Genomic DNA, 450,935 nt, shown 5'->3' with positions numbered 1-450,935 from the left:
TCCCGGTCACGCACGAGCCACAGGTAGACCTCGTCGTCGGCGCGGACGGGGGCACGCAGCGTACGGGCGTCCCAGTCGTTCCAGCGCTCGGCGCCGGCGATGAAGCGGGTGTCGACGAAGGTGACGACGAAGTGCGGGGCGTCGTCGACGCCGAGCAGGTCGGCGACCCGCGCGAACGGCTGCGGGACCAGCGGCTTCGCCGCGGCGAGCGCGGCCTGGACGCGGCCGGCGACCTCGGGCAGCGTGGTCGCGCCGGTGATGTCGAGGGTGATCGGGACGAGGCCGACGTACCAGCCGACCGCGGCGGCGTGCTCGGCGGTGTAGCGGGTGTGCATCGGCGCCACGAAACGCATCTTTTCCACGCCGTGCTGGGCGCGCAGGACGTACGCCATCGCGCCCATCATCCCGGCCTGGAACGAGACGCCCGCGCTCTTGCACAGCTCGCCCAGGGCACGGGCCTGGCGGGGGTCGCCGAGCCACTGCGACAGGCTCGCCTGCGGCAACGGCGACGCCGAGGCGGGTACGTCGGTGATGCCCGTGACCGGGAAGTCGGCGAACCGAAGTCCCCCGTCGGGTCCGGTCAGCCAGTCGCGCCAGACCTGCACCGACTCGCTCTCCAGCGACATCGTCTCGCCGGTGACCCGCTCGGCGGCGGCGTGGTCGACGTGGCTGCCGGTGGTCGCCGCGGACAGCTCGGCGAACGGCTCGCCGGCCAGCGCCCGCTCGTAGAGCGAGGCGATCTCCTCGAACCAGAGCAGCTGGGAGTAGGCGTCCATGACGCCGTGGTCGGCGCCGAAGACCAGGGTGAAGCCGTCGGCGTCGGCGACCGTCGCGAAGACGACGTAGGGCCAGGCCGAGGGGTCGATGTGATCGGCGAGGAAGTCCGAGATCCGGCCGCGGGCGTCCTCGCCGTCGAACCGGCCGAGAACGGTGGTGGTCACCGACACGTCAGCAGCGGCGACCGCGCGACGGCGCCGGCCGGCCGGCGTCTCCACGACGGTCCCGCGCAGCGCCTCGTGACGCCCGATCCAGGCACGGAGCGCGAGGCCAAGCGCCGCGGTGTCGAGCTGCCCGGGCAACCGCATGATCGAGCCGATCCAGGAGCCCGCCTCGGCGGTGTCGAGGTGCAGCTCGTGGTTGTGGGACAGCCGGCGTTCGTCGTCGACCCAGGCACCCGGCTCCGCAGCGGGGATCCACGCGGTCACCTCGCCCGGGGGTACGTCGTACGCGGACAGCTCGGTGTACTCCATCGGAGGTGGAGTTCCTCTCTGAGGTGGGGGGCTCGTTGCGGCAAAACGTCTTCTCGGGGACCCGAACGAACCTCAAGAACGCCGTAGCCCGAGAAGGCGACCCGCCTGGGACGACAGCGATGTCGTCCACGTCGCGGCCTATTGTGCACACAGGTCCGCACCCGAATTCGACCGCCCCCGGACGTGGGAATCGCCACACTTCTTTATTGCCCCCGGGGGTTTACATGACGTATCAAACTCCGATTGACTCCTCCCCCTGCGCGCGCTATCGCTGTGTGATCTCGCTGGGCCTCTGCCCGGCCGCCCGCCAATCTCGAGGACTCCCCCATGCCCGTTGCCACCCGTGCACCGATCGACAACTCCGGCCGCCTGCAGTTCGCCGACGACCTCTTCGCCCGCCGCCATCGCGGTCTCGGAAGTCCGATCGCCAACCAGTGGATCTGGCGGCTCAACAGTCCCTACGACGCCGACCGGCTGCGCTACATCGCCGCCGGCCTGGCCGAGGGCGGGCTGTCGCGGAAGCTGCACCGGGCGAAGTTCCCCGGAGCCCGCGACCTGTGGACCAACGCCGACCGCGAGCCGTCGCTCGAGCTCTACGAGGAGATCCTCCCGGTCGCCCAGATCACCGACTGGCTCCAGGAACGTCACAGCGACCACCTCGACCCGCACGAGGGCCTGACCTACCGGCTCACCGCGATCAACCTCGACGACGGCACCTCGGTCGTCTCGATGCTGCTCGCCCACGCCGTCGGAGACGGCGGCTCCGTGCTCGACGCCGTGTGCCGTGCCTCCCGCGGCGAGCCGCTGCGGCTGCCGCCGGCGCCCGCCAACGGCTGGGACCGCCTCCGTGCCGAGGCCGCCGACAGTCGCGCGCAGTGGCGCGCCGTCCGTGACTGGACCAAGGCCCGCCGGCAGGCGAAGAAGGACGGCACCGCGGCCCTGGCCACCAAGGCGCCCCGCGTCTACCCGGAGGCCACCCCGAACCCGAAGCCCGAGGCCTGGCGGATGCCGCGGATGATCACCGAGTTCGACACCGAGACGATGACGAAGATCGCCGCCGAGCACGGCGGCTCGACCAACGCCTGGTTCATCAACGTCGTCGCCGACCTGCTCGTCCGCATCGACCACGTGCCGGTCGACCGGGGCGACGTCCCGGTCTCGCTGCCGATGAGCGACTTCCAGCCCGGGGACGTACGCTCCAACTCGACGCGCGTGGCCATGGTCGAGGTGCCCCGTGACGTGCTCGACAAGCGCGATCTCGCCGAGATCAAGAAGCTCTCCAAGGCGGCCTACATCCGTCTCGGCCAAGCCGGCCCGGGGCTGGTCCCGGTGCCGCTGGCGATGATGCAGATGCTGCCCGACGCCGTGCTCGACAAGCTCCCGCAGCCGCCGGCCGCGGCGTGCATGGCCTCCAACCTGCCCCAGCTCCCCGACGACTACCGCTACGCGATGGGTGAGGACGTACGTCTCGTGGCCGGCCTCGCCGGCTACCAGAACGCGACCGCCCAGGACGCCTATGACGTCGGCGGCGGGATCATCTCCTGGCTGATCCAGTCGGGGCCGCGTACGACGCTCAACCTGGTCGCCGCCGAGCCCGACCGTGTGCCCGACCTGGACTTCCTGAAGAGACTGGTCGTCGAGGAGCTCGGCTCGTGGGGTCTGACCGCCGAGGTGTGGTGACGTGCCCCAGCCCGAGATGCTGTCATCGCTGCCGCCCGCGAGCCTCGGCGCCCGCCCGGCACCGTTCGCTCCCGAGCGCACCAACCGGCTGACGTACGACGACGAGGTCTTCCTCCGCTCCGCGACCGTGATCGGCGTCCCGGTCGTGGCCCAGACCGCCTGGCGGTTCCCCACCGAGATCCCGGTCGAGGCGGTCCAGGACCTGGTCGACGAGCTGGCCGAGGGCCCGCTCAACCGCCTCGTCGTACGCCCCACGGTCATCGGCGCGCGCTCCCGCTGGGTGCCGGCGACGACCGCCGAGCCGGTCCACCTGCACCCCGACCGGATCAAGCCCGACCAGGTGGTGGCCTGGCTCGACAGCACCGCCGACGAGGTGCCGTTCGACCCGGTGAAGGGCCCGCTGTGGGCGTTCTTCATGGCCCACACCACCGACGGCGGCACGGTCGTGGCCTACAACGCCTCCCACATCGTCTGCGACGGCGGCATGAAGCTCGGCGCCGTGATCGCGGCCGTACGCCGCCAGCGCCTGCCGCGGCTCCCCGCCGCCGAGGCGGAGCCCGAGGTCACCCGCGGGGACGACCGGCGCGACGCACGCACGATGGCACGCGCCGCCGTTCGCGGCCTCCGGGAAGCCCGGAAGGCCGGGAAGCTCCCCGTGCTGGAGGCCCAGTCCTCCGAGAAGCGGCCGGTGCCGGCCCCGCAGCCCGACGACGACGTCGTCCACGAGGTCGCCGACGCCACTGCCGACTGCCCCGTCGAGGAGTGGAACGCGGCCGCGGAGCGGGCCGGTGGCACCGCCAACGCTCTGCAGGTCGCGATCTCGGTCGAGGTCCTCCTCGAGGCCGGGATCGTACGCCCCGGCGAGCCGGTCAAGATGTCGCTGCCCGTCTCGCTGCGCGGCGAGGGCGACCTGCGCTCCAACGCCACCTCGGGTGTCTCGATCGCGGTCGAGACCGAGCTGCGCGACGGCGTCGGCCGGGTCACCGACCTGGCTCACATCCGGGAGCGGTCGAAGCGGGAGTTCTCCGCGCTCTTCAAGGGCACCCGCCCCGACCCGATCGCCCACATCGCGCCGCTGGCGCAGATGATCCCGGACCGCCTCGCGAAGCCGCTGCTCAAGAACGTCGTCACGCCGCTCGGTCTGGCCTCCAACCTGGGCCGGCCCGACCCCGACTTCGTAGCGCCGTTCGGGGTGCCCGCCGAGTCGATCGTCTTCCGCGCCCTGGCGCTCGGCGCGACCCGCGGCGAGCTGCGCCGGATGCGCGGTGGGGTGACGTCGTGGTGGTGCGAGGTCGGGGACACCTGCAGCTTCGGTATCCGCGCGCTCGACCCCGACGCGGTCCCCGACTCCGAGCGGCTGAAGGAGATCGTGACCACCGTCTACGGACGCTGGGGCCTGGTGCCGACCTTCTGGTGATCCGGCGCGGCCTGGTGAGAGGATGCGGTCATGACGATCGACGTACTCGGTGAGCCCTACACCGTGGAGACCATCGACCTCGCGGACGACTTCGAGGGCACGGTCGTGGCCACGCTGGTCAAGCGGCCCGCCGACGGCGACGCCAAGGGCGCCGTCCTCTACGTCCACGGCTTCTCCGACTACTTCTTCCAGAAGGAGTACGCCGAGTGGTGGACCGCCCGCGGCTACGACTTCTACGGCCTTGATCTGCGTAAGTACGGTCGCTCGCTGCGGGAGCACCAGTCGGGGACGTACGTCGGCGACCTGGCCGAGTACTTCGACGAGATCGACGCCGCCTGGGAGCGGATCACCGAGCGCGACGGCCACTCGCACATCATGCTCAGCGCCCACTCCACCGGCGGGCTCACGGTCTCGCTGTGGGCCGACGACCGCCAGCCCGACGCGCTGGCCGGGATGGTCCTCAACTCGCCGTGGCTCGACCTGCAGGGCTCGTTCCTGCTGCGCTCGGTCGCCAGCCCGGTGGTGCGCCGGGTCGGCCACCGGGCCCCGATGCGCGAGCTCGGCCGCGACGTCAGCGGCTTCTACACCATGTCGCTCCACGTCGAGCACGACGGCGAGTGGGAGTTCGACCTCGGCCTCAAGCCGGTCGGCTCCTACCCGATCCGGCTCGGCTGGCTCAAGGCGATCCGCGACGGCCACGCCCGGCTCCACCGCGGTCTGGACGTGAAGGCTCCGGTGCTGGTGCTCTCCTCCGACCGCTCCAGCAAGCCGAAGGCGATGGGCGAGCTCGTCCACTCGACCGACATCGTCCTCGACGTGCGCCAGATCCGCCGCTGGTCGACCGCCATCGGCACGCACGTCACCTACATCGCGGTCCCCGGGGCGAAGCACGACGTGATCCTGTCGCGCCCCGAGGTCCGCAAGCAGGCCTACGCCGAGATCGAGCGGTGGCTAGCGGCGTACGGCGTCTGAGTCGGTTGGGTCGGTTGAGTCGGTTGAGTCGGTTGAGTCGGTTGAGTCGAGGGTCGTCTTCGGGCCCTTGAACCACCTGCGCGCGGAGAGCCGCCACCACAGCGCGAGAAGGACCAGCGAACCGACGGTGAGGATCGGCGCGTAGTTGACCGACGCCCAGGAGAAGTCGTCGCTGGTGATCCAGCCGGAGGGCACGAACGGCAGGACGAAGTAGACCGAGATGATCGCGATCTCGGCGACGGCGACCAGGTTGAGCCACTTGTAGTGCTTGCCGAGGGTCCACTGCCCGGTCTCGAAGGCGTCCCCGGCCCGCCAGCGCAGGAAGATCGGGATCGCGAAGGCGAGGTAGAGGCCGATCACCGCGACCGAGGTGATCGCGTAGAAGGCCAGCGGGATGCCGCCGACGCCCCACAGCGCGGGAAGCGTGATGACCGCACCGACGACCGCGACCAGGAGCACCGCGTTCACCGGGACCTTCCGGGTCGGGCTGACCTTCGCCCACAGCGACGAGCCGGGCACCGCCCCGTCGCGGGCGAAGGCGTACGTCATCCGGGAGGCGCTGGTGAGACAGGCCGTGGCACAGAAGAGCTGTCCGGCGGTGGAGATCAGCAACACCACGAAGTGCCACGAGTCCGGTAGCGCCTGACCGAAGATCACGTCGACCGCGCCGCCGCCCGCGCTCACGCCCTCGGGGTCCTGGACCGCGAAGAGGAAGGCCAGCAGCAGGACGTACCCGCCGACCGCGGAGTAGAAGATCGAGCGCCAGATGCCCTTCGCGGCACCGTCGGCCGCGCCCTGGGTCTCCTCGGAGAGGTGGGCGGAGGCATCGAACCCGGTGATCGTGTACTGCGTCAGCAGGAACCCGAGCGGGAGCACCAGGAACCAGTACTTCGCGTCGGCATAGCCGGAGTTGTTGATCCGCTCGGTGAAGACGTAGGCGAAGCTCTGGTGGTCGTCCGGGACGATGACCAGCACCAGGACCACGATCGCGGCGCCGGCGACGTGCCACCACACCGAGATGTTGTTGATGACGGCCAGCAGGTGGCTGGAGTAGATGTTGGCGAGCGCGGCCAGCACCAGGATGACCAGGAAGATCAGGTAGACCCTGCCCAGGGAGTAGCCCTCGGCCCAGCTCTCACTGAGCGTCGAGAGGGTGAGGTCGAGGAAGGTGGCGGCGCCGTACGCGACGCTCGCGGTCACCGCGAGCAGGCCGATCAGGTTGAGCCACCCGGTGAAGAAGCCGGCCGCCGGGCCGCCGAGCTTGGCCGCCCACCAGTAGATGCCGCCCGAGGTCGGGTACGCCGAGACCAGCTCGGACATGGTGAACCCGATGATCAGGATGAGGCCAGCGATGATCGGCCAGCCCCATGAGATGGCCACGGGTCCGCCGTTGTTCCAGGCCTGGCCGAATGTGGTGAAGCACCCGGCCAGGATCGAGATGATCGAGAACGAGATGGCGAAGTTCGAGAACCCCGACCAGGTGCGGGACAGCTCCTGCTTGTAGCCGAGACGGGCGAGATGTGCTTCGTCGTCGAGCTGGGTCGGCTCGACGGTTTCAGGTGCCTCGGACATGGCACGCCTCCGGATTCCGTGGGGGTGGATGTGTCTGAGGCTAGAAACGGTCCGTGGCGGTCGTGGTCGCGCCAGGTAACGGCGCTGTGAAAGATCCGTCCTTGAGCGCCACCCCGGTCGCGCCGAGCGCCCGGGCCCCGGTGACCAGGCTGGCGATGGTGCGTGCCGCGGTCGCATGGTCCAGGCCGTGGGGTGGGCGGATGTTGGAGACGCAGTTGCGGGCCGAGTCGAGGACGCCCGGCCGTGGGTCCCAGGTGAGGTAGGCGCCGAGCGAGTCGCTGGACGACAGCCCCGGCCGCTCCCCGATCAGCACCAGGACCAGCCGCGCGCCCAGTGCCCGGCCGATGTGGTCCCCCAGCGCCACCCGGGCCTGGGTCGCGACCACCGGCGCGGCGAGGGTCGTGGCGCTGTCGAGGAGCGGGACCAGGTGCTCCAGGAGCGGCACCGCGTGCTTCGCCACCGCCTCGGCGGAGAGGCCGTCGGCGACGACGACCGCCATCTCGGCTCCACCCGGACCGACCTCCAGGTCGGTTCCGGGCACCCGGCCGAGGTCCGGCCGGGTCAGGTAGGTGGCCCGGTCCGGTGCCGCGGAGGCGACGACCGTCGGCGTACCCAGTCCCAGGGTGTCGAGCGCCTCGACCAGCGCCTCGACGTCGAGCGGGAGATGGACCGCGTCGCGAGCCGCGGCATGGGCGGCGCCGAAGGAGAGGACCTCGGCGGTCGGGACCGAGTTGCCGGCCCGGCCGAGGCCGATCCGCGCCGGCGTGGCCCTGCGCAACGGCTCCCAGAACGCGCTCATCCTGCCAGCTCCTTCAGCATCGTGGACGACGGGTCGATGTCGCGTACGGAGCCGTCCGGGTCGAGCAGGCCGGCCGAGGCCAGCCACTCCTCGAGCTCCGGCGCGGGGCGTTTGCCGAGGACCTGGCGAGCGTAGAGGGCGTCGTGGAAGGAGGTCGACTGGTAGCCGAGCATGACGTCGTCGGCGCCCGGGACAGCCATGACGTACGTGCACCCGGCGACGCCGAGCAGGGTGAGCAGGTTGTCCATGTCGTCGGAGTCGGCCTCGGCATGGTTGGTGTAGCAGACGTCGACGCCCATCGGCACACCCAGCACCTTGCCGCAGAAGTGGTCCTCGAGCCCGGCGCGGATGATCTGCTTGCCGTCGTAGAGGTACTCGGGGCCGATGAAGCCGACCACCGTGTTGACCAGGAACGGCTTGAACGCCCGCGCCACCCCGTACGCCCTGGCCTCCAGGGTCTGCTGGTCGACCGGTCTGCCGCCGCTGCCGAGGTGGGCACCGGTGGAGAGTGCCGAGCCCTGGCCGGTCTCGAAGTACATCACCTCGGTCCCCACGGTGCCGCGCGCCAGCGACCGGGCCGCCTCGTCGGCCTCCGCGAGCATCGCCAGGGTCACCCCGAAGCCCTCGTTGGCACCCTGGGTGCCGCCGATCGACTGGAACGGCAGGTCGACCGGCAGCCCCGCCTCGATCAGGTCGATCGTGGTGGTGACGTGGGTCAGGACGCAGCTCTGCGTCGGGATCTCGTAGCGAAGGCGTACGTCATCGACGAGCCGAAGCAGGTCGGCGACCGTACGCGGGTTGTCGGAGGCCGGGTTGATACCGATCAGCGCGTCCCCGGATCCCAGGAGCAGGCCGTCCAGGATCGAGGCCGCGATGGCCCCCGGATCGTCTGTCGGGTGGTTGGGCTGCAGCCTGGTCGCCAGCCGTCCCCGCAGGCCCATCGTCGTACGGAAGCCGGTGACCACCTCGGTAGCCGCCGCCACCGCGATCAGGTCCTGGTTGCGCATGATCTTGGAGACCGCCGCGACCATCTCGGGGGTCAGCCCCGGCGCGACGGCGGTCAGCGCGGCGGTATCCCGCCGAGCGGCGGCGTCGAGCAGCCACTCCCGAAGGGCCCCCACGGTCAAGCCGCTGACCTGCGCGAACGCATCCTTGTCGTGCGTCTCCAGGATCAGCCGAGTGACGTCGTCCGACTCGGCCGGCACCACCTGCTCCTCGAGGAAGGTGGTCAGCGGAAGGTCGGCGAGCACCATCCGCGCCGCGACCCGCTCGGTGTCGGACCGTGCGGCGCATCCGGCCAGGACGTCGCCGGAGCGCAGCGGCGTCGCCCGCGCCAGCACCTCCACCAGACCGTCGAACTCGAAGCCGTGCCCGTGGAGACTCTGCCGGTAGCGCATGAGATCAACGGTAGAGCCGCAATATTTCCACGGTGTGAGGCTCAGGCACCAGTGCAGCACGTCGGACCACGGCGCGAGAACAACACGCGAACCCACTCGACACAGTCGATCCAGAAGTCGCTTTCAATCGACAGCCGCGCCACCCCGGTGAACAGAAGGCAAAGACAGTGCGCGTTAGGGTGCTGTGGTCCCGAACCCAACCGGAAGGACAACAGTGTGACTTCTGAGAAGAAGACAGACAGTCCGAAAAATTCCGACCATCACAACCCCTCTGGTCTCATCAAATCCCCCACGGGCGAAGTCGTTCCCCACCCCGCGCTGGACCTGCCGATCTCGAGCGAACAGGAACAACGCAAGGGAATCGACTGGGTCGTCTTTGGCATCGCCGCGGCCATCGCGATCGCGTTCATGGCCTGGGGCTTCATCAACACCGACGGCATGGGCAAGGTCGCCGGCGACGCCCTCGCCTGGGTGCTGGACAAGGCCGGCTGGGTCTTCGTCCTGACCGCCAGCGGCTTCGTCATCTACATCATCTGGCTCGCCGTCAGTAAGTACGGCAACATCCCCTTGGGCCGTGACGACGAGAAGCCGGAGTTCAAGACGGCTTCCTGGATCGCGATGATGTTCAGCGCCGGAATGGGCATCGGTCTGATGTTCTACGGCGTCAGCGAGCCGATCTCGCACTTCGTCACCCCGCCGCCGGGCACCGGCGAGGCGGGCAACCCCGAGGCCATCCAGCACGCGATGGCGACCACGATGTTCCACTGGACGCTGCACCCGTGGGCGATCTACGCGGTCGTGGGTCTGGCGATCGGCTACGGCGCCTACCGCAAGGGCCGCGTCAGCCTGATCTCCTCGGCCTTCACGCCGCTGCTCGGAAAGAAGACCGTCGAGGGTCCGGCAGGCAAGGCGATCGACATCTTCGCGATCTTCGCGACCCTGTTCGGCTCCGCCACCTCGCTCGGCACGGGCGCGATCCAGATCGAGAGCGGCCTGCAGATCGTGGCCGGGCTCGGCGAGGTCGGCAACAACGTCCTCATCGGGATCATCGCGATCCTGACGGTCTGCTTCGTGATCTCGGCGGTCTCGGGTGTGGCCAAGGGCATCCAGTGGCTCTCCAACATCAACATGGTGCTGGCCCTGCTCCTGGCGCTGTTCCTGTTCGTGGTCGGCCCGACGGTCTTCATCCTCGACCTGATCCCGACCTCGCTCGGCACCTACATCGGCGACCTCGCCCAGATGTCGGCCCGCACCGGCGTCGGCGGCGAGGAGACCTCCGCCTGGCTCGGTTCCTGGACCGTCTTCTACTGGGCCTGGTGGATCTCCTGGACGCCGTTCGTCGGCATGTTCATCGCGCGGATCTCGCGTGGGCGCACCATCCGGCAGTTCGTCGCCGGCGTGCTCCTCGTCCCGAGCGCCGTCAGCGTGATCTGGTTCTGCATCATGGGTGGCACCGCCATCGACCTGCAGCGTGACGGCACCGTCGACATCGCCGGTCTCGGCGGGGTCGAGTCGCAGCTGTTCACCACGCTCGACCAGTTCCCGCTGGCCACGGCGATGAGCATCCTGGTCATGGTGCTGGTGGCGATCTTCTTCGTCTCCGGAGCCGACGCGGCCTCGATCGTGATGGGCACGCTCTCCGAGCGTGGCGCCGAGGAGCCGAGCCGGCCGACGGTGGTCTTCTGGGGCGTCGCGACCGGTGTCGTGGCAATCCTGGGCCTGATCGCCGGTGGTGCGGATGCGTTGTCAGGTCTGCAGACGATCACGATCGTGGCGGCACTTCCGTTCGTGGTGATCATGGTCGGGCTGGCGGTCTCGCTGCAGCGCGACCTGGCCCATGACCCGCTGATCGTGCGTGGTCAGTACGCCGCGGAGGCGGTCGAGCAGGCCGTCATCACCGGCGTCACCGAGCACGGTGACGACTTCGCGCTCGCGGTCGTCGAGGACGACCACAGCAACAACGGCGCCACGCCGGCACCGACCGCCGTGACCGACGACAAGGCCTGATCCTCGCGGTCTGAGCCTGATGGCGGGGTCCTTCGGGACCCCGCCATCAGTCGTTCGTGAGGGGCGTTCCGGCGTACGTCTCCCGGGTGACGAACTCCTCGACCGGCAGCCGCCGCAGCCTGGTGAGCTGCTTGACCGGCTTGCCCAGCGGGACGACCGCGGCGACGGCGTACCCCTCAGGAGCGCCGAGCAATTCGAGCACCGCCGGCTCCTCGGCGACCACCATCGTGGTGATCACCCCGCCGAAGCCCTCGTTACGCGCCGCGAGGAGGGTGTTCCACACCAGCGGATAGACCGAGGCGCCGGAGATGACACCCACCCGGTCCAGCTCGGAGTCGAGGGAAGCGACCGCGCCGAGGTCGACGAGGAAGACGAGCACCACCGGAGCCGTACGCAGCGGCTCGGTCATCCCATGCGGGACCCGGGTCGCGGCGATCTGCTCGTCGGTCACCGCCGTCGGGTGCACCGTGTTCCACGGCATCTCTCCCGCCTTCTGCTGCGCCATGTACCTGCGGGCACCCGTCGCGGTCAGCTCGACCAGACGCTCACGGGTCTCCTGGCTGCGCACGACCACGACGTGGCCGCCCTGCCGGTTGCCGCCGGAGGGGGCGAACCGGGCGTTGTCGAGGATCCTGGCGAGGATCTCGTCGGGCAGCGGGTCGTCGGTGAAGTCGCGTACGGCATGGGTGGTCCGCATCGCCTCGTAGAGCTCCATGGCTCCATCCCAGCAGACTCAGCCCAGCAGGAAGGCGACCAGTGCGGTGATGCCCACCACGACGATCACACCGCGGAGCACGTTGGGCGGCAGCCTGCGGCCGATCCTGGCACCCAGAAGACCACCGATCGTCGCGCCGACGGCGATCAGGATCGCGATCGTCCAGTCGACGTCGGCCACGAGGGCGAAGATGAGCCCGGAGATGCCGTTGGTGATGGCGACCAGCACGTTCTTGAGCCCGTTGAGACGCTGCAGCGACTCGGCGACCCCGATGCCGATGATCGCGATCATCAGCACACCCTGAGCGGCACCGAAGTAACCGCCGTAGACGCCGAGCATCGCGATCGCGGGCCAGACCCACCAGCGCTCGCTGCCGTCATCGGGCAGGTCGCCGTGCCGTCTGGCGACCCACCGGGAGATGCGCGGGCCGGTGATCACCAGGACCACGCCGAGCCCGATCAAGACCGGGACGATCGCCTCGAACGCACCCGGCGGCAGCACCAGCAGCAGGATCCCGCCGACCGCGCCGCCGATGAGTGCCGCAGCCCCGAGCCGCAGGATCCGGCCGCGCTGCCCGGCGAGCTCGCGACGGTAGCCCCAGGCGCCGGCCAGCGAGCCCGGCACCAGGCCGATCGTGTTGGACACGTTGGCGACGACCGGAGGTACGCCGAAGGCCAGCAGCGTCGGGAACGTGATCAGCGTCCCGGAGCCGACGGCAGCATTGATGGTGCCCGCCCCCACCCCGGCGAGCAGGATGAGGGCGGACTGAAGTGGATCCACTTAGACGGTCGGCTCTGCAGGAGGCTGCGGAGCCTGAGGCCGGTTGGGCGCCTCGGCCTGCTTGGCCTCGGCGAGAGCCTCCTCGACGGCCGCGGCCGCGGAGGACTGCTCACGGTCGAGCTTCGGCTCGGCCGAACCCATGTCGACGCGCTTGACCGGGCCCTCGACCTCGTCCGGGATGCCCTTGAGACTGTTCATCGTCGAGCCGAGGCCTTCGAGCGCAGCGCCGATCTCGCTCGGGATGATCCACACCTTGTTGGCGTCGCCCTCGGCGATCTTCGGCATCATCTGGAGGTACTGGTAGGCCAGCAGCGACTGGTCGGGGCGGCCGTCGTGGATCGCCTGGAAGACCGTCTGGATGGCCTGGCCCTCACCCTGGGCGCGCAGGATCGCGGCCTCACGGTCGGCCTGCGCCGCGAGGATCTGCGACTCGCGCTGACCCTCAGCGTTCAGGATTGCGGACTGCTTGTTTCCCTCCGCCGAGAGGATCGCGGACTGACGCTGACCCTCGGCGGTGAGGATCGCGGCGCGCTTGTCACGGTCGGCGCGCATCTGCTTCTCCATCGCGTCCTTGATGGACATGGGCGGGTCGATCGACTTGATCTCGACGCGCTTGACCTTGATGCCCCAGCGGCCGGTGGCCTCGTCCAGGACGATCGAGAGACCGGAGTTGATCTGCTCGCGGCTGGTCAGCGTCTCCTCCAGGGTCATGCCACCGACGATGTTGCGCAGGGTGGTCATGGTGAGCTGCTCGACGGCCTGGATGTAGTTGGCGATCTCGTACGTCGCCGCCACCGGGTCGTTGACCTGGAAGTAGATGACCGTGTCGATCGAGACGGTCAGGTTGTCCTCCGTGATCACCGGCTGCGGTGCGAACGCGACGACCTGCTCACGCATGTCGATCATGTAGCGCACCTTGTCGACGAACGGGATCACCGCGTTCAGGCCGGGGTCACGCTTCGACTGGAACTTGCCGAAGCGCTCCACGATGCCGACCCGCGCCTGCGGGATGATCTTGATCGTCTTGGCCAGCGTGGTGATCACCAGCACCGCCAAGATGACCAGAAGGGCCAGGATGATGCCACCCATTGCCAATCAGTCCTTGTCTATTCGTGTTGCGTCAGGTTGCCCGGAAACTACGGAGTCCCGAGCTCCGGAAGAGGATGGACGTACGCCGTCGCTCCTCTGATCTCGAGCACCTCGACCGGCGTGCCGGCCGCGATCACGAGCGTCTCGTCATAGGGCTGAGCGGTCCAGAGCTCGCCCGCGAGCTTGAGCTGCCCCGGCTTGTGGGCACTGATCTCGACGGGCGAGATGGCCTGGACCCCGATCAGCTTCTGCGCGCCGATCTGGATCTCCGGGCCGTTGTGGAGCCGCCTGGCCAACCCCGGGCGTACGACCGCGAGCATGGAGACCGAGACCGCCAGCGCGACGATCGCCTGGATCACGAAGCTGTCGGTGAACGCGCCGGTCAACGCGCCCGCGAAGGCGCCGGTGGCGAGCATCAGCAGGATCAGGTCGAGGCTGAAGAGCTCTCCGACGACGAGCAGCGCTCCGAGTGCTGTCCAGATCGCCCAGTCCCAGTCCTGCCAGTCCATGGGCGTCACCCTATCCAGACGGGCCACGCGTTGTGGGGAGGTTTGGGTACCGACTTCTTAACGTTAGGCCTACCGGGTGTGGCGGGCGCGACGCTTGGCCCAGAAACGGCCATCGCTCGCCTCGAGCTCGAGCGGCATACCGAAGGTCTTGGAGAGGTTGGCCGAGGTCAGCGTGTCCTCGATGAGCCCCTGGGCGGTGATCCGGCCGGAGCGCATCATCAGGACATGGCTGAAGCCGGGCGGGATCTCCTCGACGTGGTGGGAGACGAGCACGGTCGCCGGGCTGTCGGGATCGTAGGCGAGCGTCGACAGCGTCGAGACGAGGTCCTCGCGGCCGCCCAGGTCCAGCCCGGCGGCGGGCTCGTCCAGGAGCAGCATCTCGGGGTCGACCATCAGCGCACGGGCCAGCTGGACGCGCTTGCGCTCGCCCTCGGACAGGGTGCCGAACATCCGCTCGCCGAGGTGCTTGATGCCGACCTCGATCAGCAGTGCCTGGGCACGGTCGTGGTCGAGGTCGTCGTAGTGCTCGCGCCAGCGGCCGACCACGCCGTAGGAGGCGCTCACCACGACATCGCGGACGAGCTCGTGGCGCGGGATCCGGTCGGCCAGCGCGGCGGAGGTGAGGCCGATGCGCGGGCGCAGCTCGAAGACGTCGATGCGGCCGATCTGCTCGCCGAGGATCTTCACGACCCCCGACGTCGGGTGGAGCTGGGCCGCCGCGGCCTGGAGCAGCGTGGTCTTGCCGGCGCCGTTGTGGCCCAGGATCACCCAGCGTTCATCCTCTTCGACCACCCAGCTCACAGAGTCGAGAAGGGCGTTGCCCCCGCGGCGTACGGTGACGTCGGTGAACTCCAGCACGGCTGCCATGGCGGCAAATCTATCGGCAGGGGTTGCCCGGCTCGGGGTTAGGGTAGGCGGCTGTGAGTGTCGACGATGCGGAGCTGAATTCAGGGTCGCTGGAGACCACCCCCGAGGCGCTGCGCCTGGCCTGGTGGGTGACGGCGTGGCTGCGCGGTGAGGCGGTCACCGACCTGGTGCTCGATGCGGTGATCGGGCCCGATGCGACCCATACCGTCAGCGGGCTGGCCGCGCTCGGGCTCGGTGGCACCGAGGGGGTCGCGGACACCTTCGTCAGCGGGATGGGGCGGCTGCGTACGGAAGGGGCGACCGCCGTCGGGGTGGCCTTCCCGGCCGAGGGCGACCCGGTCGGGCTGGGCGGACCCCGGGCCTTCAACACGGCTGCGATGGAGGCCGGCGAGGCGGTGGTGAGCGACGCCGGGATCGGGCTCGTGCCGGTCCGGGTCGGCGCGGTCGTCGAGTGGCAGGCGTACCCGGCCCAGCGGCGTCAGCTCCCCGACGTCGGCGAGGCCGACCGTGCCCTCCGGCTCGCGCTGACCGAGTCCGCGACGGCGCTCGCCGAGCTCGACGTCGCGCGGTGGCGGCCCGAGGTCGCCGACCGGCTGATGAACCTCCGCCACCGGCCTTCGCTGGCAGGGGCTCCCGGGGTGCCGTCGCGGTGCGTGGAGCTCGCCGCCCGGGGCGTACAGGCCCGGGAGATCGTCGCGGTGGCGCTCGAGGACGAGGGCGGCGCCGTGTCCGCCTCGGAGATGCTGCGGCGGCGGGAGGCCCTGGTCGGCCTCGACCGCGCCGCGCGAAGGGCGCTCACCGCGGCCGGATCGCCCGAGGTGTGGCCGCCGAACTGAGACGCGGCCGCCGGCTCCACTATCGTTTGCAGAGATGACCGAGGAATTCGACGCGCTCGAGCGCCGTCCCGACACCCTGCTGATCACCCTCGCCGGAAACGACCGTCCCGGGCTGACCTCGGCCACCCTGGCGACGCTCGCGTTGGCGGGGGTCGACGTGGTCGACCTGGAGCAGATCGTGCTGCGGGCGCGGCTCGTGCTCGGGCTCCTGGTGACCGCGCCGGCTGACGCGGCGAGCACCGACGCGCTCAAGCACGCGATCGAGGAGACCGCCCACGCTCTCGACATGACCGTCGAGATCGAGGAGGGCGTCGGCGACACCCCGCGGGAGCCTGCCGACCGCGCCCGGGTGACGGTGCTGGGTCTCCCGCTGAAGGCGGCCGCGCTCGCATCGGTGACGCGGACGATCGCCTCCGCCGGCGGCAACATCGACCGGATCATCCGGCTGGCCCGCTACCCGGTCACCGCCTTCGACCTGCACGTCTCCGGCGCCTCTCCCGACGAGCTGCGGGTCACGCTGGCGGCCGAGGCCGCCGCCCAGGGCGTCGACATCGCCGTGCAGCCCGCCAACCTCGTCCGCCGCGGCATGCGCCTGATCGTCATGGATGTCGACTCGACGCTGATCGACGGCGAGGTGATCGAGATGATCGCCGCCCACGCGGGCTACGAGAAGGAGGTCGCCTCGGTCACCGAGGCGGCCATGCGCGGCGAGCTCGACTTCGAGGAGTCGCTCCGCGGGCGGGTGAAGTATCTCAAGGGCGTCCCCGCGACCGCGTTGGACGAGGTGTACGCCGGGCTGCAGCTCAACCCGGGCGCGCGGACGATGGTCCGCACCCTGCGCCGCCTCGGCTACCGCTTCGCCATCGTCTCGGGCGGGTTCTCGCAGATCACCGACCGGTTGGCGGCCGACCTCGGCATCCACTACGCCCGCGCCAACGAGCTCGAGATCGTCGACGGCGTACTCACCGGAGAGGTGGTCGGCGAGGTCGTCGACCGGGCCGGCAAGGCTCGCGCGCTCCGCGAGTTCGCCGCCGAGATCGGCATCCCCGAGGCCGCCACCGTCGCCATCGGCGACGGCGCCAACGACCTCGACATGCTCGCCGCCGCCGGCCTCGGCATCGCCTACAACGCCAAGCCGGCCGTACGCTCGGCCGCCGGGACCGCCATCAACGTCCCCTACCTCGACACGATCATGTATCTCCTCGGCATCTCCCGCGAGGAGATCGAGGCCGCCGACGCCGAAGCCGGCATCGTCACCCCCGCCCCGCCGCTCATCTGACCCGAAATACCGCCGAGTCGGCCCGTCAAGACGGGCCGACTCGGCGGGACGTCAGGCTCGTGCGACGTGGAAGGCGGTGACGGAGGCCTCGGCCTCGTCGAGCTCGGACCAGTCGCCGTCGTAGCTGAGTACGGCCACGGCGGATGTCGGGAAGCCGAGGGCGAGCTCGTTGCCGGCCTCGTCGTCGCCCTCGCCGTCGTCGAGGAGCTGCACGAGCGAGAAGACGGTCGGGTTGTGACCGATCACCACGACGGTCGAGATGCCGTCATCGACGCCGCGGACGAGGTCGAGGGCGGTGGAGGTGCCGGCGGCGTACAGACCTTGGTCGTACTCCGCCAGCGTCAGGTCCCACGACGCCCCGAGCGCGACGTCCTCCCAGGTCTGGGTGGCGCGGTCGGCCGCCGAGACCAGCACGTAGTCGGGGACCACGCCCTGCTCGGCCAACCACTCCCCCGCTGCGACCGCGTCGGCATGGCCGCGCTCGGTCAGCTGACGCTCGTAGTCGGTGGGTGCCGACGACTCCGCCTTGGCGTGCCGCATGATGACAAGGGTCCGCATGCGGCAACCCTATGACTTCACGCACCCAGCGAGTGATAGCCCCCGTCGACATGGATGATCTCGCCGGTGGTCGCCGGGAAGAAGTCCGAGATCAGCGCGCAGACGGCCTTCGCGGTCGGGCCCTGGTCGGTGTTGTCCCAACCCAGCGGCGCCCGGGTGCCCCAGCCCTCGTCGAGCTCCTCGAAGCCGGGGATCGCCTTGGCGGCGAGGGTCTTGAGCGGCCCCGCGGAGACGAGGTTGCAGCGGATCCCGTCAGGTCCGAGATCGCGGGCGAGGTAGCGCGAGGTCGACTCGAGCGCGGCCTTGGCGACACCCATCCAGTCGTACGCCGGCCAGGCGATCGTCGCGTCGAAGGTCAGCCCCACGATCGAGGAGCCCTCGGCCAGGAGGGGGCGAGTCGCCATCGCGAGCGACTTCAGCGAGTAGGCGCTGACCTGGACCGCCTGGGAGACGTCCTCCCAGGGGCCGTCGAGGAACTTGCCGCCCAGGAGCGTCTCGGGGTTGCCGTACGCGATCGAGTGCACGACTCCGTCGAGCCGCTCGACGCCCTCGGCCCGGAGCGCGTCGGCGAGGCCGTCGAGGTGCTCCTGGTTGGTCACGTCGAGGTCGAGCACCGGCGGCTCCTCGGGGAGCCGCTTCGCGATCCGCTTGGTGATCGACAGCGCGCGGCCGAAGTTGGAGATCAGGACGCGGGCGCCCTGCTCCTGGGCCACCTTGGCGACCGCGAAGCCGATCGAGGAGTCCATCGTGACCCCCGCGACGAGAACAGTCTTGCCGTCCAACAAACCCATGATCAGTGCCCCATTCCAAGTCCGCCGTCGACCGGGATCACGGCCCCGGTCACATATCCCGCATCAGCCAACCACGTCACGGCCGAGGCCACCTCGTCCGGTGACGCATAGCGCCCCAACGGGACCCGGTCCGTGATCGCCTTCTGCTGCTCATCGGTGAGGACCGCGGTCATCTCGGTCTCCACGAACCCCGGCGCGACCACGTTGGCGGTGATGCCCCGCGAGCCGAGCTCGCGCGCGAGCGAGCGGGCCATGCCGACCAGCCCGGCCTTGGAGGCCGCGTAGTTGACCTGGCCCGGGTTGCCCAGCAGCCCGACGACCGAGGAGATGAAGATGATCCGCCCGCGGCGCAGCCGCAGCATGCCCTTCGAGGCCCGCTTGGCGAGCCGGAAGGACGCGGTCAGGTTGGTGTCGATCACGGAGGTGAAGTCTTCCTCCGACATCCGGAGCACGAGGGTGTCCTTCGTGATCCCGGCATTGGCGACGAGGACCTCGACGGGTCCGTGGGCGGCCTCGGCCGCGGCGTACGCCTCCTCGACGGCGGTCGGGTCGGTGATGTCACACACCAGGTCCAGAGCCCCTTCCGGGGCCCCGCCCTTGCGGGAGGTCACGGCGACGTGGTCGCCGTTGGCGAGGAACGCCTCGGCGATCGCCCGGCCGATGCCACGGCTGCCGCCGGTGACGAGCACCGAGCGGGGTGGCCTTGTGGGGTTTTCACTGTCAGTCACAGGCGCGACGGTAGCGATTACTTCGGCGTACGACCAATGCCTTGGATTTGCTTGTGAGAACCCTCCAAGGTCTTTCGGAGCGCCCCTGTTGGGACCACACCATTGACCGGGTGCCATCGGCCACGACCTAGACTGGCGGTATGTCCAAGGCGCAACCGATCAGGATCACCACCGCCGGGCGTAGCCGCGCCGAGGACATCGCGATGCGCCAGAAGCGCTACGCCATCTCGATGTCGATCCGTTCGCTGTGCTTCATCGGTGCCGTGATCGCCGGTCTTGCCGGCATCGGCTGGTTGTGGCCGATCCTGATCGCGGGGGCGCTGATCCTGCCCTACGTCGCGGTCGTCATGGCCAACGCGACCAACACCAAGAGCGACGAGATGAACCTGATGGACTCGCCCTACGGCCCGCGCCAGCTCAACAGCGGGCGCGAGCAGCAGCTCCGGGAGAAGGGCGAGCTCTGATGGGCGCGCTCGACTCCGACCTGTGCTCGGCCAAGGGCTGCCAGGACCCCGGATCGTGGGAGCTGCAGTGGAACAATCCCAAGATCCACACGGCCGATCGGCGTAAGATCTGGCTCGCGTGCGAGACGCACAAGGAGTCGCTCAGCGACTTCCTGGGAGCGCGCGGATTCCTCAAGGACGTCGTCCCTCACTAGCCGTTTCCCCGGAGAGGTCGTGCGATGAACCCGATCCCTGTGCTCCTCGACTGCGACCCCGGCCACGACGACGCCATCGCGATCCTGCTGGCTCTCGGCAGCCGGCACATCGACCTGCTCGGCATCACCACCACGTTCGGCAACTGCCGGGTGGAGAAGGCGACCTACAACGCCCAGCGGATCCTGGCGCTGGCGCACCGTCCCGATGTCCCGGTCGCCACCGGTGCGGCCGGGCCGCTGGCCGGCGAGATCCACATCGGCGACTTCATCCACGGCGCGACCGGGATCGACGGACCCGACCTCCCCGAACCGCTCGCTGCGCCGGTCGCGCTGGGCGCGGTCGAGTTCCTGCGTACGTCCCTCCTGGCCGCCCCGGAGCCCGTCACCGTGGTCGCGACCGGACCGATCACCAACGTCGCGGTGCTGCTGCGCGACCATCCCGAGGTCGGTCCTCACATCGCGGAGATCGTGTTCATGGGCGGCTCGACCGAGCGCGGCAACACCACGCCGGCCGCCGAGTTCAACGCCTACGCCGACCCCGAGGCGCTCGACCTCGTCCTCACCAGCGGCCTGCCGATCCGGATGGTCGGGCTCAACCTGTCCCACCAGGCGCTGGCCACTGCCGAGGTCGTCGCGCGGATGCGGGCCATGGATCACCCGGTGGGCCGGGCGTGCGCCGACCTGATGGGTTTCTTCGGCGGCACCTACTCCGACGTCTTCGACTTCGCCGCTCCCCCGGTCCACGACCCCTGCACCATCGCGGCCCTCATCGACCCCGGCCTGATCACCTGGCACAAGTCGTTCGTGGCCGCCGAGACCGCGGGCCGCTGGACCCGCGGCGCCACCGTCGTCGACCTGCACGGCCGCCTCGACGAGCCACCCAACGTCCAGGTCGCGATCACCCTCGACGTCGACGGCTACTGGGACCTCGTCCTGGACGCCCTCGACCGCGTCGGACACCCAGTCGCCGAGAAGTGAGTTGTGGGCGACGAAAGTCGACTTTCGTCGCCCACAACTACAGATTCGGCCGCCGCTTCGACGGTCTCGGCTGGTGGTCAGCCGCCGATGGCGGACATGGGGCGGTCGGGCTGGAGGAAGCCGAGGTCGTCGATGCCGTGGCCGGCGCGCTTGCCGGCCATGGCGGTGACCCACCGGGCAGCGAGATCGTCGTCGGAGGCGCCGGCACGAAGCGGCGTACGCAGGTCCGACTCGGAGCGCGCGAACAGGCAGTCGCGCACCTGCCCGTCGGCGGTGAGGCGCACCCGATCGCAGTCTCCGCAGAAGGGGCGGGTGACGGAGGCGATGATGCCGACCTTGGCCGGGCCGCCGTCGACGTAGAAGAGCTCGGCGGGCGCGCTGCCTCGGGGCTCCTCCGCGGGCGTCAGGTCGAAGGCCGCCGACAGCGCCGACAGGGTCTCGTCGGCGGTCACCATCTTGTCGCGCGACCACCCGTGCTGGGCGTCGAGAGGCATCTGCTCGATGAACCGCAGCTCGTAGCCACGCTCGACCGACCAGCCGAGCAGCTCGGCAGCCTGGTCGTCGTTGACTCCCCGCAGCAGAACCGCGTTGATCTTGATCGGTCCCAGGCCGGCGTCGGCCGCGGCCTCCAGCCCCGCGACCACGTCGGCCAGCCGGTCGCGACGGGTGATCTCAGCGAAGATCTCCGGCCGGATCGAGTCCAGCGACACGTTGACCCGGTCGAGCCCTGCCTCGGCGAGGGACCCGGCCATCTTGGCCAGACCCAGCGCGTTCGTGGTGATGGAGAGCTCCGCCTCGGGGGCGACCTCGCGGGTGCGCGCGACGATGGAGACCAGCCCGCGGCGCACCAGCGGCTCCCCACCGGTGAACCGCACCTCGCGTACGCCGAGCTGCCCCGTGGCGACGCCGATCAGCCGCACCACCTCGTCGTCGGTGAGCACCTCGTCGCCGGGCAGCCAGTCGAGCCCTTCCGCCGGCATGCAGTAGGTGCACCGCAGATTGCAGCGGTCGGTCAGAGAGACCCGCAGATCCGTCGCGACCCGGCCGAACCGGTCGACGAGCCTCTGCTGGGTCTGATCTGTCGGGGAGGTCGTCATCACACCAGTCTAGGCAGGCTCGACCCGGATCGTGAGTGAGGACCGCATGCCAGTTAGTCTCATAGGGTGAGTTCGTTCCGTTTCCTGCTCAGCCGACGCTGGGCCGGTTTCACGGTGTTCGTGCTGATCCTGGCCTACGGGACCTGGTGGCTTGGCCAGTGGCAGTTCGACCGTCTCGAGGACCGCAAGGCCAGCAACCAGATCGTCCGCGTCAACGAGCACGCCGAGCCCGCGCCCGTCTCCGACGTACTGGCCCTGGGCCGGAAGGTCGCCGAGAAGGACGAGTGGCGGCGGGTGACCGCGACCGGGACGTACGCGGTCGACGACACGATCATCTGGCGCTACCGCACCCCCGATGACGCGAAGGGTGTCGACATCGTGGTCCCGCTGGTGCTCGCCGACGGCAGCGCGGTGCTCGTCGACCGCGGCTGGCTGCAGACCGAGTCCCAGGACGAGTTCGAGGACCTCCCGGCGCCGCCGTCGGGTGAGGTCACGATCACCGGCTGGGTACGCGCCGACGGCACCGGCGACTCCACCGACGTCGCCCAGGTCGACGGCTACCACGCCACCCGCGCGCTCTCCTCGACCCAGGTCGCGAAGGTGGTCGACGAGCCGCTCCTGACCGGCTGGCTCCACCTCGACAGCGAGTCCCCCGAGCCCGCCACCCAGCTGCGCCAGGCCGACCTGCCCGAGCTCGACAACGGCCCCCACTTCTTCTACGGACTGCAGTGGTGGTTCTTCGGCGTCCTCGCCATCGCCGGCTTCTTCTACCTGATGTACGACGAGCGGCGCACCCAGCGCCAGGACGCCCCTGCACAAGACGATGACACCGCCGACAGCGACGAGCCGGCCGACGAGCGCAGCCGCAAGAAGGCCGCCAAGCTCGCCCAGAAGCAGGCCGTGAAGGCGGCCTACCAGGCGGCGTACGAGAAGGAACGCAGCGGGAAGAGCTGACCGCTTAGCGGCGGAACTGCGTCTCGTAGAGCTCCGCATAGAGCCCGCCCGCGGCGAGCAGCGACTCGTGGGTGCCGGACTCCACGACCCGTCCGTCCTCGACGACCAGGATGCGGTCGGCGGCTCGGATGGTGGAGAGGCGGTGGGCGATCACGATGGACGTACGTCCCTCCAGCGCGGCGTCCAGAGCGGTCTGGACCGCGGCCTCGGACTCGGAGTCGAGGTGGGCGGTGGCCTCGTCGAGCACGACGATGTGGGGCGCCTTCAGCAGCAGCCGGGCGATCGCGAGCCGCTGGCGCTCGCCGCCGGAGAGGCGGTAGCCGCGGTCGCCGACGACGGTGTCGAGGCCGTCCGGGAGGCCTTTGATGACGTTGGCGACCTGGGCGGCCTCCAGGGCGGCCCAGACGTCGCCGTCGGAGGCGCCGGGGCGGGCGTAGAGCAGGTTGCCGCGCACCGAGTCGTGGAACATGTGGGCGTCCTGGGTCACGTAGCCGACCGCGGCCTCGAGCGACTCCAGGGTCACGTCGCGCACGTCGAGGCCGCCGACCTCGACCGCCCCGGAGCGTACGTCGTAGAGCCGCGCGATCAGGTGGGTGATCGTCGACTTCCCAGCGCCGGAGGGTCCGACGAGGGCGACCATCTCCCCCGGTTCGGCCACGAAGTCGATGTCGGTCAGCACCTCGCGCACCTCCCGGCTCTCCGGGCGCGCGATCGTCTCGAGGGAGGCGAGCGAGACCTCGTCGGCGCCCGGGTAGGTGAAGGCGACATGGCGGAACCGCACCGACGCGGCGTCCGCCGGCACCTCGACCGCGTCCGGCTTCTCCTTGATCAGCGAAGGCAGGTCGAGGACCTCGAAGACGCGGTCGAAGCTGACGAGCGCGGTCATCACGTCGATGCGCACGTTGGAGAGCGCCTGCAGCGGCCCCAGCAGCCTCACCAGCAGCAGACCGAGTGCGGTCAGGGTGCCGAGCGTGACGTCGCCCTGGATCACCATCCAGCCGCCGACGCCGTAGACCAGCGCGGTCGCCAGCGCCGGGACCACCTGCATGGTTGCCCCGAACAGGCGGGTCAGCAGCGCGATCCGGATGCCCAGACGGCGCACGACGTCGGCTCGCTGCGCGAACGCGGCGTCCTCCTCCTCACGGCGGCCGAAGAGCTTGAGCAGGAGCGCCCCGCCGACGTTGAACCGCTCGGTCATCGTGGTCGCCAGCGCCGCGTTGCCGTCCATCTGCTCGCGGGTCAGGCCGGCCAGGCGGCGGCCGACCCAGCGCGAGGTCAGGAACAGGATCGGGAAGAGCGCGACGCACATCAGCGTCACCTGCCACGACAGCACCAGCATCGCCGCGCCGACCACGACCAGCGAGATCAGGTTGGAGACGCTGTTGGACAGGGTCGAGGTGAAGGCCCGTTGCGCACCGAGCACGTCGGTGTTCAGGCGGCTGACCAGCGCGCCGGTCTGCGCCCGGGTGAAGAAGGCCAGCGACTGGCGTTGGACGTGGCCGAAGACCTGGGTGCGCAGGTCGAAGATGAGTCCCTCGCCGATGCGGGTCGAGAGCCAGCCCGAGACGATCCCGAAGCACATGTCGATGACGGCGACCAACGCCATCGCCGCGGCCAGCCACACCACCAGGGAGACGTTCTTCTCGAGCACACCGTCGTCGATGAGGCGCTGGGTCAGCAGTGGCGTCACCACCACGAGAGCGGCGTCGAAGACCGTGAACACCAGGAACGCGCTGATCAGAGCCCGGTGGGGCCCGGCGTAGGAGATGACGCGCTTCAGCGTGCCCTTCGGCAACCCGCGCTGGAGAACCGTCCGGTCGGCACGCAGGTTGCGCATGATCCCGCCGCCGCCCATCGCCCCGCCGCTCGCACCGAAGCCTGGACCCATTTGTGACACCCCGTCACCCTAGTTCGCCCGGCCAGGTTCGGCCGCCTCGGGACGGTTCGTCGAAATATGGTCAAAATCACCTGAGGTAGGTGACCAAGCGCTCTGTTGGTGGTATGAAGTGGAGCGCGTGTGTGCGCCGGTCTCCGGGGGCTGGATCAGGATTCGTCCAGACTGCCCTGAACCCGCGGGTTCATGCCATGACTGCTCACCCCCACACCAGGTGCCCTGACATGACCCGACCACTCCTGGTCCGACTCCATCGAGCCGGTCCATGGTTCTGCAGTACCGCGATCCTCCTCTTCGTCGCGCTCTCCCCCGTCATCTTCGTCACCGCCTCCGGTGACCAGTGGTTCTGGCCGTGGATCCTCGCCGGCGTACCCGTCGTCGCCCTCACCCTGTGGCTCACCGCGATGGCCTACGACACCACTCCTGCCGAATCCGTAGAAGCGGCGGCCGAGACTGCAGAAGTGGACGACGAGTCCGCGGTTGCTGCGATCGAATCGGCAGATTCGGACGCCGAGACGACAGTTTCGGCGCCCACAAGTGAGGACTCGATCCCCGAAAGTGCGGACTCGGTCGCCACAAGTGCGGACTCGGCCGGACCGGCGGGGAGAGGTGGGGAGGCCGGGATGCGGGTGGCGGTGCTGTCGCTGTCTCGGAAGGTCCAGGCGTCGGCGCACCGGATCCAGGAGGAGTCGACGCGGATGGTGGCGAAGTTCCCGGCCGAGCCGGACGTGCTCGAGGCTGGGATGCGGGTCGACCACGCGGCGGCGCAGCAGGCGCGGCTGGCGCAGAGCATCGCCACGCTGTGCGGGGAGCAGCCCGGGCAGCACTGGCGCGACCCGCTCGCGATCGCCGACGTCGTACGCGGCGCGGCCGGCCGGATCACGGCCTACCGCCGGGTCCGGGTCGAGGGTGACCCGCCGGTCGCGGTCCAGGGTGCGTACGTCGAGCCGCTGATCCACCTCGTGGCCGAGCTCCTCGCCAATGCGACCCAGTCGTCGCCGCCGGCGACGGAGGTGCTGGTCACGATCCGTTCCGTACGCCGCGGAGCGGCCCTCGAGATCGACGACGCGGGCGTCGGCATGGACGAGACCAACCTGGCCTGGATGCGTGAGATCGCCTCGGGCACCCGACAGGTTCGCCTGCACGACCTCGGCGAGATCCCGCAGACCGGACTGGCGGTGGTCGGCACCTACGTACGCCGCCACGGGTTCCGCGTCGACCTGACCGAGTCCGTCCACGGCGGCCTGCGGGTCGCCGTGCTCGTCCCCGAGGCGATGACCACCCCGCTGAGCCCGGCCGCGCTCGAGCCGGTCGCGCCGCGTACGCCGACCTCGACCCCCGTCCCCGCCACGCTCCTGTCGAAGGCACCGAAGGCACCGACCCCGTCGACCCCCCCGCCGCCGGTCTGGCCCGTCCACAGCACCCCGAACGCCCCCGATCCCGTTCCCGACCGCGAGCAGCGCGAACCGTCGCTGTTCACCTCCGACGGCCTGCCGCAGCGCCGATCGAAGCGCGGCCAGCGCTTCGCCACCGGACAGCAGCTCGCGGCGAGCCAACCCGTCCCGGCACGCCCCGAGCCGACCGCAGAGCAGGCGGGCGCCTGGATGAGCAGCTTCCTCAGCACCCCGGCCACACCCGCGGCCGGCACGACCATCCCCCACCAGGCCGTCGACCCCGAGAACCGCAGCACCGCCGCGGAGACCGATTCCGCATCCGAGAACCACTGGAGGAACCATGACCGATGAGAACAGCTGGATGCTGGAGCTGGTCGCGGGAGTACGCGGCGTACGTCATGTCGTGGTCCTCTCCGCCGACGGGCTCGTCCGAGTCCGCACGAGCCACACCCCGCGTGAGGAGGCCGACAAGCTGGCCGCGGCGTGCGCCGGCCTGACCTCGCTCGGTCACGGGATCAGCCGTCAGTTCGGCGCCGACGCCCACCCCCGTCAGGTGATGGTCGAGTTCAACGGCGGCTTCTTGTTCATCCGTGGCGCCGGCGACGGCTCCCGCCTCGCGGTCGTCACCGAGATGAGCATCGACCCGGCACTGGTCGCCCAGCAGATGCAGGCGACCGTCCTGATGCTCGGGGAGCGCGCGATGAGCACCCCGAGACGCTCGATCTGAGCCGACCCGAGCCGATGCCCGACGCTTCTGACGACTACGTCGACCACCCGATCCGGTCCTACGTCCGGACGGGTGGTCGTGCCCGGCCGACCCATCGGCTGACGCCGGCGACGCTCCTGATCGGCCACACCAGCCCGGCGGCGACGGACTCGTCGGTGGGCCGTCAGGAGCGCGAGGTCCTCTCCCAGTGCCTCGGCGTGATCTCCATGGCCGAGATGGCCGTCCATCTCGGCCAGCCGGTCAGCGTCTTGGCAGTGATCGCCTCGGACATGATCGACGCCGGCCTGATCGGCGTACGTCCCGACAGCGACGCCGCCGCCGGCCCGTCCCGCGAAACCCTCCAGAAGGTCCTGCATGCTCTCAACCACCTCTGAGCCCACCCCTGGCGACAGTCACTATCTGGCGCCCACGGTCGTCGAGTCGGTCAAGATCCTGGTGGTCGGCTCCTTCGGAGTCGGCAAGACCACGCTGATCGGCTCGGTCAGCGAGATCGAGCCGCTGCGCACCGAGGAGACGATCACCCAGGCCAGCGAGGGGATCGACGAGGTCGCGGCGACCCCGGAGAAGACGACGACCACGGTCGCGATGGACTTCGGCCGGATCACGCTGACCGACGAGATCGCGCTCTACCTGTTCGGCACCCCGGGGCAGCGCCGCTTCTGGGACCTCTGGTCAGGGCTCGCCGAGGGCGCCGCCGGTGCCCTCGTCCTGGTCGACACCCGCCGGCTGGAGGACTCCTTCGAGGTGCTGGACCAGCTCGAGACGCGTACGTCCCTGCCGTTCGTCGTCGCGATCAACCAGTTCCCGGGCGCGCCGAACTACGAGCCCGACCAGATCCGCACGGCGCTCGACCTCGACGACGAGACCCCGATCGTGGTGTGCAACGCCAAGAACCGCAACGCCTGCGTCCGAGCGCTCGCCGCGCTCGTGCGCCACGCCCTGAAGACGCACTGACCCCCCGATCCACGACCGACAGGCACTCCTCGCGATGACTCCCACCCGCACCGTACGTCTCGCCGATCTCACCGACCTCGTCCAGGCGCCCGAGACCGTCGGGCCTCGCGCGAGAGAGGTGCACCAACGGCTTCGGGCCGAGTGGGGCCCGGTGGCTCCCGGCGAGCTCTCCCCCGGCGTACGCCTCTGGTTCGCGATGGGCTATGCCGAGTTCAGCGAGGTCATCCGCAACGAGGACGTCTTCTCCCGCAACGGCGACAACTGGAGCGCGGTGCAGGAGGGCAAGATCCTCCCGGACATGCCGATCTACCCCTTCGTGACCACTCGGCAGAACTCCTTCCACAACGACGGCGAGCTCCGGCGGCGTCTGCGCTCGCCGGTCGACCGGGCGCTCTCGCGGGTCGACGAGCACGGCTACGCCGCGAAGGTACGCAGCATCTGCAACGACCTCGTCGACGACATGCTCGAGCGCGGCGAGGCCGATCTGGTCCAGGACTACGCCGTGCTGATCCCGCTGCTGTCGGTCGCCGCGATGTTCGGCATGGGCCAGGAGGTCGGCGACTCGATGCGCAAGGCCGCCCACAAGGTCCTCGGTGGCGGCCAGCTCGCCCAGGAGGGCGTCATCGAGCTGGCCGTGGAGATCGTCGACCACATCGCCAAGCGCCGCCGGGAGCCCCAGGACGACGTCACCTCGCACCTGATCGACGACCCCGGCCTGTGGGACGACAACGAGGTCATGGAGGCGATGATCGTGATGATCATCGCCGGCAACGAGCTGACCATCGCGACCATCACCCAGACCCTGCTGCTGATGCTCTCCGACGAGCGTTTCGCCGGCCGGCTGCGCGGCGGCCGCCTCGACGTCGACCAGGCGATCGAGGAGGTCATGTGGCGCGACCCACCCTGCTACAACATCACCCCGCGGTTCGCGCTGCGCGACGTCGAGCTCGGCGGTCAGCTGATCCGCAAGGGCGACGCCGTGGTGCCGTGCATCGCGGCCGCCAACGTGGACCCGCTGATGACCGGCGGCGACCCGTGGCTGGAGATCGGCAACCGCGCCCACATGTCGTGGAGCGCCGGGCCCCACTCCTGCCCCGCCCAGCGGCCGGGCACGATCATCGTCCAAGCGGCCGTACGCACCGTCCTGGAGCGACTCCCCGAGGTCTCCCTCGCGGTGCCGGCCGACCAGGTCGAGCGCAACACCGACTCGCTCTCCTACCGCTACCCGACCTCGATGCCGGTGACGTTCGTCCGAACGCTGGCCTGAGCGTCAGGCGAGCGAGACCAGGTCGGCGTACTCCTCGTTCCACAGGTCCTCGACGCCGTCGGGGAGGATGAGCACCTTGTCGGGCTCCAGCGCGTGCACGGCGCCCTCGTCGTGGGTGACCAGCACGATCGCGCCCTCGTAGCGGCGGATCGCGTTGAGCACCTCCTCGCGGGAGGCCGGGTCGAGGTTGTTGGTGGGCTCGTCGAGCAGGAGCACGTTGGCGGCGGAGACGACCAGGGAGGCCAGGGCCAGCCGGGTCTTCTCCCCACCGGAGAGCACCCCGGCGGGCTTGTGCACGTCGTCGCCGGTGAAGAGGAACGCACCCAGCACGGTGCGCGCCTCGGTGTCGGTGAGCTGCGGCGCCGAGGACTGCATGTTCTCCAGTACCGACCGCTTGGTGTCGAGGGTCTCGTGCTCCTGGGCGTAGTAGCCGACCTTCAGCCCGTGGCCCGGCACGACCTCGCCGGTGTCGGGCTGGTCGACGCCAGCCAGGATCCGGAGCATCGTGGTCTTGCCGGCACCGTTGAGCCCGAGGATGACCACCCGGGTCCCTCGGTCGATCGCCAGGTCGACGGCGGTGAAGACCTCGAGCGCGCCGTACGACTTGGAGAGGTCGTTGGCGGTGAGCGGGGTCTTGCCGGAGGGCGCGGGCGAGGGGAACTTGATCGCGGCGACCTTCTCCTGCTTCCGCTCCCCTTCGACACCGGCCATGATCTTCTCTGCGCGCTTGAGCATGCTCTGCGCGGCCGTCGCCTTGGTGGCCTTGGCGCGCATCTTGTTGGCCTGGTCGGTGAGCGTCTTGGCCTTGTTCTGCGCGTTCATCAGCTCACGCTTGCGGCGCGCCTCGTCGGTCTCGCGCTGCACGAGGTACTGCTTCCACGGCATGTTGTAGATGTCGATCACCTCACGGTTGGCGTCGAGGTGGAAGACCTTGTTGACCGTCTGGGCGAGCAGATCGTTGTCGTGGGAGATCACGATGAAGCCGCCCTTGTAGGACTTCATCCAGTCGCGCAGCCAGATGATCGAGTCGGCGTCGAGGTGGTTGGTCGGCTCGTCGAGGATCAGCACCTCGGCCGAGGAGAAGAGGATGCGCGCCAGCTCGACGCGTCTCCTCTGGCCGCCCGACAACGTCTTGAGCGGCTGGGTCATGATCCGGTCCGGGATGCCGAGCGACTGGGCGATCTGCAGGGCCTCGGTCTCGGCCGCGTAGCCACCGCCCGCGTCGAGCTCGTCGTGGGCGCGCTGGTAGCGCTTCATCGCCTTCTCGCGGACGTTCGGATCCTCGGAGCCCATCTCCTCCTCGGCGATCCGCATGCGGCGTACGGCATCGTCGAGGCCGCGCGCGGACAGGATCCGGTCCTTGGCGATCACCTCGGGGTCGCCGACCCGTGGGTCCTGAGGCAGATAGCCGATCTCACCGGTGTTGGACACCGTTCCGGAGGCAGGCAGGTGGTCGCCGGCGAGCACCTTCGTCAGGGTCGTCTTCCCAGCGCCGTTGCGGCCTACGAGCCCGACCTTGTCGCCGGGTCCGACTCGGAATGTGACGTTCTCCATCAAAAGTCTGGCGCCGACGCGGACTTCTAGGTCATGGGCAGTGATCATCTCCGTCACTAGTGTATGGGCGGGGCACTCGGTCCCACACATCACCACCTCCAGGGGGACAAGATGCGGTTCAACCCGAAGGCCAGACTCGACACCAGCCGGACCTCCGGCGGTGGCGGTGGCGGGTTCGGTGGTGGAGGTGGCGGCCGGATCCCGATCCCCGGCGGCAAGGCGAGCGGTGGCATCGGCACCGTCATCGTGCTGCTGCTCTTCTTCCTCATCACCCAGTGCACCGGCGTCGGCCCGCAGGTCCTCGGCGACAGCGGAGGCACGACCTCGGTGGGCACCGGCACCTTCGGCGGCATGCAGGCGGCCGACGGCGGCGAGACCGGCGACTTCGGGTCGTGCCAGACCGGCGAGGACGCCAACAACGACGAGAACTGCGCCTTCGTCGCCCTCGAGAACTCGATGACCGGCTACTGGGACTCCCAGCGCGACCTCTCCGGCCGGTTCCAGCCCGAGCAGGCGGTCGTGATCTTCTCCGACCAGGTCCAGACCGGCGGCTGCGGCTCCGCGTCGAGCTCGGTCGGCCCGTTCTACTGCCCGGCCGACCAGACGATCTACCTCGACCCGACGTTCTTCGACTCGATCTTCGAGCAGCTCGGCGGGCAGGACACCACCTTCGTACGCGCCTACGTGCTCGCCCACGAGTACGGCCACCACATCCAGAACCTGCTCGGCACCATGGGCCAGGTGCGCACCCAGCAGGGTCCTGAGTCCGATGCCGTACGCCTGGAGCTGCAGGCCGACTGCTACGCCGGCATGTGGACCGCCGCCGCGGAAGGCGACGGGTTCATCGTCGATATCTCGGACCAGGACATCACCGAGGGCATCGATGCCGCCAAGACCGTCGGCGACGACCACATCCAGTCCCGCACCACCGGCCGCGTCGACACCTCGCAGTACACCCACGGCTCCTCCGAGCAGCGGATCGCCTGGTTCCGGAAGGGCATGACCACCCCCGACTCGATCGCCGGCTGCGACACGTTCAAGGCGCGGGATCTCGACAACCCGTAGGCCCGGCGCAGGGATACCCGGTTAACCGGGTATCCCTGCACTTCTCGGGCATTGCAACACCCGAGAAGTGCAGGCATTGCCTGAACGGTGTTGCAGATGTGACGCCTGCGACCCAGCGGCTCACATCTCGAGCAGCGCCTCGACCAGCGGTGCCTGCTTCTGCAGCGTCCGCAGGTGGGGCGCGACGGCGGGGTGGCGGAACTTCGCGAGCAGCGGTCCCTCCCCCGGCTTGATCCGGCTCAGCGCCCACTCGGCGCGGCTCAGCGCGGTGTAGACGGCGCTGATCTGCGCACCGAGCGTCACCTCCTCACGGGTTGCGACGCCGGCAGGCAGCCCCAGGACGTACGCCTCCAGCAGCGGCTCGAACGACTCCCGGGCGTGCAGCAGATAGAGCCCGAGGTCACCGCCGACGGGGCCGTGGCCCAGGCTCGACCAGTCGATCGCGATCAGCCGCTCGCCGTCGTCGGTGCGGCCGAGAAGGTTCTGCGGCGCGGGGTCGCCGTGCTGGGCGACCTGGGGCAGCTCGTCGAGGAGGTTGGTGAAGCGCCCGCGCCGCTCCCACAGGGTGTGGGCGATGTCCGCGGCCGTCGTACGCATCATGGTCGGCCAGCCGCCGTTGTACTCCACCCGCGCGATCCGGTCGCGGAACTGGTCGCGCGCCAGCCAGCGCGCCTCGCCCAGGTCCGCGCCGGCGAAGCGGCCCATGGAGAGCGCCGCGAAGAGCCCGGAGTTGGCGGCGTCCTCGACCCACTCGCTGGTCAGGGTGATGCCCTCGTCGTCCTCGGCGACGCTCGTACGCGCGCCGATCATGCCCGGGGAGTCGTCGACGAGCCCCGAGGTGGCGACGTCGGCCGCCCGCCGCCAGTAGGCGAAGTGTCGCCGGCGGCTCAGCTCGGCCGGATCGTACGCCCCCGGCTGCCCGAGCCGCTTGACCACGACCGGCTCCTGCTCCTCGCCCACAGCAGTGCGCCAGACCCCCAGCGTGGAGGGTCCGGTGCCGCCGGGGAGGACGAGCCACCCTGGGTCGGGCTGCCACATGCTTGCCAAAGTAGCGCATCCTCGCAGGTCGCAACGGCACTCACCGCCGGGAGGCGACGACGGGATGCTGAGTTTGATCCTGGGGCCGATATGGTTGAGCCGATGTCCGAGACTGACTACTGCGAGCTGTGTGACCTGCCGAAGTCACAGTGCATCCATGGGCGGCCCCCGGCCCCGCCCGCTCCGGCTCCAGTGAAGAAGCCGACAACCCGGGTACGCAAGACCACGACGAGCTCGACGGCCGCCGCGCCGAAGGTCGTCACCAAGTCCGCTCCCCGCAAGTGGACCCCGCCGGCCGCCTTCGCGCCGCTCATCCTCGAGATCCTCGAGACCGCCGGTGGATCGATGTCTGCCGACGACGTTCTCGACGAGCTCGAGAGCCAGCTGGCTGACAGCCTCCTCCCGGGTGACTTCGAGACCACCCCGGAAGGCGAGCTCCGCTGGCGCTACGCGGCGCGCCGTGCCCGTCAGACGCTGCTGACCGACGGCCTGATGGTCAAGGGTTCGCCAGGAGTCTGGCAGCTCCCCTGACGCGTCAGCGGTCGGCGTTGAGGACCTCGATCCGCACCTTCTGGGCCTCCTCGATCGCCTGATCGAGTACCGCACGGTTGGGGTCCTGCACGGCCAGCCACGGTCCGGTCACGTCGAGCGACGCCAGCCGCCGGTCCGCGAGCACGTCGTCGACACCGCCGTGGTCGCCGCCGGTGACGAGCGGGCCTCGCAGCCCGTCGAGGATCCGGGCGGCATGCTCGGCCGCCGCCTCGTACGCGGCGCTGGCCTGGTTGGCGCGGCGCCGGGCGAAGCGCTGCTGGCTCCAGCCGCCCGCCTTGGTCTTCCCCTGGACGTGCCGCCGCCCGATCTTGTGGTCGGCGATCTCGCCGCCGCTCATCCGGGCGATCGCGAAGCCGCCCTTGCGCACCAGCAGCAGGCCCCAGTCCCGCGGCGAAGCGGAGGCGGCGATGAACGCCTCGACGTCGGCCGGCCCGGCGTACGTCTTCTCGAACGGCAGCGCCGCGATGAACGAGGATCCGTCGGCCGCGGCACCGGTCAGCGCGCCGGAGTCGACCCCGAGCCGGGTCTCGCCGTGGCGCGCGGCGAAGTTGTCGACCCACCGCTGGATCCGAGCGACCGGGACGGCGACGTTGGGCATGTCCGTACGCTACCGGTCCAGGCCACGCAGCAGCCGAGGTGGCGCGATGTGGCGATAGGCGTCCTCGCAGATCTCGGCGACCTCGTCCCAGTCGACGTCGCCATCGAGCCGCATGCCGACCCAGCCACGCCCACCGACGTAGGGAGGCACGAAGAAGCGCTCGGGATCGTCACCGACGACCTCGGCCTGCACCCCCGCCGCGGCGGCCGCCCACAGATGCGGCTCGTCGCGTCCATGATGTCCCTGCGGCCACAGCATCACGAACTGCTTCTTCACGAAGAACCCGGGAGCGCCGTGGGTGACCCGCTCAGCGCTCTCCGGGAACCCGAGGCAGATCTCACGGACCCGCTCGGTCAGCTCGGTCGGTGTCATCCGCTCACACCCGGGTTCCGGATCAGTCCGGCTTCGGCCAGACGAGCTCGAACTGCTCCATCACGACCGGCATGTCCTCGCTGAACTCGTGGTCGGGACCGGCGAACTCGGTGAAGAAGCGTTCGTGCACCTCGCGCCAATACTCGAGCGACAGGTCGCCCTCGCCCTCCAGTCGCGCGAACTCCGCCGGGACCTCCCGGAACGGGGCCACGTCGACCTGAGTGGTGGCGATGAGGGCTCGTGGATGACCGGAGCCGTCGAGGATGATGCTCATGCCACCCACGGTCGGGAACGGCTCGTCTCCGCTCTCGAAGTCCCACTGCGCAGTGGCGGTCGCCGTCTTCACCCCTTCGAGGACGAGCTCGAGCAGCCCGTCTGCCTCTTCCGGCGTCCCGCCGAACGCCCACGCCGGTGGCTGCAGCGCTTCCAGCGGGGACGCACCGAAGTAGCCCGGCGCGGCGCTGAGATGGGCGTGATGCTTCACGTCCTCCCAGAACGCAGCAACCTCTGCCTCTTGCTCAGGGTTGTCGGGAACCATGACGGCGTCGTCGCTCATAGGCGACACTCAACCACAGTTGGCGCTAGCCGTGCCGGGACTCGACGGAGGTACGCGGCGTGGCTGTTCGCGCGCTCACCAGACGGGCCCGGGCGCGCCAGCCGAGGCCGACGTAGAGGGGCTCGCCCATCTCGCTGGCGACCAGAACGCCATGGACGGCACCGGCCTCGCGGGCGGCCGAGACGAGCAGGCTCATCACCGCACCGCCGAGACCTCGGCGCCGATGGTCGGGCTCGGTCTGGATCCGGTCGGCGACGGCGTCGGCACCGATGACGGCGATCCGCCCACGGGCCGCGACGTCCTCGCCCACGCGGACCGTCACGGTGATGAGGCCGCCGTCGCGATCCACCTCGGCGAGATAGCCCTCCGGAAGCCGCCGGAACGCGTGGTCGGCGAGCTGGATCGACATCAGCGCCTCCTCACCATCATTGGCGACCAGCCCGGCCTCGACGAACCATGGGCGTACGCCCGCAGGCGACTCGGTCACCACGGACAACCACGCTTCGGGCGTGGCCCGGGCGGTGTCGACGAGCCCGGCGAGCGTGTCCGCGTCGTCGGTCGCCACCCACTCGACCCGGCGTCCCGGCTCCGCCACCTCCACGCGTACGCCTCCGGGCACCGCCGCAGGGCGGGGAAAGCCCCGGGCGTATGCCCAACCGCGGGCCCATCGGGAGACCAAGTCCGCAAGGTCGGTGTCCGCCGCCGCAGCGGACAGTGCGGCCTGACGGCCGCGGTACCACTCCCCCAGCACCGTCGCGACCAGCACGGCGACGGCCAGGCCGAACGCCAGCGGATCCAGGGTGAACAACCCGATCACCGTGAGGCCCACCGCGGCGACGTACCCGAACCAGATCCGACCAGGAGCCTCCACGTCCGGGGAGCCTACCCGGGTCAGCCGAGACGCTCCCGCAACGTCGCCACCCCTGGCCCGTCGAGATCCGCCAGCGCGACCGACCGGCCGGAGAGCGCCATCGCCAGGGCCTCGCTGGGACCGGCGACCTCCTCGCTCGACCCGTTCGCCGCCGTCCACGACCAGTCCTGGTCGGTCGCGCGCAGCGCGAGCCCGTCGAGCCGGCCGGCCGGGACCACCCCGAGCGAGGCCTGCTTGGTCGGCAACCAGTCGAGCACCGCGCCCCAGTCCTCGAGCGGGACGTCGGTGTCGAGACCGAGCGGCCGGGCGCAGTCACGCAGGTGGATGCAGTGGTCGGTGAACTGCCCCATCGGACCGACGCCGGGCGCCGGCACCCGCTTGGTGGCGTACGTCCTCAGCAGCCCGGTCAGCTCGGCCACCGGCCGCCGCGCCTGCTCCTCGGCGATCGCGGCCGAGGCCCGGTCGATGGAGCCTCGGGCCAGCAGCGTGCGCCACAGCAGCCGCCCGATCCCGACCGAGAAGGGCATCGCGCTGTGGCCCAGCACCTCCCTCACCGTCCAGGCCGAGCACAGGCTCTGTGTCTCCAGCTGGGATACGTCGAGGCCGTCGAAGAAGTCGGCGAGCAGGCGGCGGTTGGCTGCGGTGCGGGCGGCTACGTCCATGACTCCATCGTGTCAGGCCGCGGCCTCCGCGACAGGCTCCACCACCGGCTTCGTCCCGGCGTACACTTCTCGGTCGATCTCGTCCGCGCCGTGCGCCACCAGCAGAGCGACCATGGTGTCTCCGTTCACGTTGAGGAACGTACGCAGGATGCCGGTGAACCAGTCCACCGCGATGAGCAGCCCAGCGGCCTCGATGGGCAGGTCCAGGGACGTGGCCAGGAAGATCGCGACGACCGGGAACCCGCCGGGCACCGTGATCGTGCCGATGTTGAGCAGCACCGCGAGCGCCATCCCGAGCGCGATGTCGCCAGGGGAGAGCGAGACGCCGGAGGCCTGGGCGAGGAACAGCACCACGATCGTGTAGTTGAGCACCGCGCCGCACGAGCCCATCGTCATCCCCAGGCAGAGCGTGAAGTCCGCAACCCGCTTCGAGATCCCGAACTTCTCGACCGCGTTCTTCAGCACCGTCGGGAAGGTGACCGCCGACGAGGTGGTGGTGACGGCCACGACGGTCTGCTCGGCGAGCTTCGCGGGCAGGCGCAGCGGGTTGAGCCGGGTGACGGCGACGACCACGACGACGTAGAGGGCGGAGATGATCACCACGCCGGCCAGGGTCGTGCCCAGGTAGGCGAGCGCGGTCGTGACCACCCCGAATCCGACGCGTCCGGCGAGATCGGCGAGGAGGCAGAAGACGCCGATCGGCGCCAGGAACATGACGTACTTGATCATCAGCAGGACGATCGCCTGGATCTGCTCGAAGAAGGTGAGCACGACGGTCGGGCCGTTCATCGCGGTGTAGCGGTTGAGCGCGAGACCGAAGATCAGGGCGAAGACGATGATCGGCACCATCGCGCCGGTGGCCATCGCCTCGACCACGTTGGTGGAGACGAAGCCGGTCACGGTCTGCTGCCAGCCGACCGCGGTCGCCGCGGCCGAGTCGGTCAGGGTCGGGTCGAGGTCGCCGTCATAGCGCATCCCCGCTCCCGGCTCGATCAGCTCCGCCAGCCCCCAGCCGACGAAGGCGGCGACCACCGCGAACCCCAGCATCCAGCCGAAGGTAGCCCCGGCCAATCTGCCGGCGCCCGCCCCGGTCATCGCGCCCGTCGCGACGATCACCGAGGAGGCGACCAGCGGGACGATCGACATCTGGATCAGCCGGATGAAGATGTCGCCGACGAACTTGAGGTTCGCCGCCCACTCCCCCACCACCAGGCCGAAGACGATGCCGGCGACCGCACCGGCGAGGATCAGGACGGCTGGGGACTTCAAGACCTTCATCGGGTCTCCTAAGCGTCGACGACGGTGGATCCTGGACGCTAACGAGGCCGCGTACGCCGCCGGTTAAGCCGTCGTCACCGGCACGTTTCCCGCGACAAACCAGTGGTCCCGGCTGGGGCGGGGTGAATACCATTGATGTCATGCGCGAGACCACGATCTGCAAGCACCTGGGCCGACCGGTCCAGGACGTGGAGTTTGCGCGCTCGGAGCCGCAACGAACGTAGGTGCTCACCGCATCCACCAGGGCCGCTCCGATCGAATCGGAGGCGGCCCTTTCTCATGTCCAACAGCATCACCAGGAGGTGAACGAGATGGAGATCATCACACTCTTCGGAGAGGGCAACAGCTCGAAGACCTACGAGCTGACGCTGAAGCACCCGACTCCCCGGACCGACGAGTGGGCCTGCGTGGGCGAGGACCCGGAGCTCTTTCATCCCGAGGACCTCACCCAGCTCGCCGAGGCGCAGCAGGTCTGCGCCGACTGCCCGATGCGGCAGACCTGCCTCGAGCTCGGCACCGCCCGGCGGGAGTGGGGAGTCTGGGGCGGTGTGCTCCTGGAGAGCGGCAAACCTCGGGACACCCCCAGAACCCCCGGACGAAAGCCCTACAAGCGCAGCCAGGAAGCGATCGCGCGCGCCCGCCGCGTCGCCTGAAATGACGTGGGAGTCCTGGGGTCACCCAGTGACCTCAGGACTCCCACGTCGGGCGAACCCTCAGACGTTGAACCCGAGAGCGCGCAGCATCTCGCGACCGTCGGGGGTGATCTTGTCCGGGCCCCAGGGCGGCATCCAGACCCAGTTGATGTGCACGTCGTTGACCATGCCCTCCAAGGCCTGCGAGGTCTGGTCCTGGATGACGTCGGTCAGCGGGCAGGCCGCCGAGGTCAGCGTCATGTCGATGACCACGTTGGAGTGGTCCTCGATGTGCAGGCCGTAGATCAGACCCAGGTCGACGACGTTGATGCCGAGCTCGGGGTCGACGACATCCTTCATCGCCTCCTCGACATCCTCGATCTTCAGGCTCGCACCCTCGACCGTGGACGTACGCATCCCCTGCCACTCGGGCGCCTCGTGACCGTGCCCATGGCCGTGGCCGGAGTGGTCATGCCCCGCGTGGTCGTGACCTGCGTGGTCGTGCTCAGTGTGGTCGGTCTCAGTCATCAGTTCTCCTCGGCGACAGTCTTCGCGGCGGCGTCTTTCCAGGCCATCCACGACAGCAGCGCGCACTTGATCCGGGCGGGGAACTTGGCGACGCCGGCGAAGGCGATGCCGTCCTCCAGAATGTCCTCGTCGGGCTCCACCTGGCCCTTGCCCTGCATCAGCCGCAGGAACTCCTCGTGGATCACCATCGCCTCGTCGACCGTCTTGCCCACGACCAGGTCGTTGAGCACGGAGGCCGAGGCCTGCGAGATGGAGCAGCCGAGGGCGTCGTAGGAGATGTCCTCGATCTTGCCGCCGTCGACGTGGAGCCGCAGGGTGATCTCGTCACCGCAGGTCGGGTTGACGTGGTGAACCTCCGCCTCGAAGGGGTCGCGAAGACCCTTCCCGTGCGGGTTCTTGTAGTGGTCCAGGATGATCTCCTGGTACATGCTCTCGAGGTTCGCGGCAGTCATCACTTGTCCAACTTGAAGAACGTGCGTACGTATTCCAACCCCTCGACCAGCGCGTCGATCTCGGCGGGCGTGGTGTAGAGGTAGGACGACATCCGGTTGGAGGCCTGGACGCCGAACCGCTGGTGGGCGGGCTTGGCGCAGTGGTGCCCGGCGCGGATGGCGACGCCCTTGGAGTCGAGCACCTGGGCCACGTCGTGCGGGTGCACGCCGTCGAGCTCGAAGGCGATCGCGCCTCCGCGCTTGGCGGCGTCGGCCGGGCCGAGCACGGTCACACCCGGGACGGTGGCGAGGCGCTCCAGCGCGTAGGCCGTGATCGCCTGCTCATGGGCGTGGACGTTCTCCATCCCGACGTGCATGAGGTATTCCAGCGCCGCACCGAGACCCACGGCCTCGGCGATCGGCGGGGTGCCGGCCTCGAACTTGTGCGGGATCGGCGCGTAGGTCGACTTCTCCATCGTCACCGTGGCGATCATCTCGCCGCCACCGAGGAACGGCGGCAGCGCCTCGAGCGCGGCACGCCGGCCCCACAGGACGCCGATGCCGGTCGGGCCGACGACCTTGTGGCCGGTGAAGGCGAGGAAGTCGGGACGCTCCTCCTCGGCCATGCCGGCCAGGTCGATCGGCAGCACCGGGGCGGCCTGCGCAGCGTCGACGACGACCAGCGCACCGACCTCGTGGGCCTTGCGGGCGATCTCGGCGATCGGGTTGATCGTGCCGAGCATGTTGGAGACCCAGGTCAGCGCGACGATCTTGGTCGCCGGCGTGATCAGCTCGTCGATGTTCGACAGGTCGAGCTCACCGGAGTCGGTGAGTCCGAACCACTTCAACGTCGCACCCGCGCGCTGCGTGGCGAGCTGCCACGGAACGATGTTGGAGTGGTGCTCCATCTCGGTGGTCACGACCACGTCGCCGGCGGCCAGCGGCACCGTGTTGGCGACCAGGTTGAGCGCCTCGGAGGCGTTCTTGGTGAAGATCACCTCGTCGCGCTCGGGCGCGCCGAGGAAGCGCGCGACGGTGTCGCGGGCCCCCTCGAACGCCTCGGTCGCCTCGGCACCCAGGTGGTGCATCGCCCGAGCGATGTTGGCGTTGTGCCGCTCCAGGTGATCGACCATGGTGTCGATCACGATCTGCGGCTTCTGCGAGGTGTTGGCGCTGTCGAGGTAGACCAGCGGGGTCTCGCCGCCGTCGAAGGTGCGCTCCAGGATCGGGAAGTCCTTGCGGACCAGATCCAGGTCGGGCAGCAGACCCTTCATGTCAGACCCCTGCCGCGACGTACTTCTCGTAGCCGTTGGCCTCCAGCTCCTCGGCCAGGTCCGGGCCACCCGACTCCGCGATCCGGCCGGCCACGAAGACGTGCACGTGGTCAGGCTTGATGTAGCGCAGGATGCGGGTGTAGTGGGTGATCAGCAGGACCGACTTGCCGTCGCGGGCACGGAAGTCGTTGATCCCCTCGGAGACGACCTTGAGCGCGTCGATGTCGAGGCCGGAGTCGATCTCGTCGAGCAGCGCGACGGCCGGGTCGAGGATGTCGAGCTGGGCGATCTCGTGGCGCTTCTTCTCGCCACCGGAGAAGCCCTCGTTGACCGAGCGCTGCGAGAAGGTCGGGTCCAGGTGCATCTTGTTCATCGCACCGTTGACGTCCTTGACCCACGTACGCAGCTTGGGGGCCTCGCCGTCCAGCGCCGTCTTCGCGGTGCGGAGGAAGTTGGCCACGCTCACGCCGGGAACCTCGACGGGGTACTGCATCGCCAGGAACAGCCCGGCCTTGGCGCGCTCGTCGACCGACATCTCCAGAACGTCCTCACCGTCGAGGGTGACGGTGCCGCCGGTGATGGTGTACTTCGGGTGGCCGGCGATCGAGTAGGCAAGCGTCGACTTGCCCGAGCCGTTGGGGCCCATGATCGCGTGGGTCTCGCCGGAGTTGATCGTCAGGGTCACGCCCTTGAGGATCTCCTTGGCACCGTCCTCGGTGTTCACCGAGACCGTGAGGTCCTTGATCTCAAGCGTGCTCATGCGGTTGCGTCCTTCTCGATAAGGGTGTTGATGTTCTTGGCGAGCTCGGCCTCGACCGTGCCGGTCAGCTTCTCCTCGAGCTCGGGGACACCGATCTGACGGATCAGGTCGTTGAAGAAGCCGTGCACGACCAGGCGCTTCGCCTCGGTCTCGGAGATGCCGCGGCTCTGCAGGTAGAAGAGTTGCTCGTCGTCGAACCGGCCGATCGCCGACGCGTGACCCGCGCCCTCGATCTCGCCGGTCTCGATCTCCAGGTTGGGCACGGAGTCGGCCCAGGCACCGTCGGTGAGGATGAGGTTGCGGTTCTCCTCGTACGTCTCGATGCCCTCGGCCTCCTTGCGGATCAGCACGTTGCCGATCCAGACCGCGTGGGCCTTCTCGCCCTGCAGCGCGCCCTTGTAGATCACGTTGGACTTGGTCTTCGGGGCGGTGTGGTCGACGAAGAGACGGTGCTCGATGTGCTGACCGGCGTCGGCGAAGTAGAGGCCGAGCGACTCCACGGAGCCGCCGGGGCCGGAGTACTCCGCCGAGAAGTCGTGACGCACCACGTCGCCGCCGAAGCTCACCGAGACGTGCTTGAGGTTGGCGTCGCGGCCGACCTTGGCGTGCTGGGTGGAGAGGTGGACGGCGTCGTCGGCCCAGTCCTGGACGGAGACGACGGTGAGGTCGGCGCCGTCCTCGACGACGATCTCGATGTTGTCGGCGACGACGGCAGAGCCCTCGAAGACCAGCACGACGGTCGCCTTGGCGAACTTCTCCGCCACGATCACCGCGTGACCGGCGCCGGCGGTCTCCGAGCCGGTGCCGTGGTGGCGGATCACGGTCGCGCCCTCGACGACGGTGTCGGTCGGGATCCGCACGACGGTCGCGCCGGTGCTGGCCGCCCAGGCCCGCGCCGAGACACGGTCGGTCGGGACCAGGCCCGAGCTGCCGCGTACGTCATCGTCGGCCGCGACGGTCTCGACGGTCACGCCCGTGGCCGCCTCGACCTCCACCTTGGTCGCACCGTCGGCGAACGGGGCGTTGTCGTGGATGCCCTTGAGGCGCTTGAGCGGGGTGAACCGCCAGATCTCCTCGCGACCCTTCGGCACCTCGTGCGCCTCGACGTCGAAAGAGCCTTCCGGGTGGAGGTGGGACTCGACCTTGTCGAGCTCCAGGGCCTCCTGCACAGCTGCGGTCATCAGCCGACCGCTCCTTCCATCTGCAGTTCGATCAGGCGGTTGAGCTCGAGGGCGTACTCCATCGGGAGCTCCTTGGCGATCGGCTCGACGAAGCCGCGCACGATCATCGCCATCGCCTCGTCCTCGGCCATGCCGCGGGACATCAGGTAGAACAGCTGGTCGTCGGAGACCTTCGAGACCGAGGCCTCGTGACCCATCGAGACGTCGTCCTCGCGGATGTCGACGTAGGGGTAGGTGTCCGAACGCGAGATCTGGTCGACCAGGAGCGCGTCGCAGAGCACGTTGGACTTCGAGCCGTGCGCGCCCTCGTTGATCTGGATCAGGCCGCGGTAGGAGGTGCGGCCACCGCCACGCGCAACGCTCTTCGACAGGATCGACGAGGAGGTGTTCGGGGCGGCGTGCACCATCTTGGCGCCCGCGTCCTGGTGCTGGCCCTCGCCGGCGAAGGCGATGGAGAGCGTCTCGCCCTTGGCGTGCTCACCCATCAGGTAGACCGCCGGGTACTTCATGGTCACCTTGGAGCCGATGTTGCCGTCGACCCACTCCATGGTCGCGCCCTCCTCGCAGGTGGCGCGCTTGGTGACCAGGTTGTAGACGTTGTTCGACCAGTTCTGGATGGTCGTGTAGCGAACGCGGGCGTTCTTCTTCACGATGATCTCGACGACCGCGGAGTGCAGCGAGTCGGACTGGTAGATCGGCGCGGTGCAGCCCTCGACGTAGTGAACGTAGGAGCCCTCGTCGGCGATGATCAGGGTGCGCTCGAACTGGCCCATGTTCTCGGTGTTGATCCGGAAGTAGGCCTGCAGCGGGATGTCGACGTGGACGCCCTTGGGCACGTAGATGAAGGAGCCACCCGACCACACGGCGGTGTTCAGCGCAGCGAACTTGTTGTCGCCGACCGGGATCACCGTGCCGAAGTACTCCTGGAAGATCTCCGGGTGCTCCTTGAGCGCGGTGTCGGTGTCGAGGAAGAGCACGCCCTGGGCCTCGAGGTCCTCGCGGATCGAGTGGTAGACGACCTCCGACTCGTACTGCGCGGCGACACCGGCGACCAGGCGCTGCTTCTCCGCCTCGGGGATGCCGAGCCGGTCGTAGGTGTTCTTGATGTCCTCGGGCAGGTCCTCCCACGAGGTGGCCTGCTTCTCCGACGAGCGCACGAAGTACTTGATGTTGTCGAAGTCGATGTCCGAGAGGTCGGAGCCCCAGGTGGGCATCGGCTTGCGGCCGAAGAGCTTGAGGCCCTTCAGGCGCAGGTCGAGCATCCACTGCGGCTCAGACTTCTTGCCGGAGATGTCGCGGACGATGGCGTCATTGAGACCGCGCTGTGCCGCAGCACCGGCGACGTCCGAGTCGGACCAGCCGAACTCGTACTTGCCGATGCCCTTCAGCTCGGGGTTGAGCTCCTCGATGGAGGTCATGTCGTGACCTGCTCCTTCTTCTTCGAAACTTCGCCGGGACCGGAGGATCCAGGAGGGATGTGCGTCGTGCAGACTCCGTCGCCGTGGGCGATGGTGGCCAAGCGTTGTACGTGGGTGCCGAGCAGCTTCGCGATCGCCTCTGTCTCCGCCTCGCAGAGCTCGGGGAACTCCTGGGCGACGTGGGCGACCGGGCAGTGCTGCTGGCACAGCTGCTCACCTGCGTCGTGACCGTTGATCAGCGGCAGCTCCCTGACGGAGGCCGCATAGCCGTTGGCCGTGAACACATTCGCAAGCACCTGCGCGGGGCTGAGATCCGTCTCGCCGGCGGCGATCCGGTCCAGTCCCTGCTTGATGAACGCCGCGCGGCGCTCCGCGAATTCCCGCACGGCCTCTTCGCCGGCCACCTCGGAGAGGAACCGCAGCGCCTCGACCGCCAGGTCGTCGTACTTCTTCTCGAAGCCGTCCCGACCCTGGTCGGTGAGCGCGAAGAGCTTGGCCGGGCGGCCCCGCCCACGCGTGGACGCGGTGCGCGGCTGACGCTGCTCCACCGCCTCCTCCTCGGCCAGCGCGTCCAGGTGGCGCCTGACCGCGGCCGGGGTGAGATCGAGCCGCTTGGCCAGCGTCGCAGCGGTCTGCGGGCCGTCGACGAGCAGCGACCGAGCGACCCGCTGGCGGGTGCTCTCCTCGCTGGTCTCTGCGGGCTGCAGAGTGCTCTCGTCGAATTTCACAACACCATTGTGACGTTATTCCCCCAGGCGATTCAACGAAGGCAACCCTTACTTGCCCGCTGGCCGGTGACGACGTGTCGTACGTCACCCCGGATCAGCCCGTCGGCATCCCGTCAAGGGTCGGAGAGGCGAGGGCGGCGACGCCGACGTAGACGGCGTCGGGCGGCAGCCAGCGGGTGCCGCGGTCTGAGCGCAGGACCGTGCGACCGCGTTCGAGGTCGAAGATGCCGACCCGGATGCGGCCGCCGGAGCGTACGACCGCCACCTCGCCGCGCTTGGGTCGGCGGGGGTTGATCACGAGGTCGGAGCCGGGCGGGAGGCCTCGCGAGGTGAGGTGGGCGCCGACAAGTCTGTGGACCAGAGTCTCGTCCTGCGGTGCAGGCGCAGGTGCCCGCCGCGCGGGCGTGGGCAGAGCACCGGGAACGACGTCGAACGGCAGCGGTACGTCGCGCCGGGACGCGCCGCCAGTCGATCTCATGTTCGAAAGCGTACCCGTCCGGGACGGCCCGCGGAACCGTGGAACGAGGACTCGTCATGCGCCCCGCTCTCCCACTCGTCGCGCCGGCCCGGGAGACTGTGGCCATGACGGTCAACGACCCCACCGACTGGGATACCGCCTACGTCCGCGGCACGACCGGCTGGGACCTCGGCGCTCCCCTGGCCTACGTCGAGGAGAACGCGGCGCTCTTCGGCGAGCCCGGCACCGCCTTCGCGCCCGGCGCCGGTCGTGGGCACGATGCGGCAGGGTTGGCGGCTGCCGGATGGCGTACGACGGTCGTCGACCTCTCCCCCACGGCGGCCGCCTACGCCGCGGAGCACTACCCGGACATCACCTACGCGGTCGGCGACGCTCTCGATGCCGACGTCGTCCTGGCCGCGACCGGCGGGCCGGTCGACCTGATGTGGGACCACACCTTCTTCTGCGCGCTGCCGCCCGACTGGCGCGGCCGGGTCGGCGACCTGGCCCGTGCGGTCGTACGCCCCGGCGGCCGGGTCGCGTCGGGTGTCTTCCCGATCGACCGTCCGAGGACGGAGGCGGGCCCGCCGTGGACGTACGTCCCCGAGGACATGACCCGCGCGCTCGGCCCGGACTTCGACCTGGTCCACGTCTCCGAGCCGCGCCGACTGAACCCACGGATGCCGTGGAGCCACCGCCTCGGGATCTGGCAGCGCCGTCTCAGCGTTCACGCAGCGGCGTCGCGGCACTCGACGCCCTCGGTCTGAGCGGCTGGTCGGCGACGCTGAAGGTCTTCTTCGCCTCCGTGCGCGACATCCTCCGCCCCGACCCATGGGAGGCGGAGCGTGGTTGACGCCACGGCCCCTCAGCTCGAGGGCAGCTGGTAGGCCGTCGTCTCGCTGTCCTCGCGCGCCGCGTCGACGCCGCCCACCAGCAGCAGGTCACCGACCTTCGTCACCACGGCGGGTGCGTTCTCGACGGAGCCGACGACTTCCTCGGAGCCGTCATCGAGGTCGCGACGGAGCACGCTGTAGCCGGCCTCGGACCGGGTGTCACGACCGATGTAGACGCCCTTCTCGTCAGCCCCCAGGAAGATGTCGCCGGCTTCGCTCGCCCGACTCCAAGCCTCAGTGCCCGAGGTCAGATCCCACGTTCGCACGGCGCCGTCCGCGGCGGCGTCGGACCCGGACAGCTCCTCGTCGTAGGCGCCGGCGATCCGGTCTCCCACGACGTCGGCCAGCCCGAGCGTCGGCGTCGCAGCGCCGGCATCCAGGGACCTGCCGACGATCCTTCCCAGCTGACCGGTGCGTGGGTCGATCATGCGAGCGCCCTGGACCCCCTCGATCCATACGTCGGCGACGATCGGTTCGGTGGCGTAGACGGCGCCCACCTGTGGGTGGTCGCCGGCGACGGTCCACAGGCGCTTGCCGGTATCGACGTCGAAGCCGCTGAGGCCGTCCTTCTCTGGAACCAGTGCGGTGTTGCCGGTAGTGGCGACCCGGCACCCGAACGAGCCCAGCTCGGCGGCACCGTCGCGAGCCATCAGCGGTTCCAGTCGATCACCGGACGCCGCCTCCCAGCGCTCGACCGCGCAGTCGGTCGTGACCGACACGGTCGTCTCGGTCAACCCGACCATGCCACCGCCCTCGGAGCGTCCACCGATCGACTCGAACGTCGCTGACCACACGATGTCGCCGTCGGAGGTGTCCACGACCGTGACCCGGTTGCAGCCATGAGATCCAGGCGGGTGGTCACGCACCGCGACGAGCCCGGCCTGGTTCACCGGCGAGATCTCGCACACGTTCTCCTCGAGAGGCAGATGCCAGGCTTCCTCGCCGTTGGCGAGGCGTACGGCTTCGATCCGGGAGGAGTCGATGTTGGCGTAGATCCACAGCTCGTCGGTCGCCGTCCAGGAACCCGAGGACAGGAACTCGCTCTCCGGACCGCCTGCTCGAGACCACTTCTCGGCCAGCGCTGACCCCGCTCCGTCCGTCTCTCCGCAACCGACGAGCAAGGTGCCGGCCAACACGAACGTCGCCAGCAACCTCTGCTGAGATTTCATGGGCCTCAACGTTAAGACCCCTCACGATCCCGGTGTCGGCTTTCCAGAAACCAGCCACGACGCAACTGCACTGGAGAAGTGGTCATTTTGGGCCCTCGGCAGGTCGCCTTCGGGCCCAAATTGACCACTTTCCTATTGCTGCCTCAGCCCTTCACACAGAGCAGCGTGCGCAGCCGAGCCTCCACGGAGACCAGATCCGTCTGTGCCTCGATGACGCTCTCCAAGGACTTGTACGCACCGGGGATCTCGTCGACGACACCGACGTCCTTGCGGCACTCGACTCCCTCGGTCTGCGCGGCGAGGTCGGCGACGCTGAAGGTCTTCTTCGCCTTCGAACGCGACATCTTCCGTCCCGCGCCGTGGGAGGCGGAGCAGTAGGACGCCTCATTGCCGAGCCCGCGGACGACGTACGAACCGGTGCCCATCGATCCCGGGATCAGCCCGTACTCGTCGGACTTGGCCGAGATCGCGCCCTTCCGGGTGACGACCAGGTCCACGCCGTCGTACGTCTCCCGGGCGACGTAGTTGTGGTGAGCGTTGACCTCTCGGCCCCACACGACCTCGGGGAAGAAGCGCGCGAAGACGCTCTTGACCGTAGCCATCATGATCCGCCGGTTGAGCTTGGCGTAGTCCTGAGCCCAGTAGAGGTCGTGCAGGTACGCGTCCATCTCCGCGGTGCCGGCCAGGAAGACCGCCAGGTCGCGGTCGGGCAGGCCGAGGTTGTGCTCGAGCCCCTTGGCCGCGTAGATGTGCCGCTCGGCGATCTCCTTGCCGATGTTGCGGCTGCCGGAGTGCAGCATCAGCCACATCACGCCGTCGTCGTCGGCGGTCACCTCGATGAAGTGATTTCCACCGCCGAGCGAGCCGCACTGCGCGACCGCCCGCTTGTGCCGGTCGCCGAGCTTCGGCGCCCGCAGCTCCTCGAAGCCGCCGAAGAGCTTGTCGAAGGCGACCTTCAGCTTCAGGTCCTTGCGGACGACGCCGGCCTGGCCGTCGTTCGCCTGGAACCCGACCGGGACCGCCTCCTCGATCGCAGAGCGCAGCGGGCCGAGGTCGTCGGGCAGGTCGCTGGTCGTGACGGAGGTCTTGACCGCCATCATCCCGCAGCCGATGTCGACACCGACCGCGCTCGGCGAGACGGCGTCCTTCATCGCGACCACGCAGCCGACCGTGGCGCCCTTGCCGAGATGCACGTCCGGCATGACACGTACGCCGTGCACCCAGGGCAGCTTGGAGATGTTGCGCAGCTGGTCCTGGGCGGCGTGCTCGATCTCGTGCGGGCGCGCCCACATCAGGGTCTCGGCCTTGGCGCCGGCCAGGGCGATCGGGAAATCGTTCGTCATCTCTTTCTCTCCTTCGACAGGGCCGGGGCATGCGAAAAGGGCCGCTCCGGCCGGGTTCTTGCGGCGGGAGCGGCCCTTTCAGGTCGGCGCTGATGCTCAGCGCGTCGGCGGCTCCTGGCCGATGCGGTCCGAGCGGAGGTCGGAGCGCAGGCAGGCTTCGCTCGCCAGACCGGGGTTCCCGGCGGCGGAGCGGATCTCGACCGGCCTGCGCATGCTCATCTCCTCGTGGTGTGTCTGTGTGTCGGAAACGGTAGTCAGCGGCGTACGTCTGGTGCCACTGGTTTACGCCAGGCGGGCGGGGAAGCCGCCGGTGGCGACCGGGCCCCAGCGCTTCGGGGTGATCCGAAGGAGGGACTTGCCCTGGTCGACCATCGCCTGGCGGTACTCGTCCCAGTCGGAGTGCTCGCCGGAGATGTTGCGGAAGTAGGTGACGAAGGCGTCCAGGGCCTCCTCGCCCGCGGACGCGTCGAGCACCTCGGCCTCGCCGTCGACCTGGACCCAGGCGCCGTTCCACTCATCCGAGAGAACCATGACGCTGACCTGCGGGCGACTGCGGGCGTTGCGGGTCTTGGCGCGTTCGGGGTAGGTCGCGATCACGATCCGCCCGTCGTCGTCGACGCCCCCGGTGACCGGCGAGAGCTGCGGGGACCCGTCGGCTCGGCTGGTCACCAGGATCATCTGGTGGCGGGGACGTACGAACTCCAGGAGCCCCTCGAGATCAACGGTCGTGTTCGTCGCGATCGTGCGTGCCATGGTCACCAGCCTGCCAGGTGAACCCGTCCGGGTCCGTGAAGGCCTCGCTGCCGCCGCCCAGGACGATTCCGTACGCAGCGTCCGGGTCGACCGCGACACCGGTCTCCTTCTCCAGGGCACGCCGGGGATAGATCGCGAGCTGGACGGCACCGGGAGCGGCCTCGAACTCGGCGTACTTGCCGCCGAAGCTCCGCTTCACCCCCAGTCCGCGCTCGGCGTAGAACCGCTTGGTCGCCTTGACGTCGGCGACGCCGAGGAGCAGGACGATGTCGTCGATCTCGCGGGTGGCGGGGCCGTTGTCCTTCTTCGCCGAGGTCGCGATCTTCCAGATCGAGCCGTCGGGGGCCTGGACGATGCCGCCGTAGCCCCAGAACGACTTCTCGACCGGCTTGAGAGAGGTGGCACCGGCCGCGAGCGCGGAGTCGACGAGGCTGTCGACCGTCGAGGGCTGGCCGACGACCAGGGAGATGGTGAACGGCCGGCCGGTGTCGGTGCCCAGGCCCTGGCGTACGGAGATCTGGTCGGTGAGCCCGAAGGCCTTCTCGTAGAACGCCCGGGCGTCCGTGGGGTCTGCAGCGTCGAGGGTGATGGTCTGAAGTGTGAACATGTCTCGACCTTAGGAATCCCGGGGCCTTGCGGGCTTCTCGATTCCTGACCGCCTTGCTTGTTGATCTTCTGAGCAGAAATTGTGTCTGAGACACCGCGTCATAGGCATGGGGGCATCACGTCTCATCCCCGCGTTGGCCGTCCTTCGGTGGGAGTTGGGCGGCCAACGTCCTGACAGGCACCTAAGAATCCATGGGATCGCACCTAGGCGATTGGGCCGGTGGCGTACGCCTTCTTAGACTGCCGCCGTGGACTCTTCCGTCGCCAGGCCTGCTGTCGAGGTACGCGACCTGCGCATGACCTATGGCGACAAGACGGCCGTCGACGGACTCACGCTGAGCGTCGCGGAGGGCTCGATCACGGCCGTGCTCGGGCCCAACGGTGCCGGCAAGACGACGACCCTGGAGACCTGCGAGGGCTACCGGAAGCCCCAGCAGGGGACGGTTCGCGTCCTCGGGCTCGACCCGATCGCCGACCGCAAGCAGCTGCTCCCCCGGATCGGGGTGATGCTGCAGGGACAGGGCGCCTGGAGCGGCGTACGCGCGATGGAGATGCTCAAGCACATCGCCCGGCTGCACGCGCATCCGCTCGACGTCGACTACCTGGCCGAGCGGCTGGGCCTGGGCGAGTGCGGCCGCACCCCCTACCGGCGGCTCTCGGGCGGGCAGCAGCAGCGGCTCGGGCTGGCGATGGCGCTGGTGGGCCGTCCGGAGCTGGTGTTCGTGGACGAGCCCACGGCGGGGATGGACCCGCAGGGGCGGCGTACGACCTGGGAGCTGCTGCGCGAGCTCAGGCAGGACGGCGTCACCGTCGTGCTCACCACGCACTACCTGGAGGAGGCCGAGGAGCTGGCCGACCAGGTGCACATCATCGACCGCGGCCGGATGATCGCCTCGGGCACTCCGCTGGAGCTCACCCGCGGCGGCGCGACCGCCACCGTGCGGCTGGTCGTGACCAAGCCGTTCCCACCCGGCGCGCGCGAGTCGCTGCGCAAGGCGCTCGGCGAGGACACCGAGGTCACCCTGCTCGACGAGCGCTCGATGCGGGTCACCGGCAAGGCCGACCCGACCACGCTCGCCAAGGTGAGCCGCTGGTGCGAGGAGAACGACGTCCTCCCGGAGTCGCTGACCCTGGGCCGCCGGAGCCTCGAGGACGTCTTCCTCGATCTCACCGGCGGTCTTCACCTCACCGAGGGGATCGAGCATGTCTGAGGTCGCCACGGGGACCTTCACCCCCAAGCCCGGCGGTGCGCCGATCACCCAGCAGGTGGTCGCCCAGGCGCTGATGGAAGCCAAGCTGATGCTCCGCAACGGAGAGCAGCTCCTGCTGGCCGTCGTGATCCCGGTGATGGTGCTCGTCGGCGGCGTCACCGCCGGCAACGCCATCGACCTCGACCTCGGCACCGACCGCCCGCTGGTCGACCTCCTGACCCCCGGCGTCCTTGCGCTGGCCATCATGTCGACGAGCTTCACCAGCCTCGCGATCGCGACCGGCTTCGAGCGGCGCTACGGCGTGATCAAGCGCCTCGGCGCCTCACCGCTCCCCCGGACCGGCCTGCTCGCCGGCAAGGTGCTCGCGCTCGGCTGCGTACAGCTCGTGCAGCTCTTCGTCATCGGCGCCGTCGGCCAGATCCTCGGCTGGACCCCTGCCGCGGGGTTCGGCACCGTCCTCGCCTTCTTCCTCGCCATCGCGATGGGCACGCTGGCCTTCGCCTCGCTCGGGCTCTTCGTCGCCGGCGTGCTGCGGGCCGAGGCGACGCTGGCCGCCGCCAACCTCATCTACCTGCTCCTCCTGGCCGGCGGTGCCGTCGTGCTGCCGCTGACGGCGTACGGCGCCTACGGCGACGTCGCCCGCTGGCTCCCCTCGGGCGCGCTCGGAGAGGCCGTACGCACCGCCTTCCTCGACGGCGTCCCGGCCTGGCGAGACCTCGGGGTGCTCCTCGTCTGGGCCCTCCTCGGCTCGACCCTCACAGCTAGGACCTTCAAGTGGGAATGACCACCACCGAACCCTCCACCGACCCGGGCCCCTCGGCCAAGGACAAGGTCCTCGGCTGGCTCCGCGCGCATGCGTTCGGGCTGGCCATCGCCAACCTCGTCGCCAACATCGGGATCGTGGTGACCGGTGCGGTGGTCCGGCTGACCGGCTCCGGCCTCGGCTGCCCCACCTGGCCCAAGTGCACCGAGGAGTCCTACGTGGCTCACGAGGCGCTCGGGATCAACGGCGTCATCGAGTTCGGCAACCGGCTGCTGACCTACGTCCTGGCCGCGATCGCCATCACCGTCGTCATCGCCGTGTGGAACCGCCGCGGCACCATCCGCACCCTGGCGATCGTCATCGCCCTCGGTGTCCCGCTGCAGGGTGTCATCGGCGGCATCACCGTCCTCTCCGAGCTCAACCCCTACGTCGTCGCGCTCCACCTGCTCGCCTCGATGGCGATGGTCGGCCTGTGCGTGTGGCTGCTCGACGACCTCCGCTCCCCGGAGCGTGAGGCCGCGCCACGCACCGTACGGATCGCCGCTCTGGTCACCTTCGTCGTCGGCTGGCTCTCCCTCTGGCTCGGCACGGTCGTGACCGGCTCCGGCCCCCACTCCGGCGACCTCGAGTCCCGCCGCACCGGCCTCGACCCGGCCCTGATGTCCCACATCCACGCCTACGCCGTGTACGCGCTCATCGCCGCGACCCTGGTCACGCTGTGGCTGGGCCGCAAGCACGCGTACGTCCGTCAGGTCACGATCGTCCTGCTGGTCATCGAGCTCGCCCAGGGCCTGATCGGCTGGGTGCAGTACCTCACCGACCTTCCCGTCCTCCTGGTCGGCTTCCACATGCTCGGCGCCGCCCTCATCTCCGCCGGCCTGGCCCGCGTCGTCTGCTCGGTCCGCGCTCACGCCTAGCCCCGACGTGGTCGGCTCCCGTCAGAGCAGCGCCCCGTTGTGGATGTACGTCGCGGGCGGAGCCATCCCGCGAACCCCCAGGTAGCCGTCGGTGCCGAGGCTCAGGCGACAGGCGAGCCCGACGTCCGTCGCCCACTGGTTGGCGGCGGTGACATGGCCGACGACGGCCCGCTCGTCCGTGGTGCGCGCCAGGCACTCCCACAGCAGCCGGACCGCGGTCTCCTCGTCGAGGGCGGCGAGCAGCGCGGGGCCGCTGGTGCCGACATAGGCATACCCACGACCCGCGGTGTCGACGACCAAGGTACCCATCGACGCCAGTGTCTCGTGATCGGGACCGTGGCCCGCGCCGCGGGCCAGCCGGTCGATGCTGTCGAGGAGCCCGACGTCGTCGAGCGAACCCTGCCGCAGTCCGCCGACGGCCGGCAGGGCTGAACGGTCGACCTGGCCCCACAGGACCATCTGCGGGTGCAGGTCGAAGCCTGCCAGCCGGTAGCGCCGGACCGCCTTCGGGTCATCGCTCGCGGACAGCATCCACCGCGGGCAGTCCGCCCCGTGCTGGGCGGCGAGGGAGAGGATGCGCTTGCCGACCCCTTGCCCCTGCAGCCCCGGACGTACGGCATAGGTCGCCAGCGCCCAGACCGCATCGTCGCGGCGGATCGAGGTCGCGAAACCGGCGAGCCCGTGCTCGTCGACCGCGACGACGCGCCCCTCCGGGTCGGTGTCCAGGAACCGCCGCGTACGCCGGTTCCACTTCTCCGCCTGCTCGGCGGGCCGCTTCGCCGGCTCGGTCTCGTGCGGCCGCCGGATCCGTACGTCGAGCTCGTAGAACGCCTCCGCGCTCAGCCGCTCCGCCGACGGGACGTCCTCGGGCTGCATCGACCGGATCTCCACGCCGGAACCCTATCGAGCCGCGCAGCGCGTCGCTCAGCCCGGCGGGCGGAGGTCTCAGCGCAGGAGCGGGTCGACCGCGAGGGCGACGAAGAGCAGGCTCAGGTAGAGGTTGCTCGAGTGGAAGAGCTGCATCGGGCGGATCTTGGTGAGGTCCTCGGTGCCCTTGGCTCGCGCGTGCAGCTGGTGGGCCTGGACGAGGAAGACGGCGCCGAGGCCGATCGCTGCGACCGGGTAGAGCCAGCCGGTGGAGGCGAGGGGCCACAACAGCAGCGAGGTGGCGACCATGACCCAGGAGTACGCCACGATCTGAGCGCCCACGTAGCGGGCGGACTTGACCACCGGCAGCATCGGCACGTCGACCTGGGCGTAGTCCTCGCGGTAGCGAAGCGCCAGGGCCCAGGTGTGCGGCGGGGTCCAGAAGAAGACGACCATGAACAGGATCAGCGGCTCCCAGTTCACCGAGTTGGTGACCGCGGTCCAGCCGATCAGGGTCGGGAAGCAGCCCGCGATGCCGCCCCAGACGATGTTCTGCGTGGTGCGCCGCTTGAGCAGCATCGTGTAGACGAAGACGTAGAACGCGTTGGCGGCCACCGACAGCCCGGCCGAGAGCCAGTTGACGAAGAGGCCGAGCACGACCACCGACAGCACCGCGAGGACCGACCCGAAGATCAGCGCCGCCCGCGGGGTGACCACGTGCCGCGGCAGAGCCCGGCGTCGCGTACGCCTCATCTGCTCGTCGATGTCGCGGTCGTAGACGCAGTTGAAGACCGAGGCCGAGCCGGCCGAGAAGATCCCACCGACGACCGTGGCCGCGACCAGGCCGACGCCCGGGACACCCTGGGCGGCGAAGAACATCACCGGCACGGTGGTGAGCAGCAGCAGCTCGATCACGCGGGGCTTCGTCAGGGAGACGTACGCCGAGATGACATCGCGCATTGACGCGCGGTCGCTACGCTGGTCGAGGTCGGGGACCGGCTGTTCGACGTGCGTCACTGAGAAGATCCTTCTCGATCGGGTTGAGGCTTCACATGCGGCTCATACAGGCAGTTCACAGCATGCGGCTCGCAGTCTAACCCGGGGCGTGAGTAGGCTCGGATTCGGCAGCCCCCACGGCCAGCCCAAGAACCTCCCAAGTGGACTCTCCGATTTGAAAAGGCACCTCGTGAGCACCAAACCTGTACTCGAGTGGACCGATCTGGACAGCAAGGCCGTGGACACCGTCCGCGTTCTCGCCATGGACTCCGTGCAGAAGGTCGGCAACGGCCACCCTGGCACCGCGATGAGCCTGGCCCCTGCTGCCTATCTGCTCTTCCAGAAGGTGATGAAGCACAACCCGGCCGACACCGACTGGCTAGGCCGTGACCGGTTCGTGCTCTCCGTCGGCCACTCGAGCGTCACCCTCTACATCCAGCTCTACCTCGGCGGCTTCGGTCTCGAGCTCGGCGACCTGGAGAGCCTGCGCACCTGGGGCTCGCTGACCCCGGGCCACCCCGAGCGCGGCCACACCCGCGGCGTGGAGGTGACCACCGGCCCGCTCGGCCAGGGCGTCGCCAACGCCGTCGGCATCGCGATGGCCCAGCGCCGGCTGCGCGGCCTGCTCGACCCGGACACCCCGGTCGACCAGCCGAGCCCGTTCGATCACAAGACGTACGTCCTGGCCGGCGACGGCGACCTGCAGGAGGGCGTCAGCAGCGAGGCGAGCTCGATCGCCGGCACCCAGAAGCTCGGCAACCTCACGATGATCTACGACGCCAACCGGATCTCGATCGAGGGTGACACCAACGTCGCGTTCACCGAGGACGTCGCGGCTCGCTACCGGGCCTACGGCTGGCACGTCCAGGAGGTCGACTGGACCCACGACGGCACCGGCTACACCGAGGACGTCCCGGCGCTGTTCGACGCGATCAACGCCGCCGGCGAGGTCACCGACCAGCCGTCGCTGATCGTGCTGCGCACCGTCATCGCCTGGCCGGCCCCGAACGCGCAGAACACCGAGGCGGCCCACGGTTCGGCGCTCGGCGCCGAGGAGGTCGCCGCGACCAAGGAGATCCTGGGCTTCGACCCGGCGAAGTCCTTCGACGTCGACCCCGAGGTGCTCGCCCACACCCGCAAGCTCATCGAGCGCGGCGAGAAGGCCGAGCAGGCCTGGCGCGCCGAGGAGGCCGCCTGGGCCGAGGCCAACCCGGAGGGCGCCAAGCTGCTCGAGCGGATGCAGGCCGGGGAGCTTCCCGCCGACATCGCCGACGCGCTGCCGTTCTTCGAGGCCGACGCCAAGGGCATCGCCACCCGTGCCGCCTCCGGCAAGGTGATCAACGCGCTGGCGCCGGTGCTGCCCGAGCTGTGGGGCGGCTCGGCCGACCTCGCCGGCTCCAACAACACCACCATCTCCGGTGCGCCCAGCTTCGTCCCCGAGGACCGCTCCACCCACGAGTGGAAGGGCGACCCCTACGCCGGCCGCGTGCTCCACTTCGGCATCCGCGAGCACGCCATGGGCGCGATCCTCAACGGCATCGTGGCCCACTCGCCCACCAAGGCCTTCGGCGGCACGTTCTTCCAGTTCTCCGACTACATGCGCGGTGCCGTACGCGTCGGGGCGCTGTCCAAGCTGCCGGTCATCCACGTCTGGACCCACGACTCCGTCGGTCTGGGCGAGGACGGCCCGACCCACCAGCCGGTCGAGCACCTCGCCGCGGTCCGGGCGATCCCGGGTCTCGACGTGGTCCGTCCCGCCGACGCCAACGAGACCGCCGCCGCCTGGCTCGAGGTGCTCAAACACCACGACCGCCCCTCGGCGCTCATCCTGACCCGTCAGGCGCTGCCGACCTTCCCCCGCGGCAAGGACGGCTACGCGACCACCGAGGGTGTGGCCAAGGGTGGCTACGTACTCCTCGACTCCCCCACCGGCACCGTCGACGTCGTCCTGCTCGGCACCGGCTCCGAGGTGCAGTACGCCGTCGCCGCCCGCGAGGAGCTGGCGAAGGAGGGCATCGGGGCCCGCGTCGTCTCGCTGCCCTGCCTGGAGTGGTTCGAGGCGCAGGAGCAGGACTACCGCGACTCGGTGATCCCGCCCAACGTCAAGGCACGCGTCAGCGTCGAGGCCGGCGTGAAGCAGGGCTGGCGGGAGTACGTCGGCGACGCCGGCCGGATCGTCTCGCTCGAGCACTTCGGCGCCTCGGCGTCCGGTGCGCTGCTGTTCAAGGAGTACGGCTTCACCCCCGAGGCGGTCGTCACGGCCGCCAAGGAGAGCCTCGCCGCCATCAACAAGGGAGCATGAAATATGTCTGACCGTCTCAAGGCGCTGGCCGAGGCCGGCGTATCCATCTGGCTCGACGACCTCTCCCGCGAGCGGATCGAGACCGGCAACCTCGCCGATCTCGTCAAGGAGAAGTCCGTCGTCGGTGTGACCACCAACCCGACCATCTTCGCGGCCGCGATCGCCAAGGGTGAGCGCTACGACGAGCAGCTTCGCTCGCTGGTGGCCGACGGCAAGAACGTCGACGAGGTCATCTTCGGCCTCACCACCGAGGACGTACGCAACGCCTGCGACATCCTCGCGCCGGTGGCCGAGTCCACCAAGGACGACGGCCGGGTCTCGATCGAGGTCGAGCCCACCCTGGCCAACGACACCGAGGCGACCATCGCCTCCGCGAAGGCGCTGTGGGCCGCGGTCGACCGCCCCAACGCGCTGATCAAGATCCCGGCGACCCTGGAGGGGCTCCCGGCGATCACCGCCGCGATCGCCGAGGGCATCTCGGTCAACGTGACCCTGATCTTCTCGGTCGAGCGCTACCGGGCCGTGATGGACGCGTACCTGACCGGTCTGGAGCAGGCCAAGGCGGCCGGCAAGGACCTGTCCACGATCCGCAGCGTGGCGTCGTTCTTCGTCTCCCGCGTCGACACCGAGATCGACAAGCGGCTCGAGGCGATCGGCACCCCCGAGGCCAGCGCGCTGCTCGGCAAGGCCGCGGTGGCCAACGCGATCGCCGCCTACGCCGCCTTCGAGGAGGTCCACGCCAGCGAGCGCTGGACCGCCCTGGCTGCCGAGGGCGCCAACGCCCAGCGGCCGCTGTGGGCCTCGACCGGGGTCAAGAACCCGGCCTACCCCGACACCCTCTACGTCACCGACCTGGTCGTCGCCGACACGGTCAACACCATGCCGGAGAAGACCATGGAGGCCTTCGCCGACCACGGCGAGGTCAAGGGCGATGTCGTCACCGGCAAGGGTGCCGAGGCGGCCACCGTCTTCGAGTCGCTCCGCTCGGTCGGAGTCGACCTCGATGACGTCTTCCTGGTGCTGGAGACCGAGGGCGTGGACAAGTTCAAGGTCTCCTGGACCGAGCTCGTCGACACCGTCGTCGGCCAGATCGAGGCGGCCAAGCAGTGAGCGAAGGCCCGGTCGACGCGACGACGACGGACGCTTGGAAGGCACTCACCGAGCGGCGGGCCGGCTTCGAGCCGGACCTGCGCTCGTGGTTCGCCGATGATCCCGGCCGGGCCTCACGCTTCACCTTCGAGGCCGCCGACCTCCACGTCGACCTCTCCAAGGACCTCATCACCGACGACCTCCTGGCCGATCTGCTGGCACTCGCCGAGCAGGTCGGCCTGGAGGCGCGGCGCGACGCGATGCTCGGCGGCGAGCACATCAACGTCACCGAAAACCGCGCAGTGCTCCACACCGCCCTGCGCCTTCCCGCCGACGCCTCCCTCGAGGTCGACGGCACCGACGTGGTGCCCGCCGTCCACGAGACCCTGGCGAAGATGTACGCCTTCGCCGACCGGGTCCGCTCCGGTGAGTGGAAGGGCGTCACCGGTGAGCGGATCCGCACCGTGGTCAACATCGGCATCGGCGGCTCCGACCTGGGCCCGGTGATGGCGTACGAAGCGCTCGAGCCGTTCCGTCACCCGGAGATCGAGTGCCGGTTCATCTCCAACATCGATCCCACCGACGCCGGCCAGAAGCTGAAGGGGCTCGACCCCGCCACCACGCTGTTCGTCGTCTCCTCGAAGACCTTCTCGACGCTGGAGACGCTGACCAACGCCCGCCTCGCGCGCACCTGGCTGCTCGACTCGCTCGGTGACGGCGTGGACGCCGCTGAGGCCGTCGCGAAGCACTTCGTGGCCGTCTCCACGGCGCTGGACAAGGTCGCTGCCTTCGGGATCGACCCGGAGAACGCCTTCGGCTTCTGGGACTGGGTCGGCGGCCGCTACTCGGTCGACTCCGCGATCGGCACGTCCCTGGCGATCGCCATCGGGCCGGAGGGTTTCGCCGAGTTCCTCGGCGGGTTCCACGCGATCGACGAGCACTTCGCGAAGACGCCGCTCGCGCAGAACGTGCCGGCGCTGATGGGTCTCCTGAACGTCTGGTACGTCAACTTCCTCGACGCTCAGACCCACGCCGTGCTGCCCTACTCCCAGCTGCTGCACCGGTTCCCTGCGTACCTCCAGCAGCTGACGATGGAGTCCAACGGCAAGTCGGTGCGCTGGGACGGCACCGCGGTCACCACGGACACCGGCGAGGTGTTCTGGGGCGAGCCCGGCACCAACGGACAGCACGCGTTCTACCAGCTGATCCACCAGGGCACCCGGGTGATCCCGGCCGACTTCATCGCTTTCGCCAACCCGGCCTATCCGCTCGCGGACGGGGACATCGACGTGCACGAGCTGTTCCTGGCCAACTTCTTCGCCCAGACCCAGGCGCTCGCCTTCGGCAAGACCGCCGAGCAGGTGCGCGCCGAGGGCACCGCGGAGAACATCGTCAACGCGCGGGTCTTCTCCGGCAACCGGCCGACCACCTCGATCATGGCGCCCGCGCTGACCCCCGGCGTACTAGGCCAGCTGATCGCCCTCTACGAGCACATCACCTTCACCCAGGGCGTGGTGTGGGGCATCGACTCCTTCGACCAGTGGGGCGTCGAGCTCGGCAAGCAGCTCGCCGTCCAGATCAGCCCGGCGGTCTCCGGTGACGCGGACACCGCCAAGCAGCAGGACACCTCCACCCAATCCCTCATCGCCTACTACAGAGAGAAGCGCACGTGACCAGCGACGGTCATCCCGAGTCACTCATCGAGGTCCACGACAGCGCTGAGGCCCTGGCCTCGGCGGTCGCCGGGGAGTTCCTCAGCCGCCTCGCCGACCTGCAGGCGGCCGGCGACGTTCCCACCATCGGCCTCACCGGTGGCACGATCGCCGAGGCGATCCACCGCGAGATCGCCCGCCTCGCACCCGAGTCGGGTGTCGACTGGGGCGCGGTCGAGTTCTTCTTCGGCGACGAGCGCTACGTCGCCGCCGACTCCCCCGACCGCAACGCCGGTCAGGCCCGCGCCGCCTTCCTGACCGAGGTCGGCGTCCCGGACCACCGCATCCACGAGATGCCCGCCACCGACTCCGGCCTGAGCGTCGACGAGGCCGCGGCACGGTTCTCCGAGGACGTACGCAGCCACGGCTCCGGCGGCTTCGACATCCTGATGCTCGGCGTCGGCCCCGACGGCCACATCGCCTCCCTCTTCCCTGGCTTCCCGCAGCTCGAGGCGAAGGACGCCATCGCCGTCGGCGTCACCGGCTCCCCCAAGCCCCCGCCCGAGCGGATCACCTTCACCTTCGAGGCGCTGCGCCGGTCCACGACCGTATGGTTCCTGGTCAGCGGCGAGGGCAAGGCCGAAGCCGTGGCCAAGGCACATGCCGGCGCTCCGATCACCGAGATCCCCGCCACCGGCGTCACCGGCACCACCGAGACGACCTGGTTCCTGGACCGAGCGGCCGCGTCCAAGCTCTGACCCCCTCCCGACTCGGCGCGACTGTCCCACCCAGGAGCGCCGAGTCGGCGCAAATGTCTCGGGAACTCCGTTACCCAGGTTGCTAACTGCAGGTAAATCTTTCCCGCAGCGGGTTCCGCGGGCACCTGCCGACTGCCACCATCCGAGCATGTCCCTCAGCGCCTCTCGGCGGCTCGGCCTGACCCTGGCCAGCCTCGTTGCCCTCGCCCTGGCGAGTTTCATGGCGGTCGTGATCACGACCGCCCCGGCCCAGGCGGCCACGATCAACGTCACCACGGCGATCGCCACCCAGAACGGCTCGACGGCCACCGTACGCGGCTACATCGTCGGCCAGCCCACAGCGACCAGCACGGTCGTGACCAGCAACTACCCCAGCGACTACGCTCTCGCGATCGCTGACTCGGCCTCGGAGACCAGCACGTCCAAGATGCTCTACGTGCAGATCCCCGAGGCGTTCCGCAGCGCATGGGGCCTCCGGTCCAACCCAGGCCTCAAGGGACGTCAGATCGACGTGACCGGCACCCTGACGGCGTACTTCTCCCATCCCGGCCACAAGAACGCCACCGCCTTCGCGTTCGCGGGCTCCACACCGACTCCGACTCCGACCCCGACGGCCACCCCGACCGCGGACCCGAACATCCCGGCGGGCTACTACGACTCGGCCGCCGGACTGTCCGGATCGTCGCTGAAGTCGGCGCTGCACAACATCATCGACGGCCACACCACGCTGTCCTACAGCGCGGTGTGGGAGGCGCTGAAGGTGCTCGACCAGGATCCGAACAACTCCGCGAACGTCATCGAGTTCTACTCCGGGGTCTCCACACCGAAGACCAACAACGGCGGAGACGCCAACAACTGGAACCGCGAGCACACCTGGCCGCAGAGCCACGGGGACTTCGGCACCAGCAACGGTCCCGGCACCGACGTACACCACCTGCGGCCCGAGGACGTCACCGTCAACTCCACCCGCGGCAGCAAGGACTTCGACCTGGGCGGGTCGGCGGTCTCGGAGTGCAGCGACTGCTGGACCGACTCCGACTCCTTCGAGCCACGCGACAGCGTCAAGGGCGACCTCGCCCGCGGCATCCTCTACATGGCCGTGCGCTACAACGGCGACGACGGCTTCGCCGACCTCGAGGTCAACAACTCCATCAACGGCTCGACCAACTACCTCGGCAAGGTCTGCGTACTGCTCAGCTGGCACACCGCCGACCCCGTCACCGCGGCCGAACGCACCCGCAACAACACCATCTACTCGACCTACCAGCGCAACCGAAACCCCTTCATCGACCACCCGGAGTACGCCGAGTCCATCTTCGGCGCCACCTGCTGACCCTCCTAGCCGAGTCGGCGCGTCCTGACCGAAAAACTCGTCGAGTCGGCTCATCCTGACCAAACCCAACGCCGAGTCGGCTTGTCATAACGAGCCGACTCGGCGCTCTGAGTTAAATGTCGGTGGTCCCGCTCATGCTGGACGCATGGATATCGAACAGATGCAGTTCACCCGTACGCTAGGCCCCGACTTTCCGCTGGCGCCGACCCTGCCGTTCACCGCCAAGATGGCGCTCGAGTCCGGCGTGACCTACCGACAGCTCCGCGAACTCGTGCACCTGGGGCTCATCCGCCGCTTGATCAAAGGGGTCTATTTGGCCACCGAGATGGGTGACACGCTCGACTTACGCGTGGCTGGCCTCAAGCTCGTCGTTCCCAAGGACGCCGTGGTGGTCGACCGACATGCCGGCTGGCTTCTCGGCGCCGACATGATGCTCGCACCCGGCGAGCATCTCGACCTGCAGCCTCTGTCGGTGTTCCTTCCCGCCGGCCGTGGTCGACTGCGCAACGACCTCGCAGCGAGCGGCGAGCGCACCGTCCGAGAAGACGACATCGTCGAGATCGGGGGCCTGCTCGTCACCAGCGCGATCCGCACCGCTTGGGACGTCGGGCGCGTCCGCTGGCCGGAGCGCGCGATCGCCGGGATCGATCAGATGCACCGGCTCGGCCACTACGATCACGGCGAGTTCCTCACTGGGATCGACAGGTTCCGCGGACAGCGATACGTCACCACTCTCAGAGCAGTCGGGCCGCTCGCCGACGGTCGCGCAGAGTCTCCCCCGGAGTCGGTGCTCCGGATCTGGTCAAAGGAGGTACGAGGTCTCGACCTCGTACCTCAGCTCGAGGTCCGCCGCGGAAAACAGGTTCCTCGGACGTCTTGACCTCGGCAACGACCACCTGAAGATCGGCGTCGAGTACGACGGCGCGGAGTGGCACAGCACCCCCGAGCAGTTGGAGCATGACCGGAGCCGGCGGGCTGACATGATCGACGATGGCTGGACCATCGAGGTCTTCACCAAGGACGACACGTTCAGCAGGCTCGCTGATCCCGGCGTACGACTACGGCGGCTGCGTGACCGTGCCTATCAGCGCCTCGATCACGCGACTGCCGCCTGAAATCGCCGAGTCGGCGCGTCCTGACCAGGTTCATTGTCGAGTCGGCTCGTCATGACGAGCCGACTCGGCGCGGATTCTGGTCAGAATGCGCCGACTCGGCGGGGGTTCAGAAGATGATCTCGCCGGATTTGCGGCGGGAGCGGAGGAGAGCGATTGCCTCCTCCAGGATGTCCTCGGCCTCGGCGTCGGAGCGGCGCTCCTTCACGTAGGCGAGGTGGGTCTTGTAAGGCTCGATCTTCGGCGCCGGGGGCGCGTTCTCCTCGTCCAGACCGGCTGGGAGCCCACACTTGGGGCAGTCCCAGGAGTCCGGTGGCGTCGCCTCGACGGCGAAGGTGATGACCGAGCGATGTGCGTTGGTGCAGAAGTAGGTGACGGCCTTCCGCGGCGCTGCCTCGCCGCGCTCCGCCTCACCCATCGGCCCAGCACCGACTCGGGAGCCCCGAATCGCGTTCCCTCCACCTGCCATGGTGCTGCGGTGTCCTCTCTCAACTTAAAGTTCGCAGCCCCGAGAGGCCACTTTGGGGGAATCGGACGGCAAAATCTCCGTCCAGCGTCGATGAGTTTAGACGCTATCGCGCGTGCGCTGAAGGGGAATGTTTCAGTAGGCCATCAGCAGGCCGAGCGCGATCACACAGGCAAACCAGATGACACCGATGCCGATGGTGAGCCGGTCGAGGTTGCGCTCGACGACCGACGATCCACCCAGCGAGCTCGAGACACCGCCACCGAACATGTCGGAGAGTCCGCCACCGCGGCCCTTGTGAAGCAGCACGAGCAGGATCATCAGCGCACTCGCGATGACCAGGATGATGGTGAAGAGAAGTTCCACGTCTGAAATCCTATCTGGAGAGCCCGAAACCTACAGCACTGGCCTAGAGGACCGGCAGGTCGTAGTAGCGCGAGATGGCGGCGAAGTCCTCGACCGAGAGGCTCGCCCCGCCGACCAGCGCCCCGTCGACGTCGGCCTCCTGCATCAGCGCGGCCACGTTGTTGGGCTTCACCGAGCCGCCGTAGAGGATGCGTACGCCATCGGCGATCTCCGCGCCGTAGCTCTTCTCGAGCTGGTCCCGGATGCCGGCGCAGACCTCCTGAGCGTCCTGCGCGGTGGCGGTCTCCCCCGTGCCGATCGCCCAGACCGGCTCGTAGGCGATCACGACCTGGCCGACCTCGGCGTCGGTGAGCCCGGCCAGCGAACCCTCGACCTGGGCGGTGCAGTGGTCGAGGTGGTTGCCGGCCTGGCGGACCTCGAGGCCCTCGCCGACGCAGACGATCGGGATCATGTTGTGCTTGAGCGCGATCTTGGCCTTGAGCGCGACGATCTCGTCGGTCTCGCCGTAGTGCTCACGACGCTCGGAGTGACCCACGATCACGTAGGAGCAGCCGAGCTTGGCCAGCATCGCGGCCGAGACCTCACCGGTGTAGGCGCCGGACTCCTGGGTGGAGACGTTCTGGGCACCGTAGGTGATGCGCATCTTGTCGCCGTCGACGAGCGTCTGCACCGAACGGATGTCGGTGAACGGCGGGAAGACCGCCACCTCCACGGCGGCGAAGTCGTGGCGCTTGTCGGAGAGCGTCCAGGCGAGCTTCTGGACCAGGACCACCGCTTCTTGGTGGTTGAGGTTCATCTTCCAGTTGCCGGCGATGAGCGGGGTGCGGCCCGTGGCCGGCTTCTTGGCCGCCATCAGCCCAGTCCTCCGACCACGGTCGCCTCGTCCAGCACGGCGACGCCCGGAAGGGTCTTGCCCTCCAGGTATTCGAGCGAGGCACCGCCGCCGGTCGAGATGTGACCGAACTGGTCATCGGCGAAGCCGAGCTGGCGGATCGCCGCGGCGGAGTCGCCACCACCGACGACCGAGAGGCCGTCGATCGTGGTGAGCGCCTGGGCGACCGCGCGGGTGCCCTCGGCGAAGGCGGCCTGCTCGAAGACGCCCATCGGGCCGTTCCAGAAGACCGTCTTGGCACCCTCGAGCGCGGCGGCGTAGGCCTGGGCCGACTCCGGACCGATGTCGAGCCCGAGCGAGTCGGCCGGGATCGCGTTGGCCGCCACCACACGGGCGGAGGCCTCGTCGCCGAAGGAGTCGGCGACCACGACGTCGGTCGGCAGCAGGATCTCGACGCCGATCTCCTCGGCGCGCTCGAGGTAGCCGAGCACGGTGAGGATCTGGTCCTCCTCGAGCAGCGACTGGCCGACCTCGTAGCCCTGGGCCTTGAGGAAGGTGAAGACCATGCCGCCCCCGATGAGCAGCTTGTCCGCCTTGCCGAGCAGGTTGTCGATCACGCCGAGCTTGTCGGAGACCTTCGAGCCGCCGAGGACGACCACGTAGGGGCGCTCGGGGGTCTCGGTGAGCCGCTTGAGGACCTCGATCTCGGTGGCCACCAGGCCGCCCTGCGCGCTCGGGAGCAGCTTGGCGACGTCGTAGACGGAGGCCTGCTTGCGGTGGACCACGCCGAAGCCGTCGGAGACGAAGGCGTCAGCCAGGGCGGCGAGCTCGGCGGCGAAGGTGGCCCGCTCGATGTCGTCCTTGCTCGTCTCACCGGCGTTGAAGCGTACGTTCTCCAGCAGCGCGACCTGGCCGTCGGCGAGTCCGCCGACGACCGAGCTGGCGGAGTCGCCGACGGTGTCGGTCGCGAAGGCGACCTCGGCACCGAGCAGCTCACCGAGGCGGGTCGCCACGGGTGCCAGCGAGTAGGCCGGGTCCGGCTCTCCCTTCGGCCGACCGAGGTGGGCGACCACCACGACCTTGGCGCCGGCGTCGGCCAGCGCCTTGATCGTGGGCACCGAGGCACGGATGCGACCGTCGTCGGTGATCGTCGTGCCTTCCAACGGGACGTTGAGGTCGGAGCGCACGAGAACTCGCTTGCCCGCGACACCCTGCTCGATGAGCTGCGTGAGATTCAGAGACATAACGGGCTAGACCCTAACCTGTGAGGCAGGTCGTTGGGTCACAGGCTCGCGCCAACGTACGCCACCAGGTCACCGAGCCGGTTGGAGTAGCCCCACTCGTTGTCGTACCACGCTGCCACCTTGACCTGGTTGCCGATCACCTTGGTCAGCGGGGCGTCGAAGATCGAGGACGCCGGGTTGGTGACGATGTCGGAGGAGACGATCGGGTCGGTCGAGTAGACGAGGTACTTCCCGTCCGCGGCCTTCTCCATGATCGAGTTGATCTCCTCGACCGAGGTCTCGCGCGAGGCCTCGAAGGAGAGGTCGACGATCGAGCCGGTCGGCACCGGCACCCGCAGGGCGTAGCCGTCGAGCTTGCCCTTCAGCTCCGGCAGCACCAGACCGATCGCCTTGGCGGCGCCGGTCGAGGTCGGCACGACGTTGAGGGCGGCCGCGCGGGCGCGGCGCATGTCCTTGTGGATGTTGTCCTGAAGGTTCTGGTCGGCGGTGTAGGCGTGGACCGTGGTCATCAGGCCCTGGTTGATGCCGACGCCGTCGTTGAGCGCCTTCGCCAGCGGCGCGAGGCAGTTGGTCGTGCAGGAGGCGTTGGAGATCACCGTGTGGGCCTCGGGGTCGTAGACCGACTCGTTGACGCCCATCACGATGGTGGCGTCCTCGTTCTTCGCCGGCGCGGAGATGATCACCTTCTTCGCCCCGCCGGAGTCGATGTGGGCGCGTGCCTTGGTCGCGTCGGTGAAGAACCCGGTCGACTCGATCACGACGTCGACGTCGAGGTCCTTCCAGGGGATGTTGGCCGGGTCGCGCTCGGCGTACGCCTTGATCTCCTTGCCGTCGACGACGATCGCGTCCTCGGTGGCGGACACATCGGCGCCGAGCGGGCCGAGGATCGAGTCGAACTTCAGCAGCGTCGCGAGGGTCGTGTTGTCGCTGAGGTCGTTCACCCCGACGATCTCGATGTCGAGGTCGGAGGCGCGCACCGCGCGGAAGAAGTTGCGGCCGATCCGGCCGAATCCGTTGATGCCTACTCGAACTGTCACGTGGACTCCTGGTTCGCGTCGAAAAGATTGTGCGCGGGATCACCCGCTGACGCCGACACTACCCAGCCCCTCTGAACAGCGGGAGACTGGGTTGGATCGTTCCAAAAGACGGACGAGTAGCAAACGGCCCGAGCCCCTCGATCAGTCGAGGGGCTCGGGCCGGTTTTCAGGTTGTGGATGCTGCTCTCAGGCGTCCTCGGCGAGCATCTCCGCGGTCAGCGACGCCTCCGTGTCGGGGATGCCGAGCTCCTCGGCCCGCTTGTCGGCCATGGCCAGCAGGCGGCGGATGCGGCCGGCGATCGCGTCCTTGGTCAGCACCGGGTCGTGGAGCTGCCCGAGCTCCTCGAGCGAGGCCTGCTTGTGCTCGAGACGGAGCTTGCCGGCCTGGCGCAGGTGGTCGGGGATGTCCTCGCCGAGGATCTCCAGGGCGCGCTCGACACGGGCGCCGGCTGCGACGGCGGCACGGGCCGAGCGGCGCAGGTTGGCGTCGTCGAAGTTGGCGAGCCGGTTGGCGGTGGCGCGGACCTCCCGGCGCATCCGGCGCTCCTCCCAGGCCATCAGCGACTCGTGGGCGCCCAGGCGAGTGAGCAGCTGGCCGATCGCGTCACCGTCGCGGATGACGACACGGTCCACGCCGCGTACCTCCCTCGGCTTCGCCGAGATGCCGATACGACGGGCGACGCCGACGAGGGCGAGGGCCGACTCCGAGCCCGGGCAGGTCACCTCCATCGAGGAGGAGCGGCCCGGCTCGGTGAGCGAGCCGTGGGCCAGGAAGGCACCGCGCCAGGCGGCCACCGCGTCGCAGGCTCCGCCCGAGACGACGGCAGGCGGAAGACCCCGCACCGGCCGACCACGCTGGTCGAGGAGGCCGGTCTGACGCGCCAGCGCCTCACCGTCCTTGACCACGCGCACGATGTAGCGGCTGCCCTTACGAAGCCCGCTCGCCTGGATGAGAGCCACCTCTGCCTCGTGACCGAAGACGTCGGCGATGTCTCGCTTCAATCTCCTGGCGGCCAGACCGGTGTCGAGCTCAGCCTCGACCACGATCCTGCCTGCCACGATGTGGATCCCCCCAGCGAACCTCAACGTCGAGGCAACCTCTGCCTTCCGGCAGCATGTCTTGGTGATCTGAGTGGAGGCCAGCTCGGCCTTCACCTGTCCCGTCATCGCCATGCCGGAGAGTCTTTCATTGATGTCAACGACCCTCGAATCGGTTCCACCTCTGAGGCCGCGCTAACCCGCCCCGATCACCCTCGCGTACGCAGCGGCAAGCCGCTCCGGGTCGTGGCGAGGAGTCCCGTCGCCGACCGCGACGTCGGCGACCTCGACCTGCGCACCGCACTTCTCGGCCACCCGCGACAGATCGTCGAGACCGTCGAGCGAGGAGTCGACGAGGACGGTGTGGATGCGGAGATCCGGAGCGTGGTCGAGGAGGACCGAGAGGTGCTCGGCGGGGCCGAAACCGGTCGTCTCCCCCGGCTGCTCGCCGAGGTTGAGCACGACGACGATCTTCGCGGAGGTCGCGACCAGGGCCTCGCGCAGCGCGCGGACCATGAGGTGCGGCAGGACGGAGGTGAACCAGGAGCCGGGGCCCAGGAACACCCATTCGGCGTCGCAGATCGCCTTGACGGCGTCGGGGGCGGCCGGTGGGTTGTCGGGGACCAGCTGGATCGACTCGATCCGTCCGTCGGTGGTGGCGACCTCGACCTGCCCGCTGATCTCCAGCCTGGCCTCCGGATCGCCCGGAACCAGCCCGCTGACCTCGGCGACGATGTCCATCGGCACCAGGGCCATCGGCAGCACCCGGCCCTTGGCGCCCAGCAGGCGGCCGACCCAGTCGAGGGCCTCGACATGGTCGCCGAGCTGCTCCCACAGGCCCACGATCAGCAGGTTGCCGAGGTTGTGGCCGCGCATCTCGCCCTCGCCGGCGAAGCGGTGCTGCAGCACCTGCGCCCAGGTGTCGTCCCAGCGGTCCGCGCCGCACAGCGCGGCGAGCGCCATCCGCAGGTCGCCCGGCGGGAGCACGCCGAACTCCCGTCGGAGCCGGCCGCTGGAGCCGCCGTTGTCGGCGACCGTCACGATCGCGGTGAGCTGGTCGACGGTCAGGTCGTCGACCAGCAGCCGCAGCGCGCTCAGCGACGCATGCAGTCCGTGCCCTCCCCCCAGGGCGACGACGGCCTGGGCATCTGCCCCGGGTCGGTCAGCCCCGGCCACTCTCACTCCCGCCCGAGGTCTCGGTGGATCGCCTTCGCATCCAGGCCGGCATCTCGCAGCCGCCTGGAGATCTCCTCCGCCATCGCCACGCTGCGGTGCTTGCCGCCCGTGCACCCGATCGCCACGCGCATGAACCTCTTTCCTTCGTGGAGGTAGCCCTTGGTCACTCCGATGAGCACCGGAACATACCCGCTCAGGAACTCCTCCGCACCAGGGCGCGAGTAGACGTAGGCGGCGACGTCGGGGTTGTCACGTCCGTTGCCGTCCTTCAGCTCCGGCACCCAGTGCGGGTTGGGCAGGAACCGCATGTCGGCCATGAAGTCGGCGTCGACCGGGATCCCGTACTTGAACCCGAAGCTCACCACCGACACCTTCAGGGTGGTGCGCTCCGGGGTGCCGAACGCCTCCGCGATCCGCGCGGTGAGCTGGTGCACGTTGAGCTGGGTCGTGTCGATGACGAGGTCGGCGGCGCCACGCAGGTTGGCCAGCACGACCCGCTCCCGCTCGAGCGCGTCCAGCAGCCGCTCGTTGCCCCGCTGCATCGGGTGCGGCCGCCGCGCGGCCTCCTGACGGCGTACCAGGGTGTCGTCGGCGGCGTCGAGGAAGACCAGTGTTGTACGCCGCCCGGTGGCTCCCTTCGCCACGATCTCCTCGAGCTCGGCGAAGAAGGACCCCGAACGTACGTCGGTCACGACCGCCACCGGCTGCTCCGGGCCGCGGGCCGCGTCAACCCGCTCGACCACCTGCGGGAGCAGGCTCGGCGGCAGGTTGTCGACGACGTAGTAGCCGAGGTCCTCCAACTCCTTGGCGGCGGTGCTCCGCCCGGCACCGGTCATGCCGGTGATGACGACGACCTCCCCCTTGTGCATGACCTACTCCTCGATGATCTCGCCGGTGGTGACGTTGATGGCGCTAACCTTGCCATTCTTCGCGGTCTGCTCCACAGCGGTCTTGATCGCTGTCGCGGTGCCGGGGCCGATGCCGGGCACCTGAGCGATCTCCTCGACGGTTGCGGCACGGAGCTTCTTCAGCGATCCGAAGTGCTTCATCAGCGTCTTGCGGCGCACCTCACCGAGGCCGGGTACGTCGTCGAGCAGGCTCTCCACCATGGACTTCGACCGGCGCCCGCGGTGGTGAGTGATGGCGAACCGGTGCGCCTCGTCGCGGACCCGCTGCAGCAGGTAGAGCCCCTCGGAGCTGCGCGGCAGGATGACCGGGTCCTCCTCGTCGGGGACCCAGACCTCCTCCAGGCGCTTGGCCAGGCCGACGACCGGGATGTCGTCGATGCCGAGCTCGGCCAGGGCGCGCTGCGCGGCCGCCACCTGGGGAGCGCCGCCGTCGACGACGACCAGACCCGGTGCGTAGGCGAACTTGCGGGGCCGGCCGGTCTCCGGGTCGACCAGCATCGGACCGCTGGCCCCCTCGACCTCGGTCGAGACGATCGACGTCGACTGCTCGTCGAGAAGCCGCTTGAACCGCCGGGTGATCACTTCGTGCATCGCCTTGACGTCGTCGGAGCCGTCCTGGCCCTTGATGATGAACCGGCGGTATTCGGACTTGCGGGCGAGGCCGTCCTCGAAGACCACCATGCTGGCCACGATCTCGGTGCCCTGCAGGTGGGAGATGTCGTAGCACTCGATCCGGAGCGGCACCTCGTCGAGCTCGAGCGCCTCCTGGATCTCCTCGAGCGCGCGGTTGCGGATGGTCAGATCGCTGGCGCGCTTGGTCTTGTGGAGCGCGAGCGCCTGCTTGGCGTTGTTGGCGACGGTCTCCTGGAGCGTCTTCTTGTCGCCGCGCTGCGGGACCCGGATCCTGACCTTCGCCTTCCGTACGTCGGAAAGCAGGTCCTCGAAGGTCTCGTGGTCGGGCGGGAGCGCCGGGACGAGGATCTCGCGCGGGATCGCCTCCGCGTCCTCGCCGGCGTAGAGCTGGAGCAGGAAGTGCTCGACCAGGCCGGCGGTGTCGGCGTCGTCCATCCGGTCCGCGACCCAGCCGCGCTGGCCCTTGATGCGGCCGCCGCGTACGTAGAAGATCTGCACGCCGACCTCGAGCGGGTCCTCGGCCAGGGCGATCACGTCGGCGTCGGCACCGTCGCCGAGCACCACCGCCTGCTTCTCCAGGGCCCGCTGCATCGCGGCGAGATCGTCACGCAGCCGCGCGGCCTTCTCGAAGTCGAGGGCCTCGGACGCGGCGTACATCTCCTTCTCGATCCGCTTGGTGAAGGTCGTGGTGTGGCCGGCCATGAAGTCGCAGAAGTCGTCGACGATCTCGCGGTGCTCCTCGGCGGAGATGTTGCCGACGCACGGGGCGGTGCACTTGTCGATGTAGCCGAGCAGGCAGGGACGCCCGATCTGCTGCGAGCGCTTGAAGACGCCGTTGCTGCACGAGCGCATCGGGAAGACCCGCAGGAGGATGTCGACCGTCTCGCGGATCGCCCAGGCGTGCCCGTAGGGGCCGAAGTAGCGGGTGCCCTTGCGCTTGGCCCCGCGACCGACCATGACCCGCGGGAACTCTTCGGAGACGGTGACCGCGAGCCAGGGGTAGGACTTGTCGTCGCGGTACTTGACGTTGAACCGCGGGTCGAACTCCTTGATCCAGGTGTATTCGAGCTGGAGCGCCTCGATGTCGTTGTTGACCGTCGTCCACTCGACGCTGGCCGCGGTGGTCACCATCGTGGCGGTGCGCGGGTGGAGACTGGGGATCGGCTGGAAGTAGTTCGCGACCCGTTGACGCAGGTTGATCGCCTTACCGACGTAGATCACCCGCCCCTTGGGATCGCGGAACCGGTAGACCCCTGGCTGGGTCGGGATGCTCCCAGCTTTCGGGCGATAGCTCTGCGGATCGGGCACGTCCGCCAGCCTATCGGCGAGCACCGACAGGCTGGCGGTACGTGGACGTGCCCGGGTCGGCTAGCCCAGCAGCTCCACCTCCGAGAGCGTGATCGGCTCGCCGGACGTCCCGGTGAACTCGATCCGGATCCGGTTGAACCTCGACTCCGACTCGAGCTTGAACGGCCGGGTGGCCTGCTGCCAGGCGAACTTCTCACCCGAGCGCCGGTCGAGCACCTTCCAGTCGGTGCCGTCGTTCGAGCCCTTGACGACCCAGCCACTCGGCGAGCGGCCGTCGGCGCCGTTGGTGAGGGTGTAGAAGGAGACCGGCACCCTGGTCCCAGAGAACCGGTACTCGACCCAGCCGTCTCCCGCCACGGTCGTCTGCGTCCCGGAGTCGTTGTCCACCAGTCTCTCGCCATCGCTGCCGCTGGCCGAGACCGTGCCCTTGCCCGCACCGGACCTGTCGGCGATCGGCGTGGCCGGCTCCGAGCCTGTGGTCAGCGAGGGCGGGACGGCGCTGGGCGAGGTGCCCCAGCGCGACGGCTTCGAGCCCATGTCGAACTCGATGGTGCCGCCGTCGGCGAGCTCCTGGTGGGAGACGTACGTCTTGTCCCAGGTCTTGCCGTCGATCGTGACGCCCTGGACGTAGATGTTCTCGTTGCTGTTCTTCGGTGCCTTGATCACCAGGTCCTTGCCGCCCTCGAGGTGGAGGGTGGCCTTGGTGAACTGCGGCGAGCCGAGCACGAGGTTCTCGCTGCCCATCTGGAGCGGGTAGAGACCGAGGGCGGCGAAGAGGTACCACGCCGAGGTCTCCCCGTTGTCCTCGTCGCCGGCGTAGCCCTGCCCGATCTCGGAGCCGGTGTACATCCGGCGCAGGGTCTCACGGACGATCTCCTGCGTCTTCCAGGGCTGCCCGGTGTAGCTGTACATCCACGGGATGTGGTGGCTGACCTGATTGGAGAAGCCCCACTGCCCCATGCGTACGTCGCGGGCCTCACGGATCTCGTGGATGATGCCGCCGTAGGAGCCCGGGTACTCCCCCGTCTCCGGGGTCGCGAAGAAGGTGTCCAGCTTCTTCGCGAGCCCGCCGCGACCGCCGTAGAGGTTGGCCAGGCCCTGACCGTCCTGCGGGGTGTGGAACGCGAAGTTCCACCCGTTGGTCTCGGTGTAGTCGTGGTCGCTCCCCCAGATCAGCGGGTTGTAGTCGGCCGGCGACTTCTTGAAGGTGCCGTCGGCGTTGCGGCCCTGGAAGAAGCCCACCTTGGTGTCGAAGGTGTTGACGTAGTTGCGCGCCCGACCGAGGAAGTACTCCGACTCCTCCCGCAGCCGCTTCCGCTCGGCCGAGGAGATCCCGTCACGCTCGGCGAGCTTCGCGGCCATGTTCCCGATGCCGTAGTCGTTGATGTAGCCCTCGAGCCCCCAGGAGACGCCCTCGCTCACGGCCGCAGGTGTGTAGCCGAGGAACACCGAGGTCTGCATGCCCTTGCGGCCGACGTTGGAGTTGGTCGCGGAGCCCGGCGGCCGGACGGTGGCGTTCTTCACGGCGGCCGCGTAGGCGGCCTCGGCGTCGATCCCCTCCACTCCCTTGACGTACGCGTCGGCGAAGGAGACGTCCGAGCTGGTGCCGGTCATCAGGTTGGCGTAGCCCGGCGAGGACCAGCGCGAGATCCAGCCGTTGTCCTTGTACTGCTGCACGAAGCCGTTGACCATCTCCGCCGCCTGGCTCGGCTCCAGGAGCGAGTATGCCGCCCAGGTGGTGCGGTAGGTGTCCCAGAAACCGTTGTTCACATAGACCTTGCCGTCCTTGATCTCGGCCCCGGTGTGGGTGGGCGTCGTGCCCGGCGGGTTGGTGTCGCCGGAGGTGGACTGCACGGCGTGCTTCCAGACCGGCTCGTCCTCGGTGCCGGTGTTCTCGTGCCCCGAGTTCGGGTAGAGGAAGAGCCGGGCGAGGTTGGAGTAGACGGTCGTCTTCTGGTCCTCGGTCGCACCCTGGATGTCGAGCACGTCGAGCTTGTCCTGCCACAGCGCCTTCGCCTTCTCCTTGACCGTGTCGAAGGAGTCGTCGCCGACCTCGAGCTCGAGGTTGCGCTTGGCCTGGTCGATGCCGATCAGGCTCGTGGCGATGCGCATCGTCACGGTCCGGTCCGCGCCGGCGTCGAACGCGAGATGGCCCTGTACGTTCGGGCGCTCGCCGGTGGCGTACTTGCCGCCGCCGGTGACCGGCTGGTCGAAGGTCGCGTAGACGTACATCCGGGTCGCGCCGTTGGACAGGCCGCTGCGGGTGTCGGTGAAGCCGGTCAGCGTCCCGGCCACTGGGTCGAGGGTGAGCCCGCCGTCGTTGTTGACGTTGTCGAACACCAGCCGCGCGGAGTCGCCGGGGTAGGTGAACCGGAAGACGGCCGCGTGGTCGGTCGGTGCGATCTCGGCGCTCTGCCCGTTGTCGAAGCCGACCTTGTAGTAGTGAGGACGGGCGGTCTCGTTCTCGTGCTCGAAGGTGAGCTCACGCGCGTTGCGGCCCGGGTCGGGGATGCCCTCGGCGGCCGACGGCATCACCTGGAAGGTCTGCCGGTCACCCATCCACGGGCTGGTCTCATGGCTCAGCGTCAGCGCCTGCAGGCTGGTCCGGTTCTGAGCGTCGTTGTCCTGGTGGTAGCGGTAGAACCAGGACAACGAGCCGGCGTTGGTCATCGGCGCCCAGAAGTTGAAGCCGTGCGGGACCGCGGTCGCGGGGATGTTGTTGCCCCGCGAGAAGCTGCCGCTGGACTGGGTGCCACGCGTGGTGACGGCGTAGTCGACGCGGCTGGTCCCCTCCGGCTCCTCCGGGGACGCGGTGATCTCGATGTCGTCGTACCAGCCGCGGAACTTCGTCGGGCCGCTCGGGGCGTCGACGGCGACCAGGATCCGGTCGATCGTCCTGCCCGCGGCGACCTCGCCGATGACGGAGGTCTTCTTGTTCCACTGGTTGGTGTAGAGCGACTTCGACTCGCCCTGGCCCTGCGGGGACAGTACGTAGCCCTGCTCGTCGAGCGCGCCGAGCTCCGAGAGCAGGGTGCCGTCGGTGAAGGCCAGGTCGACCGCCGTGTAGGTGCTCGGGTAGCTCAGGTCGCCCTCGATGAACTCCGGGAAGACCAGGTAGGACAGCTCGGTCTCGTCGCCGACCGGGATATCGACGTCGAAGACGCGGTTGTAGGAGTGGCCCTTGTCGGCGGTGATCTTGCCGGCGTACTCGAAGGCGTGCACGCCGGTGAAGCCGACCTTCGACTTCGCGGCGTACGCCGAGGCCGGACCGTCGTCGGGGTGGCTGGTCATGTTCTTCAGCGGCGGCGGGGGCTCGGAGCCGTCGGAGAGCTGCCACTCGGCGAGCTGGATGATGCCGCCGCTCTGGTTGGCGGAGATGTCGATGCGGTAGTGGGAGTACGCCTGCGGTGAGGCGATCTCGAACTCACGGGTCTGGAAGCGCTCGTCCCAGGACTGGCCGGTCCGGGTGTCGACCGTCGTCCAGGTCTTGCCGTCGGTGGATCCCTGGATCACCCAGTTCTTGGGGTCACGTTCGGCGGCGTCGTTGGCCGAGGTGAGGGCGTACCTGACGACGTTGACGGGCTGGTCGAGCTCGATCTGCACCCAGCCGGTGGTCGCGAAGGTGAGCCACTTGGTGTTGATGTCGCCGTCGACGAGCTCGGCGGCCCCCTCGCCCGAGCCGGAGTTCTCTCCACTGGCGGTGACGCCGGTGATGTGCTCGGAGATGTCGCCGGGGATGCCGAAGGGGTCGGGTCCGGTGACGCCCGCGGTGCGCGGGTTGCCGTCGTCATCGGTGTCGACGAGGTCGGCCCAGCTGGGCTGCGGGCCGCCCTCCTCGAAGGAGGTCGCCCAGTCGCCGCCCTCGGCGGCCTGCTGGGGATCGGCGGTGTTGCTCCTCGGGGCCGAGGGCTCAGGTGCCTCCGGCGTCGCGAGCGCTGGTGCGGTGCCGCTCATCGCGGCCATCAGCGCCGCCGTCGCGGCGATCATCGCGGCCAGGCGGGCCCGGCCTCTCGTTCTGCGTGGTACGTCCCAACGATGCATCGGTGTGATCTCCTTCACATGGGGGCCATCCCAGATGGAACCGTGAGATGACAACGTTGTCAACGACGTTTCGGAAGGATTTACGCGTGCCTTCTGTGGATCCCTCCCGATTTGTGCCGACACACGGGAAGAATCGAGACATCGTTGTCGCGCTCGGATCGACGTCTACGCTGAGCACGTGGCATCACCCTCGTCCGAGCAGACCCGTCAGCAGCGCCGCCCGACCATGAAGGACGTCGCGGCGTCGGCCGGAGTGAGCCTGAAGACCGTCTCGCGGGTCGTCAACGGCGAGTCGAACGTCAACGACGACCTACGCGCGGCGGTGCTCGAGTCGATCGCGGCGCTCGGCTTCCGGCGCAATGCCAGCGCACGCGATCTCCGGCAAGGACGGTCGGGCACTGTCGGGCTGCTGCTCGAGGACGTAGCCGACCCGTTCTACTCGATCCTGTCCCGCGCGGTCGAGGAGGTCGCCCGGGAGCACGGGACGATGGTCTTCGCCGGATCCTCGGCCGAGGACGCTGACAGGGAGCGCGAGCTCGCTCTCGCGTTCTGCGAGCGGCGCGTCGACGGGCTGATCGTCGTGCCGGCCGGCACCAGCCACTCCTACCTCCTCCCCGAGATGCGGGCGGGCATCCCGGTGGTGTTCGTCGACCGGCCGCCCGGGGACATCGAGGCCGACATGATCCTCACCGACAACCGCGGTGGCAGCCGGCGCGGCGTGGAGCATCTGCTCTCCCACGGACATCGCCGCATCGGCTTCATCGGCGACGCGCCGGAGATCTACACCGCGGGCGAGCGCCTGCGCGGCTACCGCGAGGCGCTCGAGGCCGCCGGGATCCCCTTCTCCGAGGATCTCGTCACGCAGGCGCCGCCGTCGCCCGCGTCGACCGCCGACGCGCTGGACCGGCTGCTCGACGGACCGTCACCGGCGACGGCGCTGTTGTGCGGCAACAGCCGCACCACCGTGAGCGTGCTCCGAGAGCTCGCCCGGCGCTCCACGCGACTGGCCCTGGTCGGGTTCGACGACGTCGAGCTCGGTGATCTCCTCCAGCCGGGACTCACCGTCGTCGCCCAGGATCCCGGGGCGATGGGCGCGGCCGCCGCGCGACTCCTCTTCCAGCGCATCGCCGGCGACACCGATGGCCCACCCCAGACGGTCACCATCGGCGCCCGGCTGATCCCCCGGGGCTCCGGCGAGCTCCCGGCTCCCTGAGTCTGGGGAAATCTGCCGCGCCGGCCTGGGTTTTAAAGTCTAGTGGTCTAGTATGGTTATGTGCCTTGTCGTGACCGCTACGGATACGCGCTGACCACCAGTGACGAAGCTGCCCTGGCCTACTCCCAGGGGCTGCTCGACGTGCTTCGTCTACGGGACGGCGCCCTCGCCTCCTTCGCGGCCTCGATCGTCCTCGACCCGACATTCGCGCTCGGACACGCCGCGCTGGCACTGCTCGGCCACGAGATGTGCGCGCCCGTCGACGTCGGCGCCCGCCTGAAGCAGGCTCGGCTGCACGCCCGGCGGGCGACCGAACGCGAGCGCAGCCACGTACACGCGGTCGAGGCCCACATCGGCGGCAACCCGCGGCCGCTGATCGACCACCTGGCGGCTTTCCCGCGAGACGCGCTGCTGCTCTCGACCGCGGTGCCGACCATCGCCTTCGCCGGGGCCACCGAGGTGCCCGAGGAGGCGTGGGCGATCGTCGAACGCGCCAGGCCCGCCTACGGTGACGACTGGTGGTTCGCCGGCCTGCTCGCTTTCGTACGCCAGGAGCAGCGCCGCTTCGACGACGCGATGTCGCTCTCCTGTGCCTCGCTGGCGGTGGAGCCCGGTGCCGGCCACTCCGCCCATGCCCGCGCACACGCCCACTACGAGACCGGCGACCACGAGGCCGGTCTCACCTGGATGTCCTCGTGGGTGCTCGGCGACGGCGCACAGATCGACTCGCTCTCCCACTTCTCCTGGCACGCCGCGCTGCACGAGCTCTCGCTGGGCGACCTGGAAGCCGTACGCCGCCGCTACGAGACCCAGCTCCAGCCCGGCCATGCGCTGGGCTGCCGGGCGCTGGTCGACTCCGGCTCGTTGCTCTTCCGGTGGGCGCTCACGCCGGGTGCTCACGACGTGCCCGACATCGCCGAGGTCGTACGCGTCACCGGCCGCGAGACCATGATCCGGCCCGCCACCCCGTTCCTGGCGATGCACACCGCGGTCACGCACCTCGCCACCGGTGACGCAGGTGCGCTGGACGAGCTGAGGTCGTGGGCCGCCGGGCACGTACATCCGACCATGGCCACCGTCGTCTCACCGCTCGCCGAGGCGCTGGGGATGATGGCCCGCGACGAGAACTCGGCTGCCGCCGACCGGCTCGCCGTGCTCGCGCCGTCGATCCGCCGTCTCGGCGGCTCCGACGCGCAGCGGGAGATCATCGAAGAGGCCCGCATCGCCGCCCTGCTCCGCGCCGACCGCTGGGACGAGGCCCGGGTACTGCTCGATGCCCGTCTCGACCGCCGCCGCTCTCCGCGCGACGAGCTGTGGCGGGCACAGGCGCTCGCACGCGCCTGATTCGGCCCCGCCGAATCCTCAGTTGTGGGTGACGAAGGTCGACAATCGTCACCCACAACTCACCACTCGGTGGGCCACAACTACAGATTCGCTCCCCACAGGTGAGGATTCGGCGGGGGTGGCTCAGCTGGGAACGATCTCGCCGTCGGTGACCTCGAAGGCGACCTCTTCCAGCGCGCTCGTCGCCGGGCCCTGCGTCACCGAGCCGTCCTCGATCGAGAACCGGCTGCCGTGACACGGGCAGTCGATGGTGCCGCCGGCGACCTTCGTGACCGGGCAGCTCCGGTGGGTGCAGATCGCGGAGAAGACCTTGAACGTGCCCTCGGTCGGCTGGGTGGCCACCAAATTGCGGTCGGCGACGATCACTCCCCCGCCGACCGGGACCTCGCTGGTCGCGACCAGCGGGCCACTGCCACCTGACCCGCCGTCACCCGAGGAGCCGGTGTCGCCGTCACCGCTGCCGCATGCTGCCAGGAGAGGGACGCCGACCGCGGTCATCGCGGTGCCGGTGACGACCTTCCGCCGGGTGATTCGAGATTCACTCATGCCGCCCAGAATAGGCGCGCTCGCGACCAACGTCCCCCGCCGAGCGCAAACCTTCTGGCAAATCTCGATCTCGGGTCAGGACGCGCTGACCTTCTTCCGCGCCGCTGGTGTCTTCTTGGCAGGTGCCTTCTTGGCCGCCGTCTTCTTGGCCGGCTCCGCCTTCGCCTTCACCGGCTTGTCCGGCGGCTGCTCGGCGGCCTTGCCGTCGAGCAGCGGGGCGAGGAAGCCGCCGGTGTGGCTGCCAGGGGTCGCGGCGACGGTCTCGGGCGTGCCCTCGGCGATCACCGTGCCGCCACGGTTGCCGCCCTCCGGACCCATGTCGATGATCCAGTCGGCGGTCTTGATCACGTCGAGGTTGTGCTCGATCACCAGCACCGTGTTGCCCTTGTCGACCAGCGAGGAGAGGACACCGATGAGCTTGCGGATGTCCTCGAAGTGGAGGCCGGTGGTCGGCTCGTCGAGGACGTAGAGGGTCTTACCGGTCGAGCGCTTCTGCAGCTCGGCGGAGAGCTTGACCCGCTGGGCCTCACCGCCCGACAGGGTGGTCGCGGGCTGTCCCAGCCGCACGTAGCCCAGGCCGACCTCGACCAGGGTCTTCATGTGGCGCGCGATCGCGGGCACGGCGGCGAAGAACTCCACCGCCTCCTCGATCGGCATGTCGAGCACCTCGGCGATCGACTTGCCCTTGTAGTGGACCTCGAGCGTCTCGCGGTTGTAGCGCGCGCCGTGGCAGACCTCGCACGGGACGTAGACGTCGGGCAGGAAGTTCATCTCGATCTTGATCGTGCCGTCACCCGAGCAGGCCTCGCAGCGGCCGCCCTTGACGTTGAACGAGAACCGGCCCTGCAGGTAGCCCCGCATCTTGGCCTCCGGGGTGGAGGCGAAGAGCTTGCGGATGTGGTCGAAGACGCCGGTGTAGGTGGCCGGGTTGGACCGCGGCGTACGCCCGATCGGGGACTGGTCGACGTGGATCACCTTGTCGACGTTGTCCAGGCCGGAGATCTTGGTGTGCCGGCCCGGAACGGTGCGGGCGCGGTAGAACTCCTTGGCCAGGGCGGTGTAGAGGATGTCGTTGACGAGCGTCGACTTGCCCGAGCCGGAGACGCCGGTGACCGCGAGGAAGAGCCCCAGCGGGAAGGTGACGTCGATGTCCTTGAGGTTGTTTTCCTTGGCACCGTGGACGGTCAGCTCGCGCCCGGCGGTGCGGGGGCGGCGTACGGCCGGGACGGCGATCTCGCGGCGGCCCGCCAGGTACTGACCGGTCACCGACTGCTCGTTGGCGAGCAGCTCCTTGACCGTGCCGGAGTGGATCACCTGGCCGCCGTGCTCACCGGCGCCGGGGCCGATGTCGACGACCCAGTCGGCGACCTTGATGGTGTCCTCGTCGTGCTCGACGACGATCAGGGTGTTGCCGAGCCGCTTGAGCCGCTCGAGGGTCTCGATCAGCCGGTGGTTGTCGCGCTGGTGGAGGCCGATGGAGGGCTCGTCGAGCACGTAGAGGACGCCGACCAGGCCGGACCCGATCTGGGTCGCCAGCCGGATCCGCTGGGCCTCACCGCCGGAGAGCGATCCCGAGGGCCGCTCCAGGGAGAGATAGTCGAGGCCGACGTCGAGGAGGAAGCGCAGCCGCGCCTGGATCTCCTTGAGGACCTGCTCGGCGATCTGCCGCTCCCGGCCGCTGAGCTCGACCTGGTCGAGCCACTCCGCGGCCTCGTTGATCGGCAGCGCGCACAGCTCGGCGATGTTGAGCCCGCCCTCGCTCCGCTCCCCCAGCGTCACCGAGGTCGAGACGGGCTTGAGCCGGGTGCCCTTGCAGGTCGGGCACGGCACCTGGCGCATGTAGCCCTCGAAGCGCTCCCGGGTGGTGTCGGACTCGGCCTCCTTGTGGCGGCGCTCCACCCAGCGGCGTACGCCCTCGAACTCGGCGTCGTAGGAACGGCGGCGGCCGTAGCGGTTGACCGAGACCACGTGCACCTTGCGTCCGTGACCGTCGAGGATCGCCTTCTGGCCGGCGGCCGGGATGTCGTCCCAGGGGGTGTCCAGGTCGAAGCCGAGCTCACCGCCGAGAGCCTCCAGGAGGCGCAGGAAGTATTCGGCGACGTGGGCCTGGGACCAGGGCTGCAGCGCGCCTTCGGCAAGGGTGGCTGCCGGGTTGGGGACGACCAGCTCGGGGTCGACCTCCATCCGCGTGCCGAGGCCGGTGCAGGCCGAGCAGGCGCCGAAGGGCGAGTTGAACGAGAACGACCGCGGCTCGAGCTCGTCGGTGTCGAGCAGGTGGTCGTTGGGACACGACATCCGCTCGGAGAACTTCATCTGCTCGCCGGTGTCGACGAAGTCGAAGACGACCAGACCGCCGGCCAGCTCCAGCGCGGTCTCGACCGAGTCGGTCAGCCGCCGCTTGGAGGACTCCTTGACCGCGAGCCGGTCGATGACCACCTCGATGGTGTGCTTCTTCTGCTTCTCCAGCTTGGGCGGCGCGTCGAGCTGGTGGGTCTCGCCGTCGACCCGCACCCGGGAGTAGCCCTGCTGCTGCAGCTGGCTGAAGAGCTCGACGTACTCCCCCTTGCGGGCCCGGATCACCGGGCTCAGCACCTGGAAGCGGCGCCCCTCCTCGAGCGTGAGCACGTGGTCGACGATCTGCTGCGGCGTCTGCCGCTCGATCGGCGCACCACAGGTCGGGCAGTGCGGACGGCCCGCGCGCGCGTAGAGCAGACGCAGGTAGTCGTAGACCTCGGTGATGGTACCGACCGTCGAGCGCGGGTTCTTCGAGGTCGACTTCTGGTCGATCGACACCGCCGGGGAGAGCCCCTCGATGAAGTCGACGTCGGGCTTGTCCATCTGTCCGAGGAACTGTCGAGCGTACGCCGACAGCGACTCGACATAGCGACGCTGACCCTCCGCGAAGATGGTGTCGAACGCGAGGCTCGACTTCCCGCTTCCGGACAGGCCGGTGAACACGATCATCGAGTCCCGAGGCAGGTCGAGGGAGACATCCTTGAGGTTGTGCTCCCGGGCTCCCCGGATGATCAGCTGCTGCTCCGCCACGTTCTTTCCTCGTCCAGTGCTTATCGCATCGCGCTACTGCGTCGAACAGATGTTCGCATCATACGACGCTGGGAAGACTCCCAGACGGCACCCTCTCACGGAGCACCGACATTTTACTTCTGGTCGTGTCCGACGTGCTTGCATAGGCGTATGAGCGATGCCCCTACCACTTATACAGGCGCGGTGAAACCGGGCGGCCCGGCCGACGTACGCGAGCTCGGCCGGCTGACCGTCACGAAGGTCGCCGTCGACGCGCAGATGTCCAACAACTGCTATCTGCTGCGCTGCCGAACCACCGGCGAGCAGCTTCTCGTCGACGCCGCTGCCGAGCCGGAGACCCTGCTCCCCCTCATCGGCGGCGAGCTGGCCACCGTGGTCACGACGCACCAGCACTGGGACCACCACCGAGCCCTGGCCGACGTGACCGCCGCAACCGGCGCCGCCACGCTCGCCGGCGAGCCCGATGCCGCCGCGATCACCGAGGCCACCGGCGTACCCATCTCTCGCCCGCTCTCCCACGGAGACACGGTCGCCGTCGGCGACTGCACCCTCGAGGTCATCGCGCTGCGTGGGCACACGCCCGGGTCGGTCGCTCTCGTCTACCGCGACCCCGAGGGCACGCCCCACCTGTGGACCGGCGACAGCCTCTTCCCGGGCGGCGTCGGAAACACGCAGCAGGATCCCGTACGTTTCACCCAGCTGCTCGACGATGTCGAGGAGCGCGTCTTCGGCACCCTCCCCGACGAGACCTGGTTCTATCCCGGCCACGGCGACGACTCCACGCTCGGCGCCGAGCGTCCCCATCTGGCCGAGTGGCGCGAACGGGGATGGTGACTACGGCTCCGTAGTCGGGGTCGCGGTCTCCGTCGGCGTCGGATCCGTGGTCGGCTCGGCCGACTCGGTCGGCTCGGCGGTCGGCTCCGGTTCCGTCGTGAGCGTGGGCCTGGAGGTGGGAGTCGAGCCGCTGGTCTCGGCGGGCTCCTCCGGCTCACGCGACGCCGTCGGCCGGTCCGGGTCGCCGACCGTGGAGGGGTCGGTCTCCCCCGGTTCGTACGTCGAATCGTCACGATCGTCCGCCGCGCCGTGCGGACGCGCCGAATAACCGTCGGAGGGCTCCTCCGACGGCTTCGATCCGGGCGGCGGCAGCGGATCCACGTCGGGATAGACGTTCCCGACGTCCTCGTAACCCGTGACCGGGTCACGATCGGGTCGCTCAGCCTGCGCCAAGCCGGCGATCAGGACGACCACCCCGAGACCGGTGATGACCCCGCCGGTCAGGATGCCTGCCACGGCGACCTGCTTGCTCTGCAACTCGACTCCCTGTACCCGCCCCGCGCATGGTGTGGCGCACAGCGTAGGGCAGCGATGCCTCGAGCGTTACCCACCCGGGGGCATCGCGGCACCGCTCCCCGGGAGCCCGGGTCACTCGCTGGGGGTCTCGCTCGGCGACTCGCTGGGCTCGCTCGGCGACTCGGTCGGCTCGCTCGGCGACTCGCTGGGGTCGCTCGGCGACTCGCTGGGGTCGCTGGGGCTCTCGCTCGGCGACTCGCTGGGCTCGCTCGGTGACTCGGTCGGCCTGCCCGTCGGCCTCGGCTCCGACGGCACCTGAGTGGGTCGCGCCGGGAGCGGCGGCATGTAGCCGTCTGCCGACTCTTCAACCGACCGCGGGCTCGCCGGGACCGGCTCAGCCACCTCGGGAACCTCGCTCCCGGGACCCATCTGGCTGGGAGGACCAGCCTGCGACGGCGTCGAGGACGACTTCGACTTCTCCAGCGGTGCCACCGGTGAGATCAGGCTGACCCCGGACTCGTCCGTGGCGTAGTGATGACCTGGCTCTTCAGCTCCGGCGTTGCCGACGATCAGGCCACCAATCCCGATGCTCGTCATGGCCAGCCCCGTTGCCATTCCAGCCAAGGCGATCTGCTTGCGATGCAACACGATTCCCCCGTGATACCAACGACTCGACAAGTTCTCTGGTCGTGCACAGTAGACCTACAAAGATCGAAACTGTGCGACCACTATCGGGGTGTCGGGCCTCGCTGGCAAGTCCTTGTCATCTATCGTTCGACCGATATAACCCCTGGTAGGAGGTCTGTTCGCCCGGCGCGAACGCCCCGTTCGACCCTCGTGTGCAGCGCTAGTGTGTTGCCATGGGCGAAGTGATCAGGTTTCCCGGCCATCCGCTGCCGGACCACGACAAACCGGCGCCGCTGTGGCGTGAGGCCGCCGGCCAGGTGATCCGCGAGGAGCGGTCCCGCCAGGAGCGCACCCTCGCCGACGTCGCCGGCGATGCCGGTGTCTCGACGCAGTATCTCTCCGAGATCGAGCGCGGCCGCAAGGAGCCGAGTTCCGAGGTGCTCGAGGCGGTCGGGGGCGCCCTGGGCCTCGGCCTCGTCGACCTCACCGAGCGGGTCACCCGCACGTTGCGCGCGGGCGCCCGCCCGTCCGGCCCGATGGCTCTCGCCGCTTGAGCGGGCTGGCCAGGTAGACCCAGGTCGACCCAGGTCACACCGAAGCGAGCTTGCGGCTCTCCAGCACTGCGTCCACCAAGCCGTACGTCACCGCTTCTGTCGCGCCGAGGACGAGGTCGCGCTCGGTGTCGGCGTGGATCTGGTCGGTGTCGTGGCCGGTGTGGCGCGCCAGCAGCGCGTCCATCTCGGCCCGCACCCGGCCGATCTCCTTCGCCGCGACCTGCAGGTCGGTGACATCGCCCCGCTGACCGTCCTGGCCCGGCTGCTGCAGCACGACCCGCGCGTGCGGGAGGATCGTACGCCGCCCCGGCTCCCCCGCGGCCAGCAGCACGGCCGCCGAGCCCGCCGCCTGACCCACGCAGGTGGTCGCCACCGGCGAGCGCAGGAACTGCATCGTGTCGTAGATGCCCAGCATCGCGGTGGGATCACCGCCGGGAGAGTTGAGATAGAGCTCGATCTGCCTGTCGGGCGCGTCCGACTCCAGGTGGATCAGCTGCGCGATGACCACGTTGGCGACCCCGTCGTCGATCGGCGTACCGAGGTAGACGATCCGGTCCGAGAGCAGGCGACTGTAGACATCGAGCGCCCGCTCGCCACGTGGGGTCTTCTCGATGACGGAAGGAATCGTGTACGAGCTCATCGGGCCACCTCCGTAGCGCAAGCGCCAGAATACGGACACGGCCCGATGAAAGATCCAATGTTCGCTCGCTGACGCTCGCTCATCGGGCACCCCCGGCCGCGGAGAGACCGAAGGCGGCGCTGCGCTGCTGTACCGGCGTCACCGACTGCACGTCGTTGAGCACCTCGTCCACGAACCCGTACTCGCGCGCCTCCTCGGCGGTGAACCACCGGTCGCGCAGCGAGTCCTGGTCGATCTGCTCGACGCTCTGACCGGTGTGCTCGGCGGTGATCCGGAGCATCTGCTCGGTCATCCGCGCCAGCCGCGCGGCCTGCACCTCGATGTCGGCCGCCGAGCCGCCGATCCCCGCCGACCCCTTGTGCAGCAGCACCTCGGTGTGCGGCAGGACGTAGCGTTTGCCCGGGGTGCCGGCGGTGAGCAGGAACTGCCCCATGCTGGCCGCCATCCCCATCCCCAGCGTGGAGACGTCGTTGGGGATCAGGTGCATCACGTCGTAGATCGCCATCCCGGCCGTCACCGAGCCCCCTGGCGAGTTGATGTAGAGGGAGATGTCGCGGTGCGGATCCTCGGCGCTGAGCAGGAGCAGCTGCGCGCAGATCCGGTTCGCGATCGCGTCGTCCACCTCCTGGCCGAGCACGATGATCCTCTGGTTCTGCAGTCGTGCCGTGAGCTGCTCGTCGAGCGGCCCGGCCGCCACTGGTGTCTGAGTCATGTCATCGACTCTGACCGACTCCCCGGCCGCGTACCAGCGAATCTGCCGCAGGCAGATCTGCCCACAGCAGAACACCAGCGACCCGATAGGTTGCGGTCGTGCGCTGCGTGATTCTCGACGACTATCAGGACGTGGCGAGGACGTACGCCGCCTGGGACTCTCTCGACGGGGTAGAGGTGACGTCGCTGACCGAGCACCTCGGGCCTGACGCCCTGGTCCGGGCGCTCGACGGTGCCGAGATCGTGGTGGCGATGCGGGAGCGTACGCCGTTCCCGGCCGCCGTGCTGGAACAGCTGCCCGACCTGAAGCTGCTGGTCACGACCGGGATGCGCAACGCCTCGATCGATCTCGCCGCGGCGGCCCGGCTGGGGATCACCGTGTGCGGCACGCCGTCGAGCCCGCATCCGCCGGTCGAGCTGACCTGGGCACTGATCCACGCGCTGACCCGCCACATCGTCACCGAGGCGACCGGGCAGACCTGGCAGCGGACCGTCGGGAGCGACCTCCACGGCCGCACCCTCGGCCTGCTCGGCCTCGGCAAGATCGGGGCCCGGGTCGCGGCCGTCGGGCAGGCGTTCGGGATGGACGTGATCGCCTGGAGCCCGCACCTCACGGCCGAACGCGCCGAACCGCTCGGGGTGCGCGCGGTCGACAAGGCCACCCTGTTCGAGACCAGCGACATCGTCTCGCTCCATCTTGTGCTCTCGGAGGCCACGCGACACATCGTCGGAGACGCCGATCTGGCCTCGATGAAGCCGACCGCCCACCTGGTCAACACCTCCCGCGCCGGGCTGGTCGACACCGACGCGCTCATCGCCCACCTCGGCTCCGGCACGATCGCCGGCGCGGGCCTGGACGTCTTCGACATCGAGCCGCTGCCCGCCGACGACGTGCTCCGCCACCTCCCGAACGTGGTCGCGACGCCACACCTCGGCTACGTCACCGAGGACAACTACCGCCGGTTCTACGGTGGCGCCGTCGAGGACATCGCCGCCTGGCTGGCCGGTGACCCGATCCGTACTCTCCTGCCGAAGGACCCTGATGCCTGACCCGATCCAGCTGGCCGCCGACCTGGCACCGACCGGGGTCCTGCGCGCCTCGATCAACCTCGGCAACCCGGTCCTCGCCCAGGGCACCCCCGAGGCGCCAAGCGGGGTCACCGTGGACATCGCCCGCGAGCTGGCGAGCCGGCTCGGCGTACCGGTCTCCTTCCAGTGCTTCGACGCCGCCCGCAAGTCCTTCGAAGCACTGCGGACCGGCGCCGCCGATGTCGCCTTCCTCGCGGTCGAGCCCGCGCGGGCCGCCGAGGTCGAGTTCACCGCGCCGTACGTCCTCATCGAGGGCGTCTACGCCGTCGCGGCCGACTCCCCGATCCGGACCGCGGACGACGTCGACCGCCCGGGCGTTCGGGTCGGCGTGAAGGAGGGCTCGGCCTACGACCTCTTCCTGACCCGCACGCTGGAGAACGCCGAGGTCGTACGCGGCACCGACGGGATCGACGCCTTCCGCGAGCTCGGGCTCGAGGTCGCCGCCGGGATCCGGCAGCCTCTCGGCCGGCATGTCGACGCCGACCCCGGTCTGCGGCTGGTCGAGCCGCGGTTCATGCAGATCCGCCAGGCCGTGGCGCTCGCGCGCGGGCATCGTCCTGCCACCGTGAGCTTCGTGCACGAGCTGGTCGAGGACCTGAAGTCGAGCGGACGGATCGCCGAGTCGCTGGTCACCTCGGGGCAGGACGCGTCGGTCGCTCCCTGATCACCGTGAGCTGCGCCGGACGTAGGGCGTCGTGGTGCCGACCTTCGCCAGCCCCGAGCGCTCCAGGATCGGCCGGGAGAACTCGGTGGAGTCGCTGTGGATGTAGCGCTTGCCCCGCGCGATGGCGGTGCGGGCGCGAGCGGCGGTGAGGGCGCGGTAGATGCCGCGGCCGCGCCACTTCTCCAGCGTCGCCCCGCCCCAGATGCCGGCGAACTCCGTGTCCGGCACCATGTCGATCCGGCCGGCACTGACGATCTCGCCGTCTGCCTCGGCGACCCACATCTCGCTCTCCCCCGCCGCGATGCCTCGCAGCTGGCTCTCGACCCGAGCCTCCGAGGCCGGTGAGCCGAAGACGCCGTCCTGCATGATGCTGGCGGCGCGTACGTCCTGCTCGCTGGTGATGGCACGCAGGCCGATCCCGTCCGGCAGGGGCACGTCGACGGCCAGAAGGGCAGCCTCGCCGACCATGATCGACTCCGGCTCGTCGGGCGCGAAGCCGTGCCGCAGCAGCGTGTCGTGCAGCCCCGGGGCGTGGTCGTGGCCGCGGGTCTTCCACTCGACCTCCTCGATCGCCGGGTCGGCATCGAAGTGCGCCACCGCGGCGGCGACCAGCTCCTCGACACCGGCTGCGTCGGCCCCGTCGAGATCCTGGTAGGAGATGAATCCGCGTCCGCCGCCGAAGGTCGCGAGACGCAGCGGCCCGTGTCGGGTCACCGACACCGCCCCGGTGGTCTCGGCATCGGTTCGCAACTGCTCGTCATAGGCCTTCAGCACGGCGAGAAACCTACGTCGAAGTCGTACACCGGTGCATGTAGTTATCGGGCGGCCGGCTCCGTTCCCCTCGTGAATGGCGCTTACAAGGAGCGCCCGAAGTGGAAGGGTGAGAACATGCCTCGCTACCTGATGATCCTCGACTACCAAGCCGGCAACGACGAGACTCCCGGCGGCATGGCTGGCTGGAAGCCGGAGGAGGTGCAGGGCCACATGAGCTACTACGAAGCGCTCAACAAGGCCCTGACCGAGTCCGGCGAGCTGGTGCACGTCGAGGCCCTGACGCCGCCCGACCAGGCGTTCGTGGTGACCTCCGACGGTGCCGACAGGACCGTCACCGACGGGCCGTTCCAGGAGTTCAAGGAGTGGGTCGCCGGCTACATGATCATCGACGCCGAGACTCAGGAGCGCGCGCTGGAGATCGCCGGTCTCTACTCCGCCGCTCCCGGCCCGGGCGGGCGGCCGATCGAGCAGCCGATCCAGGTGCGCCGGATGTACCACGGCACTGACGGCTCCTCGGTCGACGACACGATCGCCTTCGGCGAGGCGAGCATCGAGTGACCGAGGCGCTGCCGGGTGACCTCCTGCGCGACCTCACTCCGCAGGTCGTCGCCGTCGTCACCCGGCGCTGCGGGGACTTCGACGCCGCGGAGGACGCCGTCCAGGAGGCGCTCGTCGAGGCGGTACGCACCTGGCCGGAGCGCGGCGTACCGGAGAACGCTCGGGGCTGGCTGATCGCCACCGCGATGCACCGCCTCATCGATGCCAAGCGCAGCGAGTCGCGCCGCCGCGACCGCGAGCATGCCGACCATCTCGCCGAGCCCGAGGGGCAGAGTGCCTCGGGGATCGACGACTCCCTCGACGTACTCCTGCTCTGCTGTCATCCCAGCCTGACCCCGGCCTCGGCAGTCGCGCTGACCCTGCGGGCGGTCGGCGGGCTCACCACCCGGGAGATCGCGAACGCCTACCTCGTCCCGGAGAAGACGATGGCGCAGCGGATCTCCCGGGCGAAGGCGACGATCAAGGGACGCTCGCTCGGGATCGACGGCTCCGCCGACCTCGCGGCGCGGATCCCGGCGATGATGAAGGTGCTCTACCTGCTCTTCAACGAGGGGTACGTCGCGACCGAGGGCGACCACCTGCAGCGGGTCGACCTGTGCGCCGAGGCGATCCGGTTGACCCGCCTCGCCCGCACCGCGCTCGCCCGGATGACGGGGAGCGCCCACGGCGAGCTCGGCGGCCTGCTCGCGCTCATGCTGCTGCTCGACGCTCGCCGCCCAGCCCGGATCGACGCGCACGGCGCCGTGGTGCCGCTGGCCGACCAGGACCGGAGTCTGTGGCGCCACGAGGCCACCCGCGAGGGGGTCGCGCTGGTCGACTCCGTCATCGGCACCGGCCGGCCGGGGACCTACCAGATCCAGGCCGCCATCGCCGCGCTCCACAATCGTGCGCCCACCGCGGAGGCGACCGACTGGCTGCAGATCACCGCGCTCTACGGGTTGCTGGAGAAGGTCGCACCCGGGCCGATCGTGACGCTCAACAAGGCCGTCGCGGTCGGGTACGCCGACGGCCCGGGCCCCGCGCTCGCGCTGCTCGACGAGCTCCTGCGCGACTGTGCTCAGAACGGCTCCGGAGGCTTCGCCGACCATCCGCGGGTGCCCGCGGTGCGCGCTCATCTGCTGGAGCTCGCCGGCGACCTGGACGGTGCTGCCGCTGCGTACGATCTGGCCTCGGTGCGGGCCACGAACCTCGCCGAGCGCCGTTTCCTGACGTCGAAGGCGGCCGCGTTGCGCGATGCTCGGTGCTGACGCATCGCTGAATTCTAGTGAGAACCGTTCTCAGGATACGCTGTGCCTGTGATCGAACTGCGCACCCCGACCCAGATCGAGCAGATGAAGCCCGCCGGCCGATTCGTGGCCGATGTCCTGACCGCACTCCGCGAGCACGCTGCCGTGGGCGTCAACCTGCTCGAGCTCGACGAGCTGGCGCACAAGATGATCAAGGACCGCGGCGCGGAGTCCTGCTACATCGACTACCACCCGAGCTTCGGCGCGATGCCGTTCGGCAAGGTGCTCTGCACCTCGGTCAACGACGGTGTGCTGCACGGCCTGCCCTTCGACTACAAGCTGCAGGACGGCGACCTGCTCAGCGTGGACTTCGCGGCCAGCGTCGACGGCTGGGTCTCCGACTCGGCCCTCTCCGTCGTCGTCGGTACGCCCCGCCAGGAGGACCTCGATCTGATCGAGACCACCACCCAGGCGCTCGCCGCCGGTATCGACGCCGCGCGCGTCGGCAACAAGGTCGGCGACATCTCCCACGCGATCGCCAGCGTCGCCCGCGCGAAGGGCCTCAAGATCAACACCCAGTTCGGCGGCCACGGCGTCGGCCGCACCATGCATGGCGACCCGCACATCGCCAACGACGGTCGTCCCGGCCGCGGCTTCAAGCTGCAGCCCGGACTCGTCATCGCGATCGAGCCGTGGTTCCTGCACACCACCGACGAGATCTTCACCGACCCCGACGGCTGGACCCTGCGCAGCGCCGACGGTTCCCGCGGCGCTCACATGGAGCACACCGTGGCGATCACCGAGGACGGCCCGCTCGTCCTCACCGCTCGCGACTGACCAACCCGGCCGAGGCGTCAGGTACGTCGGTCGAGGCGTCACCGCCGTCGGCCGAGTGGGCAGCGCCGCGACGTCTCGGCCTGCGCGAGTGACGTCTCGGCGAGGGGCGGCAAAACAGAAGTCAGCCGCTGGCGTCTCGGGTCACCAGCGGCTGACAAGAAGAACGTTAGCCGACGAAGTCGAACACGTGCAAGCACCTGCAATGCAGAAGACTGCAAATGATCCGACCGGGCTACTCGGACCACCCGAGTGGGCTATGAGCGCGGGTTCTTCGAGCGCTGCGTACGCCGCGCGTCGCGCTGCCGCCGCAGCCGGCGCACCAGGACGCCGTCGTAGGCGAGCGCCTCGGGCTTGTCGATCAGGTCGTTGACGGCTCGGTGGTATTCGGCCGCGCTCATCCCGAGCTGCTCTCTGACCGCCTCGTCGCGTCCGGTGCCGGCCGACCACCAGGAACGCTCGAAGTCCAGCAGTTGCTTCTCGTTCTCGGAAAGGCCCGGCTGCCCGTCGGCAGACCCGGGGCTGTGGGGCGCCTCGGTCATGCGTACATCATCCCAGGCGCGGCGGGCGCCTCCGAAACCGCCACGCGTCACCGTCTAGAACTACCCGGCATAGCCCATCTGGGCCATCTTCATAAAAGTGCAGATCAACTCTTTGAAGCTCGCCGGACCGTCCGCTAATCTCTTCGATGTCAGCCGCTGGTGACCCGAGACGCCAGCGGCTGACTTCTATTTCAGCGGGTGTCACACGTCCGCGGTGTCCTCGCCGTGCGTCCCCGGACGCGGCGCCCAGGGCAGCTCCCTCGCGGCCCGCACGACGACCAGCCGGTCCCCGCGCGACAGGGTGCCGACGACCGGGTCGAAGTAGCGGAAGACCTTCTCGTCGCGTACGACGGCGATCACCTGGTCGGCCAGCTGCTGCGGCTGCTTGCCGACCTCGTTGACCAGCAGGTCGCGCTCGGCGACCTCCAGGCCGGTGCCGGAGTTGAGCAGGTCCTCCATGACGGACCCGAGGGTCGGCGAGATGGTGGACAGGCCCATCAGCCGGCCGACCGCGTCGGCGGAGGTGATCACCGAGTCGGCTCCGGACTGCTTCATCAACGGCGCGTTCTCGCGCTCGCGAGCGGCAGCGACGATCCACGCCTCGGGGTTGATCTGCCGCACCGTCAGGATCGTGAGCACGTTGGAGTCGTCACGGTTGGTGGTGATGATGACCTGCTCGGCGTCCTTGACGCCCGCCCGCATCAGCACCTCGCGCCGGGTCGCGTCGCCGGTGACCACCGCGATCCCGTCGGAGTGGGCATCCGAGCGCGCGACCGGGTCGGGGTCGACCACGACGAACTCCTCGGGATCCGCTCCGCTGCTGATCAGCGTCTCCACGGCGCTACGGCCCTTCGTGCCGTATCCGACGACGACGATGTGCTGGGACATCTTCTTCCTCCAGCGAGCTACTCGGATGAGGTCACGGCCCTGCTTGGTGAGGACCTCGAGAGTGGTGCCGATCAGCAGCACCAGGAAGGCGATGCGAGCCGGCGTGATGATGAACGCGTTGATCATCCGCGCGTGCGCCTCGACCGGGGCGATGTCGCCGTAGCCGGTCGTGCTCAGCGTCACCGTCGTGTAGTAGATCGCGTCGATCAGGCTGATCTGGCCGGTGGGATCGTTGTTGTCGGCGTACGCGTCGCGGTCGAGATAGACCAGCAGGACCGTCCCGATCAGGATCGCCAGCGCGGCCAGCAGCCGCCGCCCGAGCTGCCACCAGGGCGACCGCACCGTCTCGGGAAGAGCGACCTGCTCGACACCGGCCCACTTCGGGGCATATGCAGATGTCTCGGACACATCTGTGACCCTATCCGCCGCGCTCTATCGTCTGTTGCATGAGTGCCTCCGACATCCGCCGTGTCACCAACCAGGCGCCCCCGCTCGCGGGCCACAACGTGGTCACCGGCGATGCCGCGCTGTCGGCGGCGGTCCTGCGTCACGCGGGCGAGGAGACCCTCGAATCGCTCGTCTCCCTGGGCGCCGAGGCCGGCACCGCCGAGGCACAGGAGCACGGCCGCCTCGCCAACCGCTTCCACCCCGAGCTGGTCCCCTACGACCGCTACGGCAACCGGATCGACGAGGTCGCCTTCCACCCCTCCTGGCACTGGCTGATGGACAGAGCCGTCGGCCACGGTCTGGCCGCCGCGCCCTGGGCACTGGCCGAGAAGGGCGAGAAGAACGCCCACGTACGCCGCGCCGCCGGTTTCCTCGCCTGGTCCCAGACCGAGCCCGGCCACCTGTGCCCGATCTCCATGACTTACGCCGCGGTCCCAGCCCTCCGCGCCGACGAGTCGCTCGCCGAGGAGTGGGTGCCGAGGCTCGCCTCCACGACCTATGACTTCGGTCCCCGCGACCCCGCCGAGAAGCTCGGCGCCCTGGCGGGCATGGGGATGACCGAGAAGCAGGGCGGCTCGGACGTACGCCTCAACATCACCGAGGCGCGTCCCGCCGGCGACGGCGTCTACGAGCTGCACGGGCACAAGTGGTTCACCTCGGCACCGATGAACGACGTCTTCCTGGTGCTGGCCCAAGCACCTGATGGCCTCACCTGCTTCCTCGTGCCTCGCATCCTGCCCGGCGGCAGCCGCAACCGGCTCGACGTGGTGCGGCTCAAGGACAAGCTCGGCAACCGCTCCAACGCCAGCTCCGAGCTCGAGTTCCGCGGTACCACCGCCTACCGGCTGGGCGAGGAGGGCCGCGGCGTACGCACGATCATCGAGATGGTCGCCGCCACCCGCCTCGACTGCGTGCTGGGCTCGGCCTCCCTGATGCGCCGGGCCGTGGCCGAGGCGAGCTGGCACGTCGCCCACCGCTCCGCGTTCGGCTCCACCCTGGCCGACAAGCCGCTGATGCAGAACGTGATCGCCGATCTGGCCGTCGAGTCCGAGGCGGCCACGACCCTGGCGATGCGCCTGGCCGCCGCCGTCGACCGGCCCGACGACGAGCACGAGCGGGCCCTGCGCCGTATCGGCCTGCCGCTGGCCAAGTTCTGGGTCTGCAAGCGCACTCCGGCGATGGTGGCGGAGGCGCTGGAGTGCCTGGGCGGCAACGGGTACGTCGAGGAGTCGGTGATGCCGCTGCTCTTCCGCGAGTCCCCGCTCAACTCGGTCTGGGAGGGCTCCGGCAACGTCAACGCCCTCGACGTCCTGCGTGCCATCCAGCGCGAACCCGGGGTCCTCGACGCCTGGATCACCGAGGTCGGCAAGGCCAAGGGCGCCGACCGGCGCTACGACCGGGCCGTCGACGCCACCCTCTCCCTGCTGGGCGAGTCGATGACCGGTCCCGAGGAGCTGGAGCGCTCGGCCAGGCGCCTGGCCGGCAGCATGGCGACACTCCTGCAGGGGAGCCTCCTGGTCCAGCACGGACCCGACGAGGTGGCCGACATCTTCTGCGCCAGCCGCCTGCCGGGCCACGGTGGGACGTACGGCATGCTCGCCGGCGGCGACCAGGTGGCGGTCGTGCAGCGGGCGACGCCGACCCTGTAGCGGCCTCGACGCGCAAGCGGCGGGCGCCATGCCCCGAAGGAGACATGACGCCCGCCGCTTGCGGACCGGACCTCAGCCCTTGACGGACCCGGCCGTGAGCCCACGGACGAAGTAGCGCTGCAGCGAGAAGAACACCAGCAGCGGCACCGTCATCGTGATGAACGCACCAGCAGTGAGCAGGTGCCACTCCTGGCCACGGTCACCGATCAGGTCGCGCAACGTGATCGTGACGACCTCGTTGTCACCCGCCCCGAGGAAGATGAGCGCGACCAGAAGGTCGTTCCAGACCCAGAGGAACTGGAAGATCGCGAACGCTGCCAGTGCGGGCACCGACATCGGCACGATCAGCCTCCAGAAGGTCTGGAAGTGGGAGGCCCCGTCGATCTCGGCCGACTCGATGATCTCCTGCGGCAGTGTCGCCATGTAGCTGCGCAGGATGAAGACCGCCAACGGCATCCCGAACGCCGTGTGGGCCAGCCACACCGCGAGGAAGGTGCCGTTGAGGTCGTAGCTCCCGAACAGGTTGAGCAGCGGCACGAACGCCACCTGCAGCGGGACGACCAGCAACCCGACGATCACCATGAACAGCACGTTGCGCCCCGGGAACCGCATGAACGTGAACGCGTACGCAGCGAACGCGGCGATCATGATCGGCAGCACCGTCGCGGGGACGGAGACGACGATCGAGTTCACGAAGGCGTTCGCCATCCCGCTCTCGAGGACCTGCGAGTAGCTGTCGAAGGTCCACTGGGAGAACGGGTCGGTGATGACCGTCCACCAGCCCGACGACTTCACATCGGCCTCGTCGCGGAACGACGAGATCAGCAGACCCAGCGTCGGGATGAACCAGAGGACGCACAGCAGGACGATGCCCACACGGACAGCGATGCTGCCGAGGGTGAAGCTCCTCATCAGCGGGCCTCCTGCTTCTTGAACTGGCGCATCTGGTAGACCATCACCGGGATCACCGCGATCATCAGGACCACGACCACCGCGGCCGCGCGACCGGCGTCACCGAACTCGAAGAGCTCGAGGACGAAGGTGTTGGCCAGCACCGAGGTGCCGGACCGGCCACCGGTCATCACGTAGACGATGTCGAAGACCTTCATCACCAGGATGAGGATGGTCACGAAGACCACGATCACCGTCGGCCAGATCTGCGGTACGACGACCTTGAAGAAGATCTGGATCTCGCTGGCCCCGTCGATGCGCGCCGCCTCCACGGTGTCCTCGGGGACGCTCTTGATCGCCGAGGAGAGCAGCACCATCGCGAACCCCGCCTGCAACCAGATCATGATGACGATCAGGAGCAGGTCGTTGAGGTTGTAGTCGGAGATGCGCAGCCAGGCGACCGGCTCGAACCCGAGACTGGTCGAGATCGCCGAGAGGAGACCGATCTGCTTGTCCCCCTGCGCGAACCTGGTCGCGTAGACGAAACCCCAGATCGTGCTCGCCCCGACGAAGCTGATCGCCATCGGCATGAAGATGACCGACTTCGCGACCCGCTCCGGGAACGCCTTGAGCTGATCGGCCAGCACCGCCACGAGCAGACCGACGATGACGCTGGCGGCCGGGACGATGAGGATCCAGAGCAGGTTGTTGACCAACGTGCCGATGAACTCGTCGTCCCGGAAGAGCGCCGTGTAGTTGTCGAACCCGACCCAGTTGATGCTGTTGTCATCGGCGAAGCTGTAGATCACCGTCATCAGGGCCGGGTAGACCAGGAAGACGGCGACCACCAGGATGGCCGGGCCGATGAAGACGTACGGCTTGACCCGCCGCTCCCACTTGCCCGGCAGCAGGCCCGAGAGGAAGTTGAGCAGCCAGAAGAGCGCAGCGGTGCCACCGACCCCGAGGACGATCGCGATCAGGCCGTTGAGGATCTTCAGATATGGGTCATCGCTCATCCTCGCCAGCTCTCCTCGATCGCGTCGGCCGCCTCCTGAGCGCTCTTCTCACCTCCGACGTAGGCGTTCATCTCGCTCCAGAACGTCCCGGCGCCCACCTGTGCGGGCATCAGGTCCGAACCGTCGAAGCGGAAGGTGTCGGCGTCCTGCAGCAGCGTCGCGATCTCACCGAACATCGGGTCGGCGTACTGCGAGTTGTCGAACTCGACGCTCGGCGAGAGCCAGCCACCGGACTTGGCCCACTCGGCACCGAAGTCGGGGGACGCGAAGAACTCCATCAGCTCGACCACGTCGGTGTCGTTGGTGAAGGCGGTCGCCATGTCACCGCCACCGAGGACCGGGTTGCCCTCGAAGCCGCCCTCCATGCTGCCCGGGAGCGCGAAGACGCCGACGTTGCCGGCCAGGTCCTGCTGGACGTCCTTCGGGAAGAAGGTGGTGATGAAGTTGGCCTGACGGTGCATCTGGCAGCCGGGCTTCGCGTCGAAGAGCGGCAGCGGGGAGTCGCCGAAGGGCTCGCTCAGCGTGCCGTCGGCCCCGCCGCGTACGTTCTTCGGCTTGTTGATGATGTCGCCCATGGTCTCGATCGCCTCGACGATCTTCGGGTCGTTGAAGGGGACCTCGTGGGAGACCCACTCGTCGTAGAACTCCGGGCCCTCCTGGCGCAGGACGATCTCCTCGACCCAGTCGGTGTAGACCCAGCCGGTGTCGGCACCGGCCTCGGCGCCGAGGCACCACGGGGTCTGGCCCTTGGAGATCATCTGGTCCTCGAGGCTTCGCAGCTCGTCCCAGGTCGTGGGCGTCTTGTAGCCGGACTGCTCGAAGTTCTTCGGGGTCCAGACCAGCGACTTCATCGAGACGCGGATCGGTACGCCGTAGGTCTTGTCGTCGATCTCGACCGAGTCCATCAGGCCAGGGATCATGGTGTCGTCGAGCGAGCCGACGTCGATGAGGTCGTCGAGCGGGAGCGTGTCACCCGACTCGGTCAGGTCACCGACGAGGCCGGGCTGTGGGAAGAGCGCGATGTCGGGCGCGTCGTTTCCGTTGACCTTGGTGCGGATCTCGGTGGTGAAGTCCGTGGAGGGGGTGTAGGTCACCTCGATCCCGGTCTCCTTGGTGAAGGTGTCGAGGGCCGCGTTGAGCCCCACGGCCTCGCCCTCGGGGATCGCGCCGAGGATCTGGATGCTGCCGTCTCCCTCTTCGGTGTCGCCGGCATCGTTGCTGCCGCCGCCACCGGGGACGCCGCAGCCGGTCACAGCGAGCAGACCTGCGACTACTGCTCCGATTTGCCACTTTCGCACGTGCATCTGATTGCACCCTCCATCGTCGTGTTGATCCACGGAGTCGTGCCACGCAGGCCGCGTCGGGTCCACGAGGCAGCGCCTCGTTATGTGATCTCCATAACATTAGTCGTTATGGTCCATCGATGTCCCGGGCAAATTGTCGAACACTCACCCGAGAACGCGCAGGACGATACCTGTCACGCACTCCGGCACCATGACGACCCGCCATCCCGGTGTGGCTCCGGCAGCCGGGTTAGGCCAGAATCAGCGCCCAAATGAACTATCCGCATCCTCCCCATCAAGGCCCCGGCCAAGGGCCTCATCACCAGCCGCCTCGCGACCCGCTGGCCGTGGCCGGCCGGCTGGCCGCCGTCATCTGCTCGATCCTCTTCTGGCTGATCGGAGCGATCGCCGTGATCGCTGCCGTCATCGGCATCTTCCGGGCCTTCGGCGGCGACCTGGCCTGGCGTACGGTCGGGATCTGGGCCGTCGCCGGTATCGGCTGCTTCGCGTTCTCGTGGATCATCGCCGCGCTCGGCCGGATCGGGCTCGACGACGAGCCGATCGGCTCGTGGCGCGCCGCGCCGTTCGAGCTGGCGCGGATCCTCTACCGCAACCGCAACCGATGACAACAGGCCGTACGTCGCGCGTGTCCGCGCGGCGTACGGCCTGTCGTCGTGGGGTCTAGACGAGCGCCTTGTCGGTTTCTGCCGCAGGCGGGGCGGCGTGGTCGTCGACCATGGTCGTCTCGTCGAACGGGTCCTGACCGTCCAGGACGCGGTCGAGCTGGCTGTGGTCGATGGTCTTGGTCCAGTGGCCGACCAGGACGGTGGCGACCGAGTTGCCGGCGAAGTTGGTCAGCGCGCGGGCCTCGGACATGAACCGGTCGATGCCCACGATGAGCCCGACCCCGTCGACCATCTCCGGGCGGTGGGACTGCAGCCCGCCGGCCAGGGTCGCCAGGCCGGCGCCGGTGACACCGGCGGCACCCTTGGAGGCGATCATCATGAACAGCAGCAGGCCGATCTGCTCGCCGATGCTCAGCGGGTCGCCCATCGCGTCGGCGATGAAGATCGAGGCCATCGTCAGGTAGATCGCGGTGCCGTCGAGGTTGAACGAGTAGCCCGTGGGGACCACGACACCGACGGTCGCCTTCTCGACACCGGCGTGCTCCATCTTCGCGATCAGGCGCGGGAGGGCCGACTCGGACGAGCTGGTGGAGAGGATGAGCAGGAACTCGCGGGCGAGGTACTTGAGCAGCTTGAAGAGGTTGACGCCGGTCGCCAGCTTGAGGAGCACGCCCAGGATGCCGAAGACGAAGATCGCGCACGTGACGTAGAACGCGACCATGATGACGGCGAGGCTCTTCAGGGCGTCGATGCCGGTCTCCCCCACCACACCGGCGATGGCGCCGAAGGCACCGACCGGGGCGGCCCACATGATCATCGCGAGCACCCGGAAGATCAGGTTCTGGATCATGGTGATCGCCTTGAGGATCGGCTTGCCCGACTCACCCATCCGCTGCAGCGCGAAGCCGACCAGGAGCGCGACCAGCAGCGTCTGCAGCACCACGCCGGAGGTCAGCGCCGAGAAGAGCGAGGTCGGGATGATGCTGAGGAGGAAGTCCGTCGTGCTCGCGTGACCCTCCGAGGCAGCCTCCTGGCCCGCGCTGGACGCGTCCGAGCTCAGCTGGAGGCCGGTGCCCGGGTCGATGATGTTGCCGACGACCACGCCGATCGCCAGGGCGACCGTTGACATCACGATGAAGTAGGCCAGCGCCAGCCCACCGACCTTGCCGACCTTGGCCGCGTTGGCGACCGAGCCGACGCCGATGACCAGGGTGCAGAAGATGATCGGCTGGATCATCATCTTGATCAGGTTCACGAAGGCCGTGCCGATCGGCTTCAGCTCCACCGCGAACGACGGGGCGATCAACCCGACCAGAATGCCGAGGACCACCGCGGCGATCACCGCGATGTAGAGATAGTGTGTCCGGTCCTTCTTGGGTCTTGTCTCAGTCGTGGTCGTACTCATCGTTCCTCCTGGTCCGGTGTGTCCTGCCCTCCGGGGCAACTCGGGCAACTCTCCGGGAGAACGTGACGACCGTCACTGTTGTGTTCGTTGTGTTCGTGGCCACGATCACATCCACGCAACGGAGGTGGTCCAGAATGTTGTCGTGCCCCGTGTCCACCCGTTCCGCCCCCGCGTTCTCCGCGATCGGCCGGTGGCCCAGCAGGTGCTTCTCCTGCAGTTCGGCACGGTGCTGCTGCTCGTCGTCACCGGCATCCTGATGGCCTCCTACGACGCCCAGCGCGACTCCTACAGCCGCGCCACCCAGCGTGCGGTGGCCGTCGCCCAGACCGTCGCCGACTCCCCCACCGTCAGCACCGCGCTGCGTGGCGAGGACCCGACGGCGACCCTCCAGCCCTGGACCGAGCAGGTACGCCGCGACACCGACACCGACTTCGTTGTGGTGATGGCGCTGGACCGCACCCGCTACACCCACACCGATCCGCGTCAGATCGGCGGCAAGTTCGTCGGCGACCTCGGCGGCGCGCCGGACGGCGAGGTCTTCACCCAGCAGTACACCGGGACGCTCGGGCCATCGGTCCGCTCGGTGGTGCCGGTCGAGGACGGCGACGAGGTCGTCGCGCTCGTCTCCGTCGGCATCACGGTCAGCGACATCAACCGCGGTCTCCGGCGCGACGTCACGATCGTGCTGCTGTGCGGTGCGCTGGTGCTGGCCGTGGGGCTGACCGGTGCCTGGCTGCTGAGCAGGCGCCTGCACCGGCTGACCCATGGCATGGGCGAGCGTGAGCTGGCCCGGATGTACGAGTACTACTCCGCCGTCCTCCACTCGGTCCGCGAAGGTCTGCTCCTGCTCGACGGCGAGGGGCGCGTGCAGCTGGTCAACGACGAGGCGCGGCGCCTGCTGGCGCTGCCGGAGGACGTCATCGGCACCCGGATCGAGGACCTCGACCTGGCGCCCGGGCTGGTCGCCGCCGCGCGCGGCCGCACCGCCGAGTCCGACGACCTCTACCTCGCCGGCGAGCGGATCCTGGTGGTCTCCTCGGCACCCGCACTGTGGGACGGCCGCGAGGTCGGCGCCGTGGTGACGCTGCGCGACCACACCGAGCTGCGCTCGGTGACCGGCGAGCTCGAGGTCGTACGCCGCCTCACCGAGTCGCTCCGGTCGCAGAACCACGAGGCGGCCAACCGGCTCCACACCGTGGTCTCCCTCATCGAGATGGGCCGCGAGCAGGACGCGGTCGAGTTCGCCACCGAGGAGCTCCAGGTCGCCCAGCTCCTCACCGACCGGGTCGTCGGCGCGGTCGAGGATCCCGTCGTGGCCGCGCTCCTGCTCGGCAAGTCGGCCGAGGCGGCCGAGCAGGGCGTCGAGTTCCGTATCGTCGGCGAGGTGCCGTCGGGCACGGGCATCCCGCCCCGCGACCTGGTGACGGTGCTGGGCAACCTCGTCGACAACGCCTTCGATGCCGTCTCCGGCTTCGAGTCCCGCCAGGTCGAGGTCCACCTGACCGGTGACGAAGACACCCTCACGGTGCGCGTGGGCGACAGCGGACCCGGCTTGGACGACGCCGACTCGGCGCGCGTCCTCGACCGCGGCTGGACCACGAAGGCCGAGCCCGGCACCGGCCGCGGGCTGGGCCTCGCGCTGGTCGGGCAGATCGCCCGGCGTCATGGCGGCGAGGTCGCCATCGGCCGCTCGCACCTCGGCGGGGCCGAGTTCACCGTCACCCTCGGCACGGAGGTGGCCGGATGAACGTGCGTGTCCTGGTCGTCGAGGACGAGGCGCTCGCCGCCGAGGCCCACGCGGCGTACGTCGGGCGGGTCTCGGGCTTCGCCCTGGCCGGGATCGCGCGCTCGGCGCGCGAGGCGGTCCGCGCGCTCGACGCAGCCCGTGACGCCGGTGCTCCGGTCGACCTGATCCTGCTCGACATGAACCTGCCCGACGGGCACGGGCTCGGGCTGCTCAGCAGGCTCCGCGCCGCCGGGCACCTGTGCGACGTGATCGCGGTGACCGCGGCACGAGACACCAAGGTCGTGCGGCAGGCCGTCGTGCAGGGGGTCGTGCTCTACCTGCTCAAGCCGTTCACGTTCGCGACGTTCCGGGACAAGCTCGAGCAGTACGCCGACTATCGCGCCCGCTTGGACGCCGCCCCCGAGGAGGTCGTTCAGGACGAGGTCGACCAGCTGCTGGGGTCGCTGCGGCCCACCGGCAGCACACCGCTGCCCAAGGGCATGAGCGCGGAGACGCTGCGGGCGGTGACGGCCGCCCTGCGCGAGGCCGACCGCGACCTGTCCGCGAGCGAGGTCGCCGCGGTGGTCGGCGCGTCGCGAGTGACCGCACGGCGCTACCTCGAGCATCTCGCCGACAAGGGCCTGGCCGCGCGCGGGGTCCGCTACGGTCCCAGCGGCGGCCGGCCCGAGGTCGGCTACTCCTGGCTCTGAACCGGACGTGAGACCGGGAAAATGGTTCGCACCGGGGCCATCGCGCCGGGCAGAGTCGAGGCCCATGACCAGCAGCGACCTGTGGACCCGCGACGACGCCGAGCGCTACGACGACCCCGACGACTGGGTCAACTCACCCGAGGTGACCGGCCCGGTGGCCCGCTTCCTCGCCGACCTCGCCGACGGCGGCCCCGCGCTCGAGCTCGCCATCGGGACGGGCCGGATCGGCGTACCGCTGCGGGAGCTGGGGGTGCCGGTCACCGGCATCGAGCTGTCCCAGCCGATGGTCGACGTCCTACGGCGCAAGGTCACCGAGGAGGAGATCCCGGTCGTGGTCGGTGACATGGCCTCCGCCGAGGCGCCTGGGGTGGGGACGTATTCGTTGGTCTATCTGGTCTTCAATACGATCGGGAACCTGCGTACGCAGGAGGAGCAGGTCGCCTGCTTCGCCAATGCCGCTCGTCATCTGGCACCGGGCGGGCGCTTTCTGGTCGAGGTCGGCGTGCCCAGCCTGCGGCGGCTTCCTCCAGGCAGCCCGGCGATCCCGTTCGACGTCTCCGCAGCGCACCTCGGGTTCGACACCTACGATCTGGTCACCCAGCAGGCGATCTCGCACCACTACACCCGCGAGGCCGACGGCCGGTTCCGCTACGGGCCACACAACTTCCGGTTCGTGTGGCCCTCCGAGCTCGACCTGATGGCGAGGTTGGCCGGGATGACGCTGGATACGAGGTACGCCGGCTGGGACCGCTCCGAGTTCACCAGCGACTCCACGAGTCATGTGTCCGTCTGGCGCGTGCCCGCATAGCGCTGGACCCGCTACCGCGGATCGGAGAGACTGAAGACGGACGACGAATCCACCTATCCACATCGCCACCAGAAGGGAGGATGTGATGAGCATCGCCAGCCATTCTGGCGACCTCACCCGCGTGCCGATGTCGTGGGACGAGTATCTCGCCCTCGAGGACACCCCGGGTGAGTACTACGGAGGATCGCTCGTCACCTTGGCACCGCCAGGACGCAAACACCAGCGCATCATGTTCGAGCTCCAGACGCTGATCCGCCACCATCTCGCTCCGGGCACCGATGTGACCCAAGCATGGGGGTGGTCGCCGAACGACGTGCGAGAAGAGCTCATCCCCGACCTCATGGTCCATGTCCAGACCGACGAGGAACGCACGTTGACCAGCACACCGCACCTGGTTGTCGAGATCCTCTCGAGCAACCGTCGCGACGACCTCGTCGGCAAGCTCAACCGCTACGCCCAGTGGGGCGCCCCGGCGTACTGGATCGTCGACCCTCGTGACCACGTCATCCTGACCCATCGCCTCGAGGACGGCTACTTCGTGGAGACCGGCAGATACACGGACGGGCCGGCGACGCTGACCTACGGCGACGTCAAGGTCCCGGTCGACGTCGACGCTCTCCTCGGCTGATCGCGTCAATCGCCGCGCTGGAACTCCCAGGCGAGCTGAATCGCTGACTTCACAGCCTCTGCAGGGGCACGGTCGAGGTAGGCCTCGATCTTGTGATGGGCCTCCAGCCGGGGCGGGATGCCGAAGGCGTCCGGCCAGCGGTCGACCAACTCCTCGCGGCGCTCGACCGGGACCCGGACGAGCAGGGTGGTCGGGTCGACCAGCCTGGCGACCAGGCGGTCGTGGACATACCAGCCACGCGGCTTGTGGCGGCAGCCGTCCAGCGAGGAGAGGAAGGCGTCGACCTCGTCCGGAGTCATGCCTGTGGAGCGTACGCCGCCCGCCACCGCTCGGCAGCCACCTGCGCGGCCTCGCTGATCAGCGCGGTCAGCTCGGGCCGGTCCGGGACCGGGAACGAGGTGTAGGCGCTGCGGCCTCCCTCGACCGGGCGGCCGTACGCCTTGGCCGCGAGGCGCCCGTCGGGCAGGAGACGCACGTTGAGGGTGCTGAGCCGGAAGACCACGTCGCGGCGGGTGTCGGTCCACTGAAGGGCCTCGGGAACGGCGACATTGATCGCCAGGGCGCTGACCTCGACCTCATCACTCGTCACGGGCCGAGTCTAGGGCCGCCACAGCCCGATCTCCGCCGCGAAGCGGGTGGCGATGGACTCGATCACGCCACCGCCAGCGAGCAGCGCCTTGGTCTCGTCCGCGGACGCGCCCCCGCTGTCGCAGAGTGTCCGGAGCCTGGCCAGCTTCGGCGCCAGCGTTGGTTCGATCTCGCTCCAGCGGGCGGCGGCCGCGAAGCGGTCGGTGGTCCAGGTGCCGTCGTGGACGCTGACCAGGCCGGCGAGGGCGAGCAGGGACTTGCGTGCGATCCGGCGGGAGAGGTCGCTCGGGTCGTCGCGACCGAGGGCGGCGCGCCACCGGCGCAGGGCACGCTCGATGTCGCCGTTGAAGCCGCGGGCGGCACGAGCGTCTGCCGGGAATCCGGGCAGGGCCTCGCCGGGGTCGGGGCCGGCCAGATGGGCGCAGTAGTGGCGCAGGAAGACGCGGTTTCCGTACGCCTCATCGCCCTCCCCGGCGTAGTCGTCGGCGGACGCGGCGACGATCTCGACGCCGCGGCAGACCCGGTCGAAGGCCGCCGATGCCTCGGCGCCGAGCGCGGAGGCATCCGTCGCCGGGAGTCCGATCGTCAGCAGGTCGACGTCGGAGGTCGGCTCGGTGGCCGTGCCGTTGGCAACCGAGCCGTAGACGTGGACCGACACCTCGGGCGGGACCCGCCCGAGGACGTACGCCAAGACGGGCTCGTACGCGGCCGGCACCCGGTCACGGCGCGCTCCCGTGACGATCAGACCCTCGGGGGTCACGCCCTCGCGTGGGTCGGCCATCGCGGTCAGGTGAGGCGAAGCGCCATCTTCGACTCGGTGCGCGGGTCGCCCTCGGGGAAGGGCTGCGTCTCGCCGGTGAGCTCGAAGCCGAGGCGCTCGTAGAGGCGGCGCCCGGACTCGTTGCCGTCGACGACCCACAGGGTCAGCACGGAGGCGCCGTCACGACGCGCCCAGCCGGCGACGGCCAGGATGAGGCCCTCGGCGAGACCGTGACCACGCGCCTCGGGGGCGAGCCACATGTTGATCAGGTGGTGCTCGCCGTCGTGGATGATCCCGGCGGCGAGCCCGGAAGGCTTCTCGCCGAGCCAGGCGATGTAGGCGGCGCCGGACGCGGCCCAGAGCCGCCAGCGCTCGTCGGGCCAGGTCACCACCTCGTCGTAGGAGGCCCAGAACGCACGAGGAGTGTCCTGGAGAGCCGCGAGGCGCACCTTCTTCAGCGCCGGCCACTCGTCCTCGACGACGACACGCACCTCCGCCGTCGGGACCACCTTCTCAGGGGCCCCGACGCCGGGGATCGAGCTGGGTCGCTTCGGAGCAGGCACGAGCTCAGGCGAGGTCGAGACCGGGGTACAGCGGGAACTTCGCGAGCAGCTCCGCCGCGGCGGCCTTGGTGTTGTCGGCGACGGAGTCCTCGATGACGTAGGACGCCTTGGACGGGCCGCCGGCCTTCGTGGTGCCGGGGGTGGTCTTCGAGAGCACGTCGACGATGAGCTCGGCGACGCGGTCGAACTCGTCGGCACCGAAGCCGCGAGTGGTCAGCGCCGGGGTGCCGAGGCGGATGCCCGAGGTGTACCAGGCACCGTTGGGGTCGGCCGGGACCGAGTTGCGGTTGGTGACCACGCCGGAGTCGAGCAGCGCCGACTCGGCCTGCCGGCCGGTGAGGCCGAAGCTGGTCACGTCCAGCAGCACGAGGTGGTTGTCGGTGCCGCCGGTGACGAGCTTGGCGCCGCGCTTGAGGAAGCCCTCGGCGAGCGACTTGGCGTTGTCGGCGACCTCCTGGGCGTAGATCTGGAAGCTCTCCTGCTTCGCCTCGGCGAACGCGACGGCCTTCGCGGCCATGACGTGCGAGAGCGGGCCGCCGAGGACCATCGGGCAGCCGCGGTCGACGCTCGGGGCGTACTCCTCGGTGGCCAGGATGAAGCCGCCGCGCGGGCCGCGCAGGGACTTGTGCGAGGTCGAGGTGACGACGTGGGCGTAGGGAACCGGGTTCTCCTCGCCCTGGAACACCTTGCCGGCGACGAGACCGGCGAAGTGGGCCATGTCGACCATCAGGGTGGCGCCGACCTCGTCGGCGATCTCGCGCATCTTGGCGAAGTTCACCCGGCGCGGGTAGGCGGAGTAGCCGGCCACGATGATCAGCGGCTGGAACTCCTTGGCCTTGGCGCGCAGCGAGTCGTAGTCGAGCAGCCCGGTCTCCGGGTCGGTGCCGTACTGGTTCTGGTGGAACATCTTGCCGGAGATGTTCGGGCGGAAGCCGTGGGTGAGGTGGCCGCCGGCGTCCAGCGACATGCCCAGCAGGCGCTGGTTGCCGAGCTCGCCACGCAGCGTCTCCCAGTCGGCCTCGGAGAGCTCGTTCATGTTCTTGACGGCCATCTTCTCCAGCCACGGGCCCTCGACCCGGTGGGCGAGGATGGCCCAGTATGCCGTCAGGTTGGCGTCGATGCCGGAGTGCGGCTGCACGTAGGCGTACTCCGCACCGAAGAGCTCCTTGGCGTGCTCGGCGGCGATCTGCTCGACGGTGTCGACGTTCTGGCAGCCGGCGTAGAAGCGGTGACCGACGGTGCCCTCGGCGTACTTGTCGGAGAACCAGGTGCCCATCGTCATCAGCGTGGCGGGGCTCGCGTAGTTCTCGCTCGCGATCAGCTTGAGGCTGGCGCGCTGGTCAGCGAGCTCCTGCTTGGTCGCCTCGGCGATGCGGGGCTCCACGGAGGCGATGACCTCGAGGGCTTGGTTGTAGGCAGAACTCGTCAAGGCGGACAGATCGCTCATAGGTCACAGCGTAGTCAGCCGCGCGGACGAGAGCAGCATCGTGGTCGCCCGGTGCGTTGCGTACGTCCTCTATCACCGCCCACGGGAATGACCGACTGCTCAGCCTGGTTAAGAGACCGTGACCAGATGGTGACCTCGGCCACACCGCCCGCGTGAACGAGCGGGAACGTCCCACATAACGGACCGATGTCTCATATATCGGGATTCCAGATTGCGTGAGGGCCGTCCGCTACCTGAGACTCCTTGACATGGTCACTGCTGCAACACATGCGCACCTCGTGGTTCGACGCCACGTGGACTATTGCCGCATCCGCAGCTCGATCTGTTGGCGCCACTGACGCCCAGCGCTCCGCATCCCCCGCGTCGAGCCGCTGGCCCGCCGCCCGACAGACATCCCGGGCGCCCGCCGCGAGCACGTCCCTGCTCCGCCGTGCGTCCACGACCGACGCAAAGGTTTCTCTGACATGAGCGACAACCGGTTTCAGGCCAAGCGCGCCACCCGAACCGAGATCCCCCGGCCCAAGAAGGGCGAGGGCCAGTGGGCCCTCGGCTACACCGAGCCGCTGAACAAGAACGAGGAGTCGAAGAAGAACGACGACCCGCTCAACGTTCGCGACCGGATCCTCTACACCTACTCCAAGCGCGGGTTCGACTCGATCGACCCGGCCGACATGCGCGGCCGCTTCCGCTGGTTCGGTCTCTACACCCAGCGCAAGCCCGGGATCGACGGCGGCAAGACCGCCATCCTCGAGGAAGAGGAGCTCGACGACCGCTACTTCATGATGCGCGTCCGCTCCGACGGCAAGCTCCTCTCCCCCGCCGCGGTGCGCACCCTGGGTCAGATCGGCGTCGACTTCGCGCGGGACACCGCCGACATCACCGACCGCGAGAACATCCAGTACCACTGGATCGAGATCGAGAACGTCCCGGAGATCTGGTCGCGCCTCGAGGAGGTCGGGCTGCACTCGACCGAGGCCTGCGGTGACTCGCCGCGTCCGTTCCTCGGCTCGCCGGTCGCCGGCGTCGCAGCCGACGAGATCATCGACGGCACCTCGGCGCTGCGCGAGATCGAGTCCCGCTACCTGGGCGACCCGGCCTTCTCGAACTTCCCGCGCAAGTTCAAGACCGCTCTGACCGGCCACCCCTCGCACGACGTGGCGCCCGAGATCAACGACATCGCGTTCGTCGGCACCGTCCACCCCGAGCACGGCCCCGGCTTCGACGTCTGGGTCGGCGGCGGTCTCTCCACCAACCCGCGCCTGGCCGAGAAGCTCGGCGTGTGGGTGCCGATCGACGAGGTCGCCGACGTGTGGGCCGGCGTCGCGGGCATCTTCCGCGACTACGGCTACCGCCGGCTCCGTTCGCGCGCCCGGCTGAAGTTCCTGGTCGCCGACTGGGGCAAGGAGAAGTTCCGCGAGGTCCTCGAGAACGAGTACCTCGACCGTCAGCTCGTCTCCAACCCCTCCCCCGAGTCGCCCCTCGGCCACCGCGACCACGTCGGCATCCACGACCAGAAGGACGGCAAGAAGTACGTCGGCCTGGCACCGATCGCCGGTCGCATCTCCGGCACCCACCTGGTCGAGCTCGCCGGCGTCATGGAGAAGTTCGCCGTCGAGGGCGCTCGGCTCACGCCGTACCAGAAGATCGTGCTCATCGGTGTCGACCCTGAGGTCGTCGAGGACCTGGTCACCGACCTGGACGCGATCGGCTTCTCGGCCCGGCCTTCCAACTGGCGCCAGAACACGATGGCCTGCACCGGGATCGAGTTCTGCAAGCTCGCGATCGTGGACACCAAGGACCGAGCGCGTGACCTGATCGCCTCTCTCGAGTCGCGGTTCCCGGAGCTCGACGCCTCGATCACCGTCAACGTCAACGGCTGCCCCAACGCCTGCGCGCGGACCCAGGTCGCCGACATCGGGCTCAAGGGCCAGCTGGTCCTCGACGACGAGGGCAACCAGGTCGAGGGCTTCCAGGTGCACCTGGGCGGCGCGACCGGGCTGACCGCCAACTTCGGCCGCAAGCTGCGCGCGCACAAGGTCACCTCGGCCGGGCTCGACGACTACATCTCCGCGCTGGTCGTCAACTACCTGGCCGACCGCGAGGAGGCCGAGACCTTCTCGGCCTGGACTCTGCGGGCCGACGAGGTGCTTCTGCGCGGCGAGAAGGCCTTGAGCGAGGTGCCCGCATGAGCGAGCGCGCAAGCACCCCGTTCCACTGCCCGTTCTGTGGCGAGACCGACCTGTGGCCGCACGAGGCCACGCACGGGTCCTGGGAATGCCGCGCCTGCCTGCGCGCCTTCCAGCTGAAGTCACTTGGACAGATCTCTCGGGCAACCACGAAGGAGGCGCACAGATGAGCGTCAGCACAGCAGCCGCAAGGGCCAACCGCGCGGTGGACACCGAGGGACGTACGCCCGAGGAGCTGCGCGAGATCGTCTCCCACTGGGGAGCCGAGCTCGAGCTCGCCCCGGCCGAGACGATCATCGAGTGGGCCGCCGCCACCTTCGGCGAGCGATTCGCGATCACATCCTCCATGGGTGACGCGGTCCTGGCTCATCTCGCCTCGAAGGTCGTGCCCGGGATCGACGTGGTCTTCCTCGACACCGGCTACCACTTCATCGAGACGATCGGCACCCGTGACGCCGTCGAGGCGACGATGCCGGTCAACCTCCTCACGATCACGCCCGTGCAGAGCGTGGCGGAGCAGGACGCCGAATACGGCAAGGACCTCTACCGGACCGACCCCGACCTGTGCTGCGCACTGCGCAAGGTCAAGCCCCTGGCCGACTCGCTCGCCTCCTACGACGCCTGGGCCACCGGCCTGCGCCGCGCGGAGACGAAGAACCGGGTCATCGCCCCGGTCATCGGCTGGGACGCCAAGCGCCAGAAGGTCAAGGTCTCGCCGATGGCGCGATGGTCCGACGAGCAGGTCGAGCGATATATCGAGGACAACGGAGTGCTCGTGAACCCGCTCGTCTATGACGGCTATCCCTCGATCGGCTGCGCGCCGTGCACCCGCCGGGTAGCCCCCGGCGAGGACCCGCGCAGCGGGCGATGGGCCGGCACCGGCAAGACCGAGTGCGGCATCCACGCCTGATCCGCTCCATCACAGACTTTCCGACTTTTCCCCGCAACACCCGAAGGATGAAGACAATGGCAGCTCCTGCACTGGTAGCCCTGGCTCACGGCAGCCGCGATCCGCAGTCGGCCGCGACCATCAACGCCCTCGTTGCCGAGGTACGCGCCCTGCGCCCCGACCTCCGTATCGAAGCCGCCTTCCTCGACCACTCCCGGCCGCGTTTCCAGGCCGTCATCGACAAGCTGGTCAAGGCCGGCCACGACGAGATCGTCGTCGTGCCCCTGCTCCTGACCGAGGCGTTCCACGCCCGCGTCGACGTACCCTCGGTCATCGCCGAGGCCACCGCGCGCCACTCCGGCCTGCGCATCCACACCAGCGAGATCCTCGGCCTCGAGAGCGTCTTCCTGCAGGTGCTCGACGAGCGCCTGCGGGCGTCGCTCAAGGCCGCGCGGGTGCGCGAGCTCGACGCGCTCGTCCTGGCCGCCGCCGGCTCCTCGGACTCGCTGGCCAACCAGTCGGTGGCCCGCCTGGCCCGAATCTGGGGCGCCCACCACAAGCTGCCGGTCGTGGCTGCGTACGCCTCGGCTGCTCCGCCGGCCACCGGCGAGGCCGTCCGTGCCTTCCGGGCCGAGGGCCGCCGCCACATCGCCGTCGGCATGCTCTTCCTGGCTCCCGGGCAGCTGCCCGACCGCGCCAAGGAGCTCGCTCTCGAGGCCGGCGCCGTCGCGGTCAGCGACCCGATGGGCGCCCACCCCGAGGTGGCACGCACCATCCTGGCCCGCTACGCCGTCGGTGCCGTCGAGCTCGTCCCGGTCTGATCCTGGCGAATAGGTAGTTGTGGGCGGCGAAACTGTGGTTTCGTCGCCCACAACTGCATTCTCGGCGGGGTTTCAGGCGATCTGGTGGGCGAAGATGCGGTCCAGCTCGGCGTCGGCGTCGGCGGTCACGCCGCCGTGGACCGGACCGGGCTGGAGGACCGTGCTCTTCGGGGCCTTGAGGAGGCCGAAGCGGGCGGACTCGTTGTCGGAGAGCGCCCGCAGACCGTACGCCGTGGCGCGGACGCCCGCGCCGAAGCCGGCGTGGGCGGCGCCGGCGCAGATCAGGTCCACCGACTCCAGGGCCGCCCGGACGAGGGACAGGTCGAGGCCCGGGTCGACGGCGGCCAGGCGCTGCTCGTCGAGCGTCCACCGGGCGGCGAGGAACTTCTGCTCGGGGCAGTGGAGGACGACGCCGACGTTGAGGAACTCCTCGCGCTCGGGGCGAGGTACGCAGCGGAGCACGACGTACTGGTAGGCGTCCATCACGCCTCCTGGGCGGGCTCGGCCGCGGGCAGCCACGGGCGCTCGCCGTCGAGGCGCGCCCGCAAGAACGCGACGTAGCGCTCACGCAGCGACTCCGGGGTGTCGTAGCCGGGGACCGGCTCGAGCCACTCGTCGGGTACGTCGGCGAGCACCTTCTCCAGCACCGCGTCGTCGAGCCGCGCGGCGAGGTCGTCGTTCTGGGCGAGCGCCTCGGCGGCGTAGGCCCGCAGGATGTGCTCGGAGGTGTCATAGGGTTGCGCGGCGTAGCGCGCCGGGTCGCCGCCTCCCCCGGGCCAGACATGGTGGAAGTAGAGCGAGGCCCCGTGGTCGATCACGTAGAGCGCGTCGTTCCACAGCAGCATGTTGGGGTTGCGCCAGGAGCGGTCGACGTTGGCGATCAGCGCGTCCAGCCACAGGATCCGCCCGGCCAGCGACGGGTCCGGCGAGTAGGCGGCGTCATAGCCGAACGCACCCGCCAGGAAGTCGATGCCGAGGTTGAGCCCGGCGCTCACGTTGAGGAGGTCCTGGACCTCCTCGTCGGCCTCGTAGCGGGCGATCTCGGGGTCCAGGTCGAGCACGACCTGGTCGGGCGTGGGGATGTCGAGCGCCCGGCACAGACCGGTGACGATCACCTCCGCGACCAGCACCCGCAGCCCCTGCCCGGCGCCGCGGAACTTGCAGACATAGGTGCCGAGGTCATCGGCCTCCACGATCCCGGGCAGGCTGCCGCCCTCCCGGAGCGGGGTGACATACCGAGTCACCCGCACCGTCTCCAGACTCACGAGATGCTGTCCTCTTCCAGTCGTCTCTTCTCCTCGGCGATGTCGAAGCGGGGCACGGGCCAGTCCAGATCGAGCCGGTCCAGTGTCTCCAGGAGCAGCTCGCCGATGGCCAGGTTGCGATACCACTTCTTGTCGCTCGGCACGAGGTACCACGGAGCGTACTCGGTGTTGGTGCGCTCGAGCGCAATCTCGTACGCCTCCCGGTAGCTGTCCCACAGCTGGCGCTCGTCGACGTCACCGGGGTTGTACTTCCAGTGCTTGGTCGGGTCCTCGAGCCGGGCCAGGAGCCGCTTCTTCTGCTCCTTGGGCGAGATGTGCAGCATGCACTTGAGGATGACGGTGCCGTCGTCGGCCAGCCGCTTCTCGAAGTCGTTGATCGCGCCGTAGCGCCGCTCGATCTCCTCTGGTGCGGCGAGCTCGCGGACGCGCCCGATCAGCACGTCCTCGTACTGGGAGCGGTCGAAGACACCGAGGTAGCCGGGCTCCGGCACCGCCTTCTCGATGCGCCACAGGAAGTCCTGGGCCCGCTCCTCGTCGGTCGGCGCCTTGAAGCTGGTGATCTTCACGCCGACGGGGTCGACCAGCCCGACGGTGTGCTTGAGCACGCCGCCCTTCCCGGAGGTGTCCATCCCCTGCAGGATGAGCAGCACCCGCCTGGGGTCGTCGCTCTCCCTGGAGGCGAACAGCTTGGTCTGCAGCTCGAGCAGCATCGGCCCGAGCTCGGCGAGCACCTGCTTGCCGGTCTCCTTGTCGACGTCGACGCCGGGTGCGGAGTTGGTGTCGTACTTCCGCAGGTCCACCGGTCCGGCCGGCAGCCGCAGATCGTCAAGAAGGCTCATGACTAGACGATAGGCGCCTCAGCCGAGAACGCGCCGCAGATCCAGCGAGCAGCCGACCATCGTGGTCGTCGAGCCGTCGGGCTGAGGCTCGTCGAACCAGGTGCCCTGTTCGAAGCCGACCTTGGCGAGCATCCGCAGCGAGGCGGCGTTGCGGTGGTCGGGGGCCGCGAAGCAGGCCGTCGCGCCCGGATAGCGGCGCTGGATCGAGGTGAGCCAGACCCAGGCCATCCGCGGCCCGATACCACGGCCCACGAAGGCCGGCTCCCCGATCGCGTAGTCGAAGCCGATCGCGTCCGGGTCGGGGGTGAGCAACGCGTAGTCGGGCTGCGCGCTTCGCGCGCTTACTCCCTCGTTCGGCGCGAACGGACGAGCAAGCTCGCCGATCGGCCTCACTCCGGTCGTCTCGTCGCTGATCCGGTAGTCCTGGCAGAAGCCGATCGAGCGCCCGTTGACCTCGATCACCCAGAACGTCACCGGCGTCTTGCCGTCGATGTCGGGCCCGTAGTTGTCAGCCACCCAGTCGGGAGTGGGGTCGCCGTCCACGCCGTACCACCGGTGCACGTGCTCCGCGTTGAGCCAGCGGACCAGGTGGGGCAGGTCGCCGCGGGTCATCGGCCGCAGCGCCACCACCGGCATCGGGTCGGAGGAGAACTCCTTCACCTCACCGGAGAGATCCACGGCGTACGCAGGCCGCCCGGCGATCCTCGTCGCCGCCGCTGCCCAGCTCTCCCCTGGGCGCGTCACGCCACCGAGACGGTGTGTCCCGGTGTGGACCGCAACCGGCGTGAACATGCACCCAGGTTAGCCGTGAGGGGTCAGTGGGCCTGACCGCCGCGGCGGTCGACGAGCGGCGGCTGGGAGGACCACGGGAAGTCGATCCAGCGGTCGGTCTTCTTGTAGACGTAGTCGGCGTTGATCACCGTCCACGGCTTCTCGAAGATCACCGCGGTGCGAGCCTCGGCCACGTGGCCCTCGCAGAAGTCGTGGACGATCTCCAGAGTCTTGCCGGTGTCGGCGACGTCGTCGGCGATGAGCACCTTCATCCCGGTCAGGTCGACGGCCGCGGGGGTCGGCGGGAGCATGATCGGGACGTCGAGACGCTCGTTGACGCCGGTGTAGAACTCCACATTGATCGCGGACAGGTTCTTCACGTCGAGGGCGTAGCCCAGGCCCATCCCGAGGGCCAGGCCGCCTCGGGCGATGGAGAGCACGATGTCGGGCTCGTAGCCGCTGTCGACGACCTTCTGGGCGATGTCGCGCACTGCGGTGCCGAAGAGGTCGTAGGTCAGGATCTCGCGCTCTTGCTGCTCACTCACAGGTCGGATTCTGACACGAGACCGTCGGCGCCATCGTCATCGGCCAGAGCGAGCTCCTCGCGAACGATGCTGTAGGCCACACCGGCGCCGTATCCCTTGCGGGCGAGCATCCCGACCAGACGCCGGGTCTTGGTCTGGTCGTCGAAGCGCTCCATGGAGCGCAGCTTGCGCCGGACCATCCGCCGGCCGGCCTCACGCTCGTCGTCGGGGTCGATCTCGTCGAGCGCGTCGCGGGCCACGTCGTCGTCGATGCCCTTGCGGCGCAGTTCCTGAGCCAGGGCTCGTCGCGCCAGGCCCTTTCCGGGCTGCCGGCTGGCGATCCATGCCTTGGCGAAGGCCTCGTCGTCGATCAGGCCGACCTCTTCGAAGCGGTCCAGCAGCCGTGTCGCCAGGGCTGCGGGGACCTCCTTCTTCTCCAGCTTGTCGGCGAGCTCCTTGCGGCTGCGCGCCTGGCCGGTCAGGGCGTCGAGGAGGATCTTGCGGGCGATCGCCTCGTGGTCGGGCTCGGGGTCGTTCTTCGGGTCGGCCGGGTCTGCGGGGCGGCTCTGTCGTCGACGCGACCGTGTTGGTTTCGACACGGATTCGCTCGTGCCTCGCGAATCCGGCTCAACCAACGGGGTTTTGCCGGCCCAGGCTTCTACGCCGAGCGAGACGTCGCCCAGCCAGTCGGGCGCGGGCCGTTCGTCCACCCAGGGATCCTGGGTGGACGAACGGTCAGGCCTTGACGAAGCCACGGGTCAGCCGGTGCCTGTGGACCTAGAAGTCCTCGACGCCGGCGGGCTCGGCTACGGGCGCCTCGCCGTCGGCCGGGGCGTCGACCGTCGGCACGACCCCGAGCTTCTCCAGGATCCGCTTCTCCAGCTCGTTGGCCAGGTCGGGGTTGTCCTTGAGGAAGTTGCGGGAGTTCTCCTTGCCCTGACCGAGCTGGTCGCCCTCGTAGGTGTACCAAGCGCCGGCCTTGCGGACCAGGCCCGCCTCGACACCGACGTCGATCAGGCCGCCCTCGCGGGAGATGCCCTTCCCGTACATGATGTCGAACTCCGCCTGCTTGAACGGCGGGGCGACCTTGTTCTTCACGACCTTGACGCGGGTGCGGTTGCCGACCATGTCGGTGCCGTCCTTGAGCGTCTCGATCCGGCGCACGTCGAGTCGCACCGAGGAGTAGAACTTCAGCGCGCGACCACCGGTCGTGGTCTCGGGCGAGCCGAACATCACGCCGATCTTCTCGCGCAGCTGGTTGATGAAGATCGCGGTCGTGCCGGAGTTGTTGAGCGCACCGGTCATCTTTCGCAGCGCCTGGCTCATCAGTCGAGCCTGCAGACCGACGTGGCTGTCGCCCATCTCGCCCTCGATCTCGGCCCGCGGCACCAGCGCCGCGACGGAGTCGATGACGATCAGGTCGAGCGCACCCGAGCGGATCAGCATGTCGGCGATCTCCAGGGCCTGCTCACCCGAGTCGGGCTGGGAGACCAGCAGGGCGTCGGTGTCGACGCCGAGGTTCTTCGCGTATTCCGGGTCGAGCGCGTGCTCGGCGTCGATGAAGGCCACGATGCCGCCGGCGCGCTGCGCGCTGGCGACCGAGTGGAGGGCCACCGTCGTCTTACCCGAGGATTCCGGACCGTAGATCTCCACGACCCGCCCGCGGGGCAGACCGCCCAGACCCAGCGCCACGTCGAGCGCGATCGAGCCGGTCGGGATCACTTCCAGCGGAGCCCGGGTCTCATCGCCCAGCCGCATGACCGAGCCCTTGCCGAACTGCCTCTCGATGTTGGCGAGAGCGGCGTCCAATGCCTTCTCGCGATCACCTGCCGCCATGTTCTTTCCTTCCTGAGGGGCAGACTTCTTCCCCTTGCCTGCCGCTTGTCCACGTGTCTTCGTCGTCATCAAGGCAGACGCTAGACGGGACCACCGACAGTTTTGAACGGGACCCTCTGGCACGGTGTTTCACGACCCGGTTTTTGCCTGGGCGATAGCACGAACCACGCTCCACCTACTACCACACACTAGCCCGAACAAGCGTTCGATGTGAACACCTGTTCGGGCGTGTCGGGGTCGTCGAATCCTCAGTGGCCCTGCATCTCGACCTGCTCGGCGGGGGCCGAGCCGCCACCCATCTCGTCGGCGACGGCGACCGACAGGCCGCCGAGCATGAAGGCGATGATCACCGCAGCCAGGGCACCGCTCGAGAAGGACGGGATGAAGCGGCGTACGCCTTCCTGGACCGGCTCCGCGCCGTGGTACTGGTGGGTGAGCGCATGCCCCTTGCCCCGCTGGAGCAGGTATCGGTTGACCGGGAACGCCGCCACGAAGGCCACCGAGAGGGCGATCATCATCCCGATCCAGAACACGACGTTGACCAGGCCGGCCTCCATCGCCCCGGGGATCAGCGCCATCACCAGGTTGTCGACCAGCTCCATCGTGGCGATCGAGAGGGTGTCGGCGGCCAGCACCACGCTGAGCGCCGCACCGACGGCCAGGCCCGACTTGAGGAGCGGCAGGGTCGAGAGGGCGTAGCCGAAGGCGAACGCGAGCGTGACGGCCAGGGCGATCGTCCATCCGGTGCTGAGCCCGATGGCGGTGCCGATCATGAGTCCGGCGATCTCGCCGATCGCACATCCGGTGAGGCAGTGCAGCGTGGCGCTGGCCGCCATCGCGTTCACCCCGCCCCCGTGCGCGCCGTGCGCGCCGTGCGCGCCGTGCGCGTCATGCGCCGAGTGCTCGCCGCCATGACCCTCATGGCCCTCGTGCATCGAGTGCTGATGCCCGCCGTGGTCGTGTCCGGCGTGCAGATGCTCGTCATGCGACGTCATGTCGCTCCCTTGGTCGTTCGGTCCGTTGTACCTACCCGACATTCATACCCCATGGGGGTATGCACTCGCAAGCGACATCCGGTCGGAGACCTCACTTTGTCCAACCACGAAGGACTCCTTAGGGTGTGCTGTGTGTGGACGGCAGCGCGACGACGACAGCGGCGGACCCGTGCGGTCGCCCGCGCCGGCCTGCTGGCAGCGGTCGTGGTCACGGTCGCCGGTCTGCTGGCCATGCATGCGCTGAGCCTCCATGGCACCGACTCCGACGGTGAGCACGGCGCGCTGAGCCTGCCCGCCGCCCATGTCGAGCACACGCACGCTCTCGAGCACACCGGCCACGGAGCGGCCGACGACGCCGGTCACCCGGGCGGCGACGGGCACACGGCGATGATGCTGTGCGCGGCCTTCCTGCTCGCCGCCGGCGTGCTGCTGCTGAGCGGGCTGTGGCGGCGTACTCCTGCCTGGTGGTTCTCGCGGGTCCGCGACTGGTCCCGGACCAGCGGATTCGCGCCCTTGCTCACCTGTCCCGCGACCGGTCCGCCCTCCGTATGGGCCTACTCCGTCATCAGGTGCTGAGCGGCCTGACCCCACCCGCGACCCGGCCATGCCGAGGGCCGCAGGTGGGTCAGCGATGCCCGTGATCAGCACTTGACAAGGAGAAACAACAGATGCGTACGCAACGACCCCTCTTCCGCGCGACCTGGGCGGCGGCCGGCCTGGCCGTGCTGCTCACCCTGTCGGCCTGCGGCGGCAACGACGAGGCCGACGCGCCTCAGAAGCTCTCGGAGACCGAGCACAACAAGGCCGATGTCACCTTCGCGACCGACATGATCCAGCACCACGCCCAGGCCCTGTCGATGGTCGACCTGACCATGGACCGCAACCTCGAGCCCGAGGTCCAGGAGCTGGCCGACTCGATCCGGGCGGCCCAGAGTCCCGAGATCGAGACCATGTCCGGCTGGCTCCAGGAGTGGGGCGAGGAGGTGCCGTCGACGATGCGTGACCACGTCAACGGCGGCCATGAGGGCCACGGCGACGGCGAGGACAGCAGCATGTCCGACTCCATGGAGGCCATGGACGACGACATGCCCGGGATGATGTCGGCCGAGGACATGGATGCCCTCGAGAACGCCTCCGACGCCGAGTTCAGCGAGATGTGGCTGACGATGATGATCGAGCACCACGAAGGCGCGATCGAGATGTCCGAGACCGAGCAGGACGAGGGCCGGTTCAAGCCGGCCGTCGACCTGGCCGGGACGATCGTCGAGTCACAGACCGCCGAGATCGACACCATGGAGAAGCTCCTCGGCTGAGGACGCCGTGGTGGGCAGGGCCGCCGCCCAGCGGCCCTGCCCACCACGCAGGCCCGTCAGGCCGCCTTACGGGCCACGTACGCAGCCCCGAACAGCACCGTGACCAGCAGGATCGTGCCGAGCGCCAGCGCCGGATATCCGGCCAGGTCGACGACCACGCCCGACACCGCCCCGGCGGCGGCAGCGGCGACGCCCATGATCAGGTCGGCGGTGCCCTGGACGTCGGCGCGCACCTCGAGCGGGGTGTGGTCCGCGACCGAGGTGGCCGCGGCGATCGTGGCCAGCGACCAGCCGAGGCCGAGCAGGAAGAGCCCGACGAAGATCCGCGCAGAGCTGCCCTCAGGCGCCGCGGCGCACAGGACCAGGGCCACCAGGAGCACCCCGCCGCCGAGCGCCATCACATCGGCCCGGCCGACGCGGTCGGCGAGCCAGCCGGCGACCGGCGCGAAGGCGAACATGCCCAGTACGTGCCCGCTGATCACCAGTCCGATGATCTCCAGTCCGGCGCCGCCGTGCTCCATGTGGAGCGGGGTCATCACCATCACCGCGACCATCGTGGCGTGGGCCGCGGCCTGCCCGACGACCGCCGCCGCCAGCGCGGGCCGCTCCCGGATGACAGCGATCGCCCGGCGCCAGCTCGTGCCCTTCGCCTTCTCGGTGACCGGGACGCCCTCCCGGGCGACCAGCAGCGGGTCAGGTCGCAGGAAGACCCCGACCACCAGCGCGGCGGCCAGCATCCCCATCGACCCGATCGCGAACGGTCCGGTCAGGGCCGGGATCCCGACGGCCTCGGAGAAGATCTCGGCGACGCCGGTCAAGTTGGGGCCGATCACCGCCCCGAACGTCGTAGCCCAGACCACGACCGACAGCGCCCGCGCACGGCTCCGGGCAGGCGCGAGGTCGGTGGCCGCGTACCGCGCTCCGTTGTTGGCTGCGGTGGTCGCGCCCAGCAGCACGGCGCCGACCAGCAGCAGCGTCATCGATCCGACCACGCCGGCCAGCACCGCCAGCAGCCCACCGGCCGCCCCGAGCAGGTAACCCGCCACCAGCCCGAACCGGCGCCCGCGCACGTCCATCACCCGCCCCAGGACGTACGCAGCGACGGCCGCGCCGAGCACCTGGGTCGTCTGCGAGAGACCTGCCATCGACTCCGAGCCGGACAGGTCGCGCGCCAGCAGGGAGGCGGTCGCGATGCCGATCGTGATGCCCATCGCCCCGACCGCCTGGGTGGCGACCAGGGTGAGGATGGTGCGCTTCTGGACCGCGGCCACCGAGGCCGGTGCGGCCAGCGTCACCGCTCACGCGCCGGCAGCTCCAGGGCCTTCCAGACCGCGGCCCAGACCTCCTTGGGCGGGACGCCGTCGTCGAGGGCCTCCTGGGCGGTGCGCCCGCCGAGGTCGCCCATGACGAACTGGCGGGCCCACGCTCGCGCGTAGCCCGCGCCGAGCGCCTCGTCCATCCGGGACCAGAACTCCGTGTGTCTCATCGCCCCGAATGCTACTCAGGCGCGCCGACGGGCGAGGACGTCGAGCCAGACGTCGCCGAGGCGTCCGTCGGCGTGCCCGACCTCGAGCACCTCCCAGCCGGCCTCGTCCAGCGCCGCCCGGAGCGCGGGCTCGCGCCAGTAGACGAAGAGGCGGGGAGCCTCGATGTGACCGCGGTTGGTCCACTCCTCGCCGTCGCCCTCCTTCATCGACACGTGCAGCGCACCGCCGGGGCGGGTCACCTCGGCGAGCCGGGCGAGCACCGTCCCGAAGTCGTCGCGGGCCACGTGCAGCAGCGTCGCCGAGGCCCAGACCGCGGCATAGGGGACGTCGGGGTGGACCGGGTCGCGCAGGTCGTCGGTCAGCGGGTCCAGGCAGGCAGCGGCGTACCCCTGCTTGCGCAGGTGCGCCACGAACCCCTCGCTGATGTCGGTGCGCCGCACCCGCACTCCCCCGGCCTCGAGCGCCTTCGCGTCGTGGCCGGGTCCGGTGCCGATCTCGAGCACGTGGTCGCCGGGCTCGAGCACGGCCAGGAACCTGTCCAGTACCGAACGGTTCTCCTCGGCGAACGAGCTGCCCTGGACGTACGTCGCGACGCTGGCGTCGTAGGCGGCGACGGTTGCCTGCTTGGCGGCCGCGCGTACGTCCCACAGGTGGTGGACGACGTCGTGGAGGTGGTAGCGGCCCAGCGACTCGACGCTGAACACGTCGCCGTTGGACCGGGTCCCGCGCCGGCCCCAGGCGTCCGGCGGGACCTTCTCGTAGATGGTGGCGATCTCGTCGGCGGCGTCCATCAGCTGCTCGGCGACGACCGCCGGGTCCTGGCCGGCGTAGTCGCCCTCGAGGGCGGCCTCGTCCTGGTCCCAGTTGGCGAACCGCGGCTCGTCCTCGGTCAGCATCTGCTGCAGCCGCTCGCCGAAGACTCTGTGGACGTCGCGTACGTGTGCTCCGTACTCCAGCGCCGACCACACTCCGGGCTGGGGGCGGTCGCGGGCGTTGTCGGCGGTGAGGTAGATCTCCCAGTACGTCGCGTTGTCCCGCACGATCTCGGGGAGCTGGTCCGCGGTCACCGCACCGGCGATGAAGCCACACTCCGGGCAGGGCCGGTCGAGCACCCACGTCCAGTCCTTGGTGTCCGGCTCGATCGCGTCATAAGTCATGGATCAATCTTGACGGCCCGCCCGGGACCTCACGAGGGAGATCCTGCCTTTGAGACGCGAGTTGCTGCCGCTCAGGTGAGGAGTAGGGCGTCGAGCCGGCGGCGCACGACGACGAGGCCGATCGCCCCGAACACCAGCAGGTAGACCACCGAGACCAGCGAGCCCCACGACGGCACTCCGAGCGTCAGGTCTCGGCACAGCACGACGCCGCGGTAGAGGGGCGTGACCTCCACGACCCAGCGCAGCCACTCCGGATAGGCCGTGATCGGGAAGAACGTCGCGCTGAACAGGAACATCGGCATCATCGCGAGGGTGACCTTCTCGAAGTCCTGCCAGGAGGTCATGTAGGTCGTCAGCGCCATGCCGACGGCCCCGAAGGCCGACCCGATGAGCAGCGCCGCCGGCACCACCAGGATCGCCCACCAGGAGTGGACCAGGTCCATCGCGACCATGATCAGCAGGAACGCGGTCACGTAGATCCCACTGCGAAGCTGGTTCCAGAGGATCTCGCCGACGGCGATGTCGACCGTACGCAGCGGGGTGGCCAGCATCTGGTCGTAGAGCTTGTTGTACTTCAGCTTGAAGAAGAAGTTGAACGTCGCATCCAGTAGCGACCCGTTCATCGCCGAGGCCGCGATCATCCCGGGGGCGACGAACTCGCGGTAGTCGACCGGCTTGCCGGCGTACTCGAAGCCGACCACCATCGCGCCCACGCCGATGCCGATCGAGAAGAGGTAGAAGACCGGCTCCAGGAAACCGGTGATGAAGACCAGCCAGGCTCGCCGGTAGACCAGGATGTTGCGCCACAGCAGCAGCCGGGCGGCCTCGCCGCCTCGCAGCGGCCGGGCGACGGTGGCGCCCACGGCAGCGGAGAAGAGCGCCATCTCAGGAGACCAGCCTCTCGCCCAGCTTGCGCACCCCGAGCCACCAGCAGACGCCCGCGAGAAGTCCGAGATAGCCGACGTGGAACGCGGCCAGCGCCCAGTCGATCTCACCCAGCGCGAGCATCCGGGTCAGGTTGACGCCCTGCCACAGCGGCGAGGCCATCGCGACCTTCTCCAGCACCGGCCCGAGGTTGGCGACGGGGAAGAACGTGCCGGAGAAGAGCGTCAGCGGGATCATCCCCAGCCGGAAGATCAGCGCGAACGACTCCTCGCCCTTGATCGAGAGCGAGAACAGCAGCACCGGCGTCGCGAACGCCAGCACGACCAGCCCCTGCACCAGCCACGCCGTCAGCACACCCCACCACGTCTCGAAGACGCCGAACGGGGCCAGGACCAGCAGGAAGACGCCGCAGGCGAACAGCGTACGCAGCATCAGGAAGCCCAGCTGGGCGAGCGCGATGTGGGAGGCGGTCAGCGGCGAGGCGATCATCGAGAAGTAGATCCGCTGCCACTTGACCATGCCGTAGACCGGGTAGGTCATCTCGGAGAAGGCGATCGTCATCGCGTGGGCCGCGACCATGCCCGGGGCGACGAAGGCCAGATAGGAGTCGGCGCCCTCCAGCGTGGCCGGGTCGGCCTCCACGAAGCCGCCGAGCAGCACGCCCAGCGCGAGCACGTAGAAGAACGGCGTCACGAAGGTCGTGATCACCCCGCCCTTCCAGGTGCGCGCCAGGACGGTGAGCCAGTAGTCGCTCATCCGCAGCGCTCCGGAGACCAGCCCGGCGGGCGCGGTCGGCGGGGTCGCCGGTCCCGAGTCGGCGTAGTCGGCCATCAGTCCACCAGGGTCCGGCCGGTCAGGTGCAGGAAGACGTCCTCGAGGGAGGAGCGCCGCACCAGGGTGGCGACCGGCGACAGGTCGCGGCTGTGGACGGCCTCGATGACCGCCTCGCCGTCGTCGCTGTAGAGCAGCAGCCGGTCGGGCAGCACCTCGACCCGCTCGGCGAGGTCCTCGACCTTGGCCGCCAGCGCCTCGTGCTCACCGACGCCGAAGCGCAGCTCGGCGACCTCGCGGGTGGAGTGCTGCTGGATGAGTCCCAGCGGCGTCCCGTGGGCCACGATCTGGCCCTGGTCCATCACCACGAGCTCGTCGCACAGCTGCTCGGCCTCGTCCATGTAGTGGGTGGTCAGCAGCAGCGTCACGCCCGCCTGCTTGAGCCGGAAGAGCCGGTCCCAGATGACGTGGCGGGCCTGCGGGTCCAGGCCGGTGGTCGGCTCGTCGAGCACCAGGATCTCGGGCCGGTTGATCAGGCTGCGCGCGATCGTCAGCCGCCGCTTCATGCCGCCGGAGAGGTCGTCGACCTTCGCCTTGGCCTTGTCGGTGAGCTGGACGAAGTCGAGCAGCTCCTCGATCCGGCCCTTGACCTCCGCCCTCGGCAGCCCGAAGTAGCGGCCGTAGACGAAGAGGTTGTCGTAGACGTTGAGCTCGACGTCGAGGGTGTCCTCCTGCGGGCACACTCCGAGCCGCGCCTTGATCCTCGGCCCGTCCTTGGCCGGATCCATCCCGAAGACCCGAAGCTCTCCTCCGCTCGGCGGCGAGACGCAGCAGATCATCCGCATCGTCGAGGACTTGCCGGCGCCGTTGGGCCCCAGGAAACCGAAGGCCACACCGGGGCGCACCGACACGTCGATCCCGCGCACCGCCTCGAAGTCGCCGAAGGACTTGCGCAGGCCGCGCGCCGAGATCATCAGGTCCTCACCCACGTCGGCAAAGACTAGATGGCGGCGCCGACAGTTTCGACCGAGTTCGGCTCGGCGCCTACCGCCCCTGCTGCTTCTGGCGCCGGTTGTAGTCGCGCATCCGCTGAGGTACGCCGACCACCGCGGCGTCGTAGGACGGGACCTGGTGCTTGTTGGCGAACTTGTGCGCCCACTGCGCGGACGGCACTCGCCGCCGGGTCCACTCGCCGTCATGCGCGACCAGCAGCAGGGTCACCTCGCTGACGACGGTGCGCGGCTCGACGAACCCCTCGACACCGCGCCGGGTCTTCAAGAACTGCTCGAGATGCTGTTGGTCGGTGGAGTCCGCGGCGCGCACCCTTGTGGATCCGGTGTAGCTCTCGCCTGTCGGACGGCTCATGCGCGTCCCGCGGCGTCGGAAACGATCGAACAGGCTCACGGTGCAATTGTGCATCCCAGCGCCCAACGTACGCCTGGATAAACCTGTTGGGGGTCCACTCCGTGGTCGCCTATGTTGGAGCCTTTGACCCCGCGCCCCCATCGAGACCTGCCGCCACGGAGAAGCGATGAACCAGCCATGCCCCTAGACGACCTCGACGCGGAGCGCGAGCACCTGGCCGCCTCTCGGCAGGATCTTGCCCGGATGCGGAAGAAGGTGGAGTCGCTGGACTCCTCGACGGCCGGCAACTGGGTCAGCGCCGAGATCCTCGACGCCACCCTCGCGCGCAGGCTGGAGCAGCTCGCCGACGATCCGGACGTGCCGCTCTTCTTCGGTCGCATCGACCGGACGGCTGATCTGGGAGCGGAGTCCTTCCACATCGGCCGGCGCCACATCTCCGACAGCGCGGGCGACCCGATGGTGGTCGACTGGCGGGCTCCGGTCAGCGTCCCGTTCTACCGGGCCTCGCCGACCGAGCCGATGGGGCTGGCGCGGAGGCGGCGCTACGGCTTCTCCCACGGGGAGCTGACGGCGTTCGAGGACGAGTCGCTGACCGACGCCGGGGCCGGGCCGGAGCACTCGGCGATCCTGGAGGCCGAGATCGAGCGGCCGCGCGTGGGACCGATGCGCGACATCGTCGCGACCATCCAGCCCGAGCAGGACGTGCTGGTCCGCGCCGACCTGTCCCAGACCATCGTCGTGCAGGGTGCGCCGGGGACGGGGAAGACGGCCGTGGGGCTGCACCGGGCGGCGTACCTCCTCTACGCGCACCGTGACCAGCTGACCCGGCGCGGGGTCCTGATCATCGGCCCCAACGCCTCGTTCCTGCGCTACATCCGCGACGTCCTCCCTGCGCTGGGTGAGATCGAGGCCAAGCAGGCGACGATCGCGGAGCTCGTCGCCATTCACGGTGCCGTCCGCGCTGAAGAGGCCGCGCCGGTGGCGACGCTGAAGGGCGACGTACGCATGGCCGAGGTGCTCCGCCGGGCGGTCTGGTCCCACGTCGGCGACCCGGAGGAGGCGCTGGTCGTCCCCCGCGGCTCGCGACGCTGGCGGGTTCCGTCCTACGAGGCGCGGGAGGCGCTGGAGGGGCTGCGGGCCAACGACCTTCGGTACGCAGCGGGCCGGGCGCTGCTCCCGCGCGCCCTGGCCCACCGGGTGCTGGTGCAGATGGAGCGCTCGGGCGACTCGCCCGACGACCGGGTGCACGACGCGGTCACACGGGCGAAGCCGGTCAAGGACTACGCCGCCGCGCTCTGGCCCGATCTCAAGCCCTCCCGGGTCCTGTTCCGGCTGTTCACCGACGCGGCCTGGCTGGCGGAGGTCGCCGACGGGCTGCTCTCGGAGACGGAGCAGGCGAGCCTGCTCTGGGAGAAGCCACCGCGCTCGGCAGGCGCGGCGCGCTGGTCGCTGGCCGACCTGGTGCTCCTCGACGAGATCGCCGACCTGCTCGACCGCACGCCGTCGGTGGCCCACATCGTCGCCGACGAGGCCCAGGACCTCTCCGCGATGATGCTGCGCGCGCTCGGCCGCCGTTCGACCACGGGCTCGCTGACGATCCTCGGAGACCTCGCCCAGGCGACCACGCCGTGGGCCTCCTCGTCGTGGGCCGATGCCCTGGCACATCTCGGCAAGCCCGACGGGCATGTCGAGCAGCTGACGCGTGGCTTCCGGGTCCCGGCCGACGTGATCGCCTACGCGGCCCGGCTCCTCCCCCACATCGCCCCCGACCTCGAGCCGCCGGTCGCGGTGCGCCGCACCCGCGGAGACCTCACCTTCACCACCTCGTCGATCGTCGAGGCGCTCGGGGCTGCACTGGAGCGCCCCGGGTCGGTCGGGCTGATCGTGCCCGACGCCTCGCTGGCGGCGGTGCGCGCCGAGCTGACCGCGGCCGGGCTCTCCTTCGCCGAGATCGCCCTCGCGGAGCTCAGCGCGGACGACGAGGACACCGAGTTCGACGCCCATCTCGACCTCGTCCCCGCCTCGCTGGCGAAGGGGCTCGAGTTCGACCACGTCGTCGTCTCCGACCCGACCGGGATCGTCGCCGGCGAGCCCGACCGCGACACCGGCCTCCGCCGCCTCTACGTCTGCCTCACCCGCGCGGTGACCTCCCTGGTCGTACGACATGACGGCCTTCCCGAAGAACTCGGTGGCGTGCCCGAGCGGGTTGATGCGAAGGTGGGCGCATGATCGACACCCGCCCTGATCCGCTGGTGAAGGCCGAGTGGCCGCTACGCACCGAGCGCCTGGTGATCCGCCGGATGGTGCCCGCCGACATCGAGCCGACCTGGGCCTTCCGAGGTCTTCCCGAGGTGGCCGAGTGGGTGACCACCGCGTTCGCGGACCTCGAGGCCTACCGCAAGGTCTTCGAGAATCCCGATGTCATCGGCCCCGCTCTGGTGATCGAGCGTGACGGCGTCATCGTCGGCGACCTCATGCTGCGGATCACCGACCCGTGGTCGCAGACCGAGGTGCGCGAGCACGGCAACGGCACCCAGGCCGAGCTCGGCTGGACGATCGACCCCGCCCACCAGGGCAACGGCTACGCCACCGAGGCCGTACGCGCCGTGCTCGACGTCTGCTTCGGCCCTCTGGGCCTGCGCCGCGTCGTCGCGGAGTGCTTCGCCGACAACGAGGCCTCCTGGCGGCTCATGGAGCGCCTCGGCATGCGGCGCGAGTCGCACACCGTCAAGGACTCCCTGCACCGCACCCGCGGCTGGCTCGACGGCCTCTCCTACGCGATCCTCGCCGAGGAGTGGGCTACGCGTTGAGCGCAGCCCCGATCGCCGCCTCGCAGTGCAGGCGGGTCGTCGGGAACAGCGGCACACCCGCGTACGCCTCGATCGGCAGCAGCAGCTCGATCTCGGTGCACCCGAGGATCACGCCCTCGCAGCCGGCAGCGACGAGAGGGTCGATGACCTCCAGGTACGCCTGCCGGGAGCTGTCCAGGAAGGTCCCCAGACACAGCTCCTCGTAGATGATCCGGTGGACGGTCTCTTGGTCCTGCTCGGTCGGGACGATGACCTCGAGGCCGTGGCCGCGGAGCCGGTCGGCGTAGAACGGCTGCGACATCGTGAACCCGGTGCCGAGAAGTCCGACCCGCCCGACCCCCGCCGCCTCGACCGCAGCCGCCGTCGTGTCGCCGAGGTGCAGGAAACGATCCCCGTACGTCTCCTCCAACGCCCCGGCCACCTTGTGCATCGTGTTCGTGGCCAGCACGATCACCTCGGCCCCGGCGTCGCTGAGCGTCGCCGCCTCCGCGGCCAGGCGCTCCCCCGCCCGCTCCCACTCGCCGGATGCCTGCATCTCCTCGATGTCGGCGAAGTCCACCGACCGCACGAGCAGGTCCGCCGAGTGCAGTCCCCCGAGCCGCTTCGCGGTGATCTCGTTGAGCAGGCGGTAGTACTCCGCCGTCGACTCCCAGCTCATCCCGCCCAGTACGCCGATCCTTCGCATGCCTTTCAGTGTGCCTGGGCGGCCAACACGATCCTGAACGGGATCGAGCACCTGTTTGCCGTAGTTGGCCGTTCGTGGTGGACGTCTTGGGAAACGCGCTCGCCGCCGGCCCTTTGGGGGAGGGTGTTCTCGTCGAACCCCGGAGTCAAGGACGGCCTTCGGCCGCCGGCTTCGCCGGTCGCCTGCGGCGATCCTTGACACCGGGCTCCGTCGAGAATTTTTGGCTGGCTATCGGGTCGGCGGCGGGGTGTGGCGCAGCAGATTCAGTTTGGGCACGGGCTTGGGGGCCGTGGGCTGGTCGTGCGCCAGCGGATCGTGCTTTGCGGGTGCCTACGACAGTGGGCGCGATCTTGTGAACCGTTCACAAGATCGCCGTCGCTCTTGGCCGGGGCGGGTTCAGTGCCGGTCGGGTCGCGAGTTTCCCACTGCTCGGGAGAGTTCCCCACGGGCGTGGAGGTTCCCCATGCTCCGGAGGGTGGGGAACGTTCGCTGCGGTGGGGAGGTGTCCCCGCCGGTGGGGAGCGGCGGGCGTGGAGTCGAGCAAGGGTGGCCGGAACGCTCATCTTGGCACCGGAACAGGCGCCTTCAGCGAGAGCTGAGACCGGTCGACGGATGTAGTCGTCGGGCCCGAGAGGCAGGACCCGGGTGAAGTGATTCCCGCCCAGTCGGTTAGGGGCGACGAGTGAACCTGATGGTCCCATCGGGTAGTCGCTCATGGGTATAGCCGGGTGCGTGGGCGAGGCGGTGATGATGGGGACAAAGCAGCGCCCCGTCCTTCAGATCGGTCTTCCCGCCGGCGGCCCAGGGTTCTAGATGGTGGGCGTCGCACCATTCCGGTGGCATGTCACAGCCTTCGGCCTGGCAACACTTCTGCTGCAACCGCATGGCCTTGCGTTGGATCGGCTGAAAGAACCTGCTGCCCCGACCGGCATCGAGGACCTCGCTGTCACCACCGAGGACCCAGGGGATGACGGTGGCGTTGCACGCCAACTTGCGGGCCTCGGCCGCGGAGATGGTGGTGCCGTTGGTCTCGTCATAGCCCAGGGTGGCGATGCCGAGGTCCTTGCGGAGCTCCTCCAGGGAGATGACCACGTTGACCACGGTGGCGTCGCCACCGTGACGGGGCAACGCGGCGGGGTCGATGGTCTCGAGCAGCCGCGAGAACCCCTGACCCATGAGTCGTTCCCATCGCGGCAGCGGGGCGCCCTTGGCGACGAGTTGTTGTTTGCGGGGCTGGGCCCAGGCCTCGACCAGCCGCTTGAACCTCATCCCCATCGAGGTCGGGAGAACGCCGTCGAACCCGACGGTGCCGTCGTGGTTGTCCCAGACCCGCAGCGCCGTCTTCTGGTGAGCACGCTCCTCCTCGGCCAGCAATGCCTTGGCTTCGGCGTCCTCGAACCGGGCCGGGTCGATCTCACGCAGGATCCGTCGTCCGACGATCCGGAGCTCGTTCGCGGTCATCCGAGAGGCGTAGTCGACCAGGAGCTTCTCGGCCAGGATCAGGTCCTCGACACTGGCGACGGGGTCGGCCTCGATCTTGTCGAGCGCCTGGGTGATCACCCGTGCTTTGTCCTGGGACACGACACCTTTAGCGAGGCCGGCAGCCACGAGGTCGTACTTGGTGACCGCCGCAGCGAGTTTGATCTGCGAGCGAGCCACGGCATTGTCAACGAGGAGGTCGGTGCGCATCCACCCGGAGGCGTCCTTCGCACCGGTCTCCTCAGCAATGTCGCCAGCAGACGCGAGCACCCGCAGCTTCAACGCAGCCTGTTGCGCCTGGAGCTTCTCCAACCGCTCGAGCAGGTCCTTCTTCTGCTCCGTGCGCCAGTAGGCGGGATCGGTGGCGAGGAGGTCATGGAGGGCGGTCTCGATGGCGGCCAAGGCAGCGTCGATCGCATCCCCGGGGTTGGTGCCCCAGTGGTCGATCGAGCGGCCGAGACTCATCGCCGTCCCTCTCCTCGGAGGTGTGCTGTGATGTGTCCCATTCTATGCTCCGTACGCCTGTCATGCCACCTATTTTCCCTGATCAGATACCATTTTCGCGGTGAGCGAACGACCTCGTTTCTGTGGATGGTAAGTGGCCCGAAGGGCCACGCTTCCACCCCATGAACATCACCTGTCCCAAGCAAGATTCCGCTGCGCCACACCCGGGCCGCCGCCCCGATAGCCAGCCAAATCTTTCTCGACGGGCCCCGGTGTCAAGGACCGCGAAGCGGCCGGCGAAGCCGGCGGCCGAAGGCCGTCCTTGACTCCGGGGTTCGTCGAGAAGACCCTCAAAGCAAGGGTCGGCGGCCCACGCCAACCACGAAAACACCCCTGGCCCACGACGTACGGTAAAGAGCATGGGTATCCCACTCGAAGACCGCCAAGAACTCCTGACCGAGCCCCTGATCGCCGCGCTCTCGGTGAGCAGAGAAGACGGAAGAGCGCCGCTGACGGTGCCGATCTGGTACGACTACACCCCCGGCGGCGAGGTGTGGTTCGTGACCGGGAAGGACTCGCTCAAGGCCCGGCTGCTCGCAGCCGCCGGACGGTGCACCCTGATGGTGGAGCGGCTGGATCCGACGGTGCGGTACGTGTCGGTCGAGGGGCCGGTGCGGATCGCCGATGCCGCCGAGGGCGAGTCGGAGGCGATGGCGCGACGGTATCTGCCTCCGGATGCAGCCGACGCCTACCTGGCGGAGGCGGCGAACTTCCCGCCCGAGGTCACTGTCCGACTGTCGCCGGAGAACTGGCTCTCCGCCGACCTCGGCGCCTTCTGAGGCTCAGCCGCCTCAGGCTCGGCCAATTGTCGCCGGACCGCAAGCGCCGCGGCCCGGCCGGCACGGCTGGCGCCGATCGTGCTCGCGGAGGGACCGTAGCCGACGAGCTGGACACGCGGGTCGTACGCAGCGGTGACGGCGGTCTGGACGTCGGCGGAGTCGCGCAGCAGCGGGATCCCGCCGTGCGAGCTGCGCAGATGAAGCGGGGCGAGGTGGGTGACGGCGGGACGGAAGCCGGTGGCCCACAGGATCGCGTCGACCGGCTCGAACGCCCCCGACTCCCATCGCAGCCCGTCCGGCTCGATGCGCGAGAACATCGGCAGCCGGCGCTCGTAGACCCCAAGTCGCGCGGCCTCCTGCTCCTGCGGCCGCAGCGAGAGACCGGTGACGCTGACGACGCTCGCGGGCGGCAGCCCGGCCTCGACCCTCTCGGCCACGAGCGTGACCGCCTCGCGCCCGCGCTCGGCATCGAAGTCGGAGCGCCAGACCGGCTCCCGCCGCGTGATCCAGAGCACCGAGGTCACCGGCGCGAGCTCGCCGAGGAACTGCACCGCCGAGGCTCCTCCACCGACCACCGCGACGCGCTTGCCCCGGAAGTGAGCAGCACCCGGATAGTCGTGGGTGTGCACCTGCTCCCCGAGGAAGGTCGATGCCCCCGGGTAGTGCGGGACGAACGGTCGCGTCCAGGTCCCGGTCGCGTTGACCAGCGTCCGGGTGAACCAGGTCCGTCCGTCGGCCGAGTGCACCGCGAGCAGGTCGCCGACCGAGGTCACCGAGGTGACCTTCACCGGCCGCTCAACGGGCAGGTCGTGCATGGACTCATAGGTCCCGAACCATCCCGGCACGGCGACGTTGGCCCGCTCCCCCGACTCACCCGGCGCCCGCCCGTCCGGCAGATCCGCGACGCCGTGGACGTCGTGCATGGTGAGCGAGTCCCAGCGGTGCTGCCAGGCGCCGCCCGGGCGACGCTCGGCGTCGAGCACGACGTGGCGTACGCCCAGCCGGCTGAGGTGGTAGGACGCCGACAGACCGGCCTGACCGGCACCGATCACCACTGATTCGTAGCTCTCCACGCACACCTCAACAACGCTCCGCCGAATTCCATACCCGCAGAATGCTGCGGGAACACGTTCTACTTGACTAACCTCAGCAGAGTCACTCGGGACCGGGAGGTCGGACACGATGGATCAGGCACCATGACAGCGACCGAGGCACTCCGCGAGATCCCACGACTCGTGCCCGGCGACCGCGGGCTCCCCTGGATCGGCCGGCTGCTGGACTACTCCCGCGACCCGGTCGGCTTCTACCGGCACCAGTGGGAGACGTACGGTCCGGTCTCGCCCTTCTTCCGGGCCGGCGAGGCCGGGGTGGTCGCGCTCGGACCGGACGCGTGCGAGGCGGTGCTGCGCAACAAGGACAAGGCCTTCGCCAACGGGCCGGCCTGGGGGCAGATCGTCGGCCCCTTCTTCGACCGCGGCCTGATGCTGCTCGACTTCGAGGAGCACCACGCTCATCGCCGCATCATGCAGGAGGCCTTCACCCGGGACCGGCTCGCCACCTACACCACGGCGATGCATCCGGCGATCGCGCACGGCATGCGCGGCTGGGCCAACGCTCCGGCCTTCCAGGCCTATCCGCGGCTCAAGCAGCTCACCCTCGACATCGCCGCCGACATCTTCATGGGTGGTGCGGCCGAGACCAGCCGTGCCGAGATGGACCGGGTCAACAAGGCGTTCATCGCCTGCGTGCAGGCGGCTGCCGGTGTCGTACGCGGCGATGTGCCGTTGACCCGCTGGGGCCGCGCGTTCCGCGGCCGGAAGGTGCTGGAGGGCTTCCTGCGCCACTACCTGCCCGCCAAACGGGCCACCGCGACCGACGACATCTTCTCGGTGCTGTGCCATATCGAGACCGACGACGGCGAGCGGTTCAGCGACGAGGACGTCGTCAACCACATGATCTTCCTGATGATGGCCGCGCACGACACCTCGACCATCACCTCCTCGACGATGCTCCAGTACCTCGGCCAGCATCCGCAGTGGCAGCAACGCTGCCGGGAGGAGTCCCTCGCGCTCGGCGAGGCGCCGACGATGCAGGAGATCGAGAGCCTCACCAGCCTGGATCTGGTGATGCGGGAGGCGCTGCGGCTGCGCGCCCCCGTGCCGGCGCTGATCCGGCGTACGGTCAAGGAGACCAGCCTCCTCGGAGTCCGTATCCCGGCCGACATGGGCGTGATGGTCGGGGTCCAGTTCAGCCACATGATGGAGGACTACTGGACCAACCCGAGCGTCTTCGACCCCGAGCGCTTCGCGCCGCACCGGCGCGAGGACAAGAGCCACCGGATGGCGTGGGAGCCGTTCGGCGGCGGGGTGCACAAGTGCATCGGCCTCTACTTCGCCGGCCTGGAGGTCAAGTCGATCCTGCACCGGCTCCTGCGCAGCTACCGGTGGAGCGTCTCCCCCGGCTACCGCGCGCCTCTGGACAACAGCTCGCTGCCGTTCCCGAAGGACGGCAACCCCATCCATCTGACCCGGATCTGAGGAGATCGATGACCACGAAGACAACGGAGGCCGCGAGCGTACGTCCCGGCTGGATCGACGAGGCCCGGCTCGCCTCCTGGACACGATGGGTCTCGGCTCCGGTCTCCGGGGGCGACGGCACGCTGACAGCGGTCGCACCCTACGACGCCCAGCCGACCGCCCCGGTGCCGTCGGTGACGGCCGCGGACGTCGCCGAGGCCGCGACGGCGGCGCGGGCGGCCCAGCCCGACTGGGCCACGCTGGACTTCTCGGACCGCGCCGAGGTCATGCTCCGCTTCCACGACCTGCTGGTCGAGCGTCAGGACGAGGTGCTCGACCTGATCCAGTGGGAGATGGGCAAGGCCCGCTTCCACGCCTGGCAGGAGATCCTCCAGGTCGGCACGATCGCCCGCCACTACGCCCGGCGCGGCCCGGCGTACCTGGCCGACAAGCGGGTCCGTGGGGCCATCCCCGGCATCACCTCCGTGAAGGAGGTGCGGGTGCCGAAGAAGGTCGTCGGGATCATCTCGCCGTGGAACTATCCGCTCTATCTCGGGGTCGGCGACGCCATCCCGGCACTGCTCGCGGGCGCGGCCGTGATCAGCAAGGCCGACCCGCAGGCGCCGCTGACGCTGCTGTGGGCGAGGGCGCTGATGGCCGAGGCCGGGCTGCCCGAGCACGTCTGGCAGGTGGTCACCGGGCCCGGAGCGGCCACCGGTGAGGCGGTCATCGACAACGTCGACTACATCGCCTTCACCGGTTCGACGGCCACGGGGCGGATCGTGGCCCAGCGGGCAGCGGGCCGGCTGATCGGCGCCTCGCTCGAGCTCGGCGGGAAGAACCCGCTCATCGTCCGCCGCGACGCCGACCTCGCCCAGGCCGCTCGCGGCACGGTGATGGCGGCCTTCGCCAACACCGGCCAGATGTGCGTCCACATCGAACGCGTGGTGGTGCACGAGGACGTCTACGACGCCTTCCGCCAGGCCCTGGTCGCCGAGACGGAGAACCAGGTCGTCGGCCAGACCTTCGACTACTCGGCCGACGTCGGGTCGCTGGCCTCGCAGGCGCAGCTCGACAAGGTCACCGCCCACGTCGCCGACGCGGTCTCGAAGGGCGCGACCGTGCTCGCGGGCGGCGAGCCGCTCGCCGAGGTCGGTCCGTACGCCTTCGCCCCGACGGTCCTGGAGGGCGTGACCTCCGAGATGGATCTGTGTCTCGGTGAGACCTTCGGCCCGGTCCTCGCGCTCTATCGCGCCGACAGCGACGAGGAGGCGGTCCGGATCGCCAACCAGGGCGAGGCCGGGCTCTCGGCGAGCGTGTTCAGCAAGAACGTACGCGAGGCGGACATGATCGCTCGGCGCATCCGCGCGGGCGCGGTGAACATCAACGACGGCGCCGCCCTGGCGGCCGGGAGCATCGAGGCCGGGATGGGTGGCATGGGATCGAGCGGGCTCGGGCGCCGCCACGGCGCGGACGGGATCCGGAAGTTCACCGACGCCCAGACCCTCGCGGCCTCCCGGATGGGTCCCATCGGCCCGTTCAAGGGTCAGACGGTCGAGAAGTTCGTCGCGCTGGGCAACGGGCAGCTCAAGGCGCTGCGGAAGCTGGGCGCCCGATGAGCGGGGCCGCGAGCAAGCCGGGTGAGCACAACCTGGCGGTGCTGGCCGACGAGTCCTATGCCCGCCACGGCGACCACCCGATGGTCTTCTTCGAAGGCACCTGGCACTCGTCCAAGGAGATCGCCGAGCGATCCGCACGGGTCGCCGGCGGTCTGCGCGAGCTCGGGATCGAGCCCGGCGACCGGGTCGTGGTGCTCACCATGAACACCCCGGAGGTCTTCGTCAGCTATCGCGCCCTGTGGCGCCTCGGCGCGGTGGTGACGCCGGTGATCTTCCTGCAGACCCCGCCCGAGCTGCGGCACATCCTGGAGGACTCCGGGGCCAGGGCGGCCATCGTGACGCCCGAGCTCCTGCCGCTGATCCAGGCGGCGGCGGAGGGCCTCGAGCTCACCGTCATCGTGGCCGGACCCGTCGAGGAGGGGGCGGGCGTGGTGGCGTACGAGAGCCTGGAGAGCGCCGAACCGATCGACATCGCCCCGCGCGGCGACGACGACCTCGCGGCCCTGCTCTACACCGGCGGCACCACGGGGCGGGCCAAGGGCGTCATGCTCAGCCACCGCGGGCTGTGGGAGTCCGGGCACGCCCTCCACCGGGTCGGAGAGAGCCAGGGCACGACACGGTGGCTGCTGCCGCTGCCGCTCTCCCACGCGTACGGCCTGATCGTGGTCATCAGCGGGATGCACTCATCGCGCCCGCAGAGCTCGGTGCTGCAGCGCTGGTTCGATGCCAAAGGATGGCTCGAGCTCGCCCAGGAGCACCGGGTCGAGTCGAGCACGGTGGTCCCGTCGATGCTGCAGATGCTGCTCGACCAGCCCTACCAGGACTACGACCTGAGCTCGCTGCGCTCCTTCGGCAGCGGTGGCGCGCCGCTGCTGCCGGCGCTGCGGGAGAAGGCCGAGGAGGCCTTCGGCGTGACCATCCTGGAGGGCTACGGCTGCACGGAGTCGAGCGCGGTCATCGCCGCCTCGACCATCGAGGAGTCGCGGCCCGGCAGCGTCGGCAAGCCGCTCTCCCACGCCGAGGTGATCATCGCCGGACCCGACGGCTCGCCGGTCCCGACCGGCGAGGAGGGCGAGATCTGGGTGCGTGGCCCGGGGGTGATGCAGGGCTACTGGAACGACCCGGCACAGACCGCCGCGACCGTCGTCGACGGCTGGCTGCACACCGGCGACATCGGCCACTTCGACGCCGACGGCTACCTCTACGTCGACGACCGGATCAAGGACCTGATCATCCGGGGCGGGTTCAACGTCTTCCCCCGCGACGTCGAAGACGCGCTCCTCGCCCACGAGGCGGTCACCGCCGCCGCGGTGGTCGGGCGCCCGGACGCTCACAAGGGCGAGGAGGTGGTCGCGGCCGTCGCCCTCCATCCCGGCGCACGCACCACTCCCGAGGAGCTGATCGCCTTCGTCAAGACGCGGCTCGCGCCGCACAAGTACCCCCGCGAGGTGCTCATCCTCGACGCCGTCCCCGTCACCAGCGTGGGCAAGACCGACAGAAAAGCCGTACGCAGCCTGGTCCGCACCACCGAAGGAGAGTCATGACACGCCAGATCGAGGGAACCGCCGTCATCGTCACCGGAGGCGCCCGTGGCATCGGCCGCGCCACGGTCGAGCGGCTGGCCCGCGCCGGGGCGTCGGTCGCCGTCGGCGACCTGGACCCGGACCTGCTCGACGATGTGACCGCCGAGTTCGGGTCGCGGGTGATGGCCGCACATCTCGACGTCACCGACCCCGCCTCCTGGCGTACGTTCCTCGAGTCGGTCGAGGACCTGGGGCCGTGGGACGTGCTGGTCAACAACGCCGGGATCATGCCGCTCGGGTCGGTCCTGAAGGAGGAGGACGCGCTCACCCGGGCGATCTTCGAGGTCAACGTGCACGGCCCGATCAACGGGATCAAGGCGGTCGCGCCGGCCATGGTCGAGCGCGGCCAGGGCCACATCGTCAACGTCTCCTCGGCGGTCGGCCGGGTGCCGGTGCCGGACGCGGCGACCTACTCGGCCTCGAAGTTCGCCGTGGTCGGCTTCTCGGAGGCGCTACGGATGGAGCTGGCACCCTCCGGGGTCGACGTCTCGCTCATCCTGCCGGCGGTGGTGCAGACCGAGCTCGCCGACGGCGTGCCCCAGGCGAAGGGGATGAAGCCGGTCACTCCCGAGGACGTCGCGGCCGCGATCGAGGACGTCATCCGCGAGCCGCGGCCCGAGGTCTGGGTGCCCAACTGGGCGCAGGCCCTGACCAAGATCACCCAGGCGATGCCGCGCCGGTTCCAGGACTTCGTCGATCGGACGACCAACGCCTCGCAGCTGCTCGCGGGCGTCGACCCGGCGGCTCGGGCGGCCTATGAGGAGCGGGTGCGGCGCAACGTACGTTAGCGCCGGATCGGCCCAGGATCGGAACAGGATCGGACCAGGATTGGCCCAGGATTGGCCCAGGAGACGAGGGGCCGATTGGCCGGGCGCGGAGGGTGCTGGTCTCACTAGCGTCACGCTCGTGAAGAACGACGGACTCTCCGTGCCCCAGGGCGCGGCTCTCACCCTCGGTGCGGTGCTCGGCACCGGTGTCATCTCCCTGCCCGCGCTGGCGGCGAGCGAGGCCGGACCGGCCTCGCTCGTGGCCTGGCTGGCGCTGATCGTGCTCTCGGTGCCGCTGGCGGCGACCTTCGCCGCGCTGGGAGCCCGGCATCCTGACGGCGGCGGAGTGGCGACGTACGCACGGCTCGCCTTCAACCAGCACGTCGCGACGATGGTCGGCTGGGCGTTCTACCTGACGATCGGCGTGGGGGCGCCGGTCGCGGCGGGGTTCGGTGGGGCGTACGTCGCCGACGCCGTCGGCGGCGGGCGGGGTACGTCGCTGGCGGCGACGGCGGCGATCATCGTGCTGGTCACCGCGATGAACTGGTTCGGGATCAAGGTGTCCGGGGGCGTACAGCTGGGGATCGCCGGGGCCATAGCGGTTCTGCTCGCGGTGGCGGTCGTGGTCGCGCTGCCGCACGCCGAGCTGGCGCGGCTGACGCCGTTCGCGCCGCACGGGTGGGGTGCGGTCGGCACCGCGGCGGCGATGCTGGTGTGGGCGTTCGCGGGGTGGGAGATCCTCTCCTCGCTCTCGGCCGACTACCGCGACCCGGCACGTGACATCCGCCGGGCGACGTTCCTGGCGCTCGGAGTCGTGACGGTGCTCTACCTCGGGATCGCCTTCGCGACCGTCGCCTCGCTCGGGTCCACCTCCGGTGCGGCGCCGCTGGCGGACCTGCTCGTCCTGGGCTTCGGAGAGCCCGCTCGACCGGTGACGGCCGTCGTGGCCGTGCTGCTGACCGTCGGGGCGATCAACGCCTACTTCGCCGGAGGCTCACGCCTGGGAGCGTCGTTGGCGCGCGAGGGTGCGCTGCCACGGTTCCTGGCCGACCCCGCGTCCGGCATCCCGCGCCGCTCGCTGCTCGCCATCAGTGCCGTGGCGCTCGGCTCTCTCGCGTTCATCTGGGTCGCCGGGTCCTCGACCGACGCCCTCCTCCTGATGGCTTCGGGGACCTTCTCCCTGCTGTACGTGGTGGGAGCGGCGGCTGCGCTGCGACTGCTTCCTCGTGGAACCGGATCCTGGTGGGCGGCAGTCTGCTCGATGGTCGCGGCACTGGTGCTGCTGGGCCTCACCGGCGCCCACCTGCTCGGTCCGGTGCTCTGCGGCGGTGCCGGTCTCGTGTGGTCGCTGGTCCGCGCCCGTCGTGAGCGGTCACGCCCAGCCCGCGAGCTCGGCCAGCAGCTCGAGCCCGTCGGGCAGGCTGTCTGTCCGGACGGCTCCGTAGCCTAGGAACAGGCCGTCGCGTCCAGGCAGCAGGCGATGAGCGGCGATGGTGTCCACCGCCAGCCCCTCGGCAGCGGCACGCTCGGGCAGGTCTGCGGGGAGCTCCGCGTAGGCGGACAGGTGCAGTCCGGCAGCCGACGGGAGCACCTCGACCGGCCACGTGGAGAGGGTCTCGAGGAGGAGCGAGCGGCGCTCGACGTACGTCTTGGACGCCTTGCGCACGTGACGGGCGAGGAGGCCCTCCTCCAGGAAGCGGGCCAGGGCGGCCTGGGGCTGGACCGGGCCGAAGCCGTCGCCGAGCTGCTTGGCAGCCAGGAGGCTGTCGACGAGCGAGCCCGGGGCGACCAGGTAGCCGGTGCGCAGGCTCGGCAGCAGCGACTTGGAGAAGGTGCCGACATAGATCACCCGGCCCTGATCGTCCATGGCGTGCAGCGGTTCCAGGGGCCGCTCCGTGAAGCGGAACTCGCTGTCGTAGTCGTCCTCCACGATCCCCGCGTCGTGCGTGTTCGCGAAGTCGAGCAGGGCTCGGCGGCGTGGGAGGGAGAGGCGTACGCCGAGCGGGAACTGGTGGCTCGGGGTCGTGTAGACAAGCTGTGCCTGCTCCGGGATCTCCTCGACGACCAGCCCTTCCTCATCGACCGGCACCGGTACGACCCGGGCGCCGTGGGAGGCGAAGAGGTCGATCGCGGACGGGTATCCGGGATCCTCGACGGCGACGACGTCGCCCGGCTCCAGCAGCACCCGGGCGACAAGGTCGAGCGCCTGCTGGGTGCCGCTGGTGACCACGATCTGTCCCGGGTCGGCCCGCACCCCGCGGTGGTAGGCGACCGTGTGCGCCAGCGCCTCGCGCAGCCGCGGCAGACCGGCGGGCGAGGCGTAGGTGCCGGGGCTGTGGCCGCGTAGCCGCGACTCCGCCGCGAGGATCCGTCGCCAGGTGTCGAACGGGAAGAGCTCGGCATCGGGGATCCCCACCCGCAGGTCGTACGTCGGCACCCCCGCCTCCGCACTCGTCGGCCGGGGCGCCCAGCGCCAGCCCGGGCGCGGGGTCAGCGACCCGGGGGCGCGATCTCGTCGCCGCCGCGTGATCTCGGCGACGTACGTCCCCGCGCCCACGCGCGACTCCAGGAACCCCTCCGCGACCAGCCGCTCATAGACCGTGGCGACCGTGTTCCGGGAGATGCCGAGGTCCGTGGCCAGCGCCCGGCTCGGGGGCAGCCGATCGCCCGCCTTCAGCCTGCCGTCGCCGAGCGCGTCGCGCAGCGCCTGGTAGAGCGAGGCGGATCGAACGGCGCGGTCGGTCAGGTCAAGCGCGAGGTCCACAGCGGGATTGGACCACATCCCTGTTGGCGGCGGGGGCTTTCAGCTCGGCAGCCCCAGACGCGCGATGATCTTCTCGGCCACCTCGGCTGCCGACAGATCGGTGTTGTCGATGACGAAGTGCGGGAGGTCGAGCGGGAACGGCACCTCGGGGCCCGTCGAGAGCTCCCAGCGCTCGTTCGACCCGATGACGTCTCCGCGTGCCCATTCGGTGTCGCGTTTGGACGGCTTCGCGGCCAGCCGCTCGGGCGTGCCCTCACGGGCGAGCCGGACCGTCACGTCGGCGTACAGCTCCACGAAGTCGATCCGCGCTCCCGCCTCGACCGCGGGCGCGATCATCCACTCGACCTCCTCCGTATCCGCGGGCACGTCCAGCGCCCAGGCGAAGGTCAGGATCAATCCCGGGAGGTCGTACGCCACCGCCTCCTCGATCACCCGCCTGCGGAACTCCCTCTTCAGCGTGTTGAACGGCTCGGTCCCCCAGTCGAAGACCTCCAGCAGCGGCTCGATCGTGGCGTGGTTGTGGAGGAGGCGGTAGGTCGTCCGGGACGCGATCTCCCGGCCGACGCTCATCTTGCCGACCGCCTGCGGGCCGAAGAGGACGACGAGGTGCATGAGGTCAGTGTGGCGGCTGAGTGTCGGTGGTCGCGACTAGGTTTGTCCCATGAGCGGCAGCACGGACTCGGCGTTGGCTCGCTTCAGCGACCCGACACGTACGTGGTTCGCCGCTGCCTTCGCAGCGCCGACCGCGGCGCAGGCCGGTGCCTGGGAGGCGATCGGGGCGGGGCGCAACGCACTGGTGGTGGCGCCCACCGGGTCGGGCAAGACGCTGAGCGCGTTCCTGTGGTCGATCGACAAGCTGCTCAGCGAGCCGGTGCCTGAGAAGAACCAGCGCTGCCGGGTGCTCTACATCTCCCCGCTCAAGGCACTCGGCGTCGACGTGGAGCGCAACCTGCGCAGCCCGCTGGTCGGGATCAGGCAGACCGCCGAGCGGCTCGGCGTGGAGGCGCCCGAGGTGCGCGTCGGCGTGCGGTCCGGCGACACGACCGCTGCCGACCGGCGCAAGCTGACCACCGCTCCCCCGGACATCCTGATCACCACGCCCGAGTCGCTCTTCCTGATGCTCACCAGCCAGGCCCGCGAGACGCTTCGCAGCGTCGAGACGGTGATCGTGGACGAGGTCCACGCGGTCGCGGCGACCAAGCGCGGCTCTCACCTGGCACTGACCCTGGAGCGCCTCGACGCGCTCCTCGACAAGCCTGCCCAGCGGATCGGGCTCTCCGCGACCGTCCGGCCCTTGGAGGAGGTGGCTCGCTATCTCGGTGGCGCCCAGCCCGTCGAGATCGTCGCGCCACCGGCCGAGAAGCGCTGGGACCTGAGCGTCGTCGTGCCGGTCGAGGACATGACCGCGCCGAGCGCCTACGGCGAGGAGGAGGACGACGACCCGCAGCGGGCCTCCTCGATCTGGCCCCACGTCGAGGAGCACGTCGCCGACCTGGTCACCGCCCACCGCTCCACCATCGTCTTCGCCAACTCGCGCCGGATCGCGGAGCGGCTGACCGCCCGGCTCAACGAGATCGCCTCCGACCGGGTCTTCGAGACCGGTCCGCCGCCCGCGCAGGTGATGGCCCAGTCGGGGCAGTCCCACGGCGCGGCCCAGGTGATCGCCAAGGCCCACCACGGAAGCGTGTCCAAGGAGCAGCGAGCGCTGATCGAGGACGATCTCAAGTCCGGTCGGCTGCCCGCCGTGGTCGCGACCTCCAGCCTCGAGCTCGGCATCGACATGGGGGCGGTCGACCTCGTCGTCCAGATCGAGTCGCCGCCCAGCGTCGCCTCCGCTCTCCAGCGCGTCGGGCGAGCCGGCCACCAGGTCGGCGAGATCTCCCGCGGCGTGCTCTTCCCGAAGCACCGCGGCGACCTCGCCCAGACCGCGGTCAGCGTGCAGCGGATGCGGCAGGGCCTGATCGAGTCGATGAGCCTCCCGGCCAACCCCCTCGACGTACTCGCTCAGCAGATCGTCGCCGCCACCGCGCTGGACACCTGGGACGTCGACGAGCTGTTCACACTGGTCAGAAGGACGGCTTCGTACGCAACCCTCCCCCGCTCCGCCTACGACGCCACCCTCGACCTGCTCGCCGGGCGCTATCCGAGCGAGGAGTTCGCCGAGCTGCGTCCCCGGATCGTGTGGGACCGGGTCGCCGGGACCGTGACCGGGCGTCCGGGAGCGCAGCGGCTGGCCGTCACCAGCGGAGGTACCATCCCCGACCGCGGGCTCTTCGGGGTCTACCTGGTCGGCGAGGGCACCGGACGGCGCGTCGGCGAGCTCGACGAGGAGATGGTCTACGAGTCCCGGGTCGGCGATGTCTTCGCCCTCGGCGCGACGAGCTGGCGGATCGAGGACATCACCCACGACCGGGTGCTGGTGACCCCGGCTCCCGGCATCCCCGGACGCCTGCCGTTCTGGAAGGGCGACTCGCTCGGCCGGCCCGCGGAGCTCGGTGAGGCCGTCGGCGCCTATACCCGCGAGCTCGCCGCGCTGCCTGCGAAGAAGGCCGAGGCGCGAGCGCAGGAGGACGGTCTGGACGCCTACGCGGCCGCCAACCTGGTCACCTACCTGCACGAGCAGGCCGAGGCCACCAACGTCCTCCCCTCCGACAGCAACATCGTCGTCGAGCGCTTCCGCGACGAGCTGGGCGACTGGCGACTGGTGGTCCACTCCCCCTACGGCCGCCCGGTCCACGCACCGTGGGCGCTGGCGATCAACGCGCGGATCCGGGAGCGCTACGGCGTCGACGGGCAGGCCATCGACAGCGACGACGGCATCGTGATCCGCCTCCCCGACACCGATGCCGAAGCACCGACCGGCGAGATCATCGTCTTCGAGCCCGACGAGATCGAGGACGTGGTCACGACCGAGGTCGGCGGCTCGGCGCTGTTCGCCAGCCGCTTCCGCGAGTGCGCGGCGCGGGCCCTGCTCCTGCCCCGCCGTGACCCCGGCCGTCGCTCGCCGCTGTGGCAGCAGCGCCAGCGCTCCGCCGCCCTGCTCGAGGTCGCGTCGCAGTACCCGAGCTTCCCGATCATCCTCGAGGCCGTACGCGAGTGCCTCCGCGACGTCTACGACCTCCCCTCCCTCGTCGGCCTCCTCCGCCGCATCGAGCGCCGCGAGATCTCGATCGTCGATGTCGCCACCCCGACCCCCTCCCCCTACGCCCAGTCGCTCCTCTTCGGCTACGTCGCCCAGTTCCTCTACGAGGGCGACTCGCCCCTGGCCGAGCGCCGCGCCGCCGCCCTCACCCTCGACCAGGGCCTCCTCGCCGAGCTGCTCGGCCGGGCCGAGCTCCGTGAGCTCCTCGACCCGGAAGTCCTGGCCGAGGTCGAGTCCGAGCTCCAGCGCCTGGCCCCCGGCCGTCGCGCCCGGGGCGCAGAAGGCATCACCGACCTCATCCGCACCATCGGCCCGCTCACCCTCGACGAGATCACCGCCCGCACCACCCCCGCCGAGACGTCAGCTACGTCGGGCGAGACGTCAGCCGCGTCGGCCGAGACGTCACCGACTGCCACCTCGGCCGACGCAAGTGACGCTTCGACCGACGCCCGCGACGCCTCGGCCGACCGGGGTGACGTCTCGGCGATGCTGGAGGACCTCGCCACGGCTCGACGGGTGGTCGAGGTACGGGTTGCCGGGGAGGCTCGGTGGGCGGTGGTCGAGGATGTGGCCAGGCTCCGGGACGGGCTGGGGGTGGCGGTCCCTCCGGGCGTACCGTCGGCGTTCACCGAGCCGGTCGAGGACCCGGTCGGCGATCTGGTCTCGCGGTATGCGCGCTCGCACGGACCGTTCACGACCGCCGACGTGGCCTCGCGGCTGGGGCTGGGCGAGGCGGTCGTACGGCACGCCCTGGCGCGGCTCTCGGCACGCGGGCGGGTGCTCGACGGGGAGTTCCGGCCGGGCGGGAGCGGGCTGGAGTGGTGCGACGCCGACGTGCTCCGGATGCTGCGGCGACGCTCGCTGGCCCGGCTGCGCAAAGAGGTCGAGCCCGTCGAGCCGGCGGCGCTGGGCAGGTTCCTGCCGGCGTGGCAGAAGACATCCGTACGCAAGGGCGCGCTGCGTGGGGTCGACGGGGTGCTGAGCGTGGTCGATCAGCTCGCCGGCTGCCCGGTCCCGGCCAGCGCGCTGGAGAGCCTGATCCTGCCGGCTCGGGTGGTGGACTACGAGCCCGCGTTCCTGGACGAGCTGACCTCCGGCGGCGAGGTGCTCTGGGCCGGCCACGGCACCCTGCCCGGCACCGACGGCTGGGTCTCGCTGCACCCGGCCGACACCGCCGAGCTGACGCTGCCGTCACCCGCCGAGATGCCACCAGGGCCGCTCGCCGAACGGCTCCTCGAAGCCTTGGCGCCCGGCGGCGCCTGGTTCTTCCACCAGCTCGCCCGGACCATGGCGGCCGACGACGAGAAGACTCCGAGCGACGCGGATCTGAGCGCGGCGCTGTGGGAGCTGGTCTGGTCGGGGCGGGTCAGCAACGACACCCTGCTGCCGTTGCGGGCGCTGACCCGTTCCGGCACGCCGTCGCACCGCTCCCGCCGACCACCACCGCGCGCCCGCGGCGGGCGCTACACCGGCGGTGCGCGGATGCCGGCCCGGGCCGGTCTACCGGAGACAGCCGGGCGCTGGACGATCCTGCCCGAGCCCGATCCCGACCCGACCAAGCGCGCCCACGCGGCCGCCGAGCGGCTCCTGGACCGCCACGGTGTGGTCACCCGCGGAGCGGTCCAGTCCGAGCGCACCCCCGGAGGGTTCGCCGCCGTCTACAAGGTGCTCAGCGCGTTCGAGGACTCCGGCCGGGCCCGCCGTGGCTACTTCGTGGAGGGCCTGGGCGCGGCCCAGTTCGGCACCGCGGGCTCGGTCGACCGGCTGCGTACGTTCTCCCGGGTCGAGCCGGCCGACAAGCCGGTCGCCCTCGCGCTGGCCGCGACCGACCCCGCCAATCCCTACGGAGCGGCCCTCCCGTGGCCGGCCGCGGAGGAGGGCCACCGGCCCGGCCGCAAGGCGGGCGCGATCGTGGTGCTGGTCGACGGCGAGCTGGCGATGTACGTCGAGCGCGGCGGCCGCACCCTGCTGACCTGGTCTGAGGACCCCAACCTTCTCGAGCCCGGCGCCGAGGCGCTCGCCGAGGCCGTCCGCAGAGGGGCGCTGGGGCGGCTCACGGTCGAGAAGGCGGACGGCGCCCCGCTGCTCGGCTCCGGAGACACCCCGCTGCGCCAGGCGCTCCAGTACGCCGGCTTCGTCGCCACCCCGCGCGGCCTGCGCCTGACCTCGACGAGCAGGTGAGGTCGTGCCCGAGGGTGACGCGGTGCTCCGGACCGCCCGCAGGCTCGACAAGGGACTGGCGGGCCAGGTGCTCACGCGTACGGACTTCCGGGTGCCGCAGCTGGCCACGGCGGACCTCTCCGGCGGCACCGTGCGCGGGACGCTGACCCGCGGCAAGCACCTGCTGACCCGGATCGACCACCGCACCGGCGAATGGACGCTGCACACCCACCTGAAGATGGAGGGCTCCTGGCGGGTCTTCGAGGCGGGCCGGCGATGGCCGAAGCCCGGCTTCCAGGCGCGCGTGGCGCTCCGCACCGAGAAGACCGAGGCGGTCGGCTTCCTCCTCGGCATCGTCGAGCTCGTCCCGCGCGACCAGGAGGAGCGACTGGTCGGCCACCTGGGACCGGACATCCTCGCCGACGACTGGGACCCCGACGCAGCCGTCGAACGCCTCGCCCGGCAACCCGACCGGCCACTCTTCGACGCGCTGCGCGACCAGACCAACCTGGCCGGGATCGGCACGATCTACGCCGCCGAGACCTGCTTCATCGCTGGGATCAGCCCGCTGCGTACGGTCGCGGATGCCGGCGACCGGCTCCCCCGCATGCTCCAGCGCGCCCGCGACCTGATGCAGGCCGACTGGTCACGCTCCCGCCAGATGTGGGTCTATGGCCGCCGGGCATGCCGACGCTGTGGCGGCACCGTGACCGTCGCCCGCGTCGGCACTCCGGGCAAGGAGCGCCCGGCCTACTACTGCGCGAGCTGCCAGCCCTAGCGGCCGTGCAGCAGACGCAACCGGATCTGGGCGATCCGGACGCGGGTGTCACGCATGTGGCGGGCGACATGCGTCCGCTCGCCGGGAGCGACCGAGGTGAACTCGTCGCGAAGGATGTTCAGGGTCTCCTCCAGCCCGAAGAGCTCGGCCTCGAGCAGGTCAGGGGAATGCACGTCGCCCTCGAGACACGGTGACGGCACCGTCAGGTCTGGACGCTCGTTCTCGACTGCCATGGTCATCGCACCATCTCCCCATGAATGCGCGAGCCCGTGGTGGGCTCACATCGGCAAGGAGACGGAACGGACCCCGTTGAGACACGGGTGAGGAAAACTCCCCCAGATTGGGGAGAGAATCAAGCAGCAGCGGCGTCGGCCGCGGCACGGACCGGCATCCGGAGGATGGTGGCCTCTTCGACGGCGACCGCGTGGGAGACGTCGCGAAGGACGTCGGAGAGAGCGACGTCGAGGGCGCTGCAGAGCGAGGCGAGGAGCTCGGAGGAGGCTTCCTTCTGGCCACGCTCGACCTCGGAGATGTAGCCGAGGCTGACTCGCGCCTGCGCGGAGACCTCGCGCAGGGTCATCCCACGCTCCAGCCGCTGGGCACGAAGCACCTCGCCGAGAAGTCGACGGAAGAGCACCATTGCGGTCAGCCTCCTACAGTTCACAAGTCACCGACATCTGGGTGACGTCTTGCTCCAACGCTACCTGACCCCTCGATGTTCCCGCCGAAGTAGTCCGAGTAGTTCATCAACAGCGAACAAACACGTATCACGCTGGATCTCCATGCGCGAGCCCGACAGTCCGAGAAGCGTCGTTGTTTCACCGTGCGGACCGGAAAGGCCCACATAGACCGTCCCGACGGGCTTTCCCTCCTGCTCCTCGGGCCCGGCCACACCCGTGGTCGAGAGTCCGTACGTCGCCCCCGACCGCTCCCGCGCCCCCGCGGCCATCGCCGCCGCGCACTCCGCGGAGACCACCCCGACGGTCTCGATCACCGAGATGGGAACACCCAGCAGGGTGTGCTTCAGCTCCGTCGCGTACGTCACGAAACCCCCGCGGAACGTCTTCGACGCACCCGGCGGATCGGTGAGCAGCGCGGCCAGGCGGCCGGCGGTCAGCGACTCGGCGGTCGCCACGGTGGCGCCGGCTTCCCGCAGAGCGGCATGAAGGTCATCGACTGCTGCCATGGAGAAAAAGGTAGCGGCCCGGTCACCATTTCGGTGACCGGGCCGCGTCGTACGGTCCGCGAGTCGTCAGCCCGCGTTGCGCTCCAGCCCGACGATCACCGGATCGTGGTCGGAGGAGCGGTAGGGCGAGTCGGTGTAAAGGTCGACACCCGTGTAGTTGTAGCGGCTGTACTCCATCAGCAGGGACTCACCCGAGTTGATCGACCAGATGTCCGAGCCGGTGAAGCGGCGCTGAGCGTGCCTGTTGAGCAGCACGTGGTCGAGCGATCCGGCGAGGCCCGAGAAGGAGTAGCTGTACTCGTCGTTGCCGCTGAGCGTCTCGGAGTCGGCGTAGCCGGCCTGGTAGAGGACCTGCATCGGGTCCTCCTGGGTGTAGGAGTTGAAGTCGCCGGCGAGCGCGACGTCGGTGACCCCGGTCTGGGAACGGATCGAGGAGACCCAGGAGACCAGTGCGGTGGCCTGGCGGACCCGCGACTCGTTGGAGGCACCCTGGCCGTCGCCGGTGTCGCCGTCCCCCGGCCACGGGCCGGGCGAGCCCTTCGACTTGAAGTGGTTGACCACGAAGAAGAACGGAGCGCCACCGTCGGCAGGCTTGAAGATCTGGCCGATGGGCTCGCGGGCGTTGCCGAAGGCCTGGTCGTCGCCGCTCTGGTCGCCCAGCGCACGGGCCTCACCGATGCGGCGTACGGCCGAGCGCTTGTAGATGATCGCGTTGGTGATCACGTCGGCGCCGGACGCGTCGGGCAGCTCGGCCGAGGACGGGTTGGCCGTCCAGACCTTGCGGCCGGCGGCCGCGTTGAGCGCGGCGACCAGCGAGCTGGTCGCCTCGTCCGGGGTCTCGCCCAGGCGGGCGGAGTTCTCGATCTCCATCAGGCCGACGACGTCGGCGTCGAGCGCGTTGATCGCCGAGACGATCTTCGACTGCTGGCGGCCGAAGTCGGCCGGGTCCCAGGCGCCGCGCTGGTCGCAACCGCCGCTGACGTTGTTGCCGTCGCCGGCGCGGTCCTTGTAGGCGGTGCAGCCACCATCACCGACGTTGTCGTCGTTGGCGTCGCCGAGCGTGGTGAAGTAGTTGAGCACGTTGAAGGAGGCGATCTTCACGTCGGCGCGGCGGCCGATCTTGTGCTCGTCGGGGGCCTCGGTGCGTACGTCACCGAAGTCGGCCGGCCACGACGCCGGGTCGGCGGTGGCGACCTGGGTCGGCTGGAAGCGGTAGGTCGGCGCCGAGGGCGAGCCGCCCTCGGAGAGGATCACCGGGCCGCGGAAGTCGACAGAGGCTCCGACCACGACGGGCGCGGCGTTGGAGACGTAGGGGATCGTCCGGCTCGTCGGCGGGCGCAGCGTGGTCGAGGAGCCGTCATCGAGCACGATCCCGCGAGCGGCGTTGTCGGCCTCGACTGCCTCGGCCTCGGCCGACCCCGGACGGGCCACCTCGGTCGGCTGGAGCAGCGGGCGGTCGCCCTGGGCCAGGCCGAGCTCACCGAAGTTCTCCACACCGTAGGTGTTGCTCACGGTGACGTCGCCCTGGGGCGCGAAGAGCATCCCCTCCAGCGACTCCTTCTGCGCGGCGGTCGCCGGCCACTGCGACACGACCGGGTCGATCGACCCGGTGCCGTCGGTGACGATGTCGGCCGCCGTGGGCACCGAGATCTCGGTCAGCCCGGCGTACTCGACCACCGCACCGGTCACGGTCACCGCGTCGCCCGGCTTGACGGTGACGGCACCCGCCGAGCGGGGCTGGTAGACGAAGACCGCGTCGGAGGCGTCGTGGGACCCGAGGTCGAGCGACCCGCCAGTGCCCGGGGTCTGGAGGTAGAAGCCGAAGAAGCCGCCCGAGGGGTAGGCAGCGGTGACGATGCCACTGGTCGTGACGGTCTCGCCGACGAGCGGGCTGGCGGTGCCGGTGCCCTGGATGTCGGCGATGGTGACGGCCTCGGCCGTCGTGGCGGCGCGCGCGGTCGGGATGGCGACCGCGCCGATGCCGGCGACGGCGGCCGTCAGGCCGACCATCGAACCGAGCACCTGACGTGCTGAGAACATGGATGACTCCCCGCGTGGAAGTAGAAGGCGATGGGCGGTCTGCCCGATTCAGCACCGACCGAAACCACGCGACCATAACGCGGCGTACGCCCTCGCGGCGGGGATCTTGGGTGAACGTCCGGTAACGGAGTTACAACTACCCGAAATTGGAGATCTACGAGGAGCGGAGCGCGGCGCGCTGCTTCCAGACGCCGTGGAAGAACTGGGCGCCCGACCACATCGTCAGCGCGACCGCCACCGCGAGGCAGATCTGGAAGGCGTAGAAGAGCAGCTCCCAGACCAGGGCGTCACCGAAGGCGCCGCCGTGGGCCGAACCGTGCGGCAACGGCATCAGCAGGCCGCCGAGCGCGACCGCCTGCACCGTGGTCTTGATCTTGCCGAGCTGGTCGGCGGCGATCACGATCTTCTTGAGCACCGAGAGCCGCAGCAGGGTGACGCTCCACTCGCGCAGCAGCACGATGATGGTCACCCACCACCAGATGTCGCCGACGATCGAGAGGCCGATGAAGGCCATCCCGGTGACCGCCTTGTCGGCGATCGGGTCGGCGATCTTGCCGAAGTCGGTGATCAGGTTGTGCTTGCGGGCCAGGTCACCGTCGATCTTGTCGGTGATCATCGCCAGCGCGAAGATCGCGAAGGAGACCCAGCGCAGCGTCGGGTTGTCGCCGCCGTCGGCGAGCAGCGCCCACGCGAAGAACGGCACGGCGAGGATCCGCAGCGTGGTCAGCGCGTTGGGTACGTTCCAGTTGCTCGTCTTCTGCACCGATGCCTCGGGGGCAGTGCTCTCGTCGTTCACGCGGCGAACCCTATCCGTTCACTTCGGCGACCAGGTCAACGCCTTCGGAGGAGATGACGGTCGCGCTCACGAGATCACCGGGACGTACGCCCTCGACGTCTCCTTCGAGGGAGGTCATCCCGTCGACCTCGGGGCCCTGGTGGGCGGCCCGGCCGAGGATCTCCCCGTCTTCGACCTCCTCGACGAGCACGACGACCTGCTCGCCGATCCGCTCCTCGGCGCGCTGGGCGGTGAGCTCCTCGACGAGCTCGTTGACGTGCTCGACGCGGGCGCGGATCTCGTCGGCGTCAAGCTTGAGCGACTCGTCGAAACCGGCGGCCTCGGTGCCCTCCTCGTCGGAGTAGCCGAAGACGCCGGTGACGTCCATGCGCGCGGCGACCAGGAAGTCGGTCAGGATCTGGAGGTCCTCCTCGGTCTCGCCAGGGAAGCCGACGATGACGTTGGACCGCACCCCGGCCTCGGGCGCATAGCCGCGGATCTGCTCGAGCAGGCCCAGGAAGCTCTCCGGGTCACCGAACCGCTTCATCCGCCGCAGGACGGCGTTGGAGGCGTGCTGGAAGCTCAGATCGAAGTAGGGCGTCACGCCGGGAGTGGTGGCGATGACCTTCAGCAGATCGGGCCGGGTCTCGGCGGGCTGCAGGTAGGAGACGCGTACGCGCTCGATGCCGTCGATGGCGGCCAGCTCCGGCAGGAGCGTCTCGAGCAGCCGGATGTCGCCGAGGTCCTTGCCGTAGGAGGTGGAGTTCTCCGAGACCAGGAAGAGCTCCTTGACGCCCTGCTGGGCCAGCCACTGGCCCTCGTGGAGCACGTCGGAGGGGCGCCGAGAGACGAACGAGCCGCGGAACTGCGGGATCGCGCAGAAGGTGCAGCGCCGGTCGCAGCCGCTGGCCAGCTTCAGCGGCGCCCACGGGGCGTCGTCGAGCCGCGTACGTCCCGCGAAGCCGGGCACCTGGTCGACCGCGGCCATGCCGGGGACCGAGATGGCGGACGCGTCGCGCTCGACCGGGGAGATCGGGAGCAGCAGGCGCCGGTCCTGAGGTGTGTGCGGGTGGTGGGCCTCGCCGCTGAGGATGGAGCGCAGCTTGGCGGCGATGTCGGGGTAGTCGTCGAAGCCGAGCACCGCGTCGGCCTCGGGGAGCTCGGCGGCCAGGTCCTTGCCGTAGCGCTCGGCCATGCAGCCGACCGCGACGACGGCCTGAGCGCGGCCGGTCTCCTTGAGGTCGGCGGCCTCGAGCAGCGTGTCGACCGAGTCCTTCTTCGCCTGCTCGACGAAGCCGCAGGTGTTGACGACCACGGTGTCGGCCTCGTCCGGGTCGGCGACCAGTCGGAAGCCTCCCGCCGTCAGCCGGCCGGCGAGCTCCTCGGAGTCCACCTCGTTGCGGGTGCACCCGAGGGTCACCATGGCGACGGACACGAGGGGCTGGTCGGTCTCGGCGGAGGGTTCGGTCGCAGTGCTCATCACCGTGAAGTATGACGGGCACACCCGCCTGAGACCGAACCCTCGCGCCGGGACGGGGCGATCAGTCGGGCACGGAGCCCGGCTTCACGGACAGGACCGGGCAGGACGCGCCGAGCAGGATCCGCTGCGCGACGCTGCCCATCAGCAGCTTGCCGACAGGCGTACGCCGCCGCAGACCGACCACGACCAGCTTGGCGTCGAGCTGCTCGGCGGCATCGAGGACGGCGCCGGCGACGTCCGGGTCGATCGACTGCCGGATCTCGTGCGGCCGGCCCGACTCGGTGAGCCGGCGTTCGAGCTCGCCGACCTGCTCCTCGAGGGCGTAGCGGTCATCGACCAGGGCATCGCCCCGGGAGGCGTTGACGACCACGACGCCACGGTCGCGGCGCTCGGCGTCGGCCAGCGCCCAGTCCAGCGCGACCGAGCCGTAGACGTCGGGCGCCCACGCCACGACCACCCAGCCGCCTGCGGGGGTCTCACTCATCACAACACCTTCTCCTTCTCGTCCTCGTCCTCGATCTCAGCCGACTGCTCGGCCCGTGCCCGGAGCCGGGCGATGAACGGCCGACCCAGGATGAACAGCGCGATCAGGACGTAGATGACCACCGCGAGCGGCTCGCTCAGCAGCGCCGCGTAGTCACCGCCCGAGATCGTCAGCGCCTCCCGCAGCTTGGTCTCCATCAACGGCCCCAGGATGACACCCAGGATCAATGGCAGCACCGGCAGTCCGAAGCGGCGCATCATCAGTCCGAGCAGGCCGAAGGCCACCAGCAGCGCGATGTCGAACGGGTCCAGGTTGGTCGCGTACGCACCCAGGCAGGCGAAGAACAGGATGCCCGCGTAGAGCTGCGGCCTCGGGATCCGCAGCAGCCGGGCCCACAGCGGCGCCAGCGGCAGGTTGAGCACCAGCAGCAGGGTGTTGCCGATCAGGAGGCTGGCCAGCAGCGTCCACACCAGGTCGGCGTGGTCGGTCATCAGCTGCGGACCGGGGGTGATGCCGTAGCCCTGGAGCGCGGAGAGCATCACCGCGGCCGTGGCCGTCACCGGCAGGCCGAGAGCCAGCATCGGCACGAACATCCCGGCGGCCGAGGCGTTGTTGGCCGCCTCCGGCCCGGCGACGCCCTCGATCGCGCCACGGCCGAAGTCGCCGCGCTTGGAGAGCTTCCGCTCGGTCAGGTACGAGAGGAACGTCGGGATCTCCGCGCCACCGGCAGGAAGCGCGCCGAACGGGAACCCGAAGGCGGTGCCGCGCAGCCACGGCTTCCAGGAGCGACCCCAGTCGTCGCGTCCCATCCAGGGCCGGCCGACCGGGACCACGTGCGCCGGGCGTCGGCGCAGGTGGGCGGCCACCCACAGGGCTTCGCCGAGGGCGAAGATGCCGACCGCGACCACCACGATGTCGAGGCGGTCGACGAGCTGCGTCACGCCGAAGGTGAGCCGCGGCTGGCCGGTGTTGAGGTCGAGACCGACCAGACCGATCGTCAGGCCGAGGAACAGCGCGGCGAAGCCACGCAGGGCCGAGGTGCCGAGCACCGTCGTGGTCATGACCAGGGCCAGGACCATCAGCGCGAAGTACGAGGGCGCGCCCAGCTCGACGGCCACGTCGGCCAGGGCCGGCGAGAAGAAGGCCACCAGGATGGTGCCGATGGTGCCGGCGACGAACGAGCCGACCGCGGCGGTGGCCAGCGCCTGCGCGCCACGCCCCGCTCTGGCCATCCGGTTGCCTTCCAGCGCTGTCATCACCGAGGCGGACTCCCCCGGTGTGTTCAGCAGGATCGAGGTGGTGGAGCCGCCGTACATGCCGCCGTAGTAGAGGCCGGCGAACATGATGAACGCGCTGGTCGGCTCGAGCCGGTACGTCACCGGCAGCAGCAGCGCGATGGCCATCGCCGGCCCGATGCCGGGCAGCACGCCGACGAAGGTGCCCAGCAGCACGCCGATGGCGGCGTAGAGCAGGTTCATCGGGGTCAGGGCGGACTCGAGCCCACCCATGAGAAGTTCGAAGTTCTCCATCAGTCAGTCCTCACAGGATCCCGTCGAGTACGCCAGGGGTGAGCGGGATGCCCAGACCGACGTAGAAGGCGTACCAGCTGGCGACCGAGAGGACGAGCCCGACGATCACGTCCCGCACGAGCGTTCGGCTGCCGAGGCACCAGGCGGCGCCGGCGAACAGCGCCGCCCCCGAGATCGCCCAGCCGAGCAGGTTCACGGTCGCGACCGTGAACAGCAGGACCGCGACCAGCTTGAGGACCGTCAGCCAGTCGGCCGACGAGCTCAGGTCGACGTCCTCGCCCTCCTCGGGCTCCGGCTGGGAGCCGCGGGCGGTGGCGACCGCCAGCAGCGCACCGACGACGACGAGACCGGCGCCGATGACGTACGGGAAGACGCGGGGGCCGACCGGGTCGGCGAAGCCGACGTCCAGGCCGGTGGCGTCGACGACGGTGTAGATCCCGATGACGACCAGGAACAGGGCCAGGCCGTACTGGCCGACGTCGACCCGGCGCGCGGGGCTCGTGGGCTCGGGGGGTTGGGTTTCGGTTTCGTGGACGCTCACAGCAGATCCAGCTCCTTCAAGGTCGAGGCGACACGCTGGTCCTGCTCGACCAGCAGGTCGTCGAAGTCGTCGCCGGTGACGAAGGCGTCGGTCCAGCCGTTGTCCTTCAGCGCCTGCTGCCACTGCTTCGAGTCGTGCATCCGGGTGAGCAGGTCGATCAGCTCCTGCCGGCGCTCGTCGCTGATGCCCGGCGGGGCGAGTACGCCGCGCCAGTTGAGGAAGACCAGGTCGATACCGCTCTCGGTGAGCGTCGGTGCGTCGGCGAAGACGCCGGTGCCACGCTCGTCGCCCGAGACGGCCAGGACCCGCAGATCACCGGCCTCCACCTGGCCCTCGAACTCAGCGAGACCGGAGAAGCCCACGTCGATCTTGTGACCCAGCAGCGCGCTGGTGAGCGGACCACCACCGTCGTAGGGGACGTACTTGACCTTCTTCGGGTCGATGCCGGCAGCCTCGGCCAGCTGCATCGGGAAGAGGTGGTCGGGGCCACCGGGCGAGGAGCCGCCGCCGACCACGATGGACTCGGGGTCCTCGGACCAGGCCTTCACCAGGTCGTCGATGGTCTTGAACGGCGAGTCGGCCGGAACCAGCACACCCTCCTGCTCCTCGATGAGCTGGGCGATCGGGGTCGCGTCCTGGGGGCGGGCGTCCACGCCGAAGGAGTAGGTGGAGCCGACGACGCCCAGACCGATGGTCATGAGCAGGTTGCCGTTGCCCTCCTCGCTCATCAGGCGGGACATCGCGACGGAGCCGCCGGCACCCAGGATGTTGGTCACCTGGATGTCACCGCCGGTCATGTTGTCGCGGTCGAGGACCCCCACCGCCGCCCGGCCGGTCTGGTCGTAGCCGCCACCGGGGCTGTTCGGGATCCACATGTCGAGGTCACGGGACTGCTCGCCACGGGTCACGCCGCAGGCCGATGCCGCGGCGAGCAGGCAGGTCACGAGCACGACGGCGAGGACACGGGTACGGCGTATGCTCGCTGCCCGGCCCCGCTGCGTCGGCAGCGGCGGTCGGGGCGGGGACTGCGATGTCGGCGTCGACAACAGCTGGCCTCCAGACTCAGGGGGAATGAAACGGTCAGTGGCGATGGTCACAGTCCGGGGTGACCGCCGTCACCATTCGGCAACCAAAGGAGGTTGTGTAACTTGTGGCCACAGCGACCGCGGCGCCACCTGTCGCTGGCCGGACAGGTGCTGCTGCTGCAGCTCTCGGTGCTGCTGCTCGTCGTCGTGGCGACCAGCATCGTCTCCCTGCGGCAGAGCGACGCCGACTTCCGTGACTCCCGCGAGGACCGGCTGCGCGCCGCCGCGGAGAGCCTGGCCGGGATCGCGGCGATCCAGGACGGGCTGACCAGCAGCGCCCCCGACCGGCAGGCCCTGGGCTTCTACCTGCAGACCCGGGCCGCCGACGCGGGCGCCGACACCGCCTACCTCACCGCGCTCGACGGCACGGTCCTCGTCGCCACCGACCCCACCCGGGTCGGCGAGACCCTCGATCTGGGCAGGCGCGAGACGAGCCGGGCCTGGTCCGGCGACATCGACGACGCCGGCCGCCGGGCGATCGCCGCCCAGGTCCCGGTCTACGGCGGAGGCTCGACCGGCGCGGACGCCGAGGCGCCGCGTCCGGTCGGCGTGGTCGTCGTGACCGAGGACTATCCACCGCTGACCGAGCGCCTCGCCCGCACCTGGGCCGACGCCCTCACCGTGCTGCTGGCCGGTCTCGCGCTCGGCGTGCTCGGGTCGTGGCTGCTGGCGCGGCTGATCAAGCGACGTACGCGTGGGCTGGAGCCGCGCGACATCGCCGCCCTCGCCGACCACCGCGAGGGCCTGCTCCGCTCGATCCGCGAGGGGGTGCTGGCGGTCGGCGCCGACGGGCGGGTCAGCCTGATGAGCGACAGCGCCCGCGAGCTGCTCGGGCTGACCTCGGACCCGACCGGGCACCGGCTCGACGAGCTCGACCTGCCCGCCGAGACCCTCGCCCTGCTCAGCGGAGCCGAGGAGGTGCACGACGCGCCGCTGGTCGCCGGTGAGCGGGTGCTCGTGCTCAACCGCAACCGGGTCCACCACGACGGCCGCCCCGCCGGCACCGTCACCACGCTGCGCGACCGCACCGAGCTGGTGGCACTGCAGAGCGAGCTCAACGCCCGCGAGAGCGTCACCGAGACCCTGCGGGCGCAGACCCACGAGTTCAGCAACCAGCTGCACACCATCACCGGGCTCCTCGAGCTGGAGGAGTACGCCGAGGTGGGCCAGTTCGTCACCGGGCTGACCGCGCGCCGGGCGGCACTGAGCGACCACATCACCTCCCGGATCGACGACCCCGCGGTGGCCGCCCTGCTCATCGCCAAGGCGAGCCTGGCCGCCGAGCGCCGGGTGAGCATCGACCTGGACGCCGCCAGCTCGCTCCCCCGGCTCACCCCCGACGGCTCCGCCGACGTGGTCACCGTCCTCGGCAACCTGGTCGACAACGCCGTCGACGCGGCCGCGCTGGTCGGGCCGCTCGACGGTCGGGTCGGCGTGCTCCTGACGGCCGAGGGCCAGACCGTGACCGTCCGCGTCTCCGACACCGGCGGCGGGGTGCCCGCCGAGCGTCTGCCCGAGATCTTCCGGCGCGGCTTCAGCACAAAGCCGCGCGACGCCAGCGGCCGCGGCGTCGGGCTCGCGCTGGTCCAGCTGGTGTGCCGTGCACGCGGCGGCGAGGTCGAGGTGGAGAATAGCGGGTCGGCGGAGCGCCCCGGAGCGGTCTTCATCGCGACCCTGCCGGGCGCCGCACCGCTCGCCCCACCCACCACCCCACCCGCCGCCCCACCCGGCGATACTGCCCCCGAGGAGGCCCGATGACGTCCGCACCGGAGCTCACCGTGCTCGTGGTCGAGGACGACTTCATGGTGGCCTCGATCCACACCCGCTTCGTCGAGCGCGTCGACGGGTTCCGCGTCGTCGGTGTGGCCGCAACAGGCTCCCAGGCGCTCGCGGAGACCGCCCGCCTCTCCCCCGACGTGCTGCTGCTCGACGTGCACCTTCCCGACTTCAGCGGCATCGAGCTGCTGCGCCGGCTGCGCGGACGAGGCGACGACGCCGACGTCATCGTCATCACCGCCGCCCGCGAGGCCGACACGGTGCGGGCCGCCGCGGCCGGTGGCGCCGCCCACTACGTGGTCAAGCCGTTCCCGTTCGAGGACCTGGCCGCCCGGCTCGACGACGTACGCCGCTCCCGCGAGGCGCTCGCCCGGATCGGGCAGCGGGCCGAGGGAGCCGAGGGGGCCGAGCACCGCGACGAGGTCCAGGCCGGCATCGACGAGGTCTTCAGCCACCAGAGCGCACGCGAGACCCGGGAGCGGCTGCCGAAGGGGCTCAGCGCGGAGACCGCCCGGGCCGTGCTGGCCGCGCTGCAAACCGCCGGCGAGCTCAGCGCCACCGAGTGCGCCGAGGAGATCGGAGTCTCCCGGGTGAGTGCGCGCCGCTATCTCGAGCACTTCGCGAGCACGGGCCGGATCGGCGTACGTCTCAACTACGGCACCGCCGGGCGCCCCGAACGCCGCTACCGGGCGGGCGACTCCTGAGCCGTCGCCTCAGGCGGACTCGCGGATCACCAGGCGCGTCGGGAGCACGACGGAGGGCTCGACGTCCTCCCCCGCGACCAGACGGAGGATCTGCTCGGCGAGACGGGTGCCGATCTCGTGGATCGGCTGGTGCACCGTCGTCAGGGGCGGGTCGGTGAACCGGGCCGCCTCGACGTCGTCGAACCCGATCACCGCCACGTCGTCGGGCACCCGGCGTCCGAGCCGGCGCAGCGTACGCAGGGCGCCGTCGGCCATCAGGTCGGAGGCCGCGAAGACGGCGTCGATTCCGGGATCGCGCTGCAGCAGCCGCTCCATCGCGTCGATACCCGACTGGCGCATGAAGTCGCCCTCCTCGACCAGCGGCACCGCCCCCGGCAAGGCCTGCAGACCGGTGAGGTAGCCCGCCAGGCGCTCGCGCCCGGCGACCATGTCCTGCGGCCCGCAGATGGTCGCGATCCGGCGCCGGCCGAGACCGATGAGGTGGTTCATCGCCGCCTCCACGCCGCTGGCGTGCTCGACGTCGATGTACGGCACGGTCGCCTCGCCCAGCGGCCGCCCGCTGGTGACGACCGGGACGCCCGCCACCCGCAGCTCCTCGGGCAGGGTGTCGGCCCCGTGCATGGACGCCAGCACGACACCGTCGACGGTGCGGCCGTGCACGTAGCGCAGGATCCGGTCGTGGCTCGACTGCGTCGAGGCGAGCAGCAGCACCAGCTGCTTGTCCGCCTTCTCCAGCGCCTCGCCGACACCCCGGATCACGCCGGGGAAGAAGGCGTCGTCGGAGAAGACCCGGGTCGCGGACTCCGGCAGGATCAGGGCGATGGAGTCCGTACGCTGCGTCACCAGGCTCCGCGCCGCAGGGTTCGGCACGTAGCCGAGGTCGGCGATGGCCCGCCGGATGCTCTCGGCGACGTCGGGACGTACGGTCGTGGAGCCGTTGACGACGCGCGAGACCGTCGCTCGCGAGGCCCCGGCCGCCCGGGCCACCGTCTCCAGCGTCGGTCGGCCGGCCGGGGTCTCGTTCATGAGTGGAACCTATCGTCTCCCGCTCACCGGGAGAACGTGAACCAGTTGAGGTTCACGAAGTCGGCCGGCTGGCCGCTGGTGAACCGCAGGAACACCGTGTGCGTTCCGGTCACCCCGCTGATGCTGCCCGGGACCGTACGCCAGCTCTGCCAGCCTCCGGTGCTGGCCACCGAGAAGCTGCCGATCGGGGCGTTGTTCACGTTGTCGAGGCGTACCTCGACCAGGCCGCTCACCCCTGCCGGCGCGCCGGAGGCGACGCGCGCGGAGAACGTACGGGCGGCGCTGGAACCGAAGTTCACGCCGTCGTAGCGGAGCCAGTCGCCGTTGCTGAGATAGCCGACGTTCTGACCGCCGCCGGTGTCGGTCGTCGCCTCCGTCTGGGTGCCGCTCTGGGCGTTGTACGACTCGGCCTGGATGGTGGAGTAGGCGTCCCGGTTGCCCGGGGCGGGCGGGTCGGTCGGCTCGGTGGTGCCGCCGCCCTTGGAGTAGACCGCGACGTAGTCGACCAGCATGGGCACCCCGGAGGCGGTCGCCGAGGTCGGGTTGCCGGGCCAACCGCCGCCGATCGCGACGTTGAGGATGATGAAGAAGCCGTGGTTGGTGGCGTTGTTCCAGGTCGTCGCGTCCACCTGGTCCGAGCGGACCGTGTGGTAGAGCGTGTTGTCGACGTAGAACCGGATCTGCTGCGGACTGGTGCTGCGGTCCCACTCCATCGCATAGGTGTGGAACGACGACTGGCAGGTCGAGCCCGGGCAGCCCTGGAGCGTCCCGCCGAGGCCGGTGGTCTCGTTGCACGGACCGCCGGGGGAAGTGCCGCAGTGCAGCGTGCCCCAGACCTGGTTGGCGCCGTTGACGTTCTCCATGATGTCGATCTCGCCGATGCCCGGCCAGTTCCAGTAGTTGCCGCGGAAGGGCTCGCCGAGCATCCAGAACGCCGGCCAGATGCCCTGGGCCGCCGCTCCGGTGACGTTCGGCATCTGGATGCGTCCCTCGACGCGGAGCACGCCGCCGGAGGGCGGCTGGAAGTCGGTACGGGTGGTCTCGATGCGCCCGGAGGTCCAGTTCCCGGCGCCGTCGCGGATCGGCTTGATGACCAGGTTGCCGTTGCCGTCCTGGTAGACGTTCTGGGTGCTGTCGCTGTGGTAGGCGATCTCCCCGGTACCCCAGTTGGCCGCGCCGCCGGGGTAGGAGTGGCCGATGTCGTACATCCAGTTGTTGGTGTTGATCCGCGACCCGGCCGCGCCGGTGAAGTCGTCACTCCACACCTTCGTCCAGCCGGCCGGCGTGCCCGGCTCCGACGCCTCGGACGCCTGTCCGAACGACGTCAGCGGGATCGCCACGGCGACCACGCCGGCCGCGACCACAGCGGCTCCCAATGCCTTGAGACTTCTCATGATGACTCGCTTCCCGATGAATGAGCGATGAGTCTGGCGACTCGTGAGAGCGCTCTCTCGGATGTCATGGTCCCAAACCCGATGTGACCCGCGTCACCAAATCCCGATCTCTTTAACAACCCCGCCGAGTCGGCGCGTTCTGACCGAAAACAGCGCCGAGTCGGCTCGTCATGACGAGCCGACTCGGCGGGGACGGTGTGTGCTAGTTGGCGGTGTAGGTGCGCTGAGCGGCCTCGCCGGTCTTGCCGAGGGCCTTGGCCTTGCCGTCGCCGACAGCGACCTTGAGGGAACCGTCGGAGGTCTGTACGCGCAGGGGCGGGGTGACCTGGAGCTCCTTGGACTCACCGAAGGCGAGGTCACCGCTGAAGACCACCTTGCCACGCGAGTCGCGGACGACCACGTGGGCACCGCCACCGGCGGCGGAGATGGTCACCGGGACGGGCGAGGACTTGCCGTAGGGGCTGTCGGTGCCGGCGGAGCCGTCGAGCTGGATCGCTCCGGCCTCGGGCTCGTGCTGGGTGCCGTCGATGACCAGGCGCGCGACCGACCAGACCAGGATGACCGCCATCACCGCGGCGACCAGGACGGACCAGGACGGACCGCCACGCATGCGCCGGACCGGGCGGATCGCGGCGCTGTGGGCGAGCTCGGCCTCGAAGACGGCGCGCGGGCTGACCGGGCCGGAGGCGTACTTCTCGTCATAGGTGCGCAGCAGCGGCGCGACCTCGATGCCGAGGACGCGCGCCAGCGTACGCAGGTGGCCACGGGCGTAGAAGTCGCCGCCGCAGGGGCCGAAGTCGTCGACCTCGATCGCCTCGATGACGTGCGGACGGATCCGGGTCCACTCGGCCAGGCCGTCCATGTCCAGGGCGAGCCGACGGCGGGCCGCGGCGATCTCGGCACCGATCTCGGGGACCTTGGCCGGCACCACCTCGGTGGGCTCGTCGTCGACGCCGTCGATAGCCAGCGCCTTGACGCCTTCGTCGGGCACCGCGATCGCACGTACGCCCTCGGGCTCGGAGTCCTCGAGGTCCTCGTCGACGTCCTCGTCGACGTCCGAGTCCTCGACGTCCACGTCGGCGAACGCCGCCTCGGCCAGGTCCAACTGGAGCGCGTTCGCGCCGTGGATGGCGATGGTCTCCTGGGGCTCCTCGGGCACGTAGCGTACGTCCACCCGGACCGCCGTCGAGGGCTCGCGCAGCGGCGCGACCGGCTCCGCCTTCGCCTCTGCCACGAGATTCACTTCGGGCTCAGGCTCGGGGTCGGTCTTCGGCGTCGTCTCGTCCTGTTCCGCGCTGTGCGCGGTCGTCTCAGTGTCCCGGTCCACCTGGTCCTGCTCCGCCTCGTCCACCACGTCTGCGGCATTGATATCAGGCTCGTCCAAGACCCGGAGCATCCGGGGGTTGGTGTCTCCGGCCCGCCCGGAGAGGGGCGGACGGACGGCGGTGTCACCGTCGTCCGAGGCGGCATCGGCAGTGTGTTCCTCGGCGCTCTCGTCGGTGTCCTTCTCCGGCTCCTCCACGTCGAGCGCGGGGTCGATCTCGACGACCTCGACGCCATCGGCGGCGACGATCGCGATGGCCTCGGTGACGTCGTCACCGGCGCCCAGGACGCGGGTGGAGAGGCCGAGCGGGAGCGAGAACGGGAGGCCGTAGAGGCGCTCGGTCAGCATCGCCTGGCGCCGGGCGGTCGGCGAGAGCTCCTCGAGCACCTCGTCCTCGTCGTGCAGCAGCACGCCGATGCGACCGTCCTTCCAGAACCGTTCGATCCCGTCCGGACGCGGGGTGTGCTCGACGGACTCGATCTTCGACCACGGGATGCCCTGCCAGGTCTGGCCGAAGCGGAGGCGTACGCCCTGCTCGTCCACGAGCAGCAGCGGCATCCGGGAGTCCCAGGCCGTCCAGCCCTGCACCGCCGCGACGACGAGCAGGATCAGGCCGACCAGATAGCCTTCGATGCCGCCACGCAGCACGAAGGCGATGCCGACGAGCAGCGACGCGAGCGCCACCACCAGCGCGAGGCGGCCGTTGCGGCGTACCTCGACGACGTCGACGTCGTGGGTCTCGACGGTCTCGGCAGGGTCGACGGTCTCGACCGCCGGTGAATTCTCGCTCACATCTCCCCCTGGATTGTTGCGATGACGCCGTCGATCTCGTCCGGCTTGACGAGTACGTCGCGTGCCTTGGAGCCCTCTGAAGGACCGACCACACCGCGCGACTCGAGGATATCCATCAGGCGGCCGGCCTTGGCGAAACCGACGCGGAGCTTGCGCTGCAGCATCGAGGTCGACCCGAACTGGGTCGAGACGATCAGCTCGATCGCCTGGATGACCAGGTCCATGTCGTCGCCGATGTCGTCGTCCAGCACCCGCTTGGACTCCGCCGGAGCGGTCACGTCGTCACGGTAGGACGGCTCCAGCTGGCCCTTGACGCTCTTGACGACCGCGTTGACCTCCGACTCGGAGACCCAGGAGCCCTGCACACGGATCGGCTTGGAGGAGCCCATCGGCAGGAACAGCCCGTCACCCTGGCCGACCAGCTTCTCCGCACCAGGCTGGTCGAGGATGACGCGCGAGTCGGCCAGCGACGAGGTCGCGAAGGCGAGCCGCGAGGGCACGTTGGCCTTGATCAGACCCGTGACCACGTCGACCGAGGGCCGCTGCGTCGCCAACACCAGGTGGATGCCGGCGGCACGGGCGAGCTGGGTGATGCGTACGACCGCGTCCTCGACGTCGCGCGGGGCGACCATCATCAGGTCGGCGAGCTCGTCGACGATGACCAGCAGGTAGGGGTAGGGCGACAGGACCCGCTCGGAGTCGGGCGGGAGCTGCACCTTCCCGGCACGGACGGCCTTGTTGAAGTCGTCGACGTGGCGGAAGCCGAAGTTGGCGAGGTCGTCGTAGCGCATGTCCATCTCGCGTACGACCCAGGCCAGCGCCTCGGCGGCCTTCTTCGGGTTGGTGATGATCGGCGTGATCAGGTGTGGCACGCCCTCGTAGGAGTTGAGCTCGACCCGCTTGGGGTCGACCATGATCATCCGCACCTCGTCGGGCGTGGCCCGCATCAGCACCGAGGTGATCATCGAGTTGATGAAGGACGACTTACCCGAACCGGTCGCACCCGCGACCAGCAGGTGGGGCATCTTGGCGAGGTTGGCGACGACGAAGCCGCCCTCGACGTCCTTGCCGACGCCGGTGATCATCGGGTGGTGGTCGCCGCGCGCGGCGTTGGAGCGGAGCACGTCGCCGAGGGTGACGATCTCCTTGTCGATGTTCGGGATCTCCACACCGACGGCCGACTTGCCGGGGATCGGCGAGAGGATGCGTACGTCCGCGGAGGCCACCGCGTAGGCGATGTTCTTCTGGATGCCGGTGATCTTCTCGACCTTCACGCCGGCGCCGAGCTCCACGATGTAGCGGGTGACCGTCGGGCCACGGGTGTAGCCGGTGACCGCGGCATCGATGTTGAACTCCTCGAGCACCGCCTGGAGCCGGCTGACGATGTCGTCGGAGGCCTTGGAGCGGGCCTTGTGCGGCGAGCCGGGCTTGAGCAGGTCGCTGCCCGGGAGCGTGTAGGCGACGTCACCGGCGAGCATCAGCTGCTCGACCCGCTGCGGCAGCTCGGTGTGCGGCGGCGGCTCGAGGTCGCCCTTGGGGCCGCGCTTCTGACCGGGCCTCGGTGCCCCGTCGGAGACCGCGGGCATGAGGCCTGCCGCATCGCTGGGCACGGCCTCGTCGGGCTGGGTGTCGGCGTCCGGGTCCTCGTCGAGGGCGAGCGCGATGTCGAGCCCGTCCTTCTTGCGCTTCTTCTTCGGCTTCTCCTCCTCGAGGAGCGGCGTCTCGTAGGGCTCGAAGCCCTCCGGGTCGAAGGTGTCGTCGTCAGCGAAGAGCTTGTTGCCCCGGCGCACCCGCCGGATGTTGGTGCCGCTCTCGCTCATCTCCTCGGGCGGGGTCAGGCCGAGCGCCCGGTCGCGCAGCTCCACCAGGCGACTCGGCACCTGGTAGAGCGGGGTCCCGGTGATCACCAGGATCCCGAAGACGACCAGAAGGGACAGGAGTACGACGACCACGGCCGTCGAGCGCAGCACGTCCAGCAGCAGGCTGGCCACGACGTAGCCGATCGCACCGCCGGCCCACTGCAGCTCGGTGCTGTCGCCCGAGGTGGGCTGCGGGTTGCCGTTGGCGATCTGGATGATGCCGAGCGTGGCCATCAGGAACGCGGCCCAGCCGATCGCGAGCCGGCCGACCGGAGCGGCGTTGACCGGGTCGCGCATCAGCCGGGCACCGGCGACGACGAGCCCGACCGGCACCAGCCAGCCGACCTTGCCGACGACGCCGGCCACGGCGATGCGTACGACGTCGAAGAACTGCCCGCCGAGCTGGAACCAGACGCCGGCGGCGACGAGGACGGAGAGGCCGATCAGGAACAGGCCGACGCCGTCGCGCCGGTGCTCCGGCTCGAGGTCGCTGGCGGCCTGGCCGCCGACGCGGAAGATGGCCGCCACTCCCCCGGCGATCGCCAGCCACAGGCTCGCGATGGTCGAGAAGATGGCATCGAAGAGGACCGCGATCGGGCTGGGCCCGTTGCGCACGGCACGGGGTGGCGTACGGTTCGTCGTCTTCTTCTTCGCGGCAGGGCGGCGTTTGGCCGGCGTTGCCTTGGAGCGGGCCCGGCTCGTGGCCGTTGCTCGCTTTGTCGTGGTCGTACTCCGGGGACGGGTGCTCTTGTTGGTGGTCGAGCTCCGCGAACCCGGCGGGGAAGACGTACGGGTCGCCATACAAGCAGGGTATTTGACCGAGCGGCCTGGCTCCGGGACCCCATGGGGGTGTGTTGCATCGGTGTAGTTTGCCGCCATGCAGAGCCTCGCAGTCCTCATCGCCCTTCTCACCGCCGTCGATGCCGTGGCGGACTGGACCTGCGTGTGGTTCGGCTGGCGGCGGACCCACTACGTCACCAAGCCCCTGGTGATGGTGGGGCTGATGGTGTTGGTGGGGCTCGTCAGCGACGGCGAGCCGGCAGCGTGGTGGCTGATCGTCGCGCTCTTCTTCGGGATGCTCGGCGACATCTCGATGATCGGGGCCTCCACCAGGCGCTTCCTCGGCGGGGTGGCGTTCTTCTTCGTCGGCCATCTGGCGTACGCCGTGACCTTCCTCGCGCTCGGTCTGGAGACCCCCGCGTGGTCCTGGGCCGGGATCGTGGTCGCGGTCGTGCTGGCGATCCCGATGGGCCGGGTGCTCGGGGGCGCCCGTCAGATGGGCGGTGTGCCGACGGCTGCAGCCCTGGCGGCGTACTCGCTGGTGATCGCCACCATGCTCGTGCTCGGCTGGATGACCGGGAGCGTGTGGATCGCCGTGGGCGCGCTGATCTTCGTCGTCAGCGACACCCTGATCGGGATCAACCTCGCCGAGCACGGCAACGAGCCGCCGCGCCTGACCAACGTGCAGATCATGGTGACCTATCACGTCGGCCAGGCGCTGATCACGGCTGGCGTGCTGCTGGCGCTCTAGGCCTCGATGACGACCGGGACGATCATCGGGCGGCGACGGTGGGTGCTGGAGACCCAGCGCCCGAACGTACGCCGGATGGCCTGCTGCAGCTGGTAAGTGTCGGTCGCACCCTCCGAGATGGCCCGGTTGACCGCCTTGACGATCGGCTGCTTGATCGGCTCGAAGGCGTTGTCCGGCCACACGTGGCCGCGGGCGTGGATCTCCGGGCCGCTGGCGACGGTGCCGTTGACCGAGTCGACCACGACGATGATCGAGACGAAGCCCTCCTCGGAGAGGATGCGGCGGTCCTTGAGCTCGGACTCGGTGACGTCACCGACGGTGGTGCCGTCGACGAAGACGTAGCCGCACTCGACCTTGCCCGCGATCTCGGCCTTGCCGTCGATCAGGTCGACGACCACGCCGTCCTCGGCGTAGACGACGCTCTCCACGCCGGTCTGGCGGGCCAGGTCGCCGTTGGCGAGCAGGTGGCGCACCTCGCCGTGGACGGGCATCACGTTGCGCGGGCGGACGATGTTGTAGCAGTAGAGCAGCTCGCCGGCGCTGGCGTGGCCGGAGACGTGCACCAGGGCGTTGCCCTTGTGGACCACGTTGGCGCCGAGGCGGGCGAGGCCGTTGATCACCCGGTAGACCGAGTTCTCGTTTCCGGGGATCAGGCTCGACGCGAGCAGGACGGTGTCGCCCGGCTCGATGTGGACGAAGTTGTGGGTGCCGTTCGCGATCCGCGACAGCGCCGACATCGGCTCGCCCTGCGAGCCGGTCGAGACCATGACGACCCGCTCCGGCGGCAGCTCGGCGAGCTCCTTGGCGTCGACGATGACGTCCTCGGGCACGTGTAGGTAGCCCAGGTCGGACGCGATCTGCATGTTGCGGACCATCGAGCGACCGACGTACGCCACCTTGCGGCCGTGTGCGACCGCGCTGTCGAGCACCTGCTGGACGCGGTGCACGTGGGAGGCGAAGCAGGCCACGATGATGCGCTGGTCGGACTCGCGGAAGACCTGCTCGATCGCGGGCGCGATCTTCTTCTCGGCGGTCGTGAATCCGGGGACCTCGGCGTTGGTGGAGTCGGTGAGGAACAGGTCCACACCCTCCTCGCCGAGCCGGGCGAACGCGCGCAGGTCGGTGATCCGGCCGTCCAGCGGCAGCTGGTCCATCTTGAAGTCGCCGGTGTGCAGCACGAGGCCGGCGCCGGTGCGGATCGCGACCGCGAGCGCGTCCGGGATGGAGTGGTTGACCGCGACGAACTCGAGCTCGAACGGCCCGAAGGAGATCGTGTCGCCCTCGCGTACCTTGTGCTGGACGGTCTCGCGCAGGCGGTGCTCGCGCAGCTTGGAGCCGAGCAGGGCCAGGGTCAGCTCGGAGCCGACCAGCGGGATGTTCTGACGCTCGCGGAGCAGGTAGGGCGTCGCGCCGATGTGGTCCTCGTGGCCGTGGGTCAGGACCAGCGCCTCGATGTCGCCGAGGCGGTCACGGATCGGGCCGAAGTCGGGCAGGATCAGGTCGACGCCGGGCTGCTGCTCCTCGGGGAAGAGCACACCGCAGTCGACGATCAGCAGCCGGCCGTCGTATTCGAAGACGGTCATGTTGCGGCCGACCTCGCCGAGGCCGCCGAGAGGGGTGACCCGCAGGCCGCCCTTGGGGAGCTTGCCGGGTTCGGTCAGCTCCGGGTGTGGGTGAGACAAAGGCGTTCCTTCTAGAGAAGGCCAGAGGCCTCCAGCCCGGCTCGCAGCGCCTCGACCTCGTCGCTGTCGAGAGCCACCAGAGGCCCTCGTACGTTGCGGTTGTCGATCACGCCGGTCAGCTCGAGTGCGGCCTTGGCAGTGGTGGCTCCGTAGTTCGGGACGCCCATGATGGCGTCGATCGCGGGGAGCATCCGCGCATAAGTCTTGCGGGCGGTCTCGATGTCGCTCGCCGCGAAGGCGTCGATCATCGTCCGCGTCTGGTCGCCGAGCACATGGGCGGCGACGCTGATCACGCCGACGGCGCCGTGCGCCAGCCAGGCGAGGGTGAGCGCGTCGTCACCGGAGTAGATCGAGTAGCCGAGGTCGAGCAGCCTGGTGCCGCGCGGGAAGTCGCCGGCGGCCTCCTTGACCGCGACGACGGTGTCCCAGGTGATCGCCTCGCGGTAGGTGTCGAGGGTGATCGGGGAGCCGGTGCGGCCGGGGACGTCGTAGAGGATGACCGGGGTGTCGGTCGCGGAGACCACGGTGCGGAAGTGCTCGCGGATGCCGCGCTCGCCCGGCTTGTTGTAGTAGGGCGTCACCAGCAGCAGGCCGTCGGCGCCGATCGACGCCGCCTGCTTGGCGAGCTCGACGGTGGTGCGGGTGTCGTTGGTGCCGATGCCGGCCACGATCTTGGCGCGGTCGCCGACGGCGTCCTTGACCGCGGCCAGGATCTCGCCGTCCTCGGCAGGAGTGGTGGTCGGCGACTCGCCGGTGGTGCCGGAGACGACGATGCCGTCGTGGCCGTGATCGACCAGGTGCTTGGCGACTTTCTGGGTCTGCTCCAGGTCGACCGAGCCATCGTCGTTGAACATCGTGACGAGTGCGGAGAGCACGGTGCCGAAGGGAGCATCAGTCATGGCGTACAGACTATCGTCAGACGCGCTGCATGACCTCGTCGGCTACGAGTGCGAGATGGTCGAGATCGCTCAGGTCGAGCACCTGGAGGTAGATGCGGGTCGCGCCGGCGTCCTCGAACCGCTTGATCTTGGCGACCACCTCGTCCGGGGTGCCCGCCAGACCGTTCTCACGCAGCTCGGCGGGCTCGCGGCCGATCGCCTGCGCCCGGCGGGCGATCTCGTCCTCGTCGCGGCCGACGCAGAGCACCTGGGCGGCGGAGTAGATGATCGAGTCGTCCCGGCCGGCCGCCTCGACGAAGCGCCCGACGTTCTCGAACAGCGCCTGGGACTCCTCGACGGAGACGAACGCGGCGTTGAACTCGTCGGCGAAGGTCGCGGCCAGCGTCGGCGTACGCTTCTTGCCGCCACCGCCCACGATCACCGGGATCGAGCCGGCGTGGCCACGGGTCTGGATCGGCTTCGGCAGACCCGGGCTCTGCTTGATCGTGTAGTGCTTGCCGTTGAAGTCGAAGGTCTCCCCCGGCTCGGTCGCCCACAGCCCGGTGATGATCTCGAGCTGCTCCTCCAGCCGGTCGAACCGCTCCCCCAGGGCCGGGAACGGGATCCCGTACGCCTCGTGCTCCTCCTCGAACCAGCCCGCTCCCAGGCCGAGCTCGACCCGGCCCTCGGACATGTCGTCGACGTTGGCAGCCTGGATGGCCAGCACACCCGGGAGGCGGAAGGTCGCCGAGGTGACCAGGGTGCCGAGCCGGATCGTGCTCGTGTCGCGGGCCAGGCCGGCGAGCGTCGTCCACGCGTCGCTCGGTCCGGGCAGTCCGTCGACCGAGCCCATCTTCAGGTAGTGGTCGGAGCGGAAGAACGCCCCGAATCCCAGCTCCTCGGCCTTCTTGGCGACAGCGAGGATGTCGGCGTAGGACGCCCCCTGCTGGGGCTCGGTGAAGATGCGCAGCTCCATGCCGTTTACCTTAGAGGGGCGAGACACCTACTCGCGCGTCAGGGAGCGAAGGCGGGCTGTAGAGCTCAGCTCGCGGCGCTGTCGCCACGGGCGCTCCCCACATCGTCCAGGCCGGCCCGTTCTCGATCGGGAGCCAGGTGTTGGTGAAGTCCGCCGCCCAGTCCCCTGGCGGTTCGAGCCGCAAGTCTGATCGTTTGAGGCCGACGAGGTCGGCGGTGAAGACCGCCCAGGCCCCGAGCGTCGCCACGAGCGGAAGCGGCTTGCGGGCGGCGATCTGGAAGGCCGCCAGTAGGGGCAGGTGCCAGTCTCCTGCCACCACGGCGGCCTGCTCCTCCCATGTCGCCTTCAGGTCGAGAGGTCGCTGGCGCCCGATCCGCGCGATGAACGGTCGCCACCGGTCGAGCACCTCGTCGCTGCACCTCGGCCGCGCGAGCAGCTCCTCGAACCGTTCGTTCTCGTAGAAGTACGCCGACCCCACCCGGTGCCGCGGCCCGGCCAGCCCCGCGCGCAGCACCCGCTTCGCCTGGGCCTCGCCCAGCAGGTGCACGTCGGCCAGTCGGAGCACGGCCTCGGTCGTAGTGATCCACATGTGCCGAACGTACGTGCGAGCACCGACATCGATGATCCGACCGGATCGGCCGGGTCGTAGCAACAACCCGCGATGGGGCGACTATGGCTGAGGATCCGAGCTTGTGAATGCTTCACAAACTCGGATCCTCAGTCATAGCGAGCGAGATCGCCCTGCTCTGCCGCTAGCCGACGCGCTTGCGCATCAAGACGTCGTCGACGCCCGGAGCTCGACACGACTGAGAAAGACGCGGTCGTACGCCTCGTGGGGCTCACGCTTCGTCTCGACCCATTCCGTCTCGTCGAAGTCCGGGTAGAGGACGTCCCCCTCCGGGGTCAGGTGGACCCGGGTGATGACCTGCTCGGTGGCGTACGGGAGGGCGGCCGCATAGACCTGCGCTCCCCCGGCGATGACGATGTCGCCCTGCTCCGCTGCGGCCAGGGCGAGGGCGGAGTCGATGTCGTGGGCGACCAGGACACCGTCGTACGCCCAGTTCTCGTCGGTGGTCAGGACGACCGTCGTGCGGCCCGGGAGGGGGCGGCCGATGGACTCGAAGGTGGTGCGGCCCATGACGAGCGTGTGACCCATCGTGATCGCCTTGAACTCGGCCTGCTCGCCGGGGATCTTCCAGGGGATGTCGGGGCCGTTGCCGATGACGCCGTTGTCAGCGACGGCCGCGACCATCACGACGCGTCCCGAACCGGCCTCAGACGGCAACGGGAGCCTTGATGGCGGGGGCAGGGTCGTAGCCCTCCAGCGTGATGTCCTCGAGCTCGAACGCGTCGATGTCCTTGACGTCCGGGTTGAGCCGCAGCGTCGGCAGCGGCCTGGGCTCGCGGGTGAGCTGGAGACGGGCCTGCTCGAGGTGGTTGCTGTAGAGGTGGGCGTCGCCGAGCGTGTGCACGAAGTCACCGACCTCGAGCCCGGTCACGTGAGCGACCATGTGGGTCAGCAGGGCGTAGGAGGCGATGTTGAACGGCACCCCCAGGAACACGTCAGCGGAGCGCTGGTAGAGCTGAAGGCTCAGCTTGCCGTCGGCGACGTAGAACTGGCACAGCGTGTGGCACGGCGGCAGCGCCATGTCGTCGATGTCGGCCGGGTTCCAGGCGCTGATCACGTGGCGGCGGCTGTCGGGGTCGGTGCGGATCTGGTCGATGATCTTGGCGATCTGGTCGACGTGGCGCCCGTCGGGAGTCGGCCAGGAGCGCCACTGGTAGCCGTAGACCGGGCCCAGGTCGCCGTTCTCGTCGGCCCACTCGTCCCAGATCGTGATGCCGCGCTCCTGGAGCCAGCGCACGTTGGTGTCGCCGCGCAGGAACCAGAGCAGCTCGCCGAAGACCGAGCGGGTGTGGACCTTCTTCGTCGTCAGCAGCGGGAAACCCTCGCTGAGGTCGTAGCGGGTCTGGTGACCGAAGACGCTGATCGTGCCCGTCCCGGTGCGGTCGGACTTCTCCACGCCCTCGTCGAGGATGCGGGTCAACAGATCGAGGTAGGACTGCACGGCCCCAGCCTAGGTCAGAGCTCGGCTCAGAGCTCGACCGTCCCTCGGATGGTGGTCAGCGTGTCTCCGCCCACCCACACCTGGTCATCGATCCGCTCGACGTGCACGCGTCCCCGCCGCTTCATCACGGTCCCCTGAGAAGCGACGTACGCCTCCGGTAGCTCCGATCCTGCCAGCCACTGCCCCAGCGCGGCGTTGAGCGACCCGGTGACCGGGTCCTCGAAGGCGACGCCGTCGGCCGGGAAATACGCCCGGACCTCGACCGCGCACTCGCTGCCCTCGGGGTAGCGCCCGACGAGGCCGACCTTGTGACTGCCCAGAGCGGCGTGGTCGGGCGTCACGGCCAGTACGGCCTCCGCATCGGCGAGCATCACCCCGACCCAGCCCGGCCCGTTGTCGCACCACCGCGCGCCCTGGATGTCGTCGCGGGAGATCTGCAGACCCTTCGCGATGGCTCCCAGCGTCTCCTCGTCGACCTCGCCGCCCCGGATCAGCTCAGGCGCGGCGAAGGCGATCCGCTCCTCACGGCGCAGCTCGACCAGACCGACACCGCACTCCTGCACCAGGCTGGTGCCCTTCGGCTTCCCGCCCGCCTCCAGCCAGGCGTGCGCCGACCCGAGCGTCGGGTGGCCCGCGAACGGCAGCTCGCCGCTGACCGTGAAGATCCGCAGGCGGTAGTCGGCAGCTGGGTCCGTCGGGGTCAGCAGGAACGTGGTCTCGGACAGGTTGGTCCACCGCGCGAAGGCAGCCATCTGCTCGTCGGTGAGACCGTCGGCGCCGTGTACGACGGCGACCGGGTTGCCCAGCAGCGGCTCGTTGGTGAAGACGTCGACCTGGCGGAACTCGTAGGCAGTCACGCGCGAGAGCCTAGCCATGGCCGGCGAGAAGCCTCAGGCGGTCAGCTTCATCGGGCCGTAGACCTGCCGGTCATGCTCGAAGAGCACCACCGCGGCCACGCCCGCGTCCAAGAGGTCCTGCCAGACCTCGCCGACCCACGACTCGGCGTCGCTCTGGTTGGCGAAGCGCTGGCCGGCGAGGTCGCCGTCGACCGGCACCTCGGCGCCCGAGGCGTCGACGAGCTGCCACCACCACGGCCGGTCGGCCGCTGACGGCTGCTTGAAGACGGAGGGAACGTCGGGAATGCTCACGTTGCTCACCCCTCCCGCACGTGCGAGGGGACGAAGGGCGGCTTGGTGAGCTGGAAGATCTCGCGGCGGCCGCGTACGTCGATGCCGATCTCGGCCTCCGGGTTGACCGTGGTCGAGACGAGCACCAGGCCGACGCCCTTCTTCAGCGTGGGCGAGAAGGTGCCGGAGGTGACCTCGCCGACCGGCACGTCGGCCGTCAGGGACGCGGTCATGTGCGGGCGTGGGATGCCTCGTCCGACGGCGACGATGCCGCGCAGGACGCGCTTCGGGCCGGCCTCCTTCTCGGCGACCAGCTTGTCGCGGCCCCAGAAGGCATCCTTCTTCCAGCCGACGGCCCAGCCGAGGCCGGCCTCGTTGGGAGTGACGTCCAGGGCGATGTCCTGGCCGTGGAGCGGGTAGCCCATCTCCGTACGCAGGGTGTCGCGGGCGCCGAGGCCGCACGGCACCGCGCCGAGCTCCTCGCCCCGGGACAGCAGCGCGTCCCAGAGTGCGGCGGCGGCCTCGTTGGCGACAATCAGCTCGTAGCCGCGCTCACCCGAGTAGCCGGAGCGGCACACGACCACGCCGATCTCGTCACCGAGTACGTCGGGAGCGGCCGCCTCCACGAAGGACATGTACTCGTGACCGGCCGGCAGCCCGACCGCCTCGAGCAGCTCGTCGGACTTGGGCCCCTGGACGGCGAGCACCGCGTAGTCGCGGTGGTGGTCGGCGAGGTTGATCCCCTCGGGGGCCGCCTCCTGGAGCCGACGTACGACCTCCGGGGTGTTGGCGGCGTTGGGAACGATCAGGACGTGCTCGTCGTCGCGGTAGTAGGCGATCAGGTCGTCGACGATGCCGCCGGTCTCCTCGTCGCAGCACAGCGTGTACTGGGCCTTGCCCGGCTTGATCCGGTTGAGGTCGTTGGTGAAGGACGCGTTGACGAAGTCGGCCGCACCCGGCCCGCTGATCATGACCTTGCCCAAGTGGCTGACGTCGAAGACCCCGACGGCTTCACGGACCGCCGTGTGCTCCTTGATGACGCCGGAATACTCCAGCGGCATCGACCAGCCGCCGAACTCACCGAACTTCGCGCCGAGCCCGACGTGGTTTTCGTGCAGAGGGGACTGGAGCAGCTCCGACCCGCCCCCCGTGGAGGTCTCTTCAGCCATACCGCGAACTTATCGCACCAGGCCGACACTGCCCGGTCGGCGCCCCGTCTGGGCGCGCCACACCTAGACTGCACGGCGTGACCCTGCCTGACATCACCTACACGCTGCGTACCGCCTCCCCTGCCAAGACCCGTGCCGAGGCGGTCGTCGTCGGCATCGGCCAGGGCGCGAAGGCTGTCGAGGTGACCGCCGGCGCGGAGGACGTCAAGGCCGCCTACGGTCGCCGGTGGCGCGGGATGCTCGCCACCCTCGGTGTCAGTGGCAAGGCCGGCGAGGTCACTCGCCTCCCAGCCGGGAGCGAGATCGGCGCCCAGCTCCTCGTGCTGGTCGGGCTCGGCAAGGCCGGTGCGGACGGGACCTACTCGGCCGATGCCGTACGCCGCGCCGCCGGCGCCGCCGCTCGCTCGGTCCCCAACGCGACCTCCGTCGCCGTGTCCCTTCCGGCCGACACCCCCGAGCTGGTGCGTGCCGTCACCGAGGGCTATGTCCTCGGCGGCTACACCTACACGACGTATAAGTCGAGCGCAGCCAAGTCGAACGGCGGCAAGTCGGGCGGGGACGGCAACGGGCCGAGCGATGTCGCGATCCTGAGCGCGATCGCGCGGCGTACGGACGCGGTCACCGCCTTCGAGGAGGCGCAGGTCCTCGCCCAGGCGGTCGCCGGCACCCGCGAGTGGGTCAACATCCCGCCGGCCGACCTGACTCCCCCGGCGTTCGCCGACGCCATCGCGCACGTGGCCGAGCTGGTCGAGGGCGTCGAGACGACCGTGTACGACGAGAAGCAGCTCGCCGAGCTCGGCTGCGGCGGCATCCTCGCGGTGGGCATGGGCTCGGCGGCCAAGCCGCGTCTGGTCGAGCTCACCTACTCCCCCGACGACGCGCGCGGCCACATCGCGCTGGTCGGCAAGGGGATCACCTTCGACTCCGGCGGCCTCACCATCAAGCCGGGCAGCTCGATGTCCACGATGAAGTCGGACATGGCCGGTGCCGCCGCGGTCGCCCAGGCGACCTTCGCGATCGCCCGCCTCGGGCTGCCGGTGAAGGTCTCCGCGTTCGTGCCCATGGCCGAGAACATGGTCTCCGGCTCCTCCTACCGCCCCGGTGACGTGGTCACCCACTACGGCGGCACGACCGTCGAGGTCTCCAACATGGACGCCGAAGGCCGGATGATCCTCGCCGACGCCCTCGTGCGGGCCACCGAGGTCTCGCCGGACCTGATCATCGACGTCGCCACTCTCACCGGTCACATGGTGATGGCGCTGGGCGACCGGGTCAGCGGCGTACTCGGCTCCGAGGACGTCGTCGACCGTGTTCTCGCCGCCGCCGACGTCGCCGGCGAGCAGATGTGGCCGATGCCGATCCCGGAATGGATGGACGAGCGAATCCGTTCTTCCAAGGTGGCCGACCTCAACCAGCACGACTGGATCCGCTGGGGCGGTGGGCTGTACGCGGCCGCCTTCCTGCGCGAGTTCACCGGCGGTCTCCCCTGGGCCCATCTCGACATCGCCGGACCCTCTTTCAACAGTGGTGGCGCCTCGGGCCATCTCACTCCCGGAGGCACGGGTGTGGCGGTGGCAACACTGGTGGACTACGTACGCGAGATGGCTACCGATCAGTAGTGGTCCGGTTGACACAGCGCTGCGGGGGTAGTGACAAGATGGGCTCCGTGATCGACGCCCTTGGCCGCCCGTCTGGCGGCATCATGAGTGCGTCGGGCAGGTGTCGACCCAGACCGATGCGCCTTTCTCTCACGGAGTCTCCTCGCCGAGCCCTCGGGCTCGGTCGTGGCGACGCGCGTGTCCGGACATACAAGTAGAGCAACGAACAGACGTAGAACGAAGGAACCCATGGCCACCGAAGTAACTCTCCCGGCACTCGGCGAGTCCGTCACCGAGGGCACCGTCACCCGCTGGCTCAAGCAGGTCGGCGACACGGTTGCGGTCGACGAGGCCCTGCTGGAGGTCTCCACCGACAAGGTCGACACCGAGATCCCCTCGCCGGTCGCCGGCACCGTGCTCGAGATCAAGGCGTCCGAGGACGACACCGTCGAGGTCGGTGGCCTGCTCGCCATCATCGGCGCTGCCGACGAGGCCGGCGCCGATGACGCTCCCGCGGAGCCCGCCGCGCCCGCGGCCGAGCCGGAGGCTGCCGCCCCCGCCGCCGAGCCCGAGGCTCCGGCCGCTTCGGCCGCACCGGCCGAGCCCGAGACTCCCGCCGCGCCTGCCGCTCCGGCGCCCGCCGCCGGTGGCAACGCCACCGAGGTCGCTCTCCCCGCGCTGGGCGAGTCGGTCACCGAGGGCACCGTCACCCGCTGGCTCAAGCAGGTCGGCGACACGGTCGCCGTCGACGACGCGCTGCTCGAGGTCTCCACCGACAAGGTCGACACCGAGATCCCCTCGCCGGTCGCCGGCACCCTGCTCGAGATCAAGGTCGCCGAGGACGAGACCGTCGAGGTCGGCGCCGTCCTCGCGCTCGTCGGTGACGCCGGCGCCGCTCCGGCCGCCGAGCCCGCGCCCGCCGCCCCGGCCCCGGAGCCCACCCCCGAGCCCGAGCCTGCTCCTGCCCCGGAGCCCGAGCCCGCTCCGGCCGCCGCCGCACCCGCGCCGGCTCCGGCCGCTCCGGCTCCTGCCGCGCCGGCCCCGGCCGCTCCCGCTCCTGCGGCCCCCGCCCACGCCGCGCCGTCCACCGACGGTTCCCCGGCCATCCAGCCCGGCGGCTACGTGACCCCGCTCGTACGCAAGCTCGCCGCCCAGCACAACGTCGACCTCGACACCGTCCAGGGTTCGGGCGTCGGTGGCCGCATCCGCAAGGAGGACATCCTCCAGGCGGCCGCCGCGAAGTCGGCTCCGGCCGCTGCCCCGGCAGCCGCCGCTCCGGCGGCCTCGGCTGCTCCGGCCGCCTCCGCCGCCCCCGCGGCCCCGTCGCCGCTGCGTGGCACCACCGAGAAGATCTCGCGTCTGCGCAAGGTGATCGCCGAGCGGATGACCGAGTCGCTGCACACCGCGGCGCAGCTGACCCAGGTCATGGAGGTCGATGTCACCAACATCGCCCGCCTCCGTGAGGCCAACAAGGCCGGGTTCCTGCAGCGCGAGGGCGTCAAGCTGACCTACCTGCCGTTCTTCGCCAAGGCCGCGATCGACGCGCTCAAGGTGCACCCGAAGCTCAACGCCGGGATCGACATCGAGGCCGGCACGGTCACCTACTACGACCGTGAGAACATCGCCTTCGCCGTCGACACCGAGAAGGGTCTGCTGACCCCCGTCGTCAAGGACGCGGGCGACCTCTCGATCGCCGGCATCGCGAAGAAGATCGCGGACGTCGCCGACCGCACGCGCAACAACAAGATCACCCCGGACGAGCTCTCCGGCGGCACCTTCACGATCACCAACCTGGGTTCGTTCGGTGCGCTCTTCGACACCCCAATCATCAACCAGCCGCAGGTCGCCATCCTCGGCCCGGGTGCTGTCGTGAAGCGTCCGGTCGTCATCGACGACCCGGACCTCGGCGAGACGATCGCGGTGCGCTACATGGTCAACGTCGCGCTGACCTACGACCACCGCCTGGTCGACGGCGCCGACGCCGGCCGCTTCCTCCAGGACGTCAAGAAGCGCCTCGAGGCTGCTCAGTTCGAGCTCTGAGCCGGTAAGCAACGAGCGGCGCGGTCCCCATGGGGGCCGCGCCGCTCGTCATCTCACCTGGTGACGGCTACAGGTCCATGTCGGACATGTCGGTGATCTTGCCGCTCGGCTTCTCGATGGTCACGGGCTCACCGTGAGCGGACAGGTCGAAGACGATGTTCCCGGAGTCCCCGCCATCCATCCTCATGCGCACCAGCCGACCCTCGGAGTCGACGTTGACATCGACGGTGGAGCCCTCCGCTCCGAAGTCCGACTCGCCCGCATCGAACGTGTAGTGAGCGGTGTCGACACCTTCGATCGTCTCCTGCCCGACGTACGTCGTGGTGTCCGCAGAGATCGCGTGGGTGACAGAGTCCAGGAAGAGGTTGGGCGACGGCATCATCGCCGACATCATGGTGGCGAACCCGCCCATCACCCATTCGCCATCCATGCTGGCGTACGCGATGTCGTCGAGAGTGACGAACTCGACCGTGCTCGGTCCGTCGTCGCCGCTGATCTCGCCTTTCACGTGGAAGGCCATCGGGTCCTGCTGATAGTCGCCTTCGCCGGTTCCGGCGATCTTCTCGCCCTCCTCGACGGCGTTGATCTCCATGTCGACGTGGACTGTCGACATGGACGCGGCGGCCGCTTTCACGACCTTCATGGCCTCGGACGCCGACAGCGTGGTGCCGGGCTCGATCGAAGGTGCGGCATCGGCCGCGGAAGCCGTGTCTTTCGCGTCGCTGCCGGTCTCACCACATGCCGCAACGGTGCAGGTCGCGGTCAGGGCGAGGACGGCCGCCGCGAGGCGGCGACGGTTCTGGGTGGTACGCACGTCTGGGTGCCTTTCAAGACTGATCCGAAGACCGATCGCTCCCGAGCGCGGCCAGTCGAAACACGCGCATTCTGCGCACAGCCTCTTTACCTCCGCCGGGGTATCGCCAAACCGTTATCCCGCCGATCCGGCGTTCACCGCTCCGGGCACTGCCCGTCCGGCTCGGCCCGGGGCGTACGATCTCGGTGTGACTGAGCTGCGCTTCGTTGAGGTCGGGACGATCGACTACCTGGACGCCTGGGAGCTGCAGAAGCGGGTCCACCAGCGCGTCGTCGACCGCGAAGACCCCGACACGGTGCTGCTGCTCGAGCACCCGCCGACCTACACCGCGGGGAAGCGTACGAAGCCGGAGGACCGGCCCGCTGATCCCGGCGGCGCCCCGGTGATCGACGTCGACCGCGGCGGCGAGGTGACCTTCCACGGCCCCGGCCAGATCGTCGCCTACCCGATCGTGCGGCTGCCGGAGAAGGTCAAGGTCGTCGACTTCGTACGCCGCCTGGAGCAGGCGATGATCCGCACCTGCGCCGAGTTCGGCGTCACCGCCTACCGCGTCCCGGGCCGCAGCGGGGTGTGGCTGCCCGCGGGCGAGACCCCTGACGGCGTACCCCGCCTGGAGCGCAAGGTCGGAGCGATCGGGCTGCGGGTCAGCCAGCACGTGACCATGCACGGCATCGCGCTCAACTGCGACGTCGACCTGGGCTGGTACGAGCGGTTCGTGCCGTGCGGTATCTCCGACGCCGGGGTCACCACCCTCTCGATCGAAGCCGGGCGGCAGATCGGCAACGCCGAGGCGATGCCGGTGCTCCACGCGCAGATCGCGGAGATGCTCTCCTGGCGCGACTACGAGCCGGGCCCGAGCCTCGAGGCCAAGCCCGACCCCGCGAAGACTCCGCGGGTTCCGCTGCTCTCCCCCAGCCTGGGCTGAGCGGATCGGCAACGGCCGGTGTGACCGACCAGTAGCCGCCTGCCTTCGAGGTTCCACCACCACGCGGCGTACCCTTGTGGGGTGACTCAAGCTCCTGCCCCAGAAGGTCGCAAGCTCCTCCGTCTCGAGGTCCGCAACGCGCAGACTCCGATCGAACGCAAACCGGAGTGGATCAAGACCAAAGCGAAGATGGGGCCCGAATACAAGGAGCTCACCGCGCTGGTGAAGTCCGAGGGCCTGCACACGGTGTGCCAGGAGGCCGGCTGCCCCAACATCTTCGAGTGCTGGGAGGACCGCGAGGCCACCTTCCTCATCGGTGGCGACCAGTGCACCCGGCGCTGCGACTTCTGCCAGATCGACACCGGCAAGCCGACCGACCTCGACCGTGACGAGCCCCGCCGCGTGGCCGAGTCCGTGCAGACCATGGGCCTGAAGTACGCCACCATCACCGGCGTCGCCCGTGACGACCTCGCCGACGGCGGTGCCTGGCTCTACGCCGAGACGGTCAAGCAGATCCACGAGCTCAACCCCGAGACCGGCGTCGAGAACCTCATCCCCGACTTCAACGGCATCCCGGAGCTCCTCCAAGAGGTCTTCGAGTCCCGCCCCGAGGTGCTCGCGCACAACGTCGAGACCGTCCCGCGGATCTTCAAGCGGATCCGTCCCGCGTTCCGCTACGAGCGCAGCCTCGACGTGATCACCCAGGCCCGCGACTTCGGCCTGGTCACCAAGTCCAACCTGATCCTCGGCATGGGCGAGACCCGCGAAGAGGTCTCCGAGGCGCTGCGCGACCTGCACGCGGCCGGCTGCGAGCTGATCACGATCACGCAGTACCTGCGCCCGAGCGTGCGTCACCACCCCGTCGAGCGCTGGGTCAAGCCCGAGGAGTTCATCGAGCTCCAGGCCGAGGCCGAGGAGATCGGCTTCTCCGGCGTCATGTCCGGTCCGCTCGTTCGTTCGTCCTACCGCGCCGGTCGGCTGTACCGTCAGGCGATCGAGGCGCGCGACGCCTCCTCCGTGGCTTCCTGAGTCCCTGCGTACGAGAACTGAAAGAGGAAGATGTCCCAGACCGACCCGAGCACCATGAGTCGCCGCCAGCAGATGGTGGAGACCTACAAGCTCACCAAGCAGTCAGACCCCAAGATCGGCCTCATCCTCGGCTCGATCTTCGTGGTCGTCGCCGCGGTCGCCGGCGTGATCTTCTGGTTCCTGCCCGGCGAGGGCATCTTCTCCTGGATCTTCACGATCGTCGGCGCCCTGCTGGCCGGCCTTCTCGCCGCGATGGTGGTCTTCTCGCGGCGCGCGCAGAAGGTGATGTACGCCCGGCTCGAGGGCCAGGTCGGTGGCGGCTACGCTGCCCTGACCATGCTCCGCCGAGGCTGGACCGTCACCCAGGCCGTCGGCGTCGAGCCGCGCAGCCAGACGCTGGTCCACCGCGTGGTCGGTCCTCCGGGAGTCGTCCTCGTCGGCGAGGGCAACAGCCCGAGCAAGGTCCGCTCGCTGCTGGCCAGCACCAAGCGCACCCACGCCCGCGTACTGTCCGAGGTGCCGATCACGACCGTCGTCGCCGGCAACGGTGAGGACGAGGTGCCGCTGCCGCAGCTGACCAAGCACGTCACCAAGATCGGCCGCAACGTCTCCGGCCCCGAGATCACCGACATCCTCAACCGCCTCAAGGCCGTCGACGCCACCCGCGGCACCATGCCGATCCCGAAGGGCCCCGTCCCGACCTCGATGAAGGGCATGCGTGGCAACCTGCGCGGCCGCTGACCGTCACAGCCGGCGTGCCCGGACCGCGTAGAGAAGCGGGATCCGGGGCGCCTGCTCGGGCAGCCTGAACCAGCCGTCCTCCCCCGCCATCATGGACGGGAAGCGAGGCCATGGCAGCCGCTCGTCCTCGCGGACGACCTCGATCCGCAGACCCGCTCCGGCGAGGGCGGTGACGACCTCGCCGACCCCGTGGCGCCACTCGTACGCCGTCGTGGCCGTGCTCAGCGCCGGCCCGTCGGTGTAGGTGTGGGTGGATTCCTTCGCGATCGCGCCCCTGCCCGAGAGGTAGTCGTGGCGCAGCTCGAGGGAGTCCTCCCGACCGGGCTCCGGCACCTCACCGAGGGCGTCGAGGAGCGGGTGGAACTCGGCCAGATAGAGGAAGCCGCCGGGCTTGAGCAGATCGTGGACGACCCGTGCCCACAGGTCGATGTCGGGCAGGTAGCAGACCGCGCCCTTGCCGGTGTAGACGACGTCGAACCGGCCGGCGCCCAGGACCTCGACGGCGTCGTGGACGTCGGCCTCGTGGTAGTCGACGGCCAGCCCGCGCTCGGCGGCGATCCGGCGCGCCGCGGCCACCGCCTCGGCCGAGATGTCCAGGCCGTACGTCACCGCACCGCGCTGCGCGAACGCCACCGTCTCGGTGCCCAGATGACACTGCAGATGCACGACCTCGCGACGGGTGAGGTCACCGAGGTCGCTCCATTCGTAGTCGGCGAACCACGACTCCGCGGGCCGGGACCCGTCGATGCCGTAGAAGGCGCTGGCGAGGTGGATCGGCGTACGCGCGTCCCAATTGGCCCGGTTGGCCTCGATCTGCCGGGTGATTTCGGGGTCGAGAGTCATGCGAGCACGGTCCCACGAATACCGTGCCCCGAAAACGACAAAGGGCCGGCCCCGTTCGGGACCGGCCCTGCTGCCTACGAACTGGCTGTCAGCCGGCCATGCTCGGCATGTCGGTGACCTGGTCCGCCGGCGGCGCCTCGATGGTCACGTCCTCGCCGTGCTTGGACAGGAGCATCTCGACGGTGCCCATCTCGCCCATGCCGACCTCGGCCTTGCGGAGCAGGCCGTCCGCGTCGACCCAGATGTCCTGGTCGATCGTCTTGGGCATGCCCTTGGTGCTGTCGGCACCGAGGCTCTCGGCGAGCCCGGCGGAGTCGACGGTGAAGCTGTAGTGCTTGGTGTCGGTGCCGTCGACCTTCTCCTCGCCCTCGAACTTGGAGGACTTGATCGACTCCTCCATGCCGTCGAAGAACGCGAGCGGGTTGCTCATCGACTCCAGGCTGGTCCCGCCCATCTTGGCGAGATCGTCGGTGCTCGCGGTCACCCACGAGTCGCCCATCATGCCCTTGATGTAGATCTTCTCGTCGACAAGGATCGTCTCCAGATCCATGTTCATCGAGCCACCGCTCATCTTCATGGTGGAGTGCTGCGCCGGCGGCTCCTTCTGGATGTCGCCCTCGCCGGTCATCGAGACCGTCTGACCCGACGCCTTCGCGTCCATCTTCGTGGTGAAGTGGGCGGTGTCGATGTCGGTCGCCTTCTTCATCACCTCGGTCATCTCCTCGGCCGAGACCGAGTCACCCTCGCTGGCACCGCCGGCCCCACCACCGCCACCGCAGGCCACCAGGCCCGAGAGCGATACGGCCAGCACGCCTGCCACAGCGGCGCGGCGCCAGAGGCCACGTGGCCCGAGAGTACGGTTGAGCGTCATTGAGCTTCCCTTCGTGTTTGCCGCTGCTTGCGGCTGACCTGTCAAACTTACCCTCGGAAGCTGCTCAACCAAGCCGGCGAAACACGTGTCGATAGGTCTGAAGGGTGACGGTCGCCGTACCCGCCGCCAGATCGTGGAGCCCGCGCCGGTCGGGACGGAAGACCAGCGGCGGTACGACGAGGACGACCAGGATCTGACGGGCGATGCTCCGCAGCGGATCGAGCGGGCGTACGTCCGGCTCACCGGTCGTCACGCGCACCGTACGCAGCCGGGTGACCAGCTTGCCGAAGGAGCCGCCGCCGAGCGTGGTGAAGACCGCCGTCTGCACGATGAAGACGACCAGGATCCACAGGTTGTCGGTCGGCCGCGGGTCGACACCGGCGAGCAGCGACCCGAACGGCAGCGCCCGTACGCCGAGGAAGACCGACGCCACCAGCGACGACGCGAGCCAGTCGATGAAGAGTGCCAGGACGCGCCTGCCCCAGCTCGCGGTGTCATAAGGCAGAGTGGGCGTCGCAGGAGTGGCGGAACTGGTCACGTCGTAAGCGTAGGCGGCAACGTCTTGAGGGGTGAGATCCGGGATGGTTGCCGATCAAATCACACAACCTGTTACACGCCTGAAACATTTGCGACACTCCTGCGCAACCGTCCCTTCGTAATTTGCGTGGCACGGTCGGATCCATGAGGGTCCGGCCTCGATCGCGAGAGACCTATCTGGCTCTTCCCGCCCGGGTGAGCCAAGGAGGATTGATGTTCAGCACTGACGACGAGCTCTTGAAGTTCATCTCTGACGAGGGGGTCGAGTTCGTCGACATCCGTTTCGTCGACCTGCCTGGCGTCCAGCAGCACTTCACGGTGCCGGTGTCGTCGTTCAACCTGGAGCCGATGGCCTTCGACGGTTCGTCGATCCGTGGTTTCCAGACGATCAACGAGTCCGACATGGCGCTCTACCCGGACGTCACGACTGCGTACATCGACCCGTTCCGCGCCGCGAAGACCCTCGCGCTGATGTACTTCGTGCACGACCCGATCACCGGGGAGGCCTACTCTCGCGACCCGCGCAACATCGCGCGCAAGGCCCTGGCGTACCTCGCCTCGACCGGCATCGGTGACACCGCGTTCTTCGCCCCCGAGGCGGAGTTCTTCATCTTCGACAAGGTCGCCTACAACACCTCCGAGGGCGAGTCGTTCTACAAGATCGACTCCGTCGAGGCCTGGTGGAACTCGGGTGCCGACAAGAACCCCGACGGCTCGGACAACCTGGGCTACAAGACGCGCTACAAGGGCGGCTACTTCCCGGTCTCCCCCACCGACCACTTCGCCGACCTGCGCGACACGATGGTCAAGAACCTCGAGGCCTCCGGCCTGCTCGTCGAGCGCGCCCACCACGAGGTCGGCACCGCCGGCCAGGCCGAGATCAACTACAAGTTCGACACGCTGCTCAAGGCTGCCGACGATGTCATGAAGTTCAAGTACATCGTCAAGAACACCGCCTGGGAGGCCGGCAAGACGGTCACCTTCATGCCGAAGCCCGTCTTCGGTGACAACGGCTCGGGCATGCACGTCCACCAGTCGATCTGGAACGCCGGCGAGCCGCTGTTCTACGACGAGACCGGCTACGGCGGCCTCTCCGACATGGCCCGCTGGTACATCGGCGGCATCCTGAAGCACGCCCCGTCGGTGCTGGCTTTCACCAACCCGACCGTGAACTCCTTCCACCGCCTGGTCCCGGGCTTCGAGGCTCCGATCTCGCTGGTCTACTCCTCGCGCAACCGCTCCGCCGCGGTCCGCATCCCGATCACCGGCACCAACCCGAAGGCCAAGCGCGTCGAGACCCGGTTCCCGGACCCGTCCTCGAACCCGTACCTCGCCTTCTCGGCCCTGCTCCTCGCCGGCATCGACGGTATCCAGAACAAGATCGAGCCGCCCGCTCCGATCGACAAGGACATCTACGAGCTGCCGCCGGACGAGATGGCCGAGATCAACCAGGTGCCGACCTCCCTCGGTGCCGTCCTGTCGGCGCTGGAGAGCGACCACGACTTCCTCACCGTGGGCGACGTCTTCACCCCCGACCTGATCGAGACCTGGATCGACTACAAGACCAACGACGAGATCCTCCCGATCCAGCTCCGCCCGCACCCGCACGAGTTCGAGCTCTACTACGACATCTGAGCCGACCGCTCACCTGTCTGCACACCGAAGGCCCCGGTTTTCCCGGGGCCTTCGGCCATTTCGTACGTCACCCCTTGATGGGCGAGGCGTCCTGGCCCAGTGACTCGGGGATCACTTGCTCAACTGCTCGAGCAGCTCGTCCGGCGTACCTTCGACCTTGTCTTCGATCGGATCCTGCCCCTCGATCGACATCTCGAGCCGGCCGACTCCGGCCCGCTTCGCGTCCTGAGCGACGGTGAGGAGATCGGCTTGCGTGTTGACGGTCAGCACCACGTAGCCATCGGCCCCGCCGCCGATGAAGGTGACGCTGGCGATCGGCGAGTCCTTCAAACCTCCGAGCACCGCAACCTCGCCCGCGACCTCGGCGACCGTACCCATCACGAGGAGGATTCCCTTGGAGGGCACGTCGTTGACCGACACGAAATAGTCGTTCGGGTTCGTCAACTTCGCCTGGGCCGCGAGGGCGGACCGGTTGACCTCGACCGTGTCCGCCAGGGGAACGTTGAAGCTGAGCCGGATCTTGTTCGGTTGCTCATTCACACCACCGACCTGCACCGACGCGCCGTCGTAGGCTCGCCAGTCCGGAAGACTCTTCAGGTCGGTCACGATGCTGTCGACCTGGCTGGCGTCGAGGTCCCCGATCGCCACCAGGATCTGGAATCCACCAGGTGCCTTCACCGAGACCGTGTCGTAACGGTCCGGATGCTCACCCAGCGACTCCAGCACGGTGACGGCGACTGCCATCGGATCCTCGACCCCGTCCAGCGACACCCGGAACCGGTCATCCATCCGTCCTGATCCGAACGGCTTGATCTCGTTCGAGGTGTATTGATCGAGTTCCAGATCTGCCAGCTCCACGAACGCTGAAACAGCCTCATTGGGCAAGGCTTGCTGCGCAACCTCAGAGCCCACGACTACGCCGTTGCTGGTGAGATCCCAGCCGTCCAGCCCAACCGCGAAACCACCGTCGTCCTCCCACTCGGCAATCCGGTCGGCAACCGGATTCAGTTGAGTCTCCTCGACGTCGGAGAACACCACTCGCCGATCATCGACATCGACCTTCTCGACTCCAGGCATTGCGAGAAGGTCCTTCTCCACGGACGCGTCCCGATCGAACGGCCCGCATCCAGACAACCCCAGCACCAAGCCAGCGGCCGCAACACCGAGCATCAGTCTCATTACGCCCCGATCCGAGAAGGTTGTCGACAGCCCCAGGACCGCCCTGCCACACCTTGCCATACGCTGCACCGTTCAGCGGGACGCAACCATTTGCGTCGGCCGACATCCTCGATCGCCACCACCAGGCCTCGACAACCTGCGCTCTGACGGCCACGACGAACTCGTCGTGATCCGGACCGCTGCGATGTCGAGAGCCGCTACTGCGTGCCGTCGCCGACGACGAGAACCGCGACCGACTCAGTACGACGTGCGCCGCCTGGCTTCCCTGTCAGCGTCTGCTGAAATGGTGGCTGCTCGGATACATGCCACGGCTGCGTACGGCTCGCCGCCATCCGGTGGGCCCGGACCGCCGGCCGCGCCACCCGCGTCCGCGTCATCTGGTCAACAACCGGGCAACAGCGCCCGCCTGGAGCGCGGATGTCGCGTAGCCTCGCCCGGTGCCAATCTTCGCGAACCTGGCCGGCGCATCTCGGGCACGCCGCTCCGCCCTCGTCCTTGTTCTCCCTGTCGTCGCCGCTGTTGCGCTGGCGGCGGCCGCCGTGGTGGTGGTCAGCCCCGGCAACGCCGCCACCGCCACGACGATCAAGCGGTGGGAGTCCCGGCTGGCCGGCCTCGGCTGCAACGTCGGCCGCGTCGACGGCCGCGTCGACGCCCACACCCGCACGGCCGTCGTACGATTCCAGACCCGCCACCGCCTGAGCCCGAGCGGTCAGTTCACGACCACCACGCGGACACGGCTGATGGCGGCGACGGCGAAGCGGTGCGACGTACGGCCGGTGCCGGCGAGCACTGGGTCCGGACGCCGCATCGTGATCAGCCAGCGACAGGACTGGGTCTGGCTGGTGCGCGCCGACGGGTCCATCCGCGCGCAGGGCGGGATGATCGACGCGGAATGGCTGGACAAGCAGTGGTACACCACCGGCTCCTACTGCGGCCGACCGGCGCGCGGCAACCCACGTACGAACTACAGCGGCACGCAGTGGCTCTACCACTTCGTCCGGTTCGCGCCCTGCGGCGTCGCCTTCCACCGGGTGCCGGTGAGCATGCGAACGGGTCGTCAGATCCACCCGAACTGGTATCTCGGCACCGACGAGAAGACCTCCGACGGCTGCATCCGCCTCAGCGCCACGATGGCGGCTGAGGTCTGGGACTTCACCAAGGTCAAGACCCGCGTACGCGTGGTGTGAGCTCGACTGACGCTCCGACCCGGAACCTGTCCCGCGCCGCACCGGCTCAGGGTGCAACACATGTTCCCGTTGGCGCGTCATGAAGGCACATATCGCCCGGACTCGGAGGGTTCACATGAAGAAGCTCGTCGTCTTCCTTCTCATCGGCGCGCTCGCACCCGTGTTGGGGCCGGTCCTCAGCGCCCAGGCGCTGCCGCCCGACCTCGTCTGCGACGGCGGCTACCACCACCGGACGTTCCGTCATGTAGTCGTCCCTGACGGCGCCCGCTGCGTGATCACCAGTTCCAGGATCACCGGCAACGTCCGCACCACCGGTGCACCGAGGGTGGTCAGCATCACCGACACGCATGTCGGCCGGAACATCCACGTCCGCAACGTCGTCGAACGCGTCACCATCGGAGCCGCCGGGTGCCGCGTGGACCCGGTCGCCGGACGAAACCTCATGGTCCGCAACTCCCGCAACGTGGCGATCTGCGAGATGTCGATCGCCAACAATCTCGTGGTACGCGACAATCGGGGAACCTTGATGGTCCGGGACAACAAGGCGTGCAACAACCTCCGCGTCGTCGGCAATCACGTGCGTTCCCTGCGTGTCCTCAGGAACTCCTACGCCGGCAACTTCTCGGTGGCTCGCAACAGCTGGGTGGACCGCAAGATCGTGAGGGACAACGTGGACCTGCACCAGAACCCTGCCGCGTGCCGTCGGAAGTGATTCCCCGCCACCGTCACGACCTCCACGAACGCGATTCCGGGTCCGAGTGTCCTCGCACGTCGGATCAAAATAGGCAAGAACCGCTACCGGCACCCGCTCGACAGCAGCGACAAGGCGATCACCCCGGCGAGCACCTCCGCGACGCCGAACAGGGTGCCGGCGTGCATGGTCCCGAGGTGGTTGGCGTTTCCGTCCATGCCGACCTCGGCCACCACATGGCCCGGTACGGCCCGGGTGATCGTGATCCCCATCTCGCCCATGCGCGGCACCAAGGCGCCGAGTCGGATACCCGGTTCGGGCCGGCCGATCATCTCCGGTAGGAGAGGACGGTCATCATGCCGGCCTCGGCGTGGTAGACGTTGTGGCAGTGCAGGGCCCACTGGCCGGGATTGTCGGCGACGAGGTCGACCTCGAGCGACTGCATGGGCCGTACGATCACGGTGTCCTTGCGAGCGCCACCGTCCACGAGACCGAAGGTGTGTCCGTGGAGGTGCATGGGGTGGAACATCATCGACCGGTTGCGCAGACGCAGCCGCACCCGTTCCCGCTCGCTACGTCCAGCGGCTCGTGATCGGGGAACGGCGCCCCGTTGATCGTCCACCGATAGCGCATCATCCCACCCGCGATCACCGCGTCGAGACGTCTGTCGACGGGGGCGGGGTCCAGGCGTACGGCCGGATCGGCCGTGAGGTCGCTGCCGAGGACCAACCGGCGGGAGAGCTCGGGAATCGCGGCACCACCGAGCGTCCCCCGGCCGGTGCGGACCACCGCCAGCGCGATGCCCGTCTTGCCCTCGGCCGAGGCCATGAGCGGGAACACCCCGTCTGCGAGGTCGACGGTCACGTCGTACCGCTCGCCCATGCCGATCAGCAGCGCGTCGGTCGTGGTCGGTACGACCGGGAACCCGTCGCTGTGGGTGACGGTGAGGCGGTGGCCGGCGAGCGCGAGCCGGAAGGCGGTGTCGGACCCGGCGTTGACGATCCGCAGCCGGGCCCGCTGTCCCGGCCTGCCCGTCAGCGTGACGGGCGCGTCCGGCGTACGGCCGTTGAGGAGGTAGGTCGGGTAGTCGACGTCCCCGGCGCCACCGAGCACCGGGGAGCGCATCGACCCTCCCATCATCCCGCCGTGGCCCATCCCTGTCGTCGACATCAGGTCGGCGAGGACCTCGTCGGGGGTCCGGCCGGTCCCGTCGACCCAGTCGTCGAGGACGACGACCCACTCCTGGTCGTAGTCGCCGGGGTCCGCGGGATCGTCGACCACGAGCACCCCGTAGAGACCGCGGTCGAGCTGTACGCCGCTGTGCGGGTGGAAGAAGTAGGTGCCGGGATCCGAGGTGGTGAACTCGTAGGTGAAGGGAGCGCCCGGGCGGATCGCCTTCTGGGTGATCCCGGGTACGCCGTCCATGTCGTTGCGCAGCGCCAGACCGTGCCAGTGGACGCTGGTCTCCGCCGGCAGCCGGTTGGTCACCTCGACCCGGAGCAGGTCACCGGCCCTCGTCCGCAGCAGCGGCCCGGGCACCGACTCACCGTAGGACCAGGTCTGGACGGTCCGAGAGCCGAGATCGATGGTGGCGGGCCGAGCGGTCAGGCGCTCGGTGTGCACCCGCTGCCCGGGTGATCGCCGCCGCAGCTCGGCCGCGCGGACCTCGTCCGAGCCCGGACCGATCACCTGGGCAGCCGATGGTCCGCCGCGCTCGTCGGCGCAGGCGGCCAGTGCCCCTCCGGTCATGGCGAGAACCGAGCCCACCAGGACCGCGCGCCGACCGACGGGGCGCGGCGTCATCAGGTGCCGCCTGCCCGGTCGCTGCTGCGATCCCACCACATGACGGGCTCCCTTCGATCCCACGTCCTCCGCCATCCTCCCCCGCCTGACGCGGACCGGCAGGAGCCGTTGGGATGCGCACGGAGGTCCGAAGGTCCCGAGCCCGAAGGACCTTTCGCCGACTTCTCCGATACCCCGCGGGGGTAGCGTTGTCACCGTGACCGAGTGGACCTGCCCGATGCACCCCGAGATCCGCCGCCCCGGACCCGGGGCGTGCCCCATCTGCGGGATGGCGCTGGAGCCGGTGACCCTCACGGCGGGCGAGGCGCCGAGTCCCGAGCTCCTCGCGATGAGCCGCCGGTTCTGGATCGGGCTGGTGCTCACTATCCCGGTGGTGGCTCTGGAGATGGGAAGCCACTTCATCGACCGGGTCGGGGAGGCGATCCCACAGTCGACCTCGAACTGGTTGCAGCTCGTCCTGGCCACCCCGGTGGTGCTGTGGGCCGGATGGCCCTTCTTCCAGCGTGGGTGGGTCTCGTTGCGCACCCGCAACCTCAACATGTTCACCTTGATCGCGATGGGAACCGGGGTCGCCTGGCTCTACAGCGTGGTCGCCACCATCGCGCCAGGGATCTTCCCGGAGTCCTTCCGGTCCGCGTCCGAGATGGGCATGGGGACGGGTGCCGTAGACGTGTACTTCGAGGCGGCGGCCGTCATCACGGTGCTCGTCCTGCTCGGCCAGGTGCTCGAGCTGCGTGCACGAGAGCAGACATCGGGAGCGATCCGAGCCCTCCTCGACCTCACCCCGACGACCGCGCGCCGCCTGCGCCCGGACGGGACCGACGAGGAGATCGGTCTCGACCAGGTGCGGATCGACGACACGCTCCGAGTGCGGCCAGGTGAGAAGGTCCCGGTGGACGGCCAAGTCCTCGACGGCCGGTCCAGCGTGGACGAGTCACTTGTCACCGGCGAGTCAATGCCGGTGCCCAAGACGACCGGCGACGCGGTGATCGGCGGCACCATCAGCACCACCGGCGCTCTGGTCATCCGGGCGGACCGGATCGGCCACGACACCGTGCTCGCGCGGATCGTCACCTTGGTCGCCGAGGCCCAACGGTCCCGCGCCCCGATCCAGCGGATGGCCGACCGGGTCGCCGGCTACTTCGTCCCGGCGGTGATCGCGATCGCGGTCATCGCCTTCGTGATCTGGGCGATGGTCGGCCCCGACCCGCGGGTCGTCCACGGCCTGCTCGCCGCGGTCGCGGTCCTGATCATCGCCTGCCCATGTGCGCTCGGACTGGCGACACCGATCAGCATCAAGGTGGGCGTCGGCCGTGGCGCCACCCACGGCGTGCTGATCAAGAACGCCGAAGCGCTGGAACGGATGGAGCGGGTCGACACCGTTGTCGTCGACAAGACCGGGACGCTGACCGAGGGGCGCCCGGCGGTCACCGACATCGTGCTCTCCGACCCAGCCGGGGACGCGGACGAGCTGGTGCGGCTGGCCGCGGGCGCCGAGCGAGCCTCCGAGCACCCGCTCGCCCGCGCCATCGTCGAGGCCGCCACCACTCGTGGGTTGGCGGTCCCGGACGTGACCGGCTTCGACTCCCCTGTCGGACGTGGCGTGCTCGGCACCGTCGACGGTCACCGGGTGGCGCTGGGCAGCGCCGACTTCCTGAACTCGCAAAGAATCGACCCCGCCGCACTGAGACCCGAGAGCGACCGGCTTCGCGGCACCGGGGCCACGGTCATACTGGTTGGCATGGACCAGCGGCTCGCCGGTGCCCTCGCCATCGCCGATCCGATCAAGGAGACCACCCCGGCCGCTCTCGCCGACCTCCGATCCCAGGGAGTTCGGGTCGTCATGCTCACCGGCGACAACCCGGTCACCGCCCGGGCAGTGGCCGCCTCGCTTGGCATCGACCGGGTTGAGGCCGGCGTGCTGCCGGACCGTAAGGCAGACGTCGTCCATCAGCTCCGCGCCGAAGGAAGCGTGGTCGCGATGGCCGGGGACGGCGTCAACGACGCCCCCGCTCTCGCCGCAGCAGACGTCGGCCTGGCCATGAGCTCGGGCACCGACGTGGCCATGGAGTCCGCCGGCATCACACTTCTCCACGGGGATCTCACCGGCATCGCCAACGCCCGCCGCCTCTCGGCGGCGACCATGCGCAACATCCGGCAGAACCTGGTCTTCGCCTTCGTCTACAACGTGGCCGGCATCCCGGTGGCCGCCGGCGTGCTCTACCCGTTCACCGGACTTCTGCTCTCCCCGATCATCGCTGCCGCGGCCATGGCACTCTCCTCGGTCAGCGTGATCGCCAACGCCCTGCGGTTGCGCACCGCACGACTGGGCTGATCAGGTCACTCCCCTGCCGGATACGGCGACTCCGCCAGCAGCCCGGCGAGGTGGGCGATGTTGCGGGCCATGGTCCTGGTCGTGCCCGCGGTCTTCTCCGGCGTCGGGTTCTTGTCCTTGTAGTCCACGCCCTGCATGGCCTCGCCGACCCAGTAGGTCGAGCCGTTGGCGGGGATGGTGAAGCCGACGTCGCTGAGGGCTTGGCAGAGCTCGGCGGTGACGTGGTGGGCGCCGTCCTCGTTGCCGACGACACCGATGCCGGCGACCTTGTCGTACGTCAGCATCCGGCCGTCCTCGTCGGTCTCGCTGAGCTCGGCATCGAGGCGCTCGAGCACCATCTTGCACACCGAGGACGGCTGGCCCAGCCAGATCGGGGTGACCAGCACGAGCGCGTCGGTGGCGAGCATCCGCTCGCGCAGCCGCGGCCACGCGTCGCCATCCCCCTCGTCGGTGGACACTCCGAAGCGGACGTCGTGGTCGACGACCCTGACCATCTCGCCCTTCACCTCGTAGTCCGCGAGCGCCGAGAGGATCTGGGACCCGAGCAGCTCTGAGCTGGACTCGTCGGGCGAGCGTTTGAGAGTGCAGTTCAGGATCAGACAAGTCGTTGACGTCATGCCACCTGGTAACCGGCGGGCTCTGCCGTCATGCGCCGATGACCGTACCTCCCACCCGCAGGTGCAGGTCCTCGAGCCGGGCGATCTGGTCGTCGGCGCGGCGGATGAGCTCGTCCAGCTGCAGCGGGTCGATACGTGGGTCGTCCTCGGTGGCGGCACGCAGCAGCTGCCATCCGGCCCGCTTGGCGGTCACCGCGTCCCGCAGTGCCTCCAGCTCGAACAGGTCCGAGAGCGGCGAGCGCCGCACCAGCCGTCCGTTAGGCTTGAACCGGCCGGCGAACTCCATCGCGCGCCCCGTCGTGGCGGCGATGCGCGACGGGGTGGCCCCGGTCGCCATGATGATCTGCCGCAGCTGCTCCCGGTCCTCGTCGATCTCGGTCGCCAGCTGACGTACTCGGGCGGCCACGTCGGTGTCGGAGTGCGAGTGGCCGACTCGCTCGAACAGCGCGGCTCCGGCGCTGGACCCTGCCCAGTGGTGCTGCAGGTAGGCGTGCAACATGTCGTCGTTCATGGCTGCTCCTTGTCCGGACGTCAGGGTCGTAACGGCGGGAGCTCGCTGCCCGCCTTCTGTGGGATCCCGGACAGGACGGCCTCGAGCGCGTCCATGGCCGAGTGGCGCGGCTGCCAACCGAGGTCGAGCTCGGCGCGGGTGGTCGACATCAGCGGCAGCTGCATGACCGCGTCCAGGAGGCTGCCCGGGACCGGCGAGAGCCGGGCATACCAGGCACCGTCCAGGCCATGACGCGCGAGACGCGGCGGGACCTCGACCGTTCGAGCGTCCATCAGCTCGCCGAGCTCGTCGCGGCCGATGACGCCGTCCCCGGCGAGGTTGTACGCGCCCGTCACATCGGTGGTCGCTGCCGTGGCGAGGGCCCGGCCGACATCTCCGGCGTGCACGGCCTGGAACCGCAGGCCGGCAGGCACCGGCACCACCGGGATGCGTCGCCGATCCAGGAGCTCCGGCCGCGCCAAGGCACCGCCGAAGATGCGGCGTTGCTCGCTGGCGGCCGAGCGCTGGAAGACGAATGCGGGCCGGACCCTGACCAGGCGGACCTCGGGGTGGGCGCAGGCGAAGGCGTCCAGGGCCCGTTCGACGTACGCCTTCTCCCGGCAGTACGCAGCAGAGGAGGCCCCGTCGGTCTCCCAGGTCTCGTCGACCGGATCGTCGTGATCGACCGGCGAGTAGGCCGCCACCGAGGAGGCGCAGACGAGAGCCGGGACGCCTGCCCGGGCCACGGCCTCGAGGACCCTGCGCGTACCGACGGCGTTGGTGGCCCAGGTCTCCTCGGGCCGATGTGTCGGCTGGAACTTCCAGGCGAGGTGTACGACTGCGTCGGCACCTTCCACCACCGGCTCCAGGTTGGCCGTCGACACGTCGGCCACCCGCCACTCGACGGAGGCATGCTCGTGGGTCCGAGGCCCGTCGGGAGCCCGTCGCGCGACGGCGACGACCTCGGCGGCCCCGTCGGCGGTGAGTGCCCGGATGGTGGCGCTGCCGAGGTTTCCCGACGCGCCGATGACGACCACCTTCATGTTGTCCACGCCCTCCCTGCGGCCGGTCTGCTGGGTGAGCCTCACCGGTACCCATCGCGACCGGGTTCAGCACTGCCGCTCGCCAGGCTCGAATCGCCGGATCCGGGTACCGCAGGGGTGACTCGATCCGAAGGAGGCACATCCATGAAGGCAGTCACCTGGCAAGGACGGCGCGACATCCGAGTGGACGACGTCCCTGATCCGCACATCATCGAGAACGACGACATCATCGTCGAGGTGACCTCGACGGGACTGTGTGGTTCCGACCTACACCTCTACGAGGTGCTCACCGGGTTCATGACACCGGGCGACGTGGTCGGGCACGAGCCCATGGGGATCGTGGCCGAGGTCGGCCCCGAGGTTCGCGAGGTGAGCGTCGGCGACCGCGTCGTGGTGCCGTTCAACATCAGCTGCGGCACCTGCTGGATGTGTCGGCACCACCTGCACTCGCAGTGCGAGACCACCCAGAACCGCGACCAGGGCACCGGCGCCAGCCTCTTCGGCTACAGCTCGCTCTACGGCCAGGTCCCGGGCGGCCAGGCGGAGTATCTGCGCGTTCCCTTCGGCAACCAGCTGCCGATCAAGGTCCCGCACGGACCGTCCGACGACCGCTTCCTCTTCCTCTCCGACGTCCTGCCGACCGCCTGGCAGGCACTGCAGTACGCCGACCCCGACCCGGACAGCACGGTGCTGGTCCTCGGCGCCGGTCCCATCGGTGACATGGTGAGCCGCTTCGCGCTCGACGCCGGCCATCGGGTCATCACCGTGGACCGCGAGCCCGAGCGGCTCGCCAGGGTGCGGCAACGCGGGGCCGAGACGATCGAGCTCGATTCCGGCAACGTCGCCGAGCGGGTACGCGACCTCACCGATGGACGCGGAGCCGATGCCGTCATCGACGCCGTCGGGATGGAGGCCCACGGCTCGCCCATCGTCGAGGGGATGACCAAGCTGCTGGCCATGACGCCCGGAGCCGTGAACCGGCCGGTGATGCAGGCCGCCGGCGTGGACCGGATGGCCGCGCTCCACACCGCTTTCGACGCCGTACGCCGCGGGGGCACCGTCTCGATCGCCGGGGTCTACGGAGGCGCTATGGACCCGTTCCCGATGATGCAGCTCTTCGACAAGCAGGTCAGCATCCGCATGGGCCAGGCCAACGTACGCGCCTGGACCGATGACCTGATGCCGTTCCTCGAGAACGGCGAGGACCCGCTCGGCGTGGACTCGTTCGCCACCCACCACCTCCCCCTGAGCGAGGCTCCGGAGGCGTACAAGTCCTTCCAGGAGAAGTCCGACGGGATGGTGAAGGTCGTCTTCAAACCGTGAGCCGAGCACGGCGCCGGCTGCCGTTGACCAGGTCGTTGAAGCGGTCCACGGCCCAGATCGCTCTGAGTCCGGCGCGGCTCATCATCATCGGGCGCGGGAAGCTGGGCTTCTCCTTCCACACCGTCTGCAGGTCCTCGTGCCGCTCGCCGTCGACGATCGCGTCGGCGATGAGCGTCCCGATATAGGGTGCCTGGGCCAGGCCGTGACCGTTGCAGGCGATCGAGTAGTAGATGTCGTCGCCGACCTGGCCGGCAAGAGGGAGCCAGGACGAGGTGATCGCGATCCAGCCACCCCAGGCGCGGTTGATCGCCACGTCGGACAGCGATGGAAAGCGCGTGGCGAAGGCTCCGGCCAGCTCCTCGACCAGCCCGGGGTCGGGCACCTTCTCCGGGAGCGGATAGCTCGTGCCCCGCTCGAGGCGGCGTACGCCGAACACGATGGTGTTGCGCGGCGTCAGGCGGTAGTTCTCCATGATCGCGTGCTGGGTGACCAGACCCATGCGGCTGGTCCAGCCCAGCGCGGCCAGACGGTCAGGTGCGATCGGCTCGGTCTCCACCTCGATGACGTAGATCGGCACGGAGAGGTGCTTCGGGGTGATGTCCCACTCCCCCGCGTACGCGTTCGTGGCCAGCACGACCTTGTCCGCCCGAACCCGGCCGTGCGGGGTGGTCAGCACGACCTGGCCGCCGTTGCGCCTGACGTCGGTGACCTTCGTCTGCTCGAAGACCCGCGCGGAGGAGTCGAGCAGGACCCGGCGCATGCCGAGGCTGAACTTGCCAGGGTTCATCCGCCCGCCGACGACCTCGCGCATCCCGCCGACGAGCCCTCGCGGGATCCCGAGCTCCGCAGCTGTGCCGACCTCGACCTGCCCACCGGCGCGGGTCACGATCTTGGCCACCCGGCGTACGCGGCCCATCTGACCGCGCGAGACCGCGGCGAACGCGTTGCCGGTCGCTTCGTAGTCACAGTCGATGTCGTGCTTCGCGATGAAGTCCTCGACGTGGTGGGCGGCGTGCTCGGCCAGCCGCATCATGCCCGGCATCTTCTTGCGCGAGAGCAGGTCGAGCAGCTGGAGGTCGCCGCCGGGTGCGCCGGCCAGCTGGCCCGCGTTGCGCGAGCTGGCACCGTGGCCGCAGAACTCGGCCTCCAGCAGCACGACGTCCTGACCACGCTCGACGAGCCGCAGCGCGGTCGACATCCCGTTGATGCCTCCGCCGATGACGACGACCTCGCAGTCGAGGTCTCCGTCGAGGGCTCCCCGGACGTCGGCCGGTGGGTCGACCCACCCGGTGAAGGCGGTGTAGGTGACGTGGTCAGTGTTCATGCGCGGACCACCTTTCGGTCATCGCCGGCCGGTTCGAGGCCTGTGGCGACGTTGTTGTCATGCAATGCGCCGTAGGCGCGGTAGTAGACGAACATCTGCACTCCCCAGGTGGTCAGCGCCAGCACGTAGAACACCGTGCGGTGCGCGTCGTCGGGGAACGGGAAGAAGTCGTACATGAGGGCGATCGCCGTCGCCGCGGCGCTCGCCATCCCGGCGGCGACCGCGTGGCCCCTGGCTCCGATGGTCCACAGACGCCACGAGAAGTAGGCGAGGAACGCGGTGGTGAGCAGGTTGGCCACGAGGTAGTACGACGCAGGTCCCACGTGCAGCTCGTGGCCGCGGAACTGCTGCAGGTAGAGACCGGCGGCGATCGCGAGCCCGAAGACGCCGACCTCGACCGGCACGCTGGGCTTGTAGCGGTGCGTGACACGCATCAGGCCGAGGACGGCGATCAATGTGATGCCCACCGACCGCGAGAACGCGTCGAAGAAGTAGGCGATGTCGTACAGGAGGTGGCCCTCGTCGCCGCTGATGAGCGACCAGAGCAGGAAGTTCGAGCCCGACGTCGCGACGACCATCCACTCCAGGCCGAGCAGGTAGTTGTCGTAGCGCCGGATGAACTTCCATCCGTAGGTGAAGCCGACGACGATCATCCACAGATCGGCCAGCAGGAAGAGCAGCTCTTTCATGTCAGATTTCCTTCAGGTGAGATGGAGGGAGCGGATCAGGCGGCGAGCCGGCTGGTACGCCGGCGCGCGCGGGCACGGGAGACCAGCACGGTCACCACGACGAGCAGCGCAAGAACTCCGGAGATCCAGTAGCCGGTGCCGTAGAGACCCTCCGCGGCCACCTCGAGCGTCGTCCCGGGGACGGGAACCAGCGAGGCGCTGAGGTCGGCGCTGACGAGCGCCGTGCCGAAGGCGAAGCCGACGGCCATGAAGGTGCCGGCGACGCCGGCCGCCATCCCGGCCTTCTCCTCGGGCACGGCTGCCTGCACCAGGGTGAAGCCGGCGGCGTACCCGATGCTGCAGCCCAGGCCCATGACGGCGGCGCCGACCAGGTAGTGCCACTGCTGGTCGTGGAACATCGCCAGCCAGGCCAGGCCGGCCGCGCTGATGAGGGCACCCACGACGAACACGGGTACGCCGCGTCCGTTGGCGACGGGACGGTCGACCACCGCGCCGCCGACCAGGAACGTCACCGCGAAGGGCACCATCAGCCAGCCGGTCTCCAGCGCGGTGAGCCCGAGGCCGTACGCGTCGACCGGGCGAAGCGCCTCGGGAATGACCTGTGCGTAGGTGCTGAGCAGGAGCAGGAACGCCGAGTTCACCGCCGCGAACAGGGCGATGGACAGGCAGGAGGCGGTGACCAGCGGCGTACGCATCAGGGCCACGTCGAAGACGGCCGTCGACGACCGGCGCTGGGCGCGAATCCAGGCGACGCCGCCGACGATGCCGATCACCAGCGGGATCAGGGCCGCGTTGCCCCAGACGAGACCCTGCGTCAGGGTCAGCAGGATCGCCGCGACCCAGCCGATCATCCAGACCGTGCCGACCACGCCGATCCGGCCGGCGCGCTCGGCCGGCGGGGCGTGCGGGACCAGGACGTACGTCGCGAGGGTGGTCGCCGCGCAGGCGGCGGTGAGGATGACGAAGAAGCTGCGCAGCGACAGGGTCTCGACGATCAGGCCGCCGCCGATCATGCCGGCGACGATGCCGGCGCCCGTGGCGATCACCAGGACGGCGACACCGATGGTGATGCCGGACTCGCCGAGGTTGCGTCGCAGGAATCCCAGCGGCAGCAGCTGCGCAGCGCAGCCGAAGCCCATCAGGGTGCACCCGGCGAGGAGCGTCGGGTAGGAGTCGCCGATGGCCGGGACTGCCGCGCCGACGGTGAGGAACGCGGACGCGGCAACGGATGCGTTCCGGTCGCCGTACAGGTCGGCGAGGCGAGGCAGGAGGATGAATCCCGCTCCCCCACCGAGCGTCAGGGCCGTGTAGAGCCAGGTCGTCTCGGCCACCGTGGCGAGCCCGTACTGCGCCTGGATCACCGGCAGCAGCGGCGGAAGGATGAAGATGACGGCGTTGGTCAGCACGACCATCAGCGCGCCGATGCCGATGAGCCGACCCTTGTCAGGCCTGTGCCCTGTCGTCGCCCGGCGGCGTGCTGCCGCTTCTTCGTTGATCTGCGCCATGGGTTGTCTCCGATCCGAGGAGGTGTGATCCGGCTCATACGCTACGACTTAGTTAGTCAGATGATCAAGATTTATGACTAAGATGTTTGACTAAGTTTTCCCTGGCGGGGATTCCGATGGCGGCACTGTTATAGTCGGATTGACTTAATCAAGCGCCCAACTCGGTCGCACGAACACCCTCGGAGGACCTGATGGCACGCATCCCCGTCGCGCAGCGGCGTCGCGACTTCATCGAGGCCGCCGTCGAGGTCATCGCCGCCCACGGGATCGACGGCGCGACGACGCGCCGGATCGCCGAGCAGGCCAAGGCCAACGTGGCGATGCTGCACTACTGCTACGACTCGAAGGAGGACCTCTTCGCGGACGTCTACACCTTCGTGGCCGGCAAGTACCGTGAGGTCATCGAGGGCAGCGACCCGCACACGACGCTGCCCGACGCGGCCCGCCAGATTCTGCGCGGCGTGATGGAGTGCTACCTCGACTCCCCCAGCTTCACCGCCGCGACCTTCGAGCTCGTCAACTGGGCTCGGCGTCAGCACGGCGACCGCGGCATCGCCGTCTACGACCAGGCCTTCGAGACGGTACGCAAGGCACTCCAGGAGGCCTCCGCCGGTGACCCGGTCGCGCCGGAGGTCATCGACGAGGTCACGTACGTCCTGGCCACCCTCGCCGACGGGTTCGGCGTCAACTGGCTGACCTACGGCGACGCCTCTGTCGCCCGGGCGCAGATGGACCTCAACTGCTCCGTGCTGGAAACCTGGCTCACGACCCGGCTCGCGGCGGTGCCGGCCAAGGCCTGAGGCACCGCCGCGCCGGCTCTCACAGCGGCAGGTCCGGGGAGTCCACGCCGACGACCCGGTCGCCGCAGAAGACGCGTACGGACTCGGCCGGCCCGTGGCCACCGATGCCGGCCGGCCCCCAGAAGCTCTGGGCCGAGTCGTCGCCGAGGTCGGCGACCTTCGCGCCGTTGATCCGGACCTCGCCGGCGACGATGCAAGCACCGACGTAGATCGCGCGGTCGGTGTCGGTGCCGAACACGTAGGCGTCCAGGCCGGAGGGATGGGCGTTCGCGATCCGCAGGGCCTCCTCGTCGGAGTCCACGGGGTGCAGCGAGACGAGCGGACCGAACAGCTCGGCCGTCGCCCGCCGCGGATCGGCACCGGAGGCGACGGTGGGCGAGAGGAAGAAGCCGCCGAGCTCGGGGAGCGCGGCGGGCTGGTGGATCGTCGCTCCGAGCTCGCGCAATCCGTCGATCCGGCTCTGGAGGGTCTGGAAGTGCGGCTTGTTGGAGATCGGTCCGACCTGCGTGTCCTCGTCCAGGGAGTGACCGACGGTGAGCTTGGCGATCCTCTCTGTCAGTGCTTCCAGCAGAGGGTCGACCAGGCTGCGGTGGGCGAGGATCTTGCCGGGCCCCTCGCACCACTGACCGTTGAGCTTGGTCATGCCGTCGAGGATCCCGTCGGCGGTGACGTCGAGGTCGGCGTCGTCGAGCACCAGCACCGGATTGTTGCCGCCGAGCTCGAGCTGCAGCACCTTGAAGTCCTCCGCGCCTGCGCGGGCGATGGCACGCCCAGCCGACGGTCCGCCGGTGAACGAGACGACCTTGATCCGAGGGTCGGCCGTGAGTCGCGCGCCCACCTCACCCCTACCGTGGACCAGCTGCAGCGCACCCGACGGGAGGCCCGCCTCCACGAAGCACTCGACCACGATCTGGGCGCTGCCCGGCGCATGCTCCGAGGGCTTGAGGATCACCGGACATCCGGCCGCGACGGCGCTGACGACCTTGGCGGCCGGGATGAAGCTCGGGCCGTTCCACGGGGTGAGGATCGCCGCCGGTCCCCACGGGACCTTGTAGAGCCGTACGTCACGACCACCGGCCGCCAGGGCGGTGACCCGCGGGATCTCCCGCAGGTCAGCGGCCGTGGCCCGGATCCGGAAGGGCAGGAAGGACGCCACCGTGCGGGTGGCGCTGATGGGCGTGCCGCTGGTGAGCGCATCCGTGCGCGCGAGGTCCTCGGTTCTGCTCTCCAGGAGCTCCGCCACGCGCTCGAGCATCTCGGCCCGCTCGTGCCGGGCCTCCTCGTCCCAGCGGCCGACGTCGTACGTTCGTTCCGCATGCCGCAGGGCGCGCTCGACGTCGTCGAGCGGGGTGGTGACGGTCCGATGGACGGGCTCGAGCGTGTTGGGGTCGAGGTTCCACGCGTCGTCGGCCGTGGTGCACTCGCTCCACTCGTCGGCGATGTAGTTGACCGGCTGGGCGATCGTGATCTCGTTGCTGGACATCAGGGTTCCTCTACGGATTCGTGGGTCAGGACTGGAGGTCGACGACGATGCGGGTGACATCACCGGACTTCATCGCCTCGAAGCCCTCGTTGATCTCGGCGAAGGGGACGACCCGGGTCACCATCTCGTCGAGGAGCAGGCGTCCCTGCTGGTAGAGCCGGGCGAACTGGGCGATGTCCTCGCGCGCCTGGCCCGATCCCATGTAGGAGCCGATGAGCCGCTTCTCCTCGAAGAAGAACGACAGGGCGGGCACGCTGATCTCGGTGCCGGCCGGCGCGATGCCGACCAGGCACGCGGTGCCGGTCGGCCGCAGGAGCGCCAGTGCGGTCTCCGCGGTCCGGGCGGAGCCGACCGCCTCGAACGAGTAGTCGACGCCGTCGCCGAGCTGGCGGCGGACCTCCGCGACCGTGTCGCCGTCGCCGCCGTTGATGACGTGGGTGGCGCCGTACGTCCGGGCAGCTTTGAGCCGGTCCTCGTCCAGGTCGATGGCGACGATCGCGGAGGCGCCGGCCAGCCGCGCACCCTGGATGATCGCCGACCCGACGCCACCGCAGCCGACGACCGCGACCGTACTGCCCGGGCGCACCTGAGCACCACGGAAGACGGCGCCGACGCCGGTGACGATGCAGCAGGACAGCAGGCACCCGACGTGCAGAGGGACGTCGTCCGGCAGTCGTACGAGCGCGCTCTCCCGCAGCAGGATGTGCTGCGAGAACGCTCCGATGGCGGCGAGCCGCTCGATCGGCCGCCCGTCGAGCGTCTCGAACGCGGAGCGTTGCCGACGGCGTACGTCGTCCAGACGCAGACACTGGGTGGAGCGTCCGGCGTCGCAGTTCACGCACCCGCCGCAGGAGGGGGTCAGGGCGCCGGTGACCCGGTCGCCGGGACGCAGCGAGGTCACGGCCGAGCCGACCGACTCGACCACACCGGCCACCTCGTGTCCGACGACGACCGGGACGTCCGTCGGCACCGTTCCCGTCATGTAGTGGAGGTCGCTGTGGCACAGCCCGGCGTGGCTGACCGCGACCCGGACCTCGTGCGGCTCGGGGTCGTCGACGCGGATGTCGGTGAGCACCAGCGGTGCTCCGAGCTCGTTCAGCACGGCAGCTCGGGTGGTGATCATGCGGTGGTCTCCCTCGTGTTCCAGAAGCCGGCGACGCCGGCAGTGAGCAGTCCGCTCGCCCAGGCCTCGTGGGCGGCGTGGTCCTCGCGCTCGAAGGCGGCCTCGACCTCAGCGGCCAGGGGCCGCAGCAGCGCGAGGTGGAGCGCCGTGGTGTTCCCCTCGGGGGTCCAGGCGTGCACGGTGTCGACGGCGCGCTCGACGAGCTGGTCAGGCTCGACCACCTCGTCCAGCAGACCGATCCGCAGCGCCTCAGCCGACGGGACGCGAGGGGAGCCGAGGACCATGCGCATCGCGTGGTTGCCGACCAGGCGCCGGAGCAACAGGCTGGTCGCGTTGGAGATGGTGAGGCCACGGGCGTTCTCGGGCTGGAAGTACTCGGTCACCGGAGTGCCGATCCGGGCATCGCAGCACAGGGTGATCTCGGAGGCACCACCGACGGCGAGGCCGTTGACCGCCGCGACCACGGGGACCCGGGTCTGCAGGATCGCCCGGGTGACGTCGTGGAAGCTCTCGAAGGCCTCGTGGACCTCGGCCTCCGTGGTCGGCGCGTGCTGAAGGTCCTCACCGGCGGAGAAGGCACGGCCACGCCCGGTGAGGACGATGCCACGGAGGGTCTCGCCGGTTCCGTGCTCACGCACCAACACCGCCAGGCGACGCCGCATGCCGACGGTGAGGGCGTTGAGCTTCTCGGGACGGTCGAGAGTGATCACCGCGACGTCGCGTACGACGGCGACGTCGAGATGATCCTCACCGGTTGCAGGGCCGGTAGCAGGGATGGTCATGGTCAGCTCCTCGGTCGGGCGAAGTCGTAGGTGGTGCCGGGCTCGGTGGCGGCCCTGGCTTTGAGCGCGGGCTTCGAGACCCGCTCGGAGGGGGTACGCGGAAGATCGGTGACGAACTCGACGTAACGGGGCACCTTGAACCGCGCGAGCTCGGAACCCGCGCGCTCGAGAAGCTCCTGGGCGGTGGCCCGGTCGCCCGGCACCCCTTCCCTGAGCTGGACGAAGGCCTTGACCTCCTCGCCCAGGACCTCGTCGGGTACGGCGACGACGGCCGCCGCGACGATCGACTCGTCCCTCTCGAGGGCGGCCTCGACCTCTGCGGAGGCGACGTTCTCGCCGCCGCGCCGCACCATGTCCTTGAGCCGTCCGACCAGCTGGATGCCGCCGTCCGGACGGCGGACGACGAGGTCGCCCGTGTGCAGCCAGCCGTCACGCAGCACGTTGGCGGTGGCCTCGGGACGGTTCCAGTAGCCATCCATCATCGGCCGGCCCGAGATGACGAGCTCGCCCGGCTCACCGGGCGGGACCTCCTCCCCCGGCTCGACCGGATCCTCGATGCGCACCTGCTTGGTCGGCACCGGCCGCCCCAGGCTCCCACTGCCCACGGCAGCGGCGTCGTCGTCGAACGAGCTGACCAGGTCGATCCCCGACTCGGTCATGCCGTAGACCTCGCGCCAGGGCGCACCCCACCGCTCCTCGAGCTGGGCATGGAGGGCGACCGGGATGCCCGAGCAGAGCACCATCCGAAGGTCGTTCTCCCGGTCCTCGGCCGCGGGCGGCTGCTTGAACAGCAGGGTGGGCATCGAGCCGAGGACGTAGAAGAAGGTCGCCCGGTGGCGGCGTACGTCGGCCATGAACGTCGAAGCCGAGAACCGCGGCAGCACGACCAGCGGGGCACCGAGCGTCAGGGCGAGCGCGGTGTTCCACTGCGGGTCCATGTAGGAGAACGGCTGCGAGGTGAGGAGTACGTCATCGGCCCCGAGCCCGGTGGCTCCGGCGCAGATCCAGCCCAGACGAACCCAGTAGTCGTGGCTGAGCATGCATGCCTTCGGGAACCCGGTCGTGCCCGAGGTGTACTGCAGGTTCGCGAGCGTCTCGGCTGCGACCGGCACCTCGGGCGCCCTGACCGGGAAGCGCTCGGACCCGTCGTCGGGGACCTCGACGACACGAACTCCGGCCAGCTCGGGCTCCTCGATCAGCACCTCGATGACCAGGCCGGAGCGCTCGGCATCGGTGAAGACGACCCCGGCACCCGAGTCCTTCAGGACGAAGGCGAGGTCGGAGCGCTGGTAGCCGCAGTTGACCGGCACTGCGACCGCGCCGGCCTTCAGCACGGCCAGCCATGCCACCGGCCAGTGCACGACGTTCGGGAGCATGATCGCGACCCGGTCGCCCGGGCGTACGTCGTCGACCTCGATCAGCCGGTGGGCGAGCCGGGAGGTCCAGGCGTCGATCTCGGCGAAGCTCCACGACCACTCACCGAAACGCAGGAACTCCCGATCTCCGCAGTCCTGTGCGCGCTGTGCCAGCAGCTGGCTCAGCGTCGGGACGGCGGGGTCGTCACTCATCCGTTCGGCCGCGACGGCAGGTCCGGCCGTGACGTGTGCGTTCACTGGGGGCTCCTCTGCTCTCGCCCGGCGGGTTCGTGGTTCGCGAGCCGCTCCATCGCCTGCTCGACGACCCACGTCAGCGCCGGGTCGTTGCTCTTCATCCACTCCGGGTGCCACTGGACGCCGAGGACCGGCCGTCCCGGCACCTCGATCGACTCGACCACGCCGTCATCGGTCCGACCGGTCACAATGACCCCGGCGCCGCAGCTGTCGACGGCCTGGTGGTGCCAGGAGTTGGTGATCGTGTCCTTGCCGAACAGGCCGGCGGCGATCGAGCCCTGTGTGAAGCTCACGACGTGGTCGACGGTGCCGTCCGTGGGCGCGATCTCGGCTGAGAGATGGCTCACCGGACCGTCCGGAAGATGCGGCACGAGGGTGCCGCCGAGGGCGACATTGAGCACCTGCAGGCCACGGCACACGCCGAGCACCGGGATCCCCCGGTCGATCGCCACGCGGACGAGCGCGATCTCGTACGTGTCTCGCGCGGCGTCGTGAACCATCGGGTTCGTGCGGGGGTCGATGTCGCGCACCACCGAGGTGTCTCCGCCCCAGCACGACGGATGTACGTCCTGGCCCCCGGTGATGACGACGCCGGAGAGCCAGTCGCAGACCGCCGCCGCATCGGTGTCGTAGGACAGATGCACCGGCAGCCCGCCGGCCTCGGCGATCCGGGTCGCGAAGTCCGACATGGAGGTGTCGATGCAGCGGTCGCCGTAGCGCGGGTCGGCTCCGTTGAGCACGGACAGCTGGAACCGGCGTCCGGTGATGCCGATCAGCGGCCGCAGCACCCCGGCCTCGTCGCGCGCGCTCACGGGAACTCGAAGTATCGCTGGGACTCCCACGCGGAGAGCTCGGCGAACGGGTCGCCGCCCTTGGTGTGGAACTCCATCCACTCCCATCGGCGGGAGGCGACCCAGAAGTCCACGAACTCGTCGCCGAGGTACTCGCGAAGCAGCGGATCGGCGTCCAGCGCCGCGCCGGCCTTCGACATCGTGTCCGGGATCCGCCTCACCCCAGCGCTCTCGGGGAGGCACCAGGCCATGTCCGTGACCTGCTCGGGCGGCTCGATCCGCCGCTCGATCCCGGCCAGCACCCCAGCCAGCACACCCGCCAGCGCCAGGTAGGGGTTCACGTCGGCGCCCGGGAGCCGGTACTCGAGGCGCGAGTACTTGGGGTGGCCGGTGATGGCCCGCACCGCGGCGGTCTTGTTGTTGACTCCCCAGCAGACCGTCGTCGGCGGCCCGGTCAGGTCGACCAGCCGTCGGTACGAGGTGATCTGCGGCAACGCGATCGAGGTGTTGCCCTCCATCGTGGCAAGCAGCCCGCCGACCGCATGCCGCATGAGCTCCGACGGACCGTCCTCGGCGAAGAATCGGTTCACGCCGTCGCTCTGGAGCGAGAGGTTGATGTGCGCTCCCTGACCGAATCCGGCGGTCGGTTTGGCCATGAACGACACCGTGTGGCCCCGCTCGAAAGCGACCTCGCGCATCACCTGGCGGGTACGCGCCCAGCTGTCGCCCAGCCCGACCGGGTCGGTCGGCGCGAGGTTGAGCTCGGTCTGGCCGGGTGCAGCCTCGTCGGTCCAGGCCTCCCACGCGATGCCGACGCTGTCGAGCCGCTCGACGACCGCCTCCATGTAGTCGACCCAGTCCTTGGACCGGGCGAGGTGGTACGTCGCCCCGGTGCTGCCGCCCAGCGGAGTGAGGTCGCGATAACCGCGGGCCCTGGCCTCCTGGACGGACTCCTCGAACAAGGTGGCCTCGATCTCGACGGCCACGGTGGCGGCGTACCCGTTGTCGGCGAGGCCGGCGACTAGCTTCCGCACGAGGTTGCGCGGACAGATCGGGACCGGATTGCCGTCCTTGAGCCAGTAGTCACCGATCACCGAGTCGAGACCGGGCTTCCACTCCACCAGGGTCGACATGTCCGGGATCATCTGGATGTCGTAGAGGTTGCCTCGCCACTCCGGGAAGGCGTCGCCGAGGACGATCTCGTTGTTGAGGTCGATGGCGAACAGGATGTCGGCGAAGGCGAAGCCGGTGTCCTTTCCGGACGCGAACTTCTGCGGCGAGACGTTCTTGCCGAGGAGGCTGCCCTCGTGGTTGGTGGCCTCGAGGCGTACGGCCCCTCGGGCTTGTGCGAGCTCAGACATCGAACCGGACCTTCCAGGATGCGGCCGTCATGACGGACAGCTGGGACAAGGTGCCCTGGACCTGCACACCTGCGTCCAGGGAGGCGAGGAAGTCGTCGGCGCCGCTGAAGACACCCGCGAGCAGATCGGCGGGACCGGCGATCAGGTACGCCGTCGTCCCCTCCCCGAACCGGCCCCGCTCGGTGCCGTCCGGCCCAGCAGCCTCCACGAGGAGGACGTCGGGGATTCCGGCGATGTCGCAGGTCAACTCCCAGAACCGCACGGCCGCGTCGCGCCAGTGCGGCAACGGTGGGCGCAGTGCGCGCAGGACGCGCGCTGCGATGTCGGCGTCGCCGGCCGGCTCCTGGGTCGGCGCGAACCGGGCGTGGAGGTCGACCAGGAGTGTCGCGTCAGGCTCGACGAAGACTCCGCTGGTCACCTCCACGGCACCGTCGCCGAGCACGATGGTCGCCGTCTGCGGGGTGTCGTGGGATCGGATCGCGACGGTGCCGGCGACGCCGGCGGTCAGATCCTCGGCGGGGCGCCCCGGTCCCGAGGCCCGGCTCAGGGTGCGCCCGATCAGGCGGACCAGCGGCGTCGCGTCGTCCTCGATCGCGACGCGTATCGCGTCGAAGCGCTCGCTCGGCGCCTCGATCGTCGTGCTCTCGGTCATCTCTCGGTCCTCCTGGCTGATCGGCCGACATCGTTCTTAGTCACATGACTCAATCGATTGGCTAAGATCGTGGACCCGAAGAACTCCCTTGTCAACCGCCTGGGCGAGATTGACCGATCGGCGACCAACGCCATCCGAACCCTTGACGCACCGTGATCCCTGACACACACTTAGTCATACGACATAATCAAATGACTAACTTTGCGTCGACAGAAGGGATCAGGACATGACGACCAGCAGCGCGTCTCCCGGCGGGCCGGTCGCACCGGAGGACAGGCCTCCCGCCGACGGCCTCGACCGGGGCCATCTCAGCCGCAACCAGCTCGTCGCGCTGGCGCTTGCGTCGTACGTCCCGCCCGTCGGGCTGGCCTCGGTCCCGGCCCTCGTGCTGGTCACGGCCGGCAACGGCAGCTGGCTGGGCGCCCTGATCGCCGCGGTCGCCACGAGCCTCGTCGGGCTCTCGGTCATCGCCTTCGCCCGACGGTACGTCGTCACCGGATCGATCTACTCCTACCTGCCGCATGTCTTCGGCCCGTGGGCTCGGATCCTGGCCGGCGCCGCGCTCTTCCTCGGCTACGTCGCACAGATCGGCGCGATCGCCTTCCTGGTCGGCCTCTTCTCCGGCAGCTTCCTGCTCTCCCTCGGGTTCGAGGCGAGCTTCGACGTCGGCGTGCAGATGCTGATCTACAGCGCTGCCGTGCTGATCGCCGGAACGATCGCCTACCGAGGGCTGGACACCTCCGTGCGTACGGCGGTCACACTGGCCGTCGTCTCCGTGCCGCTGATGCTGGTCATCACCGTGGCCGCCGCCGCGAGCGCAGGGCTCGATCTCGGTGCCCAACTGTCCCTTGAGGGAGCCACACCGAGCGGCATCTTCCAGGGGGTCGCCGCCGGCGCGGTCTTCCTCGTCGGCTTCGAGAGCAGCACGGCGCTCGCCGCCGAGACCCGCGACGCGCGACGATCCGTACCCCTCGCCGTCATGTGCGTGCCGGTCGCTCTGGGCGCGCTGTACGTGGTAGCCACCCTGCTTCAGGTGCCCGCCCTCGTCGCCGCGAGCGACGCACTTGCTGCCGGCACCTCCCCCGCCGCCGCGCTCGCCACCGAAGGCGGGCTCGGGAGCAAGGTGGCGAGCGCGACCGACCTGGTGCTCGCGGTCGCGACCTCCGCTGCCCTCATCGGGTTCGTCAACTACGGCTCACGCTTCGTCGCGACCCTCGCTGCCGACGGCCTGCTGCCCGCCCGCGCCGGCCGGATCCACCCGCGCCACCACAGCCCCGCGGTCGCCGTCGTCACGATCTGCGCCCTCGGACTGGGAGCGATCCTGGTCATGGTCGCGCTCAACCCCGACGACATCGTCGGCGTCTACAACTCGGTCGCGACGCTCATCGTCTACTTCTGGGTCGTCCCCTACCTGCTCGTCTGTGCCGGCGCCCTGCGACTGCTCAGCCGCGAGAGGCGGCTCAGCCCGCTCGCCGTCGTCGGCGCCGGCCTCGGCGCCGCCGCGATGGCGTGGATGTACCTCAACGGCCTCGTCAACCCACCCGCCCCGCCCCTGGACGCGATGTCGTACGTCGCCGTCGTCGCCGTGGCCGCGGTGTTCATCGTCCTCCTCGGAGTCGATCGCCGTGGCCGCTCTCGCCGCCCCGCCCGGGAGGTCGGATGACCGTCCGAGCCCGCAGCACCCGTCACCAGCCCCAGCACACAGAAGGACCTGACATGGACCACCACGACACCACGACCGAGTCCGCCGACATCGTCGTCATCGGCGCCGGACTCTCCGGCATCGGCGCCGCGAAGTACCTGACGGACGACTTCCCGGACAAGAAGGTCCTCCTGCTCGAGGGCCGCGACGCGGTCGGCGGCACCTGGGACCTGTTCAAGTACCCGGGCATCCGATCCGACGACTCCGTGCACACCTATGGCTACGAGTTCAAGCCGTGGCTGCACAAGGAGGCGATCGCCGACGGCGCCTTCATCCGCGACTACATGGTCGAGGCCATCACCGAGTTCGGGCTTGACAAGATCCTGCGACTGAGGCATCGGGTCACCGCCGCCGACTGGTCCAGCGAGGACGCCCAGTGGACGCTGCGGGTCACCGCGACCGACGAGGCCGGCAACGAGACCCAGAAGACCATCCGAACCGGGTTCGTCTTCAGCGGCACCGGCTACTACCGCTACGACGAGGGTTACGAGCCTCGCTTCGAGGGGCGCGAGGACTTCCGGGGCGACATCCTTCACCCGCAGCACTGGCCGGAGGACTACGACTACAGCGGCAAGCGGGTGGTGATCATCGGCAGCGGCGCGACCGCGGTGACGATGCTTCCGGCGATGCTGACGGGCGAGGGCGCGGCAGCCCACGTCACCATGCTCCAGCGCACGCCGAGCTACGTAGCCTCGATCCCACGGGTCGACGAGCTCGCCCAGCGGCTCATGAAGCTCTTCGGCGTCAAGCGCGGGTACGCCGCCACGCGGTTCAAGAACTTCTGGTCCGACCACCTCATCGTGTCGCTGCTCTGCAGGTTCCCGAACTTCGGACGCAACCTGCTGCGCAAGTGGACCGCCAAGGAGCTGCCGGCCGGATTCGACGTGGACACCCACTTCGCACCGCCGTACAACCCGTGGGACCAGCGTCTGTGCGCCACCCCGGACGGAGAGTTCTTCACCGCGATCCGCGAGGGGAACGCCGACGTGGTGACCGACCAGATCGACCGGTTCACCGAGAACGGCATCCTGCTGAAGTCCGGGAAGACCCTCGAAGCCGACATCATCGTCACCGCGACCGGCCTCGTCATGCAGATGCTGGGCGGCATCCAGCCCACGGTGGACGGCGCCCCGGTCAAGATGTCCGACACGGTGCTGTATCGCGGCTCCCTCATCTCCGGCGTGCCCAACTGGGCGATGATGCTCGGCTACACCAAGGCGACCTGGACCCTGCGCATCCGCAACGTGTCCCGCCTCGCCGCCGAGGTCATCCGCACGATGGACGCGAAGGGGTACGACATCGCCGTGCCGGTCGCACCGGAGGGCATGCCCACCACGGACCTGCTCGACATCACGGCGGGCTACGTGCAACGCGCCAAGGATGACCTCCCCCGCCAGGGCACCAGCCTCCCGTGGCAGATGCACACCACCTTCGTACGGGACAACCGGCTCTTCAAGGGACAGCTGATACACGAGGACATCCGATTCTCGAAGCGATCCGTCGAGGCGCCGCACCTGGTCGAGGCAGCGTCATGAGCGAGCAGCGCTTCACCTCGAGCCAGCGCCTCCAGCGAGCTCTCCTTGTCTCCCTGAGCCGTCTGCCCGCGGGCCTTCAACGGATGCTGGCTCGGCCCGCGACCAGTACGGCCGGCGACACGATGGCGCCCGACGTCGCGCTGCTCATGAAGCTCGGCGAGTCCGGCCCCGACTACAGCGACCTGCCGCCCGCAGAGGCGCGCGCGACGACCGAGCGCGACCTGACCCTCTTCGCGGCACGGCTCCCCGAGTGCGGCTTGGAGGAGGAGATCGAGATCGGGGACGGTCTTCTCGCCACGCGCTACAGCACTGGCACCCCCGACCGCGGCCTGATCCTCTTCTTCCACGGCGGCGGGTTCGTCATCGGCAGTCGCGCGAGCTACACCGCTCCCGCGCGGATGCTCGCCCAGGGCACCGGCGCCGACGTCGTCTCCGTCGAATACCGCCTCGCTCCGGAGCACCCGTTCCCGGCCGCACAGGACGACGCGCTCGCGGCCTGGCAGTACGTCGTCGACCACGCCGCGGGCTGGGGCGTCGACCCGCGCCGTATCGTCGTCGCCGGCGAGAGTGCCGGCGGCAACATCGCCGCCGTGCTCTGCCAGCAGGTGCGCGACGGCGATGTTCAGCCGATGCTCCAGGTGCTCATCCAGCCCGTGACGGACCTCGTGGAGCACCGCCCCTCGCAGGACGAGTTCGCAGGGTCGCCCGCCCTGTCGGCCAAGCAGATCGCCTGGTTCGTGGAGAACTACCTCCCCGCAGGGGCCGACCCCGCCGCCCCACTCATCTCCCCCTATCGCGCGGCGTCGCTGGCAGGCCTGCCGCCGGCGATCGTCAACCTGGCCGGATTCGACCCGCTTCATGACGACGGGCTCGCGTACGCCACAGCACTTCGAGAGGCCGGCGTCCCGGCGCAGGTCGACCGCGAGGACGGCCTGGTCCACGGCTACCTGTCCTACACCGCGGTCAGCCCGAGCTGTATGCGCGCCACCGAGCGGCTCGTCTCCTCCATCTCCGACGCGCTGCGCCGTACCGACCACACCATCAGCGTCACGAAGGCGAGCTGAGAACCATGGCCACATCACCCGAGGTCCGCGAGGAGACCCACGAGGTCGTCGTCATCGGCGCCGGCATTGCCGGCCTGATGGCCGCAACGACCCTCGCCGACCGCGACGTCGTCGTGCTCGAGGCGACCGACCGCGCCGGCGGACGCGTCGACACCGTCCGAAAGGGCGACTACTGGATCAACGTCGGCACCCAGTTCACCGAGGGCACCGGCCCCCTGATCGAGGCGCTCCATCGTCACCGCGTCCCGCTTGGGACCCTGGAGGGCAAGTCGGTCGCCCTGCACCTGGGCGGCAAGCAGGTCGACACCTCGAACCCTTTCGCCCTGATGTTCCGGTCGAAGATGACCTGGCGCGACCGGTTCGGCCTGGCGGTGGTCGGCACTCGCATCCTGGCGAACGTGCCGTTCCTCGAGATGAGCGAGAAGAACCGGTGGGCCAACCGTGTCCGCGCGAAGCTCGACCGCCGTCGGGCGGACTTCGTCCTGCGGGGCGTCTCGTCCGACCTCACGCGCGAGATGGTGCGGTCGTGGTCCGGGCAGTGGATGGGCTGTGAGCCCGAGGAGACCGCCGCGCGGCAGTTCGTCTTCTCGATGGGCATCCTGCTCACCGATCCCGAGAAGGTGCCGAACCTGACGCTGCCGCAGGGCGGCAACCAGACGCTGACCGACATCCTCGCCGAGGATCTCGGCGACAGCATCCGGCTCAGCTCACCGGTCAGCTCCGTGGGGTGGACCGCCGACGGCGTGGTCGTCGACTACCAGGACGCTGAGGGGCCGGCCCGCCTGAGGGCGCGCCAGGCGATCGTTGCGGTGCCCGCGGACGTCGCGGTCAAGATCATGCCCGGGCTGCCGGCGGCCTACCGGACGGCCTTCGAGTCGATCCACTACGGCCGCTACGTGGTGGTGGGCTTCTTCACCCACGAGGACGGGAAGCCACAGCGCTGGGACGACTTCCTCGCGGTGTCGACCCCCGGGCGCTCGTTCCAGGCGATCTTCAACCACGCGGCCGCAGTACGCCGCGGGAGCGTCCGCAAGCCCGGCGGCGCTCTGGCCTGCTTCGCAGGAGGCGCCGAGGCCGACAAGCTCTTCGAGCTCACCGACGAGGAGATCGTCGCGCGGTTCACCTCGGACCTTCTCGAGGTCTACCCGGAGCTCGAGGGAAAGATCGACGCGGGCATCCTCCGTCGGCACCCGCGGGTCGTGCCGTTCTGGGGACCCGGCGGCCGGGCGTCGCACGAGACCCTCAAGCAGAATCTCGGGCCGGTCCACCTGGCAGGCGACTACGCCCTCGACATGCCGTCGCTGGCCGACGCCGCTGCGTCGGGCGAGCAAGCCGCGCACGAGGTGCTGGCGAGCCTGTCTCTGGGGTGAGGGTCGTCGACCCCGGAGCCGACGAGGCCGGACCTCAGCCCGACGCCGAGCGCAGCGCGTCGAGCAGAGGACCGGCCGCCTCGGCCAGGAACTGGTCGTTCGTCGACCCGTCGACCTGGACGAGAGCGACGTCGGTGAATCCGGCCTCCCAGAAGGGCCGGATCCCGTCGGTGATCGCATCGATGTCGGGACCGCACGGGATCGATGCGGCGACGTCCTCGTGGCGTACGAACTGCGAGGCCGCGGTGAAGCTCGCTGTGGTCGGACGCTCGCTGTTGACCGGCCAGCCGCCGCCGAACCAGCGAAACTGGTGGTGAGCGCGTTGGATGGCGGCGTCCGCGTCATCGGGATCCCAGCTGATCGGGGTCTGGCCGATGGCCCGGGTGTCACCGGATCCGATACTCGGCGCTCCCGGGACGTCGTTCCATGCCTTCACCAGAGCCGCATCGGGCTCGACGGCGATCAGGTGGTCGGCCAGGGCGGCGCAACGCTCGGACACCTGGGGGCCGCCGACCGCCAGCCCGACGGGCACCCGGGTGCTGGGCAGGTCCCAGAGCCGGGCAGCATCGACCTCGAAGTGCTCGCCTCGGTAGTCGACGAGCTCGCCGTCGAAGAGTGCGGAGATGATCTCCATCGCCTCGGCAAGCATCTCGTGCCTGGTGTGCACGGCCGGCCATCCGGCGCCCACGACGTGCTCGTTGAGATTCTCACCGCTGCCGAGGCCGAGCGTGAACCGGCCTTCGGAGAGCGCCTGCACGGTGGCGGCCTTCTGGGCGACGACGGCGGGGTGATACCGCATCGTCGGGCAGGTCACGTAGGTCATCAACGGGATCCGCCGCGTGGCCTGCGCGACTGCGCCCAGCACGCTCCAGGCGTACGGAGCGTGCCCCTGCTCGACCAGCCATGGCGAGTAGTGGTCGCTCATCGCAAGGAAGTCGAAGCCCGCCTCCTCGGCGGCGACGGCGTGGCGCACGAGGTCACTCGGGCCCGCCTGTTCGGTCATCAGGGTGTATCCGAATGCAACCATGCCGAAGTCGGTACCCGACGCGACGGCCAGCAATCCCTAGCAAACCTTCATTGTGCCCGGACCTATTCGCTGGCGGCGAGGTGGTCGCGGAGGCTCAGAGGATCGCGCCCGGTGAGGGTGGCTACGGCGCTGCTGACTCCGTCGAGCTGCCCTGCGGCGATGGCGGTGTAGGTGGAGACCCAGGCGTCGTACTGCCAGTCGGGCGCCTCCCAGCGGCGACGCGAGGCGTAGGCCTCCTCGATCGTCTCGTCGTGATAGCGCACCTCACGCCCACGATGCTCGGTGAGGATGTCGGCGACCTCGCTTATCGTGAGCGCCTCGGGGCCGGTGAGGTCGTACGTGAGTCCTCGGTGATCCTGCGGTGTCGTGAGCGTCGCGACGGCGGAGCGCGCCACGTCGGCCCGTGCGACCGCCGCGAAGCGCCCGTTGCCGGCCGGACCCCGGATGACGCCGTCCTCACCGACCAGGGAGGGGAGGAAGTCGAGGTAGAAGTTGTCGCGCAGCAGCGTGTAGCCCATCCCGCTCGCCTTGATCCGCTCCTCGGTGGCGAAGTGGTCGCGCGCGAGCGTGAAGTCGGCATCCGGCGCAGCACCGAAGAAGGAGGTGTAGACGATGTGCTCGACCCCGGCCGCCGCGGCGGCGTCGACGAAGGTCAGGTGCTGTTCCAGGCGGTCCGCCGACTCGGCGGCCGAGACCATGAGCACGGTCTGAACGCCGTCGAGGGCCCGCACCGCGGCCTCTCTGTCGCCGTAGGTGACTGCGTACGCGTCGGCTCCGGGGATCTCGGGAGCCCTGGAGGTGTCACGTACGAGAAGACGGAGCGCGGCGTCGGAGCCGCCCAGCGCACGGGCCACGGCGCCGCCGACGAAGCCGGTGGCGCCGGTGACGGCGATGGTGGTTGTCATTCTACGTCGTCCCTGAGTGCGGCGAGCGCCTCGTCGGCGTGGATCTCGGCCTTGAGCATGCCCTCGACGACGGCCTTGATCCGGCCGTCGGTGCCGATCGCGAAGGTCGTACGCTGCAGCGGCCCGAGCTTGCCGAGGAGGCTGGGCTTCACCCCGTAGAGCTCGGCGACCGACCCCGCGGGATCGGAGAGGACGGGATAGTCGAGGTCATGGTTGGCGGCGAAGCCGGCCTGCTTCTCCACGCTGTCCTTGCTGATCCCGAGCCGGTAGGCGCCGATCTCCTCGAACTCGCCGGCGAGGTCGCGGAAGTGGCAGGCCTCCTTGGTGCACACCGGCGTCTCTGCGGCCGGGTAGAAGAAGAGCACCACCGGGCCCTTCTCGAGCAGCGGAGCAAGGGAGACGGACGTACCGTCCTGGGCGGGGAGCGTGAAGTCGGGCGCGACAGCACCGGTCTCGAGCGGCATGACGCCAACCTACTCGGCACCCCACGACCCGAGGTCGAGCCCGCGGGCGAAGGACGGGATCGGCACCACGTACCCAACGCGAGGTATGAGCCGTTTCGTGCGGCCGCGCGCGGAGGATTCGGGCCTCGATGATCACGGCATCCCCGAGGAAGGACGATCACGGTGACATCGACGATGCCGTCGCACGATGACCTGAAGGACGCCGGCTGCTGGTTCGACGCCGACAAGGCGGGCGGGCAGATGATGACCGCGTTCAAGCGAGAGGCCCGGTGGCGGCAGCACCGCTGGGCGGTCGATGAGCTCGGGATCGTCTCCTTCGGCACCCACGCGGGGAGGCGGACCTTCGACGAGACCCCGGTCGAGGACATCCCCAACGGCACCAAGCTCGGCGACGGCGACGCGGAGGCGGGCGCGAACTTCCTCACCCCGGAGATCCACCGGATCGCCCGGGCGCGGGTCGCGGAGAAGCAGGATCACCAGACCCTCGACGCGAAACGCCTTTATCGCGATCTGCTCTCGTCGATGCCGATGGCGTTCAACCTCTTCGGCGAGGCGTCCCTGCCGGAGAACCATGCCTCCCGGCGCCGGCTCGCCGAGCTCTTCGGCGTGCCGGACGCCGAGCCCTCGGCGATCCTCTTCGAGTGGTCTCCAGGACGAGGCAGCGACCTCTACACCCGTGACCGCACCGCCTTCGACGTCGCGCTGGTGCTCGGGCGGCCGAACGCACCGCTGACCGTGCTCGGCGTCGAGACGAAGTATCACGAGCACTCCGCCAAGGACCCCAAGCCGTCCGCCGACAGACCGGCCGCCGTCGCAAGGCACGAGGATCAGACCGAGTTCCTGATCGCTGTCGCGGAGGCGTCCGGGGTGTTCAGACCGGGCTGGCAGGACAAGGTCCTCGACACCGCGCTGCGCCAGATCTGGCGCGACCACCTCCTCGCGCTCTCGATGCGGAACCACCCCGACCAGTGGACGCCCCAGACCCGCTACGTCCTGCTCCACCCGACTCGGAACGTGAGCTTCACGCAGGCAGCTGCGGCGTACGCGGACCTTCTCGTCGACGGCGACACCTCGTTCTCGGCGCTCACGCTGGAGCAGACCGTGGACGCCGCGTTCGCCCACGGCGGACCGGTCAAGGAGGCATTCGTACGCCGCTACCTGTGGTGAGGATGAGGCGAAATCCCGGACGCCGGGGGCTCACCCACGGCACTATGTCGGGCATGCCCGCCAGCCCGACCCTCCCGCTCGGCGTACGGATCGGCTATGGCTCCGGCTCCGTGGCGACCGGCACGTTCGGCACCATCCCGGGCCTGATGCTGCTTCCCTACCTGACCGACAGCCTCGGCATCGCCGCGCTGGCCGCGGGTTTCATCGTGTTCGCGCCGAAGGCGTGGGATGTCGTGCTGAACCCGATCGCGGGCCGGATCAGCGACCGGACGGTGGATCCACGGGGCCCGCGGCGACCGTGGCTGCGCCGGGCCGGGATCGGGCTGGCGGTGACGTTCGCGCTGCTGTTCGCGGCGCCGTCGATGGCGACCGGGCTCGAGGCGCTGTGGGTGCTGGTCCTGTTCCTGGCCTGCGCGACGGCGTACGCGTTCTTCCAGGTGCCCTACGTCGCCATGCCCGCCGAGCTGACCGAGTCCTATGACGAGCGCACCCGGCTGATGACCTGGCGGGTCGCGATCCTGGCGCTCACCATCCTGCTCGCCGGTGCGACCGCGCCGATGATCCGCGACGCCGTCGGTGGCCGTGACGGCTACCGGGTGATGGGCGTGGTGATGGCGGTGCTCATCCTGGCCGGAGTCTTCAGTGCGTACGTCGGCACCCGCCGGGCGCCCGTCCACACCGTCCAGCCGGGACCGGGCAGCCTGCGCGACCAGCTGAAGATCGTCGCGGCGGCGCCCGACTTCCGCCGGCTGCTCATCACGTTCGTGATCCAGGCCGTCGCGTTCGGCGCGATGCTGGCCGGCGTCGACTACCTAGCCGGCGACGTGATCGGCCGCGACGGCGCGGCGACGATCCTGTTCGTCTGCTTCGTCGGCCCCGCGCTGCTGCTCACCCCCGCATGGGCCGCGCTCGGCGCCAGGATCGGCAAGAAGAACGGGTACGTCGCCGCCTCGGTCGTCCTTGCCGCCGGTGCGCTGCTCGCCGCGACCGCGCAGACCGCACCGGTGGCCATGGTCTACGCCGCGGTGGTGCTCGTCGGGACCGGGTACGCCGGGTGCCAGGTGTTCCCGATGGCGATGCTTCCCGACGCGGCCGCCGTCGACGCCCGGCGCAGCGGGTCGAGCCGGATCGGCGTCTACACCGGCGTGTGGACCGCCGGCGAGACCCTCGGGCTCGCGCTCGGGCCCGGCGTCTACGCCGCGGTGCTCGCGCTCGGCGGCTACCGCTCCTCGACCGGGAGCGACGTCGCCCAGCCGGACTCGGCACTGACCGCGATCACGCTCGGCTTCTCGGTGCTGCCGGCCTGCCTCGCGCTGCTCAGCCTGCTCTGGCTGCGGCGCTACTCGCTCACCGCCGACGACGTCGACGGCGACAAGGATGGGACCGTGACCGTATGACCGACGCCCTGACCCAGCTCCGCGAGATGCAGTCCGCCGACCTGCCGGTGCACGGTGGCCGCACGCTCGCCTACGTCTACGACTCCGGCCTGCCCGACATCGACCGGATCGGCCGCGAGGCGGTCGCGGCCTACGCCGGCTCGAACGGCCTGGACCCGACGGCCTTCCCGAGCCTGCTCCGGATGGAGACCGAGGTGGTCGGCATGGCCGCCGATCTGCTCGACGCTCCCGAGACCGTGGTCGGCACGGTCACCTCCGGTGGCACCGAGTCGGTGCTTCTCGCGGTGCAGGCTGCGCGCGACGCCCATCCGAAGATCGAGCGGCCGCGGATGGTGCTCCCGGCGACCGCGCACGCCGCCTTCCACAAGGCGGCGCACTACTTCGGCGTCGAGCCGGTGCTGGTGCCGGTCGGGCCCGACTTCCGGGCGGATCCGGCCGCGATGGCCGCGGCGATGGACGAGCGCACCGTGCTGGTCGTCGCCTCGGCACCGTCCTACGCGCACGGCGTCGTCGACCCGGTCACCGCGATCGCGGCCGCTGCGGCCGAACGCGGGATCCGCTGCCACGTCGACGCGTGCATCGGCGGCTGGGTCCTGCCCTATGCGACGCGGCTGGGGCGGGACGTACCAGCCTGGACGTTCGCGGTCGAGGGCGTCACCTCGATCTCGGTCGACCTGCACAAGTACGCTTACGCCCCCAAGGGCACCTCGTTGCTGCTGCACCGCACCCCGGAGCTGAGGCGGCCGCAGTTCTTCGCCTCGGCCGCCTGGCCGGGCTACACGATGCTCAACTCCACGATGCAGTCCACGAAGTCGGGCGGACCGCTGGCCGGTGCCTGGGCGGTGCTGCGCTCATTGGGCGATGAGGGGTACGAGCGGCTCGCCCGCGACGTCTTCGAGGCGGTGGACCGGATCCGCGACGGGGTCGGCGAGATGCCCGAGCTCGCCGTGGTCAGCACCCCCGACTCGACGCTTCTCGCGCTCACCACCGACGGCAGCTGCGACCCGTTCACGGTCTGCGACGAGATGGCGGCGCGCGGCTGGTACGTCCAGCCACAGATGTCCTTCGCCGGCTCCCCCGCCACGATCCACCTGTCGGTGAGCGCGGCGACGCTCTCCCACGTACCGGAGCTTCTCGCCGCTCTCGGCGAGGCGGTCGAGGCCGCCGTGGCGGCAGGCCCGGTCACCGTCGACCCGGCCGTCGCCGCGTTCATCGGCGACCTCGACCCGTTCTCCTTGTCCGAGGAGGACTTCGACGGCCTGCTGCTCGCCGCGGGACTCGTCGGCGCCGACAGCGCCGACGGCGCAGAGAGCGGCCTCGCGCTGCCGCAGCGGATGGCCGAGGTCAACGCGATGCTCGACCTGGCCTCCGCCGCGATGCGCGAGGCGCTGCTGGTGGCCTTTCTCGACCGGCTGACCCGGCCTACTCGGCGGAGTCGCTGAGCCGGCGCTTCCTCCGGGCCAGCATCAGGATCAGGCTGAGCACGATCGCAGCGACGATGCCGCTCCGGATCTGTACGTCTCGAGACCTGGCAGCCACCTGCGCACGCTGCTTGACCTCGTGAGCCTTCTCCTTCCCCCGCGTCTTCACGTCCAGCCGGGCGGCGAGCTCGTCGAGGGTGTCGGCCATCTCGTGCCGGGTGGTGTCCAGCTCGGCCTCGACCGCGGCGATGCTGTCGTCGCCGGCCTCGACGGGCCGGCGCACATGGTCCTGCGTCATGACGTACTCCTCGGGGTGTGGTCCTCGGCGTGACGGTGCTTGACGGTCTCCACGTCCCGCTTGAAGCCCTCGGTGGCGCGTTCGGGCTTCATCGGGGTCCCCTCCGAGACCTGCTTCTTCCCGAACAGGGCGATCCCGCCGGCGATGATCAGGAGTACGACTCCGACCAGCACCGCGGCCAGCCAGGCGTCCATGACCAGCGCGAGGGCGAGGATCGCCGCGGCGATCAGGACCCCGACGCCATAGAGCGCCACCAGGCCGGCGGCGCCGAACGCCCCGGCCCCCTTGCCGGTGTGCTTGGCCTTCTCGGTCAGCTCGAGGCGGGCGAGCTCGAGCTCGCCTCGCATGAGGCTGGACATCTCCGTGGATAGTCGCGAGACCAGCTCACCCATCGACGCGTCGGTCTGATGATGAAGCGTCACGACTCCCACCCCCGCGGCATGTCGGTCACCGGGTCAGTCGAGGTGGTGTGGGGACGCGGAGTGCTCGGCGTCGTCTGGGGAGTCGGAGCTGCCGGCGGCGGCGTGGAGTCGCCGGGCATCTTGTCCCGGACGGTGTGCTTGGCCAGGTCTGCCTTCTCCTCGGCCACGACCCGAGCGCGGTGCGCCTTCTCCTGGACACGCGGGTCGTGCCACAGGTCCTGTGCCTTGGCCACCATCGCGTCGTACCGCTCACGTCCAGCGCGAGCGCCGAGGACGTAGCCGATACCGAAGGCAGCCAGCCATCCTGGTTTCTTGAACATGTTGTTCCTCCTCATCGCTGTACACCTGGTCGGTACCCAGGTGACGAGGAGATACGCGGGTGACCTAAGTCGGAGGGTCCGCGGTGAGCAGGACGAGCGCGAGGTCGGCCAGCTGGGTCTCGAGCGCCTGGCGGCTCGAGCGCGGCTGATGCAGCGCCCAGTCGTAGACGATCGCGGTCACCGCGCCCACCAGAGCCAGCGCGGCGAAGCGCCAGTCACGATCGCGGATCTCGCCCCGAGCCACGGAGGCGGTGCACTCGGTGCCCACGATCTCGACCAGGGTCTCGCGGTAGTCGAGCCGAAGCTTCTCGATACGCGGGCTCGCGCCCATGATCTCCACGAACGCGATCCGGGCGACGCGCGGGTCCTTGAGCATCGGGTCGAGATAGGCCAGCACCGCTGCAGGCACCCGCTCGGAGATCGGCTCCCCGGCGGTCGCCGTCAACGACGCGGCCACTCGGGCGTAGGAGTCGGCGGTGATCCGGTCGTAGAGGTCGACGAAGAGATCCTCCTTGCCGGGGTAGATCTCGTAGAAGTGCCGGGTCGACACCTTCGAGGCAGCGCAGACACCCGGGATCGTGGTCGCCGCGTAACCCTGGGTGCCGATGATCTCCTTGGCGGTCTCCAGCAGCCGCTGGCGGCGCTGGGCGTCACGCTCCTCGCGGGTCAGCCCGCCGTACGAACGGCCCTGCTGCGCCATCAGCCTGGCGACCCGACCGAGCAGACGAAGGGGGCGGCATCGGCCGGGTCGAGCGCGTTCTTCACCAGGTGCCAGACGTTGGTGTCGTACGCCTCGCCGATGTGGCCGACCGGGTCGTGCGGGCAGACGTCCTGCACATAGGTGTTGGTGACGCCCGGCTCGCGCACGAACGCGGTCTCGGTGGGCGTGACGAGCTCGTCGTACCTCGACTGGATGATCGTGTACGTCACGCCGGGCTGCGCGATCGGACCGCTCGTCAAGGTGCGTACGGCACTGCCGTCGGTGACCAGCTGGGTGCAGGCGATGCAGCCGAAGGTGGTGAGGACCTGTCCGGCCAGCTCGTCCGCGCCCAGGGCCATGCCGAGCCGGTAGAGGCCGGCGAACGTGGTGCCGTGGGTCGGCGGCGCGATGGCGACGACCTTGTCGATCCGGTCGGAGATGCCCTGCGTCTTGGTGACGTAGAGCGTCTGGAACCCTCCCTCGGAGTGGCCGACCAGATCAGCCTTCGCGGCGCCGGTCTGCGCCAGCACCCCCTGGACGAAGGTCTTGATCTGAGCCGCCGACCTGCCGATGTCCCCCACCCCGCCGACGAACGGGCCGTAGGCGCCGGTGCCGTAGGTCAGGCTGTAGGTGCAGTAGCCCTGCGCCGCCACGTCGGCCTGGAGGAAGTTGAGGTCCTCGTCCTTGTTGGCTCCCAGCCCGTGCAGGAAGACGACCGGGTTGGGGTGGTCGGCCGATGGCCGGCAGGCGGCGTCGTTGACGCCTCCCGCCGCCTGCGCCGGTGGGGCGATCAGCAGGGTCGATGCCGCGAGCAGCACCACGACGGCACGGATGACAGCAGAGCGCTTGACCATGACAGACCACTTCTCTCCAGGCGGACCGGACAAGCCGACCCTAAGCCGACCCGGCGAATTTGACAATGCGCATTTTCAGATGGATCGGTTGTCACGGACGGCGGCCCTGCCCGGTCGACTGGGTGTGCACACTTCGACTTCTCAACGCCGGGCCTGGTGGTCGACCATCACGCTGAAGCTCGTCATGGCCATCAGCGGCCTGCTGTTCATCGCGTTCGTGCTCGGCCACGTCTACGGCAACCTGAAGGCGTTCAGCGGCCACGATGCGTACAACGAGTACGCCGAGCACCTGCGCACGCTGGGCGAGCCGATCTTCCCCCGCTCCGGGCTGCTCTGGATCATGCGCGTCGGGCTGATCGCCGCGCTGGTGGCGCATGTCTCCAGCGCGATCGTCCTCGCCCGACGCGCACGACGCGCGAGGGGCCGCTACGCCGCCCGGCCGCCGCGGCGAGCCTCGTCGCTCGCCTCCCGCACGATGCTCACCGGCGGCCTGGGGCTCTTCCTCTTCCTCGGGTGGCACCTGGTCAACTTCACGATCGGCAAGGTCAACGTACGTGGCGGCCCGACGAACGACCCGTTCAACCTGGTGGTCGACACGTTCAGCGTCTGGTGGTCCACCGCGCTCTACCTCGCCGCGATGCTCGTCCTCGGGATGCACCTGTGGCACGGCACCTGGAGTTCCCTGCAGACCCTCGGCTGGACAGTGACCGCCAAGCGGCGCCAGGCGGCGAAGGCGACCGCCATGGCCGTCGCCGTCCTCGTCGCCGGCGGCTTCTCGCTCTCCCCCATCGCCATCCAGCTCGGCCTCATCGGGCCGTGAACGTCCCACCAGCAAGGAGAACCATCATGCGTATCGCCATCGCCGGAGTCAGCGGTCTCGTCGGATCGGCACTGACCAAGGCCGCCCAGGCGGCCGGCCACGAGGTCGTCGGCCTGTCCAAGGAGTCCGGCACCGACGTACTCCAGCCGGCCGGGCTCGCCGACGCACTGGCCGGCGCCGAGGCGCTCGTCGACGTCGTACAGAGCCCGTCGCTCGACGAAGAGGGCGCCACCGCCTTCTTCACCGCGGCCGCCACCAACCTCGGCACGGCAGCCCACGAGGCGGGAGTACGTCGTACCGTCGTCCTCTCGATCATCGGCGTCGACACGATCGCCGAGTCCGAGGCCGAGGCGGGCACCGGCTTCGACGGCTACTACCGCGCCAAGTACGCCCAGGAGCTGGCCTGCGTCGCACACGCACCCGGCCCGCACGTGGTCCGGTCCGCGCAGTTCCACGACATCGCCCGCCAGGCGATCGGCTGGGGCCGCGACGGCGACCGCACCACCGTGCCGGACCTGGTCACGCAGCCCGTCGCCGTCGACGCGATGGTCGAGGTGCTTCTCGCCGTCGCCACCGGCGAGATCGAGGATGACCTCGTCGAGGTCGCCGGTCCACGCCAGGAGACTCTTGCCCGCCTGTCGGCCTCCTACGCCGAGCGCGCAGGCGACCCGGTGACGGTGTTCGGCGCCCCTGTCGGCGAGCTGGTGCGCGACGGGGTGCTGCTGCCCGGCGAGGGCGGGCACCTGGTCGGGCCGAGCTTCGATGAGTGGCTCGAGGCCACGGTCAGCGCCTGAGGCGCAGCCCGGTGAATGCTGGGCTGCGCCTCACGGTATCGGCACGGCTCACTTGCTCCACCCGTAGAAGGGCGACCGGTCGCCGGCGTCCCAGCGCTCCCGCAGGCCGGGGGCCGTGAGGTCCCAGTCGGGACGGATCTCACGCGTCACCTCTCGCAGGTCGTGCCATAGATCGGTTGTCGACGGGCGTCCCCAGAACCAGTAGCCGTTGTAGACCGAGTGCACCACGAGCCCGGGCTTGAGCACGAGGGTGTGCGGGATCATCGGGTCGTCGGTCGGGTCGGTGTACTCCTGGATGCCGAGCTCGCGCTGCACGGTCCGGTGCGGGTCGGACAGGAACGGCCACTGGGCGCCCACGGCGTCATGGAACTCCTGGGTGCCGCGGGGCCGGTCGGTGGTGATGGTCGCAACCTTCGCGTACGCAACGGCGATCTTCGGATAGAACGCCGCCAGGTCGAGGTGCTGCTGGTGCTCCTTTGGGCAATAGGAACCGCGGGCGAGGGTGAGGATCATCGGGTCGTCGCCCTGGATCTCACTCAGCCGCCGGCGGACGCCGGTGTGGTCGGGCAGCTCGTAGTCCGGGAACGTGCCACCGGGTGTCAGGGCGGGGTGCATGTCTCTCCTCCGTTGGGTTTGGTCATCTACTCGACCGAGTACGCCCCGTCCCCGTGACGTCACATCGGCGGGGCGTGTCCGGTCGATTCGGGTGGCAGGCGGAGGTCGAGTCGCGGGTAAGGACGGGAATCACCGGGTTTCACCGGGGCGGTACGCCGCCAGGCCGGAAGCAGAGAGCGACTGGACCCGTTCGTCACCTCCGCCTGCCTGCCGCTGCCACGCAGCGCCTTGCCACGTGGTCGGTGGTGCGTCGCAGTCACGCCCGGGCGAGCCGTTCGACCGGCAGCAGGAACCAGTGACCCAGCAGGCAGCTGATCCGGGCATGCTCGATCGGACCGTCGGTGCTCTCGACCACGGCGCGCCACACCACGTCAGCCGGATGACCGCACTCGGGGCAGGTCGTCACGTCCATGGGACCATCGCTCTCCTCGGTGGAACCCGAGAGTCGGGACCGCGGGTGGAGCGACCGGCGTCACCGGCCGCTCCACCCGCGGATCGGGGTCAGGCGGCGGTGGCCGCCGCGCAGCCGGCGAGGGCCTCGAGGATCACCTCGGTCACCTCGTCCGGGTGGGACACGCTGACGGCGTGCGACGCGCCTGCGATCTCGCGGACGCCGCGCGCCCCGGCACGCGCTGCTTCCTCGCGCAGCTCGGCGGCCGGGATGTTTCGGTCGTCCCCGGCGATGACGAACCAGCTCGGCAGGGTCTTCCACCCGGGCCGGTCGGTCGGCAGACCGTCCTTGAGGGCCTGTTCGGTGACGGGACGCTGGGTACGCCCCATCTGGCACGCAACCGCATAGGAAACGTCCGCGCAGAACTGCTCGTGGAAGGCCTCGAGGCGGATCGCGAGCTCGTTGCCACCGCTGCTGACCGGGTAGGCGGTGAGCGCCTCGCCCAGCGTGCTTCCAGGCTGTCGCGACGACAGCTCGAAGGCGCTCTCGCCCTCGTCGGGCGCGAATGCGGCGACGTAGACGAGGCCGACGACCGACGGGTTCTCGGCGCCCGCAGCACCCGTGATGACGATGCCGCCGTACGAGTGACCGACCAGCAGGACGGGGCGGCCGAGACCGGCGATCACGTCGCGCAGGTAGGTCGCGTCGTTCCGTACGCCTCGGAGCGGGTTGGCGACGGCCACGACGTCGACGCCGCGGCCGTGGAGCCGCTCGATGACGCCGTTCCAGCTCGCAGACTCGGCGAACGCGCCGTGCACGAGGACGACGAGGGGTGACTGTTCAGACATGGTTCTACTCCTTCACTAGGGGTGGCGACTCAGGCCGTGAGGGCCTTGCGGATGATCTGGACTGCCTGCTCGATCGCGCCCGTGGAGGCGGCCGAGCTGCGCAGGGGGTTGAGCATCATGAAGTCGTGGATCGTCGCGTTGTACCGGACGGTCGTCGTGCGTACGCCTGCCTCGATGAGGCGGCGAGCGTAGGCCTCGCCCTCGTCGCGCAGCACGTCGTTCTCGTCGACGACGACGAACGCCTCGGGTAGGCCGGCGAGCTCCTCGAGCGTCGCCCTCAGCGGCGACGCCGTGATCTCGCCGCGCCTGTCCTCGTCGGGAAGGTAGGCGTTCCAGAACCACGCCATCGACTTGGCGAGCAGGAACGGGCCGTCGGCGAACTCGACGTAGCTGTCGGTGTCCTGTGCCGCGTCGGTGACCGGGTAGAAGAGCGACTGGTGGCAGAAGGTCACGTCGCCGCGCTGCTTGGCCATGATCGTCACGGCCGCAGCCATGTTGCCCCCGACGGAGTCACCGGCGACTGCGATGCGAGTCGTGTCGATGCCCTCCTCGGCGCCGTGGGAGGTGATCCACTGCGCCGTGGCGTAGGCCTGCTCGATCGCGACCGGGTAGCGGGCCTCGGGCGAGCGGTCGTACTCGACGAACACCACAGCGGCGTCGACGCCGGTGGCGAGGTCGCGAACCAGCCGGTCGTGGGTTCCGGCGTTGCCGAGCACCCAGCCGCCGCCGTGGATGTAGAGGATCGCGGGAAGCGTCCCCGTGCTGCCGACCGGCTTGACGATCCGGACACGGACGTCGCCGACCGGCGCTGGGACCGAGATCCACTTCTCGTCGACGTCAGGCTTCTCGATGGGCTGTGCCTGCACGTCATCGAGGACCTTGCGAGCTTCCTCCGGGGTCATCTCGTAGAAGTACGGCGGCTGCGCGGTGGCGTCGGCCATCTGCTGGGCTTCGGGCTCCAGATAGTGCTTGTTCATCAGTGTTTCCTTTCCATGTGTGCGGCGAGTTCGGGGTCAGGAGGTGGCGCGAACGGCGTCGGCGATGACGCGACTCACGGAGTTCGGGTCGGTGATCAAGCCCAGGTGGCCCTCCTCGAAGAGAGCGACCGTCGAGCCGGCCTTGGCAGCCATGGCCCGCTGGGCGCTGGCGGGAATGACCAGGTCCTTGGTGCCGACCAGGTTCCAGCTCGGGATCGTGGCCCAGCCGGGGGCTCCAGAGGGTTCGTTGAGCGCTCCGAGCGTCACCGGTCGCTGAGTGGCCCACAGTGCCGCCGCCCGGTCTCGGGTGAGGCCGGTCGCGAAGGACTCGAGGAATGTCGACTGCTTCAGGTAGACGTCGCTCTCCGGCCCCGGCGGTACGTCGCCGGGCACGAAGTCGAAGATCGTCGTCGGGTCGGAGACCGAGAGTGCCGAGTCCGGACCGGCGAGCTCAGCGACGGTCTCGCCCTCTGCTGGCACGGAGCCGTTCACGAAGACGAGAGCCTCGATGTCGGGGTCTCCGGTCGCCGCATTGGTGATGACGGCGGCCCCGTACGAGTGACCGACGAGCACGATGGGGCCCTCGATCGTCTCCAGGATCGCCTTCAGGTAGGCGGAGTCGGAGGACAGCGATCGCAGCGGGTTCGCCGGCGCGATGACCGGGTAGCCCTGGGACTGCAGCTTGCGCACGACCTGGTTCCAGCTGGATGCGTCGGCCCAGGCGCCGTGGACCAGTACGATCGCAGGCTTGCCGCCGCGCTCGGCGCCGCGGGCCTGGGCAGAGGCCGGGGTCGCCGCCACCGCGCCGAGCGTGAGCGTGCTGAGGAGGATGGCGGCGCGAAGACGACGCCGGCGGGCCGTGCGCCGGGCGGCGCGGGTGGTTGGGGTCATGGTCATTGTCCTGCTCTCGGGAAGTGACTGATCGAGACAATGAGGACGACCAGGCAGCCCTGCGACGCGTGACACGGACCCGGGCGGCCCGCGCCGTGACCGTCCACTGCTGTCACACAGGCGGCGCCTGCGCGGTCATCGGTTTCGTCGCCCGATCCGACCAAGAGGTGGTTCACATGACTCGCATCATCGAGACGCCGCGTCTCATGCTCCGCCCGTGGGAGCAGGCAGACCTCGCCTCGGCTCTGGCCATCTACAGCGCAGCATCGGTCAAACACCGAGGTGTTCGCGATCGTCCAGCCGGACAACGCGCGTGCCGAGGCGACCGCGAAGCGCATCGGCATGGAATGGATCGCCGAGCTGGGCCACCTCCCGGGCGGCCGATACCAGCTCTTCAGGATCCGGCACGTCGACCTGGCGTGGGAAGACTGACTCCTGGTTCGGGGAGCTTCGTCGAGCTTCTTGGCTCCTGACTGCAGGTGGCTGGTCGTCCGATCTCGAGCGGACGGCCGACAGGCTGTGACAGGACCGATACCGTTGGCCTGGAGAGCGCTCCCTTTCGTGGAGCGCCCAGAGTCCTGCAGGAGCACGATGAGCGCGACCCCGCTGCCCAACCTGGTCGGCCGGCACCACGAATGCTCGATGCTGGACGAGGTGTTGGCGGATCTGCGCGCGGGGAAGTCCACGGTCTGCGTGATCCGGGGCGAGGCTGGCATCGGGAAGTCGGTGCTGCTCGACTACGTCGCGGCGAAGGCGTCAGGCGTGATGGTGGCCAGGACGCAGGGCATCGAGGCCGACATGGAGCTGGCCTACGCGAGCCTGCACCAGCTGTGTGCCCCGTTCCTGTCGGCAGTCGACAGTCTGCCGGTGCCGCAGCGAGACGCTCTGCAGGTCGCGTTCGGGATGGCAGCCGGCGACCCGCCGGACAGGTTCTTGGTCGGCCTGGCGGTGCTGACCCTACTGACCCGGGCCTCCGAGAGCCGGCCGGTCCTGGTCGTGGTCGACGATGCCCATTGGCTGGACCAGATCTCGCTGCAGACACTCGAGTTCGTAGCGCGCCGCCTGCTCGCCGAGGCCGTCGCGATGGTCTTCACCGTTCGCGACCCCGAGGGATCGACCGCACTGGTCGGCCTCCCGGAGCTTCGGCTCGACGGCTTGGACAAGCAGGCGGCGGGTGCGCTCCTGGCGGCATCCGTCGATGGCCGGCTGGAGCTGCGCGTCCAAGACCGCCTCGTCGCCGAGACCCGTGGCAACCCGCTGGCACTCCTGGAACTCTCCCGGGGTCGCACGGCCGCGGACCTGGCCTACGGCCGCGACCCCGCGACGCGTGGTTCGGTGTCGAGCCGGATCGAGCAGGACTACGCGCGGCGGATCGAATCGCTGCCGACGAACACCCGGACCTTGTTGCTACTCGCCGCAGCCGAACCGGTGGGCGACGCACAACTGCTCCTTCGCGCAGCCGAGCTTCTCGACGTACCGCTGGACGCCGCCCCCGCGAAAGCGGCCGGTCTCATCGAGTTCGGCGAGACCGTGCGCTTCCGTCACCCCCTGGCGAGATCCGCCGTCTATCGAGGGGCCACGCCCGAGGAGCGGCGGGCAGCACACCGGGCACTCGCCTCGGCGACGGATGCCCTGCAGGATCCGGACCGCCGGGCCTGGCATGCCGCCCAAGCGACCGACGGTCCCGACGAAGAGGTTGCCCTCGGTCTGGAGCAGGCCGCTGACCGCGCTCGACAGCGTGGTGGCATGGCCGCCGAAGCGGTGCTGTTGGAGCGTTCCGCAGCCCTCACACCGGAGTCATGGCAGCGCGGACGGCGGGCGCTGGCCGCAGCTGAGGCGTACTTCTCGGCTGCTGCCCCCGAACGGGCCGCCGAGCTGGTGGCGCTTGCCGATCTGTGCCCGCTCAGCCCTCTCGACCGCGCCCGCCTGGCGCGTCTGCGCGCACGCATGCTCTTCGGGCGGAGCCGGAGCGATGAGGCCGCCCCGCTGCTCCTCGACGCCGCGGCACGGTTCGCAGCCACGAGGTCGCCGCTGGCGCGCGAGACCTACCTCGAGGCGATCGGCGCCACGGTGTTCGCCGGCCGGGTGCACGGCCCCCATGGTGCCCGGGCCGCCGCGATAGCGGCGCGAACCTCGGGGGCGCCACCTTCGGCGTCCGAAGCCTCCGACCTGCTCCTGGACGGCATCTCGACGCTGCTCGCCGAAGGGGTCGAGGACGGCGTACCGGCCCTGGTGCGGGCGTTCGAGCCGTTCGTCCACGAGGAGCTCGCCAGCCGGGACGCAGCCATGCGCTGGCTGCTGTCGGTTCCGGTCGCTCTGGAGTCGTTCATCCACTACCGCTGGGATCTGCCGGCCTGGGACGCCCTGTCGGCTCGCGCGGTGCGTGTGGCTCGCGAGGTCGGGGCGCTGAGCGTGCTGCCATCCGCGCTCATCTACTACGGCGGTGTCCAGATCCACTACGGCGACTTCGCGGCAGCCGCTCGGATGATCGAGGAGGCCGATGCCATCGCCGCCTCGACCGGCCAGGCCCCGCACACGTACGCCACGCTGGTCCTCGCCGCCTGGCGGGGTGACGAAGACGCCGCGACCGGGATCTTCGAAGAGGCTCGGATCACCGCCACCGAGCACGGCGAGGTCTCGCTGCTCGGCGTCACGGGCTATGTGCAGGCTGTCTTGTACAACGGTCTCGCGCGCTATCAGGACGCGCTCGCGGCCGCACGAGCGGGCATCGACCATGACGGCTTCAACTTCACCGGCCTCTCTCTGGTCGAGCACGTCGAAGCAGCGGTTCGCTGCGGAGACCTGGGACTGGCCCGGGAGTCGCTCGAGCGGCTGATCGAGCTGACCCGGGCGGCTGACACGGGCTGGGCTCGCGGCATCCAGGCTCGGAGCCGCGCCTTGCTCACCGACAACGCGGACGAGGCCGACGCTCTCTATCGCACCGCCATCGATGAGCTCAACCTCGACCGGGTGACGGTCGAGGTCGCCCGCTCCCACCTCCTCTACGGCGAGTGGTTGCGACGGGTCCGCCGACGGTCGGATGCACGGGAGCAGCTCCGGACAGCCCACCAGATGTTCGACGGTATGCGGTCAGAGGCGTTCGCAGAGCGGGCTCGCCGCGAACTGCTCGCCACCGGTGAGCACGTACGAACCCGCGAGATCGCACCGGTGGCCCACCTGACAGCGCAAGAGGCGCAGATCGCCACCCTCGCCGCCAGTGGGATGACGAACCCCAAGATCGGCGCCGAGCTGTTCTTGAGCCCGCACACCGTGGAATGGCACCTGCGCAAGGTCTACACGAAGCTCGACATCAGGTCGCGACGCGAGCTCGCGGGCGCACTGCTCGACGCTGGCGTGGACGGCATCGGAATCGGCAGCGCTCGAGCCTAGCGCCGGCCCGGCCCGGAGAGTCTCGGTTGTCACAGAACCTCCGGGTTCCCGGTCAACTAGACATGAAGATCGTCATCGCCGGCGGTGCCGGACGCATCGGATCGCGCATATCCAAGGCGCTGGACGACCAGGGGTACTCGGTCGTCGTCGCCTCGCCACGTCACGGCATCGATGCCCTCACTGGTCTCGGTCTCGCTGAGGCGTTCGCAGGCGCGGACGTGGTCATCGACACCATGAACCTTCCCCCTGCCATCCCCTACTCGGAGGCCGAGAGCTTCTTCGGCACCGCCACGACCAATCTGTTGCGCGCCGGTGAGGCAGCCGGCGTCAAGCACCACCTCCTGCTGTCTGTCGTCGGCGTCGACCGCGTGAACAGCCACTATTTCCGCGGAAAGCAGAGACAGGAGCAGCTGGTACGCGACCACGGTGGTCCGTTCAGCATCGTGAGGTCCACGAGCGTGCTCGAGGCACTGAGCGGCAGCGTGCTCACGGATCCGGAGCTGGCGGCCCCGCGGGTCCCGAACCTGACCCTCCAGCCGGTCGCCGCCCGTGACCTGGCTCGCGTGGTCGCCCGCACCGTCGCCGCCGCTCCCCGACGCGGACTGATCGAAGTCGCCGGCCCGGAGACACTCTCCCTTCCCGAGGTGGCCACGCGGATGATGCGAGCCACCGGCGACCTGCGCCACGTGGTCGTGGACCACACCGCCGAGTATCTGGGCACGGTCTTCGAACCTGGCGACACCGTCCTGCTCCCGGATCTCCGGGTCGGATCGACCTCGGTCGACGAATGGCTCGTACGCCTCCCGGCCTGAGCGAGCGGCCCCTCCCCCAGCCACCCGTCCCAGGAAGGTCGGGACAAGCCTCGCGATCCGCAGCACTGGCGGGTCGTTGACGTAGAGAGCCTCCGGGTGTGTGAATCGTCTGGATTCACACCCACCCGGAGGCTCTCGTACGTCCGGCGCGACATCGTCCGTGGATCCATCGAGCGACTCCCCTGGGCGCCACCACGCACAGGAGTGCGGTGCGTGGCCGCGTGGTCGCATCCGTGGTGCCGTCCCACGTGGTTTCACCACGCATCGACCACGGACTTCCCGTGGCGCGCCAGACCCCCTCGTGGACAGAGAGTTGGATCCATCGGAACCCGAAGGGTGCCTTCCACGAAGAGGAGTCCCATGATGTCCACGCCAGGCGGAGCGGCCACAGTCCTGACAGAACCCGGCGACGACCTGGACCGGGCTCTCGAGATCTTCCTCGCGATGCGCACCCAGTTGTTCCGCATCGCGCGGCGTGTGACCGGCGATATCGCCAACGCCGAGGACGTGGTCCAGGACGCCTGGCTCCGCTGGCAACGGACCGACCGGCGCGACATCAAGAATCCGGCAGCGTTCCTGACCACGACCACGACTCATCTGGCGATCAACGTCATCCAGTCGGCCAGGCACCGCCATGAGATCCCGACCGACCTGCCGCTCGCCGATCTCGGCGCTCCCACCCAAGACCCCCTCCGCGAAGCGGAGCAGGCAGCGACCGTCGAGGAGCTCCTGCGTGAGCTGATGGCCAGGCTGAGCCCGGCCGAGCTGGCGACATATCTGCTGCGTAAGGGGTTCGACTATCCGTACGACGCCATCGCCGGCGTGCTCCGGACCACCACCGTCAACGCGCGACAGCTCGCTCGCCGAGCCCAGCAGCGGCTCGATGGCGACCCGGAGCGTGAGGTTGATCCCGACGCCCATCGGCTGGTCACCGACGCCTTCCTGGTAGCTGCACGTACCGGCGACCTGAAACCTCTCGAAGGGCTGCTGGCCGAAGGCGCGGCCTCGACGATGAGGCCGCATGCGCGTCGGCCAGCCCGGCCCGCCCACGGACGGCTGGTCCCGAGGATCGCGTGAGAGTGCGCCGGGTCTCGACCGTCCGACGTGGGGGGCGCAGCCGCTGGCGGCCGACGGACCGACCGCTACGAGGCGTCCGGCGCGGCGTCTGCATGACGTCGCGCCAGCCTGGTGACGTCGAGGACCGCCTGGACGAAGGCTTCTGGGGCCTCTTGGGGAAGGTTGTGTCCAGCGTCAGGTACGCGGCGGTCGAGCCTCGGGCCGGCGAACCGGTCGACGTCGGTGAGTCCAGGAGCGACCGGGAAGTTGCCGTCGGCCAGGCCGGCGAGGGTGACCGTCGGCACCGAGATCCTGGGCTGCAGCGCGAGGGCCTGCTCGGCCGCGGCGTACTCGGGCGCGCCTGCGGACCGACCGAGCCGGTGCCGATAGGAGTGGAGGACGACCTCGACGTAGTCGGGGTTGTCGAACGCCTCGGCGGTGCGGTCGAGCGTCTCCCGGTCGAAGTCCCACGCCGGCGAGTTGCGGCGCCAGATCACCTCAGCGATCTCGCGGCGATTGGCGGTCAGACCGGCACGGCCCCGGTCGGTGAGGAAGTAGTAGAAGTACCAGAAACCGGCCTCCAGGTCAGGACGGATCGGCTGTGCGGAGGCGGCGATGTCCTGGATCAGGTAGCCGTTGACGCTGACCAGCCCCGACACCCGCTCGGGGCGGAGCGCCGCGACCACGCACGCCGCCCGGCCACCCCAGTCGTAGCCGCCCAGCACCGCCTCGGGAATGTCGAGGGCGTCGAGCAGGCCGATGACATCCGCCCCGAGAGCCGCCTGCTGACCGGATCGGGGCGTCGCCGGGTCGAGGAACCGGGTCGGCCCGTGGCCACGGAGGTACGGGACCACGACTCGGTAGCCGAGTGCTCCCAACCGAGGTGCGACCTCGGTGTAGCTGTGCACGTCGTAGGGATAGCCGTGCAGCAGCACGACCGCCGGTCCCGCGACCGGCCCCACTTCGTGGTAGGCGATGTCGAGAATGTCGGTACGGGCGTGCTTCAGCGGGGTCATCAGGGATCCTCTCGTGTCACAAACCCGGTCCGGGCGTGGTCATCATGTCGACCACGCAAAGCCCAGCTCCGTGACTGGAGGACCACCGATGTCCGACGAGCACAGCCATCTCCACGCCGAGATCGACGTCGAGCTCGCACACGTCCAGGCGAGCTCCGACGCCCCCGAGGACGACGAACCGGAGCGTGAGCCGTACGAGACACGACTCCGGAGCCTGCACGAAGCCGTCGTGACGCAGGAGCGCACAGATCGGCGCGACTGAGTCGCGCGCAGGATCGCGCGAGGGCAGCACCTCGTCCGCTGCGCACGACGGCGACGACCTGGGCGGGCGACTGCGCTCCACCAATTTCGGGGACTCAACTCACCCGGTCGTCGACCTGGGCCCTGGCGTGCGCGATAGTTAGAGCGTGGACAGTGCCTTCAACGGACGTTCCTTCCCGCTGTTCTCTGGTGAAGGCTGCCTGTGACCGTTAGCGATACCCGCGACCGACTGCTCGACCGTCGGGATGAACGTCGGGCCCTCGACGATCTCCTGGCCAGCGCTCGCGCTGGGCGCAGCGCCGCCCTGGTGCTGCGGGGCGAGGCGGGGATCGGCAAGACCGAGCTCCTGAAGTACCTCCTGGACCGCTCCAGCGGACTGCGGACCTTGAGAGCTACCGGTGCCCAGTCCGAGATGGAGCTCTCCTACGCCGGCCTGCACCAGCTCTGTGCCCCGCTGCTGGCCGACATGGACCATCTCCCGGAGCCCCAACGCGCCGCCCTCGCCTCTGCGTTCGGCCTGCGAGCCGGGGATCCGCCTGATCCCTTCCTGGTCGGTCTGGCAACGCTGAGTCTGCTCGCTGAAGCCGGGGCGAGCCAGCCACTGGTCTGCCTCATCGACGATGTCCAGTGGTTGGATCAGGCATCGGCACGGACCCTGTCGTTCGTGGCGCGCCGGCTGCTGGCGGAATCGGTCGTGCTGGTGTTCGCGGTCCGCGAACCCACATCGAGCCCGCTCCTGACCGGGCTTCCCGAGCTCTTCGTGACGGGACTGCCTGCACCCGACTCCCGCACCCTCCTCGACTCGGTCGCTCATGGTCCACGTGACCGTCGGATGCGCGATCGGATCTTGGCCGAAGCACGCGGCAACCCGCTGGCGATCATCGAGCTGCCTCGGGGGTGGACCGAGGTCGAGCTGGCCGGCGGTTTCGTGGGATCTGAAGCAGCAGCCCCGTTGTCGAGCCGGCTCGAGCAGGGCTTCCTGCGCCGTCTCGACCTCCTTCCCGACGAGACTCGGCTGCTGCTGCTCACGGCGGCCGCCGAGCCGGTGGGCGACGTGGCGCTGCTGCGTCGTGCGGCCGAGCGACTGGGGATCGATGTCCATGCGGCAGTGTCCTACGGGGACGCAGCAGAGTTGCTCACGCTGGACACCCGGGTGCGGTTCCGACATCCCTTGGTGCGCTCGGCGGTCTACCGGGGAGCCTCGGTGCACGATCGGCAGCGGGCACATCGAGCGCTTGCGGACTCGATCGACACCGACGTCGATCCCGATCGCCGGGCATGGCATCGGGCGCAGGCCGCGTCGAGCGTCGACGAGGAGGTCGCCTCGGAACTGGAACGCTCGGCAGAGCGGGCCCTGGCGCGTGGCGGCACTTCCGCGGTGGCCGCATTCCTCGAGCGTGCGATGGAGCTCACGCCAGACCCGGCCCGACGCTCGATGCGTGCCCTGAAGGCCGCACAGGCGAAGCTTCAGGCAGGCGCGTTCGAACCGGCAGCTGCCCTGCTGGCGATGGCCGGGGCAGGGCCCACCAATGAGCTCATGCTCGCGCGGATCGACCAGCTCCGGGCGAGCCTCGCGTTCGCCCAGAACCGCGGCAACGACGCGACCACCCTGCTGATCGCCGCCGCTCGCCGGCTCGAGCCGATCGACGTGCCGCTCGCTCGCGAGACGTACCTCGACGCCATCGCGGCCGCGATCTTCACCGGCCGTCTCGCGCGACGACAAGGTCTACAGGAGGTAGGTGAAGCGGCGTTGGCCGCGCCGCCGGCGGATCCGCCACGGCTCGCCGACGACCTGCTGGACGCCGTCGCCTTGAACCTCACCGACGGCTACGCGGTCGCGACGCCGAAGATGCAGCGCGTCCTCGCGGCGATCAGTGAGGAGATGGATCTCGTCAAGGGGGTGCCGCGCTGGTTCTGGCTCGCCACGGTCATGGCCGTCGATCTGTGGGACGACGAACGCTGGCGGCTGATCGCATCGCGGCACGTGGCGATGGCCCGCGAGTCCGGTGCGCTCAGCGAGCTCCCCGCTGCACTCGACGCGCGCGCATGCGCACACCTCCTCGCCGGGGAGCTGGCAGCTGCCTCGGCACTCATCGACGAGGTGACGATGGTCTATGACGTGACCGGCGGAGACTCGGCGCGCGTCATGCCACTTGCTCTGGCCGCCTTCCGCGGCCGCGAGCAGGAGTCCCGCACGCTGTTCGACGCCATCATGGGTGATGCCGTGACACGTGGCCAAGGAGCCGCCGTCACCGTGGCACAGTGGGCTCGTGCGGTGCTCTGCAACGGGCTCGAGCAGTACGACGAGGCGATGACTGCCGCCCGCGCGGCGGCCGGCCACGAAGAAGAGCCGGGAACGACCTGGTGGGCGTCGGTCGAGCTGGTCGAGGCGGCCGTACGTTGCGGCGACACCGCACGCGCCACCGAAGCACTCGATCGGCTCTCGGACAGGACACGGGCCAGCGGCACGGACTGGGGGCTGGGTGTCGAGGCGCGCTCCCGCGCCCTCCTCAGTCAGGGTGAGGCTGCGGAGAGCCTCTACCTCGAGGCGATCGAACGGCTCTCCCGGACCGAGGTCGGCATGGAGCTGGCGCGCGCGCATCTGGTGTACGGAGAGTGGCTGCGCAGCGAAGACCGCGACGTCGACGCCCGCGCGCAGCTCCTGACGGCCGATGAGATGCTCACGCAGTTCGGGGCGGAGGCGTTCGCTGAGCGCGCACGCCGCGCGCTCGAGGCCACGGGGGCGACGCTTCGCAAGAAGGTCGTCGCGGCGCCCGCGGCCCTCACTGCGCAGGAAGAGCAGATCGCTCGCCTCGCAGGTGAGGGCCTCACCAATCCCGAGATCGGCGCCCGTCTGTATCTCAGCCACCACACGGTCGAGTGGCATCTCCGGAAGGTCTTCACGAAGCTCGGTATCGGCTCTCGCCGAGAGATCGCAACCGTGCTGCCGCCACTGCCCGGGAACAGGGCGAGCTCGACCTAGTGGCGCCAGACCTGAGTCGGGTCACTCGAACGCTCTTTCGCGGGCGGCGTCCCTACTCCACGATCCCGGTCGTCGCGACGCCACGGGGCGCACCCGGGACCTCCTCGCCCGCGAGCCGGCTGGTCCACTCCCGCATCACCGCGGGGTCGGTCGGGCGGGTGAGCAGGCTGACCAGGACGTACGCCACGGCGCTGGCGGCGAGGCCCGCGTAGACCGGCTCGTTGGCAAGCACGTCGCCGACGATCACCATGGTCGCCAGCGTGGCGACGGTGCCGGCGACCATCGCCGTCACCGCGCCGGCGCCGGTCCCGCGGCGCCACAGGAAGCCACCGAGGATCGGGACCAGCAGACCACCGACGAGGATGTCGTACGCGATCGTCAGACCGGAGACGACATCGTTGAGAAGGGACGAGATGACGACGACGACGAGGCCGATCACGACGACGTAGATCCGGTTGGCGAGCACGTCGTGCTCAGGGTTCTCCGCCTCGTCCTGGACCCGCGCCGGGTTGCGTCCGAGGAGTCGGGCGAGCAGCGGCTGCACATCCGTGCGTGCCACGGTCGCCGTCGCGATCAGCGCACCTGAGGCGGTCGACATCATCGCGGCGACCGCGGCGGCGAGCACCAGGCCGCTGATGCCGACAGGGAGGATCGACTCGGCGATGGTGGCGTAGGCGTCGTCGCGGTTGTCGACGGTGATGAAGGTGGAGGCCGCGGCACCGATCAGCGCGCCGGCCACACCGTAGAGCAGACAGTAGACACCGGCCGCGGTGCCGCCCCAGCGCGCCACCTGCGGCGAGCGGGCGGTGAAGACCCGCTGCCAGATGTCCTGCCCGATCAGCATGCCCAAGGTGTAAACGACGACGTAGGTGATGATGGTCCCCGTGCCGATCGCACCGAGGTCGAAGACCGAGTCCGCGGCGCGGGCCTTGATCCCGTCCAGGCCGCCGGCGTGGTTCCAGGTGAAGGGCAGGAGCAGGAAGAACACACCGATGGTCTTCAGCGCGAACTGCACCATGTCGGTCAGGGTGATCGACCACATCCCGCCGATGCTGGAGTAGATCACCACGATGACGCCGCCGATCAGGATGGAGACGACCCGGTCGGTGCCGAAGAGGACGTTGAACACGGTCGCGTACGCCATCGTGGAGGTGACGGTGAGCATCAGGGTGTAGGCCATCATGACCACACCCGAGGCCGCGGTCGCTCCGACCCCGTAGCGCAGTGCCAGCATCTGGGCCACGGTGAAGATCCGCAGCCGCTGGATCCTGCCGGCGAAGAACAGGCTCAGCGCCAGGACGCCGAACGCGATCGCCGCGACCAGCCAGGCTCCGGAGATGCCGTACTCGTAGCCGAGCGCGACGCCGCCGACGGTCGAGGCACCGCCGAGGACGACTGCGGCCATGGTTCCGGTGTAGAGCACCGGACCCAACCTGCGGCCGGCGACGAGGAAGTCGGAGCTGTCCTGGGTCCGACTCTTGCCCCACCAGCCGAAGGCGACCATGGCGGCGAGGTAGATGGCGATGATGGCGAGATCCATGTGGGGGCTCCAGATCGAGGTGGCGGTCAGGTGGCGGCGAACATGCGGAGGGTCGTCGGAAGAACCACGACGGCCGGGCCGCCGGTGGTGAAGGTGCCGGCGACGATCTCGCCGACGGTCTCGGGGGTCGCGGCGTGGACGCGGATACCGAACGCCTGGGCGAGGAGGACGAAGTCGGGACGGGCGAGCTCGGTGGCTGTGGCAGCGCCGAAGGCCCCGGTCATGTACTCGCGCAGGATCCCGTAGCCGCCGTCGTCGATGATCAGCCAGGTGACCTCGGCGTCGTGCTGGCGGGCGGTGGCGAGCTCGGCGATGGAGTACATCGCGCCACCGTCGCCGGTGACCGCGAACGTACGCCGTGCGGTCCCGACGGCTGCGCCGATCGCGGAGGGAAAGGCCGGCCCGAGACCGCCCGAGGCCTGCGCGGTGTGGAAGCCGCCGGAGCGTGGGTCCCAGGCCGACCAGGCCCAGTACGCCGCGATGGTCATGTCCCAGAAGGTGTCGGTGTCGTCGGGCACGGCCGCACGCAGTTCGGCGAGCAGCCGCTGCTCCACGGCGAGGTCCTGGGCGTCGAGCCGGGCCTGGACCCGGGTACGCAGCTCCTGGGCGACCTGGGCACCGGATCGCCTCGGGCCCGGTCCGGAACCGGCGCCGGGAAGCGCCGCGGCCAGGTCGGTGAGAGCCGCAGCGGCATCGGCATGGACGCCGAGCACGTCGTGGTTCGAGCCGAGCACACGGGCTTCGGCGTCCACCTGGATCACCCAGCCACGCGGGGCGAAGGTGCCGTAGTTGCTGGTCACCTCGCCGAAGGAGGTGCCGACCGCGAGCAGGACGTCCGCGTCGTCGAGCAGGTCGGTGGTGAACCGGTCCTCGATCCACGCGCCCGCGCTCAACGGGTGCGCGAAGGGGATCGAGCCGTTGCCCCCGGAGGTGGAGACCACCGGCGCGTCCAGCGCCTCGGCGAGGGCGACCAGCGCCTGCGGCGCGCCCGCGGAGCGGCGTACGCCTCCCCCGGCGAGGATCACCGGGCGCTCGGCCGCGGCCAGCAACCGAGCGGCCTCGGCAGCGATCTCCGGACGAGGCCGGCGCGGCGTGCGTACCGCCGCCGTCGGACCGGTCACCGGCGGCACCGTGACATCCTCGAGGAGGACGTCCTGCGGGATCTCGACCCACACCGGCCCCGCCGGCGTCTCCTGGGCGGTGGCCCAGGCATCGGCGAGCACGCCCGGAATGGCGGCCGCGTCCCGGACGACGGCCGTGGTCTTGGTGACGTTGCGGGCGCTGGCCTGCTGATCGTCGAGCTGGTGCAGGTAGCCCTTGCGGGCGCCCCCGAGCCCGTCGCGCGGGATCTGGCTGGTGATCATCAGGATCGGGACGCAGGCGGCGTACGCCTCCTGGATCGCGCCCATCGCGGTGAGCGCTCCCGGTCCGGTGGAGCAGAACACCACGCCGACCTGGCCGGTCGTCCGGGCGTAGCCGTCGGCGGCGAAGACCGAGTTGTTCTCCACCCGGGAGGAGACGAAGGTCAGGTCGCTGCGGCGGATGGCGTCGAAGAGACCCAGCGCGTGCTGGCCCGGGATGCCGAACACGTGGGTCGCTCCGAGAGCGGTCAGGCTCTCGACGGTGACGTCGCCGCCGTTGCGTCTCGTCATGCCTGACCCGAGTGGCGCATCGCGAGCAGCGAGACCAGGTCATAGGCCACGTGCGAGGCCGCGACGCCGGTCAGCTCGGCGTGGTCGTACGCCGGGGCCACCTCGACCACGTCGGCGCCGATCAGGTTCAGGCCGGCGAAGCCGCGCAGGATCTCCAGCAACTCACGGGAGGTGAGCCCGCCGGCCTCGGGGGTGCCGGTGCCGGGGGCGTGCGCCGGGTCGAGGACGTCGATGTCGACAGAGACGTAGACGGGCCGGATGCCGACGCGCTTCCGGATCTTCTCGACGACCTCGTCGACGCCTTGCCGGAAGACGTCGGAGGAGGTGACGATCCCGAAGCCGAAGCGGCGGTCGTCCTCGAGGTCCTTCTTGCCGTAGAGCGGGCCGCGGGTGCCGACGTGGCACAGCGCCTCGGTGTCGAGGATGCCCTCCTCCACCGCCCGCCGGAACGGGGTGCCGTGGGTGTACTCGGCCCCGAAGTAGGTGTCCCAGGTGTCCAGGTGGGCGTCGAAGTGCACCAGCGCGACCGGACCGTGCCGCTCGGCGGCGGCTCGCAATAGCGGCAGCGCGATGGTGTGGTCGCCGCCGATCGTCACCAGCCGGGTGCCGTCGGAGGTGAGCTCGAGCGCGGAGGCCTGCACGGTGTCGAGCGCCTCCTCGATGTGGAAGGGGTTGGCCGCGATGTCGCCCGCGTCGACCACCTGGGCCGAGGCGAACGGTGAGACGTCCAGCGCCGGGTTGTAGGGGCGCAGCAGCCGGGAGGACTCCCGTACGTGCGCCGGGCCGAAGCGGGCGCCCGGACGGTAGGAGACGCCGGTGTCGAACGGCACTCCGACGACCGCTATGTCGGCCCGCTCCACCTGATCGAGGCGGGGCAGCCGCGCGAACGTCGCGAAGCCGGCATAGCGGGGGTTCTTGGAGGCGTCGACGGGCCCGATGGGCATGGGTGGTTCTCCTTGCGTGGTGCGAGTGTTGCGGGGTGGTTCGGCTCAGCCGACGACGGAGGCGGCGGGCGCCGGCCCGTCGTCGACCGAGATGACCGGTGTGTTCGCGGGCGGTCCGGTGGGCACCAACCGGGCTCCCTCGGGGCCGTAGGCGTCCCGCGGCTCGGGGAAGGCGAAGAGCAGACCGAGGTAGAGCAGCGCACCGAGACCCATGCCGAGCGGGATGGAGATGTCGACCCCGCCGGGGATCAGGGGTGCGGCCGGCCCGACGAACTGGCCGGGCAGGTTCACGAAGGTCAGCGCGACGGCGGCCGCGATCAGCCAGGCGGCCAGGCCGCGCCAGTTCCAGCCGTGGGCGAACCAGTAGCGGCCCCCGCGCTGACGGCGGTTGAAGACCTGCAGCGAGTCGGAGTCGTACCAGCCGCGCCGGACGTACCAGCCGATCATCATCACCATCATCCACGGGACGGTGCAGCTGATGATGAGGACGGCGAAGGCGGAGATGCTGGAGACCACGTCGAAGACGAAGCGGCCGATGAAGATGACACCGATCGCGAAGACCCCGATCAGCACCGTGGACTGGACGCGGTTGAAGCGCGGGAAGACGCTGGAGAAGTCCAGTCCGGTGCCGTAGAGCGCGGTGGTGCCGGTCGACAGACCGCCGATCAGTGCGATCAGGGCGACCGGCGCGAAGTACCAGCCCGGCGCGATCGCGAGCAGGCCGGAGGCGTACGCACCGGAGGCGAAGATCTCCGGCTCGCGGGTGGCGATGATCGTCATCGTGACCAGTCCGAAGCAGAACGGTACGAGGGTGGCGACCTGCGCCAGGAACGCGGCAGCCATCGAGGAGCGTCCGGGGGTCTCGCGCGGGATGTAGCGGGCCCAGTCACCGAGGAAGGCGCCGAAGCTGACCGGGTTGGACATCACGATCAGCGCCGACCCGACGAAGGCCGCCCAGAAGCCGGGCTCGCCGAACGCCTCCGAGCCGGAGCCGAACGCGCCGGCGTAGCCGGGGTCGAAGTCGCCCGCGAACGCGACGATGCCGAGCAGGAAGAGCAGCGTCGCGGCGATCACGGCGACCTTGTTGACCAGCAGCATGAACCGGAAGCCGTAGATGCACACGACCAGGACCAGCACGGCGAAGAGGCCGTACGCCAGCGCCAGGGTCAGGTCGTTCTCCGGCAGCCCGACCGCGCGGTTGGCGCCCCCGATGAGCACGTCGCCCGAGCTCCACACCGAGATCGAGAAGAACGCGAGCGCGGTGAGAAGGGAGAGGAACGAGCCGACGATCCGGCCGTGCACGCCGAGGTGGGCCGAGGAGCTGACCGAGTTGCTGGTGCCGTTGCGCGGGCCGAACAGCGCCATCGGGGCGAGGACGACGGCGCCGAGCAGCAGCCCGAGCAGCGTGGCCAGCAGACCGTGGGCGAAGGAGAGCCCGAAGAGGATCGGGAAGCTGCCGAGCACCACGGTGGCGATCGTGTTGGCACCACCGAAGGTGAGCCGGAACAGGTCCAGCGGGCGGGCGCTGCGCTCGGGGTCGGGGATCGGTTCGACGCCGTGCTGCTCGACCTCGGTGACCTTCGGCGGGGTCGGCGTGGCTGAGGGGATGGTGATCGGTTCCGTGGACACCGAGGCCTCCTGGGTCTGTGGGTCGGCCGAGATCTGCGTCACTGTAGGAGCACCCGGAACGCCGCCGCAATCGTTTCGTTCTTAACCTGGCCGTAATACCTGTCGATATGCCGGTCAGGCTCGGAAGATCCGTCATAATGGCATCAGATCGACCGCCCGGAGGATCGATCCGACCTTGGAGACGCTCCCAAAAAATGTCGAACGAAATCACGCCCGGGGTCCTCGACAGCACCGATGAGTCGATCCTCGTCCTGCTCGAGGAGGACGGTCGCCTCACCCACCGTGAGATCGCCGCCCAGGTCGGCCTCTCCCGATCAGCCGCGGCCACCCGGGTCCAGCGGCTGCTGACCGAGGGTCACATCGACGTCCGCGGCGTCGTCCACCCGGCCGTTCTCGGCCATGATGTGCTCGCCCACGTCTCGGTCACGGTGGACGGCTCCGCGACAGAGGTCGCGCGGGCCGCCGCGGCGCGCGAGGACACCACCCTGGTCTCGATGACCAGCGGCCAGCACGCCCTGGTCCTGGAGCTCCGGGCGAAGGACATCGGCCGGATCGACGACGCCCTCGCCGAGGTGCGCGCGATCGACGGCATCGTCACCACCGAGACCCTGCTCTACACCGAGGTCGTCCGCGACGTGGCCGCCCCGGTCGGGCCCGCACCCGCCGCCGGGACGCTCGACGAGACCGACTACGCCCTGCTGCGCGCGCTGCAGGCCAACGGCCGCGCCTCCTTCGTCGACCTGGCCGCGAGCGTCGGCCTCTCCCCCGCCGGCACCCGGCGCCGCGTGGTCCGGCTGCTCGACGGCAACGTCGTCCGGGTCGGCGCCGTCGTGCGTCACTCGGGTCAGGAGCGGCGTACGGCGACCGGCATCGGCCTCCGTCTCGACGGCGCCGCCCACCGTCCGATCGCCGAACAGCTCGCCCGGCTCCCCTCGGTCACCTTCGTGGCCCGGACCCTGGGGCGCTACGACGCCCTGCTCACGGTCCACACCGCCACCTCCGGCGACCTCGTCGGGGTCCTCGACCACATCCGCGAGCTCGACGGCGTCCGGGAGGTCCAGACCTGGAGCCACCTCCGCTTCGTCAAGGAGACCTACGCCTCCCTGCACCTCGGCGGCGCCTGAGCGACCGCCGAGGCATCGTCCTCCCAGGCGCTTAGTCGCCCTCGGAGACCTGGCGCAGGGTGGCGACGATCTTGCACTCCGGCCAGTACGTCGCGTGCAGCTGCGCGAACTCCCGCTGCGCGGCGATCGCCTCCTCGAGCGTGTCGTAGCGCGTGAGCGCCCAGCCGCCGACGACCTCCTTGGCCTCCGCGTACGGACCGTCGACCCGGGTGACCTCGCCCTTGTCCACCACGAAGTTGACCGCGTCCTCGCTGCCGAAGAGACCGCCGCCGTCGAGGAAGTGCCCGGCCGCCGCCAGCTCGCCGACGTAGTCGTCCATCGCCTTGTAGAGGGCCTCAGGCGCCGGGCCGTTTCCCTCTTCCATCTTCACGAAACCCATGAAACGCGGCATGACGTACTCCTCAGTTCGGGGCCACCGCTTCTGGTGGCCGACACCTGTGCGTCGAACCACATCGTTCTCCTTCGACATCGACATCGGAAGAACTTCCCACCGGCCACGGGGTCGCCGGCATGTCGACGCTCAGGCGTTGGCGGCCTCGGACTCGGGCGTCGGCTCCTGCGCCGGGGCGATCTTGCCGCCGGCCTTGCGCACCGCGATGGCGACGATGACGGCGGCGACGGCGAAGAGCAGGCCGTAGGCGCCGACCGACTCGGCGTCGAAGTTGCGCAGCAGCGTACGTCCGTTGGTGATCAGGATGATGCTGCCGACGAGACCGCCCAGGACCGGCAGCGAGAGGTGCTTGACGAGGTAGGCGGCGAACGGAGCGGCGATCACGCCGCCGATGAGGAGGCCGGCGATGACGCGCCAGTCGAGCGCCTCTCCGGCCAGTCCGACGAGGAACCCGACACTCGCGGAGAGCGTCGTGACGAACTCGGCGGTGGAGACCGAGCCGATCACCTTGCGCGGGTGCAGGGTGCCGCTGGAGATCAGGGTCGGCGTGGTCACCGGGCCCCAGCCGCCGCCACCGGTGGCGTCGATGAAGCCGCCGAAGAGACCCAGCGGCGCGAGCAGACCGAGCCCCGGGCGACGTCCCGGGATGAAGACCGGAGGCTTGCCGAAGACGAACCGGGCGATGATGTAGACGCCCAGGACGAGCAGGAGACCAGCCACCCAGGGCGTGGCGCTCTCGGTGGAAAGGCTCGACAGGACGGTCGCGCCCGCGAAGGCGCCGATGCCGCCCGGAATCGCGATCTTGGCCACGACCTTCCAGTCGACGTTGCCGAGCCGCCAGTGCGAGACACCCGAGACGAACGTGGTGCCGACCTCGGCCAGGTGCACCGATGCCGAGGCGACCGCCGGCGCGACGCCGGTCGCGACCAACAGGGTGCTCGAGGTGACGCCGTACGCCATGCCGAGGGAACCGTCGACAGCCTGGGCCGCGAGACCGACCAGAGCGAAGATGAGAAGCCGCTCCACGCGGACCTCCTAGGGATGGGATCAAACTACGATAGTCACGTAATTTAGTAGACTCTAGACCGCCTCGCCAAAGCCCGACGGGCCATCTCACGACCTGGGCGCGAGCGCCGAGAACTTTCCTTCGACCGGCGCTTGACCTTGACGCAGCGTCAGGGCTGCACGCTTCTTCCATCGCCCGAACACGGGATCCGAAACCATCGAAGAAGGAGCACCACCATGAACAACATCCTCAGCCGCCTCGTGGGTGACAAGAAGGACTGGAAGCGCATGGAGGCCCGCGCTGCCGCACTGCCCGCCGACTACCGCACCGTCTATGGGGAGATGAAGAGCTACATGTGGCGCTTCACCGCCGGCGACGGCATGGACATCGTCGCCATCCTCCGCGAGATCCTCGACCTGTTCGAGACCGAGGCCGCCGCCGGACGCCCGGTCATCGAGGTCACCGGACCCGACCTGGCCGCCTTCTGCGACGCCCGGCTGCCCGTGCAGCACGACGCCTACCGCGCCAAGCTCCGTGCCAACCTCAACCAGGTCGCCGCCAAGCTCTCCTGAGCCCGGCGATGCTCACCGCACATCCCCTGTCGCGAGCCGAGAAGGCCGCTCGCGACAGGGGATACGTCATTTGCAGGGCGAAATGTCGGGATAAGACTGTGGTTCGCCTCTTCCGCATGGTCCACTGTGACGCACATCTCATACGGCCGATCGTGGCGGCTGCCCCGCATGCTGGAGGAACACAGTGAACGACTCGGCCCTGCTCTCGGTCGGCCTCCCCATCGCCTTGGCCATCATCATGTTCGGTCTGGGCCTGAGCCTGACCCCGGGAGACTTCCGCAGGGTCGTACGCACCCCGCGAGCCGTCTTCGTCGCGCTCACGCTCCAGATCGTGGTCCTGCCGATGATCGCGTTCGGGCTCGTCGTGGCAGCCGACGTGGATCCGCTGATCGCCGTCGGGGTCATGCTGCTGGCCGCCTCGCCGGGCGGGACGACGGCGAACCTGTTCAGCCATCTCTTCCGTGGCGACGTCGCGCTCAACGTGACGCTGACGGCGGTCAACTCGGTGCTCGCGGCGGTCTCGATCCCGCTGATCACCAACGCCGCGATCACCTACTTCGACGCCGGCGAGACCCTGGGTCTCCAGTTCGGCAAGGTCGTCCAGGTCATCGCCATCGTGCTGGTTCCGGTCGGCATCGGGATGCTGGTACGCAGCCGGTCGGCGACGTTCGCCGCACGGGCGGATCGTCCGGTCCGGATCTTCTCGATCGTCGTACTGGTCATGGTCTCGGTCGGCGCGATCCTCGGAGAGCGGGAGAACATCGCCGACTACCTCCGCGAGATCGGTGTGGTCGTGACGCTGTTCTGCTGCGCGAGCCTCTGCCTCGGCTACCTCGGCGCCCGGGTGTTCAAGCTCGGCCAGCCGCAGGCGATCGCCACCTCGATGGAGGTCGGGATCCACAACACCACCGTGGCCCTCACCATCGCACTCAGCGTGCTCGACAACACCACCGTGGCGATCCCGGCCGCGGTCTACAGCATCGTGATGTACGTCCTCGCGACCGCCTTCGGCTTCCTGATCACACGTTCGCGGGTGGGGCAGCCCGCCGCGCCGCACGACGCCGTCACCTGACTCACGGGCCACCGTCGGCTAGGTTGCGTGTCGTCACCCGTCGAGAAGGAGCTCAGATGACCGCACCGCTGGCACGTACGGCACAGATGATGGCGCTCGCGTTCATGACCATGGTCGTGGGCCTGGGGGTCGTGGTCGCGCTCAGCATCCCCGATGCCGATCTGCAGCTGCCCTCGGCGTACGTCATCGGCGGGCAGGTCGCGGCCGGCGTGGTCCTGGCCGTGCTGTGCTCGGCGATCGGCTTCCGCGCGGTTCCGATCGCGCCTGGGACCCCGCCGGAGAAGGCGACCAGCGAGGGCCTGCAGAAGCACCAGACCTCGATGATCCTGCGGCTCGTCCTCAGCGAGGTCGTCGCGCTCGTCTCTCTCGCCCTGGCCTTCGTCCTCACCGAGGGGCAGCTGATGACGTACGTCATCGGTGGGGCCATCTCGCTGGTGCTGATGGCCTTCTTCGCCTACCCGTCGGCGCGCAACATCCGCAAGGTGGAGGCCAGCCTCGACAGCGCGGGTGCGCCGTCGAGGCTGGCAGAGGCGTTCGGCGTGGGTGACGGTCCGTCCAGCACCCACCAGGTGCTCTAGACCGTCAGGTCGATCCCCTCGGCGGCGAGCGCCTCGCGGTAGGCCTCGACGTTGCGCATCTTCACGTTCTCGTAGCCCCGCACCATGTCCGGGAGCTCCGCGAGACGAACGGCCCGGGCGTAGGACTCCTCGGTGAGGTCCTCGGCGAGACCGGTGACCAGCGCCGAGTAGTGCGCGAGGAGGGCCCGCTCGGTGCGGCGTACGTGGGCCTGACCGAACGGGTCGAGGACCGTGCCGCGGAGGAACTTCATGGTCGCCAGCAGGCGGAGCATGAAGTGGGTGCGCGGCCCGAAGGTCATCTTGCGACCCTTCAGGAACGCCCCGAACACGGGCGGGGAGAGCTTGAAGCTGATCTTGCCCTGCACCTCGGCACGGACACCGTCGAGGGCGGCCGGAGCGGTGAGGAGCCGGGCGACCTCGTACTCGTCCTTGTAGGCGGTGAGCTTGAACAGGTAGCGGGCGACGGCCTCGGAGAAGCGGGTGTCCTCGGTCACCGCACGCTCGGCGTTCCAGATCCGGTCGACGGTCTCGACGTAGTCACGCGCGGTCGCCTGGTTCTGGAAGGCGACGAGCTTCGGGGCACGGAACTCGGCGAGGCGACGCACCTCGCCGTCGAACGTCGCGGCCTCGAGAGCCGGCACGGCGACCTGCTCGACAGGAGCGGTCGCGGTGCCGGTGACCTTGGCGAACTCCTCCGGCGCGGCCACCGAGGCACGGCCCCAGCGGAAGGCGGCGACGTTGGCGCTGACCGCGACCCCGTTGATGCCGATGGCCTCCTCGATCGCCTCGGCGGGGATCGGAAGGGCGCCCGCCTGGTAGGCGGCACCGACCAGCAGGAAGTTGGCCGCGGCGGTGTTGCCGAAGAGGGTCTCCGCGGCCGCCAGTGCGTCGAAGGCACGCAGCGAGGACGTAGCGCTGTTGACCCGGGTCAGCAGCTCGTCGTCGGCCGGGTAGGCGATGTCCTTGTCGTAGACCATCGGCCCGGTCGGGGTCTTGCTGGTGGACACGACCGCACGGGTACGCGCCGGGTCACCGTAGGCGAGGTTCTTGCCCTCGGCCAGAGTGAGCAGGTCGAAGCCGAGCAGCGCGTCGGCCGACCCCGGGGTAACCCGGTTGGAGGGGTCGATCGAGCCCGGGCCGAACCGCAGGTGCGCCGTCACCGGGCCTGCCTTCTGGCTCATCCCGACCTGGTCGAGCGACTCCACGCCGAAGCCGGCGCGCAGCGCCGCGGTGGCGAGCACCTGGTTGACCGTGACGATGCCGGTGCCGCCGATGCCGGCCATGAAGACGCCGTACGTCCGCTCCAGCTCGCCGTAGCCCGGGTCGGCCACCCTCGGCGGCTCGGGGGTCGACTTCTTCGCCTTCTTGGCGGTCGGGTCGGTCTCGACGGCCATGAAGGAGGGGCACTCCCCCTCGACGCAGGTGTAGTCGGTGTTGCACGAGGTCTGGTCGATACGGGTCTTGCGGCCCAGCTCGGTCTCGACCGGCTGCACGGAGAGGCAGTTGGACTTCACGCCGCAGTCGCCGCAGCCCTCGCAGACGGCCTCGTTGATCACGATCCGGGTGTTGCGGGCCTCGATCGTGCCGCGCTTGCGCTGACGCCGCGCGTCGGCGGCGCAGTGCTGGTCGTAGATCAGCACGGTCACGCCCTCGACCTCACGCAGCTCCCGCTGGGCGTCGTCGAGGCGGTCGCGGTGCCACAGTCGTACGCCTGCGGGGAAGTGGGCGCGGCGGTAGCGCTTCGGCTCGTCGGCGACGACGATGATCGCCTTGACGCCCTCGTTCATCAGCTTGTGGGTCAGCTGCGCCATCGCGACCTCGCCCTGCCGCTTCTGGGCACCGGTCATCGCGACGACGTCGTTGTGGAGCAGCTTGTAGGTGATGTTCACCCCGGCCGCGACGCACGCCTGGATGGCGAGCTGCGCGGAGTGGAAGAAGGTGCCGTCGCCGACGTTCTGGAACGTGTGACCGGCGTGGCTGTAGGGCGCCTGTCCGATCCACTGCGAACCCTCGCCGCCCATCTGGGTGATGCCGACGACCGCACTGTCCTCACGCTGGGATGCGGTCACCAGGGTGTGGCAGCCGATGCCGCCGCCGCCCAGGCTCCCGTCCGGGAGCGCGGTCGAGCGGTTGTGCGGGCAGCCGGAGCAGAAGTACGGGGTGCGCGAGGTCGAGAGCAGCGGCAGGTCGATCCGGGCGGGCCCGGCGGCCTTGAGCTGGGCGTGGCCCTTTAGCGCGCGACGCAGCGGCGCGAGCAGGCGGCCGGCGGTCAGCTCGCCGTCGAGCGGAACCAGCGGGACGCCGTTGCGGTCCTTCTTGCCGATGATGACGGGAGCCGCGGGAGCGCCGTAGAGGATCTCGCGGATGCCCTGCTCGATGAAGGACGTCTTGTCCTCGACGACGATGATCTCCTCGAGCCCGTCGGCGAACTCCGAGACGATGGTCGGCTCGACCGGCCACATCATGCCCAGGCGCAGCACGCGGATCCCGGCGGCCATCAGGTCGTCGTGGTCGAGGCCGAGGTCCTTCAGGCCCTGGCGCATCGAGTCGTAGCACGAGCCGGAGGCGACGATGCCGACCTTGGCGTTCGGTGCCTTGACCTCGATCCGGTTGAGCCGGTTCTCGGCGGCGTACGCCTTCACGACGTTCATCCGGGGGCCGTAGAGCTTCGCCTCGGCGCCGACGATCCGGTCGGGGAAGAGCTCGATCTTGGTCGGCTCGTAGGTGTAGGGGACGCCTTCCCACTCGGTCTTCGGGGTGACCGGGTCGAGGACGCCGATCTCCGGGTTGACCACCCAGGCGCCGTCGGCGACGTCGGCCACGATCTTGAGCGCGACGACGCAGCCGGAGGCGCGGGAGAGAGCGATGCCCTCCATGCCGTACTCGACGATCTCGGAGGCGTTGCGCGGGAACAGCACCGGGATGCCGAGGCTCGCCAGGGTCCGCTCGCTCACAGCCGGCACAGTGGACGACTTCGCGGCCGGGTCGTCACCGACCAGCATCAGCATGCCGCCGGTGGGGTGGGCACCGTACATGTTCGCGTGGCGCATCGCGTCGAGCGCGCGGTCGACGCCCGGGCCCTTGCCGTACCAGACGCCGGTGACGCCGTCGTAGCGCTCGGTGTCGAGGGTGACCGCGGACTGCGAACCCCACACCGCGGTGGCCGCGAGCTCCTCGTTGAGGCCGGGGACCACGGTGATGTCGGCGTCGGCCATCTCCTTCGGCAGACCCAGCAGCAGCTGGTCGAGACCGCCGAGCGGGCTGCCCGGGTAACCGGAGATGAAGGTGCCGGTCCGCAGGCCGCGGCGCTGGTCGAGGGCCCGCTGCTCGACGAGCATCCGCGCGATCGCCTGGATCCCGGTGAGCAACACCGGTCCGGCTCCGACTCGATAGCGGTCTGCCAGGTCGTAGGCCTCGAACGAGGTCCCGGGCTCGAACACTGCGGTCATAGGTGTGACTCCTCAATCTGCCGGGCGGCGCTGGTGGTCCGTCTGGAGCGTTGTGCCGGGACTGCCGGGTGAGGCTGTCCCGAGCGACCACCCGCAGGGTGTGCGGGTGGCCTGGGTCACATCATCGTGGATAGGGCCTGCGCTCTGCCAATTCCTGAGGCGCAGATCACCAGGCGACGCTGAGGTACTGCGTCTCCAGGTACTCCTCCAGACCGGCCCGCGCGCCCTCGCGCCCGATGCCACTCTGCTTCACCCCGCCGAACGGCGCCGACGGGTCGGAGACCAGGCCACGGTTGACTCCGACCATCCCGGCATCGATCCGCTCGGCCACGTGCAGCGCCTCGCCCATCTCGCCGAAGACGTACGCCGCCAGGCCGAACTCGGTGTCGTTGACGGAGGCCAGCAGCTCCTCGGTGTCGTTCCAGACCACGATCGGGGCCACCGGCCCGAAGATCTCCTCGCGCAGCAGCGGCGAGTCCGCCGGTACGCCGGTCAGGACCGTCGGCGGGTAGAAGTAGCCCTCGGACTGCGGGATCTCGGTGCGGTGGGCGATCACGGCTCCCGCGGCCACGGCGTCGTCGACGAGGCCGGTGACGGTGGCGTACGCCTTCGCGGAGATCAGCGGCCCGATGTCGCTGCCCTGCTCGGCCGGGCCGACGCGGAGCGCCTCCACGGCCGCGCCAAGGCGGGCGGTGAACTCCTCGGCGACGTCGGCGTGGACGTAGAGCCGGTTGGCCGCGGTGCAGGCCTGTCCCCCGTTGCGGAACTTGGCGACCATCGCGCCCTCGACCGCCGCTTCGATGTCCGCCGAGGAGGTCACCACGAACGGCGCGTTGCCGCCGAGCTCCATCGAGGTGTTCACGACCCGGTCGGCGGCCTGGCGGAGCAGGATGCGGCCGACGCCGGTCGAGCCGGTGAAGGAGATCTTGCGGACCCGCGGGTCGGCGAGCCAGGTGCTGACGATGCCGGCGGCGTCCGTCCCGGGGACCACGTTGACGACGCCGTCCGGCACGCCTGCCTCGGCGATCAGCCGGGCGACCGCGAGGGCCGTCAGCGGCGTCTCGGCGGCGGGCTTGAGCACGACGGTGCAGCCGGCCGCGAGGGCCGGAGCGATCTTGCGGGTGGCCATCGCGGCCGGGAAGTTCCACGGGGTCACGAGGGCGGCCACGCCCACCGGCTTGTGGGTGACGATGGTGCGGGTGCCGCCGGCCGGCGAGGACCCGAAGTCGCCGTGCGGACGCACCGCCTCCTCGGCGTACCAGCGGAAGAACTCGGCGGCGTAGACGACCTCGCCGCGGGCGTCGGCGAGGGACTTGCCGTTCTCGAGCGCGATCAGGGCGGCAAGCTCGTCGGCGTCGCGCAGCATCAGGTCGCGGACCTTGCTGAGCAGCTCGCTTCGCGTGCGCGGCGGCAGCGCCGACCACGCGGGCAGCGCCGCGGCGGCCGCGTCGACGGCCGCGGTCGCGTCCTCGGTGCTGCCGTCGGCGACATCGGCGACGCGCTCACGGGTGGCAGGGTTCTCGACCGCGAAGACGCCGGCGCCGCCCGGACCCCACCGACCACCGACGAGGACGCCGCTGCCGGGCTCGAGGGCGTCGAGGTAGCTGGGCTGGGTGTTCATAGGCTGGGTGCTCGTGGTCACTTGGTCTCCTCCAGTGCGGTCGTGAGTACGTCCAGGGCCTCGTCGAGCAGCTCGTCGGAGATGCTCAGCGGGGGCAGGAAGCGGATGACGTTGCCCCAGGTGCCACAGGTCAGGGTGATGACACCCTGGCTGTGAGCGTAGGCCGCGACGGCCTTGGCCGCCGCGCCGTCCGGGTTGCCGGTGGCCGGGTCGACGAACTCGGCGGCGACCATCGCGCCGCGGCCGCGTACGTCACCGATGCGTGGGTCGTTCGCCTGCAGGTCACGGAGCCGGCCGAAGAGACGCTCCTCGATCGCCCGGGCCCGGGCGAGCAGGTCCTCGGCCTCGATGGTCTCGATCACGGCCAGCGCGGCGGCGCAGGCCAGCGGGTTGCCGCCGTAGGTGCCGCCCAGACCGCCCGGGTGGACGGCGTCCATGACGTCGGCGCGGCCGGTCACCGCAGAGAGCGGCAGGCCACCGGCGATGCCCTTGGCGCTGACCACCAGGTCCGGGACGACATCGTCGTGCTCGACGGCGAACCAGGTGCCGGTGCGGCCGAAGCCGGACTGCACCTCGTCGGCCACGAAGATCACGTCGTTGGCCCGGCACCACTCCGCCAGTGCGGCGAGGAAGCCCGGCGCCGGGACGATGAATCCGCCCTCGCCCTGGACCGGCTCGATCACGACGGCGGCGAGGTTCTCGGCACCGACCTGCGTCTCGATCAGGGAGGTCGCCCGGGCCGCCGCCAGCTTGCCGTCGATCTCGGCGGCGTCGCGGAACGGGTAGGACATCGGCGCCCGGTAGACCTCGCCCGCGAACGGCCCGAAGCCGTGCTTGTAGGGCATGTTCTTCGCGGTCATCGCCATGGTGAGGTTGGTGCGCCCGTGGTAGGCGTGGTCGAAGACGACGACAGCGTCCTTGCCGGTGAACGAGCGGGCGATCTTGACCGCGTTCTCGACGGCCTCGGAACCGGAGTTGAACAGCGCGGTGCGCTTCTCGTGGTCGCCGGGGGTGAGCCGGGCGAGCTGCTCGGCGACGGCCACGTAGCCCTCGTAGGGCGTGACCATGAAGCAGGTGTGGGTGAAGGCCGCCACCTGGTCGGAGACCGCCTCGACCACCTTGGCGGCGCTGGAGCCGACGGTGGTCACCGCGATGCCGGAGCCGAGGTCGATGAAGCGGTTGCCGTCGACGTCCTCGACGATCCCGCCGGCCGCGCGCGCGGCGAAGACGGGCATGGTCGTGGCCACGCCCTGGCTCACGGCCGCCACCTTGCGGGCCATGAGCTCCTGGGAGCGCGGGCCGGGAAGCGGCGTACGCAGGAGACGGGACTGTTCGAGGGTCGAGGACTCGGTCATGGGTTCAGCATGAGCCTCGGCGACACATGTCGTCCAAGACCTTTTGACTACTACAATCATGTCTCGTGAGCATGGATCTGCGGCTGCTGCGCTACTTCGTCGCCACCGCCGACGCGGGCTCGGCGACGCGCGCTGCCGAGGTGCTGCACGTGACCCAGCCGGTGCTGTCGCGGCAGCTGCGCCAGCTCGAGACGAACCTGGGTGTTCCGCTGTTCGCGAGGGAGGGACGGCGGCTGCGTCTCACCCGGACGGCCGAGGATCTCCTCCCCCGCGCCCGGGACCTGCTCGCGCACGCCGACGACCTCGAGCGCGCGGTCGGCGTCCTGGCCTCCGGTCGGCTCGACGAGCTCCATCTCGCCGTGCCCTCCACGACGCTCACCGACGTGCTCGCGCCGTTCCTGGCGACGCTCGGGCCCGACGACCCCGTCGCGATGGTCCGCGAGCTCGACCCGCGCGGTGCGGCCGCTGCCGTCCGCGCCGGCGCCGACCTGGCGATCGTCACCCGGCCGCCGGCCCGGTCCCTGGCCTCACGCGCCCTCGCCGTACTTCCGGTGTGGGCCTATGTCCGCCCCGACGACCCGTGGGCGGCGCGGGCGTCCGTGGACGTACGCGATCTGGTGGCGCGGCCGCTCGTGCTCCTCACCGAGGAGCTGCGGCCGCGGCCGCTCCTGGACGCAGCGGCCGAGGACGCCGCCGTGGGCTACGGCGACGTCCTCGAGGTGTCCAACGCCCAGGTCGCGCAGGCGCTCGCGGCCTCGGGCCGCGGGATCGCGGTGGTCTCCGACGACCCGCGCTTCGGCCTGGTGCCCCTGCACATCGAGGCGCCGGCCGGGAGGGTCCGGATCAGGCTGTACGCCGCCTGGGACCCGCAGCACCACGCCGCCGAGGCCCTCGCGGGCCTGGCGGAGCGGCTCTCGGCGTTCTGCGTCGAGCGCTACGGCGCCGAGGTCGCCGTCCGCTGAGCGGACATCGAGGTCAGCGCGGCCAGGATCCGCTCGGTGATCTCGTCGACGGGGCCGAGGCCGTCGACGGTGGCGAGCAGGTCACGCTCGGCATAGCCGGCTGCGAGCGGACCGGTCTCGGCGGCGTACACCTCCAGCCGGCGGCGGATGACCGACTCGGTGTCGTCGGCCCGGCCCTGCTCCTCGGACCGGGCCAGGAGCCGGCTCACCAGCTCGTCGGGGTCCGCCTCGAGCAGCACCACCGCGTCGAGCCCCACTCCGGAGAGCTCGAGGAGCGAGTCGAGCTCGACGACCTGCTGCGGAGTGCGCGGATAGCCGTCGAGGAGGAACCCGTCGGCGCAGTCACGCTCGGCGAGGCGGTCGGCGACCATGGCGTTGGTGATCTCGTCCGGGACGTACTCGCCCGCGTCCATGTAGGTCTGTGCCGCCACGCCCAGCGTGGTCTGCTGGGCGACGTTCGTCCGGAAGATGTCGCCGGTGGAGATCGCCGGCACGGCGAAACGCTCGGCGATGACGGCGGCCTGGGTACCCTTGCCGGCACCGGGCGGTCCCATGAGGAGGAGGCGCATACGAAGGGTGGACCTTTCTCGAGGGGTGGCGCGCTCACCCCCACGATGAGCGCGCCCGGTCGGAGGCTAGGCACCGCTTCGCTGCGATCACGTTGCATCCGTGCAGACCTCTGACAGATCTCTGGCAGATCTCTGGCAGATCTCTCGGTCAGCGGCCGCCGATCCGGCGAGCGATCTCCTCGCCCACGCGTACGGCGCCGTCGACGTGCTGGAAGCCGTGGCCGGCGACGTCGCTGCTGCCGAACTCGATCGGCCCGAGCGGCTCACGCAGCACCGCGCCCCAGCGGGTCAGCCCGCCCAGGTCGAAGCTCGTCCCGTACGCACCGCCGGTGAGCTCCTGGTGCTGCCAGTCGCTCTCGACGAAGGTGAGCGGCTCGAGCGCCGCGTCCCCGAAGTACGCCGCCAGCGACTCGAGCACCTGACGGCGTCGCTCGGAGTCGGAGAGCCGGCCGACCGCGTCCGCGCGCTCGTCGGAGACGAAGCCGACCAGCGTCCCGCGCTGCTCGCCCTCGGGGGTGTTGTCGTAGACCTCGTGCACCAGCTGCCAGGGCGCGAAGCCCGTGCCGCTGAGCCCGTCGGCGCGCCAGAACGGCGTCTCGTACTGCGCCTGCACCTTGATGACCAGCCCGAACGACTGGTGCTCGCGGGCGATCCGGTGCTCGGCCGGAAGCTCGGGACTGAACCGGATCCGCTTGACCAGGGTCGGCGGCACGGCGAGGACCAGCCGGTGAGCGGCGTGGATCTCGGAGCCGACGTGGACGACGGCACCGTCCTCGTCCCACTCGATGTGGGTGACGTCCTGGCCGAGCCGGACGCGATCGCCCAGCCGCTCGGCCAGCGTCAGCGGCACCCGCTGCAGGCCGCCGACGACTCGGCGGTCGAGGATCACGTCGGCGTCGACGAGGTTGCTGAACGACCCCGCGCTGGCGGCCATCTGCACGGCCTGGAGCGCGGAGAACGAGTGGGCGGGCTTCGTCAGCATCGCCGGCCCGATGTAGAGGGCGATGTTGTCGACGGCGACCGGGTCGTCGCACTGCTGCTCGAGCCAGGCACGGAACGAGATGCTGTCGAGGTGGTCGGCGTCGTCGAGCTCCCACGGCCGGGCCGGGTCCATGGCCGCGGCCAGCGCGTCGAGCGTCTTGGTGAGCTGCGCGATGGCGGCCGCGGTGGCCTCGCCGACCGGCAGGTCGTCGCCGAAGCGGTGCGCCACCCCCGCCTTGTCGACGTAGAGCGACTCGCCCTCACGGAAGCGCGGGTAGGTCGGCAGGCCGAGCTCGTCGAGGATCCCGATCAGGGCGTCCTGGTCCGGCGAGACCCACTGGCCGCCGATCTCGAAGTCGGCCTCTTCCCCGGGCGCACCGTGCGCCTCGGTGCGCAGCCGGCCGCCGACGCGGTCGCGCGCCTCCAGGACGAGTACGTCCTGTCCTGCCTGCGCCAGTCGCCAGGCCGCGGTCAGGCCGGTCACGCCGGCGCCGACCACGATCACGTCGTGGGTGGTCATGTCAGTTCTCCTGTTTGTCAGTGTCGGTGGGCCGTCGGTCGGGACGCTGGGCGAGCAGCGGGAGGCTCGGGTCCCAGCGGGTCCCGTCGGCCTCGTCGCGCTTGCGGCGGGCGATGCCCGAGAGCGCCTCGAGGACGACCCGGTTGGCGAGGAACGAGGTGATGTCGGCGTGGTCGTACGGCGGGGAGACCTCGACGACGTCGATGCCGACCACCGGCAGCTCGTAGGCGATCCGGCGGACCGAGTCGAGCAGCTGACGCGCGGTCAGGCCACCCGGCTCCGGGGTGCCGGTGCCGGGAGCATGCCCCGGGTCGCAGACGTCGATGTCGACCGAGAGGAAGACCCCGTCGCACTCGTCGGTGGCGATGGTGAAGGCCTCGGTCAGGCACTCCTCCAGGCCGCGGTGCACGATCTCGGTCATCTCGTAGGACCGCATGCCCTGCTCGGCCATCCAGTCCAGCGTCTCGGGCTCGGGCCAGTAGCCGCGCAGCCCCATCTGCAGGAACCGGTCGCCGCGCAGCGCGCCGGACTCGATGAGCCGGCGCATCGGCTGGCCGTGCCCGATCAGCGAGCCGAACTCGATGTCGCCGGTGTCGGCGTGGGCGTCGAAATGGATCATCGAGACGCGCCCCTGGCCCAGGTGCTGGGCGACGCCGGCGGCGTCGGGCCAGGCGATCGTGTGGTCGCCGCCCAGCACCAGCGGGATGGCGCCGTTGCTCGTCACGGCGTGCACGGCCTCCTGCAGGTCGCGCACCGAGCGCTCGGCGTCGCCGGAGAACATCTCCACGTCGCCCGCATCGAGCACGCGAAGGTCCTTGAGCGCGTCGACCCGCATCGCGAGCGAGGGCCGCGACCCGTCGTGGGCCAGGTAGCAGGTCTGCCGGATGAACTGCGGGCCGAACCGGGTGCCCGACCGGTGCGACGTACCTCCGTCGAAGGGGGCACCGAGGATGACCACGTCGGCCCCCTCGTACGTCGCGGGGTCGGCCCAGTCGCACCGGTCGACACCCAGGAAGGTGATGTCGGGGCCGAACTGGGTTCCGTAGCGAGCCATGGCGTTCTTCTCTCTCGTTCGTTTCTCTGGATACGTCGGTCGTGCTCAGTCCTCGGTCGGGTCAACGACCAGGAACCGCTCGCCCGGTCGGCGGGCGAGGTAGACGTAGTAGTAGGCGAGGGCGGCGACCACGACGCCGGCCGTGATCAGGACGTCCATCCGCGCGGAGCCGGCCAGCGCATAGCCGATCGCGCCGATGACGACCAGCGGGGGCAACGGCCACAACGGCATCCTCCAGCTCTCGGCAGCCGGTGCCAGTCGACGCGCGCGGAGGGCGGCGATCGCGACCACGACGTACATCGTGGACATGACCACCGAGGTCACGCCCAGCAGAGACTCGATCTCGACGGCTCCGGCCAGGATCGTTCCGGGGATGCCGATGACGAGGGTCGCGAGCCACGGGGTGGCGTAGCGGGGGTGCAGCTTGGTCAGCACGTTGTTGACCGGAGCGGGCCAGGAGCGGTCGCGCGCGGAGGCGTAGACGACCCGGGCGTTCTGCAGCACCATCACGATGACGGCGTTGAGGATCGCGATGGCGATGGCGACGTTCACGGCGACCGCGACGCGCTCGCCACCCCAGGCGGCGACCCACTGGGAGAAGTTGCCGGAGGCGAGATCGCTGAGGTCATCGACGGCGAGGACCGTGGTCACCGTCGGGATGAGGATGACGAGGCCGCCCAGGCCGAGGGTCCAGAAGATGACGCGGGCGACGTTGCGACGCGGGTCGACGATCTCCTCGGAGAGGTAGACCGTGGTGCCGAAGCCGCTGACCAGGAACGTGCTCACGGCGAGACCGGAGATGAGGATCGCCAGGGTGAAGGGCTCCAGGCCGTTCTCACCGATGACGTGCGGCGAGACCAGCTCGCCGGGACCGCGCTGGACGTGGCCGAGACCGAGCACGACGACGACGACCGCGGCGATCATCTCGAGAGCGAGGAAGGTGCCGGTGACGACGGCGTTGGCCTTGATGTTGAGGATCGCGGTCGCGGTCGAGAGGAGCATCACGATCGCACCGGTCGCGGCCCGCGGCAGCTCCACCAGGTCGGCCAGGTAGTCGGCGGTGCCGAGGGCGAAGATCGGCGGGATCAGCCAGAGCAGCACGCCCGCCAGGGAGAACGTCAGCCAGCCCATCGACTTGCCGAGGGTCTGGGTGACCATCGCGTACTCACCGCCGGAGCTGGCGGTGCGGGTGCCGAGCTCGGCGTAGCACGCGGCGATCGCGATCGAGACCGCGAAGCCGGCGACGACGGCCAGCACCGCGCCGCTCCCCTGGGTCGCGAACAGCTCCGGGACGATGATGAACAGGCTCGATGCGGGCGTGATGCACGACAGCACGAGCAGGACCGCGGCGCCGGGTCCGAGCACCCGCGCGAGCCGCCGCCGTTCCTGCGCCGGCCTCACCCCGTCGGGGCTCACCTGCATGGATTCGATCATCGCGGGTCTCCTTGTGATGAGGGTACAGCGTGTTTTGAACGCTGTACAAAACTTTGAACGGCATTCAAAGTGACCCAGATCACCGCTAGAGTCAAGGGGTGGGACCGAAGATTTCACCGAGCGAGCACAAGGAGACACTGTCGAGGTGACGCGCACACGCTCCAACAGACGCCTGGAACGACCGCGCGAGCAGGTGCTCGCGACCACTCTGGAGATGGTGGCCGAGCAGGGGCTCGCCAAGGTGACGATGGCCTCCCTCGCTGCCCGGCTCGGCACCAGCGGAGGCCACCTCCTCTACTACTTCGGCACCCGCAACGGCCTGCTCCTCGAGACCCTGCGATGGAGCGAGAACGAGTACGCGGCACAGCGAGCACCCATCTTGGAGAAGGCCGAGAAGGACGGCTCCGGAGGCGTCGACGCGCTGGTGTCCTTCACCGACGTCTACCTCGCCCTCGACGAGCGTGACCCGCGCTGGCTCCTCTGGCTCGAGCTGTGGGCACGAGCGCCGTACGACTCCGAGCTCGCCGCCGCGCAGCGCGCGATGGACGACGAGTGGCACGCCGACCTGGTCCGGCTGTTCGCCGCGGCGCTCCCCGAGGTTCCCGACCGCGAGGCCGTCTCCGAGCGCCTGCGGGCGATGTGGGACGGCTTCAGCATCGGCATCGTCACCGGAGGCGGCACCACCCTGCGCGAGCACGCTCTCGCGCACACCCGCACCGTCGTCGCCGGACACGAGGGGTAGCGGGGCATGCCGATCGCGTCCTGGTTCCCCGACGCCCAGCTGGGCATCTTCGTCCACTGGGGCATCTACAGCGTCGACGGCGTCGCGGAGTCCTGGTCGTTCTACGACGGCCGGGTCCCCTACGCCGACTACATGGCCCAGCTCGACGGCTTCACCGCCTCCAGGTTCGACGCCGACGCCTGGGCCGAGCTCTTCGAGCGAGCAGGGGCGACGTACGCCGTGCTCACCGCCAAGCACCACGACGGGGTCGCGCTCTACGACACCGACGCCAACGACCTCTCCGTGGTCGAGCGGACCCCGGCGGGCCGTGACCTCGTCGCCGAGTTCGTCGAGGCCGTACGCCGCCGGGGGCTGAAGGTCGGCCTCTACTTCTCCCACCTCGACTGGTCCCATCCCGACTACGCGACCGTGCGGCCCGAGGTGCAGCACCACGTGGTGCAGGACAACCCGTACGCCGTCCCGCGGCCGGGCGCGGAGGAGCCCGAGCGCTGGGAGCGCTACCTGGAGTTCCACCGCGCCCAGATCCGGGAGGTGGTCACCCGCTACCGGCCGGATCTGCTCTGGTTCGACGGCGAGTGGGAGCGCGACGAGCGGCAGTGGCGGATGCGCGAGCTGCGTGCCGAGCTGCGCGAGCTCGCACCCGAGATGGTCGTCAACGGCCGGATGCTCGGCCACGGCGACTACGTGACCCCGGAACAGGGTGTTCCGATCGTGCCACCGGACGGCCCGTGGGAGCTCTGCCTGACCATCAACGACTCCTGGGGCTGGCAGCCGCAGGACCACAACCACAAGTCACCGCGCCAGCTCGTGCGCACCTTCGTCGAGACCATCGGCGGTGGCGGCAACCTGCTGCTCGACGTCGGGCCGCGCGAGGACGGCACCATCACCCCCGAGCAGACCGTGCGGCTCGAGGCGCTCGGCGAGTGGGTCGCGCGCCACTCCCCCGCGGTCCGCGGCATCCGCCGCGGTCTCCCCCACGGTCACTTCTACGGTCCGACCGCCGTCTCGGCCGACGGCCGGACCCTGTTCCTCTACGTCCTCGACCGGCCCAACGACTACGTCGTGGTCCGCGGCCTGCGCAACCAGGTCCTGAAGGCGTACGTCCTCGGGTCCGGCGCCGAGCTCGACCATCAACGCATCGGCGGGCTCCACGACGTCCCCGGCTGGGAGTACGTCCTCACCACCGACGACGTCCTCGACCCGCTGTGCACCGTCATCGCCCTCGAGCTCGACGGCGAGGTGTCGGTGCACCGCGAGCACGAGTCGCACTAGCCGAGGCGTGCGGGCACCGACATCATCAACGCGCGCCTCGAGAGGAGCATGACCAGGAGCGCCAGCGTGGTCATCGCGGCCGCGACCCACACCGGAGCCAGCGCGCCCGCTCCGGTCGCCAGGCCGAGTGCACCGAGCACGGGCCCGGCCGCCGCTCCGGTGTTCAGGGCGGCGGTCGCGTACGCCCCCGCCATCGTCGGCGCGCCCGAGGCGGCGTAGAGCACCCGCGCGATCAAGGTGCTACCGACCCCGAACGCCAGCATGCCCTGGACGAGGACCAGGCCGAGAAGGAGCCCGGGCTGAGGTGCGACGAGCGCCAGCGCGATCCAGCCGACCGGCAGCAGCGGGCCGCCGACGACGAGCACGAGGCCGGGCCGGTGGTCCGAGAGCCGCCCGGCGAGCGTGACCCCGAGGAACGACCCGACCCCGAACATCACCAGCATCACCGAGATCCACACCTCGGCCAGACCCGCCGTCCCGGTCACGACCGGCGCCAGGTACGTGATGGCCGCGAAAGTGCCGCCGTTGACCAGGGCACCGAGGGCCATCGCGAGGAGGAGACGGGGCGAGCGGAGCCGGCCGAGCTCGGCACGCAGCCCGGGGGTGCCACCGCCGGCAGCGGTCCCGCCCGGAGCGGACCCGACACCCCGGAGGATCCCGACGGTCGCAGGAACGCACAGCAGCGCGATCGCCCAGAAGGTCGCTCGCCACCCGGCCGCGGTGCCGAGCAGCGCCCCGGCCGGAACGCCTGCCACCATGGCGATCGTCGTGCCTGACAGCAGGATCGCCAGCGCGCGCCCCTTCCGGTCCTCAGGCACGAGCCTGGTGGCCGCGCTCAGGGCGACCGCGAGGAAGCCCGCGTTGGCAAAAGCGCTGAGCACGCGGGCGGCGAGCAGGAGCGAGAACACCGGCGTGACCGCCCCGAGAACATGACAACCGGCGAACACGAGCAGACAGACGAGCAGCGCGAGCCGTGGCGGCCAGCGTCGGGCGAAGGCAGCCATCACAGGAGCGCCGACGACGATGCCGACGGCGAAAGCGGAGGTCAGCAGACCCGCCGTACCGACGGAGACGCCCAGGTCAGCGGCGATCGCGGGGACGAGCCCAGCGAGCATGAATTCAGAGGTGCCCATGACGAAGACCGCCAGGGCGAGCAGGTAGAGAGCAAGAGGCATCGAGTACTCCGAGGTGAGAGGTCACAGGGACGCATCTGGTCACCACGGCCGGAAGCCCGGAGTACGCCGCACTCACCCGCGCGAAAGGCGGGTGGCGGTGCTCAGCGGTTCACGGGGCTGGCGGTGTGACCGGCAGCCCCCGACCTGTCCGACTCGGGACTCGACATGCCCCGGACACTACCCGAAGGCATCACCACGGTCTCGGCTCATGTCCGGCGCGCGAATCGGATGTCGCCGTTGGGTAAGCGCTCGTGGAGATATGCAGAGTCGTGGGCACGGTGGTGGTGATGGGAGCAGAGCAGGGCAGCGTTGTCGAGATCAGTCGCCCCGCCTTGGGCCCATTCGATCCAGTGGTGGGCCTCGGCCCAAGTCCCGGGGATGTCGCATCCCTCGGCCTCACAGGTCGCCGATCTGAGGAGGAGGGCGCGGCGTTGGGCGGCGGTGAAGAAGCGTTCCTTGCGACCGAGGTCGAGGACCTCGGAGGCGCCGCCGAGGACGGCGGGGATGATGTTCGCGGTGCAGGCCAGCCGGCGGGCTTCGGCGGCGGTGATCGGGCTGCCGCCGAGGATCTGGGCGATGCCGGCTTCCTTGCGGAGCTGGTCGAGGTCGATGGTGACGATCACCGTGGTCGCATCGCCGCCGTGGATCGGGAGCCGGGCCGGGTCGAGAGTCTCCATCAGCTGACAGAACGCGCGTCCCAGGCGGCGGTCGTAGGGCAGGTACTCGCCGGTCTCGGTACGGGCGCCGTCATCGCGTCGGGGTGAGGCGAAGGCCTCCAAGGTGGTCGCCAGGCGGTCCGCGGTCGCATCCGAGACCACCGCCGAGATCCGGGTGGTGCCATCTCCGAGGCGCCGCATCGCCAGGCGGGTCTTCTTCCGGGCGTGGGCCTCCTCGGCCGCCAGCCGTTTCGCCTCTTCCGCCTCAGCGACCTCGGGCGCGATCACATCGAGGATCCGGCGCCCCAGGCGACGCAGCTGGGTGGGGTCGAACCGGGTCGCATAAGCAACCAACGCTTCTTCGGCCTTGATCCGGACCTCTGGGTCGAGATCTGCCGGCAGATCGTCGAGAGCATTCACGATGACATGGGCTTGGGCCGGGTTGCAGGCACCGGTCCGCATGGCGGCCGCGACCAGTGCGTAGGAACGGTCCAGCGCTTCGGCGAGTCGGAGGTCGGCGCGGAGGGTCTCGGGGCGTTGGTGGGTGTGGTGATGCAACCAGGCCGCCACATCCCGCGCCGCGGACTCGTCCGCGACATCATCAGCAACAGCGAGCACCCGCAGCTCGAGCTCGGCCAGCTGCGCCTTCGCGCGAGCGATCTCGAGCAGGGTGGTGGCCTTCTGGTCGGTGGCCATGAACACCGGGTTCGCCGCCGCAACACCGTCAAGGGCGTCGGTGACCGCGACCACGGCCCCCAGCACAGGGTGCTGAGGCTGCTGCAGCGTGGTCATCGAACCGGTCACCTCCCGACGTACGAACTCAAGGGCTTCTGCCTGTGCAGAATCCCGGTTGGTTCGCTGGTCTCGGAGGCCCGGAGTACGGGCTATTACTTACCCTCGCAGCTCAGCGTGCACGCCCCTGGTTCCCCTGGATTACCCCGCCCCCGTTGTGTCTCGGATGGCTGGGGCACGCCTCTTTCGAGGTGGTCGGCCTTCACGTTTACGCCTGCGCCGAGCCTACCACATGAAAGCAACCCAAACTCATTCAGGGACAGGTATCTCCGACAAAACCCAGACCGCTGCTGGAAGCCCGCAAGACAGGTAAATGGCACCCAACCCAGACACCCTGCTTCTAAATCTCCCAACCCAGGCAACGTATTGGCCCCACCCACGCTGGAACTCAGACACTCAGTCCTCGAGGACGTACCGCAGATACCGCCCCGGGTCCGCCAGAAACCGCCGAGTCAGGTTGACCGGTTCGGCGTCGTCGTAGGCGACCTGCCCGATACGCCCGTCCTCGTCGAACTGCAGGATCCGGGCCCCCGGCACCGAGAGCAGGACCGGGGAGTGCGTGGCGATGATGAACTGAGATCTCGCGTCCGCAAGCTCGATGATGCGCGCGACCAGTGCCAGGCAGCCCTTGACCGAGAGCGCGGCCTCGGGTTCGTCGAGGATGTAGAGCCCGCCGGGCCCGAACCGGTGCATCACCAGGTCGAGGAACGACTCCCCGTGGGAGCGCTCGTGCAGCGAGACCCCGCCGTAGGCGTCCGAGGTGTCCAGGTCGAGGCGTTCGATCTCGGTGGCGACGTTGTAGAACGACTCCGCCCGCAGGAAGTATCCGTTGCGCGGCCGCTTGAGACCGCGCTCGATCACGAGGTAGTCGGCGAGCGACGACTCGGTCGCGCGGGTGGCGAACCGGAAGGAGGTGGAGCCGCCCTCGGCGTTGAACCCGGACGCGACCGCGATCGCCTCGATGATCGTCGACTTTCCGGTGCCGTTGTCGCCGACCAGGAATGTCACCCGTTCGTCGAAGTCGATCCCGTCCCCGCCGGCCAGCTCGCGGACGACCGGCAGAGTGAACGGATATCGACCGGTGTCATGGCTCGGATCGAGCGTGACCCGGGCGATATAGCGTTCGTCGAACCGCATGGACGCCAGTATGGAGCGCAGCTCGGTGCGACTCGATACCGGCGTCCGCGCGGTCAGCTCAGCCGAGCTCCTTCTCGAACTGGGCGAGGATCTGCTGGGCGGCCTGGATGCCGATGCCGCTGAGCAGGTCGTCGTTGATGTCGTGGACGTGACCGGACTCGACCGCCGGGATCCGCTGCCACAGCGGTCCGCCGAGGACCTTGGCCTTGTCGGTGTCGCCCTCCGGGCCGTACGTGCTGACGTAGAGGTGGTCGGCCTGGGCGGTGGTGACCTGCTCGGGCGAGATCTCGAGGTAGGTGTCCTCGCCCACCGCCTGCTCCGGAACGGTCAGGCCCATGTCGTCGAGGATGACGCCGGAGAAGGACTTGTCGGAGTAGAGCCGGATCTGGCCGGGGAGGAACCGGACGATCGACAGGGTCTTGCCGGTGCCGACGGTCTTGCCGAGCGCGGCGGCGTCGCTCTCGAAGTCGGCGAGCATCTTCTCGGCCTCGTCGGTCTTGTTGAGCGCGTCGGCGTACAGCAGGAAGTTGTCCTTCCAGGTGTCGCCGAGGTCGGGCGCGAGCACGGTCGGGGCGATCGCGTTCAGCTGGTCGTAGATCGCCTCGTGGCGGACCGTGCTGGACAGGATGAGGTCGGGGTCGAGGGCCGCGATCTTCTCGAGGTTGGGCTCGGAGATGGTGCCCACCTCCTCGATCCCCTCGGTCTGGTCGCCGAGGTAGCTGAGGAAGTCGGTGGCCACGTCGACGCGTACGGCACCGACGGGCTTCACCCCGAGCGCGAGCGCGTCGTCGAGTTCTCCGGTGTCCAGCACCACGACCCGCTTCGGGGCCACGGGCACCTCGGCCACGCCCTTGGCGTGCTTGACCTCGCGGGTCTCGGGCGCGGCCTCCTCTCCCGAGGAGCTGCCGCCGCAGGCGGTGAGGACGAGGGCGGAGGCGAGCATGGCAGCGACGCCGGACAGGTGCTTGCGCACGTGGTTTCCTTTCATCATGGCGTTCCCCGGTCTTCCGGGGAACGTTCAGTGCTGGACGATGGGCGCGGAGCGGCGCACGCCGATCGGGACGATCATCGGGCGGCCCGAGACCGGGTCGACGAGCACCTGGCTGTCGAGGCCGAAGACGTCGCGGAGCAGCTCGGCGGTGATGAGCTCGTCGGGTGCGCCGGAGGTGACGATGCGCCCCTCGCGCATGACGATCAGGTGGTCGCTGTAGCGGACCGCCAGGTTGAGGTCGTGGAGGACCATGACGACGGTGCGCTGCAGGTCGGCGTGGAGCTTGTCCACGAGGTCGAGCACCTCGACCTGGTGAGCGAGATCGAGGTACGTGGTCGGCTCGTCGAGCAGCAGGATGTCCGTCTCCTGCGCCAGCGCCATCGAGATCCACGCCCGCTGGCGCTGCCCGCCGGAGAGCTCGTCCACGGGGCGGGCGGCGAGCTCCTGCATCCCGGTCAGCCGAAGCGCCGCGTCGACCTCGGTCTCGTCGTCGCTGGACCACTGGCGCAGCCACGACTGGTGCGGGTGACGCCCCTTGGCCACCAGGTCGGCGACGGTGAGGCCCTCGGGCGCGGTGGGCGACTGCGGCAGCATGCCGAGCACCTTCGCGACCTCACGGGTACGCATCGAGGTGATCGCCTTGCCGTCGAGCAGCACCTGCCCGGAGCGGGGTTTGAGCAGCCGCGCGACGGCCCGCAGGAAGGTCGACTTGCCGCAGCCGTTGGGGCCGATGATCGTGGTGACCTTGCCGGACGGGATCTCGGTGGTGAGACCGTCGGCGACGACCCGGTCGCCGTAGGCGAGGACCAGGTCCTCAGCGGTGATCTGGTGCTCGCTCATCGCGACAGCCTCCGGTTGGTGCGGATGATCAGATACATCAGGAAGGGGCCTCCGATGGCGGTGGTGACGATCCCGACCGGGAGCTCGACGGGCAGGAGCACGCGCGCGACGTAGTCGCTGCCCACCACCAGGGCGGCGCCGGTGAGCGCCGAGGCGATCAGCGGCGGCCCGGGGGTGCGGGCGATGCGGAGCGCGACCTGGGGTGCGACGAAGGCGATGAACCCGATCGGTCCGGCCGCGGTGACGCACATGGCGGCGAGCAGGACCGAGGCGATCAGCAGGACGGACTGGCTGAGCTGCACCCGTACGCCGAGCGCGCGGGCCGTGTCGTCGCCCAGCTTGAGCGCGGAGAGCTGGAAGGTCGAGGCCAGGGCGACCGTGCCGATGACCCCGACCGCGACGGCGGCGGGCACGGCGTCGTCCCAACCCCTGCCGTTGAGCGACCCGTTGAGCCAGACGGTCGCCTCCTGGGCGTCCCAGATCTCGCCGATGACGAGCATCCAGTTGGTCAGTGCGAGCAGGATGCCGTTGACGGCCACCCCGATCAGGACCAGCCGGAAGCCCTCGATCCCCCGTCGCCAGGCGAGCAGGTAGATCACGACCCCGGTCAGCAGACCGCCCGCCATGGCTGCGGCCGGCACCCCGATGGTGGCGCCCAGGAAGGCGGTGCCGCCGAAGACGATCACCGCGACCGCCCCGGCGCTGGCGCCGGCGGTGATGCCGAGCAGGTCCGGGCTGGCCAGCGGGTTGCGGGTGATCGACTGCCAGATCGCCCCCGACATCGCGAAGCCGGCGCCCACGAGAAGGCCGACCACCGACCGCGGCAGGCGCAGGTCCCAGACGATGAAGCGCTCGGCCTCGTTGCCACCGCCGAGGATCGCCTGGGCCGTGTCGGGGACGCTGATCGGGTAGTCGCCCTGGCCGACGTTGAGGCACACCAGCAGGAAGACCAGCACGAGGAGGCCGACGTTGACCGCGACCAGGCGGGGGCGCCAGACCATCGTCACCGGCCCCCAGCCGAAGCGCGGACGGCCGGGCACGAGCGTCGTCGTCACAGGGTCACCAGCTTCCGGCGGCGTACGAGGGCGATGAAGAACGGCGAGCCGACCAGGGCGAGGACGATGCCGACCTGGAGCTCGCCGGGGCGCGCGGCGACCCGGCCGAGGATGTCGCACGTGATGAGCATGACGGCGCCGATCAGGGCGGAGCACGGCAGCAGCCACCGGTAGTCCGGCCCGGTGAACGCCCGCGCGATGTGGGGTACGGCGAGGCCGATGAACGCGATCGGCCCGCAGGCCGCGGTGGCCGCGCCGGCGAGCAGGGTGATCGCGGTGATCCCCAGGGTGCGGTTCAGGGCGACGTTGGTGCCGAGGGAGCGGGCGACCTCCTCGCCGAGGCTGAGCACGTTGAGCCCGGGGGCGTTGACCATGGCGAGCACGAAGCCGAGGGCGAAGAAGGGCAGCAGCGGCACCAGGATCTCGAGTCCTCTGCCGGCGACCGAGCCGACGATCCAGAAGCGGTAGGCGTCGAGGGTGGTCTGGTCGAGGAGGACCACGGCGGAGGTGATGGCGGAGAGGAAGGCCGCCACCGCAGCGCCGCCGAGGACGAGGGAGACCGGTGAGGGGCTGCCGCTCCCGACCGCGGAGAGCCCGAAGACGGCAAGGCTGGTGATCAGCGCACCCGCGAGCGCGAACCAGATGTAGCCCACCGGGCTCGTCACACCCAGGAACGTGATCGCCAGAACCACCGCGCACGCGGCACCGGCGCTGACGCCGAGGATTCCGGGGTCGGCGAGCGGGTTGCGGGTGTGTCCCTGGATGAGCCCGCCGGCGAGGCCGAGCGCGATGCCGGCGACGAGGCCTAGGAGAGTCCGGGGCGTACGCAGGTCGCGGACGATCAGGTCGGCCTCGGTGGGGGTGGTGTCGTACGGCGGGAGGAGACCGTGCCAGATCTCACCGAAGCTCAGCGGCCGGGAACCGACGGCGACGCTCGCCAGGACCAGGACCGCCAGGATCACCAGCAGCGCGAGCAGGCCGGTGATCCGGCGCAGACGCAGCTTCGCCGGGGTGAGTTCGACCTCGATCTCGGCGAAGCCCTCGTCCATGGCCGTGATCCGGCGCACGACCTGTCGCGGCGCGAACAGCAGGCTGCGACGTACACCGAGCGGGCGGCCGTCGTGGCCCCGGGCGATCAGCCCGAGCCAGGTCTTGCCGGTCGAGGCGCCCCGCCGGCCCTGGGCGAACCCGCGGTTCCACACGAGGACGGCGGCCGCGACGGCGAGCGCGAAGCCGCCGAAGACCACCCGGTCCACGGTGCCGCCGCCGTTCGCGTCGCGCAGCGAGTGCACGACGAGCGCGCCGACGACCAGCGGCAGGGCCACCAGGGCGAGGTCCACGACCGCCGCGGTCGCCCGGAGGGCGATCGGCGCAGGCCCACGCGGGACCTGCACCCTGGTGTGATCCGCGCGCGCCGTGACGGCCTCGCCCGAGGCGAGGTCACTGAGACGCACGTCGTGCCCGTCAGCCCTGCTCGAGGACCTGGGCGGCCTCGAGCTGGTCGGCGTAGCCGCTGAAGATCTTCGCGTACGCCTGGTAGCTGTAGGGCGCGGCCGGGTACCAGAGGTCCTGCTGACCGCCGGCGACGGCGGGCAGGCGCTTGAAGATGTCCTTCTTCTCGAGCTCCGCGAGACCGCCGGTGTCGCGGGCGTCGACCAGGAGCAGGTCGGCGTGGTACTTGCCGATGTTCTCCAGGCTGACCGGCTCGAAGATCCCCTGCTCGTCGGGCGTCACCTTCGGGAACTTCACGCCGAGCTCGGCGAGGTAGGCGAGGTCGGGGTGCTCGGGAGCGTTCGCGAAGTAGATCTCCTCGCCGTAGCTCGACACGGCCAGCACGGTGAGGTCAGGGTTCTTCTTCACGGCCGCCTTGATCCGCGCGACGGCGTCCTCGAACTCGGCCTTGGCGTCGTCGACCTCCGGCTTCGCGCCGAGGTCCGTCGCCAGCTTGTTGAACGCCTCGATCTGCTCGGTCACCGAGAGCCCGGTCAACGGCATCCCGATGGTGGGCGCGAGCTTCTCGACCTGCTTCTCCACCTCGGCGGCGTACCAGAGCGTCTTCTTGTCGAAGGTCATGTCGATGAGCAGGTCGGGGTTCATCGCGGCGTACTCCTCGACGTTGAACTCGCCGAAGGCCTTGCCCAGGACCTTCGTCTGGGAGACGTCGAGGTTGCCGATGAGGTAGTTCTCTGTATCGGGCAGGTCGCCGTACACGCCGTCGACCTCGAGGCCGTTGTCCCACAGCGCCGCGGCGGCGCTGGCCTGGGCGACGATCGTCTCGGGCGTGCCGTCGATCTCGACCGTCTTGCCACGGGCGTCCTCGTAGACGAAGGCCGAGCCGGCACCGTCAGCGTCGTCGGAGGCTTCGGTGGAGCCGCCACAGGCGGTGAGGGTGAGGACAGCAAGGGCGGCGGCGGCCGCGAGTGGGCCCATACGGAAACGACGGTTCACGGGGGTTCCTTCAGGTTTGCGCTCGGGTCAGGTCGGCGCCGAGCCACCAACCAAAGGTTAGGGTAACCTAACGCGACCTACCGTTTGAGCGCCATCCCCTCCCCTGGATCCCTAGCCCGCCTCCGGGTCGATCGGCGGCCTTCTCGCGCCGGTCGGATCCAGCCGGTCGAGGATGGTCCCGGCGATCTCGGCCAGCTGGTCCACCTGCTCGGGACTCAGCGAGTCGAAGACGTACTCGCGCACCGCGTCCACGTGGCCAGGAGCGGAGGCGACCATCTTCTCGTGGCCCGCCTCGGTGAGACGTACGTTGGTCGCGCGGCGGTCGCCCGGGCAGGTGTGGCGCTCGATGAGGCCGCGGTCGACCAGGCGCTTGACCACGTTCGAGAGCCGCGGCAGCGTCGAGTTGGTGTAGCCGGCCAGCTCGGTCATCCGCAGGGTCCGGTCGGGCACCTCGGAGAGCATGGCCAGCACGCCGTAGTCGAAATGGGTCAGGCCGGCATCGCGGCGCAGCTGGGAGTCGAGAGCGCCCGGGAGCAGCTCGAGCACGGCGATGAGGCGAACCCATGCCGCCCGCTCCGCCGGCGACAGCCAGTTGCCCTCCACGCCAGGGAGTGTGCCGCAGAAACTTGCGTGGAACAAACAACGGTCGCCTAGAGTTAGTTCAAGCAACAACTATTGGGCCGAACCGCAGGAGACCGCCATGACCACCGCACCCGAGAGCACGACCGCCGCCGCGGACGCCCGCCTCCCGCAGACGCATCCGTTCGCCCAGCACCTGCGGACGGTCCAGGCCCGCGAGGCGGCCGACCCGCATCGCGTCTGGACGCCCGCGGACGGCCCGCTGCCGAGCCTCTACCTGTCCCATGGCGGTGGCCCGCTGCCGCTGCAGAGCCCGGAGTGGCTCGACCCGCTGCACGCCTGGGCGCGGTCACTCCCCCGGCCGAAGGCCATCCTGGTCATCTCCGCCCACTGGGAGTCGGCACCGCTCTCGATCAGCGCCACCCATCCCGACGAGCTGGTCTACGACTTCGGCGGCTTCGACCCGATCTACCACTCGGTGCGCTACGACACCCCGGACGCGAGCGAGCTCGCCCGCACCACCGCGGCGCTGATGCCCGACGCCGAGACGGCCCACCAGCACACCCGCCGCGGCCTCGACCACGGCGCCTGGGTGCCGCTGAAGATCATGTACCCGGCCGCCGACATCCCGGTCGTGCAGCTCTCGCTGCCCACCGAGGACCCCGACAAGCTGCTCGCCCTCGGCGAGCGCCTCCGGCCGCTGCGCGAGGAGGGTGTGCTCGTGGTCGGCTCGGGCCACATGACCCACGGGCTGCCTTACCTCACCCGCGAGTCCATGACCGAGAACAAGCCCGCCGGCTGGTCCTCCGACTTCGACGCCTGGGCCGCCGAGGCCCTGGACCGCGGCGACGTCGCCGAGCTGGCCAGGTTCCGCACCGCCGCCCCCGGCATGCCGTACGCCCACCCGACCGTCGAGCACTTCACCCCGCTCTTCGTCACCCTGGGCGCGGCCACCGACCCGACGGCTCCGGTCACCACGACCCTGGACGGCTACGGCCTGGGCCTCTCCCGCCGATCGTTCCAGGCGGCCTGAGGCTACCGGCGCAGCTGCACCGACAGCACCGGGGCGAGCGGCATCCGGGCGAGCAGCAACGCCTGGTAGGCGTGGTAGACGTCCGGCTTGCCGTGCCAGATCACGTGCGAGGGACGGTTGTGCTCGTCCAGCTCGTGGTGCCAGCTGCCGAGCTCGCGGTCGATCAGGTGGGTCTCGATGTACGCCTCGAAGCGCAGGCGCCACTCGTCATAGCCGGCCTCGCCGGTGCGGGTGTGCAGGGCGCCGGCGGCGGCGAGCGCCTCCGCGGCCACCCAGTGCAGCCGTAGCCGGGTCACCGGCGTCCCGTCCCACGAGGTCGTGTAGACGAAGCCAGGCCCGTCACCGGAGTCGACCCAGCCGACCTCGACCGCGCGCGCGAAGAGCGCCCGCGCATCCTCGACCAGCCACGACGGCGCGTCCGGGAGCGACGCGTCCAGGTGCAGGAGCAGCCGGGACCACTCCAGCAGATGCCCGGGCGTGCAGCCGTAGGGCCGGAACGGGTCGCCGGGGCGGTCGGCGTTGTAGTCCGGCAGCGGCGACCAGGAGAGGTCGAAGTGCTCGGGCAGGTCGTAGCCGTGGGCGCGGGCGACATCGTGGATCAGGTGCTCGGCGATCGCGAGCGCGCGCTGGTGCCAGGTGGCGTCGCCGGTGACGTCACCCGCGGCCAAGAACGCCTCCACGGTGTGCATGCTGGAGTTGGCGCCCCGGTAGGCCTCCCCCGAACGGAGGTCGCGCTCGAGGCTGTCGACCACTCGGCCGGAGTCGTCGAGGAAGTGCTGCTGCATCACCCCGAGCGCCTCGTCGAGCAGCGCGTCCGCACCGGGCACACCCGCCGCGACGCCGCTGCTCGCGGCCAGGATCACGAAGGCGTGGGCGTAGGCCTCCTTGAGGGTGCCGACCGGCTCGCCCTCGGCCGAGACCGAGGCGTACCAGCCACCGAGCTCGTCGTCGCGCAGGGCGCCGCACAGGGCTCGGACGCCGTGAGCGGCGAGCGCGGCGGCGTCGTCGACGTCCCCGCGCAGGTGGGCGAGGAAGAAGACATGGGTCATCCGGGCGGTGATCCAGGTGTGCACCGGCTCGGCCGGGTCCGGGCGACCCGACTCGTCCAGCCACCAGAAGCCGGCCGGCGAGGCCGCCGACGGCCGGGCGAACCCGGCCAGCCGACGGCACTCGGCGTCCGCGTCGATCATCAGACGATCATCCCTTGACCGAGCCTGCCATCAGCCCGCCCACGAAGTAGCGACCGAGCAGGATGTAGATGATCAGGGTCGGCACGGACGCGATCAGCGCGCCCGCCATGCTGGCTGAGTAGTCCTGGAGCTGACCGCTGGCCAGGAAGTTGAGCGCGATCGTCACCGGCCCGTTGCGCGAGGTGGAGAAGAAGAGCGCGAACAGGTAGTCGTTCCAGGCCGAGGTGAACTGCCACATCAGCACCACCACGAACGCCGGCGCGGAGATCGGCAGGATGATCGAGGCGTACGTCCGGAGCATGCCGGCGCCGTCGACCCGAGCGGCCTCGACGAGCTCGACCGGGACCCCCGCGTAGTAGTTGCGGAAGATCAGCGTGGTGATCGGCAGGCCGTAGACCACGTGCAGCACGATCAGGCTCGGGACACCCGAGGGGACGCCGAGGTTGCTCATCAGCTGGACCAGCGGCACCATCACGGCCTGGTAGGGGATGAACATCCCGAACAGGATCAGGGTGAACACCACGTCGGCGCCGGGGAAGCGCCACTTCGAGAGCACGAACCCGTTCATCGAGCCGAGCACCGAGGAGATGATCGAGGCCGGGATGACCATGGCGAACGTACGTCCCAGGGCCGGCCCGAGCTGCTCCCAGGCGCGCGACCAGCCGGCCGTCTCCCAGGACTCGGGACGCTTCCAGGCGTTGGCGGGGGTCGCGTCTCCGAGACCCTTGAAGCTGGTGACGAGCAGCACGTACGCCGGGAGCAGGACGATCAGCGCGAAGGTGATCAGCAGGACGTACTTGACGGCGCGCCAGATCCCGCGCGAACGCTCGCCCGGGATCTTGCTCGCGACGGCTGCCGGGATGGCATCGGTAGTCATCGGCGGCGCTCCTGACGGTAGGTCGAGACGAGGTAGGGAACGATCAGGATGGCCACGATCACCAGCAGGATGGTTCCGATCGCGGCCGACTTGGCGTAGTCGCCGCGGGTGAACTCGATCCACATCTGGGTGGCCGGCACCTGGGTCGTGTAGTTGGTCTGGCCCGCGATGGCCATGATCAGGTCGAAGACCTTCAGCGACATGTGGCCGATGATGATGATCGCGGAGAGGGCGACCGGGCTCAGCTGCGGGAAGATGACGTGGCGGTAGAGCTGCCACTCCGAGGCTCCGTCCATCCGGGCCGCCTCGCGCAGCTCCTCGGGAATGCCACGGAAGCCGGCCAGGAAGAGCGCCATCACGTAGCCGCTGAGCTGCCAGATCGCGGGAACCGCGATCGCGAGGATGCCCCACCGCTCGTGGGTCCACCACGGGTTCTGGAGGAAGTCGAGGTGGAGGGTGTCGAAGAGCCGGTTCAGGCCGGAGGCACGGTCACCCTCGGCGTTGTTGAGCAGCCAGCGCCAGACCACACCGGAGGCGACGAACGAGACCGCCATCGGGAACAGGTAGATGGCCCGGAACAGCGACTCGCCGCGGGCCTTGCGCTCGAGCAGCCACGCCCACAGGAACCCCAGGCACAGGGTGCCGACGAGGAACGTCGCGGTGTAGAGCAGCAGGTTGCGCAGCGAGTAGATGAAGTCGTCGTCGGCGAACAGGTCCCGATAGTTGTCCAGACCGGCGAAACCCTGGGACGGCCCGATGTTGTGGCGGTCCTGCAGGGACGTGTTGATGTTGGAACCGATCAGGCCGTAGACGAAGACACCGATGACGATGACGGTCGGCAGGATCAGGAGTACGGGTGCGACCCACCCGTGGCCGCCGATGCGGCCCTTGGGCCGTCGTGGCCGCTTGACGGCGCTGGGCACCGTGGAGGACATGTGTCCGTCCTTTCACAAGGGGCGGCCGAGGGGCCACGGCAGCTGGCGCGGCCGCAACCCCTCGGACCAGATGATCTCGTCAGGCTCGGGAGAGCCCGGGGTCACTCGGGCTTGTTGTCCTCGGCGGCCTCGGCGAGGCCCTCCTGGAGCTCGGCGACGTCCTTGTTGCTGCCGAACTTGGCGACGGCGGCGGTGATGTCGGTCAGCCAGTTGACCGAGGTCGCGGCACCGTGGGCGAGCGAGGACACGATCTCGTCCTCACCCCACGACTTGATCGCGGTCTGCTGGTACTCACCGAAGTCCGCGGTGTCGGCCGTGGTGCTGGCCGGGATCGAGCCCTTCGCCTTGTTGAAGGCCACCTGGCCCTCGTCGCTGGCGATGGTGTCGAGCCAGGCCTCGGTGCCCTCGGGGTTGGGGCCGTCCACCGGCATGGTGAACGAGTCGGCCAGGAAGTCGAAGACGCCGTCGGTGCCCGGGACCGGGACCGCGGTGTAGTCGGTGCCGAGCGTCTTCTTCTGCTCCTGGAAGGCGGCCTCGGCCCAGTCGCCCATGACGTTGAACGCGGCCTCGCCGTCGATGACCAGCTGGGTCGCGTCCGGCCAGTCGAGACCCTGGCGGTCGGTGTTGGTCAGCGAGAGGAGCGTGTTGTAGTCAGCCAGAGCGTCCTTGACCTCGCTGCCGCCCCAGTCGGTCGTGCCGTCCCACAGACCGTTGTACGCCTCGGCGCCCAGATCGGCGAGGAGCACGGTCTCGAGCAGGTGGACCTGGGTCCAGTCTGTCGCGATCGAGAGCGGGATGATGCCCTTGGCCTTGATCGTCTTCAGGTCGGCGATCCACGCGTCGAGCGAGTCGTACGTCTTGTTGGCGTCGATGCCGGCCTTCTTCAGGACGGCCGGGTTGGCCCAGAGCACGTTGGCGCGGTGGATGTTCGAGGGGACGGAGTAGATGCCGCCGTCCTGGGTCAGGCGCTCGAGCAGGCCCTCCGGGAACTGCTCGTTCCAGCCCTTCTCCTCGTAGAGGTCGGTGAGGTCCTCGATCTGGCCGGCGTTGATGTAGTCGGTCAGCTCGGCACCCGCGTGCGCCTGGAAGGTGGCCGGCGGCTCACCGTTCTGCAGGCGGGACTGGAGCACGTTCTTGGCGTCGCTGCCGGCGCCACCGGCGACGGCGCCGTTGACGAACTTCAGGTCGGGGTTCTGCTCGTCGAACACCTTGACCAAGGCGTCGAGCCCGGCCTTCTCACTGCCCTCGGCCCACCAGGTGAAGACCTCCACCTCATCGGTGCTGCCGCTCTCGTTGTCGCTGCCGCAGGCGGAGACCGCCAGCAGGCTCAGGGCGGCCAGGCCGGCGGCCAGGGCCTTACGCGTTGCGTTCATCTTTGATCCTCCGGTTGCGCGACCGCCACGTCGGTGTGTGATCTGGGTTACTCGCGGTCGCGTGCCGGGCAAACGTACGCCTCTCTGTTCTGTCCAGTCAACGCATAACGCAGGACGTTTTCAACCTGAGATCTGTCGCAAATCGACATAATCACCTACAGTCACGCCCATGACCACTCCGGAATCGCGGCTGCGCGTCGCCAACCGTTCCCAGGTTCTGGACCTGCTGGGGCGGTCGGCGCCGGTCAGCCGCGCCGAGCTCGCCCAGCGCACCGGACTCTCGCGCAGCACCGTGTCGAGCATCGTCCAGGAGCTGCTCGCCTCCGAGCAGATCGTCGAGACCACCGGCGCCGCGCTGGCCCGGGGCGGCGGGCGACCACCGTCGCTCCTCACCATCAGCGGCTCTCCCGGAACGCTGATCGGCGTCGACATCGGCCATCGCCACGTCCGGGTCGCGGTCGCCGACCTCACCGCGAAGCCGCTCATCGACCACGAGATCCGGCTCGACGTCGACAACTCCGCGGTCGAGACCATCGACCGCGCCGCGGCCCTCGTGCGCGAGTGCCTGGCCGAGGTGGGCATCGACCCCAAGAAGGACCGCGTCCTCGGCGTCGGCATGGGGATCCCCGGCCCCGTCGACCCGCATAGCGGCATCGTCGTCTCCCCCATCCTCGGGAACTGGATGGACCTGGCCCCCGGCGAGGAGCTCGCCCGCCGCATCGGCCTGCCCGTCCAGATCGAGAACGACGCCAACCTCGGCGCCCTCGCCGAGGTCGAGTACGGCGCCGCGCGCGACGTCGACGACGTCATCTACGTCAAGGCGTCCAGCGGCATCGGCGCCGGCCTGGTCCTCGCCGGCAAGCTCTACCGCGGGATCACCGGGATCGCCGGCGAGATCGGCCATGTCCGTTTCGAGGACAACGGGCCGATCTGCCGCTGCGGCAACCGCGGCTGCCTGGAGAAGGCCTTCGGCGGGTCCCGGCTGGTCGAGCTGCTGCAGCCCGCCTACGACGAGACGCTCAGCGTCGAGCGCCTGCTCGAGCTCGCCCAGGAAGGTGACATCCGAGTCAACCGGATCCTCGACGACGCCGGCCGCGCGGTCGGCCGGGTGCTGGCCGACCTCTGCAACCACCTCAACCCGGCGCTGATCGTCGTGGGCGACACGATGCGCCAGTCGGAGTCCTTCGTGCTCGGCATCAAGGACTCGATCGACCGCTTCACCCAGCCCGACACCGCTGCCGCGCTCGACGTCGTCCCCAGCGAGCTCGGCGACAACGCGGGCGTCATGGGGGCTCTGGTCATCGCCGGCTCGACCACTCCGACGCCGCCGGGAACAATATGAGCGCCCGCTTACGTTGAGCACCTCGTGACTTCACTCTTCTCGCAGCTGAGCCTGGGTTCGACGACCCTCCCCAACCGCGTCCTGATGGCGCCACTGACCCGGATGCGTGCCAGCCGGCCCGGCGACGTACCCAACCCGCTGATGGCCGACTACTACCGGCAGCGCGCCTCGGCCGGACTGATCGTGTCCGAGGGCACCCAGATCTCGCCGCAGGGCAAGGGCTACATGGACACCCCGGGCATCTACTCGGCCGAGCAGGTCGAGGGCTGGCGACACGTCACCGACACCGTCCACGAGGCGGGCGGCCGGATCGCGGCACAGCTGTGGCACACCGGCCGGGTCTCCCACGAGTCCTTCCACGACGGCGACCTCCCGGTCAGCGCCTCGGCGCTCCCCTACCGCAACCGCACGACCGTACGCGGCGAGGACGGCACCCCGACCCGGGTCAACTGCCCCACGCCTCGCGCCCTGGAGACCTCCGAGATCGCGGGTGTGATCGACGACTACCGCCGCGCGACCCGCAACGCCCGCGAGGCCGGCTTCGACCTCGTCGAGATCCACGCCGCCCACGGCTACCTGCTGCACCAGTTCTCCAGCGCGAGCAGCAACGAGCGCACCGACTCCTACGGCGGCTCCCTCGAGAACCGTGCCCGGCTGGCGCTGGAGGTGCTCGACGCGGTCGTCGACGAGTGGGACGCCGAGCACGTCGGCATCCGGATCTCCCCGATCGGCTCGTTCAACGGCCTCGAGGACCCCGAGGGCGCTGAGATGGGCCTTTATCTGGCGACCGAGATCGGCAAGCGCGGCATCGCCTTCCTGCACCTGTCGGAGCCCGACTGGGCCGGCGGCCCGGCGCTGACCGACGACTACCGCAAGCAGCTGCGGACCGCGCACCCCGGCCCGATCGTGGGCGCCGGCTCCTACACCCCCGAGAAGGCCGCCCGCCTGCTCGAGGCCGACCTCATCGACGCCGCCGCGTTCGGGCGTACGTTCATCGCGAACCCGGACCTGCCCCGTCGCCTCGAGCAGAGCCTGCCCCTCAACGAGCCCGACCTGTCGACCTTCTACGGCGGCGGCGAGGCCGGCTACACCGACTACCCCGAGTGGACCGCCTGAGTTCAACTCGCTCTCACCTGAACCCGCACGGCGGAGGACGTTCCTCTGGAATCGTTCTCCGCCATGCGGGTTCTCGCGACGTGTGCCATGTCCCTTGCGCTGCTCGGCGGCGCGTTCACTCCGTTCTCGGCGGCCCGGGCCGCCGCGCCGCCCGCCGGTGATCCGGTGGCGCTCGTCGACCCGCTGATCGGGTCGTCGAACGGCGGCAACACCTACCCCGGAGCCGTACGCCCCTTCGGGATGCTCTCCTTCAGCCCGACCTCCACGGCGGGCGACCAGACCAACACCGCCGCGTCGAACGGCTACTCCTACGACACCACGCGGCTGCGCGGCTTCTCCCTGACCCATGTCAACGGCGCCGGCTGCCATCCCGGCGCCGCCGGGGACGTGCCGATCTTCCCGCACACCGGCGAGATGACCGGCTCGCCCACCGCGGACGTGACCGATGCGACGTACGCCTCGAACTTCAGCCACGCCGACGAGCTGGCCGAGCCGGGACGCTACCGGCTGGGCCTGGCCAACGGCGCCGAGGTCGACACCGCGGTGACGACGCGAGCCTCGGTCAGCGACCTGACCTTCCCGGCCGACAAGCCGGCCAACCTGCTCTTCCGCACCTCCAACTCGCTCAACGGCAGCGAGACGGCGGTGACGCGGATCGACGAGGCGAAGCGGACCGTCAGCGGCTCGGTGCTCACCGGCGCCTTCTGCGGCCGGCGCGGCAACGGCGGCGGGAGCAACAAGCGCTCCTACTACCGGCTCTACTTCACCGCGCAGTTCGACCGCGGCTTCTCCGGCCACGGCACCTGGGTCAACGGCGACCTCCAGCCGGGCTCGACCGAGGCGCGGGGCGGTGAGGGCTACGAGACCGGCGCCGCCCGCCAGGGCCAGGGCTCGGGCGGGTACGTCTCGTTCGACCCGAGCCGTGACCAGAGCGTGCGGATGCGGATCGGGATCTCCTACACCAGCCAGTCCGCCGCCGAGGCCAACCTCGCCGCCGAGATCGGGCGGCGCGACACCGTCTCCTCCATCGCCTCGGAGGCCACGGCCGAGTGGCGCCGGGCGCTCTCCTCGATCGAGGTCTCCGGTGGCACCAACGAGGAGCAGACCGCCTTCTACACCGGCCTCTACCACTCCTACCTGCAGCCCAACGTGATCTCCGACGTGGCCGGCACCTACTGGGGCAGCGACCAGGAGGTTCACCGGATCGAGCGCGGCCAGCAGGCGCAGTACGGCAACTTCTCCGGCTGGGACCAGTACCGCGCCCACACCCAGCTGCTCGCGCTCCTGGAGCCGCGGGTGGCCGGTGACTTCGCCCGCTCCCTGCACGCCTACTCCCGCCAGCACGGCGGGGTCTGGGACCGCTGGGTCCACCTGAGCGGCTGGACCCACGTGATGACCGGCGACCCGAGCGCGCCCACACTGGCCGGCTTCTACGCGCTCGGCGTTCGCAACTTCGACCCTCAGGGCGCCTACGACTCGCTGGTCCGCCAGGCCACGGTGCCGCACCCCGACGGGCTGTCCAGCTACGGCTGCCCCGGGCAGTGCATCGGCCAGCGACCGAACCTGGCCGAGTATCTCGCCAAGGGGTACGCACCCCAGGACACCTGCCGATGCTGGGGCGGCGCCGCGGAGACCCTCGAGGACTCCGTCGCCGACTACGCGCTCGCCGACTGGGGCCGCCGCCTCGGCGCCTCCGCCTCCCAGACGGACTCGCTGATGGATCGTGCCGGCTGGTGGCAGCACACGTTCAATCCGGCCGCCACGCCCGAGGGCGGCTACCAGCAGGCCCGCAACGCCGACGGGAGCTGGGTCGGTGGCTTCACGCCGTCGACGCAGACCGGCTTCGCGCAAGGGAGCAGCGCGACGTACACCTGGATGGTGCCGCACGACGTCGCTCGCCTGGCGGAGGCCGTCGGTGGGCGGGAGCGGGCGATCCAGCGGCTGGACGCGTTCTTCCACAAGGCCGACGGCTCTTGGCAGTACACCGGCGGCGACGCGCTGCGCTATGACCCGACCAACGAGCCCGGCATCCACGTCCCGTGGATGTACAACGCACTCGGCGCGCCCTGGAAGACCCAGGAGACGGTCCGCGCCATGGCCGACCTGGCCTATGGCACCGGCCCCCGCGGCCTGCCCGGCAACGACGATCTCGGCACCATGTCGGCGTGGTACGTCTTCTCCGCGATGGGCATCTACCCGCAGGACCCCGCCCGCGCCGAGATGCTGCTCTCCAGCCCGATCTTCGAGCGAGTGGTGATCCACCGCGGCAACGGCGTCGACATCACCATCGAGTCCCCCGGCGCCGGCGCCGAGAACATCTACGTCCAGTCCGTCACCCTCGACGGAGCGCCGCGCACCCAGTCCTGGTTGCCCGAGTCGGTGATGACCCGCGGCGGCACCGTCCGCATCGACGTCGGCTCCGAGCCGAACCGCGAATGGGGCACCGCCGAGGCAGACCGCCCGATCTACCACACCGACTGAGCACTTGATACGAATGCATAATGCACTCACAATGAGTGCATGGCCTATCTGCAGATCCGCGACATCCCAGATGACGTACGCGACGTCCTGGCCCAGCGCGCGAAGGACCGCGGCCAGTCGCTGAACTCCTACCTGCGTGACGTGGTCCTCCGGGAGGCTTCCTTCGCCAACAACCAGGCCCTGATCGACCGTGTGGTCGCCAGCAGGGGCGATTCGAAGTTCACGACCGAGGATGTGCTCGCCGCCCGCGACACCGCCCGCGACACCGCGCGCGGCGAGCGCACCGAGGGCGCTGCGTGATCGTCCCCGATGCCTCCGCGGTCGCACTCCTCTTCGCGGACCCCGGCACCGACCCGCGGGTGAACGCGGCGACCAAGATCCTCGCCGAGGACCCCGAATGGGTCGTTCCGGAGGTCTGGCGCACCGAGGTGCTCAGCGTCTTTCGCGGACTCCTCCTGGGCGGCAAGCTCACCGACCAGGACGCTGACCGAGCGCTGCACTGGCTCCAGGCGATCACGGTGATCACCGCACCCACCGGCCCGTGCCTGCCCCGGATGTGGGAGCTGCGCAGCAACCTGTCGACCTACGACGCCGGATACGTAGCGGTCGCCGAGTCCCACGACCTCACCCTCGTCACCGCCGACGTACGTATCGCCAAGGCCGGCGTTGCGCGCTGCCCCGTGAGAACGATCAACTGACCCGCGTCAGCGACCGTGTTGGCTTCGACACGCTCGCTGGCGCTCACGGCTCAACCAACGACATCTCCGCGCCCCGCATCTGCGAAGATGCGGGGCGTGAGCACTTCGACCCCGGAACGTACCAACGCTCTTGACCGGTTCTTCCAGATCAGTGCCCGCGGCTCGACCGTCGGGCGCGAGGTCCGCGGTGGCGTGGTCACGTTCTTCACGATGGCCTACATCGTCGCGCTGAACCCGCTGATCCTCGGGTTCGCGGAGGACGTCAACGGTGACCTTCTCGGCGGCAACGGCGGCGACAACCTGGCCGCGATCGCGGCGGGTACGGCGCTGGTGGCGGGCGTGATGACGATCCTGATGGGCGTCGTGGCCAACTACCCGCTGGCGCTGGCGACCGGGCTCGGGCTCAACGCCTTCGTGGCTTTCTCGATCGCGAGCCAGATGACCTGGGCCGACGCGATGGGGCTGGTGGTGATCGAGGGTCTGGTGATCCTCGTGCTGGTGCTGACCGGGTTCCGCGAGGCCGTCTTCCACGCCGTGCCGCGTGAGCTCAAGACCGCGATCTCGGTCGGCATCGGTCTGTTCATCGCGTTGATCGCCTTCGTCGATGCCGGGGTCGTGCGCCGCATCCCCGACGCCGCGAACACGACCGTTCCGGTGCAGCTGGGTCCGACGGGGCAGCTCGCGGGCTGGCCGGTGCTGGTCTTCGTGATCGGCCTGGCCCTGGTGATCACGCTGTGGGTGCGCAAGGTACGCGGCGCGATCCTGATCTCGATCGCGGCGACCACGGTGCTCGCGATCGTCGTCGAGGCGATCGCCGGGATCGGCAAGGGCAGCGCAGAGAACCCGACCGGCTGGGCGCTCAACGTGCCGGCCTTCCCGGACAAGATCGTCGACTGGCCCTCGTTCGCGACGCTGGGCGAGTTCAACCTGCTCGGCTCGTTCGAGAACGTCGGCATCGTGACCGCGGTGCTGCTGGTCTTCACGCTCATGCTCGCCGACTTCTTCGACACCATGGGCACGATGACCGCGATCGGCTCCGAGGCGGGGCTGCTGCGTGCGGACGGCACTCCGCCGCGTACGCGCTCGATCCTGGTCGTCGACTCGCTGGCGGCCGCGGCAGGTGGCGCCGGTGGCGTCTCGTCCAACACCTCCTACGTCGAGTCGGCCTCCGGCGTCGGCGAGGGCGCCCGCACCGGTCTGGCGGCGGTCGTGACCGGTGTGCTCTTCCTGCTCACCACGTTCCTCTCCCCGCTCGTCGAGATCATCCCGTCGGAGGCGGCCGTGCCCGCCCTGGTGCTGGTCGGCTTCCTGATGATGCAGCAGGTCAAGGACATCAACTGGGCCGACGTTGACATCGCCATCCCGGCGTTCCTGACGATCGCGCTGATGCCGTTCACCTACTCGATCTCGGTCGGCATCGGCGCCGGCTTCCTGGCGTTCGTGCTCATCAAGATCGTCCGCGGCAAGGCCAAGACCGTCCACCCGCTGATGTGGCTGGTCGCGGTCATGTTCGCCGTCTACTTCGCGATCCACCCGATCTCGAGCTGGATCGGCTGATGGACCCGTCCACCCCGCAGCCTCTGCGCGAGGTGGTCGCTCGCGACATCCGTCGCAAGATCATGGCCGGCGAGCTGGCTCCCGGCGACCGGCTGCGCGAGCAGGCGCTCGCCACGGAGTACGGCGTCTCCCGCGTGCCCGCGCGCGAGGCGCTGCACGTGCTGGCGCAAGAGGGATTCGTGGACACGGTCCCGCGGCGGGGCGCGACGGTGGCGTTCCCGTCAGCGCAGCGGACCCGCCAGCTCATGGTGATCCGGGAGAACCTCGAGGTGCTGGCCGCCGGCCTGGCGGCCCGGCGCCGCGGTGGCGACCAGGGCGAGGAGCTCACCGAGGTGCTCGAGCTCGGCACTCGTGCGACGGCCACCGGCGACTACGCCGCGCTACCGGAGCTGATCGCCCGGTTCCACGACGCCATCGGGATCGCCTCCGGCAACGACGAGCTCGCCAAGATGACCCGGTCGCTGCGGATGCAGGTGCGCTGGGTCTTCGAGATGCAGCTCGAGGAGCGCTCGGGCCAGTCGTGGAAGCACCACCAGGAGATCGCCGAGGCGGTCCTGGCCGGAGACCAGGAGCGGGCCGAGTCCTCGATGCGCGCCGATGTCACCCGTGACGCCGACCTCCTCGTCGACCTGCTGGTGGCTCGCGCGGAGCGCCAGCGACCCTGACCGCGGCGTAACCAGACCGGCCGTCGTCTGAAACGGGGACGAAACCGTGCGCTGTTTGTATACAAGAATGATCGAACGGTATACGGAGCCGCCCGTGCTGGTGGCCGGCAACAGCGTCACCAGGTCGTTCCCCAACGGCACCACCGCGCTCGCCGAGGCGAGCTTCGAGATCCGCGCGGGTGAGTTCGTCTCCTTCGTCGGGCCCTCGGGCTGCGGCAAGTCGACGATGCTCCGCATGGTCGCCGGCCTCGACGTGCCCACCAGCGGCAGCGTCGAGCGCGGAGAGGGCGAGATCGGCTACGTCTTCCAGGACGCGACGCTGCTGCCGTGGCGTACGGCCTTGGGCAACGTGCTCCTCCCGCTGCGGCTCGCCGGGACCAAGAAGGCCGAGGCCGAGGAGCGGGCACGCGCGGCGCTCGAGGTCGTCGGTCTGGCGGCGTACGCGGACCATCGGCCGGCCCAGCTCTCGGGCGGGATGCGGATGCGGGTCTCGATCGCACGCTCGCTGGTCCAGCGGCCGGAGCTGTTCCTCTTCGACGAGCCGTTCGGAGCTCTCGACGAGATCACCCGCCAGGACCTCAACAGCCAGCTCGACACCCTGATGGCGACCGACCCGTTCACCGGGATCTTCGTGACCCATTCGGTCCCCGAGGCGGTCTTCCTCTCCGACCGGGTGCTGGTCTTCTCCTCCCAGCCGGGACGGATCGTCGCCGACGTCCGCATCGACCTGCCCCGACCGCGACCCGAGGGGCTGCGCTTCAGCACCGAGTACGCCGACCTGTGCCGCCAGGTCTCCGACGCGCTCGCCGGCGCCCACGGCAGCACCGAGGAGGCGGCATGACCACGCTGGTCGAGACCAAGCCGGAGACCCGCGCGCTGACGACGGTCCCGTTCCTCCGCTTCGACCCCGGCCACGGCAGCCGGACCGTACGCTGGGTCGCCCCCGTCCTCACCCTGGTGGTCGTCCTCGGTGTCTGGACGCTGGTGAGCACCCAGCTCCTCTCCCCCACCCGCCAGTTCCTGCTGCCCTCGCCCTGGGAGGTGCTCGAGGCGGGCTTCCTGGAGCAGGCCGGCCGCACCGAGATCTTCACCGCGCTGTGGTCGACCACGAAGGTCGCCCTGGTCGGTCTGCTGCTGGCGATGGCGATCGGTGTCTTCTTCGCGATCGTGATGAGCCAGGCGCGCTGGGCGGAGGCGTCGTTCTATCCGTACGCGGTGATCCTGCAGACCATCCCGATCCTGGCGATGGTGCCGCTGCTCGGGTTCTGGTTCGGCTACGAGTTCACCTCGCGGCTGGTCGTCTGCGTGCTGCACTCGCTGTTCCCGATCATCACCAACACGATGTTCGGCATCGCCTCGGTCGACGACAACCTGCACGACCAGTTCTCGCTCTTCCGCGCCTCACGGTGGCAGCGGCTCATCCATCTGCAGCTGCCCGCGGCGCTCCCGGCCGCGCTGGCCGGCTTCCGGATCTCGGCCGGGATGGCCGTGGTCGGCTCGATCATCGCCGACTTCTTCTTCCGGCAGGGGCAGCCCGGCATCGGCCGTCTGATCGACACCTACCGGCAGAGCCTCGACACCGACCTGATGATGGCCGCCCTGGCCGCCTCCTCGCTGGTCGGGATCGCCCTGTTCCTGCTCTTCGGCGCCGTCCTGCGCGCCGTCGAGGCCCACCGTTCACCTCGCCGCTGACCCCCACACTGGAGAGAACCCATGACGTACGCCCGTTGGACCCGGATCACCGCAACCACCGCCCTCGCCGCGCTCGCGCTCACCGGTTGCGGTGGCAGCGAGGAGGCGATCGGCGACCCCGACGCCCCGAAGGGATCGCTCGCCGCCGCCTGCCCGTCGACCGTGGTCATCCAGACCGACTGGTACGCCACCCCCGAGCGTTCCCCCGCCTACAACCTGATCGGCCCCGACGGAGAGATCGACGTCGACAAGGGTGCCTACGTCGGCGAGATCGGCGACACCGGGGTCACCGCGGAGATCAGGCTCGGCGGGCCGTTCATCGGCGGCCAGCCGGTGACCGCGCAGATGTACACCGACGACACCATCGACCTGGGCGTGGTCGCCACCGACATCGCGATCCGCGACTACGAGAAGTTCCCCACCCGCGGGGTGTTCACGATGATGCAGAAGTCGCCGTTCATGGTGATGTTCGACCCGGCCAAGTTCCCCGAGGTCAAGACCTGGGACGACGTGAAGGCGACCGGTGCGCCGGTGCTGCACGCCCAGGGCGTCAGCTGGGTCGACTACCTGGTGCACGAGGGCCTGGTCGACGAGAAGCAGCTCGACGGCTCCTTCGACGGCAGCCCGAGCCGGTTTGTCGCCGACGACGGCGCGCTGTTCCAGCAGGGCTACGTCAGCAACGAGCCCTACCGCTGGGAGCACGACGTCGCCGAGTGGGCGAAGCCGACCGCCCATCTGATGCTCGACGACGCCGGCTACCAGGTCTACCAGCAGGCGTACGCGGTCCGGGCGGACGACGAGGAGACGCTGAGCCCGTGCCTGGAGGAGCTGGTGCCGCTGCTGCAGCAGTCGGAGATCGACTACCTGAAGGACCCGAAGCCGGTCAACGACACCCTGATCGAGATCGCCGACGCCATCAAGGACGGTCCCCCGATCACCCCCGGCGGCAACGCGAACTCGGTGAAGGTCCAGGTCGAGGAGGGGCTCGTCGCGAACGGCCCGGACGGCGCGTACGGCAGCTTCGACGTCGCGCGCGTCGACAGCGTGATCGAGGCCATGACCGCGGTGCTCGAGGACGGCGGCAAGGACGTCCCGGAGATCACCGGCGACGAGCTGGTCACCAACGACTACATCGATCCCGAGATCAAGCGTTGAGCACTCCGGTCGCACGCATTCTCGGGGCCCGTACGTCCACCGGGCTGGTCGATCTCGGGATCGACGGCGGCCGCGTCTCGGCGGTCTCCGGCCCGTCCCCCATCGGGCCGGAGACCGTTCTGGACGCCGCCGGGGCGGTCGTGATGCCCGCCTTCGTCGACGCCCACGTCCACCTCGACAAGGCCCACCTGCTCGGCGCGGGTGGGCTCGAGCCCACCGGCCCGGGCGTGGGCCCGGCGATCGCGCTGATGCAGGAGGTGCGGCGCAGCCAGCCCGCGGGGATCGTCGAGGTCGGCGCCCGGCGGGGTGTGGAGTCGCTGGTGCGCCACGGGGTCGTGGCCGCGCGGGCGCACGTCGAGGTCGACGCCGACATCCGGCTCGACCTGCTCGACCTGCACATCGCGCTGCGCGAGGAGAACGCCGAGCGGATCGACCTGCAGCTCTCGGTCTTCCCGCAGAACGGGCTCTCCCGCGAGGTGACCGCGCTGATGAGCGCCGCGCTACGGCACGGCGGCGGTGTCGTCGGCGGCTGTCCCTACGTCGACGACGACCAGGAGGCCCATCTCGACACCGTCTTCGGCCTGGCCGAGCGGTTCGGGCTCCCGGTCGACCTGCACCTCGACTTCGACGACGACCCGTCCGGGTCGATGGTCGCGGCCGTCGCCGAGCGCACCCGTGCCCTCGGCATGCAGGGACAGGTCACCCTCGGGCACGTCACCAAGCTGGCGGCGATGCCGGTGGACGAGCAGGAGGTGGCGTACGCCCTGATGGCGGAGGCCGGGATCTCGCTGGTCGTGATGCCGGCGACCGACCTCTATCTCGGCGGGGCCGGCGAGCCCGGCAGCCGCAGCCTGGCTCCGCTGGAGCGTGCCCACGCCGCCGGGGTGCGGGTCGCGGTCTCGAACAACAACCTGCACAACGCCTTCTCGCCCTATGGCAACGGCAACCTGCTCCAGGCAGCGTGGACCGCCGGGCTGACCCGGCAGCTGGTCGGTCCTGCGATGCTGGACCTGCTCGTCGCCTCGATCACCGACCACCCGGCCGGGATCCTCGGGCGGGACCCGCACGGCACCGCCGTGGGCGACGTCGCCGACCTGGTGGTCCTGGACACCGACGAGCCGCACCTCGTCGCGCTGCAGGTGCCCTCGGTCCTGACCTCGATCCGGTCGGGGGCGCTCGTGCACGAGCAACGAAGCATTCGTACGCAGACCATGGAGGTCACCTCATGACCGGCAGCAGGACACTTCGCAACGCCACCCTGGCCGACGGCTCCCGGGTCGACGTCTCGGTGGCCGACGGGAGGATCTCGGCGATCTCGCCCGCGTCCGGGGCGGCCACCGGCGCAGACCTGGACCTGGGCGGCGCGCTCCTCCTACCGGCCCTCGTCAACGGTCACGCCCATCTGGACAAGACGCTGGTCGGCTCCGGTTGGCAGCCGCACCGCCCCGGTACGACCGTCCGCGAGCGGGTCGCGGCAGAGCACATCCTGCGCGGCGAGGTCGGCGTGCCCGTGGTGGACCGCGCTCGCGCGCTCGCGGAGCAGATGATCTCGTTCGGCACCGGGACGGTGCGTACGCATGTGGACATCGACCCCGACGTCGGCCTGGCCGGGCTGGAGGCGGTCCTGGAGGTGCGCGAGGCGCTCCGCGACCGGCTGCGCATCGAGATCGTCGCCTTCCCGCAGAGCGGGATCACCACCTCGCCCGGCACCCAGAAGCTCCTCGACGAGGCGCTGGCCGCGGGCGCGGACCTCGTCGGCGGGCTCGACCCGGACGGCTTCGACGGCGACGCCGAGGCCCACCTCGACGTCGTCTTCGGTCTCGCCGCCCGGCACGGTGCCGGCGTCGACATCCACCTCCACGACCTCGGCGCTCCCGCGGTCCGTCAGTACGAGCTGATCGCCGAACGCACCCGCGCCGAGGGGCTGGGCGGACAGGTGAACGTCAGCCACGCGTACGGCCTCGGCTCGATCCCGCTCGAGGAGGCCCGCCGGGTCGGCGGGCTCCTCGCCGAGGCGGGTGTCTCGGTGCTCACCAATGGGCCCGCCGGGCCGATGCCGCCGGTGCTGGCGCTGCGCGAGGAGGGGGCCACGGTCTGGTCCGGGTCCGACAACATCCGCGACGCCTGGTGGCCCTACGGCGACGGCGACATGCTCGCGATCGCCCGCCAGGTCGCCTACCAGTCCGGCTTCCGCACCGACGAGACCCTCGCCGTCGCGCTCGACCTGGTCACCGACGCGGCCGCACAGGCGCTCGGGCTGGAGGCGTACGGCATCGTCGTCGGCGCTCCGGCGGACCTGTTGGTCCTCGACGTGCCGACACCGGCCGCCGCCATCGCCGCCGGCCCCACCTCGCGGACCGTCCTACATGCCGGCGAGGTGGTGGCGACGCGCGTCGAGACCGTCGAGGTCAGCCCAGCATGTCCTTGACGAGCGGCACGACCTGGGTGCCGTAGAGCTCGATCGAGCCCATCAGGTCCTCGTGGCGCACCTGGCCCTGGTCGTACTTCAGGTCGAAGCGGTCGACGCCGAGCACCTTGATGGTGCCGGCGAGCTTCCGGGCGACCGTCTCCGGCGAGCCGACGTAGAGGGACCCGCCCTCGATCTCGCGCTCGAAGTCGCCGGGCGAGGGCGGCGGCCAGCCGCGCTCGCGACCGATCTGGGTGCGCATCGCGAGCCAGCCCTCGTAGACGGTCTCGCGCGCCAGCTCGTCGGTCGCCGCGACGAACCCGGGCGAGTGGACGGCGACGCGCTGGCGCTGCACCCCGAACTCGTCCTGGGCGCGCTCGAAGAGGTCGATGTAGGGCGCGAACCGGTCGGCGGGACCGCCGATGATCGCCAGGAACAGGCCGAAGCCGTGGCGGGCGGTGCGTACGACCGACTCCGGGCTCCCGCCGACGCCGACCCAGGCGGTCAGGCCGTTCTCCGTGCGCGGGAAGACCTCCTGGTCGGTGAGCGCCGCGCGGGTGCGGCCCTCCCAGGTGACCTTCTCCTCCTTGAGCAGGGCGGCGAGCAGCTCGAGCCGCTCCTCGAAGAGCTCTTCGTAGTCGGCGAGGTCGAAGCCGAACAGCGGGAACGACTCGGTGAACGACCCGCGCCCGGCGACGATCTCGGCGCGGCCCTGGGAGACCGCGTCGAGGGTGGCGAACCGCTCGAAGACCCGCACCGGGTCGTCGGAGCTGAGCACTGTCACCGCGGAGCCGAGCCGCAGTCGCTCGGTGCGGGAGGCGACCGCGGCGAGCACCATCTCCGGGCTGGAGACGGCGAAGTCGCGGCGGTGGTGCTCGCCCACACCGAAGAAGTCGAGGCCCACCTGGTCGGCGAGCACGCCCTCCTCGACGATGTTCCGGATCACCTGCGCGTGGTGCTGCGGCTTGCCCTCGGCGTCGCGGGTGACCCCGCCGAAGGTGTCCAGGCCGAACTCGATGTCAGTCACGCCGTTGAAACATCAACCAGTCGTGACGCATTCCCAGGGGCCTGCCGGGACCTCGTGGGTCTCGCCGGCCAGGTGGCGCCACAGGGTGCCGCCGCGCTCCAGGTCGAGCCGCCCGTCGGGGCAGGCGTCTAGCGGTACGTCCCGGCCGAGCGCCGTGACCGACGCGAGCACGCGGTGCGGGCCCAGGAGTCCGGGCGCCAGCGAGCTCGCGTCCAGGTCGAGGGACTCGACCAGGAGCGGGCACCCGTCGTCCAGATGGGCCGACCAGGTGGTGGCCACCCGGCCGGGGCGCTCGCCGTGACGGCCGAGGACGAGGGTCTCGCGCAGGGCGAGCCTCGCCGTGGGAGCGAGGGTGACCCGGGTGTCGCGGGTGACGTCGGCGCCGGCGGAGACCACGAACGGCTCCCCCGCCCAGACCAGGCCGGCGTTGGCGGCGAGGGTGATCGCGACCGTCCAGGACGCGTGGCCGCCGTCCATGTCGTAGGCGACCGTCCCGGTCGGCTCGACCAGCGTCAGGGTGGCGCCCTCCCCCACCTCGACCTCGACCGTGACCTGGTCGCCGGCGAGGAGCATCGCGCCGTCAGGGACCAGCGAGATCCGCGCCGAGCGGGCGTCGCTGGCGAGCAGCATCGGACGCAGCGCCGGAGCCGTCGCGGGTCCGGTGACGTCGGTCTCCACACGCACCCGGCCGCCGTCGACCGCCCCGACCCGCACCCGGGTCAGGGAGCCCGTGGCGAGCTCAGGCGTGCTGATGGTCATGCTCATGGACATGGTCATGGGTGTGGCTGGTGCCGTCCGCGTGGAAGTGGGGCGCCATCGGCCCCGGGTCGGCCGGAACCAGGGCGCCTCCGCGGTGCCGGGTCAGCTCGGACCTCACCCATGTCACCAGCGCCTCCACCGAGGCCGGATCGGTGCGCGAGAGCGCGATGACCGGACGGCCCTCACGGACCGACCCCGCGTCGGAGACCATCGCGACCGGGTCGACACCGACGTACGGGGCGAGGTCGGTCTTGTTGACCACGAGCAGGTCGGCGCGCTCGATGCCGGGGCCGCCCTTGCGGGCGACGTCGCCACCGCCGGCGACGTCGATCAGGAAGATCTGGGTGTCGACCAGCGCCGGAGAGAAGGTGGCGGTGAGGTTGTCGCCGCCGGACTCGACGAGGACCACGTCCAGCGGCGCGAAGTCCTCCTCGAGCTCCTCGACGGCGATCAGGTTGGCGGTGACGTCGTCACGGATCGCGGTGTGAGGGCAGGCGCCGGTCTCGACGGCCCGGATGCGGGCCGGGTCGAGCACGCCGGCGGAGCGGAGGAAGCGGGCGTCCTCGTCGGTGTAGATGTCGTTGGTGACCACGCCGATCTCCAGATCGGCGGACAGCTCCCGGCACAGGAGCGCGATGAGCGAGCTCTTGCCGGTCCCGACCGGACCGCACACGCCGATGCGCAGCCCCCTGTCGTTCTTCGTCCCGTTCTTCGTCTCGGTTTCAGGCACTGAACAACCTCCTGGTCGTGTCGGCGTGGGTCTGGGCCCACAGGTCTAGCTGGGGCGCACTGGGCGCCGGGATTTCTGGGGGCTCGGTGAGCGGGGCGACCTCCGTGGCGAGCCGCTCGGCCTCGGGGAGCAGCTCGTGCACCCACGAGGTGGCGTCGAGCGGGTCGAGGGGCAGCAGCTTGAGGGATGCCGAGGCGACGGTCTGCAGGTCGTCGTACGCCACCAGCCGGCCCAGCGAGGCCGGCGCGATGCCACCGGTGGCGGCCGCAGCGGCCAGGACGAGGGGGCGGCAGGGCCGCCCGATCCCGGCCACATCCATGACGTGCGGCGAGTCCGGGAACAGGCGCCTGACCAGCCGTAACAGCGCACGACCGAGGGTGCGCGAGGTGTCGCGCATCGCGGCCGAGGGCGTGCGGGCCGCCCAGGCGTCGTAGACCGGCTCCAGCGGCAGACCGGCGCGCAGCCGATGCAGCGCGACCACCGCCGTGCCCGCCTCGACCCGCACGACGCTGGCCAGGCGCGACCGCATGAAGACCGGCACCTGCTCGGCGGTGAGCCCGGAGCGTACGGCTGCCTCCAGCTGGCCCGACTGGGTGTGGCCGGCGACCGGGAGGCGGGCGTCGGCGAGCAGCATCATGAGCAGGTCGTCGGACATCGGGCTCAGAACATCGAGTAGAGCTGCGTCAGCGGCAGCTCGGTGGCGGGGGCGGGCTCGATCAGCTCGCCGTCGACGTGGATGCGGAACGTCTCGGGCTCGACCCTGATCTCGGGGGTCGCGGAGTTGTTGACCATGTCGGCCTTGCCGATCTCGCGGGTGGGCGAGATCCCGACAAGACGGCGGCGCAGGCCGAGACGGTCGGCCAGCCCGGCCTCCAGCGCGGCCGGCGCGACGAACGAGACCGCGTGGTCCGCTCCCGGCCCCACCAGCGTCGGCCGCATGAGCACCGGCTGCGGGGTGGGGATGGAGGCGTTCGGGTCGCCGAGGGCGCCCCAGATCAGGGCGCCGGACTTCATCACGACCTCGGGCCGGATGCCGAAGAACCGCGGGTCCCACAGGACCAGGTCGGCCATCTTGCCGGGCTCCACGGAGCCGACCTCGGCGGCGATCCCGTGCGCGATGGCGGGGTTGATCGTGTATTTCGCGACGTACCTCTTGGCTCTGATGTTGTCCGCCTTCCCACCCAGCGAGCCGAGCCGGGCCTTCATCGCGTGGGCGACCTGCCAGGTACAGCAGACGACCTCGCCGATGCGGCCCATCGCCTGGGCGTCGGAGGAGGTGATCGAGAGCGCGCCGAGGTCGTGCAGTACGTCCTCCGCGGCGATCGTGGTCGCCCGGATTCGCGACTCGGCGAAGGCCAGGTCCTCGGGCACCCGCGGGTTGAGGTGGTGGCAGACCATCAGCATGTCGAGGTGCTCGGCGACGGTGTTGACGGTGTGCGGCAGGGTCGGGTTGGTGGAGCCGGGGATGACGTACGGCAGCGAGGCCACCGAGAGGATGTCGGGCGCGTGCCCTCCCCCGGCGCCCTCGGCGTGGAAGGCGTGGATGGAACGGCCGGCGATCGCGGAGACCGTCGACTCCAGGTAGCCCGCCTCGTTGAGCGAGTCGGAGTGGAGCGCGACCTGCAGGCCGTGCTCGTCGGCGGCCTTGAGGGCGGCGTCGATGGCGGCTGGGGTCGAGCCCCAGTCCTCGTGGACCTTGTAGGCGGCGGCGCCGGCCAGCGCCTGCTCGGCGAGCCCGGCCGCGGAGACGGTGTTGCCCTTGCCCATCAGCAGCAGGTTGACGGGCATGTCGTCGAGCGCGCGGTGGATGGTCTCCAGGTGCCACGGTCCGGGGGTGACCGTGGTGGCCTTGGAGCCCTCCGAGGGGCCGGTGCCGCCACCGCCGACGGTGGTGATCCCGGTGGAGATCGCCTCGACGATCTGGGACCTCGACAGGAGATGCACATGGACGTCGATCGCCCCGGCGGTGAGGATCTTCCCCTCGCCGCTGACCACGTCGGTGCCCGGTCCGATCACCAGGTCGGGGTGGACGCCGTCGGCGATGTCGGGGTTGCCGGAGCGCCCCAGGGCGACGATCCTTCCGCCGCGGATGCCGACGTCGGCACGGACGATGCCCCAGTGGTCGAGCACGAGGGCGTTGGTGATCACCGTGTCGAGGGCACCCCCGGACCGCGGCACCGTCGACTGGTTCATCGACTCGCGGATCGACTTGCCACCGCCGAAGACCGACTCCTCGCCGCCCGCGGTCAGGTCGTCCTCGACCTCGATCCACAGGTCGGTGTCACCGAGGCGCACCTGGTCGCCGGTCGTGGGGCCGTAGAGCGCGGCGTACTCGCTCCTGCTGATCTCCACCATGCTCACTCACCGTCCTTCACCTGGATGTGCTTGATTTGTAGGCCGGGCACGACCCGGGCGCCCTTGAGCGCCACGATCGCGACCTCCCGGGACGCACCCGGCTCGAACCGGCGCGAGGTGCCGGCGGGGATGTCGAGCCGGAACCCCTCGGCCGCCTCGCGGTCGAAGTCGAGGGCGGAGTTCACCTCGGCGAGGTGGATGTGGGAGCCGATCTGGACCGGTCGGTCGCCGGTGTTGAGGACGACCAACGTACGTCGCTCCGACTCGCTCCGGTCGGTGTTGAGCCGGATGGTGCCGTCGGCGACGCGTACGGCTCCGGGACCGCTGGACTGCATGGACATCTCCGCTTCAGGCGATGGGCTGGTGGATGGTGACGAGCTTGCGGCCGTCGGGGAAGGTCGCCTCGACCTGCACCTCGACGATCATGTCGACCACGTCGGGCATGACCTGCTCGCGGGTCAGCACGGCGCGGCCCTGCGTCATCAGGTCGGAGACCAGGGCGCCCTCCCGGGCCCGCTCGATCACCCAGGTGGAGATCAGGGCGACGGACTCGGGGTAGTTGAGGAGCACCCCACGGGCGAGTCGGTCTCGAGCGACCATCCCGGCTACGGACAGCAGCAGCTTCTCGGTGTCGGACGGGGTCAGATGCATCTCGCCAACTCTCTGGACGGCCGGCCTAGACGGCCAGCTGGGATCGGACGTGATCGTGCGCCTCGGTGCCGCCGTCACCGCTCGCGGTGATCCGGCCGGACTCGAGGATGTAGTAGGCAGAGGCCGTACGCAGCGCGAACCCGACGTGCTGCTCGACGAGCAGCACGGTGAGGTCGCCGCGACCGGTGAGCTCGGCGATCACCCGCTCGATCTCGGCGACGACGTTGGGCTGGATGCCCTCGGTCGGCTCGTCGAGGATGAGCAGCCGCGGCCTGGTCAGCAGCGTACGCGCGATCGAGAGCTGCTGGCGCTGACCGCCGGAGAGCAGCCCGGCGCGTCGCCCGAGGAGGTCCTTCAGCGCCGGGAACAGGTCGATCATCTCGCTGATCCCGGCCCGGTCGCCGACCAGCTGGAGGTTCTCCAGCGCGGTCATGTCGCCGAAGCTCTGCTGGCCCTGCGGGACGTAGCCCAGACCTCGCTTGACCCGTGCGCTCGGTCGCAGCGCGGTGACGTCCTCGCCGTCGAGCAGCACCCGGCCGCTCTTGGCCCGGACCAGCCCGACCGCCGCCTTGAGCAGGGTCGTCTTGCCGGCGCCGTTGTGTCCCATCAGCGCCACCGCGGCGCCGGTCGGAACCTCGAGGCTGACCTCGTGGAGCACCGTGGTGCGGCCGTAGCCGCCGGTGACCGACTCGATCCTCAGCATCAGGCGTCCTCCCCTGTCGTCTCGGTGACGGCGGCGACGGTGTCACCCAGATAGACCCGCTGCACCTCGGCGTCCTCCCTGATCTCGGCAGCCGTGCCCTCCGCGATCACCTTCCCGGCATGCAGGACGGTGACGACGTCGGCGAACCGGCGGACGAAGTCCATGTCGTGCTCGATGACCACCACCGTCCGCTCCGGGCTGATCCGGCGCAGCAGCTCCCCGGTCTCCTCCCGCTCCTCGGCCGACATCCCGGCGACGGGCTCGTCGAGGAGCATCACCGAGGAGTCCTGCACCAGCAGCATGCCGATCTCCAGCCACTGCTTCTGCCCGTGCGAGAGCACGCCCGCGGGCCGGTCCGCCAGCTCTGTGAGCCCCACGGTCTCCAGCACCTCGGCGACCTGCTCGGGTGTCCCGCGCCGCGGCAGCATCAGCCGCCACCGCGCCCGGTGCACTCCGGCGGCGATGTCGAGGTTCTGCAGCACGCTGAGCTCCTCGAAGACCGTGGCGGTCTGGAACGTACGTCCCACCCCGAGGCGGGTGATCCGGTGCGATGCCAGCGTGAGCAGATCGCGTGTGCGATAGCGCGCCTCACCACTTCCGCTCGCCAGGCCGGTCAGGGCGTCCACGAGGGTCGTCTTCCCGGCGCCGTTGGGGCCGATCAGGAAGTGCAGCCGGCCCGGCTCGAGGGTCAAGGACACCCCGTCGATCGCCACGAAACCGTCGAACTCGACCCGCAGATCGTTGACCTCCAGCACGTCGGTGCTCATGCCGTGACCTCCTCCGCCACTCGTGTCTCCGGCTCCCCGGACGACGTGGACTCCGTACGGCGCGAAACCAGACCTCTCATCAGCCCCAGCAGCTGCGCCAGCCCACCAGGCAACAGCAGGATGACCAGCACGAACAGGGCTCCCTGGAAGTAGGACCACGACCCCGGGAAGGCCTCGGAGAGCGAGGTCTCGGCGTACCCGACCAGGAGCGCGCCGACGGCCGGACCAAGCAGCGAGGCCCGCCCGCCCAGCGCGACCCCGGCCAGCAGCCCGATGGAGGCGACCACGCCGACGTCGTCGGGCGAGACGATCCCGGCGATCGGCACGAAGAGCGCGCCGCCGATGGAGGCGAGGACGGCCGCGATGACGTACGCCGCCAGCTTGACGTTGGCCGGGTCGGTGCCCAGGAACCGCACCCGCTCCTCGCCGTCACGCACCGCGACCAGCAGCTCACCGAAGCGGGTGCGGTAGAGCCAGGCCATCACCAGGATCGAGACCAGCAGGATCCCGGCGGCGATGAAGTAGAGCATCCGCTTGTTGGCCGGATCGAACAGGGCGTACCCGAAGAAGCCCTGGAAGTTGTTCAGCCCGTTGGCACCGCCGGTGGTCTTCACCTGGCCGACGAGCAGGATCGCGAAGGCGGCGGCGAGCGCCTGGCTCAGGATGGCGAAGTACGCCCCCTTGATCCGCCGCTTGAAGACCGCGAGCCCCAACATGCCCGCCACCAGTGCCGGAAGGATGAGGATGACGACCAGCGCGAGCCCGCCGTTGCGCAGCGGCTCCCACCAGCCCGGCACCGTGGCGTCGCCGTAGAGCGCCATGAAGTCCGGAACCCCGCCGGGGCCGGCGTCGGCGAGCTTGAGGTGCATCGCCATCGCATAGGCGCCGATGCCGAAATAGAGCCCCTGGCCGAGCACCAGCATCCCGCCACGGCCCCACGCCAGACCGATGCCGACCGCCGCGATGGCGTAGCAGCAGTACTTCGCGAGCAGGCCGAGGCGGAAGTCGGACAGGACCGCGGGGGCGAGGACGAGCAGGGCGACCGCGAGCAGCAGCCAGCCGACGTACGGATAGGCCCACTTGAGGTTGGAGAGTCTCATGCCAGGCTCCTGGTCCGGACCGAGAGGATGCCCTGCGGGCGCAGCTGCAGGAACGCGACGATCGCCAGGAAGACGATCACCTGGGCGACCGAGCCGGTCAGGGCGTGGGCGAGGAACGCCTGCAGCAGGCCGATCCCGAGAGCCGCGACGATCGTGCCCTTGAGGTGCCCGATGCCGCCGACCACGACCACCAGGAACGCCTGCACGATGTAGGACGTGCCGAGGTTGGGGCCGGTGGACCCGAGCAGCGTGAGCGCCACCCCGGCGACACCGGCCAGGCCGGACCCGATGAAGAAGGTGGCCCGGTCGGTGCGGCGGGTCGAGATGCCGATGGTCTCGGCGAGGTCGCGGTTGCCGACGGTCGCCCGGATCTGCCGCCCGAGGGCGGTGAACCGGAGCACCGCCAGCAGCGCGGCCACGCACGCGGCGGCCAGGACGATGATGAAGAGCCTGGTCAGCGGGAAGTCGTAGCCCAGGATCGGGATCGACCCGTCCAGCCAGCTCGGCGCGGGCACCTCCTTGGCCGGGGCCCCGAAGATGTCACGCGCGACCTGCTGCAGGACGAGGCCGACGCCGTAGGTGACCAGCAGCGTGTCCAGCGGACGGGCGTACATCCACCGCAGCACGCTCGCCTCGAGCGCCAGCCCGAGCAGCCCGCCGATCACGAACCCCACGGGGAGCGCGATCAGCAGACTCAGCTCGGTGCTGGCGACGATGGTCGAGACGACATAGGCGGTGTACGCGCCGGCCATGATGAACTCGCCGTGGGCCATGTTGATCACACCCATCTGACCGAAGGTCAGGGTGAGGCCGAGGGCGATGAGGAGCAGGACCGCACCGGCGGAGATGCCGGTGAAGACCTGGGCGAGGAGCGCGTCCAACGGGCTAGTTCTTCCACCAGTCGTAGGACTTCAGGTAGGGGTCCGGCTCGATCGGCTCGTCGCTCGACCAGACCGTGTCGATCAGACCCTCGGAGTTCACCTGGCCGATGAGCGCGGTCTTGGCGATGTGGTGGTTGTCGCCGTTCACCTCGACGGTGCCCTCGGGTGCGTCGTAGGTGACGCCGTCGGAGGCGTCGATGACGTCCTCGACCGCGAAGGAGTCGGCCTTCTCGACCATGCCCTTCCACAGGTGCAGCGAGGTGTAGGCCGCCTCCATCGGGTCCGAGGTGACCGCCTTGGCGCCGTTGGCCGCCTTGAAGTCGGTCACGAACTTCTGGTTCGCCGGGCTGTCGATGGTCTGGTAGTAGTTCCAGGCGGTGTACTGCCCCTCGAGGTTGCCCACGCCGACGCCCGGGACCTCCTCCTCCGCGATCGAGACCGAGAGCACCGGCATCGCCGAGGCGGTCAGGCCCTTGCCCTTGTACTCCTTGAAGAAGGCCACGTTGGAGTCGCCGTTGAGGGTGTTGAAGACCGCGTCCGCGCCGGCGGCCTTGACCTTGTCGACGACCGTGCCGAAGTCGGTCGAGCCCAGGGGCTGGTACTCCTCGCCGAGGACTTCGATGCCGTTGGCGGCTGCGTACTGCTTGATGATCTTGTTGGCCGTGCGCGGGAAGACGTAGTCGGAGCCGACCAGGAAGATCGACTCGATCTTCTTCTCCTGCTTGAGGAAGTCGAGAGCGGGGATGATCTGCTGGTTGGTGGTCGCGCCCGTGTAGAAGATGTTGTGCGAGGACTCCAGGCCCTCGTACTGCACCGGGTAGAAGAGCAGCGCGTCGTTGCCCTCGAAGACCGGCAGCATCGCCTTGCGCGAGCTGGAGGTCCAGCCACCGAAGACGGCCGCGACGCAGTCGTCCTGGATCAGCTTGGTCGCCTTCTCGGCGAAGACGGTCGGCTCGGACTGGCCGTCCTCGCTGACGATCTCGAGCTTCTTGCCGAGCACGCCGCCGTCGGCGTTGATCTCCTCGGCCGCCATGGACAGGGACTTGAAGACGGTCGTCTCGCTGATGGCCATCGTCCCCGACAGGGAGTTGAGGAAGCCGATCTTGATGGTGTCGCCGCTGGTGTCGACGCAGCTCTCGCTGGTCGCGGTGTCACCGGTCTTGGCGCCGCCGCAGGCGGTCGCGGTCATGCCCAGGGCGAGCACCGAGCTGGCCGCGAGGAGGCGGCTCGAGAATTTCGTACGCACGGGATGGGGGTCCTTCCATCGGACAATTGCTCTCGAATGGAAGGAATCTAGGGACGGGTTGTTTCGCGGATGTGTCGGACTCCGCGACGATTTGTTTCCAGATGGAAACGCCTTCAGTGGGCCGAGCTCAAGGCAGCTTCTCGAGCACGGTACGCAGATCGCGGGCGACCCTGGCGACGGCCTCGGTCTGCTGGCGGGCGCGGATCTCCCGGGCAGCCGAGGCGCCCACCGGCGAGAGCGCGACCACGGCGCGGCGCTTGTCCTCGGCATGGATCTTGCGCAGCACGAGCCCGCGCTCGACCAGCCGGTCGACGTGCCTGGTCAGCGTGCCGGCCGGGAGCGCGGCGGCGTCGGCGAGACGCGTCATCGTCTGGCCCGGATCGTCGAGCAGCACACTGAGGATGCGCCACTGCTCCGCGGTGAGGTCGAACTCGGCGTACGCCTCGGCGAGCGCTCGCTCGATCCGGCGCTGTGCCTGGGCGAGCAGCACGGCGAGATCCGTGACGGCCGTCTCGGCCACCTCCATGGCGTCCTCCCACGAATGTCTGCTGGATGCCCGCTGCGCCGAGGGCCCGACTCCCGTACCCTAACCATCCATCGGCTCAATGGTGAGTCATCCGTCCGCTTCAGCTGGTCTGGTTCGTCTGGGAGCAGGTGCCGATGTCTCCGCCGTCGTTCACCCCGGCGCCCCATGCCCTGCTGGGCCTCGCACCGCGTCCGCCGGGGGCTCTCTCGATCGCGTTCGTGGTGCCGATGCAGGGCCCGACCGGCATCTACGGCCCAGGCTGCCTGGCCTGCGGCGAGCTCGCCGCCGAGGAGCTCAACGCCGGCGGCGGGATCGCCGGAAGGCCGGTCGAGCTGGTCGCGATCGATGCGGGTCGGCCTCCCCACGAGGTCGCCGCCGAGGTCGCTCGGCTCGTCGAGCTCGGCCGGGTCGATGCCATCGCCGGCTGGCACATCTCCGCCGTACGCCAGGCGATCACCGCGCGCGTCGGCGGCCGGGCGCTGTACGCCTTCGCCGCCATGCACGAGGGCGGCGACGACACTCCTGGGGTCTTCATGATCGGCGAGCGCCCGGTCAATCAGCTGCTCCCCGCGACCGCGTGGATGCGCGCCAACCACGGCGCCTCCCGCTGGGCGGTGGTCGGCAACGACTACGTCTTCCCGCGCGTCACCGGGTCCACGGCCCGGGCAGCGCTGCGCGGGTCGCCCTCGGAGGTCGTGAGCGAGACGTACGTCCCACTGGGGACCCGTGACTTCGCCGGCGTGCTGCGTGGCCTCGAGGGCGGCGCGCAGGACGGGGTGATCATGCTGTTGATGGGGCAGGACGCGGTGCACTTCAACCGCCAGTTCGCCGCCGCCGGGCTGAGCCAGTCGTTGACCCGACTGAGCCCCGCGGTCGAGGAGAACACCCTGCTCGCCGGTGGCGCCGGCGCCAACGCCAACGTCTTCGCGGCCGCCGCCTACTTCGACGGCCTCACCACCCCCGAGTCGGCCGACCTGGCCGAGCGCTACTACCGCCGCTTCGGTGAGTACGCGCCCTCCCTCAACGCCGTGGGCGAGTCCTGCTACGAGTCGCTGATGTTCCTGCGCCAGATCGGCGACGCCTGCGGCGGGCTCGAGGTCGATCCCGCGCTGCGCCTCACCGACCACCACAGCTACTCCAGCCCCCGCGGCCTCATGCGGATGCACGGCAACCTCGTCGACCAGGACGTCTACATCGCCGCCGCCGACGGCCTCCGCTTCGAGATCCAGGAGCAGATCGCGTACGCCTCCTGACGCCTGCTTCGGTCCGTTGACTTCGAGTGCGCTCCAACTCCTAGCGTGCGCGGCATGACCTTCGAAAACCCTGCCCAGGACCCCATCTCCCGCGCCGCCCGCCACGACCACGGACGCGAGATCCTCGACGCGATCGACGGCGAGGCCGGTGCTCGAGTCATCGACGCGCTGGCCGACATCGCCCCGGAGCTCGGCCACCAGGTCGTCGCCTGGGGCTTCGGCGAGATCTACGCCCGCCCCGGCCTCGAGCCGCGGGACCGACAGCTCGTCACCCTCGGCATGCTCACCGCCCTGGGTGGCTGCGAGCCCCAGCTCGAGGTCCACATCAACGCCGCCCTCAACGTCGGCCTGACCCCTGAACAGATCATCGAGGGATTCCTCCACTCCGCGGTCTACTGCGGCTTCCCCCGCGCACTGAACGCCACCTTCACCGCCAAGAAGGTCTTCGCCGAACGCGACCTCCTCCCCCTCGCCTGAGCGCGACATGGCTCAGGCAGCGAGGGTGTGTTCGAGGAGTACGTCGCGCAGTCCGAACTCGGCTCGGGACCAGGTCGGTGGGGGTTGTGCCCAGGTCTCGGGTGGCGGGCTGATGTAGGTGTGCCCGGTGGGTGTGGTGGTGATGATGCTGCCATCTGGCCCTGGTCTGGCCCGCCAGCCGAGGGCTTCCTTGGCTTGATTGCATCGTTCGCAGAGCCCTTGCAGGTTCTCGGATCTCGTTTCACCGCCGTCAGCGTGGCGTTCGACGTGGTCGATGTTCCGGATCGGAGCATCGCACCCGTTGGTGCGGCAGATCCCACCGTCACGAGTCGCAATGAACTCGGCCAACCCGTCGGGTGCTTTCCTGGAGCGGGATTCCATCGCGACCAGTTGACCGGCGGGGTCGGTGAACAACCGCCGCACGAATACGTCCGCGTCGTTGAGTGCTTCGCGGGCCCAGGCGGCGGGGACGGGTCCGTAGCCCTCGACCATGGCGGGCTGGTCGGCGTCGCCTGTGAGGGAGTCGGCGGACATCACGATCTTGACCTCGATCCGCGGTTTGCCATCGGCCTGGCCGCGGCCGGTGATCCGGTCGACCAACGTGTCGGCCATGACCTGACCCCGGGTGCGTTCGTCCCCGGCAGCCGCAGCGGTCTTGGCCGCTTGGTCGAGGGCGGCGAAGACGGCGACGCCGTCCTTGACCGGCAACAGCGCGCCGAGCCAGGTCATCGTGTCGGGTGCCGGACGCAGGCTGACGCGGCGGTCTTTCACGGCGTTGGCGGCGCGGGCGACGACGGAGGCTTGGTCGAGGGTGATGGCGAGTTTCTTAGCGGCGTTCTCGAGCTGGCGTAGCCCCATCGACATCGCCCGAGCGGGTTCACTGTTCGGCCCCGTCGCACAGAGTTCGTGGTCGATGACCCTGCGGTCCTCGAGGGAGAGACAGGCGGTTTCGCGGGCCAGGATGGTGGCCTGCCATTGCGAGAACAGGCCAGCCTTCATCAAGGCGAAGGTGTGCGGCATCTCCGCAGTCAGAACCTTCCCGAGGCCGAGGAGCTTGGCGCCCTTCTCGGGCGAGACCCGCCGCGCCAACGCAACCTGGGAGGCCACGCCCTCGCCGAGCTTCCGGGCCGGCACCCCGGCCTCGGCCTGGCGCTCCCGGACAGCTTCATCCAGGCGTACCGCCGCTTCGGCCTGAAGGGCCTCGGCGGTGCACTTGACGGCTTCAAGGCGCGCGATCCAGTCGACCAGCTCAGCCTCGGACGCCCCAGGAGACGGCCCAGCGAGGAGGTGGTCGATGGTCTCGTACATGAGTCTTATTATATGCGCACGAGCATCATCAAGCGACCTATTTAAGCAGTTCAAACCCGTGTTACGCGGTCAGCGAACAAGTAACGTGAACTCCGCGCCACTCTCTCGCCGCCGCCCCGATACAGGCGAAATCTTTCTCGATCGGGTGCCGAGTCAAGGATGGCCGAAGGCCACCGCGCAGCGGCGCCCGAAGGGCGTCCTTGACGCGGCGCACGATCGAGAAACACTCAAATCAAGGGTCGGCGGCGAACCCCGAAACGAAAACACAGTCACCCAACCGAGGTTTCCCGCGCAAGAGAACCGTGTTGGTCTCGACACGCCTCCGCCTAGCGGCTCCGGCGGCTCGACCAGCGGAAGGAGCGGCCCGACCAGCGGGCGCCAAGGCTAGATCAACGGGCAGACCCCACAGAGAACAAGATCCACCTATCCACCACCCCACCAGCCCCCAAGCTCTCAGACCACGACCGATCACACCCCGCAGTGACCCGCGACCAAAACCCGCCAGCCGCACGATTCCGCTCCTGATAAGCCACACCCCACTCCCCCGGATACTCAGAGAGAACAGCCCGAGCAAACTGAAGCCCGACTCCACCCCGACGAACCCCAGCAACGACAAAGAAGCTGTTCAAGATGCGTACGCGCTGGTCGGCATCCCGCACAAGAGCGAACCCGATGGGATGAACCCCCGCAGTGAGAATCCAGGCGCACCACCCAGGTTCGGAGCGAAGCGCCGCATCGAGCCACTCGGACCGGAAGGTGCCGTCGGCGAACGGAAGGGTGGAGCTGTAGCCCGACATCTCGTGCCGGAAGAGCAGCCAGAGATGGCGCAGGGCGACATGGTCCTCAGCCCGGGCAAGACGCGCGGTGAGAGGGCGGGGAAGGTCGAGGTCGGTGTGAAGGGTCGTCATACACGAAAGCCTCGGAGCGCGGTGCGCTCCGAGGCTTTCGGTCATTCTCTCATGCCGTCCGGCGACGATCAGGCGATGTGGAAGTCGCTCACGTTGACGTCGACGGCCTCGACGTCGATGTCGAAGTAGTCCTCGACGGCCTCGATGACCTGGGTGCGGATGGTAACGGCGGTGGCCTTGACCGGAGTGCCGTACTCGATCACGTAGGACACGGTGATGGTGGCGACGTCGTCGGCGATGTCGACCACGGTGCCCTCGTCGTCGATGGCGTGTACGCCCTCGACCTTGGCCGCGATGTGGTGGACCAGGCGCTCGACGAGGCCCTCGCTCACCGTCGACTTCCCGCGCTCCTCACGGGCGGCACGGGCGGCGCGCAGTACCCCGGTGAGGGTCGAGTCGGCGGTCGGCTCCGGCTCGATCACCGGCTCCGGCGCGAAGCCGGGGGCCGGAGTTTCGGACACGGTCTCCTCGGCCGCGTCGGGCTCCTCGACCGGCTCGGTCTCCTCGGCCACGGTGTCGGTGACCTCAGCGGCGGGCGTCTCGGTGGAGTCGTCGGTCAGCGCCTCGTCGACGATCGCCTCGGTCTCCTCGACCTCGTCCTCGGCCTCCACCGGCGCCTCCTCGACGACGTCGGTCGCCTCAACGGCAGCCTCGACCTCCTCGGTGACCTCGGCCTCGACCTCGGTCGACTCGTCGGCCTCGGGAGCCGGGACGACGTCCTCGCTCTCCGCCGGCGCCTCCTCAGCAGCCACCTCGTCGACAGCGATCTCCTCGGCCGGCGCCTCGTCCTCGACGACGTCGACGACCTCCGCGTCGCCCTCGACCGGCTCCGTCACGTCAGTAGCCTCATCAGCAGCCTCGTCGACGACCTCGTCGGCCGGCTCGACGTCGACCTCCACCGACTCGGCCAGGTCGGCCGACTCGACCTCGGACGCCTCACCCTCGTCCGCGGTCACGACGACGTCCTCGACCTCGGACGGCTCCTCGACAGCGACCTCCTCGGCGAGCGCCTCGCCCACCGGCTCGACGACGGTCTCTTCGGCCTCGTCGGACTCGATCGCGTCAGCGGGCACGACGGCGTCCTCGGCGTCGACCTCGACCCCGTCGGCCTCGGTGACCTCAGCAGCCTCCTCGGCGACGACCTCGTCCGCGGCGTCCGTCACCTCGGCGTCCGTCACCTCGGTGTCGGTGGCGTCGACAACGGCCTCGGTCTCGACCGGCACCTCGTCGACCGGCGCCTCCTCGGCCGGCTCCTCGACAGCGGTCTCCTCGACCTCCTCGGTGGTCTCGGCGACGGGGGCTTCGGCGTCGACGCCCTCGAGCGGCGCCTCGTACGTACCCTCGGTCTCGACCGCCTCGGCCGGAACCTCGTCGACGGCCTCGACGGGCTCGGTCACGGCGACCTCACCGACGACGTCGCTGCCCACCTCGCCACTGACCTCAACAGTCTCGACGGCGAACTCGGCCACCTCGGCGGCCGGAGCCTCCTCGGTGTCGGTGACGACGTGCTCGGGGTCGGAGAGCGGGTCGACCGAGGGGGCCTCGGCGAGAGGCTCGATGACGGTCTCGGCAACCGGCTCGGCAACCGGCTCAGCAACCGGCGGAGCCGGCGCCTCGGTGACGTACGCGCTGGCCTCGGGGGCGGCCAGGGTCTCGCCATAGCCGGGGGCGGAGAGGTCGGTCGACTCGCCCTCCCCTGCCTTCGGCTGCTCGTTCTTGTTTCGGTTGAAGATGCCGCTGATGAAGTCGGACATGGCTTCGCATTCCTTCGAGTGAGGGGAGGGTTGTGGTCGAGCGCTCACAGCTGGGCGTGATGCTAGGGCTGGCACGCAGCGGGTCGGGTCGCGTGTCTTGGATTCCCTTGTCTTGTACCTCAACGTTCACCGACGCGAGGACCCCTTGTGTCAAACCTTCCGGGGACATTCGCCCGCCGTTCAGCCGACGTCGGAGACCCGCCGGAGCACGCGCTGTAGAACGACGGAAGAGCACGTACGTCACGACAGAACCGCACGGGGGAGAGACGATGAATCCACTGCTGCTCCCGCTGGTCGCCGCACAGGCCGCGTACGTCCATCGGACCATCGGAAAGGAGCCTCGTCCGGAGGGTCCGACGAAGGGTTTCGTGCCGGCGCCGACGGACGATGAAGCACCCAGCCCGCTGCGGCTGATGGTGATCGGAGACTCGTCCGCCTCGGGGCGCGGCGCACCCACCCACGACCTCGCCTTCGCCGGGTCGATGGCGCGTGCGATCGCGCAGCGGACCGGGCGTCCGGTCGAGTGGCGGGCGCTCGGGAAGTACGGCGCGACCAGCGAGCGGATCCGGCACGGCATCCTCACCAAGGTCACCGGCGAGTGGGATCTCGCCGTGCTCCTGGTGGGCGTCAACGACATCCTCGCGCGCCGCTCGGTCGAGGCCTGGACGCGGGATCTGACCGCGATCGTCGAGACCCTCCAGGAGCACGCAGCACACACCGTGCTTCCCGGCATCCCGGAGTTCGGCGCGTTCCCGTCACTCCCCCGCACCCTGCGGCGCTACCTCGCCGAGCGCGGGAAGGCGCTCGACGAGGCTGCGCGGCTGGTCTGCGCCGGACGTACGTCGGTCCAGTGGGTCAGCTCCGCCGACCTCGGTCCCGCGGAGCCGTCCTTCTTCGCCGCCGACGGCTTCCACGCCTCGCCGGCTGGCTATGAGCGCTGGGCGCAGGCGATCTGCGACCACCTCGACCTCTAGCCGGGCACCACCAGCTGCGCGAGCGGTACGTGGTGCTGGCCCGCGTGGGTGTCGCGGTCGCGCAGCGAGCCCTGCGAGACCGGGCGCGGGTACGAGATCTTGACGACGTTGAGCGACGGGATCCGGAAGATCTGGACCGACCCCGGATCGACCCGGTAGAGACCGGCGACGACCTCCTCGTCGAGGAACGTCTCGTCGGCCGCGATCCGGTAGCCCTCGGCGTCGCGCATGAACAGCTCCATCGTGATCCAGAACGGCCCGGCGTTCTTGGAGCGGACCTCGGTCGCGAGGTCTCCCAGGGTGGTCTCAGGCATCGTTCTTCTCCTCGATCTCGGTGCGGAACATCGCGGTCGGCGTGAGGCTGTCGACGGCGTGGTTGAGCACGAACTCGTACGCAGCGCCCCGCTCGACCTCGGCCGGCGACCCGGGGAACGCCAGGCTGGGCAGGTAGTCCATGTCCTGGGCCGGCAGGTGCAGCATCAGCGGGTTGGCGACCTTGGCGACCGCGGTGGCAAGGGCCTGGTCGGCGGCCCGGACGAGCAGCATCACCCCGACCTCGCGCGGCGGCTCGGTCGACGGGTCGAGGTCGCCGAGGACCGCGTTGTAGCCGTACAGACGCAGGTCGTAGTCGTAGTCGTCCCTGGTCAGGCCGAGGGTCTGCTCGACGCGCTGGGTGAACACGACGTGCATCAGCGAGGCCCAGCCCTCGATGTCCTTGAGGATCAGCGGGTCCCGGATCGCGGAGAACGACATGGTCTCGTAGCCGGTGATCCGGGCACCCTCGAGCTTGACCGTGTGCTGGTCCGCGTGATGGAACCGCGACCCCTCGACGCGCACCCGGCGCTCGTCGAGCGCGGTGTAGACGGCGTCGCGCACGTCCAGCGTGCCGTCCGGCTCCCGCATCAGATACGGGTTCGCCGTCTCGTACAGCATGTGGGCGGCCACCGAGATCGGCGTGCACGCGGCGCTCTCGTCGAGCGGCTCGATGGTGAACCCGGTCCGGTCGATGGTCGCGAAGACCCCGCCCATCCGCGGGTTGGTCGTGCACTGGCCGCCGCACTCGACGATCTTGGCCGCGTGCCAGGTCGGCCCGGCGGGCATCCCCTTCAGCAAGGCGTACGCAGCGGCGTTGGCCGTGTCGGTCGCCCGCCCGGCCAGGACCACCTGAGCCCCGGCCGAGAGGGCCTCGGCGATCGGCTCGTGGCCCATCATCGCGACGATGTGGGTGCAGTCCTCGAGGGTCGCGCCGTCAAGGTCGCCCAGCGGCGGCAGCGCGTGGATCCGGCCGGCCTCCAGCGGCTCCTTCAGATCGGCGGCGCGCTGCTCGCTGTAGATCCGGGCGACCTTCATCGACAGGCCCTCCTCGGCGAGCAGGCCGTCGACGATCCCGGCGACCCAGTCGACGCCGTCGTCGGTGCCGCTGGTGCCGCAGGAGCCGACGATGAGCGGGATCCCGGCCTCGGCCGCTGCCCGCAGCAGGAGCCGCAGGTCGCGGGCGACCGCGGCGGCCGTGGTCTTCGGTTTCGAGGCACCCAGGTAGTAGGGACCGGAGTCGGTGGAGCCGCCGTCGACGGCGATCACGTCCGCTCCCAGCGCGATCCCACGGGTGATCGTCTCCTCCGGGAACCCGGCACCGAGCATCCCGCTGGGCACCAAGATGCTGACGGAGTCAGCGTTGTCGCTGGTCATCTGTTGTTTCTCTCCTCGATCAGGTGGGCGTTGACAGCATGTTTCGGGCAGCCCGCGAGCGCGTCGAGGAGCTCACGGGCTCCCTCGACGCCGGCGGCCCGGCGGGCCTCGGCGGTCTGCCCGGCCAGGTGGGAGTGGACGACGATGCCGGGCACCCCGCGCAGCGGGCTCTCGGCCGGCAGCGGCTCCTCGGCGACCACGTCGAGCGCAGCACCGGCGATCCGGCCTTCACGTACGGCGGCGACGAGCGCGCCCTCGTCGAGGATCGCGCCGCGGGCGGTGTTGACCAGCACCGCTCCCGGCTTCATCAGCGCGAATGCGCCCGCGTCAAGCATCCCCCGCGTCCGCGGGGTCAGCGCCGTGTGGACCGAGACGAAGTCGGCCTCCGCCAGCAGCTCGGGGAGCTCGACGAACCGGACCTCCGGGTCGGTCCGCTCGGACTCGGCGACGGCGGTGGTGCACAGCACCCTCATCCCGAACGCCCGGGCCAGCGGCACGACCGCACGGGCGGCGGCGCCATAGCCGATCAGGCCCAGGATGGAGCCGCGCAGCTCGCGGCCGTCGTCGCGTGGCCAGCCGCCGGCCGCGACACCGGTCGCGCTCTCGACCAGCCGTCGGGACGAGGCGAGAAGCAGTCCCATCGTGTACTCGGCGACCGCGTTGGCGTTGATCCCGGGCAGGTTGCTGACCGTGATCCCGGCGCGTGCGGCCGCTTCGACATCGATCGCGTCGTAGCCGACCCCGGTGCGTACAACCGCTCTGAGACGGTCCGCGGACGCGAGGACCTCCGCGGTGAGCGGGTCGTGACCGAGCAGAGCGCCTTCGACCCCGGCGAGGTCCGCGCCCAGATCCCCGGACCGGTGGCGGATCTCGTGGCCCTGGGAGCGGAGGAGGTCGTCGACCTCGTCGCCGGGCCGCAGGTAGTCGGTGGTGATCAGGATCCGAGCCACCGCGCTCACACCGCCCGCTCGACGTCGCCACGCCGCTGGAGGCGGTCGATCCGCACCACGATCGCGACCGCGACCGCCGCGACGACCGCGATGTCGAGCAGCATCGTCTGCCAGCCCAGGATGTCGACGGCCCCGCCGATCAGGGCCGGACCGAGGAAGGCACCGCTCTGCCAGCCCACCGCATAGAGCGCGGCGTACGTCCCGAAGACCCGCGCCGACGGCGCCAGGTTCCACAGCACGACGACGGCGTTGACCAGGAAGGCCGAGGCACCGGCGGCGCCGATGCAGAACGCCACCACGGTGCCGGTCGGGGTCTGCACCAGGGTGCCGAGGAGCATGGCGGCCGCGAAGATTGCCATCCCGGCGATCATGGTGCGCAGCCGGCCGAAGCGCTCGGCGAACAGCGCGGTCGGATAGGCCGCGAGCAGGAACGCGACCCCGCTCGGCAGCGTGATCCCGCCCGCGTCGCCGCGCGAGAGCCCGAGGGTCTCCATGCCGTAGGGCGTGACCAGTGCGCGCGAGCCGGCCCAGGCGCTGCCGAAGACCAGGATCGCCACGATCAGCAGCAGCCGGCTGCGGTCGGTGTCGCGCACGATCTCCCAGATGGTGTCGCGGATGCGCGCCTGGCCGACCGACGTCGACTCCGCGACGGCATCCTCGGCGGCGTCCTCGGCCACCGCCGCCTGATAGCCGGGCGAGGAGCTGTCGCGGATCGAGAGGCACAGCACGGTGACCGAGACGAGGGTGATCAGCGCGATCACCGCGAAGGCGAGGGCCGGATGGTCATCGACCAGCAGGATGCTGACCACCGCCGCGACGATCACGGTGAGGCTGGAGGCGATCTTGACGGCGGCATTGGCCCGGCTGCGGCGCTCGGGGGCGATGAAGTCGGGCACCAGCGCCTCGCCGATCGGCTTGAACGAGTTCGAGACCAGCGCGAACGCGACGATGACGACGATCAGCAGCGGCAGCGAGTCCGCGGTGTGCGGCAGGGTCACGAACAGCAGCGCCGCGAGCGGCATCCCGACGGCGAGGTAGGGCATCCGACGGCCCCAGCGCGTACGGGTCCGGTCGGACCGGTTGGCCATCCACGGCTGGATGAAGATGCCGAGCAGGTTGTCCATCCCCATGATGAAGCCGACGAGGGCGGCACTGGCCAGGTGGTCGCGCAGCAGCGGCGGCACCTGGCTGTCGTAGAAGTTCCACATCGACTCCTGGGCGAAGACCGCCAGTGCGACGAGGAGCGTGATCCGGCGGGGCCCGAGCTGCCGTGGTGGTGCGGTGGGGATGGTGGTGCTCACGAGACGGACCTCCGTGATCTCTGCATGGTCCCGGCATGGACTCTGCGTGCTGTGGCGGCGCTCACAGTAGTTTTGCTACAGCAAAAGAGTCAAGAGGTGGCACCGTTGGAAAAGTGGCCTAGGATCAGGACTATGTCGATCTCCTCCCCCGAGACCACCCCGGAGACCACGACGGTGGCCGAGCGCGTCTATCAGGCCTTACGCAGCCAGATCGGCTCCGGTGAGCTCGAGCCCGGCGCCAAGGTGACCGAGCGAGGCATGGCCGAGCGGCTCGGCGTCAGCCCGACCCCGGTCCGCGAGGCGATCCGGCGGCTCGAGCTCGACGGCCTCGTGGAGCGGGTGGGGCCGCGTACGACGCTGGTGGCCCGGATCGAGGAGGACGCCAGCCACGACCTGGCCGAGGTGGAGGTCGCGCTGCGCGGCCTGGCCGCCCGGTTCGCCGCCCGGCACGCGACCGACGACGAGCTCGACGAGCTCGACCGGCTGCTCGACGAGGCCGACGACCTGGTGATCCTCATCCGGGCACGCCACCGCGACGGCAAGCCGGTGGAGAAGCACGCCGACCGCTTCCTCGACGTCCTCGGCCGCTTCAACGAGCTGGTCAACGCCGCCGCCCACAACCCGGTTCTCGTACGCCTCCTCGAGCAGTCGCGCTCGCTGAGCCGGTCGCGGCAGCGGGAGATCTCCCGGGCGCACCTGCTCGCCGGTGACGAGTTCGGCGCCGACCGCTACGCCGAGCACCGCGCCCTCGTGATCGCCCTGCGCGCCCGCGACGCCGTCGAGTCCGAGCGCATCGTCACCGAGCACGCCGCCCGCGGACTCCTCGACCTGCGGCGCGAGATCTAGTGGCAGGGGTCTTCACCGGCTTCGCCACGATCAGCGTCCTCATCGCCCTCGGCGCCCTGCTCGCGCAGCTCCGGATCCTGGACGAGCGCGGCCAGCGGACACTCTCGACGGTGGCGTTCTACGTCGCCAGCCCGGCGCTGCTCATCACGGTCATGGACGACAGCGACCTCGGCTTCGTGCTCTCCGGCAACCTGGTCGCGGTCGCCGGCGGAGTGCTCGTCGCCGCGACGCTCGTGGCCACCGTCGAGACGCTGCGCCGCCGTGGTCTGGGCAACACGGTGGTCGCGGTCCTGTGCGGCTCCTACGCGAACGCCGGCAACCTCGGCCTGCCGATCGCGGCGTACGTCCTGGGCGACCCGGTCCTGGTGGCGCCGACGCTGCTGCTGCAGATGCTGGTGCTCCAGCCGCTGGCACTGGTCCTGCTCGACGCCGATGCGAGCACCACGAAGCTGTCGTTCTGGGACGTGATCCGCCGCCCGCTGACCAACCCGATCACCGTCGCCTCGTTGATCGGGGTGGCGCTCTCCGTCACCGATCTCGACCTGCCCACAGCGGTCTCGGACCCGCTGGAGCTGGTGGCCGGGATGGCGGTCCCGTCCATGCTGATCGCCTACGGCGTCGCGCTGCGGCTCGGCCCGCTGCCCGGTCGCGGCGTCCCTGCGCTCGAGCTGGCCGCCGTGGTCGCGACCAAGCAGATCGTGCAGCCGGTGGCGGCGTACCTCATCGGGCGGTTCGCGCTCGGCCTCGACGCCGAGGCGCTGCTGGCCGTGACCGTGCTCTCCGCGCTGCCGACCGCCCAGAACGTGTTCGTGGTCGCGCAGCGCTACAACCGCGCCACCCTGCTGGCCCGCGACGTCATCTTCGTCAGCACGCTGGCCACGGTGCCCGCGATCCTGCTGGTCGTACTGCTGCTCACCTAGCCCCGAAGCCAGCACCCGAGCCGACCGCTGAGCCCGACCAAAGTCCCTTGCGGCGGCATCTCTTCGGGCGTACCCTCGCGATATATCGGGACACTACGCCGACAGTCGATGCAGCTTTCACAAGGGAGATGACATGAGCAACCTCGACAACCTGCGGGTGAGCGAGGCCGATCGGGAGGAGGCGTCGGCGAGGCTCGCCGAGCACTACTCGACAGGCCGGCTCACCGACGACGACTACTACGAGCGCCTTGACGCGGTCTGGTCCGCGAAGGTCCGCGCCGACGTGGAGATGCTCTTCACCGACCTGCCGAAGAGCGCGCCGCAGGCACCGCAGGTCGCTCGCCGGCCGCGCCGGGGTCGCCCGCGAGCGTTCCCGCTGGTCGCCTGCTTCCTGCTCGTCGCGATCGGGCTGGTCGTGATGGGCGTGCCGTGGTGGGTCTTCGCCGCGATCGCCGTCGGAGCCATGGTCTTCCGCAACGGACCCCACCGCTCCCGCCGTTGTCACCAGCACATGCGTCATTCCGCGCACTGAATTCCGGATTCCGTGGCCCCCATCCGGGCACACCACTAGGTTGTGCCGCGCTCGCTACCCCACAGCCCACGAGGAATCCCGATGAGTCGCTCCCTCGCCCGCACCGCGCGCCGCGGTCTGGCAGCCGCACTCGCGCTCGCCCTGCCGCTCTTGCTCAGCTCATGCGGCGATGGCGAGCCCGCCGATGAGGGGGCCGGCGGCGCCACCGAGATCACCGTCGGCGTGATCCCGATCGTCGATGTCGCCCCCATCTATCTCGGAGTGGAGAAGGGGTTCTTCAAGGCGGAGGGCCTCGACGTCGACCTCGAGCTCGCCGAAGGCGGTGCCGCGATCATCCCCGCCGTGGCCACTGGTCGATACCAGTTCGGCTTCTCCAACACGACCTCCCTGCTCCTGGCTCAGACCCAGGACCTCCCGGTCAAGGTCGTCACCGCCGGCGTCAACGCCACCGACGACCCGGCGGCCGACATCGCCGGTGTCCTGGTCAAGGCCGGCAGCGACATCACCTCCCCCAGAGACCTCGAGGGCAAGAGGGTCGCGGTCAACACGCTCAAGAACATCAACACGACCACCACCAACGAGCTCGTCCGTCAGGACGGCGGCGACCCGACCAAGATCGAGTACGTCGAGCTGGCCTTCCCCGAGATCGGCCCGGCCATCGAGAAGGGCGACGTCGACGCGGGTCAGGTCGTCGAGCCGTTCCTCACCATCGGCACCCAGGGCGGCATGACCGACCTCGGCTCCAACTTCGTCGCCGCCGACCCGGGCCTCGCAGTCGCGGAGTACTTCACCTCGACGGACTATGCCGACTCCGACGCCGACACCGTCGCGGCCTTCACCCGTGCGATGAACGAGTCGCTCGACTACGCCCAGCAGCACCCGGACGAGGTCAAGAAGATCCTGCCGACCTACACCGACATCGACGGATCGGTGCTCGCCGAGCTCAACACGCCGCAGTGGACCTCCGAGATCGACGCCGCGTCGATCCAGAGGCTCGCCGACCTCTCGAAGGCCGACGGCCTGTTCGCCAAGGACCCGGACGCGGACGCCCTGCTCCCATGACCGCCGCCGGTCACTCGACCGAGGGGGCGATGATCCAGACCGCCGCGTCGGTGGGCAGGTCCCCCACGATCGGGTCGCCGCTGTACATCACGATCTCACCCTCGGGAAGCGGCGTCGGCTCCATGCCGCAGTTGAGCACGACGATCAGGTCGGTCCTGGTGTCGGGGGAACCGCCGACCCCGCCGCGCCGGAACGAGACCACACCCTCGGGCGCGTCCAGGATCTCCACGTCCTCGTCGGCACCGAGCGCGAAGGCCCGTCGCGCCGCCAGCGCCGCCCGGTAGAACTCCAGCGTGGAGTCCCGGACACCGTTCTGGGCAGCCACGGTGAGGTCGACCCACTCGGCCGGCTGTGGCAGCCACGGCTGCGTGGGCAGGTCCTCGTCAGGCACCTGGCTGAAGCCGAAGGGCGGCTCGAACCCGCTCCACGGCAGCGGCACCCGGCAGCCGTCACGACCACCCTCACCGGTCTCCGACCACGGATCCTCCTGATACTCCGGCGGCAGATAGACCTGGGGCAGGCCCAGCTCCTCCCCCTGGTAGAGGTACGCCGACCCCGGGAGCGCCAGCATCGTCAGCGTCGCCGCGCGAGCCCGGTGCAGCGCCTGCAGTCCGTCGCCATAACGCGAGCGGTGGCGTACGACATCGTGGTTGGACAGGACCCAGGTCGGCGCCGCCCGCGAAGGACCGAGCGCCTTCAGCGTCGACCCGATGACCTGGGTGAACGCCTCGGCCGACCAGGGCGCCTGCAGCCAGGAGAAGTTGAACGCCTGGTTGAACTCGTCGGCACGTACGTAGCGCCGCAGCTCCGCCGGGCCGGGGGTCCAGGCCTCGGCGACCATCATCCGGTCGCCGTCGAAGGAGTCGATCAGCTTGCGCCAGGCGCGGTAGATCTCGTGGACGGCCAGGTTGTCCCACATCGGGGCGTCGGTGACGCCGCGCTCGTACATCACCGCGGCGTCGGAGGTCGGCGCGAGCCCCTCGGGGACGACTTGGTCGCGCAGCTCCTTGAACAGCCCGTGCGCGATGTCGACCCGGAAGCCGTCCACGCCCCGGTCGAGCCAGAAGGTGAGGATCCTGGTGAACTCCTCGACCACCTCGGGGTTGTGCCAGTTGAGGTCCGGCTGGTCGTCGTCGAACAGGTGGAGGTACCACTGCCCGTCCTCGATCCGCGTCCATGCCGGACCGCCGAAGACCGAGCGCCAGTTGGTCGGCGGCTCCTCGCCGTTCTCACCGCGGCCCTCGCGGAAGATGTAGCGGTCCCTGGCCGGTGACCCAGGTGCCGCCGCGCGAGCCTCCACGAACCACGGGTGTGCCGAGGAGGTGTGGTTGGGAACCAGGTCGACGATGACCTTCAGGGCGAGCTCGTGGGCGCGCGCGATCAGATGATCGGCGTCGGCCAGCGTGCCGAAGATCGGGTCGACGTCGCAGTAGTCGGCGACGTCGTAGCCGTGGTCGTTCTGCGGTGAGGTGTAGAAGGGGCAGATCCAGATCGCGTCGACACCCAGCGCGGCGAGGTAGTCCAGGTGGTCGGTGATCCCCTGCAGGTCACCGAGCCCGTCGCCGTTCGAGTCCGCGAACGAACGCGGGTAGATCTGATATGCGACGGCTTCGCGCCACCATGGCTGGTCCACGTGGACCCCTATCTCCTCGATTGGCCACCAGTACCCCGATCTTGTCGATGTGATGCTCGGGGTTGTCAAACCGGGCGGTCCTCCACGGGCCTGCTATTCGAACGGATACGCCCGCTGAAACGCCGAAAAACCGGGGTTGCCCGAAGTCGGCTCATGGCATGTAGGCTTGTCTGCGTTGAAGGAGGCGTCCCCACGCGCTTCGCGGTTGCTCTCGGTGACCGTTCGTGCAGCACTTGGTCTTCCGCAGAAGCAGAAATCAGGACTCGTGGATTCAACGCCCAAAGGGCGGCACGGAGTCGCCCTGTGTACACAAGGATTAGATTCATGACTCAGGGAACCGTGAAGTGGTTCAACGGCGACAAGGGCTTCGGCTTCATCGCCCAGGACAACGGGGGCGACGACGTCTTCGTGCACTTCTCCGCGATCCAGACCCAGGGCTACAAGACCCTGGACGAGAACCAGCGCGTCGAGTTCGACGTCACCCAGGGCCCGAAGGGCCCGCAGGCCGAGAACGTCCGCCCGGTCTGACTCTGGCTTTCAAGGCGGCCCCGCTCCTGCTTCGGCAGGGCGGGGCCGTCCCCCTTTTGCGGTCCTTGCCTACTCGGGAAGCTTGGTGACGTCGACCCAGCCACGGGCCTCGCTGATCGTCTCCAGGTCGCCAAGGGTGAGCGCGATGGTCGTGTTGGCACTACCCGCAGCCGGGTAGACCATGTCGAAGCGCTTCAGCGAGGCGTCGAGCCACACCTCGGCCGACGCCGGGTTGCCGAACGGGCAGACGCCACCGATCGCGTGTCCGGTCATCGGCTCCACGTCCTCGGCGGCGAGCATCCGCGCCTTGGTGCCGAAGTGGGCCTTGAACTTCGCGTTCGCGATCTTGGCGTCGCCGGCCGCGACGATGAGGATCGCGGCGGTCCGGTCCTCGGTGTAGAGGCTGATGGTCTTGGCGATCTCCGCCGGCGAGACCCCGAGAGCGACCGCGGCGAGCTCGACGGTCGCCTTCGACTCGACCGACTCGATGATGTCTCCACCGCGTCCGAATCGGTCCAGGTGGGTGCGGGCCAGCTCGATCGACATGAACGCCACCCTAGCGGCGCGTGCCGCCGCCGAAGGAGTCGGCGACGGCGCGGTCGGTGAAGATCCGGTACTCCATCGGCGAGGGTGACCCGAACGGCGAGTCCGGCACCGTGCCGCAGACGATCACCAGGTTGCCGGCGCGGCGGCCCTTCATCGTCGCCGGCTCGACACCGACGACCATGTCGCCGAGGTCGCGGGCCGCGGCGATGAAGTCGCGCGCCTGAGGGAACGGCGCCCGGTCGACGAGGTTGGCGACGAAGACCCCGGAGGGGGCGAGCACGCGGCGTACGTCCTCGACGAAGGCGGCAGAGGTGAGCTCGTCCGGGGTGCGGCCGCCGTCGAAGGCGTCGAGGATCACCAGGTCGGCGAAGCCGTCGCGTACGCCGCCGATGCCGCTCTTCCCGTCGACGGGACGCACCTTGATGCCGCTGCGCGGCGGGAGCGGCGCCTCGCTGCGTACGCGCTCGATGACCTCGACCGACGGCTCGAGCACGATCTGCGAGGAGCGTGGCCGGGTGGCGTGGACGTAGCGCGCCAGCGTCATCGCGGCACCGCCGATATGCAGAACTCGCACTGGCCCTGGAGGCAGTCGGTCGATAACATCCCCGATACGCCTCATGTAGTCGAACACGAGGCGGGTCGGATCCCCCAGATCGACCGCCGACTGCTGCATCGCGTCGAGCTCGAGCACATATACATCGTCGGCCATAGCGGAGATACCCTACCCCCCACATGGAAATGGGGGACCTGTTCCTCTACTGTGACCTGCGCGACAACGACACCATTGCCCGCTATGGATGCATCTCGGATACCCCTTGGGGCATCTATGCATGTTTCCAGATCTACTTCGCCGATCCCCCACACCCCGCCCGGCGAGGAACGAGAGGAAGTCAAAGCAGCGTGACAACCATCGAAGAAGTCACGATCGGGGCGTTCAGCCAACCCCTGGTCGGGATGTCGTTCATCATCTCCGTTCTCGGCTCATGGGTCGGCTTGACCTGTGCGACCCGCGCGCGCCGGCGCGGTGCGGGCGCGGGCGCTTGGCTCTGGCTCTTCGGCGCCGCCGCCTCGATCGGCGGAGGTGCGATCTGGTCGATGCACTTCATCGGCATGCTCGCCTTCGACAGCCATGTGGCGTACGCCCTCGACGTCGGCACCACCCTCATCTCGCTCGCCGTCGCGATCATCGCGGCGATGGTCGGCATGCTGATCGCGACCGCCATGCGCGGCAACGCGGGCTACATCGTCGGTGGCCTGGTCACCGGGGCCGGCGTGTGCGCGATGCACTACACCGGCATGTACGCCATGGACATGAGCGCCAAGATGGTCTGGAAGCCGGCCGTGGTCGTGGCCTCGGTCGTCATCGCGCTGGTCGCCTCGGCGCTCGCGCTCTTCTTCGCCTTCAACGTCACCACGCGGCTGATGCGCGTGGGCGCTGCCGTCATCATGGGCATCGGCGTGTGCGTCATGCACTACACCGGCATGCTCGCTCTCGAGATCCACAGCTCCCCCGACGACAAGCTCGGGCACGTCAGCGGTGCCGACCCGGTCTACCTGGCGATGCCGATCTTCGCGATCTCCGCCGGCATGCTGATCGTGATCGGCTTCGCCACCATGTTCGCGGGCATCAACGACGATCTCGAAGACCCGTGGACCCCGGACCAGCGGCCGGCGACCTCCGACTCCGGCGCCCACGCGATGATGCCGCAGCGGCCCGCCCTGGGGCAGTCCTTCTCCGGCCACGAGCCCGACATGCTCCAGCAGCCGCGACAGCCGCTGCAGCCGCTCCCGACGCGTCAGCCGGCCGCCTCCGGCAGCCCGCAGGCGAACCAGGCGGCGGGCGAGGGCATCGGCAGCATGTTCTCCCAGCGCCCGCAGAACCCGGGCCAGCGTCCGCAGCGTCCGACTCAGCTGCGCCCGCAGAACGGACGCTGGACGCCTCGGCCCTACGCGCAGCAGCCCTCCAACGGCTTCCCGGAGCGGCGGACGGACCTGTTCAACCCGCAGGGTGGACAGCCCGGCGAGGAGGCGACCAACGAGCCGCCGGCTCAGCCGCAGCCTCGGGCGCCGCGCAATCCGGGCTGGCTGCCGCCACGCAACGACAACAACCTCTAGGCCGACTGCAGCTGGGGGCTACTCCCAGAAGACGCGCTCGACCACACCGTGGGCGAGGCGGGTCATCCGCAGGTAGTCGTTGACCAGCTCGTCGGTCGCGCCCGCCGGATAGCCGAGGATGGCCGCGACGGCGTGCTGCTCGACGGGCCCTGCGGGCAGCGAGTCCGCCGGGCGGCCGCGCGCGAGCGTGACCGCGTTGCGGACCCGGCTGACCATCCGCCATGCCTCGATGAGCGTCTCGGCGTCGTCGGCCTCGATCAGCGAGGCGTCGCGGGCGGCCTGCAGCGCCTCGACGGTGCGTGGCGTACGCAGCCCCGGGACGGCGTACGCATGCCGCATCTGCAGCAGCTGGACGGTCCACTCGATGTCGGCGAGCCCGCCGCGGCCGAGCTTGAGATGGGTGTTGGGGTCGGCGCCGCGGGGCAGCCGCTCGTGATCGACACGGCCCTTGATGCGGCGCACCTCGATGATGTCGTCCTCGCTCAGCCCACCCTCGGGGTAGCGCAGCGGGTCGATCATCTCGGTGAACGCCTCGCGCACCTGCGGGTCGCCGACGACGGCGTCGGCGCGCAGCAGCGCCTGCGACTCCCAGATGCCCGACCACTTCGCGTAGTAGGAGGCGTACGCCGGCAGGGTCCGCACCAGCGCGCCCTGCCGACCCTCGGGGCGCAGGTCGGCGTCGATCTCCAGTGGCGGGTCGGCACCCGGCAGGGCGAGCAGCCGGCGTAGGTCGGCGATCACCTTGAGCGCGAACTGGGTCGCCTCACCCGGGTCGGCACCCTCGACGGGCTGGTGGACGAAGAGCACGTCGGCGTCGGAGGCGTAGGAGAGCTCGAACCCGCCGTAGCGGCCCATCGCGATGATGGCGATCCGCGTCGGCGGCCCGTCGATCCCGCGGCGCGAGACCTCCTCGGCCACGACCGTACGCAGCGAGGCCTCCAAGGTGGCGTCGGTGAGCCGGGACAGCGCAGCACCGATGGTGTCGATCCCGGCCTCGCCGAGGAGCTCGGCGGCCGAGATCCGGAACAGCTCGCGGCGGCGGATCGCCCGGATGTGGCGTACGGCCTCCTCGGCGGAGGTGGTGGTGCGCCGGCGGGCGGCGCGGGCGACCATCTCGTCGGTCAGCGCCTCGGCGGAGAGCGGCGCGAGATCGTGGCCCAGGAGGCGCAGCGCCTCGGGCTCCCGCTCGAGCAGCGCCGTCGTGTAGCGCGAGGTGGACAGGATCGTGGCGAAGTGCTGCGCGACCAGGCCCTCGTCGCGCAAGGAGCGCAGATACCAGGGGGTGGCGCCGAGGGCGTCGGAGATCCGGCGGAACCCGAAGAGCCCGGCGTCGGGGTCGGAGCCCTCGGAGAGCCACTCCAGCATCACCGGCAGCAGCGCCCGCTGCAGCGCGGCGCGCCGGGAGACGCCCGTGGTGAGCGCCTCCAGGTGTCGCAGCGCAGCCTTGGGGTCGGCGTAGCCCAGCGCAGTCAGCCGCTCCTCGGCCGCCTTCGCGGAGAGGTGCGCCTGGCCGGACGGGATCCGGGCGACCGCGTCGAGGAGCGGGCGGTAGAAGAGCTTCTCATGGAGGCGGCGTACCTCGATCCGCTGATGGCCCCACTCCTTCTCCAGCCGCGCCACCGGGTCGCGCAGGTAGCCGAGCGAGCGCGCCAGCCAGCGCAGCGACTCCTCGTCGTCGGGGACGACGTGGGTGCGTCGCAGCCGGTAGAGCTGGAGCCGGTGCTCCATCCGCCGCAGGAACGCGTAGGCCTCGTGCATGGCCTCGCCGTCCTCGCGCCCGACATAGCCGGAGCGGGTCAGCGCCGCCAGCGCGGAGAGCGTGGTGGGCTGGCGGATGCCGGTGTCGGTGCGGCCGTGGACCAGCTGCAGCAGCTGCACGGCGAACTCCACGTCGCGCAGTCCGCCGGCGCCGAGCTTGAGCTCGCGGTCGGCCTCCCGGGACGGGATGTGGGCGATGACCCGGCGCCGCATCTTCTGGGTGTCGGAGACGAAGCCGTCGCGCTCGGCGGCCTTCCAGACGAACGGGTTGACGGCGTCGACGTAGGCCCGGCCCAGGGCGAGGTCGCCCGCGGCCGGCCGAGCCTTGAGCAGCGCCTGGAACTCCCAGGTGCTCGCCCAGCGCTCGTAGTAGCCGACGTGGCCGGCGATCGTGCGGGAGAGCGCGCCCGCCTTGCCCTCGGGGCGCAGCGCGGCGTCGACGGGCCAGATGGTGCCTTCCCCGGTGTGGGCCGAGCAGACCTGGATCAGGTTGCTGGCGAGCTGGGTGGCCACTCGCAGGGAGACGTCGTCGGCGACTCCGTCGGCGGCCTCGTGGGCGAAGATCACGTCGACGTCGGAGACGTAGTTGAGCTCGTGGCCGCCGCACTTGCCCATCGCGACGACGGCCAGCCGGACCTTGTCGGCGTCCGCTCCCACCCGCGCGCGGGCCACCGCGAGCGCGGCATCGAGGGTGGCGCAGGCCAGGTCGGAGAGCTCGGCGGCGACATCGTCGACCGGGAGCTGGTGGGCCAGGTCGCGGGCGGCCAGCCGGAGCAGCCAGCGGCGGTACTCCACCCGCAGCGCGTCGACCGCCTCCGCGTCCGGGACCGTGGCCACCGGGCACTCATCACCCGGCTTCGCGCCGACGGCCTCGAGCAGCGAGGCCCGGAAGACGTACGCAGCGGGCCTGGTCGTGCCGAGGGTCGGGTCGGCCAGCTCACGCCAGTGATCGGGATGGCGGGCCAGGTGGTCGGTCAGCGCGGGCGAGGCGCCGAGCACCGAGACCAGCCGCATCGCGGTGCCCTCATCGCCGGCGAGCTCCTCGACGAAGCCGTCGCCCTGGGACTCGGCGAGCGTGACCAGACCGTCCAGCGCCGCATCGGGATCGGCCGCCTGGCCCAGGATCGCCAACAGCTCATGGGCGCCGGGGCCGAGACCTGCCAGATGGACCAGTGCCGTGTCCGGGTCGTTGAAGCCGAGCCGGAGCAGCTCGCCCTTGCCTGGCAACGTCATGGCCCCGATTCTGTCACCTGGGTGAGGTCACGCGCTCCAGGGCCTGGGGGTCGGGATGACCCCTCCCCGGGTGCCACCGGGGGCGACGGCGGCACTGCGTTCACGGACCAGGCGAGCGAACCCGAAGGCCAGGGGCTGCCAGGTCTTGATCAGCTCCTTCTCGGCGAAGGTGGCCGTCGCGACCACGTCGTCGACGCTGCGTCCGATCTGCTCGAGCTCCTCGACCGACTCCTCGGCCCAGACCGCAACCGCGGCGGCGTCGACCTCGGGGTGGAACTGCACGCCCCACACGGTCGGGGCGAACCGCGCCGCCTGGACCTGTCCGTCGATCGAGCTGGCCAGCTGGACGGTGCCCTCGGGCAGCCGGCCGACGACGTCGCGGTGCCAGTGCATGGCGCGGTCGTCGCCCGCCAGCAGGCGCATCAGCGGGTCGAAGAGCACCTCGGGCTCCCAGGTCACCTGGTGTACGCCCACGGTGAGGCCGAACGGGCTGCGCTCCACGGTGCCACCGAGCGCCATCGCGGCCAGCTGGTGGCCCAGGCAGATCCCGAGCGTCGGGATGCCGGCCTCGGCGGCCTGCGCGATCCGCTCGCGGGTGACCTGGAGCCAGGGGTGCTCGTCGTCGGAGTCGGCGTCCATCGAGCCACCCATCACGAGCAACCCCGAGTAGGAGGCGTCCAGCGACGAGAGCGGCGGGATCGGCTCGGCGTACGCCCGACAGACGTCGACACACATGCCCGCCTCAGCCAGCCAATGACCGAACAACGCCGGCGGCACTGTCTCCTCGTGCTGGATCACAAGCACTCGGGGAAGACTCAACGACATCACTCCCACTCTCCCGTTCGATCCAGTGTGGCAGCACCGGATCGGAAGTGTGGAATCGGGCTTGAGTTTCCTTGACAACCAGTTTGCGGACTCAGATGACCGGCAGCATCCGGGAGCGCTCGTAGGCGGTCACCTGCTCGCGGTAGGCGGCCCACTCGGCGCGCTTGTTGCGCAGGAAGAAGTCGAAGACGTGCTCGCCCAGGGTCTCGGCGAGGAGCTCGGAGTCCTCGGCCATCCCGATCGCCTCGTCGAGGTTCTCCGGCAGCGGGTCGATGCCGAGACTCTTGCGCTCGCGCTCGGTCAGCGCCCACACGTCGTCCTCGGCCTCGCGCGGCAGCTCGTAGCCCTCCTCGATGCCCTTCATGCCCGCCGCCAGGATCACGGCGAAGGCCAGGTAGGGGTTGCAGGCGGCGTCGAGGCTCCTGACCTCGATGCGGGTCGACTGGCCCTTGAGCGGCTTGTACATCGGCACCCGGACCAGCGCCGAGCGGTTGTTGTGGCCCCAGGCGACGTGAGCCGGCGCCTCTCCCCCGCCGATCAGGCGCTTGTAGGAGTTGACCCACTGGTTGGTCACCGCGGTGATCTCGCCGGCGTGGCGGAGCACGCCGCCGATGAAGCTGCGACCGGTCTTGGAGAGCTGGTATTCGGCGCCCGGCTCGTAGAACGCGTTGGCGTCGCCCTCGAACAGGCTCAGGTGGGTGTGCATGCCCGAGCCCGGGTGGTCGGTGAACGGCTTGGGCATGAAGCTGGCCCAGATGCCCTGGCTCAGCGCCACCTCGCGGATGACCGTACGGAAGGTCATGATGTTGTCGGCGGTGCTCAGCGCGTCGGCGTAGCGCAGGTCGATCTCGTTCTGGCCCGGTCCGCCCTCGTGGTGGCTGTATTCGACGCTGATGCCCATGGCCTCGAGCATCGTGATCGCCTCACGCCGGAAGTCGGCGCCCATCGACTGCGCGGTGTGGTCGAAGTAGCCGCTGGAGTCGACCGGGGTCGGCTCGCTGCCGTCGCGCGGGTTGTCCTTGAAGAGGTAGAACTCGATCTCGGGGTGCGTGTAGAAGGTGAAGCCCTTCTCCGCGGCGTTGGACAGGGTGCGCTTGAGCACGTAGCGGGGGTCGGCGTAGGACGGCGAGCCGTCGGGCATCACGATGTCGCAGAACATCCGGCCCGTGGCCGGGCCGTCCTGGCGCCACGGCAGGATCTGGAAGGTGCTCGGATCCGGCAGGGCCAGCATGTCGGCCTCGGTCACCCGCGCGAACCCCTCGATCGCGCTGCCGTCGAAGCCGATGCCCTCCGCAAAGGCGCTCTCGAGCTCGGCCGGCGCCACCGCGACCGACTTCAGATAGCCGAGCACGTCGGTGAACCACAGCCGCACGAAACGTACGTCCCGCTCTTCGAGTGCCCGGAGCACGAAGTCCTGTTGCTTGCCCATGCGTGAACACTAACGGTCCGACGTTACAGGCGGGATCTCCGCGCCACGGTCAGCGGCCGGGACCTCTGAAGATCGAGATCACCAGCGCCACCCCGAACCCAGCCAGGGCGGCTCCGAGGATCGACCAGGCGGCGCTCGTGCCGCCTCCGCCGAGATAGCCCATGCCGGTCAGCGCCAGCGCTCCGCCGGCCAGGAGAAGCACGGCGGCCACCAGGAGCCCAAGAGCCTTACCCACAGTCATGACACCGCAATCTAGGTGATGACCAGGGCGAGGGTCACCAGCGCGGTCATCCAGGAGACGAAGCTGCCGACCAGGAAGTATTCGGTCACGTCGTTGATGCTCGGCCCCTCGTGCTCGCCGCGGAACGACTGCAGCTCCGGCCAGCGGATCAGGCCCTTGGCCGCGACCACCAGGCCGGCGGCGGCCAGGTTGCCGGTGAGACCGAGCCCGAAGATCGTCAGCCGCTCGAGCGGGCCCAGGAGCCGGCCGCCCTTGAGGTTGTTGCCGTCGACGCCGTCGAGCGGGTTGGCCACCTTGGCGACGTCGAGGACGAGCTGCACCACGACGTTGCCGGTCGAGACCTGGACCAGCAGGCCACCGAAGACGAGCAGCACAGCCTCGGGGCGCGCCGCCTCGACCCAGACCCAGGGCGCGTGCTCGGCCCACGCGGCGACCGGTCCGCCGACCTCGCCGGCCACCGGGGCGAGCAGGATCCCGACGAAGATCGCCCCGCCGAGCAGCGCCAGCGGGATCCCCGGACGGGGGTTCTTGTCCACGCCCTGGGGCGGATGGGCCAGGAACCCCCACAGCACGGCGAGCCCGGCGATCACGATCACGGCCGCCAGGTCACCTCCGAAGAGGGCCGAAAGCAGGCCGAAGGCGATCACCGCGGCAGCCCCGATCGCCTCGGGGACCCAGCGGATCCGCTTGAACGGGTCGATGATCGAGTGGGCGAAGTCGACCGTCCCGACCCCGATCAGCAGCAGCGCTATCCAGCTCATGCCGCGCTCACCGGACCTTCCCCAGCAGCTCGTCGGCGCGCACGATCACGGCGATGCCGTCGCGGCGGACACGCTGGGAGACCGCGGAGGGGGTGATGTCGAGCTCGGCGGCGATGGCCTTCTGAGGCATGGCGGAGAGCATGCCAGAAAGCACCGACACCGAGGACCGGTCCAGGCGAGAAAAGAGCTCGTCGCGCGAGACCAGAGCGGCGTTGACCGCGGCCGGGTCCGGCCCGCCCGCGTCCTCCGCCGGCTGATACCAGGTCCGTACGCTGCGGGAGGCCGCCTTGTTCTCGGCGTTCTCCGCTGTCTCGATCGCCGCCCGTGCGGCCCACCACCCCGGTCCGTCCTCGACCCGGGGGTCGTCGCTGAGCACCCGGGTCGCGCCCCAGCTGATGCCGTGGCGTACGCCGACCACGGGGTCGAGCGCGATCCGCAGCCGGAACGTGGCCTGGATGGCGGCCCCGACGGTCTCGAAGGCTCCCTGGTACTCGTCGCCGACCGTGATCCGCAGCGGGGTGACCGGCTGCCAGGTCTCGTTGATCTCCGCGACGGCCTCGGCAAACGCCGCGTGGACCTGCGCACGGTCAGTCTTGGTGCGCGAGCCCACGAGGTCGCCGATCACGGTTGCCACAGAAGCCATGTGAAGATCATACCTTCATTCTGGCGAGATGAAGGCATTTGCTTTATTCGCTTCGGCTGAAGCCATCTCCTTCAACGCGAGGCCGCAGGCACGATCCCTACTCCACGGGAACCCTGGCCTCGATCTCGGCGAGCCAGGCGGCCGGGGAGGCGTCCGAGGGCATCCGCCAGTCACCGCGGGGCGACATCGTGCCGCCGTTGGAGACCTTGGGACCGTTGGGCAGCGCCGAGCGCTTGAACTGGTTGGCGAAGAAGCGCTTCACGAAGACCTCGAGCCACGCCCGGATCTCCTTCATCTCGTACGCCGTCCGCTTCCCCTCCGGGAACCCCGGGGGCCACTCGCCGGCCTCGACGTCGTGCCAGGCGTTCCACGCCAGGAAGGCGATCTTCGAGGGGGTGAAGCCGTTGCGCACGGTGTGGAAGAGGGTGAAGTCCTGCAGGGCGTACGGCCCGATCTTCTGCTCCGTCGACTGCAGCACCTCCCCCGGCACGAGCTCGGGCGAGATCTCCTGGTCGAGGATCTCCTGGAGCACCTCGTCGGCGGCTCCGTCGAACTGCTCGGTGGTGATCACCCAGCGGATCAGGTGCTGGATCAGGGTCTTCGGGACGCCCGCGTTGACGTTGTAGTGCGACATCTGGTCGCCGACGCCGTAGGTCGCCCAGCCGAGCGCGAGCTCGGAGAGGTCGCCGGTGCCGAGGACGATGCCGCCGCGCTGGTTGGCGATGCGGAAGAGGAAGTCCGTACGCAGCCCCGCCTGGACGTTCTCGAAGGTGACGTCGTAGACCGGCTCGCCGTCGCCGGCCGGATGGCCGATCTCCTTGAGCATCTGGGTGGCCGTCGGGCGGATATCGAGCGTCTCGTAGGTCGTCCCGAGCGCCTCCATCAGCTTGATCGCGTTGGACTTGGTGTCGTCCGAGGTCGCGAAGCCGGGCATCGTGAACGCCAGGATGTCGCTCGCCGGCCGGCCGAGCCGCTCCATCGCCTTGGCGGCGACGATCAGCGCATGGGTGGAGTCGAGCCCGCCGGAGACGCCGATGACGATCTTCGTGTCCGGGCCGATCGACTGGAGCCGCTTCTCGAGCCCGGAGACCTGGATGTTGTAGGCCTCGTAGCACTCCAGCGCGAGCTTCTCCGGGTCGTCGGGGACGAACGGGAACCGGTCGACCTTGCGCCTCAGACCGTCACCGGTCAGCGGCGGGCTCAGCTCGAACTCGATCTCGGAGTGGAAGGTGCCCTCGGCGCGGCGGTTGTCGTCGAAGGTGCCCTGCCGGATCCGCTCGGCGCGGATCCGCTCCAGGTCGACGTCGACCACGGTGCGCCGAGGCCCGTCCGGGAACCGCTCGGTCTCCCCCAGCAGGTCGCCGAGCTCGTACGCCATCGTCTGCCCGTCCCAGGACAGGTCGGTCGTCGACTCGCCCTGGCCGGCGGCGGTGTAGACGTACGCCGCCATGCACCGCGCGCTCGCCGACTGCACCAGGAGCCGGCGCGCGTCGGAGCGGCCGACGGTGATCGGGCTGGCGGAGAGGTTGAGCAGCACGGTCGCGCCGGCCAGCGCCGCCTTGGCGCTCGGCGGCACCGGGACCCACATGTCCTCGCAGACCTCGACGTGGAAGACGAGATCCTTGACGTCGGTGCACCGGAAGAGCAGCTCGTTGCTGAGCGGCACCTCCTCGCCGCCGAGCATGATGGTGCCGTCGGCGCCGTCGCCCGTGCCGTACCACCGCTTCTCGTAGAACTCGCGGTAGGTCGGCAGGTAGGTCTTGGGCACCACGCCGAGCACCTCGCCGCCGTGGATCACGACCGCCGTGTTGAGCACCCGGTCGCCGTGGCGCAGCGGGGCGCCGACGACGATCACCGACAGCAGCTCCTCGGAGGCCACCACGATCGCGCTGATCGCGGCGTGCACGGCATCGAGCAGCGTCCGCTGCAGGACGAGGTCGTCGATGGAGTAGCCGCTCAGGCACAGCTCGGGGAAGACCGCCACCGCGACCCCCTCGTCGGAGCACTCGCGGGCCTGCGCGATCACCTCGCGCGCGTTGGCGGCCGGGTCGGCGACGGAGATCGGGATGGTGCACGCCGCGACCCGCGCGAAACCATGGGAGTAGGCGGAGTAGAAGTCCACACCCGGAGTCTAGGCGCTACCCCAGCCACCCGATGCCCGCCCGACCGCGTACGACCTCAGGACAGGTCGCGGATGCGGATGTTCCGGTAGGAGACCACGTCCGGGGCGCTGCCGTGCGCCTGGGCCCCGACGTGACCGGTCAGCCCGCGGCTGCTGGAGTCGGGGTCGTTCGGCCGACCGGGGAACGGCAGCCCGGGCAGGTTCTCGAACTCGTTGATCACGACGCCGTTGCGGATCACGGTGTAGTGCTGCCCGACGACACGGATCTCGAGGTCGTTCCAGGTGCCCTTCGGGGTCGGTCGCGCCTGCGCCAGGGTGAGGTCGGCGAAGCCGTAGATCGACCCGGTCTTGCGGGGGTCGTTGCCGCCACCCTCCGGCGAGTCGTTGACCTGGATCTCGTGGCCACAGTTGACCGCGATCCAGGAGAGGTTCCCGGTCTCGCTGCCGTTGAACGTGGTCGGGCACCCCTCGACCGGACCCCACAGCTCGGGGAAGCGCACCTGGACGCCGCTGTTCCCGCGGGCCGTCCCGGGTGCGTCGTCGCGGAACTGCAGCCGCAACGAGAAGTCGCCGTACTCCTGTGCCGGGTACCACAGGGTTCCGAACCCGCCACCCGCGCCGGCACGGCTGCGGATGGTGCCGTCGGGCACCAGGTCGAACCCGCCGTCGCCGGCGTAGGCCCAGTCGTCGAAGGAGTCGGCCGAGCCGTCGAAGAGCCAGTCGTACCCCTCGACCTTCCCCACCTGCGAGCGGGCGGCAGCGGACTGCAGCCGGCTGGCCTCGGCACGCGTCACCTCACCGGCGACGACCAGATCGGCGGTGACACTGCGGACGTGCATCACGAAGGCCCCGTGAGTCGGCCACGTCCGCTCGTCGTCGATGACGTCGTTGATGGTGCAGCCGGAGCGCAGCGTGCTGTTGGCGACGCCGCTGTCGAGATCGAGGAAGACCACGCTCGAGCGGGCATCGGGCGCCGGGCAGGTTGCGGTCGTCGTGGGCGTCTCAGCAGGAGCGGCGGAGGCGGCTCCGACCGCACCGCCCAGGCACAGAGCGGTGATCCCGAGGACGGCCGACCCGACGGCGAGCCGGGTCCGATTGCGGCGTGAGGGGAGGAAGTGGGACATCGAGACTCCGAACGTCAGGACGCCGAACGAGATGTGATGCGCGTCACGCTGGATGCTAGTGTCGGCGGCCGCCCACTTTCAACCACTTCCGCGCGACTTTCGCAAATAACCTTCGAAAGAAGAATCAGCCTGCCGCGCGCTCCATCACGATCTCCTCGGGACCGCCGTCGATGGGACTCGGCACCTTCTCGGTCTCGACGAACCCGAGGCGCTCGTAGACGCCGTGGGCGCGGTCGTTGCCGACGAGGTGGGTGAGGCGTACGGGCAGGTCGCCGGCGCGGGCGATCACCTCGCTCAGCAGCGCGCTGCCGGCGCCGGAGCCCTGGGAGTCAGGCAGGACGTACAGCTTCCAGAGCATCAGGTGGTCCTCGAAGACCGAGTAGGAGGCCATCGCCACGACCTGGTCGTCCACCTCGGCGACGAGGACGGTGCCGGCCCTGATCCCGGGGAGCACTGCGTCCGGGGCCCACCACTTGGCGATGCCCTCCTCGACGTACGCCTCGCCGGTGATCGGCGGGTACGTCACCCGCCAGGTCGTCACGCCGACGTGGATCACCGCGTCGAGGTCCTCCGCCGTCGCCTCTCGCACCCGCATGGACGCGACGATAACCAGGAGCGCCGGGGCTGTCGTTCGGTTTAGCGTCGGAACGTGCTGATTCGACGTGAACGTCCCGAGGACGTGGCTGCCATCCGTGCGGTCACCGCCGCCGCCTTCTCCGGTGTGGAGCATTCCGCGCCGCCGATCGAGCCCGACGGTGCGCCCGGCGAGGCGACGCTGGTCGGATGGCTGCGCGAGGACCCGGGCTGGATCCCGGAGCTCTCGCTGGTCGCCGAGGCCGACGGCGAGATCGTCGGCCACGCCGTGGCAACCCGTGGGACGCTCGCCGGCCGGCCCTCACTCGGCCTCGGCCCGGTCAGCGTCTCCCCCGCCCGCCAACGCGACGGCGTCGGCTCGGCCCTGATGCACGCCATCCTCGGTGCCGCCGACGCGATGGGCGAGCCGGTCGTCGTCCTCCTCGGCTCCCCCGACTACTACGGCCGCTTCGGCTTCGTCCCTGCCTCCTCGCTCGGGATCGAAGCACCCGAGCCCGCCTGGGGCGACTACTTCCAGGCACGGCCGCTGGCTGCGTACGACCCGTCCGTCCGCGGCACCTTCGCCTACGCCGCGCCCTTCGACCGGCTGTGAACGAGCCGCCCGTCGGCATCACAGATGCCAGCGTGCTCGCCCTCGTCCGCGCGCGCTGGGATCGCGCCGTCGACCGCGTCGAGCATCTGCCGGTGGGCTTCGGGGCCTGGCACTGGCGGGCATCGGAGGCGGGCGAAGCACGGCTGTTCGTGACGTACGACGCGCCCAAGCCCGGTCGCCACACCGCGGAGACGTTGGAGAGCGCGTACGCCGGGGCCGCGGCACTCCACGGAGCCGGGCTGGAGTTCGTGGTCCCGCCGGTGCGGGCCTCAGCCGGGCGCTTCACCGTGCCGGCCGGTGACGGTCTGCTGTCAGCCACCCCGTGGGTCGCCGGCGAGCGACCTGCGGTCGCCGACGGCGTACGTCAGCTTCTCGAGCGGCTGCACGCGACGACCCCGCCGGCTCGCATCGCGTCCTGGCGGCCGTTGGTCGGGCCTCTGTTCAGCGAGGCACTTGCTGAACGGGTGTCAGTTCCGTGGGACCAGGGACCGTTCGGAGAGCGGGCGCGACAGGCGCTCCGCGCCGCGCTGCCGGAGATCGTCCACTGGACGGCGACCTACCACCGACTCGGCGCAGCCGAGGACCCCGACACCTGGGTCACGACCCACGGCGAACCCCACGAGCGCAACCAGCTCCTCACTAGGACCGGGATCGTCCTCGTCGACTGGGAGTCGCTGAAGCTGGCTCCCGCAGATCGCGACATACGCGCACCCGGCGGCCTCTTCGACCTGGAATGGCGCCTCGACGAGATCGACCAGTACGCCACCTGGTTCGCCGGACCCCACGGCGACACCGCCGACGACCGGGAGGCGCTCGCGGGCCTCGAGGCCGAGCTCACCCGTTAGTGATCACCGCCACAGCGCGTACGAGGTCTTCTCGACATACGCTGGGAGTAGTCCGTGGACTCCATCAGGGAGCTGCGAGATGACACCAGAAAGGCTCGATGATGAGCACGAACCCCTCTGCTGAGGAGACCGCCCCTTACGGGACCGGAGCTGCTGGGAACACGCCGGCCAAGCCCGTACGCAAGGTGCGCACGCATCATCTTCGCGAGATGAAGCAGCGTGGCGACAAGATCACGATGCTGACCTCCTACGACATGTACACCGCCCAGATCTTCGACGAGGCCGGGGTCGACCTGCTGCTCGTCGGTGACTCGGCCTCCAACAACGTCCTCGGCAACGAGACGTCGCTTCCGGTGACCGTGGACGAGCTGCTGCCGCTGACCCGTGCGGTCTCGCGCAGCGTGAAGCGCGCGATGGTCGTCGGCGACCTGCCCTTCGGCTCCTACCAGGCCTCGCCCGAGCAGGGCTACCTGACCGCGGTGCGTTTCATGAAGGAGGCCGGCGCCCACTGCGTGAAGCTCGAGGGCGGCGCCGAGATGGCCCCGGTGATCAAGAAGCTGACCGAGGGCGGCATCCCGGTCATCGCCCACATCGGCTTCACCCCGCAGTCCGAGCACGTGCTCGGCGGCTACCGCGTCCAGGGCCGCGGCGACACCTCCGACCGGATCATCGACGACGCCAAGGCCGTCCAGGAGGCCGGAGCGTTCGCGGTCGTCATGGAGATGGTCCCCGGTGAGGTCGCCGCGCAGATCTCCAAGGAGCTCGACATCCCCACGATCGGCATCGGCGCCGGCCCCGACTGCGACGGCCAGGTGCTGGTCTGGCAGGACGCCTTCGGCATGCGCAGCGGGAAGATGGCCCGCTTCGTGAAGCAGTACGCCGACGTGAAGTCGGTCCTGTCCGAGGGCGCCGAGGCGTACATCTCGGACGTCAAGGGCTCGACCTTCCCCGGCCCCGAGCACACCTTCTGAGGTTCCACGTTTGAGAAGTGGTCAATTTGGGCCGTCCGCCGGCTCCGTGCCGGGCCCAAATTGACCACTTCTCGGATCTTGCTCCCACAGCGATCCACGCCACAGGGCGTACCAGGCGTCCAGGCGGGTCGGATCGTAGGTCCGGCCGAGCGCCGCGTCGGCCTCTCGCAGGATCATCGCGGCGCGGAAGCGGACGTCCGGCGCCACGTAGCCGTGGCGTACGTAGCCCGCCTCCGCGAGGCGCGAGTCCCGGCGGCGGTCGCGGGCATACTGGCCACGGTCGCGATGCACGGCTCCGTCGTACTCCTGCAGTGTCCTGGTCCCGGTGATCAGCAGGTCGGCCCGCGCCACGAAGCGACCAGCGTCGTCGAACAGCTCGACCTGAGGCTGCACCGGCACCTCGCACGCCTCGTGCAGCATCCGGAGCAACGACTCCCACGGAGACTCCGACCGGCCGTCGGCCAGAGCGAGCGCCTCGCGCAACCGGGGCCCGCCCCTCCGACTTCGCGCCACTTCCTCGAGATCGTCGCGGGTGCAACCCTGCTCATGCAGCACGCCGTCGACGAGCACGACCAGATCCAACAGACCGAGGCGGGTCGCCGCGGCGAGCACGGTCTCGGCGACAGTCGCGATCCGTACGCCGTCGATCCCGTGGCTGTGCGGGGGAAGCCGGTGGCGGGTGGCGTCCACCTGGGGCCGTCGCACCCGCACCCCGCTCGGGATGGAGATCTCGATGGGACGGTCCGGAGCCAGCGGCGGCAGCCAGAGCTCGTACGCTTCCGCCGCGGTCAGCCCGGTGAAGACCGTGCCGTCCGGCAGCTGCTCCGCCCAGGCCCGCATCCGGGCCCAGACCGGAGCCTCCTCACCGACGTCGCGCGCGAGCCGGACCCCGGACCCCAGACCCACCCAGCGGCCGCTGCGCCTGCGCGGCGGCCGGCGTGACACTGACTTCTCCATGCGCCCACGCTGTGACGAAGTCAGGCCCGGCGCCACCGCATTCGGCCCACTCTGTGGAGAACGGCTACACGCGTCGCGCCCTGGCGGCCGCCAGCCCGACGAGGCGGGCGACCACCATGGCGACGTAGAAGACCCCCGCGATCTGCTCGAGCATCACCATCGAACGGGCGTTGGGGAGCACGGGAACGATGTCGGAGAGGCCGACCGAGGTCAGCGTGGTAAACGATAGGTAGAGCAGGTCGAACCACTGCCGGTGGTCGCCGAACGAGCCGGGCCAGATCACCTGGATAGCCGCGTACAGATAGGCGAAGGCCCAGGCGACCACGGTGAACGCGGCACCGGTCGCGAAGAGCTCGTCGCGGGTCACCACGTCGTCGTGGAAGAGGTAGCGGATCATCGCGTAGGAGACGAACAGGTAGAACGGGACGTGGAAGAAGGCCGAGGTCAGCACGACCCAGCCCTCGTTCGGCGCGACGGACTCCCACACCGCGAAGATCGTCGCCGGGCCGCCGAAGATGATGGCCGCCCACGAGAAAGCTGGGGTCATACGTACCGCCGCGACCGCTGCCAGCAGGAGCAGCAGCTGCAGCACACCGAGCGCGGCGCGGCCGGCGGTCGAGCTGTCGAGGAAGGGGTAGGCCAGGATCGCCACCACCTGTCCGAGCAGGAGTACGGCGGAAGGGTGTTCGCGCATCGCCCTGATCACGTTCATCACAACCGCACACCCTAGAGCCCACCCGACCAGTACCGTCGGCACCATGCGCGCTGCCATCGCCCTCGCCTCCGTGATCACTCTCGGGCTCTCGACCGCCGCATGCGCCGGAGACTCCTCTCCCGCCTCCACTCCCCCACCGCTGAACCCGTCGGGCTCGCCGAGCGCCTCCGCGAGCGCCTCCGCATCGGACCCGGCGGCTGTGCTGCCGACGTCCGACCGGGTCCCGGAGCTCGATGTCGAGGTGGTCAACGACGAGCTCGACCATCCCTGGGACGTGGCCGACATCGGCGAGGACCGGTTCCTGGTCACCGAGCGCGACCGGGCGGTCCTGTCGCTGATCGAGGGCGGCGGGCGGCGCGAGATCACGCTCGAGGACAACGACATCTGGGTCTCCGGTGAGACCGGGCTGATGGGCCTCGAGGTCGACCCCGGCTTCGCCGAGAACCGGCGCATCTACACCTGCCAGGGTTGGAACGGCGGGGAGGACGTACGCGTCATCTCCTGGACCCTCGACGCCGGGCTGACCAGGGCGACCCAGGAGCGGACGCTGATCGACGGCTTCCCCACCAGCTCCGGGCGCCATGGTGGCTGCCGGCTGCTGATCAGCGCCGACGGTGCGCTGTGGGTCGGCACCGGCGACGCCGCCAACGAGGAGAACCCGCGCAGCCTCGACTCCCTGGGCGGCAAGACGCTGCGGCTCGACCCGCAGACCGGCAAGCCGTGGCCCGGCAACCCGTGGGCGGGCGACGAAGGGCCGCGACGATTCATCACGAGCTTCGGCCACCGCAACGTGCAGGGTCTGGCAGAGCGAGCAGACCGCACGATCTGGTCGATGGAGCACGGCCCCGACCGCGACGACGAGGTCAACGAGATCACGCTCGGCGGCGACTACGGCTGGAACCCCGGTGCGGGCTACGACGAGTCGGTGCCGATGACCGACCAGGACCTGCCCGGAGAGCAGATCGAGGCGGCCTGGGAGTCCGGCAACCCGACCGTCGCCACCGGCGGCGGCACCTTCATCCCGGTCCAGGAGCGGTGGGGCGCCTACGGCGGGGCGCTGGCGGTCGCCGTGCTCAAGGACCAGGAGCTGCGGATCATCTCCTTCGACGAGTCCGGGAAGCTCACCGACGACCGTTCACCCGAGGTCATGCACGACTACGGGCGGCTGCGTACGGTCTCGCTGGCCGCCGACGGCGACCTGCTGATCACCACCGACAACGGCGGCGAGGACGTGCTGCTCCGGGTGACCCCACGCTGAGGACCACCCGGGGCTGAGGATCACTTGTCCTCGGTGCCCGCGTCGCCCTCCCAGGCCTTGTCTTCCTTCTCCCAGCGCTCGTTGTTCTCCTGAACGTGCTCCAGCGCACGGGAGGCCTCGGCGTGGGAGGCGTAGGGACCGAGACGGTCCTTGGCCTTGCAGCCCTGGTACGGCTCGACGGTCTTGTGCTTGAGGCAGTAGTAGTACTCGCCCGCGTGCTCGTCGCTCATGCCACAAACCTACCGTTGTGCGAGATGTTCGCGTGGGCAACAGCGCTGTTACACGGATTTCAGTAGGTTGCCCCCATGAGCCAGATGTTCGATGCCTACGAGACTCGAGATCCGGCCTATGACGAGATGTTCGTCGGCAGCGAGCTGCGCCCTCCCTATCAACGGCTGGGCGACTCGCTGCGGCGGCTCAGCGCAGCGGAGCTGATCAGCCGGGTCGAGGCGATGCAGGCCAGCTATCTCGACCAGGGCGTCACCTTCGACATCGGCGGAGAGGAGCGGGCCTTCCCGCTCGACATCGTGCCGCGAGTCATCGAGCGGGACACCTGGGCGACGATCGACAAGGGCGTCCAGCAGCGGGTCAAGGCGCTGGAGCTGTTCCTCGCCGACATCTACGACGAGGGCAACGTCTTCGACGACGGCGTGATCCCGCGCGAGGTGATCACCACCTCCAGCCACTACCACCGCGCCGCCGCCGGGGTGCATCCGCCCAACGGCGTACGCATCCAGGTCTCGGGCATCGACCTGGTCCGGGACAACAACGGCGAGTTCCGCGTGCTGGAGGACAACGTGCGCGTCCCGTCGGGTGTCTCGTACGTCATGACCAACCGTCGCGCGATCTCGGCCGCGCTCCCGGAGACGATCGCCGAGCACCGGATCCGGCCGGTGGCGAACTACCCGCAGAAGCTCCTCGCGGCGCTGCGCGCGGCCGCTCCCGCCGGCGTCGCCGACCCCACCGTGGTCGTCCTGACCCCGGGCGTCTACAACGGCGCCTACTTCGAGCACGCGCTGCTGGCCCGCACGATGGGGGTCGAGCTCGTCGAGGGGCGCGACCTGGTCTGCCGCAACGGGCAGGTGCTGATGCGTACGACCAAGGGGCTGGCCCCGGTGCACGTGATCTACCGGCGCATCGACGACGAGTTCCTCGACCCGGTGCACTTCCGGCCCGACTCGATGCTCGGCTGCGTCGGGTTGATCGACGCCGCCCGGATGGGCAACGTGACGCTGGCGAACGCGGTCGGCAACGGGGTCGCCGACGACAAGCTCGTCTACACCTACATGCCCGACATCATTCGCTACTACCTCGGCGAGGACCCGGTGATCCGCAACGTCGACACCTGGCGGATGGGCGATGCGCCCTCACGCGAGGAGGTCCTCGACCGGCTCGACGAGCTCGTGCTCAAGCCCGTCGACGGCTCCGGCGGCAAGGGGATCGTGATCGGACCGGCGGCCTCCGCACGCGAGCTGGACGTGCTGCGTGGCAAGATCCTGGACGACCCCCGCTCCTGGATCGCGCAGCCGGTGGTGCAGCTCTCGACGGTTCCGACCTTCACCGATGGCGATCTCGGGGCGCGGCATGTGGACCTGAGGCCGTTCGCGGTCAATGATGGCGACAAGGTCTGGGTTCTTCCCGGTGGCCTGACTCGGGTGGCGCTCGCAGAGGGCGAGCTGATCGTGAACAGCTCCCGTGGCGGCGGCTCGAAGGACACCTGGGTGCTCGCCGGACCGACGTCCTCTCGGCCACACAGCCGGAGTCAGTCTCAAACGCAGGGGGTTGCGTGATGCTGAGTCGCATCGCCGAGTCGATGTTCTGGATCGGGCGCTATGTGGAACGCGCCGAGGACACCGCGCGCATCCTCGACGTACAGACCCAGCACATTCTCGAGGACGCCGCCACCGACGAGGAGACCGCCTGCCGCTCGTTGCTCGCGGTGATGGGCATCGAGCTCTCCGAGGAGGAGAAGGTCGGGCTGCCGCAGATGCTGGACATGCTCGCGTACGACACCACCGCGCCGACCTCGATGGCCTACGCGCTCGGCGCGGCCAGGGAGTCGGCGCGCGGCGCCCGGGAGACGCTCTCGGTGCCGTTGTGGGAGGCGCTCAACACCACCTACCGGGCGATCCCGGCCGGCCAGTTCAAGCACATGCGGGCCCCGTTCATCTTCGGCTGGGTGCGCGACCGGGTCGCCCAGATCAACGGCACCGCCGACGCCACGATGATGCGCGATGAGTCCTGGCAGTTCCTGATGCTCGGGCGCTACGTCGAGCGCGCCGACATGACCTCGCGCCTGGTCGCGACCACCTCCTTGACGAGCGCGGGCGGCGCGTCGCAGTGGAACTCGACGCTGCGCGCCTGTGGGGCGTACGACGCGTTCCTGCGGGTCAACAAGGGGGTCGAGACCGAGCAGGCGGCTGCCGAGTTCCTGCTGCTGGACCGGATCTTCCCGCGCTCGGTGGTGCACGCGCTGCAGCGGGCCGAGCTGGCCCTGGACACGCTCGAGGGGACGACCCGCCGCGCCGGCTTCACCGACGAGGCCCATCGACTGATCGGCCGGATGCGGGCCTCGCTGGAGTATCGCTCGCTCCACGATCTGCTGGCGGACCTGCCCGCCGAGATGGAGCGGCTCCAGGTCACCTGCGCCGAGGCCACCGAGGCGGTCACCAAGCGCTACTTCGCCGGTGCCGAGGCGCTGGCCTGGCAGCCGGTCTGAGGAGTCTGATCGAGATGAGCATGCAGTTCCGCATCGTGCACACCACGACGTTCGCCTACGACGGACCCGCGGTCGCCTCCTACAACCAGGCGCGGCTGACTCCCCTGACCACGCCCGACCAGATCGTGGTCCACCACCGGATCGACGTCTCACCCAAGCCGTGGACGTATGAGTACAAGGACTACTTCGGCAACGAGGTCACCGCGATCGAGGTGCTCGAGGCGCACCGTCGGCTGAAGGTCTCTGCGACGAGCACCGTCCACGTCGACCGGAAGCCCGGGGCGGCACCGGTGCTCACCTGGGAGGAGGCCGGTCGGCCTGAGGTCGCCGACAGGTACGTCGAGTTCCTGGGCGTGCCCGAGCTGGTGACGCCCGCTGAGCCGCTTGCGGGAGTCGCCAAGTCGATCGCGGCCGACGCCGGTTTCCCGGGCGAGGCCGCGTTGGCGATCGCGCAGGCGATCGCCGACGAATCCCGCGCCACTGGCCACCCGGCCATCGATTCCGCCCACCAACTGCTGGGGGCGCTGCGTACGGTCGGGATCCCGGCGCGCTACGTCTCCGGCTACGTCTACCCCGGCGGCGCGCACTCCTGGGTCGAGTGGTGGGACAACGGCTGGCACGGGGTCGACCCGATGACCGGCAACGAGCCCGGCGACGCGTACGTCGGTGTGGCCACCGGCCGCGACCACACCGACGTCAAGCCGCTGGGCGGGATCTACTCGGGCCCCGAGGAGCCGGCCGTCGAGGTCACCGTCGAGATGACCCGGCTCGCCTAGCCTCGCTCAGAGCGTGCTCTCCGCCGCGAGCCCGTTGATCACCTTCGCCAGCGCGATGTCACGGCTGGTGACGCCCCCGGCGTCGTGGCTGCTGAGCCGGATCTCGACGTACGGGTAGCGCAGGTCGATGTCGGGGTGGTGGTTGGCCTCCTCGGCCTTCGCCCCGATCGCGTTGACCAGCGCGAGACCGGTGATGAAGTCACCGGTCTCCACGCGGGCGACGATGCTGTCGGCCTCGCCGCTGGTGTCGAAGGTCCAGCCGTCGAGCTGCTCCTGGGCGACCTGCTCGGCGGTGAGGGTCGTGGTGTCAGGTTCCATGCCTCCACCCTGCCACCGCCGTGGGCGACGCGCCACGCCGGTCACCCCTCGCGCTGCGCGAGCCGGTTGCGTACGCGGTAGACGGCTGCGTGATGGTCGTAGTCGTCGCTCATCACGGCCGCCAGGCGCAGCGGGCCGAGCGCGTCCTCGAGCCGGTCCTGGCGCTCCAGGACGCGACCCAGCGAGTGCTGGCTCCAGGCGTCGCTGGGGTCGCGCTCGACGAGCCAGCGCAGCTCCGCCTCGGCCCTGGCGAGCTGGGCCCGCAGCATGTACGCCCAGGCCCGCATGCTGCGCAGCCCGAAGTTGTCGGGGTCGTCTGCCAGCGCCGGCTCCAGGATCTCCAGCGCCTCCACCGGGAAGCGCCGCGAGAGCAGGTCGTGGGCCGTCCGGTAGGCCACCTCGTGGGCGCTCTGGCCCGGGAAGACCACAGCCGGGGCCACGTACTCGAACTCTTCGTTCTCCGTCATCACACCCTCCGAACGTGATACCCCCAGATGGTATTCCATCCACACCCGCACCGGAGCACCATGGTGACGGTGAGGAGGTGAACGCGCATGCACGCATCAGTAGGTGACCACCTCGTCGTGGCGGGCCAGCACGTCGGGGACCACGTTCGGGAGGCCGAGATCATCGAGGTCAGCCACCCCGACGGCAGCCCGCCCTACCTCGTACGCTGGAGCGACAGCGACCACGAGTCACTCGTCTTCCCCGGTCCGGATGCCCACATCGAGCCCGCCTCGCACTAGACTTTTGTGCGGACGGGCTGGCCGGGCGATCGCGTCGTTCCCTTGGGGACGTCGAGGAAAGTCCGGGCTCCACAGGACAGGGTGGTGGCTAACGGCCACCCGGGGTGACCCGCGGGACAGTGCCACAGAGAACAGACCGCCGCTACCCTCCAGGTAGCGGTAAGGGTGAAACGGTGGGGTAAGAGCCCACCAGTCCTCGTGGTGACACGAGGAGCTAGGTAAACCCCACCCGGAGCAAGACCAGACAGCGTACGTTTGAGGGCGGTCCGCCCGAGTGCGCGGGTAGGTTGCTAGAGGCCATCGGCAACGATGGTCCGAGATGGATGGTCGCCGACTACAGAACCCGGCTTACAGGCCAGCCCGTCCGCTTTCCTTGCTCTGACCAGGCATTTTCCTTTTCAGGGTGCTCTACTGTCCGGTTACTGTCCGGTCTGGAAGTAAAGCAGGATTGGGATTGGGCACAGACCGGAGCGTCGGACCATCTCCGAGCGCCGCTTGGAGAACGGCCCGGACGGTCTCGTCCTCGTCGCCGATCAGGTGGCCGTAGGTGTCCCAGGTCTCGGCGGCGTTCTTGTGGCCGAGGAGCGCCTGGAGGGCCTTGATCGAGGTGCCGGCTCGGATGTGCATCGAGGCGAAGTAGTGCCGCAGGTCGTGGGGCGTGGCGTCGGTCTTGACCTTCTTCGTCGCGGTGTTCCACGCCATCCAGAGGGTGCTCTTGCCGATCGGGTTGCCCGAGGAGTTGGTGAAGATCAGGCCGCTCTTGTGGACGCCATAGGTTTTCTCCTGGTCCTCGATAGCCTCGAGAACGACATCGGGCACAGCCATGGTCCGCACGCTCGACGGGGTCTTCGGCGGTTTCCAGGTCGGCTCGGTCGTTCGCAGCTGGCGGTCGACGCGGATGGTGTTGAAGTCCTTCGAGACCCTGTCCACCGTCAGCCCGAGGATCTCGCCGCGGCGCATCCCGGTGCCGGCCAGGACGGTGACCAGGTTCTTGTAGCGCGGGTAGATCGTCTCGGTCAGTTCCTTGACGATATCTGTCGTGATCGGCACCAGCGCCGACTTGGGATCCAGGCGTGGCAGGCGGGTGCCCTCGCATGGAGACCCGGCCAAGACACGCTCCTTCGCGGCAGCCTTCATGACGATGGCGAGCACTCCGTAGCGCAGGTGCACGGTGGTCGGTGCCGCGGTGGCCGACCACTTGGCGACCAGCTCCTGGATGTCGGCCTGTCGGATCGAGTCGATCCGCCAGTCGCCGATCTTCGGATAGATGTGGGCGTTGAGGGCGATCTCGAAGGTCGTCCTGGTCGTCTCGGCATGGACCTGTCGGGCACGCCAGGCTTCGGCGTACGTCTTGAAGGACTGTTTGCCGAGCTCGGGGTTGACCCAGTCACCCCGGACCAGGCCAGCGGTCTGCTCGTCAATCCAGTCCTGGCCCTCGGTCTTTCGGTCGAAGTGTCTGACGTGCTCCTCACCGGCGCGGTCGACGTAGACCGCGCGCCAGCGGACCGTGGTCTTGGCCTCGCCGTCCTTGGTCGTCCACCGGGCGGTGTGCTTGCGGATCGTGGCCATTGCTCACCCGCTCTCCTCGTGATGTGCATTCTCATCCATGTCCCTCAGGGTAGGCGTCGTCCCGAACAGTCGTTCGAGGTGACGCCTACCCGCCGGTGGTCACCGGATCAGCGGCGTCGCCGCTTGGCGCTGCTCCCGCATGAAGGTGCGCAGGTCGCCGACGGTGGTGACCAGCCTGCGCCCGATCTTGAAGAACCTCGGCCCGGTCCGACGCTGGCGCCACCAGCGCAGGGTGTTCTCGGACGTACGCAGGATCTCGGCGGCCTCGGTGAAGGTGAGGATCTCTTCGGCGTCCCGCTCGGAGAACGGGGTCTGAGTCACGGTCATCGTTCATCTCCTGTCATCGATGACCGCTGCCCGGATGGCAGCGGCTCTCGTGTGCAGGAGGTAGGTGCGCAGGGGTCCCCGGCGGACCCCCGTTTTAGATCTGATCGGGTGTGTACATCTGATCAGATATGCTGGCTCGATCGAGGGAACCAGACTTCTTCAGGCGGCCCGACGGGTTGCCGGCCTCTCCCAGGCCGAGCTCGCCGAGCGGGCTGGCACGTCCCAGGCCACGCTGTCGGCGTACGAACGTGGCGCGAAGTCTCCGGCCCTCAAAGTCGCCGAGCGAATCCTTCACGCCACCGGCCTCGAGCTCTCGGTCCGGACCCACGTCGATTTCGAAGAACGCACCTCGCCCGGCATCGAACCGTTCTGGGTCCCGAACATGCTGTGGAACGTCGGGCCGCCCACCTGCTTCGTCATCCTCCGCGTGCCCGACATGGTCAACCACACCAGCCAGACCGACTGGGACCTGAGCGACCGCGCCGACCGTGCCCGGGCGTACGAGATCCTGATCCGCTGGGGACTCCCCCAATCGATGCTCCGCTGGCTCGACGGCGCCCTGCTCGTCGACCTCTGGGACGAGCTCGACCTGCCCGAGGAGATCCGGACGTGCTGGACCCCGGCGATCACGCACGCCACCCCAGCCAAGACCGTCGATATCTTCGACTTCGGCTTCGCACGCGTTCTCGACCCGGACGGCACCCGGAGCGCCCAGATCCGCGGCTACGAGCCGCTGCCTCCACCGCCACCCGAGCCACCGCCGCGTCGCCAACGTCGGGTCGATCCCGTCAACGGGCATCCCTGGGGATAGGCATCATGCACCGTGCCCGTTCGGTGTTCGGTATTGATCGAACACCGAACACCATGGCACCATCGAATCATGGACACCGAAGCGCTCGTGCTCGACGCCTTCGCCGAGATCGGCGTGGAGGCGCGCGTCCCCGCAGGTATCTCCACAGTCGATCTTGTCGTCGGTCCCGCCGACTCGCCGACACGGATCCACATCAAGAGGCGCGTCCTGGTCGACGAGAACGCCGCCGCACGATTGATCGCCGAGAAGCAAGAGTCCCAGACGACGCTTCTCGTGGTTGCCGACAGAGTCACCGACGGTGCCCGAAGGATGCTGGCCGCTTCCGGCGCCGGCTATCTCGACCTGCGCGGCCATCTCTCCCTGCGAGCGCCCGGAATCGTGATCGACACCCGCATCCAGCCGCTCAAGGAGCCCACCGAGCGCTCTGATGCGCTGGCCGGATCTGCGGGGCTCGAGACAGCCACAGCTCTGCTGATGGAGCCGAAACGGCCGGTCGCGGTCCGTGAGTTGGCCCGTTCACTCGATCGCTCCCCCAGCACGGTCTCCAGCGTCCTGGCCGCACTGCGCAGCGAGCACCTTGTCGACGCAAAGAACACAGTCAACGGTTCCGACCTGTTCTGGCGCGTTGCCGAACGGTGGCCCGCGCAACGTACCCAGCTTGCAGCACTCCCCGATACGGATGACCCCGCGACGGTGCGAGCTCTGCGGATTGGTCTCGACGCCGCCCGGGATGCGCCGGGATGGGCCCTGACGGACTCCGCCGCGGCTGCCGCATACGGAGCTCCGATCGGGTTCCGGAAAGGCCAGGTGATGGACTTCTTCGTGCCTGACCAGGCAGTCCTTCGCCGCGCAACGACCCTGCTCAACGCTGCGCAGTCGACGTCGCAGGTTCGCGCTACTGTGCGCGTCGCTCCGGTGCCTCGTGCTGTGATGCCACGGGTCTCGCCGGCCTCCGAGCTGTTCGGCTGGCCGCTGGCGCACCCGCTGTTCGTCGCCCTAGACCTTGCCCAGGACGCCGGCCGTGGACGCGAGATCCTGGAGAGCTGGACACCGGAGGAGGAGTGGACCCGTGTCTGGTAGCCGCGTCACCTTCGTAGGCGACGCGATGACGGCCGTCGTCCAGGGCGTCACCGAGGTCCATACGCTGCTCGGCCAGCCTCCCGTGATCGTAGGTGGCCTCGCGGTGCTCTCCCGCCTGTCCAACCCATATCGGGCAACCGTCGACCTCGACGTGGTCGACCGCCTGCTCGGCGAGGTTCCTCAGCTCGAGGTGCTCCGTGCAGCGGCGGGAGCGGAATCCGTTGAGCCGGCCGCCGTGCTGCTCCCGACGCCGTACGGATCGGTCAAGGTCGACGTCCTCGAAGTCCGCCAGGTCGAGATCGACCAACCCAGCGACGACCCCGGCGATCGCCTGCACGCCTCGGCCCACGCATGGGCGAACGACTCCGCCACTGCCCTGACCATCGAGGTCGTACGGCCCGACGGTCAGGGCATCGAGGTCACCACTCCGGTCGCCGAGCCAGGTCCCCTGGTCGCGATGAAACTCCAGGCCGTCATGAATCGCTCCGTCGGGAAACAGGGCACCGACCTGCTCGACATCGTCCGACTCACCTTTGACGAACCCACCCGCAACGCCGCGCTCCAGCAGATCGCTGGCGTCGCGGACAGCGTCGCTCGCGACATCCACCTCCACGTCGACCTCTGGTTCGACCGAAACCGTCAACAGGCACTTCGCTGGATCCACGCAGCAGGAGGGCGCGACATCACCATCGACGACCTCGACCTGGTCGCCGAACTTCTCGGTTCCGCCGCGCAGCGGCCTGATTGACTGCTACATCCCGATCCCTGGACCTTGCGACGGACCTGACGAAGGTCGATCAAGTCCAAGCATGTACGCCGGGCGCCGAGGCTCAAGGGCAGAAGCAGCGCCCCTGCGCGACACTCGCCGCGTCGCGAGGGAGCCGTAGCGGTCCAGGTCTTCGGCCGCGCGTTGTGCAGCGTGGGCTGGACCGAGATCGGCACGGTCTCGACTAAAGAATTGGACCCATTGGTGTCGAGCATCGTCGACGGAGTCGGCGACCAAGTGAGCGATGTTGTGGTCGCGTCCCCGGGACATACCGACGTACGCCGAGGATGCGCTGGTGTGGGTGCCGACCGCGACGTGGGCGACCGCGACGGTCTCGCCCTGGACGCCGTATGTCGTGGTCGCGTAAGCGAGCTCAAGATGCTCCTGTGCATAGGCCCAGGACAGGCGGCGGCGGCCAGACTGGCCTTCGATGACGATGCCCTCGCGGCGTACGTCCTGGACGGTCCAGGTCTCACGGTTGGCTACGTCGGCATCAGGGTCGTTGCGACGGGTCGCGACCTGGTCTCCGACCGTGATCCGCTCCCCCGCTCTGGTCGCGAAGACCTTGGTCTGCCCCTGAGGTGTTGCGCGTTCTCGATGAGCGAGGCCGTTGATCCGCGCGACCTGCTCACGGGTGTCCGCGACCACCGCGACCCGGTCATCGCTGTTGATCGCGATCTGAGCCAGCGCCGAGATCTGCTCGACCTCGGAGGAATGAACGACGATCTCCTCACGAGCGAGCAGCCGGTCGAAGACCGCCTCGGGATTCTTCCCGGCCCGCATGTCGAGGCTGAGCTGGGCATAGTCCGGATCGGCGAACCGGCGCACCCCGTCCAGATCGACGTGATGCTCGGCAGCGTAGCGACAGGCCAGATCGAGTACGCCACCCCGACCGACAGCAGGCAGCTGGTGCCGGTCGCCGATCAGCGCCAGCCGAACACCGGTGGCGTCGGCGATCTGCACCAACGCGACCGCACTGTCCTGGTCCAACATGCCCGCCTCATCGACCACCAACAGATCCCCCGGCTGCAGCCCGGCCCCCGGGCGCGGCGAGACCTCGGCGTGCCGCCAGTGGCCCTGGTCGTCCCATCGGAACCCGTACTCCCGCAGCAGCGCGGCGACCGAATGCGTGCGGACGCCGATATGGCTGGCGGCGACCTTCGCGCCCTTCAGCGTCGGTGAGACGACCATCATCCGCCGCCGCTGGGCCTGGTGAAGGGAGCACGCAGCGGCCAGCGCGGCAGTCTTACCAGTACCTGCTGCACCCTCGACCACTACCAGCGGCTCCTCGCCCACCAGGTGCGCCACCGCCGCGGCCTGGTCCGGCCCGAGCCCGGCCGTCCATGCCTGGATGCGTCGCAGATCCATCGGCCGCCCACGCTCGTCGGCACGTCCTCCGAACCGACGGACGAGGTGTCGCTCGACCGCAAGCACTCGCGGCGAGGTCAGCGCACGTACGTCAACCGGCACCGCTTCACCCTCCGCCAGGGGCACCGACGACGCGATGATCCGCGCTGTCAGATCTTCCGCGACCTCACTCCGAACACCAGCAGCCACCACGATGCCGCTCTCCGCGATCAGCTGTTCGGCCTCACCGCGGGCGTCAGCCCTGCTCCACGCCGACCGGTGCCCACCCAGCCGGCACAGCGCCTCCGCGGCCAGCCCGTCACGGTCGAGCATCCCGGGCCACGGCGTCAGCAGCTCGACGCCGCGTCGGGGCACCCTGAATCCAAGGGCGGCCAGCTCGTCGCGCCAGTACTCTTCCAACGCCGCACCGGAGGTGGGCACCAGCTTGTCCGGCCGCTCATCCGCCCATGCCCGACGATCCCACGCCTGCCGCAGCCGCGGACCCGGCTCCTCCCCCGGATGCTCACCCCGCCACCGGGTCTCGTACCGATCGATGTTGTGCCCAATCTGCTTCGACCGCGCCGAGAACGCCTCGCCGTGCGCCGCCAGCTCGACGATCTCCCCGGAGACCGGATCGACGTGATAGCCGTGCGCAGCGAGTGCAGACCGGAACCCCGGGTCGGTCATCACCGCCGCATGCCCGATCCCGTTGATCGCCGCGATGCTCTCCCGGAACCCGACCGTGTGCAGTCCCCGCCACTTCCCCGCCGCCCACACGCGAGCGTTGACCTGGAGATGCAGGTGCCAGTGCGGATCCCCTGCCCGTGACGTACGATGCGCCACCACCGCCGCCTCCAGCTCCTCTACCGGCACCTGCACCTGCCGCCCCATCGGACCGACCCGCGTCGTCGCGTGCTCCCCCACCCACGACAGGATCTGTTCCGCCGCGCGCCACTGAGCCGTGTCGTACGCCACTGACACATCGGGATGCAGCGCCGCGGCCAGCGACCACGACTTCGGCCCGTTCACCGTGACCTCGACGAACTTCACGCCCTCCTTACGCAGCCGCCCCTTCGCCTCTCCAGTCTTGATGTCGAAACCACCGACCCACCGCTCGTACGTCTCCGCATCCATCGCCGGCGCCCGCTCGACCCGACGACCAGAAACCACATAGCGGTCGGCCACCCCCGAGCCCTCGCCCAAGTAGTAGTCGTCAGCCTCGAAGCTGTCCGCCTCCACATAGCGCCGCGCATCGACCGCACGCCCGGTGTAGAACTTCACCCCACCATGCACGCCCGATCAGTCCCTCCGTCAACAACCGTCGACAACCACATAAACGCAGGTCAGCAGGCGGCTTTCCCACTGACTTTGATAGCATGCGTGCCGATGACTTTCGGGTTGTTAGACGTCACTCGGCGTGAGTGATACCCAGGCCGCTACGAACCGTTGGCAACCGTCATCGGTTTCGGGTCGCCTGGACCAACCCGAGGTGCGGGCGCTTGCAAAGGGGCATCTGACTCCTTGGGCAGCGGAGCGACTCGACAACCTCGGCGACCGGCTCCCACCTGAGAGGCAGCGATGCCGTCGAACCATCCGTCCGGCACACATGGCTGAGCACCCAAGGCGTAAGTGCCCATTCGAGACCGCGACCGAAAGTAGCGCGCCTGCAGCCTCAGGAGTCACTCTGCGGGTCGCCAGCTTGCGCGTAGAGACGCGAGTAGGCCTTCCGCAGGACGTTCTTCTGGATCTTCCCCGTCGAGGTCTTCGGCAGCTCGTCGGCGACCACGATCGACTTCGGGATCTTGTACGCGTCGAGGTGACCGCGGAGTTGCTGGAGCAAAACGTCCGGGTCGACGTGCGTGCCCGGCGCCGGCACCACCAACGCGGTGATCGCCTCTGTCCAGTGCTCGTGCGGGAGGCCGACCACGACGGCTTCGGCGACATTCATGTCGGCGGCGTAGAGCGCCTTCTCCACCTCGATCGAGGCGACGTTCTCACCACCGGTCTTGATGACATCCTTGCGGCGGTCGGTGAACCAGAGGACGCCGTCGGCGCCGAAGTGGCCGACGTCCCCGGAATGGAACCAGCCGTGTGCGAAGGCCTCGTCGGTGGCCTCCGGGTTGTCGAGGTAGCCGGTGAGCGTGTGTGGGCCGCGGTAGACGATCTCGCCGTCCTCGTCGGCGGGCAGCAGCCGGCCGTCCTCGGCCATGACGGCGACCTGGACGTTGGCGACCGGCGTACCGACCGCGCCGGCGTGGCTGAGCTGGTGCTCGGGACGGAACAGCGTCGCGGTGGGGCTCATCTCCGTCTGCCCGAAGAGCAGATAGAAGTCGCAGTCGAAGACGTCCAGGCAGCGACGTAGCTGTGCCTCCGGCATCGTCGCCATGGCGTAGAGGGCCCGACGCAGGCTGGACAGGTCCCGGCGGTCGATGTCGGGGTGGTCGAGCATCTGCCGGTACATCATCGGGAGAGCGAAGATCTGCGTGATCTTCTCGGCCTCGATGAGGTCCAGGAGCCGGCCGGCGTCGAATCCCCGCTCGATGAACAGCAATGCGCCCACCATGACGGCGGCGGTGCAGTGGCAGTTCAGCTGGGCGGTGTGGAACATCGGCATCAGCGACACGAACCGGTCGGTCTCGTCGAACCGTGCCTCCAGAGCCATCGACATCGACTCCAGATAGATCGCCGTGTGGTTGCCGACGACGCCCTTGGGGAACGAGGTCGTCCCGCTGGTGTAGAGGTAGCTCAGCGGATCACGGTCCGCTACGTACGCCTCCGGCTCCGACTCCTCACCCGCTGCCACGAGGTCCCCGAACTCGACGGCCCCGACGAGGGTATGGCCCGGCTGGTCGACCTTGGGGTCCGTTCCCGGCGCGATCACGACGTGGCTCACCGCCGGGTGCTCGGCAACCGCCTCGGCAATGCTCGGGATCAGCTGTCGCTCGATGACGATGCCGCGAGCGCGGCTGTGGCCCAGGACATAGGAGATCTCGTCGGTGCGCCAGCCGAGGTTGATCGGCACACAGACGACGCCGAGCTTCGCGCAGGCGTAGTACGTCACCAGGAACTCGATGCTGTTCCCGGAGGCGAGGGCGAGGGCATCCCCGCGCGCATATCCGGCGGCGACGAGACCGTGGGCGAACCGGTTGACTAGGGCGTTGAGCTCGCGATAGTCGAGGCGCCTTTCGCCGTCGACCAGCGCCAGCCGGTCGGGGTACCGGGCGGCGGCCCGGGTCAGGCTGTCACCGACGTTGACACGCTGGATGAGGTTGCGACCGAGATCTTGTGCTGACGACGCCATCGTCGTACCTCCTGTGCGGGTGGAGACTTCAGTAGCTGCGGGGCAGACCCAGTGAGTGCTGGGCCACGAAGTTGAGGATCATCTCCCGATTGACCGGCGCGATCCGGAGCAGGCGGGCCAGGCCCCACAGCGGGATCAGGCCGTACTCGCTGGCCACACCGTTGCCGCCGTGGCACTGGATCGCGGCATCGAGTGCGGACAGCGCGGCCTCGGCGGCGAGATACTTGGCCATGTTGGACGCTTCGCCGGCGGGCAGCCCCTGGTCGTGCAGCCAGGCCGCCTTGGCGGTGACGAGGGCGGCCGCCTCCACCTCGATCTTGGCCTTCGCCAGCGCGTGGGAGACGCCTTGGTGGGATCCGATGGGCACGTCCCAGACCTGGCGCTGGTTGGCGTAGTCGGCGGCCTGGGCGAGGGCGTAGCGGCCGATGCCGACGAGCAGGGCCGCGCCGGTGACCCGCTCGGGGTTCAGGCCGTGGAAGACCTGCTTGAAGCCGGCGCCCTCGGTGCCGATGAGCCGGTCCGCGGAGACGTGCACGTCGTCGAGGAAGAGGGTGTACTGCCTCTCCGGAAGTGCCACGGCGACCGGGAGCGGTTGGGCGGTCAGGCCCGGGGCGTCGGTGTCCACGACGAAGAGCGAGAGCTCGGCGTCCCCGCGCTCGTCGGTGCCCGTGCGAGCCACCACCAGCACGGCGTCGGCGACATCGATCCCCGAGATGAAGTGCTTCTGGCCGCGCAGCACGTAGCCGTCGCCGTCCTTGACCGCAGCGGTCGAGATCCGGTGGGTGTTGGAGCCGGCGTCGGGCTCGGTGATGGCGAAGACCACACGTCCCGCCCCGGACGCGAGCCTGGGCAGCCACTCCTGGCGCTGCTCAGGCGTGCCGAAGGTGCTGATCACCTCGCCGCTGATCGCACTCGCCACCAGGAGGAGGAGCAGCGGGGATCCCGCGGCCGCCGTCTCCTCGCAGACGATGGCCAGCTCGACGAGTCCACCTCCTCCGCCACCGTACTCCTCGGGGATGTTGACGCCGACGAAGCCGTGCTTGCCCAGGGCCTCCCACAGCTCGAGAGTGAACTCCCGGGCCTCGGCCTTCTGGGTGTAGTAGCCGTTGCCGAACTCGCGGCTGATCGCGCTCACCGCCTCTCGCAGTGCGCGATGCTCCTCGGTGATGGTGAAGTCCATCAGGCCTCCTGGGTGGCGCGAGCGGCGGCCACGAGCCGCCCCTGGGTCTCGACGGGGATCGGGTACGGCGAGGAGAGGGTGAACCGGTCCGCCAGATCGCCGTAGCGCCGGTGGATCTCGGCGCCTGCCTCCTCCGGAGACCCGACGACGGCGAGGGCCGTGAGTACGTCGTCATCGATCAGACCGGTCATGGTGTCCCATTCCCCGCGGACGGAGAGGGCGTGCAGCTCGGCGTGAAGGTCGCCCCAGCCATGCAGATCCAGGACGCTGCTGTAGGCAGGCGTCGAGCCGTAGAAGGCGAGCTGCTTGCGTACGGCCGTGGTGGCCTTCTCGAGCTGGGCGTCGTCGCTCCCGGTCGCCACCAGGCCCGGGTAGATGACGGTGAACTCCGACCGCTTCCGGCCGGACTCCCGCAGGCTCTGCTCCACCAGTGGCACGGTCACCTCGCGCAGATAGCGCTCGGTCGTGAACCCGTGCACGATCAGACCGTCAGCGCGGGTGGCCGCCACCTTCGTCATCGCATGCCCGACGGCCGCGAGCATGATCGGCGGAGGGCCCCAGGGATGACGTGGCGGGGTGAACATGGGGGTCATCAGGGTGTGTCGGTAGAAGCGCCCCTCGAACTGGAGTCGCTCCCCGTCGAGCCAGCTCGCCCAGATCGCACGAAGCGCCCCGATGAACTCCGCCATCCGGGCCGCCGGCTCCGACCACGGCATGCTGAACCGGCGTTCGATGTGTGCCCGCACCTGCGATCCCAGGCCCAGGACGAACCGCCCTCTGCTGAATGCCTGGAGGTCGTAGGCCGCTGCGGCCATCGTCATCGGGGAGCGCGCGAAGGCCACGGCGATGCCGGTGCCGATGGTCAGGCTCTCGTTGTGCTCGGCAGCCAGGAGCAGCGGGAAGAACGGGTCGCGGGCCACCTCGGTGGACCACACACCGGAGTATCCGACCGCTTCCACGTCGCGGACCTGGTCGACGAGCTCGGCGTACGCCGCGCCCTCGGTTCCGTCGACGCTGCCACCGATGTTGGCGTCAATCCGCATGGCCCGCCTCCACGAGCGAGGCCGGAGGACGGAAGCGCTCACCATACGACTCGGCCAGCTCGTCAGCCCGGCGGCCGAAACCGGCGATCCCTCCGTCGTACTGCTCCAGGTAGCGCAGCACGCCACCGGTCCAGGCTGGGAACCCGATGCCGAGCAGTGAGCCGACGTTGGCGTCGGCCTGCTGGGTGATGACGCCGGTGGTGTACGCCTGCCACGCCTCCAGTGCCTCGGCGAAGAGCAGTCTCTCGACGAGGTCACGAAGGGGCGGCTGGTCCTCCGCCACGGGATACACCTCCGCGAGTCCGGGCCACAAGCCGGTGCGCCGACCGGACTCGTAGTCGTAGAACCCGGCCCCCGCGGCACGGCCGGCGCGACCGTGCTCGTCGATGAGGCGGTCGAACACGTCATGACTGGGGTGTGGCTGCCACACGTGGCCCGCCTCGGCCGCGGCGGCCTTGGCCTCCTCACGCACGGCCCGCGGCAGGGTGAGGGTGAGCTCGTCGAGCAGCTGCAGGGCACCGGCCGGGTAGCCGGCCTGGAGCGATGCCTGCTCGATGCTCGCGGGCGCGACGCCTTCCCCGACCATGGCCACAGCCTCGTTCAGGCGGGCGATGATCACTCGGCTGGTGAAGAAGCCACGGCTGTCGTTGACGACGATCGGCGTCTTGCCGAGCTGCCGGACGAGATCGAAGGCACGGGCCAGTGTCCGCGGCGAGGTCTTCTCCCCCTTGATGATCTCGACGAGGTCCATCCGGTCCACGGGGGAGAAGAAGTGCACCCCGACGAAGTCCTCGGGCCGGCTCACCGCGGCGGCCAGCGAGCCGATCGGGAGAGTGGAGGTGTTCGACCCCAGGACGCAGTCGCGGCCGACGACCTTCTCGACGCGAGCGAAGACGTCGGCCTTGAGCTCGGCGTTCTCGAAGACCGCCTCGATGACGAAGTCGACGTCGGCGAGGTCGTCGACCGAGTCGCTGGGGTGGATGCGGCCCAGGAGCGCATCGGCGTCGGCCTGGGTGCGGCGCCCGGAGTCGACGGCCTTGGTCTCGAGCTTCGCCGAGTAGGCCTTGCCCTTCTCTGCCCCCTCGCGGGACACGTCGACGAGGACGACCTCGATACCCGCCTTCGCCGCGGCGTTGGCGATGCCGGCGCCCATCATCCCGGCACCGACGACGCCGAGCCGGGACGAGGTGAACGCAGGCTCGCCCTCCGGACGGCTCGCTCCGGCCCTGATCGCCTGCGTGTCGAAGAAGGTGAGGTTGATCCGGTTCTTGGCGATCTGCGCGGTCGCGATCTCGACGAAGTAGCGCGACTCGACCTTGGTAGCTGTCTCCAGATCGAGCCCCGACCCCTCGACCGCGGCGGCGAGGATGGCCCGCTCGGCCGGCGCCGGGGAGCCATGGGTGCGGGCGCGCAGGCCGGCCGAGAGCAACGCCAGCTGGCCGGTGAGCGGGCCACTGGAGGGCGTACCTCCCGGGACGGCGAAGCCCTTGCGGTCCCATGGCTGCGCGGCATCGGGATTCTGTGCGATCCACCGCTTCGCGGCAGGCACGAGCTCCTCTGCGGTCGGGACGACTTCGTCGACGAGGCCGAGGTCAGCCGCCTGCTCGGCGGTGTAGGCCCTGCCCGAGAGAAGGATCTTGTCCAGTGCAGTGGTGACGCCGAGGTGCCGAACGGTCCGGGTGACGCCACCGAGGGCGGGAAGCAGACCGAGGCCGACCTCGGGCAGTCCGATGCGCACGTTCCGGCCGCCCACAGCGACACGGTGGTGGGTGGCGAGGGCGAGCTCGAGGCCGCCGCCCAGGGCGGCGCCGTTGATCGCGGCGACGACCGGCCGCCCGAGTGTCTCCAATGAGCGCAGCTGGGTCTTGATCAGGTCCAGATGTGCCGTGAACCGGGTGGCGTCCTCGGGCTCGAGCCGGACGATCTCGTTGAGATTGCCTCCGGCGAAGAAGGTCCGCTTCGCCGAGGTGAGGATGACGCCGGTGATGTCGTCGCGCTCGCTCTGGAGCCGCGCGACGGTGTCGACCAGCTCGGCGACGAACGCCTCGGACAGGGTGTTGGCCGAGCCGGCGGGATCGTCCATCGTGAGGGTCACGATGCCGTCCTCGTCGCGCTGCCAGCCGATGATGGTGGTCTGGTTCATTGGGGCTCCTTCAGTGCGGGCGTAGTTCGGCTCGGACACGGTTCACAGGCGCTCGACGATCGTGGCGATGCCCATGCCGCCGCCGACGCACAGCGTGACGAGGCCTCGCCGTAGTCCGCGGCGCTCGAGCTCGTCGAGGATGGTGGAGACGAGCATCGCGCCGGTTGCCCCGAGCGGGTGGCCCATGGCGATGGCGCCGCCGTTGACGTTGACCTTCTCGTGCGGGATGTGCAGGTCACTCATCCACTTGAGCACCACCGAGGCGAAGGCCTCGTTGAGCTCGAAGAGGTCGATGTCGTCCAGGGTCAAGCCGGCCGTCGCCAGGACCTTCTCCGTCGCCGGGCGGGGCCCGGTCAGCATGATGGTCGGCTCCGAACTGGTGATCGCCGTCGCGACGATCCGGCCGCGGGGCTCCAGCCCCAAGTCCTTGCCTGCCTGCTCGTTGCCGACCAGGACCAGCGCGGCGCCGTCGACGATGCCGGAGGAGTTGCCCCCGGTGTGGACGTGGTCGATCCGCTCCACCCAGTGGTACTTCTGCAGCGCGACGGCGTCGAAGCCGAGCTTGCCGGGGCCTTCGAACGACGGCTTGAGAGTGCCAAGGCTCTCGACGGTGGAGCCGGGTCGGCGGTGCTCGTCCTGATCGAGGACGAGCACGCCGTTCTGGTCGACGACTGGGACGAGCGATCGCTTGAAGTAGCCGTTGGTCCAGGCGTTCTCGGCGCGCTGCTGGGACTCGGCGGCGTACGCATCGACGTCCTCGCGGCTGAAGCCCTCCATGGTGGCGATCAGGTCAGCGCCGATGCCCTGGGGCACGAAGTACTCGTCGTAGGTCGTGGTCGGATCATTGAACAGCGGCCCGCCGTCGGAGAGCATGGGCACGCGGGACATCGACTCGATCCCTCCGGCCAGCACGAGCCGGTCCCAGCCGGAGGCGACCTTCGCCGCGGCGAGGTTGGTCGCCTCGAGACCCGATGCGCAGTAGCGGTTGACCTGAACGCCGGCGACGGTCTCGGAGAGCCCGGCCACCTGGGCGACGGCCTTTGGCAGGTCACCGCCCTGCTCACCGATCGGCGAGACGACGCCGAGGATCAGGTCGTCGATGTAGGAGGAGTCGAGACCGGGCAGTCGGTCCCGCAGCTCGTTGACGAGACCGACCCCGAGGTCGACAGGCTTGGTGGCGTTGAGCGCGCCACGCTTGACCTTGCCTCGTGGTGTGCGGATGGACTCATAGATGAAAGCAGTGCTCATTAGGGATCTCCTGAGTTGCCGGAACGGTGGCCGGCGCGAGGTTTGGCCCCGATGGGGCGGGGCGAGTCAGTTCGAGGGTGCGGAGGTCAGTACGGCCAGTGCTGACGCCCCGAGCAGAGCCCGCAGACGGGGCTCAGGCAGGCCGGCGGAGTGCTGCAGGGTCGACTGGATGGCGCCGATCGCGCAGTGCACGATCGCCCGCGCCGAGGTGTCGTCCAGGTCGGATCGCAGCTCGAGGAGCAGATGGACCCACTCCTCCAGGTAGAGGCGCTGCTTGCGGCGCAGGCCGCGACGGTCGTCATCGGGCAAGTTGGCGATCTCGCGGAAGTAGACCTGGGCGACCTCGCGCTGCCCGACGACGAAGTCGATCTGGCCCTCGATCAGCTGGGTGAGTGCGTGCAAGGGGTCGGCGCCGTGGTCGGCGGCCAGCTGCTGTCCCTGCGCCAGGAGACCGTCGATGACGGACTCGAACATCGCCACGAGCACGGCGTTCTTGCTGCCGTAGTGGCGGTAGATCGCCGATGCCGTGATCCCGACCGCCGACCCGATGTCCTCCATGGAGACGGCGTGGTAGCCGTTGGTCGCCATGAGGTCCGCCGCCGCGGCGAGGATGCGCTGCTTGCGGGCAGGGTCCCGGGTACGTGGACCTCGCCGTGGCCCAGGCGCGGTCTCGGGGCTCGGCACGCCATGCAGCGTACGCCTCGGGTCGAGCGGGTCGGCGCCACGCCACTCGCTCGCTGCTACTCCGGCCATGGTGCTCCTCCTCCTGGTCGTTGTGGTTCCTCTTGCGCGGCACGGGCGGTGACGAACACCTCGGGAATGTCGGTGAGCCTCGAGCGGACGTACTCGCCCAGACCTTTGGCCTGCGGATCTGGCCTGGTGGCGTCGGCGACCCCGTTGCCCAGCAGACCGACCACGACGAAGTTGAGCGCACGCAGGTTGGGCAGCTCGTAGCGATGCACGGGGAGGGAGTCGGCCTCGGGAAGCAGTCGACGGAACTCGTCGATGCTCAGGTGCGCCTCGAGCCAGGCGTACTCCTCGTCGGTGCGTACCCAGATGCCGACGTTGGCGTTGCCGCCCTTGTCCCCCGAGCGAGCTCCGGCGACGGCGCCGAGCGGTGCTCTGACCGTCGCCTCGGCGGGACCGGTCGGCCCCGTCTGCGCGCTCGGCCCGCTCGCGGCCGAAGGCCGTGCCGAGTACGACTCCGGTGTGGACGGGGACGGCGGAGCCGCGTGCGGGATCTCGGCGACGGGACCATCGGCGAGGTGCAGGGTCTGGGTCACGGTCTCGGCCGGTAGCAGCGCTGGCCAGTAGACGCCGAACTCGGTGGCGTCGGTGGGCGGTGTCGTGGCATGGAATCCGGCATACCCGCCGAGGAAGAGCTCCATGACCGCGTTGGAGAACCTGCGTCCGACGACGTCGCGATCGTGGCTCTTGACCGTGATCCGGAGGTGTGCCTGGGCCTCCGCGTTCGTCGGTGCGTCGGGCCTGTCGGATCGGATCAGCCGCACGTCGACCTCGTCGTACTGCTCCTTGCCCCCCAGGATGTCGAAGAGCATCACCTCGGCCGCCGCTGCCTTGGCCTCGACGTCGAGCCCGGTGATGACCAAGGTCATCGTGTTGCGGTGTCCGCCGACGTAGTTGAGGGCGACCTTGAGCAGCCCCGACGGGGCGGCACCCTTCGTCCCGCTCATCAGCACTCGGTCGGGTGCTTCCTGGCTCAGGCGCACGGTGTCGAAGCGAGCCACGACGTCCGGGTTGGGGTAGTCCGGGCCGGCGATCTCGTAGAGCAGCTGCGCGGTCACGGTTCCCACCGAGACCACTCCCCCGGTATCTGGGTGCTTGGTGATGACGGCAGAGCCGTCGGCGGCGACCTCGGCGATCGGGTATCCGGGGTAGCCGGGCGAGACGATCTCCTCGGGCCATGGGTAGTTGCCGCCCGTGGCCTGCGGACCGCACTCGATCACGTGCCCCGCTGCGACGGCTCCGGCGATAGCGTCGTAGTCGCCAGGGCTCCAGTCGTGCCACCAGGCCGCAGGGCCGACGACGAGCGAGGCGTCGGTGACACGCGGGCACACCACGATATCTGCCCCTGCGCGAAGGGCCTCTGTGATCCCCCAACCGCCCAGGTAGGCGTTGGCGGTCGCCGGTCGAACCCCTGCGTCAGCCAGCGGCCGTCCGGTGTCCAGGTGCTTGAGGTCGTGCCCCGCCGCCAGGAGGTCTTCGACACGCGTCGAGAGATCGTCGCCTTCGATCCAGGCGATCCTGGGAGCCAGACCGAGCCTCTCGGCAAGCTCACCGAGCCTCTCGGCAAGCCCCGCTGGGTTCAGGCCGCCGGCGTTCGTGACGATGCGTACGCCACGGTCCAACGCCCCTCCCAGGACCTCCTCCATCTGCGCCAGGAAGGTGCGGGCGTATCCGGCCGTCGGATCCTTCTTTCGTGCCTTCCACAGAATGAGCATCGTGAGCTCGGCGAGGTAGTCGCCGGTCACGACGTCGAGAGGTCCCTCGGTGACCATCTCCCGCATCGCGGCCGCACGGTCGCCATAGAAGCCGGACGCGTTCCCGATCCGCACGGGGCGCCTGGGCGCGGTCATCGTGCCACCCCCTGGGTGGCGAGGTGGCCTGCCGGTCTGGGGTCGGTGGGTCGCCCGGCGAACGCCTGGGCGACCTGCATCCAGGCCTGTGCCGCGCCCCCGGTGACCGTCAGGCCGGTGTCGAGGACGTTGCGCCGCTGGGTGACCACGAGACAGAAGTCGAGGGCCGGACCGGCGACGACATCGTCCGCGTCCTCAGGCCCCCAGGCCCACGCGCTCCCGTCCGGGCCCGCGAGCTCGACCCTGACCGGCGCCGTCGGAACGTCGCGGCCGTGCAGCTGGAAGCTGAAGGCGTACGTGCGTACTCCGATGTCGGCGATGTGCCGCAGCCGCGGCGTCGACACCGGCGGGATGCCGAAGCTGTCCCGAACGTCCTGGCCGTGTGCCCAGGTCTCCATCAGGCGGCCGGTCGCCGACGACAGCACGCCCATGTCCGGGCCGTACCAGGGCAGTCGTACCGAAGGGTCGGCGTCGTCGTAGGCCTCGAGCAGCTCGGCCCGCGATCGCCGCAGCCAGTCCAGGCACTGATCCGGCGCCATCGAGCCGGCCCGCTCGGCCACCACGTCCGGGAATCTCGGCCCCAGCGCGAGGAGCTCCTCGCGCTGAGCGAGGAAGCCCGCCCGGTCGCGTAGGGCGAGGACCGTGGCGTCATCGAAGAACGCCAGGTGAGTGACCTGATCGCGGACGGTCCAACCTTCCGCCGGCGTGTCCCGCCCCCAGTCGTCGTCATCGAGACCCCGGAGCGTCTCGAGCAGAGTGTCCCCCTCGGCCTTCAGGTCGGCACAGATTCCTGCCAATGCGGCTGCCTTGTCCGACATCGTCATCGTCCCTCCCACTGTGGGGCTCGCTTTTCTCGGAACGCGCGGGGCCCTTCCTGCGCGTCGCGGCTGAGGTAGACCGGCTCCCAGATGCGCTCGGCGCGCTCGTACGCCTCCGAGAGCGGCAGCTCGGCGACCAGGCGGGCGGTCTGCTTGCCGGCCTGCACCGAGAGCGGAGCGTTCTCGGCGATCCGCCGGGCGAGCGCCTGCACGAAGTCGTGCAGGTCGGCATCGGGCACCACACGGTTGACCAGACCCAGCCGCTCGGCCCTCGCCGCGTCGACGAGGTCGCCGGTCAGCAGGATCTCCATGGCAGCCCGGGGCGGGATGAGCCACGGCAGGGGCGCCGCCCACGGCGCACCGCGGCCCACCTTGACCTCGGTGATGCCGAACCTCGCCGACTCCCCCGCCACGCACAGGTCGCAGTTCTGCGCCAGCAGGAAGCCTCCGGCGAGGGCGAGACCGTTCACCGCGGCGATCGTCGGCTTCAGGACCGGTATGGTGCGGCCGAACTGCGGGACGAAGTCAACCGGCGGCACTTGGAGGGCGGTCTCGGCCATCTCCTTCAAGTCCCCGCCGGCGCAGAACGCCGATCCCTCTCCGGTCAGTACCAGGACCTTGGCCTCCTCGTCGGAGTTGAACCGCTTCACGGCGGCGTGCAGGCCGTCCCGGACCCGCTTGTTGAGCGCGTTGCGCGCCTCGGGTCGGTCCATCCGCACCCACGCGACGCCGTCCTCGAGCTCGTAGCGGACTTGTCCGTCGACCGACTCGGAGCTGATGATCTCAGTCACCCTCGGCCTCCTTCACGACCGCGAGCAGGGTGCCCTGGTCGACGGTGTCGCCCGCGGCCACCTTGACCTCGGCCACGACGCCGCCCTGCGGGGCCCGGACGGCGTGCTCCATCTTCATCGCCTCGAGGACGACGAGGACCTCGCCGGTCTCGACGCTGGCACCTGCCTCGACCTCGACCCGGACCACGGTGCCGGGCATCGGCGCCAGCAACGACCCAGCCGCTGCCTCGTCGGCGGCGTCCGGGAAGCGGGGCAGTTCGATGAAGTGGCTTGCGCCCAGGCGAGAGTCCGCGAAGCGCTCGTCACCGGCTCGCGCGACCAGCACGCGGTGGCGGGTGCCATCGACGACGAGGTCGACCTGGTCGCGGGTGCACGAGTGCAGCACCACGTTCCCCAGAGGCACGCCGGCGACGGTGACGTCGGCCGATGAGCCCGTGATCCGGTACGAAACCGAGAGCTCCGCGTCCTGATCACCGGCCGAGGCAGGCGCGTAGGAGGCCCACTGCGGAGCGTTCGGTACGTTGCGCCAACCCGACGGAAGGCCGGGCAGCTCCGCCACGGCCGCCCGGCGAGCCGCCTGGTCGGCCAGCGCCACCGCGGCGGCGTGGATCTGGTCGCGATTCGGGTCGGCGGCCATCAGGTCGGCCGCAGAGTGCCGCTCGAGATAGCCCGTGTCGATCTGGCCTGCGAGGAACTCGTCTTCACGCAGCACGCCGACCAGCAGATCCCGGTTGGTCACCACACCGTGGACGCGTGCCTCCGAGAGCGCCCGCGACAGTAGCCGAGCGGCCTCGGAGCGGGTGGCTCCGTACGCGATGACCTTGGCGAGCATCGGGTCGTAGTGGACGCTCACCTGGCTTCCCGAGCGGACCCCTGAGTCGACCCGGAGCCCGGGAAGCTGCGGCACCTCGAAGAGGTGCAGGTCGCCGGTGGCGGGCAGGTAGCCGGCGGCAACGTCCTCGGCATAGAGTCGCGCCTCGATCGCATGGCCGCTGAGTCGCGCCTCGGTCACGCTGCGCGGCAACGGCTCACCCTCGGCAACGGCGATCTGCAGCCCGACCAGGTCGAGCCCGGTGACGAGCTCGGTGACCGGGTGCTCCACCTGGAGTCGGGTGTTGACCTCCAGGAAGTAGAACTCACCGCTGGGGTCCATCACGAACTCGACGGTGCCTGCCCCGACATACCCGATCGCCTTCGCCGCGGCCACCGCGGCCGCACCGAGCTCCGAACGGAGCTCCTCGTCGACGACGGGAGACGGTGCCTCCTCGATGATCTTCTGGTAGCGCCGCTGGATCGAACACTCGCGCTCGAAGAGGTGTACGACCTGCCCCTGGGAGTCGGCGAAGACCTGCACCTCGATGTGCCGCGGCCGGATGACCAGGCGTTCGAGGAAGACCGCGCCGTTCCCGAAGGCGCTGACGGCCTCTCGTCTCGCCGCGGCCACGGTCGATTCGAGCTCGTCGGCCGACTCGACGATCCGCATGCCACGGCCGCCACCGCCGTACGCCGCCTTCACCAGCAGCGGGAAGCCGATATCGCCGGCGGCACGCTCGGCGAGATCCGCACCGAACTCCTCGTACTCGTCGATCACGATCCCGGGAAGCACCGGGACGCCGGCCTCCGCCATCAGCTGCTTGGCGGCTGTCTTCGAGCCCATCGCCCGAATCGCGGCCGGGGGTGGTCCGATGAAGGTGATGCCGGCCTCGGCACACGCCTCGGCGAAGTCGGCGTTCTCGGAGAGGAAGCCGTAGCCCGGGTGGACTGCGTCCGCGCCGACATGCCTCGCCGCCGCGATCACCAGGTCGGCCCGCAGGTACGTCTCCGCGGGTGAGGCGCCGAGAAGGGGAACCGCCTGGTCGGCGGCATGGACGAAGGTGGCGTCGGCATCGGGCTCGGAGTAGACGGCGACCGTATCGACGTCACGCTCGCGCGCGGACCTGATCACCCGGGTGGCGATCTCGCCGCGGTTCGCGACGAGCAGTTTCTTGATCCTTGGCATCGGCCTGCTCCTACATCCGGAAGACGCCGAAGCCACGACGGCCCTCGACGCGCTGTGAATGGATCGCGGACAGCGCCACACCGAGGACGCTGCGGGTGTCGCGGGGGTCGATGACCCCGTCGTCGTAGATCCGTGCGCTGGTGAAGAACGAGTGCGACTCGTTCTCGATCTGCTCCTCGATCTCGTGGCGGCGCTGCTCGTCGGCGGCCTCGTCGAAGGGACGGCCACTGGACTCGGCCGCCTGCCGACCGACGATGGAGAGCACCCCAGCAAGCTGCGCCGCGCCCATCACCGCGAGCCGTGCGCCGACCCAGGCGAACATCAGGCGCGGGTCGTAGGCACGACCCGACATCCCGTAGTTCCCCGCGCCGAACGATGCTCCGATGTTGATCGTGATGTGTGGGACGGTGGAGTTGGCGACCGCGTTGATCATCTTCGCGCCGTCCTTGATGATCCCGCCCTGCTCGTACGCCGTGCCCACCATGTAGCCGGTGGTGTTCTGCAGGAACAGCAGCGGCGTGTCGCTCTGGTTGGCGAGCAGGATGAACTCGGTCGCCTTCTTGGCCTCGTCGCTGAACAGGACGCCACGGTGGTTGGCCAGCACGCCGATCGGGAACCCGTGCACCGAGGCCCAGCCAGTCACCAGACTGGTCCCGTAGCGAGGTTTGTACTCGCTGAAGCGCGAGCCGTCCACGATCCGGGCGAGGATGTCACGCGGGTCGACGGGGACCCGGAAGTCGGCCGGCATGATGCCGAGCAGCTCCTCGGCATCGTACTTCGGTGGGTCGGCCGGGAGGCTCGGACCTGGCCCGAGCTTGCGCCAGCCGAGGTCAGCCACGATCTGGCGGCCGATGCGGATCGCATCGGGCTCGTCGACGGCGAACTGGTCGGAGACACCCGAGACTTCGGAGTGCATCCGGGCGCCGCCGAGGGACTCGTCGTCGGCGTCCTCGCCGGTCGCCATCTTGACCAGCGGCGGCCCGCCGAGGAAGACCTTGGCCTGGCCGTCGACGAAGACCGCGTAGTCGCACATCCCCGGCACGTAGGCACCGCCTGCGGTCGAGTTGCCGAAGACCAGTGCGATGGTGGCGATGCCCTCGGCCGAGAGCTGGGTGAGCTTCTGGAAGATCTTGCCCGCATCGACGAAGAGGTCGGACTGGGTGGGCAGGTCCGCACCGCCCGACTCGACGAGATAGACCACGGGAAGTCGGTTGATCCTGGCGATGTCGAGCGCACGCAGGTTCTTCTTGAGCGTGAACGGATTCATCGCGCCACCGCGCACCGTCGGGTCGTGGGCGATGATCATGCACTCGACGCCGGACACGACACCGATGCCGGTCAGGATGCTGGCCCCGACGGTGAACGCACTGCCCCATGCCGCCAGCGACGACAGCTCGAGGAAGTGGGTGTCACGGTCCAGGAGCAGCTCGAGACGCTCGCGGACCAGCAGACGTCCACGCTTGTGGTGTCGCTCGGCGTAGCGCTCTCCCCCGCCTTGTCGGACGAGGTCGAGCTGCTCGTCCAGCTCCGCGATGGCTGCCAGATGCGCGCGACGGTTCTCGTCGAACGTGGTGTCGCCGGTGGTTGCTGTCGACGTCATCATCCGACCTGCCTGTCGCGTCCCGACCAGAAGGGCGCTCGAAGGGTCTTCTTGTCCAGCTTTCCGGCCGGGTTGACAGGAAGGCTCTCGAGGAAGTCGATGGTCTTCGGCGCGGACACGCTGCCGAGCTCCTTCTTGACGACTGACATCAGCTCCTCGGGGGCAGCCTCGGCTCCTTGCCTGAGCACGACGAAGGCGTGGACCGCTTCGCCCCACTTCGGGTGCGGTACGCCGATCACGGCCGCCTGCGCGACCGCGGGGTGGGTGAGCAACGCGTCCTCGACCTGCCGCGGGAACACGTTGAACCCGCCGCTGATGACCATGTCCTTCTTACGGTCGACGATGAAGAGGTAGCCGTCGTCGTCGAGGTAGCCGATGTCGCCGGTGTGAACCCACCCATCGCGCAGCGCCTCGGCGTTGCGGGACGCGTCGACGTACCCGAGCATCTGGCCGAGCTGCTTGGAGCAGATCTCCCCGACCTCGCCGGCCGGAAGCGGAGCGTCGTTCACGTCCTGGATGCTGACCCCGACGTACGGGATCGGCCGGCCGGCCGACGCCAGCCTCCGGACCGCCTCGTCGCTGTCGACTCGGTGGTCCTCCTTGCGCAGCACCGAGATGTAGCCCGGCTCGGTGCCGGCATAGGTCTGGACGAAGATCGGGCCGAAGGCGTCCAGCGCCTCCTTGAGCCGGTCGGGTGCGATCGGGGCGCCGGCGTACACCGCGGTGCGCAGGCTCGACAGGTCGGCGTCGGCCCGGCGCGGGTGGTCGAGCAGCAGGTAGACGATCGTCGGAACCAGGGCCGTCGCGGTCACCTGATACTTCTCGATCGAGCTGAGCAGCACGTCCACGTCGAGACCGGGGAGCATCACGTTGGTGCCCCCACGGATGAACGTCGGCATCACGAAGACCTGGGTGAAGTGCGTCAGCGGGGCGCCGTGCGCGAAGATCTCACCCGGCCGGGTGTCTCCGATCTCCAGGCCGGCGGTGATGCTGTAGTGCGCCCAAGTGAAGTGCGAGTTCACGACGCCCTTCGGGTCGCCCGTGCTGCCCGACGTGAACAGGACGTACGCTTCGTCGTGCTCCTGCACGACGACGTCCGGAGGTGTCGCCGGCTGCGTCCCGGTCATCTCGGTGAGATCGACCGACCCCGCGGGCCCGCCCTCAGTTGCGCTGGGAGCCACCCGGATCAGCTTCTTGAGCCCCGGCAGGCTGCCGGCGAGCTCCTCGGCGACCGAGTCGAAGTCGGAGTGATAGATCAGCGTCGTAGCGTTGGTCTGCTCCAGGTTCGTACGGTGCACGCTCGCCGCGGCACGCGTCGGCATCTGCACCAGCACGGCGCCCGCTTTCCAGACGCCGTGTTGCACAGGAATGAACTCCAGCGTGTTCGGCAGGAGCAGCCCGACCCGCTCACCGCTCGCTACGCCCATCGAGCCGAGCCCGTTGGCGATGCGGTTCGCGAGCTCGTGCATCTCACGGTAGGTGAGTGACCGGTCGCCGTCCAGGATCGCGGTGCGGTCCGGGTAGCTCGCGCACACCCGGTCGAAGACTTCGGGAAGTGTTCCCCACATGATGTTTGACCTCCAGTTTCCGGTTCTGACTCAGTCGTTCTCGACTTGGGTGAATGCCGCCGCGAACAAGCGCGACCGCGCCTCGCGCAGTTCGCGGTCCAGCAGCGCAACCAGCTCGGCCACGGGCAGCACACGATCGGTTCCCGAGACGGAGTGGCCCGCCGCCCACACCCCGCGTTGGGACAGGAGCCGGTCCACCGAGAAGCCCGCCTCGCTCTCCTGCCCGCCCCCCGTGGCCGGATCCACGCCGCGCAGCCATTCCGAGAGCACGTTGGCGGCGAGCCCGGTGACCTGCGTGGTCGTCGTGACGTCGTCCAGCGACGCAGCGACGACTCCGGCCCGGTACGCCGCGGGCGCGAGGCTCTCCATGGTCGCGATGAAGCGAGTCCCGAGATAGGCCAGGTCGGCGCCGAGCACACGCGCAGCCAGAATCCCGGCTCCGTCGCTCACCCCACCAGCGAGCACCACCATCCCGTCGAACTCGCCCCGTACGGCCCGGGTGAACGCGAACGCGTTGGCCCATCCCGTCTGCCCTCCGGCACCGGCGGTGAGTAGCACGACCCCATCCACACCGGCATCGATCGCACGACGCGCGTGGTGGATGCTCGCGACGTCTGCGAGGACCGTCACCCCAGCGTCATGGAGCGGGCCGACGATCGACCTGGGGGATCCGACGCTGGTGATCACGACCTCGACACCGCCGCTCAGCACCGCACGCAGGTCGGAGTCGAGCCGACTGTTCGTGGGATGCACGACCAGGTTGACGGCGACCGGCGCGGCCTGGGTGCCCGTGCCCACGTGTGCGCGTCGCTCGTTGATCTCCGCGAGCCACCGCTCCAGCTCCGACGAGCTCGCCGCGTTGTGGCTCGGAAACGCGCCTACGACTCCGGCGCAGCACGCCTCGGCCACCAAGTCGGGCCCGGACACGTCGGTCATCGGGGCGGCGATGGCTGGGATGCGTAGGCGGTCGGTCCACTCGGTCAACGCCACTGTCGTTTCCTCTCAGCCTGTTGGCCACACTCTCCGAGGCCGCAGGTGCGGCTCGTCATCGAACCTAGTGAGCGCTGTCACCTCAAACGTCAGCCTGCGGGAGGAAACCACCGCCCGATGGGGTGAGCCTGCGACCATCAGTCGGGCGAACCGAGGTACCGCGCGATCGCCTGAGCGCGGTTCACGGCCCCGAGCTTGCGCAGGATGTGGCGGACATGGGATTTCACCGTGCTCGTCGAGATGACCAGCTCGCTCGCGATCATGGGGTTGGTCGCCCCCACGGCCATCAGCTCCAGGACGTCACGCTCCCGGCTGGTGAGGGGCTCGGTGACCTCCGCCAAGGTTCCGGCACCGCCCTCGTCGGCCCGCGGGCCGACGACCTCGTCCAGGACACCGCCCAGGAGGGGCCCGCACAGCGGGCCGCCTTCGTCGATACGATCCGGAACCAGATCCCCGCTCGGGGAGCTCAGCAAATGTTGTGTCGACGCCAGAGCGTCGTGGAGACGGGTTCGCTGCGCGCGGTACTCCTCGGCGAGAACGAGCCGCTCGTAGATGAGACCGAACCCCTGAGCAAATGTCCAGAGCACGTCTCGGTCGACGCCGTCGCAGCGTCTCGAGACCGGCCCATGGTCCGCATGGAAGAGCGCCACGACCTCCCCGCGCACCACCACAGGCGCGACGACGTACGAGCCGGAACGGCCCGCATCGATGATCATGGGCCGATAGACCCGCGATCTGGCGGTGTCCTCGACGAGTACGGGCTGGTGGTCGTGCACCACCCGGGTCTCGACCAGCATCTCGTCCAGTTCGATCGGCCTGTCGATCCATGCCTCGAGCCACTCCGATTCGGAGCTCCCCGTGACGAAGCGACCGGTCATGGGTCGCCAGGTCGCGTGCTCGACACGTGAGAGGACCGCGCGCCCGAAGGCACAGCCCTCGACGAGTTCGGCACATGCGTCACCGACCAGCCGGCGAGACGTCGGGATCGCGTTCAGTCGCCTCACGGCGCTGCAGGTGTCGATCAGCCGCTGCGCGTGGACCGCGGCATCGTGCCTGTCGACGGCGCCCGTGATCGCATCGATCTCGCGGCCGAGGTCCCACTCGGTGGCGTCGACAGCACCTACCTCCTGACGGTCCGCCAGGTCCAAGATCCTGGCTCCCAGCACATCCTCGTTGGAGCACCCTGAAGGTCGTGGCTCGGAACGAGCCCGCTCGCCCAGTCTCATGATGCGACTCCGTGCTGCTCCAGCTGCTTGAACCTGAACACTGCCTCGGCGCGGTTCGCGGCCGGGAGCTTGTGCAGGATGTGCTTGACGTGCGACTTCACGGTGCTCTCCGAGAGCACCAGAGCCGAGGCGATCTGAGTGTTCGTGGCGCCGGTGGCGATCAACCGCAGGACGCCCCACTCGCGCGACGTCAGCCCGGAGGTGGTCGGCACCACCGACTCCGCGGTGGCCCGCCGAGGGACAGGTGCCTTCGGCTCCGCCCGTCGCAAGGTAGGTCTGACTGTCGAGACCAGCTGCGAGGCGGCCGCGCTCAGGGCGGCCGCGGCCGCCTCGCTCTGCGCTCGGAGACGATCTGCCGCGACACAGCGCTCGTACTGCAGCCCGAAGATCCCGGCGAAGGTCGCGAGCAGGACACGGTCGATCTCCCCGAGTGGACGGCCGGCCGTGAAGCTGTCGGCGTGGAGGAAGCCGGACACCCGATCCGAGATGACGATCGGGGCGACCACGTACGACCGCGAGTGGGAGAGCTCACCCATCACGCTCGAGGAATGGGATCTCGGCCTGGGACGGTCGACGAGCAGCGTCTGCCGCCGCCTCAGCACCTCGGTCTCCACCAGGGACCCACTGAGCGGGATCGACAGCCCCACAAGGCTCTCGGCGAGCACGGTGTTGACGGGATCGTCTCCACCCTTCGTGATCGCCAGGGTATGGGGCGTCCAGACAGATCCGGTGACTCGGGAGAGCATCGCGCGGTCCAACCCGCCAGCCTCACAGATCAGCCATGGCGCCAGCTCGACAAGGCTCCCCAGCGACGCGACGGTCGCCATCGATGCGGCCTTCTCCACCACCGCGGACAAACGCGCCGAAGAACCGGCCGGATCCTCGAGCTCGGGCCACGTGACGCTGCCGCCGACAACCGTTTGTGTGGTCACTGCCAACCCACCCTTTTGTGTATCACGATTCACTATCTCAGCAATTGTTGCGACATCAGTCACATTCGTCAAGGTTAGTCGCACTCTTGCATAGGCGGGCGGGGCCTCGACCATCTCAGGTGGAGATGTGAACCAGCGATCACATCAAGCATCGACAACCGACCGGACGCGCACTGGAGTTGTCGACGATTCCGTTGCTACCGGACCGAGGCGACTCCACCTCGGGTGGCTCGGTTTCGAACGTCAGCCCCTGGGAGGAAACAGGTGTCTGATGGGATGAACCGGTCATCGCCACCCTCGCAACAGCGCTGAACCGCAGCTACGTTGTGGCCCAGATCACCTCTCATGATCGAAGGTTCCCGGAAGCAGAGGGCTGCAATGACACAGGACGAAACGACCTACGATGGGCCACGAACCAGCCGGCGTACGCTGCTCGGCTATCTGGTGGCGGCTCCGACCCTGTCGGTGGCCGTGTCGCTCGGCTTGGAGCAGCGGGCGGCGGCCAAGGTGATCACCCCGCCGGGGGTCGCGGACATCATGGATCTGAGCGACGCCCAGCTCCTGGCGGTCGCGCCGACGGCCAACCTGATCTCGCTCGACCTGCGCGAGGACGGCACCGTGCACTTCGCCCTACCGAGGATGGAGGTCGGCCAGGGGATCACGACCTCGACGGCCATGATCATCGCCGACGAGCTCGACATCGGCCTGGACAAGATCGAGATCACCCTCGCCGATGCGCGCCCCGAGCTGCTGATGAACCAGCTGACCGGCGGCAGCAACACCACGATGACGACGTACCTCCCGATCCGCACAGCGGCCGCGATCGCCCGCAGGCGGCTGCTGGACGCAGCCTCGACCATGCTCGGCGGCGACGTGCCCCTCGCCGCGCTGAAGACCGTCGACGGGAAGGTGCTCGCACCGAACGGGGTCGAGATCTCCTACGGCGAGCTGGCGGCCTCGGCCTCGGTGGACGAGACGGTCGAGGTCGAGGCACAACTCAAGGAGCCCGCCGAGTTCACCGTCATCGGCACACCGCGCAACCGAATCGACGCGCGCGCCGCAGTGACCGGACGCAAGCAGTTCACGCTGGACATGGATGTGCCCGGAGCCCTGCCGACGATGCTGTGCCGGCCCCCCACGCTCAACGGCAAAGTGGGCTCGGTGCGCAACCGAGCGGCCGTGCTGGACATGCCGGGGGTCACCCATGTCGAGGCGATCCCTACCGGGGTGGCAGTGCGGGCCGAGACCTTCGGACAGTGCATCGACGCCATCCGCGCCCTCGACGTCACCTGGGGTCCGGGCCCGGTCGACGGGCTCAGCGACGCCGACATCCTGGAACGGGTACGACGCGCGGAGATCCCCCTGGCCGTCCCGAAGGTGCCGGTACTGGCCAAGACCGTGGAGACCAACTCGACCTTCTGGTTCCGCTCGAACTCCGCGCTGGAGACCAACTGTGCGATCGCCGACGTACGCCCCGGCCGCGCCACCGTGTGGGGTGGCTTCAAGGCGCCGATCGTCGCCCAGGAGCGGATCGCCGAGGTCCTCGGCCTGCCACCGACATCGGTGACGATCCATGTCGTGACCGGTGGCGGCTCGTTCGGGCGCAAGGTCTTCCCAGACGCTGCCGTGGAGGCCGCACAGGCGAGCAAAGCCATGGGGGTGCCTGTCAAGCTGATGTGGCACCGCGCCGACGATTCACGTCAGGGCCGGGTGCACCCCATGGCCACCACGCGAATCCGGGCGACGGTGCTGGCCGGGGAGATCCTCAGCTGGGAGCTGCGACACACCGGCGTCAAGAACGACTTCACCCACGGGTTCGGCGACGTGCTCACGGCGACCGCCCCGAGGCTGCCGGTCGCCGACCTCGGCTTCTCCGAGACCGTCTTCGCGCTCACCCAGGCCTACCACTACGACTTCGGTATCACCACACAGCTGCTCAACGAGATCGATCTCGGCTTCACCACCGGTGCTATGCGCAACATCTACTCCCCTGACGTAGCCACGGCTCGCGAGCTCACCGTCGACAAGATCGCCGCGGCGGTCGGAAAGGATCCCTACCGTTTCCGACAGGCCTTCGTCCGCGAGCAGCGTGCGAAGACAGTGCTCGACGCGGTCGCACAGCAGGGACACTGGGGCCGGGCGATGCCGGCCGGCACGGCCCAGGGCATCGCGATCAACAACGAGTACCACAGCTTCTCCGCCTGCCTGGTCGAGATCGACTGCCGTCCCGAGACCGTCAACCGAAGGGTACGTGAGGGGGTGACCGGCCCGCGCGTCACGAAGGTCGTGATAGGCGTGGATGCCGGTCTGGTGGTCAACCCCCGCGGCCTGGACGCCCAGATGATGAGCGGCGCCATGGACGGCATCGCCCAGACGCTCACGTCCAGCCTGCACCTGCGTGACGGCTACTTCCTCGAGGCCAGCTGGGACAACTACGCCTACACCCGCGAGTGGAACACGCCACCGACCGTCGAGGTCATCATCGTCCCGAACGACTCCGAGGACCCCGGCGGCGCCGGCGAGCTCGCCGTAGCCGCATCGATGGCGGCCACCGCGAACGCCTACGCGCGGGCCACCGGCAAGATGCCGACAGAGTTCCCGATCAACCACCACGACCCGTCGCATTTCGAGGTCAAGCCGACCGTTCCGCCCGTGCCGCAGTCTCCGACTGACGGTCTGACCTACGTCCAGGAGTGAGCAGATGCCCACCCATACCTTCATCGTCAACGGCAAGCGGGTCAGCGTCGACGTCGCCGACAACGTACGCCTGCTCTGGGTGCTCCGTGACCTGCTGGGGGTCACCGGGCCGAAGTACGGCTGCGGCATCAACGTCTGCAAGGCCTGCACGTCCCACATTAACGGCAAGGCCTTCAACCCCTGCTCGGTGCAGGTCAAGGACATCGGCTCCGACGACGAGATCACGACCATCGAGGGCCTGCCCGAGACCGTCGGCGCCGACCTGCACCCCATGCAGGAGGCCTGGCTCGACGAGGACGTCGCCCAGTGCGGTTACTGCCAGCCGGGCCAGATCATGGCCGCCGTCGACCTGGTACGCCGAGTCAAGCAGGAGGGCCGCGCGGTCACCGACCACGACCTCGACGGCCTGCGCAACATCTGCCGCTGCGGCACGTACCCCCGTCTTCGCGAGGCGATCAAGAGGGGCGCTGCGCGGATGTGAGCCGCGCGGCGGCACGTCGCAGAGTCTCGACGAGCTGGTCGGCGAGTCCGAGCGGGTTCGGCGCAGTCGCCGAGCTCCTCGATGACTCCTGGAGGGACGGCCTGGATCGATGCGGAGGCGTTGCAGGAGACGCTGTCGGCGGCTGAGCATGTCCTCACCGCGTGGTCTCGCTGCCACACCGGGGATCGAGATGCGTGAGGTGAAGACGATGGAGGCACGCACCTGCAACGACGTGTTCTTCGACGGCGTGCGGGTCCCCCGCACAGCGATAGTCGGTGAACCGGGGGCTGGAGCCATCTGATGCGCGGCCTGGGGGTCGAGCGCCTCATCATCGCGGCGTTCAGTATCGGAAACGCCCGACGAGCACTCGAGGACGCGATCGCCTACATGCGGCAACGAGACGCATTCGGGAGCCACATCAGCGACTTCCAGGCCCTTCGCCATCGGGTCGCCGACATCGCCACCGACATCGAGACCACCCGCGCCTTCCTCTACGACGTCGCTCAGACTGTCGACGATGGTCACGAAAAGAGCCTCGCGAAGGAATCGTCGGTGGGGCATGCTGCACCGCTGCTCTCGAGGGTCTGTCGGACCTGGTCGACCCAGTCCCCCGAGAGCAGCGGTACTCGGTGCATTGCGTGTCTTGAATGCCCCGGTGATATCGACTACGAGGGCCGCATGGGGCAAGTCGTTCAGTCGTCGAAGGAGTACTCGGCCGCAGCGTCCGAGGTGTAGTCCTGAGCCTTGGGCGTGATGCCCATCGGAGACCCGTCGATGTCGACGGCATAGATCGTGCTGCTGCGCGGCGGCTCGCGTTTCTCCGGCGTGCCCCACCCGTAGTCACCGAACATGCCGTCGGCGGTGATCGTATCCAGGCTGTTCATCGCCTCGATGAGCCCATCACGGGAGAGGTCGCCACGTTCGACGGCTGCCTCGAGCACCTGGTGCGTCGCGCGGGCCTGCGTCCAGCCGACGGTGAGGTACCAGTCAGCCGGGGTATCGGGCGAATACTTCTCCAGGGCCGCGATCATGTCGCCCATCCCCTTCGATGCCGACTCGTCCCACGAACCGCCCTCGGCGAGGATCACGAGGTTCTTCTCCGCGTAGTCCTTCAGGTCGCCCTCGAAGAGTGGCTTCAGCCAGGTCGGGGACTGTCCCAGCCACTGCGGCTCGAAGCCCACCTGGGCCGCCTTGCCCAGCGCTCCTGCCGTGTCTGCAGGCGTCGCGGTGAGCAGAACGGCGTCGCAGCCGGCGCCCTTGAGCTGGTTGATGTGGGTCGTGTAGTCCGTCGTCCCGAGGGTGAACTGCACCTGCTTGCCGAGTGTGATCCCGTGCTGCTCGGCGACGAACGCCAAGCCGTCGCGGCCCGTGGCACCGTACGCGTCGTCCTGGGTCAGCGAACAGATCGTCTCGCCCTCTCCGCCGCCCTCGGTGAGGTACCAGTCCACGCCGTTCACGACCTGGATCTGGTACGGCCCACCCCAGGGCAGCAGGTTCTGCTCCCGGACCCAGAAGGAGTCGAGGGACGCAGGCGAGGCAACGATGCCGTCCTGCGCAAGGTCCGGGAGGAGCGAGCTCACCACCTGCGTGCCCAGGAGCTGCACGTACATGGACACCTTGTCCTTGGTGGCCTGGTACTCCTGGGCCGCGGTCGTCGACTCGTACTTGCTGTCGCGGACCAGCACCTCGACCGGGTACTTGCCGGCGATACCGCCCGACTCGTTGATCATGTCGAAGTAGATCTGGTTGCCGACAGTGACCGGGTTGCCGATCACGGCGACGCGGCCACTGGTCGGGGTGAGTGCCCCGACCGTGATGGTGGTGCCGTCGAAGCCGGGCGCCTCTGCCGGTGCTCCCGCTGAGCCCTGGCCCCCTGAGCTTCCGCTCCCGGAGTCGGCCCGGCCACAGGCCGCGAGGGCCACCAGGCAGAGGGCAGTGATGGTGATCCCTGCCGTGGTACGGCGACGTAGATGTTGCATGGTGACGCTCCTCATGGGTTGTGTTGTGTCGGGACAGCGCTTGCGATGGGGAGTCAGTAGGAGAACGGCCAGCCCTGGAACCAGGTCCGGACCCTCGCCCACAACGCGGCGAGCCCCCGTGGCTCGAGCAGCAGGAAGACGATGATGAGGCCTCCGAAAAGGACCCCGTTGAGCTCGCCGGTGCTCATCCAGCCGCGCTCGACCGGAATGCCTAGGATCGGCATCGCGGCGCCCTCATTGGCGATGAGGCGCTGCCCGTAGACCACGAGCAGGGCCCCCAGGATCGACCCGTGGACGGTGCCGAGGCCGCCCAGGATGATGATCGCGACGAACGTGATCGACATGAACAATCCGTGGATCCCGGAGAGCTCCTGGTAGTCGATGGCGCCCAGCCCCAGCGCGTAGATGACACCGGCTGCCGCCGCCATGGCGCTGGCCACGGCGAAGGCGCCGATCTTGGTGCGGCCCGGCTCCACGCCGATGACCTCGGCCGCCAGATCACGATCTCGAACTGCCTGCATCGCGCGGCCGACCCGGCTGCGGGTCAAGTTGTGCGCCACCACCGCCGCCAGCGCCACGAGTGCCCACGTGAGCCAGAACATCGACTGCTCACGGGTATACAGGGCGCTACCCAGGTCGAGACCGGCGCCGAAGTCGAGCGGGCCGATCGCCACCGCGGCGTCGCGGGTGGGCGCGGTTCCACGGACGGGCCGGGTCAGGCTCTCCCAGTTGCGCAGGACATGCTCCGACACGAAGACGAGGCCGATGGTCACGATCACGAGGTAGTTTCCGCGCAGTCGCAGCGCGAACGGCCCGATCACCGCGCCGGCGACGAATCCGAGGACGATCGCTGTGGCGAAGTACGCGAGGAATGGCCAGCCACGTCCATCACCCAGGTACGAGGTGCCGTAGGCGCCGATGGCGACGAAGGCGGCGTGGCCCAGGCTCACCTGACCGGTCAGTCCGATCAACAGATTGAGGCCGATGGCGCCGATCGCGAAGGCCCCACAGAGGATCAGGGTGCCCAGCGTCGCGTCGGAGATCAGGAGCGGCAGGGCAAAGAACGCGGCAACGAGTACGACCGAGAAGGCGATGCGCCAGGGCCCGTGAATCGTCCTCAGGTCCGCCGCATGACTGAGTGTCATGTTCCGGTACGGACGCCCCCGGCGCTTGGACGCGTGGGACAAGGTCATGGTCGACATCAGATTCGCCTCACTTCGGGCTCACCGAACAGCCCATACGGCCGCACGAGCAGGATGATGACCATCACGGCGAACGGCGCCACACGGTCGAAGCCGGACCCGAGCCAGGCGGCGTACTCCGGCTGGAGAAGTGCTGTCAGCTGCTGGATCAGTCCGATGACCAGGCCGCCGACGACGGCACCGACGGGTGATTCGAGGCCGCCGACGATCATGGCGGGGAAGGCGACGAAGGCAACGGCACCGAGTGATGGGCCGACCGAGCCCGCACCCGATGAGAGCATTGCGCCCGCCAGGGTGCCCAGAGCACCCGCGGTGGCCCAGGCAGCCAGATGAACCCGGCGTGCGTCGATGCCGGTGGCCAGGGCCGCCTCCTGGTCGTCGGCCGTGGCCCGCATTCCGAGGCCGAGGCTGGAGTATCGGAAGAACAGGAAGAAGACACCGACTGCGGCGGACGTCACCCCGATGGTCCACAGGTCCGCGACGGCGAGATTGACCGATCCGAGGTCGACCGTCTTGGAGCCCCACGGATCCGGCAGGTCTCGGTCCTCTGGCCCCCAGATCGCAGAGGTGAGGTTGTCGAAGACGTACAGCACCCCGATCGTCATCATGATGATCGAGAACGGCTTCTCCCCCAAGAGGCGTTGCAGCAGGGCGGTTTGGAGCGCCGTACCGATGAGTGCACCAGCCACCATCGCGAGCGGAAGTGCCAGGTAGAAGTTCACGCCCCACTCAGCGGCGAGCTGCCAGGTGATGAACCCGCCGAGTAGGACGAAGCTCGCGTGTGCGAAGTTCAGGACACGCGTCGCCTTGAAGACGATGACGAATCCGAGCGCCACAAGTGCGTACTTTGCGCCGACGGCGATCCCCGAGAACAGTGTCTCGACGAGGGCCTCCGTGCCCACGCCCGTCGTACTCATGTGTAGAGCTCCTCGATGAGGGAGGCGTAAGTCGCCTCGATGGACCGCCGCTTGACCTTCTGTGTCGCGGTCACCTCGCCCTCCTCCGTGTCCAGCTCCCTGGGGAGCATGGCGAAGCGCTTGACCGTCTCGACCTGCGCGAACGACTGGTTGACCTCCTCGACCCAATGGCCGACGAGCTCCACGACCGCGGGGTTGGAGGAGAGATCTGTGTAGGTGGTGAACGGGATGCCTCGCGACTGCGCCCACGCGCCGACGGTGTCCAGCTCGATGCCGATCAGTGCGGTGAGGTACTTGCGACGGTCGCCGATGACGATCGCCTCCCGCACGTGGGGCGAGACCTTGAGCTTGTTCTCGATCTCGGAAGGACTGATGTTCTTCCCGCCTGCGGTGATGATGATGTCCTTCATCCGGTCGACGATCCGGATCATCCCGTCGTCATCGATCACGCCGACGTCGCCGGTGTGCAGCCATCCGTCAGCGTCGATCGTCGTCGAGGTGGCCTCCTGATCCTTGAAGTAGCCGAGGAACGTCGCGGGTCCCCGTGTGAGGATCTCGCCGGTGCCGGGGTCCAGCCGGAGCTCAGTCTCGGGAACGGCACGACCGACAGTCCCGAGCCGCACGTTGTCGACGGCGACGATCGAGCCTTGGGCGGTGTTCTCGGTCTGGCCGTAGCCCTCGACGACCGGGATGCCGATCGACCAGAAGTACTCGAGGACCTCAGGGGCGATCGGGGCCGCACCCGACACCGCGCTGCGACAACGGCTGAGGCCGAGCATCTCCCGCAGTGGCCGATAGAGCATCAGCCAGCCGAATCCGTACACCATGCGGTCCACAGGACCGAGCCGGCCGCGCGCCCACCGCCGCCGAGCTATGCCGCGACCGATGCTGAGCCACAAGCGGTAGTTGCTTCGCTTCAGCAAGCCGGCGTCGCCGATCTTGATCGTCGCGGAGGCCATCATCTTCTCCCAGACGCGCGGCACACCCAAGAAGAAGGTCGGCTGGACCTCACGCAGGTCCTGGTTGAAGGTGTCGGAGTCCTCGCCGAAGTTCACGACGTAGTCGGAGGCCAGCGCGCACACGACCGAGACCAGCCGTTCGGCGACGTGACACAGGGGCAGGTAGGAGAGGACCTCGTCCCCCGGCGCCACGCCGAAGGACGACTCCCCGTTGCGGGAAGCGGCGACGAGGTTGGCGTGGCTGAGCATGGCGCCCTTCGGCGGGCCGGTCGTCCCCGACGTGTAGACGATGGTCGCCGGCAGCGCCGGGTCGAGTTCTGCCACCGCTGCCGCCAGGTCCGTCAGCAGGTCGTCGGATGACCTCCGACCCTCGGCCTCGAGGTCGTCGAACGACATCAGCATCGAATCGGCGAGATCCACTCCCCGCGGATCGATGATGACGATGTTGCGCAGGCTCACCAGCCCGGAACGTACGGCGGCGGTCTTGTCGTACTGCTCCTCGTCCTCGGCGATCAGGACGACCGACTCGGAGTGCTCCAAGAGGTAGGCGACCTCGTCCGCAGCAGCCGTGGGATACAGGCCGACGGTAACAGCTCCGATGGCCTGGATACCCATGTCGGCGATGACCCACGCCGGTCGGTTGCCGGCATGGACCGCCACTCGGTCACCGGGCTGCACGCCGAGGCGGCGCAACCCCATCCCGATGGCGGCGGCCCGCTCGGCGTACTCTCCCCACGTGTAGCTGCGCCACACGCCCAAGTGCTTCTTGCGGAGGGCGACCTGGCGCGGGGAGCGGAGCGCCCGATAGAGCAGCGCAGCGGGCAGCGTCGAGATCGTGTCCGGTTCGACAGCGGCGGCTGGAGGTCGAACGTGGGCGGACAGGCTCATGCCGCACCTCCGAGGTATGCGGCGACCACGCCCGGGTGCGACGTGACGTCATTCGGGACACCCGTGGTGATCGGGGTGCCGAAGTCGAGCACCATCACGCGGTCGGCAAGATCCATGACGAGCCGCATGTCGTGCTCGACCAGGATCATCGCGACGCCCAGAAGCCGACGCAGCTCGACGATGTAGCGAGCCATGTCCTCCGACTCCTCGAGGTTCATGCCGGCCACCGGCTCGTCGAGGAGCAACACCTTCGGTTGCATCGCAAGGGCCCGGCCCAGCTCGATCCGCTTCTGGACGCCGTATGGAAGCGTTCCGACCGCTTGCCGACGGAACGGCGTGAGCGCAAGAAGCTCGATGATCTCCTCGACCACCACCCGGTGTGCGAGCTCCTCGCCGCGGGCCCGGCCGAACCAGAGTGCACCACTCAGGAAGCCTGTGCGCATGAGCGAGTGGCGACCCAGCAGAAGGTTCTCGACGACATCGAGGTCTGGGAACAGTCCCAGGTTCTGGAAGGTGCGCCCGATGCCGTGTCGTACCGTCTGGGCCGGACGCATGCCGACGAGCTCGCGTCCGTCGATCTTGATGCTGCCGGCCTCGGGCCGGTAGGCCGCGGAGAGACAGTTGAAGATCGAGGTCTTCCCGGCGCCGTTGGGGCCGATGATCGCGAACAACTCACCGCGATTCACATCGAAGCTGACATCGTTGAGGACGGTGACACCACCGAACTTCAGCCGCAGATTGGCGACCTCGAGCAGCGGGCGTCCCTCCGTCGAGGGCGGCGTCATGAGTGTTTCGAGTCTCGTGGTGGGCATGTCAGGTTCCCCAGTTCTTGCGGCGTCGATAGGTCTTCACGTCGCGGTATGACCGCTCGGCGTGCTCGCCGCCGCCGAGATAGAAGTCCGCCACGTTGCGGTCGGACATGAGCGCGGCAGCAGAGCCCTCACTCACGATCCGGCCGTGCTCGAGGACGTAGGCGTGGTTGGCGATCGAGAGGGCCATGGTCGCGTTCTGCTCCACCAACAGAACGCTGGTCCCCTGCCCGTTGATGGAGACGATGGCGTCCCGGATCTGTTCGACCACGCGCGGCGCGAGACCCAGGGACGGCTCGTCGAGCAGGAGCAACGTGGGTCCGGACATCAGCGCTCGGCCGATGGCGAGCATCTGCTGCTCACCCCCGCTCAGATATCCCGCGATGTCGCGTCGGCGCTTGGCGAGAACCGGGAACATGTCGAGCAGCCGGTCGAAGGTCTCGCTCGCAGTGGTGCCCTTTGCTCCGATCGCCCCGGCCCGGAGGTTCTCCTCCACTGACAAGGACTGGAAGATGCGCCGTCCCTCCATCACTTGCGCCAGCCCCCGGGTGACACGGTGTGAAGGGCTCAGGCTCGTCACGTCTGCGCCTGCAAAGCCAACGCTCCCTTTGGTGATGTCGCCACGGTGGAAGTCCAGCAACCCGGAGATGGCCCGCAGGAGTGTCGTCTTGCCCGCGCCGTTGGCACCCAGGAGAGCCACCACGGAGCCGGTCGGAACCGAGACGGAGATACCGCGCAGCACCAGGACGGCGTCGTTGTAGACGACCTCGAGATTCGAGACCACCAGTTCCCCCGCCTCGGCGGCGATCGGCCTCTCGGACGGCGTAGCCATCGTGGTTCGGCGGGTCACGTCATCTCCCGATGAGCTGGCGGGCAACGAAGCCCTGACTGAGGCCCGAGCCCGGAGCATCAATGTAAACCGCCAATCACTAACTGACAAGACTCTCAAGGACAAATCGTGATTCCGGTCACTTTCGGATCTCTGCCTATCGCGACACCGACCACATCGCCGAGGGCACCCTCCCCACAACACCGCGCCGCGGTGCACACTGGCGCCATGACCAACGAGATCCGGCGGCAACGCGACCCCGACCGCAAGGCGCGCATCCTGGCCGCAGCCGCGGACCTGGCCGGACGCACGAGCTTCCATGACGTATCGATGGCCGACATCGGCGCGGAGGCCGGGATCGTGGGCTCGGGCATCTATAGGCACTTCGACAGCAAGACATCGATCCTCATCGCGTTGCTGGATCGCGTGATGAACCGAATCAGCTCCGGCGCCGAGGACATCGCCAAGGTCACCACCGACGACAGCGAGACACTGTCTGCGCTGGTCAGCGACCATATTCGGATCGCCATCGATGATCGCAACGTCTTGGCGGTCTACCACCGCGAGGTCGACAACCTCCCCGAGGAGGACCGTCGGAGACTGCGCCGGCTGCAACGGCTGTACATCGAGGAATGGGTCCACGTCCTCGCTCCGCTGCGATCCGATCTGACCGACCAGGAGGCGCGCCTCACGGTCCACGCCGCCATCGGCGCCATCCAGTCGACCTTGAACTTCAACCCCGAACTGCCGGATGACCGGCTCACCGAACTGCTCAGCCAGATGGCCCACGCCTGCCTCGGCGTGGATCCGGCCCGGACGCCTCGGGGCTGATCTGGCGAGCACCGGCCCCGGCGGAGTCACGTCCCGGCGCCTCTTCTGGTCACGGGCGGGCGTCCCAATCCAGTATGACCCTCGTCATCCCAAGTGATTGGCGTTTCACTCCAGAACCGTGTAGGTCCTCCAATCTCAGACCCCGGCCGCCGGGGAAAGCCCATCCCACCGGTCCGAGAGGGATGGGCTTCATTGTCCCTGGCCGAGTCACACCTGGATCCCGGCACGCATGTCAACCCGGGTCCGGATCAACGTCGGACGCAGGGGGCCGACACCCGCACCTTGTCTGGGGGTACGGATATGAGCCTGGCGCCGAAGCTGATGGGCACTCTCACCGAGTTCAGCGAAGGGGCGATGTGGCGGGGCACCCCAATGCCCCGCTGACGCCGGAAGCGCGTCGCCGATTATGCGAGCGCGTGGACGCCGGACGTCCGATCTCGCATATCGCGGCGGAAGCCGGGATCTCCCGCCGCTGCCTGGCCACGTGGTACGCCCGTGAAAGAGCACCAGATGACCGGCAGCCGACATGACCTGACGCACCGTCGTGACGACGCGATCTGGTCGGTTCTCCAAGTACGCCACCACCTGCTGGCACCCGGTCGGTTCGGTTCCGTTCTCCTCACAGGCTCGTACGGTCCGTGACGATGTCCTCGCCACCCACGAGGCAACCGCGTGCTCGGTGAGCTCGCGGATCTCGATGGCACAGACCCTGAATGTGACGCCTCAGGAGTGGGCCTCGAGCCATTCGATCACGTCCGCGGTGATCGCGTCGCGATTGGTCTCGTTGAAGATCTCGTGGCGCGCCCCGGGGTAGAGCGTGACCGTCACGTCCGTCAGCCCGGCGTCGCGATAGCGCTGGCCCAGCAGCTCGACCAGGGCCCCACCTGCGGCAAGCGGGTCCGCGTCGCCGGAGACGATCGCGATCGGCAGATCGGAGCGGATGCCCTTCAGGGCCGCCGCGTCGCCCAGCCGCGCGGCACCGCCGAACAGCTGGGGCACGGCGGTGTCGGGGAGGTCGAACCCGGACAACGGGTCGGCGACGTACGCATCGACCTCGGCCTCGTCGCGCGAGAGCCACTCGTACCCGGTCCGGTGCTCGAACCCGGCGTTGAACGCTTCCAGCCCGACCGGTCCCTCGGCCTTCGAGAGCTCCGCGGCGAGCACGTCGAGCGCGGTCGAGCCGGACAGCACGACGCCGTCGTAGAGGTCGGACCGGTCGAGGATCACCGTCTGTGCCGCGAAGGACCCCATGGAGTGCGCCACGAGGAACAACGGAGCATCCGGGAAGTCATCGCGCAGCGAGGCACCCACGGCAGCGACGTCGGCCACCAGTGCCTCGAAGTCGAAGTGCCCGAGCTGGTCGGCCGACGCGACGGACCCGCCGTGGCCCCTGTGGTCGACGGCTCGAACGACGTACCCGGCCGCGACGAGTGCTCGGGCCAGGCGGTCGTAGCGCTGCCCGTGCTCGGCGATGCCGTGGGCGACCTGTACGACGCCCCGCGGCGCGGACAGTTCCTCCCCCCACGTCCGGATCGCGAGCGGCGTACCATCGGTGGGCGAGATGAATGTGGCGGTGCTGGGCATGCGGCCTCCTGGTGACTGGATGCCCATGGTGCCACTCTCACGTCGGTTGGGCGCACCATCGCGCGGATCGGCGAATGGAGAAGTCACCATCCGATCCGCCGCCCCGTCCACGCCGTCGTCCTCGGCCTCGATGTCGGCAGGCGACCGCAACCCGCGCCTGCCGAGGAGACTGACGCGTCACACGTTGCGGCGATACTGCCCGCCTGCCTCGAAGAACGCCTCTGTCACCTGACCCAGGGTGCAGACCCGCGCGGCGTCCATGAGCACCGCGAAGACGTTCTCACCGCTCGCTGCTGTCTCTTTGAGGCGAGCCAGGGCCTCGGCAGCCTCGCTCCGGTGGGCGTCCTGGAAGTCGCGCACCCGGCGCAGCTGGGACTCCTTCTCCGACGTCGTGGCACGGGCCAGCTCGACGGTTCCGTGGTCGGCCTCGTCCCCGGGGCGCCGGAAGGTGTTGACGCCGATGATCGGCAGCGTGCCGTCGTGCTTGCGGTGCTCGTAGAGCATCGACTCGTCCTGGATCTTGCCGCGCTGGTAGCCGGTCTCCATCGCAGCCGAGCACTCCCCCGCGCTCCGAGATCCGCTCGAACTCGCGCAGCACCGCTTCCTCGACGAGGTCGGTGAGGTCGTCGATGATGAAGGAGCCCTGGAGCGGGTTCTCGTTGAACGCGAGACCCCACTCGCGGTTGATGATCAGCTGGATCGCCAGGGCGCGCCGCACCGACTCCTCGGACGGGGTGGTCACGGCCTCGTCGAAGGCGTTGGTGTGCAGCGACTGGGCGTTGTCGTAGATCGCGATGAGCGCCTGCAGCGTGGTGCGGATGTCGTTGAAGTCCATCTCCTGCGCGTGCAGGGACCGGCCCGAGGTCTGGATGTGGTACTTGAGCTTCTGCGAGCGCTCCGAGGCGCCGTAGCGCTCCTTCATCGCGATCGCCCAGATCCGGCGGGCGACGCGGCCGATGACGGAGTACTCCGGGTCCATCCCGTTGGAGAAGAAGAAGGACAGGTTGGGCGCGAAGTCGTCGATGTCCATGCCGCGGGCCAGGTAGGACTCCACGTAGGTGAACCCGTTGGCGAGGGTGAAGGCGAGCTGGGAGATGGGGTTCGCCCCGGCCTCGGCGATGTGATAGCCGGAGATGCTCACCGAGTAGAAGTTGCGCACCCCCTGCTCGATGAACCACTCCTGGATGTCGGCCATGCAGCGCAAGCTGAACTCCGTGGAGAACAGGCAGGTGTTCTGCCCCTGGTCCTCCTTGAGGATGTCGGCCTGCACGGTGCCGCGGACCGTCTGCAGCGCCTTCACCGGGTCGATCCCGCGCTCGCGCGCCTGGTCGATCACGGTGTTGAGGAAGAACGCCAGCACGGTCGGGGCCGGGCCGTTGATGGTCATGCTGACACTCGTGGTGGGAGCGAGGAGATCGAAGCCGTCGTACAGCTCTTTCATGTCCTCCAAGGTGGCCACCGAGACCCCCGAGGTGCCGACCTTGCCGTAGATGTCGGGGCGCTCATCAGGGTCGCGGCCGTAGAGCGTCACCGAGTCGAACGCAGTCGAGAGTCGTGCAGCGGGCTGGCCCTCGGAGAGCAGCTTGAAACGGCGGTTCGTACGGGCGGGGTCGCCCTCACCCGCGAACATCCGCGCCGGGTCCTCGTTGGCCCGCTTGTAGGGGAAGACGCCCGCGGTGAACGGGAAGTGGCCCGGCAGGTTCTCCCGGCGCCAGAACCGGACCATCTCGCCGTGGTCCTCGAACCGGGGCAGCGCCACCCGCGGCACCCGGTTGCCGCTGAGTGAGATCCGGCCCGGATCCTCGGCGTACTCCTTCACGATGCCCGGCCAGGCAGCGATCCGGCTGGCGATCTCGGCGGGTACGTCTCGGCTGGTCGTCTCGGCCGCATCGCCGATCTCGGGGAGGTCGGCGGCCACCAGTGCGTACGCCTGGGCCCGGCGAGCCTGGGCCACCAACTGCTCGGTGTCGGCGTGGTAGTCACGTACGGTCGCGGCGATATCGGCCAGATAGCGCGCCCGGTCACCGGGGACCATCTCATGGGCGCCGCTGGAGTGCTTCACCGCGACCGGGGCGATGGTGCCCTCGGCGATGGCGAGTCCGTTCTTCGCCAACAGGCCACGGAGGTGCTGGTAAAGGGCCGTGACGCCGTCGTCGTTGAACGTCGCCGCCGAGGTGCCGAAGACCGGCATGTCCTCCCAGCTCGACCCGAACGCCTCCCGGTTGCGGACCAGCTGACGGCCGACGTCACGCAGCGCGTCGTCAGCGCCGCGGCGCTCGAACTTGTTGATCGCGACCACCTCAGCGAAGTCGAGCATGTCGATCTTCTCGAGCTGGCTGGCGGCGCCGAACTCGGGCGTCATCACATACAGCGAGGTGCCGCGTTCCTCCAGGAACGGGACGATTGCGGCGTCACCCTGGCCGATGCCGGGGGTCTCCACGATCACCAGGTCGAAGCCGGCCGCCCGGACGATCGTCAGCACGTCGGCCAGGTGGTCGGGCACCTCGTGGGCACCGCGGGTCGCCAGCGAACGGTAGTAGACCGGCCCCTCGACACCGTCCGAGGCCAGCGAGTTCATCCGGATCCGGTCACCGAGGAGCGCGCCCCCACCGCGACGCCGGGTCGGGTCGATCGCGACCACCGCGACGCGCAGCTTGTCCTCCTGGTCGACCCGAAGCCTCCGAACCAGCTCATCGGTCAGCGACGACTTGCCAGAGCCTCCGGTGCCGGTGATGCCGAGCACCGGCACGACGCGGGCAGCCGCGGCAGCCTCGAGCCTGTCGAGTACGTCGGCGGGCAGCCGACCCTGCTCAGCGCCGGTGATCGCGCGGGCGACCGAGGTGCGGTCGCCGGCGATCACCTCCTCGGCGCTCACCGGCCGCTGCGCCCACAGGTCGACGTCGAGGTCGGCGACGACGGAGTTGATCATGCCGGCCAGCCCCATCCGCTGGCCGTCCTCCGGAGAGAAGATGGTGACCCCGGAGGCACGTAACCGGGCGATCTCCTCCGGCACGATCACCCCGCCGCCACCGCCGACGACCTTGATGTGTCCGGCACCGCGTTCGCGCAGCATCGCCACCAGGTATTCGAAGTACTCCACGTGGCCGCCCTGGTAGGAGGAGACCGCGACCCCTTGGGCGTCCTCCTCGATCGCCGCGTCGACGACCTCTTTCACCGAGCGGTTGTGACCCAGGTGGATCACCTCACAGCCCTGCGACTGGAAGATCCGTCGCATGATGTTGATCGCCGCGTCGTGGCCGTCGAACAGGGCGGCCGCGGTGACGATCCGGACGGGGTTTCGGGCGGTGTGGAGTTCGGTCACACCAAGATACTATGGCGTCCAATCATTTTTGGGTAGCGGTTCGCCCACCAGTTGGTCAGCGGACCGGGTCCCCGGCATCCGCGCGCAGCGACGCCAGCTGTCGGGTCAGCGTCTCGACGCCGTCGGGGTCGAGGCCGGGCGCCGCGAAGACCTCAGCATTCAGCTCGGCCGTGGCATCCTCGACCACGCGCACGGCGGCCGCGGTGAGGGTCGCGAGCACGACGCGGCCGTCCTCGGCACTACGAACTCGCGCGACGTACCCCTGTCTCTCCAGTCTGGCAACGGCGCTGGTCACACTGGTCGGATGCACCTGGAGGAGCGAGCCCAACCGGGTCATCGGCATCCGCCCGGCGCGTGAGAATGCCAGAACCCGGAGGATCTCGTAGCGGGCGAAGGTCAGGTCGTACGTCCTCAACACGGCGTCGATGCGCTCGATCATCAGCTGGTGAACGCGCACCAGAGAGGTCACCATCGCCATCCCGTCCGCAGCCTCGGCCCAGCCGTGCGCCACCCACTGACGGTGCGCTTCCTCGATCGGATCCATCTGCTCAATCTAGCGGCCCGTGAAGCCGAACCCGAAAGAGCCCGCCCCGATTTACCTGGATGTCCTCGTATCTGCCCGTAGGCACGGTCCTACCCGGAGGGAGGAGGACCTCACCCCCGCGAGGTGACGCTGGCCGACGACTTCGGTTCTACCGTCCATTGACAGACTCACGAGATGGAGTGAACAGATGAGCCGGACACGACGCACAGCACCTCGACGCGACGCTCTCGCGTCCAAGCACGCGCGCCTGCGCGGGCACGAGCGACGCAAGGCACTGCGCTGATGTGGGGGTGGCTGGCACTGGCCATCGGCAGCGAGGTCACCGCGACCATGAGCCTGCGGAGCTCCCAGGGCTTCACCCATCTCGTTCCGTCGGTTGTCGTCGTCATCGGATACAGCTTTTCGTTCTATGCACTCTCTCAGGCGCTCGTGCGAGGGATGCCTGTCGCCACGGCGTACACGATCTGGTGCGGCATCGGGATCTCCCTCATCACTCTCCTGAGCGCAGTCCTGTTCGACGAGCGGCCGAGCCCTGTCCAACTGGCGGGGATCATCCTGGTCGCGATCGGCGTGGTCACACTTCAGGCCGGATCCGCCTGATCCGCGTAGCTGACTCGACCGGCGCGTCCAAGTTCTCAAACAAGCTCGAGGTGTACTTCCCCGTCAGGTTGTGAACAGCGTGGCGTGAGTGGATAGACGAAGACCTCCGGTACGGAGTGGGTTACCACACCAACCCGCTGTTGACCCCGCTCGACCGAGCCGCCGGCCTCCAGGTCCGCAAGGCGCTGCCCGCGTTCACAACGTCACGGGGAAGTACGTCTAGGCTGCCGCCTCCTCGACAGCAGTCTCTTGCCGCGTAGGGAGGCTGGGCGCGTCCAGCTGACCACGGAAGCGGCAGCAGGAGTATGCGATCGTGCCCAGTCCGATCATGCCCGCGACGATCTGCGTGACGGCCACAGCAACGCCGCCGGGCAGCCACCAGATCTCGGGGACCGGCCACCAGGACGGCGCCGGTGGACTCCAGGCCCAGAGAATGCCACATCCGATGATGCCGAGGGCCAGAGTCGCCGCTAGGACGATGCGCGGCCACGTCGCGACACTGTGGGCGGCGCCCTGGAGAGCGCGTCGTCGCACCGGGGCGAGCCAGCGCTCGGCCCAGGCGTGGTGTCGAGCCAGCAGCGTCAGGCCGGCGCACGTCATCAGCAGCCCGGGACCTGGGAGGACAAGGGCTGCGACGCCGGCTGCGACGAGCAGCCATGCCGCCGTCTCGCGCAGCACCCGGCCGGTGCCGGAGCCCATGGCCGGTCCCAGGTCGCCGCGTGGCCGCCTCACTGCACCAGGTCGTCGACGCACTGGTTCCAGGCCAGCAGGTCGAGCCGGCTCACACCCTCGGCCGTACACCGGGTGATGGCCTGGGTCAGGGTCAATACCTGATCGACCGGTTCGTCGACAGGGCTCGGGAGCGGCTCGGCGACCTTCTCGAGAGTCCCCACGACCTCTTCCTGCACCTGCTTGGGCGGCGATTCCGGAGTCTCCTGCGGAGCGGACGGCTCCGGCTTGGCCTCAGGCTGGCCTTCCGTGCCCGTCTGGTCACCAGCATCCGCCGGAGCAGAGCTCGGGTGATCGGTGGAACCGGCGCCGTGGCGGGCCGGCCGCCTTGGGCTCGGCGCCTTCTGCCCATCAACAGACCCACCCCGACCCGACTGGTACGAGCCGTCCATGGCGGCCACAGCAGGCGCGATGGCGGTGGGAACAGCGGTGTAGCCGCCCTTGACGTACGCCCCCCGGGTGCGCAGCACCATGTCGGCGTAGGACTGCGAGTGGTTGTATCGAAGAACCGCTGCACGACGACCGGCCTCGTCGCCAAGGTCATGGTGGCCCGAGCACAGGTACACCGCTGCCGCCAACGCAGCGTCATCGATGTCCTGGGGGTCCCGCCGCCCGTCCCCGTCGGCATCCACGCCGACGGTCGACCACGTGGTGGGGATGAACTGCATCGGGCCGACAGCACGATCCCAGACCTCGTCACGGTCGTACTGCCCGGCATCGGTGTCCCCGATCGCCCGGGTCTTGTTCGTCCCGTCCAAAGGGATGCCGTAGATGCCCGGACGCGAGTCACCGTCGGTGCCCAGCGTGTTGCCGTTGTAGCGGCCGTGGTCCGACTCCACGCGGCCCACCGCCGCGAGCAACTGCCAGTCGAGGTTGCACGTCGCATCGGCGGCATTGATGACCGTCTCGGCGCGCTGATAGGCAGCGAGCGCGGCGCTCGGGATGCCCTTGGCCGAAGAAGCCGCCACGACCTGCGCAGCACGCCTCTGCGGGACACCGACCCCGACGACAGCGGGTCGCGAGTAGCTCGCCGGGTCCTCCAGCGCCGCTGTCGGCACCGAGACACCCTCTGGATGCGCGGTCCGCGGCTCGTTCCCGCTGACGAACGCGTACGGGTTGGCCACATGGGCGGTCCATGCGACCGACAGGACGACCAGAGGGACCAGCGCGGCCACATGCCTCGGCACCTTCGTGGTCGACGCGTGGCTGGAACGGCGATCTGTGGTGGACATGGCGCCTCCGTAGGGGAATCTGCGGTCAGGTTCCGACCGTACGAAGGATGTGGCACCCGTCACATCACTCTGCGGGGGGTTACTCCACCCCCCGCAGGGGCAATCCATCTCAGGCAGGAGCGGTGCCCGCAGCGCGGGCGATCGCCTGTGCCCTGTTGGCCACGCCGAGCTTGCGGAGGATCTGTTTGACGTGCGACTTGACGGTGTCCTCCGCAATGACCAGGCGCTCGGCGATCACTCGGTTGGGCGCTCCCGCGACCATGAGCTGCAGGACTTCGGACTCACGAGCGGTCAGCTCCGACAGGAGCTCCAAGTGGTTGCCCGCGCCGAGCGAGCCGGTGCGCGGGACGACACCCAAGGACTCCGGCAGGGTGCGCAGCGCGGCATCCAGGATCGTGCCGACCTGTGCGCGCTGCGCATGGAACCGCTCCATGAGTACGAGCCGCTCATGGAGGCGGCCGAAGCCGTCGGCGAACGCCCAGACGAGGTCGCGGTCCACCTCGTCCGACGCCCGCGCGGTCGGGAAGTGGTCGCAGTGGATAAAGGCCACGACGGTTCCGCGCGAGCAGACGGGAGCCACGACGTAGGACCGGGACTGGCCCGCCTCCACGATGATGTCCTCGTGGACCTGGGTGCTGGCCGTATCCACGACGAGGGCTGGTCGCCGTTCGGTGAGCAGCCGGGCCTCAGGGGTGTGACCGTGAAGCGGGATCGTTTGGCCCACCCACTCCTCGAACCACGCCGCGTCGGCCTCGGCGAAGAACGCCTTGCGCGGCTTCCACGCGTTGTTCTCCACGCTGGAGATGGTGGCCCGACCGAACCCGCAGCGCGTAGCCAGCTCCTCGCACACCACGGCCACGAGGTCTTGTGCTGTGGGAAGGCCCCTCAGCCGGGCAAGGCCCTCGGCACAGTCCGCCAGGCGCCGGTTGCACTGGACCAGGTTCTCCTCGTGCAGATCAAGTGCCAGGACCTGCATCTCCAGGGCGAGCCCGAACAGATCGCGGGCTCGGTTCTCGTCCCCCGACTCCTCGACCTGGGCCTCCTCCACGCACAGCCGTGCGAGCACAGTGAGCCGATCCGGTGAGTAGTCGACACCAGGATCACCGACCACGAGGACGTCGGGCTCGACTCGGAGGGCCTCCGCCACCAGCTTCCGCAGATCGTTGGCACGAGCTCGGTGATAGCCGCTCAGCCGTGGGCGCCCGCTCCGTCCGCTGGAGGCGAAGACGGCGCTCTTCGCGGGGGCGACGACACTCATGCCACCGCCTCCGTACGAAAGGGCGAAGAATACGGACCCGGCGGCCTGAGGCCCGCGGTCGCTCGCTTGCGCTCGCTCATGACGCAACTCCGTTGAGGCCGCCACCGCGGACATACTTCGCGATCGCCTCCGCGCGGTTGCTGACCCGCAGCTTGCGCAGAATGTGTTTGACGTGCGACTTCACGGTCGTCTCCGACACCGTCAGCCGATCGGCGATCTCAGGGTTCGTTGCTCCGGAGACCAGCAACGCGAACACGTCCTGCTCGCGAGCCGTGAGCCCGCTCATCGCCCCGCGGACAGCCGGCTGGCGCGGTGGCGGCATGGTCGCGGTCGCCTCACTCGCAAGGATGAGCGGAGCGTCGCACAGATCTCCCACCGCCTGGCCGGCCCGGGCAAGTGCGGCCGAGATCTGCCGGCGCTGCTCGTCGAGCGCCCCGAGCAGCGCAAGACAGTCCAGGATCAACCCGACACCGTCACCGAACGCACGCATGGTCACCCGGTCCGCCTCCACAAGGGGGGGGCCAGTGGCCCCGGTATCCGCGTGAAGCAAGCCGACCACCGCTCCCCCAGAGACGACCGGCGCGATCACGTATGAGTCACAGTGGGCGACCGTGATGAGTGGCGGGAACGTCCTCGTCTCGCTGGCGGCATCCGTCACGAGGGCCGTGACACGGCGGCGAACGATCTCAGCCTCGATCGACCCGCTGGCAAGTGGGAAGGTCGCACCACGGACCAGCTTGCCGAACGCCACGTCCACGGCAGACTCGGGATGGGCCGTGAACCACGCCTGCGGCGACCACGAGGAACTCTCCACACGTGAGAAGAGCACGCGGTCGAAGTCACCGGCCCAGCAGAGCTCGGAGGGGACGGCGCGCAGGACGTCGTCCAGCTCGGTCCCCGCCTGGAGGCGTTCCAGAGCAAGGCTCACCCGCCTGGCGGCCAAGAGCGGCGCCGGCCGAATGCGCTCACCGACGACGGCAGACGCGGCCTCGGTGGCCGCGAAGAGACTGGACTGTCGCTGGAGCACAGAACCATCGAGCCCCAGCAGACCAGGGCCCGACAGCGCCTCCAAGCCCGGAGTCGAGGCAGAAAGCGCGGCAGCAGCAGTCAGCGACCTGAGCCGCTCGGCGATCTCGCGCCGTTGCTCTTCCAGCTCGTCCCCCAAATGGTCGGAACTCGCGCCAGGGCAGCGCACAGAAGTCATCTTTGAATCTCCATCCCAACGTCGATGGAACTTGCGCTCTATTTACTTCGCAGCCCATAGTGATGTCCGCCACATTGTTTCGTCAAGCCCTCGAATGCTTCAACTGGAGGAAACTCTCGATTCCAGCCACGTCATCGGCGCTCCGCAAGGGTCACGCCGTGGTTACGGAACGTGATGCGTGGTTTACTTAACGGATTGACACGCTGGACGCACGCACGCGCGGACGACTTGAGGAGGACTGGTGACGGGCATGAGAGAGACACCGCCAGCGGAGCAGGTCGACCCAGCCGACGATCCGCCGCGGCTCGACTTCGACCCGCGCACGCTCGGCCTCGCCCGAAGGACCGTCACGGCAGCGGTCGTCGCGACCGCAGTCGTGCTCGGGCTGCTCGCATGGTCCCCATGGAGCAGCAGCGGCATGACCGAGGCCGACAGCGACGCCGTTCGCGCCCGCGATCTCGCGATCGAGGCCGCCGCCGAGGCAGCCATCGCCCTCAACACGGTTGATCCCCAGAAGAGCAAGCAGACCGTAGGCGACTGGCTCGAGGTGTCGAGCGGTGCGCTTCATCGTGACTTGGCGCGGCATCCCGCGCAGATCGCGGCAGACATTCGTCGCAAGGGCACCGCGACGGCCACGAAGGTCCTCGAGACAGCCGTCTCGGCTCTCGACCCGAGCGCAGGCCGGGCGACCGTGTTGAGCGTCATCGAGGTCCGCACCACGCCGCGCCATGGAAAGCCCACCGTCGCCGTCCGACGCCTCCGCATGCTGATGCAGCACATCGACTCGGCGTGGCGTATCACCTATCTCGAGACAGTGAGCAGCACATGAGGATCACGGTCCCTCGGCCACGACGCGCCCACGCCGTCCTGATGCTGACGATGGTCGTCGTCATCGGCGTCGCCATCGCTTTGGCCACCGAGTCCGGCAGCTCCACCCCGGCATCAGGTCACGACGTCGCCTTCGTCTCCAGTACGGCCACCGATGAGGTCCTCGAGATCGGGAGAACGACGGCAGCCGAGGTCTTCACGATCCGACCTGGAAAGGTCGCCGCCACCCGGCGACGAGCACAAGAGGCCCTCGTGGGCGACGCGGTCGGTCAGTACGACCGGCTGTACGGATCACATCTACGTGCCGCGGGGGCCCGGCGCCTCACCCTCACCACCACCGTGCGCGACGTCGGAGTCGTGTGGCTGAGAGACGAACGTGCCAAGCTCCTGGTCTTCGCGGACCAAGCAGCCTCGACCCCCTCCGGCCAGTCGGCCGTCGGTCCGGCCCAGTTCGCCCTTGACCTGCAGCACATCGACGGGACTTGGAAGATATCGTCGATCCGTCTCCTCTGAGACGCCCCATCGACACTCAGGGAGAAGGCAATGACGGAGCAGTTGCGACGTGCACCACTGAAGAGCACTCCTCGGCCGCGGGACCGCAAGCAACGGATCGTCGAGGTGGCAGGCCATCTCTTCTACCGACATGGGTTTCACAATGTGAGCACCAGCCAGATCGCGGCGGAGGTCGGCATCACCGCAGGCGCCCTCTACCGACACTTCAAGGGCAAGCAGGACCTGCTGAGCCACGCGCTGACCGACGGGTTCGACCAGGCGACGCGATTCGTCCTCGAGGGCTCGCCCGAGGACCTGGGTGAGGTCATCACGGGCATTGCGACCACAGCTGGAGAGCGGCGCTACATGGGTGTCCTGTGGAACCGCGAGGCGCGCTTCCTCGATGACGAGGCCCGTACTGCCATGCGGGCCAGGTTCTTCACCTTCATCGACGAGTTCTCACGACAGCTCAGGTCTGCCCGGCCCGACCTGTCCGCCGGTCAGGCTGACCTGCTCACCTGGGCGGCCCTGGCCGTGCTGACCAGTCCGTCCTATCACAGCACGGAGCTGGAGCCGGACGACATCATCGACATGCTCGAGCGCATGGCGCTCGTCGTATGCACCACGAGCCTCACCGGGAGCGAGGATGGCGCGGAGCCGCCGCCCGTCCCGACAGTCGTCGGGCTGCGCCCGCATGGCCGGCGAGAGGCCATCCTGGCGGCGGCGACCCCGCTCATCCACCAGTTCGGCTACCAGGCCGTCTCCATGGAGGACGTCGGAGAGAGCGTGGGCATCAGCGGTGCGGCGGTCTACAAGTACTTCGCCAAGAAGTCAGACCTGCTCTCCGCGGTGATCGCACGTGCGTCCGAACCGCTCCAGCTCGGCGCTTCACGGGCGCTCGGACGGGCCCGTGACAGCGCGGAGGGCATCACGAACCTGCTCGACGCCTACATCGAGTTCGCTCTCGTCCACCACGACCTCGTCGGCATCCTGGTCGCAGAGGTCACCAACCTGCCCGAGGAACACCGCCGTCAGGTGCGCCGCTCGCAGCACGACTACGTGGCGGAGTGGATCCGACTGGTCCGCGAGACCCGGCCCCATATCGACGAGCGACGCGCCCGCTTCCTTGTGCACGCGGTCCTCACGGTGGTCAACGACGTCACTCGTACGGATCACCTGCGCAGGCGCCCCTCGGTCGAGCAGGACCTGCAAATCATGTGCCGGCGGATCCTCGACGTCACGCTGTGACTCACCCTCAGCGCTCCCGAAAGGCCTCGAACGCCGACCGTGCCTTGTCGGAGCCGAGCACCAACGTCTGACTCAAGGCCTCGAGCTCCAGCGCGGACGGGAACGACCCGCTGGCGCTCTGGTGAAGGAGCTTCTTCGTCAGGGAAACCGCCAACCGCGACTCGGCGGAGACCCGGTGCGCCAGCCCTTGGGCGTGACTTCGCGCCTGGTCGGGTGTGTCGACGACGACGTTGACGAACCCCAGGTCGTACGCCGCGACCGCGTCGATCTCGTCCGCCAGCAGCATCAGCTCCTTGGCGCGCTGCATCCCGACGATGCGAGGAAGTATGAACGCCCCACCGAAGTCCGGCACCAGCCCTCGCCGCAGGAACACCTGGCAGAACCGGGCGCTCCTGGAACAGACGACGAGGTCACACGCGATAGCGAGGTTGAATGCACCACCGTAGGCAACTCCAGACACCGCAGCGATGATCGGCAGCGGGCTCTCCCACACGGCCCTGGCCGCGCGCTGGTACGCCCGCATGAACCGCAGGATCGCGTCGTCGTCCGACGGCCCGTGGGCGCTCAGCACCCCTTCCGCGTCGCCTCCCGCGGAGAAGTGCTCCCCCGCCCCGGTCAGGACGACGGCATGGATGTTCTCGTCGCGCTCCGCCATCTGGATCTGGTCGTGCAGTGCGTTAGCCGTCGACTCTGCCAGTGAGTTGAGGGACATCGGCCCGTTCATCACGAGGGTCCGCACGCAGCCGTCGTCCACCACGTCGACGGTCGTCGCCATCAGCGTGCCGCCAGAGGGACGACAGCGAGGACCGCGAACACCCCAGCCATCACCAGCATCGACCTCGCACCCCGGCGGATCCGGCGCTCATCGCGCGCACGGCGCTCCTCTGAGAGTCCTGGGGGGACCAGGCGGGCCGGGTTGTTGGATCCCCACAGCCCGAGCGCGAGGGAGATCAGGGCGATGGCTCCACTCACGAGCGTCGTGCTCATGGCTGCTCCGTGGCCACTGCCGGTGGCTCGTTCGGGTCCTCGGGGCGGTAGGAGTCGGCGTACTCGACGTCGGCCTTCTTGATGCGGCCCTCGAGCCAGTCGCGCCAGGTCTCGAGGGCGCGCTCGGACCGCACGACATCGAGGGCTTGGTCCTCGACCTGGTCGAACGTCGGCTCCTTGCCGGGCACGATGCGGACGACCTGGCCGACATTCCACCCGAACTGCGTACGTACCGGACCGAAGACCGCTCCGCTCCGGGCTCCGAAGGCCGCCTTCGCGTAGTCTCCGGCCAGCGAGCTCGCGGGGACCACGCCCAGTGCTCCACCCTGGTCCCTGGTGGCGTCGTCCAGGCTGTTGGCACGGGCCAAGGCCGCGAAGTCCTCGCCCTTCCGAGCCCGCTGCACCACCGCCTGCGCGTCCTTGTCGGTCCGGACCACGATGTTGCGCAACTCCCTGCCTTCGGGGGTCATGAACCGGTCCGGGTGTGCCTCGTAGTAGTCGCGGGCGTCGGCGGCCGTCACGTCCGCGGCCGCATCCTTGGTGATCTTCTCGAACAGCAGCGCGACGGCCTGCTGGCGCTTCACCTCGTCGAGCACCGCCGCCTCGGTCACCCCGAAGTCCGCGAGCAGCTCGGTGAACGCCTCACGCGGATCCGCGCCCAGCTGCGACGCCACCATCTGGTCGAGGGTGTCGCGGGCACGCTTGTCAGAGACCGCGACGCCCTTGTCACGCGCCGCGTCGTCGAGCACCATGCTGACCGCGACTGCCTTGGCGGTGTCGCGCCGGAAGGCAGCTCGGCCGTCCTTCTTACCGGGTTCCTTGATGCCGTAGAGCGCCCCGAGCACCTCCACACGCTCATCGAGGTCATCCTTGGTGACGACGGTGCCGTCGTACTCGAAGGCCGCGTCGTCCGGGAGGTCGCGGAGCTCGCGCACGCCGAGAACGGCTCCCGCGACCAGCACGGCCAGGACGAGTACGACTCCGACGGTCTTGGTGCCGAGTGGCCGCTGGGTGAGGAATACGGGCAGTTTCATACGAGCACCTCTTCAGGGGATTTCGTGGGTTCGTTGGCGGGCGGGCTCTGCTCCGGCCCCGGGGCTGAGGGGAGCATTCGGACGACGTGGGCCGCGACGAAGGACAGGGCAACGGTCGCTGCGAGGAACAGACCGAAGTCACGGATGACCGCAAGTCCCGAGAACGCCAGCGCGAGGTATCCGCAGGCGGCCGCGACCGCTGCCACCATGACGGACCGCCCGAGCAGGACAGTGCGCGACGCCTTCGCGGCGCCGAGGAGAATGGTGAACTCGCACGCCGTGGCCGTGGCCAAGGACCCGAGCGCCACGGTGAGCGGAGTCAGTGGGACGCCCAGCAGCCATGCACCAGCAAAGCCCCAGCCCGTGGCGAGACCGGCGGCTACCACCGCGCGGAGAGCGTCGGAACGCCGCCGCAGCCCCACCAGGAGGACGAGCCCGGCAGCGGCGATCCCCGCCAGCGCGTCGAGGTAACGGTTCCCGGACACCAGCTCGTAGCTGCGGGACGTCACCACGGGCAGTCCCGCGAGGTCTGCCTCGACTCCCGAAGGAGGGTCGGGGATGGCCGAGCGGAGGTCGGCGAGCAGCGTACGTTGGGCCTCGACGTCCTCCAGCTCGATCCCGAAGCTGAGCACCGCCTGCTGGCCGTCGCTGCGCATCACCGAACCACGCAGGTACGGCGGCAGCTGCTCGAGCCCCGCCCGGATCTGCGCGGGGGTCGGATCGTCACCCAGGAAGCTCAGCAGGCTCGGGAGGCTCACGATCGGGTGCAGCCTGTCACTGAACCGGCGTACGACCACCTCCTGCACCTCCCGCATCCATGCCAGCGACTCCGGGGACGTCACGTCACTGCCCCGGACCAGCACCTGCACCTCGCCGGCCGACCCCACGAGCTCCTCGGCATGGCGTACGTCCTCGAGCGCGGGAAGGCCCGCAGCCAACTGGTCGGGCTGCGACTCCACGTCGAGACCGGGCAGCGCGATCCAGCCTCCGAGGGCACACGCGATGGCTGCACCGACGATCCCGACCCTGGTCGCAAAGCCGTTGCGACCGGAGGGTTTCCTGACGGGTTCGCCAGCATCGCCCCCCGGCGACGGGGCGTCGTCCGGAGACAGAGGTTTGGCCCTGCGGGCCAGGATCAGGCCGACACCTGTGGCTGCCACGACCCCCGAGGCCAGCGCGAGGCCGAGGTCGCGGACGAAGGGCACAGAGGAGACGGCCAGGGCGCCGAACCCCGCGGAGGCCGCCAGAGCAGTGACCACCACCTGACGGCGGTTGGCCCCTCGGACCAAGTATGCGGGGAAGTCGCTGCCTGTGCCCAGCACGATCGGCAGGAACGCCACGACACCGAGGGACAGTGGGTGGTCGAGCCAGCCGAAGGCAGCCAGGACGCCGGCAACCGCCGCTGTGGTAGCTACCAGGGGCAGAAGTCGCGCACGTCGAGGCGACAGCCACGGCAGGAGCAGGTAGCAGGCGAGGATCAGGACCAGGCCGATGCCTCCGAGCAGCGGTATCTCCCGCGTCAGCACGTCGCCGAGTCCTGCCGCGACAACCGGCATGCCGGTCACGGTCACCCGACTCGTCTCGAGCCCGGCCTTGTCGACCGACTCTTCGACCTCTTCGACGAGGCGCTCGGTCGCGGCCTGGTCCAGGCTTTCGCGGGGGCGGACGATGATCGCGACGGCGTCCGCGCTGGGCACGACGAACCGCCACTGCTGCCGTGAACGACCGTCCTCGTCGAACACGACTGCCTGGACGAACCGTGGGTTGCGAAGGGTCGGCAGCCCCGCCGGAAGGGCCTTGACCAGAAGGCTGCCGTAGCGAACGTCGTACGCCTTGATGGCCTGCTCCCCGGCCTGCTTGACCTTCGCGGGCGACAGCCCAGCCTTCTCGGCGCGCTGCTCGGCACCCGCGCGCAGCGCGTTCCGCCTGCCGGAGATCGCGGCCATCATGTTCTGCGCTTGGCCCGCCACCTGGTTGAGCACCGTGCCGGGGCCGTAGACGACGGCCACGTCGGGAAGTTGCGCCAATCGGCCCTCGAGGCCGACGAGGCGCTCGATCTGGTCGCCCTGCAGCAACGACCGCGGTTCGTCGGTCTCGGCCAGGATGACGACGGGGTCGCCACCGAACGAGCGGGCAGCCTCCAGGGAAGCCTCCAGACCCGGGTCTTCCACAGGCAGCAGCGACTGCGTGGTCGTGTCGGTGCGGACCTGGGCGAGGCCCGCCACCACCACCGCTACCACGACGGCCATCAGGATGCCCCCGCCCAGGAGCCGCACCTTCCCCATGGTTACCGAACCTGCCTCTCGACGCGCGGGTAATCACCCTTGAAGGGCCCGGGCCTCGCGCCGGAGCCCGGCGCCGGGTAGGCGTTGGTGTAGTTGCCCAGCAGGTTGTTGGTCGAGAGCGGCAGCTGCGGCGAGTGGGTGTTCACCAGCGGGGTCAGCCGCAGGTAGTAGGAACCGTTCTCGTCGCGATAGTTGAGCACCGCGTTGAAGTTGGCGAAGTACGCGGCCAGCTCCGGTCCGTAGGGCTTGATGTAGGAGAGCATCGGGTTGACGTCCGCCAGCGTCGCCTGTGCGGTCGGGATGGTCGCCCGGACGTCGTTGGAGAACGTGGGCACCCGGTCGAGCGTCGCGGGCGCCTGGTCGAGGACGCCCGAAAGGGGTTCCAGCATCCCGCGCAGGTCCTTGGTGGTGGCGGGGAGCTCGCCCAGTGCTGTGGTGAGGCCTGGTCCTGCGGCACGCAGGTCCTTCGCGACCGGACCGAGCGCGACCGACAGGCTCACGAGCGAGTCGCTCGCGGTCTGCGTGGCAGCTAGCGTCTCCGGCGCCTCGCGGAGGGTGGCCTCGATCGCCCCGCGCTGACCCGCAGTCGCACCCGTGACCTGGTTGGCGTTGTCGACGAGGTCGGCGACCTGGCCCTCGCCGGTGTCGAGTGCCTGCAACACCTGCGATGTCTGCCGCGCGAGCTTGTCGAGGTCCTCGGACTGGGCAGCGATCGCGTCCAGAGCGGTGTGGCCCTCACGGCCGAGATCGCCCAGTCCGGTCATCAGCGTGTCGAGGTCACCCTCCGCGCCGGACGTTCCAGCGCCCAGCGAGCGGAGCAGCTCCCTCATGTCGCCGCGCGATTCCTCGTCCAGGCTGGCGAGGACGTCACGCAGCTGCACGCTGGGCCTCACCATGCCGGCGGGGAGCTCGGCGCCGGACGGGATCTCGGTGCCCTTGCCGGGGGTCAGGGCGAGGTAGGACTCGCCCACGAGCGAGCGTTCGGCGACCCGGAGCTCGGCTCCCTCGTGCAAGGGGGCGTACTCGTCGTCGAGCGCGAAGACGACCTCGGCCCCCTTGTCGCTCACCTCCACCGAACGCACCTGGCCGACCTTCACACCGGCGACCTGCACCTGTGAGGCCTGGACGAGGTTGTCGACGTCAGGGATCACGACCGTGGCGGTGTACTCCTCACTGTCGAGGACCGGACGCTTGGCACCTGTACCGCTGTACAGGATGAACATGATGATCGCGCAGACTCCGAAGAACACCGCGAGCGTCACCATGCGGCCCGTGCGCTGAAGCAGGAGCGTCTTCATCATCCTTCTCCTCTTCCCTGGTCAGGTGAATTGGGCAGTACGCCGGCACCCGGCAGCGGCACGATCAGGTGGCCACGGATGAGACCGCCGTTGGCATCGCCTGCGCCGAAGACCGAGGAGGTGTTGTAGACGAATGCCTTCAGCGCGGTCAGGTAGTTCATGACCGTGCGCGTATCGTCGGGCAGCGGCGAGGTGATCTTCTCGATGTCGTGCAGCGACGTGGTCACATCTGCCACCAGCGGCCGCAGATCGGCCACGACCGGACGTGCCTTGTCGAGCACCGGCTTGGCGGCGTCGAGCGTCTTGCCGAGGTTCCCCACCGTCGATCGGAAGCGCTTCAGCGAGCCCGGAAGCGTGTCGGAAGCGCTGCGCAGGTTGTCGAGCGTCGGGTCGAGCTCCTCCGTCAGAGCCTGGGTGCTGTTCAACGCCGCGCGGAGGTCGCCTGTGAGGCCCGGCAACTCCTTGAGGCTCGCCCGCAGGGCTTGATCGCTGTCAGCGAGCACCGCGAGCGTCGCCTGCGTCGCGTCGGCGAGGCGTCCGATCCGCTCATCGTTGCGGCCGACCGCCGCGGAGATGTCCGAGAGCGCGCTGACCAACGCCGCGATCTTCTCCCGGCGGGTCCGCAGCGCCTCGGCGACCGGCTGCACGGCCTGAAGGGTGTCGTTGGTGGCGCCGAGGCCCTGCGGCAGGTTCTGGGGCGCCCGGGCCAGCGCCACATCGGATTCCACCAGCAGATCGGTCAGCGCCAGCTGCGACCGCTCGTCGAGGTGCTCGAGGATCTCGTCGGCCTGCACCGGACGCGCGGTCTGGCTGACCGGGATGGCCTCGCCGTCCTGGAGCCTGCCGGCCGAGGGCGAACCCGGGTTGATCTCGACCTGCATCTCGTTGAGCGGGTTGTTGGGCCGCAGCACAGCACGGGCGTCACGGTAGACGTCGTACTCGCCCTCCAGCTTCATCGTGACCACGGCAGATCCGTCGTCGCTGGCCTTCGCTGTGGTCACCTTGCCGACCCGCACGCCCGCCATGGTGACGGAGGTCTGAGCGCTCGGGTTCAGCCCAGGGACCTCGGCGAACTCGGCCTTGACGAGCGTGCTGTCGCTCCACGGCGTGGTGCCGCCCAGATACGACTTGATGATCGCGGCTGCCACCACGCCCAGCACCATCAGGACAGCCAGGGCCGTCACGTCTCGGCCGAGGCCGGGAACGGTCTTGATCCGCTCCCAGTACGCGGCCAGCCTGCCTTGCTCGTTCATCGCTCACTCCTGGGAACCAGTGGAAGGGTCAGTTCGGACGGGCCTTCGGGCGCTGACCCCAAGGCACCGTCGCTGTGTGACGGCGAGGAACCGAGCGGAGGCGCCGGCTCTCCCTGGTTGGCGCCCTCCTGCGGGCCGGCGGGGAGCTGGTACCCCAGCAGCTCGAGATACTGCTCGATCGAGTGGCCGATGATGCCGCCAGGAGTGCTCAGTCCGACGCCGGCCATCAGGCGACCGTGAGCACCGTTCTTGTCGTGGTACTTGAACACGTCGGCGGTGTCGGAGAGGAGGTAGCCGACCTCCTTGTAGAGCGGGTGGTCGTTGCCACCCCCCTCGTAGACGCCGGTCCCGTGCCATGGAGACAGGACTGCCTTCTTCAGCGGCCCGTCGAGACGCTCGACCACCGGTCCCTCGATGTCTTCGAGGACGGAGGTGGCGCGACTGACTCCGGGCCGCAGGTCCTCGACGAGGGGGCGAGCGTCGTGGGCCACGACGCGCGCGTCCGCGATCACCGGCCGAGCCGTGACCAGCACACCGTCCAGCTCGCGGAGGGTCGGCTCGAGCTCGCGCGCGGCGGGCCTGAAGTCCTCTGCCGTGGTCCGCAACCGGTCGAGCGTCCCGTCGAGATCGGCAAGGCCGGTCTCGGTCACGCGTAGCGTCTCAGGCGCCTGGTCCAGGGTGCCGGAGATCGCCTTGCGGTGGTCTGCAAGCGCAGTTGTCGTCACCGAGAGGTCGTCGATGATCGTGACGAGCTGACCTCGCTCGCGGGTCAACTCCGTCGCGGTGGCGTTGAGCCCAGTGACCAGACGCGTCAGATCCGTTGAGGGCTGGTTGCCTCGCAGCGCTCCGAGAACCTGGGAGGTGGGCTCCAAGGCGGCAGGAGCGCTGTCGAGCAGCTCCCCGACCTCGCGTTGGCCGCCGCGGTCGAGGGTCTTCTCCAGGCTGCCGACCGTGCCTCGCACCGACTCAGTGGCCTCCGGAGTCACGGCCGAGAGGACCTTGTCGAGCTCGACGGGGACGGTGGTCCGCTTAGCCGGGATGGTGGCGCCTTCCGCGGCAGCTCCGTCCTTGCCACCCTGGACCAGCTCGACGTAGTACTTGCCGCCGAGCACCAGCGTGGGCCGGATGTTGGCCTTCGGCTGCGTGCCCAGCTTGTCGAGGGTGCCGTCGTCGAGCTTCATGACGACCTTCGCGGCATTGCCGTCGGCCTGCTCGACGCCGGTCACCTTGCCGACCTCGACGCCGGCGAGCTTGACCACACTCTCATGCGGAACCAGCTTGTAGTCCTGCCGGAACTCCGCGCTGAGCGGCTCCCCCGAGGCGAGCGTCGTCTGCACCTTCGCCCGGTTGAAGGCGAACAGCGAGAAGGCCAGGAGCACCGCCATGACGATCACGCCGACGGTCTTCGGCGATGACAGGACCAACTTCGGACGAGACGTTGTCATCAGTTCACTCCCAAGGGCAGGCCGGGAGGCGTGAGGCCTTCGGCACGGTCGTTCTGCGCCTCGCCCGGGCGCGGGTACATGTTCTGCGGCAGGCTGGCGTCGCCGGACGCGATCAGTCCGCCGGTGACGGTGTTGACCCCTGGCGTCAGTCCGAGCCGTGCGTAGCGGACACCGGGCTGCGGTCCTTGTGAGACGAAGCTCCGGCCACGGAGGAACAGCGTGGCCATCTCGGGGGCGTACGGGGCAAGCACACCCAGCGGCACCTTGAGGTCGGCCAAGGCCTGGCGCACCATCGGGGCCAGCGGGCGCGCGTCCGCGACCGTCTGGGTGAGGTCCTCGACCGCCGGGATCGCCGCTTTCGCGACCGGAGGGACCTTCTTCGCAACGGGCACCGACTCGCGCAGGAAGCCGCGGAGGTCGCCCTCCGAGCGGCCTAGTGCGTCGGCTCCGGGACGCAGGGACCTCATCGCGTGCCCCGTGTCCGCCAGCGGGGCCTGGAGGCTGCTCATCGCACGCTCGGTGTGCTCGAGCGTCTGCGGCAGCTGGTCCACCGTGCGGCGGAGCGGCTCTCCCGAGTCGACGCTCACGGCGGCGAGTGTCTCCTGGCTGCGGTCCATCAGCTGGCGCATCTCCGACTCCCGGCCACGAAGCCGACCGGAGACGGTTTCCACGTTGTCCAGGAGCCCGACCAGATCTGTCTCGGGGGCAGCGAGGGCGGCAGATACGGCGCCGAGGTCGCCCAGGAGATCGGGGGCAGCCGCGAGGAGATGCTGGATGTTTTTGGCATGCCCGGCGACTCCGCCGCCGAGCGCGCGCAGGGTCGAGGTCGCCGCGCTCCGCGTCTTCGGATCGAGCACATCGAGCAGCTGATAGACGTCTGCGGAGTCATCCGTCTGGCTGGCCGGGATCGGCTCGTCACCGATCTCTCCCGCCTCGGGCGTGCCCGGATCGAGCGCGACGAACTTGGTGGCCAGCGCGGACAGGTCCCACAGCTCGACGTGGGCGTCGCGGTATACGTCGACGTCGCCGTCGAGTTCCATGGTCACCAGGGCGGCGCCGTCCTGGTAGTCGATCGAGCTCACCCGGCCGATCCGCTTGCTGAACTGACGCACAGCGTCATTGGCACGAAGCGAGTGCACGTTGGAGACCAGTGCCTGGACCTCGGTGGTCTTGGCGAATGGCATCCCGGTCTGAGCCTTGAACGTCACGAACAGGATGCCGGCCAGCACGACCAGGACAATCAGTCCGGCCTTGAAGGCGAGGGCACGCGTCCGGAACTCCGGAGTCACCTTGATGCTCACTGCAGACCTCCCAGGAACTGCTCCACGAGGCTGCTCTCCTGTTTCGAGGAGAGGCCGGTGGCACTGTCGTCATCGGTTGCGGCACCGCCGAGCAGCCCGCCGATCGCATCGTCCTCGGCCGCGCCCTCGCGCTGTTTCTGCTCGATCTCCGGCGCCGTCGGCACCGGCAGGCCGTGCGCGGTGTCATCGGGGACGACCGGCGCGATCCCCGCAGCCGTGTCACCGATCGAGTTGGGCGAGAGCGGCACCATCGCCTTGAAGTAGTGACTGATCGCGTCGTAGTCGCTCGTTGCCAGCGACCAGCCCTCGGCAAACTCCATGAGGTCGGTCAGGCTCTTACCGCTCAGCGCGGTGCCCATGAGCTGGGCTCCCGATCGTGAGGTCGGGACGAGGTCCTTGCCGGCGGGGCGCAGTGCGGACACGACGGGTGCCGCCTCGGCAAGCAGCTGGTCGGCGCGCTCCAGCACGGGCGGAAGCGATCCGAGCGCCGGGTCTGCTGCGTCGGCGAACTTCTGCAGCTCGCCGCTGACGTCATCGAGGTCGTCGGTGATCGGCCGCAGGGACTTCAGGGTGCGACGTGTCGGCTCGGCTGTGCCGGCGAGCTCGGCGAGGGCCGCTCGGGCGCTGCGCAAGGTCTGCGGCAACCGGGCCAGCGCAGCCTGGAGGGCGGCCCGTTCCGAGGCGACGATCTCGAGGGACTGGGTGGCCGAGTCGACGAGCTGGTCCAGCTGACGGCCTTCGTCGGCAGCCACGGAGGACGCGACCGGCTGGGTGTTGTCCACCAGTCGGGTCAGCAGCTCATTCTGGTCCTCGAGGATCTCCGCCAGGTCGCTCGTCTGCTTCATCGCGGGGGCGAGGGCCGCAAGCGCCTCGTCTGCCTGCTTCCCACGACCCTGCAGACCTTCGCCCGTTTCGGTGAGCAGCGCCGAGAGGGCCACCGATGTAGGCGTGTCCACGGCGTTGAGCACATCCTGGAGATCGACCACCCGGTCCGTGTTCTTCGTGGGGATCGTCATCGCCGACATCAACGGTGCGTCCGGGCTGCCTCGGTGGAGCCGGATGAACCGCTCTCCAAGCAGGTCCTGGGTGGTGATGGTCGCCTTGGCGTCCTCGTGGAGCGGCAGGACGCTGCGGTCGATGCGCATCTTGACCTGAGCCTTCCCGTCGCGGAGCTCGACATCGGTGATCTTTCCGACGTCCACGCCGGAGGCCTTGACGACGTTGCCCGGCACAAGCGGACTGGCATCGTCGAACACGGCGACCAGCTCGGCCTGGTCATCATTTCCGCCTCGGCCCATCAGTACGAACCCGAGAACGGCAACCAGGCCCAGCGCCGTGATCACGGCGATCAAGGTCTTCTTCGTCATTTGATCTCACTCCCATTCGCGTCGGTCCAGGGCTGGCCCTCGGGCTGCCCCGGCGGCGGGGCGGGGTTCTGGCGGGCCGTCGGCAAGGGCACGGGGCTCTCGTTGACCAAGTTGGTGCCTGGGCCGAGCAGGCCTGCCCAGGTGTGCCCCGCCCCGTCGTACGGGGCGAATGCCTGGCCCCAGTTGCCGACGCCACCGACGCCTTCTGGGGTGTAAGGACGCAGGAACGCGATCGCAGGTCCGACGTCGTCCACGAAGTTGTTGAGGGTGGGCACGACCTGGTGACTCGTATCGAGCAACCCTGGGGTCTGCGCGAGAAGCTCGTCTGCATCCGAGAGCAACGGGCGCAGCTCGGCCACCGTCGGCCGCAGGTCGACCAGCGTCGGTGCCAGGTTTGCGCTGACGCTCGGAAGCAGCTGCGTGGAGGGACGCAGGTCCTCGAGCAGGTCCACGGTCGGCTCGGTCGCGCCGGGCACCTTGCGGAGGGTGCCCTGCGCAGTCTGGAGGACTCGTGGAAGGCGCCCCAGGGTCTCGTTGAGCTCCTTCTCCTCGCGCGCGGTCGCCTCGGAGATCTCGTTGAGCTGCTGCACCGTGTTCGCGATGCCGTCCTTGCGTGAGGCGGCCGCGCCGGTGAGCTCGCTGAGCTGTGTGACGAGGGCCCGGATGGCGGGGCCGTCCTGGCCGACTGCCTGGAGCACCTCCCCGAGCGCGCCGACGGCTGCCGAGGCGCCCCGGATCGTGTCGCGCGTCTCGTCCTCTCGACCGCCCGCGGTGTCGTTGAGCTGACCGATGAGCGTCGTGAGGCGCTTCCTGGTCGGTTCGTCGAGCGCCTGCAGCACCTGGTCGACCTCGACCTGTCGCGAGGTGCCCTCGACGAGAGCTCCTTCCGGGAGCGCGGCATTCTTCGTCGGTCCGGGATAGATCGTCAGGACTCGCTCGCCCACCGCCGAGACCCACTCGACCCGAGTGGTGCTCCCGTCATGGAGCGGCGCGAAGTCCTCGTCGACGGACACCGTGACGATCGCCTTCCCGTTCTTGACGTCCAGCGCGGTGATCTTCCCGGCGTCATGCCCGTTGATCCACACCGAGCTCCGCTCGGACAGCTGAGCCGCCGAGGGCATCACCAGGTCGACCTCGTAGTCGTCCCCACCCATCGTGGCCAGGCCGCCCATCAAGACTGCCCCGACACCTGCCAGGGCCAGCCATCGCATTCGTCGCATCGTCGTTCAGTCCATTCCGAGGGGGCCGACGGAGTCTCCGGACAGGAACTGCCGCACGAAGGGCATGTCCGAGTTGAAGGCCTCCTCCGTCTCGCCGTAGTGAATGAGCTTTCCTTGCCAGACCACGCCCACGTAGTCACTGACCTTGCGGGCGGTCCGGATGTCGTGGGTCACGAGCACGTAGGTTCCACCGTGCTCGGCGTGCATCTTGAGGATCAGGTCGTTGAGCAGGCTGGTGCGCACCGGGTCGAGGCCGGAGTCGGGCTCGTCGAACATCACGACACTCGGGTTGAGGACCAGGGCGCGTGCGAAGCCGGCACGCTTCTTCATTCCGCCAGACACCTCGCCGGGGAACTTCGTGACTGCCCGGGCGAGTCCCACCTCGTCCAGGTGACCCATCACGATCTTGCGGATCTCCGACTCGCGCTTGGTGGTGTGCTTGCGCAGTGGGAACGCGACGTTGTCGTAGATGTTCATGGAGCCGAAGAGCGCGCCGTCCTGGAACAGGATTCCCATCCGCTTGCGGATCTCCTGCCGCTCCTTCGCGTTGATGCTCCACATGTCCTGCCCGAGCACCTCCACCACCCCGGAGTCGGGCTCGAGCAGTCCGACGATGTGCTTGAGCAGCACGCTCTTGCCCGTGCCCGAGGGACCCAGAACCGTGGTGATCGCGTCGTCGACGAAGTTCAGGTTGAGCCCGGTGAGGACGTCGAAGGAGCCGAACGACTTCTTGACCTCCTTGATCCGGACGCTGTGGTCCAGGCTGGGGTCGTGGTCGACGATGACGCCCTGGGAGTAGATCTCCTCGTACGAGCGATCTTCGTCGTTGAGACTGGCGAGATGGGAGGACATGCGGGTTTCCTTTCGGTGGGGTCCGAACCGGACGTGCCGTCAGAAGCTGATCGGCGCTCGCGTCAAGGCGCCGAAGAAGAGCTGTTGGAACACCGCGCCGAGCGCGCTGACGATGACGAGGTTGATCACCATCGACTTGGCCGTCGCCTTGCCTACGCCGACCGGTCCGCCGCTGGCATTGAAGCCGTAGTAGCAGCCGACGAGGACGATGAGGAGGCCCATGATGGTTGCCTGGATGAGTGAGAGGATGAGGTCCTGTTGTGCGGTGAACGACCAGAACACCGAGAGGTAGCCACCGGCCGAGACGCTGTGGAACAGGTAGACGTTCATGTAGTAGCCGAGGATGTACATCAGCCCGGTGCCGGCCACGAACATGAAGGGCGTGACGATCACCATCGCCAGCACGCGCGTGTTGACGAGATACGCGCGGGAGTCGATGCCCATCACGTCGAGAGCATCGATCTCCTCGCTGATGCGCATGGAACCGAGCTCCGCAACCAAGCCGCAGGCGACCTTCGCCGACAGGATCCAGCCCCACATCTCCGGCGCAACGGTGTAGTCAGCCGTGGAGCTGAACACGGCCGTGTAGCCGCCAGCGCCGAGCTGGGCGAGCAGGTAGTGCGCCTCCAGGGCGATCTCCGCGGCGAGCATGCACATCATGAACCAGATGATGAACGTGCTCTTGAGGATGATGATCCCGGCCTGACGCAGCACCTCCGTGCCGTAGTGCCGGACGTCCGGCATCGACTTGACGATCTGGATGCCGAACAGCGCGATGCCACCGAGATCGGCGATCAGCGAGCTTCCGTCGCTGTAGCCACCCATGCCACCCGAGCTGTTGACGCTGGGCTCTGGGCCCCCGTCCTCATCGGTGGTGGGGTTCGTGACGTGCGTCGTGGTCATGTTCTTCCCCTACCTGCTGATCAGCATCTCGGGGTTGAGCCCGAGCATGGTGGCGTTGACGATGAAGTTGGCGACCCAGACGGCGGCGAACGAGAGGACGACCGCCTCGTTGACCGCTCGGCCGACGCCCTCGGCCCCACCCTTGGCGTTGAGCCCCTTCTGCGCGGAGACCACGCCGATGAAGAGGCCGATCAGCGTGCACTTGACCGTGGTGCCGACGAGCTCGGGCACCGTCATGGAGCCCAGCAGGTTGCCCAGGAAGGCGCCGGGAGACGTGGTGCCGAGCCAGGTCGCGGAGATCATCGCCATGCTCATGCCGAGGAGGCTGCCGACGATGTTGAAGGCGACCATCATCACGGTGATCGCGATGACGCGCGGCAGCACCAGGGTGCGGATGGCGTCGATGCCGAGGACGGTGAAGGCGTCGAGCTCTTCGCGGATCTTCCGGGCGCCGAGGTCGGCCGTCATCGCAGTGCCCATGACGCCCGCGACGGCCATGCCGGTCGCGAAGGGCGAGATCTCACGGAGGCTGGCGAAGACGAAGTAGGTCCCGAGCCGGTTGCCGGCGCCGAGGAGGCCGACCAGGTCGTAGGCGTAGTTGGCGATCAGGAACGAGAATCCGCCCACGGCCAGCGTGACCGGGAGCCAGCAGAACTGCAGCATGTAGAACATCTCGTCGCGGGTCGCGGTCCAGTAGCCCCGGGGCTCCTTGACCGCGGTCTTCACGAGATAGCCGAGCAGCCTGCCCGCCTCGCCCATGTCGACGAGGATGCGTTGCACGCCCGCCGGGGCTCGGTGCATCATCCGGCCGGAAGGCGTCAGCGGCCGCTGTGGTTGCTCAGCCGCCGGTGGCGGCTGGGTGTCGAGGGCCATCAGAAGGCCCCCTGCATCGGAAAGTGGTCCAGGTGCCGGAACTCACGCTGGAAGTAGAGGAGGGCCGGCCGGTCGTCCACATCGATGTCGAGCACCTTGGCGACGAGGATGGTGTGGTCGCCTCCGTCGTACCGCTGGTGTGCCTCGCACTCGATGAGCACGGCCGCATCGACCAGGACTGGAACACCGCGGTGGTCGGGCACGAACTCGCCGCCGGCGAACTTGTCCACCCCCTTGGTCGCGAACCGGGTTACGAGGTCGACGTGGGCAGCACCCGCGACCTGGATCGACCACTGGTCGTTGTCGATGAAGGCGTCGTGGCACTGCGCGGTCTTGGCGAGGCAGACCAGCACCAAGGGCGGGTCGAGCGAGACGGAGCAGAACGAGCTCGCCGCGAATCCGCGCGGCTCGCCGTCCGGGCCGGCCGTCGTCATCATGGTGACGCCGCTGGGAAAGGCCGACATGGCCGCACGGAACTTCTGATCGACGTTCGTCGGTGGGGTCACGGTGCTGGTCATGATGCTCTCCGTTCCGGCGCGCAGTTGGCGCCGAGGTCAAGGTCGAGTCGGGATCCTGAGCGGTTGGTCACGGCGTGGAACTCGCCGTGCTGGGTCGACATGCGAACCCGCACGACGTCGGCGACCGAGAGAAGCACCAGGCCGTGGTCGCCCGCGAAGCGCACCAGGTCCGGCATCCGCGCCATGGTGCCGTCGTCGTTGGTGATCTCGGCGAGGACTCCGGCCGGCTGCAGGTCTGCGAGCCGGCACAGGTCGACCGCGGCCTCCGTGTGCCCTGCCCGCTGGAGGACTCCCCCGGGACGCGCCCGAAGCGGGAACACATGTCCCGGCCTGGTGAACAGATCGCCCCCGAACCGGGAGTCGGCAAGGGCGCGCGCGGTGGCCGCCCGGTCCAGGGCGGAGATGCCCGTCGAGGCCGGGTTCGCAAGGTCCACGGAGACCGTGAACGCGGTCCCGCGTGGGTCGCTCGCGGCCTCGACCATGGCCGGCAGGCCGAGCTGATCGAGCCGGCTGCCGGCCATACCGACGCACACCAGGCCACTGGTGTGACGGATCACGAAGGCCATCGACTCCGCCGTCATGTGCTCGGCGGCGAAGATCAGGTCGCCCTCGTTCTCGCGGTCCTCGTCATCGAAGACGACGACCCCCCGACCGAGAAGCAGCTCACGGCAAGCCGCCTCGACGAGGTCTTTGCTGCTCGCTGACACGTGCTGGCGCATGACTGCTCCTCGGTCAGGGTTGCGCGGTCAGGCGGGGGTGCCGAGGACGAGGCCGTACGCCTTGTTCTCGACGCCGCCCGAGCGGTCGACGGAGATGTACTTCTGCTCCGTGTACTGGTCCAGGGCGTTGGGGCCACCCTCGCGACCGAGGCCGCTCTGCTTGTAGCCGCCGAAGGGGTACGCCGGGTGGAGGACGTGCCAGTCGTTGACGTAGACCATGCCGGCCTCCAGCTGGCGGGCAACGTCGAGGACGCGCGCCTCGTCGGTGCCCCAGACACCCGCGGACAGGCCGTACTCGGTGTCGTTGGCGATCGCCACGGCCTCCTCGACGGTCTCGTAGCTGAGAACACTGAGGACCGGTCCGAAGACCTCCTCGCAGGCGACCGTCATCTCGGGAGTGACGTCGGTGAGGATGGTCGGCTCGACGAAGTAGCCGTTGGCGAACTCGTCGCCGGCCGGGGCGGACCCGCCGATGGCGACCTTGGCGCCCTGCGTCTGGGCCTTGGCGATGTGGGCCAGCACCCGGTCGCGCTGCTCGGCGGTGATCAGCGGACCGATGTCGGTGGCGAGCTCGAGCGGGTCGCCGATCTTCATCGTGGCCACCCGGGCGACCAGCCGCTCGACGATCTCGTCCTTGCGCTCGCTCGGGACGAGCAGTCGGGTGCCGGCCTCGCAGGCCTCGCCGTTGTTCGCCATGCAGGCGTAGATGGCGCCGTCGATGGCGACATCGAGGTCGGCGTCGTCGAGCAGGATGTTCGGGCCCTTGCCACCGAGCTCGAGGGTGACCCGCTTCATGTTGTCGACGGAGGCGCCGAGGATGCTCTTGCCGACCTCGGTGGAGCCGGTGAAGCCGACCTTGCGGACGTCGGGGTGCTGGCTGAGGCGGGCGCCGGCGTCGTGGCCGTCACCGACCACCACCGTGAGGACACCCTTCGGCAGGCCTGCGGCCTCGAACTCCTTCATGAGCTCGAGCGCGAGCAACGGCGCGTGCTCGTCCGGTTTGAGGACCACGGTGTTGCCGGCGGCCAGCGCTGGGGTGACCTTCCAGACGATCGTCAGCAGCGGGATGTTCCAGGGCACGATCGCGCCCACGACACCGAGCGGCTCGCGGCGGAGGATGCCCTCAGCCGGGACCGGGCCGATCTCCGGTCCGGCCTTCTCGAACTCGTACTCGAGGGTCTGGGCGGCGACGGACTGCATGTTGGCGATCGAGAGGCCGACGTGCAGCGCGCCGGTGACGCGGATGGTCGCGCCGTTCTCTCTGCTCTGCAGGGCGGCCAGCTCCTCGATGCGACCGGCCAAGCTTGCGGCGACCGTGTTGATGATCGCGGCACGCTCGGCCGGCGGCGTGTTACGCCAGACACCGCTCTTGTGGGCGGCCTTCGCCGCGGCGACCGCCGCGTCGATCTCGGCAGCGCCACCCTTGGCCACGGTGGCCACGAGCTCGCCCGTCGCGGGACTGCGCACCTCGAGAGTCTCGTCGGTCTCGACGATGTCGCCGTTGATCTGGAGGGGGTAGTGCGGAACGCTCATCGGATACTCCTGTTGGTGGTGGTTGTCTCAGCCGACCTGGCGGTCGCGGCCCTGCCAGAAGGGAGCCCGCAGGGTCTTCTTGTCGACCTTGCCGGCGGGGTTGACGGGCAGCTCGTCGAGGAAGTCGACGGTCTTGGGCGCCGAGACCGCCCCCAGGGCCGCCTTCACCCGAGCCTTCAGCCGCGCCACCAGCTCGTCGCCGGCGGTGCTGCGGTCCTTGACGACGACGAAGGCGTGCACCGCCTCGCCCCACTTCTCGTGCGGGATGCCGACGACGGCGACCTGTGCGACGTCGGCGTCCTCGAGGAGCACGTCCTCGACCTGGCGCGGGAAGACGTTGAACCCGCCGCTGACGACCATGTCCTTCTTGCGGTCGACCAGGTAGAGGAAGCCGTCGTCGTCGAGCCGGCCGATGTCGCCTGTGTGCACCCAGCCGCCACGGAGCGCCTCGGCGTTGCGCGACGCGTCGACGTACCCGAGCATCTGGCCGAGCTGCTTGGAGCAGATCTCGCCGATCTCGCCGACCGGGAGGACGTTGTCCTCCTCGTCCTGGATGGTGACCTGGGTGAACGGCAGCGGACGGCCGCCGGATGCCAGTCGCCTGACGTCCTCGTCGGTGTCGACCCGGTGGTCGGTCTTGCGCAGGCAGGACACGTATCCGGGCTCGGTGCCGGCGTATGTCTGGATGAAGATCGGGCCGAAGACCTCGAGCGCGTCCTTGAGGCGGTCGGGGGCGATGGGCGAACCCGCGTAGATCATCGTCTGCAGCGACGAGAGGTCGTAGGAGTCACGCTTCGGGTGGTCCACCAGCATGTAGATGATCGTCGGAACGACCGCGGTCGCCGTGACCTTCTCGCGCTCGACGGCGGAGAGGAGCGTGTCGACCTCGAGCCCCGGCAGCATCACGTTGGTGCCTCCCCGCAGGAACGTCGGGTGGACGAAGATCTGGGTGAAGTGGGTCAGCGGGGCGCCGTGCGCGAAGACCTCCCCCTGCTGGATGTCACCGATCTCGAGGCCGGCGGTGATGCTGTAGTGACACCAGGTGAAGTGGGACTGGACGACGCCCTTGGGCTCGCCGGTGCTGCCGGAGGTGAAGAGCACGTACGCCTCGTCGTGCTCGTCCAGCGCGACGTCGGGCCGCTCGGTCGGCTGACCGGACACCAAGGCCTCGAACGCGTGGTCAGCGGAGGAGTCGACGTCGCCGCCGACGCGGATGAAGCGACCAAGCTTCGGCAGGTCGGCCCGCATCTCCTCGACCACGGCGTCGAACGAGGAGTGGTAGATCAGCGTGGTGGCCTCGGTCTGGTCGAGGTTGGCGCGGTGGACGGCGGCTGCCGCCCGACCGGGCATCTGCACGAGGACCGCGCCGGCCTTCCAGATGCCGTGCTGGCTCGGGATGAACTCCAACGTGTTGGGGAGCAGCAGCCCGACGCGCTCACCCTTCCGCACGCCGAGGGAGACCAATGCGTTGGCGATCTGGTTGGACCAGTCGCGCAGCTCGCCGTAGGTGATCCGCCGGTCTCCGTCGACGACGGCCTCGGAGTTCGTGTAGTACCCGCACGCCCTGTCCAGGACGTCTGGCATCGTGCCCCACATGGCCCCTGCTCTCTGCTGCATCGTCGCTACTGGTGTTGGTCGCGCGGTGGTGACCAGGTGCTCTTTGCCGGCCACCACCGCGGTCCTCCGAACCTAGGTCTGGCGGTGTGACGTGGGCGACACCTCAGGGGAGGAACAGGCCCCTCCCATGGGGTGACCCACCTCACAGGGAGCGAAATGACTCGTGGCCGGAGACCTCTCGGTCTCCGGCCACCGGCCTGGATCGTGACTCAGCCCAGGGACGCCGGGTCGAAGTCCGCCTTCCAGTAGTGCGGCCGGATGATCGGCACACCCAGCTCCGCGAGGATCGGCGGCTCGTTGAGGAACGACGAGTCGAGGATGATCTTGCCCGCGTCATCGAACTGCAGGAACGTCGAGCCGTCGGTCCGAAGTGTCTTGCCAGCGGTCGGCACGCCGATGTAGTTGTCCGCTCCGCGGAGCTCCCAGTCCCAGTGGATCAGCACGTGGCCGTTGCCGGGGATGGCCTCGGTCACGGTGATGGTCTGGACGCCCTGCCCGTTCGTCTCGTCCTTGTTGGTGAAGCGCTCGAGGCCGGCGTGGAACTCCTCGTCCTTGGTGATCGTGTCCTCGAGGTGGTCGTCCACGTTGCGGAACTCGATCGAGAAGAGCTGGTCGGCGGCGTAGAGCTCGCGGTGAGCGTCCAGGTCGTTCTGCCGGGTGTAGGCCCAGCGCTTGGCGAATTCGAGGTCGGTCATGTCAGGTCTCCTTCAGGCTGAAACGGCGGTCTTGGCGATGAACTGCGGCTTCTCGATACCCGGGTATCCGATCTGGCGGAGGATCGACCCAAAGTCCCACCAGGACGACTCGCGCACGATTCGCCCCTCATCGTTGTAGATGTGGAAGGTGTGGCCCTGCGTCCAGAAGGGCTTGCCGGCCACGTCCAGTCCCATGAAGTTGGCGCAGTCCTCGGGCTGCCACTCCCACCGGATGAGACCACTCTTGTGGTCCCCCTCGTAGCCGCGGATGCGGAAGTTGTGGACGCCCAGGCCGTTGCTGCGGTCCTTGTTGGCGTACAGCGTGAACAGGCGGTGCAGGTCGCCCTTGTCGTTGATCTGGTACTGGTCGAGGATCGGGTCCTCGAAGACGAAGTCGTCCGCGTACAGCTTGCAGATGGTCTCTGCGTCGTCGCGGAAAGCCTTCAGCCACTTGATTGCGAACTGATAGTTCATGAGCTCTCCTCCATCGGGGATCTGTCGAGAGGTACGACGCTGAGGTGTCGTTCCTCACATCACGAACATAGGAGCGGCCACGCCTCCGGCACCTCACACCACGGGATGATCAGCGCACCCCGTCGGAGTGCCAGCCACCACCTGGAGGCTTCCTTCGATGACGACGGTGACGGCTGAGGGCGCCGCAACGCACCGATGACCCGACCACGAGAATGGTCGGGTCATCCGGGACGAGAGCTCAGTCTTCGAGCTCCTCCGGGGCGAGCAGGACCTCGCCGATGTAGGTGCGGGACTGATCGGCGTTCAGCGGCTGGAACATGGAGGCAGCCGAGTCGCGGTAGAGGCGCTCGAAGATGGCACCCTTCTTGAACGACGACCCGCCCACCATGCTCATGGCGTGCTTGCTCATGTGCATGACGTTCTCGGCGATGAACGTCTTGGCCAGACCGATGTAGGGGAAGCGCAGCTCGATCGGCCAGTTGTCGTCGTACCCCTCCGAGACCTCGGTGCAGGTGCGGTAGAGCACACGACGGGAGAGCTCGTAGCGTGAGGCCATGTCGCCGATGCCGTCGATGATGTGTCCCACCCCGGAGACCTTGACGTCCGATGCGACGACCGCGCCGAACACCGCGCCCAGGGTCTTCTTGGAGAGGACCGCACGCGACTCCTCGAGGATGCGTGCCTGCATGCCCAGGTAGATGCTGGCGAACATCAGCGACGCCCACTCGAGCACCCCGAAGGCGCCCGAGCGCCACTCGCAGATGAAGCCGTCCTGGGGCACGTAGTAGCCGTCGAAGATGATGGTCTGGGTGCCGGTGGCATGCATGCCCAGCGCGTTCCAGGTCTTCTCGATACGGACGCCATCTCCTTGACCGTTCTCGTCGACCTTGAAGTCGCCGATGAAGAACGACTCGGCATTGACGCGCTCCTCGAAGTCCTCGGGCAGGTTGCCGTCGGCGTCGGTGATCGTCGCATTGGTCGTGACGATGTCGGAGGCTTCGCAGAGCGTGCCCCACACCTTCTTGCCGTAGAGCTTCCAGCCACCCTCGGGCTGCGGGACCGCCTTCATGTCCGCGAGACCGCTGAAGCCGGCGCGTTGCTCGGAGAACGGGCCGAACATGATGTCCCCGTCAGCCACCCTGCCGAGCCAGTGCTTCTTCTGGGTCTCGCTCATCAGTCCCATCGTGATGCCGACCATGATGTAGTGCATGTTGTAGGCGAGGGTGATGGCCGAGTCGCCCTTCGAGAGCTCACTGACCACCCTCGACGTGTCGAGAAGGTCACCGCCGAGGCCGCCGTACTCCTTCGGCACGGGCAACGCTCCGAGGCCACTCTTCTTGAAGGCCGCGATCGAGGGGAACGCGAACGTGTTCTCCTCGTCGTACTTCGGGCCGATCTCGCGGAAGAACTGCGAGAGCTCCTCGGCCTTGACGAACACGCCCTCGAACTCGTCCTCGGTCATCTTGTCGCTCATGTTGGCTCCTGCTTCTGTGATTGCCGGTAGGGGTGGAGAGACCGGCCGTCAGTCGACGAGCAGGTCGGTGCGGCCGGCCTCGGTGAGGATGGCCTTGTACGTCTCGAAGATCGGGTCGGTCAGCGGAAGCAGCGCGAGCGCCGTGGTCCTTTTGCCCTCGAGCCTGACCTTGCGCTGCGCCATGGCGAGGGTGAAGTTGAGCCTGCCCTGCCAGAACTTGTTGGCGTTGTCCGAGCTCATCCGGAGCTGGACCGTGGAGGCTGCCGCCTTCGCCGCATCCCCGGTCAGGACCTTCTGCCCCGGGAAGTCGACCAGGACATAGGCCTCGGGGTCGGTCTGCTGGATCAGGACGACGAGATTGCCGTCCTTGGTGGCTTCGACGAACTTCGGCTCGACGACGCAAGCCTCCATGGCCTTGCCGATGAAGGCGTAGACCTCGTCAGCATCCTTGAACGTACTCAACTGTGTACCTCCTGATCGGGCCCACTGGGCGGACGGGGGCCGGATACCGGCCTCGTTCAAAAGGTAGGTTCCGCCGCCCTCCGGGGCGTCCTCCCGTAGTGGGGGGTTGACCGTCCGACGGGGTGTTCTTGCTCGCCGTGACCTGCAGAATCGTGCGTCAGGCCCGGGTCAGGCCCGCACCGACGATGCCGACTCCGGAGCGACCTCCGGCTCGCCGGAGCCGATCGGGTCGGGCAGGAATCTCGTCAGACCGTTCACGACCGCCGCGCACATCGCGATGGTCAGGAACGTGGCGGCCCAGACGAGGCCGCGCGAAAACTCGGCCCCATCGAGGTGCAGCGCGATGATGATCGGCGCACCGATCCCGAAGTTGGCCGCGAAGAAGGTCATCGGGAAGGCGATGAACAGGCTGGTGAGCCCCCACGCGGACTCGGCCCGGCGCCAGATGTGCACCGCGACGATCGTGAAGAGCACGACCTGGGTGCCCTCGAGGACGCCGATCACCAGGGGGTAGTTCCAGATCCGAAGCTCGTACGGGCCGTAGTAGGTGTAGACGTCGGTGCCGGTGCCGATGACCTCGAAGACGCACGAGGCGGCGATCTCGGCGGCCCAGATGACGAACAGCCCCTTGCCACCCAGCCTGCCTTGGTAGATCCGACGGCCGGCATAGAGGCAGGCGCTGGCGTAGAGGATGACGTAGCCGCTGTGCGACCAGTTCGGCTGCACCACACCGAACGCCGTGAAGTGCGACCACATCGCGCCGGGCTCCCCGTTGTGGGCGTCGTAGAACCAGAGGTCGAAGGCCACGTCGTAGAGGGGCTCGGCGTAGGCGGCAACGCCCGCAGCGAGGCACGCGATCAGGTAGAACGGCGTGCGCTGTCGCACCCACATCGTCACGGCGATGGCGAGCATCACCGCCACGATCGCCCAGCTCGCCCAGGTGAAGATCTGTTGCCACACCAGGCTCAGCTCGTGGTTGATGACATCATCTGGCATTCGACCCATCGTTTCGCTCCTGTCACAGGCTGTCGACGCGACCGGACGGGCCGCGTCACGCGTCATGACGCTAGATGTGTTGCCTGGGCGTGACCTTCCCTCCACAGGGGTGAACTCGCCATCCCTCGGAGTGGAGTCATGGCGGACTTCATTGACCTTGTCAGACAGGTCCGCTCTATTGGTCGGACGTCCTGGGAGATGTCCAAGAGGCAAGTGAGTCACTGCAAGTCCTGATCCGCTGCCCGTGTGTGACCATCCCCGCTTCGATCAACAGAGAGCAGAACAGTGAACAGGATCGGCGTAGTCGGTTGCGGCCTGATGGGCGCGGGCATCGCGGAGGTCTCGGCACGAGCCGGGATGGAGGTGGTCGTCGTTGAGTCGAGCGCGCCGGCGGCCGAGGCCGGACAGGCACGTCTGACGAAGTCGCTGAAGCGCGCAGAGGACAAGGGCAAGATCGGCTCGGCCGCCGCGGTGCTGGAACGGATCCGGCTCGAGATCTCGCTCGACGCGCTGGCCGACCGCGAGGTCGTGGTCGAGGCGATCGTCGAGGACGAGCAGGCCAAGACCGACCTGTTCACTCAGCTCGACAAGATCGTCGAGTCGCCAGACGCGATCCTCGCCTCCAACACCTCATCGATCCCGATCATGAAGCTCGGCGTCGCCACCACGCGTCCTGAGAACGTGATCGGCATCCACTTCTTCAACCCTGTCCCGGTGCTCAAGCTCGTCGAGCTCGTCCCGTCCCTGATCACCTCGCCCGACGTCACCGAGAGGTCGCGTAGGTTCGTCCAGGATGTCCTCGGCAAGGAGGCGATCGACTGCCCCGACCGAGCCGGCTTCGTGGTCAACGCACTGCTGATCCCGTTCATCCTGTCGGCGATCCGCATGCTCGAGTCGGGCTTCGCAGATGCTGAGGACATCGACCGTGGACTGGTGCTCGGGGCCGCGCACCCACAGGGACCGCTGGCCCTCGCAGACCTGATCGGGCTCGACACCACCAAGGCGGTCGCGGACTCTCTCTATGAGGAGTTCAAGGAGCCCCTGTACGCCGCTCCCCCGCTGCTGCTCCGCATGGTCGACGCCGGCCTCCTCGGCCGCAAGGCCGGCCGCGGCTTCTACAACTACTGAGGTGGGCAGACCATGACGAGTACGACCGACTTCGACCTGTTCCGGATCAGCGAGGAGCACGGTTATCTCCGGGAGGCGGTGCGCGCCCTTGCCGAGAGCAAGATCGCGCCCGAAGCGGCGCAGGTCGACGAGACCAGCTCCTTCCCGCAGGCGGCGTACGACGCGCTGCGTGCCGGGGACTTCCACGCCCCTCATATTCCTGGGCAGTACGGAGGTGCCGGCGCGGACGCGCTCGCGACCTGCATCGTCATCGAGGAGGTGGCCCGCGCTTGTGCCTCCTCCTCGCTCATCCCTGCGGTGAACAAGCTGGGGACGATGCCGCTGCTGCTGGGGGCGTCGGAGGAGCTGAAGGCCACGTACCTCCCTCCCGTCGCGCGCGGTGATGCGCTGTTCGCCTACGGGCTCTCTGAACGCGAAGCCGGCAGCGACACCGCCGCCATGAAGTGCCGCGCCATCCGAACAGGCGACGGCTGGGTCCTCAACGGCCAGAAGTCGTGGATCACGAACGCCAGCGCAGCCGAGTATTACACCGTCCTCGCCGTCACCGACCCCGATGGGCGCCGAGGCGCGAACGTCACCGCCTTCGTGGTGGAACGCAACGACGAAGGCTTCACGTTCGGTGCTCCGGAGCGGAAGCTCGGCATCAAGGGGTCCCCGACCCGCGAGCTCCGATTCGACGACGTACGGATCCCGGAGGATCGGATGGTCGGCCGGGAGGGTGAGGGACTGAAGCTTGCCCTGCAGACCCTGGACCACACGCGAGTGACCATCGGCGCACAGGCCGTCGGCATCGCCCAGGGCGCCCTCGATCACGCGCTCGACTACGTGCGCGAACGCAAGCAGTTCGGCAAGCGGATCGCCGACTTCCAGGGCCTTCAGTTCATGCTCGCCGACATGGGGATGAAGCTCGAGGCGGCACGCAACATGGTCTACGTCGCCGCGGCGAAGTCGGAGCGCAACGACGCCGACCTCTCGTTCTTCGGAGCTGCTGCGAAGTGCTTCGCCTCCGATGTCGCGATGCAGGTCACCACCGATTCCGTCCAGCTCCTTGGAGGGTGCGGCTACACGCGCGACTTTCCGCTCGAGCGCATGATGCGTGACGCCAAGATCACCCAGATCTACGAGGGCACCAATCAGGTTCAGAGGCTCGTCATGGCACGGGCGCTTCTCGCACCCTGACCGAACAGAGGCGACGGGTCGTTGCGGCACCTGATGACGATCGGCAATCAGGCGCATACGTCCCCTCTTTCGCGTCAGGGCGCGCGTGCCTCGACGCTTGCACGCGGCGCGGGATCAGGCCTGTGCCCGATCGATGATCGGAAGGATCAGACGACTCGGATGCGCCGGGCCGAGGTGGACGCTGTTGTCGGCTTCCACTGCGTCGTCGATGGACTCGCGGGCGATGAAGCCGCCGGTGTTGTCCCGTCAAGACCGGCGGGCTTCAGGGGCGCCGATCCCCATTGCGGCGAGACCTACCCACACCGACGCACTCGTCGGCGTAGTGGCGGCGGTCGTCCCACGCGAGCAGCCAGTGACAACATCCCCGGATCACGTGTCCCGATAGCGGGCACTCAGTCAGCCGGAACCAGCGACCAGGCCCCTTACTGTCCGGTTACTGTCCGGTCGAGAGTCACCCCGGACAGCTGACGACCGTCGATACTCATCACGTTCTCCCAGTTCAACAGAGCAATTCCGTCTCCAATCATCACCAACCCTTCGCACGGGAATGCTCCCCGGCTTACAGGCCAGCCCGTCCGCTTCATCGGCCTGATCCGGTGTCACTGATCGAGGTTGCGGACGGCGATGCCCTCCAGCGCCCTCTTGACCGCCTTCTCCACGGCAGAGGCAGGTACGCCGGCCGGAACGACGAGCATCCCGATCGAGGCCTCGCTCTCGTCGGCGAAGGTGCGATGGACGGCGGCCAGTGCCTGCTCGATCTCCCGCTGGGGGTCGGTGCACTCTCGCCGGAGCCATCGGCGAAGCACGCGGTTGTGTGCCGCGACGACGGCCGCTGCCGTCATCTCGGCACGGAGCTCCGCCTCTGGCGAGGCGTCGGCCCAGTGGCTCAGGTAGCGACGGAAGAGGCGCTGGTAGCGGGCACCGCTCACCAGCTCACGCTCACGGAGGGCTGGCACGGTGGAGGTCAGCCCGTAGCGCTCCCGCGCACGCTCGCCCTCCGCGACGTAATGGAACAGCACGATCTTGACCGCGTCCGTGACAGCGGCGAGGCCGGCGTCTGCGGGCGAGGAACGGAGTCGCTCTTCGACCCGGCCGAGAATCTCATCGTGGTCGGGGAAGATCACCGCTTCCTTGGACCCGAACGAGCGGAAGAAGGTGCTGCGGCTGACGCCGGCCTCGGACGCGATGTCGTCGACAGAGGTGGCGGCGTACCCCTGGATCCCGAACAGGCGGAACGCCGCGTCCGAGATCTCGTCACGCGCTGCTGCCATCACTCTCCCTTTTGGAACGATCCCTGGACATCATGCCGTATGACACTTAGTCTCACTCATTGACACTGAAGTTCACAAGGAGTCCCGTTGAGCGCCGAGCCCACCACCGCACCCGATTCCTCGGGCGCCGAGATCGATCTGCACACGACTGCCGGGAAGCTGGCCGAGCTGGAGCGTCGTCTTGACGAGGCTGTCCATGCTGGTTCCGCCAAGGCGGTGGAGAAGCAGCATGCGAAGGGTCGTCAGACCGCCCGGGAGCGGATCGAGATGCTGCTCGATGAGGGCTCGTTCCAGGAGGTCGATGAGCTGGCCCGGCACCGGTCGACCGCGTTCGGGCTGGAGAAGAACCGCCCGTTCGGGGATGGGGTGGTGACCGGGTACGGCACCATCGACGGCCGCCAGGTGTGTGTCTTCTCCCAGGACTTCACCGTCTTCGGTGGGTCGCTGGGGGAGGTCTATGGCGAGAAGATCACCAAGATCATGGACCTGGCCATCAAGACCGGGTCCCCGCTGATCGGGATCAACGAGGGCGCCGGCGCCCGCATCCAAGAAGGCGTGGTCTCGCTGGGGTTGTATGGGGAGATCTTCAAACGCAACGTCCACGCTTCGGGGGTGATCCCGCAGATCAGCCTGATCATGGGCAACTGTGCCGGCGGGCATGTCTACTCCCCCGCGGTCACCGACTTCACCATCATGGTCGACAAGACCTCCGGCATGTTCATCACCGGCCCCGACGTGATCAAGACCGTCACCGGTGAGGACATCACCATGGAAGAGCTCGGCGGCGCCTTGGCGCACAACTCCAAGTCCGGGGTGGCCCACTACATGGGCGCTGATGAGGCCGACGCCATCGACTACGTCAAAGCGTTGCTGTCCTACCTGCCCTCGAACAACATGGAAGAGCCGCCCGCGTTCGAGGAGGTCGCGGATCTGGAGATCACCGGGCTGGACCGGGAGCTGGACACCTTCATCCCCGATGGCGGGAACCAGCCCTACGACATGCACGAGGTCATCTCCCATGTTGTCGATGATGAGGAGTTCCTCGAGGTCCAGCCGCTGTGGGCACCCAACATCATCATCGGCTACGCCCGCATCGAGGGCCGCCCGGTCGGGATCGTGGCCAACCAGCCGATGCAGTTCGCCGGCTGCCTCGACATCGACGCGAGTGAGAAGGCCGCCCGGTTCGTGCGTACCTGCGACGCCTTCAACGTCCCGGTGATCACTTTCGTCGACGTGCCCGGGTTCCTGCCCGGCACCGACCAGGAACACAACGGCATCATCCGCCGCGGCGCGAAGCTGATCTACGCCTACGCCGAGGCCACCGTCCCCCTGGTCACCATCATCACCCGCAAGGCCTACGGCGGCGCCTATGACGTGATGGGCTCCAAACACCTCGGCGCCGACATCAACCTGGCCTGGCCCACCGCCCAGATCGCGGTCATGGGCGCCCAAGGCGCCGCCAACATCGTGCACCGCCGCACCCTGGCCGAGGTCGAAGCCGCCGGCGGAGACGTCGAAGCCAAACGCGCCGAGCTGATCGATGAGTACGAGACCACCCTGGCCAACCCCTACATCGCCGCCGAACGCGGCTACATCGACGCGGTCATCCCACCCCACGAAACCCGCGCCGAAGTCACCCGCGCGCTCCGTCTCCTGCGTACCAAGCGCGAGACTCTGCCGGCCAAGAAGCACGGGAACATCCCGCTGTGACCGCGCCGGAGGACCCGACGACCGAGCAGAAGGCCGAGCAGAAGCCTCTGCTCAAGGTCATCGACCAGAACGCCACCCCCGAAGAGGTGGCCGCGATCGTGGCCGTCTTCGCAGCGCTGGGGTCAGCCGGCGAGGCCCCGAAGAAGAAGCCCCGCTCCCTGTGGGCCACCCCGCAGCTGCGTACCCCCATCCACCCCGGCCCCGGCGCCTGGCGCGCCAGCGCTCTTCCGAACTGAACACCGTAGAAAGCAGAACACCGTGCCTGAACTGACAAAGGTTTTGATCGCCAACCGCGGTGAGATCGCGGTTCGAGTGATCCGTGCATGCAAGGACGCCGGGATCGGGTCGGTCGCGATCTATGCCGAGCCCGACCGTGACGCGCTGTTCGTGCGGCTGGCCGATGAGTCCTATGCCCTGGGTGGCGCGACCCCGGCGGAGTCGTACCTCTCGATCGAGAAGATCCTCGACGTCGCCAAGCAGTCGGGTGCGGACTCGGTCCACCCCGGGTACGGGTTCCTGGCCGAGAACGCCGACTTCGCCACCGCGGTCATCGACGCTGGGTTGACCTGGATCGGGCCCTCCCCCGAAGCCATCGACGCGCTGGGTGACAAGGCCAAGGCCAAGCAGATCGCGCTCAAGGCCGGGGCGCCGTTGGCGCCGGGGCTCAAGGACCCGGTCAAGGACGCCTCCGAGATCGTCGCCTTCGCCCAGGAGTACGGCCTGCCGGTCGCGATCAAGGCCGTCTTCGGCGGCGGTGGCCGCGGCCTCAAGGTCGCCCGCACCCTGGAGGAGATCCCCGACCTGTACGAGTCCGCGGTCCGCGAGGCCGTCGGTGCCTTCGGGCGGGGTGAGTGTCTGGTGGAGAAGTTCCTCGACAAGCCCCGCCACGTCGAGACCCAGTGCCTGGCCGACACCCACGGCAACGTGGTCGTGGTCTCCACCCGGGACTGCTCCCTGCAGCGCCGCCACCAGAAACTGGTCGAGGAAGCCCCCGCACCGTTCCTGACCGAGGAACAGAACAAACGGCTCTATGAGTCCTCCAAGGCCATCTTGCGCGAGGCCGGCTACGTCGGCGCCGGGACCTGTGAGTTCCTGGTCGCCGCCGACGGCACCATCTCCTTCCTCGAGGTCAACACCCGCCTCCAGGTCGAACACTGCGTCTCCGAGGAAGTCACCGGCCTCGACCTGGTCCGGGAGATGTTCCGCATCGCCGCCGGCGAGGAGCTCGGCTACGACGACCCCGAGGTCCGCGGCCACTCCATCGAATACCGCATCAACGCCGAGGACGGCGGCAACAACTTCATGCCGGCGCCGGGCACCCTGACCGAATGGGCACCCCCGGCCGGGCCGGGTGTCCGCCTCGACGGGGGCTATGAGAAGGGCGAGACCATCCCGGGCGCCTTCGACTCCCTGATCGCCAAGCTGATCATCACCGGTACCTCGCGTGAGCAGGCACTGGAGCGTTCGCGTCGTGCCCTGGCCGAGTTCAAGGTCGACGGGATGCCGACCGTGATCCCGTTCCACCAGGCCGTCGTGGACGACCCGGCCTACACCGCGGAGAACGGGTCCTTCGAGGTCTACACGACCTGGATCGAGACCGACTTCGACAACCAGATCACCCCGTACGCCGGCACCGCCGGCGAGGCCGAGGAGGCGGGCGAGCGTCAGACCGTCGTGGTCGAGGTCGGCGGCAAACGCCTCAACGTCTCCCTCCCCGCCGGGCTCGGCGGCCTCACCACCGCCGGCGGCGGTGCGGGTGCGGCGAAGAAGCCCAAGCGGTCGGCCAAGAAGACCGGAGCCGCCGCCTCGGGCGACTCCGTCACCTCCCCGATGCAGGGCACCATCGTCAAGATCGCCGTCGACGAAGGCCAACAGGTCGCCGAGGGCGACGTCGTCGTGGTCATCGAAGCCATGAAGATGGAACAACCCCTCAAAGCCCACAAGGCCGGCACCATCACCGGACTCAACGCCACCGTGGGCGAAACCGTCACCAACGGCGCCGTCATCGCCGAGATCAAGTAGCTGAAGGGACCTGTGATGACACCAGCGCCTGCGACTCTCCCCAGGCCCCAGTCACGCGGCAACGTGAGCATGCAGTGGCTGGCAACGGCGCCGCAGACACAGCCGCGGCACTCTCGCGACCGATCGCCGTGGGGGACCGTACACATCCGGAGGAACGGCTCCCAGCGAACGGCCTGCGGAGAGCCGACCGCGCTCTGGTACACGTTCTGGGAGCTCCCGATCAACATGACGTCTCCCGAGATGTGCCGGTCGTGCGCGCAACGTGCCGCGGGCGAGCCCGCGACCATGGCGGGTCGCTGATGCGGATCATCATCATGGGCCCGCCGGGCGCCGGTAAGGGAACTCAGGCCAAGCACCTCGCCCAGCACTTCGGCATCCCGGCCATCTCCACCGGCGACATCTTCCGCGCCAACGTATCGCTGGCCACACCACTCGGCCTGGAGGCCAAGCGCTACCTGGACGCCGGCGAGTACGTGCCGGACGAGATCACCAACAACATGGTCCGCGACCGGATCGGCGAGCCCGACGCAGCCAGCGGCTTCCTTCTCGACGGCTATCCCCGCACGCTCGCACAGGTCGAGGAGCTCGACGGGATGATCAGGCCCGCCGGCCACGAGATCGATGGCGTCATCAGCCTCGTCGTCGACGAGGACGAGGTGGTCGAGCGGCTGCTGCAGCGTGCCCAGACGGAGGGCCGAGCCGACGACACCGAGGACATCATCCGCCGTCGTCAGGAGATCTACCTCGAGCAGACGGCGCCGCTCATCGACGCCTACCGCGAGCGCGGGCTCATCGTCGAGGTCGACGGCCTCGGGGAGGTCGACGAGGTCACCAAGCGGATCCTCAGCGCCTGCGATTCATCCGCAGACGCCGTCTGCTGACACGCGAACGGTGACGTCGGTTGCCGCACACCGGGGCCGGTATGGCCCCGGTGTGCGGCACCGCTAAAACCGCGTGGCGCGGGTTGGGCGACCAGGCAGAGTAGTTCGTAGCACTCGCCGTACTCGACCCTCCACCGTCAGGAGACGTGAGATGGACACGACCACTGCGATCACCCGCTTCGACGAAGTCCGGGCCGACACCGAACGCCTCGCCGCACCCCTCTCCCCCGAGGACCAGACGGTCCAGTCGATGCCGGACGTCTCCCCCACCAAATGGCATCGCGCCCACGTGACCTGGTTCTTCGAGACCTTCGTGCTGGCCGAGAACGAGCCCGGCTTCACACCGTTCCAGGACAAGTACTGGTTCCTCTTCAACAGCTACTACGAGCAGGTCGGGCCGAGGTACGCGCGGCCGATGCGCGGCGTGATCAGCCGCCCCGGCGCGTACGAGGTCGGCGACTACCGCCGCAACGTCGACGACCGGGTCCGGGACCTGCTCGACCGCGTGGACGAGGGCACCTTCGCCAAGCTCGCCCCGACCATCGAGCTCGGCTTCCATCACGAGCAGCAGCACCAGGAGCTGCTGCTGATGGACATCAAGCACGTGCTCTCGCTCAACCCGCTGCAGCCGACCTACGCCGGGCGTCCGGTCGCGGCCGGCGGGACCGACCGGCTGGGGTGGGTCGACCTCGACGGCGGCCTGGTCGAGATCGGGTCCGAGGGTGGTGGGTTCTGCTTCGACAACGAGCTGCCACGGCATCAGCAGTGGCTGGAGCCGTACCGGCTCGCCGACCGGCTGATCACCAACGGCGAGTGGCTGGAGTTCATGGCCGACGGTGGCTACCGGCGCCCGGAGCTGTGGCTCTCCGACGGCTGGGCGCGGGTCAACGCCGAGGGCTGGGAGGCGCCCTTCTACTGGCGCGACCTCGACGGAGAGTGGTTCGAGCACACCCTGCACGGCACGTCTCCGCTCGACCCGGGGCTGCCGGTCTGCCACCTGAGCCACTACGAGGCCGATGCGTACGCCACCTGGGCAGGCAAGCGCCTGCCCACCGAGGCCGAGTGGGAGCACGCTGCCCGGACGTACGAGGTGGCCGGCAACCTCGCCGACCGGGACAGCTTCCACCCACGTGCGGCCGGCCCCGCGACCGGCGGCCTGCGACAGCTCTTCGGGGACTGCTGGGAGTGGACCTCCTCGGCGTACCTGCCCTACCCGGGCTTCCACCCCGCCGCCGGAGCGATCGGTGAGTACAACGGAAAGTTCATGTCGAGCCAGATGGTGCTCCGTGGCGGCTGTGCGCTCACCCCGCCGGGACACACCCGAGCCTCGTACCGCAACTTCTTCCCGCCTGGTGCGCGCTGGCCCGTCACCGGGCTCCGGCTCGCCGACGACGGGCGTCGTGCGTGACCTGGTCGGCTGCCGTCACCTGTGCCCATCGCGGCATCCTCGGACCACCCCACACCCACGTCGACTGGGCCTGTGATCACGACTACTGCCCCGCTCCGCTGCGACTCGGTCCATGGACCGCCGCGGTCAGCGGCACGATCGACGACTCCTGGACGCTCATCCTCGACAAGGCGCAGCAGGAACGCCTGCCGATCGGCTCTGCCGTGGTCCAGATCGCCAACGAGATAGCGGTCGGCGGCTTCTCCGTTCTTCTCAGCGACGGGGAGGAGCTTGCCCTGCTGACCGGTGACGAGGGCGGCTACCTGGTCGAGCCGGCGTCCTGGGAGTACGTCGTCAGCGGCCGTCCGCTCCCGGGCGCCCCGTCCACCTCCATCCCGCCGCGCACCATCGGCGTCCTCAGTCCGTGCGGGCCCACCTGGTGGCGACTCGACACGCCGCTTCACAACCCGAAGGAGAACCTCGCGTGACCCTCGACAGCACCGACCTCACCACCCTGCTGACCGCCGAGGACCTGCGTCGGAGCCTTGCGGAGGACGCCCGCACCGGCCTGAGCGCGTCGCCGAAGTGGCTCCCGCCGAAGTACTTCTACGACCAACGGGGTTCGGAGCTGTTCGAGGAGATCACCCGGCTGCCGGAGTACTACCCGACCCGCACCGAGCGAGCGCTGCTGACCGAGCATGCCCGGGAGATCGCCGAGGCCTCCGACGCCGAGGTGCTTCTCGAGCTCGGGTCCGGTTCCTCGGAGAAGACCCGGCTCCTGCTCGACGCGCTGACTCGGACCGGCCGGCTGACGACGTACGTTCCCGTCGATGTCAGCGCCAGCGCGCTCACCCAGGCGATGGACGCGCTCGCCGAGGAGCGGCCGGGGCTCGCGCTGCACGGTGTCGTCGCCGACTTCGACCAGCATCTCGGGCAGCTGCCGATCCCGGGACGCCGGCTGATCGCGCTGCTCGGCAGCACGCTGGGCAACTACGACCGCCCCGGCCGCGAGCGGTTCCTGGGATCGGTCGCCGCCGCCATGCAGCCCGGGGAGGGTCTGCTGCTCGGGCTGGACCTGGTCAAGGACCCCGGTCAGCTGGTCGCCGCCTACGACGACTCCGCCGGCGTGACCGCCGAGTTCAACCTCAACGCGCTGCGCGTTCTCAACCAGAGCCTGGGCGCCGACTTCGATCTCGACGGGTTCCGGCACCTGGCGCGGTGGAACGCCGACGAGGAGCGGATCGAGATGCGCCTCGTCGCGCAGGACTCCGCCCGCGTGGAGCTGAGCGAGCTCGAGCTCGTCATCAAGTTCGACGAAGGTGAAGAGCTCCTCACCGAGCTGTCCTGCAAGTTCCGTCGCAGCAGCGCCGCCCGCGAGCTCGCCACGGCGGGCTTCGGCGACCTTCGCTGGTGGACCGATCCGGAGGAGGCGTACGCGCTCGTCCTGGCCACCCGCTGAGCGACGCCGGCAGGCTGGGCTTGCAACCTGTACCAAGGTCCAGGTTTACCGTGGTGGGTATGGAGAACCTGCTGACCACCGACGCGTGCACGCTGCCGACCGCTGAGCGCCCGCTACGACTGGCGGAGTTCGACGACCTGTTCGCCACGTCGGTCCGCGGCGTTCTGCGCCGCGGCGACGGCGTACTCATGCAGCTCACCGGCACGGAGGGGCTCCTCGAGCGCGTCCGCGACCTCGCCGCCCGCGAGACCGCGTGCTGCTCGTTCTTCACCTTCACCATCGAGGGCACCGACCAGGACCTCACCCTCGGCATCTCGGTGCCGCCCGACCGTCGGGAGATCCTGGACGCCCTGGCCGAACGAGCCCAGGAGCTGTCGGCATGAGCCTGCGGATCGCCGACGTCGCCCGGGCGGCCGGCGTGAACAAGGAGACGTTGAGGTACTACGAACGCCGCGGGCTGATCGATCAGCCGGACCGAAGTCCGGGCGGGCATCGGCTCTATGACGAACGAGCCGTGCAGACTCTGCGGATCATCAAAGCCGCCCAGCGTCTCGGGTTCACCCTCGACGAAGTCGCCGACCTGATCGAGGTCGGCCGCCGGCGAGGGCGCGACTCCGGACTCCAGACGCGCGCTCGAGCCAAGCTGGTCGAGGTCGAGGCCCGGATGGCGGACCTCACGGCGATCCGGGACAACCTCCGCGCAGCCCTCGACGCCGGTTGCGACGACCTGCACGAGTGCGCGAGCAGCGACTGCTGCCCGCTGCCGTTCGCGGAGATCACCACCCGATAGACCGACGTGCCTCTCGGCTCAGGGCGCTTCCTCGTCCAGCAGGGGCTGCAGCTGCGCCTGGATGGCGGCGGGCGTGGCCGAGGTGCGCAGCACGACCACGGTGGAGGACGGCTCGAGCCCTGAGGGCTGATAGCGCTCGAGGGCGACCCGCATCGCCTGGTCGAACTCGCTCTCGGGATCGGAGGTCTGGTCCCGGAGCCAGCGCCGGAGCACGTAGTTGTGGGCGGTCACGAGGTCGGCCGCCAGCAGATCGGCGCGCAGATGTCCGTCAGGCAGGTGGGACATCCACTCCCGAAGCCAGCGTGCGAACAGCCGCTGGTACTGCTGGATGCCACCCGTCTCACGGGCACGTAGGGCTGGCACCGAGCCGACCAGGCGGTAGCGCGCTCGCGCCAGCTCCCCCTCGTCGAGGTAGTGACGCAGCACCACGCGCGCCGCCTCACTCAGCGCGACGGCGCGCGTCGCTGGGGTCGCGGCGGCCAGACGCTCGTCGATGCGACCGAGCAGCAGGTCGTGCTCGGGAAAGATCACGTCGTCCTTGGACCCGAACGCGCGGAAGAAGGTCGTACGCCCGACGCCGGCGCGACGCGCGATGTCCTCGGCTGTCGTCGCGTCGAAGCCGCGTTCCTCGAACAGTTCGTACGCCGCGGCGACCAGGCGATCCTTCGTCGTCGCTGATCGAGGCTTCTCGCTCATGACCTGAACCTACTTGTTGGTACGCCGTTCCGTCTATAAGGTACGGCGTACCAACACATAGGAGGCTGCACATGAACGGGTTCAACCGCGTCGGCGTCGTCGGTGCCGGACTGATGGGGGCCGGCATCGCCGAGGTCGCCGCGCGCGCCGGCAAGGACGTCGTCCTCATCGACGCCAACCCCGCGGCCGCCGAGGCCGGCCTCGACCGGCTACGGGCCTCCCTCGAACGCGCCGAGCAGCGCGGCAAGGTCAGCGACGCCGCCGCGGTGCTGGAGCGCATCACCGTCGGCAGCGACCTCGAAGCGCTCGCCGACCGCGACCTGGTCATCGAGGCGATCGTCGAGGACGAGGCCGCCAAGACCGCGCTGTTCACCCGGCTCGACGCCATCGTCGCCGACCCCGAGGCCGTACTGGCCTCCAACACCTCCTCCATCCCGATCATGAAGCTCGCGGTCGCCACCGAGCGGCCCGCGCAGGTGATCGGGCTGCACTTCTTCAACCCGGTCCCCGTGCTCTCCCTGGTCGAGCTCGTGCCCAGCCTGCTGACCGCGCCGGAGACCGCCGACCGCGTACGTACGTTCGTCGAGAACGACCTCGGCAAGCACCCCATCGACTCCCAGGACCGTGCGGGCTTCGTGGTCAACGCGCTGCTGATCCCGTTCGTGCTCTCCGCGATCCGGATGCTGGAGTCCGGGTTCGCGACCGCCGAGGACATCGACCAGGGCCTCGTCCGCGGCGCGGCCCACCCGCAGGGACCGCTGGCGCTGGCGGACCTGATCGGGCTGGACACGACCAAGGCCGTGGCCGAGTCGCTCTACGAGGAGTTCAAGGAGCCGCTCTACGCCCCGCCCCCGCTCCTCGCGCGCATGGTCGACGCCGGTCTGCTGGGCCGCAAGACCGGCCGCGGCTTCTACCACTACTGACCCAAGCCATCGATCAAGGAGGCACCATGTCCGACGACTTTCCCTACCTCGAGCTCGCCGACCACCACCTCGACCTGCGCGAGGCCGTGCGTGCGATCGCGGCGAACAAGATCGCTCCGTACGCCGCAGAGGTCGATGCCGACGCGCGGTTCCCGACCGAGGCCTACGACGCGCTCGTCGCCTCCGGCCTCCACGCGGCGCACGTGCCCGAGGAGTACGGCGGCGAGGGCGCCGACGCCCTGGCGACCTGCATCATCATCGAGGAGGTCGCTCGCGTGTGCGCCTCCTCCTCCCTGATCCCCGCGGTCAACAAGCTCGGCAGCCTCCCGCTCATCCTGGCCGGCTCCGAGAGCCTCAACCAGCGATACCTCCCGCCGCTCGCCGCCGGCACCTCGACGTTCTCCTACGCCCTCTCCGAGCGCGAGGCCGGCTCCGACACCGCCTCCATGAAGACCCGCGCCGTCCGCGACGGCGACCACTGGGTGCTGAGCGGCCAGAAGTCGTGGATCAGCAACGCAGGTGTCTCCGACTACTACACGGTCCTCGCCGTCACCGATCCCGACGGCCGGCGCGGATCCAACGTGAGTGCCTTCGTCGTGGAGAAGGGCGACGAGGGGTTCACCATCGGCGCACCCGAGAAGAAGCTGGGCATCAAGGGCTCCCCCACCTGCGAGCTGATGTTCGACGCCGTCTACCTGCCTGACGACCGCATCATCGGCGAACCCGGCACCGGCCTCCAGCTCGCCCTGCGCACCCTGGACCACACCCGCATCACGATCGCCGCCCAAGCCGTCGGCATCGCCCAGGGCGCGCTCGACCACGCGTTGGCCTACGTCCAGGAGCGCCAGCAGTTCGGCAAGCACATCGCCGACTTCCAGGGGATCCAGTTCATGCTCGCCGACATGGCCATGAAGCTCGAGGCCGCCCGCCAGCTCGTCTACGTCGCCGCCGCCAAGTCCCAGCGGGACGCCGGCGACCTGTCCTTCTTCGGGGCAGCCGCCAAGTGCTTCGCCAGCGACACCGCCATGGAGATCACCGTCGACGCCGTCCAGCTCCTCGGTGGAGCCGGCTACACCCAGGACTTCCCCCTCGAACGCATGATGCGCGACGCCAAGATCACCCAGATCTACGAAGGCACCAACCAGATCCAGCGCGTGGTGATGGCACGCCAGCTGCTCGGGAAGCGGTAGCGGCGGTTCAGCTCGCCCAGCAGTCGTCCCACGTCTCGTACGTCTCGTACGTCGGGTCGTCGGCGTACGTCGTCGACCAGCGGGCTTCCTCGACCGTCTCGACCGTGCCGTAGTAGGTCGTCGGCTTGGTGGGTGGCGTGGGCGCCGGGTCCACCTGGACCGTGACGTTCATGCAGGCGCTGGTGACGGCTCCGAGCAGAACCACAGGGGCAAGAGCTCGTACGCCAGGCCACGTCGTTGCTGTTCTCATGCTCACTCCTCAAGCGGTGGGTCGGCGGGCAGCCCCAGCAGCGGGTCGCCTTCTGGTGGCGAGTCGGTGCGCCCTGCCGAACGGTTCATGGCGTGGTCGGGGAGCCAGAGCACGAAGGTGCTCCCGGCCCTCCCGTGGCTGACCAGGACGAGCCGGCCTTCGTGGCTCTCGGCGATCTGGCGGGCGATGGAGAGGCCGAGGCCCGACCCGTCGGTGACCGCGTCGTCGCCGGACGTACCGTTCCCGCGGTAGAACCGGTCGAAGACACGTTCCTGGTTCGCCTCGTCGATCCCCGGTCCCTCGTCGGCGACCGCGGCCCAGGCCCAGCCGTCGCGGCTGCCCATGCCGACCGTGAGGGTGGAGCCGGCCGGGGCGAGTCTGACCGCGTTGGACAGCAGGTTGGCCATGACGCGCTGCAGCGCGTCGGGGTCGCCGACGACGACCGGTCCACCGTGGCTGCGCTCGACCACGCTGAGGCCGCGTGCCTCCGCCGGCAGCCGGTACTCCCGAACGGCAGCGGTGACGACTCCGGCCAGGTCGACCTGACGGTCGGTGAAGGCCTCCGATCGGCTGCGGGCGATGGCCAGCAGGTCCTCGATGAGGCGCCGCATCCGGCGGGTCGCCTGGAGCACGACCAGGCTGGCCTCGCGCCGCTCGGGGATCGTGGAGCGTTCGTTGGCGAGGACGGCCTCGACGTTGGTGTGGATGAGCGAGACCGGGTTGCGCAGCTCGTGGGAGACGTCCTCGACGAACCGGCGCTGGTCGGAGAACGCCCGGTCAAGGCGGGCGAGCATGGAGTCGATGGTGTCGGCGAGCGTACGCAGCTCGTCGTGCGGCCCGGTCGCGCCGATGCGCCGGGTGAGGTCGGAAGCGTTGATCTCCTGGGCGGTGCGGGTGATCGCGCCGACCGGCCGCAGCGCGCGACCGGCCACCCACCAGCCGATGGCCAGGCTGAGCACGAACATCACGATCAGCGCGATGATCGAGTAGTTGCGCAGCGTCTGGAGCGAGGCGTAGTTGACCGCCTCCTGGACGTCGGCGAAGTCCGCGGCCTGGAACTCCTGGCCCGGCTTGTAGACGATGTGGCCGTCCTCGGTCTCGAACTTCTTGACCGTCACCGGGTCCAGCGGCGCGGCGCTGATGCTGCTGGAGACCGCGAGGTAGACCCCGGCAAGGAGCAGCGCGGTCACGCCGAACAGGAGCGAGGAGTACGTCAGGGTCAGCCGCACCCGCACCGTACGGAGCCAGCGGGGCACCCGCGCCAGCCGGCCCTCACTCATGCGGTCACGCCCCGGTCCAGCTCGGGCAGATCCCGAAGCCGATAGCCGCGGCCGACGACGGTCTCGAGGGCCGGCGCCTCCTCACCGACGGTGAGCTTGCGGCGCAGCGTGCCGACGGTGACCCGCACGGTCTGGGTGAACGGATCGGCGTTCTCGTCCCACACGTGCTCCAGGAGCTCCTCGGCCGAGACGATGTAGGCGGGCCGGGACATCAGGTAGCGCAGGACGGAGAACTCCTTGAGCGTCAGGCCGAGCTCGCGGTCGCCCCGCCGCGCCAGCTGCCGCGCGGTGTCGAGCCGGATCGGCCCGTGCGTCAGCACGGCGGAGCCATCGCTGCTCGGCCGACGCAGCAGCGCGCGCAGCCGAGCGGTCAGCTCGGCCAGCTCGAACGGCTTGGTCAGGTAGTCGTCGGCACCGACGTCGAGGCCGCGGACCCGGTCGTCGAGACGGTTGCGGGCGGTGAGCATCAGGATCCGCGGTGCCTCCTCGCCGGGGATCTCCAGATCCCCCGTACGCAGCGCCGCGGCCACCTCGAAGCCGCTGCCGTCGGGCAGATTGATGTCCAGGACGACGAGGTCGTAGGCGTTCACGCCGAGCTTCTCCAGCGCGTCGGCAACCGATCCGGCCCCGTCGACGGCGTACCCCTCCCGCTGCAGCGCGACCCGCAGGGCGCTGACCAGGCCCGCCTGGTCCTCGACGATCAAGACCCTCACGCTCAAGAACGGTAGCGCGTGGCCGGGCCGGCGCCCATGCGTAGGAAGTAATCGCTCGGTATCGGTTCCGCCCAGCTCTTTCGGATCGCTTTCGGTGCCGTTTCCGCTGGTTTTCGCCCCTCTTCGATGTGATCGGTGCTCAGCAGAGCCATCCAGGACAGAGCCAGGACACAGCCAGCCAGGGAGGTCCCCCATGTGGGAGCCAGAGCAGAAGCAGCCGATCACCGAGCCGATCCGGTCCGACATCGGGACGAGTGCCGTCCTCGAGCGGGTGCTGTTCGAGGTCAAGCGCGTCGTCGTGGGGCAGGACCTGATGATCGAGCGGATGCTGGTCGGGCTGCTCGCCCGCGGCCATGTGCTGCTCGAGGGTGTGCCCGGCGTCGCCAAGACCCTGGCTGTACGCACCCTCGCCGACGTCGTCGGCGGCTCGTTCGCCCGGCTCCAGTTCACCCCGGACCTGATGCCCTCCGACATCGTCGGCACCCGGGTCTGGCGGCCATCGGCGGAGCAGTTCGACACCGAGCTGGGACCGGTCTTCGCCAACCTCGTCCTCGCCGACGAGATCAACCGGGCCCCGGCCAAGGTGCAGTCGGCGCTGCTGGAGGCGATGGCGGAGCGCCAGGTCAGCATCGGTGGCACCAGCCACCGCCTGCCCGACCCGTTCCTCGTCCTCGCCACCCAGAACCCGATCGAGAACGACGGCGTCTACCGGCTGCCCGAGGCCCAGCGCGACCGCTTCCTGCTCAAGGTCGACGTCGGCCACGTCGACGAGCTCGAGGAGATGACCATCATCCAGCGGATGGGGACCCAGCCACCACACGCCGAGCAGATCCTCGACGCCACCGCGCTGCGACACCTGCAGTCACGAGCGGACCAGGTCTTCGTCCATCACACCGTCGCGCAGTACGCGGTCAAGCTCGTCATGGCGACGCGTACGCCGCATGCCTACGGGCTCCGCCACCTCGAGGGGCTGCTGGCCTACGGCGTCAGCGCACGTGGCAGCCTCGGTCTCATCACCGCAGGTCGCGCCCTGGCGCTGCTGCGCGGGCGCGACTACGTGCTGCCCGGCGATGTCGCCGACCTGGCCGGCGACATCCTGGCCCACCGGCTGGTGCTCACCTTCGACGCCGAGGCCGACGGGGTCGACCCCCGCGCCGTCGTGGACGCCGTCCTCGCCGTCGTCCCGCAACCGCGGGCGACGCCGAGCGACGACGACTCCGAGACCGCCGAGCCTGCGCCCGATGCGGAGCTGGCCTCGTGAACCCGGCACGGCGCTCGCCCGACGGCGCCTTCCGGAGGCTGGACCTGACCGTCCAGCGGCGAGTGAGCGGGCTGCTCCAGGGCGAGACCGCCGGACTGCGGCTCGGGCCGGGCAGCGACGCCGAGGAGCTGGTCCCCTACTCCCCCGGCCACGACGTACGCCGCATCGACTGGAACGCCACCGCCCGTCTGGGCGATCCGCACGTCTGGCTCACCCAGGCCGAGCACGAGCTCGAGACCTGGGTCCTGGTCGACCGCACCCCCAGCATGGCCTTCGGGACCGCGCTCGCCGAGAAGGTCGAGGTCGCCGAGGCGACCGTCTCCGCGATCGGCATCGTGGCCGACGGCCCCGGCAACCGGGTCGGTCTCGGGATCCTCGATTCTGGCGGCGTACGTTGGCGCCCGCCCACCACCGGACGCCGCGTCGCCCGTCGGCTGCTGACCACGGAGCCACCTTCGCCGCGTACGGCCGAGGCGGCGACGACCGGTCCCACCTTCGCCGCAGCGCTGGTCGAGCTGGGCCGGCGCGCCCGGATCCCGGGACTGCGGGTGATCGTGTCCGATCTGCTGCCCGCGGACGGGTCCTGGGAGCGGACCTTCGACTGGGAGTCGCCGCTGCGGCGGCTCACCGCGCGCCACGATGTGATCGTCGTCGAGATCGTGGACCCTCGCGAGCTCGACCTGCCCGCCGTCGGCCACGTCACGATCCTCGACCCGGAGACCGGCCGTCAGCACGAGGCCGACACCTCCGACCCGCGGCTGCGGGCGGCGTACGCCGAGGCGATGCGGTCGCTGCGCGAGCACAACGCGGAGGCCGTCCGGGCCGCCGGTGCGGACCACCTCCGGGTCTCCACCGACGACGACTGGGCACGCCTGCTCATCCGCCTGCTGCGCCGCCGGGCACGGCATCCCCGACGGGCCCGCTCACGCTCGGCCACGGCCACCCACTGATCGGAAGGAGCCCTCGATGAGACTCACCCAGCCCCTGTTCCTGCTCGCGCTGGTCCCGGTCGCCCTGCTCGCCATCGGCTACCTGGTGATGCAGCGCCGCCGGATCAAGTACGCCCTCCGCTTCGCCACCGCCCCCATGCTCGAGCGCCTCGTCCCCCACCGTCCACGCTGGCGCCGCCACCTGGCCGCCGGGCTGGTCGTCGGTGCCTTGGCCCTGCTGGCGGTCGCCACCACCCAGCCCCAGGTCCGGGCGCAGGTGCCGTACGAACGCGCCACGATCCTGGTCGCCATCGACACCTCCGCCTCGATGTCGGCCGAGGACATGCCACCCAACCGCCTCGAGGCCGCCAAGGCAGCCGCCGTCGACTTCGTCGAGCAGCTGCCACCGCGCTACAACGTCGGGCTCGTCAGCTTCTCGAGCAATGCCCGCGTCGTCTCCAGCCCGACCACCGATCACGCTCTGGTCGCCCGCAGCATCGAGGGTCTCGGCCCGCCCGACGGCGGCACCGCCATCGGCGAGACCGTCTTCTCCTCGATCAACGCCCTGCAGCAGGTCCTGGACGAAGCCGCCTCGGCCGATCCGTCCGCCTCACCCTCGCCCGACGGCGCCGAGGAGTCCGGCACGGAAGAGGAGGGGGCGCCGGCCCACCTCGTACTCCTCTCCGACGGCGGCAACTCCGCAGGTCGCAACCCGGTGGCGGCGGCCGAGGCCGCCAGCGAGGCGGGACTGCCCGTCTCGACCATTGCCTACGGGACCGAAGGAGCCAGCGCCGCCCTGCCCGGCGGACAGTCGGTCGAGGTCCGCGAAGACACGCTGCGCGAGCTCGCCGACACCACCGGCGGCGAGTTCTACCGCGCCTCCAGCGCCGACGAGCTGCGCGAGGTCTACGACGACATCGGCACCCTCGTCGGCTACCACGTCGAATACCGCGAGATCACCGTCTGGGTCGTCATCGGCGCCATGGTCCTCGCCTTCGTCGCCGCCGCGCTCTCCCTGCGCTGGTTCGCCCGGCTCATCTAAGCCACCCCGAAGTCCAGGACAGGAAGGCACTCTCGTGAACGACACCGCATCGCCCGGGCCCGGCCTCGGCCGGCCCACCGGACCCCAGCAGTGGACCGTCGCGGCCCCACCCGCCCGCGCCCTCCGTCCGCTCCAGCCCCCGCCACCACCCCCGATCCGACCAGTCGCACCCCCGCAGGCACCACCGTCCGCGCCGAGCCCGACCCCCCTGTCGGCACCCCCTCCGGCGCGACGTGTGGTGCGTGACCGCTACGGCAGGGTGCGGCTGGTCGCCCCACCACGCTCCCCCGATGCGGCCGCTCCACAGGGCTCTCCGACCGGTGCTCACCCGGAGCCGCCCGCCGCACTGGCCAAGCGGCCACGACGTACCCGCACCGTCACGCTCACCCTCGCGGCGGCCGTCGTCGCGGGCGCGGCGACCAGCGGCGCGATCACCCTCGTCGCCCCCGACCGGGAGCCCGGCGCAGGCACCATCGCCGCGCCGGCCCCCGCACCCCAGGGCGGTTCACAAGGAGGGGCGCCGACCAACGCCACCGAGGCCGCCGCCCAGCGCATCCTGCCCAGCGTGGTGCAGGTCCGCGCGGGCCGCGGCTCCGGCTCCGGAGTCGCCATCGACGGCGTCGGCCACGTGGTCACCAACGCCCACGTCGTCCAGGGCTCCGACTCGGTGAGGCTTGTGCTGGCCGACGGCAGCACCACCTCGGGCCGCGTCATCGGCAGCGACGAGCGCAACGACATCGCGGTGATCGCCACCAACCCCAATGCCGTACGCGCCGCCACCATCGGCCAGAGCGGCAACCTCCGGATCGGACAGCCCGTGATCGCCGTCGGCTCGCCCCTCGGTCTCAACGGCACGGTGACCTCCGGCATCGTCAGCTCACCCCACCGCTCCTCCGGATCGAGACCCGAGATGATCCAGACCGACGCCGCCATCAACCCCGGCAACTCCGGCGGCCCGCTGGTCGACCTCCAGGGCCGTGTCGTCGGGATCAACACCTCCATCGCCACCCTCGGCGGCCCCAGCGGCAACATCGGCATCGGCTTCGCCGTCCCCATCGACCGGGTACGCACCGTAGCCCAGAGCCTGATCAGCCAGGGCTGAGCCCGATCGCGGGACCGGCCCACTCGACGCTGGCGCCGGAGGTCATCTCAGCCACCCCCGGTTGCCGATCACCGCGGCCAGCTCGTCGGTGCGCTCATCCGTCCATCCCGGTGGCGGCAGGATCTCCGCCCAGGCGTTCACCGGCGCGGTGCCGAACTGGTGGCCCTCCCCGGCCGGCACCGAGTTGGCGGAGAACTGGTCGACGCCCAGCTGCAGCATGGTGACGCCCGGGATCCAGCGCACGTTCGGGGAGACGCCACGGCCGCGCTCCTCCTCCAGCCAGTCCGGGCGCTCCAGCGCCAACGACGGCGACCACCAGGTGATCGGGTCGTTCGCGTGCTGGAGGTATCCGATCCGGGTGCCGTCCCAGGCCCCGGGCAGCTCCCACTCCTCGGGCCGGTCGGCGAAGCGTACGATCTCGCCGTCGTCAAGGATCGGCAGCACCTGAGGCGTGCCCTGCTCGCGTTCCTCGGTGAACCGGTTCCAGAGCCGGTTGTCGGCGGTCGGGCCCACGAACAGGGCGCCGTCGGTGCGGGTCGCGAGATCCTGCGCTCCGCTGAAGGCGGCCTCGCCGCCGAAGCTGCCCAGGCTCTCCCCGCTCACCACCAGCAGCGGACGGTCGGCCTCGGGGATCTCCAGCCAGCGTCCGTAGACGGCGTCGAAGAGTGCCAGGCCGGCGTCCTGCGCGCGCTGGCGGTCCAGGACGAAGGACATCCAGCTCGGGAGGTAGGAGTACTGCAGGCTGACCGTCGCCGTGTCGCCACCCCACATGAACTCCAGCGCCTGGGCCTGGTTCTCGTTGACCCAGCCTCTGCCCGTGCCGGTCACGACGTTGATCACCGCGCGGTCGAAGCCGCCGAGCGCGTCGAGCTCGGCCACCGCGGCCCGCGCCTCGTCGCGGATGTCGACGCCTTCGGGCCCGGCCCCGATGTAGGCGCGCACCGGCTGCCGGGCCGGCTCCTGGGTGAACTCGCCGATGTCCGCGGCGGTCGGCGCGCTCGCGATGAAGACCCGTCCCTGGCGGCCCAGGTCATCCCATTCCTGTGACGAGGCCGGACCGGCCGTGAGCTCGGGCTCCGTGGGCGCGGGTACGTTGGTCCTGAACTCCTCGTTGATCGTGGCGAAGCTCGAGTCGAGCGCTCCCAGCAGCCGGTTGCCGCCCACCCCGATGGCCAGCTCGTAGATCAGGACGGCAGCGATCAGGCCGCCGATCACGGTCGACGCGGCAGCGGGAAGGAAACGGCCGACGAACCGGCCGATCGAACGGCCCAGCGCCCTGATCGCCCGCGACAGTCCGAGGAACAGCGCGAACAGCACCGCGGTGATCATCACGGTGAGCACCAGGTGCCAGAAGCCGACCCGGTCGACCCCGACCAGGTCGCGTACCTCGTTCTCCCACCGCAACGACAGGCCCAACACGATCAGGGTGCCGACGCCGGCGACGCCGGCGAGAACCCGCCAGGCGACCACCCGTGCCCTACCGGTCAACCGGCCACCACAGCTGCGGACCAGCCATCCCGCCAACGCGCCCGCGCCGTACCCGGCCAGCATGCACAGCGCGGTGAGCAGCGCCTGGAAGAGCGCGGTCCGCGGCATCAGTGACGGAGTCAGCGACGCCCAGAGAAGCACCACCGTGCCGGCCGTCGCCGCGAACGGCGCTCGCAGCTGCCTGCGCAACCGCTCCCGCAGCACGTCGACCGCGTCACTTCGCAGGATGGACCATCGCATCGACCGCGACGGTCACGGCCAGGATGAGGGCTGCCTCCTCGCCGGGCGCGACCTCGACCCCGTAGGTGTCGCGGACGCGGAACCACTTCTTGGACACCTCGGCGATCTTGCGTCCGTCAGCCTCGATGTCGTACTCGTGGTCGACGATGTTGCCCTGGACCGTCCAGTCCTCACCCTGCTCGCGGTCGACCTTCCAGCGATCGCGCAGGGGCGAGATGAGCGCCTTGTGCACGAGGGCGAGCTTCTCGCCGTCGGCGTCCTCGATCGCCATCGAGTCCCGGATGTGCAGGACCCTGGTCTGGATGCGGCAGACCTTGTTGCCGTGGGCGTCCTCGAGATCGAACGTGTCGCGCAGCCGCAACGCCTTGCCATCGACGCGGAAGACCCGGTCGCCGTCCTCGTTCTCGATCCAGTAGTCGTCACCGATCGAGATCATCTTCTGGCGCATCTGGAAGCGGCTGGCACTCCCACCGCGCCCGAAAGCCTCACGTTCCTCTTGGCGTTTCTCGCGTCGGTCACGAAACCCCATCGTCGTCTCCCTTCACAGGACCATCCCAGCGTCGTCGCAGACGAGGCAGGACGGATCACACGTTCCGGGTGAGGTGGACGGATCGGATCGGACATCAGATCAAGAACATGAGTTCTGACGCTGCCACCACCGAGGCACCCGCCGCAGCGAAGATGAGTCTTCCCACCCTGACCGCGATGGTCGTGGGTGGGATGGTCGGCGCCGGGGTCTTCTCCCTGCCGGCCCGGTTCGGGGTCGCCACCGGCATCCTCGGCTCACTGATCGCGTGGGCGATCGCGGGCGCCGGGATGCTCATGCTGGCGTTCGTGTTCCAGACCCTCGCGGTCCGCAAGCCCGAGCTCGACTCCGGGGTCTTCATCTACGCCAAGGCCGGCTTCGGCGACTACGCGGGCTTCAACTCCGCGATCGGCTTCTGGGCCAGCTCCGTGGCCGGCAACACCTTCTACTGGGTCTTCATCGGCGCCACCATCGGCGCGTTCTACGACGGCTTCGGGGACGGCGACACCGTGCTCGCGGTCGCGCTCTCGACCGTCGGGGTGTGGCTCTTCCACTACCTGATCGCGCGTGGCGTCCGGGACGCCGCCGTGATCAACCGGATCGTCACGATCTTCAAGGTCCTGCCGATCCTGGTGTTCATCGTGGTCCTCTTCATCTCCTTCGACGCCGGCGTCTTCGCCGACAACTGGGTCGCGACCGGCTACGGCGATCTCGGCGGCCTCGACGAGCAGATCCGCAACACGATGCTGATCACCACCTTCGTCTTCATCGGCATCGAAGGCGCCAGCGTCTACTCCCGCTACGCCAGGAAGCGCGAGGACGTCGGGAAAGCGACCGTGCTCGGCTTCCTCAGCGTGCTGTCGATCTTCGCGCTGGTCACCCTGTCCAGCTACTCCGTCGTCCCGCAGCCCGAGCTGGCCGCCACCCGGCAGCCGTCGATGGTCGGCGTCTTCGAGTCGGTGGTCGGCGACTGGGGCGAGGTGTTCATCAGCGTCGCGGTGATCGTGTCGGTCCTGGGCGCCTACCTCGCCTGGACGCTGATGGCGGCGGAGGTCATGTACGTCCCGGCCCGCTCCGACGACATGCCCGCCTTCCTGGGTCAGGAGAACCGGAACGGCACCCCGATCACCGCGCTCGTGGTGACGTCGCTGGCCGTTCAGGGGCTCCTCGCCCTCACCCTGTTCGTCAACGACGCGCTCAACTTCATGCTCGATCTCGCCACGAGCCTGGCGATCCTGCCCTACCTGCTGGCCGCCGCGTACGCACTCAAGCTCGGCCTGACCGGCGAGGCGTACGAAGGGGTGGCGGCCGGCGTACGTCGCAAGGAGACGATCGTGGCCGGCATCGCGACGGCGTACACGATCTTCCTCTTCGACGCCGCCGGGCTGAAGTTCGTGCTGCTGATGACGCTGATCCTCGCGCCGGCGTCGCTGCTGTACGTCAAGGCCCGCAGCGAGCGTGGCAGGAGGATCTTCAGTCCCACCGAGATCGCGCTGTTGGTCGCGATCCTCATCGGAGCGGCGATCGGCGTCGTCGGCCTGTGGACCGGCCGGATCTCCCTCTGATCTCCATCCCCGACAGAAAGGCATCCCATGTCCGAGCAGGAGTCCGCGTACGGCGTCCACTCCGAGGTCGGCAGGCTCAGGAAGGTGCTCGTCTGCGCACCCGGCCTGGCCCACCGCCGGCTCACTCCCAGCAACAACGACGAGCTGCTCTTCGACGACGTCATGTGGGTCGAGAACGCCCAGCGCGACCACGCCGACTTCGTGAACAAGCTGACCCAGCGTGGCGTCGAGGTCGTCGAGCTGCACGACCTGCTGGCGCAGACGCTCGCGGTCGCCGGCGCCAAGGACTGGATCCTCGACCGCAAGATCGTGCCGAACCAGGTCGGTCTCGGGCTGGTCGACGACACGCGCACCTACCTCGAGTCGGTCTCGGACCGGCAGCTGGCGGAGTTCCTCATCGGCGGTCTCGCGACCAGCGACCTGCCGGGCGACTTCCGCTCCGACTACGTGGGCCTCGCGCGGGAGTCGACCGGCGCCCGGGAGTATCTGATGCCGCCGCTGCCGAACACGCTCTACACCCGGGACACGACCTGCTGGCTGTACGGCGGGCTGACCATGAACCCGCTCTACTGGCCGGCCCGCAAGGACGAGACGCTCCTCTACAAGGCCATCTACCAGCACCATCCCGACTACGTCGGCTCGACCGTGTGGTGGGGCGACCCCGAGAAGGACTGGGGGCAGGCCAGCTTCGAGGGCGGCGACGTGATGCCGGTCGGCAACGGGGTGGTCCTCGTCGGCATGAGCGAGCGCACCTCCCGCCAGGCGATCACCCAGGTCGCCAAGGCCCTCTTCGAGCAGGGTGCCGCGGAGAAGGTCATCGTCGCCGGGATGCCGAAGCTGCGGGCCGCCATGCATCTCGACACCGTGTTCACGTTCGTCGACCGCGACATCGTCACGCTCTATCCGACGATCATGGACGCGGTCCACACGTTCACGCTGGTGCCCTCCGACAAGTCACCCGGGGTCGAGGTGATCGACCACGGCGACGCAGCCTTCGTCGACGTCGTGGCGCAGGCGCTCGGGCTGCCCGAGCTCCAGGTGATCGACACCGGCGGGGACGTCTACCAGTCCGAGCGGCAGCAGTGGGACAGCGGCAACAACGCGGTCGCGCTCGAGCCCGGCGTGGTGTTCACCTACGACCGCAACACCCTCACCAACACGCTGCTGCGCAAGGCGGGGGTCGAGGTCATCACCATCGTGGGCGCCGAGCTCGGCCGGGGCCGCGGTGGCGGACACTGTATGACCTGCCCGATCAGCCGCGATCCCGTGGAGTTCTGAGTCATCGCGGCCGCGCAGTGAGCACATCGGAGAGCCCCGACGTCAGCGACGCCCGCCCCGGACGTCGTGCCTGGATCACGCGCGTCGTCCTGCTGGTGGTGGCCGCGCTCAGCACCGTCACCATCGTGGGCCTGATCGGACGCGTCGACTGGGAGGCGGCCCGGGACGCGCTGACACACCTCAGCTGGTGGCATCACATCGTGCTGCTCGTCATCGTGGTGGCTCGTCAGATCCTGCTGGCGATGCCGCTGAGCTTCTTCATCCGCGGCGTGACGTTCTACCGGGCCACCATCAACGACCTCGGCGCGACGCTGATGTACCTCATCGCTCCGCCACCGAGCGACATCGCGCTTCGGGTCGCGATGTTCAAGTCGTGGGGGGTCAGTCCCGCCAAGGGCCTCGCCGGCACCGTGATGAACTCGCTGACGTTCTACGTCGCGAGGTTCTCGGCTCCGCTCGTCGGATTCATGCTGCTGCTGGCCATCGGCGAGGACGCGTCGTTCCGGTTGCTCGAGCTGCTCAGCATCGCGATCGCGGTCGCCACCCTCGTGATCGTTCTCATGATCGTACGCAGCGACGCGCTCGCGCGCGCCGTCGGAACCCGCGCTGGGCTGATCGTGCGCCGGTTCCGGAAGACGGTCGACCCCGACCGCTGGGCCGACAGGTGCCAGAACTTCCGTGCCGACATCGCCGAGCGGTTCCACAGCGGGTTCCCCCTGGCGGTGCTCTCACAGGTCGGCATGATGGTCGTCGACTTCGCCGCGCTCACGCTGTGCCTACGCTTCGTCGGGGTCACGGCGGACGAGGTGAGCCTCGTATGGATCGCGATCGCCTACCTGTTCGCCTTCCCGTTCACCGTGTTCCCTATCTGGGGGATCGGCATCGTCGACGCCCTCCTCCTCGCCACCCTGGTCGAAGCCGGTGGCCTCAAGATCGAGGCGGCGGCCGTGGCCGGGATCCTCGTATGGCGGGTGTACACGGTGGCCGTGCCGGTGCTGCTCGGCGCCGTCGCCGTCGCGGCCTGGCGGCGCGAGGTCGCTGTGGCCGATGCCTCTCCGGGCGCTCCCACGCGTCCCGAGTGAGGTGGAGAGACTGCTCGAGGACTACTTCTTGAACTTGTCCTTGACGTCTTCGACGGTGTTCTTGGCCGAGGCCTTGGCCCGATCCATCTTCCCCTCGGCCTGCAGGGAGCGGTTGTTCGTCGTCTTCCCAGTAACCACCTTGGCCTTGCCGAGAGCCCCCTTGGCAGCGTTCTTGGCCTTGTCGATCATGCTCATCGTCGGTCTCCTTCGGTTGTGTCGTGATGGATGGTGAGGGATTTCAGGCGCGCGGCGAGCGCATGCGGACGTTGGACTGTTGCCGCGCCCTGCCACCCCGCGCACTGCCACCCCGGGGCCGGTCGCTCAGGATCCGGAAGCTGATCGCCTGGTCGGGGACCACCGCGGTCAGGTCGCGGGTGCAGATCTCGGCGGCGTCGGCGATCGACGCGGTCGAGGCGACGGGGTCGACCCGTCCACGCAGCAGGATCACCGGCCGTGCCCGGATGGTGACGACCGTTCCGGTGACGCCGATGAAGGCATCCATGCTCTCGAGCCTACCCCCGAAGGTATCGGCGATCGAGCGGAGACCAGGGCACGCCGGCGCGCGATGAGCAGGGCTCCGAGACGTACGTCTCCGCACGCGTCGTCACCGCGGCGCTGCGCCGACTGCTCCAGGAGCACCCCACCCGCTCGCCGACACCCTGCGCCCGCAGATCCTCGAGATCGTCGAGGGCATCCTCGGACCGGCACCCGGCCTCGATCTATCGACGATCGAGATCGAGTACGTCACCCGAGGCGACCCAAACCGGACCTGAACATCACCGGTCACCACGCGAAAGGCCGGAGACGCACTCAGCCTTCGGGTCCGAAGGCGTCTCCGGTCTCCACCCGCACCGGCAGTCCCTCGCACTCCTGCGGCAAGGACCGCACCGCCGCGGAGGCCGGGTCGAGGGCGTAGACCACGACCGCCGGGCCGCCATCGTCGGCGGCACCGATCGCGACTCCCTCGATGCCCTCCCCGATCCACTTCTCGGCAACCGTGAGCGCTCGTCGTGACCGTTCATCGAGGGCTGGGACATCGGCGTACAGATCGTCGTCCGAGCTCATGCCTCCAGGCTACGTCGGATACTCCGGGGGAAGACGGAGATCACCCGACTTTGGTCCCAAGTCAGGTCGGGTGCAAGGGAGTCGAAGGTCCCGTCTACCCCAAAATTGAGTAGGCGAAGAGAATTCCCGCAACCCGCTGAGACAGCCCCGGGAGACCCTCCTCTCACAGGCCTCGCCGAGGCGGCCCACGCGCCGCACTTTGCTCCTCGGTTTCAAGAGGTCCGGACGATCCACCCGAGATCGGCCCAGGCCGACCGCGAAACGGGCATCCCTGTCCGCCCGCCCGGTCCCGGGTACCTCAGCCCTGCCTGCTCACCACAGGCACGGACCACAAACCCAGCAAGGAACCCGCCCATGAACATGCACAACTCCACCAAGATCGGCCTCGCAGCTGTAGCCGTTGCCGGAGTCGCTTCGGTCGTGGCAGCCCCGGGGGCTCAGGCCGCGCAGGACTGCAAGACGACCACCGTGACCTCGCAGGTCAAGGTCGCCGACGAGAAGACGACCACCACGGTCACGCCTGCGGTCACGCACGTGGAGCACACCGACGCGGTGTCCCACGAGGAGTCCCGCTTCTCGAAGGTGGTCAAGGGTGAGAGCCACGAGGCTGTCACCGAGGACCAGTTCCGCAACTCGGTCTACACCCGGACCTACACGCCCGGCACCCCCGCGGTGACCGACACCATCGAGCACCCGGCTGAGACCCACACGGTCGAGCACCCGGCCGAGACCCACACGGTCGAGCACCCAGCCGAGACGCACGTCGTCCATCACGAGGCGGTCACCCACGAGGAGACTCGCGTCACGGCCCGTGGCTACGCCTACAGGCAGAAGCAGACCGGCAAGGTCCGCTACCTGAACACGCCGGACTGGAACGGCGAGGACGAGCACGGCGACCTGGGCTGGGTCCGCTTCGCCGAGGGCGACCTGACCGAGACCGTCACCGTCGTGGACCAGGAGGCGTGGGACGAGACGGTCGTGGACAAGGAGGCCTGGACCGAGACCGTCGTGGACAAGGAGGCCTGGACCGAGACCATCGTGGACAAGGAGGCCTGGACCGAGACCATCGTGGTCGAAGAGGCCACTCCCGCCGTCTTCGGCCCGTGGCAGTGGGACCACTTCACCGCCTGGACCACCACGCCGGGCACCCCGGCCGATGAGGACGGTCAGGACGGCGAGGACAACCCGCTGAACCTGTCCCAGATCGGCGAGCAGTACCAGCAGACCGTGACCACGAAGGAGGCCTACACCGACCCCGACGTCACGCTCTACTTCGTCGAAGACGGTGAGCCGACCACGAACCTGCCCGACGCATCCTGGACCGCCGACGAGCCTGAGGGTTGGGACCTGGTCGACACCCGCACGGTGGAGGACAGCCCGGCATCGGACGTCACGGTGGTGGACTCGCCTGCCTCTTCGGTCACGGTCGTCGTCCCGGCTGTCTACGAGACCAAGACCGACAAGTCGGAGAAGTGCGCGGCGGTCGTCAAGGACGCCAGCACCAAGGTCGTCAAGGACGCCAGCACCAACGCTGACTCCGAGGTCCCGACCCGGATCGATGCCGGGCTGGCTGGGAACCTGCCGAGCACGGGCGGTCCGAACGGCGCGCTCCTCGCCGTCGGCGGGCTGCTCGCCGGCGTCGGGGGCGTCGGGGCCTTCCTCACCCGCCGCCGGAAGAACGCCTGACCCGTGTCCAGGTCGTGTCCCGGGCGAACGAATTTTCGTTCGCCCGGGACAGCCTTCGGACGCGTACGCCGCAGAGGTCAGTGCACGCCGGCCATCAGCCGCCGGATGGGCCGGTTGCCGATGAGCAGCAGGACGCCGACGACGACGGAGGCGAGGCCGACCCACCAGAAGAAGCCACTGTCGTCGCTCACGTCGTAGTACTCAGCGAGGCGACCGGACATCGCGGTGCCGAGGGCGACGGAGAGGAAGAACAGGGCCATCATCTGGGTGCGGAACCGCGCGGGGGCGAGCTTGGTGGCCAGCGAGAGACCGACCGGGGAGAGCAGCAGCTCGGCGAGGGTGAAGAGCAGCAGGATGAACGCGAGGCCGATCAGCGGCACCGTGTGCTCACCGCTCGGCATCAGCAGGAACACCCAGAACGCGATGCCCATCAGGATCGTGCCGATCGCGAACTTCACCGGCGTCGACGGCTGACGGGAGCCGAGCTTGGTCCACAGGGCCGCGAAGACTCCGGAGAGCAGGATGATGAAGACCGGGTTGATCGAGTTGACCCAGGAGACCGGCATCTCCCAGCCGAAGATGTCGCGGTCCAGGCGCTGGTCGGAGTAGACCACCATCACGGTGAACTGCTGCTGGTAGAGCGACCAGAAGACCGCGGAGGCGATGAAGAGGGGCACCATCGCCCACACCCGGCTCCGCTCGATGGCGGTGACCTGGCTGCTGAGCAGGATGACGGCGAAGAGCGCGACCGCGGCGACCGCGCTGATGCCGATCACGATGTTGGCCAGCCGAGGCGCGGTGATGACACCGGTCAGGCAGAGCACCACGATCGCCGCCACGGCAGCGACGGCGATGGCGATCCAGCGGCCTCGCTCGGCGGCGGGAAGCGGGTTGGGGACGACGCGGCTCTCGTCGGGAAGCGCGCCGCGGCCCAGGGCGTACTGCACCAGGCCGAGGATCATGCCGATCGCGGCCAGCCCGAAGCCGACGTGGAAGCCCCACTGCTTCTGCAGCAGGCCGGTCAGCAGCGGGCCGACCAGGGCGCCCAGGTTGATGCCCAGGTAGAAGAGGGAGAACCCGGCGTCGCGGCGCTCGTCGTCGGCGGCGTACAGGGTGCCGACCAGGGAGGAGGCGTTCGCCTTCACCCCGCCCGAGCCGAGCGCGATCAGCACCAGCCCGACCCCGACCCCGGCGATCCCCGGGATCAGCGCGAGTCCGAGGTGGCCGAAGACGACCAGCCAGGCAGCGGCGAAGAGCGTACGCTCCGCGCCGAGCAGGCGGTCGGCGATCCAAGCCGCGATGATCGTCGAGAGGTAGACCGCGCCGCCGTACGCACCGACGATCCCGAGCGCGATCGTCTCGCTGATCCCGAGGCCGCCCTGGGCCGCGGAGTAGTAGAGGTAGATCGCCAGGATGCCCTGCATGCCGTAGAAGCTGAACCGCTCCCACAGCTCGACGCCGAACAGGTTGGCGAGGACGCGTGGCTGCCCCAGGAAAGACCGCTTGCCGGCATCGCCGGCGGTGGCCTCACTTTTTACTTGGCTCATTACCTCAGGTTCACAAGTCCTCGCTCCCCCGCCCAAATCGCGAACGGCCGATAACCGCCGGATGTGACCACTACCACGCGAGCTCGCCGTCCTTGTCCTGGAGCGTCCCGGTCGGTCCGTCGGCCCCCAGGGTGGCGAGGCGTACGACGGTCTTGGCGCTCTCCGCGGGCGACTGGGCGATGTCCTCGATGCCGAAGCCGGCGGTCATGTCGGTGGCCGTGGGGCCGGGCTCGACGGCGTTGAACCGGATGTCGGGGTGGGCCTTGGCGTACTGCACGGTCAGCATGGTCGCGGCGGCCTTGGAGGCGGCGTACAGCGGCAGGAACATGCCCTGCTCGACCCGGCCCGGGGTGGTGTTGGCCCAGAACGAGCCCATGCTGCTGGACACGTTGACCACCCGCGGGCTCTCCGAGCGGCGCAGCAACGGCAGCGCGGCCTCGGTGACGCGGAGGATCCCGACGGCGTTGATGTCGAAGACCCGTAGCGCGGTCGGGCCGTCGAGCGGGTCGGCAACGAGGACGCCGGCGTTGTTCACGAGTACGTCGAGGCGACCCTCGTTCTCCTCGATGCCGGCCAGCGCGGCGGTGACCGACGCGTCGTCGGTGACATCGAGCCGTACGAAGCGTGCCCCGATCTCGGCGGCCGCCTTCTCGCCTCGTTCGACGTCTCGTGCTCCGACGTAGACGTCGTAGCCGGCGTCGGTGAGCTGGCGGGCGGTCTCGAAGCCGATGCCCTTGTTGGCGCCGGTGATGAGTGCGACGGTCATCTCTGTTTCCTTCTCGGTACGTGGCCCGGTCGGGCCGTCTTCGACGCTAGGCGCGCCGGCGCGCACCACCCAGAGCCCTGGTCAGACCGGGTCCTGACAGGACCCCCGCTGTCCGCTCGCCACCGACCTAGGCTGGAGGCATGAGGCGGCACACATGAGCGAGGCGACGAACCCGCTGGGCGCATTCCTCCAGGCCAGGCGGGCGCTGGTGACGCCGGAGGCCGCGGGCATCCCGATCTCGGGCGTACGCCGGGTCCCCGGGCTGCGCCGCGAGGAGGTCGCGATGCTGGCCGGGATCAGCGCGGACTACTACCTGCGCCTGGAGCGCGGCCGCGACCGCAACCCGTCGGTGCAGGTGCTCGAGTCCATCGCCCGGGTGCTCCAGCTCGACGACGACCACACCGCCTACATGATGTCGCTGGTCGCCGAGGCTCCCCGCCGTCGTCGGCGCCGGCGCAAGGAGACCGTCCCGCCCGGGGCGCTCAAGCTGCTCGATTCGCTGGCGCAGCCCGCGTTCATTGAGGGGCGCTACTTCGACATCCTGGCCGCCAACGACCTGGCTCGTGCGCTCTCGCCACGGCTGGCCGTGGGCGGCAACCAGCTGCGTGACCAGTTCCTCGACCCGGGCCAGCAGTCGTTCCACCCGGAGTGGGAGTCGATGACGGAGTGCTTCGTCGGCAACCTGCGCCAGGCCGTCGGCACCGACATCGACGACCCGCGGTTCATCGAGCTCATCGGCGAGCTCTCCCTGGCCAGCGCCCGGTTCCGGCAGCTGTGGGCCCGTCATGACGTACGCGCCCAGACCGGCGCCCCGATCCGCATGGACCATCCACAGGTCGGCGAGCTCACCCTCAACCGGGAGCGGCTGACGATCGGCGGCACCGACGACCTGATGCTCGTCGTCTACCACCCTGACGCCGGCTCACCTGATGCGGAGAAGCTGGCCCTGCTGGCGTCGGCTGGGCTGCCCACACGTCAGGACGAGCTGGCACCTCGACGCGTCTGACCCGTGAGAAGGTCGACGACAGCCCGACGATCCAGAGCGGACTGTGGGTGCATCAGGAGACCCTCGACCACGAAAACACCGATCTTCGTCATCGCGACCACATCGCTCTCCGGGACACCGGCGTCCCGAAATCCCTCGATCATCATCGAGTCGACCAGACGGTGGAACTCCTCGTGCCAGGCATCGATGGACTCGGAGATCGAAGCGCGCGCATGCACCACGGTGACGAGCCGCCGATACTTCTCCAACCGATCGATCGCCCAGAGAACCTGGTCGGCCCACGGGCGTTGGGACTGGAGTGCGGCCTCGGCGAGGGCCGCTTCGAGAATATGATCGAGGACGGCGACGAGGAGCGCGTCCTTGTCAGCGAAGTACCAGTAGATCGTCGTGGTCGTGACACCGGCGGCTGTCGCGATCTTCGCCGTCGACGTCTCGTCGTATCCGACATCGGTGAACAGCGCCGCCGCAGCGCGGACGATCTCCTGCCGCTTCTCCTCACGATCCTGGGGTCTGCGGTTTCGAGGCATACGCAACCTTATCTTGACTGCCGTTCTAGAAGGCGCGTACCTTTCTTGTACGCCATTCAAGACGAGCCCGGGAGCCCGCCGTGAACGACCGCTTCACCTGGTCCGAAGAGACCTTCCTGTCCGAGGGCACCGAGTGCGCCGTACGCGTCTACCAGCCGGCCGAGCCGCAGCCGCCCGTCCCGGTGATCGTCATGGCTCACGGCTTCGGCGGGGTTCGCGCCCTGCGGCTGTATGCCTATGCCGAGGAGTTCGCCGCCGCGGGCTACGCAGTCGCCGTCTTCGACTACCGCGGCTTCGGCGACAGTGCCGGCACGCCCCGCCAGCTGCTCGACGTGGCCATGCAGCACCAGGACTGGCGAGCAGCCCTGGCCTACGCCCGCGCCCTTCCCGGAGTCGACGCCGAGCGCGTCGTCGCCTGGGGCACGTCCTTCGCCGGCGGGCACGTCATCAGCGTCGCCGGACAGGGTGAGCCGCTCGCAGCGATCATCGCCCAGGTGCCGCACGTCAGCGGCCCGGCAGCGGTCCGCGCGACCGGCCTCGTCCCCAGTCTGCGCGTCGGGATCGCCGGCATCCGCGACCAGGTCAGCGCATGGAGGAAGCAGGCGCCCGTGTACGTCGATTCGACAGGTCGACCCGGGACGACCGCCGTGATGACCACCCCCGACGCCGTGCCCGGCATGGACAAGCTCATCTCCGAGTCCGGGCTCAAGCACGGCGACTACCCCGTCGATGTGGCCGCACGGATCGTACTCAAGATCGGCCTGTACTCCCCGCGGCGGTGGGCCCGCGGAGTCACCTGCCCCGCTCTGGTTCAGCTCGTCGACTCGGACGCGATCACCCCTCGCCACATCGCAGAGGAGACCGCTGCACGCATGGCCAACCCGACCGTACGTGTCTACCCCGGCGGCCACTTCGACCCCTATGTCGAGCCGCTCTTCAGCACCGTGATCGCTGACCAGCTCGCGTTCCTGCGCGAGCACGTGCCGGTTGCGGCGGCTCAGTCCTGAGCAGGTCGATCGGCCTTACGCCCGCTAGGACGGTCGGGGCAGCAAGCCGGCGTCGCGATGCTCGACCAGCTCGGTGCGCTCGCGGGCGATCCGGTCCATCCCCCAGCGGCCGAGCGGCCCGAGCGCGGCGTTGAGGGTGCGGCCGTGCTCGGTCAGCGAGTACTCCACCCGCGGCGGCACCTCGGCGTACACCTCGCGGTGCACCAGCCCGTCCTGCTCCATCTCACGCAGGTGCTGGGTCAGCATCTTCTCGCTGACTCCGGGCAGGCCGCGGCGCAGCTCGGCGAAGCGGCGTACGCCATAGTTGTCGAGCTCCCACAGGATCAGGCCCTTCCACTTCCCGCTGACCACGTCGAGCGCGGCGTCGATGCCGCAGATGTAGGGGCCGATTCGGGTCGACTTCGCCATGGGACTGCTCCTCACTCACCTTTTGGTAAGTACCCCAGTAAATAGTGGGTACTCCCGCAATCGTAGGCGATTGGTGAGGATGGTGCCATGAACGAAACTCGCACCCCCGTCACCGTCATCGGCCTCGGCCCCATGGGTCAGGCGATGGTCCACAGTCTGCTCGCCGCCGGGCATCCGGTGACCGTATGGAACCGCACCGCCTCGCGTGCCGACGAGGTCGTCGCCGCCGGCGCCCAGCTGGCCGACTCCCCCGCGAAGGCCGTGGCCGCCAGCGACCTGATCGTGCTCAGCCTGACCGACTACCAGGCGATGTACGACGTGCTCGGCTCCGCCACCGACGAGTTCGCCGGACGTACAGTCGTCAACCTCAGCTCCGAGGCCCCCGAGCGCACCCGCCAGGGCAGCGAGTGGGTCACCGGCCACGGCGCCACCTTCCTGACCGGCGGCGTGATGGTCCCCGCCCCGATGGTCGGCACCCCCGATGCGTACGTCTATGTCAGCGGTCCCGCCGAGGTGCTGTCGCGGCACGAGGACGCGCTGGCCCGGATCGGGTCCGTCCGCTACCTGGGTGAGGACCCCGGGCTCGCCCAGCTGATGTACCAGGCCAACCTGGACATCTTCCTCACCTCCCTCTCCTCGCTGCTCCACGCCGTGGCGCTGCTGGAGACGGGCGGCATCAAGCCGTCCGCCGCGATCCCGGAGCTGATGCAGACCCTCGCCGGCATCCCGCCCATGCTCGCCGCCGGCGAGGACCTCGGCGCCCAGCTCGAGGCCGGCAAGCACCCCGGCCACCTGAGCACCGTCACCATGATGGGCGCCACCACCGACCACCTCGTCGAGGCCAGCGAAGCCGCCGGCATCGACACCGACCTCCCCCGCGCCGTCCAGGCCCACTACACCTGGGCCCGCTCGCGTGGGTACGGCGCCGAGAACTGGTCGCGCATCATCGACGCCATCCGG

The 450,935-nt window shown here is 69.4% G+C and carries 430 protein-coding genes, 1 other RNA gene and 4 pseudogenes (2 of these 435 running past the window's edge); 165 read left to right on the top strand and 270 right to left on the bottom strand.

Annotation, left to right across the window (positions count from 1 at the left end; translation table 11 throughout):
• On the bottom strand, positions 1-1,250 hold the 5' portion of the coding sequence (locus ACW14X_RS26735) for a condensation domain-containing protein (protein WP_457163890.1). It extends 136 nt beyond the left edge of the window; only the first 1,250 of its 1,386 coding nucleotides appear in the window; its start codon is at positions 1,248-1,250; the stop codon falls past the left edge of the window.
• Positions 1,251-1,577: 327 nt separating this feature from the next.
• Between ACW14X_RS26735 and ACW14X_RS26730 the strand changes: the two genes are divergently transcribed.
• The 3 genes from ACW14X_RS26730 to ACW14X_RS26720 are packed head-to-tail and all read left to right on the top strand — an operon-like array spanning position 1,578 to position 5,319.
• Positions 1,578-2,930: a hypothetical protein gene (locus ACW14X_RS26730; protein ID WP_457163889.1), complete on the top strand. Its 1,353-nt coding sequence runs from the start codon at positions 1,578-1,580 to the stop codon at positions 2,928-2,930.
• Between the two features lies 1 nt (position 2,931).
• Positions 2,932-4,347 carry a hypothetical protein gene (locus ACW14X_RS26725; protein WP_457163888.1) on the top strand — a complete coding sequence of 472 codons (1,416 nt, stop codon included), beginning with the start codon at positions 2,932-2,934 and terminating at the stop codon, positions 4,345-4,347.
• Positions 4,348-4,377: 30 nt separating this feature from the next.
• Positions 4,378-5,319: an alpha/beta hydrolase gene (locus ACW14X_RS26720; protein ID WP_160022705.1), complete on the top strand. Its 942-nt coding sequence runs from the start codon at positions 4,378-4,380 to the stop codon at positions 5,317-5,319.
• Here ACW14X_RS26720 and ACW14X_RS26715 read toward each other — a convergent pair.
• The 3 genes from ACW14X_RS26715 to ACW14X_RS26705 are packed head-to-tail and all read right to left on the bottom strand — an operon-like array spanning position 5,299 to position 9,087.
• Positions 5,299-6,891 (bottom strand): amino acid permease, encoded by a 1,593-nt coding sequence (locus ACW14X_RS26715; RefSeq protein WP_457163887.1) that lies wholly within the window; start codon positions 6,889-6,891, stop codon positions 5,299-5,301. The genes ACW14X_RS26720 and ACW14X_RS26715 overlap by 21 nt on opposite strands.
• A 40-nt stretch (positions 6,892-6,931) precedes the next feature.
• Positions 6,932-7,690, bottom strand: a complete 759-nt coding sequence (eutC, locus tag ACW14X_RS26710) for an ethanolamine ammonia-lyase subunit EutC (protein WP_160022701.1) — start codon at positions 7,688-7,690, stop codon at positions 6,932-6,934.
• Positions 7,687-9,087, bottom strand: a complete 1,401-nt coding sequence (locus tag ACW14X_RS26705; RefSeq protein ID WP_457163886.1) for an ethanolamine ammonia-lyase subunit EutB — start codon at positions 9,085-9,087, stop codon at positions 7,687-7,689. The genes eutC and ACW14X_RS26705 overlap by 4 nt, the downstream gene beginning before the upstream one ends.
• 216 nt (positions 9,088-9,303) lie before the next feature.
• On the opposite strand from ACW14X_RS26705, the gene ACW14X_RS26700 reads away from it, so the two are divergent.
• Complete coding sequence (locus tag ACW14X_RS26700; RefSeq protein ID WP_160022697.1) at positions 9,304-11,094, top strand: BCCT family transporter; 1,791 nt, start codon at positions 9,304-9,306, stop codon at positions 11,092-11,094.
• Between the two features lie 46 nt (positions 11,095-11,140).
• On the opposite strand, the gene ACW14X_RS26695 is transcribed toward ACW14X_RS26700, so the two are convergent.
• The 5 genes from ACW14X_RS26695 to ACW14X_RS26675 all read right to left on the bottom strand — a co-directional run bounded on the left by ACW14X_RS26695 (position 11,141) and on the right by ACW14X_RS26675 (position 15,054).
• On the bottom strand, positions 11,141-11,809 hold the full coding sequence (locus ACW14X_RS26695) for a nitroreductase family protein (protein ID WP_160022695.1): 669 nt from the start codon (positions 11,807-11,809) through the stop codon (positions 11,141-11,143).
• Positions 11,810-11,827: 18 nt separating this feature from the next.
• Positions 11,828-12,589, bottom strand: a complete 762-nt coding sequence (locus tag ACW14X_RS26690; RefSeq protein WP_160022693.1) for a sulfite exporter TauE/SafE family protein — start codon at positions 12,587-12,589, stop codon at positions 11,828-11,830.
• On the bottom strand, positions 12,590-13,678 hold the full coding sequence (locus tag ACW14X_RS26685) for an SPFH domain-containing protein (RefSeq protein ID WP_160022691.1): 1,089 nt from the start codon (positions 13,676-13,678) through the stop codon (positions 12,590-12,592).
• A gap of 47 nt (positions 13,679-13,725) precedes the next feature.
• A complete protein-coding gene (locus ACW14X_RS26680) occupies positions 13,726-14,187 on the bottom strand; it encodes an NfeD family protein (RefSeq protein WP_350840417.1) in 462 nt (153 codons plus the stop codon).
• A 69-nt stretch (positions 14,188-14,256) separates the two neighbouring features.
• Positions 14,257-15,054, bottom strand: a complete 798-nt coding sequence (locus tag ACW14X_RS26675; protein ID WP_400464170.1) for an ABC transporter ATP-binding protein — start codon at positions 15,052-15,054, stop codon at positions 14,257-14,259.
• A 53-nt stretch (positions 15,055-15,107) separates the two neighbouring features.
• Between ACW14X_RS26675 and ACW14X_RS26670 the strand changes: the two genes are divergently transcribed.
• Complete coding sequence (locus ACW14X_RS26670) at positions 15,108-15,890, top strand: hypothetical protein (RefSeq protein WP_457163885.1); 783 nt, start codon at positions 15,108-15,110, stop codon at positions 15,888-15,890.
• Between the two features lie 34 nt (positions 15,891-15,924).
• On the top strand, positions 15,925-17,169 hold the full coding sequence (gene serB, locus ACW14X_RS26665) for a phosphoserine phosphatase SerB (protein ID WP_160022683.1): 1,245 nt from the start codon (positions 15,925-15,927) through the stop codon (positions 17,167-17,169).
• Between the two features lie 51 nt (positions 17,170-17,220).
• Here serB and ACW14X_RS26660 read toward each other — a convergent pair whose 3' ends face one another.
• From ACW14X_RS26660 to fabG, 3 genes are read right to left on the bottom strand one after another with little or no spacing between them, the layout of a single operon-like run.
• A complete protein-coding gene (locus ACW14X_RS26660; RefSeq protein WP_350840421.1) occupies positions 17,221-17,727 on the bottom strand; it encodes a SixA phosphatase family protein in 507 nt (168 codons plus the stop codon).
• 17 nt (positions 17,728-17,744) lie between these two features.
• Positions 17,745-18,518 (bottom strand): enoyl-ACP reductase FabI, encoded by a 774-nt coding sequence (gene fabI / locus ACW14X_RS26655; protein WP_457163884.1) that lies wholly within the window; start codon positions 18,516-18,518, stop codon positions 17,745-17,747.
• A 2-nt stretch (positions 18,519-18,520) separates the two neighbouring features.
• Positions 18,521-19,246 carry a 3-oxoacyl-ACP reductase FabG gene (fabG, locus tag ACW14X_RS26650; RefSeq protein ID WP_457163883.1) on the bottom strand — a complete coding sequence of 242 codons (726 nt, stop codon included), beginning with the start codon at positions 19,244-19,246 and terminating at the stop codon, positions 18,521-18,523.
• Between the two features lie 140 nt (positions 19,247-19,386).
• Here fabG and ACW14X_RS26645 point away from each other — a divergent pair, with 140 nt between their 5' ends.
• From ACW14X_RS26645 to ACW14X_RS26635, 3 genes are read left to right on the top strand one after another with little or no spacing between them, the layout of a single operon-like run.
• Complete coding sequence (locus ACW14X_RS26645) at positions 19,387-19,710, top strand: DUF3099 domain-containing protein (RefSeq protein WP_160022677.1); 324 nt, start codon at positions 19,387-19,389, stop codon at positions 19,708-19,710.
• Complete coding sequence (locus ACW14X_RS26640; RefSeq protein WP_091041080.1) at positions 19,710-19,904, top strand: acetone carboxylase; 195 nt, start codon at positions 19,710-19,712, stop codon at positions 19,902-19,904. The genes ACW14X_RS26645 and ACW14X_RS26640 overlap by 1 nt, the downstream gene beginning before the upstream one ends.
• A gap of 24 nt (positions 19,905-19,928) precedes the next feature.
• Positions 19,929-20,882, top strand: coding sequence for a nucleoside hydrolase (locus ACW14X_RS26635; protein ID WP_457163882.1), 954 nt, complete (start codon positions 19,929-19,931; stop codon positions 20,880-20,882).
• A 77-nt stretch (positions 20,883-20,959) separates the two neighbouring features.
• Here the strand turns inward: ACW14X_RS26635 and moaA are convergent, their stop codons facing one another.
• Entirely contained in the window at positions 20,960-21,979 is a 1,020-nt protein-coding gene (moaA, locus tag ACW14X_RS26630) for a GTP 3',8-cyclase MoaA (RefSeq protein WP_160022673.1), read from the bottom strand.
• A 66-nt stretch (positions 21,980-22,045) separates the two neighbouring features.
• On the opposite strand from moaA, the gene ACW14X_RS26625 reads away from it, so the two are divergent.
• Complete coding sequence (locus ACW14X_RS26625) at positions 22,046-22,933, top strand: SURF1 family cytochrome oxidase biogenesis protein (protein WP_160022671.1); 888 nt, start codon at positions 22,046-22,048, stop codon at positions 22,931-22,933.
• A 4-nt stretch (positions 22,934-22,937) separates the two neighbouring features.
• Here the strand turns inward: ACW14X_RS26625 and ACW14X_RS26620 are convergent, their stop codons facing one another.
• Positions 22,938-24,821, bottom strand: coding sequence for an ABC transporter ATP-binding protein (locus ACW14X_RS26620; protein WP_160022669.1), 1,884 nt, complete (start codon positions 24,819-24,821; stop codon positions 22,938-22,940).
• A 230-nt stretch (positions 24,822-25,051) separates the two neighbouring features.
• Here ACW14X_RS26620 and ACW14X_RS26615 point away from each other — a divergent pair, with 230 nt between their 5' ends.
• From ACW14X_RS26615 to ACW14X_RS26595, 5 genes are read left to right on the top strand one after another with little or no spacing between them, the layout of a single operon-like run.
• Positions 25,052-26,572, top strand: coding sequence for an ATP-binding protein (locus ACW14X_RS26615; protein WP_160022667.1), 1,521 nt, complete (start codon positions 25,052-25,054; stop codon positions 26,570-26,572).
• Positions 26,562-26,948 (top strand): roadblock/LC7 domain-containing protein, encoded by a 387-nt coding sequence (locus ACW14X_RS26610; RefSeq protein ID WP_160022665.1) that lies wholly within the window; start codon positions 26,562-26,564, stop codon positions 26,946-26,948. Before ACW14X_RS26615 ends, ACW14X_RS26610 begins: the two co-directional genes overlap by 11 nt.
• A 14-nt stretch (positions 26,949-26,962) precedes the next feature.
• Positions 26,963-27,322 (top strand): DUF742 domain-containing protein, encoded by a 360-nt coding sequence (locus ACW14X_RS26605; RefSeq protein ID WP_160022663.1) that lies wholly within the window; start codon positions 26,963-26,965, stop codon positions 27,320-27,322.
• Positions 27,303-27,902, top strand: a complete 600-nt coding sequence (locus tag ACW14X_RS26600; protein WP_160022661.1) for a GTP-binding protein — start codon at positions 27,303-27,305, stop codon at positions 27,900-27,902. The genes ACW14X_RS26605 and ACW14X_RS26600 overlap by 20 nt, the downstream gene beginning before the upstream one ends.
• Before the next feature lie 34 nt (positions 27,903-27,936).
• Positions 27,937-29,169: a cytochrome P450 family protein gene (locus ACW14X_RS26595; RefSeq protein WP_350840435.1), complete on the top strand. Its 1,233-nt coding sequence runs from the start codon at positions 27,937-27,939 to the stop codon at positions 29,167-29,169.
• Between the two features lie 3 nt (positions 29,170-29,172).
• On the opposite strand, the gene ACW14X_RS26590 is transcribed toward ACW14X_RS26595, so the two are convergent.
• A complete protein-coding gene (locus tag ACW14X_RS26590) occupies positions 29,173-30,771 on the bottom strand; it encodes an ABC-F family ATP-binding cassette domain-containing protein (protein ID WP_160022657.1) in 1,599 nt (532 codons plus the stop codon).
• A gap of 63 nt (positions 30,772-30,834) precedes the next feature.
• Between ACW14X_RS26590 and ypfJ the strand changes: the two genes are divergently transcribed.
• Positions 30,835-31,788 carry a KPN_02809 family neutral zinc metallopeptidase gene (ypfJ, locus tag ACW14X_RS26585; protein WP_160022655.1) on the top strand — a complete coding sequence of 318 codons (954 nt, stop codon included), beginning with the start codon at positions 30,835-30,837 and terminating at the stop codon, positions 31,786-31,788.
• A gap of 120 nt (positions 31,789-31,908) precedes the next feature.
• Here ypfJ and ACW14X_RS26580 read toward each other — a convergent pair whose 3' ends face one another.
• The gene (locus tag ACW14X_RS26580; protein WP_457163881.1) at positions 31,909-32,826 is read right to left on the bottom strand and encodes a phosphotransferase; all 918 of its coding nucleotides are present in this window, start codon (positions 32,824-32,826) and stop codon (positions 31,909-31,911) included.
• 102 nt (positions 32,827-32,928) lie between these two features.
• Here ACW14X_RS26580 and ACW14X_RS26575 point away from each other — a divergent pair, with 102 nt between their 5' ends.
• Positions 32,929-33,357, top strand: coding sequence for a hypothetical protein (locus ACW14X_RS26575; RefSeq protein WP_160022651.1), 429 nt, complete (start codon positions 32,929-32,931; stop codon positions 33,355-33,357).
• Positions 33,358-33,361: 4 nt separating this feature from the next.
• Here the strand turns inward: ACW14X_RS26575 and ACW14X_RS26570 are convergent, their stop codons facing one another.
• From ACW14X_RS26570 to ACW14X_RS26545, 6 genes are read right to left on the bottom strand one after another with little or no spacing between them, the layout of a single operon-like run.
• A complete protein-coding gene (locus ACW14X_RS26570) occupies positions 33,362-33,976 on the bottom strand; it encodes an acVLRF1 family peptidyl-tRNA hydrolase (protein ID WP_457163880.1) in 615 nt (204 codons plus the stop codon).
• A gap of 9 nt (positions 33,977-33,985) precedes the next feature.
• Positions 33,986-34,348, bottom strand: a complete 363-nt coding sequence (locus ACW14X_RS26565; RefSeq protein WP_350714809.1) for an MmcQ/YjbR family DNA-binding protein — start codon at positions 34,346-34,348, stop codon at positions 33,986-33,988.
• A gap of 22 nt (positions 34,349-34,370) precedes the next feature.
• Positions 34,371-34,904, bottom strand: a complete 534-nt coding sequence (locus ACW14X_RS26560) for an ASCH domain-containing protein (RefSeq protein WP_457163879.1) — start codon at positions 34,902-34,904, stop codon at positions 34,371-34,373.
• Positions 34,905-34,929: 25 nt separating this feature from the next.
• A complete protein-coding gene (locus ACW14X_RS26555; protein ID WP_457163878.1) occupies positions 34,930-35,775 on the bottom strand; it encodes a hypothetical protein in 846 nt (281 codons plus the stop codon).
• Between the two features lie 20 nt (positions 35,776-35,795).
• Positions 35,796-36,437 carry a maleylpyruvate isomerase family mycothiol-dependent enzyme gene (locus ACW14X_RS26550; RefSeq protein ID WP_457163877.1) on the bottom strand — a complete coding sequence of 214 codons (642 nt, stop codon included), beginning with the start codon at positions 36,435-36,437 and terminating at the stop codon, positions 35,796-35,798.
• 12 nt (positions 36,438-36,449) lie between these two features.
• Positions 36,450-37,715, bottom strand: a complete 1,266-nt coding sequence (locus ACW14X_RS26545; protein WP_457163876.1) for a dicarboxylate/amino acid:cation symporter — start codon at positions 37,713-37,715, stop codon at positions 36,450-36,452.
• 311 nt (positions 37,716-38,026) lie between these two features.
• Between ACW14X_RS26545 and ACW14X_RS26540 the strand changes: the two genes are divergently transcribed.
• Entirely contained in the window at positions 38,027-38,368 is a 342-nt protein-coding gene (locus ACW14X_RS26540) for a WhiB family transcriptional regulator (protein ID WP_160022637.1), read from the top strand.
• 60 nt (positions 38,369-38,428) lie between these two features.
• Here ACW14X_RS26540 and ACW14X_RS26535 read toward each other — a convergent pair whose 3' ends face one another.
• From ACW14X_RS26535 to ACW14X_RS26500, 8 genes are all read right to left on the bottom strand, one after another.
• Entirely contained in the window at positions 38,429-38,764 is a 336-nt protein-coding gene (locus tag ACW14X_RS26535) for a metal-sulfur cluster assembly factor (protein ID WP_160028798.1), read from the bottom strand.
• 110 nt (positions 38,765-38,874) lie between these two features.
• The gene (sufU, locus tag ACW14X_RS26530; protein ID WP_160022635.1) at positions 38,875-39,327 is read right to left on the bottom strand and encodes a Fe-S cluster assembly sulfur transfer protein SufU; all 453 of its coding nucleotides are present in this window, start codon (positions 39,325-39,327) and stop codon (positions 38,875-38,877) included.
• A complete protein-coding gene (locus ACW14X_RS26525; protein WP_378820761.1) occupies positions 39,327-40,580 on the bottom strand; it encodes a cysteine desulfurase in 1,254 nt (417 codons plus the stop codon). Before ACW14X_RS26525 ends, sufU begins: the two co-directional genes overlap by 1 nt.
• A 1-nt stretch (position 40,581) precedes the next feature.
• Positions 40,582-41,340 (bottom strand): Fe-S cluster assembly ATPase SufC, encoded by a 759-nt coding sequence (gene sufC, locus ACW14X_RS26520; protein WP_160022631.1) that lies wholly within the window; start codon positions 41,338-41,340, stop codon positions 40,582-40,584.
• Positions 41,337-42,521: a Fe-S cluster assembly protein SufD gene (sufD, locus tag ACW14X_RS26515; RefSeq protein WP_350840455.1), complete on the bottom strand. Its 1,185-nt coding sequence runs from the start codon at positions 42,519-42,521 to the stop codon at positions 41,337-41,339. Before sufD ends, sufC begins: the two co-directional genes overlap by 4 nt.
• A complete protein-coding gene (gene sufB / locus ACW14X_RS26510; RefSeq protein ID WP_160022627.1) occupies positions 42,521-43,939 on the bottom strand; it encodes a Fe-S cluster assembly protein SufB in 1,419 nt (472 codons plus the stop codon). The genes sufD and sufB overlap by 1 nt, the downstream gene beginning before the upstream one ends.
• Entirely contained in the window at positions 43,936-44,667 is a 732-nt protein-coding gene (locus tag ACW14X_RS26505) for a helix-turn-helix transcriptional regulator (RefSeq protein ID WP_160022625.1), read from the bottom strand. The genes sufB and ACW14X_RS26505 overlap by 4 nt, the downstream gene beginning before the upstream one ends.
• A 94-nt stretch (positions 44,668-44,761) precedes the next feature.
• Positions 44,762-45,145 carry a hypothetical protein gene (locus ACW14X_RS26500; RefSeq protein WP_160022623.1) on the bottom strand — a complete coding sequence of 128 codons (384 nt, stop codon included), beginning with the start codon at positions 45,143-45,145 and terminating at the stop codon, positions 44,762-44,764.
• Positions 45,146-45,249: 104 nt separating this feature from the next.
• Here ACW14X_RS26500 and ACW14X_RS26495 point away from each other — a divergent pair, with 104 nt between their 5' ends.
• Complete coding sequence (locus ACW14X_RS26495; protein ID WP_457163875.1) at positions 45,250-45,891, top strand: methyltransferase domain-containing protein; 642 nt, start codon at positions 45,250-45,252, stop codon at positions 45,889-45,891.
• A 98-nt stretch (positions 45,892-45,989) separates the two neighbouring features.
• On the opposite strand, the gene ACW14X_RS26490 is transcribed toward ACW14X_RS26495, so the two are convergent.
• The 4 genes from ACW14X_RS26490 to ACW14X_RS26475 form a co-directional block, all read right to left on the bottom strand.
• Positions 45,990-47,186, bottom strand: coding sequence for an outer membrane protein assembly factor BamB family protein (locus ACW14X_RS26490; RefSeq protein ID WP_457163874.1), 1,197 nt, complete (start codon positions 47,184-47,186; stop codon positions 45,990-45,992).
• Positions 47,187-47,329: 143 nt separating this feature from the next.
• Positions 47,330-48,529, bottom strand: a complete 1,200-nt coding sequence (locus tag ACW14X_RS26485; RefSeq protein ID WP_457163873.1) for an RtcB family protein — start codon at positions 48,527-48,529, stop codon at positions 47,330-47,332.
• A gap of 282 nt (positions 48,530-48,811) precedes the next feature.
• On the bottom strand, positions 48,812-49,282 hold the full coding sequence (locus tag ACW14X_RS26480; RefSeq protein WP_160022617.1) for a PPOX class F420-dependent oxidoreductase: 471 nt from the start codon (positions 49,280-49,282) through the stop codon (positions 48,812-48,814).
• A complete protein-coding gene (locus ACW14X_RS26475) occupies positions 49,248-49,889 on the bottom strand; it encodes a glyoxalase (RefSeq protein WP_457163872.1) in 642 nt (213 codons plus the stop codon). The genes ACW14X_RS26480 and ACW14X_RS26475 overlap by 35 nt, the downstream gene beginning before the upstream one ends.
• 247 nt (positions 49,890-50,136) lie before the next feature.
• On the opposite strand from ACW14X_RS26475, the gene ACW14X_RS26470 reads away from it, so the two are divergent.
• Genes ACW14X_RS26470 through ACW14X_RS26460 form a run of 3 tightly spaced genes read left to right on the top strand, consistent with a single transcriptional unit; the run spans position 50,137 to position 52,779 of the window.
• Positions 50,137-51,099: an ABC transporter ATP-binding protein gene (locus ACW14X_RS26470; RefSeq protein ID WP_457163871.1), complete on the top strand. Its 963-nt coding sequence runs from the start codon at positions 50,137-50,139 to the stop codon at positions 51,097-51,099.
• On the top strand, positions 51,092-51,883 hold the full coding sequence (locus tag ACW14X_RS26465; RefSeq protein ID WP_350840469.1) for an ABC transporter permease: 792 nt from the start codon (positions 51,092-51,094) through the stop codon (positions 51,881-51,883). The genes ACW14X_RS26470 and ACW14X_RS26465 overlap by 8 nt, the downstream gene beginning before the upstream one ends.
• Positions 51,880-52,779 carry a COX15/CtaA family protein gene (locus tag ACW14X_RS26460; RefSeq protein ID WP_457163870.1) on the top strand — a complete coding sequence of 300 codons (900 nt, stop codon included), beginning with the start codon at positions 51,880-51,882 and terminating at the stop codon, positions 52,777-52,779. The genes ACW14X_RS26465 and ACW14X_RS26460 overlap by 4 nt, the downstream gene beginning before the upstream one ends.
• Positions 52,780-52,800: 21 nt before the next feature.
• Here the strand turns inward: ACW14X_RS26460 and ACW14X_RS26455 are convergent, their stop codons facing one another.
• On the bottom strand, positions 52,801-53,670 hold the full coding sequence (locus ACW14X_RS26455) for a GNAT family N-acetyltransferase (RefSeq protein WP_457163869.1): 870 nt from the start codon (positions 53,668-53,670) through the stop codon (positions 52,801-52,803).
• Between the two features lie 54 nt (positions 53,671-53,724).
• Positions 53,725-54,663, bottom strand: coding sequence for a heme o synthase (locus ACW14X_RS26450; protein ID WP_160022609.1), 939 nt, complete (start codon positions 54,661-54,663; stop codon positions 53,725-53,727).
• Positions 54,664-54,832: 169 nt separating this feature from the next.
• On the opposite strand from ACW14X_RS26450, the gene tkt reads away from it, so the two are divergent.
• The 7 genes from tkt (at position 54,833) to ACW14X_RS26415 (ending at position 62,891) form a co-directional block, all read left to right on the top strand.
• On the top strand, positions 54,833-56,944 hold the full coding sequence (gene tkt, locus ACW14X_RS26445; protein WP_350714775.1) for a transketolase: 2,112 nt from the start codon (positions 54,833-54,835) through the stop codon (positions 56,942-56,944).
• Between the two features lie 3 nt (positions 56,945-56,947).
• Complete coding sequence (tal, locus tag ACW14X_RS26440; protein ID WP_160022605.1) at positions 56,948-58,054, top strand: transaldolase; 1,107 nt, start codon at positions 56,948-56,950, stop codon at positions 58,052-58,054.
• Positions 58,051-59,706 (top strand): glucose-6-phosphate isomerase, encoded by a 1,656-nt coding sequence (gene pgi / locus ACW14X_RS26435; RefSeq protein ID WP_457163868.1) that lies wholly within the window; start codon positions 58,051-58,053, stop codon positions 59,704-59,706. The genes tal and pgi overlap by 4 nt, the downstream gene beginning before the upstream one ends.
• A complete protein-coding gene (pgl, locus tag ACW14X_RS26430; protein WP_160022601.1) occupies positions 59,703-60,443 on the top strand; it encodes a 6-phosphogluconolactonase in 741 nt (246 codons plus the stop codon). Before pgi ends, pgl begins: the two co-directional genes overlap by 4 nt.
• A gap of 148 nt (positions 60,444-60,591) precedes the next feature.
• A complete protein-coding gene (locus tag ACW14X_RS26425) occupies positions 60,592-61,776 on the top strand; it encodes an endonuclease (RefSeq protein WP_457163867.1) in 1,185 nt (394 codons plus the stop codon).
• A 145-nt stretch (positions 61,777-61,921) separates the two neighbouring features.
• Positions 61,922-62,656, top strand: coding sequence for a type IV toxin-antitoxin system AbiEi family antitoxin domain-containing protein (locus ACW14X_RS26420; protein ID WP_457163866.1), 735 nt, complete (start codon positions 61,922-61,924; stop codon positions 62,654-62,656).
• Between the two features lie 100 nt (positions 62,657-62,756).
• A complete protein-coding gene (locus ACW14X_RS26415) occupies positions 62,757-62,891 on the top strand; it encodes a hypothetical protein (protein WP_457163865.1) in 135 nt (44 codons plus the stop codon).
• 106 nt (positions 62,892-62,997) lie between these two features.
• On the opposite strand, the gene ACW14X_RS26410 is transcribed toward ACW14X_RS26415, so the two are convergent.
• The 10 genes from ACW14X_RS26410 to ACW14X_RS26365 all read right to left on the bottom strand — a co-directional run bounded on the left by ACW14X_RS26410 (position 62,998) and on the right by ACW14X_RS26365 (position 75,883).
• Positions 62,998-63,357 carry an RNA polymerase-binding protein RbpA gene (locus tag ACW14X_RS26410; RefSeq protein WP_160022595.1) on the bottom strand — a complete coding sequence of 120 codons (360 nt, stop codon included), beginning with the start codon at positions 63,355-63,357 and terminating at the stop codon, positions 62,998-63,000.
• 132 nt (positions 63,358-63,489) lie between these two features.
• Entirely contained in the window at positions 63,490-63,720 is a 231-nt protein-coding gene (gene secG, locus ACW14X_RS26405) for a preprotein translocase subunit SecG (protein ID WP_008357155.1), read from the bottom strand.
• Between the two features lie 43 nt (positions 63,721-63,763).
• Positions 63,764-64,573: a triose-phosphate isomerase gene (gene tpiA, locus ACW14X_RS26400; protein WP_350840483.1), complete on the bottom strand. Its 810-nt coding sequence runs from the start codon at positions 64,571-64,573 to the stop codon at positions 63,764-63,766.
• Positions 64,573-65,796 (bottom strand): phosphoglycerate kinase, encoded by a 1,224-nt coding sequence (locus ACW14X_RS26395; protein WP_350714764.1) that lies wholly within the window; start codon positions 65,794-65,796, stop codon positions 64,573-64,575. The genes tpiA and ACW14X_RS26395 overlap by 1 nt, the downstream gene beginning before the upstream one ends.
• Positions 65,797-65,834: 38 nt before the next feature.
• Entirely contained in the window at positions 65,835-66,833 is a 999-nt protein-coding gene (gene gap / locus ACW14X_RS26390) for a type I glyceraldehyde-3-phosphate dehydrogenase (RefSeq protein WP_160022589.1), read from the bottom strand.
• A gap of 186 nt (positions 66,834-67,019) precedes the next feature.
• Entirely contained in the window at positions 67,020-68,006 is a 987-nt protein-coding gene (gene whiA / locus ACW14X_RS26385) for a DNA-binding protein WhiA (RefSeq protein WP_045547796.1), read from the bottom strand.
• Between the two features lie 60 nt (positions 68,007-68,066).
• Entirely contained in the window at positions 68,067-69,047 is a 981-nt protein-coding gene (locus ACW14X_RS26380) for a gluconeogenesis factor YvcK family protein (protein ID WP_378683285.1), read from the bottom strand.
• 2 nt (positions 69,048-69,049) lie between these two features.
• Entirely contained in the window at positions 69,050-69,916 is an 867-nt protein-coding gene (rapZ, locus tag ACW14X_RS26375; protein WP_091041005.1) for an RNase adapter RapZ, read from the bottom strand.
• 3 nt (positions 69,917-69,919) lie between these two features.
• On the bottom strand, positions 69,920-71,896 hold the full coding sequence (gene uvrC / locus ACW14X_RS26370; protein WP_457163864.1) for an excinuclease ABC subunit UvrC: 1,977 nt from the start codon (positions 71,894-71,896) through the stop codon (positions 69,920-69,922).
• 60 nt (positions 71,897-71,956) lie between these two features.
• Positions 71,957-75,883, bottom strand: a complete 3,927-nt coding sequence (locus ACW14X_RS26365; RefSeq protein ID WP_457163863.1) for a GH92 family glycosyl hydrolase — start codon at positions 75,881-75,883, stop codon at positions 71,957-71,959.
• Positions 75,884-76,115: 232 nt separating this feature from the next.
• Between ACW14X_RS26365 and ACW14X_RS26360 the strand changes: the two genes are divergently transcribed.
• A complete protein-coding gene (locus ACW14X_RS26360; protein WP_457163862.1) occupies positions 76,116-77,150 on the top strand; it encodes a LacI family DNA-binding transcriptional regulator in 1,035 nt (344 codons plus the stop codon).
• 60 nt (positions 77,151-77,210) lie between these two features.
• On the top strand, positions 77,211-78,494 hold the full coding sequence (locus ACW14X_RS26355) for a pyridine nucleotide-disulfide oxidoreductase (protein ID WP_350840499.1): 1,284 nt from the start codon (positions 77,211-77,213) through the stop codon (positions 78,492-78,494).
• 123 nt (positions 78,495-78,617) lie between these two features.
• Here the strand turns inward: ACW14X_RS26355 and ACW14X_RS26350 are convergent, their stop codons facing one another.
• Together ACW14X_RS26350 and uvrA are read right to left on the bottom strand one after the other, a co-directional pair.
• Positions 78,618-79,040, bottom strand: coding sequence for a Rieske (2Fe-2S) protein (locus ACW14X_RS26350; protein ID WP_160022577.1), 423 nt, complete (start codon positions 79,038-79,040; stop codon positions 78,618-78,620).
• Between the two features lie 75 nt (positions 79,041-79,115).
• Positions 79,116-82,085 carry an excinuclease ABC subunit UvrA gene (gene uvrA, locus ACW14X_RS26345; RefSeq protein ID WP_457163861.1) on the bottom strand — a complete coding sequence of 990 codons (2,970 nt, stop codon included), beginning with the start codon at positions 82,083-82,085 and terminating at the stop codon, positions 79,116-79,118.
• 150 nt (positions 82,086-82,235) lie between these two features.
• Here uvrA and ACW14X_RS26340 point away from each other — a divergent pair, with 150 nt between their 5' ends.
• Positions 82,236-82,919 (top strand): MBL fold metallo-hydrolase, encoded by a 684-nt coding sequence (locus tag ACW14X_RS26340; RefSeq protein ID WP_457163860.1) that lies wholly within the window; start codon positions 82,236-82,238, stop codon positions 82,917-82,919.
• On the opposite strand, the gene ACW14X_RS26335 is transcribed toward ACW14X_RS26340, so the two are convergent.
• Complete coding sequence (locus tag ACW14X_RS26335) at positions 82,920-83,396, bottom strand: hypothetical protein (protein ID WP_160022572.1); 477 nt, start codon at positions 83,394-83,396, stop codon at positions 82,920-82,922.
• 31 nt (positions 83,397-83,427) lie between these two features.
• Between ACW14X_RS26335 and ACW14X_RS26330 the strand changes: the two genes are divergently transcribed.
• Both ACW14X_RS26330 and ACW14X_RS26325 read left to right on the top strand, forming a co-directional pair.
• Positions 83,428-83,694 (top strand): hypothetical protein, encoded by a 267-nt coding sequence (locus ACW14X_RS26330; protein ID WP_160022570.1) that lies wholly within the window; start codon positions 83,428-83,430, stop codon positions 83,692-83,694.
• A gap of 541 nt (positions 83,695-84,235) precedes the next feature.
• Positions 84,236-84,556: a helix-turn-helix domain-containing protein gene (locus tag ACW14X_RS26325; protein ID WP_350714745.1), complete on the top strand. Its 321-nt coding sequence runs from the start codon at positions 84,236-84,238 to the stop codon at positions 84,554-84,556.
• Positions 84,557-84,590: 34 nt separating this feature from the next.
• Here ACW14X_RS26325 and ACW14X_RS26320 read toward each other — a convergent pair whose 3' ends face one another.
• Entirely contained in the window at positions 84,591-85,196 is a 606-nt protein-coding gene (locus ACW14X_RS26320; RefSeq protein ID WP_160022566.1) for a ClpP family protease, read from the bottom strand.
• A gap of 79 nt (positions 85,197-85,275) precedes the next feature.
• Positions 85,276-85,908, bottom strand: coding sequence for a ClpP family protease (locus tag ACW14X_RS26315; protein ID WP_160022564.1), 633 nt, complete (start codon positions 85,906-85,908; stop codon positions 85,276-85,278).
• Between the two features lie 98 nt (positions 85,909-86,006).
• Here ACW14X_RS26315 and ACW14X_RS26310 point away from each other — a divergent pair, with 98 nt between their 5' ends.
• Positions 86,007-86,957, top strand: coding sequence for a D-2-hydroxyacid dehydrogenase family protein (locus ACW14X_RS26310; RefSeq protein ID WP_350840512.1), 951 nt, complete (start codon positions 86,007-86,009; stop codon positions 86,955-86,957).
• Positions 86,950-87,660, top strand: a complete 711-nt coding sequence (locus ACW14X_RS26305; RefSeq protein WP_350840514.1) for a transporter substrate-binding domain-containing protein — start codon at positions 86,950-86,952, stop codon at positions 87,658-87,660. Before ACW14X_RS26310 ends, ACW14X_RS26305 begins: the two co-directional genes overlap by 8 nt.
• Here the strand turns inward: ACW14X_RS26305 and ACW14X_RS26300 are convergent, their stop codons facing one another.
• Positions 87,661-88,434 carry a GNAT family N-acetyltransferase gene (locus tag ACW14X_RS26300; RefSeq protein WP_160022558.1) on the bottom strand — a complete coding sequence of 258 codons (774 nt, stop codon included), beginning with the start codon at positions 88,432-88,434 and terminating at the stop codon, positions 87,661-87,663.
• 114 nt (positions 88,435-88,548) lie between these two features.
• Between ACW14X_RS26300 and ACW14X_RS26295 the strand changes: the two genes are divergently transcribed.
• The 3 genes from ACW14X_RS26295 to map are packed head-to-tail and all read left to right on the top strand — an operon-like array spanning position 88,549 to position 91,055.
• Positions 88,549-88,992 carry a YciI family protein gene (locus ACW14X_RS26295; protein ID WP_350714742.1) on the top strand — a complete coding sequence of 148 codons (444 nt, stop codon included), beginning with the start codon at positions 88,549-88,551 and terminating at the stop codon, positions 88,990-88,992.
• Positions 88,989-90,239: an RNA polymerase sigma factor gene (locus ACW14X_RS26290; RefSeq protein WP_457163859.1), complete on the top strand. Its 1,251-nt coding sequence runs from the start codon at positions 88,989-88,991 to the stop codon at positions 90,237-90,239. The genes ACW14X_RS26295 and ACW14X_RS26290 overlap by 4 nt, the downstream gene beginning before the upstream one ends.
• Positions 90,240-90,287: 48 nt before the next feature.
• Positions 90,288-91,055, top strand: a complete 768-nt coding sequence (gene map / locus ACW14X_RS26285) for a type I methionyl aminopeptidase (protein ID WP_160028780.1) — start codon at positions 90,288-90,290, stop codon at positions 91,053-91,055.
• A 254-nt stretch (positions 91,056-91,309) separates the two neighbouring features.
• On the opposite strand, the gene ACW14X_RS26280 is transcribed toward map, so the two are convergent.
• Both ACW14X_RS26280 and ACW14X_RS26275 read right to left on the bottom strand, forming a co-directional pair.
• Positions 91,310-91,594: a DUF3263 domain-containing protein gene (locus ACW14X_RS26280; protein WP_160022554.1), complete on the bottom strand. Its 285-nt coding sequence runs from the start codon at positions 91,592-91,594 to the stop codon at positions 91,310-91,312.
• 201 nt (positions 91,595-91,795) lie between these two features.
• Entirely contained in the window at positions 91,796-92,890 is a 1,095-nt protein-coding gene (locus tag ACW14X_RS26275; protein WP_160022552.1) for a potassium channel family protein, read from the bottom strand.
• Positions 92,891-92,928: 38 nt separating this feature from the next.
• Between ACW14X_RS26275 and ACW14X_RS26270 the strand changes: the two genes are divergently transcribed.
• The gene (locus ACW14X_RS26270) at positions 92,929-94,578 is read left to right on the top strand and encodes an acyl-CoA dehydrogenase family protein (RefSeq protein ID WP_350840518.1); all 1,650 of its coding nucleotides are present in this window, start codon (positions 92,929-92,931) and stop codon (positions 94,576-94,578) included.
• Between the two features lie 72 nt (positions 94,579-94,650).
• Here the strand turns inward: ACW14X_RS26270 and ACW14X_RS26265 are convergent, their stop codons facing one another.
• From ACW14X_RS26265 to ACW14X_RS26255, 3 genes are read right to left on the bottom strand one after another with little or no spacing between them, the layout of a single operon-like run.
• A complete protein-coding gene (locus ACW14X_RS26265; RefSeq protein WP_350840520.1) occupies positions 94,651-95,490 on the bottom strand; it encodes a carbohydrate ABC transporter permease in 840 nt (279 codons plus the stop codon).
• Complete coding sequence (locus ACW14X_RS26260) at positions 95,490-96,485, bottom strand: carbohydrate ABC transporter permease (RefSeq protein WP_160022546.1); 996 nt, start codon at positions 96,483-96,485, stop codon at positions 95,490-95,492. The genes ACW14X_RS26265 and ACW14X_RS26260 overlap by 1 nt, the downstream gene beginning before the upstream one ends.
• Positions 96,482-97,783, bottom strand: coding sequence for an ABC transporter substrate-binding protein (locus ACW14X_RS26255; RefSeq protein ID WP_457163858.1), 1,302 nt, complete (start codon positions 97,781-97,783; stop codon positions 96,482-96,484). The genes ACW14X_RS26260 and ACW14X_RS26255 overlap by 4 nt, the downstream gene beginning before the upstream one ends.
• Before the next feature lie 257 nt (positions 97,784-98,040).
• Here ACW14X_RS26255 and ACW14X_RS26250 point away from each other — a divergent pair, with 257 nt between their 5' ends.
• Positions 98,041-98,394: a hypothetical protein gene (locus ACW14X_RS26250; RefSeq protein ID WP_457163857.1), complete on the top strand. Its 354-nt coding sequence runs from the start codon at positions 98,041-98,043 to the stop codon at positions 98,392-98,394.
• 55 nt (positions 98,395-98,449) lie between these two features.
• On the opposite strand, the gene ACW14X_RS26245 is transcribed toward ACW14X_RS26250, so the two are convergent.
• Positions 98,450-99,799, bottom strand: coding sequence for a cation:dicarboxylate symporter family transporter (locus ACW14X_RS26245; RefSeq protein ID WP_457163856.1), 1,350 nt, complete (start codon positions 99,797-99,799; stop codon positions 98,450-98,452).
• A 142-nt stretch (positions 99,800-99,941) separates the two neighbouring features.
• Here ACW14X_RS26245 and ACW14X_RS26240 point away from each other — a divergent pair, with 142 nt between their 5' ends.
• From ACW14X_RS26240 to ACW14X_RS26225, 4 genes are all read left to right on the top strand, one after another.
• Positions 99,942-101,546, top strand: coding sequence for an ATP-binding protein (locus ACW14X_RS26240; protein WP_457163855.1), 1,605 nt, complete (start codon positions 99,942-99,944; stop codon positions 101,544-101,546).
• Entirely contained in the window at positions 101,543-102,235 is a 693-nt protein-coding gene (locus tag ACW14X_RS26235; RefSeq protein ID WP_160022536.1) for a response regulator, read from the top strand. The genes ACW14X_RS26240 and ACW14X_RS26235 overlap by 4 nt, the downstream gene beginning before the upstream one ends.
• A 64-nt stretch (positions 102,236-102,299) precedes the next feature.
• A complete protein-coding gene (locus ACW14X_RS26230; RefSeq protein WP_160022534.1) occupies positions 102,300-103,043 on the top strand; it encodes a class I SAM-dependent methyltransferase in 744 nt (247 codons plus the stop codon).
• 85 nt (positions 103,044-103,128) lie between these two features.
• A complete protein-coding gene (locus ACW14X_RS26225) occupies positions 103,129-103,671 on the top strand; it encodes a Uma2 family endonuclease (protein ID WP_160022532.1) in 543 nt (180 codons plus the stop codon).
• A 5-nt stretch (positions 103,672-103,676) separates the two neighbouring features.
• Here ACW14X_RS26225 and ACW14X_RS26220 read toward each other — a convergent pair whose 3' ends face one another.
• Genes ACW14X_RS26220 through ACW14X_RS26200 form a run of 5 tightly spaced genes read right to left on the bottom strand, consistent with a single transcriptional unit; the run spans position 103,677 to position 107,029 of the window.
• Complete coding sequence (locus tag ACW14X_RS26220) at positions 103,677-103,970, bottom strand: hypothetical protein (protein WP_457163854.1); 294 nt, start codon at positions 103,968-103,970, stop codon at positions 103,677-103,679.
• Positions 103,967-104,260, bottom strand: coding sequence for a hypothetical protein (locus ACW14X_RS26215; protein WP_091040955.1), 294 nt, complete (start codon positions 104,258-104,260; stop codon positions 103,967-103,969). The genes ACW14X_RS26220 and ACW14X_RS26215 overlap by 4 nt, the downstream gene beginning before the upstream one ends.
• Positions 104,261-104,269: 9 nt before the next feature.
• Positions 104,270-105,040, bottom strand: coding sequence for a nucleotidyltransferase domain-containing protein (locus ACW14X_RS26210; RefSeq protein ID WP_457163853.1), 771 nt, complete (start codon positions 105,038-105,040; stop codon positions 104,270-104,272).
• 5 nt (positions 105,041-105,045) lie between these two features.
• Positions 105,046-105,582, bottom strand: coding sequence for a GNAT family N-acetyltransferase (locus tag ACW14X_RS26205; protein ID WP_160022524.1), 537 nt, complete (start codon positions 105,580-105,582; stop codon positions 105,046-105,048).
• Positions 105,583-105,586: 4 nt separating this feature from the next.
• On the bottom strand, positions 105,587-107,029 hold the full coding sequence (locus ACW14X_RS26200) for a glycine hydroxymethyltransferase (RefSeq protein ID WP_350840537.1): 1,443 nt from the start codon (positions 107,027-107,029) through the stop codon (positions 105,587-105,589).
• Positions 107,030-107,493: 464 nt separating this feature from the next.
• On the opposite strand from ACW14X_RS26200, the gene ACW14X_RS26195 reads away from it, so the two are divergent.
• From ACW14X_RS26195 to ACW14X_RS26180, 4 genes are read left to right on the top strand one after another with little or no spacing between them, the layout of a single operon-like run.
• Positions 107,494-109,218 carry a nitrite/sulfite reductase gene (locus ACW14X_RS26195; RefSeq protein ID WP_457163852.1) on the top strand — a complete coding sequence of 575 codons (1,725 nt, stop codon included), beginning with the start codon at positions 107,494-107,496 and terminating at the stop codon, positions 109,216-109,218.
• Entirely contained in the window at positions 109,215-109,385 is a 171-nt protein-coding gene (locus tag ACW14X_RS26190) for a hypothetical protein (protein ID WP_350659041.1), read from the top strand. The genes ACW14X_RS26195 and ACW14X_RS26190 overlap by 4 nt, the downstream gene beginning before the upstream one ends.
• The gene (locus ACW14X_RS26185) at positions 109,382-110,125 is read left to right on the top strand and encodes a phosphoadenylyl-sulfate reductase (protein WP_141792939.1); all 744 of its coding nucleotides are present in this window, start codon (positions 109,382-109,384) and stop codon (positions 110,123-110,125) included. Before ACW14X_RS26190 ends, ACW14X_RS26185 begins: the two co-directional genes overlap by 4 nt.
• Before the next feature lie 56 nt (positions 110,126-110,181).
• Entirely contained in the window at positions 110,182-110,925 is a 744-nt protein-coding gene (locus ACW14X_RS26180) for a sirohydrochlorin chelatase (protein ID WP_396983945.1), read from the top strand.
• 72 nt (positions 110,926-110,997) lie between these two features.
• Here ACW14X_RS26180 and ACW14X_RS26175 read toward each other — a convergent pair whose 3' ends face one another.
• From ACW14X_RS26175 to ACW14X_RS26140, 8 genes are all read right to left on the bottom strand, one after another.
• A complete protein-coding gene (locus tag ACW14X_RS26175) occupies positions 110,998-111,408 on the bottom strand; it encodes a DUF3037 domain-containing protein (protein ID WP_457163851.1) in 411 nt (136 codons plus the stop codon).
• Positions 111,408-112,190, bottom strand: coding sequence for a HipA family kinase (locus ACW14X_RS26170; RefSeq protein ID WP_457163850.1), 783 nt, complete (start codon positions 112,188-112,190; stop codon positions 111,408-111,410). The genes ACW14X_RS26175 and ACW14X_RS26170 overlap by 1 nt, the downstream gene beginning before the upstream one ends.
• A complete protein-coding gene (locus ACW14X_RS26165; protein WP_457163849.1) occupies positions 112,187-113,029 on the bottom strand; it encodes a PPK2 family polyphosphate kinase in 843 nt (280 codons plus the stop codon). The genes ACW14X_RS26170 and ACW14X_RS26165 overlap by 4 nt, the downstream gene beginning before the upstream one ends.
• 18 nt (positions 113,030-113,047) lie before the next feature.
• On the bottom strand, positions 113,048-113,821 hold the full coding sequence (locus tag ACW14X_RS26160; protein ID WP_457163848.1) for a GNAT family N-acetyltransferase: 774 nt from the start codon (positions 113,819-113,821) through the stop codon (positions 113,048-113,050).
• 23 nt (positions 113,822-113,844) lie between these two features.
• Positions 113,845-114,345, bottom strand: coding sequence for a phosphoribosyltransferase (locus tag ACW14X_RS26155; protein WP_355020998.1), 501 nt, complete (start codon positions 114,343-114,345; stop codon positions 113,845-113,847).
• Positions 114,342-114,923, bottom strand: coding sequence for a regulatory protein RecX (locus ACW14X_RS26150; RefSeq protein WP_457163847.1), 582 nt, complete (start codon positions 114,921-114,923; stop codon positions 114,342-114,344). Before ACW14X_RS26150 ends, ACW14X_RS26155 begins: the two co-directional genes overlap by 4 nt.
• 178 nt (positions 114,924-115,101) lie before the next feature.
• On the bottom strand, positions 115,102-116,160 hold the full coding sequence (recA, locus tag ACW14X_RS26145) for a recombinase RecA (protein WP_378685601.1): 1,059 nt from the start codon (positions 116,158-116,160) through the stop codon (positions 115,102-115,104).
• A gap of 248 nt (positions 116,161-116,408) precedes the next feature.
• The gene (locus tag ACW14X_RS26140; protein ID WP_457163846.1) at positions 116,409-117,155 is read right to left on the bottom strand and encodes a DUF4396 domain-containing protein; all 747 of its coding nucleotides are present in this window, start codon (positions 117,153-117,155) and stop codon (positions 116,409-116,411) included.
• 132 nt (positions 117,156-117,287) lie between these two features.
• On the opposite strand from ACW14X_RS26140, the gene ACW14X_RS26135 reads away from it, so the two are divergent.
• Together ACW14X_RS26135 and ACW14X_RS26130 are read left to right on the top strand one after the other, a co-directional pair.
• Positions 117,288-117,731, top strand: coding sequence for a DUF6153 family protein (locus tag ACW14X_RS26135; protein ID WP_160022506.1), 444 nt, complete (start codon positions 117,288-117,290; stop codon positions 117,729-117,731).
• Between the two features lie 92 nt (positions 117,732-117,823).
• Positions 117,824-118,468 carry a DUF305 domain-containing protein gene (locus ACW14X_RS26130; RefSeq protein ID WP_457163845.1) on the top strand — a complete coding sequence of 215 codons (645 nt, stop codon included), beginning with the start codon at positions 117,824-117,826 and terminating at the stop codon, positions 118,466-118,468.
• A gap of 56 nt (positions 118,469-118,524) precedes the next feature.
• On the opposite strand, the gene ACW14X_RS26125 is transcribed toward ACW14X_RS26130, so the two are convergent.
• The 7 genes from ACW14X_RS26125 to ACW14X_RS26095 all read right to left on the bottom strand — a co-directional run bounded on the left by ACW14X_RS26125 (position 118,525) and on the right by ACW14X_RS26095 (position 124,133).
• Complete coding sequence (locus ACW14X_RS26125; RefSeq protein ID WP_160022502.1) at positions 118,525-119,763, bottom strand: MFS transporter; 1,239 nt, start codon at positions 119,761-119,763, stop codon at positions 118,525-118,527.
• Positions 119,760-119,954, bottom strand: coding sequence for a DUF3046 domain-containing protein (locus ACW14X_RS26120; RefSeq protein WP_160022500.1), 195 nt, complete (start codon positions 119,952-119,954; stop codon positions 119,760-119,762). The genes ACW14X_RS26125 and ACW14X_RS26120 overlap by 4 nt, the downstream gene beginning before the upstream one ends.
• Positions 119,955-119,969: 15 nt before the next feature.
• Complete coding sequence (locus ACW14X_RS26115) at positions 119,970-121,112, bottom strand: methyltransferase domain-containing protein (RefSeq protein WP_160022498.1); 1,143 nt, start codon at positions 121,110-121,112, stop codon at positions 119,970-119,972.
• 71 nt (positions 121,113-121,183) lie between these two features.
• Positions 121,184-121,996, bottom strand: a complete 813-nt coding sequence (locus ACW14X_RS26110; RefSeq protein ID WP_160022496.1) for an ABC transporter permease — start codon at positions 121,994-121,996, stop codon at positions 121,184-121,186.
• A 1-nt stretch (position 121,997) separates the two neighbouring features.
• On the bottom strand, positions 121,998-122,828 hold the full coding sequence (locus ACW14X_RS26105) for an ABC transporter permease (protein ID WP_457163844.1): 831 nt from the start codon (positions 122,826-122,828) through the stop codon (positions 121,998-122,000).
• Complete coding sequence (locus tag ACW14X_RS26100; RefSeq protein ID WP_457163843.1) at positions 122,828-123,757, bottom strand: ABC transporter ATP-binding protein; 930 nt, start codon at positions 123,755-123,757, stop codon at positions 122,828-122,830. The genes ACW14X_RS26105 and ACW14X_RS26100 overlap by 1 nt, the downstream gene beginning before the upstream one ends.
• Before the next feature lie 55 nt (positions 123,758-123,812).
• Positions 123,813-124,133, bottom strand: a complete 321-nt coding sequence (locus ACW14X_RS26095) for a hypothetical protein (protein ID WP_457163842.1) — start codon at positions 124,131-124,133, stop codon at positions 123,813-123,815.
• A gap of 177 nt (positions 124,134-124,310) precedes the next feature.
• Here ACW14X_RS26095 and ACW14X_RS26090 point away from each other — a divergent pair, with 177 nt between their 5' ends.
• Both ACW14X_RS26090 and ACW14X_RS26085 read left to right on the top strand, forming a co-directional pair.
• Positions 124,311-126,362 (top strand): HelD family protein, encoded by a 2,052-nt coding sequence (locus tag ACW14X_RS26090; protein ID WP_457163841.1) that lies wholly within the window; start codon positions 124,311-124,313, stop codon positions 126,360-126,362.
• The gene (locus ACW14X_RS26085) at positions 126,359-126,943 is read left to right on the top strand and encodes a GNAT family N-acetyltransferase (protein ID WP_457163840.1); all 585 of its coding nucleotides are present in this window, start codon (positions 126,359-126,361) and stop codon (positions 126,941-126,943) included. The genes ACW14X_RS26090 and ACW14X_RS26085 overlap by 4 nt, the downstream gene beginning before the upstream one ends.
• Here the strand turns inward: ACW14X_RS26085 and ACW14X_RS26080 are convergent.
• Together ACW14X_RS26080 and ACW14X_RS26075 are read right to left on the bottom strand one after the other, a co-directional pair.
• Positions 126,933-127,628, bottom strand: coding sequence for an aspartate/glutamate racemase family protein (locus tag ACW14X_RS26080; protein ID WP_457163839.1), 696 nt, complete (start codon positions 127,626-127,628; stop codon positions 126,933-126,935). The two genes, ACW14X_RS26085 and ACW14X_RS26080, sit on opposite strands and share 11 nt — an antisense overlap.
• 669 nt (positions 127,629-128,297) lie before the next feature.
• Entirely contained in the window at positions 128,298-129,572 is a 1,275-nt protein-coding gene (locus ACW14X_RS26075; protein ID WP_457163838.1) for an HNH endonuclease signature motif containing protein, read from the bottom strand.
• Positions 129,573-129,970: 398 nt separating this feature from the next.
• Here ACW14X_RS26075 and ACW14X_RS26070 point away from each other — a divergent pair, with 398 nt between their 5' ends.
• Positions 129,971-130,390, top strand: a complete 420-nt coding sequence (locus ACW14X_RS26070) for a pyridoxamine 5'-phosphate oxidase family protein (protein WP_457163837.1) — start codon at positions 129,971-129,973, stop codon at positions 130,388-130,390.
• Here ACW14X_RS26070 and ACW14X_RS26065 read toward each other — a convergent pair.
• On the bottom strand, positions 130,300-131,463 hold the full coding sequence (locus tag ACW14X_RS26065; protein ID WP_457163836.1) for an NAD(P)-binding domain-containing protein: 1,164 nt from the start codon (positions 131,461-131,463) through the stop codon (positions 130,300-130,302). The two genes, ACW14X_RS26070 and ACW14X_RS26065, sit on opposite strands and share 91 nt — an antisense overlap.
• Positions 131,464-131,586: 123 nt before the next feature.
• Here ACW14X_RS26065 and ACW14X_RS26060 point away from each other — a divergent pair, with 123 nt between their 5' ends.
• From ACW14X_RS26060 to ACW14X_RS26040, 5 genes are all read left to right on the top strand, one after another.
• Positions 131,587-132,927 (top strand): cytochrome P450, encoded by a 1,341-nt coding sequence (locus ACW14X_RS26060; protein ID WP_457163835.1) that lies wholly within the window; start codon positions 131,587-131,589, stop codon positions 132,925-132,927.
• A gap of 8 nt (positions 132,928-132,935) precedes the next feature.
• Positions 132,936-134,525, top strand: coding sequence for a succinic semialdehyde dehydrogenase (locus ACW14X_RS26055; RefSeq protein ID WP_457163834.1), 1,590 nt, complete (start codon positions 132,936-132,938; stop codon positions 134,523-134,525).
• Positions 134,522-136,069: a class I adenylate-forming enzyme family protein gene (locus ACW14X_RS26050; RefSeq protein WP_457163833.1), complete on the top strand. Its 1,548-nt coding sequence runs from the start codon at positions 134,522-134,524 to the stop codon at positions 136,067-136,069. The genes ACW14X_RS26055 and ACW14X_RS26050 overlap by 4 nt, the downstream gene beginning before the upstream one ends.
• A complete protein-coding gene (locus ACW14X_RS26045; RefSeq protein WP_457163832.1) occupies positions 136,066-136,896 on the top strand; it encodes an SDR family oxidoreductase in 831 nt (276 codons plus the stop codon). The genes ACW14X_RS26050 and ACW14X_RS26045 overlap by 4 nt, the downstream gene beginning before the upstream one ends.
• Positions 136,897-137,014: 118 nt before the next feature.
• A complete protein-coding gene (locus ACW14X_RS26040) occupies positions 137,015-138,325 on the top strand; it encodes an APC family permease (RefSeq protein WP_457163831.1) in 1,311 nt (436 codons plus the stop codon).
• On the opposite strand, the gene pdxR is transcribed toward ACW14X_RS26040, so the two are convergent.
• On the bottom strand, positions 138,248-139,639 hold the full coding sequence (pdxR, locus tag ACW14X_RS26035) for a MocR-like pyridoxine biosynthesis transcription factor PdxR (protein WP_457163830.1): 1,392 nt from the start codon (positions 139,637-139,639) through the stop codon (positions 138,248-138,250). The two genes, ACW14X_RS26040 and pdxR, sit on opposite strands and share 78 nt — an antisense overlap.
• A gap of 39 nt (positions 139,640-139,678) precedes the next feature.
• Entirely contained in the window at positions 139,679-140,251 is a 573-nt protein-coding gene (locus ACW14X_RS26030) for a hypothetical protein (protein ID WP_160022464.1), read from the bottom strand.
• A gap of 49 nt (positions 140,252-140,300) precedes the next feature.
• Here ACW14X_RS26030 and ACW14X_RS26025 point away from each other — a divergent pair, with 49 nt between their 5' ends.
• Together ACW14X_RS26025 and ACW14X_RS26020 are read left to right on the top strand one after the other, a co-directional pair.
• Positions 140,301-144,962, top strand: a complete 4,662-nt coding sequence (locus tag ACW14X_RS26025) for an Lhr family ATP-dependent helicase (RefSeq protein WP_457163829.1) — start codon at positions 140,301-140,303, stop codon at positions 144,960-144,962.
• A 4-nt stretch (positions 144,963-144,966) separates the two neighbouring features.
• The gene (locus tag ACW14X_RS26020) at positions 144,967-145,719 is read left to right on the top strand and encodes a DNA-formamidopyrimidine glycosylase family protein (protein WP_457163828.1); all 753 of its coding nucleotides are present in this window, start codon (positions 144,967-144,969) and stop codon (positions 145,717-145,719) included.
• Here ACW14X_RS26020 and ACW14X_RS26015 read toward each other — a convergent pair.
• The 10 genes from ACW14X_RS26015 to ACW14X_RS25970 form a co-directional block, all read right to left on the bottom strand.
• Positions 145,716-145,958, bottom strand: coding sequence for a hypothetical protein (locus ACW14X_RS26015; protein ID WP_160022459.1), 243 nt, complete (start codon positions 145,956-145,958; stop codon positions 145,716-145,718). The genes ACW14X_RS26020 and ACW14X_RS26015 overlap by 4 nt on opposite strands.
• Before the next feature lie 113 nt (positions 145,959-146,071).
• A complete protein-coding gene (locus ACW14X_RS26010) occupies positions 146,072-146,359 on the bottom strand; it encodes a helix-turn-helix domain-containing protein (RefSeq protein ID WP_160022457.1) in 288 nt (95 codons plus the stop codon).
• 60 nt (positions 146,360-146,419) lie between these two features.
• A complete protein-coding gene (locus ACW14X_RS26005; RefSeq protein WP_160022455.1) occupies positions 146,420-146,905 on the bottom strand; it encodes a CinA family protein in 486 nt (161 codons plus the stop codon).
• 66 nt (positions 146,906-146,971) lie between these two features.
• A complete protein-coding gene (locus ACW14X_RS26000) occupies positions 146,972-148,945 on the bottom strand; it encodes an ExeM/NucH family extracellular endonuclease (protein WP_457163827.1) in 1,974 nt (657 codons plus the stop codon).
• Positions 148,946-149,099: 154 nt separating this feature from the next.
• On the bottom strand, positions 149,100-149,741 hold the full coding sequence (gene pgsA / locus ACW14X_RS25995; RefSeq protein WP_350718267.1) for a CDP-diacylglycerol--glycerol-3-phosphate 3-phosphatidyltransferase: 642 nt from the start codon (positions 149,739-149,741) through the stop codon (positions 149,100-149,102).
• 10 nt (positions 149,742-149,751) lie between these two features.
• Positions 149,752-151,155: a 30S ribosomal protein S12 methylthiotransferase RimO gene (gene rimO, locus ACW14X_RS25990; protein WP_457166089.1), complete on the bottom strand. Its 1,404-nt coding sequence runs from the start codon at positions 151,153-151,155 to the stop codon at positions 149,752-149,754.
• A gap of 106 nt (positions 151,156-151,261) precedes the next feature.
• Complete coding sequence (locus ACW14X_RS25985) at positions 151,262-151,684, bottom strand: universal stress protein (protein ID WP_350718269.1); 423 nt, start codon at positions 151,682-151,684, stop codon at positions 151,262-151,264.
• Complete coding sequence (locus ACW14X_RS25980; RefSeq protein ID WP_350839761.1) at positions 151,684-153,213, bottom strand: tripartite tricarboxylate transporter permease; 1,530 nt, start codon at positions 153,211-153,213, stop codon at positions 151,684-151,686. The genes ACW14X_RS25985 and ACW14X_RS25980 overlap by 1 nt, the downstream gene beginning before the upstream one ends.
• A 10-nt stretch (positions 153,214-153,223) precedes the next feature.
• A complete protein-coding gene (locus ACW14X_RS25975; protein ID WP_457163826.1) occupies positions 153,224-153,754 on the bottom strand; it encodes a tripartite tricarboxylate transporter TctB family protein in 531 nt (176 codons plus the stop codon).
• Positions 153,751-154,704 (bottom strand): tripartite tricarboxylate transporter substrate-binding protein, encoded by a 954-nt coding sequence (locus tag ACW14X_RS25970; RefSeq protein WP_160022443.1) that lies wholly within the window; start codon positions 154,702-154,704, stop codon positions 153,751-153,753. The genes ACW14X_RS25975 and ACW14X_RS25970 overlap by 4 nt, the downstream gene beginning before the upstream one ends.
• Positions 154,705-154,902: 198 nt before the next feature.
• On the opposite strand from ACW14X_RS25970, the gene ACW14X_RS25965 reads away from it, so the two are divergent.
• Positions 154,903-156,597, top strand: coding sequence for an ATP-binding protein (locus ACW14X_RS25965; protein WP_457163825.1), 1,695 nt, complete (start codon positions 154,903-154,905; stop codon positions 156,595-156,597).
• On the top strand, positions 156,594-157,319 hold the full coding sequence (locus tag ACW14X_RS25960; RefSeq protein ID WP_457163824.1) for a response regulator: 726 nt from the start codon (positions 156,594-156,596) through the stop codon (positions 157,317-157,319). Before ACW14X_RS25965 ends, ACW14X_RS25960 begins: the two co-directional genes overlap by 4 nt.
• Positions 157,320-157,328: 9 nt before the next feature.
• Here ACW14X_RS25960 and ACW14X_RS25955 read toward each other — a convergent pair whose 3' ends face one another.
• From ACW14X_RS25955 to ACW14X_RS25940, 4 genes are all read right to left on the bottom strand, one after another.
• On the bottom strand, positions 157,329-158,345 hold the full coding sequence (locus ACW14X_RS25955; RefSeq protein WP_457163823.1) for a LacI family DNA-binding transcriptional regulator: 1,017 nt from the start codon (positions 158,343-158,345) through the stop codon (positions 157,329-157,331).
• Positions 158,346-158,368: 23 nt separating this feature from the next.
• On the bottom strand, positions 158,369-159,739 hold the full coding sequence (locus ACW14X_RS25950; RefSeq protein WP_457163822.1) for a glycoside hydrolase family 16 protein: 1,371 nt from the start codon (positions 159,737-159,739) through the stop codon (positions 158,369-158,371).
• A gap of 202 nt (positions 159,740-159,941) precedes the next feature.
• Positions 159,942-161,855, bottom strand: a complete 1,914-nt coding sequence (locus ACW14X_RS25945) for a helix-turn-helix domain-containing protein (protein WP_457163821.1) — start codon at positions 161,853-161,855, stop codon at positions 159,942-159,944.
• Positions 161,852-164,515, bottom strand: a complete 2,664-nt coding sequence (locus tag ACW14X_RS25940) for a DNA translocase FtsK 4TM domain-containing protein (RefSeq protein ID WP_457163820.1) — start codon at positions 164,513-164,515, stop codon at positions 161,852-161,854. The genes ACW14X_RS25945 and ACW14X_RS25940 overlap by 4 nt, the downstream gene beginning before the upstream one ends.
• Before the next feature lie 76 nt (positions 164,516-164,591).
• Here ACW14X_RS25940 and ACW14X_RS25935 point away from each other — a divergent pair, with 76 nt between their 5' ends.
• A complete protein-coding gene (locus tag ACW14X_RS25935; protein WP_457163819.1) occupies positions 164,592-165,245 on the top strand; it encodes a lysoplasmalogenase in 654 nt (217 codons plus the stop codon).
• Here ACW14X_RS25935 and ACW14X_RS25930 read toward each other — a convergent pair.
• The 9 genes from ACW14X_RS25930 to gcvT form a co-directional block, all read right to left on the bottom strand.
• Positions 165,242-166,927: a ribonuclease J gene (locus ACW14X_RS25930; RefSeq protein WP_350718289.1), complete on the bottom strand. Its 1,686-nt coding sequence runs from the start codon at positions 166,925-166,927 to the stop codon at positions 165,242-165,244. The two genes, ACW14X_RS25935 and ACW14X_RS25930, sit on opposite strands and share 4 nt — an antisense overlap.
• An 11-nt stretch (positions 166,928-166,938) precedes the next feature.
• A complete protein-coding gene (gene dapA, locus ACW14X_RS25925; RefSeq protein WP_350718291.1) occupies positions 166,939-167,826 on the bottom strand; it encodes a 4-hydroxy-tetrahydrodipicolinate synthase in 888 nt (295 codons plus the stop codon).
• Positions 167,827-167,842: 16 nt separating this feature from the next.
• Positions 167,843-168,781: an LLM class F420-dependent oxidoreductase gene (locus ACW14X_RS25920; protein WP_457163818.1), complete on the bottom strand. Its 939-nt coding sequence runs from the start codon at positions 168,779-168,781 to the stop codon at positions 167,843-167,845.
• A 10-nt stretch (positions 168,782-168,791) separates the two neighbouring features.
• A complete protein-coding gene (locus ACW14X_RS25915) occupies positions 168,792-169,370 on the bottom strand; it encodes a hypothetical protein (RefSeq protein ID WP_457163817.1) in 579 nt (192 codons plus the stop codon).
• A gap of 183 nt (positions 169,371-169,553) precedes the next feature.
• The gene (locus tag ACW14X_RS25910; protein ID WP_457163816.1) at positions 169,554-170,066 is read right to left on the bottom strand and encodes a dihydrofolate reductase; all 513 of its coding nucleotides are present in this window, start codon (positions 170,064-170,066) and stop codon (positions 169,554-169,556) included.
• Positions 170,056-170,850, bottom strand: coding sequence for a thymidylate synthase (locus ACW14X_RS25905; RefSeq protein WP_457163815.1), 795 nt, complete (start codon positions 170,848-170,850; stop codon positions 170,056-170,058). The genes ACW14X_RS25910 and ACW14X_RS25905 overlap by 11 nt, the downstream gene beginning before the upstream one ends.
• A gap of 26 nt (positions 170,851-170,876) precedes the next feature.
• The gene (locus ACW14X_RS25900) at positions 170,877-171,707 is read right to left on the bottom strand and encodes a PhzF family phenazine biosynthesis protein (protein WP_457163814.1); all 831 of its coding nucleotides are present in this window, start codon (positions 171,705-171,707) and stop codon (positions 170,877-170,879) included.
• A 33-nt stretch (positions 171,708-171,740) separates the two neighbouring features.
• Positions 171,741-171,998, bottom strand: a complete 258-nt coding sequence (locus ACW14X_RS25895; RefSeq protein ID WP_160022416.1) for a hypothetical protein — start codon at positions 171,996-171,998, stop codon at positions 171,741-171,743.
• 5 nt (positions 171,999-172,003) lie between these two features.
• Positions 172,004-173,146: a glycine cleavage system aminomethyltransferase GcvT gene (gcvT, locus tag ACW14X_RS25890; RefSeq protein ID WP_160022414.1), complete on the bottom strand. Its 1,143-nt coding sequence runs from the start codon at positions 173,144-173,146 to the stop codon at positions 172,004-172,006.
• A gap of 77 nt (positions 173,147-173,223) precedes the next feature.
• Between gcvT and ACW14X_RS25885 the strand changes: the two genes are divergently transcribed.
• Positions 173,224-174,765, top strand: coding sequence for a leucyl aminopeptidase (locus tag ACW14X_RS25885; protein ID WP_457163813.1), 1,542 nt, complete (start codon positions 173,224-173,226; stop codon positions 174,763-174,765).
• A 228-nt stretch (positions 174,766-174,993) separates the two neighbouring features.
• Positions 174,994-176,784 carry a 2-oxoglutarate dehydrogenase, E2 component, dihydrolipoamide succinyltransferase gene (gene sucB, locus ACW14X_RS25880; protein WP_457163812.1) on the top strand — a complete coding sequence of 597 codons (1,791 nt, stop codon included), beginning with the start codon at positions 174,994-174,996 and terminating at the stop codon, positions 176,782-176,784.
• A 67-nt stretch (positions 176,785-176,851) separates the two neighbouring features.
• On the opposite strand, the gene ACW14X_RS25875 is transcribed toward sucB, so the two are convergent.
• Positions 176,852-177,598, bottom strand: a complete 747-nt coding sequence (locus tag ACW14X_RS25875; protein WP_457163811.1) for a DUF6612 family protein — start codon at positions 177,596-177,598, stop codon at positions 176,852-176,854.
• 187 nt (positions 177,599-177,785) lie between these two features.
• On the opposite strand from ACW14X_RS25875, the gene lipB reads away from it, so the two are divergent.
• The 3 genes from lipB to ACW14X_RS25860 all read left to right on the top strand — a co-directional run bounded on the left by lipB (position 177,786) and on the right by ACW14X_RS25860 (position 180,293).
• Positions 177,786-178,523: a lipoyl(octanoyl) transferase LipB gene (lipB, locus tag ACW14X_RS25870; RefSeq protein WP_457163810.1), complete on the top strand. Its 738-nt coding sequence runs from the start codon at positions 177,786-177,788 to the stop codon at positions 178,521-178,523.
• Between the two features lie 81 nt (positions 178,524-178,604).
• Positions 178,605-179,552, top strand: coding sequence for a lipoyl synthase (gene lipA, locus ACW14X_RS25865; RefSeq protein ID WP_160022404.1), 948 nt, complete (start codon positions 178,605-178,607; stop codon positions 179,550-179,552).
• A gap of 30 nt (positions 179,553-179,582) precedes the next feature.
• A complete protein-coding gene (locus ACW14X_RS25860) occupies positions 179,583-180,293 on the top strand; it encodes a DUF4191 domain-containing protein (RefSeq protein WP_350718309.1) in 711 nt (236 codons plus the stop codon).
• A gap of 3 nt (positions 180,294-180,296) precedes the next feature.
• Here the strand turns inward: ACW14X_RS25860 and ACW14X_RS25855 are convergent, their stop codons facing one another.
• The 3 genes from ACW14X_RS25855 to ACW14X_RS25845 all read right to left on the bottom strand — a co-directional run bounded on the left by ACW14X_RS25855 (position 180,297) and on the right by ACW14X_RS25845 (position 182,545).
• Entirely contained in the window at positions 180,297-181,136 is an 840-nt protein-coding gene (locus ACW14X_RS25855) for a class I SAM-dependent methyltransferase (RefSeq protein ID WP_457163809.1), read from the bottom strand.
• Positions 181,137-181,224: 88 nt separating this feature from the next.
• Positions 181,225-182,007 (bottom strand): DUF6612 family protein, encoded by a 783-nt coding sequence (locus ACW14X_RS25850; RefSeq protein WP_160022398.1) that lies wholly within the window; start codon positions 182,005-182,007, stop codon positions 181,225-181,227.
• Between the two features lie 64 nt (positions 182,008-182,071).
• Positions 182,072-182,545 (bottom strand): RDD family protein, encoded by a 474-nt coding sequence (locus ACW14X_RS25845; RefSeq protein ID WP_400464566.1) that lies wholly within the window; start codon positions 182,543-182,545, stop codon positions 182,072-182,074.
• Between the two features lie 212 nt (positions 182,546-182,757).
• Here ACW14X_RS25845 and glnA (ACW14X_RS25840) point away from each other — a divergent pair, with 212 nt between their 5' ends.
• Positions 182,758-184,179, top strand: a complete 1,422-nt coding sequence (glnA, locus tag ACW14X_RS25840; protein ID WP_160022394.1) for a type I glutamate--ammonia ligase — start codon at positions 182,758-182,760, stop codon at positions 184,177-184,179.
• A 111-nt stretch (positions 184,180-184,290) separates the two neighbouring features.
• Here glnA (ACW14X_RS25840) and ACW14X_RS25835 read toward each other — a convergent pair whose 3' ends face one another.
• On the bottom strand, positions 184,291-185,358 hold the full coding sequence (locus ACW14X_RS25835; protein ID WP_457163808.1) for a hypothetical protein: 1,068 nt from the start codon (positions 185,356-185,358) through the stop codon (positions 184,291-184,293).
• Between the two features lie 437 nt (positions 185,359-185,795).
• On the opposite strand from ACW14X_RS25835, the gene ACW14X_RS25830 reads away from it, so the two are divergent.
• A complete protein-coding gene (locus tag ACW14X_RS25830) occupies positions 185,796-186,545 on the top strand; it encodes a L,D-transpeptidase family protein (protein ID WP_457163807.1) in 750 nt (249 codons plus the stop codon).
• Positions 186,546-186,660: 115 nt separating this feature from the next.
• On the top strand, positions 186,661-187,257 hold the full coding sequence (locus tag ACW14X_RS25825; RefSeq protein WP_457163806.1) for a hypothetical protein: 597 nt from the start codon (positions 186,661-186,663) through the stop codon (positions 187,255-187,257).
• An 83-nt stretch (positions 187,258-187,340) separates the two neighbouring features.
• Here ACW14X_RS25825 and ACW14X_RS25820 read toward each other — a convergent pair whose 3' ends face one another.
• From ACW14X_RS25820 to ACW14X_RS25810, 3 genes are read right to left on the bottom strand one after another with little or no spacing between them, the layout of a single operon-like run.
• On the bottom strand, positions 187,341-187,568 hold the full coding sequence (locus tag ACW14X_RS25820) for a DUF4442 domain-containing protein (protein WP_457163805.1): 228 nt from the start codon (positions 187,566-187,568) through the stop codon (positions 187,341-187,343).
• The gene (locus ACW14X_RS25815) at positions 187,565-187,753 is read right to left on the bottom strand and encodes a multicopper oxidase domain-containing protein (protein WP_457163804.1); all 189 of its coding nucleotides are present in this window, start codon (positions 187,751-187,753) and stop codon (positions 187,565-187,567) included. Before ACW14X_RS25815 ends, ACW14X_RS25820 begins: the two co-directional genes overlap by 4 nt.
• Positions 187,754-187,764: 11 nt before the next feature.
• Positions 187,765-189,039, bottom strand: coding sequence for a multicopper oxidase family protein (locus tag ACW14X_RS25810; protein ID WP_457163803.1), 1,275 nt, complete (start codon positions 189,037-189,039; stop codon positions 187,765-187,767).
• Between the two features lie 196 nt (positions 189,040-189,235).
• Between ACW14X_RS25810 and ACW14X_RS25805 the strand changes: the two genes are divergently transcribed.
• Positions 189,236-191,374: a copper-transporting P-type ATPase gene (locus ACW14X_RS25805; RefSeq protein ID WP_457163802.1), complete on the top strand. Its 2,139-nt coding sequence runs from the start codon at positions 189,236-189,238 to the stop codon at positions 191,372-191,374.
• Positions 191,375-191,379: 5 nt separating this feature from the next.
• Here ACW14X_RS25805 and ACW14X_RS25800 read toward each other — a convergent pair whose 3' ends face one another.
• Genes ACW14X_RS25800 through ACW14X_RS25790 form a run of 3 tightly spaced genes read right to left on the bottom strand, consistent with a single transcriptional unit; the run spans position 191,380 to position 193,569 of the window.
• The gene (locus ACW14X_RS25800) at positions 191,380-191,991 is read right to left on the bottom strand and encodes a flavodoxin family protein (RefSeq protein WP_457163801.1); all 612 of its coding nucleotides are present in this window, start codon (positions 191,989-191,991) and stop codon (positions 191,380-191,382) included.
• Between the two features lie 28 nt (positions 191,992-192,019).
• The gene (locus ACW14X_RS25795) at positions 192,020-192,502 is read right to left on the bottom strand and encodes a hypothetical protein (protein WP_457163800.1); all 483 of its coding nucleotides are present in this window, start codon (positions 192,500-192,502) and stop codon (positions 192,020-192,022) included.
• A 20-nt stretch (positions 192,503-192,522) separates the two neighbouring features.
• Positions 192,523-193,569, bottom strand: a complete 1,047-nt coding sequence (locus ACW14X_RS25790; protein ID WP_457163799.1) for an NAD-dependent epimerase/dehydratase family protein — start codon at positions 193,567-193,569, stop codon at positions 192,523-192,525.
• 99 nt (positions 193,570-193,668) lie between these two features.
• On the opposite strand from ACW14X_RS25790, the gene ACW14X_RS25785 reads away from it, so the two are divergent.
• On the top strand, positions 193,669-194,847 hold the full coding sequence (locus ACW14X_RS25785) for an alcohol dehydrogenase catalytic domain-containing protein (RefSeq protein ID WP_457163798.1): 1,179 nt from the start codon (positions 193,669-193,671) through the stop codon (positions 194,845-194,847).
• Here the strand turns inward: ACW14X_RS25785 and ACW14X_RS25780 are convergent.
• Genes ACW14X_RS25780 through ACW14X_RS25770 form a run of 3 tightly spaced genes read right to left on the bottom strand, consistent with a single transcriptional unit; the run spans position 194,837 to position 198,365 of the window.
• On the bottom strand, positions 194,837-196,171 hold the full coding sequence (locus ACW14X_RS25780; protein WP_350839607.1) for an NAD(P)/FAD-dependent oxidoreductase: 1,335 nt from the start codon (positions 196,169-196,171) through the stop codon (positions 194,837-194,839). The two genes, ACW14X_RS25785 and ACW14X_RS25780, sit on opposite strands and share 11 nt — an antisense overlap.
• A complete protein-coding gene (locus ACW14X_RS25775) occupies positions 196,168-196,860 on the bottom strand; it encodes a hypothetical protein (protein ID WP_350839605.1) in 693 nt (230 codons plus the stop codon). Before ACW14X_RS25775 ends, ACW14X_RS25780 begins: the two co-directional genes overlap by 4 nt.
• A 35-nt stretch (positions 196,861-196,895) precedes the next feature.
• The gene (locus ACW14X_RS25770; RefSeq protein WP_350839603.1) at positions 196,896-198,365 is read right to left on the bottom strand and encodes an MFS transporter; all 1,470 of its coding nucleotides are present in this window, start codon (positions 198,363-198,365) and stop codon (positions 196,896-196,898) included.
• A 191-nt stretch (positions 198,366-198,556) separates the two neighbouring features.
• On the opposite strand from ACW14X_RS25770, the gene ACW14X_RS25765 reads away from it, so the two are divergent.
• Positions 198,557-199,165: a TetR/AcrR family transcriptional regulator gene (locus ACW14X_RS25765; protein WP_350839602.1), complete on the top strand. Its 609-nt coding sequence runs from the start codon at positions 198,557-198,559 to the stop codon at positions 199,163-199,165.
• Between the two features lie 19 nt (positions 199,166-199,184).
• Here ACW14X_RS25765 and ACW14X_RS25760 read toward each other — a convergent pair whose 3' ends face one another.
• The 7 genes from ACW14X_RS25760 to ACW14X_RS25730 are packed head-to-tail and all read right to left on the bottom strand — an operon-like array spanning position 199,185 to position 206,967.
• Entirely contained in the window at positions 199,185-200,648 is a 1,464-nt protein-coding gene (locus tag ACW14X_RS25760; RefSeq protein ID WP_457163797.1) for an aldehyde dehydrogenase family protein, read from the bottom strand.
• Between the two features lie 25 nt (positions 200,649-200,673).
• The gene (locus tag ACW14X_RS25755) at positions 200,674-201,771 is read right to left on the bottom strand and encodes a zinc-binding dehydrogenase (protein WP_457163796.1); all 1,098 of its coding nucleotides are present in this window, start codon (positions 201,769-201,771) and stop codon (positions 200,674-200,676) included.
• Positions 201,768-202,553: an enoyl-CoA hydratase/isomerase family protein gene (locus ACW14X_RS25750; RefSeq protein WP_457163795.1), complete on the bottom strand. Its 786-nt coding sequence runs from the start codon at positions 202,551-202,553 to the stop codon at positions 201,768-201,770. The genes ACW14X_RS25755 and ACW14X_RS25750 overlap by 4 nt, the downstream gene beginning before the upstream one ends.
• Positions 202,554-202,555: 2 nt before the next feature.
• Positions 202,556-204,166, bottom strand: a complete 1,611-nt coding sequence (locus tag ACW14X_RS25745) for a class I adenylate-forming enzyme family protein (protein ID WP_457163794.1) — start codon at positions 204,164-204,166, stop codon at positions 202,556-202,558.
• Positions 204,163-204,975 (bottom strand): gamma-glutamyl-gamma-aminobutyrate hydrolase family protein, encoded by an 813-nt coding sequence (locus tag ACW14X_RS25740; protein WP_350839592.1) that lies wholly within the window; start codon positions 204,973-204,975, stop codon positions 204,163-204,165. Before ACW14X_RS25740 ends, ACW14X_RS25745 begins: the two co-directional genes overlap by 4 nt.
• Positions 204,972-206,315 (bottom strand): glutamine synthetase family protein, encoded by a 1,344-nt coding sequence (locus ACW14X_RS25735; protein WP_350839590.1) that lies wholly within the window; start codon positions 206,313-206,315, stop codon positions 204,972-204,974. The genes ACW14X_RS25740 and ACW14X_RS25735 overlap by 4 nt, the downstream gene beginning before the upstream one ends.
• A complete protein-coding gene (locus tag ACW14X_RS25730; protein ID WP_350839588.1) occupies positions 206,308-206,967 on the bottom strand; it encodes a hypothetical protein in 660 nt (219 codons plus the stop codon). Before ACW14X_RS25730 ends, ACW14X_RS25735 begins: the two co-directional genes overlap by 8 nt.
• 226 nt (positions 206,968-207,193) lie before the next feature.
• Between ACW14X_RS25730 and ACW14X_RS25725 the strand changes: the two genes are divergently transcribed.
• Genes ACW14X_RS25725 through ACW14X_RS25710 form a run of 4 tightly spaced genes read left to right on the top strand, consistent with a single transcriptional unit; the run spans position 207,194 to position 212,638 of the window.
• Complete coding sequence (locus tag ACW14X_RS25725; protein WP_457163793.1) at positions 207,194-208,630, top strand: APC family permease; 1,437 nt, start codon at positions 207,194-207,196, stop codon at positions 208,628-208,630.
• A gap of 53 nt (positions 208,631-208,683) precedes the next feature.
• Positions 208,684-210,204: a flavin-containing monooxygenase gene (locus tag ACW14X_RS25720; RefSeq protein WP_457163792.1), complete on the top strand. Its 1,521-nt coding sequence runs from the start codon at positions 208,684-208,686 to the stop codon at positions 210,202-210,204.
• Positions 210,201-211,268 carry an alpha/beta hydrolase gene (locus ACW14X_RS25715; RefSeq protein WP_457163791.1) on the top strand — a complete coding sequence of 356 codons (1,068 nt, stop codon included), beginning with the start codon at positions 210,201-210,203 and terminating at the stop codon, positions 211,266-211,268. Before ACW14X_RS25720 ends, ACW14X_RS25715 begins: the two co-directional genes overlap by 4 nt.
• Before the next feature lie 5 nt (positions 211,269-211,273).
• The gene (locus tag ACW14X_RS25710; RefSeq protein WP_457163790.1) at positions 211,274-212,638 is read left to right on the top strand and encodes a flavin monoamine oxidase family protein; all 1,365 of its coding nucleotides are present in this window, start codon (positions 211,274-211,276) and stop codon (positions 212,636-212,638) included.
• A gap of 34 nt (positions 212,639-212,672) precedes the next feature.
• Here ACW14X_RS25710 and ACW14X_RS25705 read toward each other — a convergent pair whose 3' ends face one another.
• The 3 genes from ACW14X_RS25705 to ACW14X_RS25695 form a co-directional block, all read right to left on the bottom strand.
• Positions 212,673-213,665 (bottom strand): TIGR03557 family F420-dependent LLM class oxidoreductase, encoded by a 993-nt coding sequence (locus tag ACW14X_RS25705; protein ID WP_457163789.1) that lies wholly within the window; start codon positions 213,663-213,665, stop codon positions 212,673-212,675.
• A 62-nt stretch (positions 213,666-213,727) separates the two neighbouring features.
• The gene (locus tag ACW14X_RS25700) at positions 213,728-214,570 is read right to left on the bottom strand and encodes an SDR family oxidoreductase (protein ID WP_457163788.1); all 843 of its coding nucleotides are present in this window, start codon (positions 214,568-214,570) and stop codon (positions 213,728-213,730) included.
• The gene (locus ACW14X_RS25695) at positions 214,567-215,034 is read right to left on the bottom strand and encodes a peroxiredoxin (RefSeq protein WP_457163787.1); all 468 of its coding nucleotides are present in this window, start codon (positions 215,032-215,034) and stop codon (positions 214,567-214,569) included. Before ACW14X_RS25695 ends, ACW14X_RS25700 begins: the two co-directional genes overlap by 4 nt.
• 162 nt (positions 215,035-215,196) lie before the next feature.
• Here ACW14X_RS25695 and ACW14X_RS25690 point away from each other — a divergent pair, with 162 nt between their 5' ends.
• From ACW14X_RS25690 to ACW14X_RS25680, 3 genes are read left to right on the top strand one after another with little or no spacing between them, the layout of a single operon-like run.
• On the top strand, positions 215,197-216,201 hold the full coding sequence (locus ACW14X_RS25690) for a PGN_0703 family putative restriction endonuclease (protein WP_457163786.1): 1,005 nt from the start codon (positions 215,197-215,199) through the stop codon (positions 216,199-216,201).
• A gap of 53 nt (positions 216,202-216,254) precedes the next feature.
• Complete coding sequence (locus ACW14X_RS25685; RefSeq protein WP_457163785.1) at positions 216,255-217,598, top strand: MFS transporter; 1,344 nt, start codon at positions 216,255-216,257, stop codon at positions 217,596-217,598.
• Positions 217,595-219,040 (top strand): pyridoxal phosphate-dependent decarboxylase family protein, encoded by a 1,446-nt coding sequence (locus ACW14X_RS25680; RefSeq protein WP_457163784.1) that lies wholly within the window; start codon positions 217,595-217,597, stop codon positions 219,038-219,040. The genes ACW14X_RS25685 and ACW14X_RS25680 overlap by 4 nt, the downstream gene beginning before the upstream one ends.
• Here ACW14X_RS25680 and ACW14X_RS25675 read toward each other — a convergent pair.
• The 5 genes from ACW14X_RS25675 to ACW14X_RS25655 form a co-directional block, all read right to left on the bottom strand.
• Positions 219,021-219,317, bottom strand: coding sequence for a DUF3618 domain-containing protein (locus tag ACW14X_RS25675; RefSeq protein ID WP_160022326.1), 297 nt, complete (start codon positions 219,315-219,317; stop codon positions 219,021-219,023). The two genes, ACW14X_RS25680 and ACW14X_RS25675, sit on opposite strands and share 20 nt — an antisense overlap.
• Entirely contained in the window at positions 219,314-219,739 is a 426-nt protein-coding gene (locus ACW14X_RS25670; protein WP_350839567.1) for a phage holin family protein, read from the bottom strand. The genes ACW14X_RS25675 and ACW14X_RS25670 overlap by 4 nt, the downstream gene beginning before the upstream one ends.
• On the bottom strand, positions 219,736-220,059 hold the full coding sequence (locus ACW14X_RS25665; RefSeq protein ID WP_201450986.1) for a hypothetical protein: 324 nt from the start codon (positions 220,057-220,059) through the stop codon (positions 219,736-219,738). Before ACW14X_RS25665 ends, ACW14X_RS25670 begins: the two co-directional genes overlap by 4 nt.
• Positions 220,060-220,123: 64 nt before the next feature.
• Positions 220,124-220,759 (bottom strand): TetR/AcrR family transcriptional regulator, encoded by a 636-nt coding sequence (locus ACW14X_RS25660; RefSeq protein ID WP_160022322.1) that lies wholly within the window; start codon positions 220,757-220,759, stop codon positions 220,124-220,126.
• Positions 220,759-221,613, bottom strand: a complete 855-nt coding sequence (locus ACW14X_RS25655; protein WP_350839565.1) for an esterase/lipase family protein — start codon at positions 221,611-221,613, stop codon at positions 220,759-220,761. The genes ACW14X_RS25660 and ACW14X_RS25655 overlap by 1 nt, the downstream gene beginning before the upstream one ends.
• A gap of 124 nt (positions 221,614-221,737) precedes the next feature.
• On the opposite strand from ACW14X_RS25655, the gene ACW14X_RS25650 reads away from it, so the two are divergent.
• Both ACW14X_RS25650 and ACW14X_RS25645 read left to right on the top strand, forming a co-directional pair.
• Complete coding sequence (locus ACW14X_RS25650; RefSeq protein WP_457163783.1) at positions 221,738-222,433, top strand: succinate dehydrogenase cytochrome b subunit; 696 nt, start codon at positions 221,738-221,740, stop codon at positions 222,431-222,433.
• 26 nt (positions 222,434-222,459) lie between these two features.
• On the top strand, positions 222,460-223,227 hold the full coding sequence (locus ACW14X_RS25645; RefSeq protein ID WP_457163782.1) for an SDR family oxidoreductase: 768 nt from the start codon (positions 222,460-222,462) through the stop codon (positions 223,225-223,227).
• A 48-nt stretch (positions 223,228-223,275) separates the two neighbouring features.
• Here ACW14X_RS25645 and ACW14X_RS25640 read toward each other — a convergent pair whose 3' ends face one another.
• The 5 genes from ACW14X_RS25640 to ACW14X_RS25620 all read right to left on the bottom strand — a co-directional run bounded on the left by ACW14X_RS25640 (position 223,276) and on the right by ACW14X_RS25620 (position 226,949).
• Entirely contained in the window at positions 223,276-223,842 is a 567-nt protein-coding gene (locus tag ACW14X_RS25640; protein ID WP_400470085.1) for a redoxin domain-containing protein, read from the bottom strand.
• A gap of 256 nt (positions 223,843-224,098) precedes the next feature.
• A complete protein-coding gene (locus tag ACW14X_RS25635) occupies positions 224,099-224,254 on the bottom strand; it encodes a hypothetical protein (protein WP_400470082.1) in 156 nt (51 codons plus the stop codon).
• Between the two features lie 89 nt (positions 224,255-224,343).
• On the bottom strand, positions 224,344-225,081 hold the full coding sequence (locus tag ACW14X_RS25630) for an alpha/beta fold hydrolase (RefSeq protein ID WP_457163781.1): 738 nt from the start codon (positions 225,079-225,081) through the stop codon (positions 224,344-224,346).
• Between the two features lie 29 nt (positions 225,082-225,110).
• Positions 225,111-226,058 (bottom strand): alpha/beta hydrolase, encoded by a 948-nt coding sequence (locus ACW14X_RS25625; RefSeq protein WP_457163780.1) that lies wholly within the window; start codon positions 226,056-226,058, stop codon positions 225,111-225,113.
• A gap of 36 nt (positions 226,059-226,094) precedes the next feature.
• Complete coding sequence (locus ACW14X_RS25620; RefSeq protein ID WP_457163779.1) at positions 226,095-226,949, bottom strand: alpha/beta fold hydrolase; 855 nt, start codon at positions 226,947-226,949, stop codon at positions 226,095-226,097.
• Between the two features lie 282 nt (positions 226,950-227,231).
• Between ACW14X_RS25620 and ACW14X_RS25615 the strand changes: the two genes are divergently transcribed.
• The 4 genes from ACW14X_RS25615 (at position 227,232) to ACW14X_RS25600 (ending at position 232,228) form a co-directional block, all read left to right on the top strand.
• Entirely contained in the window at positions 227,232-227,381 is a 150-nt protein-coding gene (locus tag ACW14X_RS25615) for a hypothetical protein (protein ID WP_457163778.1), read from the top strand.
• 159 nt (positions 227,382-227,540) lie between these two features.
• Positions 227,541-230,339, top strand: a complete 2,799-nt coding sequence (locus ACW14X_RS25610) for a helix-turn-helix transcriptional regulator (RefSeq protein ID WP_457163777.1) — start codon at positions 227,541-227,543, stop codon at positions 230,337-230,339.
• Between the two features lie 62 nt (positions 230,340-230,401).
• On the top strand, positions 230,402-231,151 hold the full coding sequence (locus tag ACW14X_RS25605; RefSeq protein ID WP_457163776.1) for an SDR family oxidoreductase: 750 nt from the start codon (positions 230,402-230,404) through the stop codon (positions 231,149-231,151).
• Positions 231,152-231,514: 363 nt separating this feature from the next.
• Positions 231,515-232,228 (top strand): sigma-70 family RNA polymerase sigma factor, encoded by a 714-nt coding sequence (locus ACW14X_RS25600; RefSeq protein WP_457163775.1) that lies wholly within the window; start codon positions 231,515-231,517, stop codon positions 232,226-232,228.
• A gap of 65 nt (positions 232,229-232,293) precedes the next feature.
• Here the strand turns inward: ACW14X_RS25600 and ACW14X_RS25595 are convergent, their stop codons facing one another.
• Positions 232,294-233,223, bottom strand: a complete 930-nt coding sequence (locus ACW14X_RS25595) for an alpha/beta fold hydrolase (RefSeq protein ID WP_457163774.1) — start codon at positions 233,221-233,223, stop codon at positions 232,294-232,296.
• 88 nt (positions 233,224-233,311) lie between these two features.
• Here ACW14X_RS25595 and ACW14X_RS25590 point away from each other — a divergent pair, with 88 nt between their 5' ends.
• Complete coding sequence (locus ACW14X_RS25590; protein ID WP_457163773.1) at positions 233,312-233,485, top strand: hypothetical protein; 174 nt, start codon at positions 233,312-233,314, stop codon at positions 233,483-233,485.
• A gap of 201 nt (positions 233,486-233,686) precedes the next feature.
• Positions 233,687-236,467 carry an ATP-binding protein gene (locus ACW14X_RS25585; protein WP_457163772.1) on the top strand — a complete coding sequence of 927 codons (2,781 nt, stop codon included), beginning with the start codon at positions 233,687-233,689 and terminating at the stop codon, positions 236,465-236,467.
• Positions 236,468-236,519: 52 nt separating this feature from the next.
• Here the strand turns inward: ACW14X_RS25585 and ACW14X_RS25580 are convergent, their stop codons facing one another.
• Genes ACW14X_RS25580 through ACW14X_RS25565 form a run of 4 tightly spaced genes read right to left on the bottom strand, consistent with a single transcriptional unit; the run spans position 236,520 to position 242,232 of the window.
• Entirely contained in the window at positions 236,520-238,007 is a 1,488-nt protein-coding gene (locus tag ACW14X_RS25580) for a sodium:solute symporter (RefSeq protein WP_457163771.1), read from the bottom strand.
• A gap of 26 nt (positions 238,008-238,033) precedes the next feature.
• Entirely contained in the window at positions 238,034-239,659 is a 1,626-nt protein-coding gene (locus tag ACW14X_RS25575; RefSeq protein ID WP_457163770.1) for a thiamine pyrophosphate-binding protein, read from the bottom strand.
• Positions 239,656-240,603, bottom strand: a complete 948-nt coding sequence (gene speB / locus ACW14X_RS25570) for an agmatinase (RefSeq protein WP_457163769.1) — start codon at positions 240,601-240,603, stop codon at positions 239,656-239,658. The genes ACW14X_RS25575 and speB (ACW14X_RS25570) overlap by 4 nt, the downstream gene beginning before the upstream one ends.
• 45 nt (positions 240,604-240,648) lie before the next feature.
• Positions 240,649-242,232, bottom strand: coding sequence for a purine-cytosine permease family protein (locus ACW14X_RS25565; RefSeq protein WP_350839557.1), 1,584 nt, complete (start codon positions 242,230-242,232; stop codon positions 240,649-240,651).
• A 194-nt stretch (positions 242,233-242,426) separates the two neighbouring features.
• On the opposite strand from ACW14X_RS25565, the gene ACW14X_RS25560 reads away from it, so the two are divergent.
• The gene (locus ACW14X_RS25560) at positions 242,427-243,356 is read left to right on the top strand and encodes an Lrp/AsnC family transcriptional regulator (RefSeq protein ID WP_350839555.1); all 930 of its coding nucleotides are present in this window, start codon (positions 242,427-242,429) and stop codon (positions 243,354-243,356) included.
• 31 nt (positions 243,357-243,387) lie between these two features.
• Here ACW14X_RS25560 and ACW14X_RS25555 read toward each other — a convergent pair whose 3' ends face one another.
• Both ACW14X_RS25555 and ACW14X_RS25550 read right to left on the bottom strand, forming a co-directional pair.
• Entirely contained in the window at positions 243,388-243,747 is a 360-nt protein-coding gene (locus ACW14X_RS25555; protein ID WP_350839553.1) for a YciI family protein, read from the bottom strand.
• 129 nt (positions 243,748-243,876) lie between these two features.
• Entirely contained in the window at positions 243,877-244,773 is an 897-nt protein-coding gene (locus ACW14X_RS25550) for a sulfite exporter TauE/SafE family protein (protein WP_160022306.1), read from the bottom strand.
• 216 nt (positions 244,774-244,989) lie between these two features.
• On the opposite strand from ACW14X_RS25550, the gene ACW14X_RS25545 reads away from it, so the two are divergent.
• The 3 genes from ACW14X_RS25545 (at position 244,990) to ACW14X_RS25535 (ending at position 246,975) form a co-directional block, all read left to right on the top strand.
• A complete protein-coding gene (locus ACW14X_RS25545; RefSeq protein WP_457163768.1) occupies positions 244,990-245,325 on the top strand; it encodes a DUF1048 domain-containing protein in 336 nt (111 codons plus the stop codon).
• 184 nt (positions 245,326-245,509) lie between these two features.
• Positions 245,510-246,397 carry a bile acid:sodium symporter family protein gene (locus ACW14X_RS25540; protein WP_457163767.1) on the top strand — a complete coding sequence of 296 codons (888 nt, stop codon included), beginning with the start codon at positions 245,510-245,512 and terminating at the stop codon, positions 246,395-246,397.
• A 56-nt stretch (positions 246,398-246,453) separates the two neighbouring features.
• The gene (locus tag ACW14X_RS25535; protein WP_350842926.1) at positions 246,454-246,975 is read left to right on the top strand and encodes a hypothetical protein; all 522 of its coding nucleotides are present in this window, start codon (positions 246,454-246,456) and stop codon (positions 246,973-246,975) included.
• Here ACW14X_RS25535 and ACW14X_RS25530 read toward each other — a convergent pair.
• From ACW14X_RS25530 to gabT, 3 genes are all read right to left on the bottom strand, one after another.
• On the bottom strand, positions 246,972-250,424 hold the full coding sequence (locus tag ACW14X_RS25530) for an indolepyruvate ferredoxin oxidoreductase family protein (protein ID WP_457163766.1): 3,453 nt from the start codon (positions 250,422-250,424) through the stop codon (positions 246,972-246,974). The two genes, ACW14X_RS25535 and ACW14X_RS25530, sit on opposite strands and share 4 nt — an antisense overlap.
• A 166-nt stretch (positions 250,425-250,590) precedes the next feature.
• Positions 250,591-252,066 (bottom strand): NAD-dependent succinate-semialdehyde dehydrogenase, encoded by a 1,476-nt coding sequence (locus tag ACW14X_RS25525; RefSeq protein ID WP_457163765.1) that lies wholly within the window; start codon positions 252,064-252,066, stop codon positions 250,591-250,593.
• The gene (gene gabT, locus ACW14X_RS25520; RefSeq protein ID WP_457163764.1) at positions 252,063-253,400 is read right to left on the bottom strand and encodes a 4-aminobutyrate--2-oxoglutarate transaminase; all 1,338 of its coding nucleotides are present in this window, start codon (positions 253,398-253,400) and stop codon (positions 252,063-252,065) included. The genes ACW14X_RS25525 and gabT overlap by 4 nt, the downstream gene beginning before the upstream one ends.
• Positions 253,401-253,471: 71 nt before the next feature.
• On the opposite strand from gabT, the gene ACW14X_RS25515 reads away from it, so the two are divergent.
• On the top strand, positions 253,472-254,362 hold the full coding sequence (locus ACW14X_RS25515; protein ID WP_457166088.1) for a LysR family transcriptional regulator: 891 nt from the start codon (positions 253,472-253,474) through the stop codon (positions 254,360-254,362).
• On the opposite strand, the gene ACW14X_RS25510 is transcribed toward ACW14X_RS25515, so the two are convergent.
• The 4 genes from ACW14X_RS25510 to ACW14X_RS25495 all read right to left on the bottom strand — a co-directional run bounded on the left by ACW14X_RS25510 (position 254,335) and on the right by ACW14X_RS25495 (position 258,920).
• The gene (locus ACW14X_RS25510; RefSeq protein ID WP_457163763.1) at positions 254,335-254,931 is read right to left on the bottom strand and encodes an adenylate kinase; all 597 of its coding nucleotides are present in this window, start codon (positions 254,929-254,931) and stop codon (positions 254,335-254,337) included. The two genes, ACW14X_RS25515 and ACW14X_RS25510, sit on opposite strands and share 28 nt — an antisense overlap.
• Positions 254,932-255,079: 148 nt before the next feature.
• Positions 255,080-256,432: a flavin monoamine oxidase family protein gene (locus tag ACW14X_RS25505; RefSeq protein WP_457163762.1), complete on the bottom strand. Its 1,353-nt coding sequence runs from the start codon at positions 256,430-256,432 to the stop codon at positions 255,080-255,082.
• A gap of 1 nt (position 256,433) precedes the next feature.
• Complete coding sequence (gene speB / locus ACW14X_RS25500) at positions 256,434-257,486, bottom strand: agmatinase (protein WP_457163761.1); 1,053 nt, start codon at positions 257,484-257,486, stop codon at positions 256,434-256,436.
• 45 nt (positions 257,487-257,531) lie between these two features.
• The gene (locus ACW14X_RS25495) at positions 257,532-258,920 is read right to left on the bottom strand and encodes an APC family permease (RefSeq protein WP_457163760.1); all 1,389 of its coding nucleotides are present in this window, start codon (positions 258,918-258,920) and stop codon (positions 257,532-257,534) included.
• A 145-nt stretch (positions 258,921-259,065) separates the two neighbouring features.
• Between ACW14X_RS25495 and ACW14X_RS25490 the strand changes: the two genes are divergently transcribed.
• Positions 259,066-259,662, top strand: coding sequence for a TetR/AcrR family transcriptional regulator (locus tag ACW14X_RS25490; RefSeq protein ID WP_160022259.1), 597 nt, complete (start codon positions 259,066-259,068; stop codon positions 259,660-259,662).
• Positions 259,663-259,668: 6 nt separating this feature from the next.
• Positions 259,669-260,934: an alpha-L-fucosidase gene (locus ACW14X_RS25485; RefSeq protein ID WP_457163759.1), complete on the top strand. Its 1,266-nt coding sequence runs from the start codon at positions 259,669-259,671 to the stop codon at positions 260,932-260,934.
• Here the strand turns inward: ACW14X_RS25485 and ACW14X_RS25480 are convergent.
• The 9 genes from ACW14X_RS25480 to ACW14X_RS25440 form a co-directional block, all read right to left on the bottom strand.
• Positions 260,931-262,109: a Cmx/CmrA family chloramphenicol efflux MFS transporter gene (locus tag ACW14X_RS25480; protein WP_457163758.1), complete on the bottom strand. Its 1,179-nt coding sequence runs from the start codon at positions 262,107-262,109 to the stop codon at positions 260,931-260,933. The genes ACW14X_RS25485 and ACW14X_RS25480 overlap by 4 nt on opposite strands.
• A 206-nt stretch (positions 262,110-262,315) precedes the next feature.
• Positions 262,316-263,557, bottom strand: coding sequence for a DUF222 domain-containing protein (locus tag ACW14X_RS25475; protein WP_457163757.1), 1,242 nt, complete (start codon positions 263,555-263,557; stop codon positions 262,316-262,318).
• A gap of 396 nt (positions 263,558-263,953) precedes the next feature.
• Positions 263,954-264,694, bottom strand: coding sequence for an AAA family ATPase (locus tag ACW14X_RS25470; protein WP_160022252.1), 741 nt, complete (start codon positions 264,692-264,694; stop codon positions 263,954-263,956).
• Positions 264,695-264,752: 58 nt separating this feature from the next.
• Complete coding sequence (locus ACW14X_RS25465) at positions 264,753-265,667, bottom strand: ABC transporter substrate-binding protein (protein WP_457163756.1); 915 nt, start codon at positions 265,665-265,667, stop codon at positions 264,753-264,755.
• A gap of 45 nt (positions 265,668-265,712) precedes the next feature.
• Positions 265,713-266,525, bottom strand: coding sequence for an ABC transporter ATP-binding protein (locus tag ACW14X_RS25460; RefSeq protein WP_201450985.1), 813 nt, complete (start codon positions 266,523-266,525; stop codon positions 265,713-265,715).
• Positions 266,522-267,580 carry a FecCD family ABC transporter permease gene (locus ACW14X_RS25455; protein ID WP_457163755.1) on the bottom strand — a complete coding sequence of 353 codons (1,059 nt, stop codon included), beginning with the start codon at positions 267,578-267,580 and terminating at the stop codon, positions 266,522-266,524. The genes ACW14X_RS25460 and ACW14X_RS25455 overlap by 4 nt, the downstream gene beginning before the upstream one ends.
• A complete protein-coding gene (locus ACW14X_RS25450; RefSeq protein WP_457163754.1) occupies positions 267,577-269,034 on the bottom strand; it encodes a FecCD family ABC transporter permease in 1,458 nt (485 codons plus the stop codon). Before ACW14X_RS25450 ends, ACW14X_RS25455 begins: the two co-directional genes overlap by 4 nt.
• A gap of 10 nt (positions 269,035-269,044) precedes the next feature.
• The gene (locus tag ACW14X_RS25445; protein WP_350842894.1) at positions 269,045-270,028 is read right to left on the bottom strand and encodes an ABC transporter substrate-binding protein; all 984 of its coding nucleotides are present in this window, start codon (positions 270,026-270,028) and stop codon (positions 269,045-269,047) included.
• Between the two features lie 111 nt (positions 270,029-270,139).
• On the bottom strand, positions 270,140-270,631 hold the full coding sequence (locus ACW14X_RS25440) for a MarR family winged helix-turn-helix transcriptional regulator (RefSeq protein WP_357356624.1): 492 nt from the start codon (positions 270,629-270,631) through the stop codon (positions 270,140-270,142).
• Positions 270,632-270,728: 97 nt separating this feature from the next.
• Between ACW14X_RS25440 and ACW14X_RS25435 the strand changes: the two genes are divergently transcribed.
• Positions 270,729-271,640, top strand: a complete 912-nt coding sequence (locus ACW14X_RS25435; protein ID WP_350720918.1) for a dioxygenase family protein — start codon at positions 270,729-270,731, stop codon at positions 271,638-271,640.
• A gap of 2 nt (positions 271,641-271,642) precedes the next feature.
• Here the strand turns inward: ACW14X_RS25435 and ACW14X_RS25430 are convergent, their stop codons facing one another.
• The 4 genes from ACW14X_RS25430 to ACW14X_RS25415 all read right to left on the bottom strand — a co-directional run bounded on the left by ACW14X_RS25430 (position 271,643) and on the right by ACW14X_RS25415 (position 276,015).
• Positions 271,643-272,830 (bottom strand): AGE family epimerase/isomerase, encoded by a 1,188-nt coding sequence (locus ACW14X_RS25430; RefSeq protein WP_457163753.1) that lies wholly within the window; start codon positions 272,828-272,830, stop codon positions 271,643-271,645.
• A 7-nt stretch (positions 272,831-272,837) separates the two neighbouring features.
• Positions 272,838-273,707, bottom strand: coding sequence for a carbohydrate ABC transporter permease (locus tag ACW14X_RS25425; RefSeq protein ID WP_457163752.1), 870 nt, complete (start codon positions 273,705-273,707; stop codon positions 272,838-272,840).
• Complete coding sequence (locus ACW14X_RS25420; protein ID WP_160022234.1) at positions 273,704-274,642, bottom strand: carbohydrate ABC transporter permease; 939 nt, start codon at positions 274,640-274,642, stop codon at positions 273,704-273,706. The genes ACW14X_RS25425 and ACW14X_RS25420 overlap by 4 nt, the downstream gene beginning before the upstream one ends.
• 101 nt (positions 274,643-274,743) lie before the next feature.
• On the bottom strand, positions 274,744-276,015 hold the full coding sequence (locus ACW14X_RS25415) for an ABC transporter substrate-binding protein (RefSeq protein ID WP_160022232.1): 1,272 nt from the start codon (positions 276,013-276,015) through the stop codon (positions 274,744-274,746).
• A 169-nt stretch (positions 276,016-276,184) separates the two neighbouring features.
• Between ACW14X_RS25415 and ACW14X_RS25410 the strand changes: the two genes are divergently transcribed.
• From ACW14X_RS25410 to ACW14X_RS25355, 12 genes are all read left to right on the top strand, one after another.
• Positions 276,185-277,357: an ROK family protein gene (locus tag ACW14X_RS25410; protein ID WP_457163751.1), complete on the top strand. Its 1,173-nt coding sequence runs from the start codon at positions 276,185-276,187 to the stop codon at positions 277,355-277,357.
• Between the two features lie 24 nt (positions 277,358-277,381).
• Positions 277,382-278,473 carry an N-ethylmaleimide reductase gene (gene nemA / locus ACW14X_RS25405; RefSeq protein WP_457163750.1) on the top strand — a complete coding sequence of 364 codons (1,092 nt, stop codon included), beginning with the start codon at positions 277,382-277,384 and terminating at the stop codon, positions 278,471-278,473.
• A gap of 87 nt (positions 278,474-278,560) precedes the next feature.
• Entirely contained in the window at positions 278,561-280,954 is a 2,394-nt protein-coding gene (locus ACW14X_RS25400) for a GH92 family glycosyl hydrolase (RefSeq protein WP_457163749.1), read from the top strand.
• A gap of 39 nt (positions 280,955-280,993) precedes the next feature.
• Positions 280,994-281,254: a FitA-like ribbon-helix-helix domain-containing protein gene (locus ACW14X_RS25395; RefSeq protein ID WP_457163748.1), complete on the top strand. Its 261-nt coding sequence runs from the start codon at positions 280,994-280,996 to the stop codon at positions 281,252-281,254.
• Positions 281,251-281,652 carry a type II toxin-antitoxin system VapC family toxin gene (locus ACW14X_RS25390; protein ID WP_160022224.1) on the top strand — a complete coding sequence of 134 codons (402 nt, stop codon included), beginning with the start codon at positions 281,251-281,253 and terminating at the stop codon, positions 281,650-281,652. Before ACW14X_RS25395 ends, ACW14X_RS25390 begins: the two co-directional genes overlap by 4 nt.
• Before the next feature lie 87 nt (positions 281,653-281,739).
• Positions 281,740-283,209, top strand: a complete 1,470-nt coding sequence (locus ACW14X_RS25385) for an NCS2 family permease (RefSeq protein ID WP_457163747.1) — start codon at positions 281,740-281,742, stop codon at positions 283,207-283,209.
• Positions 283,209-283,874, top strand: coding sequence for a GntR family transcriptional regulator (locus ACW14X_RS25380; RefSeq protein ID WP_350842880.1), 666 nt, complete (start codon positions 283,209-283,211; stop codon positions 283,872-283,874). Before ACW14X_RS25385 ends, ACW14X_RS25380 begins: the two co-directional genes overlap by 1 nt.
• Before the next feature lie 67 nt (positions 283,875-283,941).
• The gene (locus ACW14X_RS25375; protein WP_457163746.1) at positions 283,942-284,715 is read left to right on the top strand and encodes an ABC transporter ATP-binding protein; all 774 of its coding nucleotides are present in this window, start codon (positions 283,942-283,944) and stop codon (positions 284,713-284,715) included.
• Complete coding sequence (locus tag ACW14X_RS25370; RefSeq protein WP_457163745.1) at positions 284,712-285,566, top strand: ABC transporter permease; 855 nt, start codon at positions 284,712-284,714, stop codon at positions 285,564-285,566. Before ACW14X_RS25375 ends, ACW14X_RS25370 begins: the two co-directional genes overlap by 4 nt.
• Before the next feature lie 21 nt (positions 285,567-285,587).
• Positions 285,588-286,721, top strand: a complete 1,134-nt coding sequence (locus tag ACW14X_RS25365) for an ABC transporter substrate-binding protein (protein ID WP_160022214.1) — start codon at positions 285,588-285,590, stop codon at positions 286,719-286,721.
• Entirely contained in the window at positions 286,718-287,950 is a 1,233-nt protein-coding gene (locus tag ACW14X_RS25360; protein WP_160022212.1) for an amidohydrolase family protein, read from the top strand. Before ACW14X_RS25365 ends, ACW14X_RS25360 begins: the two co-directional genes overlap by 4 nt.
• Entirely contained in the window at positions 287,947-289,149 is a 1,203-nt protein-coding gene (locus ACW14X_RS25355) for an amidohydrolase (RefSeq protein WP_457163744.1), read from the top strand. The genes ACW14X_RS25360 and ACW14X_RS25355 overlap by 4 nt, the downstream gene beginning before the upstream one ends.
• Here ACW14X_RS25355 and ACW14X_RS25350 read toward each other — a convergent pair.
• The 13 genes from ACW14X_RS25350 to ACW14X_RS25290 all read right to left on the bottom strand — a co-directional run bounded on the left by ACW14X_RS25350 (position 289,130) and on the right by ACW14X_RS25290 (position 299,873).
• On the bottom strand, positions 289,130-290,155 hold the full coding sequence (locus ACW14X_RS25350) for an Atu2307/SP_0267 family LLM class monooxygenase (protein ID WP_160022208.1): 1,026 nt from the start codon (positions 290,153-290,155) through the stop codon (positions 289,130-289,132). The two genes, ACW14X_RS25355 and ACW14X_RS25350, sit on opposite strands and share 20 nt — an antisense overlap.
• A 12-nt stretch (positions 290,156-290,167) precedes the next feature.
• On the bottom strand, positions 290,168-290,920 hold the full coding sequence (locus tag ACW14X_RS25345; protein WP_457163743.1) for an urease accessory protein UreD: 753 nt from the start codon (positions 290,918-290,920) through the stop codon (positions 290,168-290,170).
• A complete protein-coding gene (gene ureG / locus ACW14X_RS25340; protein WP_160022204.1) occupies positions 290,895-291,644 on the bottom strand; it encodes an urease accessory protein UreG in 750 nt (249 codons plus the stop codon). The genes ACW14X_RS25345 and ureG overlap by 26 nt, the downstream gene beginning before the upstream one ends.
• Complete coding sequence (locus ACW14X_RS25335; RefSeq protein WP_457163742.1) at positions 291,637-292,299, bottom strand: urease accessory UreF family protein; 663 nt, start codon at positions 292,297-292,299, stop codon at positions 291,637-291,639. Before ACW14X_RS25335 ends, ureG begins: the two co-directional genes overlap by 8 nt.
• A 5-nt stretch (positions 292,300-292,304) precedes the next feature.
• Positions 292,305-293,999, bottom strand: a complete 1,695-nt coding sequence (locus tag ACW14X_RS25330) for an urease subunit alpha (RefSeq protein WP_457166087.1) — start codon at positions 293,997-293,999, stop codon at positions 292,305-292,307.
• 2 nt (positions 294,000-294,001) lie between these two features.
• Positions 294,002-294,340 (bottom strand): urease subunit beta, encoded by a 339-nt coding sequence (gene ureB / locus ACW14X_RS25325; RefSeq protein ID WP_457163741.1) that lies wholly within the window; start codon positions 294,338-294,340, stop codon positions 294,002-294,004.
• A 7-nt stretch (positions 294,341-294,347) separates the two neighbouring features.
• Positions 294,348-294,650: an urease subunit gamma gene (locus ACW14X_RS25320; protein ID WP_457163740.1), complete on the bottom strand. Its 303-nt coding sequence runs from the start codon at positions 294,648-294,650 to the stop codon at positions 294,348-294,350.
• A gap of 25 nt (positions 294,651-294,675) precedes the next feature.
• Positions 294,676-295,353: an ATP-binding cassette domain-containing protein gene (locus ACW14X_RS25315; protein WP_350842861.1), complete on the bottom strand. Its 678-nt coding sequence runs from the start codon at positions 295,351-295,353 to the stop codon at positions 294,676-294,678.
• On the bottom strand, positions 295,353-296,120 hold the full coding sequence (gene urtD, locus ACW14X_RS25310) for an urea ABC transporter ATP-binding protein UrtD (RefSeq protein WP_457163739.1): 768 nt from the start codon (positions 296,118-296,120) through the stop codon (positions 295,353-295,355). The genes ACW14X_RS25315 and urtD overlap by 1 nt, the downstream gene beginning before the upstream one ends.
• Positions 296,117-297,220, bottom strand: a complete 1,104-nt coding sequence (gene urtC, locus ACW14X_RS25305; RefSeq protein WP_457163738.1) for an urea ABC transporter permease subunit UrtC — start codon at positions 297,218-297,220, stop codon at positions 296,117-296,119. Before urtC ends, urtD begins: the two co-directional genes overlap by 4 nt.
• The gene (gene urtB / locus ACW14X_RS25300) at positions 297,217-298,101 is read right to left on the bottom strand and encodes an urea ABC transporter permease subunit UrtB (protein WP_160022194.1); all 885 of its coding nucleotides are present in this window, start codon (positions 298,099-298,101) and stop codon (positions 297,217-297,219) included. Before urtB ends, urtC begins: the two co-directional genes overlap by 4 nt.
• A gap of 4 nt (positions 298,102-298,105) precedes the next feature.
• A complete protein-coding gene (gene urtA / locus ACW14X_RS25295; RefSeq protein ID WP_160022192.1) occupies positions 298,106-299,347 on the bottom strand; it encodes an urea ABC transporter substrate-binding protein in 1,242 nt (413 codons plus the stop codon).
• A 127-nt stretch (positions 299,348-299,474) separates the two neighbouring features.
• On the bottom strand, positions 299,475-299,873 hold the full coding sequence (locus ACW14X_RS25290) for a MarR family winged helix-turn-helix transcriptional regulator (protein ID WP_457163737.1): 399 nt from the start codon (positions 299,871-299,873) through the stop codon (positions 299,475-299,477).
• A gap of 134 nt (positions 299,874-300,007) precedes the next feature.
• Between ACW14X_RS25290 and ACW14X_RS25285 the strand changes: the two genes are divergently transcribed.
• Both ACW14X_RS25285 and ACW14X_RS25280 read left to right on the top strand, forming a co-directional pair.
• A complete protein-coding gene (locus tag ACW14X_RS25285; protein WP_457163736.1) occupies positions 300,008-301,126 on the top strand; it encodes a substrate-binding domain-containing protein in 1,119 nt (372 codons plus the stop codon).
• Positions 301,127-301,180: 54 nt separating this feature from the next.
• Positions 301,181-301,603: a carboxymuconolactone decarboxylase family protein gene (locus tag ACW14X_RS25280; protein ID WP_457163735.1), complete on the top strand. Its 423-nt coding sequence runs from the start codon at positions 301,181-301,183 to the stop codon at positions 301,601-301,603.
• A 12-nt stretch (positions 301,604-301,615) separates the two neighbouring features.
• On the opposite strand, the gene ACW14X_RS25275 is transcribed toward ACW14X_RS25280, so the two are convergent.
• Complete coding sequence (locus tag ACW14X_RS25275; protein WP_350842846.1) at positions 301,616-302,911, bottom strand: HNH endonuclease; 1,296 nt, start codon at positions 302,909-302,911, stop codon at positions 301,616-301,618.
• A 976-nt stretch (positions 302,912-303,887) separates the two neighbouring features.
• Complete coding sequence (locus ACW14X_RS25270; protein ID WP_457163734.1) at positions 303,888-305,573, bottom strand: hypothetical protein; 1,686 nt, start codon at positions 305,571-305,573, stop codon at positions 303,888-303,890.
• A 269-nt stretch (positions 305,574-305,842) separates the two neighbouring features.
• Between ACW14X_RS25270 and ACW14X_RS25265 the strand changes: the two genes are divergently transcribed.
• Positions 305,843-306,547 (top strand): SGNH/GDSL hydrolase family protein, encoded by a 705-nt coding sequence (locus tag ACW14X_RS25265; protein WP_457163733.1) that lies wholly within the window; start codon positions 305,843-305,845, stop codon positions 306,545-306,547.
• On the opposite strand, the gene ACW14X_RS25260 is transcribed toward ACW14X_RS25265, so the two are convergent.
• From ACW14X_RS25260 to ACW14X_RS25245, 4 genes are read right to left on the bottom strand one after another with little or no spacing between them, the layout of a single operon-like run.
• Positions 306,544-306,861, bottom strand: a complete 318-nt coding sequence (locus ACW14X_RS25260) for a DUF4387 domain-containing protein (protein ID WP_457163732.1) — start codon at positions 306,859-306,861, stop codon at positions 306,544-306,546. The two genes, ACW14X_RS25265 and ACW14X_RS25260, sit on opposite strands and share 4 nt — an antisense overlap.
• Entirely contained in the window at positions 306,854-308,236 is a 1,383-nt protein-coding gene (locus ACW14X_RS25255) for an acyclic terpene utilization AtuA family protein (RefSeq protein WP_457163731.1), read from the bottom strand. Before ACW14X_RS25255 ends, ACW14X_RS25260 begins: the two co-directional genes overlap by 8 nt.
• Positions 308,233-309,195 carry a phosphoglycerate dehydrogenase gene (locus ACW14X_RS25250; protein ID WP_457163730.1) on the bottom strand — a complete coding sequence of 321 codons (963 nt, stop codon included), beginning with the start codon at positions 309,193-309,195 and terminating at the stop codon, positions 308,233-308,235. Before ACW14X_RS25250 ends, ACW14X_RS25255 begins: the two co-directional genes overlap by 4 nt.
• Positions 309,192-310,487 (bottom strand): MFS transporter, encoded by a 1,296-nt coding sequence (locus tag ACW14X_RS25245; RefSeq protein WP_160022176.1) that lies wholly within the window; start codon positions 310,485-310,487, stop codon positions 309,192-309,194. Before ACW14X_RS25245 ends, ACW14X_RS25250 begins: the two co-directional genes overlap by 4 nt.
• Before the next feature lie 132 nt (positions 310,488-310,619).
• Here ACW14X_RS25245 and ACW14X_RS25240 point away from each other — a divergent pair, with 132 nt between their 5' ends.
• From ACW14X_RS25240 to ACW14X_RS25225, 4 genes are all read left to right on the top strand, one after another.
• Complete coding sequence (locus ACW14X_RS25240; protein ID WP_160022174.1) at positions 310,620-311,333, top strand: GntR family transcriptional regulator; 714 nt, start codon at positions 310,620-310,622, stop codon at positions 311,331-311,333.
• Positions 311,333-312,253: an AEC family transporter gene (locus ACW14X_RS25235; RefSeq protein ID WP_160022172.1), complete on the top strand. Its 921-nt coding sequence runs from the start codon at positions 311,333-311,335 to the stop codon at positions 312,251-312,253. Before ACW14X_RS25240 ends, ACW14X_RS25235 begins: the two co-directional genes overlap by 1 nt.
• Positions 312,254-312,386: 133 nt before the next feature.
• Complete coding sequence (locus ACW14X_RS25230; protein ID WP_160022170.1) at positions 312,387-312,785, top strand: DUF1707 SHOCT-like domain-containing protein; 399 nt, start codon at positions 312,387-312,389, stop codon at positions 312,783-312,785.
• 81 nt (positions 312,786-312,866) lie between these two features.
• Positions 312,867-313,847, top strand: a complete 981-nt coding sequence (locus tag ACW14X_RS25225) for an ABC transporter substrate-binding protein (protein WP_160022168.1) — start codon at positions 312,867-312,869, stop codon at positions 313,845-313,847.
• A gap of 10 nt (positions 313,848-313,857) precedes the next feature.
• On the opposite strand, the gene ACW14X_RS25220 is transcribed toward ACW14X_RS25225, so the two are convergent.
• Positions 313,858-315,480 carry a glycoside hydrolase family 13 protein gene (locus ACW14X_RS25220; protein WP_457163729.1) on the bottom strand — a complete coding sequence of 541 codons (1,623 nt, stop codon included), beginning with the start codon at positions 315,478-315,480 and terminating at the stop codon, positions 313,858-313,860.
• A 324-nt stretch (positions 315,481-315,804) separates the two neighbouring features.
• On the opposite strand from ACW14X_RS25220, the gene ACW14X_RS25215 reads away from it, so the two are divergent.
• On the top strand, positions 315,805-316,008 hold the full coding sequence (locus ACW14X_RS25215; RefSeq protein ID WP_008357755.1) for a cold-shock protein: 204 nt from the start codon (positions 315,805-315,807) through the stop codon (positions 316,006-316,008).
• 69 nt (positions 316,009-316,077) lie between these two features.
• Here the strand turns inward: ACW14X_RS25215 and ACW14X_RS25210 are convergent, their stop codons facing one another.
• Positions 316,078-316,554, bottom strand: coding sequence for a YbaK/EbsC family protein (locus ACW14X_RS25210; protein WP_160022164.1), 477 nt, complete (start codon positions 316,552-316,554; stop codon positions 316,078-316,080).
• Between the two features lie 10 nt (positions 316,555-316,564).
• Complete coding sequence (locus ACW14X_RS25205) at positions 316,565-317,263, bottom strand: spermidine synthase (protein WP_457163728.1); 699 nt, start codon at positions 317,261-317,263, stop codon at positions 316,565-316,567.
• A 191-nt stretch (positions 317,264-317,454) separates the two neighbouring features.
• Here ACW14X_RS25205 and ACW14X_RS25200 point away from each other — a divergent pair, with 191 nt between their 5' ends.
• Positions 317,455-318,669 (top strand): MHYT domain-containing protein, encoded by a 1,215-nt coding sequence (locus tag ACW14X_RS25200; protein ID WP_160022160.1) that lies wholly within the window; start codon positions 317,455-317,457, stop codon positions 318,667-318,669.
• A gap of 18 nt (positions 318,670-318,687) precedes the next feature.
• On the opposite strand, the gene ACW14X_RS25195 is transcribed toward ACW14X_RS25200, so the two are convergent.
• The 9 genes from ACW14X_RS25195 to ACW14X_RS25155 all read right to left on the bottom strand — a co-directional run bounded on the left by ACW14X_RS25195 (position 318,688) and on the right by ACW14X_RS25155 (position 329,400).
• The gene (locus tag ACW14X_RS25195) at positions 318,688-321,660 is read right to left on the bottom strand and encodes a bifunctional [glutamine synthetase] adenylyltransferase/[glutamine synthetase]-adenylyl-L-tyrosine phosphorylase (protein WP_457163727.1); all 2,973 of its coding nucleotides are present in this window, start codon (positions 321,658-321,660) and stop codon (positions 318,688-318,690) included.
• Between the two features lie 27 nt (positions 321,661-321,687).
• A complete protein-coding gene (locus ACW14X_RS25190; protein ID WP_350716106.1) occupies positions 321,688-322,464 on the bottom strand; it encodes a type 1 glutamine amidotransferase in 777 nt (258 codons plus the stop codon).
• 112 nt (positions 322,465-322,576) lie between these two features.
• The gene (gene glnA, locus ACW14X_RS25185) at positions 322,577-323,914 is read right to left on the bottom strand and encodes a type I glutamate--ammonia ligase (protein WP_160022154.1); all 1,338 of its coding nucleotides are present in this window, start codon (positions 323,912-323,914) and stop codon (positions 322,577-322,579) included.
• 49 nt (positions 323,915-323,963) lie between these two features.
• On the bottom strand, positions 323,964-324,155 hold the full coding sequence (locus ACW14X_RS25180; protein WP_457163726.1) for a hypothetical protein: 192 nt from the start codon (positions 324,153-324,155) through the stop codon (positions 323,964-323,966).
• Between the two features lie 11 nt (positions 324,156-324,166).
• Positions 324,167-324,916 (bottom strand): hypothetical protein, encoded by a 750-nt coding sequence (locus ACW14X_RS25175; RefSeq protein ID WP_457163725.1) that lies wholly within the window; start codon positions 324,914-324,916, stop codon positions 324,167-324,169.
• A 7-nt stretch (positions 324,917-324,923) separates the two neighbouring features.
• Positions 324,924-325,559, bottom strand: a complete 636-nt coding sequence (locus ACW14X_RS25170; protein ID WP_457163724.1) for a SatD family protein — start codon at positions 325,557-325,559, stop codon at positions 324,924-324,926.
• Positions 325,560-325,656: 97 nt separating this feature from the next.
• The gene (locus tag ACW14X_RS25165; protein ID WP_160022146.1) at positions 325,657-327,681 is read right to left on the bottom strand and encodes an NAD(+) synthase; all 2,025 of its coding nucleotides are present in this window, start codon (positions 327,679-327,681) and stop codon (positions 325,657-325,659) included.
• 56 nt (positions 327,682-327,737) lie between these two features.
• Positions 327,738-328,805, bottom strand: coding sequence for a 3-keto-disaccharide hydrolase (locus ACW14X_RS25160; RefSeq protein WP_457163723.1), 1,068 nt, complete (start codon positions 328,803-328,805; stop codon positions 327,738-327,740).
• A gap of 124 nt (positions 328,806-328,929) precedes the next feature.
• Positions 328,930-329,400: a GNAT family N-acetyltransferase gene (locus ACW14X_RS25155; protein WP_160022144.1), complete on the bottom strand. Its 471-nt coding sequence runs from the start codon at positions 329,398-329,400 to the stop codon at positions 328,930-328,932.
• Between the two features lie 54 nt (positions 329,401-329,454).
• Between ACW14X_RS25155 and ACW14X_RS25150 the strand changes: the two genes are divergently transcribed.
• The 3 genes from ACW14X_RS25150 to panB all read left to right on the top strand — a co-directional run bounded on the left by ACW14X_RS25150 (position 329,455) and on the right by panB (position 331,807).
• Positions 329,455-329,991: a GNAT family N-acetyltransferase gene (locus tag ACW14X_RS25150; RefSeq protein ID WP_457163722.1), complete on the top strand. Its 537-nt coding sequence runs from the start codon at positions 329,455-329,457 to the stop codon at positions 329,989-329,991.
• Complete coding sequence (locus ACW14X_RS25145; RefSeq protein WP_457163721.1) at positions 329,988-330,836, top strand: hypothetical protein; 849 nt, start codon at positions 329,988-329,990, stop codon at positions 330,834-330,836. The genes ACW14X_RS25150 and ACW14X_RS25145 overlap by 4 nt, the downstream gene beginning before the upstream one ends.
• A gap of 98 nt (positions 330,837-330,934) precedes the next feature.
• Positions 330,935-331,807: a 3-methyl-2-oxobutanoate hydroxymethyltransferase gene (panB, locus tag ACW14X_RS25140; protein WP_160022140.1), complete on the top strand. Its 873-nt coding sequence runs from the start codon at positions 330,935-330,937 to the stop codon at positions 331,805-331,807.
• 21 nt (positions 331,808-331,828) lie between these two features.
• Here panB and ACW14X_RS25135 read toward each other — a convergent pair whose 3' ends face one another.
• Both ACW14X_RS25135 and ACW14X_RS25130 read right to left on the bottom strand, forming a co-directional pair.
• Positions 331,829-332,764 (bottom strand): hypothetical protein, encoded by a 936-nt coding sequence (locus ACW14X_RS25135; RefSeq protein WP_457163720.1) that lies wholly within the window; start codon positions 332,762-332,764, stop codon positions 331,829-331,831.
• Positions 332,765-332,828: 64 nt separating this feature from the next.
• Positions 332,829-333,476, bottom strand: a complete 648-nt coding sequence (locus ACW14X_RS25130; protein WP_160022136.1) for an ion channel — start codon at positions 333,474-333,476, stop codon at positions 332,829-332,831.
• 46 nt (positions 333,477-333,522) lie between these two features.
• Between ACW14X_RS25130 and ACW14X_RS25125 the strand changes: the two genes are divergently transcribed.
• Entirely contained in the window at positions 333,523-334,737 is a 1,215-nt protein-coding gene (locus ACW14X_RS25125; protein WP_457163719.1) for a PQQ-dependent sugar dehydrogenase, read from the top strand.
• 20 nt (positions 334,738-334,757) lie between these two features.
• Here ACW14X_RS25125 and ACW14X_RS25120 read toward each other — a convergent pair whose 3' ends face one another.
• Complete coding sequence (locus ACW14X_RS25120) at positions 334,758-334,967, bottom strand: hypothetical protein (protein WP_160022132.1); 210 nt, start codon at positions 334,965-334,967, stop codon at positions 334,758-334,760.
• Positions 334,968-335,042: 75 nt separating this feature from the next.
• Between ACW14X_RS25120 and ACW14X_RS25115 the strand changes: the two genes are divergently transcribed.
• From ACW14X_RS25115 to ACW14X_RS25105, 3 genes are read left to right on the top strand one after another with little or no spacing between them, the layout of a single operon-like run.
• The gene (locus tag ACW14X_RS25115; RefSeq protein WP_457163718.1) at positions 335,043-336,527 is read left to right on the top strand and encodes a circularly permuted type 2 ATP-grasp protein; all 1,485 of its coding nucleotides are present in this window, start codon (positions 335,043-335,045) and stop codon (positions 336,525-336,527) included.
• Positions 336,527-337,456, top strand: a complete 930-nt coding sequence (locus ACW14X_RS25110; RefSeq protein ID WP_160022128.1) for an alpha-E domain-containing protein — start codon at positions 336,527-336,529, stop codon at positions 337,454-337,456. The genes ACW14X_RS25115 and ACW14X_RS25110 overlap by 1 nt, the downstream gene beginning before the upstream one ends.
• Before the next feature lie 14 nt (positions 337,457-337,470).
• Positions 337,471-338,232 carry a transglutaminase family protein gene (locus tag ACW14X_RS25105; RefSeq protein ID WP_457163717.1) on the top strand — a complete coding sequence of 254 codons (762 nt, stop codon included), beginning with the start codon at positions 337,471-337,473 and terminating at the stop codon, positions 338,230-338,232.
• Positions 338,233-338,238: 6 nt separating this feature from the next.
• On the opposite strand, the gene ACW14X_RS25100 is transcribed toward ACW14X_RS25105, so the two are convergent.
• Both ACW14X_RS25100 and ACW14X_RS25095 read right to left on the bottom strand, forming a co-directional pair.
• On the bottom strand, positions 338,239-338,550 hold the full coding sequence (locus ACW14X_RS25100; RefSeq protein WP_350716086.1) for a 4a-hydroxytetrahydrobiopterin dehydratase: 312 nt from the start codon (positions 338,548-338,550) through the stop codon (positions 338,239-338,241).
• Positions 338,551-338,591: 41 nt separating this feature from the next.
• Positions 338,592-339,017 carry a tetratricopeptide repeat protein gene (locus ACW14X_RS25095; protein WP_350716084.1) on the bottom strand — a complete coding sequence of 142 codons (426 nt, stop codon included), beginning with the start codon at positions 339,015-339,017 and terminating at the stop codon, positions 338,592-338,594.
• An 87-nt stretch (positions 339,018-339,104) separates the two neighbouring features.
• On the opposite strand from ACW14X_RS25095, the gene ACW14X_RS25090 reads away from it, so the two are divergent.
• A complete protein-coding gene (locus ACW14X_RS25090; RefSeq protein WP_141794223.1) occupies positions 339,105-339,296 on the top strand; it encodes a DUF1918 domain-containing protein in 192 nt (63 codons plus the stop codon).
• A 13-nt stretch (positions 339,297-339,309) separates the two neighbouring features.
• An RNA gene (rnpB, locus tag ACW14X_RS25085) (RNase P RNA component class A) lies at positions 339,310-339,663 on the top strand.
• A gap of 41 nt (positions 339,664-339,704) precedes the next feature.
• Here the strand turns inward: rnpB and ACW14X_RS25080 are convergent.
• Positions 339,705-340,865 (bottom strand): tyrosine-type recombinase/integrase, encoded by a 1,161-nt coding sequence (locus ACW14X_RS25080; protein WP_457163716.1) that lies wholly within the window; start codon positions 340,863-340,865, stop codon positions 339,705-339,707.
• 99 nt (positions 340,866-340,964) lie between these two features.
• A complete protein-coding gene (locus ACW14X_RS25075; protein ID WP_457163715.1) occupies positions 340,965-341,192 on the bottom strand; it encodes a helix-turn-helix domain-containing protein in 228 nt (75 codons plus the stop codon).
• A gap of 64 nt (positions 341,193-341,256) precedes the next feature.
• Here ACW14X_RS25075 and ACW14X_RS25070 point away from each other — a divergent pair.
• From ACW14X_RS25070 to ACW14X_RS25055, 4 genes and pseudogenes are all read left to right on the top strand, one after another.
• Positions 341,257-341,502 (top strand): annotated as a pseudogene (locus tag ACW14X_RS25070) (helix-turn-helix domain-containing protein); the annotation flags it as partial.
• A 72-nt stretch (positions 341,503-341,574) separates the two neighbouring features.
• On the top strand, positions 341,575-342,003 hold the full coding sequence (locus ACW14X_RS25065; protein WP_457166091.1) for a hypothetical protein: 429 nt from the start codon (positions 341,575-341,577) through the stop codon (positions 342,001-342,003).
• A 69-nt stretch (positions 342,004-342,072) separates the two neighbouring features.
• Positions 342,073-343,083, top strand: a complete 1,011-nt coding sequence (locus ACW14X_RS25060; protein ID WP_457163714.1) for a transcriptional regulator — start codon at positions 342,073-342,075, stop codon at positions 343,081-343,083.
• Entirely contained in the window at positions 343,073-343,831 is a 759-nt protein-coding gene (locus ACW14X_RS25055; RefSeq protein ID WP_457163713.1) for a prevent-host-death protein, read from the top strand. Before ACW14X_RS25060 ends, ACW14X_RS25055 begins: the two co-directional genes overlap by 11 nt.
• Positions 343,832-343,834: 3 nt before the next feature.
• Here ACW14X_RS25055 and mobF read toward each other — a convergent pair whose 3' ends face one another.
• The 16 genes from mobF to ACW14X_RS24975 form a co-directional block, all read right to left on the bottom strand.
• The gene (gene mobF, locus ACW14X_RS25050; RefSeq protein WP_457163712.1) at positions 343,835-346,477 is read right to left on the bottom strand and encodes a MobF family relaxase; all 2,643 of its coding nucleotides are present in this window, start codon (positions 346,475-346,477) and stop codon (positions 343,835-343,837) included.
• 391 nt (positions 346,478-346,868) lie between these two features.
• The gene (locus ACW14X_RS25045) at positions 346,869-348,497 is read right to left on the bottom strand and encodes an AMP-binding protein (protein WP_457163711.1); all 1,629 of its coding nucleotides are present in this window, start codon (positions 348,495-348,497) and stop codon (positions 346,869-346,871) included.
• A gap of 28 nt (positions 348,498-348,525) precedes the next feature.
• Positions 348,526-349,677 (bottom strand): acyl-CoA dehydrogenase family protein, encoded by a 1,152-nt coding sequence (locus ACW14X_RS25040; RefSeq protein ID WP_457163710.1) that lies wholly within the window; start codon positions 349,675-349,677, stop codon positions 348,526-348,528.
• On the bottom strand, positions 349,677-350,720 hold the full coding sequence (locus ACW14X_RS25035) for a TIGR03617 family F420-dependent LLM class oxidoreductase (protein ID WP_457163709.1): 1,044 nt from the start codon (positions 350,718-350,720) through the stop codon (positions 349,677-349,679). The genes ACW14X_RS25040 and ACW14X_RS25035 overlap by 1 nt, the downstream gene beginning before the upstream one ends.
• Positions 350,710-352,863, bottom strand: a complete 2,154-nt coding sequence (locus tag ACW14X_RS25030) for a 3-hydroxyacyl-CoA dehydrogenase NAD-binding domain-containing protein (RefSeq protein ID WP_457163708.1) — start codon at positions 352,861-352,863, stop codon at positions 350,710-350,712. The genes ACW14X_RS25035 and ACW14X_RS25030 overlap by 11 nt, the downstream gene beginning before the upstream one ends.
• Positions 352,864-352,905: 42 nt before the next feature.
• Complete coding sequence (locus tag ACW14X_RS25025; RefSeq protein ID WP_457163707.1) at positions 352,906-354,111, bottom strand: acetyl-CoA C-acetyltransferase; 1,206 nt, start codon at positions 354,109-354,111, stop codon at positions 352,906-352,908.
• Positions 354,112-354,177: 66 nt separating this feature from the next.
• Positions 354,178-354,864, bottom strand: a complete 687-nt coding sequence (locus ACW14X_RS25020; protein ID WP_457163706.1) for a TetR/AcrR family transcriptional regulator — start codon at positions 354,862-354,864, stop codon at positions 354,178-354,180.
• Positions 354,852-356,708, bottom strand: coding sequence for an acyclic terpene utilization AtuA family protein (locus ACW14X_RS25015; RefSeq protein ID WP_457163705.1), 1,857 nt, complete (start codon positions 356,706-356,708; stop codon positions 354,852-354,854). Before ACW14X_RS25015 ends, ACW14X_RS25020 begins: the two co-directional genes overlap by 13 nt.
• Positions 356,705-357,532: a TIGR03084 family metal-binding protein gene (locus ACW14X_RS25010; protein ID WP_457163704.1), complete on the bottom strand. Its 828-nt coding sequence runs from the start codon at positions 357,530-357,532 to the stop codon at positions 356,705-356,707. The genes ACW14X_RS25015 and ACW14X_RS25010 overlap by 4 nt, the downstream gene beginning before the upstream one ends.
• Positions 357,529-358,317: an enoyl-CoA hydratase/isomerase family protein gene (locus tag ACW14X_RS25005; RefSeq protein ID WP_457163703.1), complete on the bottom strand. Its 789-nt coding sequence runs from the start codon at positions 358,315-358,317 to the stop codon at positions 357,529-357,531. The genes ACW14X_RS25010 and ACW14X_RS25005 overlap by 4 nt, the downstream gene beginning before the upstream one ends.
• Positions 358,310-360,316 carry an acetyl/propionyl/methylcrotonyl-CoA carboxylase subunit alpha gene (locus ACW14X_RS25000; RefSeq protein WP_457163702.1) on the bottom strand — a complete coding sequence of 669 codons (2,007 nt, stop codon included), beginning with the start codon at positions 360,314-360,316 and terminating at the stop codon, positions 358,310-358,312. The genes ACW14X_RS25005 and ACW14X_RS25000 overlap by 8 nt, the downstream gene beginning before the upstream one ends.
• Before the next feature lie 10 nt (positions 360,317-360,326).
• Positions 360,327-361,919, bottom strand: a complete 1,593-nt coding sequence (locus ACW14X_RS24995; RefSeq protein ID WP_457163701.1) for an acyl-CoA carboxylase subunit beta — start codon at positions 361,917-361,919, stop codon at positions 360,327-360,329.
• The gene (locus ACW14X_RS24990) at positions 361,916-363,484 is read right to left on the bottom strand and encodes an AMP-binding protein (protein ID WP_457163700.1); all 1,569 of its coding nucleotides are present in this window, start codon (positions 363,482-363,484) and stop codon (positions 361,916-361,918) included. The genes ACW14X_RS24995 and ACW14X_RS24990 overlap by 4 nt, the downstream gene beginning before the upstream one ends.
• A 30-nt stretch (positions 363,485-363,514) precedes the next feature.
• Positions 363,515-364,474, bottom strand: coding sequence for an NAD(P)H-dependent flavin oxidoreductase (locus tag ACW14X_RS24985; RefSeq protein ID WP_457163699.1), 960 nt, complete (start codon positions 364,472-364,474; stop codon positions 363,515-363,517).
• 137 nt (positions 364,475-364,611) lie between these two features.
• Positions 364,612-365,622, bottom strand: coding sequence for a helix-turn-helix transcriptional regulator (locus tag ACW14X_RS24980; RefSeq protein ID WP_457163698.1), 1,011 nt, complete (start codon positions 365,620-365,622; stop codon positions 364,612-364,614).
• A 74-nt stretch (positions 365,623-365,696) separates the two neighbouring features.
• Positions 365,697-366,632, bottom strand: a complete 936-nt coding sequence (locus tag ACW14X_RS24975; protein ID WP_457163697.1) for a LuxR C-terminal-related transcriptional regulator — start codon at positions 366,630-366,632, stop codon at positions 365,697-365,699.
• 378 nt (positions 366,633-367,010) lie between these two features.
• Here ACW14X_RS24975 and ACW14X_RS24970 point away from each other — a divergent pair, with 378 nt between their 5' ends.
• From ACW14X_RS24970 to ACW14X_RS24960, 3 genes and pseudogenes are all read left to right on the top strand, one after another.
• On the top strand, positions 367,011-369,329 hold the full coding sequence (locus ACW14X_RS24970) for a molybdopterin cofactor-binding domain-containing protein (protein WP_457163696.1): 2,319 nt from the start codon (positions 367,011-367,013) through the stop codon (positions 369,327-369,329).
• Positions 369,330-369,333: 4 nt separating this feature from the next.
• Complete coding sequence (locus tag ACW14X_RS24965) at positions 369,334-369,810, top strand: (2Fe-2S)-binding protein (protein ID WP_457163695.1); 477 nt, start codon at positions 369,334-369,336, stop codon at positions 369,808-369,810.
• Between the two features lie 294 nt (positions 369,811-370,104).
• A pseudogene (locus tag ACW14X_RS24960) lies at positions 370,105-370,545 on the top strand (acyl-CoA dehydrogenase family protein); the annotation flags it as partial.
• On the opposite strand, the gene ACW14X_RS24955 reads toward ACW14X_RS24960, so the two are convergent.
• Genes ACW14X_RS24955 through ACW14X_RS24930 form a run of 6 tightly spaced genes read right to left on the bottom strand, consistent with a single transcriptional unit; the run spans position 370,503 to position 377,414 of the window.
• On the bottom strand, positions 370,503-371,789 hold the full coding sequence (locus ACW14X_RS24955; RefSeq protein ID WP_457163694.1) for an ABC transporter substrate-binding protein: 1,287 nt from the start codon (positions 371,787-371,789) through the stop codon (positions 370,503-370,505). The pseudogene ACW14X_RS24960 and the gene ACW14X_RS24955 sit on opposite strands and share 43 nt — an antisense overlap.
• Positions 371,790-371,842: 53 nt before the next feature.
• Positions 371,843-372,934 (bottom strand): branched-chain amino acid ABC transporter permease, encoded by a 1,092-nt coding sequence (locus ACW14X_RS24950; protein WP_457163693.1) that lies wholly within the window; start codon positions 372,932-372,934, stop codon positions 371,843-371,845.
• A gap of 56 nt (positions 372,935-372,990) precedes the next feature.
• Positions 372,991-373,908 (bottom strand): branched-chain amino acid ABC transporter permease, encoded by a 918-nt coding sequence (locus tag ACW14X_RS24945; RefSeq protein ID WP_457163692.1) that lies wholly within the window; start codon positions 373,906-373,908, stop codon positions 372,991-372,993.
• Positions 373,905-375,755: an AMP-dependent synthetase/ligase gene (locus ACW14X_RS24940; RefSeq protein WP_457163691.1), complete on the bottom strand. Its 1,851-nt coding sequence runs from the start codon at positions 375,753-375,755 to the stop codon at positions 373,905-373,907. The genes ACW14X_RS24945 and ACW14X_RS24940 overlap by 4 nt, the downstream gene beginning before the upstream one ends.
• Positions 375,752-376,567, bottom strand: coding sequence for an ABC transporter ATP-binding protein (locus ACW14X_RS24935; protein WP_008357867.1), 816 nt, complete (start codon positions 376,565-376,567; stop codon positions 375,752-375,754). Before ACW14X_RS24935 ends, ACW14X_RS24940 begins: the two co-directional genes overlap by 4 nt.
• A gap of 1 nt (position 376,568) precedes the next feature.
• Positions 376,569-377,414 (bottom strand): ABC transporter ATP-binding protein, encoded by an 846-nt coding sequence (locus tag ACW14X_RS24930; RefSeq protein ID WP_425490862.1) that lies wholly within the window; start codon positions 377,412-377,414, stop codon positions 376,569-376,571.
• A 207-nt stretch (positions 377,415-377,621) separates the two neighbouring features.
• Between ACW14X_RS24930 and ACW14X_RS24925 the strand changes: the two genes are divergently transcribed.
• Together ACW14X_RS24925 and ACW14X_RS24920 are read left to right on the top strand one after the other, a co-directional pair.
• Positions 377,622-378,224, top strand: a complete 603-nt coding sequence (locus tag ACW14X_RS24925; protein WP_008357872.1) for a TetR/AcrR family transcriptional regulator — start codon at positions 377,622-377,624, stop codon at positions 378,222-378,224.
• Between the two features lie 356 nt (positions 378,225-378,580).
• Positions 378,581-378,730, top strand: a pseudogene (locus ACW14X_RS24920) (helix-turn-helix domain-containing protein); the annotation flags it as partial.
• Positions 378,731-378,947: 217 nt separating this feature from the next.
• Here the strand turns inward: ACW14X_RS24920 and ACW14X_RS24915 are convergent.
• The 3 genes and pseudogenes from ACW14X_RS24915 to ACW14X_RS24905 form a co-directional block, all read right to left on the bottom strand.
• Entirely contained in the window at positions 378,948-379,808 is an 861-nt protein-coding gene (locus ACW14X_RS24915; protein WP_040755031.1) for an alpha/beta fold hydrolase, read from the bottom strand.
• Between the two features lie 177 nt (positions 379,809-379,985).
• A pseudogene (gene icmF / locus ACW14X_RS24910) lies at positions 379,986-383,130 on the bottom strand (fused isobutyryl-CoA mutase/GTPase IcmF).
• A gap of 55 nt (positions 383,131-383,185) precedes the next feature.
• The gene (locus ACW14X_RS24905) at positions 383,186-383,674 is read right to left on the bottom strand and encodes a MarR family winged helix-turn-helix transcriptional regulator (protein ID WP_378901333.1); all 489 of its coding nucleotides are present in this window, start codon (positions 383,672-383,674) and stop codon (positions 383,186-383,188) included.
• 282 nt (positions 383,675-383,956) lie between these two features.
• Here ACW14X_RS24905 and ACW14X_RS24900 point away from each other — a divergent pair, with 282 nt between their 5' ends.
• Positions 383,957-384,274, top strand: coding sequence for a DMT family transporter (locus tag ACW14X_RS24900; RefSeq protein WP_008357878.1), 318 nt, complete (start codon positions 383,957-383,959; stop codon positions 384,272-384,274).
• Positions 384,275-384,493: 219 nt separating this feature from the next.
• Here ACW14X_RS24900 and ACW14X_RS24895 read toward each other — a convergent pair whose 3' ends face one another.
• The 4 genes from ACW14X_RS24895 to ACW14X_RS24880 all read right to left on the bottom strand — a co-directional run bounded on the left by ACW14X_RS24895 (position 384,494) and on the right by ACW14X_RS24880 (position 388,697).
• Positions 384,494-385,006 (bottom strand): PGPGW domain-containing protein, encoded by a 513-nt coding sequence (locus ACW14X_RS24895; RefSeq protein WP_457163690.1) that lies wholly within the window; start codon positions 385,004-385,006, stop codon positions 384,494-384,496.
• Positions 385,003-386,235: a lytic murein transglycosylase gene (locus tag ACW14X_RS24890; protein ID WP_457163689.1), complete on the bottom strand. Its 1,233-nt coding sequence runs from the start codon at positions 386,233-386,235 to the stop codon at positions 385,003-385,005. The genes ACW14X_RS24895 and ACW14X_RS24890 overlap by 4 nt, the downstream gene beginning before the upstream one ends.
• 109 nt (positions 386,236-386,344) lie before the next feature.
• Positions 386,345-387,493, bottom strand: coding sequence for a response regulator transcription factor (locus ACW14X_RS24885; RefSeq protein ID WP_457163688.1), 1,149 nt, complete (start codon positions 387,491-387,493; stop codon positions 386,345-386,347).
• 76 nt (positions 387,494-387,569) lie between these two features.
• Positions 387,570-388,697, bottom strand: coding sequence for a LuxR C-terminal-related transcriptional regulator (locus ACW14X_RS24880; protein WP_457163687.1), 1,128 nt, complete (start codon positions 388,695-388,697; stop codon positions 387,570-387,572).
• A 250-nt stretch (positions 388,698-388,947) separates the two neighbouring features.
• On the opposite strand from ACW14X_RS24880, the gene ACW14X_RS24875 reads away from it, so the two are divergent.
• Genes ACW14X_RS24875 through ACW14X_RS24865 form a run of 3 tightly spaced genes read left to right on the top strand, consistent with a single transcriptional unit; the run spans position 388,948 to position 391,265 of the window.
• Positions 388,948-389,526, top strand: coding sequence for a hypothetical protein (locus ACW14X_RS24875; RefSeq protein ID WP_457163686.1), 579 nt, complete (start codon positions 388,948-388,950; stop codon positions 389,524-389,526).
• On the top strand, positions 389,523-390,038 hold the full coding sequence (locus ACW14X_RS24870; RefSeq protein WP_457163685.1) for a hypothetical protein: 516 nt from the start codon (positions 389,523-389,525) through the stop codon (positions 390,036-390,038). Before ACW14X_RS24875 ends, ACW14X_RS24870 begins: the two co-directional genes overlap by 4 nt.
• 30 nt (positions 390,039-390,068) lie before the next feature.
• The gene (locus ACW14X_RS24865; protein WP_457163684.1) at positions 390,069-391,265 is read left to right on the top strand and encodes a TetR/AcrR family transcriptional regulator; all 1,197 of its coding nucleotides are present in this window, start codon (positions 390,069-390,071) and stop codon (positions 391,263-391,265) included.
• 7 nt (positions 391,266-391,272) lie between these two features.
• Here ACW14X_RS24865 and ACW14X_RS24860 read toward each other — a convergent pair whose 3' ends face one another.
• The 22 genes from ACW14X_RS24860 to ACW14X_RS24755 all read right to left on the bottom strand — a co-directional run bounded on the left by ACW14X_RS24860 (position 391,273) and on the right by ACW14X_RS24755 (position 414,571).
• Positions 391,273-392,040 carry an enoyl-CoA hydratase/isomerase family protein gene (locus ACW14X_RS24860; RefSeq protein WP_378901356.1) on the bottom strand — a complete coding sequence of 256 codons (768 nt, stop codon included), beginning with the start codon at positions 392,038-392,040 and terminating at the stop codon, positions 391,273-391,275.
• Positions 392,040-392,252, bottom strand: a complete 213-nt coding sequence (locus tag ACW14X_RS24855) for a hypothetical protein (protein WP_008357891.1) — start codon at positions 392,250-392,252, stop codon at positions 392,040-392,042. Before ACW14X_RS24855 ends, ACW14X_RS24860 begins: the two co-directional genes overlap by 1 nt.
• Entirely contained in the window at positions 392,249-393,286 is a 1,038-nt protein-coding gene (locus ACW14X_RS24850; protein WP_457163683.1) for a peptidylprolyl isomerase, read from the bottom strand. Before ACW14X_RS24850 ends, ACW14X_RS24855 begins: the two co-directional genes overlap by 4 nt.
• Positions 393,283-395,571 carry an RND transporter gene (locus ACW14X_RS24845; RefSeq protein ID WP_457163682.1) on the bottom strand — a complete coding sequence of 763 codons (2,289 nt, stop codon included), beginning with the start codon at positions 395,569-395,571 and terminating at the stop codon, positions 393,283-393,285. The genes ACW14X_RS24850 and ACW14X_RS24845 overlap by 4 nt, the downstream gene beginning before the upstream one ends.
• A 2-nt stretch (positions 395,572-395,573) precedes the next feature.
• Positions 395,574-396,869 (bottom strand): MlaD family protein, encoded by a 1,296-nt coding sequence (locus ACW14X_RS24840; protein WP_457163681.1) that lies wholly within the window; start codon positions 396,867-396,869, stop codon positions 395,574-395,576.
• The gene (locus ACW14X_RS24835; RefSeq protein ID WP_457163680.1) at positions 396,869-398,122 is read right to left on the bottom strand and encodes an MlaD family protein; all 1,254 of its coding nucleotides are present in this window, start codon (positions 398,120-398,122) and stop codon (positions 396,869-396,871) included. Before ACW14X_RS24835 ends, ACW14X_RS24840 begins: the two co-directional genes overlap by 1 nt.
• On the bottom strand, positions 398,119-399,567 hold the full coding sequence (locus ACW14X_RS24830) for an MlaD family protein (protein ID WP_179658610.1): 1,449 nt from the start codon (positions 399,565-399,567) through the stop codon (positions 398,119-398,121). Before ACW14X_RS24830 ends, ACW14X_RS24835 begins: the two co-directional genes overlap by 4 nt.
• Entirely contained in the window at positions 399,567-400,868 is a 1,302-nt protein-coding gene (locus ACW14X_RS24825) for an MlaD family protein (protein ID WP_457163679.1), read from the bottom strand. The genes ACW14X_RS24830 and ACW14X_RS24825 overlap by 1 nt, the downstream gene beginning before the upstream one ends.
• Positions 400,865-402,235, bottom strand: a complete 1,371-nt coding sequence (locus tag ACW14X_RS24820; RefSeq protein WP_457163678.1) for an MlaD family protein — start codon at positions 402,233-402,235, stop codon at positions 400,865-400,867. The genes ACW14X_RS24825 and ACW14X_RS24820 overlap by 4 nt, the downstream gene beginning before the upstream one ends.
• Positions 402,232-403,446 carry an MlaD family protein gene (locus ACW14X_RS24815; protein WP_457163677.1) on the bottom strand — a complete coding sequence of 405 codons (1,215 nt, stop codon included), beginning with the start codon at positions 403,444-403,446 and terminating at the stop codon, positions 402,232-402,234. The genes ACW14X_RS24820 and ACW14X_RS24815 overlap by 4 nt, the downstream gene beginning before the upstream one ends.
• 15 nt (positions 403,447-403,461) lie before the next feature.
• On the bottom strand, positions 403,462-404,307 hold the full coding sequence (locus ACW14X_RS24810; RefSeq protein ID WP_008357906.1) for an ABC transporter ATP-binding protein: 846 nt from the start codon (positions 404,305-404,307) through the stop codon (positions 403,462-403,464).
• Between the two features lie 39 nt (positions 404,308-404,346).
• On the bottom strand, positions 404,347-405,210 hold the full coding sequence (locus ACW14X_RS24805; protein ID WP_008357908.1) for an ABC transporter permease: 864 nt from the start codon (positions 405,208-405,210) through the stop codon (positions 404,347-404,349).
• A 9-nt stretch (positions 405,211-405,219) separates the two neighbouring features.
• A complete protein-coding gene (locus tag ACW14X_RS24800) occupies positions 405,220-406,083 on the bottom strand; it encodes an MlaE family ABC transporter permease (protein WP_457163676.1) in 864 nt (287 codons plus the stop codon).
• Positions 406,083-406,601, bottom strand: a complete 519-nt coding sequence (locus ACW14X_RS24795; protein ID WP_008357912.1) for a flavin reductase family protein — start codon at positions 406,599-406,601, stop codon at positions 406,083-406,085. The genes ACW14X_RS24800 and ACW14X_RS24795 overlap by 1 nt, the downstream gene beginning before the upstream one ends.
• Positions 406,598-407,320, bottom strand: coding sequence for a 3,4-dihydroxy-2-butanone-4-phosphate synthase (ribB, locus tag ACW14X_RS24790; RefSeq protein WP_008357914.1), 723 nt, complete (start codon positions 407,318-407,320; stop codon positions 406,598-406,600). The genes ACW14X_RS24795 and ribB overlap by 4 nt, the downstream gene beginning before the upstream one ends.
• Positions 407,321-407,347: 27 nt before the next feature.
• Positions 407,348-408,853, bottom strand: a complete 1,506-nt coding sequence (locus ACW14X_RS24785; protein ID WP_008357917.1) for an aldehyde dehydrogenase family protein — start codon at positions 408,851-408,853, stop codon at positions 407,348-407,350.
• Between the two features lie 27 nt (positions 408,854-408,880).
• Entirely contained in the window at positions 408,881-410,437 is a 1,557-nt protein-coding gene (locus tag ACW14X_RS24780; RefSeq protein WP_457163675.1) for an AMP-binding protein, read from the bottom strand.
• A gap of 242 nt (positions 410,438-410,679) precedes the next feature.
• Positions 410,680-411,165, bottom strand: a complete 486-nt coding sequence (locus ACW14X_RS24775) for a nuclear transport factor 2 family protein (RefSeq protein WP_008357920.1) — start codon at positions 411,163-411,165, stop codon at positions 410,680-410,682.
• 12 nt (positions 411,166-411,177) lie between these two features.
• Positions 411,178-411,639: a nuclear transport factor 2 family protein gene (locus ACW14X_RS24770; protein WP_008357921.1), complete on the bottom strand. Its 462-nt coding sequence runs from the start codon at positions 411,637-411,639 to the stop codon at positions 411,178-411,180.
• A 238-nt stretch (positions 411,640-411,877) separates the two neighbouring features.
• Complete coding sequence (locus ACW14X_RS24765) at positions 411,878-413,113, bottom strand: acyl-CoA dehydrogenase family protein (RefSeq protein ID WP_008357923.1); 1,236 nt, start codon at positions 413,111-413,113, stop codon at positions 411,878-411,880.
• Positions 413,114-413,161: 48 nt separating this feature from the next.
• The gene (locus tag ACW14X_RS24760; RefSeq protein ID WP_008357925.1) at positions 413,162-413,575 is read right to left on the bottom strand and encodes an SCP2 sterol-binding domain-containing protein; all 414 of its coding nucleotides are present in this window, start codon (positions 413,573-413,575) and stop codon (positions 413,162-413,164) included.
• A 168-nt stretch (positions 413,576-413,743) separates the two neighbouring features.
• Entirely contained in the window at positions 413,744-414,571 is an 828-nt protein-coding gene (locus ACW14X_RS24755; RefSeq protein ID WP_457163674.1) for a hypothetical protein, read from the bottom strand.
• 285 nt (positions 414,572-414,856) lie between these two features.
• On the opposite strand from ACW14X_RS24755, the gene ACW14X_RS24750 reads away from it, so the two are divergent.
• A complete protein-coding gene (locus ACW14X_RS24750) occupies positions 414,857-415,699 on the top strand; it encodes a 3-hydroxybutyryl-CoA dehydrogenase (protein WP_008357928.1) in 843 nt (280 codons plus the stop codon).
• Between the two features lie 12 nt (positions 415,700-415,711).
• Complete coding sequence (locus ACW14X_RS24745; protein ID WP_008357930.1) at positions 415,712-416,878, top strand: acyl-CoA dehydrogenase family protein; 1,167 nt, start codon at positions 415,712-415,714, stop codon at positions 416,876-416,878.
• A gap of 599 nt (positions 416,879-417,477) precedes the next feature.
• Here the strand turns inward: ACW14X_RS24745 and ACW14X_RS24740 are convergent.
• Positions 417,478-418,149 carry a TetR/AcrR family transcriptional regulator gene (locus ACW14X_RS24740; RefSeq protein ID WP_160022120.1) on the bottom strand — a complete coding sequence of 224 codons (672 nt, stop codon included), beginning with the start codon at positions 418,147-418,149 and terminating at the stop codon, positions 417,478-417,480.
• Positions 418,150-418,236: 87 nt separating this feature from the next.
• Here ACW14X_RS24740 and ACW14X_RS24735 point away from each other — a divergent pair, with 87 nt between their 5' ends.
• From ACW14X_RS24735 to ACW14X_RS24695, 9 genes are all read left to right on the top strand, one after another.
• The gene (locus tag ACW14X_RS24735) at positions 418,237-419,859 is read left to right on the top strand and encodes an acyl-CoA carboxylase subunit beta (protein ID WP_457163673.1); all 1,623 of its coding nucleotides are present in this window, start codon (positions 418,237-418,239) and stop codon (positions 419,857-419,859) included.
• Positions 419,856-420,095 carry an acyl-CoA carboxylase subunit epsilon gene (locus ACW14X_RS24730; protein ID WP_457163672.1) on the top strand — a complete coding sequence of 80 codons (240 nt, stop codon included), beginning with the start codon at positions 419,856-419,858 and terminating at the stop codon, positions 420,093-420,095. The genes ACW14X_RS24735 and ACW14X_RS24730 overlap by 4 nt, the downstream gene beginning before the upstream one ends.
• Before the next feature lie 22 nt (positions 420,096-420,117).
• Complete coding sequence (locus ACW14X_RS24725) at positions 420,118-421,881, top strand: acetyl/propionyl/methylcrotonyl-CoA carboxylase subunit alpha (protein WP_457163671.1); 1,764 nt, start codon at positions 420,118-420,120, stop codon at positions 421,879-421,881.
• 299 nt (positions 421,882-422,180) lie between these two features.
• Entirely contained in the window at positions 422,181-422,762 is a 582-nt protein-coding gene (locus ACW14X_RS24720) for an adenylate kinase (RefSeq protein ID WP_457166086.1), read from the top strand.
• Positions 422,763-422,913: 151 nt separating this feature from the next.
• Entirely contained in the window at positions 422,914-424,170 is a 1,257-nt protein-coding gene (gene egtB, locus ACW14X_RS24715; RefSeq protein ID WP_457163670.1) for an ergothioneine biosynthesis protein EgtB, read from the top strand.
• On the top strand, positions 424,167-424,637 hold the full coding sequence (locus ACW14X_RS24710) for a hypothetical protein (protein WP_457163669.1): 471 nt from the start codon (positions 424,167-424,169) through the stop codon (positions 424,635-424,637). Before egtB ends, ACW14X_RS24710 begins: the two co-directional genes overlap by 4 nt.
• On the top strand, positions 424,634-425,608 hold the full coding sequence (gene egtD / locus ACW14X_RS24705) for an L-histidine N(alpha)-methyltransferase (protein WP_457163668.1): 975 nt from the start codon (positions 424,634-424,636) through the stop codon (positions 425,606-425,608). Before ACW14X_RS24710 ends, egtD begins: the two co-directional genes overlap by 4 nt.
• Before the next feature lie 59 nt (positions 425,609-425,667).
• Positions 425,668-425,991 (top strand): hypothetical protein, encoded by a 324-nt coding sequence (locus ACW14X_RS24700; RefSeq protein WP_457163667.1) that lies wholly within the window; start codon positions 425,668-425,670, stop codon positions 425,989-425,991.
• On the top strand, positions 425,988-426,398 hold the full coding sequence (locus ACW14X_RS24695) for a MerR family transcriptional regulator (protein ID WP_457163666.1): 411 nt from the start codon (positions 425,988-425,990) through the stop codon (positions 426,396-426,398). Before ACW14X_RS24700 ends, ACW14X_RS24695 begins: the two co-directional genes overlap by 4 nt.
• 18 nt (positions 426,399-426,416) lie before the next feature.
• Here the strand turns inward: ACW14X_RS24695 and ACW14X_RS24690 are convergent, their stop codons facing one another.
• Positions 426,417-427,094 carry a TetR family transcriptional regulator gene (locus ACW14X_RS24690; protein ID WP_457163665.1) on the bottom strand — a complete coding sequence of 226 codons (678 nt, stop codon included), beginning with the start codon at positions 427,092-427,094 and terminating at the stop codon, positions 426,417-426,419.
• Positions 427,095-427,165: 71 nt separating this feature from the next.
• Here ACW14X_RS24690 and ACW14X_RS24685 point away from each other — a divergent pair, with 71 nt between their 5' ends.
• Together ACW14X_RS24685 and ACW14X_RS24680 are read left to right on the top strand one after the other, a co-directional pair.
• On the top strand, positions 427,166-428,017 hold the full coding sequence (locus tag ACW14X_RS24685; RefSeq protein ID WP_160022102.1) for a 3-hydroxybutyryl-CoA dehydrogenase: 852 nt from the start codon (positions 427,166-427,168) through the stop codon (positions 428,015-428,017).
• Between the two features lie 26 nt (positions 428,018-428,043).
• Entirely contained in the window at positions 428,044-429,207 is a 1,164-nt protein-coding gene (locus ACW14X_RS24680; RefSeq protein WP_160022100.1) for an acyl-CoA dehydrogenase family protein, read from the top strand.
• Between the two features lie 7 nt (positions 429,208-429,214).
• On the opposite strand, the gene ACW14X_RS24675 is transcribed toward ACW14X_RS24680, so the two are convergent.
• Genes ACW14X_RS24675 through ACW14X_RS24665 form a run of 3 tightly spaced genes read right to left on the bottom strand, consistent with a single transcriptional unit; the run spans position 429,215 to position 431,450 of the window.
• Positions 429,215-429,457 carry a hypothetical protein gene (locus ACW14X_RS24675; protein WP_160022098.1) on the bottom strand — a complete coding sequence of 81 codons (243 nt, stop codon included), beginning with the start codon at positions 429,455-429,457 and terminating at the stop codon, positions 429,215-429,217.
• Between the two features lie 2 nt (positions 429,458-429,459).
• The gene (locus ACW14X_RS24670) at positions 429,460-430,737 is read right to left on the bottom strand and encodes a sensor histidine kinase (RefSeq protein WP_457163664.1); all 1,278 of its coding nucleotides are present in this window, start codon (positions 430,735-430,737) and stop codon (positions 429,460-429,462) included.
• Entirely contained in the window at positions 430,734-431,450 is a 717-nt protein-coding gene (locus ACW14X_RS24665) for a response regulator transcription factor (RefSeq protein WP_160022094.1), read from the bottom strand. Before ACW14X_RS24665 ends, ACW14X_RS24670 begins: the two co-directional genes overlap by 4 nt.
• Before the next feature lie 193 nt (positions 431,451-431,643).
• Here ACW14X_RS24665 and ACW14X_RS24660 point away from each other — a divergent pair, with 193 nt between their 5' ends.
• The 4 genes from ACW14X_RS24660 to ACW14X_RS24645 all read left to right on the top strand — a co-directional run bounded on the left by ACW14X_RS24660 (position 431,644) and on the right by ACW14X_RS24645 (position 435,784).
• Positions 431,644-432,711 (top strand): AAA family ATPase, encoded by a 1,068-nt coding sequence (locus ACW14X_RS24660; protein ID WP_457163663.1) that lies wholly within the window; start codon positions 431,644-431,646, stop codon positions 432,709-432,711.
• Positions 432,708-433,661 (top strand): DUF58 domain-containing protein, encoded by a 954-nt coding sequence (locus ACW14X_RS24655; RefSeq protein WP_457163662.1) that lies wholly within the window; start codon positions 432,708-432,710, stop codon positions 433,659-433,661. Before ACW14X_RS24660 ends, ACW14X_RS24655 begins: the two co-directional genes overlap by 4 nt.
• Positions 433,662-433,677: 16 nt before the next feature.
• The gene (locus ACW14X_RS24650) at positions 433,678-434,682 is read left to right on the top strand and encodes a VWA domain-containing protein (RefSeq protein ID WP_457163661.1); all 1,005 of its coding nucleotides are present in this window, start codon (positions 433,678-433,680) and stop codon (positions 434,680-434,682) included.
• Between the two features lie 238 nt (positions 434,683-434,920).
• Positions 434,921-435,784 (top strand): S1C family serine protease, encoded by an 864-nt coding sequence (locus ACW14X_RS24645; protein WP_457163660.1) that lies wholly within the window; start codon positions 434,921-434,923, stop codon positions 435,782-435,784.
• 42 nt (positions 435,785-435,826) lie between these two features.
• Here ACW14X_RS24645 and ACW14X_RS24640 read toward each other — a convergent pair whose 3' ends face one another.
• The gene (locus ACW14X_RS24640) at positions 435,827-437,512 is read right to left on the bottom strand and encodes an alpha/beta hydrolase (RefSeq protein WP_457163659.1); all 1,686 of its coding nucleotides are present in this window, start codon (positions 437,510-437,512) and stop codon (positions 435,827-435,829) included.
• Positions 437,487-437,960: an LURP-one-related/scramblase family protein gene (locus tag ACW14X_RS24635; RefSeq protein WP_457163658.1), complete on the bottom strand. Its 474-nt coding sequence runs from the start codon at positions 437,958-437,960 to the stop codon at positions 437,487-437,489. Before ACW14X_RS24635 ends, ACW14X_RS24640 begins: the two co-directional genes overlap by 26 nt.
• A gap of 188 nt (positions 437,961-438,148) precedes the next feature.
• Here ACW14X_RS24635 and ACW14X_RS24630 point away from each other — a divergent pair, with 188 nt between their 5' ends.
• Genes ACW14X_RS24630 through ACW14X_RS24620 form a run of 3 tightly spaced genes read left to right on the top strand, consistent with a single transcriptional unit; the run spans position 438,149 to position 441,963 of the window.
• The gene (locus ACW14X_RS24630) at positions 438,149-439,603 is read left to right on the top strand and encodes a basic amino acid/polyamine antiporter (protein ID WP_457163657.1); all 1,455 of its coding nucleotides are present in this window, start codon (positions 438,149-438,151) and stop codon (positions 439,601-439,603) included.
• A gap of 27 nt (positions 439,604-439,630) precedes the next feature.
• On the top strand, positions 439,631-440,881 hold the full coding sequence (locus tag ACW14X_RS24625; RefSeq protein ID WP_457163656.1) for an arginine deiminase: 1,251 nt from the start codon (positions 439,631-439,633) through the stop codon (positions 440,879-440,881).
• Positions 440,882-440,898: 17 nt separating this feature from the next.
• A complete protein-coding gene (locus tag ACW14X_RS24620; RefSeq protein WP_457163655.1) occupies positions 440,899-441,963 on the top strand; it encodes a lysylphosphatidylglycerol synthase domain-containing protein in 1,065 nt (354 codons plus the stop codon).
• 21 nt (positions 441,964-441,984) lie between these two features.
• Here ACW14X_RS24620 and ACW14X_RS24615 read toward each other — a convergent pair whose 3' ends face one another.
• The 3 genes from ACW14X_RS24615 to ACW14X_RS24605 form a co-directional block, all read right to left on the bottom strand.
• Positions 441,985-442,158 carry a CsbD family protein gene (locus tag ACW14X_RS24615; RefSeq protein ID WP_350720073.1) on the bottom strand — a complete coding sequence of 58 codons (174 nt, stop codon included), beginning with the start codon at positions 442,156-442,158 and terminating at the stop codon, positions 441,985-441,987.
• 43 nt (positions 442,159-442,201) lie between these two features.
• Positions 442,202-442,465 carry a hypothetical protein gene (locus tag ACW14X_RS24610; protein ID WP_457163654.1) on the bottom strand — a complete coding sequence of 88 codons (264 nt, stop codon included), beginning with the start codon at positions 442,463-442,465 and terminating at the stop codon, positions 442,202-442,204.
• Between the two features lie 308 nt (positions 442,466-442,773).
• Complete coding sequence (locus ACW14X_RS24605; protein ID WP_457163653.1) at positions 442,774-443,028, bottom strand: hypothetical protein; 255 nt, start codon at positions 443,026-443,028, stop codon at positions 442,774-442,776.
• Positions 443,029-443,382: 354 nt separating this feature from the next.
• Here ACW14X_RS24605 and ACW14X_RS24600 point away from each other — a divergent pair, with 354 nt between their 5' ends.
• Positions 443,383-444,714 (top strand): LPXTG cell wall anchor domain-containing protein, encoded by a 1,332-nt coding sequence (locus tag ACW14X_RS24600; protein ID WP_457163652.1) that lies wholly within the window; start codon positions 443,383-443,385, stop codon positions 444,712-444,714.
• Between the two features lie 77 nt (positions 444,715-444,791).
• Here the strand turns inward: ACW14X_RS24600 and ACW14X_RS24595 are convergent, their stop codons facing one another.
• A complete protein-coding gene (locus tag ACW14X_RS24595; protein ID WP_457163651.1) occupies positions 444,792-446,261 on the bottom strand; it encodes a peptide MFS transporter in 1,470 nt (489 codons plus the stop codon).
• A gap of 70 nt (positions 446,262-446,331) precedes the next feature.
• Positions 446,332-447,027 (bottom strand): SDR family NAD(P)-dependent oxidoreductase, encoded by a 696-nt coding sequence (locus ACW14X_RS24590; RefSeq protein ID WP_457163650.1) that lies wholly within the window; start codon positions 447,025-447,027, stop codon positions 446,332-446,334.
• A 154-nt stretch (positions 447,028-447,181) separates the two neighbouring features.
• On the opposite strand from ACW14X_RS24590, the gene ACW14X_RS24585 reads away from it, so the two are divergent.
• Positions 447,182-448,033: a helix-turn-helix domain-containing protein gene (locus tag ACW14X_RS24585; RefSeq protein WP_457163649.1), complete on the top strand. Its 852-nt coding sequence runs from the start codon at positions 447,182-447,184 to the stop codon at positions 448,031-448,033.
• On the opposite strand, the gene ACW14X_RS24580 is transcribed toward ACW14X_RS24585, so the two are convergent.
• Entirely contained in the window at positions 448,003-448,560 is a 558-nt protein-coding gene (locus ACW14X_RS24580) for a TetR/AcrR family transcriptional regulator (RefSeq protein WP_457163648.1), read from the bottom strand. The two genes, ACW14X_RS24585 and ACW14X_RS24580, sit on opposite strands and share 31 nt — an antisense overlap.
• A gap of 80 nt (positions 448,561-448,640) precedes the next feature.
• Between ACW14X_RS24580 and ACW14X_RS24575 the strand changes: the two genes are divergently transcribed.
• On the top strand, positions 448,641-449,567 hold the full coding sequence (locus ACW14X_RS24575; protein WP_457163647.1) for an alpha/beta hydrolase: 927 nt from the start codon (positions 448,641-448,643) through the stop codon (positions 449,565-449,567).
• A 24-nt stretch (positions 449,568-449,591) separates the two neighbouring features.
• Here the strand turns inward: ACW14X_RS24575 and ACW14X_RS24570 are convergent, their stop codons facing one another.
• A complete protein-coding gene (locus tag ACW14X_RS24570; protein ID WP_457163646.1) occupies positions 449,592-449,975 on the bottom strand; it encodes a winged helix-turn-helix transcriptional regulator in 384 nt (127 codons plus the stop codon).
• A gap of 87 nt (positions 449,976-450,062) precedes the next feature.
• On the opposite strand from ACW14X_RS24570, the gene ACW14X_RS24565 reads away from it, so the two are divergent.
• Positions 450,063-450,935, top strand: partial view of an NAD(P)-dependent oxidoreductase gene (locus ACW14X_RS24565; protein WP_457163645.1) — the 5' portion only. It continues 18 nt past the right edge of the window; only the first 873 of its 891 coding nucleotides appear in the window; the start codon lies at positions 450,063-450,065; its stop codon lies beyond the right edge, outside the window.

The sequence above is a fragment of the Nocardioides sp. YJ-D4 genome (assembly GCF_054031495.1).
The sequence above is the reverse complement of the archived record's forward strand: the minus strand, read 5'-3'. Positions and strand labels throughout refer to the sequence as shown.

Excerpts from the sequence above, each read along its gene's own strand:
- ACW14X_RS26730 (WP_457163889.1), top strand. The coding sequence starts at position 1,578 with ATGCCCGTTGCCACCCGTGCACCGATCGACAACTCCGGCCGCCTGCAG.
- ACW14X_RS26720 (WP_160022705.1), top strand. The coding sequence starts at position 4,378 with ATGACGATCGACGTACTCGGTGAGCCCTACACCGTGGAGACCATCGAC.
- ACW14X_RS26715 (WP_457163887.1), bottom strand. The coding sequence starts at position 6,891 with ATGTCCGAGGCACCTGAAACCGTCGAGCCGACCCAGCTCGACGACGAA.
- eutC (WP_160022701.1), bottom strand. The coding sequence starts at position 7,690 with ATGAGCGCGTTCTGGGAGCCGTTGCGCAGGGCCACGCCGGCGCGGATC.
- ACW14X_RS26705 (WP_457163886.1), bottom strand. The coding sequence starts at position 9,087 with ATGCGCTACCGGCAGAGTCTCCACGGGCACGGCTTCGAGTTCGACGGT.
- ACW14X_RS26695 (WP_160022695.1), bottom strand. The coding sequence starts at position 11,809 with ATGGAGCTCTACGAGGCGATGCGGACCACCCATGCCGTACGCGACTTC.
- ACW14X_RS26685 (WP_160022691.1), bottom strand. The coding sequence starts at position 13,678 with ATGGGTGGCATCATCCTGGCCCTTCTGGTCATCTTGGCGGTGCTGGTG.
- ACW14X_RS26680 (WP_350840417.1), bottom strand. The coding sequence starts at position 14,187 with ATGGACTGGCAGGACTGGGACTGGGCGATCTGGACAGCACTCGGAGCG.
- ACW14X_RS26675 (WP_400464170.1), bottom strand. The coding sequence starts at position 15,054 with ATGGCAGCCGTGCTGGAGTTCACCGACGTCACCGTACGCCGCGGGGGC.
- serB (WP_160022683.1), top strand. The coding sequence starts at position 15,925 with ATGACCGAGGAATTCGACGCGCTCGAGCGCCGTCCCGACACCCTGCTG.
- ACW14X_RS26660 (WP_350840421.1), bottom strand. The coding sequence starts at position 17,727 with ATGCGGACCCTTGTCATCATGCGGCACGCCAAGGCGGAGTCGTCGGCA.
- fabI (WP_457163884.1), bottom strand. The coding sequence starts at position 18,518 with ATGGGTTTGTTGGACGGCAAGACTGTTCTCGTCGCGGGGGTCACGATG.
- ACW14X_RS26645 (WP_160022677.1), top strand. The coding sequence starts at position 19,387 with ATGTCCAAGGCGCAACCGATCAGGATCACCACCGCCGGGCGTAGCCGC.
- ACW14X_RS26640 (WP_091041080.1), top strand. The coding sequence starts at position 19,710 with ATGGGCGCGCTCGACTCCGACCTGTGCTCGGCCAAGGGCTGCCAGGAC.
- ACW14X_RS26635 (WP_457163882.1), top strand. The coding sequence starts at position 19,929 with ATGAACCCGATCCCTGTGCTCCTCGACTGCGACCCCGGCCACGACGAC.
- moaA (WP_160022673.1), bottom strand. The coding sequence starts at position 21,979 with ATGACGACCTCCCCGACAGATCAGACCCAGCAGAGGCTCGTCGACCGG.
- ACW14X_RS26620 (WP_160022669.1), bottom strand. The coding sequence starts at position 24,821 with ATGGGTCCAGGCTTCGGTGCGAGCGGCGGGGCGATGGGCGGCGGCGGG.
- ACW14X_RS26615 (WP_160022667.1), top strand. The coding sequence starts at position 25,052 with ATGACCCGACCACTCCTGGTCCGACTCCATCGAGCCGGTCCATGGTTC.
- ACW14X_RS26610 (WP_160022665.1), top strand. The coding sequence starts at position 26,562 with ATGACCGATGAGAACAGCTGGATGCTGGAGCTGGTCGCGGGAGTACGC.
- ACW14X_RS26605 (WP_160022663.1), top strand. The coding sequence starts at position 26,963 with ATGCCCGACGCTTCTGACGACTACGTCGACCACCCGATCCGGTCCTAC.
- ACW14X_RS26600 (WP_160022661.1), top strand. The coding sequence starts at position 27,303 with ATGCTCTCAACCACCTCTGAGCCCACCCCTGGCGACAGTCACTATCTG.
- ACW14X_RS26595 (WP_350840435.1), top strand. The coding sequence starts at position 27,937 with ATGACTCCCACCCGCACCGTACGTCTCGCCGATCTCACCGACCTCGTC.
- ACW14X_RS26590 (WP_160022657.1), bottom strand. The coding sequence starts at position 30,771 with ATGATCACTGCCCATGACCTAGAAGTCCGCGTCGGCGCCAGACTTTTG.
- ypfJ (WP_160022655.1), top strand. The coding sequence starts at position 30,835 with ATGCGGTTCAACCCGAAGGCCAGACTCGACACCAGCCGGACCTCCGGC.
- ACW14X_RS26580 (WP_457163881.1), bottom strand. The coding sequence starts at position 32,826 with ATGTGGCAGCCCGACCCAGGGTGGCTCGTCCTCCCCGGCGGCACCGGA.
- ACW14X_RS26575 (WP_160022651.1), top strand. The coding sequence starts at position 32,929 with ATGTCCGAGACTGACTACTGCGAGCTGTGTGACCTGCCGAAGTCACAG.
- ACW14X_RS26570 (WP_457163880.1), bottom strand. The coding sequence starts at position 33,976 with ATGCCCAACGTCGCCGTCCCGGTCGCTCGGATCCAGCGGTGGGTCGAC.
- ACW14X_RS26565 (WP_350714809.1), bottom strand. The coding sequence starts at position 34,348 with ATGACACCGACCGAGCTGACCGAGCGGGTCCGTGAGATCTGCCTCGGG.
- ACW14X_RS26560 (WP_457163879.1), bottom strand. The coding sequence starts at position 34,904 with ATGAGCGACGACGCCGTCATGGTTCCCGACAACCCTGAGCAAGAGGCA.
- ACW14X_RS26550 (WP_457163877.1), bottom strand. The coding sequence starts at position 36,437 with ATGGACGTAGCCGCCCGCACCGCAGCCAACCGCCGCCTGCTCGCCGAC.
- ACW14X_RS26545 (WP_457163876.1), bottom strand. The coding sequence starts at position 37,715 with ATGAAGGTCTTGAAGTCCCCAGCCGTCCTGATCCTCGCCGGTGCGGTC.
- ACW14X_RS26540 (WP_160022637.1), top strand. The coding sequence starts at position 38,027 with ATGGAGATCATCACACTCTTCGGAGAGGGCAACAGCTCGAAGACCTAC.
- ACW14X_RS26535 (WP_160028798.1), bottom strand. The coding sequence starts at position 38,764 with ATGCGTACGTCCACGGTCGAGGGTGCGAGCCTGAAGATCGAGGATGTC.
- sufU (WP_160022635.1), bottom strand. The coding sequence starts at position 39,327 with ATGACTGCCGCGAACCTCGAGAGCATGTACCAGGAGATCATCCTGGAC.
- ACW14X_RS26525 (WP_378820761.1), bottom strand. The coding sequence starts at position 40,580 with ATGAAGGGTCTGCTGCCCGACCTGGATCTGGTCCGCAAGGACTTCCCG.
- sufC (WP_160022631.1), bottom strand. The coding sequence starts at position 41,340 with ATGAGCACGCTTGAGATCAAGGACCTCACGGTCTCGGTGAACACCGAG.
- sufD (WP_350840455.1), bottom strand. The coding sequence starts at position 42,521 with ATGACCGCAGCTGTGCAGGAGGCCCTGGAGCTCGACAAGGTCGAGTCC.
- sufB (WP_160022627.1), bottom strand. The coding sequence starts at position 43,939 with ATGACCTCCATCGAGGAGCTCAACCCCGAGCTGAAGGGCATCGGCAAG.
- ACW14X_RS26500 (WP_160022623.1), bottom strand. The coding sequence starts at position 45,145 with ATGAGATCGACTGGCGGCGCGTCCCGGCGCGACGTACCGCTGCCGTTC.
- ACW14X_RS26495 (WP_457163875.1), top strand. The coding sequence starts at position 45,250 with ATGACGGTCAACGACCCCACCGACTGGGATACCGCCTACGTCCGCGGC.
- ACW14X_RS26490 (WP_457163874.1), bottom strand. The coding sequence starts at position 47,186 with ATGAAATCTCAGCAGAGGTTGCTGGCGACGTTCGTGTTGGCCGGCACC.
- ACW14X_RS26485 (WP_457163873.1), bottom strand. The coding sequence starts at position 48,529 with ATGACGAACGATTTCCCGATCGCCCTGGCCGGCGCCAAGGCCGAGACC.
- ACW14X_RS26480 (WP_160022617.1), bottom strand. The coding sequence starts at position 49,282 with ATGGCACGCACGATCGCGACGAACACGACCGTTGATCTCGAGGGGCTC.
- ACW14X_RS26475 (WP_457163872.1), bottom strand. The coding sequence starts at position 49,889 with ATGTTCACACTTCAGACCATCACCCTCGACGCTGCAGACCCCACGGAC.
- ACW14X_RS26465 (WP_350840469.1), top strand. The coding sequence starts at position 51,092 with ATGTCTGAGGTCGCCACGGGGACCTTCACCCCCAAGCCCGGCGGTGCG.
- ACW14X_RS26460 (WP_457163870.1), top strand. The coding sequence starts at position 51,880 with ATGACCACCACCGAACCCTCCACCGACCCGGGCCCCTCGGCCAAGGAC.
- tal (WP_160022605.1), top strand. The coding sequence starts at position 56,948 with ATGTCTGACCGTCTCAAGGCGCTGGCCGAGGCCGGCGTATCCATCTGG.
- ACW14X_RS26425 (WP_457163867.1), top strand. The coding sequence starts at position 60,592 with ATGTCCCTCAGCGCCTCTCGGCGGCTCGGCCTGACCCTGGCCAGCCTC.
- ACW14X_RS26420 (WP_457163866.1), top strand. The coding sequence starts at position 61,922 with ATGGATATCGAACAGATGCAGTTCACCCGTACGCTAGGCCCCGACTTT.
- ACW14X_RS26415 (WP_457163865.1), top strand. The coding sequence starts at position 62,757 with ATGATCGACGATGGCTGGACCATCGAGGTCTTCACCAAGGACGACACG.
- ACW14X_RS26410 (WP_160022595.1), bottom strand. The coding sequence starts at position 63,357 with ATGGCAGGTGGAGGGAACGCGATTCGGGGCTCCCGAGTCGGTGCTGGG.
- tpiA (WP_350840483.1), bottom strand. The coding sequence starts at position 64,573 with ATGGCGGCCAAGAAGCCGGCCACGGGCCGCACCCCGCTCATCGCCGGC.
- ACW14X_RS26395 (WP_350714764.1), bottom strand. The coding sequence starts at position 65,796 with ATGTCTCTGAATCTCACGCAGCTCATCGAGCAGGGTGTCGCGGGCAAG.
- whiA (WP_045547796.1), bottom strand. The coding sequence starts at position 68,006 with ATGGCGATGACGGGACAGGTGAAGGCCGAGCTGGCCTCCACTCAGATC.
- rapZ (WP_091041005.1), bottom strand. The coding sequence starts at position 69,916 with ATGCACAAGGGGGAGGTCGTCGTCATCACCGGCATGACCGGTGCCGGG.
- ACW14X_RS26365 (WP_457163863.1), bottom strand. The coding sequence starts at position 75,883 with ATGATCGCCGCGACGGCGGCGCTGATGGCCGCGATGAGCGGCACCGCA.
- ACW14X_RS26350 (WP_160022577.1), bottom strand. The coding sequence starts at position 79,040 with ATGAGTGAATCTCGAATCACCCGGCGGAAGGTCGTCACCGGCACCGCG.
- ACW14X_RS26340 (WP_457163860.1), top strand. The coding sequence starts at position 82,236 with ATGAGCGATGCCCCTACCACTTATACAGGCGCGGTGAAACCGGGCGGC.
- ACW14X_RS26325 (WP_350714745.1), top strand. The coding sequence starts at position 84,236 with ATGGGCGAAGTGATCAGGTTTCCCGGCCATCCGCTGCCGGACCACGAC.
- ACW14X_RS26320 (WP_160022566.1), bottom strand. The coding sequence starts at position 85,196 with ATGAGCTCGTACACGATTCCTTCCGTCATCGAGAAGACCCCACGTGGC.
- ACW14X_RS26315 (WP_160022564.1), bottom strand. The coding sequence starts at position 85,908 with ATGACTCAGACACCAGTGGCGGCCGGGCCGCTCGACGAGCAGCTCACG.
- ACW14X_RS26305 (WP_350840514.1), top strand. The coding sequence starts at position 86,950 with ATGCCTGACCCGATCCAGCTGGCCGCCGACCTGGCACCGACCGGGGTC.
- ACW14X_RS26295 (WP_350714742.1), top strand. The coding sequence starts at position 88,549 with ATGCCTCGCTACCTGATGATCCTCGACTACCAAGCCGGCAACGACGAG.
- ACW14X_RS26280 (WP_160022554.1), bottom strand. The coding sequence starts at position 91,594 with ATGACCGAGGCGCCCCACAGCCCCGGGTCTGCCGACGGGCAGCCGGGC.
- ACW14X_RS26270 (WP_350840518.1), top strand. The coding sequence starts at position 92,929 with ATGAGTGCCTCCGACATCCGCCGTGTCACCAACCAGGCGCCCCCGCTC.
- ACW14X_RS26265 (WP_350840520.1), bottom strand. The coding sequence starts at position 95,490 with ATGAGGAGCTTCACCCTCGGCAGCATCGCTGTCCGTGTGGGCATCGTC.
- ACW14X_RS26260 (WP_160022546.1), bottom strand. The coding sequence starts at position 96,485 with ATGAGCGATGACCCATATCTGAAGATCCTCAACGGCCTGATCGCGATC.
- ACW14X_RS26250 (WP_457163857.1), top strand. The coding sequence starts at position 98,041 with ATGAACTATCCGCATCCTCCCCATCAAGGCCCCGGCCAAGGGCCTCAT.
- ACW14X_RS26245 (WP_457163856.1), bottom strand. The coding sequence starts at position 99,799 with ATGAGTACGACCACGACTGAGACAAGACCCAAGAAGGACCGGACACAC.
- ACW14X_RS26235 (WP_160022536.1), top strand. The coding sequence starts at position 101,543 with ATGAACGTGCGTGTCCTGGTCGTCGAGGACGAGGCGCTCGCCGCCGAG.
- ACW14X_RS26230 (WP_160022534.1), top strand. The coding sequence starts at position 102,300 with ATGACCAGCAGCGACCTGTGGACCCGCGACGACGCCGAGCGCTACGAC.
- ACW14X_RS26225 (WP_160022532.1), top strand. The coding sequence starts at position 103,129 with ATGAGCATCGCCAGCCATTCTGGCGACCTCACCCGCGTGCCGATGTCG.
- ACW14X_RS26220 (WP_457163854.1), bottom strand. The coding sequence starts at position 103,970 with ATGACTCCGGACGAGGTCGACGCCTTCCTCTCCTCGCTGGACGGCTGC.
- ACW14X_RS26210 (WP_457163853.1), bottom strand. The coding sequence starts at position 105,040 with ATGGCCGACCCACGCGAGGGCGTGACCCCCGAGGGTCTGATCGTCACG.
- ACW14X_RS26200 (WP_350840537.1), bottom strand. The coding sequence starts at position 107,029 with ATGAGCGATCTGTCCGCCTTGACGAGTTCTGCCTACAACCAAGCCCTC.
- ACW14X_RS26195 (WP_457163852.1), top strand. The coding sequence starts at position 107,494 with ATGAGCGACAACCGGTTTCAGGCCAAGCGCGCCACCCGAACCGAGATC.
- ACW14X_RS26190 (WP_350659041.1), top strand. The coding sequence starts at position 109,215 with ATGAGCGAGCGCGCAAGCACCCCGTTCCACTGCCCGTTCTGTGGCGAG.
- ACW14X_RS26185 (WP_141792939.1), top strand. The coding sequence starts at position 109,382 with ATGAGCGTCAGCACAGCAGCCGCAAGGGCCAACCGCGCGGTGGACACC.
- ACW14X_RS26180 (WP_396983945.1), top strand. The coding sequence starts at position 110,182 with ATGGCAGCTCCTGCACTGGTAGCCCTGGCTCACGGCAGCCGCGATCCG.
- ACW14X_RS26175 (WP_457163851.1), bottom strand. The coding sequence starts at position 111,408 with ATGGACGCCTACCAGTACGTCGTGCTCCGCTGCGTACCTCGCCCCGAG.
- ACW14X_RS26165 (WP_457163849.1), bottom strand. The coding sequence starts at position 113,029 with ATGAGCCTTCTTGACGATCTGCGGCTGCCGGCCGGACCGGTGGACCTG.
- ACW14X_RS26160 (WP_457163848.1), bottom strand. The coding sequence starts at position 113,821 with ATGTTCACGCCGGTTGCGGTCCACACCGGGACACACCGTCTCGGTGGC.
- recA (WP_378685601.1), bottom strand. The coding sequence starts at position 116,160 with ATGGCGGCAGGTGATCGCGAGAAGGCATTGGACGCCGCTCTCGCCAAC.
- ACW14X_RS26140 (WP_457163846.1), bottom strand. The coding sequence starts at position 117,155 with ATGACGTCGCATGACGAGCATCTGCACGCCGGACACGACCACGGCGGG.
- ACW14X_RS26130 (WP_457163845.1), top strand. The coding sequence starts at position 117,824 with ATGCGTACGCAACGACCCCTCTTCCGCGCGACCTGGGCGGCGGCCGGC.
- ACW14X_RS26120 (WP_160022500.1), bottom strand. The coding sequence starts at position 119,954 with ATGAGACACACGGAGTTCTGGTCCCGGATGGACGAGGCGCTCGGCGCG.
- ACW14X_RS26115 (WP_160022498.1), bottom strand. The coding sequence starts at position 121,112 with ATGACTTATGACGCGATCGAGCCGGACACCAAGGACTGGACGTGGGTG.
- ACW14X_RS26110 (WP_160022496.1), bottom strand. The coding sequence starts at position 121,996 with ATGGCGCTCTTCTCCGCTGCCGTGGGCGCCACCGTCGCCCGGCCGCTG.
- ACW14X_RS26105 (WP_457163844.1), bottom strand. The coding sequence starts at position 122,828 with ATGGCCGACTACGCCGACTCGGGACCGGCGACCCCGCCGACCGCGCCC.
- ACW14X_RS26095 (WP_457163842.1), bottom strand. The coding sequence starts at position 124,133 with ATGAGCCGTCCGACAGGCGAGAGCTACACCGGATCCACAAGGGTGCGC.
- ACW14X_RS26090 (WP_457163841.1), top strand. The coding sequence starts at position 124,311 with ATGCCCCTAGACGACCTCGACGCGGAGCGCGAGCACCTGGCCGCCTCT.
- ACW14X_RS26085 (WP_457163840.1), top strand. The coding sequence starts at position 126,359 with ATGATCGACACCCGCCCTGATCCGCTGGTGAAGGCCGAGTGGCCGCTA.
- ACW14X_RS26080 (WP_457163839.1), bottom strand. The coding sequence starts at position 127,628 with ATGCGAAGGATCGGCGTACTGGGCGGGATGAGCTGGGAGTCGACGGCG.
- ACW14X_RS26075 (WP_457163838.1), bottom strand. The coding sequence starts at position 129,572 with ATGAGTCTCGGCCGCTCGATCGACCACTGGGGCACCAACCCCGGGGAT.
- ACW14X_RS26070 (WP_457163837.1), top strand. The coding sequence starts at position 129,971 with ATGGGTATCCCACTCGAAGACCGCCAAGAACTCCTGACCGAGCCCCTG.
- ACW14X_RS26060 (WP_457163835.1), top strand. The coding sequence starts at position 131,587 with ATGACAGCGACCGAGGCACTCCGCGAGATCCCACGACTCGTGCCCGGC.
- ACW14X_RS26055 (WP_457163834.1), top strand. The coding sequence starts at position 132,936 with ATGACCACGAAGACAACGGAGGCCGCGAGCGTACGTCCCGGCTGGATC.
- ACW14X_RS26050 (WP_457163833.1), top strand. The coding sequence starts at position 134,522 with ATGAGCGGGGCCGCGAGCAAGCCGGGTGAGCACAACCTGGCGGTGCTG.
- ACW14X_RS26045 (WP_457163832.1), top strand. The coding sequence starts at position 136,066 with ATGACACGCCAGATCGAGGGAACCGCCGTCATCGTCACCGGAGGCGCC.
- ACW14X_RS26030 (WP_160022464.1), bottom strand. The coding sequence starts at position 140,251 with ATGCACCTCGTCGTCCTCTTCGGCCCGCAGGCGGTCGGCAAGATGAGC.
- ACW14X_RS26025 (WP_457163829.1), top strand. The coding sequence starts at position 140,301 with ATGAGCGGCAGCACGGACTCGGCGTTGGCTCGCTTCAGCGACCCGACA.
- ACW14X_RS26015 (WP_160022459.1), bottom strand. The coding sequence starts at position 145,958 with ATGACCATGGCAGTCGAGAACGAGCGTCCAGACCTGACGGTGCCGTCA.
- ACW14X_RS26010 (WP_160022457.1), bottom strand. The coding sequence starts at position 146,359 with ATGGTGCTCTTCCGTCGACTTCTCGGCGAGGTGCTTCGTGCCCAGCGG.
- ACW14X_RS26005 (WP_160022455.1), bottom strand. The coding sequence starts at position 146,905 with ATGGCAGCAGTCGATGACCTTCATGCCGCTCTGCGGGAAGCCGGCGCC.
- ACW14X_RS26000 (WP_457163827.1), bottom strand. The coding sequence starts at position 148,945 with ATGTTCTCAGCACGTCAGGTGCTCGGTTCGATGGTCGGCCTGACGGCC.
- ACW14X_RS25985 (WP_350718269.1), bottom strand. The coding sequence starts at position 151,684 with ATGAGTGAGACCCCCGCAGGCGGCTGGGTGGTCGTGGCGTGGGCGCCC.
- ACW14X_RS25980 (WP_350839761.1), bottom strand. The coding sequence starts at position 153,213 with ATGGAGAACTTCGAACTTCTCATGGGTGGGCTCGAGTCCGCCCTGACC.
- ACW14X_RS25960 (WP_457163824.1), top strand. The coding sequence starts at position 156,594 with ATGACGTCCGCACCGGAGCTCACCGTGCTCGTGGTCGAGGACGACTTC.
- ACW14X_RS25955 (WP_457163823.1), bottom strand. The coding sequence starts at position 158,345 with ATGAACGAGACCCCGGCCGGCCGACCGACGCTGGAGACGGTGGCCCGG.
- ACW14X_RS25950 (WP_457163822.1), bottom strand. The coding sequence starts at position 159,739 with ATGAGAAGTCTCAAGGCATTGGGAGCCGCTGTGGTCGCGGCCGGCGTG.
- ACW14X_RS25940 (WP_457163820.1), bottom strand. The coding sequence starts at position 164,515 with ATGGCGACCCGTACGTCTTCCCCGCCGGGTTCGCGGAGCTCGACCACC.
- ACW14X_RS25935 (WP_457163819.1), top strand. The coding sequence starts at position 164,592 with ATGCAGAGCCTCGCAGTCCTCATCGCCCTTCTCACCGCCGTCGATGCC.
- dapA (WP_350718291.1), bottom strand. The coding sequence starts at position 167,826 with ATGACTGATGCTCCCTTCGGCACCGTGCTCTCCGCACTCGTCACGATG.
- ACW14X_RS25920 (WP_457163818.1), bottom strand. The coding sequence starts at position 168,781 with ATGGAGCTGCGCATCTTCACCGAGCCCCAGCAGGGGGCGTCCTACGCC.
- ACW14X_RS25915 (WP_457163817.1), bottom strand. The coding sequence starts at position 169,370 with ATGTGGATCACTACGACCGAGGCCGTGCTCCGACTGGCCGACGTGCAC.
- gcvT (WP_160022414.1), bottom strand. The coding sequence starts at position 173,146 with ATGGCTGAAGAGACCTCCACGGGGGGCGGGTCGGAGCTGCTCCAGTCC.
- sucB (WP_457163812.1), top strand. The coding sequence starts at position 174,994 with ATGGCCACCGAAGTAACTCTCCCGGCACTCGGCGAGTCCGTCACCGAG.
- ACW14X_RS25860 (WP_350718309.1), top strand. The coding sequence starts at position 179,583 with ATGTCCCAGACCGACCCGAGCACCATGAGTCGCCGCCAGCAGATGGTG.
- ACW14X_RS25855 (WP_457163809.1), bottom strand. The coding sequence starts at position 181,136 with ATGACTCTCGACCCCGAAATCACCCGGCAGATCGAGGCCAACCGGGCC.
- ACW14X_RS25850 (WP_160022398.1), bottom strand. The coding sequence starts at position 182,007 with ATGACGCTCAACCGTACTCTCGGGCCACGTGGCCTCTGGCGCCGCGCC.
- glnA (WP_160022394.1), top strand. The coding sequence starts at position 182,758 with ATGTTCAGCACTGACGACGAGCTCTTGAAGTTCATCTCTGACGAGGGG.
- ACW14X_RS25835 (WP_457163808.1), bottom strand. The coding sequence starts at position 185,358 with ATGAGACTGATGCTCGGTGTTGCGGCCGCTGGCTTGGTGCTGGGGTTG.
- ACW14X_RS25825 (WP_457163806.1), top strand. The coding sequence starts at position 186,661 with ATGAAGAAGCTCGTCGTCTTCCTTCTCATCGGCGCGCTCGCACCCGTG.
- ACW14X_RS25820 (WP_457163805.1), bottom strand. The coding sequence starts at position 187,568 with ATGATCGGCCGGCCCGAACCGGGTATCCGACTCGGCGCCTTGGTGCCG.
- ACW14X_RS25815 (WP_457163804.1), bottom strand. The coding sequence starts at position 187,753 with ATGCACCTCCACGGACACACCTTCGGTCTCGTGGACGGTGGCGCTCGC.
- ACW14X_RS25810 (WP_457163803.1), bottom strand. The coding sequence starts at position 189,039 with ATGACGCCGCGCCCCGTCGGTCGGCGCGCGGTCCTGGTGGGCTCGGTT.
- ACW14X_RS25800 (WP_457163801.1), bottom strand. The coding sequence starts at position 191,991 with ATGACGTCAACGACTTGTCTGATCCTGAACTGCACTCTCAAACGCTCG.
- ACW14X_RS25795 (WP_457163800.1), bottom strand. The coding sequence starts at position 192,502 with ATGAACGACGACATGTTGCACGCCTACCTGCAGCACCACTGGGCAGGG.
- ACW14X_RS25785 (WP_457163798.1), top strand. The coding sequence starts at position 193,669 with ATGAAGGCAGTCACCTGGCAAGGACGGCGCGACATCCGAGTGGACGAC.
- ACW14X_RS25780 (WP_350839607.1), bottom strand. The coding sequence starts at position 196,171 with ATGAACACTGACCACGTCACCTACACCGCCTTCACCGGGTGGGTCGAC.
- ACW14X_RS25775 (WP_350839605.1), bottom strand. The coding sequence starts at position 196,860 with ATGAAAGAGCTGCTCTTCCTGCTGGCCGATCTGTGGATGATCGTCGTC.
- ACW14X_RS25770 (WP_350839603.1), bottom strand. The coding sequence starts at position 198,365 with ATGGCGCAGATCAACGAAGAAGCGGCAGCACGCCGCCGGGCGACGACA.
- ACW14X_RS25765 (WP_350839602.1), top strand. The coding sequence starts at position 198,557 with ATGGCACGCATCCCCGTCGCGCAGCGGCGTCGCGACTTCATCGAGGCC.
- ACW14X_RS25760 (WP_457163797.1), bottom strand. The coding sequence starts at position 200,648 with ATGTCCAGCAACGAGATCACGATCGCCCAGCCGGTCAACTACATCGCC.
- ACW14X_RS25755 (WP_457163796.1), bottom strand. The coding sequence starts at position 201,771 with ATGATCACCACCCGAGCTGCCGTGCTGAACGAGCTCGGAGCACCGCTG.
- ACW14X_RS25750 (WP_457163795.1), bottom strand. The coding sequence starts at position 202,553 with ATGACCATCCCTGCTACCGGCCCTGCAACCGGTGAGGATCATCTCGAC.
- ACW14X_RS25735 (WP_350839590.1), bottom strand. The coding sequence starts at position 206,315 with ATGTCTGAGCTCGCACAAGCCCGAGGGGCCGTACGCCTCGAGGCCACC.
- ACW14X_RS25730 (WP_350839588.1), bottom strand. The coding sequence starts at position 206,967 with ATGACCGAGAGCACGACGATCGAGGCGCCGAGCGAGCGCTTCGACGCG.
- ACW14X_RS25725 (WP_457163793.1), top strand. The coding sequence starts at position 207,194 with ATGACGACCAGCAGCGCGTCTCCCGGCGGGCCGGTCGCACCGGAGGAC.
- ACW14X_RS25720 (WP_457163792.1), top strand. The coding sequence starts at position 208,684 with ATGGACCACCACGACACCACGACCGAGTCCGCCGACATCGTCGTCATC.
- ACW14X_RS25715 (WP_457163791.1), top strand. The coding sequence starts at position 210,201 with ATGAGCGAGCAGCGCTTCACCTCGAGCCAGCGCCTCCAGCGAGCTCTC.
- ACW14X_RS25710 (WP_457163790.1), top strand. The coding sequence starts at position 211,274 with ATGGCCACATCACCCGAGGTCCGCGAGGAGACCCACGAGGTCGTCGTC.
- ACW14X_RS25705 (WP_457163789.1), bottom strand. The coding sequence starts at position 213,665 with ATGGTTGCATTCGGATACACCCTGATGACCGAACAGGCGGGCCCGAGT.
- ACW14X_RS25700 (WP_457163788.1), bottom strand. The coding sequence starts at position 214,570 with ATGACAACCACCATCGCCGTCACCGGCGCCACCGGCTTCGTCGGCGGC.
- ACW14X_RS25695 (WP_457163787.1), bottom strand. The coding sequence starts at position 215,034 with ATGCCGCTCGAGACCGGTGCTGTCGCGCCCGACTTCACGCTCCCCGCC.
- ACW14X_RS25685 (WP_457163785.1), top strand. The coding sequence starts at position 216,255 with ATGCCCGCCAGCCCGACCCTCCCGCTCGGCGTACGGATCGGCTATGGC.
- ACW14X_RS25680 (WP_457163784.1), top strand. The coding sequence starts at position 217,595 with ATGACCGACGCCCTGACCCAGCTCCGCGAGATGCAGTCCGCCGACCTG.
- ACW14X_RS25675 (WP_160022326.1), bottom strand. The coding sequence starts at position 219,317 with ATGACGCAGGACCATGTGCGCCGGCCCGTCGAGGCCGGCGACGACAGC.
- ACW14X_RS25665 (WP_201450986.1), bottom strand. The coding sequence starts at position 220,059 with ATGTTCAAGAAACCAGGATGGCTGGCTGCCTTCGGTATCGGCTACGTC.
- ACW14X_RS25660 (WP_160022322.1), bottom strand. The coding sequence starts at position 220,759 with ATGGCGCAGCAGGGCCGTTCGTACGGCGGGCTGACCCGCGAGGAGCGT.
- ACW14X_RS25655 (WP_350839565.1), bottom strand. The coding sequence starts at position 221,613 with ATGGTCAAGCGCTCTGCTGTCATCCGTGCCGTCGTGGTGCTGCTCGCG.
- ACW14X_RS25645 (WP_457163782.1), top strand. The coding sequence starts at position 222,460 with ATGCGTATCGCCATCGCCGGAGTCAGCGGTCTCGTCGGATCGGCACTG.
- ACW14X_RS25640 (WP_400470085.1), bottom strand. The coding sequence starts at position 223,842 with ATGCACCCCGCCCTGACACCCGGTGGCACGTTCCCGGACTACGAGCTG.
- ACW14X_RS25635 (WP_400470082.1), bottom strand. The coding sequence starts at position 224,254 with ATGGACGTGACGACCTGCCCCGAGTGCGGTCATCCGGCTGACGTGGTG.
- ACW14X_RS25630 (WP_457163781.1), bottom strand. The coding sequence starts at position 225,081 with ATGTCTGAACAGTCACCCCTCGTCGTCCTCGTGCACGGCGCGTTCGCC.
- ACW14X_RS25625 (WP_457163780.1), bottom strand. The coding sequence starts at position 226,058 with ATGAACAAGCACTATCTGGAGCCCGAAGCCCAGCAGATGGCCGACGCC.
- ACW14X_RS25620 (WP_457163779.1), bottom strand. The coding sequence starts at position 226,949 with ATGACCCCAACCACCCGCGCCGCCCGGCGCACGGCCCGCCGGCGTCGT.
- ACW14X_RS25610 (WP_457163777.1), top strand. The coding sequence starts at position 227,541 with ATGAGCGCGACCCCGCTGCCCAACCTGGTCGGCCGGCACCACGAATGC.
- ACW14X_RS25605 (WP_457163776.1), top strand. The coding sequence starts at position 230,402 with ATGAAGATCGTCATCGCCGGCGGTGCCGGACGCATCGGATCGCGCATA.
- ACW14X_RS25600 (WP_457163775.1), top strand. The coding sequence starts at position 231,515 with ATGTCCACGCCAGGCGGAGCGGCCACAGTCCTGACAGAACCCGGCGAC.
- ACW14X_RS25595 (WP_457163774.1), bottom strand. The coding sequence starts at position 233,223 with ATGACCCCGCTGAAGCACGCCCGTACCGACATTCTCGACATCGCCTAC.
- ACW14X_RS25590 (WP_457163773.1), top strand. The coding sequence starts at position 233,312 with ATGTCCGACGAGCACAGCCATCTCCACGCCGAGATCGACGTCGAGCTC.
- ACW14X_RS25580 (WP_457163771.1), bottom strand. The coding sequence starts at position 238,007 with ATGGATCTCGCCATCATCGCCATCTACCTCGCCGCCATGGTCGCCTTC.
- ACW14X_RS25575 (WP_457163770.1), bottom strand. The coding sequence starts at position 239,659 with ATGACGAGACGCAACGGCGGCGACGTCACCGTCGAGAGCCTGACCGCT.
- speB (WP_457163769.1), bottom strand. The coding sequence starts at position 240,603 with ATGCCCATCGGGCCCGTCGACGCCTCCAAGAACCCCCGCTATGCCGGC.
- ACW14X_RS25560 (WP_350839555.1), top strand. The coding sequence starts at position 242,427 with ATGTCGAACGAAATCACGCCCGGGGTCCTCGACAGCACCGATGAGTCG.
- ACW14X_RS25555 (WP_350839553.1), bottom strand. The coding sequence starts at position 243,747 with ATGCCGCGTTTCATGGGTTTCGTGAAGATGGAAGAGGGAAACGGCCCG.
- ACW14X_RS25545 (WP_457163768.1), top strand. The coding sequence starts at position 244,990 with ATGAACAACATCCTCAGCCGCCTCGTGGGTGACAAGAAGGACTGGAAG.
- ACW14X_RS25535 (WP_350842926.1), top strand. The coding sequence starts at position 246,454 with ATGACCGCACCGCTGGCACGTACGGCACAGATGATGGCGCTCGCGTTC.
- ACW14X_RS25530 (WP_457163766.1), bottom strand. The coding sequence starts at position 250,424 with ATGACCGCAGTGTTCGAGCCCGGGACCTCGTTCGAGGCCTACGACCTG.
- gabT (WP_457163764.1), bottom strand. The coding sequence starts at position 253,400 with ATGACCGAGTCCTCGACCCTCGAACAGTCCCGTCTCCTGCGTACGCCG.
- ACW14X_RS25515 (WP_457166088.1), top strand. The coding sequence starts at position 253,472 with ATGGATCTGCGGCTGCTGCGCTACTTCGTCGCCACCGCCGACGCGGGC.
- ACW14X_RS25510 (WP_457163763.1), bottom strand. The coding sequence starts at position 254,931 with ATGCGCCTCCTCCTCATGGGACCGCCCGGTGCCGGCAAGGGTACCCAG.
- ACW14X_RS25505 (WP_457163762.1), bottom strand. The coding sequence starts at position 256,432 with ATGACCACCCACGACGTGATCGTGGTCGGCGCCGGCGTGACCGGCCTG.
- speB (WP_457163761.1), bottom strand. The coding sequence starts at position 257,486 with ATGGCTCGCTACGGAACCCAGTTCGGCCCCGACATCACCTTCCTGGGT.
- ACW14X_RS25495 (WP_457163760.1), bottom strand. The coding sequence starts at position 258,920 with ATGATCGAATCCATGCAGGTGAGCCCCGACGGGGTGAGGCCGGCGCAG.
- ACW14X_RS25485 (WP_457163759.1), top strand. The coding sequence starts at position 259,669 with ATGCCGATCGCGTCCTGGTTCCCCGACGCCCAGCTGGGCATCTTCGTC.
- ACW14X_RS25480 (WP_457163758.1), bottom strand. The coding sequence starts at position 262,109 with ATGCCTCTTGCTCTCTACCTGCTCGCCCTGGCGGTCTTCGTCATGGGC.
- ACW14X_RS25475 (WP_457163757.1), bottom strand. The coding sequence starts at position 263,557 with ATGACCACGCTGCAGCAGCCTCAGCACCCTGTGCTGGGGGCCGTGGTC.
- ACW14X_RS25470 (WP_160022252.1), bottom strand. The coding sequence starts at position 264,694 with ATGCGGTTCGACGAACGCTATATCGCCCGGGTCACGCTCGATCCGAGC.
- ACW14X_RS25460 (WP_201450985.1), bottom strand. The coding sequence starts at position 266,525 with ATGAGCGAGCACCAGATCACCGCTGAGGACCTGGTCCTCGCCTACGGC.
- ACW14X_RS25435 (WP_350720918.1), top strand. The coding sequence starts at position 270,729 with ATGACCACCGCACCCGAGAGCACGACCGCCGCCGCGGACGCCCGCCTC.
- ACW14X_RS25430 (WP_457163753.1), bottom strand. The coding sequence starts at position 272,830 with ATGATCGACGCGGACGCCGAGTGCCGTCGGCTGGCCGGGTTCGCCCGG.
- ACW14X_RS25425 (WP_457163752.1), bottom strand. The coding sequence starts at position 273,707 with ATGACTACCGATGCCATCCCGGCAGCCGTCGCGAGCAAGATCCCGGGC.
- ACW14X_RS25420 (WP_160022234.1), bottom strand. The coding sequence starts at position 274,642 with ATGTCCTCCACGGTGCCCAGCGCCGTCAAGCGGCCACGACGGCCCAAG.
- ACW14X_RS25415 (WP_160022232.1), bottom strand. The coding sequence starts at position 276,015 with ATGAACGCAACGCGTAAGGCCCTGGCCGCCGGCCTGGCCGCCCTGAGC.
- ACW14X_RS25410 (WP_457163751.1), top strand. The coding sequence starts at position 276,185 with ATGACCACTCCGGAATCGCGGCTGCGCGTCGCCAACCGTTCCCAGGTT.
- ACW14X_RS25400 (WP_457163749.1), top strand. The coding sequence starts at position 278,561 with ATGTCCCTTGCGCTGCTCGGCGGCGCGTTCACTCCGTTCTCGGCGGCC.
- ACW14X_RS25395 (WP_457163748.1), top strand. The coding sequence starts at position 280,994 with ATGGCCTATCTGCAGATCCGCGACATCCCAGATGACGTACGCGACGTC.
- ACW14X_RS25385 (WP_457163747.1), top strand. The coding sequence starts at position 281,740 with ATGCGGGGCGTGAGCACTTCGACCCCGGAACGTACCAACGCTCTTGAC.
- ACW14X_RS25380 (WP_350842880.1), top strand. The coding sequence starts at position 283,209 with ATGGACCCGTCCACCCCGCAGCCTCTGCGCGAGGTGGTCGCTCGCGAC.
- ACW14X_RS25375 (WP_457163746.1), top strand. The coding sequence starts at position 283,942 with ATGATCGAACGGTATACGGAGCCGCCCGTGCTGGTGGCCGGCAACAGC.
- ACW14X_RS25370 (WP_457163745.1), top strand. The coding sequence starts at position 284,712 with ATGACCACGCTGGTCGAGACCAAGCCGGAGACCCGCGCGCTGACGACG.
- ACW14X_RS25365 (WP_160022214.1), top strand. The coding sequence starts at position 285,588 with ATGACGTACGCCCGTTGGACCCGGATCACCGCAACCACCGCCCTCGCC.
- ACW14X_RS25355 (WP_457163744.1), top strand. The coding sequence starts at position 287,947 with ATGACCGGCAGCAGGACACTTCGCAACGCCACCCTGGCCGACGGCTCC.
- ACW14X_RS25345 (WP_457163743.1), bottom strand. The coding sequence starts at position 290,920 with ATGAGCATGACCATCAGCACGCCTGAGCTCGCCACGGGCTCCCTGACC.
- ACW14X_RS25335 (WP_457163742.1), bottom strand. The coding sequence starts at position 292,299 with ATGTCCGACGACCTGCTCATGATGCTGCTCGCCGACGCCCGCCTCCCG.
- ACW14X_RS25330 (WP_457166087.1), bottom strand. The coding sequence starts at position 293,999 with ATGGTGGAGATCAGCAGGAGCGAGTACGCCGCGCTCTACGGCCCCACG.
- ureB (WP_457163741.1), bottom strand. The coding sequence starts at position 294,340 with ATGTCCATGCAGTCCAGCGGTCCCGGAGCCGTACGCGTCGCCGACGGC.
- ACW14X_RS25320 (WP_457163740.1), bottom strand. The coding sequence starts at position 294,650 with ATGCATCTGACCCCGTCCGACACCGAGAAGCTGCTGCTGTCCGTAGCC.
- ACW14X_RS25315 (WP_350842861.1), bottom strand. The coding sequence starts at position 295,353 with ATGCTGAGGATCGAGTCGGTCACCGGCGGCTACGGCCGCACCACGGTG.
- urtD (WP_457163739.1), bottom strand. The coding sequence starts at position 296,120 with ATGAGCACCGACGTGCTGGAGGTCAACGATCTGCGGGTCGAGTTCGAC.
- urtC (WP_457163738.1), bottom strand. The coding sequence starts at position 297,220 with ATGAGACTCTCCAACCTCAAGTGGGCCTATCCGTACGTCGGCTGGCTG.
- ACW14X_RS25290 (WP_457163737.1), bottom strand. The coding sequence starts at position 299,873 with ATGGAGGTGGCCGAGACGGCCGTCACGGATCTCGCCGTGCTGCTCGCC.
- ACW14X_RS25285 (WP_457163736.1), top strand. The coding sequence starts at position 300,008 with ATGTCTCCGCCGTCGTTCACCCCGGCGCCCCATGCCCTGCTGGGCCTC.
- ACW14X_RS25280 (WP_457163735.1), top strand. The coding sequence starts at position 301,181 with ATGACCTTCGAAAACCCTGCCCAGGACCCCATCTCCCGCGCCGCCCGC.
- ACW14X_RS25275 (WP_350842846.1), bottom strand. The coding sequence starts at position 302,911 with ATGTACGAGACCATCGACCACCTCCTCGCTGGGCCGTCTCCTGGGGCG.
- ACW14X_RS25270 (WP_457163734.1), bottom strand. The coding sequence starts at position 305,573 with ATGTCCGACTTCATCAGCGGCATCTTCAACCGAAACAAGAACGAGCAG.
- ACW14X_RS25265 (WP_457163733.1), top strand. The coding sequence starts at position 305,843 with ATGAATCCACTGCTGCTCCCGCTGGTCGCCGCACAGGCCGCGTACGTC.
- ACW14X_RS25260 (WP_457163732.1), bottom strand. The coding sequence starts at position 306,861 with ATGCCTGAGACCACCCTGGGAGACCTCGCGACCGAGGTCCGCTCCAAG.
- ACW14X_RS25255 (WP_457163731.1), bottom strand. The coding sequence starts at position 308,236 with ATGACCAGCGACAACGCTGACTCCGTCAGCATCTTGGTGCCCAGCGGG.
- ACW14X_RS25240 (WP_160022174.1), top strand. The coding sequence starts at position 310,620 with ATGTCGATCTCCTCCCCCGAGACCACCCCGGAGACCACGACGGTGGCC.
- ACW14X_RS25230 (WP_160022170.1), top strand. The coding sequence starts at position 312,387 with ATGAGCAACCTCGACAACCTGCGGGTGAGCGAGGCCGATCGGGAGGAG.
- ACW14X_RS25225 (WP_160022168.1), top strand. The coding sequence starts at position 312,867 with ATGAGTCGCTCCCTCGCCCGCACCGCGCGCCGCGGTCTGGCAGCCGCA.
- ACW14X_RS25215 (WP_008357755.1), top strand. The coding sequence starts at position 315,805 with ATGACTCAGGGAACCGTGAAGTGGTTCAACGGCGACAAGGGCTTCGGC.
- ACW14X_RS25210 (WP_160022164.1), bottom strand. The coding sequence starts at position 316,554 with ATGTCGATCGAGCTGGCCCGCACCCACCTGGACCGATTCGGACGCGGT.
- ACW14X_RS25205 (WP_457163728.1), bottom strand. The coding sequence starts at position 317,263 with ATGGCCGACGATGTATATGTGCTCGAGCTCGACGCGATGCAGCAGTCG.
- ACW14X_RS25195 (WP_457163727.1), bottom strand. The coding sequence starts at position 321,660 with ATGACGTTGCCAGGCAAGGGCGAGCTGCTCCGGCTCGGCTTCAACGAC.
- glnA (WP_160022154.1), bottom strand. The coding sequence starts at position 323,914 with ATGGGCAAGCAACAGGACTTCGTGCTCCGGGCACTCGAAGAGCGGGAC.
- ACW14X_RS25180 (WP_457163726.1), bottom strand. The coding sequence starts at position 324,155 with ATGACTGTGGGTAAGGCTCTTGGGCTCCTGGTGGCCGCCGTGCTTCTC.
- ACW14X_RS25175 (WP_457163725.1), bottom strand. The coding sequence starts at position 324,916 with ATGAGCTGGATAGCGCTGCTGCTGATCGGGGTCGGGACGGTCGACTTC.
- ACW14X_RS25170 (WP_457163724.1), bottom strand. The coding sequence starts at position 325,559 with ATGGCTTCTGTGGCAACCGTGATCGGCGACCTCGTGGGCTCGCGCACC.
- ACW14X_RS25160 (WP_457163723.1), bottom strand. The coding sequence starts at position 328,805 with ATGTCCCACTTCCTCCCCTCACGCCGCAATCGGACCCGGCTCGCCGTC.
- ACW14X_RS25155 (WP_160022144.1), bottom strand. The coding sequence starts at position 329,400 with ATGCGGGTGCGAGAGGCGACGGCGGAGGACCTCGACGCGGTGATCCAC.
- panB (WP_160022140.1), top strand. The coding sequence starts at position 330,935 with ATGATGAGCACGAACCCCTCTGCTGAGGAGACCGCCCCTTACGGGACC.
- ACW14X_RS25135 (WP_457163720.1), bottom strand. The coding sequence starts at position 332,764 with ATGGAGAAGTCAGTGTCACGCCGGCCGCCGCGCAGGCGCAGCGGCCGC.
- ACW14X_RS25130 (WP_160022136.1), bottom strand. The coding sequence starts at position 333,476 with ATGAACGTGATCAGGGCGATGCGCGAACACCCTTCCGCCGTACTCCTG.
- ACW14X_RS25125 (WP_457163719.1), top strand. The coding sequence starts at position 333,523 with ATGCGCGCTGCCATCGCCCTCGCCTCCGTGATCACTCTCGGGCTCTCG.
- ACW14X_RS25120 (WP_160022132.1), bottom strand. The coding sequence starts at position 334,967 with ATGAGCGACGAGCACGCGGGCGAGTACTACTACTGCCTCAAGCACAAG.
- ACW14X_RS25115 (WP_457163718.1), top strand. The coding sequence starts at position 335,043 with ATGAGCCAGATGTTCGATGCCTACGAGACTCGAGATCCGGCCTATGAC.
- ACW14X_RS25110 (WP_160022128.1), top strand. The coding sequence starts at position 336,527 with ATGCTGAGTCGCATCGCCGAGTCGATGTTCTGGATCGGGCGCTATGTG.
- ACW14X_RS25105 (WP_457163717.1), top strand. The coding sequence starts at position 337,471 with ATGAGCATGCAGTTCCGCATCGTGCACACCACGACGTTCGCCTACGAC.
- ACW14X_RS25100 (WP_350716086.1), bottom strand. The coding sequence starts at position 338,550 with ATGGAACCTGACACCACGACCCTCACCGCCGAGCAGGTCGCCCAGGAG.
- ACW14X_RS25095 (WP_350716084.1), bottom strand. The coding sequence starts at position 339,017 with ATGACGGAGAACGAAGAGTTCGAGTACGTGGCCCCGGCTGTGGTCTTC.
- ACW14X_RS25090 (WP_141794223.1), top strand. The coding sequence starts at position 339,105 with ATGCACGCATCAGTAGGTGACCACCTCGTCGTGGCGGGCCAGCACGTC.
- ACW14X_RS25080 (WP_457163716.1), bottom strand. The coding sequence starts at position 340,865 with ATGGCCACGATCCGCAAGCACACCGCCCGGTGGACGACCAAGGACGGC.
- ACW14X_RS25075 (WP_457163715.1), bottom strand. The coding sequence starts at position 341,192 with ATGACCGTGACTCAGACCCCGTTCTCCGAGCGGGACGCCGAAGAGATC.
- ACW14X_RS25065 (WP_457166091.1), top strand. The coding sequence starts at position 341,575 with ATGCTGTGGAACGTCGGGCCGCCCACCTGCTTCGTCATCCTCCGCGTG.
- ACW14X_RS25060 (WP_457163714.1), top strand. The coding sequence starts at position 342,073 with ATGGACACCGAAGCGCTCGTGCTCGACGCCTTCGCCGAGATCGGCGTG.
- ACW14X_RS25045 (WP_457163711.1), bottom strand. The coding sequence starts at position 348,497 with ATGGCGTCGTCAGCACAAGATCTCGGTCGCAACCTCATCCAGCGTGTC.
- ACW14X_RS25040 (WP_457163710.1), bottom strand. The coding sequence starts at position 349,677 with ATGGACTTCACCATCACCGAGGAGCATCGCGCACTGCGAGAGGCGGTG.
- ACW14X_RS25035 (WP_457163709.1), bottom strand. The coding sequence starts at position 350,720 with ATGCGGATTGACGCCAACATCGGTGGCAGCGTCGACGGAACCGAGGGC.
- ACW14X_RS25030 (WP_457163708.1), bottom strand. The coding sequence starts at position 352,863 with ATGAACCAGACCACCATCATCGGCTGGCAGCGCGACGAGGACGGCATC.
- ACW14X_RS25025 (WP_457163707.1), bottom strand. The coding sequence starts at position 354,111 with ATGAGCACTGCTTTCATCTATGAGTCCATCCGCACACCACGAGGCAAG.
- ACW14X_RS25020 (WP_457163706.1), bottom strand. The coding sequence starts at position 354,864 with ATGGCCGGAGTAGCAGCGAGCGAGTGGCGTGGCGCCGACCCGCTCGAC.
- ACW14X_RS25015 (WP_457163705.1), bottom strand. The coding sequence starts at position 356,708 with ATGACCGCGCCCAGGCGCCCCGTGCGGATCGGGAACGCGTCCGGCTTC.
- ACW14X_RS25010 (WP_457163704.1), bottom strand. The coding sequence starts at position 357,532 with ATGACGATGTCGGACAAGGCAGCCGCATTGGCAGGAATCTGTGCCGAC.
- ACW14X_RS25000 (WP_457163702.1), bottom strand. The coding sequence starts at position 360,316 with ATGCCAAGGATCAAGAAACTGCTCGTCGCGAACCGCGGCGAGATCGCC.
- ACW14X_RS24995 (WP_457163701.1), bottom strand. The coding sequence starts at position 361,919 with ATGATGACGTCGACAGCAACCACCGGCGACACCACGTTCGACGAGAAC.
- ACW14X_RS24990 (WP_457163700.1), bottom strand. The coding sequence starts at position 363,484 with ATGTGGGGAACACTTCCCGAAGTCTTCGACCGGGTGTGCGCGAGCTAC.
- ACW14X_RS24970 (WP_457163696.1), top strand. The coding sequence starts at position 367,011 with ATGACACAGGACGAAACGACCTACGATGGGCCACGAACCAGCCGGCGT.
- ACW14X_RS24965 (WP_457163695.1), top strand. The coding sequence starts at position 369,334 with ATGCCCACCCATACCTTCATCGTCAACGGCAAGCGGGTCAGCGTCGAC.
- ACW14X_RS24955 (WP_457163694.1), bottom strand. The coding sequence starts at position 371,789 with ATGCAACATCTACGTCGCCGTACCACGGCAGGGATCACCATCACTGCC.
- ACW14X_RS24950 (WP_457163693.1), bottom strand. The coding sequence starts at position 372,934 with ATGACACTCAGTCATGCGGCGGACCTGAGGACGATTCACGGGCCCTGG.
- ACW14X_RS24945 (WP_457163692.1), bottom strand. The coding sequence starts at position 373,908 with ATGAGTACGACGGGCGTGGGCACGGAGGCCCTCGTCGAGACACTGTTC.
- ACW14X_RS24940 (WP_457163691.1), bottom strand. The coding sequence starts at position 375,755 with ATGAGCCTGTCCGCCCACGTTCGACCTCCAGCCGCCGCTGTCGAACCG.
- ACW14X_RS24935 (WP_008357867.1), bottom strand. The coding sequence starts at position 376,567 with ATGCCCACCACGAGACTCGAAACACTCATGACGCCGCCCTCGACGGAG.
- ACW14X_RS24925 (WP_008357872.1), top strand. The coding sequence starts at position 377,622 with ATGACCAACGAGATCCGGCGGCAACGCGACCCCGACCGCAAGGCGCGC.
- ACW14X_RS24915 (WP_040755031.1), bottom strand. The coding sequence starts at position 379,808 with ATGCCCAGCACCGCCACATTCATCTCGCCCACCGATGGTACGCCGCTC.
- ACW14X_RS24905 (WP_378901333.1), bottom strand. The coding sequence starts at position 383,674 with ATGGATCCGATCGAGGAAGCGCACCGTCAGTGGGTGGCGCACGGCTGG.
- ACW14X_RS24900 (WP_008357878.1), top strand. The coding sequence starts at position 383,957 with ATGTGGGGGTGGCTGGCACTGGCCATCGGCAGCGAGGTCACCGCGACC.
- ACW14X_RS24890 (WP_457163689.1), bottom strand. The coding sequence starts at position 386,235 with ATGTCCACCACAGATCGCCGTTCCAGCCACGCGTCGACCACGAAGGTG.
- ACW14X_RS24885 (WP_457163688.1), bottom strand. The coding sequence starts at position 387,493 with ATGAGTGTCGTCGCCCCCGCGAAGAGCGCCGTCTTCGCCTCCAGCGGA.
- ACW14X_RS24880 (WP_457163687.1), bottom strand. The coding sequence starts at position 388,697 with ATGACTTCTGTGCGCTGCCCTGGCGCGAGTTCCGACCATTTGGGGGAC.
- ACW14X_RS24875 (WP_457163686.1), top strand. The coding sequence starts at position 388,948 with ATGAGAGAGACACCGCCAGCGGAGCAGGTCGACCCAGCCGACGATCCG.
- ACW14X_RS24870 (WP_457163685.1), top strand. The coding sequence starts at position 389,523 with ATGAGGATCACGGTCCCTCGGCCACGACGCGCCCACGCCGTCCTGATG.
- ACW14X_RS24865 (WP_457163684.1), top strand. The coding sequence starts at position 390,069 with ATGACGGAGCAGTTGCGACGTGCACCACTGAAGAGCACTCCTCGGCCG.
- ACW14X_RS24860 (WP_378901356.1), bottom strand. The coding sequence starts at position 392,040 with ATGGCGACGACCGTCGACGTGGTGGACGACGGCTGCGTGCGGACCCTC.
- ACW14X_RS24855 (WP_008357891.1), bottom strand. The coding sequence starts at position 392,252 with ATGAGCACGACGCTCGTGAGTGGAGCCATCGCCCTGATCTCCCTCGCG.
- ACW14X_RS24850 (WP_457163683.1), bottom strand. The coding sequence starts at position 393,286 with ATGAAACTGCCCGTATTCCTCACCCAGCGGCCACTCGGCACCAAGACC.
- ACW14X_RS24845 (WP_457163682.1), bottom strand. The coding sequence starts at position 395,571 with ATGGGGAAGGTGCGGCTCCTGGGCGGGGGCATCCTGATGGCCGTCGTG.
- ACW14X_RS24840 (WP_457163681.1), bottom strand. The coding sequence starts at position 396,869 with ATGAAGACGCTCCTGCTTCAGCGCACGGGCCGCATGGTGACGCTCGCG.
- ACW14X_RS24835 (WP_457163680.1), bottom strand. The coding sequence starts at position 398,122 with ATGAACGAGCAAGGCAGGCTGGCCGCGTACTGGGAGCGGATCAAGACC.
- ACW14X_RS24830 (WP_179658610.1), bottom strand. The coding sequence starts at position 399,567 with ATGACAACGTCTCGTCCGAAGTTGGTCCTGTCATCGCCGAAGACCGTC.
- ACW14X_RS24820 (WP_457163678.1), bottom strand. The coding sequence starts at position 402,235 with ATGACGAAGAAGACCTTGATCGCCGTGATCACGGCGCTGGGCCTGGTT.
- ACW14X_RS24815 (WP_457163677.1), bottom strand. The coding sequence starts at position 403,446 with ATGCGATGGCTGGCCCTGGCAGGTGTCGGGGCAGTCTTGATGGGCGGC.
- ACW14X_RS24810 (WP_008357906.1), bottom strand. The coding sequence starts at position 404,307 with ATGTCCTCCCATCTCGCCAGTCTCAACGACGAAGATCGCTCGTACGAG.
- ACW14X_RS24805 (WP_008357908.1), bottom strand. The coding sequence starts at position 405,210 with ATGACCACGACGCACGTCACGAACCCCACCACCGATGAGGACGGGGGC.
- ACW14X_RS24800 (WP_457163676.1), bottom strand. The coding sequence starts at position 406,083 with ATGGCCCTCGACACCCAGCCGCCACCGGCGGCTGAGCAACCACAGCGG.
- ACW14X_RS24795 (WP_008357912.1), bottom strand. The coding sequence starts at position 406,601 with ATGACCAGCACCGTGACCCCACCGACGAACGTCGATCAGAAGTTCCGT.
- ribB (WP_008357914.1), bottom strand. The coding sequence starts at position 407,320 with ATGCGCCAGCACGTGTCAGCGAGCAGCAAAGACCTCGTCGAGGCGGCT.
- ACW14X_RS24785 (WP_008357917.1), bottom strand. The coding sequence starts at position 408,853 with ATGAGCGTTCCGCACTACCCCCTCCAGATCAACGGCGACATCGTCGAG.
- ACW14X_RS24780 (WP_457163675.1), bottom strand. The coding sequence starts at position 410,437 with ATGCCAGACGTCCTGGACAGGGCGTGCGGGTACTACACGAACTCCGAG.
- ACW14X_RS24775 (WP_008357920.1), bottom strand. The coding sequence starts at position 411,165 with ATGACCGACCTCGAATTCGCCAAGCGCTGGGCCTACACCCGGCAGAAC.
- ACW14X_RS24770 (WP_008357921.1), bottom strand. The coding sequence starts at position 411,639 with ATGAACTATCAGTTCGCAATCAAGTGGCTGAAGGCTTTCCGCGACGAC.
- ACW14X_RS24765 (WP_008357923.1), bottom strand. The coding sequence starts at position 413,113 with ATGAGCGACAAGATGACCGAGGACGAGTTCGAGGGCGTGTTCGTCAAG.
- ACW14X_RS24755 (WP_457163674.1), bottom strand. The coding sequence starts at position 414,571 with ATGCCAGATGATGTCATCAACCACGAGCTGAGCCTGGTGTGGCAACAG.
- ACW14X_RS24745 (WP_008357930.1), top strand. The coding sequence starts at position 415,712 with ATGACGAGTACGACCGACTTCGACCTGTTCCGGATCAGCGAGGAGCAC.
- ACW14X_RS24740 (WP_160022120.1), bottom strand. The coding sequence starts at position 418,149 with ATGGCAGCAGCGCGTGACGAGATCTCGGACGCGGCGTTCCGCCTGTTC.
- ACW14X_RS24720 (WP_457166086.1), top strand. The coding sequence starts at position 422,181 with ATGCGGATCATCATCATGGGCCCGCCGGGCGCCGGTAAGGGAACTCAG.
- egtB (WP_457163670.1), top strand. The coding sequence starts at position 422,914 with ATGGACACGACCACTGCGATCACCCGCTTCGACGAAGTCCGGGCCGAC.
- ACW14X_RS24700 (WP_457163667.1), top strand. The coding sequence starts at position 425,668 with ATGGAGAACCTGCTGACCACCGACGCGTGCACGCTGCCGACCGCTGAG.
- ACW14X_RS24695 (WP_457163666.1), top strand. The coding sequence starts at position 425,988 with ATGAGCCTGCGGATCGCCGACGTCGCCCGGGCGGCCGGCGTGAACAAG.
- ACW14X_RS24690 (WP_457163665.1), bottom strand. The coding sequence starts at position 427,094 with ATGAGCGAGAAGCCTCGATCAGCGACGACGAAGGATCGCCTGGTCGCC.
- ACW14X_RS24685 (WP_160022102.1), top strand. The coding sequence starts at position 427,166 with ATGAACGGGTTCAACCGCGTCGGCGTCGTCGGTGCCGGACTGATGGGG.
- ACW14X_RS24680 (WP_160022100.1), top strand. The coding sequence starts at position 428,044 with ATGTCCGACGACTTTCCCTACCTCGAGCTCGCCGACCACCACCTCGAC.
- ACW14X_RS24675 (WP_160022098.1), bottom strand. The coding sequence starts at position 429,457 with ATGAGAACAGCAACGACGTGGCCTGGCGTACGAGCTCTTGCCCCTGTG.
- ACW14X_RS24670 (WP_457163664.1), bottom strand. The coding sequence starts at position 430,737 with ATGAGTGAGGGCCGGCTGGCGCGGGTGCCCCGCTGGCTCCGTACGGTG.
- ACW14X_RS24660 (WP_457163663.1), top strand. The coding sequence starts at position 431,644 with ATGTGGGAGCCAGAGCAGAAGCAGCCGATCACCGAGCCGATCCGGTCC.
- ACW14X_RS24650 (WP_457163661.1), top strand. The coding sequence starts at position 433,678 with ATGAGACTCACCCAGCCCCTGTTCCTGCTCGCGCTGGTCCCGGTCGCC.
- ACW14X_RS24640 (WP_457163659.1), bottom strand. The coding sequence starts at position 437,512 with ATGCGATGGTCCATCCTGCGAAGTGACGCGGTCGACGTGCTGCGGGAG.
- ACW14X_RS24635 (WP_457163658.1), bottom strand. The coding sequence starts at position 437,960 with ATGCGCCAGAAGATGATCTCGATCGGTGACGACTACTGGATCGAGAAC.
- ACW14X_RS24630 (WP_457163657.1), top strand. The coding sequence starts at position 438,149 with ATGAGTTCTGACGCTGCCACCACCGAGGCACCCGCCGCAGCGAAGATG.
- ACW14X_RS24625 (WP_457163656.1), top strand. The coding sequence starts at position 439,631 with ATGTCCGAGCAGGAGTCCGCGTACGGCGTCCACTCCGAGGTCGGCAGG.
- ACW14X_RS24615 (WP_350720073.1), bottom strand. The coding sequence starts at position 442,158 with ATGAGCATGATCGACAAGGCCAAGAACGCTGCCAAGGGGGCTCTCGGC.
- ACW14X_RS24610 (WP_457163654.1), bottom strand. The coding sequence starts at position 442,465 with ATGGATGCCTTCATCGGCGTCACCGGAACGGTCGTCACCATCCGGGCA.
- ACW14X_RS24605 (WP_457163653.1), bottom strand. The coding sequence starts at position 443,028 with ATGAGCTCGGACGACGATCTGTACGCCGATGTCCCAGCCCTCGATGAA.
- ACW14X_RS24600 (WP_457163652.1), top strand. The coding sequence starts at position 443,383 with ATGAACATGCACAACTCCACCAAGATCGGCCTCGCAGCTGTAGCCGTT.
- ACW14X_RS24595 (WP_457163651.1), bottom strand. The coding sequence starts at position 446,261 with ATGAGCCAAGTAAAAAGTGAGGCCACCGCCGGCGATGCCGGCAAGCGG.
- ACW14X_RS24590 (WP_457163650.1), bottom strand. The coding sequence starts at position 447,027 with ATGACCGTCGCACTCATCACCGGCGCCAACAAGGGCATCGGCTTCGAG.
- ACW14X_RS24585 (WP_457163649.1), top strand. The coding sequence starts at position 447,182 with ATGAGCGAGGCGACGAACCCGCTGGGCGCATTCCTCCAGGCCAGGCGG.
- ACW14X_RS24580 (WP_457163648.1), bottom strand. The coding sequence starts at position 448,560 with ATGCCTCGAAACCGCAGACCCCAGGATCGTGAGGAGAAGCGGCAGGAG.
- ACW14X_RS24570 (WP_457163646.1), bottom strand. The coding sequence starts at position 449,975 with ATGGCGAAGTCGACCCGAATCGGCCCCTACATCTGCGGCATCGACGCC.